Genomic DNA, 443,325 nt, shown 5'->3' with positions numbered 1-443,325 from the left:
GCCGAGTGCCGCGCCTCCAGCGATAGAGCAGAAGTTGCGGTCGCTTGAGGGACTGTAACGCCACCGAAACAGACTATTTTGCGGCGAGCAGGTTCGCTTGGTACCATTGGACAGCGGTCGGTCTACTGTGTGATTTGCTACCGAATGGAAATTTAACGAATTGTTTACTCGGCATTGAGTAAACTTTTTGTATTCCTCGCTATTACGTGTAGTTGATGAAAGAACTTCCCACCCCCAAAGACACGATGGAGTTGACACGATGATGTGGCAAGACCTCATCTTCCTCTGCGGAAGCGTTTTTTCGCTCGTCGTTCTCGTCCCGACGCTTCGAGACTCGATGGCGAACATCCCGCTCGGCACGACGCTTCCCTCTGCGACTATCGGTATCGTCTACGGAACGACGTTCTTCACCCTCGGAATGACGCTCTCCGCGGTCGGTTCGTTCCTCACCGGTATCATGTGGAGTCTCATCGCGTTCCTCCGTTCGCCCCATCCGTACAACGACGATTCGACCACGCAGGACCACGCATCTCCCCACTCGGTCCCGCAGAACGCAGACTGACGCGCTGTTGTCTCCCTCTTTCGTAGCGCCACAGTTCATTGGCGCGCCACACCTTTTTACCCATCACCGACGAACCCCCTCCTATGTACGTCCGGGACGCGAAAAACAGAGAAGAGGTCTGGCTACTCGACCACATCGAAGCGATGGGCCTCGACGAGACAGCGTTCCGTTCCCGCGATTACGTCGTCGCCATCGACGAGACGAACGGCGCGAAGGCCGGATTCGGCCGTATTCGTATCCACAAGACAGACGAGGGCGAACTCTGCGAACTGACGAGCATCGGCGTCCTCGAAGACTGGCGCAGGCAGGGCGTCGGCGCACACGTCGTCGAGCGACTGGTCGAACACGCCCGCGACGCGGGTTTCGAAGTCGTCTACGCGCTGACCAGCGCGACGGACTACCTCTCGCAGTTCGGCTTCCGGGGCATCGACACGTCCAAACTCCCCGCGAAACTCCAAGAGCGACTCGAAGCCAAGCGCGGGAGTCTCGACCCCGACGCAGTCGGGATGGCGCTGGCCGTCGATAGCTTCGAGATGCCGCCCCGACTCCGCGAGCGGTTCAAGGGTGCCCAACCGAGCGAGGAAGAGTCGGAACCGGAAGAGAGCGCGGAGGACTTCGGCATCGACCCCGACCGCGCGACCTATAAGTACGACACTGGGAACTAGGTGGAGTGACTTTTTGGGGTACTGATTACGTTTTTTGGACTACTTTGGTGACTACCTCGAAAGCCCTCGCTAGCAGTTGTAGAAGCTACTGTGACTGTAGAAGCTACTGTGACTGTAGAAGCTACTGTGACTCTGACTTCTTCGAAAGCCCCCGCCCGCTCGCGGTCGCTCAGCGACATATCGGCGCAAACCGCACGCCGATAGGGGCCGCTGAAGCGACTAAAGTGAACGCGACCGGGCGACCCCTTTCGGTCCCACCCAATCGCACAGCACCGCGACAGCCACACGCCTCCCCAACCGACTGCGCTACTCAGTACGGACGACGCGCTCCGGCGCGTCGTCCGGGCCTGTGTTGCTCATCCCTCGCGCGAGATTTGGCGCGACCCTCGTGGTCGCGCCAGCGCGCGCCGGGTGAACTGTTCACCGTGGAAACAACCGGTGAAACAAACAACCGGAATCAGCCGGTGGAACTGACCACAGGGCGGGACTGAAAGGGGCCGGACGTTCGCGCCCGAAGGGCGTGGTCGTCCGGGGGCTTTCCGGGTGTTCTAAGTCACGTAGTCTGCTGTCTCTCTGCGTAGTCCGGGGGCTTTCGGGTTGTTCCCGGTTGCATCGTCTGCTATGATTCTGAACAGTTCCGAGGCTGTCGAAACGTCCGAGTTCACTGTTCCAAAACCACCAACACACCAAACCCCATCTCCAACTCAATCCGCCAACCGTTAAGACCGACCCCCACGTTTTTCTAGCCAATGTTCGACGCGGACGACCTCGACGAGATACGCTCGGCCCGCGAAGAGTGGGAGGACGAGACAGTCGGACCCACAGTCGAGCGGTTCGGCGAGCGCAAGGAGACGTTCACGACCGACACCGGCGGACAGGAAGTAGACCGCCTCTACACGCCCAACGACGTCGCAGACCTCGACTACAACGAGGATTTGGGCTTCCCCGGCGAAGAGCCGTACACGCGCGGCGTCTACTCCACGATGCACCGCGGGCGACTCTGGACCATGCGCCAGTACGCCGGGTTCGGCACGCCTGAAGAGACCAACGAGCGATTCGAGTACCTCATCGAAAACGGGTCGTCTGGCCTCTCGATGGCGTTCGACCTGCCGACTCAGATGGGCTACGATTCGGACGCCGCGATGGCCGCGGGCGAAGTCGGCAAGTCCGGGGTCGCCATCGACTCCCTGCACGACATGGAGACCGTCTTCGACGGCATCCCGCTGGACGAAGTGAGTACGTCGATGACCATCAACGCGCCCGCTTCCGTCCTGCTGGCGATGTACATCGCAGTCGGCGACAAGCAGGGCGTCGATAGGGAGGAGCTACGCGGGACGATTCAGAACGACCTGCTGAAGGAGTACGTCGCGCGCAACACCTACATCTACCCGCCGGAGCCGTCGATGCGCATCATCACGGACATCTTCGAGTTCTGCGCCCAAGAGACGCCGAAGTTCAACACTATCTCTATCTCTGGCTACCACATCCGAGAGGCGGGCGCGACGGCCGCCCAAGAAGTCGCCTTTACCTTGGGCAACGGCATCGAGTACGTCGAGGCCGCACTCGACGCCGGACTGGACGTTGACGACTTCGCGCCCCAGCTTTCGTTCTTCTTCAACGCGCACAACAACGTCCTCGAAGAGGTCGCGAAGTTCCGCGCCGCGCGGCGCATGTGGGCCAAGATTATGGAAGAGCGATTCGACGCCGAGAATCCCAAGAGCAAACAACTCAAGTTCCACACCCAGACCGCTGGCTCGACGCTCACCGCTCAACAGGTGGACAACAACATCGTCCGCGTGGCCTACCAAGCCCTCGCCGCAGTTCTGGGCGGCACCCAGAGCCTCCACACCAACGGCAAGGACGAAGCTTTGGCCCTGCCCACCGAAGAGAGCGTCAGAACTGCCCTGCGCACCCAGCAAATCGCGGCCCACGAGTCCGGTGCCGCAGACACCATCGACCCGCTCGCGGGGAGCTACTACGTCGAGAGTCTGACCGACGGCGTCGAGGAGGACGCCTTCGACATCTTGGACACGGTGGACGAGAAGGGCGGCATGTTGCAGGCCATCGAGAACCAGTGGGTCCAGCGCCAGATTCAGGATACGGCCTACGAGCGCCAGCGCGAAATCGAAGAACAAGAGCGCATCATCGTCGGCGTCAACGAGTTCGAAGTGGACGAAGAGCCAGAGGTAGACATTCAGGAAGTCACCGAGGAGGACGAACAGCGCCAGATTGGCAGACTAGAGTCGGTCAAAGAGGACCGCGACGACGAAGAAGTTCAAGCCAAACTCGACGCGCTCCGTGAGGCCGCCGAGGGCGACGAAAACGTCATGCCGTACATCGTGGACGCCGTGAAGGTGTACGCGACTGTCGGTGAGGTCTGCAACGTTCTGCGCGAGACCTTCGGTGAGTACAAGCCCGGTGCGGCGGTCTAACGCGCTCGAACTCTGTTCCCTCTCTCGTCGTGACAACTCGCCTGTATCATTAAGAGACCCGCCGTCGTGGCACGGCTATGACCGAGCGGGTGACACGCCGCGAATTTCTGGGTGCGACAGGTGTCGCAAGCGTTGGAGTCCTCGGTACGAGTCCTTTACAGGAGTCATCAGGCCCTCCCGTCGATGTCCGCGGAGCTATCTACCTGCCGACGCGCGTGTTCAACTGGTACCAGTTGTGGCACGACTACGACGAGTCGGTCATCGAGCGCGATCTGGGCTACGCCGCGAGGGTGAATTTGAACGCCATCCGACTCTGCTGCAGTTACGAATTCTGGGTCGAGAATCCGAAGGCACACGAACGCCGCCTTGACCACTTGCTGTCGGCCGCGGACGAGCAGGACATCGAGGTGCTGGTTTGCCTCTTCGAAAGCGTCGGTCTCAACCCGAACGAGGAGAATCTGACGAACAGAGACCCGCTGACCGCGACTCCCGTGCAGTCTCCCTCGCGGAAGATTCTTCTCGACTCCTCGCGCTGGGGCGAGACGCGCGAGTTCGTCCGCTGGTTCGCCGAGCGGTACGGCGACGACGACCGACTGCTGGCGATAGAGGTGATGAACGAACCGGGGTGGCTTCCCTTCAAGGAGGAGTTCGCCAAGTCGATGTTCTTCACGTTGCGAACTGCGCGGCCGAGCGTTCCACTTACCGTGGGTTCGACCAGTCTGGCCAACAACGTCGAGTACACCGACTGGGGAAGCGACGTGCTGCAGTTCCACTACAACTTCGCATCGAGCAGGGAGACGTATCGGAGACTACTACGAGACGCCAACCACCTCGCCGACTCGATGGACTGCCCAATCTGGCTGACCGAGTGGCAACGCTGCCGTTCGGGACAGGGGTTCGAAGCCGAGGTGGTCGGCGACGAGTGGCAACCGAACTACGCCTCGCTCGCGCCGGAGATTCGAAAGGCGGGCGTCGGCAACTTCTTCTGGTCGCTGATGGTCAAACCGGCCTACGTCCACGCCCAGCGCGACCAAGGTGTTCTCGGGGGACTGTTCCACGAGGACGGTGCGGTCTGGAGTCTTGAGGACGCCCGGGGGATTCAGTCGATGTCGGGCGAGGTGTCGTTTTCAGGTGAGGAGCGCCGAGAGTGGCCAGAGTGGGCGCTTGAGGTCCGGGAAGAGGCGTTCGGTGGGGAGTGAGTTGGGTGTGACCACGAGTTAGTCACTGGGAATTGCCAAACAACGGTGAACTCCTGCAACTCGAACAGAACCGCTACTCACACGTCACAAATGAGACCGCACAGCATCAGCCACACGCCTCCCCACCCGACTCGCTCACGTTCGTTCGCTCGTCCACCGGCAGACAAACCGCGTCTGCCGAGCCTGCACTCACTTCGTTCGCGCAGACCTCGTATGGAATGGCCGAATCCACATTCGGGATTTGACCGCGCGCCACTTCGTTAGCGGAAGTTCGAGATACTGTTCAAACCACCGGGCGTACGCGGTCGCGGCGTTCATGCCGCGACCAGTTCGTGCGAGGGATGAGGGCTGCAAGGCCGGACGGCGCGCTACGGGGCGTCGTTCGTACTGAAGCCCGCAGTCGGCTGGGGTTGTGTGTGGCCCATGCGGAGCGGTGCGGTCTCGTTGGTATCGGCAACAGTGCTGTTCGCAGTCGCTGTCGCGTTGCTGTTCGTATCTCTTGCCACATATCCTATCGAATCCGGGACAACAGAACTTCGACCAGTACTCCACGGACTTTTCACCGAAACTATAGCCCACTCGCCCAAACACCCCACCCATGCACTTCGACCACGCCGGAATCGCAACCGACGACGCCGCAACGCTCGCCGACCTCTTCGCGGACCTCTTCGACGCGCCAGTCGCCCACGAAGAGGAGTTCGACGGCCTGCACGTCGTCTTCCTCGAACTCGAAAACGGCTATTTCGAACTGCTCGAACCCGTCGAGGAGGGCACCATCTCGCGATACCTCGACGCGAACGGGCCGGGTATCCACCACGTCGCACTCGAAACCGACGACATCGACGCGGCGCTCGAAACCGCCAGAAGCCACGGCGTCGAACTCATCGACGAGGAGCCACGACCCGGCGCGTGGGGCCACGACGTGGCGTTCCTCCACCCTAAATCGACCGGCGGGGTTCTGGTGGAGTTCGTCCAGCACTGAGCGGGACTCTCCGCGTTCTACTCTTCGCGCGGCGCGAGTCGCACTGCCGTCCCGTAGGCCAGCAGTTCCGCGCCGCCGTTGGTCACCTCTGCGGTGACGAACCGGACGTTGACGATGGCGTCGGCTTCCAGTTCTTCGGCCTCCGCTTGCATCCGGCCGATTGCCTGCTCGCGCGCGTCGGACAGCAGCGTCGTGTAGGCTTTCAGTTCGCCGCCAGCGATGTTGCGCAGTCCCTGCGTGATGTCCCGGCCGACGTTGCGCGCTCGGACGGTGTTGCCTCGAACGAGACCGAGATTTTCTGTGATTTCGCGTCCCGTTACGGTTTCGGTGTTCGTAACTATCATATCTGTAACTGAAGCGATGAGGAGATAGCTGTTTCGCCGCCCGAATTCGCTCGACGGCGGGAAAGAGAACGCGTCACTCGGTGAGATAGAAGTCCGATTTGGAGTTCCGGTGCGGGGAGTTGCGCTTGAGCTCTGTGATTTTCGTGGGACTCCGGTTGCGAACGATGACCACGTCGTAGGCGTCGTCTGCCGCGATACCACTGCCGACGCTACTGAGTGACGTAACCATGTGTCCGGAGTTCTCGCTCCCGATGAAGACCATCGAGGCGTCTTCGTCTCTCGCGACCGACCGCAGGTGGTTCGAGATAGCCCCGGACGGCGCGTAGCGGTCCACGACCTTGTGTCGGAAGTCGCTACTCGGAGAGAGGTCCGTCACTCGCTCGTGTAACGCCGAGACGACGGCTTCCATCTCGAACGCCTCGTCCGGGCCGAGCCAGCCGCGCGCTTGGGCGTACTCCGCGTTACCCTTCGGAATCACGCTCACTGCCAGCACGTCTTCGTCGAACGCACGACCGAACTCGGCCGCGCGAACGAGCGCCGCTTGGGCGAGTTCGGACCCATCGAACGGAACCACCAGTGTCATACTACAGAGTAGTCGAATAGAAGATAAGTATTTAGCCACCCATTCCCGGCAGTCGGGAACGTTCATCAAATCATATTGATAATTTCCGAATGTGCGCCCACCGCTGAAAGCCCTCCTCTGCCTCCTCGCGCTCGCCGACGCGCTGTATCGAGGTGTTCGTCGCGCGACCGGTCGTAGGGAACGCGGTTCAGTGTCCGTCGGCCCACGCTCGGACCTTCGACTCTAGAAACTCGTGTACCGACGCTGGCGGCTTGTCGAACCAACGCGCCTCCAGAATCTCGTCGTCTCCCGTTGCGGACGGCGACGAGTCGCCGTCTGCGCGCCCCTCGAACTGCGTGGTCAAAACGTGTAGCCGCTTCTCGGGGTTCGTCTCCAGCACGATAGTCCTGCGCACGACGCGCCAGAGGTTGGTTATCTCGCAGTCGAGACCCGTCTCCTCGCGGACTTCCCGGCGCGCGGTGTCTTCGAACGACTCGTCTCCTTGGTGGGTACCGCCGGGGATGCCCCACTTTTTGGGCGCTTCTGGATGTCTGATGAACAGTCGGTCGCTCCCGTCATCAGAACGAACCCACGTACACGCGTCGCCGCGCCAGCCACGCTGTGCCAGCTCTCGCCCGTGTTCGAAGTACTCCGGGTCGTTCTCGACGGTTCGTTCGACCAGTTCGAACTCGCCGTACTTCTCTCGAAACTGGTCGATTCGAGCGTCTACGTCGGTTCGGGTCTTCTCCCCGAGGTTCATCCTTCTTGCTCACTCCGGCGCGGGGCCGAAGCTCTCGACTTTCGCGTCGGCGGTGTCGAGTCCCGCCGCGTCGAGCGCGGCGGTCGCCTCGTCCACGAAGTTCGCGAAGCCGTAGACGAACGTCTGTCCGAGCGAGTCCGCCAGTAGCGTCACCACGTCGTCGCTACTCACGTCGTCCGTAATTACGACCGTTGCGCCCTCGCTCGCCAAGGTGGCCAGTCGAGTTTCGTGCGCGGGGTCCGCGTCCTCGTAGACGATGGTCACGTCCGCGCCCTCTGCTAGCGCGCGCTCGCCGATGCCGACCGCGGGACCGACGCCCGGCCCGCCAGCGAGGACGACGACCGACTGTTCGCCCTCGTAGTAGGATTCACCGAACGGGCCTGCGACTTCCACGGTGTCGCCCGCTTCGAGGTTGGCGAGATACGGCGTCAGCGAACCGTCTGGGTCTACCTCGACCGTCGTCTCGAAAGTGTCCGCCATGTCTGGCGAAGAGAGCGTGTAGTAGCGGGCGACTTCCTCGCCCTCGACCGTCGCGCCGAGTTGCACGAATTGGCCCGGTTCGGCGTCGAACTCCGGGGGCGTCTCCAACGTCAACGCGACCGTGTCGGTGCCGACTGATTCGACTGCGCGAACTTCGACTGCGGTTCCGTCCATACCCGGAGGTTGCGGTGGCCCGACTAAAGGCTTCTGCGATGATGAAACGTGCGTTTCAGGCAGTGAGGGCTCGTTTTAGTCGAAACACTGGCGTTCCAAGCGTGGTAATACTACGCGTGCCACAAAACCTCGGACAATTGCCCGACAGGTCGGACCTACGTGGCTTCAGAAGGCTTTTGATTTGGCGTGGGTAAACCGCTAGTTAGGAATGCCAGAAGACTTGAACTGGGCCATCGGCGGGGAGGCTGGCGATGGCATCGACTCGACGGGGAAGATCTTCGCACAGGCCCTTTCCCGCGCAGGACGGCACGTATTCACCTCGAAGGACTTCGCGTCCCGAATCCGCGGTGGCTACACGGCGTACAAGATTCGGAGTTCCGTAGACCGAGTCGAGAGCGTCGTGGACCGCCTCGACATCTTGGTCGCGCTGACCGAGCGCACCATCGAGGAGAACATGGACGAACTCCACGACGGGAGCGTCATCATCTACGACGGCGAACGCACGGAGATGGCAGACGTGGAAGTTCCGGAGGGCATGATCGGTCTCGACGTCCCCCTCAAATCGCTCGCGGAGGACGCTGGCGGGGCCATCATGCAGAACACCGTCGCGCTCGGTGCGGCCTGTGAAGCGACGAACTTCCCCATCGAGAACTTAGACAGCGCCCTCGACAAGAAGTTCGGGAGCAAGGGCGAGTCCATCGTCGAGAACAACAAGGAAGCCGCCCGTCTCGGCCAAGAGTACGTACAGGAGGAGTACGACTACGACTTCGACTACGACATCGACACGACGGACAACGACTACGTCCTGCTGAACGGCGACGAAGCCATCGGCATGGGCGCAATCGCCGCTGGCTGTCGGTTCTACTCGGGCTACCCAATCACCCCCGCGACGGACGTGATGGAGTACCTGATGGGCCGCATCCAGCAGTACGGCGGCACCGTCGTTCAGGCCGAGGACGAACTGTCGGCCATCAACATGGCGCTCGGTGCGGCGCGCGCCGGCGCGCGCTCGATGACCGCCACCTCCGGTCCGGGTATCGACCTAATGACCGAGACGTTCGGGCTGGTCGCCCAGAGCGAGACGCCGCTGGTCATCTGCGACGTGATGCGCTCGGGTCCCTCGACGGGGATGCCGACCAAGCAGGAGCAGGGCGACCTCAACATGACGCTGTACGGCGGCCACGGCGAGATTCCGCGCTTCGTCGTCGCACCGACCACCATCAGCGAGTGTTTCCACAAGACTATCGAGGCGTTCAACCTCGCGGAGAAGTACCAGACGCCCGTCTTCCTCGTCTCTGACCTCGCGATGGCAGTCACCGAGCAGACGTTCGAACCCGAAGAGTTCGACATGGACGAGGTCGAAATCGACCGCGGGAAGGTCGTGGACGAAGACGAAATCGAAGCGTGGACCGACGAGAAGGGTCGGTTCCAACCGCACTTCCCGACCGCAGACGGCATCAGTCCGCGCGCGTTCCCCGGCACGAAGGACGGCGCGCACATGTCCACCGGTCTGGAACACAACGCGCTCGGCCGCCGTACCGAAGACACCGACATCCGCGTCGAGCAGGTAGACAAGCGCAACCAGAAGGTCAAGACCGCAGAAGAGGAAGAAGACTGGTCTCCCCGAACGTTCGGCGACGAGGACGCAGACGACCTCGTCATCACGTGGGGTTCGAACGAAGGCGCGCTCCGAGAAGCGAACCAGTTCCTCAGCGACGAGGGTATCAGCGTGAAGTTCATCTCGGTGCCGTACATCTTCCCGCGCCCCGACCTCACCGAGGAAATCGAGGCGGCGGACAACGCCATCGTCGTCGAGTGTAACGAGACCGGGCAGTTCGCCAACGTCCTCGAACACGACTCGCTGACCCGCCTCGACCGCATCAACAAGTACACCGGCGTTCGATTCAAGGCCGACGAACTGGCCGACGAAATCAAACAGCAGCTCTCACAGGAGGTTCAAGCATGAGTTCCGAGATTCGATTCACCGACTTCAAGTCAGACAAACAGCCGACGTGGTGTCCGGGGTGCGGCGACTTCGGCACCATGAACGGCATGATGAAGGCACTCGCCGAGACGGGCAACAGCCCCGACGACACGTTCGTCGTCGCCGGTATCGGTTGCTCGGGCAAGATCGGCACCTTCATGCACAGCTACGCGATTCACGGCGTCCACGGCCGCGCGCTCCCCGTTGGGACGGGCGTCAAACTCGCCAACCCCGACCTCGAAGTGATGGTCGCGGGCGGCGACGGCGACGGCTACTCCATCGGCGCGGGCCACTTCATCCACGCGGTGCGCCGCAACGTGGACATGACCTACTGCGTCATGGACAACCGTATCTACGGCCTGACCAAGGGACAGGCTTCCCCGACCAGCCGCGAGGACTTCGAGACCTCCACGACGCCGGAAGGCCCGAAACAGCCGCCGGTCAACCCGCTCGCACTCGCGCTCTCGGCGGGTGGCACCTTCATCGCCCAGTCGTTCTCCACGGACGCCCAGCGCCACGCCGAACTCGTCCAGAAGGCCATCGAACACGACGGCTTCGGCTTCGTGAACGTCTTCTCGCCGTGCGTGACGTTCAACGACGTGGACACCTACGACTACTTCCGCGACGCCATCGTGGACTTAGACGAGACGGACCACGACCCGACCGACCGCGACGCCGCGAAAGAGAAGATTCTCGACGCCGATAAGGAGTATCAGGGCATCCTCTATCAGGACGAGAACAGCGTGCCCTACTCGGAACTCCACGGCATCGAAGGCAACATGGCCGAGATTCCGGACGGCGCGCCCGAGGGCGCGATGGATCTCGTTCGAGAGTTCTACTAACCGGTCGTCTTCGCGTTTTCTCGCTTTCCTCGAAATTTGATTGCGCTTCAGTGCCAACAACTCCGTAGCGATAACTATGTTCTACGAGATGTAATAACACAAAAATATAAATACCTACACCAAAAGTAAAATTTCTATGGTGTTAGAAAAGATAACAAGTGGCGGTAGAGGTGAGAAAAAGGGAGTCAATCGACGAAAATGCCTCAAAGCAGTGGGAGCAGCGACTGCTACTACAACGTGGTTCAGTCAAACTGTCGCCGCACTGAAAAAGGACGCAGACGAACGAGGCCTTAAAGTACAGACCATGTCTGGAAAAGCGCGTAAGAACGCGATTGAGGCTGCGCAGTCTGACGAAGTGTACCAGAAAATTTCCGCAGCCCTTTCCGCTGATGGGTTTGTTCCTCAAGCACAAAAGGCGGATTGTAAACGAACTACCTCCACGGAGGAAGAGGGTCATCGAACCGTTGTTGTTCCTTTCAAGAAATCTGGCAGGAATTCAAAGTCGGAGAGTGCTCACATCCTCTGGTTAGACGAAAGCTTTGGAACGTACAGGGTACTTGGTTTCCGGTTCGAGCGGTCAAGCAACTCGCTTTCGACTTCTTCGAACCCATCGACGGAATACTCGGAGCGGTACGTCGTTGACGATGGTAAAGTAAAAACAAAAGAGTCAGACTACCACACACTCGAAGGTGGCAACGTCGGCACACAAGCCCATCTTCCGGGCGATGGTGGGGGTGGATGTGGTGATCTTTGTCAAGCCGAAGCTACGGTGTGTGATTCTCCAAACTACCAGTGCTGGTCAGCTATTGCTGGTGCGTACGGTGGAGCAATTGTCTTGTGTGGTAAATGCGCGGCTTCGTTCTTTGATGACACTACATGTGCTGCTTGCATGTTTGCAGTGATGACTGCTTACGGGGTTGACTGTAACATCGGTAGTGGTTGCGAAACGGTCACTGGGTGTTACGAGTGTAAGAACATCCCGAATGTAACATAGAACCACTCGCTTTCTTTCTCGAACCCTCTGAGAGCATAAAGCAGTAGTAGTGTCAGTCGTAATATGGTATACGTTACTCTATGAGTAGCATACAATCACTGATACAATTCGTTGGCATAACGCTGTTCGGTGTAGTAGTGATCTACACATGGATGAGTGAGAAAGCACAGAATACAAAGCGATTTGTTCTCTTAATTTTCCTCTCTATGCTTTGTTTAGTCGCAATGAGATTCACCGAGAGTGGAAGCTTAGAAACAGTCCTTGCAATCTTACAAATTGTATTCCTATTAGGGGGTATCTACGTTATCACGAGGAGTGGCTCTGCAAAGCAACAATCTCTCAATTAAGGGCGTGAAATTTTCCAACTCTAGAATTTGGCAGGATATTTCTAATCTCACCGTGAACCCACGGCCATGTCATCCGAAAGCGTTCCCCGCTCGCTCCAGTACGCACTCACCAGAGAACTGCTCCGACTGTACGCCGTCGTCCTCGCCGGGTGGGTGATGATCGGCTTCTCGGGGTCAGTCGGTTTCGCCCCGTTCTCCGTCTTCGACGACCTACTCCAGTTGCTCCTCTTCCTCGTCGGGTTCTTCCTCGTGATGAGCGGACTCGTCGCAATCGCGCACCGCGTTCTCAGCGACACTGTTCGGTAAGGAACCCGCCACCGCGAACCGACACATCACCCATCCCCCATTCCGTCCGTTCGCAAGCGTCAGAACCGTTCCCGCGTGTTTTTTATTGGGCGTCTGTTAACCACGCGATAGAGATGACTGCGGAATACGATATTGCTGGGGGCGACGCGGGGACCAGTGCGCCCGTGCGAGTGGTGCGGGGGGAGCGACCATGACCGACCACTACGACGTCGTGATTGCCGGTGCTGGACCCGCTGGTGCGCAGTGCGCCCGCGACGTGGCCCGCCGAGGCTACGGCGTCGTCGTCCTCGAAGCCGAACCCGAAGACCAGTTCCCGCGCCAGTCGAACAAATCGACCGCCGGAACGTTCCCCTCCATGATGGGGTCGTTCGGCATCCCCGACGACGTGGTGATGAACTACACCGACAACGTCGTCCTCGAATCACCGAACGAGTACTTCTCCCGCTATCAGCCGGGTGCGGTTCTCGAATTCGCGGACTTCAAACGCTACCTCGTCAAGGACGGCCGCGACAAAGGTGCGGAGTACCGCTTCGACTCGCGGGTCAACAAGCCCGTGATGGAGGGCGGCGAAATCGTCGGCGTCCGGTACGCTGGTAAGGAGGAAGTGTACGGCGACATCATCATCGACGCCACCGGTCCCGCCGCGCCGCTCGCCAAGAAACTCGGCGTGGTCGATTTGGAGCGCCAGAATCAGGCCATCGGCGTCGAGTTCGAGATGGAAGGCATCGACATCGACCATCCCGGCTACGCGGATTTGACGGACGGCATGATGCTCCGTCTGGACCACGACCTCGCGCCCGGCGGCTACTCGTGGATTTTCCACACCGGCGAGGACACCGCGAAGGTCGGCCTCTGCTACATCCAGAATCAGGCCCACCGCGACTACGGCAAGGAGGACATGGGCATCGACGACTACCTGCAGTACTGGCTGGACTCGGACCCTCGCTTCGAGAACGCAGAGCGAATCGAAGGGAAACAGCACCGCGGGTCGGCCCACATCCAGATGCCGACCGGCCTCAGCACGGACAACTTCATGGCTATCGGCGACACGGTGCCGACAATCGACCCACTTTGGGGCGAGGGCATCCACACCTGCATGAAGTCCGGTCGCGCCGCCGCCGTGATGGCCGACCGCTGTTTCATGGGTGAGAAGCGAGACACCTCCGCGGAGGAACTGTCGATTTACGACGACCTCTGGCACAGCGACGTCGCGCCGAAGATGCGCACGCGACTGCTGATGACCCAACTACTCTATCTCGCGCCGAACGAACGCTACGACACGCTCCTGCGCGACCTCAAACGCGTCGATGCGGACGTGCTGAGCGAAGCGAACGGCGGGAGTCGGGCCGCGATTCGAAAGCTGATTCACTGGGGCGACATCCCGCTGCTGGCGGAGTTTGCGAAGGAACGAATCGGGTTGTAGCGCGGGTTCAGTCTCGAAACGACTTCTCCATCACGACTTCGTCGTATTCTCGATACTCCAGCGGGTACGGTTCGGTTTCTTCGTACCCTCGCCGCCGATACAACTCGGGAAGGTACGGATGTGATTCTGGTGTCGTCAGCCAGATAGTCTCATAATCCTCCTCTCGAACGACTTCCTCCGCGTGACTCAGTAGCCGACTGCCGACGCCCTCACCTTTCCAGTCTTCGTGGACGCCGAGGCGACTGAGTTTCACACGTTCGGGTTCCGTCTCTTCGAGTCGGACACCACCGACGAGTTCCCTGTCGCTCTCGGCGACGTAGATTCGCGCTTCCTGGCTCCACTCCGCGACTTCGCTCTCCGTGACGGATTCGGCTTTGGCCGGAAAGCCGAGTTCGCGGTTCTCCCGGTACGCACTATGCAAGACGCTCGTGAGTTCCTTCGCATCTGCGGCGGTCGCTCGACGAATCGCCAGTTCGCACATGTCGTCCCGAAGATGTAGGACGCCACATGTTATATCTCGCGCCCGAACCGCCTCCGCCACTTCGTGCTCGGTACGGGCGCTCGCATGGACTCGGGGACAGCATCCCGCGCCTCGCGGGGTCACCCGACGAGTATCAGGGGACAGTTGACGAGCGCCCCCGCCGCCCGCATGCCGCCCAGGAGGTCGTTGACCGGACCGTCCGGTGCACCGCTCTCCAGTTGCCCTCGTCGGAAGGCGGTGATGGCATCCTGATGACTAGTCAACCGTCGCCGTTGGCCCTCGTCTATCGCCTGCTGCGTCCACACGACCGGATGGACGTCCCAGAGTGGGCTGTAGAACAGTGCTTCGCAGTCGGACCGGAAGCTGGGGTCACCGCACTCCTGTTCCTCCGCAACGACGTTGAGCGGACTGCCCTCGCCCGCCACTGCCGACCGCAACCCCTGCCGGTTCGGATTGTCTGCACCCATCGGGCCGTTCACCACCGGGATGATCGATTCGCGGGCGGACGTGGCCGTGCTTCGGTCCGCCGCCGCTGGTGCCGCGTTCAGGGCGGGGGCGTACGTCGCGCCTTCGAGCGCCGCGACGTCGGGCGCGGACGCCTCCGTACTGACATAGAGGGTTCGTTGACCCTCGTAGAACCCGGCGGTCAACGCCATCGTCACCTCCATCGCGTTACGGTCGATAGAGACGACGTTGTCGTGTTCGCCCGTCTCGTTCGCGACGTGCGGTGCGTTGTACACCACGTCTTGGTCCCGCGTAATCAACGGGGTGTACGTCTCGCTCGTCGCTCCCGGTTGGGTGTCGGTGGAGAGCGGGAACCCTTCCGGGCCAGGGACGACGTTGCGCTCTGGAGTGAAGTTCGGGGTCGCGCGGAACGCGATACCCGCCTGGTCCCGATTTCGGGCGCGGGGTTGTCGTCCGTCGACCTGCTGTACGGCGTCGGTGCCGAGCGCGTTGGACAGCTTCGGCGACCAGTTGATTCCTCGCCTCGTAGCGCGACGGAGACTGGTCGTTTCGAACAAAACGTAGAACACGTTTCCCATCGGGCTCTGGCCGCGGTAGAGCGGGAGCGTGACGGTGTCGTTCTCGGTGTCTATCTCGACTGCACTAGCGAACCGCGACGGAATCGCGTCGTCGTCCTCTTGTAGCCGACCTCCTGCGAGCCCAGCCACTCCGGCGGTAGCCACGCCGCCGAGGAAGGTGCGTCGGGTCACTGTTGAAACTCGGCTCCTATTGGCGCGTCTCATGGTCGTACCATTATCGAGTTATCGACGTATGAATCCGGTAGACTGTTCAAGAAGCTCGAAGAATACGGCGGTATTTCGACTAATGCTCTCCCGGTAATCGTACCTAGCTTGGAATTCCTTGAATATATACGTCTACTGTTGGTGGGATTTGGTGACAAGGGTCGCGGAGCAGTACTAAGACGACACCGACAGGACAACATCGAGAAATAGATACCCTGTATTGCTCCCTTCCAATCCGACACAACCGTTCAGCGAGGAACTCCTCGGCATCCCTGTCGGCCGCTTCTGACGTCCTCGTCCTGCAAGCGACTATTCATTACTCGGGAGACGAACAGATGTCTGTGCTGTTGGATAGGTCCCCGAGATTTCCCCGTTGCAGTTTCGCCTGAAATTCGGCGGTGCCTGATTTTTGACGGGAGAGCGAGATGGTGGTTGGCGTGTTCGTATCTCGCCCGCCGACCGGCGGTCGTAATACTTCAATTCGCACGGCAGCTGAAACAAGGGCGTCCGGGTAACGTCCCTTACTCGGGAGAATGAGATTCGAGAAAACGGAAACGGTACTCGTTCTTTATCCTCCCGCGGGTGTTCTCACCGGGCGCAGCGAGACGACCGACGTCGGAAAACGACGTAATTGGCGCTTAGAGACCGTATTCGGCCAAATTATGAGAAACGAAATAAATGACTTCGAAATCGACGGTGGGGACGAAGGGGGCAATTCATCAGCGGAGAACGGAAGCGGTTCGGCTGATTCCCGTCGAGAGTTCTTGAAGAAAGGGTTCGCCACGTCGGCGATAGGATTCGGACTTTCGGCGGGTTCGGGAGCCGCTACGGGAGCACAGGAGACGACGCAGGGAACTGTGACGACCGAGGAGGGTCGAGACGACCAACGGTTCGTCGATACGCTGAACTACGCGCTCACCCTCGAACGACTCGAAGCGACGTTCTACAGGCGCGGGCTACAAGAGTTCAGCGAAGACGACCTCGTCAACTCTCGAATCGGACAACGGTTCGGGGAAGAGATACAGTCGTCCATGTACCAGCGGTTCGAAGAGATTCGGGACCACGAGCAGGCGCACGTCCAGACGCTTACCCAGACGGTCGAAAGTCTCGGCGGCGACCCGGTGACCGCAGACGACGTCGAGTTCCAGTTCGACCTCCGAAACCCCAGGCGCTTCATCCGGACAGCCCAGACGCTCGAAACGACCGGGGTCTCCGCTTACGACGGTGCGATAGACACGCTGAGCGGGAACGGTGAGTTGATCACCGCGGCGGCGTCGATCGCTACGGTCGAGGCAAGACACTCGTCGTACCTCAACACGCTGACGCGGCGGTCGCCGTTCCCCAGTGCGTTCGACGAACCGTTGGAACCCGATGAGGTCCTCGAACTCGTTCAACCGTTCGTTGTCTCGGACACGATGACGACCACTCAGCCGACCACGACCCAGTGACGGACCCCGTCGCTCCGCTCGATTTCGAATAAAATAGTCCAAATCCTTAGAACGTCAGTACCTCGTAGCCTTCTTTGACGAGCTTTTCGATGCTGAGGTGGCCGTCGTACTCATCGACTAGGGGCACGTTCGACTCTCCAACGGCGTCCGCGACGCCGAACGCATCCGAACAGAAGGTGCAGGCAGAGGCGTCTCCTTCTACGGCTGCATAGAGGTCGTGGAAGTCGTGATCTTCGTTTTCGAGTTCGGGTATCCAACGAGTGCCTGTCCCGTCGAAGACGAGTTCGAGGTCGTCTTCGGGGTTCTCGGCGAACTTTTTGGCGGTCTCCAGGCTGTTGACCATACGCCCGACGCCCTCGTCGGTGTCAACGTCTGCGAGTAGTACGATTGCTGCTTTGACCATTGCGGAGATTAATATGTTAGTGACTACCATAGCGGTGCCGCTGTGGGTCATTCCCTCCTCGTTCGACAGTGGGAAAACATCAATCGACGCCGCGTTCGTGTTCACCATTCGTTATCGAATTGTCGGTTAACTGTGCGGGTTCAGTGATGGTGGTGGTCGTGGCCTTGGTTACTCCGGGTGAACTGTCCCGAAAACGCTCGCTGGACGACCTCTGGAAGTGCCGGGTGAATGTGCACTGCGTCCCGAATATCCTGTATCGTCCCGGTCCCTGCTTTCATCGCGACGACGACCTCCTGTATGAGCGTCGAGGCGTCCGGGCCGATGATGTGACAGCCGAGGATGTCCCCGTCCAGGTCGATGAGAACTTTCACGAAGCCATCGGCTTTCATCGCGTCCCCACGAGCAGTGTCCTGATACTGGTACGTGTTCGTCGCATATTCTCTTCCGGCAGCTCGAAGGTCCCCTTCTTTCGCTCCGACGCCAGCAACCTCGGGAGAAGCGAACACGGCGAACGGCATCGCACTGTAGTCGATTGGCTGTCGCTCGCTACCGAAGATGTTTCGAGCGACCGTCCGAGCCTCGTGGTTTGCACTGTGTTTCAGCAGATATTCACCGACGATGTCGCCGAGTGCCCAGACGTTCTCCGCGGTCGTTCGCAGGTACTTGTCGGTCTCGACGAATCCCCGGTTGTCGGTCGCCACGCCAGCAGTCGGGAGATTCAGCGTATCGGAGTTTGGAACGCGTCCAGCCGCAATCAGTAACTCGTCGCCGGTCACCGTGATGAAGTCGCCATCTTCGATGATTCCTCCTCGCTCGCCGTATTCGTATGGACGTGCTTCGACGACTACGGACCCGTCTTCCTCCCAAACGTCGGTGGCTGCGTACCCGGTGTGAACGCTGAATCGGTCGGCGTATCGTTCGGTGAACGCCTCAGCGACCTCTTCGTCGGCTTCTGGGAGGAGGTTCGGTCGCCGCCCGATTATCGTCACGTCGCCGCCGAACGTCCCGAAGAAGTGTCCGAGTTCTGCTGCGATGTATCCGCCACCGACGATGGCGAGGCGGTCCGGTACTGTTTCCAGCTTGAGTGCTTCGGTACTCGTCAGGTAATCGACCTCGTCGAGACCATCGATGGGTGGAATCGCCGGGCGCGTTCCGGCTGCGATGGTGACCGTCTCGGCTCGAATTCGCGTGCCTGCGTCCACACCGTCAGTGATTTCGATGGTACGTTCGTCTACGAATCGACCTTCGCCCTCGAAAAGTTCGTGTCCGGAGGAAGAGCGCAGTCCACGGCGGATAGACTCGGCCTCTCCTTCCACCTTCTCTGTCACCACTTGGACGATGTCGGAGAACGCGACGTCGCTAACTTCTGCGTCGATATGGAACTCGTCCGCGCGCTCGATTGTTTCGAGAACGTCCGCGTGATACAGCAACAGCTTCGAAGGGATACAGCCGCGATTGAGGCAAGTTCCGCCGAGTGGCCCCTTTTCCACGACGGCGACGGACTGGCCGCGATTTATTGCGACGTTCGCTACGTCGAGACCGGAACCCGACCCGATGACGAGGAAGTCGAACTCCTTCATGGCTCGTCAACATCCCCCACTCTATTGAAAGCCTTCGTGGACGGAGTGACCTGTTCAGGCACTTACTCGTGGTAGTCTGCAGTTACCGTCTCTTGTCGCACCTCGGAACCGTGGACGGGAGCAGTTCGTCCACGACTCGAAAGGAACCTTTCAACCCCGCCACTCAAGCACCGTCGCGGCCCAGGTGTAGCCGGTACCCGCGGCGAGGAACAGAACGGTGTCACCCGACTCGACCTTGCCTCTCGCAAGCCCCTCGTCCAGCGCGAGCAGTTGGTCCACGCTCTGGACGTGTCCGTACTCGTCCAGATAGTAGTTCTTCGCGTCCAACTTCTCCGTAAGCAGATCGTGGAACGACCGCTTCATGTGCGTAAGCGCGACGAAATCGAGGTCGTCGCGGTCGTAGCCGGACCGTTCGAGGGCGTCGTCTGCCACGTCGAGGAAGTTCGCCAAACTCACGTCGGCGAGGCGTTCTTTCATGCCGTCGGGGTCGGGCACGTCGAGGGTGTGCAAGCCCGCGTCAACCGTCGCGTGCGTGGTCGGTTCACGAGACCCACCTGCGGGCATGATTACGTCCTCCGAGAAACTGCCGTCGGTGAGTGCCGCGCTCTCGCGAACGACGGCGCGGGCGCGCTCGTTGGCGGGGTCAGTTTCTAATACTGCGGCGCTCGCACCGCTCCCGAAGTTGAACATGAACGACGAAGCCTCGTTCTCGTAGTCTACGAGGTCTTCCTCCCTGCTCGCGGAGACGAGCAGGACGGTTTCGGGCGCGTCGGCGAGCAACTGCGATTTCGCCTGTCGAATCGCCAGCGGCGCGCCTGCACAGAGTGCGTAGCTCTCGACTGCGAATGCGTCGTCCGTGCCGAGTCGCTCGGCGACGTTCGCCGCGGCGCTCCAGACGACGTAGTCCTTGTACTCGCTCCCATGGTACAGCACCATGTCGAGGTCCTCGGCGTCGAGTTCGGCGTCGGCGAGTGCCTGCTCGGCGGCTTTCACCGACATGTCCGTGACGTTGTCCCCGTCTGTGGGACAGACGCGTTTCTCTCGGACGCCCATCTTCTCGACCACGACTTCCTCGGGAACCCCGCTCTGCTCGGCGATTGCTTGGCCCGTGATAACTTCTTCGGGCACGTAGACGCCGTAGCCGGTGAGCGCGACGGGGTCTGCGTCAGTCACTTGTCGTGACTCGCTCATCGTTCGTCACCCCGCAGTCGCGCGGCGACTTGCTTGCCGACGTGGCCGCCGAGTCGGTCCCGGACCGTGCCGAGCAGTCCATTCGGGACGAACAGCACGAACAGGATGAACACCGCGCCGACGTACAGCTCTGCGTGGCCGTTCAGGAAGGTGTCGATGCCCTCCTGTACGGTGAGGCCGTTGAACACCTCGGTCGAGAGCGTCCCTTCGCCGAGGTGGTCTCGGAGGTACGGGAGCAGTCCCCCTCCCTCTCCGGATTTCGAGAGGAACTCCGTCACCGACTCGTCGAAGAGGTAGCCGTACAGTGGTCCGGCCAACGTGCCGAACCCGCCGATGATGGACGCGAGTAGGGCGTCCCCGGCGACGGTGAAGTAGAACGTACTCTCCGGCGAGACAGAGCGCTGGAAGCCTGCAAAGAGGCCGCCAGCGACGGCAGCGAAGAACGCACTGACCCCGAACGCGCCGAGCTTGTACCAGAACGTGTTGTAACCGATGGCTTCGGCGCGCTCTTCGTTCTCGCGGATGGCGACCATCACCTTGCCGAACGGCGAGTGGATGATGCGCTGCATGGCGAAGTAGCAGACCAGCACGACGAGGCCGACCATGTAGTAGGACACCTCGGTCGTCCCGAAGTTGAGGACACCGAGCAGGCCCTCTACTTCGTCGCCTGCGAGTTGGCCGATGGCGAGGTTCAGCGAGTCTACACCAGGAATTCCGATGCTGAACGGGTCGGTTCGTTCCAACACGGCCGGGCCGTCGCGGGGGTTACTCGCCGCGTAGTCCCACCCACGGATGAACACGTACAGCACCTGTGAGAAGCCAAGCGTAATCATGGCGAAGTAGACGCCCGACAGTCGGAACGACACCGCGCCGATGAGTAGCGCTAAGACGACGGCCGCGAGTCCTGCCAAGACGAGCATCAGCATGAACGGCGTGCCCGTGGCGAGTCCCGGAATCTTCCCGTTCGACGTGAGGATGACGAAGTACGCGCCTGTCCCGTAGAACGCCGCGTGGCCGAAGGATAGGTAGCCCGTGTAGCCGCTGATGAAGTCGAACGACATGGCGAACAGCGCGAAGTACAGCACCGTTATCATCGTCTCGATGTCCGGCAGCACCGTCGCCATCTCGGAACTCAGTGGGGAGTTCAGCAGGACCGTGTAGATGCCGGGATACGCCGCGAGGAAGACGATGACGCCGAGGTGCGCCAGATGCTCGCGGGCGTAGCGGACGGTCCACGAGGTGGCAGTTTCGCCACTCCCAGTCGCGCTTTCCGTCTCGGGGGCCACGTCGGCCTCCGAATCCGCGGATTCTGCGGAGTCCGCAGAGTCCGACGTTTCGGTGCTAATGGCCGCCCACCTCCTCGACACCGAACAGTCCCTGTGGGCGCAGGATGAGCATCACCACGAGGATGAGGAAGATGGTCATCTGTGGCAGTCCCGCGAAGTCGATTTCGTTGATGAACCACCACGACATCACGGCGTCGGTCAGGCCGACGATGACCGCCGCGACGACGGTGCCCCGGAACGTTCCGAGACCGCCGATGATGACGACCACGAACGCCGGGAGCAGGGTGTGGGAAGCCAACGGCACGCTCGCACCCCACGAGGCGTCCCACATTAGCAGGACGCCCGCCGCACCCGCGACGCCCGCGCCGAGTGCGAAGACGACGGTGAACACGCGGCGCACGTCGATGCCGAGCGCTTCGGTCATTTCAGCGTCCTCGCTCCCCGCGCGGATTATCAGGCCGTAGCGCGTTCGGGTGAGGAACGCCCACAGCGCGCCCACCGTGAGCGCGCCGACTGCGATTTCGAACAGGTCGAGCCCCGCGACCGAGATGATGCCGAGGTCCACCGAACTGCTGAGGAAACCGGGTTTCGTGCCCAGTGCGGCCTGCCACTCGCTGGTCGGTTGGAGTCCGTAGAACAACACGACGATACGGACCAGTTCGTCCAAGATGAGGGTCAGCCCGAAGGTGAGCAGTATCTGGTAGACCGGCGGCCGGTCATACAGTCGCCGTATCAAGGTGACCTCCATCGCACCGCCGAGTCCGGCGAGAAGCGCGAACGTCGCGGCGAGCGCGAGGAAGAAGGTCAGCAGTCGCGTGCCCGGACCGCTGGCCTGCCCGACGGCGAGGACCATCAACAGGCCGCCTAGATACGCGCCGATCATCGTCAGCGAGCCGTGTGCGAAGTTCAACACGCCCATCAGACCGAAGATGAGCGTGAGTCCGCCCGCAATCATCACGTAGAGGGCGGCCTTGGCGAGTCCGTCTACGAGGACGGACGCGAGGTTGTCCGGTTGGAGGAACTGCCCGAGCGCGTCGAGGAACAGTATCGAGTTCATGCGCTGAGATACCTCCTGAGTCGCTCGTCGTCCGCAGACGCGGCGTCCGCGTCACCTTCCTCCACGACCTGTCCGTTGTCGATGACGTAGAAGCGGTCGGCCAAGTCGAGTGCGAGCGGCAGGTTCTGCTCGACCAGCAGAATCGTCGTGTCGGCGGCCGCGTCGTTGAGCGCGTTCGCGACTCGCTCGACGATGAGCGGCGCGAGACCTTCGCTCGGTTCGTCTACGAGCAGCAGGTCGTTGTCGCCGACCAACGCACGAGCGATGGCCAACATCTGCTGTTGGCCGCCAGAGAGATTTCCGGCGTCTCTGTCGGCGTGCTCGCGCAGGTCCGGAAACGTCTCGAAGGCGTCTTCGACCGCTTCCGAGACGTTTCTTCCGTCTGGCACTGCCACGCGGACGTTCTCCTCGACGGAGAGTTGCGTGAAGATTCGTCTACCTTCTGGAATCCAACCGACGCCCATGTCCGCGACTTCGTGGGTGTTGTGGCCTGTCACGTCTTCCCCGCGATATCTGACTGTTCCCTCGCGGGGCGCGGTGAGTTGGAGGATAGTTCGGAGCGTCGTCGTCTTGCCGACGCCGTTGCGGCCGACGAGAGCGACGACTTCTCCTTCTTCGACTTCGAGCGAGACGCCTTCGAGGATGTGGCTCTCGCCGTAGTACGTGTGGGCGTCTTCGACTTCGAGAAGGGTCATTTTGTGACCTCCTTCTTCGAATAGTTGGTCTTGGTGCGGCCGCAGGAAGTACAGGGACTTCGACCGCTTCGAAAGCCCCCCCGCGCTCGACTCCCACGACTCGCTGCGCTCCTCGCTTCGCTGCGGTGCTTACGTCGTCGGGGTTCGCCGAGCGCGCGGCCCCTTTCAGTCCCGCCCTGTGTTTGTGTCGCCGGGCGGAACTTGCTGGTCTGTGTCCGCTTACTCGCGGACTGTAGGAGTGTCGAGTTCACGCCGCTCCCTCCTCTGGGTCGGTCGCTTCCTCGGACTCGCTGGCGCTCAAGCTTCCGGCCTCGTAGCCGCCGAGGTACGCTTCCTGCACTGTGGGGTCGCCCCGGACTTCTTCCGGTTCGCCCTCTGCGATGACCGCGCCCTGATTCAGCACGACGACGCGGTCGGAGACGTTCATCACGATGTCCATGTTGTGCTCGACCAGCAGGACCGCGTGGTCCGTCGCCACGTCCTCGATGAGGTCGATGATTTGGTCCACGCTCTCCGAAGAGACGCCCGCGTTCGGTTCGTCCAGCAGGAGCACTTCGGGGTCACCAGCGAGCGCAACGCCGACCTCTAGCTGGCGCTTCGCGCCGTGGCTCAGGCTCTGGGCCACGGTGTGGGCTTCGTCTGCGAGTCCGACACGTTCGAGGATGGCGTGGGCCTCCTCGGTGTGGCGGTCGAAGGCTCCGGCGTTGCGCCAGAACTTCGCGGAGTCGTCGCTATGTGACTGTGCGGCCACGCGGACGTTCTCCAACACCGTGCTGGTCGGGAAGACGTTCGTAATCTGGTACGAGCGGTGCAGACCGAGGCTGGCCGTTTCGTGTGGCTCCTCTTCGGTAATCTCGCGCCAACCGCTCTCCTTCTGCAACTCGACAGTACCCCGCGTCGGGGTGAGCGTCCCCGTCAGGAGGTTGAAGAACGTCGTCTTGCCCGCGCCGTTCGGTCCGATGAGTGAGCAGAGTTCCTCGTCCTCCAACGCGAAGTCTACGTCATCGACGGCCGTGAGACCGCCGAACTCTTTCGTCAAGCCCGTGGTTCGCAACATGTCACAGCGAGCAATCGACGCCGCTTTTCGGGATGGTCGATTTCTTGCCCGAAATCGTGGTGAGCGGTTTGCCCGGCATTATCGGCGCGTCCCAGTTTTCCGCCCACTCGTCGGTGGTCGGCACCGGGTCCGCGACGGTCATCGAGGACCGGGCCTGATTGTTGTATTTCTGGAAGACGTAGCCGCCTTCGCCCTTCGGCGTGTCCTTGACCGTCATCCCACTGAGCGCGTTGGCGATGTCTTTGCCTTCGGTCGAACCGCTCGCGTTGACCGCCTGCACGATGGCCGACGCGGCGGTGAACGTCCCGGAGGTGAACAGGTCAGGCACGACGCCGTAGGCGTTGGTGTACATGTCCACGAACTTGTTGTTGATGTCGTTGTCGTACTGGTTCCAGTGGTAGCGCGTCGTGAACGGCCCGAGTTTCGTGTTAGCCAACTTCTCCTTCGTCAGGTCGCCCAGCGCCTTCTTGAGCGTGCCGCCGACGATGCTGTTGGTAATCTGGGTCGCGAAGCCGCCGAACACGCGGAAGTCGTAGTCGCCGTTGAGGACCTGAGTGAACAGCGCGGGCAGTGTGGCGACGGTGAACCCACCGACGATGCCCTCTGCGCCCGCCTTCTGGGCGTTGTCGAGCAGTCCTTTCCACTCTTTGTAGCCGCGCGGAACGAACTTCTTGCCGACGATTTCGATGCCCTCGTCTTTCAGCACCTGCTCGTAGTTGTTCACGACCGCTTTGCCGAACGAGTAGTCCGCTCCGAAGAGGTAGACCTTGCTCACGTCGGTCTGGTTGGCGACGTACTTCCCGCCCGAGCGGGCGTCCATCGCGGTGTTCTCGCTCGCTCGGAAGACGAGGTTACCACAAGTCTCGGAACTCGCCGTAATGTCGGCAGACGCGGCGGGACCGGCCATGTACGGAACCTGCGCCTGATTGACGACCGTCTTGATGACGCGGTTGGCCGACCCTGAAGAGGCACAGCCAAAGAGCATGTCTACCTCTTCGTTCTTCACGAGGTCGGTCGCTAGCGACTGAGCCGTGTCGGCGCTGAACTTCGTGTCGCGCACGATGAGTTCGTAGTCTACGTCGCCGACCGTCACCGTCTGCTTGCCCGTACTCGACCCGGTGATGGGGTCGGTGTTGCCCTTGTAGGCGAGCCCGGAGTAGAAGCCCCAGAGACCCTGCTGACCGTAGTACTTGAGGTCGCCGGAGGTCGGCTGAAGGACGCCGATTTTCACCTTTCCGGAGACGTTCGCCGCCGTCGTCGTCTTCGCCGTGGTGTCGTTCATGCCGGAGTTCGTCGTGCCGCCGTCAGTCGTCGTGTTCTGTCCACCTTCGTCGCCGCCCATACAGCCAGCGAGACCGGCCGTTCCGGTCGCGCCGAGTGCGGTGAGCCACTGTCGTCGTGAAAGGTTCTCGTCCACCATAACAGGTTAGATACATCCCTCGTATCCGGCAAATACTGGGGGGTTAACATGTAAACGGCTGGGTGGGCTTCATACGTTAACCTCCGGTTTTTCACTCGCCCGACGAGTGACACAGCACGTGACAGACGAAGTCTCCTCGCCCGAATTGACAGCGGACGACGTGTTGCGAATCGACGACGACCGATTCGTCGCCGAAAACGTCGCGCTCGTGACTGGCGCGGCCTCCGGTATCGGACGCGCGACAGCACTCGCCCTCGCAGAGAACGGTCTGACCGTCGTCGGCACCGACATGGACGAGGATGGTCTCGCCGGGACAGACCAGAAGGCCGCCGATCTCGGTGTAGAAGGAACTGTGGAGACTGTCGTCGGAGACCTGCGCGAAGACGTGCCGGAAATCGTAGGGAGGGCCGCCAACCACGGAAACATCACCTACCTCGCCAACGTCGCCGGGATGCAGCACATCGACCCCATCGAGGAGTTCCCGATGGACACCTACGACGCGATGCAGGACGTGATGGTCCGCGCGCCGGTCGAACTGGCGAAGCATTGCCTGCCCCACATGCGTGAGTCGGGCGACGACATGCGCGACTCTTCGAACGGCTTCGGTTGCGTCGGCAACATGGCGTCGGTCCATGGCCACTACGTCACCAGCGACAAGGTGGCCTACAACGTGGCGAAGTTCGGCCTCCGGGGACTCACCCAGTCGATTGCGGCGGAGGGAGACGGCGTGCGCTCCTTTTCGATTTCGACGGGCTACGTGAAGACGCCGCTCGTCACCGATCAGATTCCGGATACGGCCGACCAGCGAGGAATTTCGGTGCAAGAAGTCGTGGAGGACGTGATGCTGGGGCAGTCTCGAACGACCGAAATGATGACGCCTGCGGAGGTCGCCAACCTGTTCGTCTTCGGCTTCTCGAAGCACGCCAGTCATCTCAATGGCGGCGATTTGAAATTCGACGACGGGATGACGTTGACGTACGAGTAGGGGTCTGGCCGGGCGACTGAATCGCTCCCACTGCGAGTAAGAGGACGCAAACGACAGGGTGGGACTTTCAGTGTGTTCGCAGTGATTTCTTCTGAAACTCGTAGCGAGCGGGGGCTTTCGGCGTGTTCGCAGCGGCTTCGACTTCTTCTGAAACTCGCAGCGAGCGAGGCTTTCGAAGTAGTAGTCACGTTGGCATCTGCACTTTCTTTTCTCACTCCCTCGCTGTCTCCCGCCGAACGCCCCACAGCAACAGCGTTCCACAAACAGTCAACACCGCGAGCATCGCCCATCCTGCATCGTATCCGAAAGTATCGGCCAAAAACCCAAACGCAGGCGGAGTCAGCAGTCCACCCACGTTGATTGCAGTCTGCCCACCAGCAGTCGCAGTCCCAACGTCCTCACTGGCCACGATGTCGCTCAGGCAGGAGTAGTAGACGCCGGTCATCCCGAGGACGGTGAGACCGAGCGCGCCGAAGACAACTGCGGCGACGGTGAGCGAAAGGTCTCCAAACGCGAGCAGGGCGAACAGCACCACGGCACCCGCGAGTTGCGCGAGCGAGACGGTCGCCGCCCCGTGGGCGTCGCCGAGGCGGTCCGCGAGCGACCCGCTTCCGACCCGGCCGACACTCCCGGTCACCTGCGCCAGTGCGAGGACGACGCCCCCAGCGGCCGCGCTCGCGGCCACCACGTCCTGCACGTAGAGGATAACGTAGCCGAGCATCGAGAAGATGGTCGCGCCGACGAACAGTCCTGCGGCGACCAAGAGCAGATAGGCCCTGTTCTGGCCGAGTCCCGAGAAGTCCGGACGCGAAAGCGACCCCGACCCGTCGGTGCCACTGTACGTCAGCGCGAAGATGGCGGCGTAGCCAACTGCAACGACGGCGATTGTCCAGAAGCCGAGTTGCCACGCGGCGACGGCCGCGACGCCCGTGACGACGAGCGAGGCCGCACCGCTTCCGGCGGTGACGCCGACCTGCTTGATGCCCATGGCAAGATTTTCTCGACCTCTCGGTGCGGCGGCCACGATGCCCTTGTTCGAGGCTGGCATCGCCGTCGCGTAGGCCGCCCCGAGGAGGACGCTCGCTGCGAGTAGGATGGCGTAGGTCGGTGCCAGCGAGACGGCGACGACGCCGCCACCGAGTGCGAGCAGTCCTGCAATCATCACTTTGGACTCGCCGAACCCATCGACGGCCGCGCCGCTCGGAAAGAGGTTGAGCGTGTAGCCGACCATCGCGGCAGTCAGGAAGACGCCGACCAGGGTGCGCGAAATTTCGAACCCCTCGCGGACGAACGCGGTGGCCGCGAAGATGCTGTAGTAGCAGAGACTCGCCGCAGTCTGCCAGCCAGCGATGGCGAACACCGACCGCCAGCGCTCGGAGTTGTCGTCGTCGGAACGGAGCAGCGCGCGAACGTCCACCTTACTCCTCTAACTCGTCGAGTGCGTCCACGACGCGCTGAATCATCTTCTGTTGGCCCCGCCGCAGGTTCTTCGACACCGCGGGCTTCGAGACGCCAAACTCGTCGGCCAAATTCCCGAGAGTCGCACCGCGCGGACTCTGGAAGTAGCCGTCGGTGACGGCGGTTTCGAGCGTCTCGCGCTCCACGTCCGAGAGGTCACGACAGCCCTCTATGAGCGTCATCGCCGCGCCCGCGTTCTGGACGAACCCCTGCATCTCGGGGAGTTCGGTGTTCTTGCGTTCGAGCACGTCGTACTCGTTGCCCCGTTCGAGTTCCGACAGCGTGGTGTCGGCCTCCTCGACGCCGTCGAAGCCGACGTGCCAGACCTCGCTCCCGCTCTCGATGTAGAACGGACCGGTGACGTAGCCACCGTTCTCCCGGATGGTCCCCATCGCGTCGGTCTCGGAGATGACGGTTCGGATGCGGGCGACGTTGTCTCGGCGAGTGAGGAGTTTGTAGTCGCGCATGTTGTCGTGGTCGTCTAACGCACCGAGTCCGGCGTCGAGCGCAGACCGGTCGTCGCCTTCCACGACCATCCGGGTCTCCAGTTGCTCTTCGACCCGGTCGAAGTCCCACTGGATGGCCGAGAACGCCACCTCGTGGTCGTCGGTGGTGTCGATGAACGGGCAGTCGTACTGCTCCATGTCCATCGTGATGTCTATCATCGGTTCCCCTTGCTACTGCCCACCATACGTCAGGAGCCACAAAAGCATTTCGTGCTGAGACGAAGGTGACGAATTTCTCTGGATTTCGGTTGAACTGTGGCCGCCTCGAACGCCCCTGTACGCTCGCTGTCGCCGACCAAGCTAATTCGGGGTTCTTCATGGATACTCGGCGCGCGAGAAACGCGCGAGGGACGAGTAACGCAACGCGGAAGACGCGCAGTGGCGCGTCTTCCGAACCTGAGTAACACAGTCGGTTGGGGAGGATGTGGCGCTCGCGGTGCGGTGCTGTGCGGTCTCTCCTTGGTTTCGGGAGTAACTCGCCTCACTACTACTTCTCCAACCCAACCAGCACGACCGACGTTTCTTCTTCGAAAGCCCCCGCGCGCTCGCGGTCGCTGGCGCGGGATACTCGCGCCTCTCACAACGCCCGGCGCGAGTAGTGCCCGTGCACCGACCACGATGAACGCGAGCGCGCGGCCCCTTTCAGTCCCACCCTACTGATTGGTCGGCCGGGCGATTCCGGTGGTTTGTGTCCTCTTACTTGCGGTCGCTTGGTCGGCCGAGTGTCGCCGTCGTTCCCCTCACTTCCCACCAAACTCCCCTTTCACGGCCTCACGGTCTATCTTCGACGGTCCCGAGGTCGGCATCTTCTCGATAAAGGCGAGGTGTCGCGGGTGCTTGAACCGGGCGAGTCGCCCGTCCAGGAACTCCGTCAACTCGTCCAAGGTCAGCGACTCGTCGGCCTGCACGACGGCCTTGCCGACCTGCCCCCACTGGTCGTCCGGCACGGGGACGACGACGACTTCCTCCACTTTCTGGTGGTCGGCGATTCGGTCCTCGACTGCCGCGGGATAGACGTTCTCGCCGCCGCTGACGTACATGTTCTTCTTGCGACCCTCGATGTAGTAGTAGCCGTCTTCGTCTCTGCGCGCGAGGTCGCCAGTGGCGACCCACTCACCAAACGTCTCCTCGGTCTCCTCGGGCGCGTTCCAGTAGCGGTCCCCGGCGTGGGGACTCGACAGTTCGAGTTCGCCGATTTCGTCGTCTGGGAGTACTTCACCGTCGTCTGCGACGATTCGCGCGTCTACGTGCATCGCCGGAACGCCCACGCTGTCGGCCTTCCCGGACGGCCACTCGGAAGGCATCGTGAAGTTGTTCGGGCCGCACTCGGTGAGGCCGTACCCCTGCGAGAGGTTCACGCCGCGCATCCACCACTCCTCCATCACGGACTCGCGGCACGGGCCACCACCCGACTTTGCGAACCGCAGACTGGAGAGGTCGGTGTCGTCCCAGTCGTCGTGGTCGGTCATCATTCGCAGGACGGCAGGGACCGCGACGAGAACCGACGCGCGCTCGTCTTCCACCAGATGAAGCACCTCGCCCGGTTCGAACTCGCGGGCGAGCACGACCGTCGCGCCGAGGTGAAACATCGGCACCGTCAGTACGTTCCACCCACCCGTGTGGAACATCGGGAACACCATCGGCGTCGTGTCTTTCGGCCGAAGCCCCCACGCGGTGATAGTGTTGAACGAGTTCCACAGAATCGACCCGTGGGTCAGAACGGTCTCTTTCGGCACGCCCGTCGAACCCCCGGTGTGCAGGAACAGGTGCGGGTCGTCCATGGACACGTCCGCCGTATCGACCGGCGAACCGTCGGAGGGAACTGCGTTACTCCACGCGGGCCACCCGACGGTATCGCCCGAACGAGTGTCGTCTCCCGACGCCCGAGTCTCCAACGACAGCACCGAACAGTCGAACGCTCGACTTTCGTGGTCGAGGACGCTCCTCGCAAGGTCCGCGAACGGTTCCTCGACGACGAGCAGCGACGGCGACACGTCGTTCAGCATCTCGACCAACTCGCCTGCCGCGAGACGGTGCGAGAGCGGTGCCAAGACGCCCCCAGTCTTCGCGGTGGCGAAGAACAAGTCTACGAGTTCGGGTCGGTTCCGCGAGAGGACGGCGACTCGCTCGCCGTCCTCGTCGTTCTCGTTCTTCACTACGCCTTCGTCTCGAAGCAACCGTGCAGTCCGGTTCGCCCGCTGGTCCAGTTCGGTGTAGGTGTAGCGCACCCCCGTCGTGGCGTCTACGAGGCCGACTTTCCCGGGAGACAACTGCGCGCGCTTCTCGCTCCACGCGCCGACCCACTCGTACGGTCGCTGGCTGTGGCTATGCATCGTCCACGAACTCCACGAGTGCGTCGTTGACCGACTCGGCTTGCTCGATGAAGAACAGGTGCGGGCCGTCCTCGAAGATAGCGAGTCGAGCGTTCAGTAGTCCTTCGTACAGCAGGTCCGCGTTCTCGACCGGCAGAACGCTGTCCGAATCGCCGTGCGCGACGAGCGTCGGCAGGTGGACATTCGCCAGTTCGTCGCTGGCGTCGAAACCTGCGACTGCGGCGGCCTGCGCTTCCCGCGCCGACTCTGGGGCGTCGCTCTCCACGCGCCAGTCCACGATGTCCGAGACGAGGTCGTCGTTGTGGGTCCAGAAGTCGTCGCTCATCGCGGGCTTCATCTTGTAGCGAATCGCCTCGCGCTCGTCTGCGTCCTCGGGCACGTCGAACATCCGGGCCTGCGTCTCGGGCGGCGTCGGCACTGCGTCGTCGCCGCCGGGGCTCGTACAGAGTAGTGCCAGCGACTCCGCGCGGTCGTAGTCGAGCGCGTACCGCTGGGCTATCATCCCGCCCATGCTCGCGCCGACGACGTGCGCCGAGTCGATGTCCGCAGATTCGAGAACCGCTTCCAAGTCGCCCGCCATCTGGGAAATCGTGTACGGGCCGTCGGGAACGTCCGAGTCGCCCGTGCCACGGTTGTCCCAGACGACGACCTGATACCCGTCGTTAGTCAGTCGCTCGCGTTGCCAGTTCCACATCCATCGGCCGTAGCCGAGTCCTTCGACGAGGACCACAGTGTCCTCGTTTTCGGGGCCGTCTACCTCGTAGTAGAGAGAGATTCCGTCGTTGTCCGCGTAGGCCATGGCCCAACCGACGGACGAAGCTGTATTGAAAGCCGGGTTTCACATGTTAACCTCGGGATTGATTCGTCGCGCGCGGCCACTTTCGGCCATGCCAGTCGCAGCTGTAGACGACACTGCCGAGTCTGCTCTGACCGTCACCGAGGAGTCCATCGACGCCTACGCCGAGTTGACGGGCGACGACAACCCCATTCATTTGGACGACGACTACGCGGGCGAGACGTTCTTCGGCGGCCGCGTCGCGCACGGCATGTTCACCGCGGGCGCGGTCAGTGCCGCGCTCGCAGACTTGCCGGGCGACATCGTCTATCTTTCGCAGGACTTGACCTTCGAGAATCCGGTTCGCCCCGGTCAGACCGTCACGGCGAGTGCGATTGTGGTTGAGGAGTTAGGCGACGACAAGTTGCGCGTCGAGACGGTCGCAGAGGCAGACGGCGAGCAGGTACTGTCGGGCGAAGCGGTCGTCATGTCGGTGCCCCACGAGTCGTAACCGATTGCAACCGACCAGAAGATACTTTTCTGACCAGTCTGGCGAGTAACGTATGTCTCCGGCCCTCCATCCGAGACGACTACTGATTTGCTCGCTCGCCGTCTTGCTCGTGACCGCCGCGGTGCCGTCTGCGGTCGTCGGCCAGTCTGAACCAACATCTTCGGTCGCCAGTCAGTCGGACCCGGAGCTACCGGTCGCCTTCACTGAAAACGTCTACTCCGAACAGCGAGGCGACGTCGCCGAACTCTCCGTCGAATTGCATGAGACGGACACTGCCACGGTTCGAATCGGAAACGGGTCGAACCACGTCACGACAGTCGTCGTCCGGGACGAGAACGACGATGGAGACGTGACAGTCCGACTGAACACCTACGACGGGAATCTCAGCGCGAGCGGCGGTGACAGTCTCATCGTCCGAGAACGCTCGAACGTCTCGACGCCCCTCTCCGCCGATTCGTACGACCTCGACCTTTGGGAAGGAGCGGGTGCCGACGGCGAGCGGTGGGACGTCGCCACGCTCGCACTCAACCAGCGAAGCACGGACTCGGTTCGCACCTTGGTCGCTCCAGAGTCCGTCGAACTGTCGAATCGGAGTGCCATTCGTGCGGCGAAGGCGTCGGGCAATCTGACTGCGAGTCCGTTCGTCTCCGAGAGAGACACGCTCGTACTGGAACTCCGCGCGTCGGGTCTCGAAGGCGCGCTTCTCGCCCAGAACGGCTCGAACACCACGGCTCGATTCTTCGCGGCGTTCGACGGCGCGCCGGGCAGTATAGCCGTTCGTCAATTGCATCCGGGAACCGAACAGTCAGAAGCAGTTCTCGACGTGCGGAATCACTCCGCGACGACGGTGGTCTCCGACTCGGTCAACGACTCGTACTTTATCGTGACGAATCTGTCCAACGGGTGGATGACTCGCCCCGACGGCGAAGAATTGTACTATGCGAAACTCAGGGGCGGGGAGTACCAAGCGAACGTCACGCTGCCGACGGAGTCCGGTGCCGGGACGGCTACCGAACGAGCTACGACCAAGTTTACCATCGAGTATCTCGATGCCTCTTTCGAACGGACCCGCGGGGGCAATCACTTTGTCGTCGCTTCGGCCGAGAATCAGACCATCGAAGGTCGAACGACGCTGGTTCCCGGAAACCACCTCACCGTCCGGGTGTACGACAAAGGTGGCAACGAAGTGGCGACTGAGACAGTCGAGGTGAACAATGGAACCGAGGGCAAGAGTCGGTTCTCAGCGCAGTTCGACTTCAGTGAGTTTCAGGTTGGAGAGAAGTTCACGGTGACAGTCCGCGGTCCCGACGACTCGATGCTCTACGGGTCGAGAACCGGCCAAGAAGGAGCGACCGGGGTCATCGGCCCGCCGCACGCCTCCGTGCAGGTGGTCGAACGAGAACTCACCGAGAATGGGGTCCTCGTCGAGAACGCTACGCTGTCTCACGGTGGCTACGTCGTCATCCACCGCGAGTTCGCCGACGGTGAGGTTCTGGGTCGGTCAGAGTACGTCGTACCCGGCGAGGAGTTCGACCAGTTCGTGGAACTCGATTCGGAACTCGACGGCAACGCGACGCTGGTCGCAGTCGCACACCACGCCGATTCAGACGAGTCGCTCGGTCAACCGTACACGGACAACGGAAGCGTCGTCTCGGATTGGGTGAAGTACGTGAGCGAACAGACGACCACTGCGGCGACTACCAAGACGACGACCATCGAAACAGTCGTAGACCCGACGAAAGAACCACCCGAGGAACCGCCGAGCGTGCCGATTCCCGGCTTCGGCGTCTTCACGGCAATCGTCGCACTGCTCGCAAGCGCGTTGCTCGCACGTCGCCGAAACTGAAGAGAGAAGAGTAGCGAACTCAGTACGACCGGGCGAAGTAGGCCGTCTCTTCGGCATCCTCGCCACAGACGCCACAGTCGTCGCCGATGGGTTCCTCGTCGCGGTCCATCGGGACCATCACGATTTCTGCCGCGATTTCGTCTTTGATGACTTCCTCACAATCCTCGTCGCCACACCACGGCGTCTTGACGTAGCCGCCGTGCTGGCCGAGGGTGCCGAGAATCTGGCCGCGGCCGCTCGCCTCGCGGACGTTCTCTTGGAGGTTCTCTTCGGCAGTCTCGAAGAGTTTGTCGTGGACTTCCTCGAAGTGGTCCTCGATGGACTCTTCGATGTCGTCGCGGTCTTCCACGGTGTCCTCGCCGTCGGGGCGATGCACGACCGTCAATTCCTCGTCTTCGACTTCGTTGGGGCCGATTTCGATGCGGACGGGGACACCCTTCAGCTCCCACTCGTTGAACTTGAAGCCGGGGTTGCGTTCGTCGCGGTCGTCCAGTTCGACGCGCACGTCGGCGTCTTCGAGGTCGTCGGCCACGCCTTCGGCGTAGTCGAGCACCTCTTCTTCGTTGTCCTCGTTCCAGATGGGCACGATGACGACCTGCTCGGGCGCGATTTTGGGCGGGCAGACGAACCCTTGGTCGTCGCTGTGGGTCATGATGAGCGCGCCGAGTGCGCGCCACGAGAGACCCCACGAGGTGGTGTGTGCGACGTTCTCCTCCTCGTCCTCGTCGGTGTAGGTGAGGTCGTAGGCCTCCGCGAAGCTCTGGCCGAGGTAGTGAGAGGTACCGCCCTGCACGGACTTGCCGTCGGGCATCAGCGCCTCGACGGTCGTCGTGGTGTGTGCGCCGGGGAACTTGTCGTGGGCGGGCTTGCGGCCGCGCATGACCGGAATCGCCAGCACGTCCTCGTACAGTTTCTCGTACTGACCGAGGCGGGTCATCGTCTCGTCCCACGCTTCGTCTTCGGTCTCGTGGGCGGTGTGGCCCTCCTGCCAGAGGAACTCCTTGGTGCGGAAGAACGGCTTCGTTTCCGTGGCCTCCCAACGGATGACGCTACACCACTGGTTCAGGCGCAGGGGCAGGTCGCGGTGGCTCCGGACCCACTGGCTCATGAACGGCGTGATGATGGACTCGCTGGTGGGCCGGAAGGCGAGTCGCTCTTCGAGTTCGTCGTGGCCGCCGTGGGTGACCCACGCGACTTCGGGGTCGAAGCCTTCGACGATGTCCTTCTCCTGTTCGAGGTAGCCCTCGGGGATGAGCGCGGGGAAGTAGGAGTTCTGCGCGCCGGTGTCCTTGAACCAGCCGTCGAGGTGGTCCTGAATCCCTTCCCAGAGCGCGTAGCCGCGGGGTCGGGTGACGATGAACCCACCCATGGGCGCGTAGTCTGCGAGCTTTGCCTTGACGACGACTTCCGCGTACCAGTCGCCGGGACTGTGTTCTTTGGACTCGGTGATGCCGAGGTCCTGGTCGTTGCTCATTAGATACAGATTTCGCCGATACGCTCTTAAATGCGATGAAGCTGTGGTACCGTTTCGAACGCCAGCCGTCGAGCCGATTTAACGGGTTTACTTACGACGCCAGAAGTGTGATTACCTGCCCCCGGTTAGTGGGAGTCACGATGAAAGAGGGAGAGGATTCGGCGCGCGAAACCGCGACCGAACTGGAGTTCTCGCTCACCGACGTGTCGCATCCGTTCGTCGGGGCGTCGGCGGCCGAGAACTGTCGTTTCGACCTCCAAGAGATGATTCCCCGAACTGGCGGTCGGTATGCCGAGTTCTTCCACATCTCGGACGCTGACCCGGCGACCATCTTGGACCACGCGGCGGCCCATGAGTCGGTCGAGCCGCGAATACTCTCGACGTACGAGAACGGTGGGTTACTCGAATTTTCGGTCGCCGAGAACTGTCCGGCCGTCTCGCTGGCCGAACTCGGGGCGCTTCCCCACGACGTCCACAGCGTGACCGGTGACGGCCGAATCACCGCCGTGCTACCCGCTCGCTACGACGCCAAGCCGGTCGTCGAAGCGTTCCTTGAGGAGTACCCGGACGCGGAGTTCGTCGCCAAGCGGAACGGTACACCGTTCAGACCGCCGTTCGGTAACGGGAAGTTCCAGTACGTCGTCCAGAACCGGCTGACGGAGCGCCAGCGTGAAGTGCTGCGCACCGCCTATGACGCGGGCTACTACGACTGGCCACGGGAGTGTTCCGGCAAGGAACTGGCGAACGAACTCGACATTAGCTCCGCGACGCTGTCACAACACCTCCACAACGCCGAGCGGAAACTGCTAACCGTGTTATTCGACGGGCAAACTTCGCGAGGCTGAGGACCGAAGGACCGGTCGCCGATTCAGGTCCGGCGGGTAGACCAGACGTCCGATTACTCGTTTTCGGGGGGTGTCACGACGATTCGTCCGTCCGCGTGGAAGCGGACCTCACAGCCAGCCAACCGAAAGGTGACCGCTCCCTCCGTTCGATTTCGATACTCGGCCCGGCGGGGTTGAGCGAACAGTTCGCCGAGCGCCTCGGGGTCTATCACGTTGTGGAGTGGCGGAATCTCGGTCGGTTCCGAGTCTGTGACGGCCGCCACGGCTTCTACGATAGTCGAATCGACTGCTTCGAGGTCTCGGTCGCTATGAACGGTAACGTACGCCTCTTCACCGGGGTCGTACTGCATTTCTCCCGCTCCGTTTTGCTTGTCTATATGTGTCATGAGTTGAGAACAGACCGTTCGTCGTCCTCTATACCAAGGGGTTCGACATGGTTAATTCGACCACCTACAACTCAAGGTCCGGCCGGAGCGACCCGTATGCGGGGGTCACTGCTCGAAATCGGTTTCCACGTCCCACTCCAGCAACTCCTCGCCGTCCGAATCGAAAACGAACTCCCCGGAGAACGTCTCGCCCTCGAACAGGTGTGGCATCCAGTACCTATCATCCTCCCACATCTGGTCGTAGGGCACCGACTCGAAGTCGAACCACTCGGGGTCTGCCTCTTCGGTTTCCTCAGGAGTTCCCACAAATTCCTCGGCGCGGAAGACGTGGACGAACATATCCGACTCCTGACCGAAGACGAACTCGAACTCGCCGACTTTCTCGGGATTCGGAACCTCGACGCCGATTTCCTCCTCGACTTCGCGCACGACGCATTCGTGGGGTGTCTCGCCGTCCTCGACTTTCCCACCGGGACCGACGAACTTCCCTTCGCCGAGGCCGCGCTTCTTCTCGATGAGGAGGACCTCCTCGGCGTCGGGTTCGAGGAGGTAACAGAGCGTGGCATTTTGCATAGCGTCTCGGTCGAACGTAGAGAAAATAGTCCTGTCGAATGTCGAGTAACTTATTCGGTGTTGACGACGATTGCGATGCGATGCTCGCTTGCGACGCGAACTACTGCCCAGACTGCGGGAGCGAACTCGGAAGCGTCGAAGTCGAAGGTCGAGACCGGGCGCACTGTTCGTCGTGTGACCGGACGTGGTGGCGACAGTCCGTCCCGACGACGAGCGTCACCGTCCGGGACGACGACCGCGTCCTGTTGATTCAGCGCGCCAGCGGCCGCGGCGCCGGTCGATGGGACCTCCCCGCTGGTCACCCCGAGTACGACGAACCCGCCCGCGAGGCGGCGGCGAGAGAACTCCACGAAGAGACCGGACTGATCGTCGCACCTACGGCGTTGACGCTCGTTGGTACGGTCCTGTCCGAGGGGCCGCGCGCCAACTATCGGTCCATCAACTATCACATCGACTACTCGGCGACCGAAGGCGAAGTGCGAGCGGGGTCGGACGCCGCAGACGCGCGGTTCATCTCGGTCGGGGCCGTACGGAAGGGGGACGTAGACGTTCGGAAACTGGGCCGTCTTCGACTCCGGGATGGGGGCGTCATCGACTGATACTTTCGGCCGACCGAATTAACGGCGTCCGTCTCGTAGCGGTTTGCCCATGACCGACACTCACGAAGTCACCGTTATGTCCGTCTACCAGATGACGCCGAACGTCAAACAGTTCGTCCTCGAATCCGATGACTACACCTTCGACTTCTCCCCCGGCCAGCACACGCACATCCACTTCGAGCAGGATGGGGAGGAAGTCGTCAGACCGTACACCTCGACTGCCCTGCCCGGCCACGAAAAAATCACGCTCGCAATCAAGCGGTACCCCGACGGCACCGCTTCGACGTGGATGCACGACCGCGACCCCGGCGACACCGTCGAAATCGAGGAACTGGGTGGAAACTTGCACATTCGAAATCTCGACTCGGACGTGGCCTTCGTCTCGACTGGCACCGGCATCACGCCGATGATGGCGATGGCCAAGCAGTACGTGAACGAAGGGTCGGGTCACGCCCACTTCTTCTTCGGCGAGAAGGACGAAGAGCACATTATCTACCGCGAGACGCTGGACCAGATGGCCACCGAAAACGACGACTTCGACGTGACGTACGTCCTCTCCGAGCAGTCGTGGGCCGGAGACGAAGGGCACGTCCAAGAACACCTGAGCGACTATCTGGACGACTTCGGGAGTCGAGACTTCTACGTCTGCGGAGTACCCCAGATGGTGGTCGAGACCGAAGACGTGCTGAAAGACGAGGGAGCTGGGGAGGACCGGATTTTCAGCGAAGGCTGGGAAGGCGACGAGGTGTCCGGCGAAGAGTGATGTCAAACGGGTATCGAGAACTTGCGGTCACTCGCCGGGATATTTGGAATTTTCAAGTAACTCTTGGCGCGCGGGAGCGACGGCAGGAGCGACTCGCGCGAGGGACTGGGGTCCCGAGGACCGCAGTCGGTTGGGGAGGTGTGTGGCCGGTGCGGAGCGGTCGCAGTGCGGTTTCTCCTTCGTGACGTGCGAGCAGGACGCTTCACTGCTTCTGCAACTTCGTAGCTGTAGCCGAGGAAACCGGTAACACGTCCTCGAAAGCTCCCGCCCGTTCACGGCGCGTCGCGCCGACGGAGCAAGTTCCGACGAGCCTTCACTCGTTCTGCCCGTGAAGACAACACTCGCGTCGATAGGGGCCGCCGAGACGACTACATAAACGCGACCGGACACCGGAAGACGTTCCTGCTCACTTCGTTCGCGGGCGGGCGATTTCCGAGGCTACTCTCACTCCGTCTTCTCGCGGTACTGCCGCGCGAACGGCCCGAAGGACTCCGTCCCTCGCTATTCGCGTGACTGACCCCTTTCAGTCCGCCCAGACGATGGCTTGCATGATCGACCTGTTGCAGGTGGTTTGTCGCACCGAGCGTTTCCCTAGTCTGTTCTTTCTATGGAAAACGGACTCTCGCCCGCTTTCCACTGCCACCCCGGAAGTCGCGTCTGGAACCCTGCAGCGAGTGCGGCGTCCAAGTCGTCCGCGCCCGCGGCGTCTTCGTCGGGGTCGCCGTGAGTTATCACGTCCGCGTAGTGGAAGGTGGCCTCTCCGAGCAGTCTCAGCGGTTGGTTTCCAGCAAGCATCCCAGCTAACTCCCGACCCAAAAGTTCGTCTACGACGAAGCCCGGGTAGTCGTCCGTTACGTCTACCTCGCGGAGGATTTGAACGAGTGCCGCGACGTTGACAGCGAGGTCACCGTCCGCGAAGACTTCCTCGACGGCGGTTTCGTACTGGTCGAGCGTCACTTCGTTCACGTCCGTGCCGAACAACTCGCCGAGGTCCGTCCGTACGGCGTTTATAAGCGGCACGACTACGTCTGCTCTGTCCCGGACCCAATCGCGCTCTTCGCCGACTGTGTGGGGTGTCAACTGCATACCCAAACGACGAACCCGCCGGACTTACCGATTTTGAGAAAGCTTTTATAACACCAGCGACTAGTGGCGACCAAGCGGGTTTTCCTGCGTCCCCAATTGACCGTCCGGTCTGCGGCGTCTCCGCCGGGGGCGCGGACGACTCGCGCTAACGCGTGAGTTTTCGAGAACCCCGCAGAAAAGCGACAATCTATGCTGTGCTGTACTCTGAGTCATAGTCCTGATGGTGCTGACACCGGGCCGATACGTGCCCGTCAGCTATCGCCATCGAGGCATAGACCGAGGGCAGCACGTGACAGACGGAAGCCGACTTTTTCACTATGAGTAAAGTAGACCAGCAACTCGAGGACCTGCGAACAGAGATCAAGAGCGAGTTACCGAGCGACATCTCGGTGTCGGACGTAAAGTACGAAGGCCCGGAACTGGTCGTCTACACGCGCGACCCCAAGAAGTTCGCGCGCAACGGCGACCTCATCCGCAAGTTGGCGAGCCAACTTCGCAAACGAATCACGGTTCGACCGGACCCGGACGTTCTCTCGCGGCCCGACGATGCTCGTGAGGATGTCTTGGAGGTCATCCCCGAAGAGGCGGGCGTCACCGACCTCGACTTCCACGTCGATACCGGTGAAGTCGTCATCGAAGCCGAGAAACCAGGGATGGTCATCGGCAAGCACGGTTCGACGCTCCGCGAGATAACCCAACAGGTCGGCTGGACGCCCGAAGTCGTCCGCACGCCGCCCATCGAGTCCTCCACGGTCTCGAACGTTCGGAACTTCCTGAAACAGGAACGCGACGACCGGCGGAACATCTTGGAGAAGGTGGGTCGCCAGATTCACCGCGAAGAGATGTCCAACGAGGAGTACGTCCGCGTGACGACGCTCGGTTGCTGCCGGGAGGTCGGTCGCGCCTCGTTCATCCTCTCGACGCCCGAGACGCGCATCCTCATCGACTGTGGCGACAAGCCCGGCGCGGAGGGCGAAGTGCCGTACCTCCAAGTCGAGGAGGCGCTCGGTGCGGGTGCCAACACCATCGACGCGGTGGTGCTGACACACGCCCACCTCGACCACTCCGCGCTCCTTCCTCTACTCTTCAAGTACGGCTACGACGGCCCGATTTACACGACGGAACCGTCACGGGACTTGATGGGCCTGCTCCAACTGGACTATCTCGACGTGGCCGCCAAGGAAGGCCGCGCGCCGCCATACGAGTCCGAGATGGTTCGGGAAGCTATCAAACACACCATCCCGCTCGAATACGGCGACGTGACGGACATCGCGCCGGACGTGAAACTCACGTTCCACAACGCGGGCCACATCCTCGGCTCTGCGGTCACGCACTTCCACATCGGCGACGGCCTCTACAACGTCGCGTTCTCGGGTGACATCCACTACGAGGACACCCGCCTGTTCAACGGCGCGGTCAACGACTTCCCGCGCGTCGAGACGCTGATTCTGGAATCGACCTACGGTGGTCGCAACGACTACCAGACCGACCAAGCAGATTCCGAGCGCAACCTGAAGAAGGTCATCAACGAGACCTACGAGAAGGGTGGCAAAGTCGTCATCCCGGCGTTCGCGGTCGGTCGCTCTCAGGAACTTATGCTCGTCCTCGAAGAGGCGATGCGCAAGGGCGACATTCCGTCGATGCCAGTCCACCTCGACGGGATGATTTGGGAGGCGACGGCGATTCACACGACGTATCCCGAGTACCTGCGCGACGACCTGCGCGACCGCATCTTCCACGACGACGAGAACCCGTTCCTCGCCGAAGAGTTCAACCACATCGACGGCGGCGAGGAAGAACGCCAAGACGTGGCGGACGGCGACCAAGCCATCATCCTCTCGACCTCCGGTATGGTTACTGGCGGCCCCATAATGTCGTGGCTGGAACACATCGGCCCGGACCCGGACAGCACGATGGTCTTCGTCGGCTATCAGGCCCAAGGGACGCTCGGCCGACGCATCCAGAACGGCTGGGACGAGATTCCGATGGGCGGCCAAGGCGGCGGCCGAAACAACACCCTGAAACTCGAACTTGACGTGGAGACGGTCGATGGCTTCTCCGGCCACGCCGACCGACAGGGGCTGATGAACTTCGTGAAGACGATGAACCCGCGCCCGGAGAAAGTGCTGTGCGTCCACGGCGACGAGTCGAGCGTGCAGGACTTGTCGTCGTCGCTCTACCACGAGTTCAACATGCGCACCTTCGCGCCGAAGAACTTGGAGACGTTCCGGTTCAAATAGAGGTAGTTGGGTTTTCTGTGGGCGGGTTTGGGTTCCGTGGGTCACGTGTTTTGGTGTCTCGGAGCTTGGTTCCGGAGTTTGAAGCGCAATAGCTAGCTACCGGTTTTGAACCCACTGAGGATTCGGGTGCCGTGTCGGGGTCGTTTGGGTAATTGAAGAGAGGAAGCTAGCTACTCCCGAAACCAATGAGAGACCGCACCGCTCCGCACAGCCCTGCGACCGCAAAGCCACACACCTCCCCAGCCGATTCACTCACGTCAGTTCGCTCATCCACCGGAAGACTGCGCTTCGCTTGTCTTCCGAGCCTTCAGTCGTCGTCCGAGAGAGCGTCGCTCTCTCGTGATCACGAAAGGGCTTCGCCCTTTCGAACGACTACGCTCCTGAAGACCTCGTGCGAATGGCCGAATCCCCGTAGGATTCGGCCGCGCACGCCGGATTACGTTGGAAAGTACCACTCTGTGGTTTGAAAAACGCGCCTCTGTAGTGTCTTCCAGAAATCGAGTCGTGCAGTCGGGTTGGGGCACGGCTGTGGGTGCCGCGCGGTTCCATGAGTTCGTGATAGTAGTGGCTCTGAGTCAGTTGATTCGGTTCGAACTCGGTCTTGAGATTCCCGAAACGCCTGTGACGTCCCGGAGACCACACCGCTCCTCAGTAAGTAGAGAGACCTTACAGAGGACAACCTCACGACAGCAATACAGTCAGAAAAACACAACTTAACTCAGTCCCAAATTCTCAGAACCGTTCTAGTCCCTGTTCGACTCGATATACACCGATTGTAGACTCACACTAGCACCATCAGGCAGGTGATAACAAAACCTCTCTACGAGCATGTTAGCCTATGTCACTCCAGCGTCGCCGACGGACGTCCGCGCAACGAGGTCGGTCGCTCAGCACGCGGAGTCAACTACCTGCTGTACGGGACTACCGATGATTCGTCGCGTCGTTCGAACGGCCGTCAGAGGGTTGGGCGTCGGGTGCGCGACAGGCGTCGAACTGCTCGCATTGTCCGTGTGGCTCGGACTCTCCGACGACGCCGAACTCACGCTGGCGGACGGCATCGGACTCTCGCTGGCCGACCTCGTCGGCGTCGCGGCACTCGCGGCCGGACTCTTGCTCGCTGGACTACTCACCCATCTCGTGGTCAACGGCCGCCGGTACCCGGTTCCGGCCGCGGCCGTCGGCGCGCTCGTAGTCGCTGAAACTGCCGTCTGGGTCGGCTGGCTCGCGGTCGCAGAGTGGCTCGGCGGCGTTCTCGGCGTCGTCCTCGCGGGCGTCGTCCTCGCCGGTGGACTGCTCGTACTGGCTACCGTCACCGACAGCGTCCTCCGCGGACGAGAGCCACTCGCCACGCTCGTCGGTCGGAACCACGGCGCGCTCGCTGTCGTCGAGACAGTCGGCGCGACGGCGTGGCTCCTCGTCGTCTCGGGTCTCGTCGCGGTTCCGGACTGGTTCTTCTCCGTGCCGGTCGCTGGATTCGAACCGCGGGCAGTCGTCGGGGCGGCACTGCTAGGCGCCGCGCTGTTCGCCCAGCGACTGCTCGCAGTTCGGTTGGCGATGCGGACTGCTCGCCGACGCGTCGCCGTCGGCTGGCGCTCTTCGCAGGGGACTGTACGTGAGTAGCGGCGGAGAGCGACGGCCAGATTGAGAGGGTAAAGCGTTTCACCCGCCCCGAGAGAAGTATCGGGTATGTTCGAGAAAACTACGTGGATACGCCTGCCGCGGAACGTGTTGGTGGGCCACGGCGTCCTCGACGACACCGTCGAGGCCGTCTCGGAACTCCACCTGCACGGCCGACCGCTGGTCGTCACCAGTCCGACGCCGCGGAAGGTGGCCGCCGAGCGCGTCGTCGCGGACTTCGAGGAGACGGGCGAAGACCCCGTCGTCGTGGAAATCGAGGAAGCGACGTTCGGTGCAGTCGAACGCGTTCTCGAAATCGCCGAGGAGACCGACCCCGGCTACCTCGTCGGCGTCGGCGGCGGGAAAGCCATCGACATCGCGAAGATGGCCAGCGACGACCTCGGACGGGGGTTCGTCTCGGTGCCGACCGCCGCGAGCCACGATGGCATCGTCTCTGGTCGTGGGTCAGTTCCGGAGGGCGACACCCGCCATAGCGTCGCGGCCGAACCGCCACTCGCTGTCGTCGCCGACACCGAAATTCTGGCCGACGCGCCGTGGCGACTGACGACTGCTGGCTGTGCCGACATCATCTCGAACTACACAGCCGTCAAGGACTGGCGGTTAGCGAATCGACTCCAGAACGTCGAGTATTCGCACTACTCGGCCGCACTCGCTGAGATGACCGCCGAGATGTTGGTCGAGAACGCCGATTCGGTGAAGGAGGGTCTCGAAGAGTCGGCGTGGATAGTCGTCAAGGCGCTCGTCTCCTCCGGCGTGGCGATGTCCATCGCAGACTCCTCGCGGCCCGCCAGCGGCGCGGAGCATCTGTTCTCCCACCAACTCGACCGCATGGTCCCCGGCGCGGCGCTCCACGGCCATCAGGTCGGCGTCGGCACCATCGTCGCGGAGTACCTCCACGGCGGTAACTGGGAGGGGGTCAGAGACGCGCTCGCCACTATCGGTGCGCCGACGACTGCTGACGAGTTGGGAATCGACGACCGGACTGTGGTCGAAGCACTCACTTCGGCCCACGAGATTCGGGACCGCTACACGATTCTCGGCAATGGAATGAGCGAAGCGGCGGCCGTCGAAGCGGTGGAGACGACGGGCGTCATCTGATTTTCTCGCCGACTCGTCTGAGATGGGCTGTCGCCAGCCAATCCAGTTTCCCGCGCTTCCAGAGGTAGTAGAGCGAGACTGGTACAGTCACGAGATACACGAGACCCCCAGCGAAGGCGAAAAACTGCAACACGCCGACCGCACCGTAGCGATACGAACTGGGGTCCCACTCGTCGTCGCTGTCTCGGACTGCGCGGGCGTCGAAGAACAGGCTTGCGGTGAGAATCGGCGCGACGATGAGCGTCCCAGACAGTAGGCCCAACAAGAGGACCAGCAGTCCCGAGAGTGCCGGTTCCCGCGTCCAGTTGTACGCGGCCAGAAACGCGACCAACGCGGCCTGTAATGGTAACACTGCGACGCCGAGCCACCAACTCGAATCGGGCGACTGCTGGCCCGTAACCCACGGCCGCTTCGCCGGGCGAACCACCGTCTCCGATTCGGCGACTTTCTCGGGACCGGGCGGCACGCCCAAGGCTTCCACTCGGCGCAGCGTCGAGGGGTGGTTCTTGCGCTTGCTGGCAAACCCGCCACGGTTCCCCGAAATGAGGTTCAACTCCGTGAGTCGCCACAGTGCCGACGCCATCGCTTCCGGACTGGTTCGCGCGGCGGCGATGCGGTCGGCGTCGCGCTCCGTGCGTCGGGCGACCCAGAACAGGCCGAACAGGAGGGGAACGAGGAACAGCACTCCGCCCCACAGCGCGTAGGGAACGTCAAGGAAGACCGCACCCGCCCACAGAGTCCCGTAGAGGAAGAGTCCGCCTATCCGAACCGGGATGTGGTATCGCTGGTGGTGTGCGAACTCGTGGGCCAGAATCGCCCGCGACTGTTCGGCGTCGAGTTCCGCCAAGAGGTAGTCGCTGACGAAGACGTGCCGCCACGGCGGCAGTCCCGTCGCCAGCGCGTTGGCGACTTTCGCGCTCTTCGCTTCGAGGACGTGAACCGAGATGTCGCCGGTCTCGAAGTCGGCGAGCAGTCCCGGATGGGTCTCCGCGAGCGGCCGCGTGTCGGCGAGGAGCATCACGACTGCTGGCATCAGTGCGGGGACGGCGAGCAGTGCGGCCGTGGCGACGACGAGTTGCATCGGCCACGGAACGGCCACGACGAGCGTGAGCGTGAGGGCCACCGTGAGCAGAAACAGGAGTGCAGCTTTCAGGAAACTCTTCGCCGCGTCGCGCATCGACTGGTCGATATCGCGGACCGACTGCCAGTGTGGAAAGACGCCGAGGTAGACGCCGAGGGTGCCGAGGAGAACGGGTCCCAACAGGACGGCTACGGTCTCCGCCCCGGCGGCGTAGTCGCCGAGAAACGGGCGAAGTGCCGTCGAGAGCGGTTCGAAGGGCGAGAAGATGACGCTCAGTGTCAGCGCCGACACGAGGACCAGACCGTAGCCGAACCGCCGAGCTTTCCGGATTCCGGTCGCCTGCGTCGTCGCCGTCCTGCGGTTGCGCCGCAGTAGCGCGCCGACAGCGTAGAAGAGTGGTGCGGGCAGCACCGCGAAGGCCCCGACGAAGAGGACGCCAGTCGTCACCGAACTACCGGCCATCAGCGTCTCTCCTCCATCAGCGTCTCTCCTCCTTCGTCGCTCGCGTCTTCGCCGTCTCTCGCCCGACGCCCTGCGCTCGCTTCGTCATGCGTCGAACTGATGAGAAGTCAACCTTTCAACGTGACGGTCCCGTAGTCGGGAAGAAAACTGAACTGCGCCGGGTCGGTCGTCTACTCTTCGCGGCCGATTTTCAGGAAGGCGAGCGCCGAACCGAGCAGGGCGGCGTTCTTCAGGAACTGAATCTGTTCTTGCTGTGGTTCCTCCTCGTTCCAGAAGTCGTGCATCGTCGGAGTCACGCCAGCGAGGAAGGTCGCCACCGCACCCGCCGCGAGCGTCGGGAGTTTCCACAGCGCGATGCCGATGCCGCCGAACAGCAGCGACCCGGTGGCTGCCGGAACGGCGCGTTCGGCCTCGGGCACGCCCTTCGCGTCGGCGTACTGGATTCGACCCTCCAAGTTCCGGAGGTTGTCGAGCGCCATGAACGCCAGCAGGCCGCCGAACAGCGCTCGTGCGAGGCGGAACGTCGTCGAAGCAGTCGCTTGTCGTGCTGCGTCGCCGTCAGACATACTCGAAGGAAGGGCAGTCTCGGACTTAGCTTTGGATTCTCCGCGCGGACTTGCCGCTTCTCGGGGTTCGAAAATCGCGTGAATGGAGGTAGAAACGAAGCGTCAAGCGGGGTTATCCGAGGTCGGCACGCTCGAAGCGCCAGTAGCCGAGTCCGAGCGGCAGAACTATCCACGCCGCGAGGATGACCAAGCCGAACCACGGTTCGAGGTAGAACGGCGTACTCGGGTCTACCGGCGGCAGACCTTGGAAGCCGTCCGGGAACGCCAGTCGGAGCGACTGGAGGTACGACACCGCGGGACTCAGACTCTGGACGAACTGTTCGGTGTTCTGCGAGAGTTGGACGCCGAGCGTGTCTTCGAAGACGAAGCGAAGCGCGCCGACCGCCGAGAACGCAGAGCCCTGAATCCAGAGGACGTTGAAGACGAAGAAGTAGCCGATGGAGGCGGCCATCGCCTTCGAGCGCGTGGCGGTCAGCGACGAGATGCCGACCGCGATGGCGACGTAGGCCATCGTGAAGTAGAGGACGAACGCGACCACGCGGACGAACGTCGCGAGTTCGAGCGAGGGGTACAGCACGGCCGACAGCACGCCGCCGACTGCGAAGGCGAACAGAATCGCGCCGCTCACGAGCAGTGCCCGCGAGAGGAACTTCCCGAACACGACGTCCTTGCGGTCGTTCGGTATCGAGAGCAGGAACCGGATGCTCCCGGACTCTCGCTCGCCAGCGACCGAGAGGTAGGCCGCGACCAGCGCGACGAGCGGGATGATGAGAATCGCGAGGCCGGACATGTTCCAGAGCTGGACGCGCACGTCTGCGTCCGCGCCGGACCCTGTGTAGAAGAACAGCGCGGCGAACAGCGTGTAGATACCGCCGACGAACCACAGCAGTTTCGCGCGGCGAACGTCCTTGAAGTCCTTGCGCGCGACGGCGACGAGACTCATGCCGTCACCTCCTGTTTCTCGACCGTGGAGCCGTCGGGGTCGCCACCAGTGTAGGCGTTGAACAGGTTTTCGAGCGACTCCTCTTCGGAGTGGATGTCGAGCACCGTCGCCACGCGGGCGACGTGTCGCACCACGTCTACCTTCATCGCCGGGTCGGCACAGGTCGCCGTGATAGTCGTCCCGTCGATGGACACGTCCGTCACACCGTCGAGTCCGGCAACGTCGAGGCTCTGGGGGACACTCTCGACGGTGAGCGTGATGGACGCCCCACTCTCCGCGGAGTCGCGGAGCGCCTCGATAGAGTCTTTCGCGACGAGGTTGCCACGGTTCATGATGCCGACGCGGTCACAGACTGCTTCGACTTCGCTGAGGATGTGGCTGGAGAAGAAGACGGTCGTGCCGTTCTCTGCTTCGTTTCTGAGCAGTTCTCGCATCTCCTGAATCCCGTTCGGGTCCAGTCCCGAGGACGGTTCGTCCAGAATCAGTAGGTCGGGGTCGCCGACCAGCGCCATCCCGAGTCCGAGTCGCTGGCCCATCCCTTTCGAGTAGCCGCCAGCGCGCCGGTCGCGGGCGTCGGGTTCGAGTCCGACGTGGTTCAAGATGGCGTCGGCGTCGTCGTTCGTGTCTTTCGTCTCGATGACCCACTCGACGTGTTCGCGGCCGGTCAGGCGGTCGTAGAGCGCCGCGCCTTCCGGCAGCACGCCGATGCGCTGGCGAATCTCGTCGGTTTCTCGTTGGGCGTCGTAGCCCAGCACCGTCGCGGTTCCTTCTGTCGGCCGCAGGAAGTCCAGTAGCATGTTGATGGTCGTGGACTTTCCGGCACCGTTCGGGCCAAGGAAGCCGAATATCTCGCCTTCCTCGACCTGAAGGTCGAGCGAATCGACGGCGAGGACGTCCTCGCCGAACCGCTTCGTAAGCCCGGATGTTTCTATCGCTGACATATTTGTATTGTCGAACGTCGGTCGGTTATATCTTTTCGAACTGGCAACAGGTCGCGGTCGGGTCTCGCGTCGAATCGTCTGGAAGACTCTGGCGGGTTCTCGGAGCGTCTGGGCGGGGTCGTCGATGTCACGACTGCAACGTCTCGTCCAGACACGGTAAATACCCCCTCGCGTTTTCTGGGTCAGAAATCGCACGGCTTATTTAACGTGTCCGAGAGAGAACACGCATCGTGAGCGAGGATTGGGAGTTGACCGACGTCGTCTCGCTGTTGGACGACGAGTACGCCCGCGCAATCCTCCGCGAAACGAGTATCGAACCTATGTCCGCAAGCACGCTAAGCGAACGGTGCGACGCTTCTCTCCCCACTATCTACCGACGAGTCAACGCGCTCACCGACGCCGACCTGCTGACCGAGCGCACGGAACTGGACGGCGGCGGCGACCACTACAGCGTCTACGCCGGGCGCCTCGACAGACTCACCATCGACTTGGACGACGGCACCTTCGACCTCGACGTGTCGCTGACCGAAGACGACCCCGCCGACCGCTTCACGGACTTGTTCGAGGGGTTGCGCTGAGATGGTCGGAATCGTCTTCTCTGGAGTCGCGCTCGCCCAAGACGGACTGCGCGTCCTCGACCAACCCGCGGAGGCGTACATCTTCGTCGGCGCGCTGTTGGTCACGCTCCTCGGCGCGTACATCAGCTATCAAGCGTATCGCGGCTACCGGCGCAACCAGAGCCGTCCGATGCTGTTTCTCGCCGTCGGCATCATTCTCATCACTGGCGTCCCCTCGGTCATCACGACCCTACTCGTCAATTTGGGCGTTCAGAACGCCGACCTGCGCTACCTGCTCGGACTGACGAGCGAACTGCTCGGCCTGCTCTCGATTCTGTACGCCATCAAGTACGCGTGAGGCAGGTTTTGGGTCGTGCTGAACAGGACTTCGACCTAGAGAATATGACTCGGTCGGTGTCAATTTCTACCGAAATCGCCCAGTGGATCAACCGACGACCGCGACCGGGCGGGGGCTTTCTACAAGGAAACGTCGGTTGTGCTGACTCCCTCGATGCACCGACGAACGCAGAGAATCTAGCTACTCCCGAAACCAAGGAGAGACCGCACAGCACCGCTTCGCACCGCAGGAACCACGTCCTCCCCAACCGACTCGTTCGTTGGCACTCACTCGTCCCTCGCACGTTTCGGCGCAATCACTTCGGATTGCGCCAGCGCGCGCCTACTGTCCAAGACCAGCAGTTGGCGATGTTCGAAGAAGTCACAACAGTCGAAAAGTCCTCGCGCTCCCCTCGCCGTTCACTTCGCAGTTCCGAACGTCCCGCTCTCGCGTCGCCCGCGGAGCATGAACCGCGTGAACGCGCCGTACAGACGCGCGACGAAGTTACACACGTGGAGCGAGACGAGGCCGAGCGCGATACCAGCGAGTGACATGGCGAGCGCCTCCGGGAGTGTATCGACGACGACGAGGTCGGCAGTGACGAGCAGACGCGGCGTCTGATAGAGCGACACGCCGGTCGATTCCGCGACGGGCGTCACCACGTCGAAGATGGGGGCGAGCGCGACGATTTGGGTGTTCGGGTCGGCGTAGTAGAACGGTGCAGTGACGAGTGACGCCGAAATCGCGCCCAGAATCACGACGAGGAGGAACGAGAACAGGCCGAGGAAGAACTTGCTGGCGAGATACAGCATGCCCTTCCAGTGGCGGACGCTCGTCAGGAGCGCGACGAGACGGTTCCAGAGACCGGACGGTCGCTCGGGGTCGTCGGGAACCGGAATTTCGACGCCGAGTAGATGCACTGCTAACCAGCGTTCGACCTTCGCCAGCGGGACGGTGACGACGAGCAGTGTCACCAACAGCGGTGCCCCGACGACGGTTATCAGGAGTCCGAGACCCACCGAGAACCCGCTGGTCAGGAGGACGAAGTAGAACGTCCCGAGCGGGAACGCTATCAGCAGATACAGCAGGTTCCGATACGTCTGTCCCCGCGCGACGACCGCGAGAAAGCGAGCGAGCAGGGGTGGCGCACCGGTAGCGACTCTCGTTGACACGGATGTCTCGACCTGACCCACTCCTACGTCGTATAAATAATCTTTCATCAGCACCACCGACACGTATTTATCGGATAGCAGACACAATTCGGTCGATGGACGTGCCAGCGTGGCTCTCGCTCGACGGGACGACGTTCGAGAGTCGAGGAGACGAGTTCTACTGGCTCTGGATACTTGCGACAACTACGTACGGCGTCGGCGACGTGGTCACCACCGTCGCGCTCATCTACTTCGACGCCGCGGTCAGCGAGGCAAACGTCCTCGTTCGGGGTGCCGTCGAGACGTTCGGCCTCACTGGACTGGTCGGTCTAAAAATTGGCGTCCTGGTCCTCTGCATCACCGTGCAGGCCTACGCGATGGGCGAAGACGACCCGTACGTCGCGTACGGCCCGCCTGCACTGCTCGCCGTCGTGGGTGCGTTCACGACTGCATTCAATATTCGGCTACTCCTCGGCTGAGAGAACCGGCGGAACCGACGAAAGCGACGAAACGCTCGCGTTCGACTCGGCGTGAACGCCGACAGTCGGTGGGCCGCTACTCGGCGACTTGTCGGGTGGGTCTCCAGACCGTCCGTCTTCGTCGTCGGGGTCGTCTCTCGGTGCGTTTTGGTCGTTATCGTCGCTCTGCCCGCCGCTTTCTTTCTCTCCGTTCGAGTTCTCGTCGCTCGACTTCTTCCCGTCGTCCCAAGGCGGCCCGTTCGAATTCGGGTTCGCAGTCGTGGAGTCCGTCGCGTCGGTTGTGGTCGAGTCTCCCGATTCGGCGATGGTCGATGAGTCCGGCCCGCTCGTGTCGGTTTCTCCGGTGCCGCCGCTCGCGTCAGCAGTGGTCGCGGGTGCGGTCGTCTGCGTCGTCGCACCCGAAGCGTCCGTCGCGGCGGGCGAATCCGACAGCAGGGGGAAGACGAACCCCACGCCTGCACCGAGGACGGCGGCGACGGCCACGAGACCGAGGATGACGGCGCGCTTGGTGACGAGGACGCCGAAGACGGTCCTGCTCACGCGCTATCACTGACCGTCATCGGTCGTCCCCGTAGTCGTCGTTTCCGTCGTCTCGGTGGTGGTCGTCGGCCCATCTGCGGTGGCCGCCGTAGAAGTCGTCTGGGTTTCGCCGGCGGACGACTCGGTTTCGGCCGTGACGCCGGAGTTCGCCTCACCGGAAACATCCCCGTTCTGGGCGATGTTCTCGACGGTCACGGAGAATGCGGTGTCGGCGTACCCGCTTGCGAGCGACGTCCGGTCGTCGCCGGCGAACACCTCGTAGGAGAGCCTGAGACGGACGTGACGGGTTCGGGTCTCGCCGTCCGGCGCCTCGAAATCTGGGGCCTCGAAGCCGTCGGTTCGGAGGAGGTGCTGGGTCCCGAAGTCGTACGCCGTCTCGCCGTGAAGGCCACGCGCGGTGAGCGTCCGGGTGGCGAGTCGGTGGAACTTGAAGTCGGCGTCGAGTTTCGCGTGTAGCGTGAGCGAGACGCTCCTTGCTGGCTCTTCGAGTCCGTCCCAAGCGATGCTTCCTGCTGGTGCTACCGTCAGCCCCCGGACGGTCCCGTCTGCGGTCTCAACCGCCAAGTCGTCGGCGGTGAACTCCGTCTCGACGGTCGCACCGGCCGAACGGGTGAAGAGGGTTGCACTGGCCCCGCCAACCGCTACGCCTGCGAGGGCACCGAGAACCTTCCGTCGGTTTGTGTTCATGGAGGACCTACCGAAGGAGTCGAACCTCCGCACTGCCGAAATAGGTCGGGGAGTCGAAGCGCGAACCGGCCGTTCGCGTGATGCACTTCTACGATTGGGTCATGTAGTGTTCGCTCGACGTCCAGTCTGCACCGAAGTAGCCGTCGCTGTCGTCACGGAAGTCGGACCTCGGGACGTTGTAGAGCGCGAAGTTCGTCCCGGATGGGTACCAGTTTGCGAGTGTATCGTACCCGCTTGCGCTACCACCAGCGTAGCCGAGACGGAAGCCGATACGATAGGTCGAATCGACCAGACTCGGATCGATGGCGAGTGTAACCGTTTCCATGGCGCTGTCGATGGAGATGTCCAGTCCGGGGACCGAACTGACGTCGGTCCAGCCACTCTCGTTCTTCTGGTAGGAGACACCGTTCGACGCGTGGTAGATGGCTTGATAGTTCCCGGTTCCGGAGTCGTTCACGTCGAGGAAAACGCCGAGGTTGTCCTGCGATCCGGTGGTGAACGCCGCCGGAAGTCGGAACTGATAGACGATAGGGTCGTCGTGCCAAACTTCGACGCGAAGCGGTTTGCCGAGGACGTTGCTTGCGAGGTACGTGTCTGCGTCTTCGCTGTCACCATCGTGATCGTTGCCGTCGCTGTCTAAGTTCGGGTGGCCTCCTGCATCGAAGGAGTACACTTGATCGTAACTCGACGCGCTCGCGTTGGACTCGCCGTCGATGTTCGCGTCGGCTGCGCGGTTCTCCGCGGAGACTGTCATCGAATCGGACGCATTCGCACCGTTGGTACTCCCGTCAGCGGAGGTGATGGTCACCGAGATTTTGAGATCGATGTCCGTCTCCTTCAGTTTCCCGTCCGAGTCGGACTCGAAGTGGTCGTCGCTGAACTTCTCGGTGAGGTCCACCGTGTCGAGTTCGAAGTCCTTCTTGCCGGATAGCCCGTTGCAACGGTAGGACTTCGAAGTCACCTGCATGTAGCTCCCGCCCTCCTTCTTCGCTTCGAGGGTCACGGTCGCCGTCTTCGCCGGCGAGTCCAGTCCCTTCCACGAGTACGTCCCGTCCGTTTCCACGACGACCTTCCGAACACTCCCGTCGGCCGTCGTCAGAGTGTCAGTGTTGTTCGCAGTAAAACTCGTGTTCACCGTCGCTGCCGCGCTTCCCGAAAATGCCGCGAGTCCGCTCCCTGCGGCCGCGAGGCCGCCTACTGTGCCCAATACTTTCCGTCGGTCGAGATTTACGCTGTCTTTCATGGTTATGTGGTTTCGTACCCACCGCCGTCCCGCTCCCGTCTCCCGCGCCGGTCGGTCGTGGGTACTCGTTCAGGTCGATGGTCGGACCGTCCTTATTCATAAACTCCGACAAGAATTTCTGGCGTGCCGAGAGGATTCGGTAGCCCATCCCTGAAGACCGGTAAGCACTGGTTACGGGAGTTTAGAGCCTCCCTGAAACCGATCGACGGGACCACGGGTTCACGACAATCTGGTGAAACGTCGGCCGATTATTTAAGTTCTCAATCACATCTCGTAGCTGATGCTTCATCCCATCGAAGGGATGTTAAGCCGGGCGTACCCGAAAATGTCAATTGAGAAGCTACACCGGGACGAGGGAGAGCGTGAGGAATCGACACGGGAACAGAAACGCCAGCAGTCGGGAAACGGGTCGGTGGCCGAGAAGTTGGGCCGCGAGAGTCGGGTCGAGGACGGAACTGCCGATTCGCGTAACGTCGCGCGCGAAACCGTGTTCGAGATGCTGAGCAATCGCCGTCGCAGACACGTCGTCCACTATCTGCTCCGCGAATCGGGAACCGTAGAGCTTCGAACGCTCTCGCGCAACGTCGCGGCGTGGGAGAACGACAAACAGGTCGAGAGGGTCACGTCCGAAGAGCGCAGGCGAGTGTACAACGCCCTTCAGCAGTCACATCTACCAAAAATGGCCGACGCTGGCGTCGTCCAGTACGACGCCGCTCGAAGCACCGTCGCGGCCGCCGAGGACCTCGACGAACTACAGATATATCTCGAAGTCGTCCCCGGCAAGGAGATTCCGTGGAGCCACTACTATCTCCTGCTGGGGGTGTTCTGCGGTTCGTTGACGCTGGCCGCTGGGGCCGGAGTGCCGCCGTTCGCTTCGGTTTCGGGCGTCCCAGTCGCAGGCATCGTCGCGGCGCTGTTCCTCGTCTCGGCCGCGGCCCACGTCTACGTGAACCGAAAGATGCGCCTCGGCGCGGCGAGTCGTCCGCCGAACACGTTGTAGTCGCGAATGGTCCGTTTTCTCCCCGCTCAGACGTGTTCGTCGAGGAATTCCGCAACGGTGGTGTACGCCTCGATGCGATTCTCCAGTTTCGAGAAGCCGTGGCCCTCGTCTTCGAAGATGAGTTTCTCGACGGGAACGCCTCTCTCGGCAACCGTCTCGACGATCTGTTCGGCTTCCCCGACGGGCACGCGCGGGTCGTTCGCACCGTGGAGGACGAGCAGGGGCGCGTCGATGCGGTCGGCTTTGTGAATCGGGCTGATAGATTCGAGCAGTTCTCGGTCGTCTTCGAGCGACCCGTACTCCGCCTCGCGGTGTTCGCGCCGCCACTCGCCGGTGTTTTCGAGAAAGGTGACGAAATTCGCGATGCCGACGATATCGACACCAGCGGCCCACAGGTCGGGGTACTCCGTGAGGCAGGCCAGCACCATGAAGCCGCCGTACGAGCCGCCCATGGCGACCACGCTGTCAGGGTCGATTGCCTTCTGGTCGTGGAGCCACTCGACGCCCGCTTCGATGTCTGCTACCGAGTCCATCCGCTTGTCTACGTCGTCTAACTTCGTGTAGGCCGTGCCGTAGCCCGCCGACCCGCGGACGTTTGGCTCGAAGTAGGCGTACCCGCGGTTCAGGAAGTACTGTTTGACCGCGTGGAACGTGGGACGGCGCTGGGCTTGGGGACCGCCGTGGATGTCCACGATGACCGGCGTCTCGCCCGGCGTGGCGTCGTCCGGAACCGAGAAGAACGCGGGAATCTCCCTGTCGTCGAACGACTCGTAGTGGACGAGTTTCGGCCGGACGAACGACGACGTGGGGATGCCAGCGGTCGCGGCGTCGGTCCAGCGTTCGGTTTCGCCCGTCTCCACGTCCACGACGAAGACGTTCGTGTTCTCGGCGCTCCCAGTGGCGGCGATAGCGAACCGCTCGGCGTCCGGGTCGAAACTGACGCCACCGGCGACGCCGCGCGGGAGATTCGGCGTCGGGAACTCCCGGAACGTCGTCTCGCCGGTCAGTTCGCCGACGGTGAGTTCGCTGTAGCCGTCTACGTTGCGCTCGTAGACGAATCGGCCAGTGTCCTCGTCGAGCGTGAGTCCTTCGACGTTCCAGTCGCCGCCCTCCTCGACGACGTCGAGTTCGAGCGTGTCGATGTCCAGTCGGGCAAGATAGCGGGTGTCTTCGCCGCGGTCGGTGACGAGATACAGTGCGTCGCCTTCCGGTCCCCAGTTGATGGCGTTGTAGCGAACGTCTTCTTCGTGAGGGGTCAGGTGGTCGAGTTCGCCAGTTTCGAGGTCCAGTACGTACACGTCGTAGTCCGACCCGGAGTGCATCTCGATGACGGCGAGGCGGTCGTCGTCGGGACTCCAGCCGACCGGGCTGAGCCAACTGTCGCCCTCGTAGACGCGTTCGGCGTCGTCGCCCGTCGCGTCGCGGTCCTGTACGTACACGTCGAACACTGACTGTTCGCGGCGATTCGACGCGAACGCGAACTGCGACCCGTCGGAGTTCCACCCGCCCCAGTAGTGTTTTGCCTCTGGCGTGTCGGTCAGCGGCGTGATAGTCTCGCCGTCCCCGTCGAGACGGAACAACTGGGCGCGCTCGTTGCCGCCCTCGTCCATGCTGAAGACGAGTTCGTCGCGTTCTGGTGACCACGAGGCGAGCGTTATCGGTTCGTCCTCGAAGGTCAACTGCTGGGGCCACCCGTTCGGTTCGCCGAGTCGCCACACCTGCGAGGTGCCCGTGGTGTCTAATCGAAACGAGAGTCGTTCCCCGTCGGGACCGAAGGAGGGACCAGTAGCGTTCCGAACGTTGAGGTATCGCTCGAACTCGTACGTCATGCCCCAAGCTACCAAACCGAGCGATAAATCGGTTTGGAACGCGGAACGCGCCGTCGTGAGGGGTCGAACTGACACGAGCGTTCGTACTGAATAATACTGCCACATGAGTCGTTCGCGCGGTTAGGAGGTGGCTATACCATTCGTTCGGGCGAAACTTCCAATGGAACAGCGGGTAACGATACGTTCCGAGAACTCCGACCGACCGACTCGACCAGTCGTGACAACGAAACTGAAAGAGTGCTTGCGAGGGACTCGGGAGACCCGCTCCTCAGAGGTGTACACCCGGTTTCGCTCGATGTCGTCTTCCGGATTGATTTCGCGGAATTCGGGACGGAACTTCCCGTTTCCCTGTGCGCTGGGGACACAACTCTCGGTTGAAATGGCGAACGATTCGGTGGTATCGTAAACGGTCGAATCGGTTTATCAGTGCTTCTACTGTCCGTTCTCTGCGAGCAATGGCCTCCGAGAACACGCCACCTTCCCGCGACGAGGTCTTCGACGCCGTGAAGAATCTCCGGCGTCGCTACGTCCTCTACTATCTCCAGCGACACACTGGACCAGTCGAACTCGGTGAACTGGCAGAACAAGTCGCCGCGTGGGAGAACGACACGACAGTGCGGAACGTATCGCCGAGCGAGCGCAAGTCGGTCTACAGCGCGCTCCACCAGACGCATCTTCCGAAACTCCAGTCCGCGGGAGTGTTACAGTACGACCCCGACCGGAGTCTGATAACCAGCACGGACGACGCCGCCCGGATGGACCTCCAGTTGGCGAGCGACCCACAGACCACGCTGCCGTGGCACCAAGTGTATCTCATTCTCGCCGCGGTGAGTCTCGGACTCCTCGCTTCGGTCTGGCAGGGAGTCTACCCTTTCACGCTACTCTCTGGCGTACAGTACGCACTGCTCATCATCACCGTCTTCGGCCTCACCGCGATGGGCCACACCTACGACCTGCGGCGGTGGCGGCGGCGTGCCAACAACGCCGCCCCGGACTTCATTCTTGAACTGAACGACTGACTGGCTCTGGCGTTCTATCCGAGCAAAAGAGTTGGGTTTTTAGGGGGCCGCTTCGTGGCGCTTCGTATGCGCGTCGCGCTCGTCTCGGAGACGGTAGCCCAACACCGTGCGACGGGGACGACTCGTCGCACCCGCTGGGTCGCCGAGGCGCTCGCCGGACGAGGGCACGAGGTCTTCGTCTGCTGTGCCCAGTGGTGGGAGGGCGACCACGAGCAGTTCGAACAGAACGACGTGACCTATCGAGCGGTCACGACCGACCCACCGAGCGAATCGAGGAAGTTCGCCGCGTCGCTCCCGCTGATTCTCCGCGAAATCGACCCGGACGTGATTCAAGCCGTCCCAGTTCCGTCGCACGTGTTGGCGGCCAAAACCGCCAGCACCGCCCTTCGCGCCCCGTTGGTGGTCGATTGGTACGAAGCACCCGAAACCGGCGACCAGAACGACCCGATGTGGAAACTCGCCGCGAGCGTCCCGGACCTCGTTCTCTCGCCGTCGAACACCGTCAAGACCCGCATCAGAGAACTCGGTGCGGAGGAAGACGCGGTTCGCGTGGTTCCCAACGGCATCGACATCGACACCATCAAATCGACCGAACCGCGCCACGCCGCCCAAATCGTCTACTCGCGCCGACTGGACGAGGACGCCAATCTGGAGAGTCTGTTGCTCGCCTTGGCGGAACTCCGTGACCGCGACTGGTCGGCGGTCGTTATCGGCGACGGTCCGGAGCGCGACAACTACGAACGACAGGTCCGAGACCTGCGAATCGAGGACAGGGTCAAGTTCGCAGGCGACCAATCGCTCGAAAACCGGTTGGCGGCGTTCAAAGGAGCGCACGTCTACGCCCAGACCGCACGCCGCGAGGCGTTCCCGACCGATTTGCTCCGCGCGCTGGCTTGTGGCTGTGCGGGCGTGGTGGAGTATCACGTCGAGTCGAGCGCCCACGAACTGGTCGAGCAAGAAGAGCGTGCGTTCCGCACGACTAGCGAGCAGGAACTGACCGACGCACTCCGGGAAGCGGGTGACATGGAGCAGATGGACTTCAACGAGAACTTCGCGGAGTACGACGAGCGCGAGGTGTTACAGCAGTATCTCGACGCCTACGACGACGCCCGCGAGCAGCAGAATTTGCTGGTGCCCGCCGCAGTCGTCGGTGGCGTCGTGCTCGTCGTCGCGTTGGTCGCGTTGCTGGTTGTCATGTTCTGACGCCCCGATGATTTTGCGTCGTGGCTTCGAGAACTTGTTGCAGTTCCAACTAGCCCCGACGATACGTAGTTGTCCGTAGGATGGTGTACGCGACTAGAAATATAATTTCATCTATTTCTGTAAAATATCAAATTGCGCTGATCCCTCGTCCGAGTCGAAGCACCCATGACGAAAGAACATAACCGACGTAACTTCCTGAAGGCAATCGGGGCGACCGCCGCGACCCTCAAGCGACGACGTGACGACGCAGAAGACGTGCGGTCAGGACGGCTACACGTGTCCGCCGAGTGCCTGCTGTACGTTCTGTAGTCGATGCAGACGCTCCACGAGCGCATCTGTTGTCTGTACCCCGACGGTTCGACCAGTTGCTACGAACAACCCGTCGATCAGTGCTGTGACCCGATTACCTGCTGTTAATCGCCGCACTGCACGACGGTTACCGTTTTTTTGCTGGTCGTGAGGTACCGTCCCGGTTCTCGACAACTCACTGCATCGAGGGAGTTCACTCGTTCGTAGTCGTACACAGAGTCGTACGTCTCGACGAACTCGGCTCGTTCGTCCGCGTTCTGCCAAGTGACTCTCCACGTGACGACCGTTGACTCGTTCGTCTGGAAGTAGTCCATCCGGTCGTTCGTCCACCCGTCGGCCGCGGCGACCGCACGCTCGGAACTAACGCCCTTGCTTCGGAGCGTCTCGCGGAGGAACAACTCTCCGATGCGGTCGGTTCGCGCGTGTTCGAGCGAGTCTATCGAAAACCTTTCATTTCTCCAATGCTACTGCCTTTCGCATGATATAATCTTCGGATGTGGTGTCGAAAATAATATAGGCGAGAGATGGTCGAACCGGGTACTACGACCGCCGCATTCGACGTCGCACTCGTAGGAGGAGCCACAAGCCAGCGAGCCACGACGCGAGCGTGAGGCCGGTATCGACCAGTCGTTTCTGGTTGGCGGATTCGCAGAAGCCGTCTCCGCTGCTGACACACCGACTGGCGCCGCCGAGTCCGTAGAACGACCGGTGTGCGGTCGCGTAGATGGTGTAGTACTCGCCGTCTACTTCGACGAGTTGCTCTTCGTGCGGCAGTTCGCGGTAGGTCTTGATTCGTCCCTCGTTCACGAGGCGACGCTCTGTCGAGGAGGTGTCTTGCGTGGCGACGGATGCGAGCGGGTCCGAGTCGTTCACCGGTTCGAGCGTCATCCGCTCGTCGCCGCGCTCGCCGACAGAGTCGGGCCGATACAGTCGCCCGCCGAGATACGCGTACTCGTAGCGAGCGCCGCCGATTCCGATAGTCGAGACGTTACCGCCGTTCAGGACGTGGTACTCGAACTGGCACCTGCGACTGACACCGAGACGAGTGCAAATGATTTCGTCGTCTATCGGCAGATTCTCGCGCACCTCGCCACTCCGCACGCTCGTCGCCTGCAAACTCCCGTCGTCCTGATACTCGACCTGTGCGGCCTCGTAGCGGTACACGTCACCGTCGCCGATGTGGATGCCCGGCACGAAGGGATTGAACAGGAGGGCGAGACCGGCGAGGAGGACGAAGAAGAGCTTCGTGCTGGGGTGAATCTCGAAGCGGGACACGATTGAGGTCCCGCACGCGTCCGGGATAAAACTGAACGAAATCTAACTCGTCGTCACTCTTCGAACTGCTCCGCGTCGTCTGCGGCTTCCACCGCTCGCACCGCCGCGACGTTCTCCGGCACGTCGTGGACGCGGACGATGTCGGCACCGCGCTCGGCGGCGAGCGTCGTCCCCGCTACCGTCGCGGCCGTTCTGTCGTCGTCTTCGCCAATTAGGCCGAACATCGACTTGTGGGAGTGGCCGATGAGGACCGGACAACCGAGCGCGTGGAACTCGTCGGTGCGCCCGAGCAGTTCGAAGCTCTCGCTGGCCTGCTTCCCGAAGCCGAGTCCGGGGTCCACGATAATCTGCTCGCGGTCGAGTCCGGCCTTCTCGGCCAGCAAGACGCGCTCTTCCAGTTCGTCTATCACGTCCTCCACTACGTCGTCGTAGTGCACGTCTCGGTCCGGTACCACGGGCGCGTCGATGCTGTGCATCACGACGATTGGCACGTCGTAATCGGCCGCGACGAAGCGCATCTCGGGGTCTTCGAGTCCGGACACGTCGTTCAGGATATCTGCTCCAGCCTCCAGTGCGGCCTCGGCGACTTCGGCCTTCCGGGTGTCGATGGAGACGAGGATGTCGGGCGCGTTGGGCGCGTCGGATTCGTCCGACGCGTCGAGGTCCGAAATCGCCTCGATTACTGGCACCACCCGCGAAATCTCCTCCTCGATGGAAATCTCGTCTGCGCCGGGCCGCGTACTCTCGCCGCCTACGTCGATGATATCGACGCCAGCTTCGACCATCTCCTCGGCGTGTGTGACTGCGGCCTCCTCGGCTTCGAACTCGCCGCCGTCGTGGAAACTGTCTGGCGTGACGTTCAGGACGCCCATGACGGCCGTGCCGTCTTCCCACGGATATCCCCGCAGGTCGGGGTCCTGTTGGATGTCCAGCGATTCGCGAACCTCGTCGGCGAACACTGACAGGCCGTACGGTTGGCCGTCCAGTTTCTCCGCGAGGCGTTTGAACTGCGCTAGCGTGCCCATCAGCACGACGTCGATGTTCTCCTCGTCCTGTTCGTTCAGGCCCGAGAGGGCACACTCGCCGCCCAAACTCAGCATCTCCTCTTTGAGATAGCGGGCTTGCCGCGTCTGGACGCGACTCTTCAGCACGCGGTGGACGGCCTTGCCGCGCATCCGCCAGACGCCGGGGTCGGTGACGTGCGAGCCTTCGAGGGCTTCTCTGGCCTCCGACAAGTTGCTGATTCGCTTCGGTATCTCGGCGCGGGTCCACCGCGAGCGTGCCTCTGCGACCGCGAACAACGACCCGGCGACCAGCACGAAGTCGCCCTCGGAGGCAGATTCGAGAGCGTTCTCCAGCGCGCCCTCGACTGCGTTTCGCGTCACGACTTCGCCAGCGCCCGACTCCTCGAACACCTGTCCGACGACCGCTTCGTCTTCTGCCCGGTCCAGATTCGGTTGGCATGCCACCACGCGGTCGGGTGTCGGGAGTGCGTCGGCCATCCCGCGGAGGTCCTTGTCGTGCATCGCGCCGAAGACGAGATGCAGGTCGTCGTAGTCGCCCTCGAACTCCGCGACCGTTTCGGCGAGGGCTTCGCAGGCACCGGGGTTGTGCGCGCCGTCGAGTGCGACGAGCGGCCCGGTGCCCATGACTTCGAAGCGCCCCGGCCAGTCGGCTTTGCGGAGGCCGCGAGCGAGCGTCGATTCATCGACTTCGGCGTCTTCCCTCTCCTCGGCAACCTGTCGGGCCAGCGCGGCGGCTACACCAGCGTTGCGGGCCTGATACTCTCCGAGGAGGGGAATGGATGTCTCGACGCGCCAGTCGTCGGCCGCTAGCGAGACGGCGGCCTCGGTGTGGTTCGTCCGGCCGTCGTAGCTCACTCGAACGTCGGCGTCGCTGTCCTCGCCGACGCGAACCGTGTCGCGGGCGTAGGCCCGAATCGTGTCGAACGCCTCGCCGGTCGTCGCGGTGACGATGGGGTTGTCCTCGGGCGCGACGTGAGCCTTATCGTGGGCGATTTCCTCGATGGTCTCGCCGATGATGCCCGTGTGTTCGAGCGTGACGCTCGTGACTGCGCTGGCGACCGGGTCCACGACGCTGGTCGCGTCGAGTCGCCCGCCGATGCCGACTTCGAGTACTGCCACGTCCACGTCTTCGCGGCCGAAGTACCACAGCGCGAGTCCGGTCATTACCTCGAAGAACGTCGGTGCCTCGCCGTCCGCGGCGCGGTCGTTGACGTACGGTCGAACCGCTTCGACGTACTCCGAGAGCGCCTGCTTCGATATCTTCCGGCCGTCCACCTGCACTCGCTCCCGTACGTCGTCGAAGTGCGGCGAGGTGTAGATGCCGACAGAGAGTCCCGCTTCCCGCAGGACGCGTTCTGTCATCCGGGCGGTCGAACCCTTCCCGTTCGACCCCGCGACCTGCACGTATTCGACGCCCTCGTGGGGGTCCCCGAGGTGGGCGAGCAGGTCCGCAGTCGATTCCGTCCCCGGTTTCGGCCGGAATCGACGGAGGTCGAAGACGAAGTTCGCCGCCTCGTGATAGTCCATATTGGCGAAGACTAACGGGAATTGCTTTAGCGTGTCGGAGTCGGTCATCGGTGAAACGGCTATTTCAGTCTCCTGAAAACATTTACTCGGCGGGCTTCCAGCTAGGGTATGCACCGCCGCCACCTGCTCGCCTCCCTCGCTGGCAGTGCCCTCTCGCTCTCGGGATGTCTTGGCTCCGAGGCCGTTGGCACTCCGACGACAGCGAACGACCCAACCACCAGTGACGATACACCGACGAGTGACGACGATACGTCCCCGAACGAGGACGACGAGGAGTCTACGAGCAACATCACACCTACCAGTGAGTCCGTCACGGTCCATTCGCTCGACGTTCGGCGAACGATTGTCCATCGCGGTACCCACAAAGACCCCTACTACGAGCCAGACGTTCAGTTCGTCGTGGCCGACGCGTCTATCGGAGAACGAGACCATCTCTTAGGGTTCGCCGTCGAGAAGGCGTTTGCAGTCGTGGCCGACGGTGAAGCCGTCGATACGGAGGTGTGGTCTCCGCTAGAACCGCTACACAGCGAACCGGCGGGTATCCAGATTGCGTTCGCCGTCCCCGCCCCGCTCGACGCCGACGGCGTCTCGCTCGTCTGGACCGGGGAAGTCGGAGGGGGAGACGAACGAAGGTGGTCGTTCGACTCGACGCACCTCGACGCGCTCGCCAACCCGCCAGCGTTCGAGGTCCGGAACTTCGAGGTCCCTGACGAGGTGGAACGAGGGGCAGTCTTCGACGTGGAATTTACAGTGGAAAACGTCGGTCACGCAGACGGGACCTTCCTCGCGGAACTCGGTGCGACGGTCATTTCGGACACGCCTGAGGTCACCGTCGATGTGCCGAAAGACGAGACTGTCACGGCGACGCGAACGCTCAGTCCGTACTATCCCGAGCGGGCGGACGACTTCACTGTGCAACTGAACTGGGGGTCGTCGTCGCTGGAACAGACCGTCGATGTGACCCAATCCACATGAAACTCACTCGCCGTCAACTCCTGACTTCGGGGGCGACGACTGGTGCAGTGTCGCTCGCTGGCTGTACCGGTGGCTGTGGCGGTATCCCGTTCGTCGGAGCGAACATGCCGCACGACGGGGTACTCGCCACTGAAACTGCGAACTCAGTTCCCGAGGAAGCGACGAGTATCGAGTTCTCGCAGCTGCCAGCACAGGAGCAGTCACTGGTTCGGACGGCCGTCGAGGAAGGTGTCGCCCGAGCGTGCATGCGTGACGACACCGAATCGACCGAGGCACTTAGCTCGTTCGCGGACCGCGTGACTCCAGAATCGTCGTCTCTCCGCTACGAGGGTGAGTACTACCTGCTCTACGTACGAATCGAAGACATGGTCTTTGCGGGGTCGGCAGACCCGCCAGAGGGGGACGCGAACCCCTGCTGTTAGAATCTCACTCGAACTGCTTGTCGAACTGCCGTTGCTCGCGGCGGACGCGCTCGTCGCTCACGCCCTCGTCGTCCATCAACTCCTGCAACCGCCGTTCGTACTCCGCTTCGCCGATTTCGCCCTCGACGTAGCGCTGTTTCAGTTGGTCGATGCGGTCCTCAGTGGTCGGTTCGACGCGCTCGGAGAGGCCGACGGATTTAGCTTCAGGGTAGTAGTTCTCGACCTTGCGGGCCATCCGCGCCAGTCGGTCGTTGCGGGGCATCGACGCCTGCTGTGCGATGGCGACGGAGAGGCCGACTAGGAGTCCCGCCACGACGAGTCCGAGCAACACGTCGATGACGATGTACGGTGCGGCGGCACTGAGCAGGACGAAGGCGAGCGGCGTCCCGCCCGTCGCCGACCCGAGCGCGGAGAGCGCAGCCAGCATACCGAGCAGACTGACGCCGACGAGTGCGAATATCGTGAGGAGCAGTCCCACGAGCATCGCCTTGACCTTCGAGTCGCCTAGCAGTCCCATTGCCTGGGAGTAGTTGGGGCGAATACTTCAATCCGTCTCCACGGGGTTGTGTTCGGATACGCAGTTTTTGATTGGTCAAATTGAATAGTACCGAATCGTCGCCTACGACACCGGATTCGAGACCTCTCCGCGGGTCAGCTTCCACCAGCCGACCCCGAACGCGGCCAGCGCGACCACTCCGACCCCCGCAACTACGCCAGTTCCGTAGGCCGCTGTCGCGTCGGCTAGCCATGCGACGACCATGTCGATGGGTGCTTTCTCGTCAGCGTTGCCGTACACCAACCAGACGAGCGCGGCGTTGTAGACGAGCCAACCGCCCGCGGAGTAGAGGGTGAACTTTCCGAGGTGCATCCGCGCGAACCCGGCGGGAATCGAAATCGGCGTCCGAACCACGGGAACGACGCGACCCCAGAACATCAGGCCCTCGCCCCACCGTTGGAACCACGCCTGACTGCGCTCGATTTCGGATTCGGGCAGTTTGACGATGTGGCCGTACTCGCGCAGGAACTCTTCGCCGCTGACCCCAAACAGGTAGTAGGCGACCAGACTGCCGAGTATCGCGCCGACTGTCATGACGCCGACGAAGAAGGCGAACGACGCGGGGTCGTCCACGAGAAAGACCGCAGTGGCAGGAATGATAATCTCGCTCGGCACGAAGTGGATTATCCACGCGGTTTCGAGGATGATGAAGACGAACAGCGCGGCGTAGCCGTACTGGTGGACGAAGTCGAGCGCCGCCTGCGTCAACCACTCGAACATCTACTCGGCAGTTCGTGGTTGATGCTCATATACTTCGGGCCTGCGGCAGGGTGGAAAATTCGCAGTAGCGTTACTGCCCCACGCTCAGTCGTGTCTAAAGCAACGCTGACCAGTGAACACCATCGCCATGTCGTGTTCCTCGGCGGCCTCGATTACGTCGTCGTCGTTGACCGACCCGCCGGGCTGAATTACGGCCTCGATACCGGCTTCTGCCGCGGCCTCGATGCCGTCCGGGAACGGGAAGAAAGCGTCGCTCGCCATGACTGCGCCCTCTGCGGACTTGCCGTCGGCGTCCTTCTCGGCTTTCATCTTCGCGATTTCGACGGCGTCCACGCGACTGACCTGTCCCGCGCCGACGCCGACCGTCTCGGTTCCGTCGGCGAACAGAATCGCGTTCGACTTGACGTGTTTGATGGTCTGCCACGCGAAGAGGAGCGATTCGATTTGGGCGTCGGTTGGCTCCTTCTCGGTGGCGACTTCGAGGTCCTCGCGGGTCGGTGCTTGCAGGTCGCGCTCTTGGACGAGGTGGCCACCGACGAGGTCCTTCTCGGTGGTCTGCTCCGAAACCTCGCCGAAGTCCTCCTCGCTTCCCACGTCCAGCACGCGCAGGTTCTTCTTCTCCCGGAGCGTCGCCAGCGCGTCGTCAGTGTAGCCCGGCGCGACGACGACCTCTTTGAACGAGTCGATTATCTGCTCGGCGGTTGCCTCGTCGCACTCCCGATTCAGGGCGACGATGCCGCCGAAGGCGCTCTTGGCGTCCGTCGAGAGCGCGTCTGCGTAGGCCTGTGAGAGAGACTCTGCGGTCGCACAGCCAGCGGGGTTGGTGTGCTTGATGACCGCTGCGGCCGGGCGGTCGAACTCCTTGACCAGATTCAGCGCGGCGTCGGCGTCGTTGTAGTTGTTGTAGCCCATCCCCTTCGCGCCCTCGTTGAGTTGTGGCGCGCCGACGACGCTGGCCTCCTCGCAGGTCGCGTCGGCGTACAGCGCGGCGTCCTGATGCGGGTTCTCACCGTATCGCAGGTCCGAGGCGCGGTCACTGGTCTGCACCTGTCGTGCGGGGAACTGGCCGTCCTCGTCACCTTCGACTCGGACTGTCTCTCCGTCTACCTCCAACTTGCCCTCCGCGAACCACTTCACGGCGCGCGGATACGCCTTGAACTCGCCCTCGTAGAGGACGCGCTCTTTCAGGTCGCTCTCGTCGTCGCCCTCGTACACTGGAATCGGCTCTTGGGTTACGATTGGTCCGGCATCGACCTCTTCGGTGACGACGTGGACAGTGCAACCGGTGGTCTTCACGCCCGCATCGACGACCTGCTCGTGGGCGTCCATGCCGGGGAATGCGGGGAGTAAGGAGGGATGGACGTTCAGCGTCAGCGGTGCGCCGTCTAAGAATTCGTCGGTCAGCACGCGCATGTAGCCGTCGAGGCAGACGAGGTCGAAGTCGTACTCTTCGAGCGCGTCCAAAATACGACGCTCGTGACTCGCTCGGTCTTCGCCGTCCTTGCGCTCGACAACTTCCGTCGGGATTCCGCGCTCCTCGGCGTCGTCCAGAACGGGCGCGTCTGCGTCGTTGCTCAGCACGACTCCGAGTTCTGCGCCGCCCGGAGCGCGGTCGGCGACGTTCAGCAGGTTCCGACCGCGATTGCTCGCCAGTCCAGCGATTCGGGTCATGATCGAAAGCGCGTCGGCGCGAAGGAAAGGCGTTGCGGTTGCAGACGAAGAAGTGTGCAAAAACATGCTTAAAATTGAGCTCTATTCTTGTCTTGGGAGCCTGAGTATGCACGACTGTGCCACCTTCGACCGACACGCTTTTGCCTCGCGCCCCGGCAGTGTCGGGCATGAATTCGCTGTACGCCGTCTCGCCGCTGGACGGCCGGTACGCCGGTCGCACCGAACCGCTCCGCGACTACGCGAGCGAGGCCGCACTCATGCGCGCTCGCGTGCAGGTCGAAGTCGAGTACCTGATTGCACTCGCAGAGTTGGACGCGACACCCCTCCAACTGGACGCAGACGACGAGCAGTTCCTGCGAACTCTCTACGAGGAGTTCGACGAGGAGGACGCACAAGTCGTCAAGCAAATCGAGACGGAAGGCTACAAAGAGTACTCCGCGACCAACCACGACGTGAAGGCAGTCGAGTACTTCATCCGCGATGCTCTTCCAGAAGGCCTCGAAGCGGCCTCCGCGTGGATTCACTTCGCACTGACCAGTGAGGACGTGAACAACCTCTCGTATCGCCTGCTCGTGAAGGGCGCGACAGAGGACGTTCTCCTGCCAGAACTCCGAGAAGTTCGAGACTCCCTTACCGACCTCGCCAGCGAGTACGCCGACGTGCCGATGTTGGCGCGTACCCACGGCCAACCCGCGACCCCCACCACGTTCGGCAAGGAGATGGCTGTCTTCGCCGCCCGACTCGGTCGGGCTATTGGGCGAGTGAAAGACGCTCGTGACGGCTTGCAGGGTAAATTGGCTGGTGCTTCCGGAACCTACGCCGCCCACCACGTCGCCTACCCGGAAGTCGAGTGGCCCGCCTTCGCCCGCGAGTTCGTGGAAGGCCAACTCGGCTTGGAGCAGGCACCGGCGACGACGCAGGTCAACCCCTGTGACGACCTCGCAGAACTGTTCGACGCGCTTCGCGGGGCGAACAACGTCCTCCTCGACCTCGACAGGGACGCGTGGCGCTACGTTAGCGACAAGTACCTCGGACAGGAGGCCACCGAGGGCGAGACCGGTTCCTCCACGATGCCCCACAAAGTCAACCCTATCGACTTCGAGAACAGCGAAGGCAACCTCTCGAAGGCGAACTCGGACCTCGTGTTCTTGGGCGACTACGTCACCTCCTCGCGACTCCAGCGGGACCTCTCGGACTCGACTGTCAAGCGTAACATTGGTGCAGCGTTCGCCTACTGCCTGCTGGGCTACGTCAAGCTACAGGCGGGTCTCTCGAAGGTCGTCCCGAACGAGCAAGTCATGCGCGACGAGTTGGAAGCCACGCCGGAGATTATCGGAGAAGCCGTCCAGACGATTCTCCGACGTGAAGGCCACGACGATGCCTACGAGCAAGTGAAGGAGTTGACCCGCGGACGGCGGGTGACGTTGGAGGATTTCCGGGCGTTGTTCGAGCAACTCGACGTAGACGACGAGACCCGCGAGGAGTTGCTGGCGCTGACGCCAGCGGGGTATACGGGGGTTGCTGGGGAGATGGCTGAAGACTTCGACTGAATCTTCGACCGTGATTCTCCCGTCTGGAAGCCGTAGAAACCGTGGTTAGACAGGCGAGTCGGTCGTCTCTGTCTGGGAAGTCGAGTTGTTCTCATCTGCCCCTAGTCTCGCCGTCCGCCGTTCGATGGACGGGTGAGTCTCCAGCAGTGCATCGAGGACGTTGTGTTCTCGTCGGAGCAGGTTGTGTTCGCCCAGCGCGTCGAGTGCCCCGGCCATCGCAGTCGCACTCTCGGCCGTTGCGGCTTGCCGGTCTGCGTCGTACTCTGTCCACCGCGAGGCCGCGGCGAGAGCCAACCAATAGGGGATACCGACCACGACCGCTAGGAAGAGACTCCAAGCGGATGCTTCCGCAATCGTTGCGGCGATTCCGACCACGAGGAGTCCAGAGACGACCATCCGGACGAGGAGATGTCCACGATGAAAGTGAGCGAACTCGTGTTCGGTGACTGCTCTAACTTCTGTGGCGGTGAGTTCGTCGAGGAGAAAATCGGTGAGATAGACGCGTCTGAAGCCCGGAACGACGCCGACGGCAAACCCTTGACTCTCTTTCACGTCACTCGCGTTCACGACGCGGATTGGAACGTCGCGGTCGGCAGTCTCCCCGAGTCGTTCGCGTTCGTCGGCATCGAGCGGACGACTATCGTTCAGGCGTTCGAACACCCACGGGGAACTCACCGCGTAGATGGTATATGCGACAGCAGTACCAACGACGACGGCGATACCCGGTGACAGCGTCATCCCCAACACGAAGAGACCGAATTTCGGGGCCACGGTTGCGACGTATCCGCGCGTCGTATTTCGTACTCCCGACCACGCAGAAACTTCGATGTCTTTCAGTTCACGCCACGCGGGGAGCATCGCCAGCGAGACGGTGAGATACCCCAATAGGGCGGGGCCAAACACGACGCTCGCGTAGAACAATACGTCCTGCACTGCCGTCGAACCCAGTACTGGAATCTGCTCGGTCAACTGCGCTAAGATGGCCAAGACCCCTGTCGGGACGCCGACGAGTACCATCACGACCGCGAAGAGAGCACCGAGAAAGAAATTTCGTTGCCGGAGTTTCGTGGCCGCCGCTACTGGTTCATGACGTACTGCACTTCTGGCAGCCAGCCGAGCGCAAGCGTAGCCGCCGAACAACACGAGTCCGTAGAACAGGACGATTGGACGAACCGTTGCTACCACATTCATCGAACGACATGTTGTCTGCCACCACTACATAAACTATCTGCTATTTCAGGGATTCGACTCGCTCTGCCACCTGAACGGAGCCGTACGCAGTTCAGAACGTCACGTACATTCAAATACCAGAACGGGACCACGCTCGGCGTGTGAACTGGAGTAGCTTCCTCACCTTCTACGTCGGCGTCATGCTGTTCTTCGCGACGTTCGCCACTGGCATCGGAGCGTTAGAATACGAAGTCGTCGCGTCGGGACCCATCGACTACACTCCCCACGAGTTGAACGGGTTCGGGACCTCCGAGGTTCGGTCCTTTCAGTACGACAAACTGGACCCGCGCGACCAGCGAATCGTCGATAGCGCAATCGCAGGCGACAGACTCGTCTTCAGAGCGCCGGGGAACAAGCCGACCGGCGTCCATCAAGGCGACTTCGTCGTCAGGCGAGACGGAAATCGCTATCTGGTCGAAGAGAACCTCTTCTTCAACTACGAGACGAAGTTCGCCGCGGCGTCTGGTGGGTTCGCCCTCCTCGGACTGTGTTTCGTCGGGAAAGCGGTGCAGTGGGAACACTGCTGACCCGTCAACCATCGCTCCGACAGCGACAAAGTACTTACTATCTGAACGACACGACTCATGTATGAGTTCTGACCACCCCGACGACAGCTTCGGTTGCGAGAAGTGCGGCCACCAGAGCGCCAGCACCGACGAAATCTCGACGACCGGCAGTGGTCTCAGCAAGATGTTCGACATCCAGACGAAGAAGTTCACGGTCGTCTCCTGCGACAACTGCGGCTACTCGGAACTGTACCGCGACGTCGGAAACCGCGGGAGTGACGTGGTAGACGTGTTCTTCGGCTGATTTTGGCAGTGGTCTGAACTGCTCGGAAGATGTGATTTGTCTTCGAGCACGATACCACTCAACGAGAAAAAAAGGTGGCAACGGAACTGATATGTGACAAGCGATACACGTCTCCGCTATGAAATCGTGGCACATGCTTCTGTTCTTTGCGGGTGTCTTTCTCCTGACGGGGGCAGTCATCTCGGGAGTCGGCGCGTTCGAGTACGAGGTGAAGTCGCTCGGAACGGTCGAGACGGTTCCGGACGACACGAAGGAACTCGTCGCGTTCGAGTATCTCTCCGACCGGGACCAGCGGCGAGTCGCCCGCGTCATCGAGGGCGAGCGACTCGTCTACCGCGACCCCGGTGAACTGCCAGGGTCCCGCAAGGCGAAAGGGAAGATAGCCGTCGAGCGGGACGGCGAGACGTACCTCATCACGCGGCGCGTCTTCTTCAACTGGCGCACGTCGTTCGGCATGGCGTCGATTGCGATGGCACTCGCTGGTCTCGGTGCGACGTTCGAGTCGATTCGGCGACACCACTTCCCGAATCGACGACTACTGCCCGCGAGATTGGCGCGATAACAGTCCCACAGAATTCTCAACGAAGAAGAGTTTGTAGCGTCCCTTCGACCGCATCGGCGGCCGCTTCGACTTCCGAGACGCGCACGTACTCGCGGGGTGCGTGGGCGACTGCGCCCTCGTCGTCGGCCAGCACGCCCGGTCCGAACACGACTGTCGGCGCAGACTGAGCGAAGTAGGAGGCTTCCGTCGCCGCTTCGAACGGTCGAACCTCGCCGCCGCTCGCGTCGGCGAGGGCACGAACGACTGCCGAATCCGTTGGCGTCTCGAACGCCGCCAAGAACGGCGTGTCGCGCTCTGCGAGCGCGACTTCGACGCTGGCGTCGCCGCCGACGGACGACGCGTCGGCGAGATGTGCTCGAAGATGTGCCTCTAAGGACTCGCGAAAGCCCTCGGCAGTTTCGGGGGGTACGCTCCTGCGGTCTACGACGAACGAGCAGTCTGCCGGGACTTGATTCGTCGCCGTCCCGCCTTCTATCGTCGTCGGGGTGAGCGTCGCTGCGCCGAGCGACTCGCTCGGCGCGGGCGCGTCCTCGCGTTCGGAAAACGAGTCGAGCGCCGCCAAACAGTCGCCAGCGGCCCGCAACGCGTTAATTCCCTCGTGCGGTTCGGCGGCGTGTGCGTTCGCGCCGCGAACGCGCACTGTGGCCTGAAATCGCCCCTTCGCGGCGTTGCACACGTCGAGATTCGTTGGTTCGCCGACGACGACGGCGTCCGGTTCGGGGTCGAAGTCGAGCGCCGCCGCACCCGTCGAGTCAGTCTCCTCGTCGGGCGTGACGGCGAGCGTTACTTTTCCCCGCTCTGGCTCTACTGTGAGGAAAGCAGCGAGCAGCGCGGCGAGCGGTCCCTTCGCGTCGCAGGACCCTCGCCCACGGATTACGTCGCCGTCGCGCGAAAATTCGACGTGCGGCGGCACGGTGTCGATGTGCGTGTTTAGCACGACGTGGGGGCCTGCATTCCCTGAATCACGGACTGCTATCGTATTTCCGGCGCCGTCTACCTCGACGGGGACGCCCTCGGCTTCGAGCGTCTGAACGAGCAACCCGCGCATCGCTGTCACGTCCTCGTGGGACTGTATCTGCACGGCGTCTTCGAGGAACGAAATCGGGTCGAAGGTCGTCTCGGTGCCAAAGCTCATGCTCGCGTGACGCGCCGTGGCTTCGGCGTCGAACTCACTTCCCCCTCGAACTCGCGCTCGGCGGGGCCTGCGAGGACCGCTTCGTTCTCGTCGGTGACAGTCACGTCGAGGCGACCGCCTGGCGGGAAGACGGCGGCCGTCGGTCGCTCGATTCGACCGAGTCGCCGGGCCGCGGCGACGATGGCGACTGCACCGGTGCCACACGATTGGGTCTCGCCTTCGACGCCGCGCTCGTAGGTTCGCTGGTCGAAGCTTCCGTCCTCGCGTCGAGATGCGAGGGTGACGTTCGCACCGTCCGGGAACACGTCGGCGTTTCGAACTGCGGGCGCGACCGATTCGAGGTCTACGTCGGCTACGTCGTCTACGAACGCGACGGCGTGCGGGACGCCCGTATTCACGGCCGTCACTTCGAGACCTTCGACTTCCTCCGCGACGATGGGGTACTCCCTTTCGGCACCGAGCGGCACGCCCCGAGCGTCGAACGAAACGTGGCCCATCTCGATGGTCACGCGCTCGCCGTCGATTTCGGCCCGGCGGGTGCCCGCCTGCGTGTCGAGCATGACGGTGTCTGCGCCGGTTCGCTCGGCGGCCCACTTGGCCGCACAGCGCGCGCCGTTGCCGCACATCTTGGCAGTCGAGCCGTCTGGCTGGACGAGCGTCATCACCGCACGCGGCGGCGAGAAGCGCGGTTCGAGCGCGAGGAAGAGGACGCCGTCTGCACCGACGGACTCGTCCGTCGAGCCTCCGGTCGCTCCACTCCCGGAGACCCCTACCCCATCGCGTCTGTCACACACCTCCCGGGCGAACGCGCCCCGGTCCGGGACGTACTCGTCTGCGTCTACAATTACGAAGTCGTTGCTGGTTCCGTGGTACTTTTCGTAGGAAATACTCATCGTTGGTCCTCCTGTTCGAGTCTCGTTACGTCCGCATTCGTCTCGCGTCGGCGCGCTAGTCTGGCCTCGCCGCGTGCCAGTACGACCGAGGCCGGGCGCGGACGCGAGTTGTACTGGCTGGCCATCTCGTAGCCGTACGCTCCGGCATTGCCGATGGCCAGCAGGTCGCCACGCTCCGGCGCGGCGAGTTCGTGGTCGCCGAAGGTGTCCGCACTCTCACAGACCGGTCCGGCGACCGTGACCGTCTGCTGTCCACCCGACCGACTGAGGTTCCGAATCTCGTGGTGGGCGCCGTAAATCGCTGGACGCGCCAAGGTCGTCATTCCCGCACCGACGCCGACGACTGTCGCGTCTCGGGCGTCCTTTACCGTGTTCACTGCCGTGAGCAAGACGCCAGCGTCGGCGACGAGGTACCGGCCGGGTTCGACCGTGAGCGTCGCCGACGACAGGTCGCCGACTGCCTCTCTGGTAGCTTCGGCGACCGACACGAGGTCCAGCGGGTCCTCGCCGGGTCGGTACGGCACGCCGAAGCCTCCGCCGATGTCGAGGAATTCGAGGTCGCCGACTTCACGTGCGAGGTCGCCCATCCGGGCCACGAGTTCGCGGTGGGCCGAGAGGTCCTCGCCGGAGATGCCGCTCCCGGCGTGGGCGTGGAGACCGACGACGTCGAAGTTCTCGCGCGCATCTGCGACCAGTTCGGGGACGCGCTCTATCGGCACGCCGAACTTCGCGTCCGCGCCGGTCGCCACCTTCTCGTGGTGGCCCGCGCCGACACCGGGGTTCACGCGGACGCAGAGTCGGCCGGAGTAGTCGCGCTCGGCCAGTCTTTCGACCGTATCCTCCGCACCCGCAGTAATCGTGATAGAATGCTCATCAGCAATCTCGACGGCTCGGTCCAAGTCCCGTGCGGGCGGGTTGACGGCGGTGTACTGTACCCGCTCGCCCGGTACTCCGGCGTCGATTGCCCGCTGGAGTTCACCCGCGGAGGCACACTCGATGCCCGCGCCTTCGTCTGCGAGCGTCTCCAGAACCGGCCGACAGGTGTTGGCCTTCGCCGCGTAGTAGACGTCCGCGTCGGGAAACTCGACGGCCATCCGGCGGTAGTTCTGGCGCACTCTGTCGAGGTCGAGGACGTACAGCGGCGTGTCGTACTCGTCTGCGAGGTCGCCGAGTCGCTCGGCGGACCAGTCGGCGAGTCGTCGAACCGGGGGATTCGGGGCGGCCTCGACGGTCATTCTCGTAACGCCTCCTCGCGTTCGGTGCCTTCGAGCGTCGTTGCTTCAACGTCCATGGCGACGACCGCGGGCTTGTACGCTCCGCCGTCGAAGAGGTCGTGGTCGCCGACCGAGGATTCCACGAATCGAGTGAACGCGCGGCGTTCCGGCGGCAGTTCTCCGTACAGAATCTCCTCTTCGACGAGGTCGTACACTGGAATTCGGGGCGTGAGAAGGGTGTTTTCCGCGACAATCGAATTTTCGCCGACGACGAAGCCCGAGGTTACCCGACAGCCAGCGCCGAGCGAGACGCCGTCTTCTACGACGACCGGCGCATCCTCGACCGGTTCGAGGACACCGCCAATCAGGGTGTTCGCGCCCAACTTCACGTCCGCGCCGATTTGGGCGCAGGAGCCGACCGTGTCGCAGGAGTCCACGAGCGTGCTGTCGCCGACGTAGGCTCCAATATTCACGAAACTTGGACTCATCATGATGCAATCGGCACCGAGGTACGCACCGCGCCGGAGGACGGTGCCGTCCGGCGTGTTTCGGGAGCCTCTTTCTGGCAAGTCGCCCGTCTCGCGCAGAGGAAGCACGTCGTGGTAGGCAACGTCACCGTACTCTCTCGCCTCGATTTCGCGCAGGCCGAAGTTGAGCAGGATGCCCTGCTTGACCCACTCGTTGGCTTCCCAGTCGCCGTCGCGAGGTTCCGCGGCCCGAACCTCGCCCGATTCGAGCGCGTCGAGGAACGCGTCGAGACTGTCGAGCGCGTCCGTACTTGCTGATTCTGCGGAGATGTCTCCAGCGTCGTACCGTTGCCAGAGGTCCGAAATCTCGGATTCGAGGCTCATTGTTCACCTCCGAGAACGTCCGCGAAGTCGTACCACCCGGGCTGTCGGCCAGCGAGCCAGACTGCCGCGTCGAGCGCGCCTTCCGCGAAGACGCCGCGATTCTCTGCTCGGTGGGTGAGTCGGACCTCTTCGTGCTTGCCAGCGAGCAGGACTTCGTGTTCGCCAGTGACGTTGCCCGCTCGGCGTGCGTGGACGCCGATTTCTCCGGGTTCGCGGGGTTGGTCGCCTTCGCGGCCGTGAACGCGCTCGGTCGTTTCCTCCCTCGCGCTCTCTATCTCGTCCAGAATCGTGTTTGCAGTCCCGCTCGGGGCGTCTCGCTTGCCGTTGTGGTGGGTCTCGGTGACCTCTACGTCGTAGCCCGGCAGGTCGGCGACGGCCGACTCGACTGCGCCCAGCAGTGCCTGCACGCCGCGCGCGAAGTTTGAGGCCTTCAGCACGGGCGCGTACTCTGCCAATTCGCGGAGTGCCGCTTCGCCCCGGTCGTCGAATCCGGTCGTGCCGACGACGCTTGCGACGCCCGCCTCGGCGGCGACGGCGACGTAGTTCTGGGAGCTTTCAGGCCCGGTGAAATCGACCAGCGCGTCCGGGTCGCGCTCGCGGAGTAGCGCGTCGAACTCCTGGGTGGGGGCGACGGGGACGCCCGCGACAGCATCGTCCCCGCCCTCCGGGTCGCGGTTGACCGCGGCGGCGACTTCCACGTCCGCTCGGGCGCTCGCGGCGTCGATGACGGCTCGCCCCATCCGTCCAGTTGCGCCCGTGACTGCGACACTCACACTCATACGTGTACCCCACTCGGTTCCTCGGATAACTCGGCGAGGATACCCGCAAGTTCTGCCCGGTACTCCTCGGAGAGGCGCGTCAGCGGCGAGCGCAGGTGCGCCGGACCGTAGCCCCGAATCTGCATGGCTTCCTTCACCGGAATCGGGTTCGTCTCCACGAACAGTGCGCGGAACAGCGGCGCGAGTTCCTCGTGAACCTCGCGGGCGGAGGCGAAGTCGCCAGAGTTGGCGGCCCCGACCAGTGCGCCGAACCGCTCGGGTTCGACGTTCGCCGTGACGCTGATGACGCCAGTCGCACCGAGCGACTGCATCGGAAGCGTCAGCGCGTCGTCGCCCGAGAGGACGGAGAACGCTTCGTCACGGGTGCGCTCGATGACTTCACCGATTCGGCTGAGGTCCCCGCTCGCGGCCTTGTAGCCGACGATGTTCTCGTGTTCGGCGAGCGAGGCGGCCGTCTCGACTTCGATGTTGCGACCGGTGCGAGACGGAACGTTGTAGAGAATCTGGGGCAAGTCTATTTCGTCGGCGACGGTTCGATAGTGCTGTTCCATTCCCGCCGGTTCGGGCTTGTTGTAGTACGGTGAGATGAGCAGGAGGCCGTCGGCCCCGGCGTCTGCCGAGCGATGGGAGAGTTCCAGCATCTCGCGGGTCGAGTTGCTTCCCGCGCCAGCGATAACCGGTACGTCAACGGTCTCGACCACTGCGCGAACGACTTCGACGTGTTCGTCGTGGGTCAGCGTCGCGCTCTCGCCGGTCGAACCGACGGCGACGAGGCCGTCTACGCCCGCCGATTCGAGTCGCTGGGCGTCCGCTCGGAGTTGGTCGTAGTCTATCGCTCCGTTCGCGTCGAACGGTGTAGTCATCGCGGGGTAGACCCCGCGGAACGGTTCGTCTGTGGATGTAGTGTGTGTCATCTGTCGCTTTCGGATGTGTGGTGAAATCGTCGCGCGGTGCAGAAGTCGAAGAGGGCCCGCGACGGAATCGCCAGTTCCGCCGTGAACCTATCAGTACGCGCGTTTTGTGGGTTTAAAACCGAAAGCGGTCGGGACGCCACCAGCTGGCCGAGCCTGCTGGCCAGTCGCGGTAGCGCCGAACGTCATGTGACAGAGATTCTGCTGCGCCAACTTAGCTCTTGTGCCGAGTGCGAAACCTGCCGTCTGGTGTCGGCGAATTATTATTAGGTAACAGATACCACACTTCGCATGGTCAATTGGCAACTCATCGGTCGCTGTGGCACGCGCTACACCGTCGTTTACGGTGGTCTGACTGCCGCAGTCGTTGCCCTACTCGGCTCACCGATGCTACTACTCGGACTCGTCTGCGTCGGCCTCGTGCTGCTGTTGTTCGTCGCCGGTGGGACCGGAGAAGTGCGAATGGGCACGGCGATGGCGAACGCCGACGCGGCGGGCTACAATACGGCCGTGGTAGACCCTGTCGAGGACGACCTGCAAGCGAAGGCGATGGATGGCGACATCAAACTGCTGTTCTACGGAGTCGGACTGGTAGTGTTCGGATTCGGTGCGCTCGTGGCAGTCGCCGGACTTACCTAAGGTGGTTTTATCACTCTCCCGAGCGAAGGAAAATCCAATGCTCGTCCTCGGAGACGCCCACGCCAGCGACCCCGACAACAGGCGCGCGCTCTTCGCCGCCTACCGGGATTCTGGCGAGGACGTCGCGCTGCAACTCGGTGACCTCATCTACTACGACCTCCCGATTCCGACCTACTTCATCGCGGGCAACAACGAAGATTTCGACGTCATCGACGCGCTCCGTCACGGCCGCCTCGAAAGTTCGAGCGTCCAGAACGTCCATCTGCTCGCCAGCACCGCCGCGGAAGTCTGTGGTCTGCGCGTCGGCGGCCTCTCTGGCAACTACGCACCGACGCAGTTCGACAGGCCGCGGACGAACCTCCACGGCGAGCGGCGTCGCCACTTCGTCAAGGAAGACGTAGAGAAAGCGAAGCAACTGGAAGACATCGACGTGATGCTGACCCACGAGGCTCCCCACGGACTGCCGGTCTCGGAGGACTACGACGTTGGCTGTCAGTACATCGACGAACTGCTGGAAGCGGTCGAACCGGACCTCTGTCTGGTCGGCCACCACCACGAACACGCCGAATCGACGTTCGGTGACACGCGAGTCGTCGGCATCGCGCCCGCGTGGGAGCGGTACTACCATCTCGACCCGGAGACGCTGGAACTGACGAGCCACGAGACGCCGTCTGCTTGATTTCGAGATTTCATTTAGTGGCGTGAGTCGGTGTTTCTCCATCGAAAGCGACCGCGATTTCAGTTCGTTCAGCAACTGCCACCGCGACTTCAGTGACTCACGCAACTGTGACCGCTTCTAATTCCGGTGCAAATGATACCGCACCACGTCCCACCCAACCGACTCGCTTCGCTCGTCCGTCGAAAGACTTCGCTTCGCTCGTCTTTCGAGCCTTGGCTCACGTCCGTTCGCCAAGACCTCGCGCGAACCGGTCGCGGCACATGGCCGCGACCCCACGGGCCACCCGGATTGTGGAAACACGTGACACTGGTCAGACTACCCGGCGCGTGCTGGAGCGACTTCATGCCGCGCCAATGCTCGTGCGAGGGATGAGTAACGCAACACAGGCGACGCAACCACCTTTGGTCGCGTCGTCCGAACCTGAGCAATGCAGTCGAGTGTAGTGGCGTGTGGTTGAGGCGGTGCTGTGCGGTAGTCGCACCAGCGCACAGCAGACGCGAGAAATCCGCGCGTTGTGCGCGCTAATTTCGAGTGTCGATTTTTAGTCCAGATTTTTTCGAGTGCCGAGGGACTCCGTCCCTCGAACCATGCGAATAGCGCGGAACGACGTTCCGCGGACCGTGCGAGCGGCGAAGCCGCGAGCAGACGGCCTACGGCCGTGAGCAGAGAGTGGTCGCAAAGCGCGGCGAAGCCGCGCACAGCGACCCGACGAGAAAAAAGGTGGTTGTTATTTAGGTCCGTAGGTTCCACTCTCGCGTATGACAGAAATTCACCCGAACCAGCGTGTCGCGGTTCTCGCCGACGCGCAAAACCTCTACCATACGGCACAAAGCGTCTACAGCCGTAACATCGACTACTCTGCTCTCTTGGAGAAGTCCGTGCAGGACCGCGAGTTGACGCGCGCCATCGCGTACGTCATCCAAGCCGACAGTCCCGACGAGGAGCGGTTCTTCGAGGCGTTGGCAGACATTGGCTTCGAGACGAAAATCAAGGAACTGAAGACGTTCGGCGACGGCACGAAGAAGGCCGACTGGGACGTGGGGATGAGCCTCGACGCCGTGACGCTTGCCGAACACGTCGATACGGTCATCCTTTGCACCGGCGATGGGGACTTCTCGCGGCTCTGCTCGCATCTTCGACACGCAGGCGTCCGTACCGAGGTGACGAGCTTCAAAGAATCGACGTCCGAAGAACTGCTGGAGGCCGCGGACGCGTTCGTGGACATGTCCGAGCGACCCGAGACGTTCCTGCTTTAGACCGAGCGAGTTAGACCGGGCGGCCGTCTTCGCCGTCCGTGCCGATGAGGAGCGCGCCTGCCGCCATGGCGAGCGTCGCCGCGCCTGCTGCGAGGTTGGTCATGAGACCCCACTCGCCAGCGACTGCGAAGATGAGGACCGACGCCGCCAGTAGGAGTACTGCGCCAAGTTGTGTTTTCATAGTAGCTAAGCCTAATTGCTCGAAGATTATAAATCGCACTCAAACCGCCAGCGAGAGTTATGATTAATAATGATATTGTCTTGGTTTGTCGTGGTTCGTGGTACCAACCAACACTCCCGGCGACGAGGACGAAGTCTTTTCGAGGCCCGGACCCAATCGCCGGGAAATGAGTACCCAAGACGCCCACGAGGACCTACCCGCGCTCCGAACGACCGCCGACTACCAGTTCGGGGCGGGCGTCGGCGACGCCCTGTTCCCCGAGGAGGAACCACTGGAGGTCGAACGGTCCTCGACTGGGCGGCCACAGCAGGTCCACGCCGAGGGCGGCCGACTCGTCACTTATGGCACCGACGGGCGATTCACACTCGGCTTGGCAGGCGGTCACCGAGTACTGGACGCTCTCGACGCGCCCGCTGGCCGAGTCGTCGTCGGCGACGAGAGCGAACCGTTCGTTCGCGACGGCAAGAACGTCTTCGCCAAGTTCGTCGCGGAAGTCGGCCCAGAAATCCGGCCCGGCGACGAGGTCGTTGTCGTCCACGAAGACGGTGCGCTCCTCGCTGTCGGCCGCGCAGAACTCTCCGCCGACGCGATGGCCGACTTCGACACCGGGATGGCTGTGATGGTCCGGAACGGTGCTGGTGATGCGGAATAGAGCAGTTTCGGCCGATTGACTTCCCGCCAGTTTTGCCCGACCGATTTTGTGCGGTCGAACTAGCGACTCCACCGCGAGCGATGCGAGGCGCGCGAAGCGCGCCTCACTAAGCGAGCGCGTCCGAGGAACCGTCGAAGGAGCGCGCTCTGCGCGCTCCGTAGGCGGTGACGACGTGATTTTCATCAACGTTTTGCCAGCGGGTGGTCGCCAACGGCGACCCACCCCGCAGCAAAAGGTTGTTCGTCAGCCTTATTTTGCCAGCCTCCGACGGTTCGAGTATGTTTGGAGGAGGCGGCGGCGGAGGACTCAATCCGCGTAAGATGCAGCAGATGATGAAGCAGATGGGCATCGACGTAGACGAACTCGATGCCGAGGAGGTCATCATTCGGAAGAGCGACGGCGAGGAACTGGTCTTCCAGAACCCCGACATCACGGTGATGGACGCGCGCGGCCAGCAGACGTACCAGGTCGTCGGCGACCCCGAGTCCCGCGAGGGGACTGCAGGCGCAGTCGAGGACGCCGACGAATCGGACGACGCTGGTAGCTCCGGTGACTCGGAGATCCCCGACTCGGACGTCGAAATCGTCGCGCAGCGAACCGGTGCGACCGAAGACGACGCGCGTGAGGCCCTCGAAGAAGCCGACGGCGACCTCGCGGCGGCAGTCGAGCGTCTAGAGTGACGGTCCTGTTGGTTCACGGCGACCGAGAGTACCTGCGGAAACCGGGCGAAGAGTTGCAGACCGACCTCGGCGTGCTGGACGTCCCCGAAGACGTCGAACCCGGCCAGACGTTGGAGACGCATCTGGGTGAACCGTTCGAGGTGCGACGGCTTCGCGGTCCCGACCTGTTCAACCACTTCGAGCGAACCGGCGCGCCGATGATGCCCCGCGACGTGGGCCTCATCGTCGGCCACACCGGTATCGGACGCGGCGACCGCGTCCTCGACGCCGGAACTGGGACGGGAGTGCTGTCGGCGTATCTCGGTCGAATGGACGCCGACGTGACGACGTACGAACGCGACCCCGACTTCGCAGAGGTCGCGCGGCGGAACATGGAACTGGCAGACGTAACCGACCGCGTGGACGTGCGGGTCGGCGACTTGACCGAGGAGTTGGACGACCTCGTCGCGGGATTCGAGGACGACGACGGCTTCGACGTGCTGACTCTCGACACCGGCGACGCCGCCGAAGTCGTCGCTCGTGCGCCGGACCTGCTCTCTCGCGGCGGCTATCTCGCGGTGTACTCACCGTTCGTGGAACAGACCCGCGAAGCAGTGGACACCGCGCGCGAGGTCGGTCTCGCAAACGTCGAGACGTTGGAGACGATTCAGCGCGAGATGGACTTCGACGACCGTGGCTCTCGGCCCTCGACGGCGGGCGTCGGTCACACCGGCTATCTCACGTTCGCCCGGCGGCCGTAACGTCGGCGAAGACTCGGCGCAACGCTTTGCAACGATTCTCCAGTCTCTTTTGCATGGGGCTACTACCGAGTAGGTAGTGGAATTCGACCAGAAGCCTCCGCATAACAAAGCCCGATTCTATCCAACGAGGAGGTAGCGATTGAGGACGTCTATGACATCTACACAGCTACAGGTCGGACTGCTCGTCCGTGGCGACGACGTACCGGCGTGGCAGGCACGTGCCGTCGAACAGTTACTCGCCCGGACTGACGCCGAGGTGACGCACGTCGTTCTCAACAACGAGTCGAACGAGCAGGGCGTCGGCCACTACTTCCAGCGACTGCGCGAGAAACCCCTGTGGGCACCGGTCGGGGCCGCGCACATGCTGCGGGGGCCACCGGAGTACCTCCGCGCTCGTCAGTTGTCGTCCATCGAGGGGCTGGGCCAACCGGAGCTAGTCGAGTGCGAGGCGGAACCGGCCGAGGGATTCGGCAGTCTCGTTCCCGAAGAAGGGGTTGAGGCACTCGCGGAGACTGATGTCGGGGTCCGGTTCGGATTCGGTTTCGTCAAAGGTGACGCGCTCACCGCGCCAGAACACGGCGTTCTGAGTTTTCACCACGGAGACCTGCGAGAGTATCGTGGCCAACCCTGCGGATTCTGGGAGTTCCTCCACGGCGAATCGACGGCGGGCGTCACGCTCCAGCGAATCTCGGAGACGCTCGACGGCGGAGAAATCGTCGCCTACGAACCGGTAGACATCGCCGACGCGCACACGTGGGGCGAGATTCGACGGCGACTGTTCGCCACCTCCGAGGGGATGCTCGCCACGGGCGTCGAGAACGTCGCGAGCGGCCTCGAACCGCAGTCGCCCGACGAACTCGGCGACCTCTACTACATCCCGGAAGGCGGTGACGTGGTGAAGTACGTCGTAAAAGAAGGCGTTGGAAGAGTTCGGAACGTCGTCGGGTAGGCCGTGTTTACTCGGGGTAGAAGTGGGGCATACACAAAATTTCTCGAATTCTGTGTTGACCATCGGCGCGCGCTGGCGTCTGCGTGAACGAAGTGAACGCAGGCTCGTGGGAGCTTTGCTCCCACGGCGAAACCCCGAAGGGTGTTTCGCCGAGCCTCGCGCGAGGGATGAGAATCACAGCGCGGAAGACGCGACCCGAGGTGGTCGCGCCTTCCGGACCCGAGAATCGCGGTCGGTTGGGGAGGCGTGTGGCTGAAGCGGTCGCGGTGCGGTGCCGAAGTCGCACCAGTACGCCAACGATACGAGAACGCAGCGCGTGACGCGCTGCGTTCTCGTATCGCTTTTTTCATCGACGTTTTTTCGAGGAGTGGTGCCGAGCGCCGCTTCGCGGCGCGTCGGCACCCGACGAGAAAAAAGGTCGCGGTTAATTGTCGTCTTCGCGCCACTTGTGGCTGCACTCGGTGCAGATGAAGAATCGCGTCTCGCTCTCGTCGGCCGCCCGAATCTGTTGCATGTACCAGCGCGCGCGGTCGTTGCCACACTCAGGGCAGTGTGCCTCGGTGGTCGGGAGCGCGCTCTCGGAGTTCTCGTCGGTTTCGATGACCTCGCTCGCCTCTTGGTCTTCGGTGAGGACGTACTCGGCGTCGGGGTCCTTCGGCGTCTTGTGGCCACAGCTACCGCAGACCCACAACTCTTCTTCGGCTTTCATCATCGAGCCGCACTCGTCACAGAATTCCATCGTTGGCACGGCGTAGCCGACGCGACCAGTTAAGCGCCCTGTTTTATCCCTCACCCTCCGACTGGTACGGCTCGCCCACCGCCTCCCGCGGCAGGGCGTTGTTGATTTCGTCCGCCAGTTCGTCCATCGCTTCGAAGCGCGTCTCCGGAACGTTGCTCACGACCTCGCCCAGATTTCGCTCGCCGTCGGCGAGCAGCAGCGTCACGTCTTCGAACTCCCCTGCGGCGTCGTCGCGGGTCGTCGGGTACGAAAGCTCCGAAAGCACGTCGTCCACGCGGCTGAGTTTGACCTCCCGTCCCATGCGAGTCGCTACGACGGCACCCGACTTACGTCTCGTGGGACCTCTCCGAACAGAGAGACTTTGTGCGGACACGCCGAAAGGGGAGACATGAGCAGAGTCGTCGTCGCGGGCGGTGGCGTCGCCGGACTGGTCGCCGCTCGGCGTCTTGCCGAGACGGGCGCGACAGTGGACTGCTACGAACGCCACTCCGAAGTCGGTGGTCGGGTGCGCTCGACGCGCCGCGATGGCTACGTCTTCGACCGCGGGTTTCAGGTGCTGTTCACCGCCTATCCCGCCGCACGTCGGGAACTCGACTTCGACGCGCTCGACTTGCGGTCGTTCGACCCCGGTGCAGTCGTCGCCGCGCCGAACCACCGCGCGGTCCTCTCCGACCCGTTCCGTGACTTCGGGGGCGCGCTCGAATCGCTGTTCACCCGCGACGTGACGACGTTGGACAAACTCCGCGTGCTGAAACTGCGCCAAGAACTGTCCGACAAACCCGACCGCGACATCTTTTCTGGGCCGGACCAGACGACTCGCGAGTATCTGGAAGAGCGTGGCTTCTCCGAGGACTTCGTCGAGCGGTTCGCCGCGCCGTTCTACGGCGGCATCACGCTCGACCGAAGTCTCGGCACGTCGAAGAAAGTCTTCGAGTTCACGTTCAAGATGCTCTCGACCGGGGAAATTGCTGTCCCGGCGCAGGGGATGGGCAAAATCAGCGAACAACTCGCCGAGCGCGCCCGCGAGGCTGGGGCGACTATTCACACCGACGAGACGGTGACCGAGCTAGACCCCCACGCCGAGGAGCCAACCGTCGAACTCGGTCGCGAGACGACGACTGCCGACGCCGTCGTGGTCGCCACCGACCCCAAGGAGGCCCGCGAGTTGACCGGCGTGGAGACGATTCCCACCGACGCGAAGGGTTGTGTCACGCAGTATCTCGCCTTCGAAGGCGAGGAGTTGGACGCTGGCGAGCGATTGCTGCTGAACGCGGAGGGGGACGAGGGACCGAATCAGGTGGCCCAACTCTCTGCGGTCGCGCCGGAGTACGCACCCGAGGACGAGGTCCTGCTGAGCGCGACGTATCTGGGGGTGCCCGACGACCCAGACGAGACATTGACCGAGCAGACGCGCCGAACCCTCGCGTCGTGGTATCCCGAGCGGCAACTGGACCTCCGGCACCTGCACACGAGTCGTATCGAGTTCGCGCAGTTCGCCCAGCCCCCCGGAATTTTCGACCGACTGCCGTGGATTCGGGACCCCGACGGCCCGGTCTACCTCGCGGGCGAGTACACGGACGCCTCGTCGGTGAACGCGGCGATGCAGAGCGGGCGAAAGGCGGCGCGAGCGGTGGTCGATGACTTGGGACTGCCGTAGAAAATTGGGGATTCACCACCGGCGTGCGCGGCAATGGCGGTCACGCGAAGCGCGTGATCGCCGCGACGTCCGCACGAGGGATGAGCGATGGAGCGCGGAAGACGCGACATGTCGCGTCTTCCGAAACCGAATCGCGCAATCGGGTGGGGAGGCGTGTGGCTGTTGCGGTGGCGGTGCTGTGCCGTCTCCATTTGCTCAAGTAGTAGCTAGCAACCTCACAGAGTCACTCAGTTCGAAGTTCACGAAGTCAACTACTCTCGAATCGACTCTATTGACTCTCAAACCACCTCACAACATCTTCCGAAACTTTCCGAGCGGCGGAAACGACAGCATCTCCGACCTCTCCGAATCCCAGACCACCGGACAGAACTCACCCACCCGATTCACGAGCGGCGACTGAAAGTCACGCCCGCTCATTCTGTTCACTACCACGCCGGGCGCAAGTCGATTAAAGGCCGGGAGCATCAGCACGTCGGCCCCGCGGTACGCGCCCGGCCCGTACAGTAGGCAGGGTCGCCGCGTCCCCTCGATTTCGATCGTCGGGTGGTCGTGGCCGACGACGTAGCAGTCTGCCTCCATCTCCACTCGTTCGTGGCCGTGGACGACGACAGTCCCGCCGCCTAGGGAACACGACTCGCGCGCAGTGATACCGACGCCATCCAGCATCGAATCGTGGTTGCCTTCGACGACGACCAGTTCAGCACCGCTCTCTTCCACGACCGCGCGAAGGCCTCGAAGCGTCTCCTCGACGCCCGCCGGAACGCGGTCGAACGCGTGCAGCACGTCGCCAGCGAAGACGACCGTCTCGGGGTCGAACGCCTCCAGAAGCACCGAGAGCCTCTCGGTCAGGTCCGCTCGTTCGCCCAGCGACAGTTCTACCGGCGACGTCGCGTCGCGGCCGACGTGGAGGTCGGCGACGACGAGCGCGTCGCGCTGGGGCAGGTAGAGCGCGCGGTCGCGGAACTGTCCGTACATCACCCGCCGAGATGGTTCCGGTCGTCTTCCGAGTTTTGGTATTCGAGCAGAAACGCCTCGCGTGGAACCACGTCGATGCCACAGACGCCGCTCACGTCCCGGAGGTGGGCGTCGTCGCTCACGACACAGTTACCCCCAGCCGTCAGTGCCGCCTCCAGAATCGCGTCGTCGTCGGGGTCGGCGGCGACTGCGAGTTCTATCGCAGGGGAGACGACGCGCGCCGCTCGTACCACTCGCTCGACGGCAGTCGCTCGTCGTTCGCTCGGCAACGGCAGGTGGTCGTACCGAAGCACGGCGGCAAACTCTCGGAGCGTCGCGTCCGAGACGACCAACTCTACGACCGCTGACTCAACGAGTTCCAAGCAAACCGCTCGCTCTTCCGGAAACGCCAGTTCCGCGACGAGGACGTTCGTGTCGTAGACGACCGTCTTCGGGTCGGAATCCGCGGTCGTAGTCGAGGTCGTACTTGTGATGGCTCACGCCCGAGTACGGACTGCTCGGTATAAAATTCGGGCATCGAACCGAGGCGACAGCGCCGAACGTGGTTCGCTCGGTCACACCGCGGAGGTTTTGTTGCTCGGCCCCGACAGTTCCGCTCATGGCCGACGTTCTGGAGAACAAGCGTGCCGCGACGCGCTTTCGCATCCTCACGGAGATCGCCGAGCGCCAACCGGCGGTGAGCCAAGGGGAAATCGCGGAGGCGGTGGGGGTCACCAGCCAAGCCGTCAGCGAGTACATCCGCGCGCTCGTCGAGGACGGACTGGTCGAGAAGGCGGGTCGCTCCCAGTACAGCGTCACCAAGGAAGGCGTCGATTGGCTGTTGCAGGAGGCGACGGACGTACGCCGCTACGCCGACCACGTCACCGAAGACGTGCTCGGAAGCCAGCAAGAAGACGCCGCTATCGCCACCGACGACGTATCAGAAGGCGACTCGGTGACGCTCTCGCTGCGTGATGGACTGCTTCACGCCACGCCCGGCGAGGAGGGTCCGGCGACGGGCGTTACCACGACCGACGCCGACGCGGGCGAGGATGTCGGGGTCACTGGTTTCGAGGGTATCATCGACATTGACCCCGGAAGCGTCACCGTCTATCAGGTGCCGCCGGTTCGCTCAGGTGGGAGTCGCGCCGTAGACGAGCAAGCACTGGCGTCCGCCTGCGACGACGCCGATTTCGTCGGCGCGACTGGCGTCGAGGCTGTCGTCGCGCTTCGGCAAGTCGGCCACGACCCCGCGACGACGTTCGCGGCGGGCGAAGTCGCCGCGGCCGCCGCAAGTCGCGGCTTGCGCGTCGTCGTGGTTGCTACTGCGGATGGCGTCGGGCGGGTTACTGATGCCTTGCGTGAAGGTGACGTCACCTACGAAGTGACCGATTTGAGCTAAAATCGAGCTAACCGATTAACTGGCGCGCTTCTTCGCCGCCGTGTACGCTTCTCGAACTTGCTGGAAGTCCTCGCGGTCGCCGCCGTGGTCCGGATGCACTTCCTTGACCTTCTCGCGGTAGGCGCGTCGTATCTCAGCGACGCTGGAATTCTGTGGGACCCCCAACACTGCGAAGGCGGCCTTCGCGGGGTCGATGGTATTCTCCTCCTCGTCGTCTTCCACGTCGGGCGTCTCGAAGGGAAGTCGGTCGCCCAGATGGATGCCCGGCATCTCGTGTTCGACCAGCACTGCAAAGGTCGGCGAGCGCTCGATGCGGAAGTACGCCCGCGCGTCGAAGGTGATTGCAACGTCTCGCTTAGGCAGGTAGAACGCGACGTGCTGGCCCTCTACGAAGTGGTCCTCCGCGAACTCCTCGCCGATTGCCGAGAGGTACTCTCGAATCTCGACGCGGCGGCGACCCTGCCCCGAGGTACGTGGTCCCGACCGAGACACCGTCGGGTAGAGCCGCGACCCTGCGACGAAAATCACCCCGATGAGGACGCCGACTGCGGCGGACAGCCACAACCCGACCACCAGCCATTCCGGCAGCACGTTCTGGGGTAGGAACCCCGTGGTAAAGAATCTCTCGCCGACGATAATTGTAATAGTTTGTGAAGTGAATTAATGGTAACATTCATGGTCGGTCGGTGGGATGTAGTGAACAGTAAATGTCAGCTCTGAATCGTCACTCCGAGAAATGACAGTACAAGACCCAAGCTCGGACTACGACGCGGAGCTAGAGCCGAGTGAGATACACAACGTACTCCGGAACGACCGCCGTCGGCACACGCTGAAGCACCTGCGAGACACCGAGGGCGTGATTTCGGTCGATACGCTCGCGGAACACATTGCGGCCATCGAGACCGGTGAGTCGCCCCCGCCGCGAAACGTTCGCAAGAGCGTCTACGTCTCACTCCACCAGACACATCTCCCGAAACTTGACGAACTCGATATCATCGACTACGACCAGCGCTCTCAGGAAATCGAACTCTTAGACCGCGCCCAAGAAGTCGAGGTGTACATGGAAGTCGTGCCGAAGGGGGACATCTCGTGGGCGACGTACTACCTCGGCATCAGTCTGCTCGGCGTCGTCACGCTCCTCTCGGCGAAGTTCGGTCTCCTTTTCATCTCCTCGTTCGGCATCGAATTCTGGTCCTGGTACTTCCTCGTGCTTTTCGGTCTGTCGGCGCTGTACCACGCCTACAGCGAGCGAAGTCAGCGGGTTTTGGAGTAGTACGTTCTGCTGGGACTCCGTCTGAATCTCGTCACTGCCAAGCGCGAACGCGGTAGCGGCGTCGAAACTCTCAATAGCAATAGCATGGTGCATGCGTATCATGACCTGCGAGCGGTGTGGAGCGAGCACGCGACGAGATGGTGCCTACTGTCGTGATTGTGCTACGCAACCGCCAGCTCGTGTTCGGGTCGTTATCGGTCTCATGGCTACCTACTGGGGTGCATTCACGCTCTTCGCTTATGGGACGACCGCAACGACACCAAGCGGCCCCATAACTCGACTCCCGCTCCTTTTTGCCAGTGTCAGCGCCGCAGTTCTCGTTGGACTATGGCAACTGAGGCGACGAACCTGGGGCTGGGCACTGATTTGGTGGACGCTGTTTTTGGTCTCTTGGCCGCTCGCTGTGCGTCTCTCTCCCCACTTCACCAACAGTCACGCCATCTGGGTGTTTCCGATACCAGCGTTTCTTTGGTTCGTCTATCGACAACACGACCGCTACCGTGAGAATGGGGACTGAGGAAGACACACTACAGTCCCACGGTGATTCCTCTCAGCAACCACTGAGATTCCGACGAGACCGCAGAAAATCCGATACGACCGCTCAACCGATGTACCGTAGGTCCTCTTCGCTGGGCATCCCCTGCTGGGACTCCATCTCCTGAATCTTGCCGACCACGTCCTCCATCTCGTCGGCGCGTTCTTCGAGCGAGTCGAAGTTGACCTCGAAGCCGAGTTGGTCTTGGAGAATTTCCAGCACCGCGCGGGCGCTCTTGGGGTCCACGATGTAGCCGCTGGTCTCACCCATCAGACACGACGCGCGTACGCCGCGGCGTTCGCCGAGACCCAAGAGGAGACCGCTAGTGCCGACGATGCCGCCAGCGGGTTCGTCCTCGCGGAACTCGACGCCCACGTCTTGTAGTTCCTCGACGAACTCGGTGTCCGTCGCGGCACCGAGGACGGCGTACTCGTCCAGCAGTTCACCGGTCGGAACGCCACCGAGCGCGTAGATAGACTCGACGCCGAACTCCTCGCAGATGTCGAGGAAGGCGTTCGTCAGTCGGTAGTGACCGGTGTTGTCGCTGGCTTGGTGGTCGCCCGTCAGCACGAGCAGGTCCCGGTCTTCGAGTTCGACGGCGTGAATCTCCGCACACACCAGTTCCGTGGTGCCGTCGTCTTCGACGCTGACCTGCGGTGGGAAGAACTCCGAGTACACTCGACGCACTAACTCGCTGTCTTTCTCTTCGAGCAACTGCTCGGCCGCGAGCTTTCCGACGTGGCCGACACCCGGTAGTCCCTCGACCAGCACGGGGTCGCGTAGCTCCGGGTCGGCGACGACCTCGATGTCCAGTTCGTCCATGTGGTGTTACTCGCGGGCGCGCTCCTTAAGTGCCCGTCGGTACTCGCTGTAGGGGTCCTCGGGGTTGAACGGCGCGGGCGCGCTGTTGACAGCGTCGGCTCCGCATTCGGGGCACTCCGCAGAAAGGGTGTACACCGGCCGCGAGTGTCGTTCGCGCCACGCCGAACAGACCAAAATGTCGGATTTCATCCGCTACTCTTCTTCGGTCTGGCGCTCGCGGTGGAACGACCCCGTGCCGCCGAGACTCTCGATTTCGGATTCGGCGCGGGCCGCACTCTCTTCGAGCTGGGACTCGGCCGTCTTGTAGTTCGGCGCTTTCACCCGAATGCGGTACTCTGGGGCACCGACGTAGGTCACGTCGAGTTCGACCTCTTCGGGGATGTCGCCGTTGCCTTCGGCGGCCTGTAGTGCTTCCTTGATGTCGTCCACGCCATGTTCGGCGGCACTTTCGAGGTTGACGTAGCCGGTCACCGTGACGTACGGCACCGAGACGTTCTCGCGGGCCGTCTGGACGAGTTGCTCGACCTCGTCGTCGTCGAGGTCGGTGCTGTCGAGCGCTTCCGGACCGTGGATGGCGGCTTGCTCGAAGCCGTCGTAGAGGCTCCCGAACTCGGCGATGAGTTCGTTTGCGACCGAGGCATACTGCTCGTCGCTGATGTCCTCGCCGAACGCGAGCGTCATCCAGTTGTCGGCCTTCTGCTCGTTTTTCCACTCCTGAATCTTCTCGGAGCGTTGGTGGTCGTTGACGTCCTTGTAGGAGAGGTCGATCTGCTGGGCGTCCTCGTCCACTTCCAGCACCTTGCAGACCACCGTCTGGCCCTCGCTCACGTGGTCGCGGACGTTCTTGATCCATCCGCTGGCGACCTCGCTGACGTGGATGAGACCGCGCTTGTCCTCGTACTCTTCGAGGTCCACGAAGACGCCGAAGTCCTCGATTTCCTCGACTTTTCCGACGACGAGTTCGCCGGTCTCGGGCCAGCCGCTGTACTTCATCGGGCCTCTACAGTCTCTTTGACTTCGCCTTCGATGTCGGCCTTGCCGCCGGTCGGGCGAGCGAGCGTCGCGCCGCAGACGGCGCAGGCGACTTCCGTCGCCGCCTTCTCGAAGACGGTCTGTTCGTTGTCACAGTCGGGGCACTGAACGGTGAAGAAATTACCTGCCATAGATTTACTCCTGGAACGTGAGTCGGCCAGCGCGCCATCCTTCGCGGAGGTGGGCCTTGCCACACTCACTGCATCGGTACTTGAGGTCGGTCTTCTTCGTCGGTTTGTCTCCACCGGGCACCTTCGAGAACCGGCCGCGGTTCCCGATACCCTTGCTGCCTTCGCGCTGCTTGCGCTCGTCCCACTTCAGACCGGTCGAGCGGCCCGTTCGGACCTTCTCGACTTCGTGTTGTTCGTGGGCGCGGCAGTGGGGACAGTACGTGTTGAAGCGTCGTGGCATCTCCATAGATATCGACCTTGCCGTGAGGTTACGGCGCGGGGCTTAAAACCCGTTTGGTTCGGGACGGGGCCGTGGTACGCCCTCTCGGACGGAAACGCGGCGTTCGACACTTGTTCGTCGCTACTCGGGGCCACGCCGACGGAACCAGTCAGATTGTGAGAACCCGTGAACGAACCACACGACCTGATTTTAGAAACTGCCGCCGTCACGCGAATTTCTTCGCAGAAGTGAGTTCGTCGGTGAGTTCGATAGCAGATGCTTTGTTCACATATTTATTTCTACGCAGAAAAGTTTAAGTAAAAACGCGAAACACGTCGATTCGAACATGAACGCCAATCGACGGCAGTTCCTCAAGCGGAGTGCAGTTGCAACGGTCGGTGCGACGACGCTCGTCGGTGCCTCGGGCACGGCCGCCGCCTACGACGTGCCGCTCGTCTCGACGCGCGGCCACTGCAGCGACGACGGCTCGCTGAAGTCCGGCGTCTCTCAGTACAGCTACGAGACGAACGGACTCGTCCCCGGAATCGACACCAGCTGTGTCTCGGACCTGACAGTCTTCATCCACGGTTGGGACAAGAAGAGCAGTAGCTCCTCGGACGCCGAACAGGACGCACGTGACAAGATTCAGCAGGCCGAGACGGAACTGACCGGTTCGGGCTACGACGGCACTGTCGTCGGCTACACGTGGGACAACGACGTCGGCGGCGGCGCGGACTACGGGTGGGGCGAGGCACAGACGGCCGCCCAGAACAACGGGCTCAAACTCGCGCAGTTCGCCGTAGACCTCAAGTACTACTGTCCGAACGTCAGCCTCCGCTTCGCCAGTCACTCGCTCGGTGCGCAGGTGCTTCTCAGTTCGCTCCGCTCGCTCGACGTGACTTCGTGGTGGGACGACCAAGGCCACGAAGTGTACTCGACGCACCTGCTCGGCGCGGCACAGGACAACGAAGCGCCCACCCAAGAGTGGATGGACACCTACAACGCCGTCACCAACGAGGTGACCAGCCAGTTCAACTACCACAACCACGAAGACGACGTGCTGCAGTGGGTGTACAACACCATCGAGTTCGACCAAGCACTCGGCGAAACGGGTTACGAGGACGGCAATACGCCCGCGCCGAACCACCACGAACTCGACGTGACTTCCCAAGTCGGCGACGACCACTCGGGCTACCTCTCGAACGTCTCCGACGAGGTCGTTTACCACATGGAGAACACCTCGGCGTACGTCTAACGCCGCGAACAGCTTCGACAACCAGACTTGCTGTCATCCAAGGCTTGAAGCCCCTTTCTACTCCAACACAGACCATGAGCGCCTTCGCCCCCGGAAGCGTCACTGCCATCTTCGCCCCTGCCGACCACCCCGACGAGTCGCTCGGCGCGAGTTTCGCCATCGCCGACGGCGTCGTCGCGGACGTGGGTCCCGCGGACGGCGGGGACGGACTCGGGGACGAAGCGGGCATCGTCACAGTCGATGGCTCCCCCACTGACTTCGAACCCGTGGAACTCGCGCTCGACGAACTCGACGTCTCCGCCCGCGTCGAACTCGACGCCGAGATACCAATCGGTCGTGGTTTCGGTGCGAGCGGAGCCGCCACACTCGCCACCGCACTCGCCGCCGACGCGGAGTTCGACCTCGACTACTCCCGCGAAGAACTGGTTCAACTCTCCCACCGCGCGGAAGTCGAAGCAGGCACCGGACTCGGCGACGTATTCATCCAGAATCAGGGCGGCCTGCTGGTCGGCAACAACACCGGCGTCGAACGGTACGACCCCGAAGCGACCATCGAGTACGAGAGCTACGGCGGCATCGACACCAGCGAAGTGCTGAGCGACGACGACTTGCTGGCACGCATCGAGAAAGTAGGCCGGACGGCACTTGCGTCGCTCCCTGCGGAACCGACGCCGAGGGAACTGACCGTCGAAGGCTGGAACTTCGCCCGGAAAACCGGCCTCCCGACGAAAGAGGTGGAGGAAACTGTCGATGACGTCGAATCGGCGGGCGGCACCGCCAGCATGGCGATGGTCGGCGAGACGGTCTTCGCGGTTGGCGTCGAGGGCGTACTGGACAATCGGACGGAGATTTCGACGGCAGGCGCAGAACTCAGATAAAAAGAAAACTGGGGCGTTCTACTCCGCCGAAATCACGTCGTCGATGCGGGCAATCATCGTCGAGGCCTCCGTCGCGGATTCGAAGGCCTCGCGCTTGACTGCCGCGGGGTCCAGCACACCCGCCTCGATTGGGTCGCCGATTTCGCCGTGCTGGCCGGTGGCGATGATGCCCGCATGGCCCTCTTCTTTGTCGTTCGCGGCCCGAAGGTCCACGAGGCCGTCGATTGGGTCCATGCCGGTGTTCTCCGCGAGCGTGCGCGGAAGCACGTCCACGGCGTCGGCGAACGCTTCCACGGCGAGTTGCTTGCGGCCTTCGATGCTCGCGGCCTGCTCGCGCACGCGGTCGGCGACGGCGATTTCGGTCGCGCCCGCGCCGGGGACGACGCCACCTGCGTCGAGTGCTGCAGTCACCACGTCGAGCGCATCGTGAATCGCGCGTTCGAGTTCGTCCACGACGTGTTCGGTGCCGCCCCGGACGAGCAGGGTGACGGACTCTGCGGCCGCACCGCCTTCCACGAACGCGAGGTCGTTCTCGCCGAACCGTCGCACGCGAATCTCGTCGGCGCGTCCCAAGTCGGCGTCTTCGATGTCTTCGACCTTGCCGGTCCGACTCGCGCCGGTCGCGGAGGCGATGGCGCGTGCCTCGTCGTCGCTCACGTCTTCGAACGCGAGGATGCCCTCTTTTGCGAGGTAGGCCGCAACGCGGTCCTCGATGGAGTCCGTGGCGAAGACGACTTCGACGCCCGCGTCGGCCAGATTTTCGGCGTACTTCCGGAGACCGCGCTCTTCGGCGTCCATCGCGGCGGTCAGTTGCTCGACGCTCTCGACGTTGTACTCGGCGTCGATTTCGGTCTCGCGCACGCCCAGTTTCTCGTCCACGACTGCAATCGTCGCGTCGGTGACTTCGAAGGGCATGTCGTCGTGGGCCGGTTCGGCGTCGCTGATGATGCCCTCGACGAGTTCCGTGGCCGACGAGGAGGAACCGGTCTGGGTGTGGATGCGAACGTTGTCACGGTTCACCCCGTCCTCGTTCTCGACGTGGCGGATGGCGTTCACGACTGCCTCGGCGAGGCGTTCGGTCGTGATGTCGCCGGTTCCCTTGCCAGTCATGCTCGATTCGGCGACCTGCCGGAGCAGTTCGTCGTTCAGTTCGTCGTCGAGTACGCGGTCGTCGATGGCTTCGAGAGCGATGTCGCGGGCCATCGCGTAGCCTTCCACGATGGTCGTCGGGTGTACTTCGTCGTCGAGTAGGTTCTCGGCTTTCGCCAGTAGTTCACCCGCCAACACCGCCGCCGTGGTCGTTCCGTCGCCGACTTCCTCCTCTTGGGCGTCTGCGACTTCGACTATCATCTGGGCGGCGGGGTGCTCGATGTCCATCGTGTTCAGGATGGTCGCGCCGTCGTTCGTGATGGTCACGTCGCCCGTGTCGGTGACGAGCATCTTGTCCATCCCGCGCGGGCCGAGTGTCGTGCGTACCGCGCCGCTGACTGCCTTGCCTGCCGCAATGTTGGACGTTTGGGCGTCTCTGCCGTGCGACCGCTGTGTGTCCTCCGAGAGGATGAACATCGGTCGGCCGCCCATGCGTCGCTGTCCCATTTGTGATTCTGACATGTGTATCCCCACAGTAAGTATGTTTGATATTCTATAAAAAGATTTCTCGCAGTTTGCGAACACGCGTCACTGAATTTGGGTGGCACAGGTGCTGAAAGTTGGGGAATTTGCTCACAGTAGCGACTGAGAACCCCCGAACGCCGGAACGCTCGGGGTCACCTGCCAGCGAAAACACCCGGTGACACAATCCACCGGAAACGCCCGGTGACACAACCGACGGTGGGACTGAAAGGGGCCGTGCGCTTTCGAAGAAGAAACTGCGGTCGTACTGGTTACTACGTAACGACGAACGCGGTGATGCTAGCTACTCCCGAAACCGAGAAGACCGCTCCGCACCGCAACCGCATCAGCCACTCACCTCCCCAACCGATTCGCTCACGTTCGTTCGCTCATCCACCGGAAGACTGCGCTTAGCTTGTCTTCCGAGCCTTGGCTCACATTCGTTCGCCAAGACCTCGCGCGAACTTGGCGCGAGATGAACTCGCTCCACCGCGCGCCGGAAGAACGCCGTTCGTCCGACCTGCGAGGGATTTCGAGGTAGTGATAGCAACACCACAATCCCACAAACCAGTTACTCTGGCAACTTTCGGACCACACAACCGATACAATAAAATACTGGTCTCAGGAAGTCGTGTCTGATGCTGGAGTTGGAGCATCGTTTCAGGGTGGTGGACGTACACGCGCGGTTCAACGCCGACGCAGGCGGCGTACAGACTCGCGGCCGGGCCATCAGTCCCGACAGACTCGAACGGGAGATGCATCAAGCGGGGGTCGTCCGGACGGTGGTGTTCCCCGGCCCGCGAGGCGAAGATAGCTACGTGAGCGCGAACAACGCCGTCGCGCGCCGGAGCGTCGAACGACCGTTTCTGGCGTTCGCTCGCATCAACGGTCCACGAGACCCCGGTGGCGGCGCGTCTCGACTGCGCAACCTCACCGCGCGCCGCAAGGAGTACCACACCACGCCGGAGGACATCGAGCAGTACGCCTACGACGACCGATTCCACGGGTTCAAGCTCCATCCCGTCGAAGACGGACTTCCGGACGAACCGGTCCTCGACCAGTTGGAAGAAGTCGGCCTGCCGGTCCTCGTCCACGCCGGAGTTGGCTACCCGCCGAGCGAGGTCGCAGACACCCTCCTCACGCGGTCGTTCCCCGTGATTCTCGCCCACTTCGGCGGCCACCCGCTCGACCGCGACTTGATGAGCGAGGCGGTGGACCTCCTCGAACGCCACGACGAGTGCTACCTCGACACCAGTTACGTCCGGTATCGGGACCTGCTGGAACGCGCGGTCATGGAACACCCCGACCGAGTGCTGTTCGGCAGTGGCGCACCCAGTGCCCACCCGAACGTCGCGGTCATGGAGATTCTGACCCTCGACGTGCCCGAAGACGCCATGCGGAAGGTCTTCGACAAGAACCCTTGCCGCGTCATTCCCGCTCTCTCGCGGGACGGCCGCTAATCCGAACAGATTCGACCGCTACGGCCGGGCAGATTTTATCTCCCGGCGTCGTAACCGGACTATGACCCTCATCGCGGACTTTTATCTGGAGACGCCGGTCCTCGCCGCGACGCTCGAAGCGGTCCCCGACATGCAGATTGCCGTCGAGCAACACACCTCCCAGCAGTCGAAACCGGTCGCAATCACGTTCTGGGCGGAGGGTGGCGACTTCGGCGCGTTCGAGGACGCAATCGACGACGACCCGACGGTCACGAACCCGGAAGTGTTGGCGTCGATAGACAGCCAGCGACTCTACCAAGTCGAGTTGACCGAGCAGGGCGACGAACTCATCACGTACCACAGTTGGGCCGACGTCGGCGGCGTCTTCGTCTCCTCGGAACGGATGGACGCCGGGTGGCACGTCAGAATCCGGTTCCCGGACCGCGAGAGCCTGCGACAGTACGCGGAGTTCTGCGAGGAGAAGGGCCTCAAATTCGACCTCCGGCAATTGTACGACGCGGGCGGCCGCGACTCGGCGTCGTTCGGGTTGACCGACAGACAGGCCGAGACGCTCCAGTTGGCCACCGAGATGGGCTACTTCGAAGTGCCACGCCGGGCCGAACTCGAAGACATCGCCGAGCGACTCGGCGTCTCGCGCCAAGCGGTCTCAGAGCGGGTTCGCAGAGCGACCGAAGCACTCGCTCGGGCGACTATCTTCGTAGAACCGGAGACGGACGAGTCAGAAGAGAACGAGGAGTAAGAACCCGCGCGAAGCCTACTCCTTCTCGCGTTCCCGCCAGTCGTAGCGTTCGACGACGCGGTCGGCGCGCGAGGAGAGTCCGCGCGGATTGCGCGACTCGGTCCTGTCTCTCAGGCGCGCGACCAGTCCGTCTTTACAGCCGACGATAGTGTTCGTCACCACTTGCTTACCGCTGCCCATCCACTCGGAGGGCGTGCCCTCGCCGCGAAGGACTCGATAGGCGGTTCCAGCGGCGTCTTTCACAGCGTCTCGACCGGTCCGCCGGAAGACGCCGGGTCGTGGCCCGTAGTTCTTGACCAGTCGGTACGCCAGCGCGCGGTACTTCCAGCCCCAGTCGCGGTTCTCGGTCTCGGCCGCTCCGTTCGACCCGTTCTCGTCTTCCTCGCCGTCGTGTTTGCTCACGCAGACCGACGAGCGCCACGAAACTTCGTATCCGGCGTTGGCGAGTCGGTGCGCACAGTCTCTCGCACCGCCCGTGCGGAGATACTCGTCGAAGCCATCGACTGCTTCGATGGCCTCGCGGGTGAACGCGACGTTCGTCCCGTCGAAGTACGTTACCTCGACGCCGTCGATGGTTCTTGACTCTTCGCTCTCGGTCGTCATGCCTGCTCGAACCGACCGATGAATCGGTCCCGTGACCGCCGCCGACTCGTCGTCGCCCAATCGTTTACGAACCGCGTCTGCCCACGAGGGTTCGACGGCCGTGTCGTGGCCGACGAGCGCGATGGCGTCACCGCTCGCGGCCGCGATACCGGCGTTACGCGCGACGTTCAACGTTCTGTCGGACACTTCGAGCAACACGTCCACGTCGTCGCGCGCCTGCACCATCCCGGTGGTCCCGTCGGCGGAGGGGCCGTTGACGACGACGACCTCCGCGTCGGGCGCGTGAGCGGCCAGCGCGTCCAGAGACGAGGCTAGCCGCTCCCGCCCGTTGAGCGTCGGCACCACCACGGACAGCTTCATACCCCCGAATCACCCACCCGAGACGTAAAAGCGGTTCGGCCTGCGCTATCGAAAGTATCGTACTTTTCCGTCGAATTTTCTGGACAGTCGGCAAGAATTGTGCGGCAAAGACAAGGGGTGTCTGCTGGAACGTAAATTATTTCGATACGTTTTCTCACTCCACGCTCGCGGCCCAGTACGAGACGGACGCGAGTGAATCGCCGACCACCGACTCGCCGACCGACTCGTCGAACTCCCGAATTGGACCGGCGATAGAGCCGGGAATCTTCCGATAGAAACCGTACGGCAGTATCCAGTCGTGGTCCTCCTCCGCGAGTTCGAGGTCCGCCTCGGCGAGCAGTTTCTCCACCTCGGTTCGGGAGTAGAGACGTGAGCCCATCGGGAGCAACCAGTTGTAGATGCTCCGCGTACTGGTCGCGTTGAACGTGTCGAAGATGACCTGCTCTTTGGCGACTCGCCGCATCTCCGATAGGAAGGCCGCGGGCGTATCCGCGAGGTGGAAAAAGCGCATGGCGAACACCGTATCGAAGTGGTCGTCCGGGAACGGCAGTCGTGCGGCGTCGCCGCGCATGAACTCTAGATGGTCCGAGACGCCAGCGGCTTGCGCTTTCTTGCGACCCTGTTGGAGCATCGCCGCAGAGATGTCTAACCCGACGATGTCCGCGCCGCGTTCGGCGAGCATCACCGTGAACCGGCCGGTCCCGCAGGCGATTTCGAGAACCCGTTGGTCTTCCAGCGGGCCGAGCGCGTCGAGGACGGCCTGCTTCTCCCGGCGGTCGATGAGCCGTCCACCGCGGGAGAATCGCTTTTCGTCGTACTCCTCGGCGACTTCGTCAGCCTGGTACCACTCCTCTCCTTTCACACTTCTCACCCCATCGTAGGCCGCCGGGGGACTAAAACGGTACTGGATACGTCTCGGACCCAACGGCTTTGGCCCTCGCCGCCGTACCCCGCTCGGGGATTCGATGACGACGTGCAAACACTGCGGCCGGACGCTCGACGCCGAAGACCTCGTTCGCCACGAGCGAGGGCGACTCGTGGTCGTTCACTGTCCAGAGTGTAAGTGCTTACTCGGCCAGTACAACCGCCACGGCGACGACCCGAAAACGGACAACAGAGAGGCGTAGCGACTCACTTTCTGTATTCTCTGCGCTCACTACTCGCCGGTCGTCGTCACGCGGTCGGGTCGTATACGGACGATGACCCGCGCCCCGGACTCTTCGCCGTGGTTCGGATACTCCTCGACATCCATGTACCGCTGGGCAAGTTTGTCGATGTGTTCGATTGCACCGTCTTCGGTTACTTCCTCGACTTCACCCCGAACGGAGACGTACCGATACGGATCGTCGGGATCTATCACGCAGACGCCGACCTTCGGGTCCCGCTCGACGTTCTTCTCTTTCTGACGGCCACGCGCAGTGTTGACGAGTAGATACCCCTCTTCGTCTACGTCTATCCAGACGGGCGTCAACTGCGGCGTCCCTTCAGGCATCAGCGTGGCGAAGGTGGCGAACGTCTTGCGCTCGAACAAGTCGTGGAAAGATTCGGGAATCGATTCCATACGCCACTCACGCACGCCACGCACGTAATTTTTGCCGCTTTGTCAGTATCTTGATGACTTTAAGGAACATATATATATTGCCTAAAGGTGTTTAAATTGTTCAGACCCCCATATAGCCAAGGTTTACCAACGACTTCCGAATTGATTCGAGCATGAGTACCACCACGGACAAGCCACCCGTAGCCGAACAGGCGGCCGAAGACTACCGCGAACGACTGCGCGAACTGCCGCCCAGCGCCAAGTTGGTCGCCAAGGTGCTGGAGATGGACGCGCCGCTCTCGCAGGGACAACTCGCCGAGGAGTCGCTGCTGCCCGACCGGACGGTTCGCTACGCGCTGAACCGTCTCGAAGAGCAGGACCTCGTCGATTCGCGCTACAGCTTCCAGGACGCCCGCAAACAGGTCTACTTCCTCGAACGCTGAGGGAGTTCGGCCACGCTTTTCTCCCCCAAGCATCTCCATCACCGTATGGAGATTCGCCGGATTGCAGTGCCAGTAGAGACGTTCGCACCCGGTGGAACAACCAACGCCTACCTACTGGACGGCGACGAGTCGCTTCTCGTAGACCCCGCTGCGCGCACCGACGAGCTAGACGAACTCGCAGACAGTCGTGGAATCGACCACGTTCTCGTGACCCACAGCCACCCCGACCACGTCGGCGCAGTCGCTCACTACGCACAACGGTACGACGCGACGGTCTGGTCGCGAGCGGGCCGCGAAGACCGCTTCGAAGCCGCGACGAACGTCGTCCCAGACCGGACGTTCCGCGAGGGGACGACGATTGGTGACGCGACAGTGATGGAGACGCCCGGTCACGCTCCGGACCACGTCGCCCTAGTTTTCGATTCGGGCATCGTGACTGGTGACCTCGTCGTCGCGGAGGGGAGCGTCGTCGTCGGTGCAGACGAAGGAGACGTGCGGGCCTATCTCACGTCGCTCCGGCGACTCTACGCTCGGAATCCCGACCGACTCTACCCCGGTCACGGTCCCGAAATCGACGACTCACGAGCGACCGTCGAGCGACTGATTCGCCACCGTCTCGCGCGGGAGGCGAAGGTTCTCGCGGCAGTCCGAGGGGGAGCGACCACGCTAGACGAGATTCTCGACGCCGCCTACGAGAAGGACCTGACTGGGGTCCGGGAACTCGCCTGCAGTACGGTCGCGGCGCACCTCGAAAAGTTGGCGGTCGAGCAGAAAGTCGCGTGGGACGGGTCGGTGGCCGAAACGCGATAGCGGTGCTTTTGCTTCTTCAGACGAACCTCTACGCGTGCAGAGTCTCGAAGCCGAACTGGAACGCGCCCGCGAGTTGGACCCCGAGGAGTTAGCAGACGCTATCGAGTCCATCGGCTTCGAGTGTACGCGGTGTGGGGCGTGTTGTAAGGGAGCAGATGGTGAATCCGGCGACCCACACACCGCCACCGTCTTCCCCGACGAAGTGCGCGAGTTACGGGACACTAGCGACTACGACTGGAGAGACGTCGCTCGGCCGATGCCCTACGGAATCGAAGACGGCGCTGGCGAGACCTTCGAATGGGCACTCCAGACCGACGCCTGCGGAGACTGCGCGTTCTACCAGGAAGCCGACGACGGCACCGGGGCCTGTTCGGTCCACGACGACCGGCCGCTCATCTGCGAGACGTACCCCTTCAGCGTAGCTCTGGGAGGCACCAGCCAACCGATGGGCGAAGCTGTTGACGAAGCGGGGATGGTCCGCGCGCACGAGTGTGAGGGTCTCGGACGCGATATCGACCGCGACCACGCCGAAGAGCTCGCCGCGGCGCTCAAGGAGCGCGCCATTCGCGAGTTAGAGGAAGCTATCGCCGTCCGGGACAACTACGCGCCCGCCGACCCCGAGACGGGTGTGGTTGTCCACGACTCTGAGGGGGCGAAGCGACCAGATGGCTCTCGGTACGAGTAGCGAAGGCGAACAGACGGCACGAGCGAGACCGGAACACGTCAGTGAGCGATGGCCTCGAAACCGTCGAGCGGGCGTTCGTCCGCGAGACGATTGTCGCGCGAATCGGGGTGCCGTACACCCGCGAACCGATTCGCGGCAGTGATCAGGTCACGAAGCGAGTTGGTCTCGGCTTCGGTGATAAATCTCCGCCCGGTGCGTGCGAGAAGCGCAGCAGCGTGAAGACGGAGCGAGGAGCACACGGGCCGCGCAGAGTTGTCAACTGTCTCGTTCGAGAGCAGGTGTTTCGCCGCGCGGTCGCGCCAGAAACTACCCCGTTAAAAAGGCCGTTGATAAAGTTCTTTATTGGATGACTACTTGCATTCGCATGGAGGCGTATTAGCTTGGAGATCTCTGACAAACTCCTGTGTCTGTTCAGTGCTGATGTGACTATCGAAGACGACAAGTACGTCGTCGAAGTACCGCGCCAAGAAATCGACACCGGGTCTATCGACCCCGGCGAGACCTACCGTGTCGCGCTCATTTCGAGCGAGGCCGACGACGAGGCCGACGAGAGCAGTCCGTCGAAATCCGCGACGACTCCCGAGAGTAGTTCGAGCGGTGGCGCGCCTTCGGAACCGCAACCCCCCGTCGAGGAGGGCGAAATTCGCTACGTCGAAGTCGAGGATATCGGCAAACAGGGCGACGGCATCGCTCGCGTCGAGCGCGGCTACGTCATCATCGTCCCGGACGCCGAAATCGGCGAGCGCGTCAAAGTCGAAATAACCGAGGTCAAGTCGAACTTCGCAGTGGGCGAAATAATCGACGAGGAGTTCTAAACGACCTTTTTATTGCGAGCGTTCGCACCGCGAACGCTCGATAAAAGCGTCGATGAAAAAGGCGGGCGTCACCCCACTCCCGGTGAAGAACGTAGGCGACTACCGCCTGACCTCTTCTCAGTTTACTTTCTGATGGAAATTTGACCGGCGCGTAACAGCAACGGTCGTCGCTACTCCGTCGGGTCGGCCACGTCTGAGTGGCCGACCGCCTGCGAGAGCACTTCGTCTACGAGGTCTGGTTCGACGGTCCAGACGCCGAAGTACTGGTCCGGGTCCCGTTCTTCCACGAGGAGCAGGCCCTTCGCGGCGTCGTTACCGTCGCCGTCGAAGGCGACTAACCACGTGCCTGCGAGGCCGTCGGTCTCTTGGTGGATGGTAAACTGATCGGTGTCGCCCGGCACGTACGATTCGTCTTCGTAGACGTGGACCTCGGTGCCTTGCCCGGCGATGCTCGCGTAGAGGCCCCAGTGGTCGTCCATCGTGGAGAGTCGTTGTTGACCGACGGTGTAGAGGTTGCCAGCACCCGCCTGCCACGCCCGTTTCTCCACGCGCTGGGAGAGGGCGCGCAGTCGCTCGTGGTCGTGATACCCCGAGAAGAAGATAGTGTCTGTCGGCTTGAACATCGACGCGGTTGCCTCGATGTCCTCCTGCTCTCGCTCGGAGTGGACGAGCGTCCCGTCGATGAGGACGCCGTTGTGGAGGGTGAGAAACTCGTCCGGTTGGGCGTCGGTCACCGTCGAACCGGTCGTCACGTCCTCGATGTCGAGATACTGCGCGAGCGTCCCAGCGAGCGTGTCGAGCGCAGCGTCCGAGCAATCAGTGTTGAACGCCGAGAGCGTGAGTCCATCCGGTACCGACTCGGTCGTCGTCGCCTGCTGGCCACCGACGTGAGGAAAGGTCATTGGCGCGAGTTACTGGTAAATTCTCACGAATTATCTATAAACGTAGCGGCCGGTCACAAGTTTATGCAAACGTGCAGGTCCTGTCAACGTGAAGAAGATTGATATGAACACAGTATGAAGGGTGAAATATGAGTGACCAATCGGCGAATCGCTGGCGACCAGCGGACAAACTCGCTGGCGTCGTTGCTTTGTTGCTGATGACTGGTTACTACGTGCAACCGATTCAGCAAGGCGTCGGCACTGCGATGCAAGCACTGCTCGCACCTGCCGCCACGTTCCTTCCGTTCTCGCTCCTGATACTCCTGCTCGCGGGGACGACCGGGCTCTCCTCGGCGGTCCTCAGCGTGAAACTGCGGAGCCAACAGGGGATGGAAGACCTCCAAGAGCGCATGAACGACGTTCAGGAGCGTCTCTCGGACGCGCGAGAGCGCGACGACGAGGAGGCCATCGAGGAGCTACAGGTCGAACAGCAGGAGATGATGGGCGACATGCTCGGCGTCATGAAAGGGCAGTTGCGACCGATGGCGTGGAGTATGCTGGTCTCGATTCCGGCGTTCCTCTGGCTTCGCTGGGTGTTCCTCGCACCGAGCGTTGCCATCGCACCCGCCGCGTTCGCACTCCCCATCGTCGGCCAAATCGCGTGGACGGCGTCGCTCGTCGGGCCAATCAAGGTCTGGCTCGCGTGGTACATCGGCTGTTCGCTCTCGACTGGGATGGTCACCCGAAAAGTAGTCGCTCGCTTCGCCTAATCGACTCGCTGTTTTTCGCTCAATCTGCGCCTTCCGGTTTCTCCGCCGTCGTGAACGACGCGAGGTCTACCCCTAGATCTGCGCCTACGTCGTCGGGCGATTCGTAGGGCCGATTAACGACCACGTTTCCGGCGCGCTGTTTGCCGAGCCCCGGAATCGCGGTGAGTTCGTCCATGCTCGCGTTGTTCAGGTCCAGCGGGTACGGTACGCCAGTCACGGAGCGATAGCCGTGGTCTACGACCGCCACGTCGATGGTGCGGTCGAGTTCTCGTTCGCCCGGAATCCCGACGAGCAGGGGGTAGGTGCCCAACTGTCTCCCGAACGTCTTGCCATCCTGATGGTATTCGAGGTGGACGTTGGGCAGCACGGTTCCTGCGGGCGCGAGTCGCTGGAGCATCGGATTGTCGATGCTCTCCCGGACTTCGGTCTTGTACTGCTTGAACAGTTTCTTGTGGTCCTTGGCGATGTCCGCGCCCACGTCGCTCATCTCGGTGCCGTCGAACGCCATCACCTGTCGGATGTTGACCCGACGGAGCATCAGGCCCGCGTCGTACACTCGATTGAGGAACTCCTTGTTGTGGTCGAACGTCTCCGTGCGCTCGCCTTTGAGACCGTGCAGGAGGTTGATGCCGGGCAGAAGCTTGGGGAGTCGGTTCGCGGCGGATTTGCCATGAGTTGGGGCGTCTTCTGAATTTTCGCCGGGTCGCCATCCGGCCTCCTCGTTGACGATTTTCACTGCCTCGAAACACTCGTCGGCGGTGACGTTCAGATTGTTCTCGTCTTGGACGAGCGGGTCAGCGGACTCCAAGCCGAACGCGGCGGTGTCGCCCGGCGTATTGTGTTCGGCGATGATCCGAATCCCTTCTCTGGCCAGTTCGGGCCACTCCACGACCGTAATCGGGTTCATGTTGTCGAGGTGGAGCGTGCCGAGGTCCGGTGCGACCTCTCGAATCCCGCCGTACAACTCGCGTAGCGCCTCGGGCTTCGGCTTCTCGCCGTCACCACCGTAGGCCAGAATGTCGGCCTGTCGGCCCAACCTGAAGTGTCGCGCGCCGCGCTCGTAGAGGCCTTCGACTTCTTCGATTACGGAGCGAGGTTGACGGAAGGATGGGTTTCCGTATAGGGGCTCCGTGCAGAACGAGCATCGGTACGGACAGCCTCTGCTGGTCTCCATCTCGCAGATGAGATATTCGGGGTGGTTCGGGTGCTGTTCGACCACGAAGGCACCGTTCTCGGCCCACCGGTCGATTTCTTCGTTGTCCCGCATCCGGTTGCCGAAGCCTTCCAAGCCACTGTCGAGCAGGTCGTAGGCCGCGGCTTCCACGTCGCCTTTCGCCACGAAGTCGAAGTCCAAGTCGTCGCGCTCGGTTTCGGTGCCGCCCGCGTTCTCGTCGCCGACGCCGAACTTGACGGGACCGCCCATCAGACTCGTTCCTTTGGCGGTCCACGCCATCTTCCGCACCTCGTCGGGTTCCGCAGGCGTGCCGCCGACGTACTTGCCGGGGACGGTCATGCCGCCGAGGTAAACGAACAGGTCGGCGTCCTCTACGTCCTGCCATTTGTGCACGTCCTCGCGGAGTTCGTCGATGGTGTGGTAAGTGACGTTCTCCTCGGGGACGCCCGCGTCCACGATTGCCCCCGCGGTGTATCGGGGATACGTCGAGATGTACGGTGGCACGCCGAAGTGTGCCGGTTCATCGACGTAGCCGTCCACCAAGGTCACGTCGAGGGCCGCGAGGTCAGTCATAGGCATTCGTTGCGACTCGACGGGTAAAACGGTGACTACCTCGCGCCATGGCCGTCCCGCGACGTTCTGCATTGCCGCCACAGGAAGCGTCGTCGTCGCCAGAACCACCCGACTCAGACGCGTTCTACGCCACCTAAAGCGACCGTTCGAATCGTTCATCTGCGTTCGAGCGACTGGTGACGTAGCCGTCGTTCGTGCCACTTTCGAGAGTTGTTACTCGCACGAAAGTAAGCGGCGCAGAACAATGGTCGAATCGACTCGATTCACAGTCGGTGCTTTCAGATGCCCGAACGACCTCCCTCCGCTGACGGTGTCGAGCGACGCCAGTTCCTCTCGGCCGCTGCAATCGGTCTCGGTGTCAGCGGTTTCGCCCCACTTGCTCGCGGGTCACTGTCCGGTGCGAACGCGACCACCACAGCGTCGAACTACGTCGTCGAGCAGGGCGACCGCTGTGTCCCGCTCGCCGCACTCTCCGGCGACGAACCAGTGTCGGAGTTCTACGACTACCGGACGCCCTTTTCGGACCCGTCAGGGTCGGCGTACAGCTCCTACGGAACGACCGACCTCCAGCGACCCGAGACGAGTCTACTGTTCCTCTACGACGGACCGGAGGGGCTGAGTCTCGTCGTCCTCCACGACAAGCTGAACGACGGAACCAGCGGCGGGTCGGTCACCTTCGAGTTCGAGAACCTGACCGGCGGCGAGTGGGTCGTCGGCGACGACATCTACGACGCGCCGAGCAATTACGACCAGTTTACTGAGACAGACTCCGGTTGGCAGGTCGATTGGACGTGGACCAGCGGCCGGTCGGACGGCGGGGTCTACAGCCCGCTCGGCGAGGCGTTCGAAGTCACGATTCGCCCCGCGTTCAACGAGGCAGCCGAACTGTACGGCGACCACTACGAGGGCGAGATTACCGACTGGCGGGTCCTCTCCGGCGACCGGAGTGACCCAGAGCGAGTCTCGCTTGCGATGGACGAACCGATTACGATTCGAGCGGGTGCGTGCGGTTCGGGTGGAACAGGTGGCTCAGACGAGAGTGACGACTCGAACGCCAAAGGCTCGGGTCCAGTTGATGCGACAGTGAGAATCGTGCAGGACCGCATCAATCCGCGTAGCAACGGTCGTCTGCAACTCGCGCTCTTCTCGACCGAGACGTTCGCGGCGGGGAACCTCGACGCCAGCACGGCGAGATTCGGACCGGGCGGAGCGCGCGTCGAGCACGTCGAGGAACCCGACGTTGACGGCGACGACCTCGCGGACGTGCTCCTGCACTTCCGCATTCCCGAGACGGGGGTGGATTGGGACACCGACCAGCTGAAGTTCACTGCGAAGACCGACGAGGATCGGCAAGTCACCGGCTGCGCAGACGTTCGGTTAGTTCCACGAGGACGTGACGAAGACGACCAAGACGGCGACGGTGAGCGAGACGAAGACGACCAAGACGGCGACGGTGAGCGAGACGAAGACGACCGAGACAGCGAAGGTGAGCGAGACGAAGACGACCACGAAGACGACGACAAGCACGAGGAGAAAGCAGCCACCGACGACACCGACGACGAATCCGACCGTGGTCGGAAGGACGGGCACGGAAATGGAAAGAGCAAGGGCCACGAGAAGGGCCGAGGGAAGGGCCACCAGAAAGGGAAGGGCAAGGGTCACGACAAAGGTCGCGGGAAAGGCCACGAGAAGAACCACGGCCGAGGTCACGACGACTAGTCGGCCGAAGACGACTAGTCAGTATCCGCCGAAGCCCGCGTGCTTATAGTCACGCAGGCGTTAGTTTTCCCTATGCCCGCCACGCTGGAAGTGAAGTGTACGAGCGAGGACTGCGAACTCGACATGTTCGAGATGCATTACACGTACGACATGCCGGACGACGTAGGGGTCGCTGACTTCCAGTGCCCGTACTGTCGTGAAACCGAGACGCTGCAAGAAATCGAACTATGACGCTCAGAGACATCGGCCGGTCGGTCGGCAACGCCGTCCTCCAACGGGTCGGCCGCGCCGCGAGCAAAGTGCAGGAGTCGAAACCGCTCCCCGTGGACCTGCTGGAGAGCGACGACGCCTATCTCGTCGTCTTCGACGCGCCAGGTGCGACCGGCAGCGACGTGCAGGTCCGGTACGCCGACGGGGCGGTTCTCGTGCGCATCGACCGCTTCCGCGACTTCCACGACGGCTTCGAGATGCTGTTCCCCGGTCGCGGCCTCTCTCTCGACGGCCGCGCCGACCTCCCGAGCGACGCCATGGTCAACGCCGAGTCGGCGACTGCGACGCTGACCGAAGACGGCACCCTGCAAGTTCACGTCCCGAAAGAAGACTCGGGGTCCGACTCCCCCTCCGAGTCGGGACCGACCGAAACGGTAGACAACTAGCTTCGTCTCGCTACTCGACGGCCATCCCTTCCACGATGTCGAACTCTTCGTCGCCGTCGAAACGCGTCGGGTCGAACTCCGGCAGTGGATTCTCGTCCAGTACCGCCTCAGCGGCCGCCTCGGCCAGTCCCGGAGCGCGCATGAAGCCGTGGCCCTGCCAGCCAGCCGCGAGGAACAGGCCGTCGCGCAGTTCGCCGAGAAGTGGGTCGTAGTCCGGCGTCGCCACGCAGAGGCCCGCCCACGCTCGCTCGAAGTCGTCCGGAGAGTCGTCGAACTCCCACAGTCGCGCGTCGAGTCGCTCGGCCATCGCCTTGCAGAACGATTCGTCGGCGTCCCGCCGCCACTCGTCGGGGTCGCTCTCGAACTCCTCGGTGCCGTCGCCCGCCAGTAGGCCTTCGGGATGCGGTCGCGCGTAGTACCCCTCCGTCGCGTCGTACAGCATCGGCAGATTCTCGCCGTCTCCGAACTCGGCAGTCACCGCCTGCACGCGGTAGGGCTTCAGCGGAATCGAGACGCCAGCGTCCGCGAGCAGTCGCTTCGTGTGCGCTCCGGCGGCGACGAGTATCGCGTCGAACGCCTGTTTTTCGCTCGCTTCGTCATCTCCCGCGACGACGCGCGGCGGGTCGAGTTCGATGGCCGCTTCGACGCCAGTCCGGACGGTCGCGCCTTCTTCGCTCGCCTTCGTCGCCAGCAGTTCGGCGTACGTCGCGGGAATCGTCCGGCCGGTGTTCTCCGCGACGGCGGCGACTGCTACGTCTGACCAATCGACCGCGGGGAAGCGTGCTTCGAGGTCGGCGGCGTCGGCGAACGCCACGTCTCGGCCCTGCTCTTGCATTCGAGGCACCTGTTCACGAATCGCCTCTGCGCGCTTCTCGTCGCCCTCGCGGGCGAACCAGACGTACGGCGTCTCGTGGAACTCGAAGTCGCCCTCGCCGGAGAACTCCCGAAACCGCTCGATGGAACGTTCGCCGACCCGAGCATCCTCCGGCGCGGCGAAGGCGTCGTAGAGGACGCCCGCCGCTCGCCCGGTCGATTCGCCTGCAATCTCGCCCTTCTCGAAGAGTGTCACATCCGCGTCGCGGCACGCGAGGTCGTAGGCCGCCGTGACGCCGATTGCACCGCCGCCGATAACGGCTACCTTCATGTTCACTTGTGCCCCCGCGGCCAGAGGTCCGCTTGCTCCTGTTCTGCCAGCCACTCCACGAGCGCCGCGAGGTCCTCGCCCGCTCGGTCGAGTAGTTCGTTGCCTATCTCGGCAGTGCCGTTGGTCGGTTCGCCGACCGCACCACTGTCAGTAAAGTCGATGGCGTCGAAACCGACCGACGCGCCCTGTACCGACTTGCCCCACGAGTCGGGTCCGTTCTGCTCTGCCTCTTCCAGCGCGGCCTCGCGAACCAACGCTGGCGCGGCGGCGAGCATCGCGCTGGTCTCCACTGCGTCGGCGTGGCCGAGCGAGGTGTCGAGTAATTCCTCGATGAGCGTGCCGAGATTGTCCCACCAGTTCCACGGCGCGACGAACGCGATTTGTTCGTCTCGCAATTTACGCGCCGCTCTGCGGAGCGCGTCAGAATTGCCCCCGTGGCCGTTCACGACGACGACCTTTCGGACGCCGTGGCTGGCGACGCTGGCGGCGATGTCGGCCACGTAGTCGGCGAAGGTGTCGGGGTCGGTCCAGAGGCTTCCATCGAACTGCCGGTGGTGTGCGCTCACGCCGACCGGGACGGTGGGGAGAACGACTGTGTCGTGGTCCTCGCCGTTCTCGTTGGCGAACCGCTCGACGGTCGCCTCGGCCGCGAGGAAGTCGGTCCCGAGCGGGAGCGCCGGGCCGTGTTGTTCGACGCTCCCCGTCGGTAGCAGTGCGACTTCGGCGTCCGCCAGGGCGTCGGCCGCCGTCGTCGTGGTGTGTTCGTGCAAGTGAGTGCGACGCATACCCTCACTTCGTAGTCGAGAACTTAGGCCCCCCGGAACGAGGAGTGGCGGAACGAAGATTGGGAAACGAACAGTAGGTGAACGAGGAGACGTTACAGGAACTCCTCGATACCGCGTGCGGGGTAGCCGACTACGGTGTCGGCCCCGGCGTCTCTCAGCGTGGTGACGCGCTCGCCGACACGTTCTCTGGTGCCGACCAGCGCGTAGTCACGGGTGGCGGCCGAGAGGACTTCCCGGGCACGTCCCGTGGCGGTGGCGTCTGTTTTGGCACCGTCGGGAAGTGCCGATTGGACGGGACCTCTGCGGGCGGCGTAGCCACCCACCGCGTCGAGTACCTCGTCCTCGTCGTCGGTGAGTACCGTGGGCGCGTAGACAGCGATTTCGCCGTCGAATCCAGCGGCTCGGAGCGCGCGCAGGTCACGCTCGGTAGTTCGAGAGAGCAGTTCGAACTGGGTTGCTCCCGTGGCGAGCGCGAGGCGCTCGACGCTCTCGGTGCCCACCCATACGCCGCCAGCGTCGTCTTTCGTGCCTCGTTCGACGGCGGCCTTGAGTCGGGGCGCGACTGCCTTCTCTCGTTCCTCGGGCGTGAGGTAGGCGGCGTGTCCGGCCACCGCGACGAGTCCCACGTCCGCGGGAAGTTCGTCGTACAGTGCGTCGTCGCCGAGGGGGTCGAAGCCGTCGGCTCTGACGGGCGCGGTGATTCTGACCTCTTTCTCCGCGGCGAGGTCGGCGAGCAACTCCGTTTCGGGGAGGTGTTCCCGGCCCTCGTAGTCGATAGTCACCGTGTCGAGGGGTAGTTCGGCCGCGCGGCCCACGTCGCATTCGGCGGGCTTGAGCGCGGCGGCGTCCAGTCCGGTCTGCGCGAGAGTCTTACCAGTCTTCAGCATGTGTGAACACCTCCAGTAATCAGGGGTAGTCGGCTACGATTCGTGCGGAACGCGATCCATCGTCTGTGCGACCATGTAGCCAACGGTACTGTCGGCACTGGCAAAAGCGTGTCGGCGTTGGGGGATTCTTACCAGCGCGAGATTTGGGAGTGGGTTTCGATGGAACGTTTTGGAGAATTTCGATTGATTCGTCTTCCAACCTGGCGCGCGGTGGTCGCGGGCGGCAGACCGCGACCAAACTCCGCGCGAGGGACGAGGACCACAACGCGGACGACGCGACCATGTCGGGTCGCGTCGTCCGAAACTGAGGACCGCAGTCGGGTGGGGAGGAACGCGAGGCGCGCGGGCGGTCACGCGAGCGAATGCGAGGGTGGCCTCGGCGGACGCGGTTTGTCCTCCGGTGGTGCGGAGAGCGGGCCTCGGATTGCGAGCGGCGAAGCCGCGAGCGTGTGGCTCATGCGGTGCTGTGCGGTGCGGTCTCTCCGAAGCACCGGCAATAGCTAGCTTCGACGCAGGAATCATCTCTTCTGAAAAAGCTGCAACAGAACAACTGACAGCGATTGCTAGCTTCGATGCAGCAACCTTCGAGAATCCAGCGATAACTGTAGCAACTACCGAAACACTCCTGAAACCTCACCCACTCCGTACGTCCGCGTCGGGGTCCAGCACCCTATCGATTTTCTCCGGCGCGCGCCAGTCCGTCGTCAACTCAAGCAACTGGACCACAATCCTCCCAGTCGCGCCCCACACCGTGTAGCCGCCGACGTGGAAGAAGTGGACGACGGCCTCGCCGTAGCGGGGATGCTCTCGATGCTCGCATTCGTAGTTTTCGGGGTCGAGAAAGCCTGCGACTGGCAACACTGCAATCTCCGCGACCTCTCGCTCGTCGGGCGTGTATTTACGGTCGGGAATCTCGGCAACGTAGGGCGTGACGGCGTAACTCGTCGTCGTTCGAATGTCGTCCAACTGGCCGACGAACTCGACCTCCTCGGCACGGAGGCCGATTTCCTCCTCGGCCTCGCGGAGTGCCGTGTCGCGCAGGTCGCCGTCGCTCGGTTCGCGGCCACCGCCGGGGAAACTCATCTGCCCGGCGTGTTCGCCAAGGTGGTCCGCGCGCTTGGTGAACAGCAAACAGGGGTCCCCGTCTCGTTCGACGACCGGGGCGAGAACCGCGGCGTCGCGGCGCTCGTCGGTCACCTGCCGGGGAGTGTGCGCTGCGACGCGACCCAAGTTCATACCAGATGGTCGGACTCGGGCGTCTTAATTCGTGCGTTAGACACAACTCAGTCGGAGGCGGTCGAGTGTCGAATCAGTCGAACGCACGGTCCAGATTCGCCCGCACGTCGTCGGTCTCGACGGGTGCCCACGCTTCGAGGTCGTAGCTCACGTCCATCAGCTCCTCGGCGCGCTCGGCGTCGCCGCTGGCGGCGACGACCCTGCTCTCCTCGCGGAGTCGCTCGGCTACCTGCTCGCCGAGACCTTCGCGGTCGATGTCCCGCTCGGGCACGTCCATGATGTGTGGCAAGTCGGTGCCGTTCTCCGGGACGGTTGGAAACGCGGCCGGTCCGGCGAGCAAGAGCATTTCCTCTCCCTCTCCACGTTCGACCTCTACGAGGTGGAACTGCTCGACAGCGCGCTCGATGACGGCGGCGAAGGCGTCGCGGTCTACGTCTTTGCCCTGCTTGAAAGCGAGTTCCACGAGTGCTTGCTCCAGTTCTTCGTGGGTCAGCGCGTCGAAGAGGTCCACCACCCCGGCGAGTTCGTCCGTCGTGTTGCTCATTGCTTGTTCTGTAGCGTCCATTCGGGGTGCTTAGTTGTTCGGGAAATTGGTGGGTTGGAGAAGGAGTGTCTCGGATGGCTCTGTTTGTCGGGAAGTGAAGTCGAATACTTGTGTCTGCTTTTCCTGGCACGTCAAGGTGAGCAGTGGAAGATGAGTCGCGGGTAAGTCGGAGCTAGCTACTCCCGGTGCCGAGAAGACCGCACCGAACAGCACCGCGACAGCCACACCCTCCCCAGCCGACTCGCTTCGCTCGTCCCTCGCACGGACAGGTCGCGGCACGGGGCCGCGACCGCACGCGCCAGTTGGAAGGTGGAAATTCGAAAAGGGATCACCACCTTGGCGCGCGCTGGCGTGACCACTTGGGTCACGCCAAACCCCGTGCGAGGTCTTCAGGAGCGTAGCGACTGAAGGCTCGGAAGACAAGCGAAGCGCAGTCTTCCGGTGGATGACCGAAGCGACCGCAGGGAGCGGCGGGAATCGGTTGGGGAGGCGTGTGGCCCTCGCGGTTGCGGTGCGGTTTCTCCTCGGTTTCGGGAGTAGTTAGCCTCAACTCTTCGTTCACACGACCGTCCAAAACTTCATCTACACTCTCCATACCACGAACCTTCAAATACCAAACCGAGGCCAATTCGTCCCGGACGCTCTCGGTCACGAATCACCAAATCGTGACCACCAGTCCGACTAACCCGAGAGGGCTGAGCCACCAAAACAACCCTAAAAGCTACGTCTACGCGAAGTACTCCGCCAGTCGCTCGGCCGCCTCTTCGACCCGAGGCGACACCAAGGCAAACCGAAGCCAGTCGTCGCGCGACTCGCCGAACGCCTCGCCGGGCATGCCCGCGACGCCAGCCTCGTCCACCAGTCGCTCGACGTTCGCCAGCGTGCCGGGGAAGTCGGGGAACCGCGCCATCACGTAGAACGCGCCGTCGGGCGAGGAGTAGTCAGCATCCGCTGCATCCAACGCCGACGTAAACGTCTCGACGCGCTCCTCCAACAACTGCCGATTGCGCTCGTAGTAGTCGAGGTCAGTCTCCCGGAGCGCGTGCAGGACCGCGTACTGGCCGGGTCGCGTAGTGGCGACGTTGGTCAGCATGTGGCGGGTCTTCGCCACGTCCACCAGCGAGTCGGGGAAGATGGCGTAGCCCACGCGGAAGCCCGTGATGGCGAACGTCTTCGAGTAGGAGTTCGTGACGATTCGATGTTCCGAATCGAATTCGAGCGCCGAGGTAAAGTTCCCGGAGAAGTCGAAGTGGTCGTACACCTCGTCGCTGACGAGCAGGGCGTCGTTGTCTTCGGCGATGGCCACGAGTTCTCCCATCGTCTCTTCCCCATAGACCGCGCCGGTCGGGTTGTTCGGCGAGTTCACGACGATAGCCGCCGTCTCCTCGCTCGCCGCGTCACGCACGTCTGCGGGGTCGAGTGAGCCATCTGGGGCCGTGGCCACGTAGCGTGCCGTCGCGCCGAGCATCTTCGTCTTGCCCGGATAGTACGGGTACACGGGGTCCGTCAGCACGAACTCCGACCCACGCTCGCGTTCCAGCGCGCGGGCCATGGCGAGGTAGTTCGCCTCGCCGCCGCCATTAGTCACGACGACCTGCGAGCTATCGACGTTCCGTCGCTGTGCGATTTCCTCGCGCAGTTCGGCCAATCCTTCGCTCGGCGGATACTGGAAGTCAGCACCTCCCAAGTCGGCGTATTCGTGTAATCCCTCGCCGATAGCGTCGGGCGACCCCCAGTCGGGGTTCCCGCTCACCATGTCCACCACGTCCCGGTCTGCCTCCGCGGCGTACTGCATCACGTGAAAGAATAACGGCGTCTCGTAGTCCATACCTCCACTCTCAGGCGAGGGTAGGAGTTTCTTTCGACGGCCGATATCGTCGTTGCCGAAAAGTCCAACCCAGTCGGTTACGACAGTTCGAGTGATACTGATGGCACGCGCAGACCTCGCCGCAGTCCGGGACTACTACGACGCCGTCGATGCTGAGGACTACGACACAGTACTCTCGCTGTTCGCCGACGACGTGACCTACGAACGTCCCGGCCAGAGCACGCTCAGCGGCATCGAACAGTTCCGCGAGTTCTACCTCGATACGCGCTCTCTCACCGACGGCCGCCACGAAATCGACCAGTTGCTCGCCGACGGCGACACCGTGGCTGTTCGTGGTCAGTTCATCGGGAAGCAGGACGGCGAGGAAGTCACGTTTGGATTCGCGGACTTCCACCAGTTCGACGAAGACGGGCGTATCGTCAAGCGGTGGACCTACACCGACCGCGACGAGGTGTAGGTCGGAGGCAGACCGCACGCGCGGCAGATGTCGCCCCGCGTGAGTAGCTACATACCGCTCGCACTCCAACGCAAAATCATGCACGACGACGCCGACCCCATCGAAGAGCGACTCGGAGATGCACTGCGCGAGCGCGACCAGACCATCGCTGTCGCCGAGTCGTGTACCGGTGGTCTCATCGGGTCACTGCTGACCGACGTCCCCGGTTCGAGCGACTACTTCGACCGTGGACTCGTCACCTACTCCTACGACGCGAAGCTTCAGCATCTCGGCGTCTCTCGGGAGGACTTGGACCGACGCGGCGCAGTCAGCGAACCGGTCGCACGCCAGATGGCTCGCGGCGTCCGCGACGTTGCCGAGACGACTTGGGGAGTCGCAACCACGGGCATCGCTGGCCCCTCCGGCGGCACCGAGGAGAAGCCCGTCGGCACCGTCTTCATTGGGGTCGCGTACGCCGCCGACTGGGGCACCGGCGACTCCTACGCGAACGTCTCGCGCTACGAATTCGACGGCACTCGCGGAGAGGTAAAAGAACAAATCGCACTGCAAGCACTCGAAGACGTGTTGGAGGCTGTGGGCCAGTCGTAGCTTCTCGCCGAAACCGCAAGACGGGCGTCAGACACTGGAGGGAAAACCTTGAGTCGTCGCCGAGAGAGGACTCGGTCGTGACCGAGGAAGTCGTATGAACAAAGAAGGACACGTGCTGAACGCGGTGCTGCTGAGTATCGGGTTGGGGTACGTCTTCGAACCGGCAGGCGACGTTCCGACGTTCGCGATGATCGCCGAGATTTCGGTGCCAATCGTCCTGGGCGCACTTTTTCCGGACGTAGACACGGCGTTCGGCAAGCATCGAAAGACGCTGCACAATCTCCCACTGCTAGCGGTCGTCTACGCCTATCCGGTCTACTTCGGTAATCTCCACTACGTCTGGATTGGCGTCTTGACTCACTACGTGCTGGACCTGCTGGGGAGCAAGCGCGGTATCGCGCTGTTCTACCCCTTCGAGAAGGAGTACAGTCTCCCGGTCGGTGTCGCCGTGAGTAGCAAGTGGGCGACTGCCGTGACCGTCGCCGTGACGTTCTTCGAAGTCGCGGTCGTCGCGCTAATCGTCCATCTCGACCTGCCAGTACAGGATTTGACGACGGTGGCTGGCGCTCTCGGACTCTGATTCGTCGGCGCGTTCGCGCTCGACTCTGATTCAGTACACGCCGTCGAAGCGGTCTTCGTAAGCGATGTGGTCGGGGTGGGTCGGTTCCATCCCGGATAACAGTAAGCGGTCTATCTTCCCGTAGGAGTTCTCCCAGCCGAGATGTGCGAACTCTGCGGCACAGCGGAGTTTGTGGCCGACGCCCGACTCGTGGACGACTTTGCGCGGCACTTCGTCTTTCAACGCCGAAACGAGGTCGCTGGCAGAGTCGATAGCCGTCTCGAACGTCGTCCACGCCTCGCCGACCGAAGTTCTGATGTGGGCGTACGAGGACGTGAACGCCGGGAGGTCGGCTTCGTCTGTGATTTCTCTCGCTCGCGAGTTGTGGTGGGGCCAGTGTTTCGGATTCCACACTTCGACGGCGTCGATGCGGTCTCGGAACCGATAGATGTCGTCGCCCGACAGGCCGACGTTCAGGAACTCGGGGTGCGGAACCAGCGCGGCCGCGCCTTGTCGGTCGAACTCCCGCATCGCCGCTTCGAGGGGGATGAAGTCCGGAACTGGCTCTTTCAAACCGACCGCCAGAACGTGTCGGCGGTGCTTCCAACTGCCGGTGAACACCTCTCTGGCGGGGACGACGAGGAGTTCGTCGTCCGAAAAGCGGGCGGCGCGCTCGCGGATGTCCGGCAGGCGGACGAAGTGTGGCGCGTAGACGAGCACGTCTACGCCCTGCGATTTCGCGCGCTCGACGACGTTCTCGTCGAGTATCTTCACGTGGAGGTCCACCCGAGACGCTGTCACGTCAGGGGACTTCCCAGAGACTGATGTTAATCGTTCTGATTCGAGAGGAGCCCATGACGGATGGTAGCAAACAATAAGCCTCGGGGCTACGAGACACGAGTATGGGAGGCACTGCCCAGACGCTTCGACCGTTCTTGTGGCGCGCGGCCAAACTCCACTCTGACACCGAAATCGTCTCTCGGACTGGCCGGGGCATCGAACGATACGACTACGAGGGGTACGAACGCCGGGTGGGCCAGTTGGCGAACGCCCTCGCAGACGCCGGAATCGACTCGGGCGACCGCGTGGCGACCGTCTGCTGGAATCATCACTGGCACTTCGAGACGTACTTCGGCGTGCCGAGTTACGGCGCGCAACTGCACACTATCAATCCACTACTGCCTGACCACCACGTCGAGTACATCGTCGAGAACGCCGAGGACAAACTGCTGTTCGTGGACGCCTCGCTCATCGAGAAAATCGAGGCCGTCGCGGACTCGCCGTCGCTTTCGAGCGTCGAGCAGTACGTCGTCATGGGCGATGCGGTACCGGAAACAAATCTGGACCCAGTGACCGACTACGAGTCGTTCGTGGAGGGCCACGACACGGAGTACGACTGGCCGAGTCTGGAGGACGACACACCTGCCGGGATGTGCTACACCTCCGGCACGACGGGCAAGCCGAAGGGCGTCGAGTACACCCAGTCGATGCTCTGGGGCCACACGATGGCGACGCTCACCCCCCAAGGACTCGAATTCGACGAGTCGGACGTCATCATGCCAGTCGTCCCGATGTTCCACGTCAACGCGTGGGGGATGCCCTACTCCGCGACGGCGGCCGGAGCCAAACACGTGTATCCGGGTCCGGCACCTGAACCCGCGGACCTCGCCAAACTCATCGAAGAGGAGGGCGTGACGTTTACGGCCGGTGTGCCGACCGTCTGGCTCGGACTGCTGGAGTATCTGGAAGAGAACGACGCCGACCTCTCCTCACTCGAACGCATCGTCATCGGCGGCAGTGCCGCACCGGAGGCGGTCATCCGGCAGTTCGACGAGAAGTACGACGTGGAAGTCCTCCACGCGTGGGGCATGACCGAAACGTCGCCAATCGGCACGGTGAGCCACCTCAAGTCGAAGATGGACGACTGGGACGCCGACCGACAGTACGAGAAGCGCGGCAAGCAAGGCCTGATTGCGCCCGGCCTGGAGTTCAAGGTCGTCGGCGACGACGGCGGTGAGGTCCCGTGGAACGGTGAGGACTTCGGCGAGATGTACATCAAAGGGCCGTGGGTGACACAGGAGTACTTCGAGCGCCCGGAGGCCAACGAGGCCGACTTCGAAGGCGAGTGGCTCAAGACGGGCGACGTGGTGACCGTGGACGAAGAGGGCTACGTCCAAATCGTGGATCGCGCGAAGGACGTCATCAAGAGCGGCGGCGAGTGGATCTCCTCGCTCGAACTGGAGAACGCCTTGATGGCCCACGACGATGTGGCCGAGGCGACTGTCGTCGGCGTCCCCCACGAACGCTGGCAAGAACGCCCCGTCGCGTTCGTGGTGCCAGTCGAGGGCACCGACGAAGATGAACTGCGCGAGGGGGTTCTGGCGTCCATCCGCGAGGAGTATCCACGCTGGTGGGCACCCGACGAAGTGGTGTTCATCGACGAAGTGCCGAAGACGGCCACCGGCAAGTTCGACAAGAAGGTGCTCCGGGAGGAGTACGACGACCAATCGCTGGTCGAGGGCGCGGTGCCTGAAGACGCGGCTCCGGATGAGTAGGTAGGCGGGAGAGTCGAGAGTCGAACAGCAACTAATTTTCGCTCATCTGCCTCGTCGCGCGGTGGCAAGAGTTCAGTTCGCGCCCACTCCGTGCGAGGGATGTCCGAAGGAGCGAGCGATAGCGAGCGGATGAGGAATCGGTTGGGGAGGGTGTGGCCCTCGCGGTGCGGAGCGGTGCGGTCTTCTCGGTATCGGGAGTAGCTAGCTTGTCTGATTTCGTCGTTACTACGTAGCAACCAGCACGACCGACGTATCCATCCCGAAAGTCCCACCTTCTGGGGGTCCCACCAGCGCGCGCCGGAGGTTAGTCACCGATTACAGGCAGGTCGGAATTCAAAAATCGGACCCCGCCCAGACACCAACACCGCCCAGTTACCAACCCCGCCTTTTTGCCCACTCAGCCCTTCCAAACCCTATGGAACTCCTGTCCGAGGACCTCGTTCCCGAGTACGCCCGCGAAGTAAAGCAGGAAGCCCGCGAGTTCGCAGACGAACACATCGCCCCCAACGCCGAAGAGTGCTTCCGCGAGGCCGAGTACCCCCACGACATCCTCGAAGCAGGCCAAGACGCCGGACTGGTCGCTCAAGACATCGGCGAGGAGTGGGGCGGCCGGGGCCTCGACGTGGTGCAGATGCTCGCCGTCGCCGAGGAGTTCTTCCGCGCCGACGCGGGTATCGCGCTGACACTTCAGTTGGCGAGTTTCGGTGCGGAAATCGTGGAGGCCCACGGCACCGACGAACAGCGCGAACAGTTCCTCCGGCCAGTCGCGGAGTGCGACCAGATTACAGGTCTCGCTGTCTCGGAACCCGACACGGGGAGCGACCTGTCTGGCATGCAGACCACAGCCGAATTAGACGAAGACAATTCGGAGTGGGTCCTGAACGGCGAGAAGTACTGGATAGGAAACGGCGTCGAGGCCGACTGGATAACGGTCTACGCCCGCACCGGAGACGACCCAGACAATCGTTACGGGAATCACTCACTCTTTATCGTGCCCACCGACGCAGAGGGCTACCACGCCGAGCACATCCCGGAGAAGATGGGGATGCGCGCGAGCAAGCAGGCACACGTCGTCTTCGAGGACTGCCGAATCCCTGAGGAGAACATCATCGGCTACGAGGGCGCGGGCTTCATGTTACTGGCAGAGTTCTTCAACTTCGGTCGCATCGTCGTCGGGGGCCACGGACTCGGACTCGCCGCGGCCGCAATCGAGGAGGCGTGGAGTTTCGTCCACGACCGCGAGGAGTTCGGCCGCACGATTGCGGACTTCCAAGCAGTCCAGCACGGACTCGCCGACATGCGCACCGAGTTCGAGGCCGCCCGGGCGCTGAACTACCGCGCCGCAGAGAAGGTTCGTGACGGCGACGATGCAGGCCTCTGGGCCGCGATGGCCAAAGTCAAATCGACCGAGACCGCTACCGACTGCGCCGAGCAGAGCATGCAGTTCCACGGCGGGCGCTCGATTCTGACCGACCGCAGGATTGCACGAGTCTATCGCGACGTTCGGATTCCCGTGGTCTACGAGGGAGCGAACGAGATTCAGCGCAACCTCGTCTATCGCCAATCCTGACGCTTTTTCTCCCCTCCTGCGAATCCTCACCGCATGCAAGCGATTCACTTCGATTTGGACGGGACGCTCGTCGCCCTCCCCGACGACTATCGCGCGCTCTTCGACCGCGCACTGGCCGCCTACGATATCGAAGCCACGGACGAACAGCACGAGTGCTACACGGAGTCCTTCTTCGAGTACTTCGGCGACTGCCACCCCGAACCGTATCGTGCTGGTATGACCGAACTCCGAGAATCGTTCGACCTCGACCCGACGGGTGCGCAACTCGCAGAGCGCTACTGCGAGCAGGAAGTCGCGGCGACCGACGTTCGGGCCGGTGTGCGCGAAACGCTCGACCAACTCGACGCGCCGCTCGGCGTGCTGACCAACGGCGCGGAGCGGACCCAGAGCGCGAAACTCGAAGCCGGAAATATTGCGGAGTACTTCGACAGTGTCGTCGTCTCGGGCGGGGTCGGCGCGGCGAAACCAGACGCGGCAATTTTCGAGACTGCAAGAGAGTCGCTCTCTGCGGACGAACACGTCTTCGTCGCAGACGACCTCGAACGCGACGTGCTGCCCGCTCAGGAGGTTGGTTTTACGGGCGTCTATCTCGCCGACGGAGAACCAGAAAACCGCGCAGAACGCGCAGACGCGACGATTACGTCGATTCGTGACGTACCGGGCGTCCTGGAGTGAGTCTGGTCCCAGGGAGTTGGTGGTGGATGGATTTATTACGCTCCTCTAACCATCCACGCACATGACTGACTGGGAGTGCGGCATCGACGGGTGCGGTGAGACGTTCGAGGAGGTCGAGAAGGCCATCGTCCACCAGACGACCGACCACAAACGACGCGAGTGCAAAGTCTGTGGCTCGGTCGTCCCCGACGGCTACTTCGCCATCCGCCACGCCTTCGACGAACACTCGCGGGCTGAGTACGTCCGCTCGTACGGTGCGAGCGCGAGCGAGGTGCGCCGACGCGAGCGCGTCCGCGACGCTATCGAAGAGGAGGCCGACCTCCAGCACGTCGTCAACAAGATAGACGAAGTGCAGGGTGGCTCTCCCTAACCAATCGACTCTCTGAACGCTATTCTGCTGCTACTCCAACGAAGTAGACGAAAATACCAAGAGCGCGTCAGCGCTCTTCGGAGTCCGCTCACGGCTTCGCCGTTCGCGTGGTCCGAGGAACTACCGTTCCTCGCTATCCAGCACGCGAATCTGGTCGCCGCGGACCGTGACCGGAATCGGAACGGTCGCTTCGTACAGTTCGACCGTCACTTGGTCCTTGCCTTCGTCGATGCGTTGGACCTGCGCCTTCTCGCCCTTGAACGGGCCAGCGATGAGTTCCACGATGTCGCCCTCGGCGATACCCTCCACGTCGGGGGTCGGCGAGAGGAAGTGCTCGACTTCAGAGATGCTGCTCTCGCCGGGGACGATGTTGCGAGCGTGCGGAATCTCTTCGAGGACGCGGTTCAGTACCGCGCTGTTGTCGGCCTCGACCATCACGTAGCTCGTGAGCGAATCCGGTGCGAGGGCGGCGTGGACCTCCGACTCCTCGCGGTTCATGATCATGTCCGCGACGGTGCGTTCCTGACTTGCGGTCGTCTTGACTGCGTATATTCCCATGGCGACTACCTCACGTTGGGATGAAACTCATGATCGCCGCGATGATGAATCCGAGGACGCCGATGAGGGCGATTCCTGCGCCGGCGATTGTCGAAATCTTCGAGAATTCGTCGAACGAGGGCGTGCTCGCGAGTTTCAGCACGCGAACGTACGACGAGAGTTCGAACTTGACATCCATGTTACCGTGGTTTCGTCGTGGGGCTTTTTCTATCTATTGATGACCGTCCGCTGTGGCCCCAGCGAACGCAGTAGCTAGTCGAGAACGAGAGCGGTGTTTCGGCACACCACCACGAATCGTGAATGTGCGAGGCACACCGAACCGCGACAGACGGACTACTCGACGTAGTCGATGTCTTGGAGTTGCTTGTTCGCCTTCGCCTGCTGGGCCTCGTTGCGCCCGTAAATCTGGGGCGACTCGACGCCAGTGACGACTATCATCGTGCGCATCTCGCCCTCCAACTCTTCGTCGATGGAGGTCCCCCAGATGATGCGTGCGTCGGGGTCGATGCGGTCGTAGATTTCCTCGACGACGCCTTCCGCCTCTTCGATGGACATGTCGTTGCCACCGGTGACGTTGACGAGCGCGGAGTTCGCGTTCGAAATGTCCACGTCGAGCAACGGCGAGCGCATAGCGGACTTGACCGAGTCCTGCGCTTTGGCGTCCGAGTCGCTCTCTCCGAGTCCGATCATGGCGACACCACCTTTCTCCATGACCGTGCGAACGTCGGCGAAGTCTAGATTGACGAGTCCGGGTTTGGTGATGAGTTCGGTGATACCCTTGACAGAGCGCATCAGCACCTCGTCGGCAACCTTGAACGCCTGTCGGACCGGCAGTTTACCCACCGAATCGAGTAGACGGTCGTTCGGGACGACGATGACGGTGTCAGAGACGTCTCGCAGTCGCTCCAGACCTGCTTCGGCGTTGGTGCGCCGAACCTCGCCCTCCGCCGTGAACGGCGTCGTGACGATAGAGATAGTCAGCGCGCCCGACTCGCGGGCGGCCTTGGCGACGACGGGCGCGGAACCGGTCCCGGTGCCGCCACCGAGTCCGGCGGTGACGAACACCATGTCCGACCCCTGAATCGCGTCGTAAATCTCTTCTTGACTTTCGAGTGCGGATTCCTCGCCGACCTGCGGGAGCGAGCCAGCACCTCGTCCTTGGGTCTTCTGCTCGCCCATCAGAATCTTGGTGTCGGCCTCTATCTCGACGAGGTGTTGCACGTCGGTGTTCGCGGCGACGAGCTTCGCGCCGTGAATTCCTTCCTCGGCCATGCGGTTGACAGTGTTCCCACCGGCCCCACCACAGCCGACGACCGTGATGTCGGTCTGAAGGTCCTGAAGTACGTCTTTCAGCTCTTCGTCGGTCATCGTCCCCGACGGATTCACGTCCTGCGCGCCACCCCCCGATGCGGGCTGGCCGGAGGTCTGTTGGCCCTCGGCCTCCTCGATTGCGTTATCGACTAACGAGTCCATGCTGAAGTTGCCTTGAGAATGGAGCTTAATTATCTTTCCCCTCTCTGTCGGACGTATGTCTGACATTAGTTGACATTTGCGGGGCGCAGAACGGCGAAAACGAGCCTCGAACCGACTCAGACGGGGAACTTGCGGACCCGTCGGCTCCGAACTTGCTCGGGCGCGATTTCCTCGCCATCGACGGTGACAGTTCGTCCAGCAGACAATTTTCCGAACTTTGGCCCTTCCGGAACGCCCAACTCGTTTGCTTTCGCCGGATCGAACGCGACTTCGCGCGCGACGACCGCGCCGTCCTCGCGCTCGACCGAATCGTACTTCCGTGCCAGTACGTCAGCGAGCGCGGAGACCAGTCGATCGCGGTCTGCTGGAGAGCGAATCGCGGCCTGCCCTGTCGCGCGAGTTCCGCTCTGCTCGGTCTGGAACGCGAGCGAGTTCGCCTCGACCGCCTCGCGCGCGGCGTCGGCGTCGATGCCCTGTGCTTCCGCGAGGAGGTCGGTAGGCAAGTCGATGCACTCGTAGGAGTCGTCGATATCCGTCACCGCAAGTTCACCGAAGCGCAGTCCAGAGTCTACGTCTCCCAACTCGGCTTCGAGGTCGGCTACCAAATCGAGTGAGATGCCCGCCGTCTCTCGGACCCACGTCTCGCTCACGACGCGGTAGCCCAATTCCTCGATTACCGATTCGAGTTCCGGTCGGTCGCCGTCGATGACCGCATACTCCGCGCGACTCTGCTCGAAAGCGCGCCGAAGCACGTCCGTATTTTCCGCGGGTGCGCCCATCGCGTCGAGACACCAGTCGGCCGCGACGTGCCCGACGGCCCAGTCCGTCTCGCGCGCGATGCGCGTGAACCGAGGTGCGTAGTGGTTGCCGCCGAAGCCGACGAGTTGGCGCGATTTGTGTGGCTCCGCACCCTCCAGGTCGAGGATAGCGCGCGCCGCGGCGCGCGCCGCGTCTTCGTCCTCCCACTGTGGGTCGTCGCTTCCCAACTCGGCGAACATCGAGGGCACCCCGACCGAAGACGGGCCGTGGTGCGTACACTCCATGCCGACCTCGTACTCGTCGGGCGCGTACTCGGCGAAGGCCGAGAGTAAGCGTTCGTGCGCGTTCGGACAGGCTTCCGCGAGTCCGCCGTCGGTACCGCCGTACTTCGCGGGACCGAAGTTGCCAGTGAAGTGCGCGGTGAGCAACGGGCCGGTGTCGCCGGAATGCCGGGAAGCGAAGACGAGCAAGTCGGGCGATTCTGCGGCCGCTCCCGCGTCGCTTCGCTCCGCGCTCGCACGTTCCGAGGTGCTCCGAACCTCGCCGAACGCGTCCGCCGCGTTCTCCATGTCGAGGTGTAGCGCGTCGAACTCCCTGAGTTCGAACGCGCCGTGGCGGTAGACGGTCCCGCCGCCGTCGGCGTCGGGTCGCGTCTCGTCCTCCTGTCGCTCCCAGTCGACGAGGTCCAGCAGGTGGTCGCCGATGTGGACCGACGCCGAATCCGCTCGGCTGACGACGATAGCTATCACGGGCGAAGGTAGGTTGCGTGGGGACGAAAAGCGCGTCGGATGAGGAGAGAGAACCGCTGACGAGGTCGGTCAGTCCGCGTGTTCGGGTTGGCTCGACTGACCGCCAATCGCCTCGCGGGCGTTGGAAGCCGTCCGGTCGAGGAGCCACCGAAGTTCGTCACGGCGCATGGCTAGCAGCGCCACGCCAAGCAGCATGTAGATGACCGTGTACGCGTAGAGGATGTCGATGCTCAGTGCCGTCGCCTCCGCTTCTGGCATCCTCTGGATGATGTAGAACTCCGCGACGATTTGGGTGACGAAGAGGACGAGCAGGCCGATGGCCTCTCGCACGCTTATCTTGAAGTTGGTCAACAGTGCGATGGCGAAGAAGCTCTGTGCGGCGGTAATCCAGATTTCGGCCGCCTGCTTCTCGTCGAACGGAAGCGTTCCTATCTGTCCGAGGGCGATACTGTAGACCACCGCGAGCGTCCCGATGAGGAGCGTCCACTGGTTGAGTTTCGAGGAGATGAGCGCGTTGAATCCGGCCGTCGAGCGCGCCTTGTTCACGAGGTAGGCGACGACGATGAGTTCCGGACTCTCGCTGGCCAGCGGCGCAATCCACTGAATCATGAAGAACGAGGGGATGCCGAGCGCTTCCCCGAGGTGTTCCAGCCCGGACGCGAACGGGTGGACTGCCGTGTAAATCATGAACCCGGAGTAGAAGAACAGTCCGAGAACGGCCGCGATTCGGGGGCCTTTGCTCCACGATTGGAAGTACGCCGGAACGCCGACCTGCTCTTCGTGTTCGTCTACCTCGCCCCGGATGATGATGGCGATGTAAGCGAGGTACAGGCCGACGAGGATGATAGTGTCGGTCATGCCGATACCGCCCATGAACGGCACGAAGAACGCGTAGGCGGTCGCCGCGAGCAAGAAGGTAATTTCCGTCGCAATGTCGCGGTCCAGTTCGATGCGGTCGGCCCAGATGCCCGACTGTTCGCTGACGGCGGAGTCCGAGGAACTGCCCGACCGATAGATGGTGAACAGTGCGATACCGGACCAGCCGAGACCGATGAGGATTCGGTTCGCGCCGGTCATGTTCGCAACGGCGAGGTTCGCGGCTTCCGCGCCACGTGCGGTCCCGACGTTCGCACCCGCAGTCCACGCGTACAGTGCGTCAACTGCGTACTCTGGCGCGACGGCGAGGACGGCCAAGACCGCCAGCGCGAACGCACGTGGCACGTCTTTCTCCGCCGTTTCGGCCGCCCACGCGAGCATGAACGATGCGCCGAGGACGGCGACACCGGAGACCGCAACCGTCTGAAGGTCACTCAGCGAGTGTGCCTGCCCCGTGGCCCAGACGAACACCCACGGTACCGTGAGCAACGTCGTGAGTATGACTGCGAATAGAGGATGTCGTAACCGGCTCATTGATACGACCGGGGATTACCTCCCCCCAAAAGTAGGTCTTGCGCTATCTCGCTAGCTGTAATTGTTCGGTCACGTGGAGGACAGAATACGACGTCCTTGACTGTGAAACGTCCCCTTCAGGGGAACAGCACGTAGACGAATCCGGCGTAGCCGCCGATGAGCGCGATGCCGCTCCAGCGCGAGAGGTGGCGACCGTAGGCCATCAGTGCCATCGCACAGACCGTGAACGCTATCATCACCGGGAAGTGGAACGTCTGGACGCTGGAGGTCACCGAGAGCGGGTTGACCAGCGCGAGCAGGCCGATGACCGCGAGGACGTTGTAGATGTTCGACCCGATGACGTTTCCGATGCTGAACTCGGCTTCGTCGCGGATAGAGCCAATCAGCGAGGTCGCTAGCTCGGGAAGCGACGTGCCGAACGCGATGATGGTGATACCGATGACGAGGTCGCTGAAGCCGAACGACCGCAGGAGTCCTGTGCCGCCTTGCACCAGTCCGATAGAACCGCCCAGCAAACAGACGCCCGCACCGAGTAGCAGACCGATTTCTCGCAGGGTGATGTCGTCGTCCTCGGCTTCGACCTGCAGTTCTTCGGGCACCACGCCGTCTTCCGGCGAGCGGGACTCGTACAGCATGTAGCCGGTGAACACTGCCAGCAGGAGGAGCATCGCACCGCCGTCCACGGGGCCGAGCGTGCCGTCGCTCCCGAGGACGACGAGCAACACCGCGGCGGCGAGCATGAACGGTCCGTGTCGCCAGAGCAACTTCGAATCGACCGAGAGCGGTTGGACGACCGCCGAGGCTCCGAGGACGAGGCCGATGTTCGCGATGTTCGACCCGATGATGTTCCCCAAGCCGATGTCGTCGGAGATGCCGATGCCGCCGATGAGGCTGACGAACAGTTCCGGCGCAGTCGTGGAGAAGGCGACGATAGTCACGCCGACCGTCGCGGGGGCGATGCCGTAGCCGATGGCGAGCGACGAGGCGCTGTCCACCAGCAACTCCGCACCCAGATAGAGAAGCAGTATCCCGCCGACGAGGTACAGCACGTCGGCCGAGAAGAGTAACTCTCCTGTCGATTGCAGTGGTATCATTGTTCTCTACTCCTGTCCCAAATAGAGCAGTGCGATAAGTACTTCGTTTATTATATATCCTGATAACGAGGACCACGCTCTCGAACCCAGCAGTTAACCCGACCCCCACCGAGTCGCCAGACATGGACGTGTTCGGACTGCTCGGCAACCCGGTCGGGCACTCGCTCTCGCCGCCGATGCACGAGGCGGCATACGACGAATTCGGGATGGACGCTCGCTACGTCACCTTCGAACCAGCCACCGACGAACTCGGGGCCGCTATCGACGGCGCGGACGCCCTCGGCGTCGCCGGACTGAACGTCACCATTCCGTTCAAGGAGGAGGCGCTCGACTTCGTGGAACCGGACGAAATGGCGACCCGTGTCGGCGCGGTCAACACAATCGACTTCTCGGGGGAGACGCCGACCGGCCACAACACCGACGTTGCAGGGGTCCGGCGCGCGTTCGCCCACCACGACGTCGCGCTCGCGGAGCAAGACGCCGTCGTAGTCGGTGCCGGGGGCGCTGCGCGCGCGGCGGCCTTCGCGCTCGCCGACGCGAACGCGAACTCGATTCACGTCGCCAATCGAACCAAGTCGCGCGCCGAGCGACTTGCGGCGGACGTGAGTGACAGCGTCGGCGACCAACTGAGCGACGGAGTGACCGCTGGCGGCCTCGAGGCGCTCGAAACGCGGGTCTCCGACGCGACGGTTCTCGTCAACGCCACCAGCGTCGGCATGGAAGAAGACCGTTCGCCGGTTCCGAAGGCAGCACTCCACGGAGACCTCGCGGTACTCGACGCCGTGTATCGCCCGCTCGAAACGCGACTCCTCAGCGAAGCGCGCGAGTGTGGCGCGACGACCATCGACGGCGCGTGGATGCTGTTGTATCAAGGTGTCGAGGCGTTCGAGCGGTGGACCGGTCGGGATGCACCAGTTGGAAGAATGAACGAATCCCTTCGGGCACGGCTTTAAGTGCCACCGGGGATTACTGCCACGCAAATGGGACTTCTCACCAAGCTGAAGTCGTTGCTCGGACTCGACGAAGACAAGTCGCAGGTCCGCCGGACTGACTCCGGCGTCACCATCGAGCGGAAACCTGGTGAGTCGCCGGAGCCGGACACGGAAACCGAGAGTGCCGTCAAAGGCGTCGATACGGACACCGAAACGACTCCCGAAGCAGCGACCGAAGCAGCCAAACCGGGCGAGGCGGACGCACAGCCAGAACAGACCGAAACGACCGAACCCGAGGCAACGCCGGACGTAGAAGATGCCATCGAAGAGGCGGAAGAGCCTGCGGAAGCCCCCGAAAATTCTGCGGAGTCTGCCGAAGCCGACGAAGCCGAAGAGACCGACGAAGAAGCAGAGACAGCGGTCGAGGAAGCCGAAGAACCAGAAATCGAGGAGACGGAAGCGGAGACGGGCATCACCACCGAAGACGTGACCGAGGAACCGCCTGAAGCCGAGGGCGACGAATCGGAGACCGAAGTCGCCGCCGAACCGGCCGAGGCGACGTCGCCCGACGAGGAGGCGGCACAGCCAGCCCAGACCGAAGACACGGAACCCGAGCCGACGCCCGAAGCGGAGACAGAAGTGGACGAGGACGAAGAACCCGCTGGCGCGGGCGAACCGCTGGACGATATCAAAGGTATCGGCCCGGCGTACGCCGAGCGACTGGAAGACGCGGGCGTTCCGGATATCGCGGCACTGGCGACGGCGGACGCAGACGAACTCGCCGACGAGACCGACCTGTCGGCCAAGCGGATTCAGGGCTGGATAGACCGCGCTCAGGCGCGGTAGAACCGCAACACGGTTAGGCACTTCCTGCGTTTTCCCGACTGATGAGCGACCGGACCGTCGTGACCGACCGCAACGCGTTCCGACGAGCGGCGCGCGACGCACCGGACGGCGCGCGCGTCCCCGTGGAAGTACAGGTTCACGTGGCCGACCCCTTCGACGCCTACCGGCGGGCGCGCGACGGCACTGGCGGGTTCTACCTCGCTACGACTGGTGGGCAGTCCGGCTGGGGCTACTTCGGTGTGGAACCTGCCGAGCGAGTGCAGACTCGCGGGGACGCGACGGCACTCGACGATAGTGAGTGCGACGACGAAGGGAGCGCCGATTGCGGACCGAGTCTCGCCGCGCTCGCTGGTCTGTTGGACGACGAGCGACTGGTCCGGGGCGACTGCGACGTTCCGTATCCCTGTGGACTGTTCGGCTGGCTCTCCTACGACCTCGTTCGGGAGTTGGAGAACTTGCCGGAGAAGGCGGTGGACGACCGGGGGCTTCCCCAGTCACAGTTCGGGTTGTACGATTGCGTGGCGGCGTGGGAAGAGCCGCGAGACGCGAGCGAATGCAGTGAGCGAGAGTCTCGGAATGCCGAGCGGGGAGGAACGACCCGCGAGCCGCGAGCCGCGAGGGGTGAGCAAAGCGAAGCCCTCGGAGACCGAGCGGCGAAGCCGCGAGGGGGGAGCGAGAAGACGACGCTCCACGTCACCGCCTGCCCGCGTATCTCCGACACTGCATCTGACGCCTCCATCGACGCCGCGTACGACCGCGGTCGGGCGCAGGCACTGGACCTCGCCGACCGCGCGACTTCGGGTGACCCGGATGTTGGCACGCCCCCGGTCGAAGCAGACACGGCGGAGTTCGAGAGCGACTGCGGCCGGGACGCCTACGCCGAACGGGTCAGGCGCGTCAAATCGTACGTCCGCGACGGCGACACGTTTCAGGCGAACGTCTCCCAGCGACTCACTGCGCCTGCGGCCGTGCATCCCGTCGAAGCGTTCGAGGCGCTTCGGCAGGTGAACCCCGCGCCCTACTCCGGCCTGCTCGAATTTCCCGGCATCGACCTCGTGAGCGCCAGTCCGGAACTACTGTTGGAAGTCGAAGGCAATCGTGCAGTGACGGAACCGATTGCGGGAACGCGACCTCGCGGGGAGACTGCCGCGGAAGACGTCGAACTGGAGACCGACCTACTCGGTGACGAGAAGGAGCGCGCCGAACACGCCATGCTGGTCGATTTGGAGCGCAACGACTTGGGGAAAGTTTGCGAGTATGGAAGCGTCGAGGTGTCTGACTACCGCAGAGTGGACCGGTACTCGGAGGTGATGCACCTCGTTTCAGAGGTGGAGGGACGGCTCCGAGACGGGACGACGATTGCAGATGCCATCGCCGCGGTGTTCCCCGGCGGCACCATCACGGGCGCGCCCAAACCCCGCACGATGGAGATAATCGACGAGTTGGAGGGGACGCGTCGCGGGCCGTACACCGGGAGCATCGGCGTGATGGGCTTCGACGGCCGGGGGACGCTGAACATCGTGATTCGGACGCTGGTTCGGTGGGAACAGGAGTACCATCTGCGCGTCGGGGCCGGTATCGTCCACGATTCCGTGCCGGAGGCCGAATACGAGGAGACGCTGGCGAAGGGCCGGGCGCTGATTACTGCGGTGGACGAGGCGCTGGGTGAGGGGAAGGAGTTGGCGGTGGAAGGTGAGGGTTCGGAGTGAAAACGAGGGTTTCGTCTGAGTGGCCGCGCGATTACTGAGTCACTATGTCTCGGATTTTCACAGACTAACCGGCGCGCGGGAGCGACGGTAGGAGCGACTCGCGCGAGGGATGAGTATCACAGCGCGAAAGACGCGACCCGATGTGGTCGCGTCTTCCGAATCCGAGAAACGCAGTCGGATGGGGAGGCGTGTGGTTGCGGTGTTCTATGTTTCGTGTGAGTAGTGGTCTTCACTCGTCCAATTCCGTTTGCCGAGTTCGCTCTATCGACTGCTCTCGTCGCACTCATTACACAAACCACTCTTCTCACGACCATTCCACGAACACACAGAACCGAGAGCGTTTAGCCCCGTCCACACAAACCACCACATAACACCGAGTCACACACCCGAAAATGTCCATTCTCGTCATCGACAACTACGACTCGTTCGCCTACAACCTCGTCCAGTACGTCGGCGCAGCAGTCACATCGAACTCTGACGACTTCGACGCCGCGGACGACACGCCCGCGTCCGAAGTCGTCGTCCGCCGAAACGACGCCATCACCCTCGAAGAACTCCACGATCTCGCGCCGGATGGAATCGTCGTCTCGCCGGGTCCCGGTACGCCCGCCGAGGCGGGCATCTCTATCGATATCTTCGCCGAAACCGACTACCCCACTCTCGGGGTCTGTCTGGGCCACCAGTCGCTCTGTGCGGCCCACGGGTCGCCGGTCGGGCACGCGCCCGAGGTCGTCCACGGCAAGCCTTCCGAGATTCGCCACGACGGCCGGGGCGTCTTCGCGGGCCTGCCAGACACCTTCGAGGTCGGGCGCTACCACTCGCTGTCCGTCGAGCGTGAGGACCTCCCCGCCGCGCTCGAAGCGTCTGCGTGGACTGTCGAGGACGACGGCGACGAAGACGGTGCAGACCACGGTGTCTTGATGGCCGTGCGCCACCGCGAGAAGCCCCACGTCGGCGTGCAGTTCCACCCCGAGAGCATCCTCACCGAGAGCGGGCAAGCACTCGTCAGCAACTTCTGTGACTCCTGTACCGATGACTGAACTGTACTACCACGTAGACGGCGACGTCGTCCCGGCCGACGAAGCGACAGTTTCGGTCCGCGACCGCGGATTCATGTACGGTGACGCGGCGTTCGAGACGATGCGTGCCTACGGCGGCGAGATTTTCGAGTGGGACGCCCACGCCGAACGCTTGCGTAAGACTTGCGAGACCCTCAGCATCGACCACGGACTCACGAAAGAGGACCTCCGGGAGCGAATCGACGCCACGCTCGACGCGAACGACTTCGAGGATGCCTACGTCAAACTCTCCATCTCGCGGGGCGTGCAACCCGGCAAACTGACGCCCCAACCAGTCGAAGACGCCACGGTCGTCGTGTACGTCTCGGAACTCCCTCGTGGCGGCAAGGGTAGCGACCCAGTTTGGGACGACCCAGCCAGAGCGGAGATAGTCGAGACCCGGCGCGTGCCCGACGCCGCACTGCCAGCGAGCGCGAAGACCCACAACTATCTGAACGGAATTCTGGCGAAACTGGAACTCGCTCAGGACACAGATACCGCCATCATGCTCGACAGTCACGGCAATCTCGCGGAGGCCGCGACGAGCAACCTCTTTTTCGTCGCCGACAGGACCATCAAAACACCGGGTCTCGACGGGCCGATTCTCCCCGGCATCACTCGGCAAGTCGTCTTCGAACTCGCCGGTGGGTTGGGACTCTCGGTCGAAGAAGGGACCTACAGTCCCGACGAGTTGCGAGACGCGGACGAAGCCTTTCTCACAAACTCGACGTGGGAACTGCGGCCGATTGGGAGCGTCGATGGAAGAGAACTCGGCAGGGGGCCAGTAATAGAGGCGCTCGCTGGGGCGTTCGACGCGCGCGTCGAATGCGACTGCTACGAGTGAGCCGCTCGTCTGCGACGAGTGGCGATCGGTCTACAGATAGTCGAACTCGCGACCTGCCTCGGTGCCGAAGCCCTGCCGTTCGTGTGCCCACTCGAAGGGATGCTCGTCGCGTTTCTCGGCGAGGAACTCCACGATGGTGCCCGCCACGTCACCCCCGTAGAGGTTCGGCCCCGAACTCATCTGGTCGCGAAGGTCGGACTCGGCGACGTGTTCGACCGTCTCGCGGACGAACTTCCCGGAGACGGGCGGTACGAGCAGGTTCGTGTTCGCCTCGAACACCGTCTCCGGTCGGTCGGTGTTGAACCGCGCGGTGAGACAGACCGGGCCGTCGATGTAGTTCAGTTCCTCCTGCATGCTACCGGAGTCCGTCAGTTCCGCGAGGCACTGTCCGGATTCGAGGAACTCGTAGACGTGGGCGTGCTTCTTCCAGAGACCGGTAAAGAGGAAGTTCTCGCGCTCGTCGGCCAGTCGGGTCAGTTTCTCCCGCAGACCGTACTCCCGGAGCGCGCGCTCGGTCGCGTTCAGTTCCACGAAGTTGACGTTGTAGCCCGACTCGACGAGGCCGATTACGCCCTCCACGATAGCTTCGAACCGCTCGGGGAGCAGATTCGCGCGTCGGTGGACGTCCACTCGAATCCAGTCGTCGCGGGCTTCCAACGCGGGGTACACGTCGAAGACGCTCTGGTCGAGGTTGGCGTCTTTCTTGGCCTCGATGGCGTCCACGACTGAGTTGCCGACGACCGGCATTCGGTCGCTCCCCTCGACTTCGGTCGGATAGCCCTCGCGTTCGAGGTGGTCGCGGTTCAGTTCGACCGGCGCGAACTGGTAGATGGACCCGGCAGACCCGACGAAGGTGTCGTACTGCTCGGGGAACGGTTCGGTGCGATTGCGCACCCACTCGCCCTCCCACTGCTGGCGGACGACTTCTGCGGGGTCGGCAGTCGGGTCGAATTCTTCGGGGGCCATCCCGCGCAGTCCGGCCTCGTTGTGCGCGACGAACTGGTTCGTAGCGAACATCCACGCCTGCGGGACGATGCCCGCCGCGAGCGTGTCGCCGTGGACGATTGGCAGGACGGTCGTGTCGGGGTAGTGTTCCTCGACGTGCTGGGCGAACCGTTTGACCTTCCGCATCAGTTGGGCGGTCTTCTCCGAGAGGTCGCCCCGGACGCGGAGGTCTGCGGCGACTCGGTCCTCGACGCCGTACTCCGCGAGTCCGTGGCCGAGTACGTCGTCGTAGTGCTGGCCAGTGTGGAGGACGAAGCAGGGCACGTCGCGCGAGTCCGCGGCGGCGACCAGCGGCGCTTGCTTGTAGAAGTCGGGCTTGGTCGCGGTGACGACGGCGAGCGCGTAGTCGTCGCGGTCCAGTTGCGCGGCGAGTCGGTCGTCGTAAATCTCCATCTCGGGACTGGTGCTCATCCGTTGATCCAGACGACCGGACGAGCGAGTTAGTAGCTTGCCATCTCGGAACGGGAAGTGGTCAGAAAAGAGCCAGACCCGACTGCCATCGACGACTGCGGACTCTCGACCTCGAAACGCTCGATGACACGTTCCACCGATGACGCCCGCCCGCCGACCAACCGCCTGGTGGGACTTTCGAAGTGGCCACAGTCACGCTAACTCCCACGATTCGTACCGAGTGCGGGGTTTCGAGACAGTATCCGAGACGGCACCGGAATTTGAATGAGTGCGCAATCTTCAAATTCACGCTCCCCCTACGCGAGGTCGTGAGTACGGACCGTCGAATTACGAGCGTCGATGAGGTCCCCGACGACAGCACGTTCCTCTTCCGAGTCCGAAATTCGGAGACCGACGAGCAGAAGGAAGTGATTCTCCTACGTCTCGGCGGCGAGGAGTCATCCGAGGGCGACGAGGCCGACGACAAACAGACCGACGGCGGCGAGGAGATAGTCGGGTGGTTCAACTACTGCCAGCACTTCACCCACATCAAACTCGACAAGGGCGAGGGCGCGCCGATGCGCGACGGCGAAGTAATCTGTGCGAACCACGGCGCGTGGTTCGAATCCAACACTGGCTACTGCTCGTTCGGTCCCTGTGAGGGCGCGTATCTCAACGAAGTCGAAGTCACTGTCGAAGACGGCGACGTGTACCTCGCGGACGAGGACTACGAGTTCGTTGGTCTTGGCCCCGAGGAGAAAGACGACTTCGACCTCACCTCGAAGTCGAACATCGAGTTCTGAATTTCAGGCGATTTTGTACTCTGGTTCCGAAATCGCCTCGCTCTTGCAGTCGGGGCACCGCGAGGGGCGATTCGCTGGGTCGTCGAAGGCGTCGAAGCCGCAGTCTCGACAGGTCGGCGGTGCGACCAGCAGTTGTTCGTCGCCGTCGTCCAGTGACCGGGCGACGTGCCGGACGTGGTCTACGGCGGACGGAGCGGTGATGTCGAACTCGTTGGCCAGCACACTCGGGGCGGCACTGCGCTCTCGCAGGTGGGCGGCGATTCGTTCGCGGGTCGTCGCGTCGGCCTCGCGCATATCCGGCCGTCGGGACCCCGACGACCAAAACCTTTCTCCCGGCGGTAGGGTTTTGTATAGGGACTCGTATAATTAAGCCGACACGGAGATGAGTGACCCCGACTTCCGGGAAGAGTCTGTGACGAACGCAGACGGCCTTCCGAGCGACGATAGCGACGAGGAGTGCGGGGAACAGGACGTAGACGCCGAGCGCATCGAGCAACGTGGTGGCGGGCAGGCACCTGCCGGTCGTTCCTACGAGAGTCTCACCCAGCACGCCAAACGACTCGAAGCTATCGTTGACAGTAGCTCAGACCCTATCGTCCTCAAAGACTTAGCGGGTCGCTACCAGTTCGTCAACGACGCGGCCGCCGACTACGTCGGTCTCCCGAAGTCCGACATCGTCGGTTCGACCGACCCGGAGTTGTTCGGCGAACCGGGCCGCGAGATTCGACGCTACGAGAAAGCGGTAATGGAGACCGAGACGGACCGGACGTTCGAGGTGACCCTGCCCGGCGAAGACGGCGACGAACGCGTCTTCGAGAACCGAGCGTCGCCGTACTACGACCCAGACGGTGAACTCGCGGGGACGTTCGCCATCTGCAAAGACGTGACCGAGCGGAAGGTTCGAGACCAGACCCTCGAAAGCCAACGCAACGCCCTCGCCACGCTGAACCGAATCAACGAAGTCGTGCGGGCGGTAATCAGCGTCCTCATCGGTGAGGCGAACCGTGAAGAGATAGAGCAAGCAGTCTGTGACCGCATCGTGGAATCGGACCTCTACGAGGTCGCGTGGGTCGGCCAGCCGAACGCCGCGACGGGTGAGATTCGTGGACTCGTCGGCGCGGGGATAGACGACTCGATTCGAAGCCTCGTAGACGGCATCGACGTGAGCGAGGACAGCGACGAAGCGGTAGCGAAAGCCTACCACACGGGCGAGACGCAAGTCGTCGCCAGATTCGGCGACGAGGCGTGGTCCGCGGCGAGCGACCTCCGACAAGACAGCATCGTGGACCAGAGCGACCGCTCGGGCATCGCCGTCCCCATTCGGTACGGGGACACGACCTACGGCGTCCTCGCCGTCGAATCGACCCGTCCGTCCGCGTTCAGTGACCGTGAGGCCGACGCGTTCGACGTGTTGGGCGAACTCATCGGGTTCGCCATCAACGCGGTGATGAACCGCCGACTGGCGCTGTCGGACACCGTCGTCGAACTGGAGTTCGAACTCGACGACCCGAACTCCGTCTACGTCGCGCTCTCTGAACAACTCGGCTGTTCGCTCCGGTTGGAGGGGATGGCGACCGGACCGGACGGGTCGCTCGTATTCTACGACACGATGTGGGGCGCGGACCCCGAGGAACTCATCGCCCTCGCCGCCGAGTGGGACACCGTCGAGAGCGTGCGACTGGTCAGCCAGCACGAAGACGAGTACCTCCTCGAATTCACCGTCTCGGGGTCGTCGTTCGTCCTCACGCTCTCTGAGTACGGCGCGAAGACGAGCGAAGCGATAACCGAACGCGGAACGGCGCGCGTCGTCGCCGAACTCCCTCCCGACACCGACGTTCGAGAGGTGGTCGAACAGGTCCGAGAGGAGTACCCCAGCGCCGAGTTGGTCGCCAAGCGCGAACGAGAGCGCGAAGTCCACACTGCCCGCGAGTTCTGACGGCAGTTGAGCGACCAACTGACCGACGCCCAGCGTCGCGCGCTCCGCTCGTCGTACTTCGCGGGCTACTACGAGTGGCCGCGGGACAGCACGGCCGAAGAAGTCGCCGACTCGCTCGGTATCTCTTCGCCGACGCTCCACCAACACCTCCGAAAAGCCCACCGAGAACTCCTGAGTGCGTTCTTCGCGGAGTAACCTAGCTGTTTAGGCCCACTGTTCTTTGTCGTAGGCGCGTTATACTCCTCCGACGCGTCGGAACAATGAGCGACAAAAGTAAACCAGAGAGGCAGGGGGAAGCGACGAACGGTGTCTCGTCCGTATCGGAACACGATTCGCTTGAGACACCGGAAATCGACGTGCTACTCGAAGCACTCGCGGACCAGCAACGCCGTTGCATCCTCGAACAACTCGTCGAAGCAGACGACGGCGTCGCGACGTTCTCCGAACTCATCGACCGAGTCCTCGCAACGTCTCGTGGCCCGAACGGTAGCCGCGAGCGCGTCGCAACGAGTCTCCATCACCGTCACTTGCCGAAACTCGCCGACGCTGGTCTCGTCGAGTACGACGCACGGAGCGAGACCGCACGCTATCGCGGTGACGCCGTCACCGAACAGTGGCTCGAACTGGCTATCGACCACGAATAACGACTTCTCTGACAGGTTCCAGCGACACGCGACCCGACGCACCGAGTGTTTCAGTGATACTCCGACTGCTTCTGTGATACTCCAACTGCTTCTGTTAGTCTTTACTCGTTCAACCCGCGTCGGTGGATGTGCGAGCGGTCGAAACGAGGGTCTCTCCTACGACTGACTCGGTGAATGAAAAAGGACTTACGCCGGGCCGCCGTCGCCCGAGATATGAAAGCCGTCGTTCTTGCCGGTGGTTACGCGACCCGCCTCTGGCCGATTACGAAGCATCGGCCGAAGATGTTCCTCCCAGTCGGCGACTCGACCGTCATCGACCAGATATTCGCCGAGTTGGAGGCCGACGAGCGCGTGGACGAAGTGTTCGTCTCGACGAACGAACGCTTCGCCGACAGTTTTCGCGACCACTTGGAGAACAGTAGGTTCGAGAAGCCGACGCTCACCGTCGAGGACACGACCGAAGAGGACGAGAAGTTCGGCGTCATCGGCGCGCTCGCGCAACTGTTCGACCGCGAGGACGTCACCGACGACACCATCGTCATCGCGGGCGACAACCTCATCAGCTTCGACGTGGCCGAGTTCATCGACTACTTCCAAGCGAAAGACTCGACCACGCTGGCCGCCTACGACGTTGGCAGTCGAGAACGCGCGAAGTCGTACGGACTAGTCGAACTCGACGGCGACGAAGTCGTTGACTTCCAAGAGAAGCCCGAAGACCCCAAGAGTACGCTCGTCTCCATCGCCTGTTACGCCTTTACCGAGGATACCATTCCGCTGTTGGACGAGTATCTGGAAGACGGGAACAACCCGGACGAACCCGGGTGGCTCATCCAGTGGCTTCACGACCGCCATCCGGTCTACGCGTTCACGTTCGACGGCGCGTGGTACGACATCGGCACGCCCGAGAGCTACCTCGAAGCAGTCTCGTGGAAACTCGACGGTCAGAACCACATCGCAGAGAACGCGAGCGTCGATAACACGACTATCGGCGAGAACGTCCACGTCATGGAAGGCGCGGAACTCGTCAACTCCAGTCTGAACAACACCATCGTCTTCCCGCAAACGACGATTCACGACTGCGACATTCGCAACTCCATCATCGACGAGAAGACTCACGTCGAGAACATGGACCTCGCGGGCGCGCTCATCGGTGCGCACACCCAACTGACGAACGGGGAGTAGCGCGCCAACCCACCTTCAAAACTCTCCAGTTTTCTTACTCACTCAACCGCGCGTCCGTAATCTGCAACGTGCCGCGCGACTCCTCCCATTCGGTCTCGTACTCCAGTTCGATAGGCCGCTCCATGTGCGGGCCGTCGGTCACCAGCGTCTCGAACTCGCCGCCTTCGCCGAGGATGTGGACGCCGTACTCCTCGTGGAGTTCTTCGAGTTCGGCAATCGCTTCCTCGTCCAGCGTCCGACCGAGCCACGATTCGTCCAGTCCGTAGGCCGCCGCGCGGATGATGGTGATTTCGAAGCCAGCGTCTAGCATCTCGTCAGCGAGTTCGCGGGGGTCGCGCTGCCAGAGCGGCGCGAACAGTTCGATGTCGAGTCGCTCGCACATCCCTTCGATGCGACTGGTCTGGTACTCGCTCTCGATTGCACCCGCGGTGACGCCCGCGACGCCGCTGTCAAGTTCGCTATCGAGTTGCGAGATGGCGGCTTCGAGGGGTTCGAGTTCCGCGTCGCCCTGCGTTCCGGAGTCGCCTGCCGAGTCGGCTTCGAAGTCGTCAGGTTCGACCTCCACGAGTTCGATGTCGAGGCTCTCGGCGGCGAGACTCGCCAATCGAGTCGCCGGAACGTGGTACATGTACGAGTCACCCTCCGGGTGGACCGTGACCAGTCGCGACACGTCTAAGCCTTCTTCCAAGGCGCGATAGAGCGCCCACGAGGAGTCCTTCCCGCCGGAGAACAGAGAGAGCCAGTGGCCGTCGCTCATGTGGTCGAGTCGGGAACGAGCGGCTAAATGCCTCGCGGTTTCGCCGGAATACCGCTCGGCAGGTCGAGAGTCTCGCTCCTATTCGACTAACTCCTCTTCCAGCGAGGTCCCAGTCACGTACGACGAGATTCGCACGCCGACGAGACTCAGCACGACGCCGCTCACGACGAACAGCGCGAGGCGCGTGCCGGGCAGGAGCGTGAGTTCTTGGACCGAGAGATTGCCGACTTCGATGTGCGGAATCACGACGGGGTCGATGTACCCCTCGCGTTGAAGGAAGTACGCCGAGAACCCGCGTACGACGAGTCCGACAGCGAGGACGCCGAACGGAAGGTTGAGATACGAGTTTCGCACCTTCTCGTTACGGATGGCCTCGTCCAGCAGGCGACCGGTCGAGGCCGCGAGCGCCGCCCCGGCGAGCCACGGGACGCTGGCGAACGCGAAGGCCATCGCCGGGAGCAAGATACCTTGGGAGGGCGTCGAAGGGTCGGAGACGTGGAGCGCGCCAGCGAACAGACCGACGAGCGAGAGTCCGGCCGCCACGACGTACGTGACGATGGAGACTCGCCCGGAGTACAGCGCGTCCCTGACTTCGCCGGGGAGGTCCGCGAGGTAGTCGTCCACGCCGATTCCCTTGTAGAGGACGAACAGGCCGATGACGGCCGTGATGGACGCCACTGCGATGGCGGGCCCGAATATCATCAGCAGAATCGGGAACGCCAGCATCACCAGTCCGACGGGGACGAGGACGGTCTGGCGTAGCTCCTCGTCGGCGAGGAACTGCTTGAGCAGGTAGTACGTAGACTCGATGTCGCGGGCCTGCCGGACGACCACTCGGTCCACCGCATCGACTTGAATCCGACTCTCGATGATGGGCACCAGTCGCTCGTCTTGGGCACTGTCGATGACGACGATGGCCGAGTCGGGGTCGTGGTCGGTGATGAGTTGGTCGGTCTGTTCGGCGACGGCCCGGTCGCGACCGACCATCGTCTCGGCCGCGCCGGAGATGACCGCGATGGAGACGTCTTCGTCGTCGTCGCGCAGGTCGCGAGCGACTCGCAGGGCTTCGAGCAAACAGTTCACGCTGGAGTCTTCGGGGTCGGCGAGACCGACTTCCGTGACCAGCGACCGGACCGCTTCCCAACCGGAGACCGGCGTCTCTAAGCCCGTCTTCGTTCCGATGTCGTCGTCCCTATCGACGCACACCACCAGCGTACTCATGTCGCGTGGTTGAATCCAGACGGGCGGGGGTTAAATATCTCTCCTTCGCGGTGGTACTGCTCGTTAGAAGTTATAGCAGTTATCGTGGTTTCGGCTACTTCGAAAGCCCTCGGCCGCTCGACTCGGGGGCCTCGCTGCGCTCCTCGCCTCTGCCTGCGGTGCTTACTTCGTCCGCCTTTGCCGAGCGGCCGACCCCTTTCAGTCCCACCCGTCGATTGATTAGTCGAGCGTTCTCGGTGGAAGGTGTCACCGAGCGTCTCGGAGGGGTGTAACCAATCGTCCGTATTCGTGTCTGACCTGCTCGCGCGGCAGAAAACTTACCCTGTATGAATGTGACGTTTCGAGTATGCCCTCCGAAACGACAATCGAGCGGATACGGGAATCGACGTGGTGGCTGGGCACCCGCGCAGGTGCCGTATTTCCGCTGGTCCTCGCCGCTGGCGGGTCGTACTATCTGGCGACCGGGGAACTCGTCGGCCTCTTCGTGCCAGTGGTAGTGCTGGCAATTGCGCTCCCCTGTCTGCTGGTGAATTTCTTCATCCGAGTCGTGACCGAACCGAGCAGTTCCGACGTAAACGAGGCACGGCCGATTACTGAGATTACGGAGAAGTAGACCGTCAATCCCTCGCTGTCTCGGCGGGGTCAACCACTTCCCCCGTCTCCGGAATCACACCAACCCGCTCGCAGATGTCGTACAGCGGGCACGCCTCCGGGCCGTCCAGACAGGCGGGCTTGCGCGCCGAGCAGTACTCGCGGCCGAACTGAATCGAGGCCGTGTGCCCGAACCCACATTTCTCCGCTGGTACCTCCTGCTCTAACACCGCCCGAACCGCCTCGTGGTCGGCGTCGGGCGGCGCGATGCCGAGTCGCCGGTAGATGCGGTGGACGTGCGTATCGACCGGGAAGACGCCGGTCTGGCCACCGGCGAACAGCAGAACGCAGTCCGCGGTCTTCGGACCGACTCCCGAGAAGTCGAGGAGGGCCTCTCGAACTTCCGAAGGCTCCCCCTCTCTGACGAATTCGTCGAACTCGGCGGCGCTCCCATACTCGTCCAGCACGCGCTCGGCGACTCCGCGAAGGACCTCGGCTTTCTGGTTGTAGAGTCCGGCAGAGCGAATCGTGTCGGCGAGTTCGTCGTGACTCGCGTCGGCGAGCGCCGACGCGAGGCCTACATGGTCCTGAGTTCCATACTTTTCCAGGAGCGCGTCGTGGGCCGGTTGACTGGCTTTGTCGCTGGTGTTCTGACTCAGAACCGTGCGCACCAGACACTCGAAGGCGTCCTGTCCGCCGTAGGTCTTCTGCCAGTACAGTTCGCCGAGACGGTCGATGACTTCCTCGGCGCGAGTCGCGGCCTCCCCCGAAGTGAACGTGGCGAACGAACTCGTCTCGGGGTCGCCACCGCTGATGTTCTCGGCGGGTTCGTCGTTCATAGAGGGACTGAGGTGGCTATCGACTTACTCCTCCCGCTCGACTTCCACCGTCACGGTCAACTCTGCGCCATCCGCCAGCGCCGCCACCAAGTCCCTATCGAAGCCCTCCGCTGCAAAGTCCGCCCCGAGCACGAACGTCCGGTCGTCTACGTAGTCGCTGGTGCGGCCGACCATGCTTCGGTCGCTTTGGAAGGTCAACTCGGGGTCGCCGCGACCCGTCACGCGCTCCGTGTAGCCGCCAGCCTCGAACGTCGCCGTAATCGTAGCGTCTTCGTGCTGGCAAGCCGCGACGAACTCCGAATCGAAGTCTGCGGGTGCTTGGTCGGCTTCGATTGCGAGGATGCAGTCGCCCGCGGGCGTCAGAAAGTCGTCGGTCGTTACTTCGAACGTGCTGGCGTGTTCGGCCGAGACGTGTTCGTGGCCGTGTGCGCGAATCGTCTCCTTCATGCAGGGCAGTTCTCGCGGAGAGTACTTCAGGGTCTCCAACTTCGCTCGGCGCGCGGGTCGTCGCTGTCGTCGTTCTTCGTCGCCGTCGAGTTCAGCGCGCGACAGTTACCGTCACCGCGCCGCAGGCACACTCGTAGGCGCGGCGTTCGCCCCCTGCCGTCACCATCACGAGTTGGCAGTCCGCTTCGCGGAGGGTGCGCTCGCAGTTCGAACCGTCACAGACCGCCTGTAGGTTGTCGAGCATACCAGTAGGTGGTCCCGCCATCCTACTTAAATTGAGGGAAGGGCGGAGTGAAAGTGAAAGTGGTCAACTGGTGGACGCAAGAGCTATCAGGGAGGGGTTTAGTTCCACCTGTATGTCTCTGAACGAGTGGACGGGCGCGGCGGTCGAAGCGTCCGCGGGGGACGCGCCACCATCTCCCGAGGAGTGGCACCCAGTGACGGTGCCAGGTCGCCCCGAGCGGTTCGCCGAGGAGGACGCCGTGGCCTACCGAACCCGGTTTTCCGACCCGACCGAGGGTGGCGAACGAGCGACGCTCGAACTTCGCGGGTGCTTCGCCCACGCCCGCATCTGGCTGAACGGCGAACTGCTCGGCGAACACGACACGTACTTCGTGCCCGCCCGGTACCCCCTCGACCTCGATGCCGAGAACGAACTCGTGGTCGTCTGCCGCGCTCCCGACCGATTCGGCGGCGTCTACGCCACCGACGACGTACCCGCGGAGAACGCGGTGCCCGGCATCTGGTGGGCGGCCGACCTCGAAACGCATCCCGAGACGTTCATCGACGACCTGACGCTGACGCCGCGTCGAACCGAGGAGGGAACCGTCATCGACGCCCGGATGGCCGTCGAAGCAGGCGCGGACGTGGACGACCGAATCTCGCTGTCGGTGCGCCCGCAGGGCTTCCGCGGCGGCGGCGTCATGGAGCGCGCACAGGTCGAAGCCGAGGCGGGCGAGCGAGTCGTCGTGGAGAAGGAACTCCACCTGCGCGACCCCGCTTACTGGTGGCCCATCGGATTCGGCCCGCAACACCAGTACGCAGTCCGAGCGCGCCTCGGCGACTCCGAGCGCGTTCGCAAGACGGGCCTCTGCGAGATTACGTACGACGACGGACTCGTCGTAAACGGCCAGCACGTGCCCGCCCGCGGGTTCGGCCTGCTCCCGACCGGCGAGCCGACGTGGGACGTAGAGCGGGCCGCCAACGCGAACGCGAATCTGGTTCGTCCGCGCGCCCACGTGCCGCCCGCCGAGTTCTACGAAGCGTGTGCCGACGCTGGCTTGCTCGTCTGGCAGGACCTGCCGCTCGCTGGTGCAGACAGCTACGACACGGAGCGCGCGAACAACCTCGCCGAAACGCTCGCCGCGAGCGTCGAGCGACACCCGTGTGTGGCCGCGTTCGGCGTCCACGACGAACCGAGCGACCATCTTTCGGGGGTCGGGCCGTCGCGACTCTCCAAGTACAAAGTTCGCTGGCGCGCGTGGCGCGCGGACTACGACGCGAGTGCCGACGACGAAGTGGCCGAGACGTTCGACGGCGCACCGACGTTCCCCGTCTCGGGTGCGCCTGGCATCGACCCCGACGCAGTGCAGGTGTTTCCGGGGTGGCAGTACGGGGACGTCTCGGACCTCGATTGGCTCCTCGACAAGTACGACTGCGGCGACGTAGTCGGCGCGTTCGGGGCAGGCGCACTCGCCTCTGAGGGTGCAATCGAGAGAAAAGACGCCGGAGGTGTCGCTGGCTTCGACGCAGACCTCCACGACGCCTACGTCTCCGGTGGCGTCGAGCAATCACAGTTCTATCAGGCGAAAGTTCTCAAGTCGGCGACCGAGACGCTCCGACGGCGCGGGACGGGCGTGCTGGCGACTGCCGCACTGCGCGATACGGATGCGGCCGCAGGCATGGGCGTGCTGGCCGCCGACGGCACGGAGAAGGCAGGGTACGCCGCGATGGCCGACTCGCTCGAACCGGTGCAAGTCGTCCTCGATGCCTACCCCGAGAGCGGCGACAGTCGGGAACTGACGGTCCTCAACGACACCCACGAGCGTGTCGAGGGGACCGTCGCGTGGGAGGCGGGCAACCGGAGCGGCGGTACGGACGTGGCAGTCGAGCCTTTCCAGCGCGCGAGCGCGGGTACGCTGCGGGTTCCCGACGACGCGGACGCCGTCGAGTTGTCGCTCTCGCTCGGTGACGGGACGGCGACGAACGCCTATCCTTTATAACCTGCCGAGAAGTGTGCCAAGCCATTACACTGCCTCTCGCGGCCGTGTGAACCGTTTCCACGGTTTCCATAGGGGGAAGGTTTAAATATCCGCAGGCTATATTTGCAGTTACCAGAACGCCACCGGCGTTCGACAGCATCGCGCGACAAATGACAGGGAACTATTGTCACCGGTCGATTGCGAGTCGCCGCGAGCGTGGCGTATCGACGCTCGATTCGTTGGAACTACTCCAACGACGGTCGCGTCTCGCGCTCGCTGCTTCGGACGTCTTGGCGGGTATGGAATCGGAGGTTTAACTAAGAATGGTAAGCGTAACAGAAGAGGAACTTCAGAACAAGTCGAAAGGCGAACTAATCAAACTTGCAGGACAGCTCCGCGACCGACGAAACGAGCTGAACCAGAAGGCCAGCAAGCGCGCGTCCAAACGCGACGACCTGAACGCCAAGACCCGAGAGAAGGTCGATGAGGCACAGGAACACCGCGAGAAGCGCGACGAACTGAACGAGCAGGTTCAGGAACACAAAGAGAGCCGCAACGAGCTCAACGCGAAGGCCAACGAACTGTTCGACGAAGTCGAGCAGAAGAAGTCAGACCTCGAACTCGACGAGGGAAAAGACCTCGAAGAGCTCGAAGACGAGATTGAACAGCTCGAGTTCAAGCAGCAGACCGAGGTTCTCTCGACGGAAGACGAGCGCGAACTCATCGAGAAGATCGAGGAGAAGCGCGAAGAGTACCAGCAGCGCAAGGACAAGCTCAACGACAGCGAGGACCTCGAAGGGCTCGTCGAAGAGGCCGAGGAAGTTCGTGCCGAAGCCAGCCGCCACCACGAGAAAGTGACGGAACTCGCGGACAAGGCCCAAGAGCATCACAACCAGATGATCGAGGCCTACCGCGAAGCCGACGAGATTCGTGACGAAGCCGACGAGATGCACGAGAGCTTCGTCGAAGCTCAAGAGTCGGCCGACCAGCACCACGAGGACTTCGTCCGCGTCCAGAAGCGACTGCGCGAACTCGACAAGAAGGAAGAGAAAGAGCGCAAGTCTGAGAAGGCCCAAGAGCGCGAAGAGGCCAAAGAGGAAGCCGAGGAGATCTACCAGCAGTTCAAGGAAGGCGAGACCCTCGACACCGAGGACCTGATGAAGCTCCAGAAGACGGGGCTGCTCTAATCGCGGCGATATAGCGGCATCTTTTCTCTACTTCCCGAAAGTTAACGACCTGTGCGCTCGCAGTCGCTGGTATGCACAGCGGAGTGGATATTCCTATAGACAACGGAGTGGTCAGCCGTGGCCGATAGCCAGTACCGTCTCCAGCGGCTGTTGATAGTAGTCGTGGGCGTCGTCGTCGCGCTCGCGGTCGGTTGGTATCTGTTCCTCGAACGCTCCGACGACCTCGCGGACCTGTTCGGTATGCTTCTCCTACTCGCGACGGTCGTCTTCGGTGCTCGAATCGCGGGCCGCGTCGCTTCGAGCCGATTCCCGAGCTACCAGGTTGCGGAAGTCGCAGTCGAGGGACCGATTACCCGCGACGGCGGCGGTGGTGGACTCCCTGCCAGACCCGGGGGCGCGGCCGCGGACGACGTAGTAGAACAAATCGAACGTGCCGACTACGACGCGGGGGCACAGGCGCTCATCGTTCGTCTGAACACGCCCGGCGGACAGGTCGTCCCAAGCGACGACATCCGACTCGCGGCCCAGCAGTTCGACGGGCCGACGATTGCCTACGCGACCGACACCTGCGCCAGTGGCGGCTACTGGATAGCCAGCGGTTGTGACGCCATCTACGCCCGCGAGGGGAGTATCGTCGGGAGCATCGGTGTCATCGGGTCACGGGTGAACGCGTCGGATCTCGCGGACAAGGTCGGACTGGAGTACGAACGACTCGCCGCGGGCGACTACAAGGACGCCGGAAACTCGCTGAAGGAGATGTCCGACGACGAACGCGAGTACCTGCAAGGCCTCATCGACGGCTACTACGAGGACTTCGTGGACCGCGTGACCGACGGCCGGGACCTCACCGACGAACAAGTCCGGGACACCGAAGCGAAGGTGTACCTCGGTGACGACGCCCAGAGTATCGGTCTCGTGGACGAACTGGGCACGCGAGACGACGTGGAAGACCACATCGCAAGCGAACTGGGCGTCGAGGAGGTCACCGTCCAAGAATTCGAAATCCAGCGCGGCGTGATGGAGCGACTCCGCGGCGGGGCCTCGTCAGTAGCGTACTCATTCGGTGCTGGCGTGGCGAGCGCGCTGGCGGGCGAGCGAGGTGGGGACATGGACGGCTTCGAATTTAAACTGCGGTAGCAGATACGACTTTTCGACCATGGCGCGCGCTGACGAGACCCCGTGTCTCGTCAACTCTCGCGCGAGGGATGAGGACCACAACGCGGAAGCCACGACCCAACGTGGTCGTGGCTTCCGAACCTGAGGACCGCAGTCGGGTGGGGAGGTGTGTGGCAGTCACGTGAACGAAGTGAGTGTGACCTCGTCGGACGCGGTTTGTCCGACGGTGGTCGCGGTGCTGTGCGGTGCGGTTTCTCATTGGTATCGGCGATAGTGCTGTTCTCGTAACCGCCAACAGCTAGCAGTCACATCGTAACGATTCTGTCAACCGCAGTCGTTACTCGTCGCGCCCCACCGACTTTTCACACTCGAACACCAACCACATCGTAATGCCGTCGCCGATGTACGGGTCGTTCGCTGTCGTCACGCTGTTGGTCCTCGGGTTGCTCATGCTGTTGGCCCGTGCGTCGCAGGCGATGCTGGTCGAACCAAGTGAGGAGCCTTCGGGGGACACCACCACGGCACTCCAGGCTCACGAGCAGGCCGAGGGACTACCGGCGACCGGAGCGGCACGACTCGAACAGCACGCGCGGTTGAATCCGTGGGGCGAGAACGAGGCCGAGACGGAGACCCAGCGGTCGCGCGCTGAAGCCCAGCAGCCCCAAACGGAGTCTGCGGACCACTCCACGAAGACCCTGCTCGTCAACGTCGCAGTGAGTCAGGGCTTCTTCGGCGCGGTCCTGCTCGGTGCAGCGTGGTTGGCCAACATCCCGCCCGTCGCGTTCGGGGTGGAATTCGGAACTCCCGCGAGTACTGGCCTCCCAGCGCTCGCGCTCGGTGTCGTCGTAGGCCTGGCGCTCTACGCCGCCAACGAACTGAGCGCGAACGTCGCCGACGAGTGGGGCATCGAGTACGCCGAGGACCTGCGCGAGCAACTGGCCCCAGACAGTGTCGGTGGCTGGGTTCTCCTGCTCGCGGTCGTTCTGCCCATCATCGCGGCCTTCGAGGAACTGCTCTTTCGCGCGGCACTGGTCGGCGTGTTCTCCGCTGGTCTCGGTGTCTCGCCGTGGTTGCTCGCGGTCGTCTCGACACTCGCGTTCGCGCTCGGCCACGGCGCGCAGGGACCGGCCGGAATCGCAGTGACGGGCCTGCTCGGGTTCGTGCTGGCGGCGGTGTTCATCGTCACGGAAAGTCTGCTGGTCGTCGTGGTGGCTCACTACCTCGTCAACGCGCTGGAGTTCGTCGTCCACGAGGGATTGGGCGTCGAGTGGGGTCGAGACGGTAGCGAGAGCGCCGCAGGAAAGTAGCGCGACCGAAACACTTTCTCGGGCACAAATCAGAGTAGTGGACAATGAAGCAGTCCGACGAGACGGGAACTGAGACGGACTCAGTGTTCGGCTTCATTGCGGGCGTCTACGCCGCCGCGGTGCTCGCGCCAGCAGTGACGATTCTCGCGGCTGTCGGCGTCTCCGAGAATCCTGCCACGCTTTTCTTTAGCTTCTTGGGGTCGGTTATCGTCTTCGCGGGATTCGTCGGGTGGCAAGCCCGCCAAGAGTCGGTCGCGGTTCGACTCGGCCGCACGAAGTGGATTTGGCTCGCAGTCGTCGCGCCGTTCGGTTACGGCGTGCTGATGTTCGTCGTCATCGCCGCCGGACTCCGCGGCGCGGCCGTCGGCGTCTCGATGGCCGGGATGATAGCGGGCATGATTACGGGCATGGGGTTCGCAGTAGCCGCGCAGAACCGCTACGCGAGGGCGACGCTCAGCGGGAGCGAGGAGTACGTCCGGTTCACGGCGAGTGCGCCGAAGCGTGACCGGCGGTTGGTGATGTGGAGTATCGCCGTGTTCGTGGTCGTCGGCCTCGCCGGGATGGTCGCCTCGGTCGTCGCCGACTTCGAACTCGGAGAGGATCTCTACCTCTTGCTTCCGATTTCAGGTGGACTGCTCGGTGCGACGACGACGAAGACCTTCGCCGTCACCGACGCCGGGTTCCTCACCGACCAGCGAGTCCACAAGAACCTCCAGTCGTGGGACGACTTCGAGGGGTTCTCGGTGCGCGAGGACGCCGTTATCTTACGTCGTGCTGGCTGGTCGGCGTTCGGACTGCGAGACATTCGCCGCGACGCGGCCGACATCGAAGACGTGGACGAACTTGCGGAGGCGCTGGAACGGTTTCTGCCGCGAGAGTGACCCTCGAACGCGATTTCGCGTATCTTCACTGACGAACCGGCGCGCGCTGACGAGACCTTGTGTCTCGTCACGTCGCGCGAGGTCTTCGTGAACGCAGTGACCGAAGTCGTTCGAAAGGGCGAAGCCCTTTCGTGATGTTGTCAGACTACGTCTGACAGCTTGCAGGACCTCCGGTCCTGCAATGCCGAAAACCTTCGGTTTTCGAGCAACTCGGCAGACGCGGTTCGTCTGCCGGTGGATGACTGAAGGAGCGAGCGACAGCGAGCGAATGAAGGAATCGGTTGGGGAGGCGTGTGGCTCATGCGGATGCGGTGGCGGTGCGGAAGTCGTACCCGCACGAAGTAGACGCGAGAAATCTGGCCGTCTCGCGGCCAGATTTCTCGACGTCGGTTTTTGGTCCAGACTTTTCTCGGAGTGGTGGCAAGGGGCGCGGAACGCGCCGTTGCCACCCGATTCGAAAAAAGGTGGTTGTAGAAAGTTACTTTGCATCGGCCCGCAATTTTTGCGGTATATGGACACGCTCGAAGACGTGGACGAGGTCGTCCACGAACCGAGTCAGGAGTTCGTGGAATCGACCAACGTCTACCAGTTCATGCAGGAACACGGTATCGAGGACTACGACGAACTCATCGAGCGGACCACCTCGGAGATGCCGGGCGTCGAGGAGTCGGGCGTCGAGTGGTTCTGGGACGAACTCGTGGACTACCTCGGCATCGACTTCTACGAGGACTACGACACCATCCGAGACGACAGCGAGGGACCACAGTTCTCGAAGTGGTACGACGGGGGCGAGTTGAACATCGCACACAACGTCGTGGACCGCCACGCCGCACCGGACAGCGAGACCCGCAACAAGGTCGCCACCATCTGGGAGGGCGAGGACGGCGAAGTCCGGGAAATCACTTACCACGAACTCCACCGCCAGTCCAACAAGGTCGCCAACGCGCTGGAGGAGCGCGGCATCGAAGCGGGCGACTCCGTCGGGCTCTACATGCCGATGGTACCGGAAGTCGTCTCGATTCTCTACGGAGCGTTCAAGGTCGGCGCAATCGCGGTCCCCATCTTCTCCGGGTTCGGCGTCGAAGCGACCGCCACGCGAATCGAGGACCCCGAGTGTGAGGTCCTCTTCACGGCAGACGGTTTCTATCGACGCGGCAGCGAGGTGTTGCTGAAAGACACTGCCGACGAGGCAATCGACGAGGCGGGCCACGTCGAACACACTATCGTCTACGAGCGACTCGGCCACATCCACAGCGACGAGGCGTCGCTGACGTGGCGCAACCGAGACGAGTCGTGGGACGACGCCGTCGAGAGCCAATCGGACGAGTACGAGACGAAGTCGATGGATTCCCGAGAGGAGTCGATGCTGCTGTACTCCTCGGGGACGACGGGCAAGCCGAAGGGCATCGTCCACACCCACTCCGGCGCGCTGATGCAGGCCGCCAAGGAGATTCACTTCGGCTTCGACCAGAAGCCGAGCGACCGCTTCTTCTGGGTCAGCGACATCGGGTGGATGATGGGACCGTGGACGCTCATCGGCAACCACGCCTTCGGCGGGACTATCTTCATGTACGAGGGCGCGCCTGACCACCCCGAACCCGACCGCTTCTGGGAAATGATAGACCGCCATAGCCTGACGCAGTTCGGCATCTCGCCGACGGCGATTCGCGCCCTGCGAAAATACGGCGACGAGTGGCTGGAGGGTCACGACCTCTCGACGCTCCGCCTGCTCGGTTCGACCGGCGAACCGTGGGACCCCGAGTCGTGGAACTGGTTCTACGAGAACGTCGGCAACAGCGAGGCACCCATCATCAACATTTCTGGTGGTACGGAAATCATGGGCTGTTTCCTCATGCCGTTGCCGATTCAGTCGCTCAAACCCTGTACGCTCGGCGGGCCGGGACTCGGCATGGACATCGACATCGTGGACTCCCAAGGCGAGTCAATCGCCGACACGCACGAACGAGGCTTCCTCGTCGCGCGTGACTCCTGTCCGTCGATGACCAAGAGTCTCTGGAGCGGCGACGAACGCTACCTGGAGGAGTACTGGTCTACCTTCCGAGACCCGCCGATGTGGGACCACGGCGACTGGGCACAGAAGGACGAAGACGGTTTCTGGTTCCTCCACGGGCGCGCGGACGACGCCATCAACGTGGCAGGGCGCAAAGTCGGCCCCGCCGAAGTCGAAGGTGCGCTCATCGACCACGCCGCAGTGAATCAGGCCGCCGCCGTCGGCGTGCCGGACGACACGACCGGCCAAGCAGTCGTCGCCTACGTCATCCTCGAAGACGACTACGACGTGAGCGACGACCTGCGCGAGGAACTGCGCGAACAGGTTGGGGCCGAACTCGGCAAACCGTTCAGACCCCGCGAAATCCTGTTCGTAGACGAGTTCCCGAAAACGCAGTCGGGCAAAATCATCCGGCGCGCCATCGAGGCAACCTACACGGGCGAAGATTTGGGTGACATGAGCAGCATCGAGAACCCCGAGGCACTGGACAGGCTGGAAGACGCGGAGTAAGGCGACACAGCGAGCGATTACGCTCGGCTAACCAATCTACGGGGTGGGGTATGAAAGGGGCCGCACGCTCGCGTCCGGAGGACGTGGTGGTCTGGGCGGGCCCTATTCTGGCCGGGTTGTGCGGAGAGGCCAGAATATCCCGGCCAGCGACCGCGAGCGTGCGGGGGCTTTCTACGAGGTTACAATCATCGCCCATTCTGCGGTCCGCAAAATCGTCACAATCACTCAAATACGATCTCTTACTCACCGATCCACTCCTCGCGGAGCAGTCCGAAGACCAACTCGTCGCGGTACGCACCCTCCACGAAGACATGGTCACGCAGCGCCGCTTCCTGCTCGAAGCCGAGCCGTTCCAGCAGTGCTTGCGACGGTTCGTTGTGCGAGAAGACGCGGGCCTGCACGCCGCGCTTGTAGTGGCTGTCGAAGAAGTAATCGAGCAGGACGGTCATCGCTTCGGTGGCGTAGCCCTCGCCCTGATAGTCGGGGAGGAGCCAGTAGGACAACAGCGGTCGGTCCCAGTGGAGTTTCATGACGTTGACCATGCCGATTGGCGTCGTTTCGGTGCTGTCCTCGTCACTTTCGGAGTTGTCCTCGTCACTCTTGGTGTCTCCGTCGCCCTCCGTCCCGTCTGCATCTTCCGAATCGAGACAGACGAACAGGTTGACGCTGTCGTCGCCCTCTATCCACTCTTCGATGCTCTCTTCGATTTGGATCTCGTTTTCGGGGAACGGCATCCCGAGCGGCCCCGCGACCTCCGGATGGTTCCGGCCGCGCTGGAGGAACTCGGTGTCCTCGCGCTCGATGGTCCTGAGCGTCACTCGGTCGCCGCGCTCGAAGACGACGCCGGACATTATTCTCCACTCTCCCACTCCTCGCGGAGCAGTCCGTAGTGAACGGTGTCACGATGCTCCCCGCGGACGAAACGGTCCTCGCGGAGTCTACCTTCGCGCTCGAAGCCGAGTCGTTCGAGCAGTTTCCACGACGCCTCGTTGTAGGCGTAGGCTTGCGCGTACAGCCCTCGAACGTCGTACGTCTCGAAGCAGAACTCGATTAGCAGGCTAACTGCTTCGGTAGCGTACCCTTCGCCGTGGAACTCTGGGAGTAGCCAGTAGGAGAGTTCGGGCCGCGTTCGGTCGAGGTCCATCGCCACGACCTGCCCGACGGGTGTGCCATCGACGGATGCGACGAAGTTTACGCACGCTTCGTTCTCGACTTTCTCCTCGAAGTACGACTCGACCTGCGTGCCGTTTTCGGGGTGGCTGAGACCGACGGGAACGCGTACCGCCGGGTCGTTGTGCGCGCGCTGGACGAATTCCTCGTCCTCGCGCTCGACCGTTCTGAGAGCGAGGGTGTCGCCCTCGCGGTAGACTGGTCCGGGCATGGTTCGACCGTCGAAGCCCCGCCGTAAAGCGGTTTCCTGAACGGCAATTCTGTAGAATTACTGTCACTCAAACAGTTTCTGCTCGCGCTCGATTGCTTCGATTTCGGCGACCGCTTCGGCATCGAGCGAGAGGTCGAGCGCCGCGAGATTCTGCTGGAGATGCGTCTCGCTCGAAGAGCGTGGAATCGGGACGACGGACTCTTTCCCTGCCAACCACGCCAGACTGACCTGTGCGGCCGTGGCGTCGTACTTCGCGGCGACCGACTGGATTTCTGGCTGGTCGAACACCTTCCCCTGTGCCAGCGGCGAGTACGCGACGAGCGCGTAGTCGTGGCGTCGGGCGTCCGCCAGCAGTTCCTCTTGTCGGTAGAACGGGTGCATCTCCACTTGATTGGCGAGCAGCGGCGCGTCGAGAATCTCGCGGGCCTCCGCAACCTCCGCTACCGAGAAGTTGCTCACCCCGACGCCACGAATCCGACCGTCGGCGTAGAGTTCGTCGAACGCCGCGAGCGTCTCCTCGGGGTCGTAGGTGTCGATAGGTCGGTGGACGTACAGCAGGTCGAGATACTCGACGCCGAGTTTGTCGAGACTCGCTTCAGTACTCGACAGCACGTCGTCGTACGCGAGATTGTCAGCCCACACCTTGGTCGCGAGCGAGAGGTCTTCTCGCGGTGCGTCCGCGCGTTCGATACCTTCGCCGACGACGCGCTCGTTCTCGTAAATCTGGGCGGTGTCGAGGTGGCGATAGCCCAGTTCGATTGCCGTGGCGATGCTGTCTGGGTCGTCGATACCCATCGTCCCCAGTCCGACTTGAGGTTCGAAGTCGAGCGTCGAGTTCTCGGCCATGTGCTGTCGTACGCGTCAGGCTACTAAGTCCCCGATGGACCGTCGCCGCGACGTACTATCTGCGAGTAGTTCGAGAAAACGAAGCGGTCGTGTTCGCTACGCACAGCAGGGCGGATCGACACTACAGCCGCAGTCTAAGTCGGTCACGTCACAGTCGTAGGTCCCATCGGGGAGCAGACAGCAGTCTTCTTGCTTTTTCACCTTGTAGTCGGCAGTTCCTTCAGAGTATCGACACGTACAGCAGACTTCGTCGCTACAGTAGGTGCTCGACGAACAGTCTGCCTCGATGCCCACGTCCCCGTCGAAGTCGTGGACCACCTGTCGGCCGTCGTCGGTATCGACCAGCGCGTAGGTGTTCTGTGTCTCCGGTTGGTGATAGAGGCCGATATCGTAGCCGTTCGAGCGGGTCGTCGCCATGACGTGGGCGGTTTCGGTACCGTCGTGGTCGAGAGTGGTCGTCGCTACGCCGACCCGGTCGTCGGCCGGGTCGAGAACGTCGTCGTAGGTCGTTTCGAGGTCGAACGCCGAGAGCGTCGGACTGTCCAGATAGCCGTGGTCGGCCAACGTCTCCAGCACTCGTCCAGTTCCGTCGTCGAGTGCCGACTCGACGGTAAACGAATCCGCGTACCGCGATGCTAACTCTGCGTGGACCGCGCCGTCGATGTCGCTCGTAATCGTTTCGGGGTCGTATTTTTGGACTGCCTCGGAGTGTGACGACTCCGCGACTTCACGAGCGACGCCGTCCACTTGTGCGTTGGAGTCGGTTGCAGTCGTAGTTCCCATGAAACTGAACGAGGCCCCAGCGGCGGCGGTCGTTCGAAGGACGCTTCGGCGACTGACTGTATTTTCGTTCGGCATACGATGTAACTATAATGTCAATAACGGATAAAATTTGGTGCTGGATAACACACCGCGTGCTACGGCGACCGAATCACGGCCTCGTTGCCGTCGAAGTCAGTCGTTCAATACGTCTTTCGCTCGGATAGTTCGGCGCTCGGGTGCGGTGTCAGTACCAACAGCGAAGTCACCGGTTTCCTCGTCGCCCGGAAACAGCACTGTCGCGCCAGCGAGCAGCGGTGCGAGGACGCCCGCAACGACCGTTCCCGGCTTGGCGAGCGAGTCGCGGACCGCGACTCGCTCGTCCGATTCGAGGTCCCACTCGTCCGCAATCTCTCTGGCACCGCTCAGCAGTTCAGCATGTGTGAACTCACGCTCGTCGCCGACGAGCGCGACCGTCTCAGAATCGAGTGGCGTCTCCGGAAACGTGGGATTCTCGCTCCACACGTCGCGCTCGAAGTGCGCGACTGCCGGGTCGTCTGGCGGGCCACCGTAGGCGACTCGCTGGCCACCTGCGGGGAGGTCGTACGATTCGGCTGATTCCACTGGGGCGACGACGACCCGTGCATTTGTCTCTCGTTCGGGACCGAACTGGGTCTCCGCGCTGAGCATCGCCGCACCGAGGAACGAGAAGAGGACTTCGGGTGCGTGGTCGTCGGCGACGGCGACGGTTGCCTCTTCGTGCACCCCTAATCTACGGAAGAAGTTTCCCGTCTTCCACGTCGTGGTACAGAATCGATGATAATCGTAGCTCCGACCGTCGTGGGTCACGACTGCGACTTCGTCGCTTCGTCGCTCTCGCGCTACGAGGTCCCCGAGCGTCTCCATGGCTGGCGATTTGCCTGCGATGGTCAAAGGGTCGCCGATTCTCCCGAAGTATTATGTCAGTAATGCCGGTACTGTCGTGGTGTGTCAAACGGACAACTATCAGGGTCGCTCGCGCGTCGGTGCTACGACCGCACGGTCTCGTATCTGCGAGAGTTCGCTCTCGTCACCGCGTACGTCGCCCTTTCGGTCTGTATCGTCGTTCCGCCACTGGTCGGCACCGGCGCGGCACTGTTCTGGGGGGCCGCGAACCTCGGTATGGAGGGGACCCTCCGGACGGCCTACTTCGCCGCTGGCGTCGTCGCTATCATGGTCGAGTTCTCTCTCCTCCGGAAAATCGTGCTGGGACTGAGCAGTGCGATGCTCGGCGAGACGCGTGAGATGGCAATCAATTAGGGTATCGAGACATCTTCGAGCCAGCACATAATTGTTAACAATCCCCGTGGTGTGGCTCTGTCGGGTGAGAACATGAGCGATACCGAGATTTCGGGGTACACCTACGGCGAGGACTCGGTGGCCGAATCACCACTCAGCATGGCGGAGTTCGAGAAACTGAAACAGACGGTGATGTGGTCCGAGGAGGACGAAGAGCACCTCCGAATGGCGGGCGACGTACTCGACGGCCAGATAGACGACGTGCTGGAACTCTGGTACGGGTTCGTCGGCGACCACGACTTCCTGTTGGAGTACTTCAGCACGCCCGAAGGCGAACCTATCGACGAGTATCTTGACCGTGTGCGTGCGCGATTCGGCCAGTGGATTCGAGACACCTGCGACCCGCCGTACGACGAAGACTGGCTAAACTATCAGCAGGAAATCGCGCTCCGACACCACCGCACGAAGAAGAACCAGACCGACGACGCCGAATCGGTGCCGATAATTCACTTCCGATACATGACGGCGTTCGTCTACCCGATTACGGCGACGATTCGACAGTTTCTGGAGAACAGCGACCACGACGCCGAAACCGTCGAAAAGATGTACGACGCGTGGTTCAAGTCGGTCGTTCTGCAAGTCACACTCTGGAGCTATCCGTACGTGAAAGACGGCGACTTCTGAGAGAAGCGAGGGTGACTGATTACTGGGCGACTGCCTGCTCGTCGGCGAACTCCTCGGCGAGTTCGTCCAGGTCGTCGCCAGTGACCCACATGGTGAAGGCGACTGAGCCACCCGTGATGAGACCCATCGTGAGACCGAGTTTCTTGTTGCTAAACAGCGACGCGACGAGGCTCGCGACGACGAACGCGATACCACCGCTCTTCAGGGACTTCGAGGCTGATGCCATGGAAGAATCTACGGCGTCTCCTGTGAAAAATATGTCTACTCGGGGCGGGTGGAAGAAAGCGAAGTGGAGCGAAAATAGAGCGAGTTCGACCGATTACTGCGGACTCGGACTGCCACTCCCGCGGCCGACCTGCCGTTCGAGCGCAGAGCCGGTGATATTCTTCAGGCGGTCCACGAGTCCGTCTTTCTCGGGTTCGCCCGCGAGTGCCACTTCCAGCACTTCGCTGATGTGGCTGACTGGGATGATTTCGATCTGTTCTTCGAACTCCTCTTCGATCATCACGTCGTCTTCGTTTGCCGCCGGGATGATGACGCGGTCGAGACCGACCTTCGCGGCGGCCTCGATTTTGTGCGTCACACCGCCGACCGGCAGCACGTCGCCGCGGACCGACAGCGAGCCGGTCATGGCGAGGTCCTGCTCGACGGCGATGTCTTCCAGCGCGCTGATGACGGCCGTCGCGACCGTAATCGACGCGGAGTCGCCGTCAACGCCCTGCTGGCCCGCTTGGACGAACTGGATGTGAACGTCCTTCTCGGAGATGTCCTCGTCGCTGAACTTCTTGATGATGGCCGAGACGTTCTGCACTGCTTCCTCTGCCATCTCTTTCAGTTGACCAGTGGCGATGACCTGACCGGGGCCCTGCGAGGGCGTGACCTCCGCCATCACGGGGAGGACGATACCGGAGTCCTCGCCCATCACGGCGAGTCCGTTGACGCGGCCGACGACTTCGCCCTTGTTGACGGTTAGCTCGTAGTCCTTGCGCCGCTCGATGTAGTCGTCTGCCACCTGCTGTTCGATGGAGCGACTGCGGCGCTTGGCTTCGAGCACGTCGTGGCGCTCGGTCTGGTCTTTGTTCTCTGCGCGTGCGATGTCGCCTGCGACGCGGACGAGACCACCGAGGTCACGCAGTTTGAGCGTGAGGTGGTCTTTGCGGCCCGAGCGGCGCTGGGCTTCGAGGATGACCTCCTCGATTGCCTCTTCCGTGAAGTGGGGGAGACGCCCGTCCTTCTCGACCTCTTGGGCGATGAACCGGGCGTACTTCCGGCGCATCTCGGGGGTGTCTTCGATGGTGTCGTCCATGTACACCTCGTACCCGTAGCCCTTGATACGACTGCGGAGCGCGGGGTGCATGTTCTCCATCGCGTCCATGTTCCCCGCCGCAATCATGATGAAGTCACAGGGGACGGGTTCGGTCTGGACCATCGCGCCCGAGGAACGCTCGGACTGGCCCGTAATCGAGAACTCGCCCTCCTGAATCGCGGTCATCAGCTTCTGTTGGGACCGGATGTCGAGGGTGTTGATCTCGTCCACGAAGAGGACGCCCTTGTTGGCCTTGTGAATCGCGCCGGGTTCGACGCGGTCGTGGCTGGGCGTCTCCATCCCACCGGACTGGAACGGGTCGTGGCGAACGTCGCCGAGCAGGGCACCCGCGTGGGCACCGGTCGCGTCCTCGAACGGCGCGGTGGTCTGGTCGGCGGTGTTGACCAGCAGGTTCGGAATCATCGCGTCGCTCCCGCGCGACCCGTAGCGGAACGCGAGGTAGATGACACCCGCTGCGAGGATGCCGAGCAGCGGTTGGGTGGCGATAAGGAGCGAGTAGCCAACCACGATGGCGATGATGACCCACATCAGGAACGAACGCATCTGGTTGCGCTTGCGCGCTTCCTCTTTGTGGGCGTCGATAATCTGCTCGCCCTTCCCCGCGGGGACGGTTCGAACCTTCGGTTCGTTGCCGTCGTCGGGGTTGTGGTAGACGAGTACGTCCTGGAGGTCTTCCTTGGGGAGCAGTTCGCTCATCGCTTTCGCCAGCATCGACTTCCCGGTCCCGGGAGAGCCGATCATCATCACGTGGCGGCGCTGTTTGGCCGCCTTCTGAACGACGTCTCGGGCGTGGTCCTGCCCGATGACTTGGTCCACCAGTCGGTCGGGGACCTCTATCTCTTCGGTCGTTTCGATCTCCAAGCCGCCGAGCAGGTCGTCTTCTGCGACGTCCTCGTCTGCGATGTCGGTAGCGACGTCGCTTCCGAGGTCTTCGAAGTCGGAACCGTCTTCCTCCTCCTCGAAGTCCGAACCTTCCTGTTCGGTCTCGAAGTCCGAGCCCCCCTGCTCTTCCTTCTGCTCACGCGGTTGCTCGCGCTCACGCGTCTGCTCCGGCGGTGGAGCGTCGTTATCGGTATCGTTACTCATAGAACCGTCCTGTACGTATCAGAATTGAGGGGTGGAGAACTGATATACTTTCTCCCTCGATTCGGGCGGGGCGGTTACCTCCGACTCACCGAAAGAGCGACTGAAAAACGTGTTTCGGGCATTCGGGCCGACTCGCCACCCTTATAAAACGCGACCGTACAACGTACAGTATGACTCGCGGGTTCTACATCGGACGCTTCCAGCCGTACCACAACGGCCACCACAGCGTGGTCGAGCGCATCTCCGAGGAAGTGGACGAACTCGTTCTCGGAATCGGGAGTGCCGGGGACTCCCACACTCGCCACGACCCGTTCACGGCGGGCGAACGCATCATGATGATCACCAAGTCGCTGGTGGATTCGGACCTCGTCACCTACGCGGTCCCCATCGAGGACTTGGACCGTAACTCCGTCTGGGTGAGCCACGTCCAGAGCATGAGTCCAGACTTCGACGTGGCCTACTCGAACAACCCACTCGTGATTCGACTGTTCGAGGAAGCGGGCGTCGAGGTTCGTCAGTCGCCGATGTTCAACCGCGAAGTTCTAGAGGGCACGGAAGTCCGGGACCGCATGATTTCGGGCGACAATTGGCAGAAGCTCATGCCGGACCCCGCGGTAGAAGTCGTCGAGGAAATCGACGGCATCGACCGAATTCAGCAGGTCAGCGATTCGGACTCGAACGGGAAGTAGCGGTACTCAAACGGCACGATTCTACCGCACTCTATCGAAGACGGTACACTGACACCGACCGCACACTCGCCGGTTCCGTCGATACGTCTTTCCACAGTCGTGGCACCGCCACGTCGGGCGAAGTACGTCGAATACGTCGAGTTTCGACCTGAGGGATTTCGAGTTCATGCGATAGGTACGATTCAGGCGGACAAGTCCGTGTCGCACGAGTACAGGAGCAGTAAGCTGCGATTCCGGGGTCGCTTGCGGGGTGGGTCGAGGTTGATGTCAGACGAGTGTCGAGACGCGGGACCGACCCACCTCACCGGAGATGTTTACTCGGTAGAGAATAAATCTTTTTATCTCCGCCGTTCGTAGGGGAGTCTATGAAAGCAGTCGTCATCCGACGCGGCGAGAACGCCCCCACGGTCGCGGACGTGCCTCGCCCCGAACCAGAGCGCGGGGAGGTGTTGGTGAAGACACTTCGAGTCGGCGTCGATGGGACAGACCACGAAGTCATCGAGGGGAGCCACGGCAGTTTCCCAGCGGGCCAAGACTATCTGGTCCTCGGCCACGAAGCGGTCGGCGTGGTCGAAGACGCCAACGGCACGTCGTTGGAAGCAGGCGATATCGTCGCACCGACCGTCCGTCGCCCGCCGGACGATGGCACCAACGAGTACTTCGAGCGTGGCGAGGCCGACATGGCACCCCCGGACGAGTGCGTCGAGCGTGGTATCGACGGCGCACACGGGTTCATGGCCGAGTACTTCACGAGTCCCGCAGAGACGCTGGTCTCCGTGCCCGACGAACTCGCGGAGTGGGGCTTCCTGGTCGAACCCATCAGCATCTCGGAGAAGGCCATCGAACACGCCAACGCCTCGCGGTCGGCGTTCGAGTGGAATCCCGACTCGGGACTCGTCCTCGGCAACGGCAGTCTCGGCTTGCTCACGCTGGCGATGCTCGACCAGCGAGGGTACGAGCGAACCTACTGTCTCGGACGGCGCGACCGACCGGACCCGACCATCGACATCATCGAGGAACTCGGCGGGACGTACATCGACTCGCGCGTGACGCCCGTAGACCAGATTCCCGACGCCCACGAGTCGATGGACTTCGTCTACGAGGCGACTGGCTACGCGAAGCACGCTTTCGAGACAATCGAAGCCCTCGCACCCGGCGGCGTCGGTGCCCTGCTCGGCGTGCCGGAACCGTGGGAGTTCGAAATCGACGGCGGGAAGTTGCACAAGGAGTTCGTGATGAACAACAAGGCGCTCGTCGGGAGCGTCAACTCGGGTGTGGACCACTTCGAGGCGGCAGTCGAGACGCTCGCCGACCTTCCCTCGTGGCTTCTCGAAGACCTCGTTACCGGGGTCTACGAGTTAGACGACTACGAGGCAGCATTCCGCGACGACGAAACGACAATAAAGACGGCAGTCCAATTCAATCAGATATGAAGAACATCGACGACCTCATCGAGAGCGCGGCAGAGTTGGCCGACCAAGGGCTATCGAAGGGCGAAATTGCGGACGAACTGAACGTTTCGCGCGAGACCGCCAGTTGGCTGGTCGAACGCAGTGGGTCGGGCGCACCCACGACCACGCCGGAACCGGCCGAGACGGGCGGTCCCCACGACATCCACGTCGATTGGTCGGCGCTCGGCCGCGACAGCACGCGCCTCCACCACGCGGCGGCCGCGATGGCCGACCTGCTCGCCAAACAGGGCGAGGAAGTAGACCTGACCATGGGCATCGAGAAGGCTGGCGCACCCCTCGCCACGAGCGTCGCGCGCGAACTCGATACGGACCTCGGCACCTACGCACCCCGCAAGCACCAGTGGGAGGAGGGCGACATCGAAGACCTCGGTGGCACCTTCTCGCGCAACTTCGCCCAGATTCGCGGCCGGGAGTGTTACGTCGTGGACGACACCATCACCAGCGGCACCACGATGAAAGAGACGGTCGAAGCCATCCGCAACGAGGGTGGCACCCCTGTGGCGTGCTGTGTCCTCGTGGACAAGCAGGGCGTCGAAGAAGTCGAGGGCGTGCCGGTCCACTCGCTCATCAACGTCGTTCGCGTCGGCAACGACGAATAATACTGTCGGCTGTAGTTCTGTCAAGTGGGGGTACGCAATAGGCGGTGCTTGCGCCCACGAGACAGGGAGATTCTCCCGACGATCTTCACGAGGTTACAGCCGACAGTATAGTCAACGCAACTTCTTTGCCCCGTGGGCGTCTATCGTCGGGTATGACTTTCCAGCGCGAGAGCGAACTGACCGAGGAGGAGGCCGAAACGAAAGTCGAGTCGGTTCTCTCGGAGAACGACGTCGTCCTGTTCATGAAGGGCAACGAACTGATGCCGCAGTGTGGCTACTCCCAGCGCGCGCTCGAACTCGTCACGAAGTACCGCGACGACTACGAGACCGTAGACGTACTGAAGGCACTGCCTGAGTACCGAGCGGCATTGGAAGCAGAGAGCGGTTGGGAGACCATTCCCCAGACGTTCGTGAACGGCGAATTCGTCGGCGGAAGCGACGTACTGAACGAACTAGACGAACGAGGCGAACTCGAAGAGACGTTGAACGCCTGACGTTGTTGCGACCGTCGCAACGAGGACTAAAAGAGTAGGTCATATATGTTCGGACCTCCTACATACAGGTGTATCACGCCGCCAGCCGGGAACTCATAGATATCTCACAAATGACGGGGCAAGTATATCGACTTCATTCGACACTCGAACTGCCGCTAGAGACCGTTTACGACCACTTTGAAGCGGATCCAGACCTCCCACCGGAGGTCGCTAGCGTAGACATCACCCGGCGCAAGAACACGCTCATCATCAGCGCGGTCTCTGACGACGAGAGCATCAGCAAGTACACGCCGACGGCGCAACTAAAGGCGAGCATCTCCGAGACGCGCGTCTTCACCGAGGAAGAAGAGGAACTGCGCAACGGCCCGCGCTGGGGTGAAGACGGCGAAGAGGAAGAAGAGCGCGACGAACCGCTCGGCGAACTCATCGAAGTCGCGGCGTTCAAGGGCGACCGAGAGACCGTCCTCCAGAACACCGCGCTCCAGTACCCGATGTTCCTCGTCCTCTGTGACATTGCGCGCCTCGCGGAGAAGGGGACGCTGACCGCTATCGCCGAACTTGACGGCGAACTGCAAGCGACCCGCATCGTGGAAGGAGAAGACCGGCCCGCCACCATCGAAGTCGTGGAGGGTCCCAACGCCAACAGTTCCTCCTCCAGCGGTGTCAACTGGCGAGACAACGAGTTTATCTAACGCGACCTTTTTCTGCGTCGGGTGCGCTGAGGGCCGAAGGCCCTCGCGCACCACTCCTTGAAAAACGTCGATGAAAAAGTCACTCAGAGAAATCTGTGCGCGCCGCGCACAGATTTCTCGCGTGTAGTTCGTGCTGGACTTCTCCGCACCGCAATCTGCGCTGGTCTGTTCACCGCAACCGCACGCAACCGCACAGCGACCGCACAGCGACTGCACCGCAACCGCAGAGCGACCGCCACCGCGCGTCCCATGCCCGAGCGTGCCGAACCCTGCGATTTCTCCGCGCGCCAGCGTCGTTTAAATACTAGTGACGAGCGGTAACTACTGTCATCCTGCCACAAACTTAATGCAGATAGATAACGTATTTTGAATATCTGCAGTGGTAAATCGCCGTAGGGCGGCCCTTCACGGCAGTTTTCTCCGCCTGAACCACGGGACAGCCGAAAAGCACTTTACCGTGGTAATTATATCTAATTACGTACGATGCCGGAAGACTTCCCGAACTACGTAGACGTGGACTACACCGACGGCGAAGGAGAAGACCCCGAGGACTACGCTTCGATGGAGCACAAGATCGAGAAGGCCATCGAAGTGACCAAAGAGGGTCTCGAACAGTACGAAAACCCGGCCGTGATGTGGACCGGTGGGAAAGACTCGACGCTCACCCTCTACTTCATCAAAGAGGTCGCCGAGAAGTACGACCTCGAAATCCCGCCCGCGGTCTTCATCGACCACTACCAGCACTTCGACGAAATCCACGACTTCGTTGACAAGTGGGCTGAGGAGTGGGACCTCGACGTGGTCTACGCGCGCAACGAAGACGTCGGCGCGTACGTGGACGAACACGGTCTGACGCCGGGCGACGACATCGAAATCTCGGAACTCAGCGAACACAACCAGCACCACGTGCGCAACCTCCTCGAATACGAGGAAGACACGTTCCCGTTCCTGCTGGACACCTACGTCGGCAACCACCTGCTGAAGACGGTGGCGCTCAACGACGCCCTCGAAGAGTACGACATCGACGGCGTCATCTCCGGCGTCCGCTGGGACGAGCAAGACGCCCGCGCGGACGAGACGTTCTTCAGCCCGCGCCACGACCCCGACATCTACCCGCCCCACGACCGCATTCAGCCGATTCTCCACTTCGACGAGCGCGCGGTCTGGGACTGCTTCTGGCACTTCGTCGTGCCGGACACCGTGGAAGACTACCCCGACGAGGGCTACGTCCCCGAGTCCGGCGACGACCTGCCGAACGGCCTGACGAACGACGACATCCCAATCAGTCCGAAGTACTTCGCAGGCTTCCGCTCGCTTGGTAGCGAAGTCAGCACCGAGAAGTCCGACGAAGAGCCTGCGTGGCTCCAGGACCTCGAAGACACCACCGAGCGCGCTGGCCGCGCACAGGACAAAGAAGACCTGATGGAGCGACTCCGAGACCTAGGCTACATGTAAGACAACCTTTTGCTGCGCTCGAAATCGCAAACCGCGCGATTTCTCGCTGGCAAAACGTTGATGAAAATCACGTCGTCACCCCCGACAGAGCGCGCGGAGCGCGCTCTTCCGGGGGTTCCTCGGACGCGCTCGCTCCGGCGAGGCGCGCAGAGCGCGCCTCGCCTGCGCTCGCGGTAGAGTAGTTGGTGTTTCCGCACCGCCTGACCAAAACCCGTTTTCGCTCCTTTCTTCGGTCGAGTAGCGGCGCGTGATTCTATCGGTGGGTCGCTCTGTACTCGCCGTGTTTGACGCCCAGTGCGAGCGTGACGACTCCGAACACCGCCAGTCCGCCGAGGACCATCATCACCGTACTAGTCGTCATCGGACTCATGAAAGTGCCAACCGCGAGGATGCCGAACAGTACGACGAACGCGATTGCCGTAGTAGTCGTGTCGAACTCCATGTGAGCCAGTCAGGACGAAGACGGCAAAAGGATTGCTCCGATTCCAGCAAACCGAAAATGAACTACCTACTCGCTCTTGGGCCGCACCACGTTCGCCAGCGTGACGAAGAAGCCCAGTAGCCAGCCAGCAGGCACCGCGATGCCGAACCACATCCCGACGTAGCCGAACCCTTCCAGCGCGAACTCGTCGCGAAGGAACTGGTTGATGTTCCCGACGGCCAACACGTTGTCCAGTAGCCAGACGGCCAGCGTGTAGCTCTTGGGCAAAATTGCGTCGCCGAGCGTCGGCGAGTAGAGCGCCGCGACGACGGGCGGCAGGAAGATAGCCGTCATGGCGAACGGATACGCGAGGACGACGGTCGTGACTCGGCCGCCGTACTTGCCGGTGAGATACGCCAGTGCCGCCGCAACTGTGGCGACACCACCTGCCGCGGCGACCGCGATGAAGCCGCTCTCGGAGAATCGCAATCTAGCGAGCGCAGTCAACCCACCCCAGACGAGCAGCGAGAGGAGGACGACGCCGACGACGCCCAGTCTGGTCGCCGTGCCGTCTATCTTCCGTGTGTAGTAGCGGGCCGCGAAGCCGAACAGTGCCAGCGGGTAGAGGAGTGCAACGACGAAGGTGCCGACCGCGCTCCACGTTTTGTACGCCACGCGTCCGGAGGTCGAAGACGGCGACCACTTCCCGAGGACGGTGTTACTCGCCCCGCGTTGGCGCGGGAAGAACAGTTCCATCCAACTCTCGTGCAAGCGTTCCAGGTCGTACCGGATCGCCCCCACGAATCCGGTGTTCGCTCTGCTGTGCATCTTCGCTATTTCATACGTGACGCCGGATATGAAGTTTCGGGGTTCTTCGGCCCTACCAACCATCCCAAAGTAGGTTCGGGGAGTGCATCGGTGTCTCCCACGACGTGCGCGCTGAGCGCGAATCTTTATAAGGCCTCCACTGATGTATCCGGGAAGACAGCAATGGGCGACCGCATTCGCGTGCTATTAGTCGACGACGACGAGGCAGTCGCGGACCTCACGGCGACGTATCTACGGCGGGTTGGCGAAAACTTAGAGCCGACTATCGAGACGAACCCCACGACGGCTCTGGACCGGCTAGCCAACGAGCGCGTCGATTGCGTCGTCAGCGACTACGACATGCCCGAGATGAACGGATTAGCGTTTTTCGAACAGGTTCGGGAGTTAGACCCCGACCTGCCGTTCGTCCTGTTCACCGGCAAAGGAAGCGAGGAGATAGCGAGCGAAGCCATCTCGGCCGGCGTCACCGACTACCTCCAGAAGAGCACCGGCACCGAGCAGTACGAGATGCTGGCCAACCGCGTCGAGAACGCCGTCGCCCAGCACCGCGCCGAAATTGAGGCCGCCGAAGCGAGCGAGCAGACGCGTCGTCTCTTCGAGCGTGTCACGGACGCCTTCTTCGCTCTGGACGACGACTGGCGGTTCCGGTACGTCAACGAGCGCGCCGCCGAGTTGTTCGGACAAACACGCGAGGAGCTACTCGGGTCGGACATCCGCGAGACGTTCCCAGACGGCAATGAAGGGAAATTCCACGAAGCCTACGAGAGGGCCTTCGAAGAGCAGGTGGCGACGACCGTCGAATCGACGCTCGTGGTCGATTCCGAGCGGTGGGTCGAAGCGAGGGCCTATCCCGCCGAAGACGGCATCTCGGTCTACGGCCGCGACGTGAGCGAGCGCAAGCAGATGGAATCGGAACTTCGGGAGACCAAAGGAAAAATCGAGTCGCTGTACGACGTCGCTGCGCGAGCGGTGTCGTGTACGACCGAGCAAGAGATTTACGACCTCGCAGTCGCTGCGGCAGAGGACATCTTGGCGTTCGACCTCTGCATGGTCGATGCCGCCGAAGGTGACGAACTCGTCCCTAAGGCCGTCTCGAAAGGCGTTCCGACCGACGGCTACTACGAGACGACGACTCTCGACGCTGACGACAATATCGTCGCAGCAGTGTTCCACAGCGGCGAGTCGAACCTCGTCCACGACGTGGACGACGGAGACCACGACGCCGCGGAGAGCCAGTACCGGTCGGCACTGACGGTCCCGCTCGGCGAGTTCGGCGTCTTCCAAGCGGTTTCGGAGGAACCGAATGGTTTCGACTACGAGGACCGCGAACTGACGGAACTCCTCGTGGCCCACCTCACGGAAGCACTGCGGCGCATCGACTCGGAGCGCGAACTGCGGGCCGAGCGCGACCGGTTCGCCGCGCTGTTCGAGAACGTGCCCAACGCCGTCGTCAGTTGCGTCTACGACGACACTCAAGAGCCACGCATTCGCGCGGCCAACCCCGCCTTCGAGGAGACGTTCGGCCGTGACGCGAGCGAACTCGTCGGCGAACCGCTGGACGACATTATCGTCCCGCCGGAGAGAGAACGGGAGGCAGACGACATCAACGAGCGCGTCCGCGAGGGCGAGTGCGTCGATGGCATCGAACTCCGCCGCGGCACCGACGGCGACGTTCGGGACTTCCTGTTCCACACCGACGCCATCGAGGTGGACGGTGACACCGAAATCGTCAGCGTCTATACGGACATCACCGACCAGAAAGAGCGCGAGCGCGAACTCGCCCGCCAGAACGACCGCTTGGACGAGTTCGCGAGCGTCATTTCACACGACCTGCGCAATCCGCTGAACGTCGCACAGGGTCGCTTCGAGATGCTAGCCGAAGACGTAGACGACAACCCTCACGTCGAACCGCTCGAACGCGCGCTCGACCGGATGGACGCGTTGGTCGCGGACGTGTTGACCCTCACGCGGCAGGGCGACACCGTCACGGAGACCGAACCGCTCGAACTCCGGACGATTGCTACCGACGCGTGGGCCACCGTAGACACGGCAGACGCCACGCTCCGAATCGACGGCGAGACGAGTATCGAAGCGGCTCCGGGTCGGTTGCGTCAGTTGCTGGAGAACCTGTTTCGGAACAGCGTCGAACACGGTTCGACAGGCAGTGAGACCGAGTCTCACGACGCCGTGGAGCATAGCTCCACGAGCAATCAGGCTTCGCCTGATAACGTTGTCGAACGTGGTTCGACAGCCCGTGAGACAGAGTCTCACGACGCCTTCGAACGCGGCGGTGGCGACGTGACGGTTACGGTCGGCCCCCTCGACGATGGAGGCTTCTACGTCGCCGACGACGGACCGGGCATCGCGCCGGACGAACGAGAGCAGGTGTTCGACCACGGCTACACCACCGCCACGGACGGCACCGGCTTCGGTCTGGCCATCGTCTCGGACATCGCGGAGGCCCACGGCTGGTCGGTCGCACTGACCGAGAGCGAGAAGGGTGGCGCGCGATTCGAGATTCGGGAGTGAGCGAGACTCCGAAGGAGTCTCGCTACTTCCGAAAGACTCACTTCGTTCGTCTTTCGACGTTCGCAATTCTACGAATTGCTCACCACCGTCGAAGCAAGCTTCGACGAGGTTCGTTTCGCTTCGCTCAACTCACCACGGCGCGAAGTCCGGGTCCACCTCGCGTGCGTGCTCGCCTAACCCCTCTATCTTCCCGACGTCCTCCTCGTCCAATCGAACGTCGAGCGCGCCGTAGTTGTCCCGAATGTGGTCTTCGCCGGTCGCCTTCGGAATCGCGGCCACCCCGTCCCGCTGGAGGAGCCACGCAAGACTCACTTGCGCGGGACTCGCGTCGTGTTTCTCGGCGACGTCCCGAATCGTCGGGTCGTCGAACACGCGCCCGCGGGCCAGCGGCGAGTACGCGACGACGTTCACGTCGTGTTCCCGGCAGTGACCGAGTAACTCGTCTTGCTGGAGGTACGGGTGCATCTCGACCTGGTTGGCGAAGACGGGAGCGTCCAGTACGTCTCGCGCAGTATCGACGTGTTCCGGTTCGAAGTTGCTGACGCCGACGTTGTGAATCAGCCCCTCGTCGCGCAGTTGGTCGAACGCTGGGAGCGTGTCTTCGGCGTCGTACTCGTTGACGGGCCAGTGGACGTACAGCAGGTCTACGTACTCGACGCCGAGTCGGTCGAGGCTCTCTTTGGCCGTCTCGATGACGTCGTCGTGACTGAGGTTGCTCGTCCAGATTTTCGTGGCGAGGAAGACGTCGTCACGAGGGACGTCCGCCGCCGCGAGTCCCTCGCCGACGTACTCCTCGTTGTCGTAGATTTGTGCGGTGTCGATGTGGCGATACCCCATCTCCAGCGCCGTTCGAACGCTGTTCGCACACTGTTCGGGGTCGGTGTTCTGCCACGTGCCGAGTCCGAGTCGCGACATTCCGTCGAGTCGGAACTCCTCGTCGGTGTCCGTCTGAGCCATAGTACCTACACGTTCGGCGAGCGCACCAAAAGCGATTACGGCGGCGGAAAAGTAGCGTGCTACCGTAACGTCGTCGAACGTCGTCTCGAAACGACAAACTACCACATTTATGAGATGTAATATAAATAATTAGATATGGTCGAACCGATGCTGTACGCGTTGCCCATCGACCCAGAGAAGGTCGGGCGACTCCGGGAGTACTTCGAGGCGTTGAGCGACGAGACCGACCTGTTCGAGCGGGGACTCGAACTGGAGGGGATGTTCAGCGAGGCGGCGTGGCTCGACGACAGCGGAGACGACCCGACGCTGTACTACTACATGGAGGCCAGCGACGACTACCCACCGGACATGGACCTCTCGGACATCGAGGACGACGAACTCGTCGAGTTGAATCGCGAACACCAACTCCTCTTCGAGACGGTCTGTACCGAGGGTGCCGAACTGCGCGAACTCGACCAGTTGTTCTTCGCATCGACGCTCGACCGGAACGAGTGAGACGAAAACGAGTGAGACGGGGGCAACCGACTCGCACGCAAATCACACAGCGTCTTCGAAGACCACGTCGAGCGACTCGTTCTCGCCGATTCGAACGACGATGCTGTCGAACCCTTCGCCGGTCGTGTGCGTCTCTGTCTCCGGCGACCGGTCGTCCAGTCGAACCGTCACTTCGTAGCGCCGCGTGCCGAACAGACCGGGACCGGGAAGCGTCTTCTCGATGGTCACGTCACCGGGGTCGGTGGCACCGTCTTCCCGCTCCGTGACTGACGACACTTCGACCGTCCGACGCACTCGCTGATCTCCATCGACGCGGACGACGAGGGCGACGGTGTGCGACTCGGCGTGCCAGTTCTGGACTCGGATGCTCTCTACGTCCTCGGGCGTTTCGTCCGTGCAACCGGCGAGTGAGAGTGAGAACGGGACCGCCATCGAACGGAGGAGGGCGCGGCGCGACCTGTCCATGCCGAAGCCTGTCAGTCGAACTGCAATACCTCTTGTGTTGGAGACTGGGTAAGTCAACTTCGCGTCGAAGCACGCGAAAACGACGGTCTATCCGCTTACCGCTTCCGAAACGGCTTTTCTGTCACAGTCACCCTCTTCGGTGTGAACGAGGAGAAACTGCAGTTCTACGCGCTGTATCTGACACGCTTTGCCGCCGGGTTCGGCTTCATCACGCTCGTGACGCTGCTGCCGACCTACGTCAACCTCTTCGACGCGACCGGTCTCGTCGTCGGACTGTTCACGACGGCGTTCACACTCTCACAGACCGTTGCAACTGTGCCGCTGGCGTGGGCGGGCGACCGCGGCGACAAGCGACTCGTTCTCGCTGGCTGTCTCGGCCTCGGCATTCTGAGCTACGTCGCCTTCGCGTTCGTCTCCTCGCCCGACCACTCCTCGCTGGAGTTCATCCTCGTTCGTGCTCTGCAAGGCGTCGCAATCACCGGGTCTGGGTTGATGTCGCTCGCTCTCGTCGGCGAACTCGCGCCTGCCGACCAGCGCGCCAACTACATCGGCAAGGCCAACGCGTGGCGCTTCGCCGCCGGAATTCTAGGTAGTCTGAGCGCGGGCGGTCTCTATCAACTCTATGGGTTCGACGCCGTCTACGCGGTCCTCGTCGCGCTTCTCCTGCCCGCCATGGTCGGCGTCTGGTACTTCCTCGACGCCGACGACACGTCGATTCGAGGCAACCCCTTCTCTGACCTCGCGTTCAACGAACGACTCCTCACGCTCACAAGTTTCCGCGCCCAGTACGCTGTCGCCGTGACGCTCGTTCGGACGTGGGTGCCACTCTACGCGGGCGTCGAGGCAGCACAGGGCGGTCTCGCGTATGCCCCAATCGCGGTCAGCGTCGTCCTCACAGCCGAGAAGTTGACGAACATGCTCTGTCAACCCTACACCGGTCGCTGGTCCGACCGCGCTGGACGCTCGCTGTTCGTCTTCGTCGGCGGCGGGTTCTACGGACTGGTCGCGCTTGCGGTGCCGTTCGCCCCCGCAATCGGCGACTTCCTCGGCCTACCAGGGACCTATCCCTTCCTCGGGCCGCTCTCCGCGGCGTTCCTTCCGTTGGTCGCGCTGAACGGCCTGCTCGGAGTCGCAGACAGCATCCGCGAACCCGCCAGCATGGCGCTGTTCGCCGACGAGGGGACAGACGACGGGAGCGTCGCGTCGAGTTTCGGCATCCGGGAACTCGTCTGGCGACCCGGGAGCGTCGTCGCGCCGATGATCGGCGGCCTGCTGATGGACACCGCCGGAATGCAGTGGGTGTTCTTCGTCGGTGCGTTCGCCGCGTTCAGCGGCATCTTCACCTTCCTCGGCGTGCTGTCGCGGACACACGGGGCGGAAGCACTGACTCGCTGGTAGTCGGCATTGACTCGCTAGTAGCAGGTTCGTTCTGACAATTTCTCAGCGAATCGACTACTTCGCCGCGAAACGTTCGTATGCTACAATAGGATATTAGGTCCCTTATTTGGGATTAACACGTCCTAATACATTCAGGGGTATCCTCTTAAGGGAAAACGAGTAGGTTGTCCACATGCACGAGTATCCAGAGCCATCCGACTCCGGGGACCAACGACTGCTCGCAAACCCCACCGACGAGCGGTCGAACTGTGGTCTCGGGGTCGTCATGGACCTCGAAAACGAAGGCAGCCACGACGTACTCGCAGACAGCCTCGACCTGCTCGCCAACCTCGAACATCGCGGAACGACCGGTGCCGAAGAGAACACTGGCGACGGTGCTGGCGTCCTCATCCAGAAGCCCCACGCCTTTTTCGCCTCCGAAGTGCCGACTCTGCCTGCCCCCGACGAGTACGCCGTCGGGACGTTCTTTCTGCCGCACGACGACGAGGCTCGCGCGAACCTGAAATCTCTCTCTGAAGCCGTTCTCGCCGACGACGGTCTCGACTGCTTCCACTGGCGCGAAGTGCCGACGGACAACGCCGACCTCGGCCAGACCGCACTCGATTCGGAGCCGACCGTCTGGCAGGCGTTCGTCAAGCCCGAAGGAACACTTTCGACCGAGGAGTTCGACACCAGCCTCTACGTCGCTCGGCGCGCGCTCGAGCAGGCAGTCGAGGAGCGCGACCACGGCGACAGGGCCGACCGCTTCTACGTCTGCTCGCTCGACCGCCAGACCGTCGTCTACAAGGGACTGCTAAAGGGCGAGCAACTGGCTGGCTACTACCCGGACCTCACGGATTCGCGCGTCGAGACGGTGTTCTCGATGGTCCACGCTCGCTTCTCGACCAACACGCTCGGCGCGTGGCACCTCGCACACCCCTACCGCAACGTCGTCCACAACGGCGAGTTCAACACCGTCCGAGGCAACGTCAACTGGATGCGCGCCCGCGAGACGGCCCTCGAAGCGGAGCACTTCGACGCCGACCGGGTGACGCCCATCGTCGCCGACCCCGACGGAAGCGACACGGCCGCCGTGGACAACGCCGTCGAACTCCTCCAACAGGGCGGCCGCGACCTGCCCCACGCCCTCCGGATGCTCGTGCCCGAAGCGTGGAGAAACGAAGCGGGAATGTCGGGCGCTCGCCGGGAGTTCTACGACTACCACGCCTCGCTGGTCGAACCGTGGGACGGCCCCGCGCTCGTCGCGGCGACCGACGGCGAGCGAGTCGGCGCGGTGCTGGACAGAAACGGTCTACGCCCCTGCCGCTACGACGTGACGACCGACGATAGAGTCGTCCTCGCCAGCGAAGTCGGCGCGCTCGACTTGGACGAGAGCGAAGTTCGCGAACGCGGCCGTCTCGAACCCGGCCAACTGTTCCTCGCAGACCCCGAGGAAGGTCGCGTCGTCCCCGACGAAGAAGTGTTCGAGGACCTCACGGACGACAAGTACGGCGAGTGGGTCGAGAACGAGCAAGTCGAACTGAGTGCCGAGGACGACTCGACCGCCGAGAAGGGAGACGACCTGCGCGCCCGACAAGCCGCGTTCGGCTACACCCACGACGAACTCGACAACCTGCTCGAACCGATGGCAGAAGGTGGCAAGGACCCCGTCGGGTCGATGGGCGACGACACGCCGCTCTCGGTGCTGTCGGAGTTCAACCGACCGCTGTTCTCCTACTTCAAGCAACTGTTCGCGCAGGTGTCGAACCCACCCATCGACTACCTCCGCGAGGAGTGCGTGACGAGTCTGGAGACGCGTCTCGGTCGCCAGCGCAACTTGCTGGCCGAGTCGCCAGAGCACGCCCGCCAACTCGTCCTCGATTCGCCCGTGCTGACCGACGCCGAGACGGTGGCGCTCAAGGACGGCGAACTTCCCGTCGAGAGTATCGACGTCACGTACGACGCCGAAGCCACCGACCTCGAAACCGCCGTCGAGCGCGTCCGCGAGCGAGCGCAGGAAGCAGTCGAGTCCGGCGCGGAAGTCGTCGTCCTCTCGGACGAGGGAATTAGCTCCGAGCGACTGGCGATTCCGAGTCTGCTCGCGACCGGCGCGGTCCACCACCACCTCGTCCGCGAGGGACTCCGCACGCACGCCGGGCTCGTCGTGGAGTCGGGCGACCCCCGGACGGTCCACCACCTCGCCTGCCTCGTCGGCTACGGTGCGGGCGCGGTGAACCCCTCGCTGGCCTACGAGACCATCGCCGACATCGTCGCTGGCCCGGACGGTATGGACGAGTCTGCGGCCATCGATGCCTACGTCAAAGCCCTCGAAGACGGCCTGCTGAAGACCATGTCGAAGATGGGCATCTCGACCGTCGAGAGCTACCGCGGGGCACAAATATTCGAGGCGGTCGGTCTCGATTCAGACTTCGTCGCCGAGTACTTCGAAGGCACCGAGAACCGCACGGAGGGCATCGGCGTCGCCGAAATCGAAGCCGACCTGCGCGAGCGTCACGAGACTGCATTCGGGTCTGGCGACGATGACCAGAGCGAAGACAGCGAGTTAGAACGCCAAGGCGAGTTCGAGAACCGAACCGGTGGCCGGTTCCACCAGTGGAACCCTCAGACGGTCGGCACGCTCCAGAAGTCAGTTCGCGAGGGCGACTACGCCCAGTATCAGGAGTTCGCCGAGCAGATCAACGACCAGAACGAACAACTCCAGACCCTGCGCGGCCTGCTCGACTTCGACGCGAGCGAGCGCGAGTCGATTCCCATCGAAGAAGTCGAACCTGTCGGCGACATCGTGCAACGCTTCTCGACGGCGGCGATGAGCCTCGGGTCGCTGAGTCCGGAGGCACACGAGAACAACGCCATCGCGATGAACCGCCTCGGCGCGAAGTCCAACACCGGCGAGGGCGGCGAACCGCCCGAGCGGTTCGACACCGAGCGCGAGTGCAACATCAAGCAGGTCGCCTCGGGGCGCTTCGGCGTCACCAGCGGCTACCTCGCCAGCGCCGACGAACTGCAAATCAAGATGGCCCAAGGCTCCAAGCCCGGCGAGGGCGGCCACCTGCCGGGCCACAAGGTCAACGAGATGATTGCACACGTCCGCCACGCGACGCCCGGAGTCGGACTCATCTCGCCGCCGCCCCAGCACGACATCTACAGCATCGAGGACCTCAAGCAGTTGGTTCACGACCTCAAGGCGGCCAACGAGGACGCCGACGTGAACGTCAAGTTGGTCTCGGAAGCCGGAATCGGCACCATCGCGGCAGGCGTGGCGAAGGCCAACGCCGACGTGGTCCACATCTCCGGCCACTCCGGCGGCACGGGCGCGAGTCCGCGAACGTCCATCAAGCACGCTGGCCTGCCGTGGGAACTCGGTCTCGCCGAAGCGAACCAGATGCTCCGCCAGACCGGCCTGCGCTCTCGCATCAAGGTCACCGTAGACGGCGGCATGAAGACCGGCCGCGACGTGGCAATCGCCGCCCTGCTGGGCGCTGAGGAGTACAGTTTCGGCACCGGGAGCCTCGTCACCAGCGGGTGCGTGATGGCTCGCCAGTGTCACGAGAACACCTGTCCGGTCGGCATCGCCACCCAGCGCGAGGACCTGCGCAAGCGGTTCCCCGGCGAACCCGACCACGTCATCAACTACATGACGTTCATCGCCCAGGAGTTCAGAGAAATCATGGCCGAACTCGGCTTCGAGACGGTCGAGGAGATGGTCGGCCACGTCGAGTGCCTGCAACAGCAGGAGACCGACCACCCGAAGGCTCGCGGACTCGACCTCTCGGCGGTGTTGGCAGACCCCGGCACCGGCGCACGGACGAAGACCGAACCCCAGACGCACGAAATCGACGACCACCTCGACCGGACACTGCTCGCCTCTGGGGGAGACGCAATCGAACGCGGTGACCCGGTCGTCCTCGAAGGCGAACTGAGCAACGAGGACCGCGGCGTCGGCGCGATACTCTCGAACCGCATCTCGCAGGCCCACGGCGTCGAAGGGCTCCCGGACGGCACCGTCTCTTGTCGCTTCGACGGCACGGCGGGCCAGAGCTTCGGCGCGTTCCTGCAATCGGGCGTCGATATGCACCTCCGCGGGGCCGCGAACGACTACCTCGGTAAGGGCCTCTCCGGCGGCCGCATCGCCGTCTCGACGCCCGCAGACGCCGCCTACGACCCCACCGAGAACGTCGTGGTCGGCAACGTCGCGCTGTACGGTGCGACCGACGGCGAACTCTACGTCAACGGTCGCGCGGGCGAACGCTTCGGCGTCCGCAACTCCGGGACGAAGGCCGTCGTGGAAGGCGTCGGCGACCACGGCTGTGAGTACATGACCGGCGGCGTCGTCGCCGTGTTGGGCGACACCGGGAAGAACTTCGCGGCCGGGATGAGCGGTGGCGTAGCCTATGTCCTCGATTCGGAGGACGACTTTGCAGGCAAGGCCAACACCGGCATGGTCAACCTCGAAGCTGACCTCTCCGAGCGCGACGAGCACGTCCTGCGCCGTCTCGTGGAGAACCACGCGGCCTATACCGGGAGCGAACGCGCACAGGAACTACTCGACGACTGGGAGACTGCGCTCTCGCAGTTCGTGAAGGTGATGCCCGAAGCCTACGAGCGCGCCGTCACCGAAGAAGGCCGCGAAGACGTGCGCAACTCCCCGCCGCCGCGGGCGGGTGGACGTGAAGGCGAAGACGTGACGGCCGTGCCGGGTCGTGCAGACTGAGAGCAGACTACAGATACGCCGCGTCCCAGCGCACCGGCTTCTTCGTATTCCCGCAGTCGTTGCACTCCAGTCGCTCCATCGTGTCCATCGCGTTGTCGAAGCTCTGGCAGTTCGAGCAGTACCAGCCGTAGAGATTCTCGCCGTCTTCGTCGCTGTACGCCGCGAAGAACGGAGCTTCAGAGCCGCGCTCGCTCTCTGCCCAGTTGACGTACAGCGTTCGGTCGCCGACTTCGTGGACTTCGAACTGCTCGGCACCCTGCTGGACGTAGACGTTCTCGACGTAGCTCTCGCCCGCAATTTCGGTCTCGCGGTCGGTCGTCTTCTCGAAGCCGTGTTCCTCGTAGAAGCGGTTGCCGCTCTCGTTGCCCGCGAGCACTTCGGCGGCGACGCGCTCGACGCCGCGGTCCGAGAGCATGGCTTGGGTCTGTTTCAGGAGCGTCGAGCCGATTCCTTGGTCGCGGTGAGTCGGGGCGACGTGAATCCAGAGGATGTTCCCCGCCGGATTTTCGGAGAGTACCGCACTTTGGGAGAAGCCGACGAGGTCGCCGCCAGCGACCGCGACGAGGTAGAGCATCCCGTCGGTGTCGAGTTCCGCTTCGACCGTCTCGTCGCCGTACCACTCTTCGACGGCGTGCTCGATGACGTCGTCGTCGAGAACGTCGCCGTAGGACGCGCCGAGCGAGTCTGCCGCGACCCGCCGGATGCCCTCGACGTCCCCTGTCTTCGCCTCGCGGATTTCGATGCCGTCGGACTCGGCGTTGCTCGGAACCATACGTATCTGTATTCGACGTTATTAGTGATAAACGTTGTACCCAATTCCCGTTCGACGGCGAAAAAGTAATCGTACTACCGAATATTGTTCCAATAGATTGTATATTTGACTGTCTAAGGTGTATAATTGGACAGTTAAAAATCCGGAGAGGTGCGGGTGGGCGAGCGTGGTCAGACGCTCGCAGAGTCGTTTGCGACGATTCCCTTGCGGTCGCCGTTGATAGCCACGACGGTTACCTCCACGCGCTCGCCATCCGAGAGCGCGATGGAGCTGCCGTTCGCAGAGCCGCGGGTCGTCAGACCGGTCGAATCGACGCGGACCGCGTCACCGACCGCGTTGAGCGTCACGATTGCCGTACGGTCGCCGATAGCTAGTTGGACACGGAGTTGCTCGGCGTCCACGTTGGCTGTCCACGTGACGGTCACACTCTCTTCGCCGATGTCGATATCTGCGGTCGCTTGGGCCGGAGGGGACGGCGACGAAGTCGCCATCCCGGTCAGCGCGGTACCGACGGTCGCCGAGAGGGCGACCGTGAGGACGACCACTAAGACGGCACCGACGAGCGGTGCCGACCAGTTTTCGGCTTCGAGTAGCTGGCTCGGGTTCATCGTGCAGTTCGCTACCCGCTCGACTGTTGGCCGTCGAGAGACGTTATTATAGAGATGTTAAGGCGGTTACGACGGCGGTTTTAGGGTCGGTAGCCCGCGTCGATTTCGCGGACAGTATCGACTCCGACCGGGCCGTCAGCACCGACCGATTCCCGTAGCGTTTTCGCACCGGAAGCCGAACTGTTGGACTCGCTGACGCAGTTTTCATTCTCTTCCGGAGTCGCCACGGTTTTGACTCGACCGTTCGTGGTCCCGGTATGGACACTGCGCTCGTCATCGGCGGCACGCGATTCATCGGCCGCCACCTCGTCTCGGACCTGCTGGACCACGACTACGACGTGACCATCTTCAATCGGGGGAACCACGACAATCCCTTCGCGGACGATGAACACGTCACGCACGTCGAAGGCGACAGGACCAACGAGACGGCGCTTGAACTAGCCAAGGAGCGAGTCGAACCGGACGCCGTCTTCGACTGCGTAGCCTACGCACCCCGCGAGGTCCGGGCCGCGACGGAGATTTTCTCGGACGCCGAGGCGTACGTCTACATCTCCAGCGGCGACGCCTACGGCAACGAGGAGATTCCCAAGCGGGAGGGCGAGACCGAACTGCGGCCCTGTTCGGCCGAGCAAGCCACGGACGACTCGGGCGACTCCTACGGCAACCGGAAGGCGGAGGGCGACCGCGCAATCTTCGAGGCCGCAGAACGCGGCGTCAACGCGTTCAGCGTCCGGCCCTGCATCGTCTACGGCCCCCACGACTACACCGAGCGACTGGACTACTGGATTGAGAGAGTGGCAAGCTACGACCGCGTCGTCGTGCCGGGCGACGGCGACAACGTCTGGCACCGCGCGTACGTCGAGGACGTGGCGAGCGCGCTCCGTATCGTCGCCGAGGAGGGCACCCCCGGAGAGTGCTACAACGTCGGCGACCGGCAACTAGTCACGATAGACGAGATGCTAGAACTCATCGCGGAGGCACTCGACACGGATCTCGAAATCGTCCACGCTGGGCGGAACGAACTCGCGGCCGCCGACCTCTCTCCCGACGACTTCATCCTCTACCGGGACTACCCGCACGTCCTCGACACGGACAGACTGGCCAATCTTGGCTGGGACTCGACGCCGCTCGCCGAGGCGATGGAGCGCACCGTGGTCGAGCATCTGGAGAGCGACCGCGACGGCGCGGAGTACGACCCCGGCCGAGAAGCGGAGGAGCGAGTTTTGGGTGTCTTAGAGACTCTTTGAGTAGGTCATTCGGAAAGAGTTGGCCGCGGCCTGATATTTGAAGGTTCGTACCAGTTTGACTCCGAACCTCTTTCTTGAATTTTGACCGACGAACCGGCGTGTTCAGTCGCGGCGTTGATGCCACGACCGTTCGCGCGAGGTCTTGGCGAACGAATGTGAGCCAAGGCTCACCAGAGCTTGCTCTGACGGTGGATGAGTATCGCAACTCGGAAACCGCGCCGTACCGCGGTTTCCGGACCTGAGAAACGCAGTCGGGTGGGGAGGGCGTGGCGCTCGTGGTGCGGAGCGGTGCTGTGCGGTCTCTCATAGGCATCGTGTGAGTAGAGGTCTTCGCCGGCAATTTCCCTCACAGAACTATCACCACAGTTATGTAACTGCCTGATGAATTCTAAACCATGGAACTCCTGACCACGTTCATCACCGTCGGCGTCGCGCTCGCTCTCGGTTACGTCGTCTTCCGCGCATACTGGATGGGCAGCGACTACGGTTTCAACAGCGAATTACGCGACTGAGCGAGGAGACGCCGAAAACACAGCGAAAATCTATATCGAATTCCGAATCTTCTCGAAGAAGCCCTGTTCGACGTTCACATCTTCTCCACCGGCCTCTGCAAAGGCCTCCAGCGCCTCTCGTTGTTCGTCGTTCATCTCCGTCGGCGTGACGACCTGCACTTGCACGTAGAGGTCGCCCTGCCCGCGCCGTCGGAGTCGAGGCATCCCCTTGCCCTTCAGGCGGAAGGTCTCGCCGCTCTGGGTACCCTTCGGCACGTCCATCTCGACGGAGCCATCGACCGTCGGCACTTCCACGGTGTCGCCGAACGTCGCCTGCGGGAACGAGATGGCGTAGTTGTGGTGTAGGTCGTCGCCCTGCCGTTCGAAGTCCGGATGCTCCTCGACAGCAATCTCGATGAGGAGATCGCCGTTCGGCCCACCATTCGCTCCGGGCGCACCCTCGCGTTCCATCTGGAGCGTCTGTCCGTCACGGATGCCCGCCGGAACTTCCACGGAGAGGGTCGCTTCGCGCTGGACTGTACCGTCGCCGCCGCAGGACGAACAGGTTTCCGCATATATCTCGCCCTCGCCGCCACAGCGCCGACAAGTCTGCGTTTGTTGAACTCTTCCGAGCGGAGTCTGCTGGGTCTGGGTGACCTGTCCCTGTCCGTTACACTCCGGGCAGGTGTTCGAATCGGTGCCCGGCGGATGGCCTTCGCCGTCGCAGTCCTCGCAGGTCTCGGGTCGCCGGACCGACACCTGCTTTTGGACGCCCTCGAAGGCGTCTTCGAGCGTGATGTCCAGTCGCGTGCGCAGGTCTTGGCCCTTCTGTGGGCGGTTGCGGCCGCGCTGGCCGCCGCCACCGCCGCCGAAGAACTGCTCGAAGATGTCGCCCATGCCACCGCCCATGTTGCCGCCGCCACCCATGCCGCCGAAGGGGCCGCCGCCCATGCCGCCAGCACCACCAGCACCGCCGGGGCCGCCATCGAAGCCACCGCGCTTGTCGGCCTGCTCGAAGCGGTCGTGGCCCATCTGGTCGTAGGCTTGGCGTTTCTGGTCGTCGGTCAGTACCTCCTTTGCCTTCTTCACCTGCTTGAACTTCTCCTCGGCGTTCGGGTCGTCACTCACGTCCGGGTGGTATTCGGTCGCCTTCTCGCGGTACGCGTCCTTGATTTCGTCTTCGTCGGCGTCCCTGCTAACGCCGAGTACCTCGTAGAAGTCCTCGCTCATTCGTTATACCTCGATAAAAGACGGAGTCACTTGAAGGGTGCGTTGGCGACTCGCTCCGAAATGCGGGTCGCTACTGGTTTCTACTCGTCGCTGTCGTCTTCGTCGTCTACGTCTTCGAAGTCGGCATCGACGTACTCCTCGCCTTGGCCCTGACCTTCCGCGCCGCCGGGGCCTTGGCCGCCCATGCCTCCCATACCGCCGGGACCTGCGCCGCCCGCACCTGCACCGCCCGGACCAGCGCCCGCACCGCCTGCACCGGCTTGGGCCTGCTGCTGGTACATCTGCTTGCCGATTTCCTGAAGCTCGGTACTCAGGTTTTCGGTGGCGTCCTGAAGCTCTTCGGTGCTGGCGTCTTCGTCGCCCAGCACTTCCTGCACGTCCTCGATTGCAGCCTCGATGTCGGCTTCGAGGTCGTCGTCGATGTCCTCCTCGTTCTCTTCTAGCAGGGTGTTCGCGCGCTGGACCGCGCTCTCGGCCTCGTTGCGGGCCTCGATGCGCTCGCGTCGCTGCTCGTCCTCTTCGGCGTGCTTCTCGGCCTCCTCCTGCATCTCCTCGATTTGGTCGTCCGAGAGGCCAGCGCCGCCTTCGATGGTAATCTCTTCGGAGTTACCGGAGCCTTGGTCCTCCGCGGAGACGTTGACGATGCCGTTCTCGTCGATGTTGAACGAAACTTCGATTTGCGGCGTGCCAGCGGGCGCGGGCGGGATACCCGTCAACTGGAACTCGCCGAGCAGTTCGTTCTCCTCGGCGATTTCGCGCTCGCCTTGGAAGACACGAACCTGCACGGAAGTCTGGTTCGCCGCGGCCGTGGTGAAGATTTTGCTCTCCTCGGTCGGAATCGTGGTGTTCTTGTCGATGAGTCGCTCGAACAGGCCACCCTTGACCTCGATACCGAGGCTGAGCGGCGTCACGTCGAGCAGGACGATGTCGTCCACGTCGCCGGAGAGGACGCCACCCTGAATCGCCGCGCCGAGACCGACTGCCTCGTCGGGGTTGACGTTCTTCTTCGGCTCTTGGCCGGTGAGCTCCTCGACCTTCTCGCCGACCTGGGGCATTCGCGTCGAGCCGCCGACGAGAATCACTTCGTCGATGTCGCTCTTGTCCTTTTCCGCGTCGGAGAGCGCCTGCTCGGTCGGTTCGACCGTGCGCTCGACGAGGTCAGACGTGAGACTCTCGAACTTCGCGCGAGTCAGACTGTTTTCGAGGTGAACAGGGCCGGAATCGGTCGCCGTGATGAACGGGAGGTTGATTTCGGTCTCCTTGCGCGAGGAGAGTTCGATCTTCGCTTCTTCGGCGGCGTCCTTGAGTCGCTGAAGGGCCTGGCGGTCCTCCCGCAGGTCGATGCCGTGTTCGTTCTGGAACTCCTCTGCGAGGTAGTCGATGATGGCCTCGTCCCAGTCGTCGCCACCGAGGTCGTTGTCACCGTTCGTCGCGACGACTTCGTAGACGCCGCCGCCGAGGTCGAGGATAGAAACGTCGAACGTACCGCCACCGAGGTCGTAGACGAGAACCGTCTGGTCGGACTCGTCGTCGAGTCCGTACGCCATCGACGCCGCGGTCGGTTCGTTGACGATGCGCTCGACGTCGAAGCCAGCGATTTCGCCAGCGTCCTTGGTCGCTTGGCGCTGTTTGTCGTTGAAGTACGCCGGAACAGTAATCACGGCCTTCTCCACGTCGTCACCGAGATACTCCTCGGCGTCGCGCTTGATCTTCTGGAGAATCATCGCCGAAATCTGCTCGGGGGTGTACTCCTCCCCGTCGATTTCGACGGTGTAGCCGTCCTCGCCCATGTGGCGCTTGATAGACTGAATCGTGCGCTCTGGGTTCTGGACCGCTTGGTTCTTCGCCGGTTTGCCCACCAGGCGCTCGCCGTCGTCGGAGAACGAGACGACAGAGGGTGTCGTTCGTTCACCTTCGCCGTTGACGATGATTTCGGGGTCGCCGCCTTCCATTACCGCGAACGCGCTGTTCGTGGTACCGAGGTCGATACCCAGAATCTTGTTAGTCGCCATCTTGTCGTTACGTTGCGTTTTGTGGCCTTTAAGCCTTGCTAGTTACCGCGTCACGCGCTCTCGACGGATTCGACCGCCCGCTTGCGATTTCACAAAAATCTAACGACGACCGATGTGGTACTTATATATCCGACCACAATTCCACTGCTCGGTGGGAAGTCATGTCACACTCGTGGATTGTTTCTTGCGGCGTGTTTCGGCCGGTCAGAGAAGGAACGGTATCGGTTCGTGAGACAAAGAATGGACCGCGACCGCCCGGGGGCTTTCGAAGCGGTCACAGTCACTATGACTTCTGCGGTTCTTAGTGAGCGTCTGGGGGCTTTCTACGAGGAAACTGCAGTTGCTCTGACTTTGATGTAGTAACGACGAACGCAGTGACGCTAGCTACTCCCGATACCTAGAAGACCGCACAGCATCGCCGCGGACAAACCGCGTCTGCCGAGTAATCACGAGCGTTCGGGACTTTCGAGGTAGTCGCAGAAGTAGAAGTTGTTGTCAGCTCTCGATTTCAGAGATAGTTCTCTACGTATCGTCGTCCGAATCACTCACGGTCACTTGCGCGGGCCGAAGCACTTTCTCGCCCATCTCGTAGCCCGGCTGATAGACGTCTGCAACCGTCCCTTCGGGGTGCTCGCTGTCGATTTTCATCATCACTTCGTGACGTTGTGGGTCGGTCTCCGCGCCGGGGTCGGGGTCGATTTCCGCCACGTCTTCGTCCGCAAACACGCGGTCCAACTCTTTCAGCGTCATCTCGACGCCCTCTTTGAGACTTTCGACGTTCTCGTGGTCGTCCTCGACGGCGCGTTTCAGGTTGTCTCGTACGTCCAGTAGTCGCTCCACGAGGTCCTCCGTGGCGCGGGCTTCCATCTGTTCTTGGCGCTTCTTCGCGCGCTTCTTGTAGTTCTGGAAGTCCGCCTGCTTGCGCTTGAGACGGGATTCGAAGTCCTCAGCCTCTGCTTTCGCTTCTTCCTTCTCAGATTCGAGGTCTGCGAGGTGTGCTTCGAGGTCGGCGGCCAGTTCGTCGTCCGCGGCGGCGACTTCCGCGACGAGGGCCTCGCTCTGCTCGGAGAGAGTCGGTTCGGGGGTCTCCTCCGCTTCTTGCTTGGACTCCTCGTCGGGAACCTGCTCGGTGACTTCCTCCTCGGTCATGTCCGGTACGTGGTGTCGGAGCAGTTTAAGGATTCAGAAAGCGGGCGGATGAGTCGGGTCAGATACTACGCCGGTCAGTCGGGACCGAGCCGACACGACAGTCGTGTAGAGCCTTCGAGTTACGGTTCGGGACGGCGCTCGAACGCCGCCCGTAACTCGTCGCTAATCTCCAACGCCTCTAACTCCTCGTCCACGTCCACGTCTCCAAATTTCTCCGACCCCGCTGGCGTCTGCTTCAGCGTCTTCACGTGGTAGAGATACGACAACCGAAGCAACCAAATCGCCTGCGCGACGTCCTCTTCGCCTTCGACGTAGTGGGTCGTCCACCCCGATTCGGGCACGACGTGATGCTCGCCAGTGTGTCCTTCCTCGATGAGTTGGTCGTGCAGTCGCTTCGTAAACGGCACGTCCACGATGCCCCAGCGGTGGACGTGACCCACCTCGCGCGGCCCCAACTGAAACTCGCGGCCCTCGAAGCGGTGCTCGACCGTGTTGACGTGGGGCCACGCGGCTACCTCCTCGATGATTTGGTCGATGTACTTCGCCGCCTCCCGTTGCTCTTGGTCCCCCATAGTGGTCTCTGGTTGGTACGCGGCGAAAGACCTTAATCGACCTGCCCGATTCGGCAAGCATCGTTCAGATCAGGTATCTGTAGGTTTCGGGTTCTGGGGTTACTGGGACTGTCTCGAAAGTTCTCGGACGCTCGCTACGAACCGCGAGAGCCTTCGTGACTTCGACCACTTCGAAAGCCCTCGCCCGCTCGCGGTCGCTGGCCGGGATATTCGGCGCAAACCGCACGCCGAATAGTGCCCGCCCAGACGACCACGCCCTTCGGGCGCGACCGGGCGACCCCTTTCAGTCCCACCCGGTGTTCGTGTCACCGGCCGATTTCGGTCGTATTTGTCACCGAGCGTTGCTGGTGGCCGGTGTCCCCGAGCGATACTCTCAGTCGAGAGACCGAGCGTTCTGGCGTGTGGCGGTTCGTTTAAGCCCCGCGAGTGCCGAGGACGACCAACGTGTCTACTGCCGACGTGACGCTCCGCTTCGAGGAGGGGACAATCCGAGTCGAGACTGACCCACCCGACGCGGACCTCGGCCTTCCCCACACCGAGGAAGACCCACGCTCGAAGACCCGAAGAGCGCCCGCGTTCCGCTACGCCGCGCTTCGTCAGCATCTCGAAGCGGCGGGCATCGATTACGAGGACCGCGTTCTCGACGCATCCAATCTCCCTGACCTCTACTCCGGCTACGAACTGCGGTCCTACCAGCAGGACGCGCTCGATGCGTGGGAGGACCGCGATACACTACCCCAATGGGGCGTCCTCGAACTCCCCACTGGAAGCGGCAAGACGGTCATCGGCGTGAAGGCCATCGAGAAGTTGCAGACCGCGACGCTCGTCGTCGTCCCCACTATCGACCTGCTGGAACAGTGGCGCAGGGAACTCGAAGCGGAGTTCGACGTGCCTGTGGGGCAACTCGGCGGTGGCGAACAACGCGTCGAAGCCCTCACCGTCTCGACGTACGACTCGGCATATCTCCGCGCAGACGAGTTGGGCGACCGATTCGGCTTCGTGATTTTCGACGAAGTGCATCACCTCGGCGGCGAGGGCTACCGACAAATCGCTCGATTGCTTGCGGCCCCCGCTCGGATGGGCCTGACTGCGACCTTTGAGCGACCGGACGACGCCCACGAAGTCGTCGGCGACCTCGTCGGGTCGAAAGTGTACGAAATCGCCCCCGACGAACTCGCGGGCGACCACCTCGCGCCCTACGACATCAAGCGGGTCGAAGTCGAGTTGACCGACGAAGAGCGCGAGCGGTACGAGGCAGACCAGAAGGTGTTCCGCGACTACGTTATCCAGTCCGGCATCGACATGCAGAGCGGCAGTGACTACCAAGAACTCGTCAAACGCTCCGGCAACGACCCACGCGCTCGCGAGGCACTGCTCGCCAAACAGCGCGCCCGCGACGTGATGATGAACAGCGAGGGGAAGGTCGAGACGCTCGAATCGATTCTCTCCCGCCACCGCGAGGACAGAGTCATCGTCTTCACCGCGCACAACGACCTCGTCTATCGCCTCTCCGAGCGATTCCTGATTCCCGCAGTCACTCACCAAACCGGCGCGGCCGAGCGCCGGGAAATCCTCCAATCGTTTCGCGAGGGCGACTACTCTCGAATCGTCACCTCGAACGTCTTGGACGAGGGGGTAGACGTGCCCGACGCCAACGTCGCCGTCGTCCTCTCCGGAAGCGGAAGCGAACGTGAGTTCACCCAACGACTCGGGCGGATTCTCCGCCCTAAGAAAGACGGCCGGGCCGCACTGCTCTACGAAGTCGTGAGCGTCGAGACGGCCGAAGAACGAGTCGCCGACAGGAGGAGATGAGAACGAGATGACGATACCTGTTCTCAGGTCCGCAAGTCGATATCGAGGCTGCCCTTTCGCTTGAACTGCTCGACCGTGAAGCCGAACGACACCTCGAACTGCTTCGTCTCGCCCCCAGGAACGGTGACGTCGAGCGATTTGCGACTCGATACAGTTCCGCCGCTGTCGCTCCCGTTCTCGCTCGTCTTCTTGCTCGCTTTCACATCGACGTCGAGCGTCCCGCTCGCCTTCGAGTCGGCGCTGTTCTTCACGGTGATGGGGACGACGAGGTTCCCCGAATCGCCCTTCGCGTAGTCGAAGGACTTGACCGTGAGCGAGGAGGCTCCGTTCTCCTCGTCGTTCCCGGAACAGCCAGCGAGCGGGAGGAGCGTTCCGACTGCGAGGACCGACCCGGCCGTGCGTAACGTGTCTCGTCGGCGCATGTCCATCGCGTCCCAGTCCAGCGGAATGAGTCTTCTGCTTCCGACCGCTTTTGTACCAGCCTCCCCGAGTAGTCGGTATGCTCACGAAGGACCTGTTGCGGGTCTCGCGCGCTGGTGGTGGCTTCCACCCCCAGTTCGCCGAGCGCGAACACCGGCCGCTGGCCGCGCGGGTCCTCGGGACGTTTCAGGGGAGCGTCGGCGAGACGCGGGCGACGCTCGACGGCGCGCTCTCGGACCTCGAAGGCGAGGCGGACGACTTCAAACTCGTTCGGGGCTTCGCGAAGTTGCTCAGACGAGAGGCAGTCTTCGAGACCCAAGCCCCGGTCGCCCCCGAACGCGCCCGTCGAGTCGCGTTCGCGGAAGCAGAAGCCGTCGGCGTCGTCTCCGAGGAGGAACGAACGGTGGCACTCGAACGCGCCAGCGACCGACTCACAGGCGGAGACACTGACGCCGAGGCAGTTGCTGGCTCGCTGTACGCCGACTTGGACGAGCGCCAGATTCTGACCGAGTTCGACCCGCGATGGAGTCCCGACGAACTGCTCGCGCAGTACAACCTCTCGCTGGCCCAGACCGCGCTGTTCGACGCGACCGAGTTGCGCGTCCGGAGTTCTGACCCCAAGGCGCTCGTCTCGGCCGTCAAGCGACTCCGACTGATGTACGAGATTCGCAAGACGGACGACGGAAGAGAGGTCGTCGTCACAGGCCCTGACTCGCTCTTTCGCTCGACACGACGCTACGGCACTCGCTTCGCGCGCCTACTTCGAACTATCGCCAAAGCCGACTCGTGGTCTCTCGTTGCGACCATCGACGACTACGGCACGGACCGCGAACTGTCACTGACTGACTCGGACCCAGTGGGCGTGCCGGGCGTCGAACCAGTCGCGGGGGTCACGTTCGACAGCGGCGTCGAGGCCGACTTCGCCACGCGATTCGACTCGCTCGACTTAGACTGGGACCTCGTACGTGAACCGGAACCCCTCGAAACTGGTGCGCGAGTGATGATTCCGGACTTCGCGTTCGACTATCAGCACGTGGACTTCCGCATCTTCTTCGAAGTCATGGGCTTCTGGACGCCAGAGTACGTCAAGAAGAAGTTGGGACAACTGGAACAGGTCGAGGACGTGGAACTGCTCGTCGCGGTGGACGAGAGTCTGGGCGTCGGCGAGCGCATCGAGGCCCGCGACCACCGCGCGATTCCCTACTCGAAGACGATTCGACTGAAGGACGTACGCGACGCCCTCCGGCGATACGAAGACGAGTTGGTCGCCGAGAGCGCGGCTGATTTACCCGAAGAGTTGTCTCCCGATGCCGACGCCGTTTCTCTCGAAACGCTCGCCGCCGAGTACGGTGTCGGTGAGGAAGCAATCGAAGGGAAGGCGTTCCCAGACCACGAACTGGTGGGTCGAACGCTGATTCGCCCTTCGGTTCTCGCGGAACTGGCAGACGAAATCGAGGCGGGAATGGCGCTCGGGGAAGTCGAGTCGCTGCTTGCGGAGTTCGGCGTCGAAGACGCCAGCGCAGTGCTGTCGGAAGTAGGTTTTGCGGTCGAGTGGGACGGACTGAGTGGTGGGACCGTCCGAGAGAAGTCTCAACAGTAGTACTGGGCAGCGTACACCAGCGTCCGACCTGCTCGGTCTGTGCCGACGGCCGCGCCAGTGCCTTGGGAGTCCCAGAAGTCCCAGAACGCGAGTTCTTTCTTCTCCTTGCTCTTCAACAGGTGGTCGAACAACTTCTGGGCTATCGTTCGCTCCGTGTACGACTCGGACTCGAACCGAATCCTGAACAGGACGGCGTTGCCGACGCGCGGTCCGCGCGACTCTTTGGGGACGCCGCCACACGAGAAGTCGAACTTCCGATAGCGGTCCGGGAGTGATTCGCCGTCGGGCGAAGTCATGTGGAAGTACGAGTCTTCGAGCATGTCTTCCGCGTGGTAACGGGCGATTTTCGTCAGTTTCTCTGCCGTGGCGAAATAGCCGACACCGCGGTCAGTTCGGGCCTCGTTGATGTAATCGCGGAGGTAGGTCGCTATCGCGTTGGCGTCCAAGTCCGGTCCGACCAAGCGCCCGCCACAGCCTGCAATCGTCCCAGAGACCACGGTCGCGAGGAGCGCGCGGCGGTTCATACCTCCCTTTCAAACTCGGGGTATAAAATATCGAGGATGCGGTAGTTTGGTTGTTCCGACAGTTCAGAGGTCTCGCTGTCGTCCCTTCGGGACGGGACTCTGCAACTCTCCGTGCAAGAACAGGCCGACACCGAGCGGTTCCAGTTCCCCAGCGAGTTCGTGGGCGGCGACCAGATAGCCCCAGTCACCCTCCCAGTCGAGGTCCTGGTCTTCCCCGCGGGCGAACCGACGGGCCTGCTCGCGGTCGAGTTCCACGACGTTCTTGCTCGCCTCGCGGCCGAACCGCTGGACCGCGTTCATCGTCGGCTTCCAGTGGCGCTGGCGCGTCCGCAGGAACTTCATACCGAGTGCTTCGATGCGAATCGGCGAGGAGACTTCCCCGTGCAGAATCCAGATTTTGCCTTTGCCCTTCTCCCAGAAGGTGAACTCCTCGAAGGTTTCGGGCGGAATCTCGAAGCGCTCGTCCCACCATTCCACTACTTCCTCTCTCGTCGCCCGTTCCCCGACTTCTCGGTCTTCCTCCGTCTCCGGCAGTCGGTCGAACTGCTGGCCGTTGTTGGTTTTTTGGCTCATCCTTCCACCTCCAGTTTCGCGGTGAAGAACCCACCCGTGTCGTTGAGGTGCGGGTAGAACCGCTTGGCCTTCTCGACGCTCTCGTCGTAGGAGTCGCCCTCCCAGTCTGTGATTCCGGGACGCGATTCGAGGTCGATGTCGAACTCGACCATCCGGCAGTCTTCCTCCTCAAGCACGAAGTCGAGCACGGCCTCGTTCTCCTCGGGCGCGAACGTGCAGGTCGAGTAGACGACGGTACCGCCCTTCTTCGTCGCCTGAATCGCGCGCTTGAGGATGCCCTTCTGAATCCCCGCGACGCTCTCGACGTGGCCCAGTGACCACTCGTCGAGTGCAGTTGGATTCTTCCGAATCGTCCCCTCGCAGGAGCAGGGCACGTCCACGAGCGACTTGTCGAACGGTTCGCTGTCGAACGGCTTGAGCGAGAAGTTCCGCGAGTCGGTGTTGGTCACGGCGGCGTTGGTCACGCCGAGTCGTTCGGTGTTGAACCGGAGCGCCGAGAGACGCCCGAGGTTGTTGTCGTTGGCCACGACCAGTCCCTCGTCGTCCATCAGCGCGGCGAGTTGCGTTGTCTTGCTCCCCGGCGCGGCACAGGCGTCCCAAACGCGCTCGCCCGGTTCGGGGGCGAGCACTTCTGCTGGAATCGCCGAAACCTCCTCTTGGCCGTGAATCCAGCCGTGGAAGGAGGCCCACGTCGTGCCGGGACTGTCGGTGTCGAGTTTCAGCACCGTGTCGTTCCACTCTCTGTCTTCCCATCCGATGTCCTGTTCCTCTAAGGCCCGCTTCGCTCGCTCGACGGTCGTCTTGATGGTGTTGACCCGGACGACCGACGGGAGCGGGCGCTGACACGCCTCGCGGAAGGCGTCGTAGTCCTCGATTAGCGGCTCGTACCGCTCCAGTGCTTCCATTGCCCGGCAGTTCGAGCAGGCGGCGTTTGTGGGTTTCGGAAGCCGAGCGGTCGGGTCGGCCACGACGAATGGCCCGCATCGTTACCTTACTCCTCGTCGTCATCCGTGCTATGGGGGAAAACGATGCAGAAGCAGACGACGAGGGAGAGAACGCGAACGAAGAGTTCGCTCGCATGGAACTCGAACCGGACGCGTGGCACGAAACCGAGGCGGGCTACTACCTCGACTGCCCGGAGTGTGGCTCTCCGGCGACGCTCGACAACGTCATCGAGAAGGGCCGCTGTAACGCCTACTTGGGCGACCAACGCGACTGGATGGAGGTGGACGTGAGCGACCTCTCCTGCACAGCGAAGTTACGGTTGGAACTGGCGTACACGTCGGACGAGTGAACAGACGAATCGTTCGAACCACGACCTGACACTCTCTTTCCGTGGACGGTCCCCGTCCTTTATGCGGTCGCTGATACTATCGGTTAGTATGGCAACTGTGAATGTGCACGCCGAGGGCGTGACACTTGACGAACCTGTGATGGTGGAGGGACTCCCGGGCATCGGACTGGTCGGCAAACTGGCGACCGACCACCTCGTCGAGACGTTCGACATGACCTACTACGCCAGCCTCGAATGCGAGGGTATCCCGCCCCTTTCCGTCTATCAGGAAGACAGCAGAGATGTACTCGCTCCGGTTCGACTCTACGTGGACGAAGAGCGCGACCTGCTCGCGCTCCAGAGCGACGTTCCGGTCTCGGCCTCTGCAGCGTCGGACTTCGCCAGTTGCGTCACCGAGTGGTTGGCCGAGCACGACGCGACGCCCATCTACATGAGCGGTCTCCCCGAAGAGAAGCAAGCCGACCAGATTCCGGAGTTGACCGGCGTCGCCACGGGCACTGCTGGTGCGTTGCTGGACGAACACGATGTCGGCGTTCCCAGCGAGCGCGGCGCGGTCAGCGGCCCGACTGGTGCGCTCCTCTCGGAAGCGAACAAGCGCGAGTTGGACGCTGTCGGATTGGTCGTCCAGAGCGACCCGCAGTTCCCCGACCCGGAGGCCGCCCGCATCCTCATCGAACACGGCATCGGCCCCATCGCGGGCATCGACGTGGACACCAACGACCTCGTGGAACACGCCGAAGAGATAACCGAGCAGAAACAGCAGTTCGCCCAGCGCATGCAGGAAGCCGAAGACGACGAGAGTTCGCAGGCGAAACCGCTCCGGATGTTCCAATAAGAACCACTTTTTTACGCTCGGGTGCCAGCGCGCCTACGGCGCTTCGGCACCGCTCGCGCAAAAAATGTGGATCAAAAAAAGGGACGCAGAGAAATCTGACCGCGGAGCGGCCAGATTTCTCGCGTCTTCGGATGCTGGAACACACAAGTTTGGCCGAGCTACGTGGATTGTTCATCTCGCTTCTCTGGCCACAACTCCATCAGACCTTTCTCTCCGAGACGCTTGCGTGGCAGTATGAGCGATTTGGAAGACGCCGTGAAGCAGTTCCTGCGCGAGACGGACACCGTGTACAGCGAGTACGAGAAGGGCTACGTCGATGCCGACGCCGCGCTGAGTCGCGTCGAGAGTCACGTCGAAGAACTGCGCGAGAGCGCCGAAGACGCCTAACTACCTTTCAAGCGGGGACGATTCGGTGGAGTCCGCCGCCGTCGTTCCCCGTGCCGAGGACGTACAGTTCTCCCGAGGCGTCGCGCCCGAACGAGAGGATTCGCTGGACTTTGGAGGCGTCTCCGTCAGCGACTTCGAGGACTCGTGTGTTCCATAGTCCGTCGCCATCGTCGGGTCGGGTTGCAGTGAACAACCGCCCGCCTGCCGCGTAGTCGCCGAAGACGTAAGTTCCTTCTAAGCCGGGGAGGTCCGACCCGCGGTAGACGTAGCCGCCAATGACCGAGATACCACTGACCGCGGTACCGTCGTGGGGGTACTCGACGATGGGGTCGCGCAGTGGTTCGCCGCCGCGGACCGAACTTGGGGTGGAGTTCGGACACTCGTCCGCGCTGTAGCAGTTGGTGCCTTCCTTGACGTTCCACCCGTAGTTGCCGCCGTGCTCGACCAGACTCACCTCTTCGTAGGCGCTCTGGCCCACGTCGGCGACGAAGAAGTCCCCGTTGTCGAACGACATCCGCCACGGGTTGCGAAAGCCCCACGCATAGTGTTCGGCCAACCCCTCGCTCCCGACCAGCGGATTGTCTTCGGGGACGGCGTAGCCCTTCCCGTCCTCACGATTGTTTACATCTATTCGGAGAACACTCCCCAACAGATTCTCGGTCACGTCCTGTCCGTTGCCGCCGCTCACTCGGTCGTACCAGTCGTCTACGTGGCCCGTGCCTTGGTCGCCGCCGGACCCGCCGTCGCCGACGCCGACGTAGAGGTAGCCGTCCGGCCCGAACAGGAGCGACCCGGCGTTGTGGTTGCCCTGCGGTTCTGGTATCGTTAGCACCGTCCGCTCGGAGTCGCGCTTCGCCCGCGTGCCGTCCTCGCTCGCTTCGAACTCCGCCAGAACGAACGTGTGGCTGTAGTTGCTCGGCGTCCCCGACCGTGGCGAGGCACTGTACCGGACGAAGACGCGTCGATTCTCGGCGAAGTCGGGGTGCAGTGCGATGCCCAAGAGTCCGGTCTCGCTCCCTGAAACGACCGTCTCGCGCAGGTCCAGAAATGGCTGGTCGCGTAGACCATCGTCGTCGTGGACGAAGACGCGACCTCCTTGGTCGGCGACGTATCTCCGGTCGGTGTTGGGCGCGAACTCCACGTCCAGCGGCGCGTCGAAGCCAGTCGCCAGCGTTTCGAGCGCGACAGTGTTGGGCGCGGCCCCTGCCTGCGTCGTCTCGGAAGTCCCTGTCACCGTTCCTCCTGTTTCGGTCGGTTGACTCGAAGATTGGCTACATCCCGCCAGCCCCACCATCGACCCGCCCACGACGGCACCGAGAAATTGCCGACGGCTAGCGCCTGATTGCATGACGCAGTTCTAGGGCCGAAGACAGAAATAGCTACGTTCGGTTCTAACGGCCTGCCACTCAGGTCGCTGCCGCCGCCCGTCGTTCGGCACGCTCTGCGAGTGCTTCGTTCATGGCTTCGTAGTCGCGCGCGGTGTCGTCGGAGACGACGAACGGCGCGAGTAGCCCGGACACCTTTTCGGAGTTGTACAGCCGTGTTTTGTTCTCGTTGAGCAGTGCGAGTTCGAAGGTATGTCTCCCCTCGAACAACCGCGGATGGACGACGTGGCCGACCCACCGAAGCCGTCGATATCTGTCGCAGTCGGTGACAGTCACTGTCATCGAACGGGGTTTCGCCTCCGCTCGCTCGATTCGAAGCTCGACCGTCGAACCCTCCAGATGGTCGCCCTCGGCCTCCACGATATGCGGGTTCCACTCCGAGTACGACCGCAGGTCGGTCAGCGTTTGCCAGACCACGCGCGGCGGGGCGTCGATGTCGATTTTGGTCTGAATCTCGCGCATCAGTGGGGATACGACGCGAGAGAGGATGAGTGTGTGGGGTGCTATCAAAGGTGTGTCTCGGGGTACTAGATTGCAGTTGTTCAGGGTTTGGCGTTACTGCCTCGAACTGTACGGACCGTTCGCCGTGGACTGAGAGTATCGACAGAACTCTGACCACCTCGAAAGCCCCCGAGTGGTGGACTCGCGCGGAACACTCTGCGCTCCTCGGCTTCGCCTGCGGTGCTTGCGGCTCCGGGCTTCGTCCACCACTCGGCCCCTTTCAGTCCCGCCCATCGATTGGTTTGGGGGAGCTTTTGATGGTTGGTTCACCGGGCGTTTTCGGTGGTAAATCGCACCGAGCGTTAGAGGCGTCGTCAACTCCCCGATTTCGACTCGGTTTGGGTCATGCGGTGCGGAAAGTCGCACCAGTGCACTCCACACGAGCGAATTCTGCGCGCTGAGCGCGCAGAATTCGCTCGTGGCTTTTTTCATCGACGTTTTTTGGACGAGTGGTGCGCGGGGGCCTTCGGCCCCCAGCGCACCCGAGTCGAAAAAAGGCCGATTCAGTATTTGGCGTCCGCCCCAGTCGTCGCGTAGATGTCGTCCATGATGGAGTCGCGCTTGTGCTGCCACGCGTCGAGTCCGCCGGGGCGACTCGGATACTGCTCGTAGTGGTCGATGAGGTCGTCCGCGAGGCTCTTCGTCTGGTAGAGGTCGTAGATGAGGTCCCAGTGGCCGACCGCCTTGATGGCCGTCTGGACCTTGAGCCACCACCCGACGTTCGCACTGCCGGAGTAGAGTGCTTCCGCGAGTTTCGTCGCGGGGAGCGCACCGAGCAGGCCCATCAGGTCGTCTACGTCCACCGCGGTCGAGAAGATGTTGTAGACGTCGAGTCCGGCGTAGCGCGCGCCGAAGTGGTCCATCACGTTCTCGTTGTACTTCCAGAGGTTCGCCTCGCCCATCTCGCCGTCTTCCATCGCGTCCATCGCGGCTTCGGCGGCGTACTTGCCCGCGTAGGCCGCACCGGCGATGCCGCCGCCGGTGGTCGGGTTGACGTGGCCCGCGGCGTCTCCGACCGAGATGAAGCCCGGCGCGATAGCCGAGTCGTAGGGGCGGCGGGTCGGCAGTGCCGCGCCCAACTTGTCCTCGACGCGCGCACCTTTGAACTCGGGCCGAGCGCGGAGGTCCTGTTTCAGGTCTTCGACCAGTTTCATCGGTTCTTCGTTCATCTGGAAGCCGAGTCCGGCGTTGATTTCGGTGTCGGTGCGCGGGAAGTACCAGAGGTAGCCCGCCGCGCGCTTGGTCGGCTTGAAGACGAGCGCGTCGTCCCACTCGACCGGTTCGTCCACGTGAACGATTTCCCGGTACGCCGAACAGAACTGCGAGTAAGAGACGTTCGTGTCGAACGTCGTGCCGTCGAAGTCGGCCTTGTCCTGTAGAATCGACAACGACCCCGCCGCGTCCACGACGAGTTCGGCGTTGTACCGCTGGACGCTCCCGTCGCGCTTGCCCCGGACGCCAGTGACCTGTCCGTCTTGGCGTTGGGTCACGTCCTTGACGACGGTGTCGTAGTGGAACTGTGCGCCCGCTCGCTTCGCGCCCTCGATTATCTTCCGGCCGTACTCCCAGCGGTCGATGACCGCGAGTTCGCCCGGCACCGGAATTTCGAGGACGGTGTCCTCCTGTGGAATCTCGAACCGCCCGTGGTCCACGTCGGTGTTGGTGAACGCAGACTGAATCTGGGACTTCGGAATCGCCTCCGGGAACGCATCGGCACCCTTCAGCGCGTCGCCACAAGCGATGTGACCTGCCTCTTCCTCGGTCTTGCGCTCGACCACGACGACATCGTAGCCCGCGTCGGCGGCGGTCGCCGCGGCGTAACAGCCGGACGTGCCCGCCCCGACGACGACGATGTCGTACTCGTGTGTAGCCATGCCTTCGGCTACGCGACGGAGGGGGCAAAACTCTTTATGAGCCGATTTGTCCTCGCGAGAGCGACACTCCTCGACCGCGGCGGGGATAAAGAATAAAGTACGGAACTTTCGTACGACGCGGTATGACCGACTACACCGTGGAATTCGTCGGCACCGACGAGTCTATCGAGGTGTCCGACAAGGAGACGATTCTCAAAGCGTGCATCGAGGAGGGCATCGCACAGGAGTACTCCTGTCGCGTCGGCATGTGTCTGGCCTGCTCTGCGGAAATCGTAGAAGGCGAAGTCACCCAACCCGCCGCGCGCGGCCTGACCGAGGAAGAGGCCGAAGAGTACGCCCTGACCTGCATGGCGCGCCCCCAGAGCGACCTGAAACTCGACCGCGGGAAGTATCCCCCGAGCATCGAAGACGACGTGGAAGCGACGAGCGAACCAGCCGCGGCGGACGACTGACGAAGTCACTCGGCGTCCTTGCAGGCTTGTTTTCCGCTGTCGTCCGAACTATATCCAAAGACACATTTTTATAATATGTTTTCTGACGTGTCAGACATGTTTGGTTCAAGCGACGACGAGGAAGAAGCGAGCAACTCCGACCTCGTCCACGAAGCAAAGGGAGCTAACGGACAGGTCGAACTCAAACAGAGCAAAATCATCATCAAGCGCAAAGGGATGCTGGCGAAGCTCGGCCACATGGGCAAAGGGAACAAGGAGATTCCGATTTCGAGCATCACGAGCATCCAGTTCAAGGACGCTGGCCGGGTAACCAACGGCTACATCCAGTTCGGTCAGAGCGGCTACTCCGAGAGCGACGGCGGCGCGTTCGACGCGGCGAACGACGAGAACTCCGTGATGTTCAAGCGAAAGCAACAGGAGGAGTTCGAGACGCTGAAAGAGGAGATAGACGACATTCGCGAGAACGGCGGCGACTCGGGTGGCCGCGACACCGACCCCGCAATCGACGCGCTCCGCGAGAAGTTCGCCACCGGCGAAATCAGCAAAGAGGAGTACGAAGAACGACTCGCTGTCCTCGAAGCCTGAACGACGCTACGTCCTGTTTTCTCCGAACCACTCCGCGCCGTAGTCTACGAGTTCACGCTGAGACAGCAGGCGAGTTTCGGCACACCCGACTTCCCCCCGAACGACCGCGTCGTCACGGTCGCGTTCGAAGGCGTCCCCGGCGTCGGCGAAGTCCTCGCTGTCGTAGTCCAATCCTTCGAACGAAATCCACTGTCTGTCGTCATCTACCATGACGGGTGCGCCACCAGTTACGAACGTCTGGTCGTACTCCCCTCGATGCTCCGCGAGGTGGAGCGACGTGTTCGTGTCGTGGCCAGTTCCGAGCATGAGAATCTCCCCGTCGCGTTCGTACACTCGTGCGAGCGGCGATTCCTCGCCGAGTCCGTTGTCGTAGCCGTGGTCGGCGACGACGGCTTCGGCGTCGTCGCCCCACGCCGCGAACGAGTAGAGCGGGTGACGACTCCGAACGACGCTCGGATACGCTCGGAAACACTCTGCTATCGCGCCCATTCCGCGCGTCGGCGTGACGTCGGGTCTGTAGGGTGGTGCAGACGACCGAATCTCGGGAATCCAATCGCTGGGAACCGGTGGGTTCTGCCAGTCACTCGGGTCGGAGTACTGCGTCGAGTGAGTCGGCATCACGAGCGTCCCGTCCTCGCCGACGGCTTCCATTAGCGCGTCCACGACTGTCGGCGGGCCGACGGCGACCCACCCCAGCGACGACAACGATGAGTGGACCAATAGCGTATCACCGGACTCGACGCCGAGGTCACGCAGGTCCGAGACTAGTCGCTCGACGGTCAGCGGTTCGTCCGTCTGCTCGATGGCGTCCGCTTCGGTCATTCTGGGCGCTCCAGTGCGAATCGCTCGCGAGTCGTCGCGTAGAGACTCCCTGACAGTCGGCCGACTGCGTCGAGTTTCGTCACGTCCACCTTCCCGTCGGTCGTCACGTCGTCGTCGATTTGGACCCACTCGACCTCTCCCAACACCATCGTGGAGGAGCCGACATCGACCATCTCGTACAGCGAACACTCGAAGTTGACAGGCGAGGCGGCCACGCTCGGGGGAGCGACGACCTTCGAGTCACCGCGTTCGAGTCCGGCGTGGTCGAACTCGCTCTCGCCCGCGGGGAGCGTCGCGCTCGTCGCGTTCATCGCCTCGGCGAGTTCTTCGGTGACGACGTTGACGACGAACTCCTCGGTCGCCTCGACGTTCCGTGGCGTGTCTTTGAACCCGTCCGGGTCGCTGGAGTCATCCACGGGCGCGAACATCACGACCGGCGGGTCGTACGAGACGACGTTGAAGAAACTGTACGGCGCGAGATTGTCCACGCCTTCCTGACTCGTCGTACTCACCCACGCGATTGGTCGGGGGACGACCGCGCCTGCGAGCGTCCGGTAGAGGGACGGCACTCCGTCGGGGTCTACGTCCATATGGGTGGGTAGGACCGTGGTGTGGAATGAGTTCCGGTCGCGGAAACAGGCGGTGGTCGGAGGGAGGGCCGAACTGGTCTCCTACCGACCACTGAAACGCTCGGTGCCACTGCCTACGAAAACGCTCGGTGCGACCGTCCACCGAAAATCGCCCTGCTAACCAACCAACGGGGTGGGACTGAAAGGGGCCGCGCGCTCGCGTTCGATGTAGTCGTCTCGGCGACCCCTATCCGAGGCGGGTGGTGTGGAGAGCCTCGGATATGTCGCTGAGCGACCGCGAGCGGCGGGGGCTTTCGAAGCGGTCGTAGTCACGACGACTTCTGCGGTTCGTAGGGCGGGAGCTTTCGAAGTAACGAAATCAGCGATACACAAACCTGCACATCACTCGCAAACGACCGATTCCTTTCACTCCGCCGCCACCGCGCAGTTGTTCGGCCCGAGTTCCAACTCGAAGGCCGTCTCGTCGTCTACGTCCTGCGTGCCGAGGTTCGTCGGGACGATTGCTTCGAAGTTGGCGGGCCGCGGTGGAAGCGATTCGACGACTCGCGAGACGAACGCTTCGCGGTCGTCCGGCAGGGAAATCTTCTGGCGAACTTCGGCGAGTCGAGCGGTGTAGGTGCCGTCTTCCGCAGGTTCGGCGGTCGGTGTGCGGTGGCCCGGCGCGACGAGCGACTCGTCGGGGAGCGAGAGCAGTCGGCCGCGAAGCGTGTCGTAGGTAGTCGCAGCGAGGTCGCGCGCTCCCTCGTCGCCGGACTGCAAATCTGGTCGTCCGAAACTGTCGAGGAACAGCGCGTCGCCCGAGAACAGTATCTCGTCCAACCTGAGAACGGTCAGTTCGGTCGTATGACCGGGCGCGTGAACCGCGGTCAGTTCCTTCTCGCCGACTTCGAGTCGCGCTTCGTCGGCGAGCAACGTCGCGTCGAACGCGAGTCCTCTGTCGGGAGCACCGGCTGGCAGGACGGGTTCGGCTCCCGATTCGTCGGCGACCGCTCGCACACCCGAGAGGTGGTCGGCGTGAACGTGGGTGTCGATTGCGTACTTCAGTTCCGCGCCAGCGTTCTCGGCGTCCGCGACGTACCGGTCTGCGAACGCCCGCAGCGGGTCGATGACGGCGGCTTCGTCGCCCGCCACGACGAGGTACGAGAGACAACCGGTCGCCGGGCGGTCGTACTGCGTGACCGTCGCACCCATCGCCGGTACCTCGTCGGTGACGTACAGTCGTGCCCAGCCTTCCATCCCACCTTCGAGATTCTCGGCCTCGACGCCACGTTCGCGGAGCAGTTCGGCCACCATCTCGCTGGCCTCGCCACGGGGACAGACTGTGACGACCGGTTCCCGCAGGTCGAGGTCTGCGAGCAAGTCGTCCACCTCGCCGCGTGCCTTCGCGGCCACGAACTCCGAATACGGTACCTGTACGGCGTCGGGACCCTCGATACGCCACGACTCGAACTCGTCGCGGTTGCGCACGTCCAGCAGGGTCGTCCGCTCGTCGGCCTCGATGCGCTCGTAGAGGGCCGCGGGCGACACCGAGGCGGTGTCGTCGTCATTCATCAGGATGGCGTAAGCGACCGACTGATAAATAGACACGGCACCAACTTTGAAGCAGAGCGTGGTCGTAGCCGCGACCATGGACCCCGACAACTTCTCGGACGGCGTCGCGGAGGCCAACGCGACCGAACTAGACCGACTCGGCTCCCAGCAGGTGTTGGTCGCGCTGACCGACGCCGACCTCGACGCCGAGACGGTCCTCCGGGCCGCCGCCGAGAGCGAACACACCGCGAGCGAGACGTTCGCCGAGTGGGCCGACACGGAGACCGATTCGGCCGCGAGCGAGACGTTCTCCACGCTCGCCGAGAAAGAGCGCGACCACTACGAGCGCGTTGTCGGCGAACTCGGGGACTTCGACCCGTCCGGCGAGGCCGACCCGATGCACGACTACCTGCGAGGACTGGACGACACCGTCGCTCGCGCCGCGGGACTCGTCGGCCGCGCGCTCGTCGGCTATCGCACGCAACTACAACTGGTCAACTTCTTCGTCAACGAGGCCGACGAACGACGGGCGAACCTCTTCCGGGAACTGCGCGAAGAGACCAGAGACGGTGCCGACGCTGGCGTGGAACTACTGGCAGCGCGATGCGACAGCGACGACTGGGAGCGTGCAGAAGCAGTTGCGACGGAGACGATTCAAGTTGCTTACGACGACTACGCCGAGACGCTCGACGCGATGGGACTCGACCCGAGACCGATCTGCTGACCGTTCAGCTTTCACTACACTTTCTCGACCGACACTGCGCCGTCGCCTTCGACGGTGACTTCGTAGCCCGCGTAGTCGAACCTGACCCGGCGCGGGTCGTCGGCCTCGTCGGCGACGAATTCGTCGAGTGCGTCGGGGTCGATCCACTCGTACAGCGGCGGCAGGTCGATGGTATCTACGCCCTCGGCCGCTGCGACGGTCTCGACGACGACCGTACTCGGTGGGTCGTCGCGTCGTTCGGGCGGTGTCGCGCTCGGAGACATGTTTCCTGACATCTTACTCGTCCTCGCTCAGTCGGAGTGACTCTTGGAAGTACGGCGGACCGCGGGACGACGCGTCCGGGAGCGTCACGAGATTCGCCTGGGGGTCGTAGTCGAGGAACTCCGCGTCGTCCAGTTTCGGGAGGTCTACGTGGTGGAGTCGCGTCCGTTCGCGCTCGATTGCCTGTTTGGAGACCACCTCTGTTGGTTCGCTCTCTTCGAACGCCGCGACGCGCGTCGCTACTTTGCCGAGCGGGACTTCTCGCTCTTTCTGGGTGAAACACCGGAGGACGTATCGCCGTCGGTCGCTGGCGACAGTCCGCAACACGCGCTGTAACCGTTCGGTCGAGTCGGCAGTGACGGACAGTTCGATGAGAGCGGACTGGCGGGCTGCCTCGCTCTGGTTCAGTTCGCTCGTGTACTCATGTTCTGACATGACTGGCTACGTGGGGAGATTGCGGAACGTGGGGAAACCATGTGGTGCGAGTCACGTGACTACCACGCAGTGGGGGAACGACAGCGGCACAGAACTCCGCGCTGGTGTACTGTTACAGTTCTCCCGGTCGGAGAACTCGGACTACTATTTCGTCGCCAGCGTGTGGTGGACGCACAGTGTGTTCCGTGGTCCCGTATAAATATCGTGGCGCTGAGGACGGATAAAACTGGTGCCGAACAAGATAAGTGGCGTGTTGAGAAGTTTCGAGAAAGTCGCCTTCTCGGACGCTCAGTCGGCCGACCCGGCGACTGGCGCGTCCTCGGGGGTGTACTGCTCGGCGAACTCTGCGGCGCGGGAGCGAATCTCCTCGGCGTCGGCGACAGTGACTGTGCCTTCCTGCTGAAGCACCTCGCCGTCTACCATCGTGAACTCCACGTCGTCGCCACGCGCGGCGAACACGAGATGCGAGAGTACGTCGTGAATCGGCGTCGCGCGGGTCACGTCCGTCGAGAGTCCGACCACGTCTGCACGCCACCCTTCCTTCAGTTTACCCAGCCTATCGAATCCGGCGGCCCGTGCGCCGTTGACGGTCGCCATCTCGAAAATCTCCTCCGCCGGAACCGTCTCGGGGTCGAGCGCTTCGACCTTCTGAAGGAGACTCGCCTGGCGCATCTCGGTGAATGGGTCGAGCGTGTTGTTGCACGGCGGTCCGTCGTTGCCCAGCGCGACGTTGATACCGCGGTCGAGGTAGTCCACGATGGGTGCCACCCCGCTGGCGAGTTTCATATTCGAGGACGGGCAGTAGGTGACGTGCGTGCCCGTCTCGGCCAGAATCTCGCGCTCGCGTTCGTCGGTCCAGACGCAGTGGGCGAGGACGACATCCTCACCAGTCAAGCCGACTTCGTGGAGCCACTCGACGTTTCGCATGCCCGTCTCGGCCTCCACGGTCGCTATCTCGTCTTGGTTCTCGCTGGCGTGCGTGTGGATGCGAACGCCGTCGTACTCGTCGGCGATGCGGCGCGAGCCCCGCAGACACTCCTCCGTGCAGGAGACTGCGAACCGCGGCGTCACTGCGTAACGAATCCGGTCGTCGAAACTCCCGTGGTACTTCTGGACTAGTCGCTCGGTCTCTGCGAGTGCTTCCTCGGTGTCTTCCTGCAAGCCATCCGGCGAATCCTTGTCCATCATGACTTTGCCGAGGACGCCCCGGATACCGAGTTCGCCAGCGGCCTCGAACGCCTCGTCGGCGTGGGAGACCGAGAGGTGGTCGATGCAGGTCGTCGTTCCACTCTCTATCATTTCGAGATACCCTAACTCTGCGGCCGCTCGCATCTCCTCGGCGGAGAGCGAGGCTTCCATCGGCAACACGTGGTCGAAGAGCCAATCGAGCAGTTCCGCGTCGTCCGCGATACCGCGGCCGAGACTCTGCACCGAGTGGATGTGACCGCCGACGACGCCCGGAACGAGCACGTCGTAGGACTGTTCGGGGAAGTCGGGATAGCGTTCGAGAACGTCTTCGCGCGCCCCGACTGCGACTATTTCGGACCCCTCGACTGCGACGGCCCCGTCGTGGACGACTGTTTGAGAGTCCGCGACGACCGTGCCCGAGAGGCAGAGACCAGATTCGTTCACCACCACTCGCCTATCGGAGCGAGTGCTAAGTGGGTATCGGTTCGCGCCAACCCCCCGAGTCGAACGCTTTCCGCGACCCTACCGCTTCCCGCAACCCTATTTGTTCGCGCGCCTTACCTCCCCCCAATGACAGAGTCCGAACTCGCCACCCTCGGCGGTGGCTGTTTCTGGTGTACCGAAGCGGCGTTCAAGGAACTCGACGGCGTGAGTGAGGTCACGTCTGGCTACGCAGGCGGCCACGTCGAGAACCCAACCTACGAGGCGGTCTGCTCGGGCGACACGGGCCACGCGGAGGTAATTCAAGTCGAGTACGACCCCGGAAAACTGAGCTACGAAGACCTCCTGCAGGTCTTCTTCACGGTCCACGACCCGACGCAACTGAACCGGCAGGGGCCGGACGTGGGGACCCAGTACCGCTCGGCAGTGTTCTACCACGACGACGAGCAGAAGCAGACGGTAGAGCGATTCATTTCGGAACTGGAAGCTGAGGGGGCGTATGATGAGGACGAAATCGTGACCGAAATCTCTCCCTTGGAAGAGTTCTACGAAGCCGAGGAGTATCACCAAGACTACTACGAGAAGAATCCGTCCGACCAGTACTGCTCGATTCAAGCCGAACCGAAGGTCAAGAAGGTGCGCGAGAAATTCAAAGACAAGGTCAAGCAGTAACCTCACCCGCTACTGACGCCCGACCAGCGTTCCCCCGCGTAACATCCCCAACAATCCCTCCGGAAACAGCGGTGGCGCGTCTTCTCCCTCGAAGTCCGAAATCGGCTTCCACACCGCTTCGAACGACTCGTCGAACTCTGGTTCGTACGCATCAATCCGCTCCTGGTCGTACAGCGACTCGTCTTCGAAGACTCCGTCGTAGACCGCAATCAGTTCGTGAAATGGCTCGCCGTCCCACTCGAACTGATTTTCCACGACCCCCAGTCGTCGCAGATTCGTCACTTCGGCGTCTAACTCCTCGCGGAACTCGCGCACGACAGTCTCGTCGGTGTACTCGCCGAACTCGACGTGGCCACCGAGCGGTCGATAGCCGACTTCGTCCCTGCTAGGGTCCCGTACTTCGTTGACGAGAATCGACCCGCGGTCTCGCACGACGCAGATGGCTTTCGGTGTGATGTCCTCGCGTTGCATGGAACTCGAAAATCAAAATTAGCCGGCATAGCAGTTTCGAAATAGTTGGCGTCGATACAACTTACGTCGCCGATCACGCGCCGCCTGTGCAGTTTCCGCGCACACCCAGAGAATGGCTACCTTTTCACACGACCTACCCCGCGACATGGAATCCATCACTCGACGGAGCCTCCTGCTGGCGGCGGGCGTCTCGCTCGCCGGTTGTGCTGGCAGGAGTCCCGGTTCGGTCGCAGGCGGCCAAGACGACTCAGCGGAGAGTACAGCCACGAGAACGACGGCTCGCGGCACGCCAGTCAGTGGTCTCCCACTCGCTACTGACTCGCTCCCCGTAGAGTACGAGTTCGAGAAACTTCGGAATGAAGTCCTCTCCGGCGGGCCACCGAAGGACGGTATCCCCTCTATCGACGACCCTGAGTTCTGGACCCGAGCGGAAGCGGACTCGGAACTGGACGACCGCGACGTGGTGTTCGGACTGGTGCGCAACGGCGAGGTCAAGGCGTACCCACAGAAGATTCTGGTCTGGCACGAAATCGCCAACGACGTGGTCGGCGGCGAACCAGTCACCGTCTCGTACTGCCCACTGACCGGCACCGCGATGGGGTTCCGGCGCGGCGAGACGACCTTCGGCGTCTCCGGGAAGTTGCTCAACAACAACCTCGTGATGTACGACCGCGAGACCGACAGTCGGTGGCCCCAGATTCTCGGCACCGCAATCTCCGGCGAGTTCGAAGGCCAGTCGCTCCAAGAGTTCCGCCTCGTCTGGACCCGCTGGGCCGACTGGAAGGCGACCCACCCCGACACGAAGGTCCTCAACGAGGAGACTGGCTCGCTCCGAAACTACGGGCAGGACCCCTACGGCTCCTACGTCCCCGACCGCGGCGGCTACTACGTCCGCGACTCGACGCTGTTCCCCGCGCTGGCGACGGACGACCGCTTCCCGGCCAAACACGTCGTGCTAGGCGCGCGAACCGAGGACGGCCGAGTCGCGTTCGACAAGTCGGCGCTCAGCGAGCAGGGCGTTCTCCAGACCAAACTCGGGGGAAATTCCTACCTCGCGGTGTACGACCCAGCACTCGACATTGGCTACGTCTACCGGAACGGAGCGGAGGCGTCTGTCGAGGTGCAGGACGGCGAGGTGACTCTCGACGGCGAGACTCACGCGCCCGCGGAGTTGCCGCTGGAATCTCTCTATGCCTTCGACGCCATGTGGTTCGCGTGGTCTGGCTTCTATCCGAGTACGGCGGTGGTCAAATAGTGGTGGTCCACTGATGGCAACTGAAACGACTACCCGCGTCGGCGTCGGAGAGACAGTCTCCCGAACTGGCTTCGCCGTTCGCTCGACGCTTCGCCGCCGCGACGGACTCGCTGTCTTCCTCGGAGTCGCGCTCGCGTATCTGCTGGCGTACCTCTACGCTGTCGGCCACCTCGCTCCCGGCGACGGCGACGTGGGGATTCTCGTCGTCTCGGACCCGCTGGGTCGGTTCTTCCAGCAGTCGCTCGGTCCGCTGTCGTTCGAACCGGTCGCGCAGGTTAGCTTCGGCGTCGGCACCTATCTGGTCTCGCTGAACACCCTGCTCGGTATGGGTCTCGCCGTACTCGTCGGTCTCAATTTGGCGGTGACGTATCTCGCGTGGCGACAGCCGAAGGCGTGCGGATTGAGTGCTTCAGAAGCGTCGTCTGGACTGCTGGCGGGAATCCCTGCACTCCTGTCTGGCAGCGCTTGCTGTGGTCCGATTATCCTCGTCATCTTCGGAATCCAGGCCTCCAGCACGCTGTTAACTGCCTTTCAGTGGCTCTTGCCAGTCGCGGTGGTGCTACTGATTGGGAGTCTGTTATGGGTCGGCCGGAGGGTAGACCCGACGGTGGGCTGACGCGGTCGCTCAGTCGTTTGTCGTCCGACTCAGTGTTAGACTCCCTACTACCCCGAGAAAGCCAACGACTCCTGTCGCCAGCAACAGTGGCCGATACCCCGTCTGGGTGGCGACTCCCGCGAAGAGAATCGGTCCGGTCGCGCGCCCCAGAAACGTCGTGCTGTTCCGGAGGCTGAACGCACCGGCGCGGTACTCCTGCCGGACGAGACCACTCAGTAGGGCATCGACGGAGGGCATCGTCAGCCCGATTCCGGCCCCGAACACCACGACGCCAGCGACGATGACCGGGACGGCGGTGGTCAGCCACGCCAGCACCATCCCGACGCCGTAACAGGCGTAGCCGAACGTGATGAGTTGCGCGTCCGAGAATCGCCGAGCAAGGCGACCGTTCGCGGCGGCGACGAGAGAGGAGACCACCTCGGTCACGGTAATCACGGCTCCGATGAACAGTGGCGAGAGGCCGTAGGTTCCTTCGAAGAGGAACGGCAGTATGGTGAACACCGCGCCGAACGCGAGCAGTTCGGTCAGGAACGCCGTGCCGTACGGGACGACTGCGCTCCGAGTGGCGACTGTTCTGAGGACTCGCTGGAGATAGCCGAGGCTCCCGCGAACTGCGACGCCCGTGCGAGTCGCTCTGTCCGCGCCGCCCGTTCCGGTTTCGCCACTCACAGTCCCTCCATTCCGTTCTGTCCGCGACTCCTCCAAACGCAGGTGTGCGAACAGCGCGACCGGTAGTCCGGCGAGATACGCGAAGAACGGAACGTTCCAGCCGAACGTGACGAGGTACCCGCCTACGAGAGGGAAGACCGCGGCCCCCGCCGCCAGTACTGCCGTGTTCACTCCCAGTACTGCGTTGCGCTGGACGCCCTCGAACGCGTCCCCGATGAGCGTCACGGTGGTGATGAAGATGCCCGCCGCCGCAGTGCCCTGCACGATTCGGATGGCGAGGACGGTTCCGAAGTTCGACGCGAGTGCCATCGCTCCCCCGGCGAGACTGAAAATGAGTAGCGACGAGACAAGCACTCGTCTGCGGCCCACCCTGTCCGCGAGCAGGCCGATGAACGGCGAGAGGACGATGCCGGTGACGAAGTACAGCGAGACCAGCAGACTCACGCGAGCGACTGTGAGTCCAAAGGTGTCTCTGACGACGGGGAGCGCGGGCGCGATGAGTGGCACCCCGAGCGGTGCGAGCGCGGTGCTGGCCAAGACGACGCGGACGGTGCGGGACCCCCACGGGACGGCGTCGGGTGTGCGGGTGGCAGTAGTCATGATTTCCCGAGCGTGCGAGTTCGCGGCGCGCCGCGAACTCGCAGACGACACTCCTGCAACGGCGAGCGTGGTAAAAGTACGGCAGCGAAAAATCAGTTCACGGAGTCGAAGATTCGCCGATTCGCCCCGACTACGCCTCGTCGAACAACGTCTCGCCTTCGACCATGTTCTCCTCGACCACGTCCATGTCGAGGGTCACGCCGAGACCCGGCTTTTCCGGAATCTCGATGTAGCCATCTTCGATGACGTCCTCTTCCACGAGGTCTGCCCACCAGCCGAGTTCGTAGCTATGGTACTCCACCGCCAGCGAGTTCGGAATCGCCGCACCGACGTGGGCGCTGGCCATCGTCGCAACCGGTGAGGAGACGTTGTGCATGGCGACCGGGACGTAGTACTGGTTCGCAACGTCGGCGATTTTCCGGGTCTCGCGCATGCCGCCGACTTTCGGCAGGTCGGGCGCGATGATGTCCACGGCTTGGTTCTCGATGAGGCGACGTTCTTCGGTGACTCGGTATCGGTTCTCGCCGACCGTAATCGGCGTGAGCGTGGACTTCGTGACCTCCTCTTGCACCTCCAAGTTCTCCGGCGGCACGGGGTCTTCGAGCCACCACACGTCGTACTCCTCGATGGCGTCGGCGAGACGCTTCGCAGAGCCACCCGAGAACGTCCAGTGGCAGTCGAACGCCACGTCCGCGCGGTCTTTCACGCGCTCGGTGACCTTCTCGACGATTTCGGCCTTGTGGCGAATCTCGCCCGGTCGGAGGTGGCGGTTCGCGCGGTCCTTCTCGAAGCCGGAGGGCACGTCGAGGTCGAATTTGAGCGCGTCGTAGCCTAGTTCTTCGACCACGCGCTCGGCTTCGTCCGCACAGGCCTCGGGGTCTGCTTCTTCCTCGGTGTGGCAGTCACAGTAGACGCGAACTTTGTCGCGGTACTTCCCGCCGAGCAGTTGGTAGGCGGGCAGGTCCATGACCTTCCCCGCGAGGTCGTGGAGCGCGATTTCGATGCCCGCGATGGCCGTGACAGTCACGCCCTCGATGGAGCCTTCGCCGGACATTTTCTGGACGAGATGTTCGAAGAGACGGTCGATGTCCAGCGGGTTTTCGCCGACGAGGAACGGCGTCATCCGCTCGATGAGTTCGGGGACGCCCGCACCCCAGTACGCCTCGCCAGTGCCGACGACGCCAGCGTCAGTGTACACCCGTACGAGGGTCCACGGGAAGTTGCCATCTACCATCGTCGTCTGCACGTCGGTGATTTCGAGGTCGCGAGGGCCGTTGCGCTCGTTGTCGAGGCCCATCGTCCCCGAGGAGAGTTCCCGCATCGTGTACTCGGCGTTCGGGTCGTGAAGCGACTCGTAGTTTCGTCCCATGCACGCGACTAACTCGCCACGTAGTAAAAGTGTGGAGGTATCCGTCGAATTATGACGGGGACACCGTGATTCGAGACGTGAGCTTCGATGCGAACGACGGTTCGAGCGTGATGTAGACGCCCGCGGCCACGAGCGGTGTGGCCGCTGGTGCGCTGGCCGGATTCAAGGCGCCGACCGCACCGATGGACCACGTCATGCTTCCGAGGACGACTCGTTTGTTGGGTCTCAGCTGAGACCGAACGCTCCGTAGGCTACGTATTTTCATACTCTCTTCCTCCCGTGGGCGGTCAGCATCACGTTCGGGTGACGCTCGTCACTCGTCCGCCGACAATGTATGCTAACAATTCACACGGTAATAAATCTACTGTTAGTTCGACAGTGTAAATTAAAAGTGAACAGTCGCTATTGAAACGACTACAGCAGTCCGAGTGCTTCGAGGTCGGCTTCAAGCGCAGCGCGGTCCTCGTCGTCCATCTTCCGGAGCGGACTACGGAGCGGACCGGGGTCGAACCCGGTGTCTCGAATGCTCAGGGCGGTCTTCACGCCCGCCATGTACGGCCCGCGCTTGATGGCGTCGCGCACGTCGTACACCTCGCTCTGCAACTCGCGGGCACGCTCTTCGTCGCCCTCGTCGTACGCTTCGTAGAGGTCTACGACGAGTTCCGGGAAGACGTTGGCGACGGCGCTGACCATGCCCGTACAGCCGACTTCTAATCCGGGGAACAGTAGCGAGTCTGACCCCGCGAGGAAGGTCAGTTCCGGGTTCGCATCTATCGCCTGTCCGAGCCACGGCACGTCCTTGCTCGAATCCTTGAGTCCGGCGAGGTTGTCGATGTCCGCGAGCGCGTCCACGGTCTCCAACGATAGCGAGTTGCCGGTCTTGCTCGGGATGTGGTAGACGTAGACCGGAATATCGACCGCGTCGGCGACTCGCTGGTAGTGGTTCACGGCCCCGTCGTGGTCCAGCGGGAAGTAGTACGGCGTGACGACTACGACGCCGTCCGCGCCGACGGACTCGGCGTGCTCGGCGTGTGCGACCGTCTGGCGCGTACTCGGCGCGCCGACGCCCGCGATGACCGGCACGTCGCCGTCGATTTCTTCCACGACTGCCTCGACCACGCCCTCGCGCTCCTCGGGCGTCAGCAGGGGAAACTCGCCGTTGGTTCCCAGCGGGAAGACCCCGTGGGCACCGCCTTCGGCCACGTAGCGCGCGTGGGCGGCCGTCGCCTCGTAATCGACCGATTCGTCTTCGTCGAACGCCGTAATCGTCGGCGGTACCACGCCGTGCATGCCGAGAGGGTCGTCCGCGCCCGGTTTCGGCGCGTGGCCGCCGTCGGATGCGCTGTGTCCGTCGCGTTCGTCGTGCATGTGCGAATGGTCACGGGCCGCGTCCTTAAGCCGTTCCGTCTCGGCAGTTCTTTTTCGAGTGTGAGTAAACTTTTTGTGCCCGGCGACTAGAGGGAGAGATATGAACGTGACAGTCAAACTCACGGGGACGCTCGTCGCCCGAACTGGCACCCGGGAAGCCCGTGTCGGCGTGTCGGAGGACGCGACGGTGGGTGACGTGGTGGAGAAACTCGCAGACAAGCACGGCCCGCAGGTCCGCGCTGGCGTGCTGGACGGTCACCGACTCCGCTCGGACACGGTCGCAATTCGAGAATCCGTCGATACGGCCGAGACGCTCTCGACCGGCAGTAACCTGGAGTCCGGCGACACGGTCCGACTGAGTTTGAACGTTTGAGAAGTTCCCGCGTTCGAGTTTCCGTCTTCGACGTTCTCGCCGTTTCCAGCCCGATTCCAGCGGCTACTATCTAACGGCACTCCCCTTTTTCACTCTCGCTCGTCGGTTTCTCGTCCTCTTCGCTCGTCAGTTTCTCGTCCTCTTCGCTCGTCAGTTTCTCGTCTTCCTCACTCGTCGGTAGCCTCCCGAAATCGGGAGTACGGACGGCGATGCGTGTTTCGTATCAAGTCTTCATCCGAGACTCGCAGACCGAGTTCGTCCAACTCCTCGCCGATTCGGGTGAGGTCGTCGCCGTTCACGCCGATAGCTCGCACGAGGACGTTCGCTTCGCCAGTCATCACTTCTTGAACCTCCACGACGCCGGGAATCTCGGCTGCTGCCGCCGCTAACTCCTCGCGCTTCGGAATCGGTGCCGTACAGACGATGAGCGTGAACAGTTGGTGGCCCGTCGCTCCGTAATCGACGTCGGCGTGGTAGCCTCTGATGACGCCATCCGCTTCGAGTCGTTGGATGCGGTTCCGAACGGTACTCGCCGACACGTCGAGTTCCGCCGCCACGTCGCTTGAGGAGGTGCGTCGGGCGTCTCTTTGCAGTGTATAGAGGATTCGTTTGTCGAGAGAGTCCAGTTCTCGGCTCGCCATTCGAGCGGATGTTCGGTCGCCTCTCATAAAAGGACACTCACAGGGTGGTGTCAGAACGAGAAATTTGCGACTATATTTTATCGAAACAGCAACTTACTATTTATACTGATGGACAGAGTCAACGGTTACAAAAGTCTCGGGAGTGAACAGCGACGTACAACCGATGAACTCAGGCGAAATCGGTCTCCGCCTCGTCGCTGGCGTACTGCTCATCCTCGCGAACGGCTTCTTCGTCGCCATCGAGTTCGCGTTGACGCGCGCTCGGCAGTTCACCGAAGACGAGTTCGTGGACGGCAACTCGAAGCTCGAACGCGCGTGGGAGATGACACAGGACCTCGAACTGTATCTGACGACCTGTCAAGTCGGTATTACGGCGTCGAGCATCGCGGTCGGTATCGTCGCCGAACCGGCGCTCGCTGCACTGTTCGAGCCGCTGTTCGGTGGGACCGCTCTCGCCAGAATCGGGGCTGGCGCTATCATCGCGTACGCGATTATCAACCTCATCCACCTCACCCACGGCGAGCAGGCCCCGACCTACCTCGGGGTCGAGCGCTCGCGGATGGTGTGTCGGTACGGTGCGACGCCCCTCTACTGGTTCTACCTACTCATCTCGCCGCTCATCACGCTCGGCGACTACGTCGCCAAGTGGACGCTTCGACTGTTCGGCATCGAGATGACCGGCGCGTGGCTGGAAGCGGAGGAAGACGCAATCGAGACTCGTGCCCAACTGCGCAATCGAATGAGTTCCCTGCTGGAGCAGGGAGAAATCTCCGACGAGCGCCACGACGAAATCGTCAACGCACTGGCGGCGGGACGAACCGAAGTCCGGGACGTGATGGTGGACGAGGAGGACATGGTTCCGCTCTCGACCACCGTCTCTGTCGAAGAGAACCTCCGGCGCGTCTCCGAGACGCCGCACACGCGCTACCCACTTATCGGAGAAGACACCGACGAGTTCGAAGGCGTCGTCTACGTTCCGAGCGTCGTGGACTGTATCGAGGAGTTGAAAGCCGGTGACGTGACGTTCGCGGAGATTGCGGCACCGCCGATGACGGTCTCGGCCGACACCACCGTCAGCGACGCCATCGACCAGTTCCAGGCCGAGCGACAGGAACTCGCGCTGGTGCTCTCGGAGGGCGACGTGGTCGGTCTCCTCACCGCGACCGACGCGTTGGAGGCCGTAATGGGAGAACTGGAGGACCCACTCGACAGAGAGTACGAGTCCGACCAGAGTGGTTTAGGGCAGGCGACACCGGAGTAACCCGTTCCACGGCGGAGGTTTATTTCTCGTCCGCTCGCCTTAGCTGAGTTTCGCCAACCGATTCAGCGCTAACACAGTCCGCAGAATCTCGCCCGCCTTCCCGCGGTCGAAGACGAGTTCGTCGGTGCGGACGACGTGGTCCAGCACGTCCCGGGAGGCGTGTTCGGGGGCGGCCCCGAGTCCGTATTTATTTTCTGCGACCCACTTCATCACCCGGAGGTCGCTCTTGCTGTCGCCCATGACGACCGTGAACGGGTCCTCAATGCCCAGCACGTCGAAGGCTCCCTCAACGCCGACGACTTTGTTCAGTTCGAGGCTCCCGATTTCGGCGGCGTCGGCCTCGTAGTAGGCCACGTCGATGCGCTCGAAGAGGTCGGCGACGGTTTCTGGCACGTCGTCGGTCGAGCAGTCCGGCGTCCCGCCTTCCTGTTCTAGCACGCCGCGAATCTCGGGGTCTTGGTCGGCGTAGTAGGCGCGCGCCCACTCGCTGGGGTTCGCTTGGTCGGGGTCTGCGTCGCCCGCTGTGGCGAGTTGGGAGACCACGGCGTCCCCCAACAGGTCGAGTTCGTAGACGAGTGCCTCGTCGATGATTTCACGGGCCTGCCTGCTCCCCGTCTCGAAATTCGGCTTCATCGTGACGTTGAACTCGTTGCCCTGCAGGTGACAGCCACGCCGCAGGTCGTCGGGGGCCTCCGAGAGGACCCGCGAGCGCACGTCGTCGAAGATGGCCCGCACGTCGTCGTCCAGTTTCTCGTAGAGCAGTTGCTTGGTGTCCGCGCCGTGGCCGGGCGTGAACACGCCGGTTCCGGCCTCGTAGACGATAGAGAGGTCTCCGGAGTGGACGATTTCGTTGCCGAGCCCCTGAATCATAAATCCCTTGACGTTTTCGAGTGTTTGCCCGGTACAAACGACGATGGGCACGCCCTGCTCGTAGAACTCCGTGAGCAAGTGGAGCGTCTCGCGGGGAATCTCGTTGTCGGTGCCGCCAGCGGAGCGCAGTGTCTCGTCTACGTCCAGCACGAGAACGTTGACGTCGCGGTCGTACTTCGTACAGAGGTCCAGCGCGGTGAACGCTTGACTTCGAGTTGCGCGGGCGGCGATTTCGGCGAACGTCTCGCCGGTGTCTGGGAAGGCGTCCCGAATCTCGTCTTTGCGAGCGTCGAGTTCGTCGCTGGCGTCCTGCCAGTGTTCGAGTGCGACGCGCGAATCGACCGCGGGAAAGAGGTCCACGAAGTCCTGGTAGGCCCGCAGGGTCTCGGCGTCGAACTCGTCGTAGAGCCGATAGAGTTGGTCGTACCGTTCCATGCCTTGAGATGGGGTTGAGTGGCGGATAAAAGTCTGGGTGGGGGTGAATACTGTGGATGGGGGTTTGATGTGATTGTAGTCTTTGCTGGTCTCTCGACCCGCATTGTAGGAGACTTTTCCAATGGGAGTGAGGACGACTTTTCGAAGAGGACTGTAGACGACTCCTCGAACTGCACTCCGGACGACTCATAGAAGCTAGCTACTCCCGAAACCTATGTGAAACCGCACCGCACAGCACCGCTTCAGCCACACCTTAGCGGTTCCACCGCTCACTAACCGAGGCGCGCTCTCCGCACCGTTCGCGCGCCTCGCGTCCCTCCCCACCCGACTGTGTTACTCAGGTCCGGACGACGCGACACTAAAGGTCGCGTGGTCCGCGTTCCGATACTCGTCCCTCGCGCGAGTCGCTCCTGTCGTCGCTCCCACGCGCCGGGTCGGCAGTGAAAATGCGAGAAACTGACGTGGGGTCATGGCGCGCGCTGAGGCGGCCCGTGGTTTGGGCCGCCTCAAATCCGTGCGAGGGATGAGCGAACGAACGTGAGCGAATCGGTTGGGGAGGGTGTGGCTGAATCGGTTGCGGTACTGTGCGGTCTTCTAGGCTTCGGGAGTAGCTAGCCTCCCCGTCTTACCATCTGAGGTTCGCTTCTCCGTTTTTCGTCCGAATTCACTGCGCTCCTCACAGCACTCCACCTCGAAGTAGCAACTCCATCACGTCGTTCCCACCCCCTTTACAGCACCGACCCCCAAACACCCAGCTATGATAACACTCGCCTCCGACTTCGGCACGCCGTACCCGGCGGCGATGAAGGGCGTCATGCTCCAACGCACCGACACCCGACTCGTGGACGTCGCCCACGACTTCCCGCGACAGAACGTCCAGACGGCGGCGTTCTGGCTCCGAGAAGTCCTGCCGTACTTCCCGCCAGCGGTCCACCTCGTCGTCGTAGACCCCGGCGTCGGCACCGACCGCAAGGCACTCGCGATTCGGGCAGGCGACCACGCGCTCGTCGGCCCGGACAACGGCGTGTTGCTTCCCGTCGCACGCGAACTCTGCTCGGAAGACACTGCTCTGGTGGTCTTCGAAGTCGAGTACGCAGACACGGAAAGCACCACCTTCCACGGCCGCGACGTGTTCGCGCCCGCCGCCGCCGACGTGCACGAGGCAGGCGTCGAATCGCTGGAAACCATCGAACGCATCACGCCCGCCGACGAGTACGTAGACCTGCGATTCCCGGAACCTCAAATCGAAGTAGACGACGAATCTGACCACGAAGTCGCAATCGGCGAAGTCCTCGTCGTAGACGGCTTCGGAAACGTCGTCACGAACCTGCCGGGCGACCTGCTGGCGGGCAAACGAGAAGCTACGGTCAACGGCCAAACCGCCCCCGTCACCGACGCCTACGCGAAACTCCCCGCAGGTCAGCGACTCCTCACGGTCGGGAGCCACGGCAACGTCGAACTCGCGGTGAACCGAGGCCGAGGTGACGAGGCGTTCTCCCTCGACGTCGGAGATGAACTCCGACTGGAGCGCTGATGGCGCTGGACTCCTTCGCGGTGATGAACGTCGTGGGTCTGCTCGCGTTCGCCGTCGTCGGTTCCCTGCGCGCTATCGACGCCGAGTTCGACCTCTTGGGTGTCGCTGTCCTCGGCGTGATGACCGCCCTCGGCGGTGGCGTCACCCGCGACTTGCTCGTGGACTCCGTCCCGGTGGCGCTCCGTTCGACCACCGACGTGAGCGTCGCGCTCCTCGGGGTCGCCGTCGCCGTCGCGCTGGGCCACTTCGGCGTCGCGGACCGGACCGACCACTCGCTGGTCCTCTTGCCGGACGCGGTCGGTCTCGCGGCGTTCGCCACGACCGGTGCGCTCGTTGCCACCAGCGCGGGTCTCTCGCCGTTCGGCGTGGTCGTCCTCGCGACCGTGACGGGCGTCGGTGGCGGCCTCGTCAGTGACCTCTTACTCCAGAACGTCCCGTTCGTCCTCGTCGAAGACTTCTACGCGACCTGCGCGATACTCGGCGGCGTGGTCTTCTGGCTAGCGACGACTGTCGGCATCGGTCGCCGACCGAGCGCCCTCGTCTGTGCCGCCGTCGTCTTCGTCCTTCGCTTGCTTGCGATTCGCTACGAGTGGGAACTGCCGACCGTCTGAGAGGACGGTTATTGCGACTCCGAAACGGTGCTGAGGGTCAGCGACCGTGCTGGATGGATTGGGAAGTCAGGAGGAATTAAGTTGCAGTCATCGAGTAGGACGAGCAGAGAGATGAGTTCGTGGTGATTCCGCGGCGTCGAGTCCACCGGATTACGTTCGTTCTCGCTGGCGTGTACAACATGGCGTGGGGCCTCTACGCAGCAATCGACCCCCAGTGGTTGTTCCGCTTCGCCGGAATGGCACCGATGCGTCACCCCGAGATTTTCATGACGCTCGGGATGGTCATCGGCCTGTACGGAATCCTGTATCTGGAGGTCGCTCGCGCACCAGAACGAGGTTGGCTCGTCGCCGCAGTCGGCCTCGCCGGGAAACTGCTCGGTCCACTCGGGTTCGCCTTCGTCATCGTCACTGGTGCTTGGCCACCGTCAACGGTCGTCCTCGTCCTCACGAACGACCTGCTCTGGTGGCTGCCGTTCGGTCTCTACCTCTGCGATGCCTGGCCAGCGTTCCGGGATTCGACCGATTTGTCGGGCGGTCAGTTCACGAACTCCGACTGATGCACCAGTTCTCCCAGTCGTGGTGAGAGGGACGGCCGACAGCGAGACGATTAGGTGGTCCACTGGCCGCCGAAACTCGCGTGGGCCGCCGCTAGCGCGACTTCCGGATGCTGTAAGACGAGCGAGACGACCACGATGCTCGTCGCGACGATTGCGAAATCGGTGTAGATGCAGACGGCTTGAATGTTCGATGCCTTTCGAGACGGTTCCGTTCAAAGCTCCGTCTCGACCACGTAGCCCCACCGTTCCATCCCCTCGCCCTCGTAGAATTCGAGCGCGTCGTCGTTGCCCTCCCGGTTCGCCAGCGCGACGTACTTGCAGTCCCGCGCTTCGGCCCACGATTCGACGAAGTCGAGCAGTTCGCTTCCGTATCCCTCTCCGCGATGCGCCGCTGTCACCACGAAGTCGTGAATCCACGCGTGGCGAGCGTGGTGGAGGACGCGCTGAATCGAGAGACCGACGACGCCTCGCAGTTCCTCGTCCACGAAAAGACCGAACAGCCGATAGCCGTCTTCGTCGCGCCACGAGCGGACGAACTCATCGCTCGCATCGGTCCAGAGCTCCTTGAGAATCGGAATCGCCGCGTCCCACTCCTCCTCGGTCGTCAGTTCCTCGATTCGGGGGTCTGCCAAAGCTGGCGACTCGGAGGGAACTCGTAAATTCTTACCGCCCCGAAACCGCCTCGCCGTCGCGCTTCGACGCGAAACTCACGAGTCCGAACAGCAGTGCCAGTACGCAGGTGGTCAACACCATCCCGAACAGCGCCATCGAGACGGGCGAGAACTGGAACAACTCGACGCCGAGCAGTTCCATCGCCCGCCCGCGTTCTTGTCCGGTCGTGCCGACGACCGCACCCATGAGTCCGGAGAGCGCGATTACGACGACGGCGACGACGGCGAAGATAGGACGGCTAGAGCGAATCTCGTCTGTCACGATTCGGAGTTGGGAGCGACGGCGATTAGAATTGTCGATACTGGTTCTCGGTCGTCACCGATACTGATTCAGTCGTGCCTTCAACTCGGCGGCGGCCTCGCCTGCCGCGTCGTCGAACGCCAACTCCGACTCTTCGCCCGCGAAGATGATGCCACGAGTCGAGTTGACGAGGCCCGCGCCGTTGCTCGCGGTGGCGCAGGTCGCCGCCGCTTTCTCGTCGCCGCCCTGCGCGCCGACGCCCGGCACCAAGAACGGCAGGTCCGGCACGCGCTCGCGGATGGCGTAGAGTTCGTCTGGCGTGGTTGCACCGACGACGAGACCGATATTTCCGTTCTCGTTCCACTGGTTGCTCGCCATGTCTGCGACTGCCTCGTAGACGAGTTTGCCCGATTCCAGTTCGAGTTCCTGCACGTCCGCACCGCCGGGGTTCGAGGTGCGACAGAGCAGGACACAGCCTGCGTCCTCGCGGTCGAGGAACGGAGCCAGCGCGTCCTGTCCGAGATACGGATTCAGCGTGATGGCGTCCACTTTGTCGAGGATTTGGGCGTACTGCCGGGAGGTGTTCCCGATGTCGGCACGCTTGGCGTCGAGCAGTACTGGAACGCTCTTCCCGTGGGCGTGCTCGACCGTTTTTTCCAGCGACCGCCAGCCGTCGGGGTCCTCGTAGAAGGCCGCGTTGGGCTTGAACACCGCGGCGTGTTCGTGGGTCGCGTCGATGATTCGGCGGTTGAACGCCCAGCGCGGGAGGTCGGCGTCCCGAACCTCCTCGGGGAGTCGGTCTTCGTCGGGGTCGAGGCCGACCGAGAGGATGCTGTCGATGGCGTCGATGCGGTCGGCCACGCGGTCGAAGAAGGCTGTCATCTGTCGCAGAAATTTCACCGGGGCGGTTACAAACGTTCCTACTCGCCGCTCGTCGCGCAGTCCCGAAGCGCTTAAACAGGCTCTTTCCGAATCCACGAGCATGAAGCGACTCATCATCCACGGCGACCCCGGCATCCGCAAGGACGCCGTCATCGAGTACGACGACGGCGAGCGGGTCTGCTTCTCCATCAGCCGACAGGGCGACTGGCACGGTCCGGACGAACCGCAACTCTGGTGCGTCATCGGCACGGAAGACGAGCGGGAGGACTTCGAGAAGCGCAACTACGTCCCGCACTTCCTCGACACGGAGTCCATCGACGCTGAGGCGCTGACCGTCGTCAAGCACGCCAGCGAGATGGCAGTCTAAGGAATCCCCACTTTCTGCGACTTTGTTGCCCTAATCCCCAGCCACCGCGTCAACCTCCGGCGCTGGCTCCACCGCGAACAGGGCCGTAAAGACCACCGAGGAGACGACGATGAACCCGGCGGCGGTCCAGAAGGCAATCAGGACGCTCGTCGCGTCCCAGATGAAGCCGACTAGCACTGGCCCGCCGACTTGCCCGACTTTCCACGAGATGGAGCGCAAAGAGAGCGAGGACCCCACCGCGTCGAAGTGTTCGCCCTCCTCCACGAACAGTGCCATGCTGGCCGGGAGCCGCAGGCTGTCGCCGACGCCGAGGACGGCGTAGGCCGAGAAGAGGACGAAGAACGCCCCCGGAAGTACGAGTTCGCTTCCGAGTGCGGTGAGTGTGACACTGGGAATGTACGACTCTGCGAATCCTGCCAACGGTACCATGGCGGTGCCGACGGCGTAGACGAGTGCCCCGGCGAAGATGAACCGGTAGCGACTGCCGAAGCGGTCGGTCCAGTCGCCGACCTTGCCTTGCGTGAGCGATTTCGTTAACTTCCCACCGGCCATGATGCCGCCGATGACGAGCGGGTTGATGCCGAATTCGGTGCGGGCGTAGATTGGCAGGAAGATGATGACTGCCATCTTGCCCACGCTGAACGCGCCGCGGAAGAAGACGAGCGCCTGAATCGCGCGGCGGCCCATCAAGGTCTTGATGGCGTCGCGGCCGCTGGTCTCCTCGGGGTCGGCTTTCCCGCCGGGATTGTCCCGGAGGAAGCCCCAGACTGCGAGAAATGCCCCAATCGTAATCACCGACAGCACTGCGTAGGTGGCTTGGAAGCCGTAGACGTACAGCAGTAAACCGCCGAAGATGTCGCCGAAGAGGCTGGAGAACGCGCCGACTTGGTTGTACGTTCCTATCCAGAGGCCACGCGATTCGTCGGGACTGATTTCGCCGACGACGGTCGTGCCGGTTAGCCAGAGAATGGACGCGCTCAGACCCTGCACCATCCGGATGAGGATGACGTCCGAAACGGAAGAGGCGAACGCGAACGCGACGAAGACGACGACGTTCAAGCCCAAGCCAACCAAGAGGAACTTCTTCGAGTCCTGCAGGTCTACCCAGCGACCCAACGGAAGCACGATGAGCAACTGAATCGCGGCGAACGCTGTGCCGAACAGTCCCTCGACGGTACCAGATGTCTGGAAGAGGTCGGCGTAGAGTGCCAACGCGATGAGAATCGTCGAGTAGGCTTGACTCCGGGCGAACGCGGTGCTGGCGAGCGCGACGAACTCGCGATTGCCGAACAGGCCGAGTGACCCGTTTGCCGATTCGCCCACTGTTACGAATCGAAATAGTAGGTGTGACGCTAATAAGTCCACGGCTCGCGGAAACTGTTGGGTCTATCGAGAGCCGTGACGCGGTGCTACTGACAACGTGAGGAGCGACGAAAAAGCGGCTGTGGTGCCCGCTCGCGGTGCCGTCTGCTTAGTCGTCTTCGAGCGCGTCGGCGATGCGCTTGATAGCTCGGGTCTGGTCGCGCATCTCGTCGCGGAGCTGTCGAATCTCGCGGACGAGTTCCTCGTTCCCGCCGCTCTCGCTTTCGCCGGGTCGGCCGCCGGGACCCATGCCGCCGGGCCCGCCACCGGGACCGCCGCCCATCATGCCGCCCATCATCTGGGCGAACGGGTTGCCGCCGCCACCCATGCCGCCGGGGCCGCCACCGGGGCCGCCGCCCATCATCTCTTCCATCTTCTCGCGGCGGTCTTCGTCGCCCTCGCCCTCCTCGGCGCGCTTCTCTCGAATCTCCTCGACGCGCTCGCGGAAGGACTTCTCCTCGCCCTCGTCTCCGTTGTCAGGTTGCTCGTTGGCTTCGTCGTCTGCCATAGCCGGTGATTCGCGTGCCGCGTGGAAAAGCGTGGTGCATCGGGTACGAAATAGGAGCGTTGAGGGGCGTTTCTGAACCGGAGGGTTGACGACTGCGACTTCGACATTCGGGCGTGACAGACAGCGACAGGATTGCCAACAGGTCGAAGCTAGCTACTTCCGATACATAGAAGACCGCACCGCCCAGCACCGCATCAGCCACGCGCAGGACGGTTCCTGCAATTCGATTTTAGGTCATGGCGTGCGCTTGCGCGACTTCGTGTCGCGCCAAACTCCGCGCGAGGTTTCGCTGAGCGTAGTGAGGCGAGGCTCGGAAGAGCTTGCTCTTCCGGTGGATGAGTGAGTGAAACGAGCGAATCGGCTAGGGAGGAATGTGGCTATCCCGATGCTGGGCGGGGCGGTTTCTCATCGGTTTCGGCGATAGTGCTGTTCAGAGATTCAATTGAATTGTAGTCGCTGTCGCGGTACCAGTCCAAATCCCACGAACTACCACCACACAAAAAACGAAGAAACAGAATTACTAGTACGCCGATTCCCCGGTCTTCTCCACGAACGTCGCCGTCCCCGTATGATTCGAATCGTCGAACGACTCCACTTTCAGAATCGCCCGGATGTCCACTGCCCCATCCGGCGCGCCCTCGATACGCAGAATCGAATCACCAATCCGGGCAACCGGCACGTCACCGTCGTAGCCCGTGATGAACGCCGAAATCTCTTCACCAGCGTCGAAACTGGGCGTGTTCGTCCGGAAGCCGATCCCGGCGAAGAACTTGCGCTTGCGGCTCATACGCGGGCCACCTCCTCGGACTCGCGGTCAGAGATGTACTCCAGTCCGAACCCGGTCAGAGCCGAAATCAGGAACACGCCGAAGAGGAACCAGCCGTGGAAGACGAACGGCCAGACTTCGGCGGGGTTGACGAGCATCTCGCGGGTGAACCACTGGAAGTTGTCGGACCCGACGAGCGTGCGCATCTCGGCGTAGCCGACGAGGACGCCGCCCGCCCACGGGAAGATGTAGCCCAGCGCGGAGGTGTTGGCGTCCAGGATGTTCGCGCGTCGGTAGCCGTTGACGTTGAACCGCTCGCCGATGCGGGCGATGTACGGCGCGATGGCGATTTCGGCCGCCGTGTTGATGGTAATCATCGCGTTGACGCTCGCAGTGCCGAGTACCATCGTCGTCTCCGCGCGGCGGACGTTGGTCGCGACGTTTTCCAACAGCCAGTTCTGGATGGCTTCGAAGCCGCCGCCGCGAATCATGATTTGTGCGCCCGAGACGATGAGCAGCGTGAGGACGATGAGCGGGAAGAACCCGGCCGCACCGTTCAGAATCGACCCGCCGACGCCGATTTGGTCGGACGTGGCCGGGACCGTCGTCACGAACGGCAGGACGGCGAACGTCTCAGTGATACCGCTCGACGGCGCGCGGAACACGAGCATGTCGGACACCGACGCGAGTCCGAAGAGCAAGTTCGAAGCGATTGCCACGATGAGCCCCCACGAAATCGCTTCCACGATGTGGCGGCCACGAATCGCGGTGAAGATGACCACGCCAATCGAGAGCAGGTGGACGAGACCCGCCGACGTGGCTTGTCCAGCCAGTACGTCCTGTGCGGCCGAAATCTCGACGCCGGACATCGTACTGCCAGCAATCAAGTAGGCGACGAACGCCAACGACGCCGCGACGATAGCGTACTTGAACCGTGACGCGACGACGCCGCCGATGTCCGAGTCCTGCGTGACCGCGGAGACGATGGTGGTGTCCGAAACCGGTGCGAGGTTGTCGCCGAACACTGCGCCGGAGAGAATCGCTCCGAACAGGAGCGTCGGGTTCGCACCCAGTAGAATCCCGGCGGGGAAAAAGAGGCCAGTGAACGCGATGGTCGTCCCGTAGCCGGTGCCGATGCCCGTCGCTAGCAGTGCCGCGAGGATGAACGTAATCGCGGGGAACAGTGTGGCTCCGACGTTGAGTGCTTCCGAGGCCCAGACGAGTCCGCCGACGAAGCCACCCGTCTGGATGGTGTCGGCGAACATGCCCGCCCAGAGCCACGCGACGATTGCGGTGGCCGCGACGCGCTGGGTCATCCCCTCGAAGATGGTGTTGGCGTAGGTCTTCCAGTCGCCCTTGGCGAAGAACATCCCGACGACGAGTGCGACCAGCATACCGGCGACGAGTCCGGTCGTGTCGCCGATTCGCAAGACGCCGCTCTGGAAGATGGCCCACGCGATGAACAACGCGATGGGTATCGCACTCGCGGCCGGGCCACCGTAGAACTCTATTTCCCTACCGCGTCTGGCCTGCTGGGCCTCCGCGAGTTCCTGTTCGACTGTTTGTTCTCGATTGTCGTCTGACTCGCCCATGCTGTGATGTGTGTTTTCATACTGAGGGGGCTTATAAATAATCGCCAGCTAACGGCGAGATTCGCTAGTAGTGGTCGGTATTTTGGGGTGATTGGGTTCGTTGTGTCGGATTCGTTTGTCGGTGAGACGGGTTTGGTAAGTGTTGGTGGAGATACGACAACTTCGGATTTAGCATCTCGAACGAGTCCGCGAACAGACTATTGCCGGTGCTTAGGAGAACCGCCCAGCACCGCCAGCGCGCGCCGGAGGTTTGGCTAGTTTCTCTCGATTTCAGTTGCAGTCGGCGCGCGCTGGCACGACCCTGCGTCGTGGCGAACCCCGTGCGAGGGATGACTGAGAAGCGAGCAACGCGAGCGCCGAAGGAATCGGCTGGGGAGGTATGTGGTGCGGTAGCGGTGCGGTTCCCTTTGTATCGTGTAAGTAGCGGTCACGAACTCATCCGTCGAGTTGGCTACGGTTTCGACAGTTACTGCTCTTCAACGTGACCACCCCCGACAATCCTTCCCGCAATCTCGATACCAAAAATACCGCCATCATATGCCGCGCGTCTGACGCAAGGTTAACGGTCTGGAATGCATTGGCCCGCACATGACAAGCCTCGCGGAGACCTACGAGGAGAACGTCGGCGAGGTGGGCAACAAACGCCGACTCTACCTCGGCGTGGGGCTGTTCGCCACCGGAGCCTTGCTCGTCGTGACCGGCATGCTGACCGCCACGATAGGCGTCGATTTGCTCGCCGGGTTCGGCGTCAAGTGGTACCACGCGCGCGAAATCGCAGGCGTCCTCGCCGGACTCGGCGTTCCAGCGGTGTTCGTCGGCGTGTTCACCATCTTGCCCGCCAGCGAGCGCGTTCGCGCGGCCGCCGCAATCGGCGCAGGAATCGCCGTCCTCGGCGTGGCACTGTTCACGAACGCCTACCCCTACGACTGGGCGGGCGCAGGCGACAGTCGCGCACAGACCTTGCAGGTCGTCGCCGTCTACTTCTGTGGCCTCATCGTTACCTTCTGGTGTCTGTTCGTCGCCGTCGCGAACTTCAAGACGCGCAACGACCCCGGCGGCACCGTCACGCTCGAAATCAACAAGGAGGGCGAAGTTCGAACTGTCGAAGTTGACGCCGACGACTTAGACGACTTCGACAACTTGGACGAACTGCGCGCGATGCAGACCGAGTTGGCCGCCCCCGGCGAGTACAGCGACGACTCCGAGCGCAAGCCCACCGGATACGGCGGCGTCGGCTTCCTGGGCGACGTGCCGATGGACGACGCGCCGGGCGGGACCCACGCCGACGGCGGCACGGTCGCCGCGAACGACATCAGTTCACCGTTGGACGACCCGAACGCGGAGGGACTGTCGAACCAGCGGACGACCGACACCTACTGCGGGAACTGCAAGCACTTCCAGTACGTCCGGTCGGGCAACGGGATGCAACCCCACTGTGGCTTCTACGGCCGCGCCATGGACGACATGGACGCCTGCGACGAGTGGGAACCGAATAGCTGAGTCGCGAACAGACGAGACGCGAACAGTTGCCGATTTCTCACGGCGAATGGTAGATCCCCCAACATTTAATGTGGCATAGAGTAACAGTGTAGTATGAAGCGTTCAGCAGAGCGCCCAAGCGACGTGAGCAAGAAGTGGCCGCTCGCGTTAGGCGTCCTCGGCGTCGTGGCCGCCGCGATTCCCATCGCCGCTAGCGCACACTCGTTCTGGGTCGCCATCGGCCTCGGCATGGCGCTGCTCGCCGCCGCGCTCGCGGTCGCTACGGACGCAGACATGGACGGCCCGCCACCGCGCCGGACAGGATAGGTCCGACGGGGCTTTAGATTGTAGAGAGCGTCTCTTTTACCGACTCCCAGTGGCTTCCTTTCCAGAAGTGCTGCCCGCACTCAGCGCATCGCCAGACGCGCCGCTCCTCGGTACTCGGCGCGTACTCGGGCGTCGGTTGTTCACTCGTTCCGTCCACCTCCACCAGTTCGCCGTTACACGACGCACAGCGCGCTGGCTCTGTCAGTTCGAGTTCGAATCCCGCCGACGCGAGTTCTGCCAGTTGGTCGGTCACGCCGTGCGATTCGAGCAACATGCCGTCCTCGCCTGCACGCTCTGCGAGCGCCACGTCTCGGGTCAGGAGCAACCGATCGTCTTCGCGCGCCAGTTCGAGCAATCGGTCGTCGGCTTCGACGCCTCGCGGGTCGTCACTTCGCTCCTCCCCGCTCGTCCGTTCCGAGTCACTTCGTGGCTCGCAGTCGAGCGCATACGCCGCGTCGTAGCCACACATCCGTAGATAGGTCGCCAGTTTGCCGAGCATCACGTCGAGCAAGAGCGAGGTGTCAGCGGACGAAGAACGCTCGTCTTCATGCATCTCAGTGGAAGAACTCGCGCACGCCGTCGGCGTCCCGCGAGTTCAGCACGTCTGCCGTCTCGGCCCACCCGCGACGGGCGGTGTGGACGCCGTACCGGACGTTCGCGTACTCCGGCGGGCCGTGAGCGTCCGTGTTGATGGCGATGGTCGCGCCTGCTTCGACGGCCTGCTTGACCGCGCTCCCCCAGAGGTCGAGTCGGTGCGGATTGCTGTTGATTTCGAGTGCGGTGTCGTGTTCGGCGGCCGCCTTTGCGACGGTCTCGATGTCGAACTCCAACCCGGGACGACCGTTGAGAATCCGACCGCTCGGGTGGCCCAGAATATCGACGCTCGGATGTTCGACGGCGGCGACCAGACGGTCGGTTCCGTCACCGTCCAGTCCACTGTGTGGCGAGGCGACCACGCAGTCGAGGTCCGCTAGCAGGTCGTCGCCGACGCTGATTCCGCCGTCGGCGTCGATGTTGGCTTCGACGCCAGCGAAGACGGTGATGGGGAGATCCGCTTCGAGGTCGCGGATTTCGGCTACTTGCTCGCGCAGTTCCTCGTCGTCCAGTCCGACCCCGCCGACCATCCCCGGCCCAGTCGCGTGGTCGGAGACGCAGATGTAGTCGTGGCCGAACTCTGCTGCGGCGTCGGCCATCTGTTCGATGGTGTACTCTCCGTCGGACCACTCGGTGTGCAGGTGGAGGTCGCCGCGAATCTCACCCTCTTCGAGGAGGTCCGGGAGGTCCTCGTTCGCGGCGGCGTCGATTTCGCCCCGGTCTTCGCGCATCTCGGGCGCTATCGGGGGGAGGTCGAGGACTTCGTAGACGCTGTCCTCTGTTCTGCCCGCGATTCGCTCGCCGACTCGCTGGCCTTCGTCGGGGTCGTCGATGTCACTCACATCGAAGACGCCGTACTCGTTTATCTTCAGGTCGCGCGCGATGGCGTAGTTGCGCAGTCGGATGTTGTGTTCCTTGCTCCCGGTGAAGTACTGCAACGCGCTCCCGAACTCGTCGGGTACCACGACGCGCAAATCGACGCGCTGGCCGTTCGAGCGCACGCTGGCTTTGTCCGTTCCGGCCTCGATGACTTCGTCGGCCTCGTCCCAGTCGGTGAACGCGTCGATGACTGTCTCGCCATCGTCACTGGCGACTAGTACGTCGATGTCGCCGATGGTGGATTTCCACCGACGGAGCGACCCCGCGAGTTCGCATCTCCCTGTGTCCGGAATCGACTCGAAGAAGTCGAGTGCCTCTTCGCCGACAGGCCGGGCGTCGCCGAGCAGTTCGCGCTCGCGGGACTGGCGAGCGAAGTCGATGCCCTCCAAGATGTTCTGCTCTGACTTCTCGCCGTAGCCCGAAATCTCCTGAATCTTGCCGCCGCTGGCGGCTTCTTCGAGGTCGTCTAAATCCTGCACGCCGAGTTCGCGGTAGAGGTCACCCACCGTCTTCGGGCCGACGCCCTCGACGGCGGTGAGTTCGGCCATCTCGACGGGGAGTTCTTCGCGCTTTTCCTCTAATTGGTGGAACGTCCCCGTCTCGACGGCCTCGATAACTTTCTCGGCGATGGACTCGCCCACGTCGGGGATTTCTTGGACGGCTTCCGGTCCTTGGTCGGCGAGGTCTTCGATGTCTGCTGGGGAATCTCGGATGCTCTCTGCGGCCCGGCGGTAGGACTTGGGCTTGTAGCCTACGTCTTGGGCGTCCAGTAGGTCGGCGTACGCTTCGAGTAACTCGGCGATTTCGGCGTTTCGTCTCATGGTTTGTTGTCCTAGAATCGACCGCGACTGCTCGAATCCTCGCGTCCGAGCGCCTGTTTCAGGAACGACATCCAGCGCTTCTGGTCGGCGGCTTCCTTGGCTTTGGCCTCGTCTTCGATGTTCGTCGCGCCGAGGCTTTCGAGGGCGTTCATCGCCCGGTCGATGCCAATGATAGCCCCCACGAAGTCTTCGCCCTCCTCACGCGTGATGTCGGCTTCCTCCAGTCGCTGCTTGCGCTGGAGTCGCTCGCGTCGGAGGTTCTTCTTCGCCTGCTCGACCCGGTCGCGTTCGCCCGCCGGAATCGTGTCCCGGCGCTTGATTTCGAAGACGAACTCTCGGAGGTTCACGTCCTCTCCCTGCACGTCGATGGTCTCGGGGATGTCCGCACCGACGGTCGCGCCCTCGCGCTCGACCCGTTCGAGCAGTTGCTTTCGCTCGTACTCCTTCACACCTCTCTATCGGGACGCAACCGGCAAAAAGTCACCGCGAAGGGCGCGTCTCGCCAGGTATGCACGATAGGAATACTTCCAGTCGGCGCGGATAATTCCAACAAAAGCATAGGTGCGTGGACTGACTACGAATCGGCATGAAGAAGCCCGGCGAAGTGTTTGCCGACGCGAGCGTCTACGACCCCGGCATCGAAGCCATCGTGCCGCGGTACGACGAGCTTCACGACGCGATTCTGAACTCCCCGCCCCACGACCGCTCGGAAGCGATTCGGGTGCTGGAACTCGGTACCGGAACCGGCGAGTTGACGGCGAAACTCCTCACACGATTCCCCGAGAGTTCAGTGCTGGCGGCCGACCACAGCGAACAGATGCTGGTCGAGGCCGAGCGTAAACTGGAGACGTTCGGCGACCGAGTCGAACTCGGACAGGGCGCGTTCCCCGAGGACTACCCCGACCAAACTGACGAATTCGACTTGGTCGTCTCCTCACTGGCGGTTCATCACTTGGACGAGGGCGAGAAGAAGGCTCTCTTCGACGCTATCTACGACTGTCTGAACCCCGGTGGCTGGTTCATCAACGGCGACGTCGTGCAGTTCGACGCCCCTCACTTGGAGGCACTCTCGGGCGACATGATAGAGAACTGGGTCCGCTCGAAAGGCTGGGAGGAAGCGGACTTCATGGACGAGTGGGAAGCCAGTGACGACTACGACAACCCCTCGACGCTGACCGATCAACTCGTATGGCTTCGAGAGTCTGAGTTCGAAGCGGTCACGTCTATCTGGCAGTACTACAACTTCGCGGTGTACGGCGGACAGAAACCGGAGTAAGGCAAGGTTTCGAAACGCTACTCTTGGGTCATGGCGCGCGCTGGGTCGAGTTCAGTTCGTACCGATTCTGCGCGAGGTCTTCACGAGCGAAGCGAGCGACGTCTCGACAGAGTCAGCTCTGTCGGTGGACGACCGGAGCGACTGAAAGGAGCGAAGGGAATCGGTTGGGGAGGCGTGTGGTCCTCGCAGTGCGGGTGCGGTTTCTCAGTTGTGACGGGAGTAGTTAGCGAAGACCTGCACCGCGGAGAAAAATCGGCTCGTTACTTCTGGAAAATCAGTACCGGAAACACACCGGTACAGAGGGAATCCTACTCGGAACGACCAGCACTCCGAGGTCACACATCTCAGTCAACCGGACAGAACCCGAACTCGAAAGCGTTCTCTCGGCCTGAATGCCGATTACCCAAACCCCTTTCAAGTCACACCCCCAAGCCAAACCCAATGGCGAAGTGTGACGCGTGCGGCGAACACGAGAACATGCCGTACAAGTGTCGCCGGTGTGGCGGCACTTACTGTGGGGAACATCGACTCCCCGAGAGCCACGAGTGCCCAGGGTTGAACGAGTGGAACGACCCCGATGGCGTCTTCGACAGCGGTTTCGACGAGAGCGTCGAGAACCGCGGTGGCTCTTCCGGCGGCGTGACGAGTCGGTTGAACACGAGCACGGGCGGCCCGCTGGGTTACTTCCGGGGCAACATGACGTATCTCTTCCTCGGACTGATGGTGGTTACGTTCGCCGTCCAGATGACGCTACGAGTGATTCTAGGGCGACCTGACTTGGAGGCATTCTTGTTCATCCTCCAGTCCAACCACATCAACTACGTCTGGACGTGGGTCACGTCCATCTTCGCGCACGGCGGCCCGATGCACCTGTTCTTCAACGGACTGGTGCTGTACTTCTTCGGCCCCGTCGTCGAGCGGCGCATCGGGAGCAAGAAGTTCGTCGCGCTGTTCCTCATCTCCGGGATGGTCGCGGGTCTCGCACAGGTCGGCGTCTCGGCGTTCATGGGCGTCTCCTCGGGTGTCCTCGGGGCGAGCGGTGCCATCGCCGCCGTGATGGGAGTTCTCACAGTCCTGAACCCGAACCTGCGCATCTACCTGTACTTCTTCATCCCGATGCCGCTGTGGCTGGCGACGGCACTGTTCGTCGGCTACTCGGCGTTCGTCAGCGCGAGCGGCGGCATCGGTGCGGGCGGCGTCGCACAACTCGCCCACCTCATGGGCGTGGCAATCGGACTCGCCTACGGCGCGAAACTCAAGGCCGAAGGCGAGCGCGGACCACAGCAACTCCAGTTCGGCGGTGGCGGCGGTGGCGGCATGGGCGGCGGCGGTCGGGGGCCCGGTCGCTTCTGATGGACCCTGTCCACCCCGAGTTCGTTCCTGACCCCTCGCTCTCGCGGGCGGAGATGGAACAGGTACAGCGCGACATCGCGGACGCCGCGGTGTTCGAAGACGACTTCTCGTTCGACCCGACGAACGTCGGGACCGACGCTACTGAAGCGAGCGAACGCTCCCAGACTACGCTCGACGAGACGACCGAAGAACGCGAACAGAGAGAGCGCGAGCGCGACCCACCGATGGTCGTTGGGGTAGACCAAGCGTTCACGAGCGACGGCGAACAGGCAATCAGTGCCATCGTCGCGGTGCAAGACGGCGACGTGGTCGAACGTGTCCACGCCGTCGAACCCTGCCAGATACCGTACATCCCCGGTCTGCTCTCGTTTCGCGAAGGCGGAGCTATCCTCTCGGCGTTCGAGGAGTTGTCAGTCGAACCCGACCTCGCAATCGTGGACGGGAGCGGCCGCATCCACTTTCGGCAGGCAGGACTGGCGACGCACGTCGGCGTCACGCTCGACCTGCCAGCAATCGGCGTCGCCAAGAACCTGCTCTGTGGTCGCGCTGAGGAACCGCTGGACGAACCGCTCCCGGAGGGTGTTCGCGTGCCAATCAAAGCCGACGAGGACGTGACCGCACCCGAGGGGACCGTCATCGGCTACGCGCTCCAGTCGAAGCAGTACGACAACCCGAGCAGGCGGTACGTCAATCCGCTGTACGTCAGCCCCGGCCACCGAGTATCGGCGAAGACGGCCACGGAACTCGTCTGGCGACTCTGTGCGGGCTACAAGCTCCCGGAACCGACGCGACTGGCGGACGCCTACGCCGACGAAGTGAAGTCCGAACGGTAAGCCGAATCTCTGCGCCGAGTGGTAACCTGAACCGCCAGTAGTTAACTGTCCACGCCGAGACAATGAGAGTAATGACAGAGACCGTCCTCATCACGGGTTGTTCGTCTGGCATCGGACGCGAGACTGCAGAGTCGTTCCTCGCCGACGGGTGGGAAGTGTACGCGACCGCTCGCAACCCCGCAGACATCGAAGCGTTAGGCGAGCAAGGTTGTAACATCGCCACGCTCGACGTGACCGACGACGGCGACGTAGAGCGCGTCGTGGACCGAATCATCGACGAGGAAGGCCGCATCGACTGTCTGGTCAACAACGCGGGCTACGGCCAACTGGGGCCTATCGAGGACGTCCCCGTCGAGAGCGTCGAGAAGCAGTTCGACGTGAACGTCTTCGGGCCACATCGACTCACTCGTGCCGTCCTGCCGCACATGCGCCAGCGCCAGACCGGGACTATCGTCAACGTCTCCAGCGTCGCGGGGCGCGTCTCGACGCCCGGCATGGGCGTCTACTGCGGGTCGAAAGCCGCCATGGAGTCGATGAGCGATGCGCTCCGCCCGGAGGTAGACCGGTTCGGCATCGACGTGGTACTCGTGGAACCCGGCCCGGTCGAGACGGCGTTCGCCGAACGCGCAGAAAGCGAAGCGAACGGCTTCGAACGCTCGGACGCCTACGACGACATCTACTCCATCTTGGACGATGCCGGAACGCTCGGCAGTGGCGCGCCGGGCGAGATTTCGCCGGTCGAAGTCGCCGAGACGATTCTCGACGCCGCGAACCTCACCGACCCCGCCGCGCGCTATCCGGTCGGAAAGATAGCCGAAGCGTCCACGTTCGCGCGGTTCGTCCCGGCGACTATCATGGACAAACTGTACGGGTTCGGCTTCTCGCTGTTGTCGAAGCGGTCGTCGAGCGACTAACTAGGAGTGACAGCGGAGTCCGTTCGACAGAAACGCGGCGGTTTTCTCCACGGTCTCCTCTCGGGGGTCGGTCCCCAAGAACGAGTGATCCGTGCCCTCGATTACTGCCAGTCGTGCGTCCTGCATGTGCTCGACCATCCGTTCGGAGCCTTCGATTGGCACGCCTTCGTCCTCGTCGCCGTGCAGAATCAGCGTCGGCGTCTCGATGGCGGCCAACGTGGCGTCGTCTATCTGCATCGACTCGGCCTCGCTCAGTTTCGTGGTCTCGATTTCTTCGATAGTGGCTTGCTCGCCGACTCTGATTGCCGGCGCCCACAGTACCATCCGCTCGATAGCGTCGGGGACGTGCGTCAGCGACACGCCGCCGCAGAAGCTTTTGGCGACCAGACTGACGTTCGAACAACCGCTGTCTTGCAGAAACGCGACTGCGGCATCGATTTCCGCGTGCAGTTCGCCGAGCGTCTTCTCCCATAGTTCGTCAGGTGACCTCCAACTCTGGAACCGCAAGACGTGGTGACCGTCTTCGGTAGCAGTGTCTGCGAACTGGTCGAAGATGTCGCCGTAGGGTCCGTGGCCCGCGCCCGGTAACAAGACGATACCGCGCTCCGCGTCGCCACGCTTCGCGTCGTCGTTCGGAACGTTCAGACGGCCTGAAACGCTGTCCTCGCCGACAGGTAACTGAATTTCTTCGACACTCATGTGCTACGGCTGTCATCACTCGAGGGGAAAATAAAGATTCGCGTCCACCGAGTCAGAGTTCACCAGAACGCCGTCAGTCGCTACTCCAGGCAGGCCGCCACGAGACGAAGCATCCGCTCGCCTCGCACTTCGTCGGCCAGCAGCGGAACGCGCCGGACGTCGTGTCCGCGGAACAGTTCCTGAGCCTCCGACAGTGCCTGCTGTTGGACTTCCCAGCGGCGCTGGCAGAACTCGCAACTGTCGAGGTCCGGCGAGACGAACGCGTCCGAATCGACGCCGTTCGCTACCGAGGCCAAATCTTCCATCACCTTGTTGACCACGACGGTACCGACCGGCACGTCGTAGTCCTGGAGTTGCTCGCGCAGTCGCTTCGACTCGAAGACGCTCATCTCCTCGGGGACGAGTACGACCCGGAAGTCCGTCTGAGTCGGGTCGCGAAGGGTCGCTCGGAGGCGTTCGATGCGCGCCGACAGTTCGTCTAGGTCGGCCATTCCTTGCTCGGGGTCGGCGTCGTCACCGAAGAGACCGCCCAGACCGTCCATCATTCCCTGGAACCTCTGGCGGAGTTTCATGATTTTGCCGACCATCGAGTCCATCAGTTCGGGCAGTTCGAGCAGTCGGAGCGTGTGGCCGGTCGGCGCGGTGTCCACGACGACGCGGTCGAACCGCGGGTCGTCCATGAACTCCAGTAGTTTCTGCATCGCCGCGGCTTCGTCCGCGCCGGGCATCTGGCCGCCGAGCATCGCGCTCATCGGGTCGTCGCCGTCGAGCATGCCGCCCATCGGACCGCCAACCGCTCCACCCTCTGCGTTCGGGTCGCTCGCCCCGTTTGCATCGCTCGCGTCGGCGGCTTCAGTCGAATCGGCCGAATCTGGACCGCCCGCTCCGCCGCCGAAGAACCCGTGTCCGTCTTCCAGCGCCGCCTCGGGGTCGATTTCCGCGGCGTAGAGCGGAACGTCCTCGCGTATCTGTTTCGGGTCGGCGGGAATCTGGGTCTCGAAGGTGTCCGACAGCGAGTGGGCGGGGTCCGTCGAGACGACCAGCGTCGGCGTGCCGTCCCGGGCGCTGGCGAGACCCGTCGCGGCCGCCATCGTCGTCTTACCCACGCCGCCTTTCCCCCCGTAGAGGACGTACTCGGGCGCGTCTACGCCGGTCGGCACGTCCGTGTCGTCGATGTCCTCGACCGCTTCCACGTCGAGTTCGGCCATACCGGTGAGTCGTGGACGAACGCTTGTGTACTCGTCGGTCTCCCACACGCTTCGTTCGAAGGTCGCCGTCTCCGACTCGGTATCGGAGCAGTCAAGTCTTCAAGGACACTAGCGTAATTCAAGTGAGCAGCAAAATACTCGTCGCTGGAGACGTTCACCTCGGGGCCGAGAACGCGAACGCCGAGGCGTTCGGTGGCTTCCTCGATAGCGTCTCGCAGAACTGTACCGGAATCGAACAGTTCGTCCTGCTCGGCGACGTGTGGGACCTCGTGCGCCGAGACCCGTTCGGGTGCGCGTGGGAGACCAGCGAGACGGTGACGCGCCTGAAGCGGTTGGCCGAGGAGATACCGGTCTCGTTCGTCTACGGGAACCACGACACGTACCTCCGGAACTTGGACGACGCGCTGTACGGCGTCGAGTTCCGCGACCAGCACGCCCTCGAAAGCGGCGGCCAGCGGGTGCAGTTCCGCCACGGGCAATCGTTCGACAGACTCCAATCGGACGTGGTCTCGACCTACCTCTCGGGGGCCGGAGACCGCGGCGACATCGACCCCACTAACGGCCGCAAAGACCCGATAGTGGCCAGCGGCCGCCGACTCGTCCAGCGAAGCAAGCGAGGACTCAAGTTGGCGGCGAGTTCCCTACTCGGCGCTGACGCGGGGTTCGATGGGACGCCGACGTACCCGCGCCGCGAACGGCGTGCACACTCCCACGTCGAGGAAATAGCGGCGGACAAACTCGTCTACGGCCACACCCACGTCCCGTACGTCCACCCGGACAACACGGTGGCGAATCCGGGGTCGTGGAAATCGACCGCGCCAGTTCACAACACGTTTCTGGTCGTCGAGGACGGCGACATCGAACTCTACCAGTACGACGACGCCGACGCCGCCGAGAGTCCCGAGGGCGACTCGACGGGGTCGCTCGACGCGCTCGGAACCCCCATCTCCGGCGTCTCGTTCTGAGTACAGGGGTATCGTTTTAGTGTGATAGGCGACGTAGAGTGGTGGCGATGGTCGAGCAGGAAGTCTTCGACAATCGCCTCACTGGGAAGTTGGTCGCCGAGGCAGTCCTGCGGTTGTTCGAATCCGACGGCACGGTTTATCTGGCGACGGGCTACCTGACGTGGTCGGGCTATCTCACCATCGCCGACTCGCTCCGAGAGTTTCTGGCGCGGAATCCGGACAACCGTGTCGTAATCGTCGTCTCGACCGGCGCAGACCAGTTCTCCCGTCTGGTCGCCAACGCAATCTGGGACCTCGACGTGGACGACCGCTGTCAGCTACTGACCTACCGGGACGGGTTCATCCACCCGAAACTCTACATCCGTGACGGCGAGGACCCCGCCTTAGTCATGGGGTCGGCGAACCTCACGTGGGACGGACTCGGGAAGAACCTCGAACTCGCTTGGTACTACCGCGCGGACGACACTGACGACGAAATCTTCCAGTCGCACCTCGACTGGATGCACTCCTTCGTCGGCGAGTGCGACACCGTCACGCCCGACGACCTCCGGCGGAGCGTTCGCCTGCGCAAGACTGCCGACACGTGGCTCTCGAAGGGTCGCATCAACCTCCCGCAGATGGTTCGGGGGGCGCTTCCGTTCGGGCGACGAGAGCCACCCGCGGTGCCGCCGCTCTTGGGCGAATTCGACGGAGCAGAGTCGGACGACGAGTAGGAAACTAACAGGCTCTTAGTCGTCACGAACGTCCGAGACGTCGCTCTGGGACGTCTCCAGCACCGTCGCTGGCGGAAGGTCGGTCTCGGTCCACGTCGGCAGACGCGAGTCCTTCCCACCAAGTGGCGAAATCGCCTCGGCGTAGATATCGACCTGCTCGCGCTCGGCCATACGGTCGTACGAAAGGCCGTTGAACGCCGCGTCGGCAGCGTACTGCTCGACGAACTCGTCGGCGACGCGTCGATAGTTTTCGACCAAGTCGGCGTACGACGGTTCGACGCCACGAGATTCGACAGTCCGAAAGAGCGCGGCGGCGACGTGTTCGCTCATGTCGCCGAGTCCGGTCGGTCCGGAGACCGCACGGTGGTCGTGTTCGTAGTGGCCCAAATCGACCTGTGCAGTTCCCTCGAATCCGGCGTAGTCGAACGCCTCGCCGAGCGTCCCGACTTCGAGTCCCCAGTGGCGCTCGACGCGGACCGAGCGAGTGAGGTCCGCGGTCATGGCGAACTCTCCAGCCAGTGCGTAGCGGAACGCGTCGAGATACTGAAGAATTTCTGCGTCCGGATTCTCATCGGCGAGTGCCTGCACGAGCGGCGCGTAGAAGAGCCGACAGAGCCGTCCGTACAGTTTGCCGTTCTCGACGCGAGCGTAGTAGCCCTTGGCGAAGTCGTAGCCCTGCGCGAGCGGGGACAGCAGACGGGACACGTCCGCGGCCTCGTAGGTCTTCGCGTCGGCGTCGTGGACGACGACGTAGTCGTGAGTCGCCGCGGCGGTCCCGAGGGCAAGCCACACGTCCCGGCCCTTTCCGGCGTCGCCGTTCAGGCCGTGGTCGGCCAGCAGGTCGGTCACGCCGGGGCCGTTGCACCACAGCACGTCGAGCGGCAGGTCGAACGCCGAGAGCCACTCGCAGAACGCCGACACCTTCTCGGCAGGCGCGCGGAGCGGGACGACCACCCGACCGGGTGACACCCGCTCTAACTCCGAGAGGACGCGCTCGGCGGCCAGTCCGGCGTACTCGCGCTCGGTCATCGGGACCACCACGGCGGCGCGACTCGTCGGTGCGTCGGGGACGTGGTCGGTCAACTCGTGAAGGGTGGCGATGCGCTCTTGGCCGTACTCCATCGCGTGAGAGTTGGGAAGCGAGGGTTGAAAATGGGCCGGAATCGGTAATCGAGGTCCCCGTCAGTCACGGGTCGTGATCGTCGGGTGACGAGACGACGAGGAACTGATTCCGCCCGCGATTGCGGTCTGTCGGGAAGCACTCTAACTCCGAGTGACGTTACTCCGATTTTTCTAATCGCCGCGTGCTACGGTGGGGTCCCGTCCACCGGTCGGTAGTTTGTTCGCGGCGTACAGCACGACCAGCACGGCCAGTATAGCGACAAGCGCGCCCGCGAACGTTCGGAAGATGGTGTCGTACTGATAGCCCGCTTCGACCAACTCGCCGACGCCCCAACTGCCGCCAGCCTGCACTATCATCATCGCACCGCTGTACAGCGAGTAGGCGCTGGCACGATTTTCGTCCGGCAGTGAGTCGAGCAGGTAGGTGTCCATCGCCGGGAAGAGACTGTGGATGACGTAGCCCAGAATCGCGGTGACGACGGCGATGGCCCAGAAGCCTTGGACGACAGTCAGCACCAACAGACACGCGATGAACGCGCCGAGGACGGTCAACATCAGCGGGACGTGGGGCACTCTGTCGGCGAGTCGTCCCGTCAGCCAGAACGCAGGCACCCCAGCCGCGAAGACGACGGTGAGGAGCGTCCGACCGGTCGCAGGCCCGAGTCCCGCCTTCGAGGCGTTCACGTACTGCGGGAAGAAGTTGAAGAACCCGTTCCAGACGAACCCGGTCGCACCGAGAATGGCGACGCCGCTCACGATGATGGGCCACTGTCGGCGAGCGGCCGCGAACAGGTCGCGGTCCGCGCTCCCCACGTCCGGCAGTTCAGTTCGCTTTGCCGTCCGATAGAAGACGGCCGTCGTCAGTGCCGCGACGACGGCGATGAGTTGAAACGCCAACTGCCACTCCCCGGCGAGCAACACCGCACCGACGAACAGGCCAGCGATTGCGGCAGCGATCTGACTCGCCGTTCCGTGGATGCCGATGACCCGGCCGACTCGCTCTGGGTACAGTTCCGTGATGAGCGGGTTCGCGGCGATGAAGTACGCGCCGCTGGCCAAACCCATCAGGAACGCGCCGACGCCGAGCATCGCCACCGAGGACGCCACGGAGGTGAACGCCGCGGCACCGGTCAGGACGACACCGGTCCCGAGGACGACACGATGGCGGCGGACGCGAGTGAGGAGGTATCCCGTCGGAATACGTGGTAAGGCACTGCCTAACCACGCCAGCGTGGCGACTAAGCCCGCCGTTCCCTCGGTCATCGTGAACGCGGCAGACAACGGTTCCAACAGCGGGGCGAACACGACGCGAGCGAGGTTGACGAGAAAGACCATCGTACACAGCGACGCGAACAACCGGCCTCGTGACACGGACCTTGGTTGCGTGGGGAGGTAATCAAAGGTTCCGAAACGGGCAGAACAGGCGGTGAAAGTACGCCACTTGGTCGTATGGGGGTAGTGAACACGCCAATGGCGGCAGTTTCGAAGAGCGAGTGGGTCGCGGGAGCAGACCGAGAACCGGGTCTCTAACGCAGATTGGCGGTCTTACCCATCAATTAAGCCGCGACGTAACTCTGTTCTACACCGTTTCGGCGAAATCGTTTGTAATCACAACCGGGAAATCCCTCGCGTGACCCGGCTGGAAGAAGGAAACTCGAAAGAGAGTTAATTTCGAGAGGCAGTCCGTTCCCTCGCGTTCGGTTGCACCGAGTCCCAATTGCAACGGCCGAAACAGCCCCTAGCTTTTTCATCCGAATCCATTGTAGCAGAGTCCACATGAAATCGATACGTCGCGGACTGAACGAACACGAAGTGGAGAAGGATACCCGCGGACGATTCTCGTGTGGTATCTGCAAGGAGTCGCTGGCGTCGAACGACGGCCAGCACGTGCGAGCGTGCCCTGACTGTGGCAAGGAGTGGAAGACGACGTAGGATAGACTACCGACCACAACTACCCCACAGTATAGTACAGTGGGTTTGCCGCCCTCCCTGTTTCTCGCACGAGTAATCGGTTAGCGTATGCGTTTCTCGGCGAGTGTAGGGTCACTCGTACGACTACGTTGGTCTCGAACAACTACGACTCACCGCGAAACACTTTGAGGAGGACGAGTCCGACGAACGAAGCGACGACGAGAAAACTGTTGAACGGGTTCCCGTTTATTCCAGAGTGTACGAACCAGATGATACCCCACGCCAGAAAGAACCCGACGAGTTCGTGAGGCGTGAAGAGAGAGATTTTCACACGACAACTGGCAAATCCCGCGCTGATAACAGTTTCCTTACTCGAACACGGCGTCGAAGGCGTCCGCGCCCATCGGGTCGAACCGGCCTGCCTCGACGTTCTCCTCGACGTGTTCGGAGCGACTCATCCCGACCAGCGAGGACGTGACGCCGGGCGCGCTCCGCGCGAAGTTGATGGCGCGCTGGACCGTGGAATCTCCCTCTAACGTTTCTGCGACCTCCGCGGGAATCTGGCTCGCCAAGTCGCCCTGCGCGATGCTCGCGCTAGTGAAGACGTTCAGGCCCGCTTCGTGAGCGAACCAGAGCGCGCTCTGGTCGCCCTCGGGACCCGATTGGGCTTCGACGGTGAACGCGTCGGCCATGAAGACGTTGAACGGCAACTGCACGGCGCGGAAGTGCGTCGCAGTGTTCTCGGCGACCTTCGCGGCTTTTCTGGCCCGCGAGACCACTTCCGGAAGCGAGAGGTACTGGTCGTCGCCCTCGGGCACCCGGAATGCGTTCCACGTCGCCACGCCGTACGTCGAGATATCGCCCGCCGCCGCTCGCTCTTCGAGGCGCGTGAACGTCGCTTCGAGTTGGTCGTACACGTCCTCGGGCGAGTTGTCCTCTAATTGCGTCTCCGGATTGTGGACGTAGTAGCAGTCGATTTCCTCGACTCCCAAATTGGCGAGCGACTGGTCGAGTTGCGCGTCTACGAAGTCGGGCGCGATGCAGTGACTGCCGCGCACGAGGTCCTCCCGCGAGACGAGGCCCGTCTCGACGAACTCCTCTCGAACGTACTCGCCGGGGTTCTCGGGTCGAGAGCCGTCGAAGGGGAGGAACCCCCCTTTCGTGGAGACGAAGATAGCGTCGCGGGACACGTCGGCGTCCTCGACTGCTCGTCCGACGACGCGTTCGCTCCGCTGACAGCGGTAGTTGCTGGCAGTGTCTACGACGTTGATGCCGCTTTCGAACGCCGTCGTGAGTGCGTCGTGGTAGCGCGAATCGACGGCGTCGGTCGGGTCGCCCAGATACGTCCCCGCACCGATGCTGGAGACGGCGAGGTCGTTGAACCGCCGGAAGTAGGTGCGGCCGAACTCGTCGCCGTGTTGGAGTTTGTACTCGTAGGTGCCGTCCGCAGTGGCCATATCGGAACTACTCGCTCGGCGAGGATAACGTCGTGGGGTTCGGAACGGCCGGTTACACGTCGCCGTTCAGTGCCGCGAAGATGTCGGTCGTGAGTTCGCTCTGGTCCCACGTCTGTATCTCCGAATCGTGGGTGTACGCCGCGCCTTCGACCGGTACCTGCCCGCCGCCCATTCGGGCGTGGCCACCTGCGCTCGCGCCGGGAATGTCGGCGGCGACCGATTCGAGTGCCTTGCCCATGTGAACACGGTCGTCGCGCGAACGACCCGAGACGTACACCGTGTCTTCTCGGCGGCCGTAGACGACGACCGCGGTGACGCCCTCCAAGTGTAGGAGTTCGTCGGCGGCCTGCGGGACGGCGTCGGCGTTGCTCAGTCGGCCCACGTCGCTGACCGCGAACGCACCGCGAACGTCGCGTCCGGAGATGGCGCGCGACTTGACTTCCAGTACTTCCGCGCTGACCTGCGGGTTGGCGATGCGGTCGAGCAGGTCCTCGTCTACCCCTTCGTAGAGGTACGCGGCGGCCTCGAACTCCGCGCCGGTACAGCCGTTCGTCAGGTGCTTCGTGTCGGATTGAATCCCGTAGAGCAGTCCGGTCGTCACCTCGGAAGGGACGACGAAGTCTGCGTCCTCGGAGTCGTCCGGGCCGAGCGGTTCGCCGCCCAAGTCGTCGAGGTACTCGGCGACGATGGTGGCACACGCACCGTAGTCGGTTCGCTGGTCGGTGAACACTTCGCCCGTGCCGTTGCCGGGGTGGTGGTCTACGACTGCGTACGGTTCTAGTCGTTCCGCCCCGTCGAAGCCGCGGGGAGTGTTGTGGTCTACGAGGACTACGTCCTCCGCGGCCAACTCCTCGATGTGGCCGATGCACTCCAGTTCGAGGTCAAGGACGGTCCTGAACGCACGGTTCTCTTGGTGGCGTATCTGGCCGGTGAACTGGAGCGTCGCATCGGTTCCGACTTCTCCGGCGAGATGGGCGATGCCTATCGCGCAGGCCATCGCGTCGGGGTCCGGGTTGGGGTGCATCAGAATGGCGATTGCCTCGCGCTTGGCCAGCGCGCGCTTCAGACGCGCGCCCATCGGTCGGCGAATCCATCGCACGACCAGCCACAACGAGGCCAGCAGTGCGACCGCCCCGAGGACGGCCGCCCCCGCCAGTTCCGGGTTCTCCAGACCGTAGTTCTCTACGGCCCGGAGGACGCCTTGGAACTGGAGTTCCGGGAGTGCTGGCAGTTGCATATCGATAGCTGAGTACCCCGACCAACAAGAAATTTTCCCGATAGTTGTGTCAATCCCCAATTCCCTAACGTTGCCCGACGTAAGCGTCGATAGCGGTCCGGTAACCCGCTTTGTATGTCGGATAAGTGAACTCGTATCCGAGAGACCGAAGCCGCTCGTTCGAACAGCGTTTGCTCGTCAGCAGTCGCCGACGAACGCGCTCTGAGAGGCCCTCGTCCGCGAGTCGCTCTTCGGTAGTCTGCTTCGCTGGTCGCGCCACGCCACACTCGTCGGCCAACCAATCAGCGAACGTCCACTTCGAGACCGGTTCGTCGTCCACGACCAGCACGACTTCGCCGCGCGCGAGGTCTCGCTCCAACAGGAATCGAATCGCGCCCGCGGCGTCGTCGCGGTGTATCATGTTCAGATAGCCCTCAGTCACCGGGCCGTCCAGATATCGCTCAAGCCGCGTCCTATCGGGTCCGTAGATACCCGCGAGGCGCGCGACAGTGCCGTCGATTCCCCACTCGGGAGGCTCCTCTCGGGCCACTTGCTCGGCCTCCACGAGAACCTCGGTCTTCTCAGTCGTCGGTTCCAACGGCGTCGCCTCGTCCACCCAGTCGCCGCCGTGGTCGCCGTAGACGCCGGTGCTGGACGTGTAGACGAATCGCTCGGGGGAGTTCTCGCGTACGCCGAACGCCTCGATTGCGGTTCGAAGCCCCTCGACGTACACCTCGCGGGCGGCCGCGGCGTCCCGGCCGCCGGAACTGGCCGCGAAGACGACGTGGTCGGCGTCCGGTACCGCTTCCAACGAATCGGCGTCGGTCACGTCGGCCTGCACGGCGTCGAAGCCTGCGTCCTCGATGGCGTCGATACCGTCCGAAGACCGGCGAACGCCGACTGCTCGGTGACCAGCGTCGGTCAACTGACGGCCGAGTTCGAGACCGACGTAGCCACAACCGAGAATAACGACGTTCATACTACATCCCGCTTCTGCTGGCGATGAAGTGCTGGACGAGCGCGAACTGCTCCAGTGGCATCGCCATCCGACCCTCTATCTTCTGTTGAATCTCCTTGCTGTCCATGCCGGAGTCGAGTTCGGCCGCGATGGTGTCCACGTCGAGGATGGCCGTCGTCATCCCCATCATCAGGTGGTCGCGGGTCTCCAGTAGGATGTCGTCTTTCGCCGGGGCGTCCTCTCGGAGGGCGAAAATCGCCGCCGCGTCTTCGAGTAGCAGTCGCGGCGACTCGCCCGCGACGAGTGCGTCGAGTTTCTTCCGTTCGACGCCACTCTCCTCGGCGGCGGCTTCGACGCCGACCGTCTCGACTATTTCGGCCAGTTCAGACTCGTAGTTCTGGCGGAGTTCCTCGGGCGTCGTCTCCTCGGGGTCGGCGACTTCGTCGTAGAGCATATCTCTGTTGTGGGGCGCGCAGTTGAAATGGATTTCACTTACCGTTTGGCCGACCACCCCGGCGACCGCTCGTCGGCGTCGCCGTCGGTGTCGCCGACGCCGGGCGGACCGGGCGGTACGACGACCACGACGACAGTACTCGTCTCGAACGAGACTGGCGTCGTTCGACCCAGAACCTCCCGGTCTCCGTCGTCGTCAACGTCGATTCGGACGCGCCCAGTCTTGCGAACGTAGGTCACGCCGCGGTCGCTGCTACCCGTTTCGAGTGGCGACCCCTGCGGTGTGCGAACCGTGAACTTCGCGTACCCGCCCTTCACCTCGACGTGCCAGACGTTCGCCGTCGCGTACCAGTACCCCGGGACCGGCGCGACTGGTAGTCCGGCGTGAACGTCCGATAGCACCTTCCCGAACCAGCGGTCTTTGATGCGGTCGGCACCGCGCTTGGTAGCGTTCGCGACCGTGTCGCCGACGACGCGCTTGACCTCTTCGCGAGCGACCCAGCGAGCCTTCTTGCTCGTCTGCCCGACCAGCGACTGGCGCGGGCCATCGACGTGTTTGCGGGTCGCTTCGAGTGCGAACCGAACGCGGAGTTCGACTCGTTCCGCTCGAATCGACGGTTTCGAAGTCGATTCCCGTCGGACCAACTCGGCCACAATTGCGTCGGCTGCCGACCCGTTCGTCACTGCCAGTGTCTGTGCTGTCGTGGTGTTCCAGCGCGTGAGTCCCGCATCGACGATGTCTCGGTAGGCCGCCGCCGACCGCCGGTCGTCTCTGTCCGCGAGGCGCGCGGCGAGTCGCCGTCGAACGGCGTCCAGCGAGCCAGCGAGCGAGCGTTGAAGCGCGTCCCGGTTCTCAGCCAGCGTTTCGTTCTGCTTCTCGGCCAGCGTCCGGTTGGCCGCCCGGAGCGAGAGCGCGGCCGACTGCAAGTCGGTTCGCTGGTTGCTTCTCGTGCCGTCGAGCAATCCAATCGCCGTGTCGGCAGCGTCGGCGTAGGGAACCGTGAACAGGTTCACGTTGCGCGCCGCGAGCGGATACCGCCGGTCGCCCGCCGGAACTGCGGCGACCTGCTCGTGGTCGATGGGCGATAGCGTGAGATACGGTGGCGCGCCATCGACGCTCAGGTTCGCCGACCGGCCGGGACCTGCCGCTGGCATCGGTTTCTGTGACGGCGTCTCGACGCCAGCTTTCGAGCTCGCGATTCGCTGGATTCGCTCCGCGGAGAGTCCGGCCTCGGTTAACACGTCGTCCACGCCGCGGTTCAGGCGCTTCTCTCGATTTCCACGAGCGTGGAGTCGCCGAATCACCCGGTCGAGATAGGCCGCGCGCACCGTAACTCGCGCTCGGTCGGCTACGCCGTCGTAGCTCGCTGGTGCGTCCATCAGTGCCTCTCGGCGACTTTCGAGCTTCTGTGCGAGTTCGGCCGCCGGATTCGCGTCGCCGGTCGCCACCTTCCGCCGCGGGACTGCGACGGTGACGTTCCGGACGCGTTTGCGCAACGAACGCAGGTCTGCGACGACCCATGGTTTGAGTTCGACAGGATGGCGGCCAGAGACGGTGACTGGGCGTGTGTCGAGCGTACCGAGGACTGCGCGCTCGGCGAGTCGGTCGAAGCCACCGCGATTCGTGACGAGTCGCTCCGCGGCCAGCGCGCGCACGTCTCGGAGGTTCGGCCCGTCGAGCGGGCCGCCCCGCTGGTGGACGCCCACGATTTGGCGGGTCGGGACATTAACAGGACCTGCGACCGACCGGTGGTTGCCAGCCAACAGGACGCCGACACGGTACGTCTCGGTCCAGCGCGAGACGGTTCGTCGCGTCTCGTTGTTTTTCCCCTCCACGTCCGCGCTTCGCTCCCACTCGACTACCAGCGAATGCCGCTGGACGACCTCACGCGTCGCGCTCTGTAGCCGATGCCATCCCGAAGTCGTCCCGGGAACCGGCGCGCTCGCGTCCGTAACTCGAACCGTCGTTCGGACGCGCTCGTTCGCCTTCGTCCAGTTTTCGCCCGGCGGTCGCGGCGTCGGTTGCTGCTCGATTCGTTCCGGGCGAACCGCGGCGTGGAGCCGCACCTCCGCACCGTAGGCGGTTTCGAGGATCGACGAGAGGTTAGAGTCGGAGAGTACCCCGAGGTACGCTCGGTCGGCAGTTCGATTGACGCCGACGCGGAGTGGCGTCTGTGTCCCGGTCTGTCTGGATTTCCCGCTCATCAGGGGTGCTGACTGCGTGTTCTTCTTGGCGGCTTCCAGCAGAAGGTTGGTCCAACGACTCGCGCGCTCGGTGTGAGTCGCTTCCACGAGGTCGGTGGTGCCGACGCGAACCGTCGCCCATCCGAGCGCGCGGCGTCCGGCCGGGTCCGTGCGGCCGAAGACACGCCGCTGTTCGCGCAGAATCGCTCCGTTCGTAACGAGTGCGACGTGCCTATTCGCCACGACGTTCTCGATGGGGGCCCTGCCGTAGTGGGCGTAGCCACGCGCCCACGCCACAGGGTAGAGGCTCGCGGTGAGTCTGCGACCGAGTCCGGGGCTGAGCGGCCCATGGTTCAGTCTCGTCTCGAATCGTTCGGTTCGCTCGTGGAGCGCGAGCGCAGGGCTGGCGACAGTCAGCGTCGGCGAGTAGGTTGTTTGTTCGGCAATTCGCTCGGACTTGCTCGCAGTGACGGTGACGTTCTCGATGGTGACTCGAAGCCCGGACGCGCCGCGCTCACCAGTCCGCTCGACGTGGACCCGCCGCTTGGCGGCCCGAAGCGCACTCGCGTTCGGCGTCGCCGGAAGCGACGCCGACGCTTCGACGCCCGCGGCGCGTGCCGAGACGCTACCCAGAGCCTCCCGTGCCGCGAGATAGATGCGGATGCGGAGCGCGTCGCGGTACGGCGTCGAGTCGTTGACGACTGCACCGAAGGTGGTGTTCGCCGTCGCCGTCACCGGCGCGCTGGCCGCGCGCCGTCCGGCCCGCGAGACGGCCCCGCGGAGTGCGGTGTTGCTTGCCGCAGTCGCCCGTTCGACCGCCTCACCGACCGAGCGGTCTACCTGTGGTTCGGGCGAGGCCGTGAGCGTTACGCTGAGCGTGGCACTGGTCACGAGCAGCAGGACGCCGACGAGTGCGAACGGGATCCGGCCGCGCTCGTCTTCGGCGAGTTTCATCGGGGCCTCCTGCCGTTCGTCCCGCACCTCACGCCGACCACGTCCTGACGGTGATGCTGACTCGACCCACAGAGACTGCGCGAGCGGCCGCCTGCGGCGAGTCGAACCGCTCTCGGAGGCGCGGTTCGACGTCGGCGGCGAGCGCGCGGACGAGGTTGCGGTTTGCTTGGGAAACGTCCGTGGCGCGCGAAACGTTGGCCGAAAGTCCGTCTTCGACGCTTGTGTCGTATGCTTCGGCGACGCGTCGATAGCGCGCGGCGGTTTCGTTGCGGAGAGCAGTGTCGTCGCGCAAGGCGGTCCCGTTGCCCGGAAACCACCCGGCGACGAGACCCCGAGCGAGGACGTGCGCGACGCCGCTGTAGCCGTCTGCGTGGGCCGCAGTCACTGCGTCTGCACGCTCGGTGGGGAATCCACTCGGCACGGTAAACGTCGCGGCACGCACGTCCGCGCGTGGTGGTGGTGTCGAACCTGCTACTGCACGCCCACGGATTGCTGCGCCAGCGTACGGTTTCCACCGAGCGACGACCTGAACGTGTGAGGGAACTTCTGAGCGTCGGAGGCCACGAGCGACCGCTTGGGTCGCGTTCTCACGGAATTCGTCGGTTTCGGGGTAAAGCGCGACTTCTTCGGAGTCGGCATCCACTTCGCTACTCGCCACGGCGACAGTTGCCAGCAGGCCAGCGAGCGTGTCGTGGACTGTTGAGACGTTGCCGTCTGTTCTGTTCTCACCGAGTGCGTACGAGACCGACGCCGTATTCGTCGCCACGAGCGTGGCGGTCGCTTCTGCCGAGTGCGCGTTCGAGCCCCCCGATTTCTGGAGCGGAACACCGGCGAGCGTCGTCGCGCTCGCGGCGACGAGTAGCAGACAGAGCGACACGTCGAGGACGGTACTGATGGCCCTCACGACCAGACCACCACGCGAAGCGTCCCCGGCCGGACGTGGCCGGGCGCGACCCGAACGCTCGCAGTTCGGGTGGCGGTATCGGTCTCGAACTTTCGCTCGGGAACCGGCGGCCCCGCGTGCCACGTGCTGCCCGCCGCAGTGAGCGTAAGGTTGCAGTCGTAACCCTCCGGTGCAGCCAAGATTCCCGCCTGGAGTCGCTCCGGAGAGACGACTGCGCCGACGCGAACTTCGGCCAGTGCGCGGTGTGCCGTCGGCTCTGCGACGTTCCGCTCTGGCGTCGGGAGTGCGTCGGAAAGGACCCCTGCGTAGGCACTCAGCGCCACCCCGACCGCGAAGACGGCGACGAGCGCGGCGAGCGGTTCGACCTGTCCGGACTCGTCAGACCCGCCGGGTCTGCGCTCGGACTCAGCCGACCAGCGTGACATCGACCCCCTCCCACGAGACAGTCCGCACGGTCAGTTCCTCGCACGCTCGCCACGAAGCGGGGCGCTCTCTGGCCGACTCGACCGAGTGGCGGAACTCGGCAGACGAGCTAAATGCATGGTCAGGCGGCGTCCCGCGAAGCACCTCCCAGAGCCCAGAGCCGGGGACGACAGGCACCACTGGTCCGTAGGCGAAAGTGGCGTGCGCGACTGTCCCATCCGCTCTGAGCGCGACGCGATTTGGGGCGAGTTTGACAGCGTCAGCGCCGAGTGGGTGTGTCGCAGTCGTCGCGTGCTGACTCGCGGCCACGGCGTCCACAGTTGCCGCGACACCCGCGGCGTCCGGCGGCGGTTCGTCGGGGAGCGAGGCCGCGAGTCCGAAGGCAGTGGTGCTTGCGAGGGCGACTCCGAGCCAGACGTACCACGCATCGACGGGCGCGTCGAACATGCCGCGGGTTGGCCCCGGCTTCGGACTTAAAGCTACGTGAGCAATCCTGCGCCGACGAACGCCGCGAGGTAGGTCGTCGTCGCCGTCGGCAGTGCGAGTCCGACGCGGTAGCCCACGAGCGCGCGGTCGAGACCGCGCTCCAAGCCAGTCGCAAGTGCGGTGAGAATCACCGCGAGCAGCAGGACGTACGCGCCGACAGCGAGACCGAGCGCGTCGGCCGGGAGCGGGGTTGCGAGTGACTGCGTACCGGTACTCCCCTCCGGTGCGGCCATCCCCTCCGCGAGCGCCACCGTCGCGCCACCGACCAGCGGCGCGAAGACGGCCGCCGTGTTTCGCAAGGTTCCGGTCACGCGAGTGAGTTCGCGCCGCGCGTCGCGCTCGACGCGCTGGAGGTCGTCTATGTGGTCAGCCATCGTCACGACGGCCCGACCGGCCGGGCGTCCCTCGCGCGCAGTGACCGCGAGCAAGTGAGCCACGCTTCGAGCCTGCGGACTCGGCACGTCCGCGAGCGCGCCGTACTCGCCGAGAAAGGAGTCGCGGACGCTCAGTCGCAACCGCCGCTGGACGCCGACGGCAGCGTCGAGCGTCTCGCCAGTTTCGCCCGCAACCTCCGCCGCGGCGTCGGCGAGTGCTCCCTCGACTGCGCGGCCCTCCTCGACGCGACGACCGACGTGGTAGAGCGCGTCAGTCAGATTCGATTCGACCGCTCGGGCGTGGTCACGGACCTGCTTGACCGGACGAAACCAGCCCAGAAGGACGGTTCCACAGCCTGCACCAATCGCCGCCAGCCAGCGCGACCACGCCGGAAGCGGAGCCACCGAAACGAGGGTGAACGCACAAGCTCCGACGACGACGCCACCGAGAAGCACTGGCCACCGCTGGTCGGGCACGTCGGGGTGGGACGAGGAGACGGCCGGCGGCGGAAACGCCGCCGGGCGTCGGACGAGCAGCCACGCACTCGCACCGACGAGGACGAGCGGCAACAGCACGTCGTAGAGCGCGACCAGCACGGGCGTCGAGAGCGCCAGACCAGCCACGCGCGCCGCCGGTAGGACCGCGACGAGTGCAAGCGGGAGCAGGACACCGAAGGCGTACAACGCAGTCGTCGGGCCGTGAATGTCCTCGGCGAAGGTCGCCATGCGGTCGCGGGTGCCCTCCACGATGGCGGTCGTCGCGCGGTCCAGCGTTCGACCGCGCTCACCGGCAGGCGCGTCCGCGGCCGCTTCCACGAGGAGCGTCGCACGGCGAAGCGGTGGGTTCCAGTCGGCCCACGTCGCCCCGAAGTCGGCGAGACCCGAGCGCGGTGTTCCGTCCGCTCGCCGGACGTGGTCCCGCAAACTCGCGGCGAGTGGTCCCGACCCGGTGCGAGCAGCAAAGGCCGCCGCTCGCTCGCTGGCCGGTTCGATTCGCATCCGCAGGACCGCTCGGCCGAGCACTGCTGGCGCGGTTCCGAGCGCGCTGGTTCGCCGTGCCGTAGCGAGCAGGAGTGGACCGCGGCGCGCGACGTGAGCGATGGCGAACGAGAGCGCGAGCGTCGTCGCGACGGCCACGAGGCGAATCGAGGGAGGCGCGAGGAGAACGGGGAGGATTCCGACCAGAGCGACCGCCGTAGCGACGACGTTACTCGCTCGAAGGAGGCTTCGAGCGTCGATACTCGCGCCCAGAAACGCCAACGCGCGGACGAGATCCGCGCTCGGTTCGACTGGCAACGGCCACCACGAAGCGAGTGCGGAGACGACCTTCGCAGTCGCGTGAGTCCGCTTCACGCGTCCCTCCCACGACTCGCGTACGCGCTCACCACGTCGGCGCAACTGGTTCGCTCCTCGTCTGCGAGCGTCGAGAGCAGTCGCTCACGTGATTCGAGCGCCTGCCGTACGTCGGCGTATGACTCCCCACTCCGCGCGAGGTCGGCGACCAGTTCGCTGTTGCCGCGGTCGATTCTGCCGGTCGGTTCGAGTGTACCGTCTCGCGACTCGAACAGCGACTGGAACCGGTCGGGAGCGACGACTTCCTCGATGGTTGTGACGCGCTTGCCGTCCTCTACGGGTTCCAGCGTGACCACGAGGTCCGTGGCGGCGAAAGCGGTTTCGGGGACGCCGAGGTCCGAGACGACGCGTTCGCGGACCGCTTCTGCGCCGTCGCCGTGGATGGTTCCCAGCACCGCGCTCCCGCTCGCACCGACTCGCATGGCTTCGTAGAGGACGGCCGCCTCTTCACCCCGGACTTCGCCGACGACCAGCGCGCCCTCACCGAGTCTGAGCGCGGTTCGCAGTGCTTCGGCGGGCGCGAGGCGGGGACCGCCGTCGGTCGTCGCGCGGAGCGGTTGCGTGTCGCGGCCGTGCTGTTGGAGTGCCCCAATCGGTAGTTCCGGCGTGTCTTCGATGCAGACCGTTCGGGTCTCCGCGGGGAGTTCCCAGAGTAGTGCGCCCAGCAACGTCGTCTTGCCAGCGCCGCGCGTACCGGCCACGAGTCCAGAAGCCGCACGCTCGACTGCAATCGAGAGCAGTGCGGCCGCGTCGGCCGGAAGGGTTCCGTTGGCGACGAGCGCGGGAAGTGTCCACGCCGACTCGTCGTGGGCGCGAAAGGTGAACCCCGGGCCGTCGCAAGCAGGGTCGGTGACGGCGGCGACTCTGACGGTGCCGCCTTCGGTCTCGACACTGGCGTCGAGCGTCGGAGAGGCCCGAGAGAACGCGTTCCCGCTCGCACGCCGGAGTCGGGAGGCCAACGTCTCCGCCCCCGAGTCGGTGAGTCTGACGTTCGTCCGCATCCGTTCGGCGGCCACCGAGACACGGAGCGCGTTCTGGCCGACCGGTGCGGTGGCGAACACGTCCGAGACGGTAGAATCTGCGAAGAAGTCGGCGAAGACGCCGAAGCCGCGAGTGTGCTTTTCGAGCGCCGAGGAGAGTATTTCGATTGGGTCCGAGTCGCTGGCGACTCGTCGGACTGCACGACCCGGCGCGCGGTTGCCGCCCGAAACTGCGCCCTCCGCCAGCAACTCGTAGGCGCGAGCGAGCGTCGTGAGCGCGTCGTCGTCGAGCGCGAACTCCACTGGTTCGAGGTGGTAGGTACGGAGCGCGTGGTCGGGCGAGGAGTAGACGCGGACGGTCGCGCCGCTGTCGAGCGTTCGCTCGTCCTCCAGCGTCGCTTCTCGTGGCGGACTCTCGGCGACGCGAGCACGAGCGATTCGTGGCCCGACGAGCGCGCCGAGTGCGTCGTCGTAGTTCGTCCCTTCGAACTGCTGGATGCTGTCCGCCAACCCCGTCTCGGCCGCGACGTCGCCTACCGGTCCAGCGCGGCCGACGGCCGCCTGAGCAGCCCCGAGCGGGTCGGTCGTCGCTCTCTCGGCCAGCGTCGCGTCGTAGAAGGCGACCCGCTCGGCGAACCGACCGGCAGACACCAGCAGTGCCGCCGAATCGCCTTCGTAGGCTCGTTCGACTCCGGTCGTTCGGACGACGACTTCCTCGGCGTCTCGGTCTGCGAGCGCCGAGACGGCAGTGTTACGACACTCAGTAGCGGCCGCGAGGTCGCCAGAACCGGGGCAGTCGCTGGCGTCGATGAGGAGTCGGTCGCTCTCGAAGGCGGGGACACACCGGCAGTTCGGCGGCCCCTCGCGGAAGCGCGACAGCAGAGACATGCCGCGGGTTGGTCCCGTCTCCGGTCATAAATCTCCGGGCGCGGTCGAGCGACTACTGGGAACCGGAGTGTTCGACGGCGACGACTGGTCTGTCGCCGTCGCGGACTAGTCGGAGAGTCAGACGAACCGTTCCGCCGTGGACGACGAGCGCGTTGGCATCGCTGGCTTGGTTTTCACCCGCGACGAGCAGATCGACCGGGAGACGAAAGACGTGCGTGTCGCCCCCTTCGACGCGATATGCGAGTCGGTCGGAGTGTGGCGTGTCGGTGTCCGCTTGCCCGTCTGGAACGCCGCCGAGCGCCACGAAGGCGACCGAAGCGCGAGTCACAGATTCGTCTGGAACCGAGAGTTCGAGCGTCCGGCGCGCGCCGACGTTCTGCTCGCGCGCGAGTTCGGTAGCGGCCACTCGGAGGCGTACGAGTTCGGTTTCGGTCTGGCTCTCGCTCCGCGCGATTCTCGCGTCTTCGAATGCTGGGGAGACGACCCCGACGATTACGATTGCGAGGACGACAGCGAGAACGGTTCGTAACACTACGAGACCCCGGCGAGGCGAGCGAGCAGGCCGCGCGCCGAGCCCTCGCAGATGTCCTCGCCGTCGTCCGCTTCGGGGGTGCGCTCGCGGTCGGTGTCTCGTTGGACGCTCCGGAACGAGTCCATCTCGAACGCCTCGGAATCGGTCGAACCGACCGCCTGTTCCACCGATTCGGCTTTGGCGAGCGCGGCGTCCGCCCGTCGTTCCACGGCGTCGTTGACTGCCCTGACGTTCCCGACGTAGCCTCTGAGCGCTTGGGTCGCGGCCTCCAGTTCTTCGACGCGCGCTTCGAGCGTGTCGAGTCGTTCGGTGTGCGCAGCGAGTTGCGCATCGACTTCTGCGGCGTCCCGGAGGGCCGTCAGGTCGTGGTCGGTGTTCGTGTCGGCGTCGATGAGTGCGCGTTCGACTGCTTGGAGTCGCTCGTCGAGTGATTCGGAAGTCGGCATAGCCCGTGCTGGTCTCGGCTTACTATTTAAATTCGAGTAGTGGTCTGGGAAGATTGGTCGAGGGATATATCCTGAGACAGCGGGGAAAGTGTGGTTTCACAGACATACAAGTAAGCGAATAGGTATTACCACTTTTCGGACGGAAATGCGGTCCTCACGTCCCAACGCCGGAAGGTTGATTAACTACCAATTCGACCCAACTCGCATGAAAGTCGTCCTCATTGGTGTCGGACAAGCAGGGGGTAAACTCACCCAGCGGTTGGCAGAGTACGACCAGAAGATGGGCTTCGGTGCGGTACAGGGTGCACTCGCAGTTAACTCCGCGGAGACGGACCTGTCAGCACTCGATCTCGACACGGTGCTCGTCGGACAGGACCGCGTCAAGGGCCACGGCGTCGGCGGTGACAACGAACTCGGCGCGGAAGTGATGCAGAACGACGCGACGGAAGTCATGGATGCGCTCGACGGCCGCATCACGGCCCAAGCAGAGGCTATCTTCGTCGTCGCCGGACTCGGCGGCGGTACCGGGTCGGGCGGTGCGCCGGTTCTCGCTCGCGAACTGAACCGCGTCTACGACATCCCCGTCTACGGACTGGGCGTCCTCCCCGGCCGCGGCGAGGGTGCGATGTACCAAGTCAACGCCGGACGCTCGCTGAAGACGCTCGTCCGAGAAGCCGACGCGACCCTCCTCATCGACAACGACGCGTGGCACACCTCCGGCGAGAGCATGGGCGAAGCGTTCGACAAAATCAACCAGAACATCGCCCAGCGAGTCGGGTTGCTCTTCGCCTCTGGCGAGGCCATCGAAGGGGTCGGCGAGAGCGTCGTGGACTCCAGCGAAGTCATCAACACGCTTCGCTCGGGCGGCATCGCCACACTCGGATTCGCCACCGAAGAGGCCAGTGAGGACGCCGAAGAGAACATCAACACGGTTACCTCCGCAACGCGAAAGGCACTACTGAGCAACCTCAGCCTGCCGAACGCCATCGACGCCGACTCCGGATTGCTCGTCGTGGCCGGACAACCCGAGTCGATTCCGCGGAAAGGCGTCGAGCGTTCGCGGAAGTGGCTCGAAGAGGAGACTGGAAGCCTCCAAGTGCGTGGCGGCGACTTCCCACTCGACAGCGGCCGTCTCGCCACACTCGTCCTGCTCGGCGGCGTCGAACGCTCCCAGCGCGTCGAGGACTTCATCGAGCGGGCGAAGAAGGCGAGCCAAGAAGAGGAAGAAGAACGCGAGGACCCCGCGGAGATGTTCAGCAACGACCAGTTGGACGACCTGATTTAGCGCGAGGACGCGGCTTTCGAGCGACTACACGTGGTCGTCTAAGAACGCCGCGATGCGTTCGAACATCTCGATTCTATTCTCCAACTTCGTCGTGTGGTGGCCCTCGTCCTCGAAGACGAGCGTCTCGACTGGAATCCCCTGTTCGGCGACCTCTTCGGCGATTTGGCGGGCTTCGCCGACCGGAACTCGAGGGTCGTTCGCGCCGTGTTGGACGAACAGCGGGCACTCGACGTTTTCGACCTCGTGAATCGGGCTGATAGATTCGAGGAACTCGCGGTCGTCTTCGAGCGACCCGTACTCGGCTTCGCGATGGGAACGCCGCCAGTCGCCCGTGTTTTCGAGGAACGTAATCCAGTTGGCGATGCCGACGAAATCGACGGCGGCCGCCCAGAGGTCGGGGTACTCCGTAATCGCGGCGAGAACCATGAACCCGCCGTAGGAGCGACCGTAGGCGACCACTTTCTCGGCGTCGATTTCCGGCCGGTCGGTCAGCCACTCGACGGCTTCGGCGATATCTCGAACCGAGTCCATTCGCTTCTCCACGTCGTCTAGCGCGGCGTACTCCCCGCCGTAGCCTGACGACCCGCGAACGTTCGGTTCGAACACCGCGTAGCCCGAGTCGAGGAAGTACTGGCGAATCGGCCGGAACCACGGTCTGCGCTGGTGATGGGGACCACCGTGGATGTCCACGACGACCGGCGTCTCGCCGGGGATTGGGTCGTCTGGAAGCGTGAAGTACGCCGGAATCTCCCGATTGTCGAACGTCTCGTAGTGAACTACGTCGGGCGAATCGTAGTCGCCGAGCGAGATGCCACCGGGCGACGGGCGGGTCCAGCGCTCCGCGTCGAAGACTCCCTCGGTGTCCGGACTCGCGGCGTCCACGACGAACACCGAATGGTTCTGGTCGGGCGTCGAGAGAGTCACGGCGACTCGCTCGCCGTCGGGGCCGAGCGAGAGGTCGTGGACGACGCCCTCCGGAAGTGTTACTTCCTCAGTGTTGGCGTGCGTCGCGCTCGCGAAGCGACCGACTTGGAGTTCCGAGTAGCCATCGACGTTACGAGTGATGGCGAGTCGGCCCGAATCGGCGTCGAACGCGAACTGGTCGAAACTCCAGTCGTGACCGGAGAGGACGGTTTCGCTCTCGAAAGTATCGAGGTCGATTCGGACCAACTCTTTCGTGTCGGCGTTCGCGTCGCTCAGGCAGTAGATGGCCTCTCCTGCGGGGCCGAACGCTGGCCAGTGATAGCGCACGTGTCCGTCGTGGGGCGTGACGTGCTGTCGGTCACCGGTTTCGAGGTCCACGACGAAGAGGTCGCCGTCGGAACTTGCGTTGGCTTCGCTGGCGACGAGTCGGTCGCCGGACGGACTCCAGCCTTCGACAGAGAGGAAGCCCTCGTCGCCCTCACAGACGAGTTGGGGTTCGCTCTCGGCGTCGGGGTCGCTTTCGGCATCTACGTCCATCACGTACACGTCGAACACCGACGAGTCGCGGCGGTTGGCCGCGAACGCGATGCGGTCGCCGGACGGACTCCAGCCACCCCACATGTGGATTGCGTCCTCGCGGTCGGTCAGTCGAGTGACGGCGTTGGTTTCGGGGTCCAACAGGAACAGTTGGTCGTGTTCGTCCGCTCCGGAGTCCTTCCCGAAGGCGATGTAGTCTCCGTTTGGCGACCACGAGACGAACGAGACGCGTTCGTCGTAGAAGGTTCGCTGTCGGGGCCACGAGAGCGGTTCGTCGGTGGTCCAGACCTGCTTGGTTCCCGTGGTGTCGGCGAGGAAGGCTACTCTGTTGTCCCGTGAGAGCGTGGGCGCTACGGTCTTCTTTGCAGTGAAGTACCGGCGCACGTCGCGTGTCATGGGGTGTGAGTTGGAGGGCAGGGAGTTGAAGGTGTGGGTGTCGGAACTAGGCCTCGGTCATATTGTGAGCAATGGACGGATTTGCGACGATGGAGACGTGACTGCGACCACTTCGAAAGGCCCCGTCCGCTAAACTCCCGTGACTCGCTGCGCTCTTCGCTTCGCTGCGGTGCTTACTTCGTCAGGGTTCGTTTAGCGGACGGCCCATTTCAGTCCCACCCGTTCGGATGTTGAATTTGTTTTCGCATCTCAAAAGCCGGCAGTAGAAACAACCAAAAACGAAATCCGAAACGGTAGTTCGCCGAGTCAGACCAGACTACGCCCGTCGAACTCGTTGGCCTCGAAGTCTTCCTCCATCAGGTCGAGGATGGTCGGCGCGATGTCGTAGAGGTTCACGTCCTCGATGTTCGCACTTGGGTCGTCGATGAACAGCGACGTGTTGTCGAAGCTGTGCATGCCGTTGCGCGGGCCGACGCCGAACACGTCGTCGTGGCCCTTGAACCCGGCCTTGAGGTCGAAGCCGTAGTTCGGGATGGCGATGAGGTCCGGGGCGATGTCCTCGTGGTCGCCGTGGTAGACTTCTTCCTTCTCGACCACGCGCTCACAGACCTTGTTGCCGTTCGGCCCTTCGAGGTTTTCGAGGGCTTCCTTGAGTTGGTCGCGCTTTTCCTCGTACTCGCTCTCGGGGACGCTTCCCCGTGGTTCTCGACCTTCGAGGTTGATGTAGAAGCGACCGGGGACGAGCGCGTAGGCCTCGGTGTCGTCGCTGATGTCTTCGAGGCTGTCGTGGTCGTCGTCCTCGTAGGAGAGCCAGCCTTCCTCTTCGAGCCACGTGTTGAAGTGGACCTCGTAGTCGAGGCTGGTGAAGCCGTGGTCGGAGGCGACCATCATCGTCACGTCGTCCGGCAGGTTCTGGCGAATCTCGCCGAGGTAGCGGTCTACCTTCTTGTAGAAGTCCATGAACTCCTGTTTGTACTCCATGTCCTCCTCGTAGTGCTTGTAGAGGAAGTGGTTCACACGGTCGGTCGTCATGAAGACGCCGAAGAACAGATCCCAGTCGTCTTGCTGGAGGTAATGTTTGAAGCCCTCGTAGCGCGCGTCGAGGGTCTCGTGGGCGCTCTCGATGAACGCGGCCTTGTCGTCGTCGTGGCCGAGTTTCACGTTCGCGTCCATCTTGTAGTCGATGGATTCGAGGTAGTTGCGCATCTCGTCGGGGTACGCGGCCTTGTCCACGCCCGGCGAGAGGAACCCGGAGACCATCCGTTGGACGTTGCGCTGTGGCGGGAAGGTCACGGGGACGTTCATGACCGTCGCGTCGCGGCCCGCGTCCTGTACGCGGTCCCAGACGCGAGTTGCTTGCACGTCGCGACCCATCGGGACGTACGTGTCGTACGAACCGACTTCGCGGTCTTGGAACCCGTAGACGCCCGTGCGGCCGGGGTTGACGCCGGTCGTGAGAGACGGCCAGCAGGCAGACGATTCGGGTGGGACGATGCTCTCTATCTCCCCGGACGACCCCTCGCTCGCAAGCGCCGAAAGATGTTCGAACTCGTCGAAGTTGTCTTCGAGAAAGCTGTACGGCACGCCGTCGATACCAAAGAAGGCGACGCGTGGCTTATCTTCGCCACGGATCCTATCGAAGAGACCCATACGCTACTGTACGACGAGGGGATACAAGAAATTTCTTTTCGTGTAACTGTTTCACAACCTGAACAATCGTGTAGGATTGGTGTTGGTTTTGAAACGCCCGAACGCTTCCGGAGCAGAGTCAGGAACTCTCGAACGATTCGAACAACGCCTTGCGCGTGCTCGCGTCGATGAGCATGTCCAACGTCTCCTCGTAGTCGCTGTTGACCTGCGCGAACAGGCCGAGTGGGACCCGCGAGGTCGCGGCGTCGGTGTTGCCGCCGGTCGTTTCGCTCGTCTCGAACGCGCTGTCGAGGATGTCGAAGGCGTTGGTGCGCACGTCTTCGGCGCGACAGGAGACGACGATAGTCTCTTCGTGGATGCCGAAGACGGCGGCCGTCGAGACGCCCTCCAAGCGAAGCATCGTGTCAGCCGCTTCCTCCAGCGCGCTCACGGAAGGTACCGCCCCGACGTTCGTCACCGCGAAACTGGCTCTTCGCTCGCGGTTCGCGATAGCGTCGCTGATTACGTCGAACGTGTCGCCGCTCATGCCCGGCGAGCGCAGGTCCTCGATGCGTCCGAGGTCGGCGTAGGCGTGCAGGAATCCTGCGGCCTCGTAGTCGTTCGGCCCGTTCGCGCGACGGAACTCTCGCGTGCCAGCGCGGATGCCGTGCAGGAGCGCGGTCGCGACGCGCTGGTCCGGAACGACGCCCTCGTCGTTCAACAGATGCGTGACCGTCGTCGAAGTCGCGCCGTCGTCGGTCGGCGTCACCGTCAAGATGTTCTCCTCGGCAGTCGGCCGGTGACGGATGACAGCCACGACGGGTGGATTGTTCGAGAGTCGCGGAACTGCACCGCCACCGCCGACTGCGATGGCGGCGTCACAGTCGGTCAGCGAATCCGTCGCCGCGCCGATGACGGTCAGTTCGAGGTCGAAGATGTTCGAGAACGTCTTGCTGTCCTCTCCAGTGACCGGTCCTTCGGCGAACAACCGACCGGTGACGCCCCACTCGCTACAGAGGGCTTGCAGACCGACAGCCGCGGCGAGTGCGTCGATGCTCGGGCCTTCCGGGACGACGAGTGCGACGTTGTTCTGTCCGGCGACAGTCGAGCGAAGCGCCTCGACGCCCGTGTCGTCTTCTTCGCGCCGCCAGTCGGTGAACGACTGTGCGGCGTAGAAGACTAACCCACCAGAGAGTAGGAGCGTCGCTGCCAACATCACCATCTCAGCATTGCCGAAGGAAGGCCCAGTCGCCATCGGTTCGGGGTGTCTGTGCCAGTACCTAATAGTTTCTGGCAGGTGTCTTCGAACTGAAACTCTCGAAAAGTGGAGAGGGATGGGAGAGTTAGGCGAACTTCTCTTCGTACAGACCCATCGCGTGTTCTATGGCGTCTTTCGCGGCGGCTTTGTCCTCCCAACCGAGCGTCTCGACTTCCTTGCCCGCTTCGAGGTTCTTGTAGGTCTCGAAGAACTCGTCGATTTCGGCCTTCTTCTGGTCGGTGAGGTCGTCTACGTCCTCGATGTGGTCGTAGCGCGGGTCCTCGGTGGGCACGGCGATGACCTTGTCGTCCTGCTCGCCGTCGTCGTCCATCTTCATCAGGGCGACGGGGCGCGCTTCGATGACGCAACCGGGGAACGTCTGGTCTTTGACGAGGACGAGTACGTCGAAGGGGTCCTCGTCGTCGTAGTAGGACTGCGGGATGAAACCGTAGTCGGAGGGGTAGTGGACGTTACTGTGGAGGACGCGGTCGAGCATGACGCCCGGAATGTCCTTGTCGTACTCGTACTTGTTCCGCTCGCCTTTCAGACACTCGACGACGGCGTAGATCTCTTCCGGCGGGTTCGGTCCAGTCTCCAAATCTTCCCAGAGGTTCGTCATAGTGCGGATTAAACTGGGTTGGAGGCGGGGAAAGTACTTTCGGCATCCACCGCCCTGACGTAACGAATTTACATGAAACTCTCGTGTCAGCTCTGTCTGCCGTTCGCTGGGGAGATTAATTTCCATAATATTCTGGGAGATAAATGGCGAACAGAATCAGAAACTGCGTCCGAGTTGCGAAGGATTAAATACCATCGTGACAAATTTCGGGTTGTCAGACTCTATGTCAGAGGCACAGACACTCACAGAGACCAGTACCGCGCGCAACCTCACTGCATTCCAGCACAACATCCTCGTTATCCTCTCCGAGGAGCCGATGTACGGCCTCGCTATCAAGCGCGAACTCGAGGACTACTACGGTGAGGAAGTCAACCACGGCCGACTCTACCCCAACCTCGACACGCTGGTCGAGAAGGGATTCGTCGAGAAGAGCGAACTGGACAAGCGGACGAACCAGTACGAACTGACCGACGAAGGTCTGGCCGCCGTCGTCGATTCGCTCGAATGGACGCTCGCAAAGTTCGTCACCGACGACGACCGAGCCGAGCAGATTCGAGAGCTAATCGCCGACCAGTAAGTTACTCGTCTCCCTCGTCGAAGACGAGTTCGACCGACTCCCCAACGGCTTTCCGCTGTTTTTTCGACGGCCACGCGTTCCGTGGATAGTACTCGTTGAGGAACTCCTCGACTTCGCCGCTCGTCGCAGATTCGACGGGTCGCGCGTAGTGGTTACTCATGAAATCAGCGAACGCCCTCGCGTTTTCCCCGTGGACTTCGCCGTGTTCCTCGTGGACTCGGTCTGCGACTTCTGCGTTGTGCGCATCGACTGCTTCCCAGTCTTCGGGGTCGCCGGGACCGTCCAGTCGAATCTCCACCGCGCGGTCGGTGTCTTCGACGCGTTCGACCCGAATTCTCCCGTCCTCGACCCACTCTTCGGGATGGAGGACGAGTACGTCGTTCGTGTCGTCTTCACGAACTCGCACCGCGAACTCGTGTTCGGCGACGAGTTCGTCGCGGTCTTCGAGATAGGTTTCGGCTTCTGCGTCGTCCACGGCGTCGCGCGCCAGTCGAGTGAGTCGTTCGGCTTCCTCGACCGTCTCTTGGGGAATCTCTTCGTCGCCAGTTGCTTCCTCCCCAGTCGCACTCTCATCCTCTTCGCCAGCCGTCTCTGGGTCCTCGTCAGTAGCAGGTTTCTCCTCAGTCATTGTCCAGTGCCTCGTTCGCTAGCTTGTCCGCTCGCTCGTTTATCTCTCGCGGAACGTGCTGTAGCTCCCAGTCGTCGAACTCCCGGAGCAGTTCGTGGACCGTGACGCGGTGTTCTCGCAGGTCGGGGTCGTTGGTGTTCCACGCACCAGTGACCTGTTTGACGATGAGTTGGGAGTCACCTTTCACCTCGATAGTGTCGAAGCCGTAGTCGCGCGCCGCTTTCAGCACGCGAATCAGGGCCTCGTACTCGGCCTGGTTGTTCGTCGCGCGACCGATGCGCTCGCTCCCTTCGGCCGCGATGCCGTCGCTGGTGACGATGACCCAGCCGACCGAGGCTGGGCCCGGATTCCCGCGACTCGCGCCGTCGAAGTAGCAGTAGGCGTGGCCGCCTTCGTCGCGGAGCAGTGCCTCGATGTCTTGCGGGTTCGACCCCTGAATCACGACTTTGTCGTCGTACGCGACCGCGACGGCGTCGCCGTACTCGGCGTGCCAGCGTTCGTGTTCGGAGTTGCCCGCCGCCATCTCCGCTCCAGCGGCGACTAACGTTTCACGCGCGGCTTCGACGTCACACTCGATGACGGGCATGGGGTCACCTCCACGATAGTGGTATATACCGGTTGCGATGACGCTTCAGCGGGCGGTTTCGTCTCCATCGGCGTAATTCCGTTCGTAGGGGCCTACACCAGTATTTTGTTCCTTATCAGACAGAATAATTCCGGGCAAGGATTTAAGTACGTTGGAGCTACTACTATAAAAGTGCGATGACACGGTCTACTCGCCAGCGGGAGCGCCAAACCGAGGCGGAGCAGACGGAGGACGAGCAAGAGGGTGTACGAGCATGCCCGGAGTGCAATTCTGACAATCTCGTGAAGAGTTCTGACAGGGCGGAACTCGTCTGCGACGATTGTGGACTCGTCGTCGAAGAAGAAAAGATAGACCCCGGTCCGGAGTGGCGAGCGTTCAACCACCAAGAACGGCAGGAGAAGTCCCGTGTCGGTGCGCCGACGACCCAGACGATGCACGACAAGGGGCTGACCACCACCATCGACTGGAAGGACAAGGACGCCTACGGACGTTCTATCTCGTCGAAGAAGCGCAGTCAGATGCACCGTCTGCGCAAGTGGCAGGAACGCATTCGGACCAAGGACGCGGGCGAACGCAACCTACAGTTCGCACTCAGCGAAATCGACCGGATGGCGAGCGCACTCGGTGTGCCGCGCTCGGTCCGGGAAGTCGCCAGCGTCATCTACCGACGAGCGCTCAAAGAAGACCTCATCCGTGGCCGCTCCATCGAGGGCGTCGCAACCTCGGCACTGTACGCGGCCTGTCGGAAGGAAGGCATCCCGCGAAGTCTCGAAGAAATCTCGGAAGTATCGCGCGTCGAACGGAAGGAAATCGGCCGGACCTATCGCTACATCTCCCAAGAACTCGGTCTGGAGATGAAGCCGGTAGACCCGAAGAAGTACGTCCCGCGGTTCTGTTCTGAACTCGAACTCAGCGAAGAGGTCCAAACCAAGGCGAACGAAATCATCGAAACCACCGCGGAAGAGGGCCTGCTCTCGGGCAAGTCGCCGACCGGCTACGCCGCGGCGGCCATCTACGCGGCGTCACTGCTCTGCAACGAGAAGAAGACCCAACGCGAGGTCGCCGACGTGGCGCAGGTGACGGAAGTCACCATCCGCAACCGCTACCAAGAGCAGATCGAAGCGATGGGCATCCACAGCTGAAGTCTGTCTGACCGTCTAGCACTACTCTTCGCTTTCTCCCGTTTTCGCACCCGCAGATTCAAATACGGAGCCGCGGCCACCTCGCGGCATGCTCTAACTGTCGCCGTGGAACGGTCAGCGAAATCGGTGGTGTCGCCGTTCCACGAGTCGCGCGCAGTCTGTCGCGCCACCGCGAGCGACTGCGCTCCCAGACACTCCCTGTTCGATTTCTCGGGTACTGGTGAGCGCGCGTCGCGCAGGGCGCGCCGCGCTTTCACTGGAAGGAAGGCGAGCGAAGCGAGTCTTCCGGATGTTCAGAGCGGTAGTCGGACCCGAGCAGTGACGACTGGGAACCACCCACTAGCAGACGCTCGGTGCCACCTGCGACCAGAAACGCCCGGCCGAACAACCGCCAGAAACTGCTGGTGACACTGGCGCAGGTGGGACTGAAAGGGGCCGGTTGCTCGCGTTTACGTGGTCGTCTCGCCGACCTCTATCTGTGGCGGGCGGTGCTGAGAGCCACAGATATGTCGGCGAGCGGCCGCGAGCAACCGGGGGCTTTCGAGACGGTTACAATCACTCGAACCTCTGGGTCCGTGGCAAGCAGATGGGAACTTCCGAATCAGTAACGCCAGCGATACAGAACCGTCCCGCTCCGAAACCACGCAACCTTCAAAGCACTAGCCACCCAAAAAACGGTGAATGCGTCTCGACGAGTACATCGAGGACCTGAAACCGGACGAGGCCCAGCGCAAGCGCCGCCTCGCCGAGGAGAAGTCCTACGAGATTCTCGACTACGTCGAGGACTTCGAAGACCGCTTTTCGGAGGTCACGCAGGGCGACTCGCTGTTCGGTAGCACCTCGCCCTCCGTCTTCGTCGGCCGGTCGAACTACCCGAACGTCTCGACCGGCATCCTCTCGCCCGTCGGGTCGGAAGAGCAGGCCGCCGACCACGCGGTCAGCGGCGACTGGTACGACCGCGGGTTGGGCATCGACGACGTGCTTCAGTACCGGACCGGCTTGCTGAACTCCAACCGCGGGACGAACGTAACGAACGTCGCCGACTCGTGGGACGGCTTTCTCGGCACCCAGCGCGAAGTCGCCATCGCCGACCGACCGGTAGACGTGGAAATCGGCCTCTCGGACAAGTTGGACCTCGACTTGGGCATCGACGACGTGACTTCTCCCACGGGGCCGACAGCGCGTGCTACATCCGCAGATTTGGCGGAGAACCCCCACGTGCCCCGACCAGTGAAGAAAACGCTCGAAGACGACGACTGGCAGGCGCAGGGTGCGATGACCTACCTCTACCGGCGAGGATTCGACGTGTACGACATCAACGACATTCTCTCGGCGGGCGCGCTCGGCAGAGGGCGGAACCGCCGACTCGTCCCGACGCGGTGGTCAATAACAGCGGTTGACGACACTATCGGACAGTATCTCCGCGGGAAGATTCGAGACAACCCGAGCGTGGACGAGACGCAAGTCTGGGTCAACGAGTACATGGGCAACCGCTACTGGGCGATTCTCACGCCCGGCCAATGGGAGTACGAACTAGTCGAGATGAAAGCCCCGGGTAGCATCTGGAACCAAGACCCCACGGGCGAGGTGTGGATGGGCAGCGCCAGCGAGGGCTACGAGGGCCGGACGAAGTACGTCGAGGAGACCGCTGGAGCGTACTACGCCTCCCGACTGGGGGCCCTCGAACACCTAGACGCCATCGGGCGACAGGCGAAGTGTCTCGTCCTGCGCGAAGTCTCGGACGACTACTGGGCACCGGTCGGCGTCTGGCAGGTCCGCGAAGGAGTCAGAAACGCCTTCGAGGACGGCTACGGCGAGGCCGAGACGTTCCACGGCGCAGTACGGGAAATCGTCCCCCAACTTCCAATCTCGCACGGGGACCTCCGGCGAAAGTCCGACATGTTGTCGGGCTTGCAGGCGAACCTCGCGGACTTCTCCTGACGAGTGGCTCCCGTGGAAGAGTCCACGTGCTGGAGAGGCCACGGCAAAGTCCACAACGGAACTCGCGCAGGTAGAAGACTTATTTCCGTGGCGACACCATCGTCTGGTATGTTTCCCCTGTTCGGCCCCGTCCCCGGCGGCATGGAGATAATGGTCATTCTCCTCGTCGCCGTCTTCATGTTCGGCATTCCAATCGCGCTCGCCGGTGGTCTTCTGGTCGCCTATCGGCACGTCAACAGCGACGACGCGGAGACGAGCGAACTCGAAGCGCTCCGCCACGAAGTCGAGTACCTTCGCGAGGAGGTCGAACAGTTGGAGGACGACCGCCAGCACGTCGGACGCGACGAGAGCGGCGAAAGAAATCGAGATTCCGAGCGCGACCGCTAAATCAGTCGGTCAGTCGTCGAGATTTGCCCAGGCGTCTTCGACCAGTTCTCCGGTGTCGCCGATTATCTCTGCCATGGTCTCGTCGTCCGGAGCCATCCCAGTCAGTCGCGCAATCTTCATGATGCTGACGTGATAGACTTTCTGCACTCCGGGTGCTTCCTGCCAGACGACCACGTTGCAGGGGAAGAGGCCGCCGATACGCTTGTCGCTCGCGTCGAGTGCGCGGTCGGCCATGTTCGGGTTACACGCGCCCAGCACGTAGTAGGGGTCGCGGTCGGCGTCTACCTTCTCGTTGAGCATCTCGGAGGGGGAGAACTCCGTGGCGACGCCGAACCCGGCGTCCGTGAACGCCTCGCGGACGTGTTCGATTGCGTCCTCGTGGTCCATTTCGAGCGTCGTCTCCTTCTCGCCGATGTCCTCGGCGTCGAACTGCGCGGGGTCGATTGGGAGCGTCATGCAAGACTCCCTTGCCACTGCACGGTGAAAAAGTCGTCCGCTTCCGGCAGACAGCGACCAGCGTTCGCTACAGTGGCACTGGAAGCCACGACAGCCACCGAACTACTTGCTCCGTAGGTATGAGCGGTTCGTGCAAGACGAGCCAGTCGAGGACGCCCAGACCGATGCCGTGGGCGACCACGGAGGGAAGTATCGACTGACTCTTGTAATCCACCGCGCCGAACAGCACGTCCGTGGGAGCCGACAACATGAGTTCGATGGGCGGCTTGTAGAGGTGGTGGATGGCGTAGAGGAACGGGCTGATGAAGACGCTCTTGAACCCGATTTCCCGCACGCCGACACAGAGCAGTCCCCGGTAGTACGTCTCTGCGGCGAGCGCGACGATAAACTGCTTCAGCGCGTGGGGCAGGAACTCGTTGAGCGCCGCGCCCGTCTCCCACATCGGGTAGTAGTGTCGAATCGTCGGGAGCGACGACCCGACGACGTAGAAGGGGACGACGAACAGCGAGAGCAACAGCGTGTTTCGCAGTGCCGTTCGGTCCACCCTGAATCCCAAGTGGCGGCCGTGTCGGACCGCCAGCGCGAGCGGTGCGAGAATGTAGACTAGCGTGTCGCGCACGAGTCGTTCGTTCAGTCCGCGGACGTCCCACGACATCCACACGAGTGTCAAGACGGCACCCGCGACCAGCGCGCGCGGGACCCACCCGATATCGGTGAGTTCCCGCCGGACAGACTGAACGACGGACACGTTACTCGTCTGCGGTCGGAATCGGTCCGGTTCCGACGGCGTCGCGGACGAGTCGCTGGAACTCTTGGCGACTCTCGAAGTACGTCTCGTCTACGTCGCCGAGTACGTCGGAGAGTTCGCGCGGGCCGTCGGGCGTTCGGACGGTCGCGTCGCCCTCTTTCCGCTCGATTTCGCTCTTCTGAATCGGCCAGTGGAGTCGCGAAGCGACGCGCGCGAGCGGCGCACCCTCGACGGATTCGCCCTCACCGAGTTCGACCGCAGGTTCGTCCGCTTCTTCTTCGTTGTCGTCAGCCATACGCGCAGGTTCGAAGGCCTCCCGATTAGACTTTTCGAACCAACCTTTCCAGAACGTCGCCAAAAATCGAAATCGAGTGCAGCGTCGAAGGCAGAAACAGCGTCGAACCGTACTACCGCGTACCGGGACCGCTCGCGTCGTCGGTTGGGCTTCTCACGGCACACCTCAGTGTCGAGTCGCGACTCCCGACACTCGTGGCTCGCCCGTTACTCGCGGACGACGACGTGCCCGTCGCTGTAGACAGTCACTTCGAACTCCAGCAGTTCGAAGGTCACGTGGCCGCTGCCGCGTGGCATGCCGTTGTGCCTGTCGCTGAAGAGGTTGTCCAGCGCGTCAGGGTCTATCTGCTCGTAGAGAGGAGTGCCGAGTTCAGCAGGGTCCACGTCTGCGGCCTCTGCGACCGCCTCGACGACGACGGCACTGAGCGGTTCACGTCGCTCGCCCAATTGGAAATCGGTGTCGTTGACGGTACTCCCGTGCATCTCGCTCAGGTTCTCACTCATCTGTAATGTGCCTCCATGTGCAGTCGGAGTACTCAAGTTTGCTCCAGCCACATATAAAAAATCATCGTAACTCCATTGAAGCAGTTAGTGTTCTAACACGAGTGTGGCTCATTCGAGTTCGTAGTCGCCGCCGTACTTCAGCAAGAAGTACGCGAGAGCGACGATGAATCCCATCGCAACGGTCGTAGCGATTCCGATGACGAGCGCGCTGTTCGGGAGGGTCGGAAGCATCTCACCGTCGCCGCCGTCACCGCCCGCGTCTGCGGAAACGGTGAGTTCCGCGACCATCCCTGCACTTTCGTGCGGAATGCAGAAGTAACCGTAGGTCCCCTCCACGTCGAAAGTGTGCTGGTACGTCTCGCCGCCACCGATTTCGCCGGGGTCGGGATACGCGTTTCGGGCCGCCTGCTCGGAGTCGAATCCGCCGCTGGCGAAGTACTCCGCGCCGTCCGGTATCTCGTCCTCGTAAGCAGTCACGGAGTGGCCGACGCTCCCGACGTTCTCCCACGTCACCGTCGTCCCCGGTGTCACCGTCGTCTCGTCGGGGTCGAACACGAGGCTGTCGGTCATGTCGATGGTCGTCTGTTGCTGGGCCGTGGCAGTTTCCGCTCCCGCGGCGGCGGCCGTCGCCGCACCGGTCGCACCGCCCGCTGTTCGTAGAAATTCGCGGCGCGAAAGGGAGTCGGACCGAATGGTCGTCTCTCGGCGCGAACCTTCCGCTTGTTGTTCCCCCACCATCCTCACGGGCTACGACGCCGAGCGAAAAAAGGTTCGCACCGAACAGTGCCTCTGACCGAGGCGCTCGCGTCGTCCTCGGGAGCGACGTTCTACGGCCGCGACTCTGCGATGTGCTCGATGCTACCTGCGAGTACGTCGATGCCGATTGGCAGCGACGCTTCGTCTACGTCGAACGTCGCGGTGTGGTGGCCACCGGGGTGGTCCGTCCCGACGCCGATGTACGCCGCGAGGCCGCCCTGTTTCTGGACGGCCTGCATCAGATAGGTGGCGTCCTCGCTCCCGCCGAGTTCGTCACGCTCGACGACGTTCTCGACGCCGTCGGTGTCGCCCGCGATGGTTCCCACGATATCCACGAGACCCTGGTCACTCTCGGCACTGGGTGCCTCGCCGTTGGTCGTCGTCGTGACCTCACAGCCGTGCATGTCGGCCGCCCCTTGCAGAACGCGGTCTGCACGCTCCTTCATGTAGTCTTTCAGTTCGGTCGTCTCGCCACGGACTTCACCCTCGACGTGGGCCTGTTCGGGGATGATGTTCGTCGCGGTGCCGCCGCCGACTTTTCCGGCGTTGACGCGCGTGGCTCCGTCCTCGTGACGCGGAATCGAGTACAGGTTCTGCACCGCGGCGGCCATCGCCTGTATCGCGTTCTCGCCCTCGTTCGGTCGGCCGCCAGCGTGGGCGGGGACGCCCTCGAACTCCGCGAGGAAGTGGCTCACCGCGAGGAAACCGTCCAGCCCCGCAACGACTTCACCCGTGGGGTGGTCGAGACCGATGTGCGCAGCGAGCAGGTAGTCTACGTCTTCGATGTGGTCGCTCTCGGCCATCGACTTGCCCCCGGCTATCATCTCCTCGCCGGGTTGGAAGAACACCTTCAGCGTGCCCTCGAAGTCGCTCTCCTTGATTTTCTCGATGGTGCCGATGCCGATGGTCGCGTGGGCGTCGTGCCCGCAAGCGTGCATCGCGCCGTCGTGTTCCGAGCGGAAGCCCTCTTCGACGGGGGCGTGGTCCTCGTCGGTCGATTCGTCACGGAGCAGGCCGTCGATGTCCACACGGAGGCCGACGGTCGGGCCTGCACCCTGCTCGATGACTGCGACTGCGCCCGTGTAGCCGCCTTCGAGTTGGTCGAGGGTTTCGGGGTTCGCACCAGCGTCTTTCGCCTGCTGGAACCAGCTGTCGAGTTCCTCGTCGTCCGGCACGGCCATTCGCTCGTCGGTGTTGATGGCGTCCGGACCGACGTAGAGTTCGTCCACGCCGATTCGCTCTAGTTCTTCGACGATTCGGGCGGTCGTGTAGAACTCCCGCCACGCGGGTTCGGGGTGTTTGTGGAGGTCGCGCCGCAAGTCTACGAGGTGGTCGCGTGTCGCCTGTTGGCTCATGACTGTCCTGTGGTTGTGGGGGGTGATAAGTGCTTGAGAGTCTGGGTGGAATTGCCGGGAATGGTCGTGTTTACGTTCGGAGGACGATGGCAATTTCACAATTAAATAGAGTTGCGAATAGGTTGTGGCTAGCTACTCTCGATACCGAGAAGACCGCACAGCACCGCGCCGACTGCAACTGAAATCGAGAGAAACTACCGAAACTACCCAAACAACCAGCGCGTGCGGTCGCTGTCTGCGCGAGCGAAGCGAGTGCAGGCTCGGCGGACGCGGTTTGTCCGACGGTGCTTCATGCCGCGACATGTTCGCTCGAGGGATGACTGAGTGAGCGAAGCGAACGAAGGAATCGGCTGGCGAGGACGTGGCCCTCGCGGTGCTGTGCGGTCTCATCGGTTTCGGCGATAGTGCTGTTCGTGGTCGCACTGTTCACCGTCCCTCCTCAAACTTCGACTACAGCGATACTTCTCGACACTTCATTCGGACGCGAAATTGCAGAACGTGAAGAGAAACGACCCGTCGCTAGGCCATCTGTTCGACCTGTTCCAACTCGACTTCGACGTGGACGCCGCTCGGGAAGTCGATTTCCGTGGCGCGGCGCGCGACGTCGTTGTGGCCGACGATTTCCAGTTGCCGGGTGAACACCTGATAGTCCCACGAGCGGAACGTCCTGGAGTTGTCGCCGGAAGTCGTCTTGTGCAGTGGCACGTCCAAGCGTTCGGCCGGTTCGGAGTGCGGGCCGCGAAGTTCTGCGCCCTTTCGTTCTGCTGTCGAGCGAATCTGTTCTACCACGCGTTCCAGCGCGGGCCGATTCCCGCTCTGGAGTCGGATTCTAGTGACGAAGGTCATGGCTGGGAACTGGGTGTCGTACTGCTTTTCTGTGGAGGTATGTAAATCGACTGCTCTTCGGTCGGGGTCGGCCGCTTCGGGCGGCAGGTCGAAATCTCTCAGACGACGGCAGTTGTCCGACATTCTCTTAACGTACCCCCGTTTATACTCCAGTAAATGACGGTCAATGCAACGAGCGCGGGTGCGATCCTCTTTCGGGACACCCGTGGTCGTCGAGAATACCTCCTCCTCAAGAGCCGACCGGGGGACTGGGAGTTCCCCAAAGGCGGGGTGGAGGGCGAGGAAGAGCTACAGCAAACAGCGATTCGTGAAGTCAAAGAAGAGGCCGGAATCGAAGATTTCCGCCTCCTCGACGGCTTCAGAGACGACTACGATTACGTCTTCGAAGCCAACGGCAACACGATTCACAAGACGGTCCACCTGTTCATCGCCAAGTCCTACGAGGCTAGTGCCGAGCTGTCCCACGAACACCGTGACCACCAGTGGCGCGACTACGACCAGGCGATAAACACCATCACGCAGGACGGCCCGCGCGAGATACTCGAAGACGCCCACGAGTTCCTGAACGAGAAGAAAGAGAACGGCGACCTCTGAAGAGGTCGTTCGGAACACCGTTTTCCGACGGGGGTAGCGACTGTGTAGCAGTGCGGCTACGTTCAAGGTCCGTAGTCGGGCGTCCGAACCATTTACCCTGACGCACTTCGAACGCCGACCGTGAACGAGGGAGACTCCGAATTCGTCTTCGAGTTGCAGACGTGCCGGTGGGCGGAACTCCACTGGCCGCCGGAAGACGAATCTCCCACGAACGCAGTTCTCGTTGCCCGGCAACTCGGGACGAAACGCCGCCGTTGGGACACCATCGTCCTCGAAGCGGACCCCGAGGGCCTTCGCCAGCGGCGCAACTTCGGCGAGCAACGCCTCGACTCGGACCTCCTGCACGTCGTCCAGCACGCACCCGAAGCGTGGGCGTGGTATCAGGACGCGCTCCCGTATCCCGGCTATCCGTGGCGGTACGTCCGCGAGACGATTCATCAGGCCGCCGACCGAGGAATTTTGGACGTGCGCAAGGACGGCAATCGACTCCAGATTCGCCGCAAGTGGGAGTACCCCGACTGGGTGGACCGAATCGTCGCTATCGAGAACAAGCCAGACCTAGACGCCAGCGCGGCGCGCGCGCTCGGCAATCAAATCGAGTACGACGTGGCGATGGGACTCGCCGACGAGGTGTGGGTCGCCACGCGTGCGACGGGCGAGCGCGTCGAACCCGCGCTCCTCGAACGACTGCCGGTCGAAGCGGGGATTCTATCCGTCCAGACAGGAGCCGCAACCAACACGAACGCCCGCGACCTCTCCGCGACGGTCGAGTGGTTCCCCCGAAGCCTCTCGGCCGAGGACCCCGGCACACGCATCCTTGAACGCCCGAGCGGCGGAAAGTACGACGCTTCGGCGGCGCGCTTCGAGTACGCCGACCCCGACTGGAAGGCCGACAAGCGCCTCGCAATCGCCGAGCGGGCTTTCGAGAAAGGGTGGCGCTCCTACCACGACACGATGCGCCCGGACTGTCGGCACTTCGAACTGAAGCGAGTCGGGCGTGCGCTTCTACCGTGGTGTCCAGCGAAAGGCAGGCACCAGACCGACCGGCAGTGTTCGGGGTCCTGTTCGGAATTCGCGCCGGAACCGCCGCAGTGGCGGACGAACGGATGGCCTATCGAGGGCGGCCCCGGAAAAGGGATTCAGCGGTTGTTGCAGGAGCGGAGAGAACGCGAGCGGTCGGAGTAATCGGTGAGTTGTCTCAGTCCGCGACTTCGACGGTAATCTCGTCGCGCTCGACGGTCAGTTTGAACGTCGGTACCGTCCGGTAGACGACTTCCACGACGCCTTTCCGACGCAGACTCTGGAGCGCGCTCCGAACGTCCTCTGCTTCGGGATTCACGTCGAATCGGTCGCGCACCTTGTTCAGCACCGAGACGACGCTCTCTGACTCGTCGTCCGGTCCGGCGACGACTTCGAACACCTGCTTCTGGAGTTCCGGCACGCGAATCACGTCGGGAACCGAACCCTCTTCGTCGGCTTCGACGCCCGGTTCCACGTCCACTAGCTCGGCCGCCTCGCTCGTCGCGCGGATGAGGCTGTTGTCGTCGCGGTAGTAGTAGTCCTTGAGGTTGTTTTCGAGGTACTGGTGGACCTCGCTCCCGCTTTCGAGGTCCCATCGCTCCTGTAGTTCGGCGTTCTTCGTGGGCTGTAGCTCCACCAAATCCGCCAACCGCTCTTTGGCTTCCTCAGAGAGAGTCATTGGCCGACGCTACGGCGGGGTGATATTTCGGCTTTCCGGAAGGGAAGGATTATTCCGCGCGCCGTTGTCCTCGGTGGTATGTCCGACTGGGAGACCATCACGCTCGAACAGGAGGGAGGCGTCGCCACGCTCACCGTAGACCGTCCGGACCGACTGAACGCGCTGAACGTCGATACCTTGGAAGCTATCGAGGAAGCACTCAAACAGGCGGAGAACGACGAGGCACGCGCAGTTGTTCTCACAGGTGCGGGCGACGACGCCTTCGTCGCGGGCGCAGACATCAGCTACATGCAGGACCTCTCGACGCCCGAAGCCCAAGCCTATGCCGAGTTGGGCCACCGCGTCGCCGACAAAATCGAGACGTTCCCCGCGCCAGTCATCGCGGCCATCAACGGCTACGCGTTCGGCGGCGGCTGTGAACTCGCGCTCGCCTGCGACCTGCGAGTCGCCAGCGAGTCGGCCATCATCGGCCAGACCGAAATCGACCTCGGCATCATCCCCGGTTGGGGCGGCACCCAGCGACTCCCGCGACTCGTCGGCGACGAAGTCGCGCGCCGACTCATCTTCTTCGGCGAGCGCATCGACGCCCAAGACGCCCACGAACACGGTCTGGTCGGTGAAATCGTCGCGGGCGACCAACTGGACGACCACGTCTCGCAACTCGCGGCGGACCTCGCGGCCAAGCCCCACTACGCGATGGCGGCGGCGAAAGAAGCACTCAATCAGTCCCACGAGACGACTCAACAAGCGGGCCTGCGCTACGAGCGACGCCTCTGGAGCGGCATGTTCGGCACGCACGACCAGCGCGAGGGGATGGAGGCGTTCCTCGAAGACCGCGAACCGGAGTTCGAGTAGCGGCCGACGCATTCGAGGAGCGACGTAAGTGAGTCATACCTTTGCCCGCGTTTCCCGACTTATGTAGCGAGCGACAGAGATGGCCACCGAAAGCGAGGACGCGTGGACACTCGGCCCCGCAGAGTCTCGACTGATTCGCGTCTGTCTCTATCTGGCCGAGGGGTCCCTCGGCGGACTGCTCTTGTTCTGGGTCGTCGCTGGCGGGCAGTTGGTCCTCCCTGACCTGCTCGCAGGGAATCGGTGGGTGCTGGCAGTCGGTGCAGTGTTAGTCCTCGCGCTCGCTCGCTGGGCGTCGTTCTGGCTCTGGTTCCGGCGGGCGATTCGAGACGAATCACATGAGCGGTGGTGGCTGCTGCGCGACTGGCTGTCGGTGTATCGGCCCTCGATACTCGTCGCCATCACGCTTCTCCTCGGCGTCGGCCTGCTCGCGCTCGACCAGCACGGACTCCGACTGCCGCAGTCCGAGGCTTTCTCGTACTGGTTCGAGCTACTGTTCGTCGCCGCAGCGTGCAACGCACTCGCGGGCGCACTGAGTTCGAAGGGCGAACTCGACGCCGAGTCGCTGACGCTCAGAACTTACCGATACGGGCAGTGGCGCGAGCTGGACCTCCGAATGGTGTCGAGCGTCCACCGCGTGAACACCGGTGACGACGCGCTACTCTGACTGTCGATGACGCCGGGCGTCGAGAAACGAATCGCCTCGCAGGGCGTCTACTCGATACCGCGGGCGATTCTCGACCGGAACTGGCACGTCTTCGAAGCGGGACTCGACGCAGAACCGCCGCTCGACCCCGGGGAGATAGCACGTGCCCGATTCTTCCGAAGAGTGAACCGCGCAGTCGCAGTCGGTTTCTTCGGCGTCCTCGTCGCCGCGCTCGCCGTGCTGTTCTGGTTCGGAATGCCGCTCTGGCGCGTGCTCCAATTCACGTTCGTCGTCGCGTTCGTCGGGGCGATACTGTTCAAAGTCGCCGTCTGAGTGCGTTTCTTCGCCTTCGGTTACTCGACGCCCTCTCGCAGTTCCGTCTCGACGACTTCGATGTCCTCGTCCAGCACGAATCGCAGTTCGTCGCCCTCGTGAGCGACGGCGACTTCGACCTCCCACGGGTCCTCCGAGTGGACCTCGCGGACGCCGTCAGCGACGAAATCCAGTTCCCAGAGCGGTCGCGTCGTCACGTCGATGCCGCGCTCGTAGAAGAACGAGACGACTGCGGGATGGTTCAAGACGCTCTCACCCGGTGTCGTGAACATGAATCCGTGACAGTTCTCGCATGTGCGTGCGACGTAGACCGCCGACTCGCGTTCGCCAGTCAGATGGGAATCTGAGACTCGGTCGAACTCCCCCGGCATCGGCCCGCCACACCACTTGCAGATGCCGCGGTTGAACAGCAGGATGTTGTGGCGACCCCACTGGTCGAAGGCCTCCAACAACTCATCGTCGTCCCACGTCTCGACCGCACTCGGCGGGAACGGAACGTCTTGATACTCGCGGCCGCAGTCCGAACACGCGACCCGGAGGCGGTTGTCTTCGTAGCGTGCAGTGAGCGGCGTGTCACAGTTCAAACAGCGACTGTCCGACTCTAAGCCCTCCAAGTCCACCTCGTCGGTGAAGAAACCAGCGACCACGGTTCGGTACAGCAGTTCGCCCGCGTAGTTCAAGCTATAGCCATCGTCGCGTTCGCGGACGAACGGCCCGACCAACTGTTGGAGGTGGTAGTTGAACTTCCCGCTGTCGCGGACCTCGGCGCGTTCGCGGAGTTCCGAAAAGCGCAACGAACTGCCGTACTCCTCGTAGGGCGCGCTCCCGAGAGCCCAGAGGATGGAGAGGCGCGTCTCGTCGGCTACCAGACCGAACGCGGCCGCGGCGTTCGATTCGTCGTTCATCAGTCCTGTCAACTGCGGTGGGGATAATAAACGTCCCGAACCAGCGGTCTCGGACAGCAGGGCGAACCAATAGCCCGGGACGACAGGGCGAACCAGCAGTCCGGAACAGCAGGGGATTAGTCGCTCCGGTCGTAACTGCCGCACATGGAGACTACCGACGCGTTCGACGGCCTCCGGTGCGTGGACTGTGGCGAGCAGTTCGACGCCGAGGAAGCGACTCATCGTTGCCCGGAGTGTGGGGGCATACTGGACCCGACGTACGACTACGACGCCATCGACCTCACCCGCGAGGACCTCGAATCGCGGCGATTCGACTCGATGTGGCGTTACGAGGAGTTGTTGCCGTTCACCCGCGAGTCGGCCGTCTCGATGGACGAGGGGGCGACCCAACTGGTGGAGTGTCCGAAACTCGCCGACGAATTGGGCGTCGGCCGCGTCCTCCTCAAAGACGAGGGCCGGAACCCGACTGGGACGTTCAAGGACCGTGGCCAGACGGCCGCCATCACGGCGGCGGCCCAGCACGGCGCGACCGACGTGGCGCTCAACTCGGCGGGCAACGCGGGACAGGCCGCCGCGGCCTACGCCGCTCGCGCCGGACTCGACTCGCACGTCTTCCTCCCCTCGCGCGCAGGGTTCACGAACAAGGCGATGGTCAACGTCCACGGCGGCGACATGAAAATCGTGGAAGGTCGCATCGGCGACGCCGGGGCCGCCTACGAAGACGCGATGGCAGACAACGACGACTGGTACTCCGTGAAGACGTTCGTCACGCCGTACCGCCACGAGGGCAAGAAGACGATGCTCTACGAAATCGTCGAGCAGAACGACTGGGAGGTTCCCGACGCCGTGGTCTACCCCACGGGAGGCGGCGTCGGTCTCGTCGGCATGCACAAGGCCGCAAAAGAACTCAGGGACCTCGGTCTCACCGACGAAATTCCGTCGATGTACGCCGCCCAAGCCGAAGGCTGTGCACCAATCGTCGAGGCGTTCGAAGAAGGAAAGGCGGTCCACGAGACGTGGGAAACCCCCGACACCATCTGCGGTGGCATCGAGATTCCGGACCCCGGCGCGAGTCCCTTGATTCTCGAAGCCCTGCGCGAGAGCGACGGCGGTGCTGTCGCAACCAGCGACGAGGCTATCTTAGACAGTGCGGTCACCGTCGCCCAGCACGAGGGCTTGGAGATGGGCGCGACCTGCGCGGCGGCCGCCAGCGGCGCGTGGGACCTCGCTCAGGAGGGCGAGTTCGGCGAAGACGACACCATCGTCCTGCTCAACACTGGCGCGGGCAACAAGGACGACGACGTGCTTCGCAGTCACCTCATGGGCAAGGGGATCTAACTACTGTTCGACGTCCGACGGATTGTCCGCGATTATCCACGCGTCGGGCGACTCCTTCGAGCGCAGTTCGAGGCTCCCGTCGTGGAAGTGGGCGGAAATCTGTCCGGTGGTCTCGGACTGTGACATATCCGGTTCTTTCTACGAGTGGAGTGACTATTACTATTGACGGGCTAGTCGGCCGTTAGGCACCATAAACCGGAGAAAAACGGTGCGGAACTGTTGGGAAATACGCAGTCGAACGGAAATATGCCCAAATCCGCCAGTGAATAGTGGCGTGATTGGACGAGCGTTCACCGACGAGAGAACCCGTCACGATTCCCGGGTGAACGTCCCACTACGTGATGGATAACTCGCGGCGTAGTCGATGGTACGGGCGGTTTCGGTTGGTCGTCGAATCGAACTACGGAGGTTCGACGAAGTCGTCACTCGGAGAACTGAGCGCCACTGACTCCCGGACGAAGTCGTCACTCGGAGAACTAAGCGCCACTGACTCCCGGACGAAGTCGAGTCAGTAGAAGTATACTTCGAACTCGTCGCCGCAGTTACCGCAGTTGTACGCCGTCCCTTTCAGACGGCTAGAGTCGCTGAAATCCCCGCTCGTGTTAGCGGTGAGTTCGACGGTCGAGGCCTCGCAGTGGGGGCACCCGATATTCGTTGCTGCTTTCGACATACACCGTGGTACAGTGTAACAGTGGTTAGTTATAGGCTGTCTAATACTGGCCGCAACGGACGGTTGCGTCCGGCTGAACGGAATTAGACCGCTTGTAACGGCCGCCAGCGGGCGGCCGGAGGTCCCTGCAAACCCGACACGCGACACCTACTCGCTGCGAAACGGTCGGGACGATGATGGGACAAATATAAATTTTCGACGCGTCTAATAACGCGTAGACTATGTTTAGCGACGTGATGGAGGACTACCTCAAAGCTATCTACACCCTCCAGAAAGAGGACGACGGTCCGGTCGCTACCTCCGCCATCGCGGAGTATCTAGACGTGACGCCACCGACCGTGACGAGCATGGTCGAAAAGCTCGAAGACCGGGGGTTGGTCGAGCGCGAGAAGTACAAGGGCGTCGAACTCACCGAGGAAGGCGAGACGGTCGCACTCGAAGTCCTGCGTCACCATCGCCTGCTCGAATCCTACCTCACGGAGCATCTGGACTACTCGTGGAGCGAGGTCCACGAGGAGGCCGACACGTTAGAACACCACATCAGCGAGGAGTTCGAACGCCGCGTCGCCAAGGCACTGGGCGACCCCGAGGTAGACCCCCACGGCGACCCGATTCCGAGCGCGGACCTCACGCCGCCGAAAGAAGACGACACGACCGCGCTCGCAGACCACGAACCGGGCGACAGCGTCGTCGTCGCGCGCGTCAGCGACCGCGACGAGGAAGAGTTAGAGTACCTCGCAGACGCTGGCATCACGCCCGGCACTGAGCTCGAAATCGTCGATGTCGCTCCGTTCGGAATGGTCACGGTGGCAGTCGGCGGTGACGAGCAGAGTCTCCCCGAACTCGTCGCGCGGTCGATTCGAGTGCGTGGAACCGAGGCCGCCCCCGAGGAACTCGATGCATGACCACGTGGGTAGAAGTACTCACGCTGGCGTTCGCGACGCAACTCGCGGTGCTCCCCGGCGAGAAAGTTCAGTTCATCATCGCCGGGCTCTCGACGCGGTACAAGCCGTGGTTAGTCGTTAGTGCCGCCGGTGCCGCGTTCGCGCTCTGGACTGCCGTCGAAATCTGGGTCGGCGAAGCACTCACGAGACTCCTGCCGGGCATCTACCTCGACGCCCTGACCGCGTCGTTGTTCTTGCTGTTCGCGGTCCAACTGCTCCGGTCGATGCCGGAGAAAGACACCCCTGGGTCGGTCGAGACCGACGGGAGTGGCATCGACGTGTCGGGACTGCTTCCGAGTCGCTTCCAAAACCGAGACCTCTCCGAGAGCGGTGAGTACGGTGCGTTCGCCCCTATCTTCGCCATGATGGCGTTCGGCGAGTTCGGCGACAAGACCCAAATCGTCACCATCGGCCTAGCCGCCCAGTACGGTGCTCACACCGCCATCTGGGCTGGCGAGATGCTCGCCATCATCCCGGTCAGCATCGCCAACGCGTACTTCTTCCACACGTTCTCGCACAAGTTGGACATGCGGAAGGCCCACGTCGCCTCTGCGGCGCTGTTCGCCTTCTTCGCTGGCGACTTCTTCCTCCGCTTGCTGTTCGACTTTTCGGTCTGGGAGACGGCCGTGCAGGCGATGGCGAACCTCGGTAGCGCACTCGTCTGAGGCGTGAAGACACGCTTTTACTCTCCGCTTTCTAACGCCGAGTCGTGCAACCGTTGGTCTCCGCGCTCGCAGGCGTCGCGCTCGGTCTCTCGCTGGCCGCACCGCCCGGCCCGATGAACGCCGTCATCGCCGAGGAGAGCGTCCTGCGCGGATGGGGCGCCGGTCTCCGGGCCGGGTTCGGCGCGATGACAGCCGACGCCTGCTTCTTCGTCCTCGCGCTGATTGGCGTCGTCGCGGTCGTCAGAGACGCTCCAGTTCTTCGTGGCGTCCTCTTCGGCGTCGGTGGCCTGTTGATGCTGTACTTCGCCTACGGTGCGGCGACGGACGCGAGCGAGGCGTTCACGGCAGAAGAGGAGCAAACAGCCGACGACGAAGAGAGCAAGGGTTTCCGAAAAGCGTTCGCGCTCGCACTGACGAACCCCTACCAGATTCTCTGGTGGCTGACCGCGGGCGTCGGCCTGCTCGAACCGGGGTCAGTCTCGCTCGACGCACTCGGCGGACTGAGCGTGGCGACCGGTAGTCCGGTCATCGTCGTCGGTTTCTTCGCAGGCATCGCGCTCTGGATAACCGGGTTTCCGGCCGCGCTCGTCGCCGCAGGCAAACGTGTGGACGCGTTCGCGCCAGTCGTCGCTGTCCTTAGCGCGGCGGTGCTGGCGCTAGCGGGACTGACATTTCTGTCGCAGGCGGTAACGACGCTCGGCTAAAATTGTGAAATCGCTACTCGCGAGTCAGGGCCGCGGATTCTGCCCGCGCGGCGACCCAGTGTGTTCGCTGTCCATCTCCGGTACCTCGCCTTCGAGCCACTCGCGGAACCACTTGACGCGCTTGAGTCGCTGGTGGGCGATGTCCTGGGCGGTCTCGCTCTGCACGCGGTTCGAAGCGTCTTTGCCGCGTTCGAGGACGCGGTCCACCATCTCGGCGGCGTCCATGTGCGTGCGCGCCTCGTAGCCCATGCGGAGCAACATCAGTGCCGTCCCGTTCGCGCCGACCTTGTCGAGCAGGTCGGCCTCGATGAGACAGCGCGTCTCCAGCGGAAGATTCGAGAGGTTACCCTGATAGGAGTGGTTCTCGACGGCTTTGCACACCTCCTCGACGAACGACTCGGGGAACTCGCCGTGCGTTTCGAGGTACTTGCGCGCGATGCGCGCACCCTCCTCGGCGTGGACCTCTTGGTCGGCGTCGAGCTTGGCGATGTCGTGGAACAGCGCGGCGACCCGCGCGATGTCTTCGTCTGCGCCCTCTGCCTCTGCAATCGTCTCTGCGAGGTCCACGACGTTGAGAATGTGATTGAATCGGTACTCTGCGGAGTGCCACGGATACCAGCGCATCCGCCCGCCGCCGTCTTCGTTCTCGACGCTAGCCGAGAGGTACTCGTAGACGAACTCCTTCATCCCCTCGAATTCGGCGTCCGTGACGGGCGACTCCTTGATTTCAACGCCCACGGAACCACCCCAGTTGTCCAGTTGTGCTACTCATTGTTACTCGTATAAACGTATGATTGACTCTTTAGAGTTACGACGAGCGGATTAAGTGGTATCGATGCCTTCGAGTGGGTATGACCGAGACGCCGTACTTGGGTTCTCCCGACGTTCGTGAGTTCGAAGCGACTGTCGAGCGAGTCGCGGGCGACCGAGTGGTGTTGGACCGAACTTTCTTCTACCCGGAGGGTGGCGGACAACCGAACGACACCGGAACGCTCGCCGTCGCAAGTGACGACGGCGAGGGAGACGGCGACGACGAAGACGACCACGAGTGGCAGGTCGTGGACGTGCAGAAGAAAGACACCATCTATCATACGCTGGAACCGGTAGACGATTCCACCGTAGATTCGAACCCGCCCGCCGAAGGCACGCGGGTCGTCGGCCACCTCGATTGGGACCGACGACACGCCCACATGCGGTATCACACTGCGCAACATCTCCTCTCGGCGATTCTGTTGGAGGAGTACGACGCCAACACGACCGGCAACCAACTGTACGCAGACCGGGCGCGCATCGACTGTGGCTACGACCGCTTCACCGACGAGGAGTTCGACGCCATCGAAGCCCGAATGAACGAGTACGTCGCGGCAGGGCTACCGGTTCGTTGGTACGAGATGGACCGCGAGACGGCCGAGGCAGAACTCGACCCCGAGCGAACGCGCATCCACCTCCTCCCGGACAGCATCACCGAAATCCGAATCGTGGAAATCGCCTCCCCCGACGGAGACGGAATACTCGACCGAACTGCCTGCGCGGGCACCCACGTCGAATCGACCGACGAAATCGGTACCTTCGAGATTACCGGCCGAGAGACGAAGGGGAGCGACGAAGAGCGACTGAAGTTCCGACTTACGTGAGCAGTCCGGCGAGACGGCGGAGGACTCGCGTCCGCAACGACGGCCGTCGCTCGTCGGGTCGGGGACGCTCGGTTATCCGGGTTCTCTCTGTGTCGGAGTCGGTGACAGGACGAGTGTGTTCGCGCGACCGGAACAGCCCTCGCGTCGAGAGGACGAACAACGACGAACAGAGTAGCGCCCAGACGACGACCCGAGAGTACTGCGCTCTCTTCACGAACACGTACCCGATGCCGACGACGAGGAACGACGAGGCGAGGACCCAACTCAGTTCCATCGGTCTCCGTTCTCCGAGTGGTCGGCGGCGCGGTGCGAACTGAAGGACATGCGTACGCAAAGACGGTCCCACGGGGTTTTGTTATGGGTTGCCTGAGACGAGATTAGTTGGAATCAAAGGATGCCTGAACTCGTCGTGGGACTGCTTACGACCGAGGAAGGAGCGAGTGTATTCGTCGTTCGCGCTCTGTTGGTGTCGCTAAAGATTCTGTGGCGCTAGCTGGAATTTCCAACGAGATAGGACGTTAACTTCGAATAAATCCTAGTATTAGTTACTATTATGGTGTGCGTAGACCAACTGCACGGTGGGCATGCTGGATGGAATGGCAGATGCCATCTGGGCGGTCCTTACGGAGCGCTTCGACGAAGACGTGCGAATCGTGACGTACTACGATGGAGACATCTACGAGATTCGAATCCGTGACGACCTACAGGAGCGGCATTCGACCACGAACAACAGGGCGATAGTCCGCAACGTGATGGAAGAGAAGTTAGACGTTATCGAACAAGAGGCCATCTTCGACGCCGGAGAGTTCGGCTGTAACGTCCGGGTGTTCGAGGATGCCTACGTACTGCACTCGCAGTTCGACGACCGAAGTGGGGCGATTATCTCGATGGAGCGGGAAGCGAACCTGCCGACCATCAGTGCTATCGAAGAAGCAGTCGAGCAAGTGCAGCCCCGGGAGTGAGTCCAATCGGTTGGTGGTCTCGCTTCCGTTTCCTCCAGACGAGTCCGCCTAGTGGGCACGCTCCCAGAAAGTATTTGTTAGGCTGCTAACTACATTGCAATGGCGGCGACACGCCGCCACGTGCAGGGTTCGCTGTCGTCCTCCAAGGTACCGACGCCTCAGCCTTCCTCTCTCCGCTTTCCTGAACTTCGGTAGTGAGTCGCGGTTATTCGAGTCTATACGAGAGTCACCGAATCGAAGCAACAGTGTTTATTTCAGCAAAAATTTTGTGTGGTATAGTCCCGGGCGGATTCGAACCGCCGTCAATGGCTCGCTTCCGTAACCGCAATACACCGGTTACGTCCAAAGGCCATTATGATTGGCCACTACACCACGGGACTTTGCTCGTTCCTCTCGCAAAGTCCCGTGAGGCTCGTAATCCCACTGGAATTACTCACCACCACGGGACTCCGCTGGAACGTACCAAACCGTAGCGGACCCTCGTACAATAGTGTTACTTTTTAGGGGGAGATTGGGAGACAGACTCATTGCCCGCTTCGACATTTCGGTGACAACTCCGACAGAGCGAGACGACGTTGTCTAATACGTGCGCTTGTTCAGGCTTGTCGAAGTCACGAACTCGAACGATGTGGTGGACGTCCGGATTTCGACCGAGTTCCGACTTCGACTTTCCGCAGTTCTGGCAGGTGTAGTCGTCTCGTTCTAACGCTTCGCGTCTGACTCGCCACCACTGCTGTCCGTAGTCGATTTCGCCACCTTCCCACTGGTGGTGAGACTCACCGACGACGTTCTCTGAGAGCCAGTCTCCGTAGCAGTCCAGCCCACAGAAGATCCCGCGGTCACGGCCAGAGAGTCGAGACGGCGTAACTTGCAACTCGGAGTCACAGTGAGTACACTCGACAGCGACTCGGTCCTTCTCTGCAGGATTCTCCGGAAGTAGTCCTGGAGAAGATCCGACACACTCCGGGCAGTACACCCCCTCTTTGTCGGAGGGGTAATACTCGAACGCGGACGCGCAGATGCGACACTCCGCAGTTTCCTTCGCTTCTCTCCAATTTCCGTTGTGTTCGCCCCCGTTCGGATTGCAGTCCTCGCAGTACTCCAGTCTGGCCTTCGGGTCGTAGAAATCCGTTCCACAGCCCTTACAGGTCCGATTCGGAAGTGGGACGCCGTGAACCTTGGTATGATGTTGGCGCATTCCTCGTCCCGTCGTGAGCGACTTTTCGCAAGTCGGGCAGTCCATAAAATAGACTATAGTGACTATCGAATTTGAACTTGCGTTCTGCTACGGTCAGGACTGAAAATACGACAAATAATTGACTCGAAATAGGTCGCCAAAAACGAACGTCCTGCGTCTCAATCCGCGTCGCTCTCGACGAGACGCGCACACATGTCCGCGTCGGCGTCGAAGCAGTCCGGACACTGCGGTTCGCGGTCCACGATGGTGTCCAGTCTCTCGGCCACCGTCTCGTCGATGACGCTCTCTAAGGCCTTCGCTTCGCTCGGGAAGTCTTCGACTTCGAGGACGTTGCGGAGGAAGCGTTCGATGATGCAGTAGGTTTGGAGCGCGTCGCGGGCGCGTTCTTCGCCGTCGTCGGTCAGGGTGACGCCTTTGTACTTCTCGTGGTCGGCGAGACCCCGGTCCTGCAACTTTCCTATCATCTCGTTGACGCTGGCCGGACTCACGCCGAGTCGGTCGGCCAACGTCCCGGTCGCTGCAGGGCCGTCCTCGATTCGCTGGACGAGGTATATTGCCTTGAGATACTGGTCTGCCGTATTCATGTTCGGGTCTCCATCACCGCAGTCACTTCTTCGACGCCATCGGCCTCTTCGTCTCGAATCTCGGTCAGCGTGCTCAGCAACTCTTCGCGGTCGAGACCGAACGTCGTGTCGCTGGCCTCGATAGCTTCGATGAGGTCGTCGTAGAACTTGTACGCCGTCTCCTCGCCGTGGAGTTGGTCGTAGAGGACGCCGTCGAAGCTTTCGGGGCCAGTCTGGGAGTAGCGCGCTTCCACCAGTGTCTGAATTTCTTCGAGCGGGACGGGGTCGGCGTCCAACTGCTCGATGAGCGTCTCCAAACGCTTGCGGTGGTCGGCCGACTCCTCGCGGGCCTCGGCGAGCAGTTCCTCTATCGCCTCGTCGCGCTCGTCGGGCGATAGCGTCTCGTAATGCCGCGCCGCCCGGACTTCGACGACCTCCTCTAACACCGCGCCGATTTGGAGAAGGCGCGCGAGTTGGCGGTCGTTCGAGACGCGGTCGCCGACGCTCACCCCGACCACCACCCGATCTGACTCCTCGTCGTGTCCATGCGGCACGATAATTGGGGGAGCGTATTATGCCTATCCACTCGTGGGTATCGAAACCGAAGCAACGAAAGAAGAAAATCCGGAGACCGACCGTCTACCGCAGGCGCGCCTGAATCTTCGATTCGAGGTCCTCGGAGAACTCCTCGACTTCGATTTCCTCGAAGACCGGCACGAAGAAGCCTTCGACCAGCATGTTCCGTGCGGTCTCGTCGTCCAATCCGCGAGAGGTCATGTAGAACATCTCCTCGTCGTCGATTTGACCGACCGTCGCGGAGTGGCTGGCTTCGGTGTCGTGGTTGTTGATGATGAGCTTCGGCGAGGCGTCGGCCTCGCTCTCGTCGCTCAGCATCAGCGTGTTCTCGCGCTGGTAGGAACTCGTGTCCCACGCGTCGCGGCCGACGTCTTGGACGCCCTCGTAGACCGAGCGCGCTTCGTCGTCGAGTACGCCGCGGGTCACGAGGTCAGCAGTCGTGTGTTCGGTGTTGTGCCAGACGCGCGCGGCCACGTCGAAGTGCTGGTCGTTGTGGCCGAAGAACGCGCCGACAGTCTTCGTCTCCGAACCCTCGCCGTCGAGGTTCGTCTCGACGGAGGACTTCGTGAGCCGAGAGCCGATGTTGCCCTCGATCCAGTTGATGGTCGCGTAGTCGTCGGTGTTGCCGCGCTTGAGCGTGTAGTTGTACGTCTCCTCGTCCAAATCTTGGAGGGAGCCGTACTGCACGTGGCTGTTCTCGCCTGCCGAAACTTCCACGAGGCCGCTGTAGTAGCGCTCTCCTTCGATATCGTCACCAGTGTCCTGCCGTTCGAGGATGGTGACCGAGGAGGACTGCTCGGTAATCACCAGCGTGTAGTTGAACAGCGACTGGGAGTGCTGCGTGGTCCGAATCGTCACATCCTCCGCATCGACGTTCTTCGGGACGTAGATGACGGTTCCAGTGCTGAACAGCGCCGTCGAGAGCGCGGTCAGGTAGTTCTCCTCGGGGTCGATGACGGAGCCGAAGTGTTCCTTGAGCAGGTCTTCGCGCTCAGAGACGGCCTCCGAAATCGGAAGCACTTCCGCTTCCTCGGGACCGACTTGGTCTTTCTCCTCGGCGGCGTTCAGCGGGTCCACGAAGCCTTCGTAGTCCAGCGCGTCGAGGTTCGTCCAGTCGCGGCCCGGCGTCCGAATTACGTCCGGCATCTCGACGCTGTCGAGCGCGTCGAGTGCGTCCAGACGTGTTTCGAGGAGCCACTCTGGCTCGCCCAACTCGTCGGAAATCTGCCGAACAGTCTCCTCCGAGATGGTCTCGTGTACCGTCGCGGCGCTCATCCGAGACTGCCCTCCATTTCGAGTTCGATGAGGCGGTTGAGTTCGACCGCGTACTCGATCGGGAGTTCTTCCGTAATCGGCTCGATGAAGCCCGAAACGATCATCTGCTTGGCGTCGTCGTCGTCCAGTCCGCGACTCTGGAGGTAGAACACGTCCTCGTCGCCGATTTTGCCGACGGTCGCCTCGTGGGCGACGTCCACCTTGCTTTCGTCGATTTCCATGTACGGCATGGTGTCGGAGGTGGACTCGTTGTCGAACATCAGCGCGTCACACTCGACCGACGTGGAGGAGTGTTCGGCACCTTCGCTGATGTGGACGAGACCGCGGTAGTTCGTGCGGCCGCCGTCCTTGCTGATGGACTTCGACTCGATGGTCGAGTTGGTGTGGGGCGCGTTGTGGTAGACCTTCGCGCCCGTGTCGATGTTCTGGCCCTCGCCCGCGAAGGCGATGGAAATCTGGTTCGCGGAGGCTCCGCGACCCTTCAGAATCGAGCAGGGGTACAGCATCGTCGCTTTCGACCCCATCGACCCCGAGACCCACTCCATGCGGCCGCCCTTCTCCACGAGGGCGCGCTTGGTGTTGAGGTTGAAGGTGTTCTTCGACCAGTTCTGCACGGTCGAGTACTGAACGTGAGCGTCTTCGCCCACGAACACTTCGACGCCGCCGGAGTGCAGGTTGTGCGAACCGTACTTCGGCGCGGAACAGCCTTCGATGTAGTGGACTTCCGAACTCTCCTCGGCGATGATGAGGGTGTGTTCGAACTGGCCCATCCCTTCGCTGTTCATCCGGAAGTACGCCTGCACGGGCATCTCGACGGTCACGTCCTCGGGGACGTAGACGAACGACCCGCCGGACCACACTGCACCGTGCAGTGCGGCGAACTTGTTGTCGCTCGGGGGCACACAGGAGGTCATGAAGTACTCCTTCACTAGCTCTTCGTGTTCTTGGACGGCTTCGTCCATGTTGCAGAACACGACGCCCTTCTCTTCCCACTGCTCCTGCATGTTCTGGTAGACGACTTCGGACTCGTACTGTGCGCCGACGCCCGAGAGTGCCTTACGCTCGGCTTCCGGGATGCCCAGTTTCTCGAAGGTGTCCTGAATCTCTTCGGGGAGGTCGTCCCAGCTATCTGCGCCCTCGCGCTTCTCTACGTCGGGGCGGATGTACGGGACGATCTCCTCCACGTCGAGTTCCGTCAGGTCCGGCTGGCCGGGCCAGTCGGTCGGCATCGGCATGTTCTGGTAATGCTCCAGCGCACGGAGACGCCGGTCAAGCATCCACTCCGGTTCGTCCTTGTCCTCGCTGATGAGCCGCACCACTTCTTCGGTGAGGCCCTTGTCGGACTTGACCGCGGCACGCTCTTCCTTCTTGAACTCGAAGCGCTCCTCGGTGTCGGTTTCTTTGAGGTGGTCTTGGTCTGAACTCATGATTGTAGGTAGTGGTGATTACGCCGTCTGGTACGCTTCCTCTCGGACCCAGTCGTACCCCTTGTCTTCCAGTTCCTCGGCGAGCGACGCGTCGCCGCTCTTGACGATCTGACCGTCGAGCATGACGTGAACGTGGTCTGGCTCGACGTAGTCGAGGATGCGCTGGTAGTGGGTAATCTGGAGGACACCGGTACCCTGCTCGTCGCGCAGGGCGTTGATGCCGTTCGACACGTCCTGCAGTCGGTCGATGTCGAGTCCGGAGTCGATTTCGTCCAGCACCGCGATGGACGGCTCCAGAATCGCCGCTTGCAGGACCTCGTTCTGCTTCTTCTCCCCGCCGGAGAAGCCAGCGTTGAGGTATCGCTGGGCGAACTTCTCGTCCATGTCGAGCTGTTCCATCTTCTCGCTGAGAATCTGCTGGAACTCCGCGACGCCGACTTCGCCGTCGTCTGCGGGACCCTCCATCGGGGAGGTGTCGTAGCCAGCTTCCTCGTCTTCGTCGTCTGCTTCCTCCTCGTCCTCGAAGAGCTCTTCGCGCTCGTCGAGTTTGGCGTTGAGTGCCTGACGGAGGAAGTTGACCATCGTGACGCCCTCGATTTCCGCGGGGTACTGGAAGCCGAGGAAGATGCCGAGCGCCGCGCGCTCGTTCGGTTCCAAGTCGAGGAGGTTCCACGTGCGGTCATCCTCGGGAATCTCGAAGTTCTCGCCGAAGTCACCTGCTTCGAGGTGGAGGAGAACTTCCCCATCCGTCACCTCGTAGGCCGGATGGCCCGCGATGACTTTCGCCGTCGTGGACTTCCCACTGCCGTTGGGACCCATCAGGGCGTGAATCTCGCCGGAGCGTACTTCGAGGTCGACTCCGTCGAGGATCTTCTCGTCGGCCTCGACGACCTCAGCGTGTAGATTTTTGAGTTCTAGCGTTGCCATTGTTAGGTTCACCTAGTCACCTGATGGTGGGGGCGTGCGACCCATAATGCTTTCGCATTCCCACGTAATTGCTTTCTCACGGCGGAAAATAACTTTTCAGAAGTGGAAAATATATCGCGCAGAACGGAGCCGAACGAAACCCCTCCGCGGCGGGCGAAATTTAAACGAAACTGCCGAGACCAGTCTGTTCCTGTCCGGTCTTGACCTCGTCCCACGAGACGCCGAGTGCTTCGAGGACGCGCTCGATAGGGCCTTTGAGTGTCTTGTCGAGCATCTTGTCCCAATCCACGTCGAACTCCTCGGGAATCTGGTCGGAGTACTCGAAGCAGATGACGTCGTGGTCCTGCTTGAACTCCCGGTAGAGGCGGTCCTCTTTCGAAGTTCCACTCGGGTCGAATCCGTGTTCGGACTCTATTCGTTTCCAGAAGTCCGGATGGACGCCGTCGAGGTAGAGGCGCTTGGGCTTGCTCCCGCGCTGGAAATTCGTTCCTAACAGGAGGTTCGCGTACTGGGCACCCCGAACTTGTGCCGTCGCGGTGTCGTAGGCGTCCAGTCGCTTGCCGATGCCGCCGGGAATACCCACGTCGTCGTAATCGACGTTCCCCGCTTGGAAGTCTTCGATAACGTCGTGGACGTAGTCTTTCACGTTGTCGATGTCCTCGCCGTGGACGATTTTCTCGATGACCTCGCGCTGGACTTCCTTCGTAATCGGCGCGATGTCGCTGCGCTTGTACTCGAAGCCGGTGATGTCGATGTCGTCTACGTCTTTGCCCTCCTTCCAGACGATGTGGCCAGCGTAGCGTTTCTTCGTGCCTGCTTGGAAGAACCGCCGGTAGAGCTTCTCGAATTCGATTTGGAAGCGGTGTTGCTTGGCGTTGAGTTCTTCGAGCGCGAAGTCGTCGTAGGCGTCGTTGATTTTGGACTCGATATCGAACGACTGGTCGAGGGCGTCCTGTTTCTCGATGTCGCTTCCTAATTCGAGCATCACCGAGTCGGTGTCGCCATACGCGACCTCGTATCCGAGATTCGACGCCGTCTCGTCGGTGAACTCGATGACGTCTCGACCGGTCGCGGTAATCGCGGCGGCCGCCTCCTTGTCGTAGAGTCGGAAGCGGTCCCAGCCCGAGACGCCGTAGAGCGAGTTCATAATCACCTTCACCGCGGCTTGCTGGCGGTCGAACCGCTCGTATTCCGAACTTTCGGGAGAGTGCTCGTTCCGCAGTGCTTTCTTCTCTTCGCGTTCGTCCAGCGTCTCGTCGATGATTTCGCGTATGATGCCGTCCGGTTCCTTCCGGAAGTGGGTACCCGTCGGTGCACGATAGGTCTCTCCATCGTACTCTTCGGGGTCCACTTTCGTCTCTGGCGACGCGTTTATCGTCGTCATCGACATCGGGTAGAGGCTCTTCAGGTCCAGTACGGTGACGTTCTCCTTGACGCCGGTAATCGGTTCGAAGACGGCACCGCCTTCGAAGTCTTCGCTCTCCTGTTTTCCCTTCGACGGCAGTGCAAATCGACCGTAGGCTTTGTGGAGGACGTACACGTCCACCGCGTCGCCGGGCGTCGTAGCGTCCTCTAACTTACAGCCGACGAAGGAGGCGACTTCCTGCCAGAACGAGACGATGTCCTGCTTGCGGTCGAGTTCCGCACAGAGTTCCACGTCCCGAACGTTGTACTCCAGCAGTCGCTCGGGGTCTTGCTCCCAGAGGTCACCGATGTCGCCCGCGTAGCGTTCCTTGCCGACGCCCAACTCGACTTCCCCGACGGCGTCGAGTCGGTACGATTCGAGTTCCGAGCGTTGGGTGCGCTTGTACGCGTACAGCAGGTCGAAGACGATGCGACCTTTCACCGTGGGACCGCCCCAGTCGGAGTCCCAGACTTCGTTGACACGGGAGAGTCGGTCGGAGTCGAGGTCGTACTCGTGCGGGCCAGCGAGTTCGTCCAGTCGGTCGATGAAGTACGGCGCGTCGAAGTCGTCGAAGTTCCAGCCAGTGAGTATGTCCGGGTCAGTCTCGTCGATGTAGTCCAAGAACGCCGCCAACATCGCCTCCTCGTGCTCGAACGTCCGAACGTCGAGGTCGATGTCTTCGATGGGGTCGTAGTCGGGCAGCGAGTCCGGAATCTCTCCGTCGCCTTCCGGAGCCTCGTAGAGCCACGCGATGTACTCCTCGTCGTAGGAGTCGTAGCTCGTCAGGCAGATAATCGGCTCCTCGCCGTCTTCGGGGAAGCCCGAGCGGTCGTCTACCTCGATGTCGAAGTAGTTGACGCGTGGCGAGCCTTGCACGTCTACGGTTTCGAGTTCGTCTTCGCCGTCGTGGAAGAAGAGGTCGCCATTCTCGTCGCGCCGTTCGGGAATCCGGATGCCGCTCTTGATGCCGTTGTCGATGAGGAAGCGGTTGGGAAAGAGGATGTCGGCTTCGTAGTGGTCGAACCGGTCTCGGATGTTACCAACGTCGCGGGGCGTGCGTCCGAAAACCTTAGTCAACTTCTCGCCGCGGATGCTCTCGTAGGGGTCGCCGTTCTCGTCTACTTCGGCGTGACCGGTGATGCTGTCGATGTCTAAGTCGCCGTCTTCGAGACTCGCGGTCGGCGCGTAGAAGTACGGCCGGAAGCCGAACACGCGGACGTGCTCGAGTTCGTTTTCGGGCGTGCGACCGAACACGTGGACGACCGGATGCTCGTCGCTGCCAGATCCTTCGACTGTGTAATCGACCTGTATCACTGCCATCTCGACTTCGCCGTTCGCGTCCGGAAGCCAGTCTGCGTCGCCGACGACCGTGTCGGCGTCTTGACGCTGGCCCCCGGCCACGGCACGCGCCTCTGCTGTGACGTCGCGCTCGGCGTCGTCGCCGGAAAACTCAGAGAGAGCAGATTGCGTCTCGGTGGACCCCGAATCGCTCATGTATCCTCGCTTTGGTGCTTTCCGGTAAAAACTCTCTCCTTTTTACCCCCCGGAGAAGTTTGTCCGATGGAAAGGCATATATTATGCTAACACATATCATGGGGTGAGGTGACGCTAATGTCCGACCACGCTAAAGCTGGTGACGAGCTGGACAGTGCAGAAGCGGCGCTCCCCGAGGCAGCGGAGCCGACGGAGGCCATCGAGGCATACGAGACGGAGGACGGTGTCGTATTTTACGACGCCCAGAACCCGCTCGCGTGGTTGAAAGCAGGTCGGACACTCACGCTCAAAGAGCAAGTGTAAGCGACCAGGCGTAACCACCAATTCGAACGCGGCAGTAAACTACACCGAACCGTTTTTTCCCGCTCCCCACCGAGAGAGTCGTAGTGCCGACAGAGGACGAAGACGACGAGATTCCGAACGACCCGACACCTGAGGGTATCGACGAACCCGAGAAGGACCTCCTCCCCGACGACCCCTCCGAGAAGTTCGGCGTGGAGATTCCGCAGGTCCGCGACACCTCGAAGAACGACGTGGACCCCGAACTGAGCAAGCAGTTCTGGTCGCTCGTTCTCATCTTCAACGTCGCGCTGTTCGCAATGTCCCTCGGACTGATGCTCATCGGCTTCGAAGGGCGCTGGACGTTCGGCGGGTCGATATTCCTCGTGGGTGTCGTCTCGTTCCTGCGCGGTTGGTGGGGGTACAAGAAGGCCACCGCGGAGTGACTTCCAACTGCACTTACTCTCCGGAAGGGCTAACCGCGCGTCTCACCAACCACCGTCTATGCGAACGGTACGGGACGACGACGGGAACCGCTACTTGCTCCTCAAGCACTCCGCGGAGTCGAGCAAGGTTCGAGACCCCGAGACCGACGAGACGACCTATCTCGACAACGAGGAACTCGACATTCTCGAAGACGACTCGCCGCTCGAAACCGCCGCAGGAGCCGTCCCAAGTTCTGTCCGCAAGATACTCACTGCCGTCCCCGACGAGCGCGCGCTCGGCCTCCTCCTCGAACTCGACGCCCGCGGACCGTTCTCGGTCCGGTACCTCCTCGACGCGACGGACCTCTGTGAGAGCGACCTTCTCGGTGTGCTGACGGAGTTTCGCGCGGCCGGACTCCTCACGGAGACGCGCGTCGCTGGCGAACGCGGCTACGAGACGACCGAAGAAGCGTCGGCCGGGTTGGCAGTTTTGCGAGACGAGTAGGCGAACTCAATCGGCGACCTCTGCCAGCGCGTCCCGACGCTCGACCTGCGAGCGGTTCGTCACCGAGTCTTTCTCGACCCACACCACGTCGTCGGCCGCCGCGACGAGTTCGTCGTCGTGACTGACGACGACGATTTGCTCGACACCCAACTCGCGCATCGACGCGACGAGTTCGACCAGTTGCGAGACGTGCCCCGAGTCGAGGAACACCGTCGGTTCGTCGAGAATGAGCGGCGGCATCGGGGCGTTGCCCTCGATGCCTTCGGCGAGCAGTCGGTAGATTGCACACCGCAGGCTCAGGTTGAACAGCGCACGCTCCCCACCAGAAAGCTGTTCTGGGTCGAGCGGCTCGCCGTCTTTCTGATACACCGTCAACTCGTACTCGCCGTCGAGTTCGATGCGCGCGTACGAGTCGTTCTGGTAGACGAGGTCGAACACCTCGTTCAACATCTGCTCTAAGCTCTCGACGTTCCGCTGGCGCAGTTCTGCGCGCAAGTCGCCGTACATCTCCTGTAACTCCACGGACTCGTCGTGGAGCGATTCGAGTGCTTCGACCTTCGCTCGAATCTCGTCGCGGCGCTCGCGCAACTCCTCCAGTTCCTGAATCTCGGATTTCACGCCGCCGATGCGGTCGATGAGCGAGTCGCGCTGTTCCCGGAGTTCGTCCAACTTCGCTTCGACCTTTTCGAGGTAGTCCTCGGCGCGCTGTTTGTCCTCGCGGGCCGACTGGACCTTCTCCTCGTCGTAGGCGTCTCGAAGCTCGGACCGGCGCTCGCGCTTCTCCGAGAGGCGTTCGCGGCGCTGGTCGTTCATCTCTTCGAGGTGACTCCGCTTCTCGCGGTGGCGCTCCACGTCGTCTTCGGCGTCGGAGATAGAGTCGCGGAGGTCCTGAATCGCCTCCAATCTCTCTTCTGACTCCGCGACTTGCTCGCGCTCCGATTCGAGTTCGCCGGCTTTCTCCTCGTGGTTCTCGGCCTTCTCTCGCAGGTCGGCCACGTCTTCGCGTTTCCCCTCGGCGTCGGCTTCCAACTCGTCGGCCTCCTCGCGGAGCGACTCGGCTTCCGCTCGCTTCTCGGTGACAGTGTCGGCCTTGGTGTCTACCAACTGTTGGAAGCTATCGCGTTGCTCGCGCTTGTTCGACACCTCGCGCTCTGCCTCGCGAAGTCGTTGGCCTCGTTCGATTTTCTGCTCGACTGATTTGCGCTTCTCCTGAATCGTTTCGAGTTCGGCTTCGAGGTCCGCGATTCGCTCGCGGTCCGATTCGACGGAATCGACGTGCGGCGAGTCCTCGACTGGCTGGCCACACTCGGGACATTTGCCTTCCTCCAGCAGTGCTTCGGCCTCTTCGACGCTGTCGCGGGCACTCTTCAGTTCCGCGGTCAGGTCGCTCTCGCGCTCGCGGAGTTCGTCGCGTTCGTCCTCCCGCGCGTCGAGATAAGACTGAGCATCTCCGAACTCCACGGGGGCGTCCTCGAACTCGGCCTGCTTTTCCTCGATATTGTTCGCTAGCTCTTCGAGGTCTTCGCGCCGCTCGGCCAGTTGCGACTCGATGTCGTCGGCCTCCGATTCGAGTTCGGCCGCTCGCTCGCGCTTCTCGCTCGCTCGCTGTTCGAACTCCTCGGCGCGCTCGCCGAGTCGTTCGACCTGATTGGCGAACATCGTCGCCTGCTGGCGCGTCTCCGAGAGTTCTTCGGCGAGTTCCTCGTCCCGTTCGTCCAGTTCGGTCAGCCGTTTTTCGATGGCGTCTTCCTCGGCAGAGTCGAGGTTCGTCTCTTCCAGCCGATTTTCGACCTCGCTCTCTTTCTCTTCGATTCGCTCGCGCAGTTGCTGTACCTTCTCCCGGTGTTGAGAGCGAACCTGCTCCGTCTCGCTGATTTCGCTCTGGAGGTCGTCGATGTCCTCGTCGAGTTGCGTCAGTTCCTCGCGCTTCTCCTCGAAGGTGTCGAGGACTTCGACGGCGTCGTCACGGGTCTGCTCCGCGTTGGCTTCGTTCTCCTCGAACCGCTCGATTTCGCTCTCGACTTCTTCCTGCTCGGATTCGAGGGCGTTCAGCGTCCCGTGTAGGTCTTCGTCCTCTTTGGCTTCGATTTGCGCGTCGAGTTCGGAGAGACTACCGCGTTTGTCGTCCAGCACTGACTTCACGCCGAGGCGTGCGTCGCTGGCCCGTTCGCGGTACTCCTCCAACTTGCCGAGTTGGAGCAGGTCGTCAATCATGTCTTGGCGCTGGCCCGGCGTCGCGTTGATGAGTTTGTTGACCTCGCCCTGCCGGACGTAGGCGCAGTTGACGAACGCCTCCGAGTCCATGCGCAGGAGTTCGACGACCGTCTTGCGCACGTCGGTCGCGCCGTCTATCGAGTCGTCGGGCGTTTCGAGGACGCACTTGGCAGTCTGGGCACGCTCGCCTGTCGCTCGAATCCGGCGGTGGATGTGGTAGTTCTCGCCGCCGTGGGCGAACCACAGTTCGATTTCGGCTTCCTCGGCACCGATGGTCACGACGTCGTCTAACGTCTTGTCGAGCGCCTTCGCGCCGTACAGCGCGAAGAAGCAGGCTTCCAGCAGCGAGGACTTCCCGCTACCGTTCAGGCCGTGGATGACGGTGACGCCGTCGTCAAGTTCGAGGTCGGCGTCGGCGTAGCACTTGAAGTTCTTCAGTCGGACGCGCTCGAACTTCATAGGTACTCCTCCATCGAGGACTGACCGTCGATTTGTTGGTCGTTGGTTTGTTGGTCGTCAGTTCGCTTGTCGTTGGGTTTCGGGTCGTCGGTCTGCTGTTCCTCGCCTTGCGGAGTATCGGACTCCCGCGTGTCGGTCTCGTCGCTCGTGGGTTCGGGCGACTCCGAACCGCCGTCGGCAGTCGCTTCGGTTGGGTCCGTGGGTTCGGTCGATTCGACGGCCGCATCCGAGTCTGTCGCGTCGGCCGAATCGGCCGCTTGTGCCGATTCGGTCTCCTCGGTGTCCCCACTCGCGTCCTCCGGTGCGCTCTCGAACGCGCTGACGTCGTCTTCGTCTATCAGCGCGCCGACGCGCTTTTCGACGGACTCGCGGACGTTCGCGTCCGCGAGTTTGCTTTCTCGTACCGTCTCGTCGATGTCGCGGGCCGCCTCGCTCAGGCCGAGGTCCCTGACTCGTTCGCGCACGGCATCGTCGGGGTCGGCGAACGACACCTCGACTTCGCCGTCGGTCTCTGTCTGCTCGCGGCGGTCCTTGACCCGGACGAGGAGCGCGCCTTCGTCCAGCGCGAACTCCTCGACGCGGGCGGGGGTTACGTCCGTCCCGTCGCCGTCGATTTCCACGACTGCGACGGCGTCTTCGAGGTCGTATTCTCGAATCGTTTCGCGCACGCGTTCGATTCCCTCTGTCTCTCCGAGTTCGACAGAGAGGAACTCGAAGTCACGAGTGACTGGGAGTCCACGGCGGGCGATGGACACCTCGCCGTCGAACTCCACGATGTTGTAGCCGCGGTCTTCGACTTCCGCGGTACTGGCACGCTCGGTCGAACCGCAGTAGGTGACCCACGTCTCGGCGATTTCTTGTTTACCGGGCTTGTGTTCGTCGCCGAGGAGGAACGCGTCGAAATCGAGGTTCGATTCCGTCAGCACCTCCTCCGCGTCCCACTCGCCGCGCGTTAGCGGGTCGAACAGTCCGTGTCCGACGAGCGCGGCGTGCGGTTGGTCGTGGACTGTGAACTGGTAGTCGAGGTCGTCGCGCTTCGACTTGGGAACGTGGTCGAGTCCGTAGAAGGCGGTGTCGCCGACGACGGTGGGGTCGTCGCCGAGTCGCGTGGCGAGACCCAGCATCTCCAAGAGGTCGAGCCATTGACGGCCGCGCGTCCCCTCGTGGTTGCCGACGATAGCGAGAAACGGGATGTCGGCGTCCCTCAGTTTGCGCAGTATCTCGATTGTTCCGTGGAGGTCGGCGAGACCGGGACGACGGTCGTGAAACAGGTCGCCTGCGTGGACGACGGCGTCTACGTCGTCCGCTATCGCGTCGTCGATTACCTGCTCGAACGCGTCGAGAAAGTCCGCTCGTCGCTCGGGGGAGTGGTACTGCTGGTACCCGATGTGGGTGTCCCCCGTATGTATCACCCGTGTCATTGACGTGGCCTTTGCATCCGGACCCTAAAGACGTTCCGCGAGCAGTCGTACATGCTATCGAGTGGCCGCGGCTTGCGGTAAAAAAGTTCGTGAAGCGGGGAGTCGAAAGGGAGTCGGGAAGACGGGTGTCCTCGTTATTCGAGGTCGAGGGTGTACAGTCGCTTGCGCGCGTCGGAGAAGGAGAATCGGGAGTCCACGACACCCTCCTCGTCGAGTCGGTTGAGCGCGTAGCGGACCGTGCGGTCGGGGAGGAGCGTCTCGTCGGCAATCTGGCTCTGGGTCAACGTCTCGTTGTATTCGAGCACCTTGGCGACCAACTTCGCGCTCGGTGGTAGTTCTCGAATCGAATCGGTTACTTGTTCGCCCGTTAGTCTGCGCTCCTCGGTCTGTACTGACTCTGACGTGCTCATCGTACACTGTACTCTCGGATACAGCGTAATAATATTTTCTCTTTCGATATATTACCATCATGAATTTCTCCCGGAGTTTCGTCGGGCGTCGTCCCCACGCTGTCGGCCGAAAAAAGTATGAGGGTGTACGACACGCGTCACACCTACCCGAAGCCTCTTATGAGCAAGGGGCCTAGACCGTTTTGATGACCGATACTGTGGATGACGTTGACCTCCCATACGACGAGGAGAACGCGTCCCAGAACGACAAGATAGACGCGTTGCAGGAGCGTTTGGAGGTCTTGGAGTCGCAGAACGAGGAGATGCGCGACAAGCTCCTCGACGCGAACGCGGAAAACAACAAGTACCAACAGAAGCTAGAGCGACTGACTCACGAGAACAAGAAGCTCAAGCAGTCTCCGCTGTTCGTCGCTACCGTCCAAGAGATGACTGACGAGGGCGTCATCATCAAACAACACGGCAACAACCAAGAGGCGGTCACGGAAGTGACCGACGAGATGCGCGAGGACCTCGAACCCGACGCGCGCGTCGCCGTGAACAACTCTCTCTCTATCGTGAAGACGCTCGAAAACGAGACCGACGTGCGTGCCCGCGTCATGCAGGTCGAGGAAAGCCCCGAAGTCTCCTACGAGGACATCGGCGGCCTCGAAGAGCAGATGAACGAAGTGCGCGAGACCGTCGAGATGCCGCTGGAGAGTCCCGAGATGTTCGACACCGTGGGCATCGAACCGCCGAGCGGCGTCCTGCTCTACGGCCCGCCGGGCACGGGCAAGACGATGCTGGCGAAAGCTGTCGCCAACCAGACCGACGCGACCTTCATCAAGATGGCTGGCTCGGAACTGGTCCACAAGTTCATCGGCGAGGGCGCGAAACTCGTCCGCGACCTCTTCGAGGTCGCTCGTCAGCACGAACCCGCCGTGCTGTTCATCGACGAAATCGACGCAATTGCGTCGAAGCGTACCGACTCGAAGACCTCCGGCGACGCGGAGGTCCAGCGGACGATGATGCAACTACTGTCGGAGATGGACGGCTTCGAGGACCGCGGCGAGATTCGGATCATCGCGGCGACCAACCGCTTCGACATGCTCGACCGCGCGATTCTGCGTCCGGGTCGCTTCGACCGACTCATCGAAGTGCCCAAGCCGAACCTCGAAGGCCGCGAGAAAATCTTCAAGATTCACACCCGTGGCATGAACGTCTCCGACGACGTTGACTTCGAGAAACTGGCCCGCGAGGCCGAAGACGCCTCCGGTGCGGACATCAAGGCAATCTGCACGGAAGCAGGGATGTTCGCCATCCGCGACGACCGCACGGAGATTACGATGGAGGACTTCGAGGAAGCGAAGGCCAAGACCGAGGCCGAAGAAGAAGACGAAGACATCTCCAAGACGTTCGCCTAAGCTCCTCCCTGCGACTCCTGCGTTCTACCGTTTTTCGACCCGTCGAAACGCTGTTCCCGCTCGCCGAGCGGTCAGTTCGTCGCTGTCCGAATCGCCGACGAATAGCGTTCGCTCCGGAGCAGTGCCTAACTCCTCGACGGCTGTGAGCAGTGGTTCTGGATGCGGTTTTCGCTCACTGACTGAATCGCGGCCGACGATAATTGCCACGTCTTTCGAGATATCGTGTGTGTCGAGTACTTCTCGACACGCCGCTTCGCAGTTGAGCGAGCAGATGCCGACTGGAAGGGGCTGGTCTACGAACTCGTCCAGCAACGGCAGTCGCTCCGAGTCGCGCGCTCCCTCTCGCTCCGCCGCTGCGAGATGTGGCTCGATTTCGTCGGCGACACCGAGGTCCTCTGCGACGGGGAGCAAATCGAGTGCGTCGTCCGCCTCGGCGTCGGCTCCGTAGTCTCGAAGTATCGGCTTGATTCGTTCGGCGGCCGCTTTCCAATCGACGGCGAGTTGGACCAGCGTTCCGTCGAGGTCGTACACGATGGCGTCGTACACGACGGCGTCGTACGTATCGGACATTCACACGAACTACTCGGAGAACCTACAAATACGTTCTCTCTCGAAGTAAAAAGAGACGGCCTCAGTACGACTCGTGGATGACCTGTCGTCCTTCGTCGTCTTCCACCGTCAGCACGTCGCCGGTGTTCTTCCAGATGGCGCGCGTGGAGTTCCAGTAGACGTTCTCGTCGGTGTCTTTCCCCTCACCTGTGTGGAGGGTCACCGCGCGCTTCGGTTCGAGGACGAATCCCTCGTGGAACTCGTAGGCGTGGTCGTCTTCGTTCCTGACCGTCCACCCGCCGAGGTCGAGCGGTTCGTCGCCGTCGTTTCGGAACACGAGATACTCGTCGTTGCGGTTCCAGTGGTCGTAGCCGAACGCGTCTTCGTGAATCTCGTCCACGACGAGGCCGACGGCCAGCCCTCGCTCTGCTTCCATCCGCATCTCGTCTGCGGCTAACTCGGAGGTTGCTTCCGGGACGACCTCTTCCATCGGTACAGTTCCGACGGCGACTATCGACACCTCTTCCTCAACGACTTCCGCGACGCCGGTCTCCTCGCGCTGGACGAACCGGTGGAAGTAGCTCTCCTCGCCGCTCTTCTTCTGGTCTTGATACCTGAACGCCAAGTTCTCGCGGTTGAACTTCTCGAAGAAGTCGTCCCACGAGATTTCTTCGAGGTTGGCGTCTGGCTCTTCTTCCGGGAAGTCGAGTCTGAGAACGCCCACGTCTTCGTCGTCACCGGTACCGAGGACGTGCGCGGGCGTCGCGTCTCGGCGCTCGGCCCACTTGCGAATCGTCTCGTGGTCGGTCGTCGTCTTGGTCCGACCGGGCATCACGTCTCGACTGACGAATCGGTGGAAATAGCTCTGTTCACCGCTCTTCTTTTCGTCTTGGAAGCGGAACGCGAGGTCGGCCGACTCGAACTTCTCGAAGAAGTCGTCCCAGGAAATCTCGCCGAGTCCTTCGTCTTCTTCGGGTTCGAGGAAGTCGAGTCGCAACACGCCGGGGTCGTCGCCGCCGCCGGTTCCCTCGACGTGTGCCGGGGCCGCGTCGCGGCTTTCGGCCCACTTCTGTATCGTTTCGTGGTCGGTCGTCGTTCTCGTCGTCCACGGGTTGTCTGCCATATTTCCCACCCCGACAGAGTGGCGACGGCGAGCGTCTTAGCTGTTACCCGAGCATCACGAAAACGCCGTATGGGACGAGGAACAACAGGACGAACATCGCCAGCAGAATCGCGCTGTACCCCGCGAGCGTCCCGAGTGCGGTTCGCCACGAGGGGTGTTCGAAGTCGGTCATACGTGAGCAGTTGCGGCGTCGGGTCTTAAATCCCGCCGAGTCTCCGTTGGCGCTTCGCTGCCGAACTAGTTACGCGATGATGTCGCCGATGCGCCGCGCTTGCCCCTGCAAGTCGGGATTCTTCTCCACGATGCGAAGCACCTCGTGGTCGGTCACGTCCATGTAGGACTTCTCGGTCGCGTCTTCGATGAGGTCTTTCGAGAGACGAAACTCGGTCCCCTGATACACTACGTCCACACCGGTCTCGTCGAAGGCGAGCGTCGTCATAGCACCGGATTTGGGCGCGCGAGATAAAAACCCTCAGAACTGCCGCCAACGCAGACCTGTCAGCGAACCTGTCGAGTGTCATATGTGCGTCTGACGCGGGTTTATTACAGATGAACGGGTGAATACGGGGTGTGCCGCTTCGCTCTGACCCGCTCGACGAACTCGCGATTCCCGATGGAACGACCGTCGAAGAACACGACTTAGTGACCGACGGCGACGTGTTCGTCGGCGGTCAGAGTACCGTAGAGTTCGGCGTGCGCGGTCACAACGTCGTCGCGGGCGAGCGCGTGCAGTTCGGCGGCCACATCGAGGCCGAGGCCGACTGCCGCCTCGACATGTGGTGCGACGTAGACGGCGAGGTACTCGTCGGTCGCGACGCCTACCTCGGCGAACGCGTCCACATCGCTGGCCAGTTGCTGGTCAGCGGCGACCTCGACATCGGCGACGACGTAGACATAGAGAGAGGATTCGAAGCGAACGGTTGGATCGTCATCCGGAACCCGATGCCGACCATCGTCTTCCTGTTCGTCTACCTCTCACAACTGCTCCGCATCGGCGAGGAGGAAGCCGCCGAAGAGGCAATTTCGGAACTCATCGAGAGCGACGCCGACGCGGACCCGGTCGTCATTCCGCGAAACGGCCACGTCAGCGACGACTCGTGGCGCGTCTCGACGCCCGCGACCATCGGCGACGACTGCCGTCTCCACGGCAACATCCGCGCCGAGACCATCGACGTGGGCAAGCGCAACGACGTGTTCGGAAGTCTGCGGGGCCGCGGCGACATTGCCGTCGCCGAGGACACCGTCATCTACGGCGACGTGACGACCCGCAGCGGAACCGTCACGCTCGCCGACGGCGTGCAAGTCCGTGGCGACGTCTCTTGTGAGAATTTAGAGTTCCACGAAGGCGCGACCGTCGAAGGGACCATGCGCGCCGGTGGCGAGATGACGATGGTACAGGCGGGCGCGCGCAAGCAAATCGCGGCCGACGGCGACGGTGGCCGCAAGGAAGGCAAGTCCGAAGAGCGCGCGAGCGAAGACGTTGGACAAGAGACGAGCGACGACGCGGAGAGTAACGCTGGCGACGACGCGGAAGACGAGACGAGCGACCCCGTCGAAGTCGATGCGGACGACGCCGACGAGGAGACGGAACCGACCGACGATGCAGACAAAGTCGAGACGGTGGACGAGGAGGACGGCGACGATGTGGAGTCGGTGGACGACCCCGAATCGCCGAACGACGAAGTCGAAATCGAAATCGTCTCTCCCGACGAGAATTCGGACGACGACGCTGACACCGACACCGAGGCGGAAGTCAAAGCAGAAGAGTAGCGCGGCCGTGAGTCGGTGTTTTTCCAGTTTTCGTTGCCTCGATAGCTTACGCTCTCGTGCGGAAGTACGCGATTGCCGCCCCGGCGACGCCCGTGATGGCGAAGTCAACGGCGCGAATCGCGGCGTTGTACGTGCTGGTCACGACCAACAACCCGACGTGTTGGCTCTGCAATTCACTCGACGCGACTAACACGACCGCGAGCATGCCACCGAGGAAGGCGACGCCCCCGACCGCGCCGAAGACGAGCGCGAGTCTGTCGTAGTGTTCCGGAACGTCTAGTTTTCCACCTGCCCAGTAGCCCAGACTGAACACCAGCACTGGGGAGAGCAGGAAGCTCACGGTGCCGATTCCGAGAGCCAGCGCGCCCATGACGGCCAGTTCTTGGTTCAGTATCTGTTGGAACTGGCCCACACTCTGGGCGAACCCGAGGACGAGACCGACTGCCGCGACGACTGCCGAGATGGGTCGTTCGACGTTCACATCTTCGGGAAGTGATTCGAGCCACCTGTATTTTCACATCTCTCGACACGTTCTGAGCATCCCCGTTCCCGCTCGCCCATCACTGGCAGGGACAATGTAATAAACGATGAGCATGATATACACTCTGAAGCATGGGAATGAGACTCACTATTGTTAGGTGGTGTCGATGCACTCGGTAGTGCTGACGAAGGGCGTCCCGGACTTCCGCGAGGGACAGGTGTCGTTCGACGAGGACGGCCACCTCGAACGCGGGCGCACCCCGACCGTGATGAACCCCAACGACGCGTACGCGTTGCAGGCCGCGCTCCAGACGAAGGTCAAGCACGGCGGGACGGTCAGCGTGATGAGCATGGGACCACCGGGCTACGAGAGCGTCTTGGAGGAGGCCATGGGCATCTACGCCGACGACCTGTATCTCCTGTCGGACCGCGAGATGGCCGCCGCGGACACGTGGTCTACGGCCATCACGCTGTCGGCGGGCATCGAGAAAATCGGGCAACCAGACCTCGTCTTCGCGGGGTTCAAGACCGCGGACGGCGAGACCGGCCAGACCGGACCCCAGACCTGCTGGTGTCTCGACTGGCCAATCGTCACCCACGTCATCTCCATGGAGATAGACGAGGAGAACGACCGACTACGCGCCAAACGACTCGTGGAAGGCGACGCAGACGAAATCGAAACGGTCGAGTCGCCGCTCCCCACGTTCGTCGTGACCGACCCCGAGTACGAACCCTCGTACCGGCGCGCAGAACACAGACTCAGACACAAGCAACTCAAGTCCGAGACCGACGAGCGCGTCGATAACTACGAAGACCACCTCACGACGTGGAGTGCCGAGGAACTGGACTTAGACCCCGACTTCATCGGCCTCGACGGGTCGCCGACCATCGTCTCCTCAGTAGACCCGATTCCGAAGGCACCCGCCGAGCGCGAGGCCACTATGGTCGAACCGACAGACGAGGAAGGAATGAGCGAAGTGCTAGAGGAGATGACACCACTCGCAGGGGGTGATTGAGATGGCCGACTTCGACCCCGGCGAACACACCGTCGAGGAACTCGGCGAGAAACTGAACGCCATCGAAGACCCCTCGGAGCTGGACGCCGCGCTGGCCGCCGAAGCGGAGGGCAAAGACCGCTCGACTGCAAAGAAGGCGATTCAGGAGCGAATCGAGGAGGTACAGGCCGAAGCAGAAACGGGCGACGGTGACGAGGACGCGAGCGACGACGAATCGGGAGCCACGAGCGAAGCAGACGACAGCGAAGAAAGCGAAGCAGAAGACGCTGACGAAGACTCCGACCACGTAACCAAGGACAAGAAGCACGTCCGCGCACTCGACGACGGCCACTACGAGGACATGTGGGTCTACTGCGAGACCCAAGGCGGCGAGTTGCTCGACGTGTCCAAGGAGATGCTCGGGAAAGCCCGCGAGTTGATGGACACCTACAACGACGACTACGATTCGGAGGAGCGAGTCGTCGGCGTCCTCGTCGGCGACGAGATGGAATCGCTCGCAGAGGAAGTAGTCGCCTACGGCGCGGACGTGGCGATTTACCACGAAGACGACCGACTCGAACGCTTCCGGCACAAACCGTACACAGAGATTGTTGCGGACATGGCCCGCGGCGGTGCCGAACCGCCCAATTGGGCTACTGGAGAGGAGGGGACCGAACCCACTGCGGAGTGGCGCGACTACGACAAGCCACGCTACTTCCTCTTCCCGGCGACGAACAACGGCCGGGACCTCTCCGCCCAGACGCAGGGCGAACTCGACTCCGGACTCGCCAGCGACTGTTCGGGCCTGTTCATCGAGGAAGAACTCATCTCGAATCCCGTCAAAACCGGCGAACCCGGCGAGAAAGTCGAGTTCGAGCGCGTCCTGCACATGAAGCGGCCGGACTTCTCGGGCTTCGAGTACTCGACTATCCTCTGTCTGGACAACCCCGACCGGGAGTTCCACCCGCAGGGTTGCTCGGTGATTCCGGGCAGTTTCGACGCGCTCGACCCGGACTTCGAGCGCGAAGGCGAACTCGTCGAACACGAACTCGAACTGCCCGACGACTGGTTCCGCGTAGACGTGCCCGAGTGGGACCGCCTCGACACCGGCGTCGATTTGACCGGTCACGAAGTCGTCGTGGCGCTCGGCCGCGGCATCGGCGACGACCCGACGAAGGGCATCGAACTCGGAATCGATTTGGTGGACGCCTTCGACGACGCCGCGCTCGGACTCTCTCGCGGCGTCGTCACTGCCTCCTACGGCGTGGACGGCCACGTCGAGAGCTACGTTACCGAAGAGCGCCAAATCGGCGAGACTGGCCAAATAGTCCAACCACCGCTCTACATCGCTGCCGGAATCTCCGGCGCGGTTCAGCACAAGGTCGGCATGGACGAGTCCGACACTATCGTCGCAATCAACACCGACCCCGAGGCTCGAATCCGAGACTTCAGCGACTACTTCATCGAAGGCGACCTCTTCGACGTGCTTCCCCGCCTCATCGAATCGTTGCAGGCGGGCGAACTGACGATGGCGCAAGCGGAGGCGAGCGATGACTGAGCACGAACACTACGAAGCGGTCGTCGTCGGGGCCGGACCCGGCGGGGCCGCCGCGGCGGCAGCACTGGCACAGAACGGCGTCGAGACATTAGTCCTCGAACGGGGCGTCGATGCTGGAGCGAAGAACGTCTCCGGGGGCTTACTCTACGCCGAAGAGTCCGCGCCGTACACCATCGACGGCCTCTTCTCCGACTTCCGCGAGGAGGCCGCCGAGCGACCGGTCACGGACTACTACCTGCACAACGTCGCGGGCCGGAACGTCAAGTCGTTCGACATCACCGACCTGCACGAACACGACACGGCGTGGTCGGACGCAGTACTCCGGCGAAAGATGGACTCGTGGCTCGCCGAACGAGTCCACGAGAAGACTAGCGAGACCGGCGGTGGCCTGCTGACCGAGGTACGAGTCAACGGTCTCCTGCGCGAAAACGGGGAAATCGTCGGCGTCACCTGCGACGAACTCGACCCGATTCGCGCGGACGTTATCGTCGCGGCAGACGGCGTCAACTCCGAACTCGCGCGCGACGCAGGCCTGATGGACTGGGAAGAGCCAGAAGAGTGGTTCCAAGGCGTCAAAGCGGTCGTAGACGTTCCATCGGACGTAATCGCCGAGCGGTTCGACGTGTCCGAAGGAGAGGGCGCGGCCCACCTCTTCTCGGGCGACCTCTTCGACGACGTGCGCGGCGGCGGGTTCCTCTACACCAACGAGGACTCGCTCTCGATTGGGACCGTCTTCCACCTCGACAGTCTCGTTGCGGAGGAAGCCGAACCGCACGAACTGCTCGACAACCTGCTCACGCATCCACTACTGGCCGACTGGATGGAGGGCCACTACGACGAGGTGGAGTACAGCGCGAAGTTGGTGCCGGACTCGAAGAAGGTGGCTCATCCCTCGCCCCACGAGGGCAGGCTTCTGTTAGTCGGCGACGCCGCCGGGCAGATGCAGGCCCAAGGCCCCATCATCAAGGGGATGAACCACGCCGTGAGCGCGGGCGCGCTCGCTGGTGAGGCGTTCGCCGAGGCTTCGATGCGCGGCACGCCGGAGCGCGCTGGCGAACTCTACGAGCGAAAACTGAACGACGAAGGCGTGATGAAGAAGCTTCGGCCTGCTGGCTACAAGGTGACGAGCGCGCTCGGCGAACACGAGGCAGTGACGAACGTCGTCGATTCGGTACTGACTTCCGGGGTCGGACGACGAGCAGTGCGACTGCTCGGCAGTCAACTCGAATCGTTGTATTCCTCGCCGTACCTCTCCCAAATCGTGCCGGACACGCGGACGCCGTACGTCACGTTGCCGACGGTCATCGCCGAGGAGTTGGGCGAACGCGTCGAGGGCACCAGCGACGTCGAGCCGAAGAGCCTGCTGGACCGCATCGGCGACCTGACCTACGACACCGACGTGGGCAACCCACACATCGAACTGCAGGACAACTCCGTGGAAGCGAGCGGCGCGGCGGTGACGGCCTGCCCGGTCAGCGCGAAGGACTTCGGCGGCGGCTGTTACCGCGAGGAGACGGTCAAGACGAACGGAAGCGAGGAGAAGCTAATCAGCCTCGACACCCAACCCTGCGTGGAGTGTGGCACCTGCGCCATCGTCGCAGATACGGAGTGGGAGCATCCCCGTGGCGGCAAGGGCGTGGAGTTCAGGGAAGGATAGCGAGAGATGAGCGGATCGAGTGAGGAACGCGAACGAAGATGAGCGAACTCCGAGACCGAATCGACGCGCTGGCGGCGCGAGCGCGGGCCGACCAGCGGGCGTTCGACGCGCCCGAGAATCCACCGGACGAAGAGCGCGCGCTGGGGTATCTCCGGGACGGTGTGGGGGATGTCGTCAACGTCTACGTCGAGGCGCGGACTGGGGAGTTCGTTCGCTTGGATCGCGAGGAGATGGACCGGTTGGAACGGGCTTTGGCGGACTGGTTGGAGTTGTACGCGCGGTGTCACGGCAAGGACGTTCGGCCGGAAGTCACGGTTCGGGAAGTTGCGGAGTTCGTCGTGAAGACCTACGATTTGAAGGATACTGCGCAACTGCTGACTGGTGTGCCTGCGCGGAGATAGATTCACTCAGTTCATTCTTAAGTCCGAAGCTATCGTACGACTGCCAAGATGATATCCGACTTGAAGCGGGCGTCCGAAGGCAGGTCAGGGCAGGTCCTCACCACGGTGGGGATGCTGATGGTCCTCTACTGGGCAATTACCGACCTCCTCCGGGGACCGACGACGATATCCCAACTACTCGGAAATGGGATGACCGTCGTCGTCTACCTCGTGGTGTTGTTCGCGACACTCTGGCCACACGGTGACGACGTAGTCGCTCGGAAGCTAGAAGCCGCGGAACCGTTTCTCTCGGCCGGTCTCACGGTTTTCTTCGGTGCTTGGGCGCTCTATCTTTGGATTTCGGAGTCTGGAGACCTGTTGCTGTTCTCGTTGCTCGTTCTGGGTGTGGTGCTGAGCGTCGTCGAACTCATCCGGCGGGTGTGGAACACGGACGATTCGTCTGGTCTCGGTTGATGGAACTACTCGGTATGGAACGCAGGATTTGAATCAGTAGAGACCTCGAAAGCCTCCCGCCCGCGAGACTCGGGGGACTCGCTGCAGTCCTTGGCTTCGCCTGCGGTCCTAGCGTCGTCCGCCTTCGCCGACCGGGCGACCCCTTTCAGTCTCCGCGACTGCACCGCAACCGCGACAGCCACACCCCTCCCCAACCGATTCACTCCACTCCCATCATCGGAGACAAGCTCCGACGAGCCTTCGTTCGCTTCGCTCACGAAGACTACGGTCGTTCCGTTCATCCCTCGCACGAGTTCGGTGCGAGATACGCTCGCACCAGCGCGCGCCGGACTGAGGGTTCACCATCGTCACAGTCGAAGGAACTCCGCTTGCGGTTATGTAAAATAGCCTAAAAGAACCAACCGCCCCATTCCCTAATCAAACGCACCCTCGACACCGACCAGCGTAAACAGCTCTTCCCAGCCCTCGTCACTCGGAAGCTGCTCTCGAATCTGGTTCATCTCGCTCTCGCTGACCAGCTCTCCCAGTAGCGCGACGATTGCCCGCCCGTGGTAGGCGGCGTCCGAGCGGTTGTCCTCGTTTCCGGCATCCTTCCCTTGGCGCTCGCACACTCGCGTGACGAACTCGTCGAAGTCGAAGTGCTGGCTGGAGTCCGCCTGTTCGAGGTACCAGTCGATTTCCATCGGGAGTGGTCCCGCGAGGTCCCGGGCTTCCCCTTCCTGTAGTCGCTCGCCGAGCGTCGTCAATACGGCTCTCGTCGCTCGAACGGCCTCGCCCTGTTCGGAAAGTTCGAGTCGGTGCTGTACCTTTCCCGTGAACTCTTTGAAATTCATGCTCTCCCCCGCCAGTGTCACGCTGGGCACGACCAAAAACGTCCCCCGACTCGTCACGTCTCCGAGGGTAATTTCCGAGAAACAATTAAGTGAGTTCGACGTGTGTTATCATTGAACATGAAGTTCTCGGAGACACTGGAGTTCGGCCACGAGGACCGCAAGCGAATCTACGAATACGTCGAGAGCCACGGCGAGGTAGATTCCAAGGAAGCCCAAGACGTGCTGCACGTAGACCCCGGCGGGTTCCGCCACCACGTCGCCATCCTCAAGCGCGACGGCTACCTCGAAGAGCACGAGGGCAAGTTGCGCGCCTCCTTCGAAGAGGGCACCGAAGAAGAGTTCGCGGAAGGTGACGTAGAGTTCACCATCCGTCCTGCGCGACAGGAGGACCTCTCGGGCATCGTCGGGGCGATTCGACGGGTCGCCGAGGAGCGCACCTACATCGTCGCCGAGTCGGTCGCCGACGAAATCGACCACGAGGAGGCGCTGCTCCGACACAACGAACTCAAGTCGCGGATGTTCTTCGTCGCCACCGTCGGCGACGAAGTGGTCGGGTGGGTCCACCTCAACGCGCCCGAACTGGAGAAGTTGGCCCACACCGCAGAACTCACCGTCGGCGTCTTAGAAGAGTACCGCGGTCACGGCATCGGCAGTCACCTGCTCAACCGGGGGCTGGAGTGGGCCGCCTCGAACGGCTACGAGAAGGTGTACAACAGCGTTCCCTCCGCGAACTCGGAGGCCATCGAGTTCCTCGCCGAACACGGCTGGGAGACCGAAGCCGTTCGGGAGGACCACTACAAAATCGACGGCGAGTACGTGGACGAAGTGATGATGGCGGTGGAGTTGTAGCCGTCGGTCACATCGAAGCCACGACCGTTTCCATTTTTCAGGGGCGTAGTCACGCTCTTTCAGAGATAGTCCACAGCCCTGCATGCGCGAATACAGAGCCCCCGGCGTCGATTTGGAAGAGATTCCAGCGTATTCTGGTATCGACTGCGACCAGAGTGGTCCCGAACTCTGAAAAAACTCTATACGTGTCGTCGTGGCACTGGCCCTCGCAGTAGTTCGAGACTACTCCGAATGGGGGTTTGGGGTACTCGTCTACTGGGAGGAGAACAATGACCCGCTCGAACCAACGATACGCTCAGACCCGCCGTCGTTTTCTGCGAACGACGGGCGTCGCTGGCGCACTCGCGCTCGGTGCGACGACTGGTAGCGCTACGTCCAGCGTCCGACGACAAGATGACGAAGACGCGATTCCGCCGCGATTCGCGAGTGCTATAGAGATAGACGTCGAGAACAGCACGGTCACGCTCCCGCTCTACCGTGGCCAAGGACCGATGGGCGAGGCGTTGTACGTCCTACTCGAAACGACCAGCCTCCGTCACGCCACGAACCGCGGCATCAACTGGTCGCCGAAACTGGCCAACGCGCTCGGAACCGACGCCGTCCAACAGGTCGATGGCAGGCAACCGCGCGCACGGAACCGCGGCGACGCAGGCACGGCGGCAGGCATCGCGTTCCGTGCCACGCCCGACTTCGCACCAGAACGAAACGTCGTCCCGGGTCCGGATGGATTCCCGCTCGCCGCCGACACGGAACCCGGCGCTGTGAGCGAAACGTACAGTCCGCTCGTCGTCACTCGCCGCGGCGTGGTGTACAACGCGCCCCACGTGGCGAACGAAACGGGCGAACACGACAACGTAGTCTCCATCGACCGGGACGCGATGGAGGTGACGATGGCGTTGACTGCTGGCTTCTACGAAGGCGAGCGCACGCTGTACGTCAGTACAGAGGCGTCGGCACCCGACGTCGCGGCGCTCGAAGGGGCGACGTACGCGCCCGCGCTGAACGCCGCTCCGGCGGCGGGCGACCGCCTCACCGCGACCTCTGCACGCGAATCGATAGTTCCGGTCGTCAACGGGCCGATGGGTTCTGACAATCCGAACCGACAGGGACTCCGCTCGGCAGTCGCGGGCGAAGGCAGTCCACTGAACGTCGTCGCAGAGGAACAGGAGTGCGGCGACCCGAGCTTCCGCGACGACTGCGACGCGCTGTTCTACAGTCCGCTGTGGGACGTTCATCCGGTCGTGTGGACCCAGCAGGCGATAGACGACGGCCAACGGCGGCGCTTGACGAGCCATCAGGACGTAATCGCCACCTTCCGCCGAGAACAGTTGGAGAGTGGTGCCCCGGACGGGCCGGTGAACGAACAACTCGGCGGAATACGAGCGGCGGGCGCAGTCGTCAACTGCTCGCTGATGCTCGTCGGTGAATAGGCTGTAACCGAACTATTGTTTTGGTCGTCGGGACGAGTGCATCTTTCAGAGTGTTCGGTCGCTGTCGATCCGCTCTTCACTCGCCGTGAGTTGCGGAAAAATGAGTTGTTGTCTCGCGTTCGACCCCCCCGAAACTACTGGTTGTGATGCACCGGGAACGCGATTTCGACCGTCGCCTTGTATTCCTGAATCTCGCCGTTCTCGACGTTCGCTGTCCAGTCCTCGACTTCGATGCCGTGGATGTCTTCGACTGTCTCGTTGGCCTCGATGACTGCCTCTTCGGCGGCCTGTTGCCACGAGTCTTCGGAGGTGCCGAGGACCTTGATTATCTTTACTGCCGTCATAGGCACATGGGGTACGACGAGGTGGGTGTAGCGTTTTTTGGCCGGTCGGAAGTGGTGTTTCAGATGGCTGTGTTCGTTCGATCTGAATTGTAGAATTTGGTGTTGAGGCTTCTTCGAAAGCCCTCGCCCGCTCCCGGTCGCTGGCGCGACATATCCGAGGCTCTCCACACCGCCCGCCTCGGATAGAGGTCGCGCAGACGACCACGCAAGCGCGAGCGTGCTCTGCGCCTTCGCCGCTTCGCATCGAGGCGCGCACCGCGCGCCTCGCAGACCACCCCTTTCAGTCCCACCTCAACCTTCGTTTCGGCGGGAGATTCAAACCACAAGGTGGGACTGAAAGGGCCGGGGCTTTCTGGCCGGTCACAGTTGCGTTGACTTCTGCGGTTCAAAGCGTATCGGTAGAAACCCCATCACACGTCGTCTCCTGAAATATCGAAAGTTAGTTCCCCAGCACGCTGGAACTGTTTACCATGATTTCCATCGCGCTCGCGGGCAAACCCAACGCGGGCAAGTCCACGTTCTACAAGGCCGCGACGATGGCCGACGTGGACGTGGCCAACTACCCGTTCACGACCATCGACGCGAATCGGGGTGTCACCCACGCTCGGACGGAATGTCCCTGTCTCGAACGCGACGAACGCTGTGGCGACGAGAACTGCCACGACGGCAAGCGCTACGTCCCAATCGAGTTGCTCGACGTGGCCGGACTCGTTCCCGGCGCGCACGAAGGCCGCGGCCTCGGCAACCAGTTCTTGGACGAACTGACCAATGCCGACGCAATCGTCAACGTGGTGGACGCCTCCGGCGGGACCAACGAGGAGGGCGAACCAGTCGAAGTCGGGAGCTACGACCCCGTCGAGGAGGTCGATTTCATCGAGGAGGAGATGGACCAGTGGCTCACGAGCATCGTCGAGAGAAACTGGGAGTCAGTCGAGCGCAAGTCTCGCTCGCCGGACTTCGACATCGACGAGGCGCTGACGGACATGCTAACTGGCTTCGGCGCGACGGAGTACGACGTGGCCGCGAGTCTGCGTGAACTCGACTACCCGAGCGACCCTCGCGAGTGGACCGACGACCATCAGGTAGCGCTCGCACGGGACATCCGCCAACGAACGAAGCCCATCATCCTCGTGGCGAACAAGGCTGACGTGGCTCCCCAAGAGAACATCGAGCGACTCAAGGAGACCGGCAAGCCCGTGATTCCCGCCACCGCCGAAGGCGAACTCGCCCTGCGCCAAGCCGAGAACGCGGGAGCCATCGACTACGACCCCGGCGACGACGACTTCGAAATTCTGGGCGAGTTGAGCGACGAGCAAGAAGCGGGCCTGAACAAGATTCGGGAAGTCATGCAAGATTGGAGCGGCACCGGCGTGCAGGACGCGCTCGATTACGCCGTCTACGACCTGCTAGATCAAATCACGGCCTACCCCGTTCAGAACGAATCGAAGTGGACCGACGCGAAGGGCAACGTCCTCCCCGACGCGTTCCTCCTGCCGACAGGTTCCACCCCGAAGGATCTCGCCTACGCGGTCCACAGCGACATCGGCGACGGCTACCTGCACGCAGTCGATGCCAAGAGCAAGCGCGACATCAGCGACGACTACGAACTGGAAGAGGGCGACGTAATAAAGATCGTGAGTACGGCGAAGTAACGGCCCGTTCGACTCGCCCGGTTCGATTTCCAGTCGTCTGGTTCGGGTTCCGCTCCCCCACTCGATTTCTGTTCCTCGATTCGACTTCGTTCGTCCCTCCGTTTTCTGTACTAGCCAACAATGTAAACCGTCGAGATTCACAATCCAAAGTATGGACGATACTGGAACTAACCGAGCAAACGAGCGGCAGAAAACGTCCACTCGCCGCGACGTACTTCGCTCTGTGGGTGTGACGGCAACCGCCGGTCTCGGCGTCTTCGGGGCGAGCGGAACTGCCATTTCCGCCGACACTATCGACGCCGCCTGCGGTTCGAACGACGGTGGTCCGGACTCGTTCCCGCGCGTCACGACCCGCGGGCACTTCACGGTCGGTACCGACGGCGTGACGCTCACCGACGGACACACGAAGACCGATTGGGAGACTGCGGGCGACTTCGCGGGCGTCTACAGCGGCGAGGAACTGCTCGTGTTCGTCCACGGATGGAACGTTCCCGAGCAAGAAGCACTGGACATCTTCGACACGGCGAAACAGGCGTTCCGCGCGAACGACTACAGCGAATCGTTCGTCGGCTTCAGTTACGGGTCCGACCGCGATTGGGAGTCGGCCAAGGAGGTCGCCGTACGCAACGGCCCGAAACTCGGTAATTTCCTCGAAGACACCCGCAGTCGGTATTCGGACCTCACGCTTCGTCTCGTCGGCCACTCGCTGGGCGCGCGGGTCGTCCTCAGCACCCTCGAATGGCTCGCCGAAAACGGCTACGAGAACCTCGTCGCGTCGGCCTCGCTCCTCGGCGGTGCGGCAGACGACCACAGCGTGGCCGACGGCAATCAGTACCACACCGACGTCGAAACGGCAGCGGCCTCCTTCGACAACTTCCACAAGCGCGACGACCAAGTATTGCAGGACATCTACGGAACGTACGAACTCGGGAAGGCCGTGGGTGAAGTCGGCTGTGACGGCACGCCGCCAGCCAACTACGAGGACCACGACGTGGCCGACTCCGTGACGAGCCACTGTGGCTACTACAAGGAAGACGTGGGTTGTGTGCCCGAAGTCGTCGCGGAGTTCTGAGTTCGTGGAGTCGGTCGAATTCACGCAGTCCTTTTTCTTCACGCGGTCGTTTCTCACCGGTAACGCCCGTTACGTTCGTGAACCCCGATTAATCGCTCTGAAGTCGGCAGCGAGTTGCCCCAACTGGCGTTGACTCCAGTCAATTTACTGAACGCTCGTATCGTGTTAACACGTTCGGAGACGGACGATACGGTGGCCTATGACCGACGAAGAGAACACCGAACGACCGCGAGAAGACGAACAGCAGACCTGCATAGAGTGCCTCACGACCGACTTGACCTCGCGCCGGGCGGTCCTGCGATGGAGCGCGTCTGCGGTGGCAGGCGGCTCCCTGCTCACGGCGACAGGGGCCGCGAGAGCGCAGGACGGCCCGCCACTGAACGTCGAAACTACCGACGCCGAAGTCCTCAGTCGCGACCGCGCGAAGACCCGCGGCCGAATCGGCGGGATGGACCGGGTCGATTCTCGGCGTTGCAAGGTCGGCGCGCAGGTCGCTCGCATCGGCGAAGACGACTGGTACGGTGGCTTCCACAGCGTGGTCACCGGCGCGACGAGCATCCGGGTCGCCGTCACGCTCACTGGCTTCGGGACCGAGAAGTACAAGTGCCGACTCATCGCCTGCCCGGTCACCCACACGCGCACCTGCTACGGGAACGCGCTCACCCTCGACTTTCGGAGATACGGCGAGGAGAAGCGTAGCAAGAAGAAACACGACGAAAAACGCCGCGACCGCTGTGAGTGCAAGGGAGACGAAGACCGCGAGAAACACCACGTCACCTTCTGTGGGGGCGGTGGTTCGACCGTCCTCGACTACCAGTTCGCAGTCTCGGGCGACCACATAGAAAAGTCTGCCAAGAGTTGTGCGCCCGACGCCATCGACCACCGTTGGATTACCGTCGATTCGGAAGACTGCATCGACGGCAACGTCGTGACGGGTGCCGTCGCGGGCGGTGGCGACAGTTTCCGGTTCACTGGAGAACTCACCGACCTTCGCTGTGACGACGGCGTCCACGTCTATCTCGACGGCCACGAGTTCGACCGCTGAAGTCGATTCCATTTTCCAACGGTCGCGGCAGCGTTCTCGGCGCGCAGAAACGTAAAACCTTATCGACAGTCGCCGCCGTGCCGTCGATATGGAGCGTTCGCTGGCAGTGCGCGTCTGGACGATTACCTTCGCGCTCGTCGCAGTCGCCGCTTTCGGCATCTACTCGCTCCTCCGAACCGGGGCACCTGCACCGTACGTCGCGTTCGGGGTGATTGCCGTCGCGTACATCTCCTATCAGGCGTGGCGTTCCGGCGGTCGCTTTCAGTTCGAGTTCGACGTCCAGTCGGGCAAGACTCACCGCCTGACCAACACCCCAGAAATCCAGCACGCACTGTTCGAGATTTGCGAACGAGCGGGCCGCCCAGTGCCGAAGACGATGCTGGTCGAGATGGACGTGCCGGGTGCGAGCGTCGGCTACGACGACGGCGATCCGATGCTCGCAATCGACCCGCGTCTGCTGATGGTCGTCGGTCCGACCGGCCTGCGCGCAATCCTCGCCCACGAACTCGGCCACTTCGGACATGACTTGCATACGGACGCAATTCGGCTCTACCTCCCACAGACTATCGGCTTCTCGGCGTTCTGGCTGGCCGCACTCGCAGGGAGCGGGCCGACAGTCGCCACGCTCGGGAGCGCGCTGTACCTCGGTCTCGCTCTGCTCTCGGACCGCCGCGCCGAATTCGCTCGCGCCGTTCTCAGCGTAGGCGTCGAACCGCTCGCGCTCGCGGCGAGTCGCTACGCGAATCGACTGGAAGAGTACCGCGCCGACGAGTTCGCCGCGCAACTGCTGTCGCCCGCCGAACTCACCGAGGCACTGTATCGAATCGCCGCCGTCGCTACGGGCGACAACGACGAGGACGTGGCGGGGCCGGTGCCGTGGAACGCCGACCGCTCGTGGCTCTTCTCGCTGTTCGCGACCCACCCGTCGATAGAGAGTCGCTCTCGGGCGCTGGGCTGTGAGATTCCGGCGTGGGTTCGGCCGTATCGGCCCCACAGAGTGCGCCGGAACGAGTCAGGATGATGCGTGGTGGAATTTTTGCAGTCGTTACGACTCCGCACGTTCGCGTCGGGCCACGACTCGACGCCGGAGTGACGACCCGACGAGCGCAGTAGCGGCGTTGGCCAGTCCGACGAGTGGCGTAGAGAATACTGCAAATAAGACCACGTATAACTGGTAGCCGAACGCTATTCCCATCTGCCGAAGGAGTAATGTCGCGTCCGCCCAGCCCCCGAACGCGAAAAAGTACGCGAGGACTGTGAGTACTGTCGCTGCCGTTCCGACGAGGAATCCTTCAGCCAACTCCGACTGGAAACCTCGACTGATAGCTCCGACGAGGACGCCACCGACCGGGACGACCACCCAGAGCGAAACGTCGAGTGTCCCTCGGAGGACGACGACTGCGAGACTCGCCTGGACCGCAGTTGCGATCAAAACTGCTCGTCTGTCCATGGCATGCGTGTTCACCCCTCGTAGAAAAGTGTTACTCGGCTACGGAGTCGAGTGACGCTACCGTTCGTTCGCCAACGCTTCGAAGTTCCGGAGCGTCTGCTCGACGCTCACGTCTTCGAACGAGCGGTCGTTCTCTTGCCACCCGAAGTCCGCTTCGATTCGCGGGAGCAGGTTGCTCGTGAACTCGGGATGGTACTGTACCGTCCAGACTGGGGCGTCCCGGTGGCGCGTGGCGAAGTTCTCGTAGTAGTCCGTGCTGGCGATGGGTTCCATGCCGTCGCCGCGTTCGACCACGTGGTCGCCGTGGACGGCCGGAATGACGTCGTTCACGCCGTCGAACAGCGGGTCGGCGTCCAAATTTGCTCGCACCAGTTCGTTCGTCAGTCCGTGGTGTTCGACTCGGCCGCCGAGTGCGGTGTTGACGAGTTGGTGGCCGAAACAGACCCCGAGGGTCGGTATCTCGCGCTCAACGAGTTCGTGGACGAGCGCAATCTCGTCGTCCATCCACGGGTACGCTTCGCGTTCGTAGACGCCGGCAGTACTTCCACTGACGACGACGCCATCGACGCCTTCCAGCGACGGTTGCCCGCCCTCGTCGGCGTAGGTGTACACCGCCGAGTCTTCGAGATAGCGACGAATCTCCGGGACGAAGTAGCGCGTCTCCGGGTCTACTTCGTTTTCGAGGACGAGTAGCATCGTGGTGTCGAGGGTGGCGAGGACCCAAAAAGGTTACCCGGGATGAAGTGGGGCCGACAGGCCGCGGGGGAGTTCGAGGGTCGATTCAGGTCGGTACGTTCGAAGTCGGTCGGTTCAGAGGCGGTCGCGGCCACCGCTACTGCGGCGACTGGACCGCGAGTTGCTCCGTGCGTCGGCGACCGTCGAGCGAACCGTCTCGATGACGCGACCACTGGTCTCCAGCAGTCGTCGGAGCGTCGTCGGGTCTCGGCCAGCGAGCAGGAGGAGGCCGATTCCTCCGAAGACGAGCGTGACGGTCGCGACGTAGCCGACGGTGGCCAGCAGCGTATCGGAGAAGAAAGCGATGTAGACGCCGACCAGCGAGAACAGGACGCCTGCCGCGGTGAGCGACTCGTGGACGCGTTCCGGCTGCTCGTGGTCGTCGTCGGACTTCGAAGTGTACGTGTCGTTCAAACTGTGTGCGCTCATCTCCAACCGTTACCTACGTGGTCGAAGCTAAAGAAACTCAGTCAGACACGTATCACAACATCGTCTTGTCGGTTTTTAGACTGTCTCTCTGTTGCCTTATCGCAAAAATTCGACGAGTGCCTCGTTCACTCGGTCCGGCGCGTCGTTCTGCACCCAGTGACTCGCGTCGGGGAGTCGCTCGACGCGAACGTCGGGCACCCACTTCGCCAATTCTTCGGTCAACTCGACGCAGAGCGCCGGGTCCTGCTCACCCCAGAGCAGGAGTGTTGGCGCGCGAACGGACTGGTCTGGACGCTCGCCGCCGACGAGCGCGCGCAGTTCGGTCCGCAGGTTCTCGCGGAACGCCGCCCGGTAGTAGTTGAGTGCGGACCTGAGCGCACCGGGTTGACTGGCGGCCTCGCGGTATCGGCGCACGTCCGTCTCGGTGAACGCCTCGGGATTCGTAGCGGAATCGGGCAAGTCGGCGAGTACCGCACAATTTCGTGCGCCCAGTAGTCGCTCGGGAAGCCACGGCAGTTGGAAGAACAGCGCGTACCACGAGCGGCGGAGTTGGTCCGTGTTCCGTTGTAACTCTCGGCGGTACGCACCGGGGTGTGGCGCGTTCAGCACGGCGAGTCTGTCCACGATTTCGGGATGTCGTATCGCCGTCTGCCACGCGACGATGCCGCCCCAGTCGTGGCCGACGACGTGGGCTTGCTCTTCGCCGAGTTCGCGGACGAGGCCAGCCACGTCGCCGACGAGTTCTTCGGACCGATAGCTCGACACGCCGTGGGGTTTCTCCGACTCGTTGTACCCGCGCATGTCGGGCGCGACGACGCGAAACCCCGCGTCGGCGAGTGCCGGAATCTGCGCTCGCCACGAGTACCAGAACTCCGGAAAGCCGTGGAGGAGGACGACCAAAGGAGCGTCTTTCTCGCCCGCTTCGACGTAGTGCAGTCGGACGCCGTTCACGAGTATCTGGTCGTGCGTCCACGGACCGTCGGTTGCCATAGTCTTCGTTGGCGTGCCAGACGGTCAAGCGTTCCGCAGTTCGAGTCGTTGCGGCGGGGCAATAGATGGTCGATTAGAACGCGGTACGACTGCGTCGAGACGCCGCTCGAAAAGTGGGCGTCTCGACTCGGATTATCCGCAAGTCCCCTGGCAGTAATCTGCGCAGATGTTCGTGTCGCAGTCGGGAACACAGCCGTAGTACTGGATACTTCCCCAACAGCAATCGACTATCTCGCCGTCCTGGTAGCAACAGTACAGTTCCGTGTGTTCGTGACGGGTCGGTTGCCACCGACAGACCTCCGACTGGAGGCAGTTGCTTCCGGTACAGGCTTGCGGTTCGACCTTGGGGTCGTAGTTCTGCTCCGAAATCGTCCCGTCTTCGCTCTTGAAGACGGAGATGCCGTTCGCGTTGACGACGAGTCCTTGGGCTTTCCCGAGTAGCGGGAACAGTTTGAACACCACTTCTCCGCCCGGGATGTCCTTGGAGTACTCGATTCGGACAGTGGCTTGGCCGTCTTTCACCATCGGAGTGACCAACGTCCCTTCTTCGGCTTCGAAGTACTCTTCGGCACTCGTCGGAACGAAGTCGGAAACCGAGGGAACGATCCCACTATCGACGTGTTCCGATTGACTCATCGTGGTCAGAAGGTCGTCACCGACGACGTCGAACGCCTCTTCGACTCCCGTCTGACTGTTGAACTTCTCGGCGGTCTCCCGGGAACCGAGGTCCGAGCCGAACATTCCGGTTATCGACCCGAACCCTATCCCGCCTGCCGCGGAGAGCACTTTTCTACGGTTCACTTGGTCATGGCTATCGTCTGCCATAGGAATTTAATCTATCCTCAATCTATTAAATCTAGGGTTAAAAAATCAGAAATTAATATCTGCAGAACCAGTCGGTGACTAACTGCGGTCGTGGCCTACTCGTCTTCCAACAGTAACTCCCGGGCCTCGCTGGCGGTCAGTTCCTCGTGGTCTCGGCCGACGATTGCGGTCGTCTTCCACTCGTCGTTCGGCACCTCGGCTTCCGCCTCGATTTCGACCAGCACGTCGTCACCGAGTAGTTCCGCGCCGACCATCGTGGAGGCGGGGTAGTGTGGCGGGTCGAAGAACTCCGCGCGAACTTCGTGCAGTCGCGTCTGTGTCTCACGAGAGAGTATCGAGGAGTCCACGAACCAGCGCATCGTCACCAGGTCGTCCATCGACCCACCTACGTCTGCGAGGGTTCGCTCGACCAGTTCGAGCGTCTCTCGCGTCTGTTCGCCGACGGTTTCACCATCTGCCGCGAGACCCGAGAGGACGACTCGCTTGTGGTCGGGATGGTCGGTCGCAACGCCGAACGAGAACCGAGCGTGGTCGATTTCGTCTGAGTCTACCTCGCCGAACCCCGGACCAAGAACTGTCTTTTGCACGTGCCGAGCGACACAGGAACCTGATAAAAAGATTGGCAGTGGGTTCCGATTGCATCGCCTCACCCGAGCGGCCGGAACCAGACCGCCGCGAGCAACAGCGCGAGGAAGACGTACGACCCCCGGACGAGTAGCATGGTCGCTAGTTCCGGGTCGGCCCGGTGGGCGACCACGGCGACTGCGCCGAACCCCGCGACTGCCGCGACGCTACTCGGTGGAAACACCGCGAGCGTGGTGAACGCGACGACGAGCGCGAGTGCGACCAGCATGAGCGCGTAGGCGGCAGTGCGGGCACGCCGCTTGCCGACCACCACTGCGATGGTCCGCTTGTCGATGGAGCGGTCGTACTCGAAGTCTTGAGCGTCGTCAACGACTTTCACGCCCGACAGCAGGACGAGGAAGACGAGCGCGAACGCGAGCGCAATCGGTTCCAGTGTTCCGACCTGCATGTAGTAGCTTCCCAGAATCGCCAGCGCGATGCCGAGCGGATAGCCAGTCGTCGCAGTCACGGGGTTCATGTCGAGCTGCGGCGCGTGGTGGTAGCCGATGAGCCACCCCGGCAGGGTGAGCAGGACCGCGATTGGTCCGACGACGACCCAGATGCCAGCGAGACAGACGAAAAAGAGGACCGACGCAATCCCGAGCACGACTCTGCATCCCCCTTCGGTCAGCGGGTGGTCGTCGTCCTCGCCGCGGACGTAGAAGTCCACGTAGCCGTCCTTGACGTGTGCGGTGTACATCGCGGCGAAGATGGCGGTCATGTGGAGCGCGCCGACGAACGGGTCGAACGCACCCGCGAGCATGCTCCCGGACCACGAGGCGGCGACTGGCGGGAGCATGAACACGGGGTGGACTTGCGAGGCGAGCGCGCGAGTCGCTGGAACGACACCGGACCCCCGGCGCGAAATCGGCATGGATTCCTCCACGACGGGGTACACAATAAAATCTCAGGCCGCCAAGAACTTCCGTCAGCGAACCGCGGCGGCGGCCGCTCCCATCACGTCGAGCGCCTCTTCGATCTGTTCGAGGTCGGTCGCGTAGGAGATGCGGGCGTAGCCCTCGCCGTGTTCGCCGAACGCCTCGCCGGGCACGACGATGACGCCGCGGTCGAGAACTTCGTCTACCCAGCCCTCCGGCACCTTCGGCATCGCGTAGAACGCGCCGTGGGGCGTCGGCGTCTCCAGTCCGATGTCGCTCAGGCCGTCGAGGAGTACGTCGCGGCGCTCCTCGAAGGCGGCGGTCATCTCGCCGATGCAGTCTTGCGGGCCAGAGAGTGCGGCCTCGGCGGCGAACTGTGCGGGCGCGCTGGCGCAGGCTTGGACGTACTGGTGGACGCGGAGCATGCGCTCGATGCGGCGGTTGCTTCCGGCGACCCAGCCGAGTCGCCAGCCAGTCATCGAGTAGGACTTCGAGCAGGCGTTGACGACGACGACGTTGTCCGTTTCTGCGAACTCCATCGGCGAGTAGTGGTCACCCTCGAAGACGATGTGTTCGTACACCTCGTCGGAGATGCACAACACGTCGTGTTCGTCGGCGATGCGGGCGAACTCCTGCATGTCTTCTTTCGACTGTACTGCACCGGTCGGGTTCGAAGGGCTGTTGACGACGAACGCGGCGGTGTCGTCGGTGATGGCCTCTTCGACTGCGGCGGGGTCCAACGTGAGGTCCTCACGCAACGCAACCGGCTTGGGTTCACCGCCCGCGATGTGGGTCAGCGCCTCGTAGGAGACGAAGCCGGGGTCGGGGTAGATGACTTCCTCGCCTACGTCCACGTGGGCCTCGATAGCGAGGTGGAGCGCCTCGCTCCCACCCGCGGTGGCGATGACGTTCCCCGGTTCGACCGCGTAGCCGTTGTCTCGGTCGTGTTTCGCGCTGATGGCCTCGCGGAGTGATTCGGTGCCCTTGTTGCCAGTGTAGGCGTCTGCTTTCCCGCTCTCGATGGCGTCTACGGCGGCCTGCCGCGCGTGTTCCGGCGTCGGGAAGTCCGGTTGTCCGATGCCGAGGTTGATGGCGTCCTCGCCCGCCGCTTCGAACACTTCGCGGATGCCGCTGATAGAGACCTGCTCGACCCTGTCCGAAAAGCCTGACATACTGCGAAACCACGGAACCGGAGCGGATAATTCTTCCTTTGTGGAGCGTGAGCAGGGGACACGACTGACCTCGAAAACGGACGACTGGCGCGATTTATAGCGAGCGAGTCGGAGACGAGCGATAGGCCGGTGAACCAACCGGCAGGAGTATGCCAACTGACCAACTTGCAGAAACGCGCAACTGACCATAGAGGAAAGTTCTGACCGCCGAATCAACACCCATCTCGCCCGGCTGACCTCGTGCGGTTGGACACCGTAATCCACCGCGAGAGAAACGAGGCGCGCTCTGCGCGCCTCGTTGAGCGAGCGCGTCCGAGGAACCCTCGAAGGAGCGCCTTTAGCGCGACGGAGAGGGTGACGACGTGATTTTCATCAACGTTTTTATCGAGCGGTCGGCCTCGCCGACCGCTCGCAATAAAAAGGTTGTTTAGGATAATCGGGCCGCGATGTCCGCTTCCGTCACGATGCCGACCGTGTTGCCGCGTTCGGTGACGATGACGGCCTGATTGTGGCCGAGATCGGTGCTGATTTCGTCCAGCGTGGCGTTGCGCGACTTCGTCGGGAAACTCTCACCCATGAACTTCTCGACCGGTTGGTCGCGGGCGTCTTCGTCAACGTTCATCAGGTCCTCGAAACTGATGGACCCGACGGGAACGCCATCGTCGATGACCGGTAGTTGTGAGTAACTCGATTCCTGCATGCGCGAGACGGCTTCGCTGACGTGATCCTCGGGGTCCACGCTCACGACGGTCTCGGCCATGAGGTCGCCCGCGCGGACGATGTCGCCTTCGGATTCGTCCAGTGCGTCTACGATGCGTCGCAGCGTCGAGAGTCGCGGGTCAACGTCGCCGCCCTCGATGCGGGCGATGAGCGGCTGAGAGACGTCTGCTCGGTCGGCTAACTCGCTTTGGGTGAGTCCTAGTTCGGTCCGCCGCTCGCGGATGTCCTGCGGCGTCGGTAGCTCCATATCTGCTGATAACCACGGGTTATGGATAAAGCTTCTGTCTGGGATTTACTCCGTTCAGAATCGGGTAACTGCGTTACTCGTCGCCGCCGAACTCGATGTCCTCGTCCTCGGCGAACTCGATGGTCTCGACCACTTCGAGCGGAACGTCGCGGAGCGCGCCACCGATTTCGCTCTTGGCGATGCGCTGGGCGTGTTCCTCGCCGTCGGCGTTGAAGACCTTCATTTCGAGGAGGAGGCCGACGAGCGCGGTGCCCGCGGCGATGAACGCCGAGTCGAACGGTTCGCCGCAGGCGGGACAGGTCGTCGCGCCGACTTCGACCTCGACGTAGTCCATGTCCTTCTGATTGAGGCGCTTGCCTGCTTCGCTCACTGCGACGCCGATAGCGTCGTCGATGTCTTCTACGTCGCGTACCAACCATGCCGCTTCCATCGCAACGAGGTAGTTGCTCATAGTAGCCCGTTGTTCTGCGTCGTGTCGTGTCTTGTGGTTTCCCGACGGTCGTGTCAGACGTGGTCAGGGAACACCCCGACGAACCGCGGCCGCGGTGCGCACGTCACTCCGATAATGCTCATAACTTATGCGTACACCGACTGTCGCCAAACCTACTCGTACGACTGCGCGCCGACGATTGTTCATCTATTTGGACGTAGTCCAACCGTGGTTGAATCGCAAGCAGGCGTCGAGGTGTTATCGGAATATAAATAGTTATATTCCCAGATTGTCAGAAACTCTTTTATACTCGATTGGTCGTCCCTTCGCTTGAGGAAGAACAGTCCGATGTTCACGTGGATTCACCGCGCAACCCTGTTTGCCCTGTACCAGACGAGCGTCGCAGCCAGCATCCTGCTGTTGCCGCTTGCGATTCTCACCCGACAGCTTGGCGTCCCGCTTCCGGCCCACCGGGTGGTGAACCGACTGGCGAACGCTTACGACGCGACGACGGCCTGAACCCCGGATTGGCTGTCTGAACACCCGCTTTTTCGACTCTCGTCCGCGAGTCCGGTCATCCGCCGGAAGGGTTGGTTTTATCAGTGCTGGCGGCCTAGCGTCTGGCAATGCGTAGCCCAATGCACGGTTCCGACTTCTCGCAGAACCTGTCGCGTTTCGAGGCCGACGAGCAGAACCCCTACGAGCCGGAGTTCGGCTCGATGCCCCAAGCACAGGGCGATGCGGGTGCAGAAGAGATGAAGACCGGGACGACGACCGTGGGTCTGACGACCACCGGTGGCGTCGTCCTCGCCACTGACAAGCGAGCGAGCCTCGGCAACATGGTCTCCTCGAAGAACGCCCAGAAGGTCGAGGAAGTCCACCCACGCGGCGCGCTCACCATCTCCGGGTCCGTCTCTGCGGCCCAGTCGCTCCTTCGCACGCTCCGCGTCGAGAGCAACCTCTACGAGACCCGCCGCGACAAGGACATGAGCATGCAGGCGCTCTCGACGCTGACGAGCAACCTGCTGCGCTCCGGTGGCTTCCTCATCACCGTCCCGATTCTCGGCGGCGTGGACGAGGAAGGCGCTCACATCTACTCCTACGACGCCCTCGGCGGCGCGACCGAAGAGACGTACGCGGTCGGTGGCTCCGGCTCGCAGTTCGCGCTCGGTGTCCTCGAACAGGACTACCGCGAAGACATCGACATGGCGGAAGGCCGCCAGATTGCCGTCGATTGTCTGAAGAGCGCGACCGAACGCGACACTGCCTCCGGCAACGGCATGTGGCTCGCCGAAATCACCGAGGACGGCGTCGAGATTAGCGACTACGAAGACTACGACGACGCGCTATAACACCGCGACCTTTTTTTCTCGTCGGATAGCAACGGGGCGCTTAGCGCCCCTGCTACCGCTCTCTGCGCACGGCTTCGCCGCGCACTAACTGTATCTAAATTGTCGAGTCGGTTGGCTTACGAAACAACGGCCAAGAACCCGGAAGTTACTGCTGGCGTGCGGTTGAACTACCGGTACGCTTATGATTATTCGGTCGAATTACTGTTTGCAGTACTGGCGGCGTGTCAGTCACTGCCACGACGGGTTCGTAACCCGTAACACTACCACCCCCATCCCCCAGCGACTCCCCGCTGGGGCGTTCTACCCCCCTCTGACGATGACTTCGAGCAACGAGTAGTCGCTCGTTCGCGCCTCGCTCACTCCGCGGCTTCACCGGAAGACGACCGTGTCTTCCGAGTCTGCGTTCGCTCCGCTCACGCAGACGCCGCTTCGAGACTCCTGTAAAATCTCGCTACTCGCGGTTCAGTTCCGTGTCGCCGCGGCCGACCCAGTCGGCGAAACTGCCGTCGATGAGGGTCATCGATTGGTGGTCGATGTAGGCGCGTTGCATCCCCGAAATCGCTTCTTCGAGGCTCAACCCGTCGTCCAGTCGCTCGCGGACCCGTGTGCGCTTCCAACTCGCTGGCGTCAGGCCGTGACGAGCACGCTGGCGGAGCGGCCAGAGATACTTCGCGGCCTGCTCGTCGCTCAGTCCGCGCGACTGCAAGCCGTCTTTGGCGTGGGCGAAGATGTCTTTGTACACCTTCTCGTGGTCGGTCGTCTCCTCGCCGTCGTTCGTAATCCAGTACACGTCGGCGCCGAGTCCCTCCTCCATCGCTCGGTAGAAGTTGTCCTTGGCGACGACCCAGTCGAGGTGTCGAACCGGATGCTCGCGCCGGAACATGGATTCGAGGAGTCCCGCGAACGCCGCCTGAAACGCGATGGAGTCCCTGACCGTCGGTTGGGCCGCGATGGGCCGGAACTCGATGCGGGCGTTCGCGGCCGAGCGAGTCGCCCCACCGAAGACCGGGCGCACCCACCGCCAGTAGGTGCCGTGTTTCATCCGGAAATGGGCGAATTCGTCGTCGAAGCGGTCGGCGCTCTCGACGGGCATCGGCACCAGCGTCCGGTCGTTGACGACGTTCTGTATGGCGTCTTCGACCGACTCGACGTCGTCGGGGAACCGAACTTTGCCGGGTTCGTCGTCGCGGCGATTGAGGACGGTTTCGAAGACGCTGATTCGGTTCTCGTGCCACCCGTCGGCCAGAATCTCGTCGGGGTCGTCGCTCGCATAGAGGTCCGGCGGGAAAAAGGGCGAGTTGACTCCGAGCGCGAGCAGAGGCGCGGCGATTCGCACTGCGTAGGTAAAATACGTCGGGAGGTCCCGGGCGTGGGGTACCTGATAGTGGGGCTGAATCGACGTGATGAGGCTCTCGGGCATCACCGTATCGTCTTCGAGTTCGACGTGTGGAGCCTCGATTTGCATCCCGGCTTGCGCGTCGGTGTTGGCCATCGCGTGGTAGCGCACCGAGTCGCTCATGTTCGAGGCGATGCGCACGCCTCTGTCTTCGACGCTGTCGGTGAGGTACTCGCGAGCAGTTTCTCCCTCCGGTGGAATCGTCCAGAGGCCGTCGCTGACCAACCGCATCCCCTCTGCGCCGGTTCGCTCTTCGGCGGCCGAGAGGCGCGCCTTGACTTCAGACTCCTGGGCGGCCAAGCCGTGTTCGTTCAGCGGTTGCGGACTGGTAGACATCTCGGCGTTGTGCAGGCCGAGTTCCTTCTCGAAGCCGATGAGTTCGAGCAGTCGCCGCGGGACGCGAGTGAGCGCGGCCGTCTCTGCGTCCACGGCATAGAACTCGTACTCGAAGCCGATGATGGCCTGCGGGTTGTCGAAGGTTCCGGCATCTATCTCTTCGACGATAACCTCGGCGTCCTCCTCGACCCGCGACTGGAAGTCATCGGCATCGACAGCGAGCACGTCTTCGACCTGCCCCGCGAGGTCGGATTCGGGCATACCGATGAGTCGGACCTAAGACACCTTGAATCCACGGGCCACGGGCTCGGAACCACGCGAGCGACGTGACGAACATCCTACGACGATTGGGACGCCGCGAGGTCCGCGACGAACTCCGTCGTCGCGAACGACAGCGCGAGTGCGAGCGGGGCCGTGACTGCGGTACCGACGACGATGCCGATTGCGCCGAGATTGACCACGAACGGGGTTACGAGTATCGAGAACAGCGCCCCGAACAGCAGATAGGCCACGGCGAACGAAGCGTACGAACCGCCGGAGAGCGCCCAGTCGAGACTCTGGGAGAGCGCCGTCCCGAGGTCGGCATCCGCGACGACGAGCAGGTACGGTGTCGCGTAGAAGAGGTACGCCGCGACGAAGTACGCCGGAACCAGCAATAGGACGAGCGGTCCCACCGCTTGTCCGAGACCGGCGAGTGCGAACGTCGGGAGTGAGACGACCGCCTGCCAGACCAGCAGGGGGAGGAAGTACCGCCGGACGTTCGTGGGGAAGTCGTACTCGCCCGTCTCTAGCAAGTCGTGGACGCTCCCGAGGTAGCCCGCGACGAGCGCAGACTGGACGACGACGATAATCGGGAACAGCCATAGTATCTGTGAGACGTGGACGCCGGGACCCTGATTCGGCAGACTCACGAACGTCCAGAGGTTGGCCACCGTCATCGGAAACGGAAACTTGACGCCGAAGTGGCCACCGTGGAACGAGAGGACCCGCCGAATCGCGTCGATGTTGAGGATACTCGTCAGTACGGGAACTGCCGCCAGCGGGAGATGTGTGGTCGCTCGTTGCCAGCCGGACCCGAGTCGGTCGATGAACGAGCGTCCGTCGGTGGAGGGCATCGCCTCGGCAATCGGACGCCCACGAGTTAAATTTGGCTGACAGACGCGACAGTGAAGACGAGAGTCGGGCGGTTTAACTGGGGCTACCGACTACCCATCGGCGATGGAGTTCGGGGAGTTCGCCGACACGGCCGCAGAAATCGAAGCGTTGAGTGCCGACACGGAGATAATCGAGCGCGTCACGGAACTGTTCGAGCGCGCCGCGAGCGACGAGGACGGAGACGACCTCCCCGTCCTCGCCCGGTTCGTGCAGGGTCGCGTCTTCCCCGCGTGGACCTCGCGGACGCTGGACATCGGGCCGAACTACTGCTACGAAGCCATCGCGCGGGCGGCCGGAACGAACGTCTCGGCCGACGACGTAGAGGCGAAACTCGCCGAGGTGGGCGACATCGGCGAAGTCGCCGCGAGCTACGACTTCGGCGGCCAGCAGGGTCTCGGCGCGTTCGGGTCCGGTGGTGGGTCGGGCCAATCTGACTTGACGGTCGGCGAAGTCGATGCGAAACTAGCGGAACTCGCGGCCGCCGAAGGCTCCGGCAGTCAGGACAAGAAGATAGACATCCTCTTCGCGCTGTTCAACCGTGCGAGTTCCCGCGAAGCGCGCTATCTCGCGCGCATCGTCCTCTCGGAGATGCGCATCGGCGTCGGCGAGGGAACGGTTCGAGACGCCATCGCGGCGGCGTTCGAAGTCCCCGTCGAGTCAGTCGCGCGCGCCCTGCAAGTCTCGAACGACTACGGGGAAGTCGCGCGAGTCGCCCACGGGGAAGGAGCGGGTGAAGACGACGAAGATGGCGAGACAGGCCTGAACGCCATGCAACTCGAAATCGGCCGCCCCGTGCAGGCGATGCTCGCGCAAGCCGGAACCGTCGGCGACGCGCTGGACGACTGGGAGGAGACCGCAGTCGAGTGGAAGTTCGACGGGGCGCGCGTCCAACTGCACTACGACGGCGAGGAGGTGTCCATCTTCTCGCGCAACATGGAGGACGTGACCGACCCACTCCCGGAAATCGTCGAACACGTCCACGAGCATCTCGATGTTCCGGCGATTCTCGACGGCGAAGTGGTCGCCATGGAGGACGGCGAACCCCTGCCGTTTCAGGAGGTCCTGCGCAGATTCCGCCGCAAGCACGACGTAGCCCGCGCCCGCGAGGAGGTCGAACTCGACCTGTTCGCGTTCGACTGCCTGCACGCCGACGGCGACGACCTGCTTCGGACGCCGCTGGTCGAGCGTCACGAGCGACTGGAGGACGTTCTCTCGGGTGGAACCTCGGCCCTCTGGGTCAGCGACGACCCCGAGGAAATCGCCGACATCGAGGCCAACGCCCTCGAAGCAGGCCACGAGGGCATCATGCTAAAGAACCCCGACTCGACGTACTCTCCGGGCCGCCGCGGGAAGAACTGGCTGAAGCGGAAACCCGACGTGGAGACCCTCGATTTGGTCGTCACGGGCGCAGAGTGGGGCGAGGGTCGCCGGGCGAGTTTCCTCGGCACGTTCCTGCTCTCCGCGCGGACCGATTCAGGAGAATTTGAGACTCTGGGCAAGGTCGCCACTGGCATCACCGACGAGGAACTCGCGGAACTGACCGAACTCTTGGAGCCACACATCAAGTCGCAGGACGGCCAAGAAGTCGATATCTCGCCGGAAGTCGTCTTCGAAGTCGGCTACGAGGAGATTCAGGAGTCGCCGACCTACTCGTCTGGCTACGCGCTTCGCTTCCCGCGTTTCTTGGGCGTGCGCGACGACAAGACGCCCGGGAGCGCCGATTCGCTGGAGCGAGTCGAGCGACTGGCCGACGAGCAGTAGCACGAATCCTTTTGCATCGGTAGGTTCCACGTTGTAACATGTCGAGCGGAGCAACCGACTCTGGACACGTCGGTCGGTCGGATTCCTCGGGACAGGGTTCGAAGTGGCGCTACCTCGCCCTCGCGGCCGTCGCGGAACTGCCAATCGCACTCCTCGCGCTCGCGTCCTCGACCACGCTCGGACCGACTCATCCCGTCACGACTGCGTTCGGCGTCTTCCTGCTGTACGCGACGCCGTTCGTCGGCGTCGCGGCGTTCACGGGCCTCGTAGTCGATGGGGGGCAGTCTCGTCACGAGGACCGCGGCCTACGCTGGCGCTGGTACGCGGCCACTACGCTCGTCCTCACTGGGGTTCTGACCTACCACGCCGCCGGAGGGTCAGAGGGAGACGCCTGGTTCGGTCTCTGGGAACCGATGGTCGCTCTCGCGCTTTCGATGGTGCCGGTCGGAGCCGCCTACTGGATTCGTGGCTGGTCGCGGCGAAGCAAGCAAGTTCTCGCGGGGTGACGTTCTGTTCGTGAACTGGCGCGAGCGCGCTCACCAACTCCGCGAGGAAGTCTCAGATGCCGACGGATTGAGCGTAACAGTCGGTTGGTTCGTTGCCGCCTTGGTCGTCGTGACGTGGCTCGTAATCGGCCTACTACTGTGGCAATCGGTTGCCCCGACGTTGTCGGTTCCGGTCGCTCTCCGACCCGCTTCGGCGTCTGGTTTATAGAAACCGTGCTATCGCCGACAACCGTTCGACCGGGGCACGATACGCCTCCGGAAGCCGTTCGTAGCTCTTCAGTCCGACCTTCGCCATCGGAGAGTTGTAGTCGTGAAAGACGTGGTACGGTTCCGGCGACGGTCCGTACTTCGATTTGTACCGACACAGACGCTGATTGTCCGCAGTCGTGATGTTACACCGAGTTCTTCCCCGGCCTATCCCCTCCTTCATCACGTGGCCGTACAGTAGCGTGTTGACCGGAACGTCCGTGTCTGTTCTCGCAGTCCCCTCCCACGCGTACACCGTGTCCCCGAACTCGAAGGCGATGAGGCCGCCGAGTATTTCGCCGTCGTCACGAAACACGTAGGGAAACACCTGCTCGTCGGGGAGTCTCTCACAGAGGGAGACGACGAATGATGGGTCGATACCGTAAGTTTCCCCGTGCTCTTCGAAGCGCTCTGCCACCTGTTCGATGACGGTCCGAATCTCTGCTGGTCCACCCTGCGTAATCGCGTCGTCGTCGATGTTCGTGTTCCTGATGAGTCGCCGAGTCTCTTTGTCGAATCCTTCCATCGTCTCTTCCCACCCCGGAGTCAGGTCGATTATGTACGTGTGGTTCTTCGTGAGGTCGCTTCCCCGCCACTGGAACGGTCGCACGTCCGAGAACCGATTGTTCGTTCGAACGTCGGTAACGTCTGGAGCGACGTTCTCGTCTATCCACTCGTAACACCCCTCGACGAACTCGTGGCGATATCGCTCGGCCTTTCGCTGTTTCAGATTCTCGAAGTTGAACAGCACCGGTCCCAAGACGAGTCCCCCAGTGAGGTCTTTAGGAGACGTGGCCACCAACTTCAGTGGTGGTCTGTCGGTCTCGAATATCGGCAAGAACCCCATCGGTTCGTCGCCGTTGTACCCGACCAAGTGATGGAGACGGGCGTCAGCAGTGGTTTCGAGCAGCGAGAGGACTTCACGTCGGTGGAACACGTTCGACTGCGGGGAGTCTGTGAGTTTCTCGTTCCAGTCGCTCAGGATGTCGCTATCGGCCAACGTCACAGTGATCGACATGCGAGCGACTCCCGACCCCATCTTGCTTAGTACTGACTCATGTGTTCCCACAGTGCGTCCGTAGATTTACCGTCTTACCCGTTCATCAAGCCCGATTCTATGTCTATCAGAATAACTCTCGATATCTCCGGTCGGCGTGTATTCGGGTGCCCACGGACCAAGAGGGCAACCCGTGGTGTCGGTCTCCAAAGCCGAACTGTTTACTTCCCGACCGCACCAAATAACCAGTATGACGATTCGACACGACGACCTGCTGGTCGATTGGCTCGGCTACGCGGGACTCCGACTCGAAGGTCCGGACGGCACAGTCGTCTACAGTGACCCCGGCCGCTACGGCACGCTTACCGGCGAGTGGACGCCCGATTCGCCGAGCGTCGGCCACCCCAAACCGACCGACTACCGGCCGGAAGATGGGGACCTCGTATTGGTCACGCACGACCACCACTACGACTCGGACGCCATCGAGCGCGTGGCGAGCGAGGACGCCACCGTGGTCGTCTACGACGCGGTGTACCCACCGAACATCGACCGCGACGTAAACGATTTGGACGAACTCCCCTACGAAGTCGTGAAGGTCAACGAGGAGACCGACCAACTGTTCGGCGAGGTCATCGTCCGGCCAGTCGAAGCGTACAACGAACCGAACGGCCCCCACACCAAGTCGGACGGCGAGCCGCACCACCCCGAAGGCTTCGGCGTCGGTTACCACCTCACGCTCGGCGACACCGAAGTGTTCTGGCCGGGCGACTCCGACGCCTTGGACGGCCACGCGGAACTCGACGTGTCGCTGTTCTGCCCGCCCATCGGCGGGTCGTTCACCATGGACCGCAAGGAGGCCGCGGAGCTAGCCGAGGAGTTGGACCCGGACCTCGTGTTGCCGATTCACTACAACACGTTCGAGGCGCTCGAAACCGACTCGGGCGCGTTCGCGGCCGACGTGGCGAGTCGGGGCGTCCCGGTCGTGTTGGACGAGAAATAACCGCGACCGGACTGATAGCATGGGACCCGAACAGGGCGTCTTCAGGCACGAACGCGGCGAGTACCCGTACGTCAGATTCGGCTCCGGCGAGCGCCCGCTCGTGATTTTCACTGGCCTGAGCGACGCGTTCCAGCCAGAAACTACGTCCTCGTTCTTCTCGCTGCTGCTCCAGCGGTACTACTACCGAAACTTCGCCGACGACTTTTCCGTCTACGTAATCGGCCGTCGCCGTGGACTCCCGGAAAATGTCACGACCCGCGAGATGGCCGCCGAGTACGCCGACCTGCTCGCCGAGGAAGACCTCTCGCCTGCGAACGTACTGGGTGTCTCGCTCGGCGGACAAATCGCCCAGCATCTCGCGACCGACCACCCAGAACTCGTGCGGAGACTGGTCGTCGGCGTCGCAGGCAGTCGCGTCGGCGAAGAGGGCCACCGAACCCTCCAGCGGTGGGCCGACTGGGCTGAGCGTGGCTGGTGGTTCGACGTGTACCTCGACACCGTGCCGGTTACGTACACTGGGTATCGGAAGTGGCTCTATCCGCCGCTGATTCGGACGGTCGGCCGCCCACTGCTGAAAGAACCGGCCGAAATCTCCGACGTTGCGGTCTCCTGTCGCGCGATGGCCGCCCACGACGCGGGCGACTCCCTCGACGGCATCGAGTCGCCGACGCTCGTCGTCGGTGGCGCGGAAGACTACTTCTTCCCGGAGTCGATTCTCCGCGAGACGGCAACGGAGATTCCGAACGCCCGCATCGAACTCCTCGCAGGCGTCGGTCGCGGCGCGTTCGAAGAGCGAAAGCGCGCGTTCGACAAGACGGTGCTGTCGTTCCTGAACGAGTGATGCAGTCCGAGGATACTTGACAGTTCGTTCGGAAATCCGAGCGTGAACCGACGAGCAGTCCTCGCTTCGGTAGCTTCGCTGACTCCCGTCTGGACGACGGGATGTGTCGCCCCGAAGCAATGTCCCGCGGTCAAGTTCGAGGGCGAGGAAGTCTGTCCGGCACACGACCTCGATATTCAACTGCGTATCGACCCTGCTTCGGTCTCTCTGCCAGCCGAGTTGACCTTCACCGTGGAGAATCGAACCGGCAACGAGTTCGTCTTCTCGCCGGAACTGGACCCGCTCGTCTACGAACGAGTGGGGGGCTGGGACCCCGTCTCGATGGCCCGGCGACTGGGTAGTGGCGAGCGTGTTACGGTGACTGACTCGTACACCTACGCGCAGGAGGTTCCCTTTGCGAACTGGGAGCCGGAGGTAGGAGAGTACTTAGTCCTCGTAGCTGGACGACTTTCGCTCGACGGCGGCGACGAACGGCGAATCAATCTCGTCGAGATGGTCGAGTTCACTGACTGACCAGTTGTTTTATTTACCCGTCGGGACGACAGTTCCGTCGTGATGTCCGACCCCTCCACGCGTTCCTCGGACGATTCCACGCGTTCGCGCGACGACGACGCTCGCCCGCGAGACGACAGCACTCGTCCGCCCGACGACTGGCCCTACGCCGCAGAGGCAACCGTCTGTGCGGCTTGCGGTCGGGAGACCGACCGGAGTCTCACACTCTCGTCGCTCGGCCTCGTCTGGGGCGCGGCAACTCGCGGTGGTCTCGCACCGACCGACGTGGAGGGCTACGTCGGCACCCTCGAATTTCGCTGTTGCGAGGCGTGCTGGACCGGGGAAGGAATCGACGCGCTCGAAGACGCCCACACGCTCGTAGACGACTCTGCTCCCGCTGGCGACGGCCGACCGTTCGCGCTGGACGACGAGAAAGTCGCGGCCGCGGCGAAACTCGACGCCTCCCGAGTCGCCGTCGCAGAGTACTGGCCAGTCGAGCGGGCCGACCCCGAACTCGAACACCTCCGCGCACAGGATTCAGCAGTCGAATCCATGCTCGACTCGTGGTTCGAAGATTAGTTCTCGATCATCACTTCGGTCGCTTTCACGACGGCGTCTACCTCCTCGCCCTCCGAGATGCCGAGGCGCTCTACCGAGTCGCTGGTGATGATGGCCGTCACCGACTGTCCGCCGTCCGTTTCGACGACGACTTCGGCTATCAGTCCCTCCGTCGCTACTGATTCGACGGTGCCAGAAAGTCTGTTGCGTGCGCTGAGGGGCATGGCACCGGGGTACGACGTACCCTCCCTTAAAGGTTCGAATCAATCCGGCAACACAACGTACTTGCCGATAGCGGCGGAAGTTCGAACCATGGGTTCCCGTACGACACCGAACTTTTGTTCGAAGTGCGGTACGGCGCTGGCGCAGGGGGACGCTTTCTGCTCGCAGTGCGGGACGCCGGTCGCAGGGGAGTCGGCGAGAACGCGCGCAAGTGCCGACTCCTTCGACGCCGGACGCGCAGGTGGCTTCGACGCCGGAAAGGCAGGTGACCCGGGCTACTTCCGGCGGCGCGTCGAAGACCTCACCGACGAAGGGTGGGACGTAGAGAAGGACTACGGCGACAGAGTCGTCATGGTGGACCGCGGTTTCGGGTCGATTGGCGTTCACGTGCTGTTACTCCTGTTCACGTGGGGGCTTGGCAACCTCTTCTACGGGTGGTACCACTACTACAGGGTGCCGGACAGAATCGAAATCAGGGAGGGCGGAACCGAACGCTACCTCCGCGGTAAGAACTCCACCTCGAACGCGACATCGGAGTCGTCGCCGGACGTCGGCAACCTGCTCCTGAGTATCTTCGTCGCGCTCGTCGGGGTCGGATTCGTCACGTCCGGCGGGTCGGTGTTCGCCGTCGGCTTCGGCTTCGTCCTCCTCGCGCTCGCAGTCGGACTGTTCGAACCGGTCCGGGAGCGACTCGGCGACCGTAAACCGATTACGACGTTCGGTCCCGGTCACGAGACCACCCAAGAAGTGGTCCGAGAACCGGACGTTCCGTGTACGGCCTGCGCTCGGCCCGTCAACACTGGCGTCAAGCGAACCTACCGCAAGCGTCGATACGTCGCGGGCGTTCCCGTCGCCACCAGCGAAGAGGGTGAGAACTACTACTGTCGGTCCTGCGCGAACGGCGACCCGTTCACTGGCGACTTCGACGACGAAGAACGGGAAGACCGGGAGAAGACGCGAGAGTTCGCCTGACTACAGCACGCCCATATCGGTCAGTCGCTCGGGCAGATACGTGTCGGTCACGAAGTCGAGACCATGCGACGCCAATGACTGCTGTTCGGACTTCTTCTCGATGTCCAACTGAATCTCTATCTGCTCTTCCCAGTAGTCGGTCTGGAAGCGCGGGTCCTCCAACTCGCTTTCGAGCGCGTTGATGTCCGAGTCGCTCAGCGGGTCTGTCGGCAGGTCGTACTCGACGATGTCCGACGGTTGGATGCCGATGTACTGGGCGTCCGGCGTCGCGAGGTAGTCGCTCAGGTGTGCCGATTTAATCGAACCGTAGGCCACAGAACCGAAGATGCGGTACGACCACGGGTCGCCGTCAGCGAACACCGTCACCGGCAGGCCGAGTTCGTCGTGGAGTCGCCGCGTGATGCGACGAGTCGCCCGTGCAGGCTGTCCTTTGAGGTGGACGATGATTGCGTTGTACTCGTCGTCGAAGCCGTTCTCGACGAGTCTGTCGCGCATACCACCGGTCTCGACGCAGAGGATGAAGTCCGCGTCGTGGCCGAGGAACTCGATGGTGTCGGGGTTGTTCGGAATCTGGTAGCCACCTTCGCCCACGTCCTCCTGACAGTGGATGTCGCGCTCGCCGCGACGGGTCTGCTCGCGCAGGTGGAGCGGTCCCATGATGGTCGCACCGGACTCCTCGGGCCGCATGTGGAAGTCTTCGCGGGTGACCTCCGAGACGATTTCTAAGTCCTCGACCAGTTGGTTCGACTCGTCCTGCGTGGAGAACTGCGCTTCCTCCGCGTCCCAACTCTCGCTCAGGTAGTACAACTCACGCAAGGTAGACGAGCGGTCCTCGTTCAACTGGTCGGAGAGGAAGTCGATGGTGTATATTGCCTTGAGGAGTTTACGGGCACCCCGAACGCTGTTGGCGCTCCGATTGCTCGTCCGGTCGCCGTACACCCAGACGCGCTCGTCTTCGTCGTACTCGATGTTGCTCTTGGTCCGAGTGGGCAGGGACATCGTCGGAATCTCCCCACGCTCGAACTGGTCGTAGAACTCTGCCGCGAGGTCGATGAGCTGTTCTCGCGCTCGCTCTTCGTTGTCTGCGCTCATTGGTTCACCGTGAGTTTCGCGTCCTCGATTCCTTCGACGCTAACGTCGAACGATGCGTCGTCTGCTGTCTCGTACTCCAAGACGGCTTCGTCGCCGCTCTCGACGGTCGGGGTCCACTTGATGAACCACTCGCCGTCCATGTCGATGGCGTTCGCGCCGTTCGAGAGGTTCGTCGGCTCTGCGCTGACGATGTCCGTTATCTCGGGCGACTCGTTCGTGCTGGTGTGGTTCTCGACGACCAATTTCACTTTGCCGTCCTCGACTTCGCGCTCGACCAGCACGTTGTTCATGATGCGTGCCAACGCGTCCTCGTACTCGGGTTGGCCCTGTCCGGTCACGTCGGCCAGCTTCTCGGCCATCTGGGGCAGAATCGACGCGATGACGTTCTGCTTCTTCTTGCGTTTCTGGAGCGACTTGCGCTTGTTGAGATACGACTTCAACTCGCGGGCCGCCTCTCGAATCGCCAACTCGATTTCGTCCTCGATGTTCGGGACGTTGGCGACTGCGTCCTTGCTCTCGCTCGTGAACGGGACGTTCGTGGACGCGACGTGGACCATGATGACGGCAGGCCCATTTGGAATCCCCGACCCGCCAGGTTGGTCCAAGTTGTAGTTCCGCCAACCGATACTCTTCACCACGTCGGTCGTCGCACAAGCACCACGCTGGTACACGAGGGGTACTCTGTTCGCGAAGCGAAGCACCTCAGCTTTCCCCTCCGCGGGCAGGTCGCCGCCGTAGGCGATACCGGCTTCCACGATGAACGGGTCGCCGCCGTGAACGTCGGCGTCACGTGTCGCCGAAGCGTAGAAGTCCGCGTCGTACTCCTTTTTCAGACCGGCCTTCACGAGGTCGGCCGTGATGGGCGACAGGCAGTTCGTCGGCGGCGAGATGATGTCGGTCTCCGTCATCGCCTCCAGCAAGTCGCTGGCGGCGTCCCGATTCTCGGCGAGACTGCTGATCTTCGGTACGTCGTCCGGAACCGTGACCATCGTGTTCCAGATTTCCATGACGACGTTCTCGCGGGCCGTGTCGCCGACCGTCGCGTCGTCGTACTCTTCGGTCGCGTCGGCGGCGTCGGCGACGTACGTTTCTAACTGCTCGTGGGTCGCCCGGTCGCGCTCGCCGCCCTTCTCGAACTTCCGGGCGACGCGCTCGGCGAGTCCGTGGACAGTCTCGTCGTCCTTTCGCGTGCTGGTCGCCTTATCGACCAGTCCGTAGAAGTCGCTGGTTCGGTCCGCAGTGAGTTGCTCCCACGCGGCCTCGACTGCGTTGTCTTGGACCGTCGAACCGAACGTCGTGTCGTGGTTTTCGCCGACGGAGTCGGCCGCTTCAGCGATAATCTCGACCAACTCGTGGTGCGCCACGCGGTTGCGGGCTTCCACCTGTTTCGCTACGGTATCCGCGAAGGCGTTGGTCGCCGTCGCGCCCTTGTTTGCGACAGCACCTTGCACGGCTCTGGCGATATCCGCTTCGTCGTGCTTCTGGGGCGGTTTCCACGCGGCTTCTCGGCCGAAGTGACGGTCGCGGAAGTTGTCCAAAATCGAGTTCGCGGTCTTGCGACCCACGCGCGTGAACTCCTCTTGGACGAAGCCAGAGACGCTGTGAGAGTCGGTGTCGGCGAGCATCTTGAGTACTGTGCCCAACTCCACGCCGTGGGGGTGTGGGCGAATCTCCTCGGTCTCTGCGGGGAGTTCGTCGGTCGCTCGCTCGAACTGCTGGGCCTCCTCCATGCTCGGCTCCTTAAACGTGATGCGAGCGTGGGGATTGACGACCGCCGTGTGCTTGATGTACCGGACGAGTTGAGAGCGCGCGCGCATGTTCGCTTCCATCTCTAACTCGATTCGGGTGCCGTGGGTGCGCTCCCACGTGGTCGTCTCGGCGGTCCGAATCTCGGGTTCGTTCTCGTCGGTGTCGATGACGAGTTCGAAGTATTCGGCGTCCGCGCTTCCCTTCGTGCGACTCGTAATCTTCGCAGGTTTCCCACTGGTCAACTGCGAGTAGAGGACGGCCGCAGAGATACCGATACCCTGCTGCCCACGAGACTGCTCGCGGGCGTGGAATCGCGACCCGTAGAGAAGTTTCCCGAAGACCTTCGGCACCTGCTCTTTGGTGATACCCGGACCGTTGTCCTCGACGATGAGGGTGTAGTAGTCGCCGTCGTCGGCGATTTCGACGTAGATGTCCGGCGCGATACCGGCCTCTTCCGTCGCGTCGAGGGCGTTGTCCACGGCCTCTTTGACGGCAGTCACAAGCCCCCGGGCTCCGCTGTCGAACCCGAGCATGTGCTTGTTCTTCTCGAAGAACTCGGCGATGGAGATTTGGCGTTGGCTCTCTGCCAACTCCTCGGCGATGCCCTCCTCCTCGCCGAGTGTCGACTGGATGGATGGCATTCTGTACCCCGTGGTAGCGGCGTAGGTCTTAAAGCCTTCTCGGTGGCAGAGTGAAAGTGAATTTAAATAATGAATCGCATGTCGATATATGGAATCTGATTCACTAACGAACTCTCCGGAAGACACCAGGATAGTCACAGACGACGCCGTCGGTGTCTACGTCCACCTCTGCGGTGAATCCGGTTGTGAGACTCTCGTAGCGGTAGCGTCCACCGTCGTCGTCGCGGGCGAGACGGGTGTACTGTTGGCGTGCTTTCGACACCTCGAACGTACGGGGGTCGAGATAGACCACCTCAGACGTGGCAGACTCACCAATTTCGAGTGCGAGGCGGCGGATTGGAAGCGTGTTGGTGAGTGGTGTCACCGCGAGGTCTACGTCGAGACACCCATCGAGTTCCGGGGCTGACTCACCATCTACGGCCCACGAACCGTCGCCGCTGGCCGATATGGAGAGCGAACTGGGACGAAGAGTCGCGTCGCTATCCGTGCTATCGACGCCAAATCGCTGGACGTGTACTGTTCGGGTTCGGAATTTTTCGTCCGTGTCGAACAGATAGCGGACGCGAGTTGAGGCGCCATCGTCGTCAACACCGAGTGCGATTCCGTCCGCGTGGAGCGTCGGAGAGAATGCAACGGTGCAGTGTTCGAAGCCGACCCCATCGACAGGTTCCCAACAGTAGTGCGTGTACACGAACGAACTTCGGGACATCTCGTATTAACACGACCGTTGGCGCACTTGCATCGCACCGCTGTGACGGAAGAGAGACTGACTCCGCTACGTTCCGAACGCGTTTCGTAACGCTTCGCCCGCACTGTCGAGTGCGTCGTCCGCACGCTCGACGTTCGGAAACGGGTCGTCCAAGTGCCGCATGTTGAGGAAGTCGTGTATCACGTCGTCGTAGTTGACGTGCGAAACCTCGACACCGGCCTCAGCCAATCGGTTCGCGTATTCAGCTCCTTCGTCGCGGAGCGGGTCGTACCCCGCGGTAATCACGTGTGCAGGCGGCAGTCCCGACAGGTCCCCAGCCAGTATCGGTGAGGCACGAACGTTCCGACCGTCCACGTCCTCCCGCAGGTAGTGGTTCCAGAACCAGACCATCAGTTGCCGGGTGAGGAAGAATCCAGTCGAGTTTTGGGTGTACGACTCCGTGCCGTAGTCGTGGTTCGTCACCGGATACGCGAGCAACTGAAAGTCGATTTCCGGCGCACCGAGGTCCTTCTCTTCGGCCATCTGGGCGACGATTGCGGCGAGGTTGCCGCCAGCGCTCTCCCCGCCGACGGCGAGTCGGTCGGGGTCCACACCGAGTTTCGCTGCGTGACTCGCCACCCACTTCGTCGCGGTGTAGGCGTCTTCGACCGCCGCCGGGAACTCGTGTTCTGGTGCTTTCCGGTACTCGACGGAGACGACGGTGCAGTTCCCGCGGTTCGACAGCGACCGCGCGACCGTGTCGGCCGTGGCGAGGTTGCCGAGGACCCACCCGCCGCCGTGGAAGAAGACGAGCGCCGGATGCGGTCCTGAATCCGCTGGTTCGTAGAGTCGAACCGGAATCTCCGACCCCCACTCCCGAATCAGGTGGTCTTCGACGTTCCCGACCGACTCCGGTTCCACGTCGGGCGTGAAGAAGTCGGTGTGGAGTTCGCGAGCCTGTTCGACACTCAGCGTCTCGATTCCGGGCGCACCCTGTGCTTCGAGCGTTTCCAGTAGCGTCTGGACCTGCGAATCGGGGTCATCGGCGCGACTCGCAGTTATCTGGTTCGGTGAATCTGGCACTATCAGTCCCCCTCGCAGGGCGTCGCCGAGGATTGCAGTAAGTGTGCTGGCCGTGATTCGGTCGGGTCGAGATTAACTCATCAGGAATATCATCGCCACGATTCCGAGCAGGAGTGCGAGCAGACCAGCGATGTACCAGAGACCGGTCGTCGAGTGGGTCTCGTTGAGGTCCGGACCTTTCGTGTCCCGGTCGTTGGGGCCGCCTTTGGGAGCCATACTATAATAACGTGACAAAGTAACAAAACATTTATCCGTCGTTCCGCGCTCGTCTGGTGCAGGCACAAATCACGTCCCGGTCGGCCACGTACGTCTGTCGAGGTCGTTAGGGTGGGGAACGAACGCAGTTCGAAACCGAGTCCCGAGAGGGCCCAGAGTCGAGAAAATACGGGAGACCCAGCGATAGCACTCGATAGCGTCACCGTCGAGTACGACGACGTGCGCGCGCTCGTGGACGTAAGTTTCGAAGTCGAATCCGGGGAGTTCGTCACTGTCATCGGCCCGTCGGGGTGTGGCAAGACGACGCTCCTCCGGGTCGTCGGCGGACTACAGGACCCGACATCTGGTACCGTCCGTATCGATGGCGACCCGCCGTCCCGCGCCAAACAGGACGCAGAACTCGGATTCGTCTTCCAGCATCACGCCCTCCTCCCGTGGAAAACGGCACTGGAGAACGTCACCTTTCTCCGGAAGATGGCCGAAAAGTCACCGAACCATGACCGCGCCCGCGAACTCCTTTCGACTGTCGGCCTCTCCGGATTCGAGGATTCTCGGCCCGCCGAACTCTCAGGCGGGATGAAACAGCGCGTCGCCATCGCGCGGGCGCTCCACCTCGGTGCGTCGGTCCTCCTGATGGACGAACCGTTCGGCGAACTCGACGAGTTGACCCGTGAACAGATGGGCGTCGAAGTCCGGCGGGTCTGGCGCACAGAGGAAAAGACGGTGCTGTTCGTCACCCACAGCGTCCCCGAAGCAGTGTTTCTCGCCGACCGCTGCGTCGTGATGGGGACCGACCCTGGCCGCATCGAAGCGGTCTTCGACGTGTCGTTGCCGCGCCCGCGCGAGGAGTCGGTGTACGGGACTACGGCGTTCCAAGAACAGGTCGCTCGCGTTCGTCGTGCGCTTCACGAAGGTGAAGGCGAAGGTGACTCCCGGACGCGCGATTCCCGAGCGAGTGAGTCCCGAACGAGCGAACCCCGAGGAAGTAACCGATGAGTTTCGCCGACCACGTTCCGGCGGCCCGATTCACCCTTCCAGCGAGCGCGTTGGCGGTCGGGGTGATTTGCTGGTGGTCGCTGGTCGCTTTGACGAGCGTTCCGGCGTATCTCCTGCCGTCGCCAGTCATCGTCGCGGACAATTTGATAGAGCGACATACGATTTATACCCGTAACGCGTGGGTCACGCTTCGGACTGCCGTCGGTGGCGGCGCAGTCGGTTCCCTCTTCGGATTTCTCGCCGCCGTCGTGGTCGTCCACTCCTCAGTGCTTCGACGAGCGGTCTACCCCTATCTCGTCGCCGCGCGCGTCCTGCCGAAAATCGCCGTCGCGCCCGTCCTGCTCATCTATCTCGGTACTGGTGGGGCGACCGCGCTCGTCTTCGTCTCGCTCGTCGCGTTCTTCCCGGTGTTCGTCGCGTCTGCGGCGGGATTCGAGGAGACGCCCGACTCGTACCTCGACTTGTTGGACTCCGTGGACGCTGGACCGATTCGGACGCTCCTGTTCGTCCGGGTTCCGGCCGCGCTCCCGGCCGTGTTCGCGGGCCTCAAGCAGGCGACCGCGCTCTCGGTGGTCGGTGCGGTCGTCGCGGAGTGGATTCTCACCGACGAGGGACTGGGGTTTCTCGTGTTGGTTGCCTCGGAGAACGTCCGACCGGCGGCGGTGTTGGCGGCCGTCGTGGTGCTGTTCGCCGAAGGACTCGCGTTGTACGGACTCGTGGCACTCCTCCACCGACAGGTGGCGTGGCAGTGAGCGTTCACTGATTTCGAATTCCGCTCTCGACAGCCACCGGAAGAAGATAGAATGCGACGCCGACCAGCGCGAGTACGACGAGCGCGGCGACCATGCGCGCGGACTGCAACCGCGTCGAGGCCCGAAAGATGCGATAGCCGAGTCCGGCGTCGAGCGTGAGGAACTCCGCGACGACTGCACCGACGACGCTGGCGGCCGCCGCGATTTTCGTCCCCGCCAGCGTCTCGGGAGCGGCCGCGGGAAGCCGAATTCGAAGGAGTCGCGCCGTCGTGGAGGCGTCTACCGACCGGGCGAGGTCGAGCAGTTCCCGCGGGGTCGCCCGGAGCCCTTCGCGTGCAGAGACAGTCACTGGGAAGACAGCGAGCGTCGCCGCAAGTATCGCCCGTGCCGCGAATCCGTCGCCGAACCAGCGGAAGAGTATCGGGGCGATGGCCACGAGCGGCACGATTCGGAGCGCGACGACGTAGGGTCTCGCGACGGCGGCGGTGGTTTCCGAGACGGTCATGGCGAGCGCGATTGTGAGACCGAGAGTCGCGCCGACGAGTAGTCCAGCCCCTGCAGTTGCGACGGTGACTCCGGCCGCGCGGGCGAGTTCGGGCCACGTCCGGACGAGCGTGGTGGCGACGGCCGTCGGGCCGGGAAAGACGACTTCGGGAACGTCGGCGAGTCGAATTACGGTCGCCCATCCGACGACCGCGAGTATCCCGACCACGAACGGGGGGACGAAGCGCGAGGTCGCCGCACGGACGGCGTTCATCGCTCGACTTCGACTTGCGAGGCGTACCGCCCGACGAACTTCGCGTCCGGGTCGAGATACTCGTTGGTCCAGACGGAGTTCGGTTCGACCGCGCCGCCGAGCAGATTTGCGTCGTCGAGTGCCCGGTGCATCGTGGCCCACGGTTGCGGTCTACTCCACCCCCAGCCGTGGTCGCGAACCGCGTTCGAGAGGACGTACTCGCGGGCCATCTGTTCCCACTTCTCGCGCTGAACAGACCTCGTGGGCTTCAGCGAGGGGTTCGCCGAGACGAGAACGTCGGTCGCACGCTTCGGATTGTCGGTCGCCCACGCCGCACCGCGGGCGGTCGCACGCAGGAACCCCCGGACCGTTTCGGGATTGTTCTGGGCGAACGCACTCTTCGTCGCGAGGACGTGGCCGTACGACGGAATCGCCTCGGCGACCGGAATCGAGGAGACGGCGTTTGCCTTCTGGCGCGCGACGACGGCGTCGCCGAAGACGCCGCCCGCGGCGTCTATCTTACCGGCCAGCAGTTGCTGTACCGTGTCGAACCCCGTGTCGGTCAGCGTTACGTCCGACCTGACGCCCTTGCGTTCGAGCAGGAGTTTCGTGAGCAGTCGGACCATCCCGGGCCCAGTGCCGACCGTCTTGCCCGCGAGTTGGTCGGCACTGGTGAGTTCCCCGCCGAACGTCTCGCGGGTGGTGAACACCACGACCGGACTCCGCTGCATGACGACGCCGACGGACTGCGCCGAGAGGCCGCGACTGTTCACGTTCAGTAGCTGGTCGGCGCTCGTCACTGCGAAGGCCGTGTTTCCGAGACCGACCTGCTTCGCCGAGAAGTCAGAGCCTTGGCCGCTCTCGATTCCGCCGAGTGAGACGCCCTCCTCGTCGTAGAACCCCTTCGACTCCGCGACGTAGTACGGCACGTGTAGTCCGCTCGGCTTCCAGTTGAGCAGTAGCGATACCCCCTCTGTCTGGCGACCAGCGACGGAACTGGCGAGCGCGTTTGTGCCGAGCGCTGTGCCCCCAATCGCTTCCAAGACGCGTCGTCGTGTCTCCCCCATGTCCCCAGTATGCCACGGTAGTACTCCACTAAACGGTTCGGGTGGTCGGTTTTACACCTTACTCGCGCCCCAATCGTGAAGGGAGTCGATGTCGTGCGTGTAGAAGCATCTCGTGGGTGGCTATGGTGAGTTCGAACATCGACACAGGTACGGCCGTCGTCGTGTTAGTACTGTTGACGATTTTCGTCGCGCTGATGGGAGTCGGAGTCGCACAGGCAGACCAAGAAGCAGGTGGATCGGAGGAGCCACTCGTCACCGGCGTCCCGGCCGTCTTGCTGTTCGTCGCCGGGGGAGCACTACTGATATTCAGCGCCGAGAAGTTCATCGGCTACCTCGTCAGAGCCGCGGAAGGGCTGGGGGTGTCGCTGTTCCTCTTGGCTATCGTCCTGACTGGCATCGAGTTCGACGACGCAGTACTCGGTGTCGCCACGAATTTGGAGGAGTTGAGCGGCGTCGCGCTGGGAAGCGCGCTCGGTACTGCGCTTTCGCTGACCGGAGTGACGCTCGCGCTCGCGGCAATCGTCAAACCGTTCCGCGTGTCGCTCCCGGACGACTACGTCCTGCTGTTCGCGCTCTCGCCGCTCGCGCTCGTCCCGTTCGCCCTCACTGGCACGCTGACCGCCGCTCACGGGGCCGTCTTACTCGGCGTCTTCGTCGTGGCCCTGGGCTACATCGTCTACCGCGAGACGAGTGGCGAGGTCCCGATATTCCGCGAGACAGAGGTTCGGGAGGTCCAAGACGGTGGTAACGTCAGAGCGATGTCTGCGGAGTTGCCGTTCGTCCCCGACTGGAACTTCCCGGGGTGGGCGTGGTTGGGCATGTCGCTGCTGGCGCTCGCCGGTCTGGTAGTCGGGGCCGAGAGCATGGCGATAGCGACCGAAGGGATAGTCGCTAGCTGGGAACTCGAAGGGACGGTCTTCGGCGCGACAATCGCCACGGCCGTCCTCACCTTCGAAGACGTGTTCCTCACGGTCGAACCGGTTCGGCGCGGCGCGCCCGAAATCGGCGTCGGCAACGTCGTCGGGAGCGTCATCTTCTCGGTGACCGGCAACGTCGGCGTCGTGTTGCTCGTCGGAAGCATCAGTGTCTCGCCGAGCGTGTTGGTCTGGCACCTGCCGATGTTGGTCCTCTCGACTGGTCTCGCGGCGTACTTCATCTGGAAGAACGAACTCCGCAGGTGGCACGGCTACGTACTGCTCGCGTTGTACGCCGTCTACTGGGTCGGGAGCTATCTCCTGTTCGGTGGGTTGGCCATGGACCTCTAACTCGCGGCCGTAGTCTGATTTCCGGCCTCCGCAGGGCGAGTCGTCTGCGCGCGAGTAGTCGCGGCGACAGTCGTAGTGCCCGCAACAGTCGTAGTGCCCGCAACAGTCGTGGCGTTAACTGCCGGTTCGGCCTGGGTCTGACCAATCGAGACACCTTCCACGTCGAGCGCCGTGACGTTCACGCCGCCAACCGTGGCGTTCTCGACGACGACGGGTTCTGCTGCCCCGACGCTCGGGGCGGTCGTCTCGGTCGCGCCGTCACCCGTCGTCGTCTCGGCAGGTTCGGTGGTCTCTGCGGACGCCGTCGTCTCGACCGCACCCGCGTCTATGGTCACGTTGTCTAGCGATGCCGACCGGACGTCCGCGGTATCGACGGCGAGACCGTCTATCGTCAGGTTACGTAACGAAGCCCTGTCCAGCACGAGTCGCGTCTCGACGGTTCGGGTTCCGGACTCGTTGAGTAGCGCGGTCGCTACCTGCTCGCTCCGGATGCTGACGTTCGAGAGCGTCACGTCGGTGAGTCTCCCGGTCACGGCGATTCGGTCCACCGAGACATCGTCGTACGTTCGGTTGGTCTCGTCGCCGTCCGCACTCCCGTTGCGAACGGTCAACTGCTGGAACTGGGCGTTCGTGACGGTAACGTTTCGGAGGACGAGGGTCTCGACCGTGAGATTTCGTGCGGTGACGTTCGTTCCCTGTGCCTGCAGTGCGGTCGAATCACCCGCTATCGCGGGCGCGTCGCTAGCGGCCGGGGACGGGGTGTGCGTTCCGACTGCGACAGCTGTCCCACTGGCGAGAACGACCAGTGCGGCGAGCATAATCGTCGATATCGGTGTTTCGGTCATGCTCAGCCCGCTACGGCGACGCGTCGGATAAACGGCAGGAACCGTTCACACGTCGGCCTGTTCGGCGGGTGTGAGACGACCGGTTCAAGCGTCGTTTCGACGCCGACGCGTGTAGTACGTCGAAGTTACTCGGGTCGGGGCCGCAACGCTCGCTGGCACGTTTCGGTCGCCGGTGTCGAAACGACGAAGTACGCACACTACGGCAAGGTTTCGCCGGTGAACGATAGACTCGGTTTTTACCGCGACCCGTACGGTCTGGGGACGATGTCGAGAAAGTACACCGCGCTCGCCGTCTTGGTCGTCGCCGTCGTCTCCGCACCGGGTGCTGACGATGGCGACCCCGACACCTCCCGCGCAGGACCGAGGACAGAGCGTCGAAGTCGAGCAGTTTTCCGTCGAACGTCTCACATTGCGGAACGTCACGGTCACGGACGCCGTCGTCCGCGAACTCACGGTTCGACGGGTGGGGTCGCGCGAGAACGTGACGCTTCGGAACGTCTCTGCACAGCAGTTGACCGTGCGCCGCGCCACGCTCTCGGAGGTTCGGTTCGGGGACATGGTCGTCCGAGACCGACGACTCGCTCAGCGGTTCGGCTTCAACTACGCGGCAGGTGGGAACGTCACTAACGAGTCGCGCGCGAACGTGCTGGTCAGGAACCGCACGCTCGACGGCATCGTCGTCGAGCGTCTGAGCGTCCAAACGGTCCGCGGACTGAACGTCTCCGGAAATCAGTCGGCCGCCTCTGTCGCCACCGCCGACGCGGACCTCGTCGTCGGAAACGCGTCTGTCGGGACCGTCCAGTCTGCGCGCCTGCGCGTCGGCAATCGCTCCGAGTCGCCCTGACTCGCACAAAGCCGGGGCGGAAGCTATTCTTCGAAGCCGCTACTGCTCCAGACGGTTATCTCGTCGTCCGCGGCGAGGGCGACGTATGTCGTCTCTTCGGCGGGGTCGTCCCAGACGACGGGGGCGGCCGTGATACGGTCGGCGTCGGTCTCACCGGCCCAAATTCGCTCACCGTTCTCGGCGTCGAGGGCGTACAGGTGGCCGCCCGACGACGCGACGAAGACGAGATTTCCGGAAGTCGCCGTCGCGCCGCCGGGCCAGATTCGCCACTGGGACCACTTCGAACTCGCGTCGGGGAGTTCGGTTCGCCACGCGAGGTCCCCGGTCTGTGGGTCCAGCGCTTGGACGTACGCCGAGTGACTGGTCTCTTCGGAGGCGAGTCTGGACCCACCCTCCGCGAGCGTGATGTCGCCCGTCGGGTTGTACTCCCAGTCGGGGTCGTAGAAGATGCGCTGGGCGGCGTCGTTCGCGGGGATGTAGCGAAGGCCGGTTTCGGGGCTGTACGCGCCGGGTGGCCACTCGGTCGCACCGCTGGTTCCCGGCCAGCACGTTCCCGGGTTGTCCTCGCCCGCGGGCGGGAGCGCGAGGAAGTGGTCGGACCACTCGTGGTCCTGCGTCGCCCACGGCTTCGTCCGCTCGACCAGTTGCCCGGTCTCGGCGTCGTAGACGTACGTCCACGCCGCTTTGTAGTCGGTCGAGACCACTCGTCGGGTCTCGCCGTTCTCCATCTCCATGTCGAAGACGTTCGGGGTCATGTGGGTGTCGTAGTCCCACAGTTCGTGGGCGAGTTGCTGACTCGCCCAGTTGAGGTCGCCGCTCTCGATGTCGAGGGCGACGATGGAGTTCGAGTGTTTGTTCGGTCCGGGCCGCACGATGCCGTTCATCATCGGACAGGGGTTGCCGACGGCGTAGAAGACTTGGTTCGTCTCCGGGTCGATTGACGGGTTCATCCACGGCGCGTCGCTGGAGAAGCGCCAACTCTCGCCGACCCACTCACTTCTGGGTGACATGTTCGTCTGCCACTGAACTTCCCCTGTCTCGGCGTCCACCGAGGAGACGACGCACCACCCGCCGAAGTCACCACTCATTCCGACGAGAATTCGCCCGTCGTACGCGAGCGGTGCCTGCGTGATGGACATCCGCTTGGGTTGGCCCATCTCCTGTTGCTGCTCGTTCAGCATCAGCGTGTCCCACTCTTTCTCGCCGGTGTAGCGGTTCAGCGCAACGAGGTGCGAGTCCGTCGTGGCGAGATACACCTTGTCGTGCCACACCGCGACACCGCGGTTGCGCCCGGTCTGTCCTGCGGCGTCCTCCGGCAGGGCGTACTTGAAAATCCAGTACTTCTCGCCGGTTCGGGCGTTGGCCGCGTGGACGTTGATGTTGCTGGTCGTGTAGTACATCACCGGCGGGTCCGTCGGGACGACGAGCGGGTTCGTCTGCATGCCCGCGCTGTCCGTCGGAATAGAGTACTTTCGCTCCAGACTGGCGACGTTGTCCGCGTCGAGGCGGTCTTCGGGCGTGAATCCGCGCTGGCCGTACCCCTTGTCGTAGTGGAGCCACGAGTCTTCGCGCTCTGCGTCCTCGCGGAGCATATTGGTCGTCACCGAGAGGTCCGGAATCTCCTGCTGGGTCGCGCCCGGTCCCTGCTGGCCATCCCCAGTTGCGCCGCCGCCGGCCATCTGGTCGCCGCCGGAGACCTGCACCTCCCCGACCATCGAGTTCGGATGCACCGTGCAGATGTACTGGGCCATCTCTGCCGTCGCGTCGAACGTCAGCGTGACGGTCTGGCCCTGTTGGGAGAACACCTCGGTCCCGACGATTCGGTCACCGTTACTGTTCTGAATGACGAAGTCGTGCGGCGCGCCGTCCACGTTCTCCCAGACGACTCGATACCTGTTCCCGGCTTCCAAGTTCAGGGTCGGGTTGGTCGCGCCCGAAATCGACTCGGGGGCACGGCCTTGCCAGCCCGAAATCTGGCCGCCGAATCTGAACTCGGTGTCTACGCCTTGCAGATTGATCACCTCGTCCTCGTCGCGAGCCTCGGGGCCAGTGTCGATGTGGTGTTGTCTCTCTTCCGGTTCGACTACCTCGTTCTCGGGGTCGATGTCGGCAGGCATTGTTATCTCTCCGCTCGCATGTCCTCGGTTATCCAGTAGGCGTCCTCCGGCAGCAGGTTCTGTGCGATGGCTTGTAGCGCGAACCCGCTCGACAGCAGGCCCGCGAGTTCTGCGTCGCCAGCGTCGGATTCCCCTCTCTCCGAGACTCTCTGCGCGCCGTCGAGCATCAGCGCGAACCCCGCCGCCATGGCGCGGGCGTCCCACGTCGCGTCGGCCAGAATCTCGTCAGTGATTAGTACCTTGTTCGTCCACAGGTGCTCGTCCAGGTCTTCGAGCCACAGTAGGACGCCGCCCGCGGCGGCTTGCGTCATCGGCGGGACGAACTCGCCGAACTCCAACTGCTCGCGGTTCAGTTGGTCGGTCGCCACCCAATGGCGGTCACCGATGCGGCGTCGGTGCGCGACGACCGTACTGAGCAAGTCAACTGCCTCTTCGGGCGAGACGTCCATCTCCGCGAGCGACGCGGCCAGCGGTTCGGCGGCGACGAATCGTTGGACGCTGTTCTCGATGTAGTTCGGCGTGAACTCGGGCAGCCGTTCGGTCGTACTCTCGAAGAACCCGAGTTCGGCGAGGTGTTCGTACGCCGGTCTGGCTTCGGCGGCGACCTGCGCGAACTCCTCTCGCGGTTGGTTTCCCTCGGGAAGTCCGGACTCCGGAACCGCGGTCAGCCCCGCCGCCGCGTCGGCGAACGCGGCCGACCGCTCGGCGAGCAAGTCGGCGTCTATCTCGCCTGCGAGGTCTGACCGAACCGCCTCGCCGAAGGCCGCCAACTCCGCGGACTCGTCGGTCGAGACGGCCTCACGGAGGTCGTCCAGTGTCGCTCCACCCGCGGCGACCGCTCCCCCGACCCCCAGAGCGGCCAACAGCTCCCGGCGCTGTTCGTCGGTTACGCGTCTCGTTCGATAATCGTGTACCATGCTAGCCCCTGAAGTGCAAGAAGCGAGGGGAAAAGCAGCCGCCATCGTTGCGAACGTTGTGGGCTTTCAAGCTCTCGTATCTCGGATTATCGGAGTTTGATTCTCGGCTCTCACGTTCGAACGAGACCTTACTACGAGGTGACGACGGTCGAGTCCGTCGCTATGAACAGGACTGCGCTCTGAAATCGAGCCACGGGGGTCTACCGGTCGTACTTACCGGTACTCGCCCAAATCAATTTTATTCCGGCGTCCGTACGTGATTTCGCACATGTTCCTACTACAGCAAGAGGGATTCGAGATACCCCAGTCCACCAGCGAGTGGCTCGACTTTCTGGCTCCGTTCATCGAAGGGGCGGCGAAGTTCGTAATCGCGTTTCTCGTCGTCTACTTCGTCGGTCGATACGTGGCCATCAGCGTCGCACGGCGTTCGATGCGTGCACGGGGATTCGACGAGACAGTCGAGCAGTTGGCGACGAAAACTATCGCGGCAACCATGCTCTTCGTCGCGCTCGCCGTGGCGCTCACCTTCGCCGGATTCGGTAGTTTCCTCGCTGCGTTCGCCACGCTGGGTGGCGCGCTCGCGCTGGCGGCCGGATTCGCGGCGCAGGACCTCATCGGCAACTTCGTCGCGGGCGTGTTCATCCTCAAGGACAAGCCGTTCCGGACCGGCGACTGGATAGAGTGGTCGGACACGTCCGGCGTCGTCCGCGACATCGACCTCCGGGTGACTCGCGTCGAGACGTTCAACAACGAGATAATCACCGTGCCGAACGGCGAGTTAGCGAACAACCCCGTCAAGAACCCGATGGCGAACAACAAGCTCCGAATGCAGTTCACCTTCGGCATCGGCTACGACGAAGACATCGACGAGGCCGCAGACATCATCATCGAAGACGCAGAGAGCAATCCCGACATCTTGAACGAACCCGAACCGTCGGTTCGGACGACCGAACTCGCGGACTCCTACGTCGGCTTGGAGTCCCGGATTTGGATAGACGACCCCGGTCGCGGGAAGTTCAAGGAGGTCCTCGGCCAGCACATCAAGGGCGTCAAAGAGCGCTTCGACACCGACAGCATCGAGATGCCGTACCCCCATCGCGAACTGACGGGCGGCATCAGCCTCGAAGAGGTCTCGGAAGTGGACCAGATAGACGTGTCGAGCGACTGAACGACCGACGCAACGGGCTCGACGCTTTCGACGTTCTGCGGTCGATTCTTTCGGGTATTTACACAATCGCTTCTTTCGGCTTTCTGACGCGCTTCGCGCGCGCGTACACGTGAGTTTTATAACTACTGAGGCTCTACCCTGAATCACGTTTTATGAGTCAGGAAAGTGAATACGGAGCCGGGCAAATTCAGGTCCTCGAAGGCTTGCAGGCCGTTCGGAAACGCCCGGCGATGTACATCGGCTCTACGGACGCGAGAGGGTTACACCATCTCGTGTTCGAAGTCGTTGACAACTCTATCGACGAGGCCCTCGCGGGCCACTGTGACTCCATCGACGTGACACTTCACGACGACGGGTCCGTAAGTATCTCCGACGACGGACGGGGGATTCCGGTCGATACTCACGAAGAGTACGACGCCCCTGCGGTCGAGGTCATCCTCACCGTCCTCCACGCCGGTGGGAAGTTCGACAACAAGTCCTACCAAGTCTCCGGCGGCCTCCACGGCGTCGGCGTCAGCGTCGTCAACGCCCTCTCGATGCGCCTCGAAGTGAGCGTCAAGCGAGAAGGAGTGCTCTGGCGACAGGAGTTCGAGCAGGGTGAACCGGCGACCGATCTCGAAGAAGTTCGGGAACTGGACGACCACGAGGAGACGGGCACCACCATCCGATTCTGGCCCGACGGCGACATCTTCGAGGCGACAGAGTTCACGTTCTCGACGCTCGAAAGCCGACTGCGCGAACTCGCGTTCCTCAACTCCGGCGTCGAAATCGGCCTCCACGACGAGCGCGACGAGGACGACGAACAGTCGGAGTCGTTCAAATACGACGGCGGGATTCGAGAGTTCGTCGAGTACTTGAACGAGACGAAGACCCCCCTTCATCGGGACGTCATCTACTTCGAAGACGAAGCCGAGAACATCCAAGTAGAGGTCGCCATGCAGGCGACCGACGAGCTACAGGGGTCGATTCACGCCTTCGCCAACAACATCAACACCCGCGAGGGCGGGACCCACCTCACCGGGTTCAAGACGGCGCTGACCCGCGTCGTCAACGACTACGGCAAGGAGAACAACCTCTTCGGCGACTTAGACGAGAATCTGAAGGGTGAAGACGTCCGAGAGGGCCTCACCGCGGTCATCTCGGTCAAACACCCCGACCCGCAGTTCGAAGGCCAAACGAAGACGAAACTCGGCAACAGCGAAGTCCGAGGTATCGTCGAATCGGCAGTTCACGACGGACTGAACACCTTCTTCGAGGAGAACCCTGACACGGCAGAGTCAATCATCTCGAAGGCCGTCGAGGCCGCGAAGGCCCGCAAAGCCGCGAAGAAGGCCGAAGAACTCACTCGTCGGAAGAACGCGCTCGCATCGACGGCGCTCCCCGGCAAACTGGCGGACTGCCAGACGCGCGACCCGAGCGAGTCCGAACTGTTCGTCGTGGAGGGCGACTCCGCGGGCGGTTCGGCGAAACAGGCTCGCGACCGGAAGTTCCAAGCCATCCTCCCGCTGTTCGGGAAGGTCCTCAACGTCGAGAAACACCGTCTCGACCGCGTGCTGGAGAACGACAAGATTCGGAACTTCATGACCGCCATCGGCACGGGTGTCGGCGACGAGTTCGACCTCGACGACGCGCGCTACCACAAGATAATCATCATGACGGACGCCGACGTGGACGGCGCGCACATCCGGACGCTGTATCTGACACTCCTCTACCGGCACATGCGTCCGTTGTTGGAGGCTGGATACGTCTACGCGGCTCAACCGCCGCTCTACCGGATTCGCTACCGAGGCGAGACCTACGACGCGATGACCGAGGAGGAGCGCGAACAGATCATCGAAGAGAAGTGCGACGGCAACCCCTCGCAGGTCCAGCGGTTCAAGGGTCTCGGCGAGATGAACCCCGAGCAACTGTGGGAGACCACGATGAACCCCGAGAACCGCATCCTGAAACAGATAACCGTCGAGGACGCCGCGGCCGCCGACAAGATGTTCTCCGTATTGATGGGCGACGCGGTCGAACCCCGCAAGCAGTTCATCAAGGAACACGCCACCGAAGCAGACTGGGTTGACATCTGATATGAGTACGGATTCATCTGACATCCCCGACGATGTCGCAGAACGAGTACGGAACGTCCGCGTCGAGGACGAGATGGAACAGAGCTACATCGACTACGCGATGTCCGTCATCGCGGGTCGCGCACTGCCGGACGTGCGCGACGGCCTGAAGCCCGTTCACCGACGCATCCTCTACGCGATGCACCGGTCGGGCATCACCAGCGGCGCGAGCCACCGGAAGTCCTCGAACATCGTGGGTGACACGATGGGCGACTTCCACCCCCACGGCGACCAGTCCATCTACGACGCACTCGCGCGGATGGCCCAGGACTTCTCGATGCGCTACCCGCTCATCGACGGGCAGGGGAACTTCGGGTCGGTAGACGGCGACCCGCCCGCCGCGATGCGTTACACCGAGGCCCGAATGGCTCCGATTGCCGAGGAGCTACTGGCCGACATCGACATGGACACCGTCGATTGGCAGTCGAACTACGACGACCGGCTTCAGGAACCGGAGGTCCTCCCTTCGGCGTTCCCGAACTTGCTCGTCAACGGGTCGTCCGGTATCGCGGTCGGGATGTCTACGAACATTCCGCCGCACAACCTCGGCGAGGTCATCGACGCCACCGTCGAACTCATCGAGAACCCCGACGCGACCGTCGAGGACCTGATGGAACACGTCAAGGGACCGGACTTCCCGACGGGCGCGAACATCGTCGGTCGCAACGCGGTCCACGCCGCGTACAAGACCGGCCGCGGTCGCATCCGCGTGCGCGCCGAGTACGAAGTCGAAGAGCGCGAAGGCAAAGCAGACCGCATCATCATCACGGAACTGCCGTTCCAGACGAACAAGGCCCGGATGGTCGAGAAGATAGCCAACTCGGTCAACGAGGGCACCATCGACGGCATCCGCGACCTGCGCGACGAGTCCGACCGAGACGGCATCCGCATCGTCGTCGAGTTGAAGCGCAACGCGATGGCGGAGGTCGTCAAGAACCAGCTGTTGGAGAGCTATCTGGAGAAGACCTTCGGCGTCATCAACCTCGCGCTGGTCGATGGCGAACCGCAGGTCCTCACGCTCAAGGAGACGCTTCAGCACTATCTCGACCACCGCAAAGAAGTCGTCACGCGGCGTAGCGAGTACGAACTCGGCGAAGCCCAAGACCGCGCCCACATCCTCGAAGGCCGTCTGCGCGCGCTCGAACACGTGGACGACGTAGTGGACATCATCCAAAACTCCGAGGACCGCGACGAGGCGAAAGCCGAGTTGATGGACGCCTACGACTTCTCCGAAGAGCAGGTCGAACACATCGTCCGGATGCAACTGGGGTCGCTCACTTCCCTGGAGGCCGCCGAAATCAAGGACGAGTACGACGACGTGACCGACCGAATCGAGCGCCTCGAAGAGATTCTGGGCGACGAGTCGGAGCTGTTGGAGGTCATCGAAGACGAACTGCTCGAAGTCAAAGACGAGTACGACGACGACCGGCGAACCTCGTTCATCGAGAACACCGACGAAGTCACCCGTGAGGACCTCATCGCCGAGGAAGACGTGGTCGTCGTCCTCACGGAGCAAGACTACGTCAAGCGGATGCCCGTCGCGCAGTTCGACGCCCAGAACCGCGGCGGCAAGGGCATCATCGGCGGCGACATCAAGGAAGGCGACAGGGTCTCGAAGGTGTTCCGTGCGAACACGCACGACCACCTGCTCTGTTTCACCAACCACGGGCAGGTCTATCGCCTGAAAGCCTACGAGATTCCGGAGATGTCTCGCACCGCGCGTGGCAAATCCGCCATCAACTTGCTCGACTTGGACGACGGTGAGGAGTTGACGGCAGTCGTCAACACCGACGACTTCGAGGACGACGAATCGCTCAGCATGGTCACGCGTCACGGCTACGTCAAGCGAACCGCCGCCGAGGAGTTCGACAACATCCTCTCGACGGGCATCATCGCCGCCAGTCTGAACGACGGCGACGAACTCGTGGACGTGCAGGTCACCGACGGGACGAAAGACCTCCTGTTGGCGACTGCCCACGGGATGGCGATTCGCTTCGACGAGTCCGAAGCCCGCGAGATGGGCCGCAACGCACGCGGTGTGCGGGGCGTCAAGTTGGAAGGCGACGACGAAGTGGTCGGCATGGTCGCCGCCGATTCGGAGAACGGTGACGAAGACCTGCTGACGGTCACCGAGCGCGGCTACGGTAAGCGGACGCCCATCTCGGAGTACCGCAAGCAGTCGCGCAACGGCAAAGGACTGGTTGACATCAAGACCGGCGACCGGAACGGCTCGGTCACGTCGGCGAAGGCCGTCGGCCCGGACGACGAACTCATCATCATGAGCCAGGACGGCCAAATCATGCGCATCCGCTCCGCCGACATCTCCGAAGTCGGCCGGAACACGATGGGCGTGAAAGTGATGGAACTCGAAGCGACCGACAGCGTCGCTAGCGTGGACGTGCTTCCGGCGAAGGTCGCAGAGAGCGAGTCCGACGCGGACGAACCGGAAGCCGAAAACTAACCTACTGTTCTCTTTCCTGCGCTCGCTTGGCGGCCCGTGCCGCCGTCTTTCGCGGGACGACGCGATGTACCTGCGAGAGTAGCTTGTTCTGCCACCCCGGTACGACCACGCGCTTGCCGTTCTGCAGGCCTCGATACCCCGCCTTTGCGACCGTCTCGGGGTCCATCGTGCCTCGTTGGAACAGTTTCGAGTCGCCCATGTCTGCTCGCTCGTCGAAGTTGGTTTCGGTCGCGCCGGGACAGAGCGCGGTGACGGTGACGCCGGTGCCATCGACTTCCTCGGCGATGGCTTCCGAGAAGGAGAGGACGTAGGACTTCGTCGCGTAGTAGACCGCCATCAGGGGACCGGGTTGGAACGCCGCGGTCGAGGCGACGTTGAGGACTCGACCCGCACCGCGGTCGGTCATCTCGGGGAGGAACAGTTTCGTCAGGTGCGTGAGCGCGGTCACGTTCACCTGAATCATGTCGAGTTCGGACTGCGCGTCCGTCTCGGTGAACTGCCCGTACTGGCCGAATCCGGCGTTGTTGACCAGTACGTCGATGGGGATGTCGCGCTCTTCGAGCGTCTCGCGTATCTCTGCTGGGGCCTCGGGAGTAGCGAGGTCCTTCACCACGACTGTCGCCGCGACGCCGTGTTCGTCTGCCAGTGCCTCGGCGAGGGCGACCAACTTGTCTTCGCTCCGGGCGGCCAACACGAGGTCGTAGCCGTCTCGGGCGAGTAGGGTCGCCAACTCGCGGCCGATACCGCTCGACGAACCGGTGACGAGTGCCGTATTCGACATAGGAGAGTCGTCGTACGGTCGCGCCAAGACTGTTCCGTGTCGTCGCTCGAACTTCCCTCGTTACGCTTCGACCGTCGATTCGACTGCAGCGAGCGTCGTGCCGATGGTCGCGGCATCGTGCGAGGTTCCGACCATCAGGCCGGTCTCTTCTCGCGAGTCCCAGACGAGGATGTGGGCACTGTTCTCGAACGCTCGCACCGTCACGCGAACGTCGCCGAGCATGTGAGTCAGGTCGTCGTGGTCGTGAATCTCCAGTTGTTCGTTCACGACGGCGCTCACGAGGTCCATTATCTCGCTGGGTTCGAACTCGTCTTGCACTTCGTCGTGGAGGTGCGCGACGGTGTAGTTGCGGTTCCGGAAGTCGCCGTAGAACACACCGTGGAGGTCGTCACCGAGGTCGTCGTCGAGTTCGTCTACGATTGCGTCGGCTTGATTTCTCATACGCCACAATTCCAAAGACAGCTTATAAAAGTAGCTACTCAAACCTGTAAATATAGCTCATGGCCGAGCGACTAAATCGGCTACTGCGTGCAGGTCGTCTACGTCGTAGGTCGGTTCCGCCGCGAGTTCGACGCCGGTGCTGTGTGGTCGCCGGACGAACGCGGAGTCGAGTCCAGCGCGTTGGGCCGCGACGACGTCGCTCTCGCTGTCGCCGACGTAGAGCGCGTCGTCGGTGTCGAGGTCTGCGAGTGCTGCTTCGATGTAGTACGGTTCGGGCTTCTTGCGTCGGATGCTCTCGACAGACAACTCCCGGCCGTAGTAGGTGTCGAAGAGGGGTCCGAACTCGCAGTGTTCGAGGATGAACTCGATTGTCTGGTGTTGGTTGCTACTCACGATGCCGAGGTCGTGGTCCAGGTCTCGAAGCACGGTCACGTCGTCGTACTGGCTTCGGTCGCCCTCGCGGAACTCGGCCCGTTGGGCGCGCGAGGCGTGGGTGTCGCGCGCTCGCCAGAACTCCTCGGTGTCGAGTTCGTATGCTTCACATACCTTCCGCAACTCGTCCATCGTCACGCCCAGCGTCATCGCCGCGACGTGGTCGTCGTCGGCCGATTCGACGCCCAACTCCCGAAACGCCGAGCGAGTCGCCCCCAGCAACGTGTCGATGGCCGGGGGTTCGACCAGCACCCCGTCGTTGTCGAAGATAACTGCGTCGTAGCCTGCCATTCGGTCGGAATCGGGCACTAGTACTGCTTGAGACCATCGGTTTTGAGTCGGTGTCGGTCGGCCGACTGTGGGTCAGTTTCGCGCCGCCTGACCAACCACCGGCGCGCGCGGCTTGCCCGCGCGCCTGCGGTCGGCGGTGGTCGCACGAGTACGAAGCAGACGCGAGAAATCTGGACGCGATGCGTCCAGATTTCTCCGCGTCCCTTTTTTGATCCACATTTTTTGCGCCACCGGGGGACGGAGTCCCCCGAGCCGTGCGAACGGCGAAGCCGTGAGCAGAGAGTGGTGCGCGAGGGCCTCCGGCCCTCAGCGCACCCGACCGCAAAAAAGGTGGTCACAGGATGCGTTTCCCCAGCGCACTCGCCGCGAGTTCGGTCGCCAACTCGGCCGTCTCGTTATGTTCGTCCAGAATCGGGTTCACTTCCACGACTTCCATCGAGCGCAGGATGTCCTCGTTCTCGTCGCGCTCGGCGACGGTCTCCAGCGCGGAGTGGGCCTCCCGATACGTCGCGCCGCCGCGGACCGGCGTGCCGACGCCCGGTGCTTCCTTCGGTTCGAGCCAGTCCATGTCGAAACTGACGTGGATGCCGTCGGTGCCGTCGGTCGCCACGTCGAGTGCTTCTTCGACGACCGGTGTGATGCCGCGCTCGTCGATTTCGGACATGGTGAACGCGGTCACGTCGCTGTTCTTGATGGCGTCTCGTTCCGCTTCGTCGATGCTCCGGAGGCCGACCAGTGCGACGTTCTCTTCTCGGAGTCGGTCGGCGTTGGCCCACTCGGTGCCAGCGAAGTCGCCGATTCCGAGGACGGCGGCCAGCGGCATGCCGTGGACGTTACCGCTCGGCGACGTTTTGGGGGTGTTGAAGTCGCCGTGAGCGTCGAACCAGATAGCGCCGATGTCGGCGTCGCGGGCCGCGCCGTTTATCGTCCCGATGGCGATGGAGTGGTCGCCGCCGAGGACGAGCGGGAACGAATCCGCTTCGATTGCGTCGGCGACCTCGTCGGCGAGTCCCGTACACACCTCTGCGGTCTCGCGCAGGAACTTCGCGCGTCCTTCGCTCGGTTGTTCGGCATCCGGGTCGCGCTCTTCGGCGTGGGGGACGACCAAGTCGCCCGAATCGACCGACTCGACGCTCGCGTCCTTCAGTTCGGCCGCCAGACCCGCGTAGCGAATCGCGGAGGGTCCCATGTCTACGCCGCGCCGGTTCGCGCCGAGGTCCATCGGCGCGCCGATAATCTGCACCTGTCTGCTCATACTCGGCAGTTGGGACGGGCGGTGTAAAGAAGACGTGCTTTCGGGTTCTCAGTTCGTGCGCGCTTCGAGTACGTCTTTCGCGGTGTCGCCGAGTCGTTGCATGTCTTCGGCCGTCAGGTGAAATTTCGGTTCCCAGTCGCTGGTGCCGAGGTAGTCGCTGACGACGAACATCGACGCGGCTTCGACGCCACGGTGGGCCGCGACAGCGAACACGGCGGAGGCTTCCATCTCGACGGTGAGGACGCCTTCCTCGGCGTACTCCTCGACTTCTTTCTTCGTCTCCTGATAGATTGCGTCGGTGGTCCACGACGGGCCGACGTGGTAGGATTCGTCTCGGTCTTCGAGGAGAGCTTTCGTCTCTTCCGTAAGGTCCTCGCTGGCGCGGGCGTACTTCTCGGACTCGACGTAGTGATGGGAGGTTCCCTCGTCGCGGATGGCCTTCGAGGGGACGATGAACTCGCCCATCTCGATGTCGTCGTCCAGACAGCCAGCGAATCCGATGGAGAGGAACGACTCGACGCCGTCCACAATCAGTTCGTCCATCAACATCGCGGTGGTGGGTGCCCCGATGCCGAAGTTTCCGAGGACGCCGACCTTGCGGTCCGTGTCGTCGAACAAGTACAGTTCGCCGTAGTAGTGGCCGATAGTCTCCCCGTCGTAGCTCTCGGTGAGGTACTCCATCAGACTGCGACTGTAGCAGAGGACGACTGCTTCCGGTGGTTCCACCGACTCGCCGTCGTTCTCATCCTTTCGGTACTCGCTGTGTTGCTCCGGCGTGACGAGCGGTTCCGACTGGTGTTTTTCGGCGAGGTTCGGAAACGGCATCGCTCAACTGTTCAGAGAGCGAAGTGAAGTGTGTTTTGCAGGGCTGGGCAGTGGTAACAGGTGGCTTCGGTGCTGAGAAAACTATCCGGCGCGCGCTGGCGAAACCGAGGTCACGCGAACGAAGTGAGTGTGATCGTTCGAAAGAGCGAAGCTCTTTCGTGACTGAGCGGAACGAAGTTCCGCGAGGTCGGCGGGAGCAACGCTCCCGCCTGATCCCGAAAATCTCCGATTTTCGGAGACCTCGACGGACGCGGTTTGTCCGTCGGCGTAGCGTGTTTCGCCGAAGTCGCGCGAGGGATGAGCATCGCAACTTGGACGACGCGTCGCGTCGTCCAAAAATGAGTCGCGCAGTCGGTTGGGGAGGTGTGTGGCTCTGGCGGTGCTGTGCGGTGCGGTCTCTCCTCGGTTTCGAGAGTAGCTAGCTTCTCATGTACAGTGTCAGTGACTGTAGCTAGCTCAATTGAATTCACAGAACCACCAGCAATCCCTACCGAATAGCAACAAACACACCATGCTACCACAACCCACGACCCACCTCGTCCCCGCAACGCAACGTTTAGAACGCGCCCGGCCGGACGTTCAGGTATGCGGTTGTTCCGCTCCAGCGAAATCCTCGGCATCGCCGAGGACGCTCTCCAGTTCGCCTTAGAGGCGTCCGAAGACTCCCATCCCCACGAGTACATGGGCTTCCTGCGGGGCGAGGACGCCCGGAGCCTCGGGTTAGAGCAGGACGGGACCGTCATCACCGACGTGTTGGTCATCCCCGGAACGGAGTCCAACCCGGTGAGCGCGACGGTCAAGACCAGCCAAGTGCCGAACGACTTTCGTTCTGTGGGCTCCGTTCACTCGCACCCGAACGGCGTACTGCGCCCGAGCGACGCCGACCTCGCTACCTTCGGGAGCGGGAAGGTCCATATCATCATCGGCTACCCCTACGAGGACGACGACTGGCAGGCGTTCGACAGGCACGGCGACCCGCGGGAGTTGGACGTGCTGGACGTGTCGCTCCCGGAGGGCGAATCGTTCTTCGACTTCACGCAAGAGGACATCGACGCCGAGTTAGACTACAACTTCGACGAGGACACAAAATGAGGCTCGACGAGGACACACAATGACGCACGTCATCGCACAGGGAACCTTCGACATCCTCCACCCGGGGCACGTCCACTACCTCCGGGACGCGGCCGACATGGGCGACCGGTTGACGGTAATCGTCGCCCGCCGCGAGAACGTCACGCACAAGGAACCGCCAATTTTGCCGAACCGCCAGCGCCGGGACATGGTCGCGGCACTCGACGCCGTGGACGACGCTCGAATCGGCCACCCCGAGGACATCTTCGCGCCTATCGAAGAACTCGACCCCGACGTTATCGCGTTGGGCCACGACCAGCACCACGACGACGCAGCTATCGAGGCCGAACTCTCGCGCCGAGGCATCGATTGCGTCGTTCGGCGCGCGAGCGGCCGCGAACCAGAGTACGAGGGCGAACTGCTCTCGACAGGCCGAATCATCGACCGGATTCTCGAAGAACGCGGCAAGTGGAGTCAGTAGGACGATAGATCCAACGCGGATACTTCTCGCCGACCAGAGACCGTCTACGCGGGGCGAATCCGAAACGGTTCGGGCACTCGAAAACTGAAAACAGCAGTTACCTCACTCGTTCTACAGCGCGTCCCACGACTGGAGCGCGTTCGGCCACGAGGTGAGGTCCGCAATCCAGCGGGCGGCGACGAACTTCTTCAGGAACTGTGCGGGGTAGGAGTTGAACGTGCGCATCGGCACCACGTCCACGTCGTGGGCGACGGCCGTCTCACCGATGGAGATGAGGGTCCCTTTGTCGTCGTAGGTCCACGTCTTCAGCGGCTGGTCGTTCATCTCGCGGGCGATGTTCTCACCGACGACTTCCGCGGCTTGCCACGCGGCCTGCGCGGTCGGCGGCGCGGGGTTCTCACCTTGGTCCACGATTGCGGAGTCGCCGATGGCGAAGACGTTGTCCTCGTTGGTCTGGAAGTTCGACTCGACGGTGACGCGGTTGTGTTCGTTGTCGAGGCCGGACTCCGAGATGGCGTCCTGACCGGTGATGCCGCCAGTCCAGACGAACACGTCGTATTCGAGGTCGTCGCCCTCGTCGAACTGGATGGCGTCCTCGGTGGCCTCCGTGATTGGGTCGTCGGTCAGAATCTCGACGTCCGCCTCTTCGAGGTGGCGACGGACGGTGCCCTGCAGTTCCGAGTCCTGCCCGGGCATGATTTCCTCCAGCGCCTCCACGAGGTAGATGTCGATCGGCGCGCGGTGCTTGTCGCGGAACTCCGCGACTTCGCCCGCGCTCTGGATGCCCGAGAGGCCCGCGCCGCCGATGACGACCTTCGCGGGGTCGTTTCGAGACGCTTCGGAGGCCGCATCCTTGACCTTCTCGTGGATTTCGAGCGCGTCGTCGAGACCTTTCAGCGTCAGGGCGTTCTCCTCCATTCCGGGGATGCCGTAGTACGCGGTCTTGCTCCCCATGGCGACCAGCAGGTAGTCGTACTCGACGGAGTCGCCGTCTTCGAGTTCGACCAGTTGGTCCTCGCTATCGACGCTCTCGACGTGCCCCTGCACGAACTCCGTGTCTCGACTCGCGATGTCGCCGACCGGAATCGTAATCTTGTCCTTGACGCTCGGGTCACGAATCACGCGGTGGGACTCGTGCAGGACGAGGTGGTAGTTCTCCTCCGAAATCCACGTCAACTCGGCGTCGGTGGTGTCTAGCTCCGCTTCGAGTGACTGTATCGCGCCAGCACCGGCGTACCCCGCGCCGAGTACGACGACATTCTCCGTCATACCCGAACCTTGCACAGCCATCCGATACAAAGGCTACGAAAGCCGAAAACGGTTGCAAGAGACTCACTACCACGAATTTCAGGGGAAATTATTTTCTTCGCTATACGTATCGACCGGGGAGAAATCGAGACGGAACTTCCGGGAACGAAGCAAGAACTTCGAGAACGGAGTAGAGACGTTTGGAATTCGGGGTGAGAACGGTCGGGACGCGAAGTGAGAACGGCCGGAACTCGAAACGAAAACGGTCTGGACGCGAAGTGGGGACTCAAAACGGGGGCGTTCGAAGACTCCGTCGGGAGACTTAGTGTTCCGGTTCTTCTGCAGGTGCTTCCATCGAGTCGAGTTTGAGGATGAGGATGTTGCTCGTGTCGTCTTTGCCGTCTACGGTCCCTTCGATGACGAGTTTCGAGAGCGGCGTCGGGCCGACGCGGACCGAGTCGCCGTCGTGGAACTCCCGAACCGACCCACGCAGGTGAATCTCCGCGCGACAGAGTTCCGGGTGGTGGACGCTCGTCAGGTCTACTTCTTCGACGTTCGCCCCCTCGACAGGGTCGTCGTTGTGGAACAGCGGTACTTCGGCCGCGCTCTCCAACGTTTGAACGTCGAGCGCTTCGAAGGCGTTCGCCGTCGGCTTGTAGCCACCCTTCGGACCGGGGACGCCCTCGACCAGTTGAAGCGCTTTCAGGCTCTGCATTTGGTTGCGGATGGTACCGGGGTTACGGTCAACTTCGGCGGCGATGTCCTCGCCTTTGACCGCGTCTTCGGTCTCCCGGTGGAGGTTGACCAGTGCAGTCAGAATCGTCTTCTGACTCGACGTCAGCTCGATTGTAGACATGGCCGAATCCTTGGTAATAGATTTCCTTAAATCCGACGAACCGCCCGAAAAGCCGCGGGTGCTTTGACAGTTCCGGGCCGCGACTGATAATAGACTCGAATCGGTTCTAAGTTACATCCCGGAATCGACTCGAATCTACGACCGGGGCGATAGGAGTTATAACCGTGGCCCGAATCAGTCGAACCATGCAAGGCAAACGGGTCCTCGTGACCGGCGGTGCCGGATTTATCGGATCGAATCTCGCAAACCATCTCGCCGAAGAGAACGATGTCGTCGCTATCGACGACCTCTACCTCGGAACGCCGGAAAATTTGGACGACAGCGTCGAGTTCCACGACGTAAGCGTCGTCGAAGACGACCTACCGACCGACGACGTAGACGTGTTGTTCCACCTCGCGGCACTCTCCTCCTATCCGATGCACGAGGAGGATCCCACCCAAGGCGCGCGGGTCAACGTCGAAGGCTTCGTCAACACGGTCGAACAGGTCCGCGAAGAAGGCTGTGGGACGGTCGTCTACGCCTCGACTTCTTCGATTTACGGCGACCGAACCGAACCTTCGCCCGAGGACATGGAGGTGATGGCCCGCACCGGGTACGAAGCCTCGAAACTCGCGCGCGAACGCTACGGCGAGTACTTCTCCTATCACTACGACATGTCGATGGCTGGTATGCGATTCTTCAGCGTCTACGAGGGCTTCGGCGGCGCGGAGGAACACAAAGACGAGTACGCGAATCTCATCGCGCAGTTCGCAGACAAAATCGCCCACGGCGAGTCGCCGGTCATCTACGGCGACGGCACCCAGACGCGGGACTTCACCCACGTCAGCGACATCGTCCGCGGCCTCGAACTCGCGGCCGACCACGAACTAAACGACATCTACAACCTCGGCACGGGCGAGAGCTACAGCACCAACGAGATGGTCGAGCGACTGAACGCGGAACTCGGCACCGACGTGGAACCGGAGTACGTCGAAAACCCGATTCCGGAGAAGGTGTACGTCCACGACACGATGGCCGACAACACGAAGATGAAGGAGGCGACAGGTTGGGAGCCGAAAATCAGTTTCGAGGAAGGGCTGGCGGAGGTCTGTTCGTACTACCAGTAGTCGGGACGTGTTTCAGTAAGGCAAACTCCCTTTTCGAGCGGCGAATCCAACGCTCCGAAGACGGCCGTCTGCCCCGTCGGGTGGTGGTTTGCTCGATTGGAACCGCCCCCACAAGACTTTTGCACTTTGGTTAATTATGCTATAGCAATATGGTGAAAAGAAGAGCGTTCCTCCTAGGCGTATCGGGTTGTGCAATCGGTGGCGGTTACTACGCGTGGCACCAGTCGGGTTCCGGCGGAGGGGAGATGGACACCGACGGACAGGGCCAAGGTTGTCGTAACGGCGTCGAGAAACGCCCGGAAAACGGAACGTTCGAGTTCGTCAATATCGTCCAGTTCGACAAAGTCGAACTTCACATAGAAGTTCAGAAAGACAGCGTCGAAAGCATAGAGATCAGTTCGAACGGCGAAACGATCCACACCGAGTCGAACGTGAAGGGAGGCGACCAGACGATAACGTTCGCTGCTGGAGACGCGACGACGTTCGACGTCGAGGTGCTGAACAGCGAGGGGTCGGTCATCGACAGCGCACAGTTCTACTCGCGATGTTCTGGGGGGACGACCGGCGACAACGGGACTGCGTCTTCCCAATAGCAGTTCTCCTCGCTGAAACGACCACTACCGATTTCTCGGTCTATAACTCTATCCGTGCGGTGACCTTTACTGCCACCCAATAAACCACTGAAGCCCCTTAGAGAGCCCTAATCCATAATATTCTTTCCGGACCAATGCAGATTTATTATACTTCAATCTAGCAAAAAATTTAATACTGATTAGTTTATTCCATGATATATGGGTTCAGATGACATCCCATCAAGTCGGAGAAAAGTACTCAAATCGATCCTCGGTTCGGCGACCGTTCTCGGGGTTGCTGGGTCGGCCCAGGCGGCACCGTCCGACAAGGCAGTCGAGAAGAAAGTCGGGTCGAACGCGCAGACGACGCGACTGACCGAGGAGAACGCACTCAGCCGCAGTGAGGTCGAGCAGGAGATTCAGCGGCTGGCGGAGAAGTACGACGACGAGAGCGTTCAGAACATGCTCGCAGAACCCGTCGATACGCAGAGCGGGAAGTTCGGCGACGACGTGGTGACTACCTTCGGTAGCGGTCCGAGCAACACGCAGAACTTGGACTACCTGACGAGCTGGAACCAAGACTACGAGGTCCACGGCGGAACTCCGGAGCGGCTCCTGTTGACGACCGACCACTTCCTCTCGGTCTACAAGTCGAACGAGACCGACTCCCAGGGCCGGTACCACTACTTCTACTGGCACTGGTCGCAGACCGAGACCAACAGCGACTACTGGCACGACGAGACGCACCTCAAGTTCATGCGGAACAAGCTGAACATCCGCAGTACCGAAGAAGAAGTGACGAAGGTTTCGCCGTCGTCCGTGAGCGACCTCAACGGTCGCCAGAAGAGCGTCGGTGCGACGGTCGGATACGGCGGTGCGACGTTCGGTATCTCGGGCGAAGTCTACGTCAAAGACGCCACGTTCGGTCCCGAAACCGGCGGCGTGGACAAGGGTCCGGCAGGCGAGTTCTCCGTCACCCTCGACGCGAACGGAACGCAGGGCCGACAGTCGCTGAACGCGACGACGGTCACCCGACACGAGCGAGACCGGAGTGGATTCTACGACTGCAAGTGGACCACCTACTGCGAAGGTCGTCAGTAGACCGAGTAGTCGAACACTTCGGTGGACGGACGTCGTCCTCCACCAGCCGGGGTCGGAACAGAACTGCGCCGAACGACTCGGCGCGGACACATTTTTTCCGAGACGATGTATCGAACACCACGTACTGTCGGGAGCCGACCTCGCGTGGACCGTGGTCTTCGGATTCGCTCACCGGCCCTCGAAGCCACTTGCAAACCGTTAAAGGCGGGCACGACAAAACACGCACAAGAATGACTTCGTCTACCGACCCCGACGCCGAGAGTGTCGTGGTCTACGACCTCGATTCGGACTGTACGCTCTCGGACGTCGAAGTTGGCAACTACTACCACGCCACGGTCAACGGCGTGGTCGATTACGGCGTCTTCGTGGACCTCTCCGACTCGGTCTCCGGACTGCTGCACGAATCGACGTACGACGGCAGTTACTCCGTCGGCGACGACCTCATGGTCGAACTGACCGAAATCCGTGAGAACGGCGACCTTAGCTTCTCGCCCGCTGACGTCGAGGGTGAAGAGTACGAGACGGTCGCCGTCTCTCACGAGTACGAGATCACCGGCACCGACGAACTCTCCGAGATGGTAGACGACACCGTCCACCTCGAAGGCGAAATCGTCCAGATCAAGCAGACCGGTGGCCCGACCATCTTCCACGTCAGCGACGAAGAGGGCGTCATCCCCTGTGCGGCCTTCGAAGAGGCAGGGGTGCGAGCCTATCCCGAGGTCGAAATCGACGACGTAGTCCGAGTGACCGGACTGGTCGAAGAGCGCGACAACGCCCTGCAAGTGGAAGTCGAGGACCTCGACGTGCTGGAGGGCGAGGAAGCAGAAGTTGTCGAGACCCGACTCTCCGAGGCGCTCGAAGCTCGCGCCGAACCGAACGAAATTGAACCCCTCGTGGACTGGCCCGCACTCGCGGGAATGATTCCCGGCCTCGAAGAGGTCGCCAAACAGCTTCGAAAGACCGTCCTCGAAAGTCGCCCGATTCGCGTACGTCACCACGCAGACGGCGACGGCATGTGTGCCTCGATTCCGGTGCAACTCGCACTGGAGCGGTTCATCGAGGATACCCACCAAGACCCCGAGGCGGCCCGCCACCTGTTCAAGCGCCTCCCGAGCAAAGCGCCGTTCTACGAGATGGAGGACGTGACCCGCGACCTGAACTTCGCGCTCGAAGACCAGGCGCGCCACGGCCAGAAGCTTCCGCTGTTGCTGATGTTGGACAACGGGAGTACCGCCGAGGACGTGCCCGCGTACAAGAACCTCGCGCACTACGACATCCCAATCGTCGTCGTGGACCACCACCATCCGGACCCCGAAGCGGTCGAACCGTTCGTGGACGCGCACGTCAACCCGTACCTCCACGACGAGGACTACCGCATCACCACCGGGATGCTTTGCGTCGAACTCGCGCGAATGATTTGGCCGCCGATTACCGAGGAACTGCGCCACGTCCCCGCCGTCGCAGGCATCTGTGACCGCTCGAAAGCAGACACGATGAGCGACTACATCGAACTCGCCGAGAGCGAAGGCTACGAAGAGCCGTTCCTGCGCGACATCGGCGAGGCGCTCGACTACGAGGCCCACTGGCTCAAGTACGACGACGGCCGCAACCTCATCAACGACGTGCTGAACGTCGGCGGCGACGAGGAGCGCCACCGCGAACTCGTCGAGTTCCTCGCGGACCGTTCGGAGGAAGACGTGGAGAACCAACTCGACGCCGCGATGCCACACGTCGAACACGAGCGACTCGAAAGTGACGCCAACCTCTACCGAATCGACGTGGAGAACCACGCCCACCGCTTCACTTACCCCGCGCCGGGCAAGACGACGGGCGAAATCCACGACCGCAAGGTCGAGGAGACTGGCGAACCCGTCATCACTATCGGCTACGGACCTGACTTCGCGGTCCTCCGGAGCGACGGCGTGCGCCTCGACATCCCCGAGATGGTCACGGAACTGAACGAGGAAATCGTCGGCGGCGGCGTCTCCGGCGGCGGCCATTTAGTGGTGGGGTCCATCAAGTTCGTCCCCGGCATGCGCGAGGAAGTGCTGGACGCGCTGGTCGAGAAGATGGCCGACGCGGAAATCGACGAGGCGTTGCAGAGTACGACGGTCGGCCACGAGTCGGACGACTGATCGGATTTAGCGACGATTTTCGAAGACGACTTCTCTCTTTGCGAGCAGTAACGCGCCAATCGCACCGAGAGCGACTGCGCCGAGGAGGCCAACTGGTAGTCGCTTCGCGCTCGCTCCGTTCCCGTCGCTCGCGCTCGCCCGCCAGTCAGAATCGAAGGAGTTCGCGTAGAACCCCGCCGCTTGCTCTCCGTGCAACACGACCGCGACCTCCCGATTCTCGCGCGCCGAGTGGTTGTTCCAGTTGAGGCTCCCGACGACGGCAGACTCGTTGTCCACGACGACGCCCTTCGCGTGAATCTTCTCGTAGCGCCCCTTCGGGTTCGACAGTCGCGCTTCCAGTGGTAGATCCTTCTTCTCTGCACGCTGGTTCACCCACTCCACGATTCGGCGGTTGTCCTTCTCTGAGTACCACGCGCTACTGAGTAGAATCTTCACGTCCACGCCGCGGCGCGCGGCGCTGACCGCCGCGCGCAGGAACGGCTGGCGAACGTTTCCGATTCCGGCTTGTTGGATTCGAACGGATTCGTCTGCGGAGTCGATGAGCGAAACCACACCAGTTTCGGCGTTGTCGGGAGCGAGAAGTAGGTCGGCAGACTCGACGGTGGCCGATTTCGCGTCGAACGTCTTCGGAAACGAGGCGTTCGCTGGCGATGCTGGCTCGAAGCTTCGTTGCTTTCGAAATTCGGGCCACGCGACCGTATTTCTCTGCTCGGCGTCGTCCTCGAACACGGTCGCCAATCGGTCGGCCATCTGCCCGTCTTCGACCACGACGCCCCATCCGCGACTGCCGTGACCACCGGTTCCCGCGGGTTTCCAGTTCTCCGTCATCACGAGCGCGCGGTCGTCCGCGACGGCGTACTTCGGATGGTGGTAAGAGTAGCGCGCGAGCGGGCCGCCGACCATCCGGACCTCCACTCCTGCCTTGGTAAGTCTGTCCAGCAAGTTGGCTTCGCGGCGCGGAATCCCGCCAACTGGCCCGCCTTCGAGGAGCAGGCGAACGTCCACGCCGCGCTTTTCGGCGGCGAGCAGTGCGTCGGCGATTCGCGGCGTGGCGAAGGTGTAGCCACCGAGCAGGATTCTGTCGTTCGCATTCTGAATCGTTTCGAGCGGAACTTCGGGCGAGTCGGGGAGGACGAAGGTTCGTACTTTGGTGTCTTCGACAGACGCGACTTGGAAGTCACTCGCCCCGAGTGGCGTCCACGTCCACCCCGTTTCGGTCCGGTGCCAGCGTTCGCCCTCGGGCGCGTCGGGGAAAGTGAGACTTGCGTTTGCAGGGTTTACGCTGGTCGCGTTCGGCCGAGTCACGAACCGAACCGTGTCACCGCCGTTCGCCAGCGAGAACCCAGACTCGACGGCGACGACAGTGGCGTTCGTCCTGTTTGCGGCGATTACTGGGTCTGCCGAGAACGCGACTCGTCCCGAGACGGTTCGATTGGGCAGTTTCGCGGTCGTCTCTCCGTCGGAGAGTCTGTACTCACTGAGAGTCGTCTTGGTGGGAAAGCTGACGACGACGAACTCTCCGGCGTCGTCGTCGATGGCAGGATTCGGGTACGCGGCGACGAACTGGGGTGTCGATGTCGGCTTCGTTGTCGATGTCGAGTTCGTTGTCGATTTCGACTTCGTCACTCCTGTTCCGGCCACCGCCGGTGGAACGGCAATCGAGACCAACAACAGCACGACGACGAGTGGAAGGGCCAGCGAACGCACGCGAGGAGGTGGTCCCGTCTTCGACTATAAACCCTCGCTGACCGGTGGATTTTTGCTGGAGACGTTCGCGTAGGTGGATATGGTGGATTACGTGCTGGCACTCGAACTCGCAGGCTACGCGGTCGGTGCCCTCGGTGCCGTCCTCGTCTTCTTCGAGTTCTTCCAAGAACCGAGCTACGTCGAGTACGAACCCGAATTCAACGATTACAGCATCGACATCTCGCCGATGGAGATAACAGAACACACGTGGGCGGGCCGCATCGGTGCGTTTCTGATAGCGGTGTCGTTCGCACTCCAGTTTCTCGCGGCGCTACTCACCTGAGGGGTGAACGACGTCCCGACAGTTGGGACACTCGGCGAACTTCGCGGGTTGTCCGGCCGATTCGTACTCGATGAGGAGGTAGGCCCTCGTAATCGTCCCCCCGCAGTTCGGACAGTCGCCGAGCGTCGTCCGGTTGGTAGACATGACCCCTCTCGTGTATTACAACGTAGTCGCGGGGTCTTTGTTATTGTCGCGCTAAAACAAGTGACAGCGGCTAGTGTCGTACAGAACGAGTCGGCAAGAACAGAAACGTCGTACTAAAACTGGTAATCTGCGATTATGCGGCGCGCTCGCCTTCGGTATCGAGGGCCTTCTCGGCTTCAGACTGGACGATGTACGCGCGGTCCTCGCTGTACGCTCGCACTTCTTCGAGCGCACGTTCCGTGCCGATTTGGTTGAGCGCCCACGCGGCACTCGCGCGAACTTCGTCGGCTTCGTCGTCTTCCAACACGTCCGCGAGCGGTTCGATGGCGCGCGTGTCGCCGATGAGACCGAGCGAACGGGCGGCCTGACTGCGGACCGAGGCGTCCTCGGCGGCCAGTTGATTGGCAACGTCTTGGGTCGCCTCCTCGCTACCGATTTCCCCGATAGCCTTCAGCACGGGTTTCGCCATGCCGGGGTCGGCGTCCACGTAATCGCGAATGGCCTCCAGACCGTCCTCGTCGCCGATTTTCCCGATGATGCGGATGGCGGGTTTGTCGCGGCGTTGGGCGCGCTGTTTCATCTCGTCGAGCGACTCGGGGTTGCCCATCCGTTCGAGCGATTCGAGACAGTGGCGTTCCATGAAGTTCGACTGGAGTTTGTCGAGCGCCAGTAGGACCATGTCTGCTCGGTCGCGTTTCTCCCAAATCTTCAGGGCGTGCCACTCCGGCGGGTAGTCCTTGCGGTGTTCGAGTTCCGCGAAGTAGCCCTCTGCCTCCAACTGCTCGCGGGTTTCGAGGTCGTCCCACGCTTCGGCGTCTTCGACGCCCGCTTCGAGTTCCTCGGCGGCGGCGACGAGCGACTCGATGGTCTCGCTGTCGTCGTCGGGGTCGAGACTCGCGTCGCCGATTTTCGTCGCGGCCTTCTCCAGTGTCGCCGCGAGCGTCACTTTGTCGCTGTCGAGCATGGCGTTGACGTTGGTGTCGAGTGCGTCTTCGACGGCCTTCACGAACTCCTCGACGGTCGCTTCGAGTTCTTCGATGCCCGTCTCGGTCCAGCGCGTGTCCTCGATAGTCCCGGCGGCGTCCTCTATCGTCTCGATGACTTCTTCGGCGTAGGGGCCGCGGGCTTCTTCGAGTTCGTCGCGTAGGTCGGAGAGTCGGCCCTCGAACTGCTCTTGGGGACCTTCCTCGTCCTCGTCGTCCGGTTCGGGAAGCTCGGCAGCTTCGAGCATGCCCTCGATTTTGTCGAGTTTCGCTTCGACGGCGTCGAGGTCCGTCTCGGTCTCTGCTTCTTCGAGGTCTTCCTCGGCCGCGTCGAGTTCCTCCTCGATGCTCTCTTCGGAGACCTGCTCTTCGAGAGCCTCCTCCTGTTCGGTTTCTTCCTGCTCTGCTTCCTCGTCGCCCGTCTCTTCGGGTGCGTCTTCGTCGTCGCTCACGCAGTCCACCCCGCTAGGCTGACTCGGCTCATATGCTGGAAACTCCGTCCGTACGCTTCAAGAGCGTTTCCCTTCCGGGCTGGCGTTCGTCCTCTCCTCGTTCACGACGAGTCCGGCCCGCTCGCGTCTGACTCCCTACCTGGACCAGGCGCAGTAGCGGTGGTCTCCGGACAGTCCCGCCAGTAGAACCGCGGGCCAAGCAGTAGGTACGCCAGCGCCGCAATGAGGAGGGCCTTCGGAAACGCTCGGCCGAACGCGGTCGGAACGAGAATAGCGAGCGCCTGCACGCCGCCCATCGCCAGCGCGTCGCGGGCGTAGAGGTCCGGGTAGGTAATCCGGGCGACCATCAGATAGGCAAACAGCGCGGTCGCACCGAGCAGTATCGCAGGGGCTTGGACGCCGACCAGCACCAGCGCCGCTAGCACCGTCGCGCCGAGTGTGCTTGGCGCGCCAGTCGTGTGATGGTTTCCAAGGTCGTAGGCGGTGTACAGCCCCAATCGGACCACAGCCATCGCCACGAACAGGGCGGGAACGCAGAAGACTGCGGCCGTCTGCAGCGTGGCGGTGGTGAGGCCACCCCCTGAGAGGCCAACCGTTTCGCGCGCGACGACGAAGACGAGGACTGCAGGTGCGACAGCGAACGACGCCACGTCGGCCAACGAGTCGAGGTACTCGCCCGCGGGCGTGCTTCCGGCCTTGCGCGCGACGACGCCGTCGAGTCCGTCCGCGATGGCCGCGAGCAACACCAACCGCGCGGCCAGCGCCGGTTCGATAGTGGCAGTGACCGCCGCGAGAAAGCCCAGCGCGGCGTTCGAAACCGTGACGGCGTCGGCGAGTCCGAGCCGCCCCACGAACCGGGGTTGCATATTCATCGGGTGGGCAACCGCCTTGATACGTTTTGTTATTCGAAGAAGGTCTAGGAGAGCGAGTGGAGACGCTTGGTGGTTCCGGAAGAGTTGATTCGAAGGTCGTAGTGACTAGCTCGACCGCGATTCCAGTCGGCTATTGAGACCGCAATTGCAGTGAACTCTACGACTACGACAGCTACTACTCCCGGTGCAAATGAGAGACCGCACCCCCTCCTCCCCAGCCGATTCGCTTCGCTCATCCCTCGCACGGACGGCCGAATCACGAGGATTCGGCCGCGCGCGCCGGTTGTCTTTGGGGAACTCCGCGATACCTACTAACACACGGCGCGCCCTGGTGCGACCGCGGAGCGTGTCGCGCCAATTCCGCGCGAGGGACGAGCAACGAACTTCGAAGACGCGACGCGTCGCGTCTTCGAAAAATGAATCGCGCAGTCGGGTGGGGTGGGTGTGGCTGATGCGGTGGCGGTGCGGTCTCATAGGTTTCGGCGCTCGTGCGGTTCACAGACTCGTTGGACTTGGTTCTCCGAGAGCGAAACGCGGTTTGAGTGCGGTTCACGGAGTCGTTGGACTCCATTGCTGGCTCAGATCCAAATTCGGAATCCAATCCACAAAACGACCCCTCTCCTAGTCGATTCCCAGATTCTCGGAGTTATCGCACTACCTAAATCCCTGCCACTCTGAACCCCGACTATGAACCGCCGGAGCTATCTCGCCGGAGTCGGCACACTCGCCGCCACCTCTCTTGCGGGCTGTAGCGCCATCCAAACCACCAGTTCGAGCAACAGCGGCGAGTACGACATCGGCATGGGTTCGACGTTCTTCAGGCCCACCGAACTCACCGTCAAGAAGGGAACCACGGTCGTCTGGCGGAACACCGGCAACCGCCGTCACACCGTCACCGCCTACGAGGGCCAGCTTCCCGACGGCGCGGAGTACTTCGCCTCGGGCGGCTTCGACTCCGAGCAGGCCGCCAGAGACGGGTGGATGGGCGGCTTGGAAGGTCGAATTAACGCTGGTACGACGTTCGAGCACACCTTCGACGTAGTTGGCGAACACCACTACTTCTGCATCCCGCACGAACCGGGCGGGATGACTGGGAAAATCGTCGTCGAAGAGTAACGCCAGTTCACCTGACGCTTCGAGTGTAGCCACTCCTCCTCTCGAAACAGCGCATCGAAAGAATCCGAAAAGTCGATTCGAAAGTCGAAATCCGCGGTTAGACTTCCACGTCTTCTTCGTCCACGTCCACCGCTGCCTCTTCTTCGGCAGCGACTTCTTCGGGACGGGCTTCCAGCGTCGCCTTCTGAATCTCGACGCGGCGCAGCGGGTAGATGGTCTTGGCCTCGCCGTAGATGGCCGAGGAGAGTCGCCCTTCGACGACGCTGTCGATGATGTCTTCGAAGGTGCGGTCCTCTGCGGCCTCGCGCACGATTTCGGTCATCGTGTTGCGGATGGCCTTCTCCTGGGACGCGTCGGCGCTCTTGGTCGTGAACGCGACGGGCTGAATCTGGACGCGGTAGTCGTCCGTCGTCAGCACGGTCACGTAGGCCTCGACCTTCGAGGCACCGCGACGGACGAGGCTACGCAGGTAGTCGCGCGTGAGTTCGTGCTTGATGAACTCGGTGTACGCGGCGTCACTGCCCACGTCGTTGATTTTGAACGTCAGCTTCGTGTTGTTCTCTCCGGCGTCTCCTTGGAGTTCGCCGAGCGTCGTTTCGATGTTGCGGCCGTACACCTTCTCCGGTTCGTCCGCGGGCGTCTCGCCCAGTTCCTGTCGGTCGAACTGTTGGGGAGCGTGGATGGTGTACCATCGCTTCTCCTGTTTCTGCTTGGATACGCTTCGTTCGCTCATGAGTTGTATTCTGTGTTGGTGTCTGTCTGCTGTTGGTTCGCTAGCTGTACGATTTTCTCCGCGACGGTGAGGTTGACGACGTAGTCGTCGAGCGTCGATTGCAGGCCGCCGGTCGTCTCACGCGAGACGGTCGTGACGACAGTCGCACCGTCGTCGCCACCCACTTCGACACGGGTGTCGATTTCGGGCGTGTTGTCGACTCGGACCGAACTCGCGAGTATTTCGGCAGTTTCGCTATCCTCGAACCGGGACCGAACGGTCGCCGTTCGAGTATTCACTTCGCCTGTCATCGTCGTGCCTCCCGGAACGCGCCTAAGAACTCCTTGGTATCGGTGTCGAACTCGGCGTAGCCGCGGCGAGCGGTGCCGCCGCCCGTGCCTTCTGTCGCGCCTGCCGCGTCGCTCATGGTCGCGCCGACGCCGCAGTCTTCGCTCGCGGCGGCCGCCGCAACGCCGTCGCCGACGACGAGCGCGATTGGCTCCGGCGAGCGGAAGTCTCGGAGGAGGCGTGCCACCGTCTCGACCGGCGCATCCTCAGTCCGAAGGACGAACAGGCCGTCGTATCGGCCGGTCGTCCCCTCTGCGAGCGCTGCATGTGCGGCTTGGGCGTGGTCGCGCCACGCCGCGAGCGCGGGGTCGCGTGCCTCGTGTCCGAGTGCCAGCGCGACGCCCGTCCCCGGTCGCTCGCGTGCGACCGAATCGAGCACGTCGGCGTAGCCTTCGAGCGTGGCGAACGGCCCCGCTGGCGTCTCGTGCGGCCGGAGCGCACGTTCCACGGCGTCGGCGGCGCGTGCGTTCGCCTGCGGCGCGTCGATGGTTGCGAGTGCGAACTCCGAGGCAATCTTGCGATGGGCCGACTCGTCCAGTTCGGCAGGGAGGCCGAGTTCGGCCAGCGTGGCCTGTACGGCTCCTGCGTCTCCGGAGTAGTCGGCGTGCGCGAGGGTGGTGTGTGCGAGTCCGTCCGCGAGGTCGTCGGTCGGAATCCCGACGCCAGGTCGCTGTTCGAAGCCACCGGATTCGAGCAGATGCGCGCTCTCGCCAGCGCCCGGCGGATGGCCGCCAGCGATGACGCCTGCGAGTGCGAGCGTCACGTCGGGTGACGCTTCGAGTTCGTTCGCGGCGTCGAAGGCGGTCACGCTCGCCGGGGTCGCGTCGCTTTCGAGGGTTGCGTCTGCCGCGCAGTCGAGGCCGACGGTGACGATGGTATCGTCAGACTCGGCGCTCGCTTCGCTGGTAGCACCGAAGCGCGCGACTCGCACTTGGTACGGGACGCCTTGCTCGCGGAGTGCGTGTGCGAGCAGTCCGGCCGCGGCGAGGCAGTCGCCGTCCGCGCGCGTCAGCACGCGAACGAACGCAGACTCGCCGAGGACGGCGGCCACGTCGCTGGCCGCGCTGGCGTTCCCGTCGCCTGTTCGACCCGAGGTAGACATCTATTCGAGGAGTTCTTTCGCTTTCTCGTAGGAGTACGTGAAGTCCTCGTCGAGTTCGTCGCCGCGGTAGTAGTCCACGAGGCGACGGACCTTCGACTGGGTGTTCTGCAGGGCGCGCTTGTTCTGAGCGTCCTGCGGGTTCTCGTCCATGTGCTCGCGCAGTCGGATGGCGCGAACCATCAGGTTCTCCAAGTCCTCGGGGAGGTCGCCAGTGGCGTCGTTCTCTTCGAGGATTTCGGTGACCTTCTTCCCAGTCGCGAGTTTGACGTTCGGGACCGGCGTGCCCTTGACGCCTTCGTCGCGCAGCTTCAGACCGATTTGGCTCGGGCTGTGGCCCTGGTCTGCAAGCTCGACGACTCGCTCTTCGATTGCGTCTTCGTCTACGTCGCTCCACTCCGGCGGTTCGTCTGCCACGGGCTTGTCCGAGTCGGACGAGCCGCGGCGGCGGGTGTGCATTCGTGCCATAGTTGATGAATTGGAACTGCACAGACCGCTCGTGACGCTGAGAGAGTCTGCGTGCTGGTGCGTCGGGTAGACGCGATGCACGTCCGCAATCCCAAGCCGTGAAATCTCACGGCGCGTCGGATTTGCGGCTGTGCTGTTCCCGTATCCCCGTATTTTAGTTGATCAGGTAAAAGGGTTGCTAAGGTCGTCTACGAATCTGGGAGTGCTATTTACTGAGGAGGACTACTGTGCCCGATGTGCAATGCTATTCGGCGGTTGCAACGATTTCTCCTTCTTTGACCGAAGAGTACGACACCTCATGCACTATCTCTCCATTTCTGTTCAGAAGAGATACCTTCCCATCTTGATTGCTCAATAGTTGCGTTTCGGACCCGACGTGAAGCGTGAATTCGGAGTTGGTTGTTTGACTTGTTTCGTTTTCGCCTGAGCCCGAGTGTATAGTAATATTGGAGTTAGGCGGCACGTCAGTAACTATGTCCGGGAAGGTGTACGTTTTTCCTGTCGAGTATTCAAGCCGATACCCACTCAAATCTCGACTTGTATTACTATTCATCTCGATAGTCACTACTTCATTATTGAGCTTCGTTTCGTCATCGCCTTTCGGGTTTGGAACCATCTGAGAGATGTAAATCGGTGGAAGGGACGAATTAGAAGTCGTGCTTTGGGTCGTCTGAATTGATTTCTTCTCAGATTCGTTTGACGAGCGTTGAGAAGTTGTTGCGTCAGTTCTTGTTTGTGTTGTTTGGGCAGCACCTTGGGATTGAGTGTTCCTTGTCTGTTTTGAGGGATTCTGCTTTTCTGTGCAACCGCCAACGATGATTCCTAAAGCGGTCGAGGTTGACGCGAGAACTTTCCGGCGGCTCATTTTCATAAATGGAAATATTGACAGGTGCTGTAAACATCTTGTGGGGATGGAAATCCTGTACAATATGAATCCGAGAGGTTTATCAGTATCCCCGGAAAACGTTGAAATGCGTTCGAGGGCTCGTAGATCAGCGGTAGATCATCCCCCTGGCACGGGGAAGGCCTCGGGTTCAAATCCCGACGAGTCCACTAATTTTGCGCGAGCTAATCGGCGAGTACCTTGTGTACTCGCCACTTCTGTGAGCGCAAATTCATTTCAACGAGTCGGATTTGAGCCCTGCCAGTCGCATGCCCGCACAGCGAAGCGAGCAGGAACGTCTGGCTTTGGTTCAAATCCCGACGAGTCCACTCAACCTTTTGCTGCACTCAGTCGCCAGAAGCCAGAGGCTTCTGGCTCCCTCGCTGGCAAAACGTTGATGAAAACCACGGCGTCACCCCCCTTCGGGGGTTCCTTGGGCCGCTCGCTTCGCTCGCGGTAATATCACTGGAACTTCTCTCCAACCTCACTCCCCGCCACTAGCCAACACGCTTTCCTCCGACATCTCCAGCGAATCGTGGTGCGAAGTCGTGAACGGCGTAATCGCCGCGGTGTGCTGAGCCACCACCGACACTCGAACCACGAACGAGAACAGCACCGCCAGCGGTGCCAGCGCAATCGTCAGTGTCACCGGAACCAGCAGTGACAGTTCCACAGGCCCGAGAACCGCTTGCGTCGTGCCCGCGAAGAACACCAGCATCGTTATCGCCGTCAACTCCGCCGGAACACCGACGTAGAGCAGAATCCGCGAGAGGTGTGGCAACTCGTCCTGCAAGTAGAGGTTCTTGAAGTACTGGCGTGCTACGTCGATTTGCTGGATTCGCACCACGAGGTCGTCCAAGGTCTCGGTTATTTCCTCCGAGATGTGTTCCCCAAATTCGGCCTCTATCGCGCGAATCTCGTAGATTTGGTGCGAGTAGTTCGTCTGGAGGGTGACAGAGAGCGCGTTGAAGATGCCGATGTCGGCCTGCTGGAGCAGGTGGTTGACGTGGGTGATGTGCTGGACGAGTTCCGAGACGAGGGTCTCCAACTCCTCCCTCGCTTCCGCCGACTCTATCTCCTCGATTCGGTCCTCGAAGGAGTGCAGGTCCTGCCGAACGCTTTCGAGCAGAATGTGGAGGAAATCAGAGGGCGTCACCGGCGCTACCTCGCGGCTAATCGTCTCCTCGACTGCCTCGCGGTACTCGTTGACGCCCTCGATTTGGTTGCGCAGGCCGCCCGGCGCTTCGAGTTGCTGGGAGATGACGAGTTGGTTGATGGCCAGCACGACTGTGATGAGGGTCAGGTTCCCGCCGATGAGCGCGCTGTAGAGGTAGAACAGCGGTCCCATCTCTTCGGTGCTGATGCCGGTGACCGCTTCGACGGCGAGGAAGAACAGCAACGCGAACACGAGCAGTCCTCCGGCAATGACCAACCGATTCTCCACGAGGAAGAACCACTCGCGGGGCCGTCGCAACACCTCGCCGAGGCCGTTGCTCAGTTGCGGGCTCACGTACTCCTCGGCGTCGCCGTTCTCCGCCGTACCACTGTCCCCCATGGAAACCAGAGGACGACGGGGACGTAGATAGGTGTGACGGGCACCGAATTAGAAGTCCGCGTTCGACACCCACTCTGCGGCCTTCGCGACGAACCACGCCATCCACACCGAGAAGACGACCAACCACGCGCCGTACTGCACTAACGGCGTGGGGTGGTAGACGTAGGCGGCGAGGAGTAACGTCGCGACGACTACCAGCGCGGTGAGGGTCCGGTAGTCCTCGAAGAGTCGCTCTCGCGTCGTTCGGTCCCGCATCTACGAGTCGCTACGGTACCCAGCTACCTCACTGTTCGGCCCGGAGAAGAATCAGTAGCCGTGCGTCTTGTCGGCCGGTATCGGGTCCCGCTGGGGGTTCTGCATCGACGGCTGTGAGTCCGGGACAGGTTGCTCGCGCCAGTCGCCACTTGGAAACTCACCGCGCGCACGAGCGCGCTGCTCGGCGAACACAGCGGTGACTCGGAGCGCTCCGCTCGCCGTTCCGGCCTCGACGTTTTGCGGCAGACTCGTCTCGTACTCGTTGTTCAGGAAGCGGTTGTTCTGACCGACTGGCGTGCCGACCGCGAGGTCTGCGACACCCGACTCCGAGACGCGATTGTTCCGAATCCGATTGCCCGAGCAGACCGCGACGTTTCGTTCGAGCGCGATGCCGAAGTTCTCGTGGTTCCGAACGTCGTTGTTGGCTACGAGATTTCGCTTGCCGCCCCACAGCAGGATGCCCGTGCCGAACGCGGGGTACGTCGTTCGAATCGCGGGTGCGTCTTCGTTGTTGTTGTCGGCGACTTCGTTGCCGACGATGCGGGCGTCGTGCTGTGGCGGTTCGCCGTCCGAGAGCGTGTTCGGGACGATGCCAGCCATGTTGTTGCGCCACACCGAGTCGCGAATCGTCAGGTCCCCGCCGGCGCTCGTGCCGGAGTACCCCCACGCGTTGTTCTCGGCGATTACGTCGGTGACGATTGCGTGGAACGGGTGGCGGTGACCGATGTAGAATCCCGAGTCGGGATGGCCCGAGGCGTAACTGTGTTCGAAACGGCCGTCTACCGAGTCGATAGCGTAGATGCCGTAACTCCCGTTGTTGTACGCGGTCAGGTAGCTCCCCCGGAATCCTGTCGCGTGCGACCAGTAGAACCCGTTGGCTCGGTAGTGCCGAGCGGTCAGATTCTCGATGGCGACGCCGTCGGCTTCGGCGCAGACGCCGATGTTTCGTTCGAACTCGCCGTCGAGAATCGTCCGATTGCGGTCCGTTCCGCGGAGCGTAATCCGCGGCGTTCGAATCATCACCGTCTCTCTGTAGACGCCCGGTTCCACGAGTAGCAGGTCGCCCGCTCGCGCGTCGTCTACCGCCGCCTGAATCGTCTCGTAGTCGTCCGGCACGACCACCGTTCGGAGTGTGCGGCGGCCGCTCGCGAGACCCGCGACGCTGCCGGAACCGCCCGTGAGGTTCGTTCCGACGCCCGTCGCCCCTGCTACTTTCAAAAACGTCCGGCGAGAACTGCGAGTCACGGCCGCGGGTACCATTCCAAACGGCATTGTTATGCACCGGGTATCGCAGATTGCCGAAAACGAGCGTGGTTCGCAACTTCAGTAACGACGATTACTGGTGGAGAAACGACCGATTAGAGCGGGCGGGCTACTCGACGTTGATGTGGCCTTCTCGGCGGAGTTGGTCCTGCGCAGCGCCGTCGTAGCGCCACTCGATGTCTGCCTTCTCGTCCTGCCAGTCCCACGGTTCCGCCAGCACGATGTCGTCGCGGCGAATCCAGATTCGCTTCCGCATACGGCCCGGAATGCGGCCCATCCGCTCGACGCCGTCGTTGCAGCGAAGTCGCACTCGGTTCTTGCCGAGCATCTCGGTCACCACGGCGAACAGTTCGTCGTCGTCGGGCATCCGGAGATTCCGTCGCCCGCCATCGTCACTCATGGGCGGTAGAAGTAGTGGGCACGGTTAAGTGGTCGGGTTCAGGCGCGTGGAAAAAGTGGGACCGACGTGTGACGGCCTACTCTTGGGCCTGTAGGACGACCTGTCCACCTGCTTCCACGGTGACTGTGTAGATGTCGTACGGGAACGACACCGATACGTCGTCGCGCAAGTCGCCGTAGCGACGCGTGTGGAACAGGAGTTGGAGCGCGTCGCAATCGACGACGGAACTCAACGGCGTCATTCGTTCGGGACTGCGGCCGAGGGCTTCCCCGAGCGCGAGCGCGATGCCCGTACAGACCTCTCCACGTATCATGTGCTCGCTGATGTCGAAGACGTACGTCGAAGCCCCCGTCCCGTCCCCAGTCGCTACTTCGATTTCTACGGGGTCGATGTTCTCTCTCGGCATAATCCGGTACAAGCTACTACGTTACCCCACCTTCAGAGGGGGATGTACATAGGCTTTCCGGAGGTTCACAAGTGTTGCTGAAGACACACTAACGAGCGGCGAAAAAGACGCGACTGCGACGAGTACTCAGAAGTCGAGCCAACGTGCGATACCACCGAGCGCGAGTATCAGACCGCCGAGGATGAACGTCCCCGGAACTGGGATAGCGAACACGACTGCGCCGAGCAGTAGTACGATGGTCGAGAGTCGCATAGCGGTACAACCACGCCGACACCGGAATGTCTTGGGGCCGGTCGGCGAGCGACGGAGGACGTCGAATCGACCGAAATTGAAATATTTTCGAGTTGTTTCTGGATGGTTTATAACCCCCCGGTCCGTTGAGCGGTCTATGTTCGGAGGACGTACCGAGTCGGAACGCGGCCAGTCGAACGTCGTCGGCGTCGTCCTCCTTCTCGGCGTGACCATCATCGGCACGGGTCTCATCGTCGGATACGGTTCGTCTGCACTCGAAGACTCGAAGCGCGTGTCGGAAATCAACGGGGCCGAACACGCGATGACGCAACTCGACTCGAAGGCGAGTCTCGTCGGCATCGGCGACAGTACGGTCCAACGGCTGACTCTCGGATTCGACGGGAGTCGAACCCGAGTCGAAAACGAAAGCGGTTGGCTCCGGATAAACATGACACCGGAGGGCGGAACCGAGAACGTGGTGATGAACGAGTCGCTCGGGGCTGTCGTCTACGAGAATGGCGACACGGCCATCGCCTACGAAGGTGGTGGCGTCTGGAAGCGAACCAACGGCGGCGCGACGATGATTTCGCCTCCAGAAGTCCACTACCGCCAGACGACGCTGACGCTTCCGCTCGTCACCATCACGGGACGGGGTCCGCTCTCTGGGTCGGCAACCATCCAGAAGAACGGGAGTCCGGAGCCACAGTTCCCAGTTGCAAGCGAGAGCCTTCGAAACCCACTCGTCCAGTCGGAGGTCAACCTGACCGTCCACAGCGAGTACTACCAAGCGTGGGGTCGATTCTTCGAGCAACGGACCGGTGGCGAAGTGGACTTCGACCACGAGAATCAGACGGCGACGCTACGACTCGTCACGCCGCCTAACGTCCCGAAAATCAGTCAGGGAGTGGCCTCGACCTCTTCACAGAAGCTCGTCATTCAGGGTGGTGGTGGCGGCGAGACCTTCACTAACAGTTATAACTCCTCGAAGGGCGACTACGACGCGACGAAAGGGACTTCGGGGACAATCAAGACGGTCGGTGGCGTCCAGATGCAGGGCAAAGCAGAGATTCGAGGCGACCTCGTCTCCGGCGGCGGTGAAGTCGAACTCGGGAGTTCGAACGCACATCTCGGTGGCAACCTCTCGTACGGCGGTAGTATCGACCTCCACAAGCAGGCGACAGTCGATGGTTGGACCGCCGCCAACGGGTCGGTCGCCGCTATCGACCCGGTCGGGTCGATGGTCCTCAGCAAGCGCGAGACGTTCGAGGACAACAACGACAACGAGGACACGAGCGCCATCAGCGGTGACGAACTCACGGGGTGCGACTCGATCTGCACCCTGACTGAGGGCGACTACTACCTCGAACAAATAGACCTCGACAGCGGCGACGAACTCGTCATCGACCTCGACGGCGGGAGCGTTGACCTTGCCGTCGCCGGGGAAATCGGCCTCCACGGCGGGACGATAACGGTTCAGAACCCCGATGGCGGCCGAGTAAACGTCTACATGGACGCGTCGGAGTTCACCGTCGAAGATGGCACCGTAACGGTTCCCGGCGACCGTTCCGGGAAGTTCCGGGTGTACGGACCGCCGGGCGTGGACGCCGAGTTCACGGGGTCGGGAACCCAGTTCGTCGGGATGTTGTACGCACCGGACAGCGACGGGCGGTTCGGGTCTATCTCCGTGACGAGCCACGCAGAGGTGTACGGTGCCCTCGTCGGCGGCCGAACTACCCTTCAGTCTGGCGGGGTCGTCCACTACGACGCTGCACTGGCAAAAGAGTCCACGCTCCCGCCGGGGTACGATTCTGCGCCGCACGTCACGTACCTCCACGTCAGCGTCAACCGGGTCAACGTCACCAGTTCCTAAGTTACTGCTGTAGGTCGAACTCGACGGCCGTCTCGGAGACGGTCAGTCGGTCGGTGAAAAACTGATAGGTCACCACTCCGTCGTCCGGGTCGGCCACGGACGGGTCCGACGGTGGCGGTGACATGCCGAGTGACTCGAAGTAGCGTCCCCACGCCGCTGCTCGTGGCGATTCCACAGTGACGTTCACACGAGCGTTCGGGTCCGATGCGTCTGTTCCGGTCTCGAAGCGACCGTCGAGGCCGAGCGACTGGCGGTACGCCACGATGAGGATGGTCGAACTCCCGCGGATGGCGCTCCCCGATTCGCGGGGGTACGTGATGAGAAGCGGGACGTGCGACCGCCGGTCGCCGACGACGTAGCCCGGGTCGGTCTGCATGGTGGCGTAGCCGTCGTCGATGCGGAACGTCGCACCCGCCGAGTAGACGACGCGGCCCGCCGACCCCTCGTAGACGAGCGGCCGCGCGGACATCCCGTACGTCGCGTTGGCGTCCGTATCCGTGTTGTTTACCTGTACTTCGATGCGAACTGGGTCGCCGAAACGAACCGACGAATCAGAGAGTTTCAGTTCTGTCGCCCGACTCGGTGCGCCCTCGCGGCGAACGTCCTCCACGTTGTCCGCAAGTACGTCGAAGGCCCTGCCAGCGTTCTTCAGTTGCTCGTGGTCTCGGGCGTCCTCCAGACCGCCGATGCCAGTCGTGTAGACGACGCCGACGGAGGCAGTCACGAGTGCGAATGCGAAGACGAAGCCGATAGTCTCGGTCGCCGCGCGTTCGGAGCGGAGCCATGTCGGGATGGTCATGCCTTAGTCACCTCCAACCGGTTCGGACTCGCGCCACTGTTCAGCACGACTCGAAGGTCGCCACCCCGAACGGTGGTCGCTTGCACCGCCGTCTCGTGGTGGAACTCGACCGTCACCGTCACCTCGGGGTTCGACGAGCGAAGGACGATTTCGGCGGGTGACGTTCGGATTTCTATCTCGTAGGAAGTTGCGGCGACCTTCCGAGGAAGTGTTGTCTCGACAGCGACGGCCGTCGTGCCGCCGACCGACGCGAGTCTGTCTGCGGCCATCAGGTCACTCGCCACGCGTTCGCCAAGCACCGACAACTCGGTTCGAATCGCTGAATCGCGGCGGTCTTCGACCATTCCGCCGGTAGCGCTCAACACGCCTGCGATGAGCAGCGTCGCAACCACGAGGTTCAGCGCGTAGCCGACCGTTATCGAGACACCGCGGTCGTCTGCGTAGAATCGTTCTTTCATGCTGGTTCCCCCTGCGCGACTCGAACCGTCGCGTGGTAGGTCACCGTCGGCGTCTCGAAGTGAATCTCGAACGTAGCGGCGTACACTGCGGGTGCGGCCCACGGCGAGTCGCCCGCGTCGGCGGACGCGAAGTTTCCGGTCTGGGCCCCGTCCGGTGTCAGCGTCAGTTCGTAGGTCCCTGTCGCTCGCTCCCCGTTTCGGAACGCGACGTCGTGCGGCGAGGCGACACCGGTCGCGTACTGGAGTTTCGGGCAGGTCGTCCCGTTGAGCGTTCCCGCGGTGAGGTCGATAGTCGCTTTTGGCCCGCTCGCTGTGCAGGCCACTTCGGCCGCGTCCGTGCCGTTCTTCACAGCGACGGTGATACCACCGTCGTCGTAGACGTACGCGCGCCACGTGTCTCCACTGTCTCCGTCGAGTCGCACCGTGAACCCCTGCGTCTCGTCGACCGTGTCGGTGAGGTTCTCGCGGGAGACCGTGAGTCGGAACCGCCTGACTTGCTGCGCGTCGGTCGCCAGCGTCCAATCGGATTGCTCACCGCTCGCGTCCGAGGAGTTCAGGCCACGCGAGGCGTTCGTCTGACGAAGGATGACTCCGTCCGTCGTCGTTAGCGAGTCGGTCTCGACGACTGCAATCGTCCCCTTTTCCCCGTATCGGCGCGAGAGTAGCGCGTCGAACCGCTCGACGCCAGCGGTGACGTTGTCTTCGACCTTCGTTCGAGTCTCGTAGCCGACTCGATTTTCTGCGTCTATCAGGCCGCCGACGCCCACGGCGACTTCGGACCGAAAGCCGACTGCTTCGCTGTCGCCGACTTCCGTCCCGCGAGACGCGAGATTCTGTGTGTAGATAACCGTGTTCAGCAGCAGCACGACGGCGACGAGCGTCACGGCGACGGCTAACCCGGTCACGAGGATGAGTTGGCCTCTGTCACCGTCGCGGCGCGCCGCACGCCAGCGGGTTCTCACATCTGCCATACGACGATGCGCACCTCCATCGTGTTGTACAGCGTCGCGTTCGGCGCGGCGTCCGGCGCGTAGAACCGCCCCGAAGACACGTTTGTCTCCGTTCCGTTCAGGGGCGTGTCGTCGTAGATTGTCACCGTCCGGGACGCCGTGGCGGCGTTGTCACTCGGCGACCCCATGTACACCATCGTCTGTCGCCGACTCGTGTTGTCTGGCTTCCGATAGTAGACGTAGACGTTGTAGGCAATTCGACGACCGGGTGAACTGAAGCTCCCGAACGTCTCGTTGAGCGATTCACCGAAGGCGTTCGGTGGCCCACTGTTGGCGTAGAAACCGCTCTCGCTCGCGCCGACGAACGTCCCGTTTGTCTGGTCCCAAAACAGCACCGACTGGCGGAGCGTTCCACGTTCCGCCGCACCCGCCAGTAAGTCCGCCGCAGCGACTTGGTGTTGGTTCTCGATGTGCTGGTTCGACGTACTGGCAGTCAGCGGCGTCACGGCTGTTGACTGCAACGCGAAGAGGACTCCAGAGACGACTATCAGCGCGGCAGTGAACGCTTCGAGGGTGTGTGCCTGCCCGCGTTCGTCGCCTCGCCCCCGTTCGTCGATTGATCGTCCTGCCATCTTACCACACCCGGACGAAGAGGTCGTGCTCTTCATCGTCGAGGACTACGACTCGGCGAGCGACGACGACGCTGTTCGTTTCGGACGGTTCGTTGCCTGCACGCAGTTCGACACCGTCGCTCGATTGTACGACGCCACCTTCCTCGACGGTGACGTTGACGTGTGTGTTAGACCCGACACCGACCGCCGCAGGCAGGTCGGCCGCATCCGCGTCGAACGAACACCCGGCAGTCGATCCGTCAGCGTCGAAGAACTCCCGGGTGCAGGGTTCGTCGAGGATGGCTGGGGTCGTGGGGTCGGCTAGCAACTGTTCGGCGAGCAAGCTTGCCGTCCGGTCGGCGGCGAGCGCATCGCCGCCGTTCGAATCGGTGAACGGTTCGAAGACGCTGGGGAGGAACGCCACGACGAACAACACCGTCAGCAGGAAGACGCTCATTCCGACCACGAAGTCGATGTTCGTCTGGGCGCGACTCGTGGGGGCCGTCTCGCCTCGCGTTCGGGAGTTAGTTGTGCGGGACATGGTTAGATGAACATGAAGGTGAGCAGGGCGACGGTGGGCAGGACGACGGCGAACTTCACGCCAGCCAGCAGGGAGGCATCGCGGATGTAGCCGGCGATGAACCCCGACAGCAGCGCTTGCAGGGTGACGGCGTGGAAGAACAGCATCGACAGCAGGTTCGTATCGATGCTACCACCGAAGCTCATCCCGCCAGCACCACCAGCACCCGAACCACCGCTCGTGGTCGCCTGACTCGACAGTCCGGTCATCACGTCGAGGAATTTGACCTTGAGGATGGCCATCACCGCGAGCAGAGTGAGGTAGGTCATGATGATGATGACCACCTGCATCCGCGAGCGCGAACGGCGTTCGCGATCGATGTCGTCCTGATTCTCACTGGCCTGTGCGGCGGTAGTGAGAACCGCCGAAATCTGGCTGGAGGCTTCCTGTGCCTTTCCGATGAGTTTGACAGTCCGGGCGAGCCGTGGGATGTGATACTTGTTGTTGAACTCCACGAGCGCGGCTTTCAGTCCCGTGCCGTACTCGACTTTCGCGTGAATCACGTCGAACTCGTCCGCGAGTTTACCAGTGGAGGTGTCCGCGACGGTCTGGATGGATTCGAGGAGGGTCAAGCCGGTGTTGTTGGCCGACGAGAGCTTTCGGAGGTTGTCCGAGAGTTTGCCCACGATGGCCCGCCGCGACCGGACGTTCCACTCGCGGAAGACCGCCAGCGGCAGGAGGTTCAGATACACCGGGACGTAGACGTAGATGAACGTCCCCCAGACCGGGTTGGCTATCATGCCGTCCAGCGTTCTCGGTGCCGCACCGGTCCAGACTGCGTTGGCGACCAGCACGAGCGACGCCGGAACGGTGAGTCCCAGCACGAACGTCGGATTGTCGCGGAAGAAGACGTGCGGTTGCTTCAGCAGTTCGACCGTCTCGTGTGTCCCCTCGCGGCTCTTGATGCGGTCGAAGATGGCGAACTCGCCGACGAACCGCTCGACGAGACCGAGGTGGAGTAGACCTGCACCGGTCGTGTTCGAGACGGTGTGGCGCTCGTCGGAACCCTCCGGGTCGAGGAAGCCGTCGCCGGGGTCGTCCTGCTTGACCGTCGAGACCAGCACGAGGAATCCGACGCCCGTGAGCGGAATCAGGCCGTACACCGCCGCGTACAGCATGTCGGTCTTCGCCTGCCCGAGCATCGACATGATGACGAGGATGATGATGAGCAAGAGGGGGAACAGCGAGAGGGTCATGTACATCTCCCCGAACAACTCCAGCGTTTCGAGGGTCATCTCCTGTTCCTGCTTGGCGGTTCGCATGTGCTTGTCCTTCTTGTCGTCGAGGAAGTCGCTCATGTTCCCGCCGCTGTTGACGATAGAGAGCATGTCGGTCAGGAACTGACCGAGTTCGTCGCTCGGCGTCTCCAGCGACCGCTTGCGTATGGCTGTCCGGTAGTCGGTGTCGAAGTATTCGGTCTCTTGGACGATGCTCTGGAACTCGCGGGACACCTCGCCGTAGGTGTCGTCGGCCTTGGCGATGGCTTCGAGAATTTCGAGTTGGTTCAGTCCGCCGATGGAGAGGGCGTACATGAACGAGATGGCGTCCGGCAGGAGCATGTTTATCTCCCGCTTGCGCTCGCCCGCTCGCATGTACGGTATCGCCACGATAATGCCGAACCCTGCGGCGAAGCCGACGGACCCGAAGACCAGACCGCTGGTGACGACCAACGCCGGTATCTTCAGTGCGTTGATGACGGCGACCATCCACTCACTCGGGAGTGGTACACCGATGAGGACGCCGACGTCCACGACGCCGGTTGCGAAGAGTGCGTACCCGAGGAGCGTCCCCAGCAACCACAACAGGCCGCCCGCGATGGTCCCGATAGCCAACCCGCGTGAGAGGTAGAGTTCGGCCGTCTCGGCCATTCGTGCCTCCGCAAGTTTCGTCTCCACGTCGGCGACGAAGTCACCGTCGTCGTCGAAGATGTACTCGAACAGGGGGTAGAAGGCGTCGGCGAGCGAGTCGGTGGTTCGCCGGGTGCCAGTCGCCGTGCCGTGACCGCTGCTCATCGGGCGTCCTCCGGGTCGCCCTCGTCGTCCGCGTCGTCAGACGACGAACTGCGAGCGACGCCGTCACGGCCGCTGTTGTCGTCGGCGTCTGCGGCGTCGTCATCGTTGCCGTCCGGGTCGTCCGCTTCGTCTTCGAACGCGGCCTCGAACCCGCCGAAAGCATCCTCTGATTGCATCGACTGCTCGGCATCGTTTTCGGTGTCGTCGTCTCCCTCTCCGGTCGGCGACTCCGAGTCAGTGTCTACGCTCTCGTCTTCGTCGTAGAGGTCGGCAGGGACACCGGTTCCGAGATCGTCGGGGTCAACGTCGAACGGTGGCGATTCGGGGTCGCTGTCGCGGTCCGTCTCGGGCGGACCGTTCGCGGCGTCTTCCGACTGGTCAGTCGCCGTACCCGGCCTGTCGTCCGGACCGTTGCCCTTCGAGAGCGCGACGGCCAATCCATCGACAGAAGCATCCGCACCGCGGTACTGGTCGAACAGTCTGTCTTCTGCTTCAGCGAGGATGCCTTGGGCGAGTTCGTAGGTCTCTTGGTTGGGGTCGGGCCGGGGGACCATCTCCTCTTTCTCCGGGTCGATGTCGATGTGGACGCTCTCCATCTCCCGGAGGTCGGCCAGCGACTCTTCGAGTTTGTCGTTGGCGATGAGCGTGAGGATGGTGTCGGGGTCGTTGATGAACGCCTGTGCAGTCGCGGCGACCTGCGTGTACTCGTTTAGACCGTTCTTGATGAGATACGCGAGGATGACTCGACGCTTGAGAATCTCCTCTTCCAGTCGTTCAGCGTCCCACCCGCGGTCGAACATGATCTCCTGCATCGTGTTCGACCCCGAGAGGCGCATGAATTCGTCGTCCTCGGCACGCCACTGGAAGATGTCCTGAACGTTGATCTCGTCGTTCTCCGCGCTGTACTCGTTGATTTCGGTCAGCGACTTGTTCCGACGCACTTTGCTCCCCTTTACACGGGTCTGGGTCTGGATGGAGACCAAATCGAGTGCGGTAAAGAGCGTCTTGCTGACGTTGATCGGTTCGGTCGTGAACCGCTTCAGGACCTCGCCAACCGTGTCTGCGTGGAACGTGGTGTAGGTCGTGTGACCTGTGGACATGACCTGAAACAGCGTCCGACCTTCCTCGCCGCGAATCTCGCCCATGACGATGTAGTCGGGGCGCTGTCGGAGTGCCGCTTCGAGCAGGTCGAACTCGTCCACGTCGCCCTTGCCGTCGTCGTTGAACGAGGGCCGGGTGACGCTGGCAATCCAGTTGCGTTGGGGCAACTCCACTTCGCGGGTGTCCTCGATAGAGACGATCTTCGTGTTCGAGGGGATGAATAGCGAGACGGCGTTCAGACTGGTCGTTTTCCCCGAAGCCGTGCCGCCCGCGAAGATGAGCGACTTGTGGTTCTCGATGGCGAGCCAGAGGAACGCCATCTCTTCGAGCGAGAAGGTGTTCCAGTTCACGAGGTCGATGGGCGTGAACGGCACGTCCTTGAACTGGCGAATCGTGTAGTTGGTTCCGTGGTCCGAAACTTCTCGTCCGAGCGTCAACTGGGCACGGGAGCCGTCCGGCAACGTGGCGTCCACCTGCGGTTGGCGCTTGCTGATGCCCTTCCCGGAGCGTTGGGCCATCTTGACCACGAAGTCGTCCAACTCTTCCTGGCCGTGGTAGACGTTCGTGATGATCTGCTCGTAGTCGGTGTGGTAGACGAACACCGGCGAGTTGTAGCCGTCTACGGAGATGTCCTCGACGTTGATGTCGTGTTTGATGCCGTCGATTCGCTCGTAGCCGACGAAGTTCCGGCGCAGGAAGTACAGCAGTTTCTCGGTCTGATACTCCGAGAGACTATCGTCGTCTTCCTCGATGAGGACCGGTTCGGGCCGGACCATGATGCCGTCGAGACCACCCGACTCGTCGGGTTCGAGTGCCTCGATTTTTGCCTCGAAGAGCGTGCGAGTCTGTTCGCGCAGGCTCGCGCCGGGGTCCAGCGACACGTCCACGCCGACGTACTCGACCACGCCGAGCCGTTCGAGTAGTGGTTCGTCGTCGTCGACTTCCGTCGCCGGAAGCGAAGAATCGTCGGTAGTGTCGGGGAGGTCCGCCGCCTCGTCGTCGGCTTCCGACGCCGAATCAGTGTCGCCAGCGGCGTCGGGCGACTCTGGCGTCTCCGTCGAAGGGGTCTGGGCGTCGGCGTCGTCCGCGTCCACAGTGCCACCGTCAGCGGCGACTTCTTCGGCGTCGGCGTCCGCGTCTGGTGTCGGTTCCGCGTCGTCGATTTCGGACTCGTCTGCTTCCCCTTCGTCACCTTCTGCACTCTTCGCGTCCTTCTCGTCCGGGTCGCCGCCGAACTGCTCTCGAAGGCTCTCGCGGAGCGGTTCGAGCGCGGCGTCGGTCTCCTCGCGCGCGCGAGACAGGCTATCGGCGACAGAGTCCCGCGTCTCCGAGACGGAGTCGCGCGTCTCGTCGTAGCGTTCGAGCAGTTCTTTCAACTGTTCGGCGCGCTCGCCGTCGTTCTCGGCGTAGAGGTCGTAGCGCGCAAGCAGTCGGAGCGCTTCGCGTTCGATGACGTCGCCGCGCTCGTCCTCTTCTGCCTCCACGACGACCTCGTCGCTGGAGTACTTTATCGAGGAGCGCAGTTTGCCGGTCAGGAACTCGGTGAGGTCTGCTTCGATGGGTGTCGAGTACGGTTCGACGAGGTAGTACTTCGTCTCGTTCTCCTTCGCCGAGTGGAAGATGACGACGAACGAGTAGGGTTTGTTCACCCAGTAGCGGTCCACTTCGCGGAAGTGCTGTTTCTTGGGAAGCGCGACTTCCTTTTCGAGGTCGTAGCGGTTGACGACGGTAGTGTGACCCTCTACGGTCGAGAAGAAGGCGTCCTCGTCCAGTTCCTCGGGCACGTCGAGGGTTCGCTCGTCTTCGACTTCGAGCAATTCCTCGGCTTTCGCCGCGCCTTCCGCGAGTAACCCCTCCAAGTCCTCTTCGGGGAAGCCGAGCCACTCTTCCTCGTCGAACCGCTCGATATTGCCGTCCTCGTCGCGAGGACGTTCGGGCGCGGTAACGTCTGTGTCGGTGTAGTAGTACTCGTACTTGAAGTGTTCCCAGTAGTACTCGCCCTTGGTGACGGGCGTCGTCGCGGGGTCTAACCAGTCTTCGAAGTCACTGCTCAGGTCGGTGACGGCGAAGCCACCCTCGAAGACGCTCGCCGGGAAGTCGTCGTGGCCGACCCACTCGCTTCGGTCGAAGGGGACGACTTCGCTGTCCTCGTCGCGAGGCCGAACCTTGGTTCCGTCCTCGCTCTCCTCGTAGTAGTACTCGTAGCGGAAGTGCTCCCAGAGGTAGTCGCCGAGTGCGACTGGGGTCTGGTCGGGGTCGAGGTACTCCTCGAAGTATGCACTCAGGCCAGTCGCCGCCTCGGCTCCAGCATCGACCTGGTCGTCCGTCTCCGCGGGGTCGAATCCGAGGTACTCATCGCGTTCGAAGGGGTAGGGCTTTCCGCGCCAGTTTGTCGGCGGCCCACCGTCCTCCCAGAACACGTCCTCCTCGCAGTCGTCCCACGTGTACTGGCCGACGGTCACCCGTGCGCTCGTCAACTCGTCGTCGGAGATGTCGAGCGATTCTGGTTCGTCGTCTGCGTCTGCGTCGATTCGCTCGTCTTCGTCCTGTTCGTCTTCGTCCGAGTTGTCTCGCTCGTTCGCGTCTGAGTCGGACTGCTCGGGTCCGTTCGAATCGGCTCGTTGTCCTTCCGAATCCTCACGTTCGTCGTCTTCCCCACCGAACGACACGTCGGGCTGTGCATCGTCTCGTTCGTTGGCGTCCGCTTCGGGTGGCGCGTCATCCCTCTCGGATTCGCTCGTAGCTTCCGTCTCCGAGTCGTCAGCCACTGGCCGTGTCTCTTCGCTCGGAGTGTCCCCGTCCCCTTCGTCGTTTGCTTCGGAGGCGGGCGTCTCAGATTCCTCGGTGCCCGTCTCGCGCGACTCGTCGCTCATTGGCTATTTCCTTCCACTAATCATTGAAAAAACCTTGTACTGTTTGGCATACATGTCATTTTGGTTTCGGAACGTCAGAAACGAATCATCCCTAGCGAGCACCGATGCACTCGGGACTCAGGGGCTGTCTCGGGCAGTTTCGTCCGGTGCTTGACAGTGACAGCAAGCTAATCCGTCGGCGAACCGCAACACGTAACACGACCGACTCGCAACCCACGTTCGTGGTTTCAGCACGGGTCTTCGCGCTGTTGAGTACGATGTTCCTGGTCGTCGGCGCGTTACTCGTCGGGGACGCGATTCACGTGTCGCTGGTGACCGGCGAGTTCGCCGTCACTCACTGGTGGGTCTTCGGTCGCTTCCTCCTCGGGAGCGTCTTCATCGCGTTGGGCTATCGATTCCGGACGCCCACCTCGGAGTACGTCGATATGCCGTCGGGCGAACCGACCCGCGAACAGACCGACGAAGACGGCGAACCGGCCGAAGGTGCGACCGGTGACTTCGACCCCGAGATGTCGCCACTTGGCGACGACGGCTTGGAGCACCTCGACTCCGACGACCGGTCGGCGGGGGAACGACCTACGGACGACCAATCGGAAGCCGACCAGTTTCCAGACGCCCAGTCGCCGGACGAGCGGGACGACACCGACGAGTCCTAACGGCGCTTGGACCGCCAATTAGTGGCGGCAACCGAACAAGTGCGGAACTTTTAACCTTGCCGGATTGTACCACAAACCATGGCGCTACGAGAACAAATACCGAAGCCCCTGCGCGGTCCAGTGGGCTTCATGTCGCTCTTCGTGATGTTAGCTGGCGTGGTGATCGGATACGTCCTCACCGTCACTGGGATCACGCTCTACTTCGGACTCCAACCGTTCCCAGAGGGAGCCGTTTCTAGCACGGAAGCGCTCACCGTCATGGTCGTCGGCTTCGCCGTTATCGGTGTCGGCTACGCTGGATGGCGCGGCTTCAACTACTTCGCTTACTAGAACTATGCCGACGGACGTACGCAACCACCCCGACGCGCCAGACTTCGAACAGCTTCAGAACGTCGTTCTCGACCCCGTCACTCAGGAGGAGATACAGCGGCGACGCCACGACGGCGAGGTCCTCGTCGAGGACGTGGTCAACGAGCGCGACGACTTGGACGTTCGGGCACCGGTCAGTAACGAACCCGGAGAACCCATCGATGGCGACGTGGGCACGGTCCTCTATCGACTGGTTCAACTGTTCGGCACGCCGCAGTTCCCGGAGTACATGGCGGGCGAAGACATCAGCGACCGTCACGAGACGACCTACAAGTACCTCTTCCGGGCGCGCGTCGAAGACGACAGCGACGAACTCCCCGACGAGTGGCTCATGACGATTCAAGACTGGCGCGTCGAACTCGGCGTGAGCGTCGCCGAGTGGCGCGATTCGGACGAATCGTTCACTGCCGACTCGACCACGGCGTTGACTTCGCTGACGCTCGCCCAGAACGTCACCGCGAGCGCGGTCGAATGTGACTACGAAGACATCTGGTACTAATCGCCATGGACGACCCCATGGACGCGGTGTACCGGTGGCTGGAAGACGACACGAATCAAATTTTGACGTTGTTCTTGCTGGCGGCGACGCTCGGCGTCGGTAGCCTCGCGTACTTCTTCCTCAGCGGTGACTCCTCGCCGAGTCGGTTGCAGTTCGCCCTACTGTTCGCATCGGTACTCGTGATATTCTACGTCTCGCTCCGCAGTAGCACGTTCTGAGCGGGAACGAACACCGGGTCCTCTGTCTGCATTCAACTACCCGTCAGCCAGTGCATTATCGAAAATACGACGATTAACGACGCGATAAGTATCCCGGCGAACGCGGGCACGATGAGTTCGTAGGGGTAGAGACCGACCCAGTGACCACCGTAGGCGGCCACGACGAACGTCGGGACCGACAACAGGAAGAACAACGACGAGAGGTAACTGGCCAGCGTCGGGTCTTCGTTGTGGCTCGCGAACGTCCCGCGCTCGCGGATGGTCTTCTCCGGTTGCGGGGTGTCTTTTGGCACGATTTCACGTATGCGACCACTGCGGTAAAAGGGCCTCGGTCAGGGGTCGAGTACGCCGCCCACTAACAGCACGGTGAAGTACGCGGCGTAGAACGTCAGCAGGTACGCGAGAATCCCCGAACTGACTGCTCTGCCCAACATCCCCGGCAACAGCAAGTCGCGGGCGGCGGGCGGGTAGTTGAGAATCCACAGCGGCGCAATCCAAGCCGTGACGTGGATTCCCAGTCCGACGACGACGGCGACGAGCGACAGCGTGATGCTGTCTGCGAGGTCCTCGGAGAAGAAGTGTGCGTACGCGCCAGCGATGGCGACGAGGACGAGTGCCCACGCGGGGTCCACTCCCCAGGGGATGAACGACGCTTTGATGTACATGAACGACCCCATCCCCGCGACGACGCCGACGAGCGAACCGAGCGTGAGTAGCCGTCCGCGGTTGCCGAGCAGTTTCGTACTTCGATTTCGTGCGTCGGCCGCGCTCGCGTTCTCGGTCACGACGTCGTCACCTCGATCTCGACTTCGTGGTCCTCGATAGTCCCTTGCAGTTGGCCGGTCACGGTCAACGTCCCCGACTCGATGGCCTCTGCCACTCGCTCGCTCTCGCCGTCTTTGATGGCGAGTCGAGCGGTTACCGTCTCGGTCTCATCTGGAGGAACGGTCGTTTCGTCCACTTCCGCCCCGAGTTTCGTCACCGCCGCTCCCTCGACGTTCCCGTAGAGTCTGCCGAACGAGACGGTGTACGCGCTCCGCGTCGGGTTGTCGATTCGAATCGTCGCGACCAACGTCTCACCACCGTCTGCCGTCTCGTACTCGACGGGCGTCGCTTCGATGCTGACCTTGTTCATCACCGAGATGTGAGCCGACAGCGTCGGGACGAACAGCGCCGTCGCAATCAGTGCGACCAGCAGGAACGACGCCACCGTGAGTGGCTTCTCCGGGCGGAGGGAACTCCCAATACTCGTCATCGGATTGTCGGAACGACGGGGAGGGTCCAAAAGAGTGTTCCGAAGCGCGGCGTCGATTACTTCGGGTCGAAGTAGCTGAGGACCACCACTGCGGCACAGTACCCCGCGAAGAACGTTATCAGGAACTCCGGCAGGCCCTTCGTCACGGCCTGTCCCAGCATGCGAGGCAACAGGAGGTCACGTGCGCCGACTGGGTACGGCAGTATCCACAACGGCGACACCCAGACGACGAGGTGGACGACAGTGCCGACTGCGAGGCCGACGAGCGCGAGTCGAATGCTCTCGACGAGGTCGGCAGCGAGTACGTGCGCCAGAATCCCCATCACGGCGATGAGAGCGACTAACCACTCTGGCCCGACTCCGTACGCCACGAGGTCCTTCTTGGCGTTCATGAACGAGGCCAATCCGCCGACGAGACCGAGCGTCGCCCCGAGGGAGACTACCTCTCCGACTCCGCGAACGCGACGGGAGAGGTGGCCAGCGCCGACGGTCTCGCTACGCATCGTTCTCACCTGCCGTCACCGGGACGCGAATCTGTCGGTCACGAATCTTCCCGGTCAGTTCGCCAGTCGCCGAAAGGGTCCCAGACGCGAGTGCGTTTCGGGTTCGCTCTCGCTGTCCTTCTCGGACGGGCGTCCGTATCTCTATCTGTACCGTCTCGCCCGGCGAAACCGTCGTCTCCGACAGTTCGGCACCGAGTTTCGTCAACTCGGTCCCGTCGGCGTAGCCTGTCAGTTGCACGTACGAGACCGTGTACGTCGCTCGCGTCGGGTTTTCGAGTTCGACGGTGACGACGAGCGTCTCACCACTGTCCATCGTCTCGTACTCGACGGGCGTCGCACCGATACTAGACGTATGTTGGACGGCGACGTACGACGACAGCGTCGGAACGAACACCGCTACGGTGCCCACGCCGATGGCAACCAACACGGCGAGCGTCACCGGTTTTCGGGACCAAACGGGCAAAGCATCTGCAGCCATCTCCCCCGAAATATCAAAATCTTCACAGAAAAGTGTTCCGACGGTGTGTCAGTCGTCGGCCTTCGGTGCAGCGGGTTCCGCGTCCACGGTCTCTTCGTAGAGGTGACACGCGGCGATCTGTTCGGCCGTCTCGCGGAGGTCGGGATGTTGCTCTGCGCAGACGGTCTGGAACTCGCCGTCGAGCGTCTCCAACGCCGCTTCCCTGTCGCCGTTGAGGAGCTTTTTCGCAGCCTCTTCGAGTTTGTCCTGGGCGCTTTGCGGAATGTCGAGTCGCCCGACATCGACGGTGACGCCAGTCTCGCTCTCTGCGCGGTGTTCCTCGGGAACTTCCAACGAGAGCGTGTGTTCGAGCAACTCTGCGACCGCGCGGTTCGGCGAGGAGTCCACGTCTGCGTCGACTTCTTCGCCGGTGATGTCGCCAATTTGGACGCCCCGTTTGAACTGGAACGCTCTGCGGAACGCGGACTGACTTCCAGTCCAGTCCGCAGGCGGGATGATCTTCGAACAACGCGGGTGGAACCGACACCCTGACGGCGGGTTCCGCGGGTTCGGCACCTCGCCGGTCACGTTCGCACGGTGACGGTCTGCGTGTGGGTCGATCTCCGGCACCGCGTCGAATAGCGCCTCCGTGTAGGGGTGCTGGGGATTCTCGACCACTTCTGAAGTCGGCCCCTGTTCGATGACGTCGCCGAGGTACATGATAGCGGTGCGGTCGCACATGTACCGAATGAGCGAGAGGTCGTGACTGATGAAGACGTACGTGAGTCCGTACTCCTTCTGCAACTCCTTCATCAGGTTCAACACACCGGCACGAATCGACACGTCGAGCATCGACACCGGTTCGTCACAGACGACGAAGTCCGGGTCTACGACGAGTGCACGCGCGATTGCGACTCGCTGGCGTTCGCCACCGGAGAGTTCCTTCGGGAACTCGTTGAGGTACGCCTCGGCCGGTGAGAGACCGACTTCGTTGAGTACCTCGATGACGCGCTCGCGGCGCTCGTTGTAGCCGCTGTACATCTCGTTGATGCGAAGCGGTTCGATGACCGACTGGAACACCGTCATGCGCGGGTTCAAGCTCTCGAAGGGGTCCTGAAAGATCATCTGGACCCGCTGGCGGAACTCGCGCTCTTCCTCCTTCGTGAGGTTCGTGACGTCGTTGCCGTCGAATCGAATCGTCCCGTCGGTCGGTTGGTGGAGTTGGACGAGCAGTTTCCCCAGCGTGGTCTTCCCACAGCCGGACTCGCCCGCGATACCCATGATGTCGCCCTTGTTGATGTCGAGGCTCACGTCGTTGACTGCCTGCACGGGCGTCGGTTCCCGACCCATCAGCCTATCGACGACACCTTGAGACATGTCGAACCACTTGCTGACGTTCTCGACTTCGATCAGTGTGTCTGCGTTTCCGTCCATATTTCCTCCTTGACAGCGTCAGTTCGCATCTGTTCGAGGTCGTCGATCTGGTAACACGCCGAGCGATGCTCCATCCGGTCGGACGATTCACTGCGCGTCCCACGCTCGGCCGAGTCGACGTCGAACATCGGCGGGTGTGCGGTGTGACATTCGTCGGTGACGAACGGACATCGGTCGGCGAACCGACAACCCGAGTCCGGGTCGAGTAGCGTCGGCGGTGACCCCGGAATCGAGACGAGTCGCTTCTGTTCCTGTTTGACCGTCGGGAACGAGTTCTTCAGCCCGAGCGTGTAGGGGTTCGCCGAGTTCTCCAGCACTTCTTCCTTCGGACCGCTCTCCATCATCTTGCCGCCGTACATCACGCCGAGTTTGTCGCAAATCTCGGCCATGACGCTGATGTCGTGGCTGATGACGAGGATGGAGACGCCGAACTCTTCCTGTAGTGCCTCGATTTCGTCGAGGATGCGGTCTTGGATGATGACGTCCAGCGCAGTCGTCGGTTCGTCGGCGATAAGCAGGTCCGGATTGCACGCCATCGCCATGGCGATGACTGCACGCTGTTTCATCCCGCCGGAGTACTCGTGGGCGTAGTCGTCCGCCCGCTCCGGTTCGATGCCCACTCGTTCGAGCAGGTCCCGAGCCCGTGCGTCGGCTTCCTCTTCCGTCGTCATTGGCTCGTGGCGGAGAATCGCTTCCGTAATCTGGTCGCCGACTCTGTAGACCGGGTTGAGCGCGTTCATCGCACTCTGTGGGATGAGCGCGATGTTGCGCCAGCGAATGTCTCGAATGTCTTGGTCGTCGAGTTCGGTGATGTCGGTCATCCCGTCGCTACGGACGGGGTACTGGTCGTCGTCGATTATCTCCCGGCGGGCGTTGCCGTTCTCGTCCTCCCAGCGCGGGAGCGTTCCGTCGAACCAGACTTCGCCACTCTCGACGTAGCCGTTCGAGTCGAGCAGGTGGAGCAGTGACTTGCCGAGGGTCGTCTTCCCGCAGCCAGATTCGCCGACGAGGCCGAACGTCTCGCCGGGATCGACGCTGAAACTGACGCCATCGACGGCGTGAACTTGCGCGTCGCCAGCGTCGTATCGAACCGAGAGGTCGTTGACTTCGAATAGTGCCATATTAGCCGTCCTCCTGTGGGTTCGTCACGTCCTCCATCGAGAAGCCGATGAAGTAGAACGCGGCCGCGATGAGCATGATGCAGATGCCCGGTGGGATGAGCCACCACGAGGCCTCGAAGACGTACCCTTCAGATTGGATGTTCTGGAGCATCAGTCCCCACGAGTTCGCCGTGAAGTCGGCCAACCCGAGGTATGCGAGCGATGCTTGGGCGAGAATCGCCGCCGCCGCGTCCTGTGCGAGATAGACGAACGCCAGCGGCACGACGTTCGGCATGATGTGCCGGAACACGATTCGCGTGTCGCTCGCGCCCGCGACCTTCGCAGAGTCAACGTAGGCGCGCTCTTTCAGCGAGAGCGTCTCGCCGCGGATGAGGATGCAGTTGTTGAGCCACGAGGTCACGGCGATGCCGATGATGATGTTCGTCGTGCTGATGCCGCGGATGGCGACCAGCACGATGAGGAACGGCAGGAACGGCAGGCCGTACATCACGTCGACGATACGCTGGATAGTCTCGTCTATCCACGTGTCGCCGTAGAAGCCACTGATGAGTCCCAGCGGAACGCCGACGAGACTCGACAGGATACCTGCTGCGAGTCCGATGTACATCGCGTCGCGCGCCGAGTAGACCAGCAGGGTCAGGATGCCCTCGCCGGACGAGTTCGTCCCGAGCGGTGCGAAGAACGGGTCGCCGAAAGCAGGTGGATAGGGCAGTTGTTGGACCTGTTCGCCCGTCAGCCGTCCCGGCTCTTCGCCGAGGAACGCGACCCAGTTCAGCGAGTGCGGCGCGAACCACGACGGGAACAGTGCCCAGAGACTGAAGATGAACAGGATGATGAGACCGACGATACCCATACTGTGTTCGGTGTATCGGTCCCAACCACGGCGAACTCGCTCGATGCGAGGCCGCCACCGTTCTTTTAGCGAGTCCACTTGCGAGGCGTTTTCAGATTGCGTCGACATTAGGAGTCACCTCCGAACTTGATGCGCGGGTCGAGATACGTGTAGACGATGTCCGTCACCAGTCGCATCACGATGATGAGGACGGCGAGCATGAAGAACGCCGCCTGCGTAATCGGATAGTCACGTGACAGGACGGCTCCGACGATGACGTCGCCGAGCCCCGGCCAACTGAACACGTTCTCGATGATGACGCTCCCGTCAAGCAGGAACGCGAGTCCGACGATAGCTTGCGTCGCCACCGGAATCAGCGCGTTCCGTGCCGCGTGTTTCATCATGACTGTCCGCTCGCTGAGGCCCTTCGCTTGCGCGAGGAACACGTAGTCCTCGCTCGTGACGTTGTTCATCGACGGGCGCATGATGAGCATCGAACCCACCCAACCGACGAACACCGTGCTGATGAGCGGTAGCGCGAGGTGTTTGAGTAGGTCAGTTATGAGCGTCACCGCAGTCCACTCGAATCCCGGTCCGTAGACTTCCGTCGGGAACTTCGTGAACATGAAACTACTCGGAAGCCAGCCGAGCTTGTAGTTGAAGGCCCAGATGAACAACCACGAGATCCAGAACACCGGCATCGAGTACGCCAGCAGACTCCCGCTGAAGATGGCCTTGTCTCTCGTCGTGCCCCGCCACCAACCGAGGTACATCCCCATGATGGGGCCGATGATATATCCCGAGATGAAGATGGCTCCGAACAGGACGAGCGTTCGTGGGAACCGTCGTGCGATGATGTCCCACACTGGCTCTTTCTCAGTCGGGGACCGACCGAAGTTCCCCGTCTGGTAGTTCGTCATGAAATCGACGTACTGCTGCCACAGTGGTTCGTTGAGACCCCAGGTCTCCCGTAGTCGCTGGATGTCAGCCGGGTCGAGGTCCGGGGTTATCATCGACTGGATGAACGACCCCGGCATGCTCCGGATGAGGACGAACAGCAGCGACATGATGACCAGTAGGGTCAAGTACGAGACGACCACTCGCTTGGCCAGATATCGTGCGCTGATTCGCGTCATAGTATTACTTCTCGTGTTAGTTGTTTACTAGTTACCATAGCGCCTCTACTAGATACGTGCCATTTATGGTAGACGTTCGTTATCAATGTGGTGATTCCATACCGGCTTACATCTCCCTCGGCAGGGCTACTGCCCGGCCAAACTCCCTGCAGGAAAAAGGAAGACGCAGCGGAAACGACTCCGAAACCACTCCGGTGTCCGTTACTGCTTCAGGTGGATGTTGTTGATTTCCGTGCCGAAGTACGCGTACGCCGGGTCGACGATGTTCTCGACGAAGCCAGCGAACTTCGAACTGTTGACCGGCCAGCGCTGCTTGGAGTAGTCCATCAGCATGTACGGGCAGTCGAGGTAGATCTTCTCGATTGCCTTCGCCGTGGCCGTGTTACGCTCCTTGGGGTCCATCGTGGTTCGGGCCGTCGAGAGCAGTTCGTCGGAACTGCCGCCGTGGAGGCCGTATCCCGGCGAGTTGTACAGCTGGCTGTCTTCGTTGCCGTCCGAGAGGTCGTCGGCCTGCGAGGAGTGGAAGAACGCGTAGAGCGAACTCCCGAACGGACCGGTGCCGCCCCAGCCCATCGGGTAGATGTCGAAGTCTTCCTCGACGTAGACCTTCGCGACCATCGTGTTGAAGTCCACAGCCTGGGTCTTGATCGGAATGCCGAGCGTCTGGAGGTGCTTGGTCCATCGCTTGATGGCCTTGGCCTCCTTCGGCGTGTCCTTCGGCGGGTCGATGAACATCACGAGCGGGTCGCCGTCCATGATCTCCGGGATGGTCTTCCCGTTGACGCGAAGCTCCTTGTCGGCGTGTTCCTTGTTCTTGAGGAACGAGGTCTTCACCGGACCGAAGCTGTACTCGTGCTTCGCTTCGGACTGACTCGCCTTGACGCCCGAGAGCGTACCGGGGAAGTCTTTCCCGGCGAAGGTGCCCTGCGACCCGTCGATGACGCTCCCGTCGGTCAGGAACTTGCGGATAGTCTCGATCTTCGGCGTCCCGTCGTCGTTGCCACGGTAGGAGAACGCTTCCGTGGCGGGGTCGGTCGATAGTTCGCCGCCGAACACCTTCTCGGGTCGGACACCGGCGTAACCGGGCGATTGGGCGTAGTCGCCTTCGATGACGTAGCCGCCCATGAGCTGTTCGACCCAGTAGTAGTCGTCGAACAGCATACTCATTGCCTGTCGGAGTGCGACGTCGTCGAGTGGCTTGCGACGGAGGTTGAATCCGAAGTAGGAGAACCCGCTGTCGTAGCCTTTGACGAGGCTCTTGCCCTCTGCCTTCTTGACGTCCGGAATCTTCGAGGTCTTCATCGAGCCGTAGTGGGTGTCGATGTCGCCCTGCATGAACGCCTGGGTCATCGCAGTCTGGCTACCGTACACCTTGAAGTTCAGCTTTTCGAGGAACGGACCGCCCGCGAGGATCTGCTTGTGGTCTTTGCGCCACTGTAGCTGCGAGAGTGTGTCGTAGTAGTTGTCGTGGTCGAACGTAATCTGAATCGCCGTGTCGGGCTGGTACTTCGTCAGCCGACCCGGGCCGAGTCCGACAGGACCATCGTTCTTCGTCGGCTCGTACTGCTTGTAGTTCTTACCCTCCCACTTGTGCTTGGGGAGTAGCGGGAGACCGAACTGGTCCAGTTCGAACGTGGAGACGGGCTGAGTGAGCTTCAGGTGGAAGTCCCAGTCGTTGGACGCTTCACTGATGCTCTCCATCGGACCGATGGCCGAAGCGTACTGCCCCGGCTCGTTGTCGATGAGATACTGGTACGTGAACTTCACGTCCTCTTTCGTGAAGTCCTCTCCGTCGTTCCACTTCAGACCTTCTCGGACGTTGAAGTAAACGTCGGGTTTCGAGTCTGCACTGTCGGCGTTCTCGACTTTCCAGTCCGTGAACACCCACGGTTTGACCTCGAAGTTGACCGGTTCGAGGGTCGCACCAGTCTCGTAGATGCGCCACAGTGGAAGTGCGCCGTACACCGAACTCGACATGAGGACGTTCGGGGTGTCCGGTTTCTCGGGCAGTCCGTACGTGAACGTACCGCCACGTTCAGCGTTTCCTTCTTCGACTGTGTTGACGTCTTCGGTCGTCGTACCGTCTCCGCTGGTCGTCTCGTCACTGGTTGTGGTATCTTGGTTTCCGCCGCCACTACAGCCAGCAAGAGAGAGTGCAACTGCACCAGCACCGCTCGCCTTCAGGAAGTTGCGTCGACCTTTTGCCGTGTCATCCGATCGGTTGCGCCGGTCTGGCATACCAATGTGGTAGTCCAACGCATATTTAAATCTGTTGATTGGCAAGCAATTACACAATATGGGCACGTTACGCATGGTAACAGCCCATTTTTCATCTTTGTTCAGGATGGTATCCTCGTCGGTAACGACTGCTTATCGACCGGGATTCAAAAATTTCGAGCGGAAATCTGTTCTCGAAGGAGGAGTGGTGGTCCGCCGTCAGGTCGCTTTTCGAAGAAGCGACTATCCGCCGAACCCCTCGCCAGTCATCCCGAGAAACCCGTAGTACACTGTGGCGGCGACTGCCATCGCTGCGACCGAAATCCAGAGCTTCGGCGTCAGTACGCTCGCGTGGGTCTGTGCCCAAAAGATACTCATTATCGACCAGAGCGACGCGACGGCGAAGCCACCGGCCATTATCCACGCGGCCTCGATGCGTCGGTCCATCCGCGCTGCGATCAGTCCGCCAGTCATTATCATCCCGGCCATGATGGCGAGAACACCGCGAGTCTGTAACACGTTGTTCGACCTCACCCCGGACGTAGAACGAGAACCTGATAAGTCGTCCGATTAGGCGGGACGTTCCACGCCCAACTGCTCCAACAGCGTCGTCGCACCCTCGTGGGAGGATGCGGGACCCCGCGCTGTAACGAGGTCGCCATCGACTGTAACACTCGTCTCGGCGTCGAGTTCTGCGTCCCAGTTCCCACCTGCGGCTTTCACCTCGTCTTCGACCCAGTACGGTAGCTTCCGACCGTCGGGCATCAGGTCGCGGTCGTCCACGATGCCCTCTTCCCAGTCGTTGGGGAAGCCGGTCACGTCTCTCCCGGCGACGAGCAACTCGCCGCTCTCGTCGCGGGTGAACGCGAGCAGTCCGACTGCGTGGCAAACGACCAGCGCCTTTCCACCGTCGTCGCGTTCGACGACCGACCGCAACAACTCGCGGGCGTGTTTGTCTTGGTTGACGTCCCACTCAGTGCCGTGACCACCGGGGAAGACGACTGCGTCGTACTCCCCGGCGTCTGCGTCGGCTATCGGCATCGGATTTTGGAGTCGGTCGTCGCTCTCGTGAACCTCTGTGACGTGCTCGGCCGTCTCCTCGCCGACGTTGTCGGGGTCGATAGACCGCTCGTCTACGACCGGTTCGTCTCCGGTCGGTGTCGCGACGTCGATATCGACGCCAGCGTCGGTGAGTGTTTCCAGCGGGTCGGTACATTCCTCTCCCCAGTAGCCTTCTTGGCTGACGACGAACAGTGCGCGTGTCATCATCGGTAGTACCGTACGAATTTCAATAAAACTACGCGCAGGGGTACGACTCGCCGGAGAACGGTTCGCGTTGACTCGGCGATGAAACGCCTCGTTAGTGAAGTGAGTCCAGCAAAAACATAGCGGGAGGTAGATTTGAACCACGTCAGGACGTGCTCGCTTCGCTGCGCGCGTCCTGCCTCATTCAAATCTGCTCGAACTATTCTCCGGAATTCAGCGTTCGCTCGTCGCTACGCTCCTCACTCACGAATTGAATTCCGAACGAAGTAGCGGGAGGTAGATTTGAACCTGAGCAAGACGTCCCTGCTCATCCTGTTCCGCGGGCGTGCGACTTGCTGGGTTCAAATCCTCTCTAGAGATTTTCAGAAATCCGCTCCTCGAACCTCGTTACACTCGGTTCTCGTCGGTTGATTTCTGAAAAATAGCGGGAGGTAGATTTGAACTACCGATCTGCGGGTTATGAGCCCGCCGGAATCTCCTGGCTATCCCATCCCGCTACTACTTCGTAACGCCGACCAACTGATAAGGGTTCTGATTCGAGTGCCGTATGCGGATTAGTATCGTTATTCTCGCCCAAATTCGACCTGCACGTCGAACGCTCCTGTCGCTCCACGTATCCTCGTAGAGAGCAGTTAACTCCGGGCTACAGCGCGACAAACCCCAAGATGTTTATCGGTTCGTCGCTCGTCTATCATGCGATGGAGTACGCGCTCGTCCTGCTCTGGTTCCTCGCGTTTCAGGTTCTCGCGCTCGTCGGCTTACCGCTCGCGGCCCGCCTCTTCCCCCGGTTTCCCGACCGGGGTGCGGCGTTCGCGCTCCCCGTCACGTTGGTCCTCGTCGGGACCGTCTACTACTGGGTCGGCCACGTCGCCTTCTCTCGTGCGACGGCGTTCGCCTCCGTCGCCGTGGTCGCCGCGCTGTCGCTTTTCCTGATTTGGAGCGACCGGACGTTCCTTCCAGACGAAGCGTCGGACGACACTGCGGAGTCAGACGACATTGAGTTCAGTCCACGCGCGTACGCGGAAACTACAACCGTGTTCGCTCTCGCGTTCTGCCTGCTCGTCGCCATTCGCTCAGTTGACCCCGCAGTCAACGCCCCCGGTGGCGAGAAGTTCCTCGACTACGGCATCTTCACGTCGCTGTTGCGCGCCGAAGCACTACCGCCACAGGACATGTGGTTCGCTGGCGAACACTTGCTGTACTACTACGGCGGTCACTTCCTCTCGGCGACCCTCGCGCAGTTGACTGGTACCGACCCGCGATTCGCGTACAACCTCGCACTCTCCGGCTTCTACGCGACGCTCGTCACGGCCGCCTACGGACTCGCTGGTGCGCTGGCGGACGCACGCGGGGCGTCCCACCGCGTCGGCGGCGCGCTCGGTGGCTTCTTCGTCGGACTCGGTGGGAATCTCGTCGTCGCGGTGACGGGGCTGATTTGGCTCCTCCCCGACTCGCTGGCAAGTGGCCTCGCCAACTGGGTCGCCGCCACGCTCAGCGAGGCCCACTCCGGCGAACTCATCCGCGAGGGACTCTCGGAGTTTGGCTACTGGGCACCGAGTCGAGTCATCCCCCAGACGATAAACGAGTTCCCGATATTCGCGTTTCTCAACGGTGATCTCCACGCTCACATGCTCAGCACGCCGTTCCTCTTGTTGGTGGCCGCACTCGGGTTCGCCTACTACCAGACCCCTCCCGAGGCGCTCACCAGACGGCGACTGCTCGCCTTCGGTGCGATTCCGCCGACCGTCGGCTTGTTGAGTTTCGTCAACGTCTGGAGTCTCCCGACCGGACTCGGCGTCTTCTGGCTCGCGGTGCTGTTCGCGCCTGCGGACCCACTGTCGCTGTTTCCGGGCGTTTCGGGGACGAAGACAGAGACCCCGGTCACGGACGGCGGCGCTCCTGCGACGGTGCTTCGAGCGGAGGGACGCCGAATTGTCGGTGCGTTCGCGGCCGCAGCTGCCGTAGCTGCACTCGCCGTCGCAGTTATCGCGCCGTTCATCTTCGGCATCCTGCTCCAGTCGGCGAGCAGTCGGAGCATCGCGTTCTTCCCGAAGCCTTCCAGCGCGGTGGCGTTGCTCATGGTTCACGGCGTCTTCCTCGTCATCTTCACCCTGTTCCTTTGGCCGCGCGCACGCGAGACCCTAAACGTTCGGCCTGCACGCTTCGCGCTACTCGCGGCACTCCTCGCCGTGGTGGCGTGGGTCGTCGATTTCGCCGTGCTTGCACTCGTCGTTCCCCTGCTCGTAGTGGGATGGCTCCTTCTCCGGACGGACGCAGATTGTGGCTACGAGACGGTTCTACTCGTCGGCGGCGCAGGACTCGTGACGCTGGTCGAACTCGTCTACATTCACGACAACGCGGCAGGCGGGCGCATGAACACGGTGTTCAAGGTGTACATGCAGGTTTGGGTGCTGTGGGGCGTCGCCGCCGGAGGCGCGTTGGCCACGCTCGTCAGTCGAACTGGTCCTGCCGAGTGGACGATTCCCTCACTAGGCCTCACGCGTTCGGACCTGATGGCCGCACTGGCAGTCGTCCTCGTCGCCAGTTCGTCCGGGTTCGCCGGACTCGCGCTGACCGAACACTTCACCTCCGACAGCCCCATCCACCGCACGGACGACCCGACACTCGACTCGACGGCGTTCGTCGAGACGTTCCACCCCCACGAGGGCGAGGCGATCGACTACATCCAGGAACAGGCGGATGGCGGACAGCCACACATCGTCTCACCGCCCGGACTGTCGCCCTACTCGTGGTCGAGTCCGGCGTCCTCGTTGACCGGCATTCCAACTGTCGTCGGGTGGGTCAATCACGAGAACATCTATCGGGGCGACGAGACGGTCCGCTACCGCGTGGAGGACGTGAACCTCGTCTACACCGGTACGGAGGGAACCCGCGCCGAGATGCTGCAGAAGTACGACGTGCAGTACGTCTACGTCGGTCCGGAGGCCCGCGACCGGTACGCCAACAGCAACTTGGACTTCTCGAAGTACCAAGGCATCGAGGAGGCGTTCCGGAGTGGCAACGTCGTGGTCTATCGCGTCCACCAGTCGGAGCTAAGCTAGACGAGACGCTGATACAGTTCGACGAGTTCGTCGCCAACGTTCGCCAACCGAAATTCGCGGCTCTTCTGCTCGGCAGTCTCTCCCAACTCGCGTCGTCGCTGTTCGTCCTCGATGAGTTTCAGTAGTTCTTCTTCGAAGCTTCCCTCAGCCTTCAGGCAGTGACGACCGTCCTCCAGCCAGTGGTACGTGTCGATGTTTCGAATCACGGGCGGTGTTCCACACGACATCGCTTCCAACAGGGCCATCCCCTCGTTCTCGTTCTTCGTCGGGAAGAAGAACACGTCTCCGGCCGCGAACGCGCCGCGGATGTCCTCGACGTAGCCGGTGAAGGTGCAGTTTTGGGGTGCGTTCTCGACCAGTTCCTCGACTTTCGAACTCGTGAGCAGTCGGTCGAAGACGCCGTCGTTGCCGGTCGGGTTGAGGTAGCCGAACCAGACGAAGTCGGTGTCGGGCATTCGACGGGCGGTCTCGACGAAACTCCGCAGGCCTTTGCGCTCGATGACGTGTGCGACGTTGAACACGACCGGCGGGTCAAGGTCGTACCGCTCCAGATACTCTTGGCGCAGTGACTCGAAGCCGTCCAATTTCTCGGCGTCGAAGCCGTTGCTGACGACGGTCTTCGGTGTGTCGGTGTAGCCTTCCATCACCGCCTTCGTATGCTCAGACGGGCAGACGAGGTGGTCCGCCAGCGAGTAGGCCCGCCGAAGGTACGGTTTCAGTGGCTTCGCCAACACGTTCGAGAACGCAAAACTCTCCTCGAAGTCCTCGGCCGTCTGGTGGGCGTGAACCAAGACAGGAACGTCGTTCCGGCGAGCCTTCGCGGCGTAGAACACCGAGCGAGGCCCCATGTTGTTGAGGTGGAGCAGGTCAGCGTCCGTCGTGGGGTCGGTAGTGTAGTCGATGCCGCGTTCTTCCAGTATCTTGCGCTGGTTCTGGACCGACTGGTGGTGCCCGCCCGTGATGGCCGACTCCCACTCGAAGTAGTGGCTCACCTTCATCACTTGAGTCTGTCAACCGAGCAAGCGGAGTTGAATCTGTTGGTTAGGTGGCAACGGAAATGTGGACGAGCATAGCTTCGCTACTCGTAGCTTGTTCGCGGTAGAAATGCGCCGACCGGGAGTTCATCGAGTTGGCGAGGTGAACGTCGGTCGGGGTGCGACCGTTGGGAGTGCGCCGACCGGGAATTGAACCCGGGTCGATGGCTTGGAAGGCCATAGTCATACCACTAGACCACCGGCGCGCTTCGCTCACTTCGTTCGCTCGCGCCCCGAGGTTCGCAAATCCTTCGGATTTGCTCACCACCGGCGCACGTCGAACCTGTCTCCACCTTCACGTCCCTGCATTAAGGGCCTTACTGTTTCGCGGCGCGCACTTGTGCGTAGCAGTTGCCGCTCGAAATCTCGAACTCTACGAATTCGAGGTCGCTGGCCTCGATATCTTCCTCGAACTCGTCTGGCGCGTAGATGTGATAGAACCGCGGGACCGTCTCGCCGCCGGGCAGGGTCCAGTCTACCTCTGTATCGAAGCCCTCAGTTTGGTCGAACTTGTCGTGCGCGGTACTCCACGCGCTGACCAGCGCACGGCCTTCAGGTGTCAGAACGCGGGCCAATTCGTCTAAGCTTCCGACTCTGGCTTCCCTCGTGGGCAGGTGGTGGAGCGTAGCGACGTACACCGCCACGCCGATACTCTCCGCTTGCAGCGGGAGTCGCGCGGCGTCGGCTTGCAGGAGGTCAACGTCGAACGCACGCTCGGTCGCTCGGCTGTCGGCCTCTTCGAGCAGTCCTCGGCTCGCGTCTACGCCGACGACTCTGGCGGCGTTCTGCGCGAGCAGTTCGGCGTGGCGGCCGTTGCCACAGCCGAGGTCCAGCGCGACTCCGCCCCCCGACACGCCGTCCAGAAACTGCTCGACTTCCGGCCACGCGTACTCGCGGGTCGAGGAGAAGTGGGCCGCGATGCGGTCGTAGGTCGCCCGTATCTCGCGGCGCTCGGTGGCGTCGGCGTTCTCGTCCATGCGTCGTCTTCGGTGTCGTCCCGACAAAACGTCTGCCATCTCCGAGTCGTCACGTCACGACGGCGCGGTAGAACGGCCGTTTACCACGCTCCGCGTCCACGACTCGTCGCTCGGCACCGCCGTTGTGGACGAGCCGTTCGAGGATGCTCTTCACCGTCGCCACGTCGAGGATTTGCTCGACAGACAGTTCCGATTCGAACGACTCGCCCGGGTCTGCCTCGCACCAATCGTCGCCCATGACAGCGGTTGTAACCTCGTACACGTCGTATGCGCGCTCGTCGTTCGCGTGGAGAAATCGAACTATTTCCCGTTCGATAGAGCCTCGCTCCACTCCACGTTCGAAGTGCCGTGCGTCTATCGGCATACGCTCTGTAGCGCTCGAACGCGAATAAGTCGGTCGTCTATCCGCAGATTAGGGCAACAGGAGGAAGACGACGTACGCGATAGCGAGCATCGCCGTCGCGTGTTTCGCCCCGTTTTTGACGCTCTGTTCGCCCATCTGTCCGGCGACGAGTCCCGAGAACAGCGCCTGAACCAGTGCGGTGTGGAAGAACAGGAGCGTGTACGCGTCGGGGTTCACGCTGGCGATGGACGAGAGCGGCCCACGACCGCCAATCGCTCCCGAGTCGGGCGCGCTCGCACCGGTCGGGAGGTTCGGTATGAGGATGCTGTTCAGCGCCGCGACGATGACGAGGAAGACGAAGAACGAGAGGTAGATGATGACGAGGTAGGTCACCATCTCTTGGCGACGCTTGCGCTTCAGTCGTCGGGTGTCTTGGGCCTCTTCGGCCGCGATTCGCAAGACCGGCGCGAGGTCGCCGCTGGCCCGCATCGCGTTGGCGATGAGCGAGACCATCCGCGTGATGATGGGCGTGTCGATGCGGTCTTCGAACCGGTAGAGTGCGGTTTCGGCGTCCGCTCCCCAGCGCAGGTCCGCCCAGATGCGCTCGACTTCCACGTCGAGCGCGCCCAAGTCGCCCTTTCGAACGCGTCCCAGACTCTCGACGATAGACATCCCCGCCTCGTTGACGCTGGCGAGTCGGTCGAGGAAGTCCGGCACCGCCCGTTCGATGGCCGAGAGGCGACGGCGGTGAATTTCCTGCACGAGTGCGAAACTGCCGACGACGACCAGTCCAGCCTGCACCACGAAGTCGTCCACGACGCGCGCGGTCAGCGTCCCGGCCGCAAGGTGTGGCCACGACCGGAGCAGAACCGAGAGCAACCCCAGCGGAATCGTCGCGTACAGTACGTACACCGGATTGTCGCGGATGGTGTGAATCGGGTCCGAGAGTGCCTTTCGGAACCACCAGATTCGCTCGAAGGCCGCGAGTCGCTCGAAGTTGTCGGTGGCGGTGGTCTTCGCAGTCGTGGTGGTGTCGGTCGTGGTGCCACCGTCGCTCCGAACTTCGTTCTCGACCACGCCCAACGCCGACAGCGTCGGTCGTTCGTCGCCGACCCGCTCGCTGGTCGGGTCGTCAGTCCCCCGAAGGTCCGCGAGGACGCCGACGACGCTCTGTACGTCCCGACTCCCGCGGGTCGCAGCGAGCGATTCGGTGATGCTGTCGAGGTAAACCACGAACCCCACGTTCGCGAGCGGGATGGCGAAGTACGTGATGACCTGCAACAGCGTGAGCGTGTTGCCCAAGCCCATCAGGCCCATGATGACCAGAATCGTGATGAACAGCAGCGGCGCGACGACGAACACCGAGACGTACGCTTCTGCTAGCGTCGCCAGCAGTTCGAGGAACGACTCCTGTTGGTCCTCGGCCTCCTGTTGGAACCGGTCGTACTGGTCGGCGAGATAGCTGGGGACGCTCTGGCCGCTCCGGAGGACGCTGGCGAGGTTGTCCGAGAACTCCTCGAACTTCTCGCTGGGCGTCTGCTCGCCGAGGCGCTCGATGGCCGACAGCATGTCCAGTCCCGCGATGTCCATCGACTTCACCGCGACCGCGACCTCCGCGGCGGCCTCGCCGTACACGTCCTGATTACGCGCCAGCGTCCGCATGATTTCGGGGAACGCCATGCCACTGCGCGAGAGGGCGTAGACGAACGCGACCGTGCGCGCCAGACTCTCGTCTATCTGGCGCTCGCGGGTGTTCGCTCGATAGGAGAGGTTCTCCCAGCGAATCCAGTAGGTGAGTGTGCCCGCCCCGAGACCGACGGTCGCGCTACTCGCCAACAGGAGCGCGAACAACTGGCCGACGCTGAGGTTCGGGTCGCCGAAGACGGTCGCGAGCGGGCCGAGTTGACTCGGGAGCGTCGCGCGAACCGTCTCGGACGAGATAGAAATCACGGCCAATCCGGCCCCGACGAGGTAGACCCCGATGACGCTCCCAGTTACTGCCGCAATCGCCGCGTACAGCACGGTCTTCGCGGCGTACATCCGATACGTCTCTGCGACGTGGACCGACTGCAACAGTCGCTGTCTCCGCGCGCGGCGGCGACCGTTGTCCGTGACGTAGCCACCGAACAGCGTGAGCGCGACGCGCGTCACGACCCGGTTCACGCGCCGGTCGATGGCCGCGACGCCTATCGAGAGCCACACGAGACCGACCGCTACCAGCGGGACGTACTCGAACATCAGTCGGGTCCGACGGCGACTTCTGTCTCGGTGCCGATACTGTCCAGCACGCGCTCGGGGTGCGCGTAGTACTCGTTGACCATCGCGGTGAACCGCTTGTAGTCGGTGACGCCCTGCTCAGAGAGGAACTTCAACACTCGCTTCCGGTTCCGGAGTTCGCCGAGGAGTTCGCCTCGGGACCACCCGCGTTCGTCCTGAATCTCGTCCAGCACGTGGCTGTCGTTCTGCCGGAACTCGTCTCGATTGGCCTTCCACGAGAACGTCGTCGAGTAGTCCAAGTCGCCGGTTCGCTGGTCGATGCCCTCGATTTCGGCGACGACTTTGTTCCGGCGCACCCGCTCGTCGCCGACGTGGGTCAACGTCTGCACACAGAGCACGTCGAGACTCTGAATCATCGCTCGCGGCACCTCGATGGGCTTGTTTTCGAGGCGGTTGATGACCGTCTGGACGCTGTCTGCGTGCATGGTCGAGTACGTCGTGTGGCCCGTGTTCATCGCCTGAAAGAGCGTCATCGCTTCTTGGCCACGCACCTCACCGACGACGATGTACTCGGGGCGGTGGCGGAGTGCAGAGCGCAGGAGGTCGTACATCGTGATGTCCGCGCCTTCGCCCCGCCGCTCTCTGGTGACCGACGAGAGCCAGTTGTCGTGGTAGAGCGCGAGTTCGCGGGTGTCCTCGATGGTCAGCACCTTCGAGCGCGGCGGGATGAACATCGAGATGGCGTTCATCGACGTGGTCTTGCCAGAGGCAGTCCCGCCAGCGAACAACAGCGACTTGTTGCTCTCGATGGCCAACCAGAGGTACGCCATCTGGTCCAGCGAGAAGGTGCCGTAGTCCACGAGGTCCACAGGAGTGAAGGGTTCGTCGGCGTACTTCCGGATGGTGAACGCAGAGCCTCGCGGGGTGACTTCTTCCCCGAGCGCGAGTTCGGCGCGCGACCCATCCGGTAGGGTCGCCTCGACCACGGGGTCGCCGATGCTGACGTGCTGGCCGGACTGTTGTGCGAGTCGCACGACGAGGTTGTCCAACTCGTCTTGCCCGTAGACGATGTTCGTCTCGATGTCGGTGTACTCGTCGTGGTAGACGAAGATTGGCAGGTCGTAGCCGTCGCAGGACACGTCCTCGATGTGCGGGTCCGACATCAGTGGGTCGAGCTTTCCGAACCCGCTGAACGACCGGTGGAGGTAGTAGAACAACCGATAGAAACTCGCGGCGTCCACTTCGACGCCGTACACCGAGAGCAGTTCTTCCAACTCTTCTTTCAGCGCCTCGGCGGCGGCCTCCTCCGCGGAGTCGCGCCGATGGATGAGCGAGTCTCGAAGGTCCTCGAACAGTCGCGCGAGCAGGTCGGTTTCGAGGTCGTCGAGGTCGGGTTCGACGACGTGATACCGGTGTTCGTTCTCCTCGTCGTCGTAGTTGACGGAGACGAACGCGAAGGGGGCGTTCACCCAGTACCGCTCGATTTCCTCGTAGCCGTCGATGCCCGAGAACGACACGAGTAGCCCGTGCTCGCCCGGGTCGTAGTTCCCTGTATCGACGGGCGTCCCACCGAGTACCTCCGCGGTGCGCTTGAGCGTCCGCTGGAACTCTCGAATTCGAACCCGCACGTCGTCGGTGGTCCACTCTGTCATCGGTCTGTGTACGTGTCGCCGCAGTAGTTCAAACGACACGTCGAATCGGGGGCACTTAAATCAACGGTCGATGGTCACAGTGTCGGCCAGCGTTACGTTCATACCGTGCGGGACCGTACGGCCGTGTACGGAATGAGGCGCGACTACTTCACGCTAGACGTTCGAAACGTCGATTGGGTCGAGGAGGACGGTTCGGCGGAGAAGCCGACAGTACTCATCGACTTCGAGGGCCCATCCTCGACGCTCAGAGAGCGCCTCACCGGGACGAGCGACGAACTGCTCGACGCCGCCGAGACGGACGTCGCCTACAGACTCCAAGGGGAGGTAGACGACCCCGACACGACCGGCGTCGTCAGCGTCACGAACCGCATCACGGGCGACTTCGTCCTCGAACTGAACGAGGACGCAGACGACGTGCTGAAGTTCATCCGTGCGGCCCGCGAGTACGGCAAAGCCTCCGGCGACAGCGACGGGCGCTACCACGTCGAAATCAGCATCAACGGCGAGGACCTCGTCGCCTACGACAAGAGTACGTTCTTGGTCTACAACAGCGACGGCCACTTGCTACGCCAGCACAGTCTCATCCCCAGCGGCGTCGAACTGTAGCGACGCTCTCCGGGTCGGTCTCTCTCTGCAGAATGGGTCCCCGAATCGGTCGAGGCACCAACCGCTTCGAACCGCGCTTCCTCTGCAATTCGGTCCGCTATTCGATGCGTACTGCTCAGTGCGTGTTGCCGAACACCACGAGTACGATTCCGATTACGGCCGACAACAGTATGATGATACCGATGAGATAGTCGAACAGTCCTTCCGGGGATGTGACGCTAGGGAACTTCATAGTTCCCGATACGAAACTCCCCGGCTTAGTTCTCACGGGTTTCGGTCGAGGAATCAGTCAGAGCGACACCCACGGCATCGTCACGTCGCTGTCCGGGAGGTGCCAGCGCTCCTCACCGTCGCCGTCTTGGACGCGGAGTTCGACGACGGCGTCGAACGCGTCGGCGAGTCGCTGGACGCGCTCGCTGTCGTACGATTCGGTGAGGACGAAGTGGGCCATCCCGTTGTGTGCCCGCACGCGCTCGCCGACTCGCTCGGCGAACTGGCGAACCTCGTCCTCGTCGCAGATGTCGAGCATCGGACCGAGCGAATCGACGCCGACGCGCAGTTGGGCCGGACGAACGCCGTCGGCTTGTCGGTCGAACGCTTCGATTGCGTCGAATAGCTCGGTCTGTAGCTCGGAGCGGTCGCTCACCGTTCGTGTCTCCGGTCCTTCGGGCATCGTCGGCCCCACCTCGGGAGACTGTTCCGAACAGAGGGACGCTCGCTCCGAGGAAACCGAGCGAACCGAGTTCGCGCAGGTCAGGACTCGCGTCTTGGTTCCCGCCGAGTCCGTGGCGGACGGAAGCCGACTGCGAACGCTCTCTTCGTCCGCGTCGGTGACGACCATCGCTCGATATCGGTCGACGTCATCGTCGCCGAGCATGCTCTCGCTGGCACGCGTGAACAAGTATCTCGGCACGTCGCCGACCACGAAGAGGCTGCACCCGTCCCGCTTGAGGGCGCGGAGGTGACCGACGAACGACGAGACGTCTTCGGCCGGTTGGGTGCTATCAGTAGCCATCGTTAGCTATCCGTACGACCTTTTGGTTCATAAGCTTTCTCAATTTTAATAAGTTGTAAGCCATCTTGTCACTACGTTCTGTCAGGTCGAAGACGAACTCGTTCGGCGTCGATTTCGTCTCTTCGCGTCAGCCCAAGGTCTCGAACGAAATCGAGGGAAGCTAAGTGTCCGGGACCAAACGTCCCGACATGGACCTCTTCGGAACCGCGGGCATCCGCGGTAGCGTCGTGACGAAGGTGACCCCGGAGTTGGCACTCTCGGTCGGTCGGGCCGCTGGCCGCGACGGCGAGACGTTCGTCGTCGGCCGCGACGGCCGCGAGACGGGGACGGCACTCGCGGCGGCGATGGAAGCCGGTCTGGAAAGCGTCGGGGCGGACGTTCGCCGCGTCGGGCAACTCCCGACCCCCGCACTCGCGTTCGCGTCGCAGGGCCGACGCGGCGTGATGCTCACCGCGAGTCACAACCCGCCGACCGACAACGGCATCAAGCTGTTCGCAGACGGCCAAGAGTACGACCGAGACGCCGAGCGCACGATAGACGAGCGCGTCGAGGCCGACGACTCGCCAGTCGCGTGGGACGAGTGGGGCCACAGCGAAGACCTGGCGGTCCTCCCCAACTATCGGGAGGCCGTCACCGAGTACGCTCGCGAACACGGTGCCCCACTCGACGGACTCCGTGTCGCGGTCGATTGTGGCAACGGTATGGCCGCAGTCGCAACGCCACAGGTGCTTCGCGCACTCGGCGCGCACGTGGTGACGCTCAACGCCAACGTGGACGGTCACTTCCCCGGCCGGGAGAGCAAGCCGACGCCCGAGACGCTGTCGGACCTTCGCGAGTTCGTCGCTGGTGAGGGAGCGGAGTCCCGAGAATTCCACCTCGGCATCGGTCACGACGGCGACGCCGACCGCATCGTCGTCGTGGACGGCGACGGCGAAGTCATCCACGAGGATACCGTCGTCGCAGTGCTCGCCGCTCACTACACCGAGCAGAGCGACGCCGAGGACCCGGTCGTCGTGACGACGCCGAACGCGTCGGGGCGAATCGACGAGCGCGTCGAGGCCGCTGGCGGGCGCGTCGAGCGCGTCCGACTGGGTGCGCTCCACGAGGGAATCGCGACCGCCCGCGCCGACGGAAGCGAGGGCACAGAAGTCGTCTTCGCGGCCGAACCGTGGAAACACATCCACACCCAGTTCGGTGGCTGGATAGATGGCGTCACGAGCGCCGCGGTCATCTCTCGACTCGTCGCCGAAGCGGGTGGCGTCGAGCCACTCCGAGGACCGGTCACCGAGCGGCCCTACCGCAAAGTCAGCGTCTCCTGTCCGGACGACGCGAAAGCAGACGTGATGGCACGACTGGAGACCGCAATCCCCGAGCAGTTCTCAGACGCCTCCGTCAACACCGAGTACGGGGTGCGTGCGACGCTTCCGGACGGGTCGTGGGTGCTGGTTCGGCCGAGCGGCACCGAGCCGTACGTCCGGGTGTACGCCGAGAGCGACGACGTGGACGAACTGGTAGAGCAAGCGGCCGACGAAGTTCGCCGCGCCGTCGGTCTTTGAATCCGGAAGACAGCAGTCATCTGTCTGAACAGAATCGGCATTATTCTGGGTTCGACCAGGTGAAACGACGCATTTATCAGGAGCTGTTCGTATCTTTCGCCTACAATGTCCAACAGTGACAGACGTACGTTTCTTAAACTGACCGGTGGTGCGGTCGGCGTAGGCGCACTCTCTGGTTGTATCAGTCTCAACGGCTCCGGCGGGAGCGACACCACGACGGAAGAGACGACCAGCGGATCGTCCGGCACGACGGACGCGTCGGGAACGACCGACGACTCGACGACGAGTGGCGGCGAGGCCAACGCAGACCTCAACGTCGGCATGGTGTACGCGCTCGGCGGTCTCGGCGACAAGTCGTTCAACGACATGGCGAACAAGGGCGTCAAGCGCGCGGAGGAGGAGATGGGCATCACCTTCCAGAACGCCCAGCCACAACAGCAGTCGGACTTCAAGACGCTCCAGCGACGGTTCGCGTCCCAGAACAAGTTCGACCTCATCTGTTGCATCGGCTACGCCCAGACTGAAGCGCTCAAGGCGAACTCGAAGAACTTCTCGGACCAGGACTTCATGCTCGTTGACTCCGTCGTCGAGCAGTCCAACGTCGCCAACTACACGTTCAAAGAGCATCAGGGGTCGTTCCTCGTCGGCCAACTCGCCAGCATGCTGACGACGCGCGACTTCAGTGCCGGTGCCGGAGCGACCGCATCGAGCGAGACGAAGGTCGGCTTCGTCGGCGGTGTGAAGGTCCCGCTCATCGAGAAGTTCCAGGCTGGCTTCGAGAAAGGCGTCGCGCACGCCAACTCCGACGTGTCGGTGGACGTGACCTACACCGGTTCGTTCGGCGACCCCTCGAAAGGCAAGGAGGCCGCGCTGTCGATGTACCAGAACGGCGCGGACATCGTCTACCACGCGGCCGGTGCGACCGGTCTCGGCGTCTTCAAGGCGGCCCAGCAGGAAGGCCGCTTCGCAGTCGGCGTGGACGCAGACCAGTCGCGTAGCGAACCGAGCTACAAGGACGTCATCCTCGCGAGCATGGTCAAGCGCGTGGACAACGCGGTTTACAAGTCCATCGATAACAAGGTCAATGGCAACTACAACGGTGGCGGCGTGCAGGCACTCGGCCTCGAAAAAGACGGCGTCGCCTGCGTCTACGGGCAGAGCCTCGGCTCCGACATCCCGCAGGAAGTCAAGGACGGCATCTCGCAGTCTCGCCAGAAGATAATCGACGGCGACATTAGTGTGCCGACGAAGCCCCAGTAGGGACGGCCACATGAATTGTCACGGCGTGACACCTTTCGAGTGGGGAACGTATTTATGAGTAACGCAGTTCACTTAGATGGAATCACGAAGCGGTTTCCCGGCGTCGTGGCGAACGACGACGTAGACCTCGTCGTCGAGGAAGGCACCGTCCACGCGCTCCTCGGCGAGAACGGGGCGGGCAAGACGACGTTGATGAACGTCCTCTACGGCCTCTACGAACCGACCGAAGGAACCGTGTCGGTCGGCGGCGAGGAACAGGACTTCGACTCGCCACGCGACGCCATCGACGCGGGCGTCGGGATGATTCACCAGCACTTCATGCTCGTGGACCCGATGACGGTCGCGGAGAACATCGTCCTCGGGAACGAACCGCGCAAGTGGGGCGGCCTCGTCGCCGACCACGACCGTGCCCGCCGCGAAGTACGCGAGTTGAGCCAACGCTACGGCTTCGACGTGGACCCGGATGCGACCATCGAAGAGGTCAGCGTCGGCGTCCAACAACGGGTCGAGATTTTGAAGGCACTCTACCGTGGTGCCGACGTACTGATTCTGGACGAACCGACCGCTGTACTCACGCCCCAAGAGGTCGAGGACTTGCTGGAAGTCATCGAGGAACTCACCGACCAGGGCAAGACGATTATCTTCATCACGCACAAACTCGGCGAGGCGATGCACGCCGCAGACGACATCACGATTCTGCGGGACGGCGAGAACGTCGGTACTGTCAAGGCTGACGAGACCACCCGCGAGGAACTCGCGGAACTCATGGTCGGCCGGGAGGTACTCCTCGAAGTCGAGAAGGACGAGAGCAATCCCGGAGACACCGTTCTCTCCGTGGACGACCTCGTCGTCACCGACGAGCGCGACATCGAAGCGGTCTCCGACGTTGACTTCGAGGTCCGCGAGGGCGAAGTGTTCGGCATCGCTGGCGTGGACGGGAACGGCCAGTCAGAACTCATCGAGGCGATTACGGGACTGCGACTGCCCGAGTCCGGTCAAATAGACTACCTCGGTGAAGACGTTTCGACCCTGTCCCGGCGCGAGCGCATCGACGCGGGGATGGCCTACATCCCGGAGGACCGCCACGAACGCGGTCTCGTCATGGACTTCGACCTCGTGGAGAACGCGCTCCTCGGGAGCCAACACTCCGATGAATTCGCCGAAGGCGGCCGTATCGACTGGGGAGAGACGCGCAACCACACCGAGGACGTCATCGAGGGTTACGACGTGCGGCCCCCGAACCCGGACGCGAAGTCCGAGGCACTCTCGGGTGGCAACCAGCAGAAGTTCATCGTCGGCCGCGAGTTCGAGCGCGACCCCAACTTGGTGGTTGCGACCCACCCCACGCGCGGGGTGGACATCGGCTCGACGGAGTTCATCCACGAACGACTACTTGACCTGCGCGACGACGGCGAAGGCGTCCTGCTCGTCTCTTCGAATCTCGACGAGGTGCAGGGACTCTCGGACCGCTTGGCGGTGATGCACGGCGGCGAAATCATGGACGTCGTGGATCCCGAGACGACGACCGAAGAGGAACTCGGCCTGCTGATGGCGGGCGAGTATCCCGACGAGAAGTCCGCGGATTCCGCGGAATCGGCCAACTCGGCCGAATCGGGTGATTCCGCCGAGTCCACCGATTCGACCGTCTCCACCGAAGGAGGCTCGACATGAACGGCGACTCGTGGCGCGACGTACTGCGACGATTCGCCGGGACCTCGGCGGCCGAGCGACTGTTCATCAGCGTCGCGGCGCTCGCGCTCTCTATCGTCGTCGGCGCGGGCGTCATCCTCGCGGCCGGGTGGATGGCGACCTGTGGCGCGCCAGCGACTATCGACATCCCGCTGTTCGGTGCGACGCTCTCGATTACGTTGCAGGCGTTCGGCGAACCAATCTGTTACGACCCCGTGAACGTCTACGTCACGCTGTTTACCGGCGCGTTCGGCGACATTCTGTCGAACCCCACGAACTTCAGCTTCAGTCTCACGCTGAAAGAGACGACGCTGCTCGTGTTCACCGGGCTCTCGGTCGCCATCGCGTTCCGCGGTGGGATGTTCAACATCGGGACGCAGGGTCAACTGGTACTCGGCGCGCTCGCGAGCGCGCTCGCTACTGTCACTGTTGCACCGATTCTCCCTGCGGGTCTCGTCGGTTCGATAGTCGTCATCCCGTTCGCACTGCTCGTCGGCGCTATCGTCGGCGGCCTCTACGGCGCGCTCCCCGGTGCGCTCAAGGCGTACGCCGACGCGAACGAGGTCATCACCACCATCATGCTCAACTTCATCGCTACGCAGGTAGCGTTCTACCTCACGAAGTACCACTTCCAGAACCCGGGGAGTCAGGTCGTCCAGACCAGGTCTGTCCCCGGATTCGCACAGTTGCAACCGATTCTCTTCGGCGAAGGCAGTGGCTTCTCGTTGCTCGCGCTCGTCCTCGGACTCGCGCTCGCGGGCGGCGCGTGGCTGTTGCTCGAACGCACGTCGCTCGGCTACGACCTGCGGACGAGCGGCCTGCAACCGGAAGCCGCGGAGTACGGTGGCGTCGATGCCGACCAGACGATGGTGACCAGCATGGCGCTGTCGGGCGCGCTCGCTGGCATCGGCGGTGCCGTCTGGGTGCTGATGGCCATCGGCAGCTATCAGGTCGGCGTGCCGTCGTACGGCTTCGACGGCATCACCGTCTCCATCCTCGCGGGTAACAACCCACTGGGCGTGCCGATTGCGGCACTGCTGTTCGGCGTGCTGAAGAGCGGGTCGCTGGCGGTGCAGTTCGCTGGGGGCGTTCCCCAAGAACTCTCTGGGGTCCTTCGGGGCCTCATCATCCTGTTCGTCGCCATGCCGGAGTTCTTCCGGATGCTCGGCGAGCGTCTTCCGAGTGCCGAAAGCGAGCAGTCTGCACCAGTTGCGACGGACGGCGGCGAAGGAGGTGACGAGGAATGATCGACCGTAGCGCGCTCGACCGCGAGACGATTCGCTACGCGCTGGCCGGAGCGGCCGGTGGCTTAGTCGTCCTCGTCGCAATCGGCGGTCTCATCTTCCCCGGTTCCATCGCTGGCATCGTCCTCAACCGCGCGGTCAGCCAGAGTACGGTTAGCTCCGCGCTCCGACTCTCGGTGCCCATCGTCTTCGCGGCACTCGGTGGCATCTTCGCCGAGAAGAGCGGCGTCATCAACATCGGCCTCGAAGGCCTGTTGATAATCGCCGCGTTCGTCGGCGTGCTGGCCACCGACATGCTCGGTGCGGGCCAAGCACTCGTCAGTGTCGTCGTACCCGGTCTCGGAACAGTCCCAATCGGGAACATCTGGCTCGGGTTCGCGGCAGGCATCCTGTCGAGTACGCTCCTCGCACTGCTGTTCGCAGTCGTCTGCATCGAGTTCAAGGCCGACCAGATTATCGCCGGACTCGCCGTCTGGCTCATCGCGCTCGGTCTCGCGCCGTTCGGCGCGAAGGTCGTCTACAACCGACCGAACACCCCGAGCGTCGGCACCTTCGACAACTGGACGGTGCCGCTGCTCTCGGAGATTCCGTACTTCGGCGACGTGTTGTTCAACGCTTCGCCGACGGTGTTCATGATGCTGTTCGCGGTGCCGATATCGTGGTACGCGCTCTTCCGGACGCCGTTCGGTCGGTGGGTCCGCGCGAGCGGCGAGAACCCGAAGGCACTCGACACGGCGGGTGTGAGCGTCCGCCGAGTCCGATACTCGGCGGTCCTGCTCTCCGGTGTCCTCTCGGGCATCGGCGGCGCGGGACTCACCCTTGGGACCGGCACCGGCAACTTCGTCGGCGGCGGCACCGTCAACGGACGTGGCTTCATCGCCATCGTGGCGTACCTGTTTGGCAACTACAACCCGTTCGGTGCGTTCGGCGCGTCGATGCTGTTCTCGACGCTCGACGCGCTTCAGTTGCGTCTGCACGGGTTGGGCGTGCCGAGTTCGCTCATCCAGACGATTCCGTACGTCACCGTCATCATCGTCTTGGCGCTCGTGGGCCGCACCCAGATTCCGGAAGCGGCGGGCGAGTACTACGAATCGGGCGAGGAATGAGGCTCGCCTTTTGCTGATTTTTGCGGTTCTCCAATGTGATGAGTTCGAGAAAGAGCGAGTACCACGTGCGTTCCGACTGTTGTGAGCTACGAGAACAGCACTATCGGCGCGCGAATTACAACTGCTGAGTGCTACAAGCGAGAGTTAGGCAGTTATTGACTGGAGAACAGCACTATTGCCGGTGCAAAGGAGAGACCGCTCCGCACCGCAACCGCACGAGCCACACGCCTCCCCAGCCGATTCGCTCACGTCCGTTCGCTCATCCCTCGCACGGACGGTGCGGCGGTCGCGCGCTTCGCGCGACCGCCAGACCGCGCGCGCCAGTTCGTCAGTGAAAATTCGAGACACCGTCCGTGGGTCACGGCGTGCGCTGGCGCGAGTCGCGGTTGGGCTCGCGCCAACCTCGCGCGAGGGATGAGTGGCGGAGCGAGTGGAACGAGCGACAGAAGGAATCGGCTGGGGTGGTGTGTGGCCGTCGCGGAGCCGTCGCGGTGCGGGGCGGTTTCTCATCGGTTTCGGGAATAGCTAGCTGCTTCTCGAATGCGTCGAAGAAGTAGTCAAATAGAATCTCACAGGGTGTTTCGGAAATAGCTAGTTGCTTCTCTCTAGAGTCACCCGCAGAAGCCGCGCCGAAAACACCAACTCCACAAAAACCGACCCTACGAAAACCAACTCCCACCCAGAATCCCCGACCTATTTCTCGCCACCACCCAATTTCGAGACACCATGGACGAACTTCTCGACACCGCCCGCGACGTGCAGGAGAACGCACACGTGCCCTATTCGGACTACCCCGTCGGCGCGGCCCTCAGAACCGCCGACGGTACCGTCTACGTCGGGTGTAACATCGAAAACGCGAACTACAGCAACAGCCTCCACGCCGAAGAGGTCGCCATCTCCGAGGCCATCAAGGAGGGCCACCGCGAGTTCGACGCCCTCGCCGTGAGTTCCGAGCGTCGTGACGGCGTCACGCCCTGCGGGATGTGCCGCCAGACGCTCGCGGAGTTCTGCGACGACGATTTGCCCGTGATTTGTGACGAGGGCGACGACTACAGCGAGTACACGCTCGGCGAGTTGCTACCGAACACCATCTCCGAAGAGATGCTAGAGTAAGGTCCCTAGCTCCCTCAACCCCACGCCGACGCCAGTGCCTCTCGTTTTATCAGGGCGAATCCCGCGAGGATGACGACGAACCCTGCGATAGTCGCCGCGGTCAGCGTCTCGTCGCGGAGCGCCCACCCCGTAATCGCCGCGACCATCGGCACGACGTAGGAGACCAGATTAATCTCCACCGGGCCGTGACGGTCCAGCAAGCCGAAGTAGACCACGTACGCCGCCGCGGTGGCGAAGATGACGAGGTAGGCCAGCGGAATCAGTGCGTCCATGCTGATGTCGAGAGTGGCAGTCTCGCCGCGAGCGACGCTCAGGCCGTGCATCACCAACGACCCCAGTGCCATCGCCCATCCGGTTCTCGCAACCGCGTCGGCCGTCGGTTCCGTCTTGCGAAGCAGGACGCTCCCGACCGCCACGCTCGACGCAGAGCCGAGTACGAGCAACTTCCCGACCGCACTCGCGAGGAAGTTCCCGGGGTCGGGTCGCACGACGAGCGATACACCAACTAAACCGAGCGCGAAGCCGACGACGCCGAGCCGTGACAGTCGCTCGTCGGCCAACAAGAGCGGCGCGATTGCGGCGGTCAGCACGGGGTTCATGCTGTAGAGGACCGCCGCGACGCCGCCCGTCGTGTGTTGTTGCCCCAAAAACAGCAGGGCGTTGTTCGCGGCGATGAAGAACGCGCCGACGATGAGGACAGACAGATAGTCGTCTCGCGTGCGCGGGAGCCATCGGTCGCGGGTCGCCGCGGCGTAGCCGACCAGCAGGAGCGCGCCGAGGTCGTAGCGTAGCGAGGCGAAGAAGACGGGCGGGAGCGACTCCAACCCCGCTTCGATGGCGATGAAGCCGCCGCCCCACGCGACGGCGAGGAAAGCGAACAGGAACACGTCCCGGTATCGTGACACGCTCGCTAGTCGGCACGACACCGAGGAAAGCGTTCCCGTTTGCCTCCGGAGCGTCGATGAAGCTTTATAACCGCTGCCGGGACTACTTCGGGGCATGACTGGCGACAGCGAAGACCCCAACGACGAAGTGCAGTACCACGTGGAACTGAGCGAAGGCGACGTAGCCAACGCCGTCCTCCTGCCGGGCAACCCCGAGCGACTGGACAAGATTACGCCGTTCTGGGAGAACGTCGAGGAGAAGGCGTACCACCGCGAGTACCGCACCGCGACGGGCGAGTACGAGGGGACGCCCATCAGCGTCACCTCCACAGGAATCGGTGCGCCGTCCACCGCCATCGCCGTAGAGGAACTCGCACGCGTCGGTGCGGACACCTTCATCCGCGTCGGGTCCTGTGGCGCGCTCCAGGCAGAGATGGAACCCGGCGACCTCGTCATCACGACCGGCGGGGTTCGCCAAGAAGGCACCAGCGACGCATACGTCCGCGAGGACTACCCCGCGACGGCCGACCACGAAGTCGTCTCGGCGCTCGTCGCCGCCGCCGAGCGACTGGGCTACGACTACCACACCGGCATCACGATGAGCGCCGACAGCTTCTACGCCGGGCAGGGTCGCCCCGGATTCGAAGGCTTCGAGGCCGCCGGAAGCACGGAACTCATCGAGAATCTCAAGAACGCGAACGTCGCCAACATCGAGATGGAAGCCAGCGCCATCATGACGCTGGCCAACATCTACGGCCTGCGAGCAGGGGCGGTCTGTTCGGTGTTCGCCAACCGCGAGACCGGCGAGTTCCTGACCGAAGGCGAGACCACCGCCGCCGAGACGGCCAGCCTCGCGGTGAAGATTCTGGCGAAGATGGACGAGAAGAAAGCCGAGGAGGGCGTGGACCGGTGGCACGCCGGAATGAGTCTGGACTGAAGGCACGAGCGACCGGAGGGAGCGAGCGTATTATTCTTTGAACGACCAGATTTTCGCGAGTAACGAGTCCACGCGCGGCGCGCACTGCGCGCCGCGCTCGTTGACGAACAGGATTCGGGACGAACGTTTAAATCCGAAGCCAAGACCAACACTCCATAGACGTTTCGAGTGGTCACGCGAGCGACGCGAGCGTGACCATCAGCGGTGTCGTGCGGGCCACGCGCACCGCCAGTCTGGGTAGTCCGGGAGGACCGAGCAACGTCGTAACAGCAGTCGGTAAAATTTCTTGACGCTCGCATTCGAACTCCGACCATGACCGACACCGACACCATCGGAACCTACGAATCGGTCGTCGAAGAGTACCGCGAGCGCCACGGCGACCGGTCGGGGATTCAGGAACTCGTCGAGGAGTTCTGCGATGCACTCGACGACGCGACGAGTGGCGACGCTAGCCGAGTCGCCGATATCGGCTGTGGTCCCGGTTGGGAGTCGGCCACATTCGCAGAGCGCGGCCACGAAGTCGTCGGGGTGGACCTTACGCCAGCGTTCCTCGAAGTCGCCCGAACCGAGGCCCCGGCCGCCTCGTTCGCGCGGATGGACATGCGGCAACTCGCGCTTGCCGAGAATACCATCGACGGCCTGTGGGCCTGCGCGTCGTTCCTCCACGTCCCGCGCGAGGACGCCGCTGAAACGCTCGCAGGGTTCCGCCGCGTCGTCCGACCGGGCGGCGTCGTCTACCTCTCTGTCGCTCGTGGCGACGGCGAGACGGAGGGCGAGAGCTACGACGAGGACACCAGACAGTTCACACTCTACCAGTCAGACCAACTGCGAGTGATGGCCGAGGACGTTGGATTGAGAGTCGAATCGGTGTCGGACGGCGACTGGATTCAACTGCTGGCGCGCGTCTGAGAGTCGCTACTGCTGCTCGTGCGGCACTGCCAGCACCGGCATCTCGGCGCGCCGGACGATTTTCTCGGTCGTACTGCCGAGGAAGAACCGCTCGAATCCGCTCCGACCGTGGGTCCCCATCGCAATCAGGTCCACGTCGTTCTCGTCGGCGTGTTCGAGGAGCGTCTGTGCAGGGAACCCTCGCCGGACGGCTGTCTCGACTTCGACACCAGCGTCCCGCATTCGTTCGGCGACGGCACTCGTAGCGTCCTCACCGAGCTTTTCGAGTTGGTCCATCGTCTCCGTCGCGGGGGCGATGTCCGGCTCAGCGGTCAGAACGCCCATGTCCACGACGTAGAGCGTGTAGACCGTCGCGTCGAACGCCTGCGCGATGTCGATAGCGTGGTCGATTGCTTCTGCGGCACAGTCGCTCCCGTCGGTCGGCACTAGAATCCGGTCGTAGCCGTCGGCAATCTCGCTCGCTTCGACTGCTCGGGTAGTCATCACCGGAATCTCCGCGAGTCGGAGGACTTTCTCGGTCACGCTTCCCGCGACGAATCTGTTCACTCCCTTCCGTCCATGGGTGCCCATGACGAGCAGGTCGGCGTCGTGGTCGTCGGCATAGTCGAGGATGCCCCGAGCGGGACCTCCTTTCACGACTGCGGTCTGCACTGCGTCCGACCCTTCGAATTGGTTTTGTGTCTCTCGAATTAGCTCCCGACCGGCGTCTTCGAGTCGTCCGACGTACTCTTGGTCCACCCCGCCAGCGTTGAAGAAGCCTGCGGCTTCTTGCACGTCCACGACGTTGAGAAGGTGAACCGTCGCGTCGAAGGCGTCTGCCAACTTCAGTGCGTGTTCCGCCGCTCGTACCGCGTGTTCACTGCCGTCCGTCGGAACGACGATAGTATCGTACATGGAAATCCTCTGACGATACGTACGGCTGGAACCGTCTTAGTTACGATGGAGATTCTCAGCAATCGAAAAATAATAGTCGGCGCGCCGTCGCGTCTACCGCTACAGCAACTCTGCGTCCACGAGTCTATCGACCGCTTCGCCGATTCGCTCCAGACTGTTTGCGTAGGAGATGCGGGCGTAGCCGGGCGCGCCGAATGCGCTTCCGGGAACCGTCGCTACGTGGGCTTCCTGCAAGGCGTCCTCGCACCACTGCTGGTCGTCTTCTGCGACCTCCATCATGAGGTAGAACGCGCCGTCCGGGTCCGGTGCGCGAACGCCCAACTCGTCCAGTCGGTCAGTCAGGTACTCGCGTCGTTCCGCGAACGCCTCGACCATCTCCTCGATTTCTTCCTCGGTGTTTTCGAGGGCTTCGACGCCCGCGTGCTGGACGAAGTTCGTCGCACAGGAGACCGAGTGACTGTGGAGCTTTCCGGCCTGCGAAATCAGTTCCTCGGGCGCGGCGATGTAGCCGAGTCGCCAGCCAGTCATCGAGTAGGCCTTCGAGAAGCCGTTGATGGTGACGGTTCGCTCGGCCATGCCGTCGAAGGTGCCGAGACTCGTCGGTTCTTCGCCGTAGGTAATCTGCTCGTAAATCTCGTCGCTGATGACGGTCACGTCGTGTTCGACGGCGAGGTCCGCGACGCCTGCGAGTGCGTCGTCGGAGTACACCGCGCCGGTCGGGTTGTTCGGCGAGTTGACGACGAGCAGTTGGGTCTCGTCCGAGATGGCCGCTTCGAGGTCGTCCAGTGCCGGTTCGAGTTGGAAGTCGTGGGGCGCGAGGTCAACTCGGTTCAGGCTCCCACCAGCGAGTTTGACCATTGCTTCGTAGGAGACCCACGCCGGGTCGAGCAGGACGACTTCGTCGCCATCGTCCACGAGGGTCTGGATGGTCTCGTAGAGCGCCTGCTTCGCGCCGGGCGTGACGATGATTTCGCTCGCGTCGTAGCTCAGGCCGTTTCCGGCTAGTTTCGTGGCGATAGCCGCCTTCAGCTCGGGAATCCCGTTCGATGAGGTGTAGCCGGTGTGGCCTGCGTCGATGGCGTCCTTTCCGGCCTCGACGATGTTTTCGGGCGTCGGGAAGTCCGGTTCGCCGACGCTCAGGTCCACCACGTCCGCGCCGTCGGCTTCGAGTTCGGCGGCGAGGTTACTGATGGCGAGCGTCGCGCTCGGTTCGACTCGTTGAATGCGGTCTGAAAAGTCCATGTTAGAGTTCCTCCACGAGGTCTACTGCGCTCTCGACGGCGTCTGCACCCTTCGATTCGCGTTCGCGGGCTTCAGCGCCCGACATGCCGGGACCGGTGACCCCGAGGGTGACCGGCTTGTCGCGGTCGAGGCTCACGTCGGTGAGGCCTTGCGCGGCGGCGTCGGCGATGACTTGGTCGTGGTCTGTGTCACCGGTGACGATCGTGCCGAGGACTGCCACGGCGTCGATTTCGTCTCTTCGCGCCAGTCTGTCGGCGGCCAGCGGCGCGTCGTAGGCACCCGGCACCTCCACCGACTCGACGATCTCTGCCCCGCGTTCTTCGGCGGCGTCGCGGGCGTGTTTCTCCATCTGCTCGGTTACCTCGCGGTTGAACCGCGAGACGACGAGGCCGAGAGCAACCATGGTCGAACGGTGGCGTGGACCGGTAAAAGAACTACCGCTATCCGGAAAAATTGACTCCTCGACTGCTCCGGTACACTTGTATCCCTTCGGATGTTTTCCCAGAAACGATGAGTACAGACGAGACACCCTCTAGCGAACTCGGGCGGAGCCACGACTCCGTGACGGCGTTCGGACGGTCGGTTGGGACCCGAACGCTCGCGGCGGTCGTCGCGGTGACGCTCGTCGCGCTGTCGCTCCGACTGTTCGCACTCGGGACGCGGGTGTTCCACTGGGACGAGGCACGCGTCGGCTACTGGATTCTGCGGTACGCGGAGAACGGCATCTGGGAGTACCACGCGTCTATCCACGGCCCGTTCCTCTACCACGTGAACAAGTATCTGTTCCAGTTGTTCGGTGCGAGCGACTTCCTCGCTCGCCTCCCCGTGGCAATCGTCTCTGGACTTCTCCCGCTGACCGCGTGGCTGTTCCGCGAGCGACTGGACCGGGCGGAGATGCTCACCGTCGGCCTCTTCTTCGCGCTCAACCCGCTGCTGCTGTACTACTCGCGGTTCATGCGGAACGACGTGCTGCTGGCGGCGTTCATGGTGTACGCGCTGGCGTTCTACGTCAGACTGTTCGACACGCACAAGCCGCGATATCTCTACGCCGGGACGCTGATGTTGGCGCTGGCGTTCACCACCAAGGAGAACGTCCTCGTCTACGTCGTGACGTGGCTCGGCGCGGCGGTACTCCTGTTGGAACACCGCCTGCTCCTCGTCGGCGGGGAAGACGACCGGGTCGCCCTGCTCCGCAAGTGGGGTTCGGACCTCTGGCACGCCCGTAGGTGGTGGCTCCATCTGGCGCTCGGTCTCGCGTTCTTCTTCGCCGTCGTGATATTCTTCTACGCGCCGAGAGCGCGTGGGGTCCCCGGTCCCGGTCTCTGGAAGGCGTTCACGAATCCGGGCATGTTCCCCGCGGTCGTGGAGGAGGCGACAGTCGGGTCGTGGGAGAAGTTCGCGAGCAAGTGGGGCGAGGGCAACCAGAACTCGTTCCTCGGGACGTTCAAGGCGCTCTGGAAACCCACCCAGCAGGGCGCGCTTCCGTTGCTCGTACTCGCGCTCGTCGGGTTCTTCGTGGACCGATACGACGGGCCTCGCCCTCGTGACCTCGTCGCGTTCACGTTCTACTGGGGATTCGTCAGCCTCGTCGGCTACCCAGTCATCGTCGAGAACCCGTTCCCGTGGGAGCCGATTCACGCCGTCGTCCCGCTCGTAATCCCGGCAGGCGTCGGTCTCGCCGTCTTCGTCCGGTGGGCCGCACAGGCTATCGGCGACAGCGACGGCGTGAGTGCGACGCTCGCCACCCTGCTCGTGCTGCTCGTCGTCGGCCAGATGGCGGCCACGGCCGTCACGACGAGTTTCGTCCATCCGCAGGACGAGTATCTCGACGACGGCCAGACGGACGTGAACACGCTCGTCCAGTACGGCCAACCGGCAGACGGCATCCGCCCGACGCTGGAGTTGGTCGGGGAGGTCGCCAGACAGAACGACGGCACCGACGTCCTATACTACGGCTCTGACTTCTACGTGGCCGACGAGTCTGATAACGACCGGTGGGCCGCAGGTGGTGGCTGGTACAACCGACTGCCGATTCCGTGGTACACCGAGCATGCCGACGCAGTGGTCGAGAGCGCGGCCGACCCAAGCCAACTCAGCGGGGACGTTCCTCCAGTCGTCATCGCTCGCGCGTCAGACAGTCACGTACTCGACCGTCGCTTGTCGAACTACCGAGCGTACGAACACGAGTTGACCATCCACGGAAGCCGGACCGTCTTCTACGTCCACGAGGACGCGCTGCCGTCCGATGCGCCACCGGCGACTGATGGTGGTGGCGGCGACTCGAACGACGAGTCGTCGTAATCGATGGCTCACAGTAACCACGTTCGTGCATAGCTCGCGTTCGAGTTGGCAAATCTTATGCAGTCCTGTCCACAACGTCTCGCTCAATGAGCGACAGCGACCCAGTCACGCTCGGCGTCGTCGGCGGTGGTCAACTCGGTCGGATGCTCGGAGAGGCCGCGACGCCGCTTGGTATCGAGCTAGTGGTCTTAGACCCGACGCCGGACTGTCCGGCGTCTCCGGTCGCGCGCGACCAACTCGTCGGCGACTTCGACGACGAGGACGCCGTCCGGGAACTCGCCTCGCGCGCGGACTACCTCACGTACGAAATCGAGTTGGCCGACCCCGACCTCCTCGAAGCCGTCGAGTTGGAGTACGACGTGCCGGTCCACCCCGACCCGGCGACCCTGCGCACGATTCAGGACAAACTGGTCCAGAAGGAGCGACTTCGGGAGGCGGGCGTGCCGGTGCCGCCGTTCCGACAGGTGGATGACCGCGCAGATTTGGAGGACGCACTGGACGAATTCGGCTATCCGGTCATGCTCAAGGCCCGCGAGGGTGGCTACGACGGCCGGGGCAACGTCCCCATCGAGAGCGAGGCCGACATCGACGCCGCGCTCGATTCGGTTGCGGGCGGTGCGATGGTCGAACAGTTCGTGGAGTTCGAGCGCGAGGTGTCCATCATCGGCGTGAAAGGGAAGGAGGAAACCGCCACCTTCCCGCTCGGCGAAAATATCCACGAGGACGAGATTCTGCGCGAGACCGTCGTGCCTGCGCGCACCGAGGAGGCAGTCGCGGAGCGCGCCCGCGAGGTAGCTTCGGACGTGCTGGACCAACTGTCGGGGAGAGGCGTCTACGGCATCGAACTCTTCCAGACGAGCGAGGCGCGAAGCGCCTCGAATGCGAGCGGTGACGAACCGCGAGCAGATGGCGAGATTTTGGTCAACGAAATCGCGCCGCGCCCGCACAACTCCGGCCACTACACTATCGAGGGCGCGCTGACCTCGCAGTTCGAACAGCACGCGCGCGCCGTAACCGGCAAGCCGCTCGGTGCGACCGACCTCCGGAGCCCCATCGTGATGGCGAATATTCTGGGCGACGTCGAGGAGAATCAGTCAGCGAGCCTCTCTGGCGCCGATTCCATTCTTGCCGAACCGGGCGCGAGTTTCCACTGGTACGGCAAGAAGCAGGTGCGGCCCCTGCGGAAGATGGCGCACTTGACGCTGACCGACGACTGTGACGCCGAAGTCGAGACGCTACTCGAAGACGCGCGAGAACTACGCGAGAAGGTGACCTTCCAATGACCGAACTCCAGCAACTCATCGACGACCTGCGAGCGGAGGCAGAGCGTGACAGAGACCCCGAAGCGACCCCCGAAATCGGCATCGTGATGGGGAGCGACTCGGACTTAGACGTGATGTCCGGCGCGTACGACGCGCTAACCGAGTTGGGATTCGAAGAGGTGACTGATTACGACGACCCGCCGGAGGCCCGATTCACCTTCGAGACGTACGTCGTTTCCGCACATCGAACTCCGGACCTGATGTACGCCTACGCCGAGACCGCCGAGGCGCGCGGACTGGACGTGATTATTGCGGGTGCAGGGGGCAAGTCCGCCGACCTGCCGAACATGACTGCCTCGCTCGCGTTTCCGTTACCCGTGGTGGGCGTCCCGGTCCAAGAGAAGTCCGTCTCGTCGGTCATCGGTATGCCGACGGGCGCGCCCATCGTCGCCGTGGACGCGGGCAAGTCGTTCAACGCCGCGCTCTCTGCGGTGCAGACGCTCGCGCGCGAACACGACGAACTACGCGACAGACTGGTCGAGTACCACGACGACCTGCAAGCGGGCGTCGCGGACGTTTCGCGCCGACTCCACGAGCAGGGCACTCCGGCGTTCCGCGAGGGTCGAGAGTAAGGCTCGCTTAAGAAGCCTGATTTTGGCCGCGAGCGCCACTGGACGCTCTATCTCGGATTACTCTCGGTTTACTGAACAGAACCCACGACGAAGTAGCGTCACCTCCCGTCCGTGCCACCCTGTCTCAACCGAAATATCTCGTTTCCCGACAGAAACCGTCAAACCGCCGAGAGGCGCTTGAGACGTTCGAATCCGAACGAATCGCAAGAATCAACGCTTATAGGGGTGCGCTCACAACTTCCGACCGCTAGGAGAAAACCGGTATGAATCCATGGATAGCCATTGGCGCGCTTGCGCTGGTGGGGCTGTTGATTCCGCTCGGGATGATGGCGGTCTCCAGTCTCCTCCGGCCGAGTGTGCCAGAAAAAGGTAAAACCACCGTCTACGAGAGTGGTGAGATTCCGACGGGCGGCACGCGCATCCGTTTCAACATTCAGTACTACATGGTCGCGCTGCTGTTCGTCGTCTTCGACATCGAGACCGTCCTCATCTTCCCTTGGACGGTCATCTACCGCCGGGCAGTCTCGATGGAAGGCGTCGGACTCACCACGGCGTTGCTGCCGATGCTCCTGTTCATCGGCGTTCTCGTCGTCGGGCTCGGTTGGGCCTGGCGTAACGGTGCCGTACGTTGGGTCAGCAACCCCACGCAACGGAGTGTAGACAGACAATGAGTAACGAACCACGGGACACGATTCGCGGAAGCACAGACGCACAGACTAAGACCCGCGAGGCCCGGATGAGCGGGGCGGTGGACAACCGCTTCAACTCCAAGCTTCGAGAGGCGTTCGGCTCCTCGCCGTTCATCCTCACGAAGTTCGACAAGTTCATGAACTGGGTGCGGGGGTCGTCGATGTTCATGCTGCAGTTCGGTATCGCGTGTTGCAGCATCGAGATGATGCACACCTACGCGGTCAAGCACGACCTCGACCGCTTCGGTTCGGGGGTCCCGCGCGCGTCGCCGCGACAGGCCGACGTGATGATCGTTCCGGGGACCATCGTCTCGAAGTTCGCCCCGCGCATGAAGCGGGTCTACGACCAGATGCCCGAACCCAAGTTCGTCGTGAACATGGGCTCCTGTTCTATCTCGGGCGGCCCGTTCCAAGAGGGCTACAACGTCATCAAGGGCGCAGAAGAGGTCATCCCGGTGGACATCCACGTCCCCGGTTGCCCGCCGCGCCCCGAAGCACTCGTCTACGGCGTCGTCAAGCTCCAAGAGCGCATCGCCAACGGCGAGAGCAGTCCGGTGACGGTCAAGCCGTACGAGATGGAGCAGTTCTCGGACTTAGAACGGGACGAACTGGTCGAGAAGCTCGCAGACGACATCGACGAGGAGACTCTCGTCATGCGCTACAACTGGGCTGATTCACCATGAGTTCCCAAGAGAAGCGTCCCCAATCCATCGAGGGCGTCGATTACGACGCCATCGCCGACATGCTCGGTGACCACGTCATCGGTCGCGAGACCCACCTCAACGCGGAAGGGTTCGTCGTCCGCCCCGACGAAGTGGCGGCGACGCTCGAAATCCTGCGCGACGAGGCTGGCTTCGACCACCTCTCGATGGTCACGGCCCAGGACTACGAGGACCGCTTCGAGACCATCTACCACCTGAAGAAGTTCGACGACCCGACCCAAGAGGTCAGCGTCGTCGTGCCAACCGACGTGGAGAACCCGGTCAGTGAGACGGCCTCGGGCGTGTTCAAGACGGCCAACTGGCAGGAGCGGGAGGCCTACGACTTGGTCGGTGTCAACTACGACGGCCACCCCGACATGCGTCGGATTCTGCTCCCCGAGACGTGGCAGGGCCACCCCCTGTCGTCGGACTACGACCAGGACAAGCCCCAAATCGTCTCGTTCGACGAGCACAAGAATCCGCTCCAGGAGGACCACAAGGACGCCGAGTCGGATACGATGTTCCTCAACATCGGTCCCCACCACCCGGCGACCCACGGCGTGCTCCACCTGAAGACGGTGCTGGACGGCGAACAGGTCGCCGACGTGGAACCGGACATCGGCTACCTCCACCGCTGCGAGGAGCAGATGGCCCAGAACGGCACCTACCGCCACCAAATTATGCCGTATCCCGACCGCTGGGACTACGCGTCGGCGGGCCTGCTCAACGAGTGGGCCTACGCTCGCGTGGCGGAGGACTTGAACGACATCGAGGTGCCCGAGTACGCCCAGATTATCCGGACGATGAGCGCCGAACTGTGCCGCATCGCCGCGCACATGCTCGCGCTCGGAACGTTCTGTCTGGACATCTACGGCGACTTCACGGCCATCTTCATGTACGCCATGCGGGACCGAGAAATCGTCCAGAACATTCTGGAGGACCTGACCGGTCAGCGCATGATGTTCAACTACTTCCGCCTCGGCGGTGTCGTCTGGGACCTGCCGGAGCCGCGCGAGGAGTTCTTCGAGAAGACTCGGGACTTCCTCGACGACCTCCCGGAGGCGCTCGAAGAGTACCACGACCTCATCACGAGCAACGAAATCTTCCAGATTCGGACCATCGACACCGGCACCATCGACCCCGAGACGGCCAAGCAGTTCGGCGTCACGGGACCGGTGCTTCGCGGTTCCGGCGTCGATTACGACCTGCGTCGTGACGACCCCTACGGCTACTACGACGAGCTCGACTGGGACGTCGTCACCGAAGACGGCTGTGACAACTACAGTCGCCTCCTCGTCCGCATGCGCGAAGTCGAGGAGTCCGCGAAGATTATCAGCCAGTGTATCGACCTGCTCGAAGACTGGCCCGAGGACGAGCGCAACATTCAGGCGAACGTTCCCCGGACGCTCAAGCCCGACCCGGACACGGAAGTGTACCGCGCCGTCGAAGGTGCGAAGGGCGAACTCGGTATCTACATCCGCTCGGACGGCACCGACAAGCCGGGGCGGTTCAAGATTCGGAGCCCGTGCTTCTGTAACCTCTCGGCACTGAACGCGATGAGCAAGGGCGAGTACGTCGCCGACCTCGTCGCCACGCTGGGTAGCCTCGACGTGATTCTCGGCGAGGTGGACCGATGAATCTGGGCTACGTCTTCCTCCAGCAGAGCGGTGGCAACGGCGGCAACGCCGACCCACTACTCCCCGAGACCATCGGCAAGGCCATCTTCGGCGCGAACATGGCCCCGTGGCAGGAAGCCATCGCGGCGTTCATCGCGGCGTTCATCGTCGGCAACATCATGCTGGCGATGACGGGCGTCGCCGGTCCGTGGGCGAAACGAAAGATTACGGCCGCGTTCACCGACCGCATCGCAGTGAACCGCGTCGGTCCGGCCGGTCTGTTCATCATCGTCGCCGACGCAGTCCGCCTGCTCGGTAAGGAACTCATCGTCCCGGACGGTGCGGACCGTCCCGCGTACGACCTCGCGCCAATCGTGGTCGCCGGGTCGGCCCTGCTGGGCTTCGCGGTCATTCCGATGGGGCACCTCTTCGGGGTCAACCTGATGCTGGCCGACCCCGAAACCGGACTCGCGTACGCGTTCGCGGTCGCTTCTATCGCGACGCTCGGACTGACGATGGGTGGCTACGCGTCGAGCAACAAGTTCTCGCTGATGGGCGCTCTGCGCGCGATTGCACAGAACATCGCCTACGAGATTCCGCTCGTCATCACCGCCGCGTCCGTCGTCCTGTTCACGGACAGTCTCCGCATGAGCGAAATCGTCGCCGCACAGCAACAGACGCTGTTCATGCTCGGACCAATCGCGATTCCGTCGTGGTTCGCGTTCGTGAACCCGTTCGCCTTCGTGCTGTTCGTCGTGGCGAACCTCGCGGAAGTCGGGCGTAACCCGTTCGACATCCCCGAGGCACCGACCGAAATCGTCGCCGGGTACCAGACCGAGTACTCCTCGGTCTACTTCGTGCTGTTCTACCTCGGCGAGTTCCTGCACATCTTCCTCGGCGGCGCGCTCATCGCCACGCTGTTCCTCGGTGGACCGTCCGGACCGTTCCTCCCCGAATCGATGAACTTCGTCTGGTTCGTCGTGAAGATTTGGGCGGTCTTCCTGTTCACCCAGTGGGCACGTTCGGCAGTGCCGCGCGTCCGCATCGACCAACTCATCGAAATCGGCTGGAAGGGCATGCTCGTACTGAGCTTCGTCAACCTCGTCCTCACCGCCGTCATCGTTGGGGTGATGCTCTAATGATTGGAGTTCTCAAGTCAATGGCAACCACGCTGAAGCACGCACTGGACGGGTCCACGTTCACGGTCGAGTACCCCGACGTGGCACCCGAAGTAAGCCCCCGGTTCCGTGGGGTCCACAAGTTCAGCCAAGAGCGGTGCATCTGGTGCCGTCAGTGTGAGAACGTCTGTCCGAACGACACGATTCAGATCGTTCAGGACGAACAGCGCAACGGCGAGCAGTACAACCTCCACATCGGACAGTGCATCTACTGTCGGCTCTGTGAGGAGGTCTGCCCCGTCGATGCCATCCTACTGACGCAGAACTTCGAATTCACGGGCGATACGAAAGACGACCTCGTCTACAACAAAGAACAGCTGAAGAACGTCCCGTGGTACAAGGACATCGACCCGCTCGAATCGCGGGAACCCGACCGCGGTGCGTGGATCGGCGAAGGCGAAGGCGAGGTAGACTATCAGTAGAGACTGGCCCGTCTCGAAATCTTAAAAGGGCGATTATACAAATTCCAAGGTGACTGAAATGGCATACGAGATGCTCACGTTCGGGCTGTTCGCGCTCGTCACGATAGCGAGCAGTCTGGGCGTCGTCTTGGTGCGTGACGTGTGGCACTCGGCGTTGTTGCTGGGTGTCGCGCTCCTCTCTGTCGCAGTACACTACGTACTGTTACAGGCGGAGTTCCTCGCGGCGATGCAGATCCTCGTCTACGTCGGCGGGGTTCTCATCCTCATCACGTTCGCCGTGATGCTCACGCGCCGAGCTAACACAGAGGAGGTGACAGAGGTATGACTACGAAACCAAGACTCAACGACGCAGACCGATGGTGGCCCGGAGTCGCGGCCCTCGCGCTATTCGGCGTGATGGCCTACGTCTTCGCGACTGCTTCGTTCGGGCAGGCACAGGGCTTCCCGAACGGGGCCGACATCACGGCTAGCATCGGCTACGCGATGTTCAACATCGGCGCGCAGAACGCCGTGTCGAGCGAAGGCTTCCTCGTGGCGTTCGAGATTATCGACCTCGTGCTGGTCGCCGCGCTCGTCGGCGCGGTCATGCTGGCACGCCGCGACGAAGCGGGCGAGGTCGTCTCGGCCCTTCGTTCTGACGCGGTCGAACAGGAGAGCCAAGCCGTCGCCGCAGACGGTGGCGAACTGACAGAGGAGGACGAAAACTGATGATACCGGTTCAGTACTACCTCCTGCTGTCGGCCGCCGTCTTCTGCATCGGCGTCTTCGGCATCCTGACGCGCAAGAACGCGCTGATGTTCCTGATGAGCGTCGAACTGCTGTTGAACGCGGCGAACATCAACCTCGTCGCGTTCTCACAGTTTCACGGCAACTTGTCGGGACAGACGTTCAGTCTGTTCACGCTCGCGCTCGCGGCCGCGGAAGTCGCGGTCGGTATCGGCATCATCCTGGTGCTGTATCGCAACTTCAAGGACGTGGACGTGGCCAAAGCAACGACGATGAGGTGGTAAACGTATGGCAGCACTCCCCTTCGAGTTGGCACCCGCCATCGCGGCGCTGCCGTTCGTATCGTTCCTGATCGCACTGCTCGTCGGCGCGTTCGCTCCACGGATTCTCCCCAAGGGCGGCGCGATTCCCGGCATCCTCGCGACGGCTGGTTCGCTCCTGCTGTCGCTGTGGGCGTTCGTCGCCGTCTCGGGCAGTGGAAGTTACCACAACTCCATCGTCTGGGTCGCAGGCATGGGCGAACAGACGTTCGACTTGCACTTCGGTATCCTGCTGGACCCGCTCTCGACGATGATGCTCGTCATCGTCTCGACGGTGGCAGTACTCGTTCACGTGTTCAGCCTCGGCTACATGAACGACGAGGGCGAGACCGGCCTCCCGCGGTACTACGCCGGACTCGGCCTGTTCACCTTCAGCATGCTCGCGTTCGTCATGGCGGACAACCTGCTGATGGCGTTCATGTTCTTCGAACTGGTCGGGCTCTGCTCGTACCTGCTCATCGGCTTCTGGTTCCGCCAGGAAGGCCCGCCGAGCGCCGCGAAGAAGGCGTTCCTCGTCACCCGTTTCGGGGACTACTTCTTCCTCATCGGCGTCGTGGGCATGTTCGCCACCTTCGGCACGACGATGTTCGTGGGCGACCACTCGTTCCCGCACATGGCCGAGCAGGCGTTGCTCGGTGAAGGCGCGGGAGAAGTGACGACGTTCCTCGGACTCGACCCGCAAGCGTGGTTCGCCGTCCTCGGACTACTCGTCCTCGGCGGCGTCGTCGGCAAGTCCGCACAGTTCCCACTGCACACGTGGCTTCCCGACGCGATGGAAGGCCCGACGCCCGTCTCCGCACTCATTCACGCGGCGACGATGGTCGCGGCAGGTGTCTACCTCGTCGCGCGCATGTACGGGTTCTACGCACTCTTGCCGACCGTCCTCGCCATCATCGCGTTCATCGGCGGGTTCACCGCCCTGTTCGCGGCGACGATGGGCGTCGTCAAGAAGGAAATCAAGCAGGTGCTGGCGTACTCCACCATCTCCCAGTACGGGTACATGATGCTCGGCCTGGGCGCAGGCGGCTACGTCGCGGCGACCTTCCACCTGATGACCCACGCCTTCTTCAAGGCGCTCCTGTTCCTCGGTGCTGGTTCGGTCATCATCGCCATGCACCACAACGAGAACATGTGGGACATGGGCGGTCTGAAAGACAAGATGCCCGTGACCTACTACGCGTTCCTCTCGGGGTCGCTCGCACTCGCGGGCATCGTCCCGTTCTCGGGCTTCTGGTCGAAAGACGAGATTCTCTACGAGGCACTCGTTCACGGCCTGAACAGTCCGATTCTGCTGGCCGCGTACGCCATGGGCCTGCTCGCGGTGTTCTTCACCGGGTTCTACACCTTCCGAATGGTCGCGCTGACCTTCCACGGTGAACCCCGAAGTGATACTGCGCGCAACCCCCACGGCGTTCGCTGGAACGTCAAGGGACCGCTCGCGTTCCTCGGCATTCTCGCGGCGGTCACTGGTCTGGTGAACATGCTTCCGGTGCAGAAGCTGACCGGCGTCGAACTCGACTTCCTGCACCAGTGGCTCGACAGCGGTCCAACCGCACTCAGCGCCCACCACTACGGCGAACTCACCCACGAGTTCGCACACTACTCGGCGGGCACCATCGGCTCGGAGCTGATGACTGTCCTGCTCGGTGCTGGCGTCTCGCTCGGACTCGCACTCGCAGGCGCAGGCCTCGCGTGGAAGCTCTACGCAGTGCCCTCGCCGGAAGAACACACCGACAAGCTCGGCGGCGTCAAGACGGTGCTGTTCAACAACTACTATCAGGACGAGTATCAGGTGTGGCTCGCCACCGGTCTCACGCTCCCGGTCGCACGCGCGGCGGACAAGTTCGACCAAGGCATCGTGGACGGCGTCGTCAACGGCGTCTCCAGCGTGAGCCTGTTCAGTGGCAGTCGCCTGAAGCGGATTCAGACGGGCGTCGTCACGAACTACGCCCTCCTGTTGACGACGAGCTTCGTCGTCCTACTGCTCGTCATCGGATTCGTAGGAGGTTGGTTCTAGATGTTGATTGAAGCGCTTATCGCGGTCACGCTGGCGAGCGCCTTCGCGGTGTTCCTCGCACCGGACAAGATTGCGGGGAAACTGGCGTTCGCACTCAGTCTCATCCCGGTCGTCGGGAGTCTGTGGATGTACAGCACCTTCGAGGCTACTGGCAACGCGCTCACGCAGGGCGGGTCGCTAGCCTTCGAAGAGAACTTCCAGTGGGTCGTCGCTGGCCCCTACAGCCTGAACTGGCACGTCGGACTGGACGGTATCAGCATGCCGCTGGTCGTCCTGACGACGATTCTCACGACGCTCGCGCTGCTCGCGTCGTGGACGCCGATTCAGGAACGACAGAGCCAGTTCTACGGCCTGATGCTCTTCCTCGAAGCGAGCCTGCTCGGAGTCTTCTCGGCGCTGGACTTCTTCCTTTGGTTCGTCTTCTGGGAGATGGTGCTGGTGCCGATGTACGTCCTCATCGGCGTCTGGGGTGGCCCGCGACGCAAGTACGCGGCCATCAAGATGTTCGTCTACACGAACATCGCCAGCCTCGTGATGTTCATCGGGTTCGTCGCACTCGTGTTCGGACTCGGTGACTCGGTGACGACGTTCGACCTGCCCGCCGTCGCGCAGGCATTGCGCGGTGGGCAACTGCAGGGTCTCGGCCCAATCGGCGCGGAGACGCTGAAGGTCGTCGCGTTCTTCGCGATGTTCGCTGGCTTCGCGGTGAAGGTCCCGGTCGTCCCGTTCCACACGTGGCTACCGGACGCTCACGTCGAAGCCCCGACGCCCGTCTCCATCATGCTGGCAGGCGTCCTGCTGAAGATGGGTACGTACGCCCTGCTTCGGTTCAACTTCACGATGCTGCCCCAGACGGCCGCAGACTACGCGCCGCTCATCGCGACGTTCGCAGTGGTCAGCGTCATCTACGGTGCGATGCTCGCGTTGGCACAGAGCGACCTGAAACGCATCGTCGCGTACTCCTCTGTGTCCTCGATGGGCTACGTCATCCTCGGCCTCGTGGCGTACACGATGTACGGCATGGGCGGTGCGACCTTCCAGATGGTCGCCCACGGCCTCATCTCGGGACTGATGTTCATGGCGGTTGGCGTCATCTACAACACGACCCACACCCGGATGGTCTCGGACATGTCCGGGATGGCGTCCAAGATGCCGTTCACCGTCGCCGTCTTCGTGGCGGGCGCGTTCGGCTACATGGGCCTGCCGCTGATGGCTGGCTTCGCGGGTGAACTGTTCATCTTCCTCGGCGCGTTCAGTGCCGAGACGCTCGGCACGGCCGCGCCGCTGTTCACCTCTGCCGCGATGTTCGGCATCGTCATCGTCGCAGGCTACCTGCTGTACGCGATGCAGCGGACCCTGTTCGGCCCGTTCGAGTTGGAGACGGACTACGAGGTCGGTCCCGCGGCGTTCCACGACGTGGCACCGCTCGTGGTGCTGGTCCTGCTGGTCATCCTGTTGGGCGTTGACCCCAACATCTTCTACACGATGATTCAGGACGCCGTCTCTCCGCTCGTCCCGGCCGCAGGAGGTGGACTCTAAATGGCGACGCAACTCCCCAACTGGATGGCACTCGCGCCCACGCTCGTACTCGCTGCGACGGCGCTCGTGTTACTCCTCATCGACAGCATTGACCCCGACTCCAGTAGCCGCGGTCTGCTTGCAGGCACGGCGACCATCGGGTCGCTCGCGGCGGTCGGCTTCGCGGTCTGGTTCCTAATCGCGGGAACCGGCGAGGAGCCGATATCGCTGTACGGAGACGCGCTCGTCGTTGACACGATGGCGCTGTTCTTCGCGTTCGTGTTCGCGAGCGTCACCGCGATGGTGTCGGTCGCGAGCTACGACTACCTGCGCGACCACAGCTACCAGGGCGAGTATTACGCGCTGGTGACGCTGGCCGCGACGGGCATGACGCTGATGGCGGCCGCGAACAGTCTGGCCGTCGTCTTCGTCAGCCTCGAACTCGCCAGCCTCCCGTCGTACGCGCTCGTCGCGATTCTGAAGAAGAACCGCGGCAGCGTCGAAGCGGGCCTGAAGTACTTCCTCATCGGCGCGCTCTCGTCGTCCATCATGGTCTACGGTATCAGCCTCGTCTACGGCGTCACCGGTTCCATGATTCTGTCGGACGTCGCCTCGGCCGCTGGCGGTACGGAACTGACCGGCGTGCTGGGCATCGGCGTGCTGATGATTCTGGGTGGGTTCGCGTTCAAGACCGCCTCCGTGCCGTTCCACTTCTGGGCACCGGAGGCGTACGAGGGCGCGCCCGCACCGATTTCGGCGTTCCTCTCGTCGGCTTCGAAGGCCGCCGGGTTCGCCGTCGCGTTCCGCGTGTTCACCGTCGCGTTCCCCGCCAGTCAACTGGCGAACGTCGATTGGGTGCTCGCGGCCCAGATTCTCGCCGTCGTCACGATGACGCTCGGTAACTTCGCGGCCGCCACGCAGGACAAGGTCAAGCGCATGCTCGCGTACTCCTCGATTGGACACGCGGGCTACGCGCTCATCGCGCTGGCCTCCCTCTCGGGTGGCAACGACTCGTTCGTCCTCGGTGCCGGGATGGCCCACCTGCTCGTCTACGGGTTCATGAACACGGGCGCGTTCCTGTTCATCGCCCTCACAGAGTACTGGTCGGTCGGCCGGAACTTCGAGGACTTCAACGGTCTCTCGGAGCAGGCACCGTTCGCCTGCGGCGTGATGACGCTGTTCATGTTCAACCTCGCTGGCCTCCCGGTCGGCGGTGGCTTCATGAGCAAGTACTTCCTGTTCGGTGCCGCGGTTGACGCCGGATTCTGGTGGCTCGCCGCACTCGGTGCCATCAACAGCGCGCTGTCGCTGTACTACTACTCGCGAGTCGTCAAGGCGATGTGGATCGAAGAGCCGTCGGGTGACCTCGACATCGAGTCGAAACCGGTCGGCCTCTACGCCGCGCTCGCCACCGCCGCGCTCGTGACCGTGCTGCTCCTGCCCGGATTCGGTCCGGTCTGGGAGTACGCCACGCAAGCGGCGTCGGCACTAGTGGCGTAGATTCGTAGTTGGGTTTTCGCGCGATTTCCGTTTCTTGGCTGTTTTTGATTTTGAGTAGCTGTTGCCGGTGGAATTGAGGTTGTTTTGCGCTTTACTGGGAACGATGAGTCTGTAGAGTCGAAGCTAGCTACTCGCGAAACCGAGAAGACCGCAACCGCACGGCGACAGCCACAGGCCTCCCCAACCGACTCGCTCGCTTCGCTCACTCGTCCCTCGCACGGGGTTGGCGTGAGATGAACTCACGCCAGCGCGCGCCGGGTGTTGTGTCCGGTAAGCTTTAGGCCGAGTAACCGAAAGCGCGGGTAGAATGGTGTCCCGACTGGTGCTTGGGTGTGGCGCTGTCGGCCAGTCGCTCGTCGAATCGGTAGCCGAAGCACCGGGCAGACTGCACGTCGTGGACGCCGAAGGGCAACGCGTCGAGACGCTCCGCGACGAGAAGGTGTCCGCAACGCACCACGATCCGACGGACCCAGCGGTCGTCCGCGAGGAGGCAAACAGTCCCGACGTAATTATCGTCGCCAGTGACGACCCCGAGCAGAACCATCGTGCGGCAGAACTCGCGGCCGACGTGTTCCCCGAGTCGTACCTGTTCGTCTACCTCGGCGAGGACCCAAGCGACGCCGAACGCGAGGCGATGACCGCGCTGGCGGACAAGGTCGTAGACCCGACCGCCGCGCTCGCCTCAACAGTCGTGACGGCCGCGACCGGCGAGAACGTCGCGCTGACCGCGGAGTTGCGCCGCGTCCTCCGCGCCGTAGATGGCAAACTCGGCGTGTTCATGCACGACAATCCGGACCCCGACGCAATCGCCAGCGCGGTCGCGCTCTGTCGCGTGGCCGAGTCAGTCGGCGTCGAGGCAGACCCCTGTTACTTCGGGGACATCTCCCACCAAGAGAACCGAGCGTTCGTCAACCTGCTCGACTTGGACTTGCGGAACGTCGCCGAAGACGTAGACCTCTCGGAGTTCGCGGCCATCGCGCTGGTGGACCACTCCCGGCCGGGTGTCAACGACCAGTTGCCGCCCGAGACCGACGTGGACGTGGTTATCGACCACCATCCGCCGAAAGAACCCGTCGAAGCGAGGTACGTGGACCTGCGGAGCGACGTGGGCGCGACCAGTACACTGTTGACCGAACACGTCCAGCGACTCGGTATCGAACTCTCCGAGGAGGTGGCGACCGGCCTGCTCTACGGTATCCGCGTCGATACGAAGGACTTCGCTCGCGAGGTTTCGACCGCGGACTTCGAGGCGGCATCGTATCTCGTGCCGCTCTCCGACACCGCGACGTTGGAGCGCGTCGAATCGCCGTCCGTCAGCGCCGACACGTTCGAGACGATTGCCCGCGCGATTCGCAACCGACAACTCGACGGTCCCGTCCTCGCTACCTGTGTCGGTGCGTTGACCGACCGCGACGCACTGGCGCAGGCCGCCGACCACCTGCTGAACATGGAGGCGGTCACGACCACGCTCGTCTACGGGTTCATGGACGGAACCGTCTTCATCTCCGCGCGAGCGCGGGGGACGACCATCGACCTCGGCGAGACCTTGCGAGCGGCGTTCGGGCAAATCGGGTCGGCGGGCGGCCACGCCGACATGGCCGGCGCACAGATTCC

At 62.7% G+C, this 443,325-nt stretch carries 463 protein-coding genes and 4 tRNA genes (2 of these 467 only partly in view); 207 read left to right on the top strand and 260 right to left on the bottom strand.

From position 1 onward, the window contains the following. The 6 genes from F7R90_RS12815 to mce all read left to right on the top strand — a co-directional run. Nucleotides 1-58, top strand: the 3' end of a protein-coding gene (locus F7R90_RS12815) for an MGMT family protein (RefSeq protein ID WP_158057815.1). The gene continues 404 nt to the left of window position 1, outside the view; 58 of the gene's 462 nt are visible here — the last part of the coding sequence; its start codon lies off the left edge, out of view; it ends in the stop codon at nt 56-58. Between the two features lie 201 nt (nt 59-259). Then, a complete protein-coding gene (locus tag F7R90_RS12810) occupies nt 260-562 on the top strand; it encodes a hypothetical protein (RefSeq protein ID WP_225741166.1) in 303 nt (100 codons plus the stop codon). 83 nt (nt 563-645) lie between these two features. Next, nucleotides 646-1,227: a GNAT family N-acetyltransferase gene (locus F7R90_RS12805; protein WP_158057814.1), complete on the top strand. Its 582-nt coding sequence runs from the start codon at nt 646-648 to the stop codon at nt 1,225-1,227. Nucleotides 1,228-1,976: 749 nt separating this feature from the next. After that, entirely contained in the window at nt 1,977-3,659 is a 1,683-nt protein-coding gene (locus F7R90_RS12800) for an acyl-CoA mutase large subunit family protein (RefSeq protein ID WP_158057813.1), read from the top strand. 77 nt (nt 3,660-3,736) lie between these two features. Beyond that, nucleotides 3,737-4,858: a cellulase family glycosylhydrolase gene (locus tag F7R90_RS12795; RefSeq protein WP_158057812.1), complete on the top strand. Its 1,122-nt coding sequence runs from the start codon at nt 3,737-3,739 to the stop codon at nt 4,856-4,858. A 598-nt stretch (nt 4,859-5,456) separates the two neighbouring features. Beyond that, nucleotides 5,457-5,840 carry a methylmalonyl-CoA epimerase gene (mce, locus tag F7R90_RS12790; RefSeq protein WP_158057811.1) on the top strand — a complete coding sequence of 128 codons (384 nt, stop codon included), beginning with the start codon at nt 5,457-5,459 and terminating at the stop codon, nt 5,838-5,840. Between the two features lie 17 nt (nt 5,841-5,857). On the opposite strand, the gene F7R90_RS12785 is transcribed toward mce, so the two are convergent. The 4 genes from F7R90_RS12785 to F7R90_RS12770 all read right to left on the bottom strand — a co-directional run bounded on the left by F7R90_RS12785 (nt 5,858) and on the right by F7R90_RS12770 (nt 8,160). Continuing rightward, nucleotides 5,858-6,184 carry a YbjQ family protein gene (locus F7R90_RS12785; RefSeq protein WP_158057810.1) on the bottom strand — a complete coding sequence of 109 codons (327 nt, stop codon included), beginning with the start codon at nt 6,182-6,184 and terminating at the stop codon, nt 5,858-5,860. 73 nt (nt 6,185-6,257) lie between these two features. Then, nucleotides 6,258-6,767 (bottom strand): universal stress protein, encoded by a 510-nt coding sequence (locus F7R90_RS12780; protein WP_158057809.1) that lies wholly within the window; start codon nt 6,765-6,767, stop codon nt 6,258-6,260. Nucleotides 6,768-6,954: 187 nt separating this feature from the next. After that, nucleotides 6,955-7,506, bottom strand: coding sequence for an NUDIX hydrolase (locus F7R90_RS12775; RefSeq protein ID WP_158057808.1), 552 nt, complete (start codon nt 7,504-7,506; stop codon nt 6,955-6,957). Between the two features lie 9 nt (nt 7,507-7,515). Then, a complete protein-coding gene (locus F7R90_RS12770; protein ID WP_158057807.1) occupies nt 7,516-8,160 on the bottom strand; it encodes an FAD-dependent oxidoreductase in 645 nt (214 codons plus the stop codon). 208 nt (nt 8,161-8,368) lie between these two features. Here F7R90_RS12770 and F7R90_RS12765 point away from each other — a divergent pair, with 208 nt between their 5' ends. The 5 genes from F7R90_RS12765 (at nt 8,369) to F7R90_RS12745 (ending at nt 14,056) form a co-directional block, all read left to right on the top strand. Beyond that, nucleotides 8,369-10,126 carry a 2-oxoacid:acceptor oxidoreductase subunit alpha gene (locus F7R90_RS12765; protein WP_158057806.1) on the top strand — a complete coding sequence of 586 codons (1,758 nt, stop codon included), beginning with the start codon at nt 8,369-8,371 and terminating at the stop codon, nt 10,124-10,126. Further along, complete coding sequence (locus F7R90_RS12760) at nt 10,123-10,986, top strand: 2-oxoacid:ferredoxin oxidoreductase subunit beta (RefSeq protein ID WP_158057805.1); 864 nt, start codon at nt 10,123-10,125, stop codon at nt 10,984-10,986. Before F7R90_RS12765 ends, F7R90_RS12760 begins: the two co-directional genes overlap by 4 nt. Nucleotides 10,987-11,122: 136 nt before the next feature. Then, on the top strand, nt 11,123-11,980 hold the full coding sequence (locus tag F7R90_RS12755) for a hypothetical protein (protein ID WP_158057804.1): 858 nt from the start codon (nt 11,123-11,125) through the stop codon (nt 11,978-11,980). Nucleotides 11,981-12,393: 413 nt separating this feature from the next. Then, entirely contained in the window at nt 12,394-12,633 is a 240-nt protein-coding gene (locus F7R90_RS12750; protein WP_158057803.1) for a hypothetical protein, read from the top strand. A gap of 190 nt (nt 12,634-12,823) precedes the next feature. Further along, nucleotides 12,824-14,056: a digeranylgeranylglycerophospholipid reductase gene (locus F7R90_RS12745; RefSeq protein WP_158057802.1), complete on the top strand. Its 1,233-nt coding sequence runs from the start codon at nt 12,824-12,826 to the stop codon at nt 14,054-14,056. A gap of 7 nt (nt 14,057-14,063) precedes the next feature. Here the strand turns inward: F7R90_RS12745 and F7R90_RS12740 are convergent, their stop codons facing one another. Together F7R90_RS12740 and F7R90_RS12735 are read right to left on the bottom strand one after the other, a co-directional pair. Further along, complete coding sequence (locus tag F7R90_RS12740; protein ID WP_225741165.1) at nt 14,064-14,537, bottom strand: GNAT family N-acetyltransferase; 474 nt, start codon at nt 14,535-14,537, stop codon at nt 14,064-14,066. Between the two features lie 119 nt (nt 14,538-14,656). Next, a complete protein-coding gene (locus F7R90_RS12735; RefSeq protein ID WP_192498308.1) occupies nt 14,657-15,751 on the bottom strand; it encodes a twin-arginine translocation signal domain-containing protein in 1,095 nt (364 codons plus the stop codon). Between the two features lie 695 nt (nt 15,752-16,446). On the opposite strand from F7R90_RS12735, the gene F7R90_RS12730 reads away from it, so the two are divergent. Beyond that, nucleotides 16,447-17,232, top strand: a complete 786-nt coding sequence (locus F7R90_RS12730; RefSeq protein ID WP_192498307.1) for a ferritin-like domain-containing protein — start codon at nt 16,447-16,449, stop codon at nt 17,230-17,232. 46 nt (nt 17,233-17,278) lie between these two features. Here the strand turns inward: F7R90_RS12730 and F7R90_RS12725 are convergent, their stop codons facing one another. From F7R90_RS12725 to F7R90_RS12690, 8 genes are all read right to left on the bottom strand, one after another. Continuing rightward, nucleotides 17,279-17,743 carry a hypothetical protein gene (locus F7R90_RS12725; RefSeq protein ID WP_225741164.1) on the bottom strand — a complete coding sequence of 155 codons (465 nt, stop codon included), beginning with the start codon at nt 17,741-17,743 and terminating at the stop codon, nt 17,279-17,281. Between the two features lie 32 nt (nt 17,744-17,775). Beyond that, the gene (locus tag F7R90_RS12720) at nt 17,776-19,215 is read right to left on the bottom strand and encodes a dihydrolipoyl dehydrogenase (protein ID WP_158057799.1); all 1,440 of its coding nucleotides are present in this window, start codon (nt 19,213-19,215) and stop codon (nt 17,776-17,778) included. A 150-nt stretch (nt 19,216-19,365) separates the two neighbouring features. Continuing rightward, nucleotides 19,366-20,406, bottom strand: a complete 1,041-nt coding sequence (locus tag F7R90_RS12715) for a 3-oxoacyl-ACP synthase (RefSeq protein WP_158057798.1) — start codon at nt 20,404-20,406, stop codon at nt 19,366-19,368. Further along, nucleotides 20,403-21,569: a branched-chain amino acid ABC transporter permease gene (locus F7R90_RS12710; RefSeq protein WP_192498461.1), complete on the bottom strand. Its 1,167-nt coding sequence runs from the start codon at nt 21,567-21,569 to the stop codon at nt 20,403-20,405. The genes F7R90_RS12715 and F7R90_RS12710 overlap by 4 nt, the downstream gene beginning before the upstream one ends. A gap of 178 nt (nt 21,570-21,747) precedes the next feature. Beyond that, the gene (locus F7R90_RS12705) at nt 21,748-22,749 is read right to left on the bottom strand and encodes a branched-chain amino acid ABC transporter permease (protein ID WP_158057797.1); all 1,002 of its coding nucleotides are present in this window, start codon (nt 22,747-22,749) and stop codon (nt 21,748-21,750) included. Next, complete coding sequence (locus F7R90_RS12700; protein WP_158057796.1) at nt 22,746-23,444, bottom strand: ABC transporter ATP-binding protein; 699 nt, start codon at nt 23,442-23,444, stop codon at nt 22,746-22,748. The genes F7R90_RS12705 and F7R90_RS12700 overlap by 4 nt, the downstream gene beginning before the upstream one ends. A 247-nt stretch (nt 23,445-23,691) precedes the next feature. Then, a complete protein-coding gene (locus F7R90_RS12695; RefSeq protein WP_158057795.1) occupies nt 23,692-24,501 on the bottom strand; it encodes an ABC transporter ATP-binding protein in 810 nt (269 codons plus the stop codon). A 1-nt stretch (nt 24,502) separates the two neighbouring features. Continuing rightward, nucleotides 24,503-25,918: an ABC transporter substrate-binding protein gene (locus F7R90_RS12690; protein ID WP_394352022.1), complete on the bottom strand. Its 1,416-nt coding sequence runs from the start codon at nt 25,916-25,918 to the stop codon at nt 24,503-24,505. 121 nt (nt 25,919-26,039) lie between these two features. Between F7R90_RS12690 and F7R90_RS12685 the strand changes: the two genes are divergently transcribed. Then, complete coding sequence (locus F7R90_RS12685; RefSeq protein ID WP_158057793.1) at nt 26,040-26,906, top strand: SDR family oxidoreductase; 867 nt, start codon at nt 26,040-26,042, stop codon at nt 26,904-26,906. 211 nt (nt 26,907-27,117) lie between these two features. Here F7R90_RS12685 and F7R90_RS12680 read toward each other — a convergent pair whose 3' ends face one another. The 4 genes from F7R90_RS12680 to F7R90_RS12665 form a co-directional block, all read right to left on the bottom strand. After that, complete coding sequence (locus tag F7R90_RS12680; protein WP_158057792.1) at nt 27,118-28,323, bottom strand: MFS transporter; 1,206 nt, start codon at nt 28,321-28,323, stop codon at nt 27,118-27,120. Nucleotide 28,324: 1 nt separating this feature from the next. Further along, complete coding sequence (locus F7R90_RS12675; protein WP_158057791.1) at nt 28,325-29,029, bottom strand: helix-turn-helix domain-containing protein; 705 nt, start codon at nt 29,027-29,029, stop codon at nt 28,325-28,327. A 581-nt stretch (nt 29,030-29,610) separates the two neighbouring features. Then, entirely contained in the window at nt 29,611-31,203 is a 1,593-nt protein-coding gene (locus F7R90_RS12670; RefSeq protein WP_158057790.1) for an AMP-binding protein, read from the bottom strand. Continuing rightward, entirely contained in the window at nt 31,196-32,002 is an 807-nt protein-coding gene (locus F7R90_RS12665; RefSeq protein ID WP_158057789.1) for an alpha/beta fold hydrolase, read from the bottom strand. Before F7R90_RS12665 ends, F7R90_RS12670 begins: the two co-directional genes overlap by 8 nt. A gap of 88 nt (nt 32,003-32,090) precedes the next feature. Here F7R90_RS12665 and F7R90_RS12660 point away from each other — a divergent pair, with 88 nt between their 5' ends. Continuing rightward, complete coding sequence (locus F7R90_RS12660) at nt 32,091-32,489, top strand: MaoC family dehydratase (RefSeq protein ID WP_158057788.1); 399 nt, start codon at nt 32,091-32,093, stop codon at nt 32,487-32,489. Between the two features lie 52 nt (nt 32,490-32,541). Beyond that, nucleotides 32,542-34,335 (top strand): DUF7827 domain-containing protein, encoded by a 1,794-nt coding sequence (locus F7R90_RS12655; RefSeq protein ID WP_158057787.1) that lies wholly within the window; start codon nt 32,542-32,544, stop codon nt 34,333-34,335. 19 nt (nt 34,336-34,354) lie between these two features. Here the strand turns inward: F7R90_RS12655 and proS are convergent, their stop codons facing one another. Further along, a complete protein-coding gene (gene proS / locus F7R90_RS12650) occupies nt 34,355-35,809 on the bottom strand; it encodes a proline--tRNA ligase (RefSeq protein WP_158057786.1) in 1,455 nt (484 codons plus the stop codon). Nucleotides 35,810-35,949: 140 nt separating this feature from the next. Between proS and F7R90_RS12645 the strand changes: the two genes are divergently transcribed. Then, nucleotides 35,950-36,654: a bacterio-opsin activator domain-containing protein gene (locus tag F7R90_RS12645; RefSeq protein WP_158057785.1), complete on the top strand. Its 705-nt coding sequence runs from the start codon at nt 35,950-35,952 to the stop codon at nt 36,652-36,654. Nucleotides 36,655-36,707: 53 nt separating this feature from the next. On the opposite strand, the gene F7R90_RS12640 is transcribed toward F7R90_RS12645, so the two are convergent. Together F7R90_RS12640 and F7R90_RS12635 are read right to left on the bottom strand one after the other, a co-directional pair. Beyond that, nucleotides 36,708-37,004 carry a HalOD1 output domain-containing protein gene (locus F7R90_RS12640; RefSeq protein ID WP_158057784.1) on the bottom strand — a complete coding sequence of 99 codons (297 nt, stop codon included), beginning with the start codon at nt 37,002-37,004 and terminating at the stop codon, nt 36,708-36,710. 141 nt (nt 37,005-37,145) lie between these two features. After that, entirely contained in the window at nt 37,146-37,613 is a 468-nt protein-coding gene (locus tag F7R90_RS12635) for an 8-oxo-dGTP diphosphatase (protein ID WP_158057783.1), read from the bottom strand. An 80-nt stretch (nt 37,614-37,693) separates the two neighbouring features. Between F7R90_RS12635 and F7R90_RS12630 the strand changes: the two genes are divergently transcribed. Both F7R90_RS12630 and F7R90_RS12625 read left to right on the top strand, forming a co-directional pair. Continuing rightward, nucleotides 37,694-38,212 carry an NUDIX domain-containing protein gene (locus F7R90_RS12630; protein ID WP_192498306.1) on the top strand — a complete coding sequence of 173 codons (519 nt, stop codon included), beginning with the start codon at nt 37,694-37,696 and terminating at the stop codon, nt 38,210-38,212. A 49-nt stretch (nt 38,213-38,261) separates the two neighbouring features. Beyond that, nucleotides 38,262-38,975 carry a ferredoxin--NADP reductase gene (locus F7R90_RS12625; RefSeq protein WP_158057781.1) on the top strand — a complete coding sequence of 238 codons (714 nt, stop codon included), beginning with the start codon at nt 38,262-38,264 and terminating at the stop codon, nt 38,973-38,975. Nucleotides 38,976-39,566: 591 nt separating this feature from the next. On the opposite strand, the gene F7R90_RS12620 is transcribed toward F7R90_RS12625, so the two are convergent. After that, nucleotides 39,567-40,061, bottom strand: coding sequence for a hypothetical protein (locus F7R90_RS12620; RefSeq protein ID WP_158057780.1), 495 nt, complete (start codon nt 40,059-40,061; stop codon nt 39,567-39,569). A 317-nt stretch (nt 40,062-40,378) separates the two neighbouring features. Here F7R90_RS12620 and F7R90_RS12615 point away from each other — a divergent pair, with 317 nt between their 5' ends. The 3 genes from F7R90_RS12615 to F7R90_RS12605 all read left to right on the top strand — a co-directional run bounded on the left by F7R90_RS12615 (nt 40,379) and on the right by F7R90_RS12605 (nt 45,037). Further along, nucleotides 40,379-42,301, top strand: coding sequence for a beta-CASP ribonuclease aCPSF1 (locus F7R90_RS12615; RefSeq protein ID WP_158057779.1), 1,923 nt, complete (start codon nt 40,379-40,381; stop codon nt 42,299-42,301). Between the two features lie 927 nt (nt 42,302-43,228). Next, the gene (locus tag F7R90_RS12610; RefSeq protein ID WP_158057778.1) at nt 43,229-43,921 is read left to right on the top strand and encodes a hypothetical protein; all 693 of its coding nucleotides are present in this window, start codon (nt 43,229-43,231) and stop codon (nt 43,919-43,921) included. Between the two features lie 66 nt (nt 43,922-43,987). Then, complete coding sequence (locus F7R90_RS12605) at nt 43,988-45,037, top strand: NAD(P)-dependent glycerol-1-phosphate dehydrogenase (RefSeq protein ID WP_158057777.1); 1,050 nt, start codon at nt 43,988-43,990, stop codon at nt 45,035-45,037. Here the strand turns inward: F7R90_RS12605 and F7R90_RS12600 are convergent. The 4 genes from F7R90_RS12600 to F7R90_RS12585 all read right to left on the bottom strand — a co-directional run bounded on the left by F7R90_RS12600 (nt 45,030) and on the right by F7R90_RS12585 (nt 49,030). Then, nucleotides 45,030-46,580, bottom strand: a complete 1,551-nt coding sequence (locus F7R90_RS12600) for a M48 family metallopeptidase (RefSeq protein ID WP_158057776.1) — start codon at nt 46,578-46,580, stop codon at nt 45,030-45,032. The two genes, F7R90_RS12605 and F7R90_RS12600, sit on opposite strands and share 8 nt — an antisense overlap. A gap of 170 nt (nt 46,581-46,750) precedes the next feature. Further along, complete coding sequence (locus F7R90_RS12595; protein WP_158057775.1) at nt 46,751-47,146, bottom strand: DoxX family protein; 396 nt, start codon at nt 47,144-47,146, stop codon at nt 46,751-46,753. 112 nt (nt 47,147-47,258) lie between these two features. Further along, nucleotides 47,259-48,089 carry an ABC transporter permease gene (locus F7R90_RS12590; RefSeq protein WP_158057774.1) on the bottom strand — a complete coding sequence of 277 codons (831 nt, stop codon included), beginning with the start codon at nt 48,087-48,089 and terminating at the stop codon, nt 47,259-47,261. Next, nucleotides 48,086-49,030 (bottom strand): ABC transporter ATP-binding protein, encoded by a 945-nt coding sequence (locus F7R90_RS12585; protein ID WP_158057773.1) that lies wholly within the window; start codon nt 49,028-49,030, stop codon nt 48,086-48,088. The genes F7R90_RS12590 and F7R90_RS12585 overlap by 4 nt, the downstream gene beginning before the upstream one ends. A 230-nt stretch (nt 49,031-49,260) precedes the next feature. Here F7R90_RS12585 and F7R90_RS12580 point away from each other — a divergent pair, with 230 nt between their 5' ends. Both F7R90_RS12580 and F7R90_RS12575 read left to right on the top strand, forming a co-directional pair. Next, on the top strand, nt 49,261-49,608 hold the full coding sequence (locus F7R90_RS12580; protein ID WP_158057772.1) for a winged helix-turn-helix domain-containing protein: 348 nt from the start codon (nt 49,261-49,263) through the stop codon (nt 49,606-49,608). A gap of 1 nt (nt 49,609) precedes the next feature. Beyond that, nucleotides 49,610-49,945 carry a DUF7521 family protein gene (locus tag F7R90_RS12575; RefSeq protein WP_158057771.1) on the top strand — a complete coding sequence of 112 codons (336 nt, stop codon included), beginning with the start codon at nt 49,610-49,612 and terminating at the stop codon, nt 49,943-49,945. A gap of 398 nt (nt 49,946-50,343) precedes the next feature. Here the strand turns inward: F7R90_RS12575 and F7R90_RS12570 are convergent, their stop codons facing one another. Next, the gene (locus F7R90_RS12570; protein ID WP_192498305.1) at nt 50,344-51,096 is read right to left on the bottom strand and encodes a sensor domain-containing protein; all 753 of its coding nucleotides are present in this window, start codon (nt 51,094-51,096) and stop codon (nt 50,344-50,346) included. A 95-nt stretch (nt 51,097-51,191) separates the two neighbouring features. Between F7R90_RS12570 and F7R90_RS12565 the strand changes: the two genes are divergently transcribed. Beyond that, a complete protein-coding gene (locus tag F7R90_RS12565; protein ID WP_158057769.1) occupies nt 51,192-51,554 on the top strand; it encodes a hypothetical protein in 363 nt (120 codons plus the stop codon). Here the strand turns inward: F7R90_RS12565 and F7R90_RS12560 are convergent. The 3 genes from F7R90_RS12560 to F7R90_RS12550 form a co-directional block, all read right to left on the bottom strand. Then, nucleotides 51,540-52,094, bottom strand: coding sequence for a hypothetical protein (locus tag F7R90_RS12560; protein ID WP_158057768.1), 555 nt, complete (start codon nt 52,092-52,094; stop codon nt 51,540-51,542). The two genes, F7R90_RS12565 and F7R90_RS12560, sit on opposite strands and share 15 nt — an antisense overlap. A 6-nt stretch (nt 52,095-52,100) precedes the next feature. Continuing rightward, nucleotides 52,101-52,781, bottom strand: a complete 681-nt coding sequence (locus F7R90_RS12555) for a hypothetical protein (protein ID WP_158057767.1) — start codon at nt 52,779-52,781, stop codon at nt 52,101-52,103. Between the two features lie 88 nt (nt 52,782-52,869). Then, nucleotides 52,870-54,024: a hypothetical protein gene (locus F7R90_RS12550; protein ID WP_158057766.1), complete on the bottom strand. Its 1,155-nt coding sequence runs from the start codon at nt 54,022-54,024 to the stop codon at nt 52,870-52,872. A 325-nt stretch (nt 54,025-54,349) separates the two neighbouring features. Between F7R90_RS12550 and F7R90_RS12545 the strand changes: the two genes are divergently transcribed. Further along, nucleotides 54,350-55,024 carry a DUF7344 domain-containing protein gene (locus tag F7R90_RS12545; protein ID WP_158057765.1) on the top strand — a complete coding sequence of 225 codons (675 nt, stop codon included), beginning with the start codon at nt 54,350-54,352 and terminating at the stop codon, nt 55,022-55,024. 26 nt (nt 55,025-55,050) lie between these two features. Here the strand turns inward: F7R90_RS12545 and F7R90_RS12540 are convergent, their stop codons facing one another. Next, nucleotides 55,051-56,853 (bottom strand): S9 family peptidase, encoded by a 1,803-nt coding sequence (locus F7R90_RS12540; protein ID WP_158057764.1) that lies wholly within the window; start codon nt 56,851-56,853, stop codon nt 55,051-55,053. 455 nt (nt 56,854-57,308) lie between these two features. Here F7R90_RS12540 and F7R90_RS12535 point away from each other — a divergent pair, with 455 nt between their 5' ends. The 3 genes from F7R90_RS12535 to F7R90_RS12525 all read left to right on the top strand — a co-directional run bounded on the left by F7R90_RS12535 (nt 57,309) and on the right by F7R90_RS12525 (nt 59,384). Continuing rightward, a complete protein-coding gene (locus F7R90_RS12535) occupies nt 57,309-57,872 on the top strand; it encodes a DUF7344 domain-containing protein (protein ID WP_158057763.1) in 564 nt (187 codons plus the stop codon). 66 nt (nt 57,873-57,938) lie between these two features. Then, nucleotides 57,939-59,075, top strand: coding sequence for a glycosyltransferase (locus F7R90_RS12530; protein WP_158057762.1), 1,137 nt, complete (start codon nt 57,939-57,941; stop codon nt 59,073-59,075). 165 nt (nt 59,076-59,240) lie between these two features. Next, complete coding sequence (locus tag F7R90_RS12525; RefSeq protein ID WP_158057761.1) at nt 59,241-59,384, top strand: twin-arginine translocation signal domain-containing protein; 144 nt, start codon at nt 59,241-59,243, stop codon at nt 59,382-59,384. Between the two features lie 104 nt (nt 59,385-59,488). Here F7R90_RS12525 and F7R90_RS12520 read toward each other — a convergent pair whose 3' ends face one another. The 3 genes from F7R90_RS12520 to folP all read right to left on the bottom strand — a co-directional run bounded on the left by F7R90_RS12520 (nt 59,489) and on the right by folP (nt 63,211). After that, a complete protein-coding gene (locus tag F7R90_RS12520) occupies nt 59,489-59,782 on the bottom strand; it encodes a hypothetical protein (protein WP_158057760.1) in 294 nt (97 codons plus the stop codon). 142 nt (nt 59,783-59,924) lie between these two features. After that, nucleotides 59,925-60,659: a hypothetical protein gene (locus F7R90_RS12515; protein ID WP_158057759.1), complete on the bottom strand. Its 735-nt coding sequence runs from the start codon at nt 60,657-60,659 to the stop codon at nt 59,925-59,927. A 53-nt stretch (nt 60,660-60,712) separates the two neighbouring features. Then, nucleotides 60,713-63,211 (bottom strand): dihydropteroate synthase, encoded by a 2,499-nt coding sequence (folP, locus tag F7R90_RS12510; RefSeq protein WP_158058926.1) that lies wholly within the window; start codon nt 63,209-63,211, stop codon nt 60,713-60,715. Between the two features lie 108 nt (nt 63,212-63,319). Here folP and F7R90_RS12505 point away from each other — a divergent pair, with 108 nt between their 5' ends. Further along, nucleotides 63,320-64,186 (top strand): hypothetical protein, encoded by an 867-nt coding sequence (locus F7R90_RS12505; RefSeq protein ID WP_158057758.1) that lies wholly within the window; start codon nt 63,320-63,322, stop codon nt 64,184-64,186. Next, nucleotides 64,183-64,608 (top strand): fimbrial protein, encoded by a 426-nt coding sequence (locus F7R90_RS12500; RefSeq protein WP_158057757.1) that lies wholly within the window; start codon nt 64,183-64,185, stop codon nt 64,606-64,608. The genes F7R90_RS12505 and F7R90_RS12500 overlap by 4 nt, the downstream gene beginning before the upstream one ends. A gap of 4 nt (nt 64,609-64,612) precedes the next feature. On the opposite strand, the gene F7R90_RS12495 is transcribed toward F7R90_RS12500, so the two are convergent. The 3 genes from F7R90_RS12495 to purH all read right to left on the bottom strand — a co-directional run bounded on the left by F7R90_RS12495 (nt 64,613) and on the right by purH (nt 67,555). Further along, nucleotides 64,613-65,125, bottom strand: coding sequence for an SHOCT domain-containing protein (locus F7R90_RS12495; RefSeq protein WP_158057756.1), 513 nt, complete (start codon nt 65,123-65,125; stop codon nt 64,613-64,615). Between the two features lie 102 nt (nt 65,126-65,227). Continuing rightward, nucleotides 65,228-65,884: a DedA family protein gene (locus tag F7R90_RS12490; RefSeq protein ID WP_158057755.1), complete on the bottom strand. Its 657-nt coding sequence runs from the start codon at nt 65,882-65,884 to the stop codon at nt 65,228-65,230. A gap of 84 nt (nt 65,885-65,968) precedes the next feature. Then, nucleotides 65,969-67,555: a bifunctional phosphoribosylaminoimidazolecarboxamide formyltransferase/IMP cyclohydrolase gene (gene purH, locus F7R90_RS12485; RefSeq protein WP_158057754.1), complete on the bottom strand. Its 1,587-nt coding sequence runs from the start codon at nt 67,553-67,555 to the stop codon at nt 65,969-65,971. A gap of 167 nt (nt 67,556-67,722) precedes the next feature. On the opposite strand from purH, the gene purB reads away from it, so the two are divergent. Next, the gene (gene purB / locus F7R90_RS12480; protein ID WP_158057753.1) at nt 67,723-69,105 is read left to right on the top strand and encodes an adenylosuccinate lyase; all 1,383 of its coding nucleotides are present in this window, start codon (nt 67,723-67,725) and stop codon (nt 69,103-69,105) included. A 45-nt stretch (nt 69,106-69,150) separates the two neighbouring features. Here the strand turns inward: purB and F7R90_RS12475 are convergent, their stop codons facing one another. Further along, on the bottom strand, nt 69,151-70,296 hold the full coding sequence (locus tag F7R90_RS12475) for a M48 family metallopeptidase (RefSeq protein WP_158057752.1): 1,146 nt from the start codon (nt 70,294-70,296) through the stop codon (nt 69,151-69,153). 140 nt (nt 70,297-70,436) lie between these two features. On the opposite strand from F7R90_RS12475, the gene F7R90_RS12470 reads away from it, so the two are divergent. The 3 genes from F7R90_RS12470 to F7R90_RS12460 all read left to right on the top strand — a co-directional run bounded on the left by F7R90_RS12470 (nt 70,437) and on the right by F7R90_RS12460 (nt 71,707). Continuing rightward, entirely contained in the window at nt 70,437-70,862 is a 426-nt protein-coding gene (locus F7R90_RS12470; RefSeq protein WP_158057751.1) for a hypothetical protein, read from the top strand. A 61-nt stretch (nt 70,863-70,923) separates the two neighbouring features. Beyond that, on the top strand, nt 70,924-71,145 hold the full coding sequence (locus F7R90_RS12465) for a zinc ribbon domain-containing protein (protein ID WP_158057750.1): 222 nt from the start codon (nt 70,924-70,926) through the stop codon (nt 71,143-71,145). A gap of 118 nt (nt 71,146-71,263) precedes the next feature. Beyond that, nucleotides 71,264-71,707: a hypothetical protein gene (locus F7R90_RS12460; protein WP_158057749.1), complete on the top strand. Its 444-nt coding sequence runs from the start codon at nt 71,264-71,266 to the stop codon at nt 71,705-71,707. A gap of 16 nt (nt 71,708-71,723) precedes the next feature. On the opposite strand, the gene F7R90_RS12455 is transcribed toward F7R90_RS12460, so the two are convergent. From F7R90_RS12455 to dapA, 6 genes are read right to left on the bottom strand one after another with little or no spacing between them, the layout of a single operon-like run. Then, nucleotides 71,724-72,842 carry a M20 family metallopeptidase gene (locus tag F7R90_RS12455; RefSeq protein WP_158057748.1) on the bottom strand — a complete coding sequence of 373 codons (1,119 nt, stop codon included), beginning with the start codon at nt 72,840-72,842 and terminating at the stop codon, nt 71,724-71,726. Continuing rightward, the gene (gene dapF / locus F7R90_RS12450; RefSeq protein WP_158057747.1) at nt 72,839-73,735 is read right to left on the bottom strand and encodes a diaminopimelate epimerase; all 897 of its coding nucleotides are present in this window, start codon (nt 73,733-73,735) and stop codon (nt 72,839-72,841) included. The genes F7R90_RS12455 and dapF overlap by 4 nt, the downstream gene beginning before the upstream one ends. Beyond that, on the bottom strand, nt 73,732-74,970 hold the full coding sequence (gene lysA / locus F7R90_RS12445; RefSeq protein WP_158057746.1) for a diaminopimelate decarboxylase: 1,239 nt from the start codon (nt 74,968-74,970) through the stop codon (nt 73,732-73,734). The genes dapF and lysA overlap by 4 nt, the downstream gene beginning before the upstream one ends. Continuing rightward, nucleotides 74,967-75,800 (bottom strand): 2,3,4,5-tetrahydropyridine-2,6-dicarboxylate N-succinyltransferase, encoded by an 834-nt coding sequence (locus tag F7R90_RS12440; protein WP_158057745.1) that lies wholly within the window; start codon nt 75,798-75,800, stop codon nt 74,967-74,969. Before F7R90_RS12440 ends, lysA begins: the two co-directional genes overlap by 4 nt. Further along, entirely contained in the window at nt 75,797-76,579 is a 783-nt protein-coding gene (gene dapB, locus F7R90_RS12435; RefSeq protein ID WP_158057744.1) for a 4-hydroxy-tetrahydrodipicolinate reductase, read from the bottom strand. Before dapB ends, F7R90_RS12440 begins: the two co-directional genes overlap by 4 nt. Next, nucleotides 76,576-77,493 (bottom strand): 4-hydroxy-tetrahydrodipicolinate synthase, encoded by a 918-nt coding sequence (dapA, locus tag F7R90_RS12430; RefSeq protein ID WP_158057743.1) that lies wholly within the window; start codon nt 77,491-77,493, stop codon nt 76,576-76,578. The genes dapB and dapA overlap by 4 nt, the downstream gene beginning before the upstream one ends. Before the next feature lie 288 nt (nt 77,494-77,781). Here dapA and F7R90_RS12425 point away from each other — a divergent pair, with 288 nt between their 5' ends. The 3 genes from F7R90_RS12425 to F7R90_RS12415 all read left to right on the top strand — a co-directional run bounded on the left by F7R90_RS12425 (nt 77,782) and on the right by F7R90_RS12415 (nt 80,064). Continuing rightward, complete coding sequence (locus F7R90_RS12425; protein ID WP_158057742.1) at nt 77,782-78,129, top strand: hypothetical protein; 348 nt, start codon at nt 77,782-77,784, stop codon at nt 78,127-78,129. Between the two features lies 1 nt (nt 78,130). Next, nucleotides 78,131-78,808: a metallophosphoesterase family protein gene (locus tag F7R90_RS12420; RefSeq protein ID WP_158057741.1), complete on the top strand. Its 678-nt coding sequence runs from the start codon at nt 78,131-78,133 to the stop codon at nt 78,806-78,808. A 758-nt stretch (nt 78,809-79,566) separates the two neighbouring features. Next, nucleotides 79,567-80,064: a LabA-like NYN domain-containing protein gene (locus tag F7R90_RS12415; protein WP_158057740.1), complete on the top strand. Its 498-nt coding sequence runs from the start codon at nt 79,567-79,569 to the stop codon at nt 80,062-80,064. A 10-nt stretch (nt 80,065-80,074) separates the two neighbouring features. Here F7R90_RS12415 and F7R90_RS22235 read toward each other — a convergent pair whose 3' ends face one another. Then, on the bottom strand, nt 80,075-80,245 hold the full coding sequence (locus F7R90_RS22235; RefSeq protein ID WP_192498304.1) for a hypothetical protein: 171 nt from the start codon (nt 80,243-80,245) through the stop codon (nt 80,075-80,077). Nucleotides 80,246-80,411: 166 nt separating this feature from the next. On the opposite strand from F7R90_RS22235, the gene F7R90_RS12410 reads away from it, so the two are divergent. From F7R90_RS12410 to F7R90_RS12395, 4 genes are all read left to right on the top strand, one after another. Then, entirely contained in the window at nt 80,412-80,897 is a 486-nt protein-coding gene (locus F7R90_RS12410) for a PUA domain-containing protein (protein ID WP_158057739.1), read from the top strand. A gap of 278 nt (nt 80,898-81,175) precedes the next feature. Next, nucleotides 81,176-81,577, top strand: a complete 402-nt coding sequence (locus F7R90_RS12405; RefSeq protein WP_158057738.1) for a nascent polypeptide-associated complex protein — start codon at nt 81,176-81,178, stop codon at nt 81,575-81,577. Further along, nucleotides 81,574-82,317: a tRNA (adenine-N1)-methyltransferase gene (locus F7R90_RS12400; protein ID WP_158057737.1), complete on the top strand. Its 744-nt coding sequence runs from the start codon at nt 81,574-81,576 to the stop codon at nt 82,315-82,317. Before F7R90_RS12405 ends, F7R90_RS12400 begins: the two co-directional genes overlap by 4 nt. A 151-nt stretch (nt 82,318-82,468) precedes the next feature. Further along, nucleotides 82,469-83,266, top strand: coding sequence for a formyltransferase family protein (locus F7R90_RS12395; protein ID WP_158057736.1), 798 nt, complete (start codon nt 82,469-82,471; stop codon nt 83,264-83,266). 424 nt (nt 83,267-83,690) lie between these two features. On the opposite strand, the gene F7R90_RS12390 is transcribed toward F7R90_RS12395, so the two are convergent. After that, on the bottom strand, nt 83,691-84,005 hold the full coding sequence (locus tag F7R90_RS12390; protein WP_158057735.1) for a transcription factor S: 315 nt from the start codon (nt 84,003-84,005) through the stop codon (nt 83,691-83,693). A 43-nt stretch (nt 84,006-84,048) separates the two neighbouring features. After that, nucleotides 84,049-84,306 (bottom strand): DUF5789 family protein, encoded by a 258-nt coding sequence (locus F7R90_RS12385; protein ID WP_158057734.1) that lies wholly within the window; start codon nt 84,304-84,306, stop codon nt 84,049-84,051. 87 nt (nt 84,307-84,393) lie between these two features. On the opposite strand from F7R90_RS12385, the gene F7R90_RS12380 reads away from it, so the two are divergent. Then, nucleotides 84,394-85,662 (top strand): NAD(P)/FAD-dependent oxidoreductase, encoded by a 1,269-nt coding sequence (locus F7R90_RS12380; protein WP_158057733.1) that lies wholly within the window; start codon nt 84,394-84,396, stop codon nt 85,660-85,662. Nucleotides 85,663-85,950: 288 nt separating this feature from the next. On the opposite strand, the gene F7R90_RS12375 is transcribed toward F7R90_RS12380, so the two are convergent. Then, nucleotides 85,951-86,637, bottom strand: a complete 687-nt coding sequence (locus tag F7R90_RS12375; RefSeq protein ID WP_158057732.1) for a metallophosphoesterase — start codon at nt 86,635-86,637, stop codon at nt 85,951-85,953. Next, nucleotides 86,637-87,110: a PIN domain-containing protein gene (locus tag F7R90_RS12370; RefSeq protein ID WP_158057731.1), complete on the bottom strand. Its 474-nt coding sequence runs from the start codon at nt 87,108-87,110 to the stop codon at nt 86,637-86,639. Before F7R90_RS12370 ends, F7R90_RS12375 begins: the two co-directional genes overlap by 1 nt. A gap of 125 nt (nt 87,111-87,235) precedes the next feature. Here F7R90_RS12370 and F7R90_RS12365 point away from each other — a divergent pair, with 125 nt between their 5' ends. Continuing rightward, nucleotides 87,236-88,018 carry a DUF7839 domain-containing protein gene (locus F7R90_RS12365; RefSeq protein ID WP_158057730.1) on the top strand — a complete coding sequence of 261 codons (783 nt, stop codon included), beginning with the start codon at nt 87,236-87,238 and terminating at the stop codon, nt 88,016-88,018. 15 nt (nt 88,019-88,033) lie between these two features. Here F7R90_RS12365 and F7R90_RS12360 read toward each other — a convergent pair whose 3' ends face one another. After that, nucleotides 88,034-88,606: a J domain-containing protein gene (locus tag F7R90_RS12360; protein WP_158058925.1), complete on the bottom strand. Its 573-nt coding sequence runs from the start codon at nt 88,604-88,606 to the stop codon at nt 88,034-88,036. A 148-nt stretch (nt 88,607-88,754) separates the two neighbouring features. On the opposite strand from F7R90_RS12360, the gene F7R90_RS12355 reads away from it, so the two are divergent. Then, the gene (locus tag F7R90_RS12355) at nt 88,755-89,291 is read left to right on the top strand and encodes a DUF7344 domain-containing protein (RefSeq protein WP_158057729.1); all 537 of its coding nucleotides are present in this window, start codon (nt 88,755-88,757) and stop codon (nt 89,289-89,291) included. A gap of 601 nt (nt 89,292-89,892) precedes the next feature. Here the strand turns inward: F7R90_RS12355 and F7R90_RS12350 are convergent. The 5 genes from F7R90_RS12350 to F7R90_RS12330 are packed head-to-tail and all read right to left on the bottom strand — an operon-like array spanning nt 89,893 to nt 92,097. After that, a complete protein-coding gene (locus F7R90_RS12350; RefSeq protein ID WP_158057728.1) occupies nt 89,893-90,648 on the bottom strand; it encodes a proteasome assembly chaperone family protein in 756 nt (251 codons plus the stop codon). 6 nt (nt 90,649-90,654) lie between these two features. Then, nucleotides 90,655-90,837 (bottom strand): RNA-protein complex protein Nop10, encoded by a 183-nt coding sequence (locus tag F7R90_RS12345; protein WP_158057727.1) that lies wholly within the window; start codon nt 90,835-90,837, stop codon nt 90,655-90,657. Between the two features lie 3 nt (nt 90,838-90,840). After that, on the bottom strand, nt 90,841-91,641 hold the full coding sequence (locus F7R90_RS12340) for a translation initiation factor IF-2 subunit alpha (protein WP_158057726.1): 801 nt from the start codon (nt 91,639-91,641) through the stop codon (nt 90,841-90,843). Then, nucleotides 91,638-91,811 (bottom strand): 30S ribosomal protein S27e, encoded by a 174-nt coding sequence (locus F7R90_RS12335; RefSeq protein WP_158057725.1) that lies wholly within the window; start codon nt 91,809-91,811, stop codon nt 91,638-91,640. Before F7R90_RS12335 ends, F7R90_RS12340 begins: the two co-directional genes overlap by 4 nt. A gap of 4 nt (nt 91,812-91,815) precedes the next feature. Further along, nucleotides 91,816-92,097, bottom strand: a complete 282-nt coding sequence (locus tag F7R90_RS12330) for a 50S ribosomal protein L44e (RefSeq protein WP_158057724.1) — start codon at nt 92,095-92,097, stop codon at nt 91,816-91,818. Between the two features lie 319 nt (nt 92,098-92,416). Between F7R90_RS12330 and F7R90_RS12325 the strand changes: the two genes are divergently transcribed. Both F7R90_RS12325 and F7R90_RS12320 read left to right on the top strand, forming a co-directional pair. After that, nucleotides 92,417-93,325 (top strand): twin-arginine translocation signal domain-containing protein, encoded by a 909-nt coding sequence (locus F7R90_RS12325; protein WP_158057723.1) that lies wholly within the window; start codon nt 92,417-92,419, stop codon nt 93,323-93,325. A 74-nt stretch (nt 93,326-93,399) separates the two neighbouring features. After that, nucleotides 93,400-94,203, top strand: a complete 804-nt coding sequence (locus F7R90_RS12320) for a GHMP family kinase ATP-binding protein (RefSeq protein ID WP_158057722.1) — start codon at nt 93,400-93,402, stop codon at nt 94,201-94,203. Between the two features lie 18 nt (nt 94,204-94,221). On the opposite strand, the gene thsA is transcribed toward F7R90_RS12320, so the two are convergent. After that, nucleotides 94,222-95,784, bottom strand: coding sequence for a thermosome subunit alpha (gene thsA, locus F7R90_RS12315; RefSeq protein ID WP_158058924.1), 1,563 nt, complete (start codon nt 95,782-95,784; stop codon nt 94,222-94,224). Nucleotides 95,785-96,452: 668 nt separating this feature from the next. Between thsA and F7R90_RS12310 the strand changes: the two genes are divergently transcribed. After that, nucleotides 96,453-97,274: an amidohydrolase family protein gene (locus tag F7R90_RS12310; RefSeq protein ID WP_158057721.1), complete on the top strand. Its 822-nt coding sequence runs from the start codon at nt 96,453-96,455 to the stop codon at nt 97,272-97,274. 61 nt (nt 97,275-97,335) lie between these two features. Beyond that, the gene (locus F7R90_RS12305; protein ID WP_158057720.1) at nt 97,336-98,013 is read left to right on the top strand and encodes a helix-turn-helix domain-containing protein; all 678 of its coding nucleotides are present in this window, start codon (nt 97,336-97,338) and stop codon (nt 98,011-98,013) included. A gap of 15 nt (nt 98,014-98,028) precedes the next feature. On the opposite strand, the gene F7R90_RS12300 is transcribed toward F7R90_RS12305, so the two are convergent. Next, a complete protein-coding gene (locus F7R90_RS12300; RefSeq protein WP_158057719.1) occupies nt 98,029-98,976 on the bottom strand; it encodes a glycosyltransferase family 2 protein in 948 nt (315 codons plus the stop codon). Nucleotides 98,977-99,130: 154 nt separating this feature from the next. Then, the gene (locus F7R90_RS12295; RefSeq protein WP_158057718.1) at nt 99,131-99,838 is read right to left on the bottom strand and encodes a class I SAM-dependent methyltransferase; all 708 of its coding nucleotides are present in this window, start codon (nt 99,836-99,838) and stop codon (nt 99,131-99,133) included. Between the two features lie 103 nt (nt 99,839-99,941). On the opposite strand from F7R90_RS12295, the gene F7R90_RS22230 reads away from it, so the two are divergent. Then, the gene (locus tag F7R90_RS22230) at nt 99,942-100,103 is read left to right on the top strand and encodes a hypothetical protein (protein ID WP_192498303.1); all 162 of its coding nucleotides are present in this window, start codon (nt 99,942-99,944) and stop codon (nt 100,101-100,103) included. A gap of 29 nt (nt 100,104-100,132) precedes the next feature. On the opposite strand, the gene F7R90_RS12290 is transcribed toward F7R90_RS22230, so the two are convergent. Then, complete coding sequence (locus F7R90_RS12290) at nt 100,133-100,537, bottom strand: PPOX class F420-dependent oxidoreductase (RefSeq protein ID WP_158057717.1); 405 nt, start codon at nt 100,535-100,537, stop codon at nt 100,133-100,135. Between the two features lie 152 nt (nt 100,538-100,689). Here F7R90_RS12290 and F7R90_RS12285 point away from each other — a divergent pair, with 152 nt between their 5' ends. The 4 genes from F7R90_RS12285 (at nt 100,690) to F7R90_RS12270 (ending at nt 103,269) form a co-directional block, all read left to right on the top strand. After that, the gene (locus F7R90_RS12285; protein WP_158057716.1) at nt 100,690-100,959 is read left to right on the top strand and encodes a MarR family transcriptional regulator; all 270 of its coding nucleotides are present in this window, start codon (nt 100,690-100,692) and stop codon (nt 100,957-100,959) included. A 45-nt stretch (nt 100,960-101,004) separates the two neighbouring features. Beyond that, nucleotides 101,005-101,769: an MBL fold metallo-hydrolase gene (locus F7R90_RS12280; RefSeq protein WP_158057715.1), complete on the top strand. Its 765-nt coding sequence runs from the start codon at nt 101,005-101,007 to the stop codon at nt 101,767-101,769. 34 nt (nt 101,770-101,803) lie between these two features. Further along, the gene (locus F7R90_RS12275) at nt 101,804-102,454 is read left to right on the top strand and encodes a YkgJ family cysteine cluster protein (protein WP_158057714.1); all 651 of its coding nucleotides are present in this window, start codon (nt 101,804-101,806) and stop codon (nt 102,452-102,454) included. Nucleotides 102,455-102,834: 380 nt separating this feature from the next. Next, nucleotides 102,835-103,269, top strand: coding sequence for a TRAM domain-containing protein (locus F7R90_RS12270; RefSeq protein WP_158057713.1), 435 nt, complete (start codon nt 102,835-102,837; stop codon nt 103,267-103,269). Nucleotides 103,270-103,439: 170 nt separating this feature from the next. On the opposite strand, the gene F7R90_RS12265 is transcribed toward F7R90_RS12270, so the two are convergent. After that, nucleotides 103,440-104,171, bottom strand: coding sequence for a hypothetical protein (locus F7R90_RS12265; protein ID WP_158057712.1), 732 nt, complete (start codon nt 104,169-104,171; stop codon nt 103,440-103,442). Nucleotides 104,172-104,299: 128 nt separating this feature from the next. On the opposite strand from F7R90_RS12265, the gene F7R90_RS12260 reads away from it, so the two are divergent. Further along, nucleotides 104,300-104,920, top strand: a complete 621-nt coding sequence (locus tag F7R90_RS12260) for a DUF106 domain-containing protein (RefSeq protein WP_158057711.1) — start codon at nt 104,300-104,302, stop codon at nt 104,918-104,920. Nucleotides 104,921-104,939: 19 nt separating this feature from the next. On the opposite strand, the gene F7R90_RS12255 is transcribed toward F7R90_RS12260, so the two are convergent. Next, nucleotides 104,940-106,667, bottom strand: coding sequence for a radical SAM protein (locus F7R90_RS12255; protein WP_158057710.1), 1,728 nt, complete (start codon nt 106,665-106,667; stop codon nt 104,940-104,942). Between the two features lie 282 nt (nt 106,668-106,949). On the opposite strand from F7R90_RS12255, the gene F7R90_RS12250 reads away from it, so the two are divergent. The 3 genes from F7R90_RS12250 to F7R90_RS12245 all read left to right on the top strand — a co-directional run bounded on the left by F7R90_RS12250 (nt 106,950) and on the right by F7R90_RS12245 (nt 109,042). Then, nucleotides 106,950-108,386 (top strand): hypothetical protein, encoded by a 1,437-nt coding sequence (locus F7R90_RS12250; RefSeq protein ID WP_158057709.1) that lies wholly within the window; start codon nt 106,950-106,952, stop codon nt 108,384-108,386. Between the two features lie 72 nt (nt 108,387-108,458). Then, a complete protein-coding gene (locus F7R90_RS22225) occupies nt 108,459-108,617 on the top strand; it encodes a DUF7559 family protein (RefSeq protein ID WP_192498302.1) in 159 nt (52 codons plus the stop codon). Then, nucleotides 108,614-109,042: an Hsp20/alpha crystallin family protein gene (locus F7R90_RS12245; RefSeq protein ID WP_158057708.1), complete on the top strand. Its 429-nt coding sequence runs from the start codon at nt 108,614-108,616 to the stop codon at nt 109,040-109,042. The genes F7R90_RS22225 and F7R90_RS12245 overlap by 4 nt, the downstream gene beginning before the upstream one ends. Nucleotides 109,043-109,052: 10 nt before the next feature. Here F7R90_RS12245 and F7R90_RS12240 read toward each other — a convergent pair whose 3' ends face one another. From F7R90_RS12240 to F7R90_RS12215, 6 genes are all read right to left on the bottom strand, one after another. Further along, nucleotides 109,053-110,186 carry an NAD(P)/FAD-dependent oxidoreductase gene (locus F7R90_RS12240; protein ID WP_158057707.1) on the bottom strand — a complete coding sequence of 378 codons (1,134 nt, stop codon included), beginning with the start codon at nt 110,184-110,186 and terminating at the stop codon, nt 109,053-109,055. A 2-nt stretch (nt 110,187-110,188) separates the two neighbouring features. After that, on the bottom strand, nt 110,189-110,971 hold the full coding sequence (locus tag F7R90_RS12235; RefSeq protein ID WP_158057706.1) for a creatininase family protein: 783 nt from the start codon (nt 110,969-110,971) through the stop codon (nt 110,189-110,191). Between the two features lie 92 nt (nt 110,972-111,063). Continuing rightward, nucleotides 111,064-111,858, bottom strand: coding sequence for a DUF7388 family protein (locus F7R90_RS12230; protein ID WP_158057705.1), 795 nt, complete (start codon nt 111,856-111,858; stop codon nt 111,064-111,066). 633 nt (nt 111,859-112,491) lie between these two features. Further along, entirely contained in the window at nt 112,492-113,094 is a 603-nt protein-coding gene (locus tag F7R90_RS12225) for an NUDIX hydrolase (RefSeq protein ID WP_158057704.1), read from the bottom strand. Between the two features lie 73 nt (nt 113,095-113,167). Then, the gene (locus F7R90_RS12220; protein WP_158057703.1) at nt 113,168-113,638 is read right to left on the bottom strand and encodes a DUF7109 family protein; all 471 of its coding nucleotides are present in this window, start codon (nt 113,636-113,638) and stop codon (nt 113,168-113,170) included. Between the two features lie 727 nt (nt 113,639-114,365). Continuing rightward, the gene (locus tag F7R90_RS12215; protein ID WP_158057702.1) at nt 114,366-115,466 is read right to left on the bottom strand and encodes a pyridoxal phosphate-dependent aminotransferase; all 1,101 of its coding nucleotides are present in this window, start codon (nt 115,464-115,466) and stop codon (nt 114,366-114,368) included. A gap of 100 nt (nt 115,467-115,566) precedes the next feature. Between F7R90_RS12215 and F7R90_RS12210 the strand changes: the two genes are divergently transcribed. The 3 genes from F7R90_RS12210 (at nt 115,567) to F7R90_RS12200 (ending at nt 117,091) form a co-directional block, all read left to right on the top strand. After that, entirely contained in the window at nt 115,567-115,923 is a 357-nt protein-coding gene (locus tag F7R90_RS12210; RefSeq protein ID WP_158057701.1) for a nuclear transport factor 2 family protein, read from the top strand. Nucleotides 115,924-116,001: 78 nt separating this feature from the next. Next, nucleotides 116,002-116,511 carry a CinA family protein gene (locus F7R90_RS12205; RefSeq protein WP_158058923.1) on the top strand — a complete coding sequence of 170 codons (510 nt, stop codon included), beginning with the start codon at nt 116,002-116,004 and terminating at the stop codon, nt 116,509-116,511. A gap of 94 nt (nt 116,512-116,605) precedes the next feature. Next, the gene (locus F7R90_RS12200) at nt 116,606-117,091 is read left to right on the top strand and encodes a metal-dependent hydrolase (protein ID WP_158057700.1); all 486 of its coding nucleotides are present in this window, start codon (nt 116,606-116,608) and stop codon (nt 117,089-117,091) included. Between the two features lie 30 nt (nt 117,092-117,121). On the opposite strand, the gene F7R90_RS12195 is transcribed toward F7R90_RS12200, so the two are convergent. Further along, nucleotides 117,122-117,871 (bottom strand): PHP domain-containing protein, encoded by a 750-nt coding sequence (locus F7R90_RS12195; protein ID WP_158057699.1) that lies wholly within the window; start codon nt 117,869-117,871, stop codon nt 117,122-117,124. A 101-nt stretch (nt 117,872-117,972) separates the two neighbouring features. Between F7R90_RS12195 and F7R90_RS12190 the strand changes: the two genes are divergently transcribed. The 4 genes from F7R90_RS12190 to F7R90_RS12175 all read left to right on the top strand — a co-directional run bounded on the left by F7R90_RS12190 (nt 117,973) and on the right by F7R90_RS12175 (nt 122,240). Then, nucleotides 117,973-119,625 carry a long-chain fatty acid--CoA ligase gene (locus tag F7R90_RS12190; RefSeq protein WP_158057698.1) on the top strand — a complete coding sequence of 551 codons (1,653 nt, stop codon included), beginning with the start codon at nt 117,973-117,975 and terminating at the stop codon, nt 119,623-119,625. Nucleotides 119,626-120,040: 415 nt separating this feature from the next. Further along, entirely contained in the window at nt 120,041-121,195 is a 1,155-nt protein-coding gene (locus tag F7R90_RS12185; RefSeq protein ID WP_158057697.1) for an acyl-CoA dehydrogenase family protein, read from the top strand. A 33-nt stretch (nt 121,196-121,228) separates the two neighbouring features. Beyond that, nucleotides 121,229-121,870 carry an HAD family hydrolase gene (locus F7R90_RS12180; RefSeq protein ID WP_158057696.1) on the top strand — a complete coding sequence of 214 codons (642 nt, stop codon included), beginning with the start codon at nt 121,229-121,231 and terminating at the stop codon, nt 121,868-121,870. A gap of 61 nt (nt 121,871-121,931) precedes the next feature. Further along, nucleotides 121,932-122,240: a DUF7565 family protein gene (locus tag F7R90_RS12175; RefSeq protein ID WP_158057695.1), complete on the top strand. Its 309-nt coding sequence runs from the start codon at nt 121,932-121,934 to the stop codon at nt 122,238-122,240. Nucleotides 122,241-122,360: 120 nt separating this feature from the next. On the opposite strand, the gene F7R90_RS12170 is transcribed toward F7R90_RS12175, so the two are convergent. The 6 genes from F7R90_RS12170 to F7R90_RS12145 form a co-directional block, all read right to left on the bottom strand. Next, a complete protein-coding gene (locus F7R90_RS12170; protein WP_158057694.1) occupies nt 122,361-122,798 on the bottom strand; it encodes a transcription elongation factor Spt5 in 438 nt (145 codons plus the stop codon). 10 nt (nt 122,799-122,808) lie between these two features. Further along, a complete protein-coding gene (locus F7R90_RS12165; protein WP_158057693.1) occupies nt 122,809-122,976 on the bottom strand; it encodes a protein translocase SEC61 complex subunit gamma in 168 nt (55 codons plus the stop codon). Nucleotides 122,977-123,131: 155 nt separating this feature from the next. Further along, nucleotides 123,132-124,271 carry a cell division protein FtsZ gene (gene ftsZ / locus F7R90_RS12160; RefSeq protein ID WP_158057692.1) on the bottom strand — a complete coding sequence of 380 codons (1,140 nt, stop codon included), beginning with the start codon at nt 124,269-124,271 and terminating at the stop codon, nt 123,132-123,134. A 116-nt stretch (nt 124,272-124,387) separates the two neighbouring features. Beyond that, nucleotides 124,388-125,779 (bottom strand): D-aminoacyl-tRNA deacylase, encoded by a 1,392-nt coding sequence (locus F7R90_RS12155; RefSeq protein ID WP_158057691.1) that lies wholly within the window; start codon nt 125,777-125,779, stop codon nt 124,388-124,390. Nucleotides 125,780-125,848: 69 nt separating this feature from the next. Further along, a complete protein-coding gene (locus F7R90_RS12150) occupies nt 125,849-127,189 on the bottom strand; it encodes a sodium:calcium antiporter (protein WP_158057690.1) in 1,341 nt (446 codons plus the stop codon). A 116-nt stretch (nt 127,190-127,305) separates the two neighbouring features. After that, the gene (locus F7R90_RS12145; RefSeq protein WP_158057689.1) at nt 127,306-128,283 is read right to left on the bottom strand and encodes a calcium/sodium antiporter; all 978 of its coding nucleotides are present in this window, start codon (nt 128,281-128,283) and stop codon (nt 127,306-127,308) included. Between the two features lie 122 nt (nt 128,284-128,405). Between F7R90_RS12145 and F7R90_RS12140 the strand changes: the two genes are divergently transcribed. The 5 genes from F7R90_RS12140 to F7R90_RS12120 all read left to right on the top strand — a co-directional run bounded on the left by F7R90_RS12140 (nt 128,406) and on the right by F7R90_RS12120 (nt 133,672). After that, nucleotides 128,406-129,236: a shikimate dehydrogenase gene (locus F7R90_RS12140; protein ID WP_158057688.1), complete on the top strand. Its 831-nt coding sequence runs from the start codon at nt 128,406-128,408 to the stop codon at nt 129,234-129,236. 27 nt (nt 129,237-129,263) lie between these two features. Further along, complete coding sequence (locus tag F7R90_RS12135; protein ID WP_158057687.1) at nt 129,264-130,061, top strand: helix-hairpin-helix domain-containing protein; 798 nt, start codon at nt 129,264-129,266, stop codon at nt 130,059-130,061. 41 nt (nt 130,062-130,102) lie between these two features. Beyond that, entirely contained in the window at nt 130,103-131,770 is a 1,668-nt protein-coding gene (locus tag F7R90_RS12130) for an anthranilate synthase component I family protein (protein WP_158057686.1), read from the top strand. A gap of 392 nt (nt 131,771-132,162) precedes the next feature. Then, on the top strand, nt 132,163-132,810 hold the full coding sequence (locus F7R90_RS12125) for an anthranilate synthase component II (RefSeq protein WP_158057685.1): 648 nt from the start codon (nt 132,163-132,165) through the stop codon (nt 132,808-132,810). Next, nucleotides 132,803-133,672 carry an aminotransferase class IV gene (locus F7R90_RS12120; RefSeq protein ID WP_158057684.1) on the top strand — a complete coding sequence of 290 codons (870 nt, stop codon included), beginning with the start codon at nt 132,803-132,805 and terminating at the stop codon, nt 133,670-133,672. The genes F7R90_RS12125 and F7R90_RS12120 overlap by 8 nt, the downstream gene beginning before the upstream one ends. Nucleotides 133,673-133,702: 30 nt before the next feature. On the opposite strand, the gene F7R90_RS12115 is transcribed toward F7R90_RS12120, so the two are convergent. After that, nucleotides 133,703-135,088 carry a UDP-N-acetylglucosamine 2-epimerase gene (locus F7R90_RS12115; protein WP_158057683.1) on the bottom strand — a complete coding sequence of 462 codons (1,386 nt, stop codon included), beginning with the start codon at nt 135,086-135,088 and terminating at the stop codon, nt 133,703-133,705. 308 nt (nt 135,089-135,396) lie between these two features. Between F7R90_RS12115 and F7R90_RS12110 the strand changes: the two genes are divergently transcribed. Then, on the top strand, nt 135,397-135,870 hold the full coding sequence (locus F7R90_RS12110; protein WP_158057682.1) for a Rieske (2Fe-2S) protein: 474 nt from the start codon (nt 135,397-135,399) through the stop codon (nt 135,868-135,870). A 3-nt stretch (nt 135,871-135,873) separates the two neighbouring features. On the opposite strand, the gene F7R90_RS12105 is transcribed toward F7R90_RS12110, so the two are convergent. Beyond that, complete coding sequence (locus tag F7R90_RS12105) at nt 135,874-136,164, bottom strand: transcriptional regulator (RefSeq protein WP_158057681.1); 291 nt, start codon at nt 136,162-136,164, stop codon at nt 135,874-135,876. Nucleotides 136,165-136,252: 88 nt separating this feature from the next. Between F7R90_RS12105 and F7R90_RS12100 the strand changes: the two genes are divergently transcribed. The 4 genes from F7R90_RS12100 (at nt 136,253) to F7R90_RS12085 (ending at nt 139,632) form a co-directional block, all read left to right on the top strand. Next, the gene (locus tag F7R90_RS12100; RefSeq protein ID WP_158057680.1) at nt 136,253-137,806 is read left to right on the top strand and encodes a bacterio-opsin activator domain-containing protein; all 1,554 of its coding nucleotides are present in this window, start codon (nt 136,253-136,255) and stop codon (nt 137,804-137,806) included. 6 nt (nt 137,807-137,812) lie between these two features. Continuing rightward, on the top strand, nt 137,813-138,001 hold the full coding sequence (locus F7R90_RS12095; RefSeq protein ID WP_158057679.1) for a helix-turn-helix domain-containing protein: 189 nt from the start codon (nt 137,813-137,815) through the stop codon (nt 137,999-138,001). A 65-nt stretch (nt 138,002-138,066) separates the two neighbouring features. Next, nucleotides 138,067-138,450 (top strand): DUF7344 domain-containing protein, encoded by a 384-nt coding sequence (locus F7R90_RS12090; RefSeq protein ID WP_225741162.1) that lies wholly within the window; start codon nt 138,067-138,069, stop codon nt 138,448-138,450. Between the two features lie 213 nt (nt 138,451-138,663). Further along, nucleotides 138,664-139,632 (top strand): sugar phosphate nucleotidyltransferase, encoded by a 969-nt coding sequence (locus F7R90_RS12085; protein ID WP_158057678.1) that lies wholly within the window; start codon nt 138,664-138,666, stop codon nt 139,630-139,632. Between the two features lie 34 nt (nt 139,633-139,666). Here F7R90_RS12085 and F7R90_RS12080 read toward each other — a convergent pair whose 3' ends face one another. Further along, nucleotides 139,667-140,389, bottom strand: a complete 723-nt coding sequence (locus F7R90_RS12080; RefSeq protein ID WP_158057677.1) for a diphthine--ammonia ligase — start codon at nt 140,387-140,389, stop codon at nt 139,667-139,669. Between the two features lie 78 nt (nt 140,390-140,467). Next, on the bottom strand, nt 140,468-141,610 hold the full coding sequence (locus F7R90_RS12075) for a DUF373 family protein (protein ID WP_192498301.1): 1,143 nt from the start codon (nt 141,608-141,610) through the stop codon (nt 140,468-140,470). Nucleotides 141,611-141,956: 346 nt separating this feature from the next. Between F7R90_RS12075 and F7R90_RS12070 the strand changes: the two genes are divergently transcribed. Further along, nucleotides 141,957-142,223 (top strand): hypothetical protein, encoded by a 267-nt coding sequence (locus tag F7R90_RS12070; protein ID WP_158057676.1) that lies wholly within the window; start codon nt 141,957-141,959, stop codon nt 142,221-142,223. A 4-nt stretch (nt 142,224-142,227) separates the two neighbouring features. Here F7R90_RS12070 and F7R90_RS12065 read toward each other — a convergent pair whose 3' ends face one another. The 3 genes from F7R90_RS12065 to F7R90_RS22220 form a co-directional block, all read right to left on the bottom strand. After that, nucleotides 142,228-143,040: an endonuclease III domain-containing protein gene (locus F7R90_RS12065; protein ID WP_158057675.1), complete on the bottom strand. Its 813-nt coding sequence runs from the start codon at nt 143,038-143,040 to the stop codon at nt 142,228-142,230. Nucleotides 143,041-143,064: 24 nt separating this feature from the next. Beyond that, nucleotides 143,065-143,487 (bottom strand): DUF371 domain-containing protein, encoded by a 423-nt coding sequence (locus tag F7R90_RS12060; RefSeq protein ID WP_158057674.1) that lies wholly within the window; start codon nt 143,485-143,487, stop codon nt 143,065-143,067. 91 nt (nt 143,488-143,578) lie between these two features. Continuing rightward, nucleotides 143,579-143,731: a hypothetical protein gene (locus F7R90_RS22220; protein WP_192498300.1), complete on the bottom strand. Its 153-nt coding sequence runs from the start codon at nt 143,729-143,731 to the stop codon at nt 143,579-143,581. A gap of 112 nt (nt 143,732-143,843) precedes the next feature. On the opposite strand from F7R90_RS22220, the gene F7R90_RS12055 reads away from it, so the two are divergent. The 6 genes from F7R90_RS12055 to F7R90_RS12030 all read left to right on the top strand — a co-directional run bounded on the left by F7R90_RS12055 (nt 143,844) and on the right by F7R90_RS12030 (nt 152,700). Beyond that, nucleotides 143,844-145,709, top strand: coding sequence for a glycoside hydrolase family 2 protein (locus tag F7R90_RS12055; protein ID WP_158057673.1), 1,866 nt, complete (start codon nt 143,844-143,846; stop codon nt 145,707-145,709). Between the two features lie 302 nt (nt 145,710-146,011). Further along, nucleotides 146,012-146,875, top strand: a complete 864-nt coding sequence (locus tag F7R90_RS12050) for a coiled-coil protein (RefSeq protein ID WP_158057672.1) — start codon at nt 146,012-146,014, stop codon at nt 146,873-146,875. Nucleotides 146,876-146,992: 117 nt separating this feature from the next. Further along, nucleotides 146,993-148,012, top strand: a complete 1,020-nt coding sequence (sppA, locus tag F7R90_RS12045; protein WP_158057671.1) for a signal peptide peptidase SppA — start codon at nt 146,993-146,995, stop codon at nt 148,010-148,012. A 368-nt stretch (nt 148,013-148,380) separates the two neighbouring features. Next, complete coding sequence (locus tag F7R90_RS12040; RefSeq protein ID WP_158057670.1) at nt 148,381-149,298, top strand: CPBP family intramembrane glutamic endopeptidase; 918 nt, start codon at nt 148,381-148,383, stop codon at nt 149,296-149,298. Nucleotides 149,299-149,342: 44 nt separating this feature from the next. Then, nucleotides 149,343-150,179: a hypothetical protein gene (locus tag F7R90_RS12035; RefSeq protein ID WP_158057669.1), complete on the top strand. Its 837-nt coding sequence runs from the start codon at nt 149,343-149,345 to the stop codon at nt 150,177-150,179. Nucleotides 150,180-150,690: 511 nt separating this feature from the next. Continuing rightward, entirely contained in the window at nt 150,691-152,700 is a 2,010-nt protein-coding gene (locus F7R90_RS12030) for an AMP-binding protein (protein WP_158057668.1), read from the top strand. A 239-nt stretch (nt 152,701-152,939) separates the two neighbouring features. Here F7R90_RS12030 and F7R90_RS12025 read toward each other — a convergent pair whose 3' ends face one another. The 5 genes from F7R90_RS12025 to F7R90_RS12005 all read right to left on the bottom strand — a co-directional run bounded on the left by F7R90_RS12025 (nt 152,940) and on the right by F7R90_RS12005 (nt 156,592). Beyond that, entirely contained in the window at nt 152,940-153,551 is a 612-nt protein-coding gene (locus F7R90_RS12025) for a GNAT family N-acetyltransferase (RefSeq protein ID WP_158057667.1), read from the bottom strand. After that, nucleotides 153,551-154,081, bottom strand: a complete 531-nt coding sequence (locus tag F7R90_RS12020; RefSeq protein ID WP_158057666.1) for a GNAT family N-acetyltransferase — start codon at nt 154,079-154,081, stop codon at nt 153,551-153,553. Before F7R90_RS12020 ends, F7R90_RS12025 begins: the two co-directional genes overlap by 1 nt. A gap of 63 nt (nt 154,082-154,144) precedes the next feature. After that, entirely contained in the window at nt 154,145-154,927 is a 783-nt protein-coding gene (locus tag F7R90_RS12015; RefSeq protein ID WP_158057665.1) for an aldo/keto reductase, read from the bottom strand. A 96-nt stretch (nt 154,928-155,023) separates the two neighbouring features. Further along, on the bottom strand, nt 155,024-155,785 hold the full coding sequence (locus F7R90_RS12010; RefSeq protein ID WP_158057664.1) for a hypothetical protein: 762 nt from the start codon (nt 155,783-155,785) through the stop codon (nt 155,024-155,026). Nucleotides 155,786-155,881: 96 nt separating this feature from the next. Continuing rightward, nucleotides 155,882-156,592 (bottom strand): acyl-CoA synthetase family protein, encoded by a 711-nt coding sequence (locus F7R90_RS12005; protein ID WP_158057663.1) that lies wholly within the window; start codon nt 156,590-156,592, stop codon nt 155,882-155,884. An 81-nt stretch (nt 156,593-156,673) separates the two neighbouring features. Here F7R90_RS12005 and F7R90_RS12000 point away from each other — a divergent pair, with 81 nt between their 5' ends. Both F7R90_RS12000 and F7R90_RS11995 read left to right on the top strand, forming a co-directional pair. Further along, nucleotides 156,674-156,985 (top strand): hypothetical protein, encoded by a 312-nt coding sequence (locus F7R90_RS12000; RefSeq protein WP_158057662.1) that lies wholly within the window; start codon nt 156,674-156,676, stop codon nt 156,983-156,985. Between the two features lie 72 nt (nt 156,986-157,057). After that, a complete protein-coding gene (locus F7R90_RS11995; RefSeq protein WP_158057661.1) occupies nt 157,058-157,648 on the top strand; it encodes a protoglobin domain-containing protein in 591 nt (196 codons plus the stop codon). Nucleotides 157,649-157,667: 19 nt separating this feature from the next. Here the strand turns inward: F7R90_RS11995 and F7R90_RS11990 are convergent, their stop codons facing one another. Together F7R90_RS11990 and lonB are read right to left on the bottom strand one after the other, a co-directional pair. Further along, the gene (locus F7R90_RS11990) at nt 157,668-157,874 is read right to left on the bottom strand and encodes a hypothetical protein (RefSeq protein WP_158057660.1); all 207 of its coding nucleotides are present in this window, start codon (nt 157,872-157,874) and stop codon (nt 157,668-157,670) included. Between the two features lie 93 nt (nt 157,875-157,967). Beyond that, nucleotides 157,968-160,061 (bottom strand): ATP-dependent protease LonB, encoded by a 2,094-nt coding sequence (lonB, locus tag F7R90_RS11985; RefSeq protein WP_158057659.1) that lies wholly within the window; start codon nt 160,059-160,061, stop codon nt 157,968-157,970. A gap of 170 nt (nt 160,062-160,231) precedes the next feature. Between lonB and F7R90_RS11980 the strand changes: the two genes are divergently transcribed. From F7R90_RS11980 to F7R90_RS11955, 6 genes are all read left to right on the top strand, one after another. Next, a complete protein-coding gene (locus F7R90_RS11980; RefSeq protein ID WP_158057658.1) occupies nt 160,232-160,750 on the top strand; it encodes a nicotinamide-nucleotide adenylyltransferase in 519 nt (172 codons plus the stop codon). Between the two features lie 365 nt (nt 160,751-161,115). Further along, entirely contained in the window at nt 161,116-162,183 is a 1,068-nt protein-coding gene (locus F7R90_RS11975) for a glucose 1-dehydrogenase (RefSeq protein WP_158057657.1), read from the top strand. Beyond that, entirely contained in the window at nt 162,180-162,821 is a 642-nt protein-coding gene (gfcR, locus tag F7R90_RS11970) for a transcriptional regulator GfcR (RefSeq protein ID WP_158057656.1), read from the top strand. The genes F7R90_RS11975 and gfcR overlap by 4 nt, the downstream gene beginning before the upstream one ends. Nucleotides 162,822-162,973: 152 nt before the next feature. Continuing rightward, a complete protein-coding gene (locus F7R90_RS11965; RefSeq protein ID WP_158057655.1) occupies nt 162,974-163,315 on the top strand; it encodes a glutaredoxin family protein in 342 nt (113 codons plus the stop codon). A gap of 110 nt (nt 163,316-163,425) precedes the next feature. Continuing rightward, nucleotides 163,426-164,007, top strand: coding sequence for a DUF7110 family protein (locus tag F7R90_RS11960; RefSeq protein ID WP_158057654.1), 582 nt, complete (start codon nt 163,426-163,428; stop codon nt 164,005-164,007). Between the two features lie 483 nt (nt 164,008-164,490). Then, a complete protein-coding gene (locus F7R90_RS11955; protein WP_158057653.1) occupies nt 164,491-165,462 on the top strand; it encodes a phosphoadenosine phosphosulfate reductase family protein in 972 nt (323 codons plus the stop codon). Nucleotides 165,463-165,715: 253 nt separating this feature from the next. Here the strand turns inward: F7R90_RS11955 and F7R90_RS11950 are convergent, their stop codons facing one another. Both F7R90_RS11950 and F7R90_RS11945 read right to left on the bottom strand, forming a co-directional pair. Further along, a complete protein-coding gene (locus tag F7R90_RS11950; RefSeq protein ID WP_158057652.1) occupies nt 165,716-165,904 on the bottom strand; it encodes a DUF7333 family protein in 189 nt (62 codons plus the stop codon). 66 nt (nt 165,905-165,970) lie between these two features. After that, entirely contained in the window at nt 165,971-166,711 is a 741-nt protein-coding gene (locus F7R90_RS11945; protein WP_158057651.1) for a hypothetical protein, read from the bottom strand. Nucleotides 166,712-166,873: 162 nt separating this feature from the next. Here F7R90_RS11945 and F7R90_RS11940 point away from each other — a divergent pair, with 162 nt between their 5' ends. Then, the gene (locus F7R90_RS11940; protein WP_158057650.1) at nt 166,874-169,240 is read left to right on the top strand and encodes a PAS domain S-box protein; all 2,367 of its coding nucleotides are present in this window, start codon (nt 166,874-166,876) and stop codon (nt 169,238-169,240) included. Between the two features lie 129 nt (nt 169,241-169,369). Here the strand turns inward: F7R90_RS11940 and F7R90_RS11935 are convergent, their stop codons facing one another. Next, nucleotides 169,370-170,197, bottom strand: a complete 828-nt coding sequence (locus F7R90_RS11935) for an aldo/keto reductase (protein WP_368408504.1) — start codon at nt 170,195-170,197, stop codon at nt 169,370-169,372. Between the two features lie 135 nt (nt 170,198-170,332). Here F7R90_RS11935 and F7R90_RS11930 point away from each other — a divergent pair, with 135 nt between their 5' ends. After that, complete coding sequence (locus F7R90_RS11930) at nt 170,333-170,692, top strand: DUF6176 family protein (protein WP_158057649.1); 360 nt, start codon at nt 170,333-170,335, stop codon at nt 170,690-170,692. Between the two features lie 42 nt (nt 170,693-170,734). Here F7R90_RS11930 and F7R90_RS11925 read toward each other — a convergent pair whose 3' ends face one another. After that, the gene (locus tag F7R90_RS11925) at nt 170,735-171,157 is read right to left on the bottom strand and encodes a hypothetical protein (protein WP_158057648.1); all 423 of its coding nucleotides are present in this window, start codon (nt 171,155-171,157) and stop codon (nt 170,735-170,737) included. A 141-nt stretch (nt 171,158-171,298) separates the two neighbouring features. Here F7R90_RS11925 and F7R90_RS11920 point away from each other — a divergent pair, with 141 nt between their 5' ends. Both F7R90_RS11920 and gltB read left to right on the top strand, forming a co-directional pair. Next, a complete protein-coding gene (locus tag F7R90_RS11920; RefSeq protein WP_158057647.1) occupies nt 171,299-172,555 on the top strand; it encodes an MFS transporter in 1,257 nt (418 codons plus the stop codon). A 172-nt stretch (nt 172,556-172,727) separates the two neighbouring features. After that, nucleotides 172,728-177,266 carry a glutamate synthase large subunit gene (gltB, locus tag F7R90_RS11915; protein ID WP_158057646.1) on the top strand — a complete coding sequence of 1,513 codons (4,539 nt, stop codon included), beginning with the start codon at nt 172,728-172,730 and terminating at the stop codon, nt 177,264-177,266. A gap of 7 nt (nt 177,267-177,273) precedes the next feature. On the opposite strand, the gene F7R90_RS11910 is transcribed toward gltB, so the two are convergent. The 3 genes from F7R90_RS11910 to F7R90_RS22215 form a co-directional block, all read right to left on the bottom strand. Next, on the bottom strand, nt 177,274-178,038 hold the full coding sequence (locus F7R90_RS11910; protein ID WP_225741161.1) for a GNAT family N-acetyltransferase: 765 nt from the start codon (nt 178,036-178,038) through the stop codon (nt 177,274-177,276). Nucleotides 178,039-178,208: 170 nt separating this feature from the next. Next, nucleotides 178,209-178,646: a hypothetical protein gene (locus tag F7R90_RS11905; protein WP_158057645.1), complete on the bottom strand. Its 438-nt coding sequence runs from the start codon at nt 178,644-178,646 to the stop codon at nt 178,209-178,211. Nucleotides 178,647-178,726: 80 nt separating this feature from the next. Continuing rightward, nucleotides 178,727-178,873: a hypothetical protein gene (locus tag F7R90_RS22215; protein WP_192498299.1), complete on the bottom strand. Its 147-nt coding sequence runs from the start codon at nt 178,871-178,873 to the stop codon at nt 178,727-178,729. 30 nt (nt 178,874-178,903) lie between these two features. Here F7R90_RS22215 and F7R90_RS11900 point away from each other — a divergent pair, with 30 nt between their 5' ends. Further along, nucleotides 178,904-179,893, top strand: a complete 990-nt coding sequence (locus F7R90_RS11900) for an NAD-dependent epimerase/dehydratase family protein (RefSeq protein WP_158057644.1) — start codon at nt 178,904-178,906, stop codon at nt 179,891-179,893. Between the two features lie 542 nt (nt 179,894-180,435). Here the strand turns inward: F7R90_RS11900 and dnaJ are convergent. From dnaJ to F7R90_RS11880, 4 genes are all read right to left on the bottom strand, one after another. Then, nucleotides 180,436-181,614, bottom strand: a complete 1,179-nt coding sequence (gene dnaJ, locus F7R90_RS11895; RefSeq protein ID WP_158057643.1) for a molecular chaperone DnaJ — start codon at nt 181,612-181,614, stop codon at nt 180,436-180,438. A gap of 80 nt (nt 181,615-181,694) precedes the next feature. Further along, nucleotides 181,695-183,626, bottom strand: coding sequence for a molecular chaperone DnaK (gene dnaK, locus F7R90_RS11890; protein ID WP_158057642.1), 1,932 nt, complete (start codon nt 183,624-183,626; stop codon nt 181,695-181,697). A 522-nt stretch (nt 183,627-184,148) separates the two neighbouring features. Continuing rightward, a complete protein-coding gene (locus F7R90_RS11885) occupies nt 184,149-184,775 on the bottom strand; it encodes a nucleotide exchange factor GrpE (RefSeq protein ID WP_158057641.1) in 627 nt (208 codons plus the stop codon). 119 nt (nt 184,776-184,894) lie between these two features. Then, a complete protein-coding gene (locus F7R90_RS11880) occupies nt 184,895-185,347 on the bottom strand; it encodes a luciferase domain-containing protein (RefSeq protein WP_158057640.1) in 453 nt (150 codons plus the stop codon). 444 nt (nt 185,348-185,791) lie between these two features. On the opposite strand from F7R90_RS11880, the gene F7R90_RS11875 reads away from it, so the two are divergent. Then, the gene (locus tag F7R90_RS11875) at nt 185,792-187,159 is read left to right on the top strand and encodes a DEAD/DEAH box helicase family protein (RefSeq protein WP_158057639.1); all 1,368 of its coding nucleotides are present in this window, start codon (nt 185,792-185,794) and stop codon (nt 187,157-187,159) included. Nucleotides 187,160-187,182: 23 nt separating this feature from the next. Here the strand turns inward: F7R90_RS11875 and F7R90_RS11870 are convergent, their stop codons facing one another. Next, a complete protein-coding gene (locus tag F7R90_RS11870; RefSeq protein ID WP_158057638.1) occupies nt 187,183-187,581 on the bottom strand; it encodes a hypothetical protein in 399 nt (132 codons plus the stop codon). A 77-nt stretch (nt 187,582-187,658) separates the two neighbouring features. Between F7R90_RS11870 and F7R90_RS11865 the strand changes: the two genes are divergently transcribed. Further along, nucleotides 187,659-189,179, top strand: coding sequence for a DUF790 family protein (locus tag F7R90_RS11865; protein WP_158057637.1), 1,521 nt, complete (start codon nt 187,659-187,661; stop codon nt 189,177-189,179). Here the strand turns inward: F7R90_RS11865 and F7R90_RS11860 are convergent. The 3 genes from F7R90_RS11860 to F7R90_RS11850 all read right to left on the bottom strand — a co-directional run bounded on the left by F7R90_RS11860 (nt 189,170) and on the right by F7R90_RS11850 (nt 191,181). Beyond that, entirely contained in the window at nt 189,170-189,703 is a 534-nt protein-coding gene (locus F7R90_RS11860; RefSeq protein ID WP_158057636.1) for a CAP domain-containing protein, read from the bottom strand. The two genes, F7R90_RS11865 and F7R90_RS11860, sit on opposite strands and share 10 nt — an antisense overlap. A gap of 63 nt (nt 189,704-189,766) precedes the next feature. Next, nucleotides 189,767-190,276 (bottom strand): DUF7122 family protein, encoded by a 510-nt coding sequence (locus tag F7R90_RS11855; RefSeq protein ID WP_158057635.1) that lies wholly within the window; start codon nt 190,274-190,276, stop codon nt 189,767-189,769. Beyond that, nucleotides 190,273-191,181, bottom strand: coding sequence for an RsmB/NOP family class I SAM-dependent RNA methyltransferase (locus F7R90_RS11850; protein ID WP_158057634.1), 909 nt, complete (start codon nt 191,179-191,181; stop codon nt 190,273-190,275). Before F7R90_RS11850 ends, F7R90_RS11855 begins: the two co-directional genes overlap by 4 nt. Before the next feature lie 68 nt (nt 191,182-191,249). Between F7R90_RS11850 and F7R90_RS11845 the strand changes: the two genes are divergently transcribed. From F7R90_RS11845 to F7R90_RS22210, 3 genes are all read left to right on the top strand, one after another. Then, complete coding sequence (locus F7R90_RS11845) at nt 191,250-191,570, top strand: hypothetical protein (protein ID WP_225741160.1); 321 nt, start codon at nt 191,250-191,252, stop codon at nt 191,568-191,570. 88 nt (nt 191,571-191,658) lie between these two features. Further along, entirely contained in the window at nt 191,659-192,405 is a 747-nt protein-coding gene (locus F7R90_RS11840) for a proteasome assembly chaperone family protein (protein WP_158057633.1), read from the top strand. A gap of 234 nt (nt 192,406-192,639) precedes the next feature. Continuing rightward, a complete protein-coding gene (locus tag F7R90_RS22210; RefSeq protein ID WP_192498298.1) occupies nt 192,640-192,792 on the top strand; it encodes a hypothetical protein in 153 nt (50 codons plus the stop codon). 7 nt (nt 192,793-192,799) lie between these two features. On the opposite strand, the gene F7R90_RS11835 is transcribed toward F7R90_RS22210, so the two are convergent. The 3 genes from F7R90_RS11835 to F7R90_RS11825 all read right to left on the bottom strand — a co-directional run bounded on the left by F7R90_RS11835 (nt 192,800) and on the right by F7R90_RS11825 (nt 196,552). Beyond that, nucleotides 192,800-194,140, bottom strand: a complete 1,341-nt coding sequence (locus F7R90_RS11835) for a PQQ-dependent sugar dehydrogenase (RefSeq protein ID WP_158057632.1) — start codon at nt 194,138-194,140, stop codon at nt 192,800-192,802. 58 nt (nt 194,141-194,198) lie between these two features. Beyond that, on the bottom strand, nt 194,199-194,639 hold the full coding sequence (locus F7R90_RS11830) for an SRPBCC domain-containing protein (RefSeq protein ID WP_158057631.1): 441 nt from the start codon (nt 194,637-194,639) through the stop codon (nt 194,199-194,201). A gap of 542 nt (nt 194,640-195,181) precedes the next feature. Next, nucleotides 195,182-196,552, bottom strand: coding sequence for a geranylgeranyl reductase family protein (locus F7R90_RS11825; protein WP_158057630.1), 1,371 nt, complete (start codon nt 196,550-196,552; stop codon nt 195,182-195,184). A 122-nt stretch (nt 196,553-196,674) separates the two neighbouring features. On the opposite strand from F7R90_RS11825, the gene F7R90_RS11820 reads away from it, so the two are divergent. Together F7R90_RS11820 and F7R90_RS11815 are read left to right on the top strand one after the other, a co-directional pair. Then, a complete protein-coding gene (locus F7R90_RS11820) occupies nt 196,675-197,004 on the top strand; it encodes a 2Fe-2S iron-sulfur cluster-binding protein (protein WP_158057629.1) in 330 nt (109 codons plus the stop codon). A 96-nt stretch (nt 197,005-197,100) separates the two neighbouring features. Beyond that, nucleotides 197,101-197,589 (top strand): SHOCT domain-containing protein, encoded by a 489-nt coding sequence (locus F7R90_RS11815; protein ID WP_192498297.1) that lies wholly within the window; start codon nt 197,101-197,103, stop codon nt 197,587-197,589. A gap of 6 nt (nt 197,590-197,595) precedes the next feature. On the opposite strand, the gene F7R90_RS11810 is transcribed toward F7R90_RS11815, so the two are convergent. From F7R90_RS11810 to F7R90_RS11800, 3 genes are all read right to left on the bottom strand, one after another. Next, on the bottom strand, nt 197,596-198,411 hold the full coding sequence (locus F7R90_RS11810; RefSeq protein WP_158057627.1) for an aminoglycoside N(3)-acetyltransferase: 816 nt from the start codon (nt 198,409-198,411) through the stop codon (nt 197,596-197,598). Next, nucleotides 198,408-199,001 (bottom strand): flavin reductase family protein, encoded by a 594-nt coding sequence (locus tag F7R90_RS11805; RefSeq protein WP_158057626.1) that lies wholly within the window; start codon nt 198,999-199,001, stop codon nt 198,408-198,410. Before F7R90_RS11805 ends, F7R90_RS11810 begins: the two co-directional genes overlap by 4 nt. A 405-nt stretch (nt 199,002-199,406) precedes the next feature. Beyond that, nucleotides 199,407-200,552 (bottom strand): MBL fold metallo-hydrolase, encoded by a 1,146-nt coding sequence (locus tag F7R90_RS11800; RefSeq protein WP_158057625.1) that lies wholly within the window; start codon nt 200,550-200,552, stop codon nt 199,407-199,409. A gap of 76 nt (nt 200,553-200,628) precedes the next feature. Between F7R90_RS11800 and F7R90_RS11795 the strand changes: the two genes are divergently transcribed. Continuing rightward, the gene (locus F7R90_RS11795; protein WP_158057624.1) at nt 200,629-201,255 is read left to right on the top strand and encodes a ferritin family protein; all 627 of its coding nucleotides are present in this window, start codon (nt 200,629-200,631) and stop codon (nt 201,253-201,255) included. A 14-nt stretch (nt 201,256-201,269) separates the two neighbouring features. Here F7R90_RS11795 and F7R90_RS11790 read toward each other — a convergent pair whose 3' ends face one another. From F7R90_RS11790 to F7R90_RS11780, 3 genes are all read right to left on the bottom strand, one after another. Further along, nucleotides 201,270-201,530 carry a HalOD1 output domain-containing protein gene (locus F7R90_RS11790; protein ID WP_225741159.1) on the bottom strand — a complete coding sequence of 87 codons (261 nt, stop codon included), beginning with the start codon at nt 201,528-201,530 and terminating at the stop codon, nt 201,270-201,272. 1 nt (nt 201,531) lies between these two features. Beyond that, nucleotides 201,532-201,951 carry a DUF7344 domain-containing protein gene (locus tag F7R90_RS11785; RefSeq protein WP_158057623.1) on the bottom strand — a complete coding sequence of 140 codons (420 nt, stop codon included), beginning with the start codon at nt 201,949-201,951 and terminating at the stop codon, nt 201,532-201,534. A gap of 288 nt (nt 201,952-202,239) precedes the next feature. Then, nucleotides 202,240-203,583 carry a 5'-deoxyadenosine deaminase gene (locus F7R90_RS11780; protein WP_158057622.1) on the bottom strand — a complete coding sequence of 448 codons (1,344 nt, stop codon included), beginning with the start codon at nt 203,581-203,583 and terminating at the stop codon, nt 202,240-202,242. Nucleotides 203,584-203,709: 126 nt separating this feature from the next. Between F7R90_RS11780 and msrA the strand changes: the two genes are divergently transcribed. Further along, a complete protein-coding gene (gene msrA / locus F7R90_RS11775) occupies nt 203,710-204,252 on the top strand; it encodes a peptide-methionine (S)-S-oxide reductase MsrA (RefSeq protein WP_158057621.1) in 543 nt (180 codons plus the stop codon). Between the two features lie 9 nt (nt 204,253-204,261). Here the strand turns inward: msrA and F7R90_RS11770 are convergent, their stop codons facing one another. Beyond that, nucleotides 204,262-204,723 (bottom strand): NUDIX hydrolase, encoded by a 462-nt coding sequence (locus F7R90_RS11770; RefSeq protein WP_158057620.1) that lies wholly within the window; start codon nt 204,721-204,723, stop codon nt 204,262-204,264. A gap of 145 nt (nt 204,724-204,868) precedes the next feature. On the opposite strand from F7R90_RS11770, the gene F7R90_RS11765 reads away from it, so the two are divergent. Further along, a complete protein-coding gene (locus tag F7R90_RS11765) occupies nt 204,869-205,978 on the top strand; it encodes a DUF3179 domain-containing protein (protein WP_158057619.1) in 1,110 nt (369 codons plus the stop codon). A gap of 13 nt (nt 205,979-205,991) precedes the next feature. Then, on the top strand, nt 205,992-206,594 hold the full coding sequence (locus F7R90_RS11760) for a hypothetical protein (protein WP_192498296.1): 603 nt from the start codon (nt 205,992-205,994) through the stop codon (nt 206,592-206,594). Nucleotides 206,595-206,603: 9 nt separating this feature from the next. Here F7R90_RS11760 and F7R90_RS11755 read toward each other — a convergent pair whose 3' ends face one another. From F7R90_RS11755 to F7R90_RS11740, 4 genes are all read right to left on the bottom strand, one after another. Continuing rightward, nucleotides 206,604-207,863, bottom strand: coding sequence for an MFS transporter (locus tag F7R90_RS11755; RefSeq protein WP_158057618.1), 1,260 nt, complete (start codon nt 207,861-207,863; stop codon nt 206,604-206,606). Nucleotides 207,864-207,993: 130 nt separating this feature from the next. After that, a complete protein-coding gene (locus F7R90_RS11750) occupies nt 207,994-209,232 on the bottom strand; it encodes a mandelate racemase/muconate lactonizing enzyme family protein (RefSeq protein ID WP_158057617.1) in 1,239 nt (412 codons plus the stop codon). Between the two features lie 49 nt (nt 209,233-209,281). Continuing rightward, nucleotides 209,282-209,497 carry a hypothetical protein gene (locus tag F7R90_RS11745; RefSeq protein ID WP_158057616.1) on the bottom strand — a complete coding sequence of 72 codons (216 nt, stop codon included), beginning with the start codon at nt 209,495-209,497 and terminating at the stop codon, nt 209,282-209,284. Between the two features lie 149 nt (nt 209,498-209,646). Then, entirely contained in the window at nt 209,647-210,600 is a 954-nt protein-coding gene (locus tag F7R90_RS11740) for a dihydrodipicolinate synthase family protein (RefSeq protein ID WP_158057615.1), read from the bottom strand. Nucleotides 210,601-210,700: 100 nt separating this feature from the next. Between F7R90_RS11740 and F7R90_RS11735 the strand changes: the two genes are divergently transcribed. Further along, nucleotides 210,701-210,973, top strand: a complete 273-nt coding sequence (locus tag F7R90_RS11735) for a MoaD/ThiS family protein (RefSeq protein ID WP_158057614.1) — start codon at nt 210,701-210,703, stop codon at nt 210,971-210,973. 167 nt (nt 210,974-211,140) lie between these two features. On the opposite strand, the gene F7R90_RS11730 is transcribed toward F7R90_RS11735, so the two are convergent. Further along, nucleotides 211,141-211,614, bottom strand: a complete 474-nt coding sequence (locus F7R90_RS11730; RefSeq protein WP_158057613.1) for an Lrp/AsnC family transcriptional regulator — start codon at nt 211,612-211,614, stop codon at nt 211,141-211,143. 163 nt (nt 211,615-211,777) lie between these two features. On the opposite strand from F7R90_RS11730, the gene F7R90_RS11725 reads away from it, so the two are divergent. Continuing rightward, the gene (locus F7R90_RS11725; RefSeq protein WP_158057612.1) at nt 211,778-212,875 is read left to right on the top strand and encodes a CNNM domain-containing protein; all 1,098 of its coding nucleotides are present in this window, start codon (nt 211,778-211,780) and stop codon (nt 212,873-212,875) included. A gap of 39 nt (nt 212,876-212,914) precedes the next feature. Here F7R90_RS11725 and F7R90_RS11720 read toward each other — a convergent pair whose 3' ends face one another. Continuing rightward, nucleotides 212,915-214,180, bottom strand: coding sequence for an HAD family hydrolase (locus tag F7R90_RS11720; RefSeq protein WP_158057611.1), 1,266 nt, complete (start codon nt 214,178-214,180; stop codon nt 212,915-212,917). A gap of 757 nt (nt 214,181-214,937) precedes the next feature. Here F7R90_RS11720 and F7R90_RS11715 point away from each other — a divergent pair. From F7R90_RS11715 to F7R90_RS11705, 3 genes are all read left to right on the top strand, one after another. Beyond that, nucleotides 214,938-215,714 (top strand): SAM hydrolase/SAM-dependent halogenase family protein, encoded by a 777-nt coding sequence (locus tag F7R90_RS11715; RefSeq protein ID WP_158057610.1) that lies wholly within the window; start codon nt 214,938-214,940, stop codon nt 215,712-215,714. After that, nucleotides 215,714-216,325: a trimeric intracellular cation channel family protein gene (locus F7R90_RS11710; protein ID WP_225741158.1), complete on the top strand. Its 612-nt coding sequence runs from the start codon at nt 215,714-215,716 to the stop codon at nt 216,323-216,325. The genes F7R90_RS11715 and F7R90_RS11710 overlap by 1 nt, the downstream gene beginning before the upstream one ends. Before the next feature lie 122 nt (nt 216,326-216,447). Continuing rightward, nucleotides 216,448-216,882 (top strand): hypothetical protein, encoded by a 435-nt coding sequence (locus F7R90_RS11705; protein WP_158057609.1) that lies wholly within the window; start codon nt 216,448-216,450, stop codon nt 216,880-216,882. 212 nt (nt 216,883-217,094) lie between these two features. Here the strand turns inward: F7R90_RS11705 and F7R90_RS11700 are convergent, their stop codons facing one another. Genes F7R90_RS11700 through pyrF form a run of 3 tightly spaced genes read right to left on the bottom strand, consistent with a single transcriptional unit; the run spans nt 217,095 to nt 218,676 of the window. Next, nucleotides 217,095-217,514, bottom strand: coding sequence for a GNAT family N-acetyltransferase (locus tag F7R90_RS11700; RefSeq protein ID WP_225741157.1), 420 nt, complete (start codon nt 217,512-217,514; stop codon nt 217,095-217,097). Nucleotides 217,515-217,545: 31 nt separating this feature from the next. Beyond that, nucleotides 217,546-217,815: a DUF7520 family protein gene (locus F7R90_RS11695; RefSeq protein ID WP_158057608.1), complete on the bottom strand. Its 270-nt coding sequence runs from the start codon at nt 217,813-217,815 to the stop codon at nt 217,546-217,548. Between the two features lie 54 nt (nt 217,816-217,869). Beyond that, nucleotides 217,870-218,676 carry an orotidine-5'-phosphate decarboxylase gene (gene pyrF / locus F7R90_RS11690; RefSeq protein ID WP_158057607.1) on the bottom strand — a complete coding sequence of 269 codons (807 nt, stop codon included), beginning with the start codon at nt 218,674-218,676 and terminating at the stop codon, nt 217,870-217,872. Nucleotides 218,677-218,776: 100 nt separating this feature from the next. Between pyrF and F7R90_RS11685 the strand changes: the two genes are divergently transcribed. Then, nucleotides 218,777-219,043 carry an HAH_0734 family protein gene (locus F7R90_RS11685; RefSeq protein ID WP_158057606.1) on the top strand — a complete coding sequence of 89 codons (267 nt, stop codon included), beginning with the start codon at nt 218,777-218,779 and terminating at the stop codon, nt 219,041-219,043. Between the two features lie 30 nt (nt 219,044-219,073). On the opposite strand, the gene F7R90_RS11680 is transcribed toward F7R90_RS11685, so the two are convergent. The 4 genes from F7R90_RS11680 to F7R90_RS11665 all read right to left on the bottom strand — a co-directional run bounded on the left by F7R90_RS11680 (nt 219,074) and on the right by F7R90_RS11665 (nt 223,271). Further along, nucleotides 219,074-220,366 carry an MFS transporter gene (locus tag F7R90_RS11680; protein ID WP_158057605.1) on the bottom strand — a complete coding sequence of 431 codons (1,293 nt, stop codon included), beginning with the start codon at nt 220,364-220,366 and terminating at the stop codon, nt 219,074-219,076. Between the two features lie 148 nt (nt 220,367-220,514). Next, nucleotides 220,515-220,913 (bottom strand): hypothetical protein, encoded by a 399-nt coding sequence (locus F7R90_RS11675; RefSeq protein WP_158057604.1) that lies wholly within the window; start codon nt 220,911-220,913, stop codon nt 220,515-220,517. Nucleotides 220,914-221,433: 520 nt separating this feature from the next. Then, complete coding sequence (locus F7R90_RS11670; RefSeq protein ID WP_158057603.1) at nt 221,434-221,700, bottom strand: DUF7513 family protein; 267 nt, start codon at nt 221,698-221,700, stop codon at nt 221,434-221,436. Further along, nucleotides 221,697-223,271 (bottom strand): Na+/H+ antiporter NhaC family protein, encoded by a 1,575-nt coding sequence (locus F7R90_RS11665; RefSeq protein WP_158057602.1) that lies wholly within the window; start codon nt 223,269-223,271, stop codon nt 221,697-221,699. Before F7R90_RS11665 ends, F7R90_RS11670 begins: the two co-directional genes overlap by 4 nt. A 588-nt stretch (nt 223,272-223,859) precedes the next feature. Here F7R90_RS11665 and F7R90_RS11660 point away from each other — a divergent pair. Then, complete coding sequence (locus tag F7R90_RS11660; RefSeq protein WP_158057601.1) at nt 223,860-224,771, top strand: DUF7139 domain-containing protein; 912 nt, start codon at nt 223,860-223,862, stop codon at nt 224,769-224,771. A 93-nt stretch (nt 224,772-224,864) separates the two neighbouring features. Beyond that, nucleotides 224,865-225,077 carry a hypothetical protein gene (locus F7R90_RS11655; protein WP_158057600.1) on the top strand — a complete coding sequence of 71 codons (213 nt, stop codon included), beginning with the start codon at nt 224,865-224,867 and terminating at the stop codon, nt 225,075-225,077. A gap of 13 nt (nt 225,078-225,090) precedes the next feature. Here F7R90_RS11655 and F7R90_RS11650 read toward each other — a convergent pair whose 3' ends face one another. Genes F7R90_RS11650 through F7R90_RS11640 form a run of 3 tightly spaced genes read right to left on the bottom strand, consistent with a single transcriptional unit; the run spans nt 225,091 to nt 227,820 of the window. Then, nucleotides 225,091-225,630, bottom strand: coding sequence for a Mut7-C RNAse domain-containing protein (locus F7R90_RS11650; protein ID WP_158057599.1), 540 nt, complete (start codon nt 225,628-225,630; stop codon nt 225,091-225,093). Between the two features lies 1 nt (nt 225,631). Beyond that, entirely contained in the window at nt 225,632-227,371 is a 1,740-nt protein-coding gene (polX, locus tag F7R90_RS11645; RefSeq protein ID WP_158057598.1) for a DNA polymerase/3'-5' exonuclease PolX, read from the bottom strand. 11 nt (nt 227,372-227,382) lie between these two features. After that, a complete protein-coding gene (locus F7R90_RS11640) occupies nt 227,383-227,820 on the bottom strand; it encodes a DUF5788 family protein (RefSeq protein WP_158057597.1) in 438 nt (145 codons plus the stop codon). Between the two features lie 137 nt (nt 227,821-227,957). Here F7R90_RS11640 and F7R90_RS11635 point away from each other — a divergent pair, with 137 nt between their 5' ends. The 4 genes from F7R90_RS11635 to F7R90_RS11620 all read left to right on the top strand — a co-directional run bounded on the left by F7R90_RS11635 (nt 227,958) and on the right by F7R90_RS11620 (nt 231,747). Then, nucleotides 227,958-228,647, top strand: coding sequence for a class I SAM-dependent methyltransferase (locus tag F7R90_RS11635; RefSeq protein ID WP_158057596.1), 690 nt, complete (start codon nt 227,958-227,960; stop codon nt 228,645-228,647). 441 nt (nt 228,648-229,088) lie between these two features. Beyond that, the gene (locus F7R90_RS11630; protein WP_158057595.1) at nt 229,089-230,000 is read left to right on the top strand and encodes a rhomboid family intramembrane serine protease; all 912 of its coding nucleotides are present in this window, start codon (nt 229,089-229,091) and stop codon (nt 229,998-230,000) included. Further along, a complete protein-coding gene (locus tag F7R90_RS11625; protein ID WP_158057594.1) occupies nt 230,000-230,833 on the top strand; it encodes an endonuclease V in 834 nt (277 codons plus the stop codon). The genes F7R90_RS11630 and F7R90_RS11625 overlap by 1 nt, the downstream gene beginning before the upstream one ends. Before the next feature lie 71 nt (nt 230,834-230,904). Continuing rightward, entirely contained in the window at nt 230,905-231,747 is an 843-nt protein-coding gene (locus F7R90_RS11620) for an SDR family oxidoreductase (RefSeq protein WP_158057593.1), read from the top strand. Here F7R90_RS11620 and F7R90_RS11615 read toward each other — a convergent pair whose 3' ends face one another. Continuing rightward, a complete protein-coding gene (locus F7R90_RS11615; protein WP_158057592.1) occupies nt 231,748-232,446 on the bottom strand; it encodes an alpha/beta hydrolase in 699 nt (232 codons plus the stop codon). It lies immediately after the preceding gene. Between the two features lie 80 nt (nt 232,447-232,526). Continuing rightward, the gene (locus F7R90_RS11610) at nt 232,527-233,654 is read right to left on the bottom strand and encodes an ArsA family ATPase (protein WP_158057591.1); all 1,128 of its coding nucleotides are present in this window, start codon (nt 233,652-233,654) and stop codon (nt 232,527-232,529) included. A 122-nt stretch (nt 233,655-233,776) separates the two neighbouring features. Between F7R90_RS11610 and F7R90_RS11605 the strand changes: the two genes are divergently transcribed. Both F7R90_RS11605 and F7R90_RS11600 read left to right on the top strand, forming a co-directional pair. Further along, nucleotides 233,777-234,619 (top strand): metallophosphoesterase family protein, encoded by an 843-nt coding sequence (locus F7R90_RS11605; RefSeq protein ID WP_192498295.1) that lies wholly within the window; start codon nt 233,777-233,779, stop codon nt 234,617-234,619. Between the two features lie 47 nt (nt 234,620-234,666). After that, on the top strand, nt 234,667-235,332 hold the full coding sequence (locus F7R90_RS11600) for a phospholipase D family protein (RefSeq protein ID WP_158057589.1): 666 nt from the start codon (nt 234,667-234,669) through the stop codon (nt 235,330-235,332). A gap of 15 nt (nt 235,333-235,347) precedes the next feature. On the opposite strand, the gene F7R90_RS11595 is transcribed toward F7R90_RS11600, so the two are convergent. Continuing rightward, entirely contained in the window at nt 235,348-236,454 is a 1,107-nt protein-coding gene (locus F7R90_RS11595) for a glycosyltransferase family protein (RefSeq protein ID WP_158057588.1), read from the bottom strand. A gap of 171 nt (nt 236,455-236,625) precedes the next feature. Beyond that, on the bottom strand, nt 236,626-237,789 hold the full coding sequence (locus F7R90_RS11590; protein ID WP_158058913.1) for an MFS transporter: 1,164 nt from the start codon (nt 237,787-237,789) through the stop codon (nt 236,626-236,628). A gap of 441 nt (nt 237,790-238,230) precedes the next feature. On the opposite strand from F7R90_RS11590, the gene F7R90_RS22205 reads away from it, so the two are divergent. Then, nucleotides 238,231-238,386, top strand: coding sequence for an HVO_0758 family zinc finger protein (locus F7R90_RS22205; RefSeq protein ID WP_192498294.1), 156 nt, complete (start codon nt 238,231-238,233; stop codon nt 238,384-238,386). 142 nt (nt 238,387-238,528) lie between these two features. On the opposite strand, the gene F7R90_RS22200 is transcribed toward F7R90_RS22205, so the two are convergent. The 13 genes from F7R90_RS22200 to F7R90_RS11530 all read right to left on the bottom strand — a co-directional run bounded on the left by F7R90_RS22200 (nt 238,529) and on the right by F7R90_RS11530 (nt 251,973). Beyond that, nucleotides 238,529-238,696, bottom strand: coding sequence for a hypothetical protein (locus tag F7R90_RS22200; RefSeq protein WP_192498293.1), 168 nt, complete (start codon nt 238,694-238,696; stop codon nt 238,529-238,531). 37 nt (nt 238,697-238,733) lie between these two features. Next, nucleotides 238,734-239,822 carry an aldo/keto reductase gene (locus tag F7R90_RS11585; protein WP_158057587.1) on the bottom strand — a complete coding sequence of 363 codons (1,089 nt, stop codon included), beginning with the start codon at nt 239,820-239,822 and terminating at the stop codon, nt 238,734-238,736. A gap of 52 nt (nt 239,823-239,874) precedes the next feature. Next, nucleotides 239,875-241,059, bottom strand: a complete 1,185-nt coding sequence (locus tag F7R90_RS11580) for a DHH family phosphoesterase (RefSeq protein ID WP_158057586.1) — start codon at nt 241,057-241,059, stop codon at nt 239,875-239,877. Between the two features lie 64 nt (nt 241,060-241,123). After that, on the bottom strand, nt 241,124-242,017 hold the full coding sequence (locus F7R90_RS11575; protein ID WP_158057585.1) for an SDR family oxidoreductase: 894 nt from the start codon (nt 242,015-242,017) through the stop codon (nt 241,124-241,126). Between the two features lies 1 nt (nt 242,018). Further along, nucleotides 242,019-242,450, bottom strand: a complete 432-nt coding sequence (locus F7R90_RS11570) for a DUF5791 family protein (RefSeq protein ID WP_158057584.1) — start codon at nt 242,448-242,450, stop codon at nt 242,019-242,021. Nucleotides 242,451-242,488: 38 nt separating this feature from the next. After that, a complete protein-coding gene (locus F7R90_RS11565) occupies nt 242,489-245,614 on the bottom strand; it encodes a DUF7286 family protein (protein WP_158057583.1) in 3,126 nt (1,041 codons plus the stop codon). Nucleotide 245,615: 1 nt separating this feature from the next. After that, nucleotides 245,616-246,491 carry a DUF7284 family protein gene (locus F7R90_RS11560; RefSeq protein ID WP_158057582.1) on the bottom strand — a complete coding sequence of 292 codons (876 nt, stop codon included), beginning with the start codon at nt 246,489-246,491 and terminating at the stop codon, nt 245,616-245,618. After that, nucleotides 246,488-246,916, bottom strand: coding sequence for a DUF7285 family protein (locus F7R90_RS11555; protein WP_158057581.1), 429 nt, complete (start codon nt 246,914-246,916; stop codon nt 246,488-246,490). Before F7R90_RS11555 ends, F7R90_RS11560 begins: the two co-directional genes overlap by 4 nt. After that, on the bottom strand, nt 246,897-247,361 hold the full coding sequence (locus tag F7R90_RS11550; protein ID WP_158057580.1) for a DUF7283 family protein: 465 nt from the start codon (nt 247,359-247,361) through the stop codon (nt 246,897-246,899). Before F7R90_RS11550 ends, F7R90_RS11555 begins: the two co-directional genes overlap by 20 nt. A gap of 32 nt (nt 247,362-247,393) precedes the next feature. Next, the gene (locus F7R90_RS11545) at nt 247,394-249,127 is read right to left on the bottom strand and encodes a type II secretion system protein (RefSeq protein WP_225741156.1); all 1,734 of its coding nucleotides are present in this window, start codon (nt 249,125-249,127) and stop codon (nt 247,394-247,396) included. Beyond that, nucleotides 249,124-250,995 carry an ATPase, T2SS/T4P/T4SS family gene (locus F7R90_RS11540; RefSeq protein ID WP_158057579.1) on the bottom strand — a complete coding sequence of 624 codons (1,872 nt, stop codon included), beginning with the start codon at nt 250,993-250,995 and terminating at the stop codon, nt 249,124-249,126. Before F7R90_RS11540 ends, F7R90_RS11545 begins: the two co-directional genes overlap by 4 nt. A 52-nt stretch (nt 250,996-251,047) precedes the next feature. After that, a complete protein-coding gene (locus tag F7R90_RS11535; protein ID WP_158057578.1) occupies nt 251,048-251,527 on the bottom strand; it encodes a DUF7311 family protein in 480 nt (159 codons plus the stop codon). Further along, nucleotides 251,527-251,973, bottom strand: coding sequence for a DUF7310 family coiled-coil domain-containing protein (locus tag F7R90_RS11530; protein WP_158057577.1), 447 nt, complete (start codon nt 251,971-251,973; stop codon nt 251,527-251,529). The genes F7R90_RS11535 and F7R90_RS11530 overlap by 1 nt, the downstream gene beginning before the upstream one ends. A 205-nt stretch (nt 251,974-252,178) precedes the next feature. Here F7R90_RS11530 and F7R90_RS11525 point away from each other — a divergent pair, with 205 nt between their 5' ends. Further along, a complete protein-coding gene (locus F7R90_RS11525) occupies nt 252,179-253,258 on the top strand; it encodes a tubulin/FtsZ family protein (protein WP_158057576.1) in 1,080 nt (359 codons plus the stop codon). Between the two features lie 24 nt (nt 253,259-253,282). Here the strand turns inward: F7R90_RS11525 and F7R90_RS11520 are convergent, their stop codons facing one another. From F7R90_RS11520 to F7R90_RS11505, 4 genes are all read right to left on the bottom strand, one after another. After that, nucleotides 253,283-255,115 (bottom strand): S9 family peptidase, encoded by a 1,833-nt coding sequence (locus tag F7R90_RS11520; protein ID WP_158057575.1) that lies wholly within the window; start codon nt 255,113-255,115, stop codon nt 253,283-253,285. A gap of 306 nt (nt 255,116-255,421) precedes the next feature. Beyond that, the gene (locus F7R90_RS11515) at nt 255,422-256,765 is read right to left on the bottom strand and encodes an alkaline phosphatase family protein (RefSeq protein ID WP_158057574.1); all 1,344 of its coding nucleotides are present in this window, start codon (nt 256,763-256,765) and stop codon (nt 255,422-255,424) included. A 118-nt stretch (nt 256,766-256,883) separates the two neighbouring features. Next, entirely contained in the window at nt 256,884-257,999 is a 1,116-nt protein-coding gene (locus F7R90_RS11510) for a DHH family phosphoesterase (RefSeq protein WP_158057573.1), read from the bottom strand. An 88-nt stretch (nt 258,000-258,087) separates the two neighbouring features. Then, nucleotides 258,088-258,621, bottom strand: a complete 534-nt coding sequence (locus F7R90_RS11505) for an inorganic diphosphatase (RefSeq protein ID WP_158057572.1) — start codon at nt 258,619-258,621, stop codon at nt 258,088-258,090. Nucleotides 258,622-258,844: 223 nt separating this feature from the next. Between F7R90_RS11505 and F7R90_RS11500 the strand changes: the two genes are divergently transcribed. Then, nucleotides 258,845-259,198 carry a PadR family transcriptional regulator gene (locus F7R90_RS11500; protein ID WP_158057571.1) on the top strand — a complete coding sequence of 118 codons (354 nt, stop codon included), beginning with the start codon at nt 258,845-258,847 and terminating at the stop codon, nt 259,196-259,198. Nucleotide 259,199: 1 nt separating this feature from the next. Here the strand turns inward: F7R90_RS11500 and F7R90_RS11495 are convergent, their stop codons facing one another. Beyond that, entirely contained in the window at nt 259,200-259,826 is a 627-nt protein-coding gene (locus tag F7R90_RS11495) for a DUF7108 family protein (protein ID WP_192498292.1), read from the bottom strand. Continuing rightward, the gene (gene rnhA / locus F7R90_RS11490) at nt 259,819-260,412 is read right to left on the bottom strand and encodes a ribonuclease HI (protein WP_158057570.1); all 594 of its coding nucleotides are present in this window, start codon (nt 260,410-260,412) and stop codon (nt 259,819-259,821) included. The genes F7R90_RS11495 and rnhA overlap by 8 nt, the downstream gene beginning before the upstream one ends. A 176-nt stretch (nt 260,413-260,588) precedes the next feature. Here rnhA and F7R90_RS11485 point away from each other — a divergent pair, with 176 nt between their 5' ends. The 3 genes from F7R90_RS11485 to F7R90_RS22195 all read left to right on the top strand — a co-directional run bounded on the left by F7R90_RS11485 (nt 260,589) and on the right by F7R90_RS22195 (nt 263,882). After that, nucleotides 260,589-261,554: a transcription initiation factor IIB gene (locus F7R90_RS11485; RefSeq protein ID WP_158057569.1), complete on the top strand. Its 966-nt coding sequence runs from the start codon at nt 260,589-260,591 to the stop codon at nt 261,552-261,554. A gap of 681 nt (nt 261,555-262,235) precedes the next feature. Next, nucleotides 262,236-263,495, top strand: coding sequence for a DNA repair protein NreA (gene nreA / locus F7R90_RS11480; RefSeq protein WP_158057568.1), 1,260 nt, complete (start codon nt 262,236-262,238; stop codon nt 263,493-263,495). 108 nt (nt 263,496-263,603) lie between these two features. After that, nucleotides 263,604-263,882 carry a hypothetical protein gene (locus tag F7R90_RS22195; RefSeq protein ID WP_192498291.1) on the top strand — a complete coding sequence of 93 codons (279 nt, stop codon included), beginning with the start codon at nt 263,604-263,606 and terminating at the stop codon, nt 263,880-263,882. A 9-nt stretch (nt 263,883-263,891) separates the two neighbouring features. Here F7R90_RS22195 and F7R90_RS11470 read toward each other — a convergent pair whose 3' ends face one another. The 7 genes from F7R90_RS11470 to F7R90_RS11440 form a co-directional block, all read right to left on the bottom strand. Continuing rightward, nucleotides 263,892-264,338 carry a DUF302 domain-containing protein gene (locus tag F7R90_RS11470; protein ID WP_158057567.1) on the bottom strand — a complete coding sequence of 149 codons (447 nt, stop codon included), beginning with the start codon at nt 264,336-264,338 and terminating at the stop codon, nt 263,892-263,894. A gap of 67 nt (nt 264,339-264,405) precedes the next feature. Next, nucleotides 264,406-264,993 carry a CPBP family intramembrane glutamic endopeptidase gene (locus F7R90_RS11465; protein ID WP_158058910.1) on the bottom strand — a complete coding sequence of 196 codons (588 nt, stop codon included), beginning with the start codon at nt 264,991-264,993 and terminating at the stop codon, nt 264,406-264,408. Between the two features lie 94 nt (nt 264,994-265,087). Beyond that, nucleotides 265,088-265,381 carry a DUF5789 family protein gene (locus F7R90_RS11460; RefSeq protein WP_158057566.1) on the bottom strand — a complete coding sequence of 98 codons (294 nt, stop codon included), beginning with the start codon at nt 265,379-265,381 and terminating at the stop codon, nt 265,088-265,090. Nucleotides 265,382-265,587: 206 nt separating this feature from the next. After that, nucleotides 265,588-265,884, bottom strand: coding sequence for a HalOD1 output domain-containing protein (locus tag F7R90_RS11455; protein ID WP_192498290.1), 297 nt, complete (start codon nt 265,882-265,884; stop codon nt 265,588-265,590). 108 nt (nt 265,885-265,992) lie between these two features. Further along, complete coding sequence (locus F7R90_RS11450) at nt 265,993-266,622, bottom strand: plastocyanin/azurin family copper-binding protein (RefSeq protein ID WP_158057565.1); 630 nt, start codon at nt 266,620-266,622, stop codon at nt 265,993-265,995. 89 nt (nt 266,623-266,711) lie between these two features. After that, entirely contained in the window at nt 266,712-267,995 is a 1,284-nt protein-coding gene (locus tag F7R90_RS11445; protein WP_158057564.1) for an amidohydrolase, read from the bottom strand. Between the two features lie 519 nt (nt 267,996-268,514). Next, nucleotides 268,515-268,841: a 30S ribosomal protein S10 gene (locus F7R90_RS11440; RefSeq protein WP_158058908.1), complete on the bottom strand. Its 327-nt coding sequence runs from the start codon at nt 268,839-268,841 to the stop codon at nt 268,515-268,517. A 156-nt stretch (nt 268,842-268,997) separates the two neighbouring features. Between F7R90_RS11440 and F7R90_RS11435 the strand changes: the two genes are divergently transcribed. Next, nucleotides 268,998-269,435, top strand: coding sequence for a bis(5'-nucleosyl)-tetraphosphatase (locus F7R90_RS11435; RefSeq protein ID WP_158057563.1), 438 nt, complete (start codon nt 268,998-269,000; stop codon nt 269,433-269,435). A gap of 120 nt (nt 269,436-269,555) precedes the next feature. After that, nucleotides 269,556-270,620, top strand: a complete 1,065-nt coding sequence (locus F7R90_RS11430) for a DUF5787 family protein (protein WP_158057562.1) — start codon at nt 269,556-269,558, stop codon at nt 270,618-270,620. 13 nt (nt 270,621-270,633) lie between these two features. Here F7R90_RS11430 and F7R90_RS11425 read toward each other — a convergent pair whose 3' ends face one another. Further along, nucleotides 270,634-271,134 (bottom strand): DUF5797 family protein, encoded by a 501-nt coding sequence (locus F7R90_RS11425; RefSeq protein WP_158057561.1) that lies wholly within the window; start codon nt 271,132-271,134, stop codon nt 270,634-270,636. Between the two features lie 78 nt (nt 271,135-271,212). On the opposite strand from F7R90_RS11425, the gene F7R90_RS11420 reads away from it, so the two are divergent. The 3 genes from F7R90_RS11420 to F7R90_RS11410 all read left to right on the top strand — a co-directional run bounded on the left by F7R90_RS11420 (nt 271,213) and on the right by F7R90_RS11410 (nt 272,965). Next, on the top strand, nt 271,213-271,989 hold the full coding sequence (locus F7R90_RS11420) for an enoyl-CoA hydratase/isomerase family protein (RefSeq protein WP_158057560.1): 777 nt from the start codon (nt 271,213-271,215) through the stop codon (nt 271,987-271,989). Between the two features lie 79 nt (nt 271,990-272,068). Next, the gene (locus F7R90_RS11415; RefSeq protein ID WP_158057559.1) at nt 272,069-272,653 is read left to right on the top strand and encodes a hypothetical protein; all 585 of its coding nucleotides are present in this window, start codon (nt 272,069-272,071) and stop codon (nt 272,651-272,653) included. Between the two features lie 6 nt (nt 272,654-272,659). Next, the gene (locus F7R90_RS11410) at nt 272,660-272,965 is read left to right on the top strand and encodes a hypothetical protein (protein ID WP_158057558.1); all 306 of its coding nucleotides are present in this window, start codon (nt 272,660-272,662) and stop codon (nt 272,963-272,965) included. 20 nt (nt 272,966-272,985) lie between these two features. On the opposite strand, the gene F7R90_RS11405 is transcribed toward F7R90_RS11410, so the two are convergent. After that, nucleotides 272,986-273,870 (bottom strand): helix-turn-helix transcriptional regulator, encoded by an 885-nt coding sequence (locus tag F7R90_RS11405; protein WP_158057557.1) that lies wholly within the window; start codon nt 273,868-273,870, stop codon nt 272,986-272,988. 144 nt (nt 273,871-274,014) lie between these two features. Here F7R90_RS11405 and F7R90_RS11400 point away from each other — a divergent pair, with 144 nt between their 5' ends. Beyond that, on the top strand, nt 274,015-275,208 hold the full coding sequence (locus F7R90_RS11400; protein WP_158057556.1) for a threonine synthase: 1,194 nt from the start codon (nt 274,015-274,017) through the stop codon (nt 275,206-275,208). On the opposite strand, the gene F7R90_RS22725 is transcribed toward F7R90_RS11400, so the two are convergent. Both F7R90_RS22725 and F7R90_RS22190 read right to left on the bottom strand, forming a co-directional pair. Beyond that, a complete protein-coding gene (locus F7R90_RS22725) occupies nt 275,209-275,334 on the bottom strand; it encodes a hypothetical protein (RefSeq protein ID WP_267905096.1) in 126 nt (41 codons plus the stop codon). It lies immediately after the preceding gene. A 382-nt stretch (nt 275,335-275,716) separates the two neighbouring features. Then, complete coding sequence (locus tag F7R90_RS22190) at nt 275,717-275,878, bottom strand: hypothetical protein (protein WP_192498289.1); 162 nt, start codon at nt 275,876-275,878, stop codon at nt 275,717-275,719. A 221-nt stretch (nt 275,879-276,099) separates the two neighbouring features. On the opposite strand from F7R90_RS22190, the gene F7R90_RS11395 reads away from it, so the two are divergent. From F7R90_RS11395 to F7R90_RS11385, 3 genes are read left to right on the top strand one after another with little or no spacing between them, the layout of a single operon-like run. Beyond that, complete coding sequence (locus F7R90_RS11395) at nt 276,100-276,783, top strand: metal-dependent transcriptional regulator (RefSeq protein ID WP_158057555.1); 684 nt, start codon at nt 276,100-276,102, stop codon at nt 276,781-276,783. Then, a complete protein-coding gene (locus F7R90_RS11390) occupies nt 276,780-277,487 on the top strand; it encodes a TMEM165/GDT1 family protein (RefSeq protein WP_158057554.1) in 708 nt (235 codons plus the stop codon). The genes F7R90_RS11395 and F7R90_RS11390 overlap by 4 nt, the downstream gene beginning before the upstream one ends. Nucleotides 277,488-277,531: 44 nt before the next feature. Further along, nucleotides 277,532-278,191, top strand: a complete 660-nt coding sequence (locus tag F7R90_RS11385) for a LysE family translocator (protein ID WP_192498288.1) — start codon at nt 277,532-277,534, stop codon at nt 278,189-278,191. Between the two features lie 24 nt (nt 278,192-278,215). Here F7R90_RS11385 and F7R90_RS11380 read toward each other — a convergent pair whose 3' ends face one another. After that, complete coding sequence (locus tag F7R90_RS11380; protein ID WP_158057553.1) at nt 278,216-278,929, bottom strand: HD domain-containing protein; 714 nt, start codon at nt 278,927-278,929, stop codon at nt 278,216-278,218. Nucleotides 278,930-279,042: 113 nt separating this feature from the next. Here F7R90_RS11380 and F7R90_RS11375 point away from each other — a divergent pair, with 113 nt between their 5' ends. Continuing rightward, nucleotides 279,043-279,825, top strand: coding sequence for an alanyl-tRNA editing protein (locus F7R90_RS11375; RefSeq protein ID WP_158057552.1), 783 nt, complete (start codon nt 279,043-279,045; stop codon nt 279,823-279,825). Here F7R90_RS11375 and F7R90_RS11370 read toward each other — a convergent pair. Beyond that, nucleotides 279,818-280,099: a hypothetical protein gene (locus F7R90_RS11370; protein WP_158057551.1), complete on the bottom strand. Its 282-nt coding sequence runs from the start codon at nt 280,097-280,099 to the stop codon at nt 279,818-279,820. The genes F7R90_RS11375 and F7R90_RS11370 overlap by 8 nt on opposite strands. A 310-nt stretch (nt 280,100-280,409) precedes the next feature. On the opposite strand from F7R90_RS11370, the gene F7R90_RS11365 reads away from it, so the two are divergent. Next, on the top strand, nt 280,410-280,787 hold the full coding sequence (locus F7R90_RS11365; RefSeq protein WP_158057550.1) for a hypothetical protein: 378 nt from the start codon (nt 280,410-280,412) through the stop codon (nt 280,785-280,787). A 276-nt stretch (nt 280,788-281,063) separates the two neighbouring features. Here F7R90_RS11365 and F7R90_RS11360 read toward each other — a convergent pair. The 8 genes from F7R90_RS11360 to F7R90_RS11325 all read right to left on the bottom strand — a co-directional run bounded on the left by F7R90_RS11360 (nt 281,064) and on the right by F7R90_RS11325 (nt 289,652). Continuing rightward, nucleotides 281,064-281,167: transfer RNA gene (locus F7R90_RS11360), tRNA-Gln, on the bottom strand. 113 nt (nt 281,168-281,280) lie between these two features. Beyond that, nucleotides 281,281-282,030, bottom strand: a complete 750-nt coding sequence (locus tag F7R90_RS11355; RefSeq protein ID WP_158057549.1) for an HNH endonuclease — start codon at nt 282,028-282,030, stop codon at nt 281,281-281,283. Between the two features lie 113 nt (nt 282,031-282,143). Next, nucleotides 282,144-282,569 carry a metal-dependent transcriptional regulator gene (locus F7R90_RS11350; protein ID WP_158057548.1) on the bottom strand — a complete coding sequence of 142 codons (426 nt, stop codon included), beginning with the start codon at nt 282,567-282,569 and terminating at the stop codon, nt 282,144-282,146. Further along, entirely contained in the window at nt 282,566-283,057 is a 492-nt protein-coding gene (locus F7R90_RS11345) for a ferritin-like domain-containing protein (protein WP_158058906.1), read from the bottom strand. The genes F7R90_RS11350 and F7R90_RS11345 overlap by 4 nt, the downstream gene beginning before the upstream one ends. Before the next feature lie 130 nt (nt 283,058-283,187). Beyond that, a complete protein-coding gene (gene sufD / locus F7R90_RS11340; RefSeq protein WP_158057547.1) occupies nt 283,188-284,399 on the bottom strand; it encodes a Fe-S cluster assembly protein SufD in 1,212 nt (403 codons plus the stop codon). Further along, nucleotides 284,396-285,826, bottom strand: coding sequence for a Fe-S cluster assembly protein SufB (gene sufB / locus F7R90_RS11335; RefSeq protein WP_158057546.1), 1,431 nt, complete (start codon nt 285,824-285,826; stop codon nt 284,396-284,398). The genes sufD and sufB overlap by 4 nt, the downstream gene beginning before the upstream one ends. Nucleotides 285,827-285,844: 18 nt before the next feature. Continuing rightward, complete coding sequence (locus F7R90_RS11330) at nt 285,845-286,753, bottom strand: ABC transporter ATP-binding protein (RefSeq protein WP_158057545.1); 909 nt, start codon at nt 286,751-286,753, stop codon at nt 285,845-285,847. Nucleotides 286,754-286,913: 160 nt separating this feature from the next. Next, nucleotides 286,914-289,652, bottom strand: a complete 2,739-nt coding sequence (locus F7R90_RS11325) for a DNA-directed DNA polymerase (protein ID WP_158057544.1) — start codon at nt 289,650-289,652, stop codon at nt 286,914-286,916. Nucleotides 289,653-289,769: 117 nt separating this feature from the next. On the opposite strand from F7R90_RS11325, the gene F7R90_RS11320 reads away from it, so the two are divergent. From F7R90_RS11320 to F7R90_RS11310, 3 genes are all read left to right on the top strand, one after another. After that, nucleotides 289,770-289,955: a DUF7331 family protein gene (locus tag F7R90_RS11320; protein WP_158057543.1), complete on the top strand. Its 186-nt coding sequence runs from the start codon at nt 289,770-289,772 to the stop codon at nt 289,953-289,955. A gap of 83 nt (nt 289,956-290,038) precedes the next feature. Continuing rightward, nucleotides 290,039-290,377, top strand: a complete 339-nt coding sequence (locus F7R90_RS11315; protein WP_225741152.1) for a DUF7322 domain-containing protein — start codon at nt 290,039-290,041, stop codon at nt 290,375-290,377. Between the two features lie 58 nt (nt 290,378-290,435). Continuing rightward, nucleotides 290,436-290,861: a DUF7346 family protein gene (locus tag F7R90_RS11310; protein WP_158057542.1), complete on the top strand. Its 426-nt coding sequence runs from the start codon at nt 290,436-290,438 to the stop codon at nt 290,859-290,861. Nucleotides 290,862-290,867: 6 nt separating this feature from the next. Here the strand turns inward: F7R90_RS11310 and rad50 are convergent, their stop codons facing one another. The 3 genes from rad50 to F7R90_RS11295 all read right to left on the bottom strand — a co-directional run bounded on the left by rad50 (nt 290,868) and on the right by F7R90_RS11295 (nt 295,365). Continuing rightward, nucleotides 290,868-293,534 (bottom strand): DNA double-strand break repair ATPase Rad50, encoded by a 2,667-nt coding sequence (gene rad50, locus F7R90_RS11305; protein ID WP_158057541.1) that lies wholly within the window; start codon nt 293,532-293,534, stop codon nt 290,868-290,870. Then, nucleotides 293,531-294,955, bottom strand: a complete 1,425-nt coding sequence (gene mre11 / locus F7R90_RS11300; RefSeq protein ID WP_158057540.1) for a DNA double-strand break repair protein Mre11 — start codon at nt 294,953-294,955, stop codon at nt 293,531-293,533. Before mre11 ends, rad50 begins: the two co-directional genes overlap by 4 nt. Nucleotides 294,956-295,089: 134 nt before the next feature. Further along, a complete protein-coding gene (locus F7R90_RS11295; RefSeq protein ID WP_158057539.1) occupies nt 295,090-295,365 on the bottom strand; it encodes a MarR family transcriptional regulator in 276 nt (91 codons plus the stop codon). A 185-nt stretch (nt 295,366-295,550) separates the two neighbouring features. Between F7R90_RS11295 and pan1 the strand changes: the two genes are divergently transcribed. Further along, nucleotides 295,551-296,765: a proteasome-activating nucleotidase Pan1 gene (pan1, locus tag F7R90_RS11290; protein WP_158057538.1), complete on the top strand. Its 1,215-nt coding sequence runs from the start codon at nt 295,551-295,553 to the stop codon at nt 296,763-296,765. A 24-nt stretch (nt 296,766-296,789) separates the two neighbouring features. Here the strand turns inward: pan1 and F7R90_RS11285 are convergent, their stop codons facing one another. The 4 genes from F7R90_RS11285 to F7R90_RS11265 all read right to left on the bottom strand — a co-directional run bounded on the left by F7R90_RS11285 (nt 296,790) and on the right by F7R90_RS11265 (nt 298,876). Beyond that, entirely contained in the window at nt 296,790-297,335 is a 546-nt protein-coding gene (locus tag F7R90_RS11285) for an HAD family hydrolase (RefSeq protein ID WP_158057537.1), read from the bottom strand. A gap of 61 nt (nt 297,336-297,396) precedes the next feature. Next, nucleotides 297,397-298,437 carry a lamin tail domain-containing protein gene (locus tag F7R90_RS22535; protein WP_225741151.1) on the bottom strand — a complete coding sequence of 347 codons (1,041 nt, stop codon included), beginning with the start codon at nt 298,435-298,437 and terminating at the stop codon, nt 297,397-297,399. A 43-nt stretch (nt 298,438-298,480) separates the two neighbouring features. Continuing rightward, the gene (locus F7R90_RS22720; RefSeq protein WP_267905095.1) at nt 298,481-298,609 is read right to left on the bottom strand and encodes a hypothetical protein; all 129 of its coding nucleotides are present in this window, start codon (nt 298,607-298,609) and stop codon (nt 298,481-298,483) included. 69 nt (nt 298,610-298,678) lie between these two features. After that, a complete protein-coding gene (locus tag F7R90_RS11265) occupies nt 298,679-298,876 on the bottom strand; it encodes a DUF5800 family protein (protein ID WP_158057536.1) in 198 nt (65 codons plus the stop codon). 131 nt (nt 298,877-299,007) lie between these two features. Here F7R90_RS11265 and F7R90_RS11260 point away from each other — a divergent pair, with 131 nt between their 5' ends. Further along, a complete protein-coding gene (locus F7R90_RS11260; protein ID WP_158057535.1) occupies nt 299,008-300,207 on the top strand; it encodes a polymer-forming cytoskeletal protein in 1,200 nt (399 codons plus the stop codon). Between the two features lie 46 nt (nt 300,208-300,253). On the opposite strand, the gene F7R90_RS11255 is transcribed toward F7R90_RS11260, so the two are convergent. Continuing rightward, nucleotides 300,254-300,688, bottom strand: coding sequence for a hypothetical protein (locus tag F7R90_RS11255; protein ID WP_158057534.1), 435 nt, complete (start codon nt 300,686-300,688; stop codon nt 300,254-300,256). A 166-nt stretch (nt 300,689-300,854) separates the two neighbouring features. On the opposite strand from F7R90_RS11255, the gene F7R90_RS11250 reads away from it, so the two are divergent. Genes F7R90_RS11250 through F7R90_RS11230 form a run of 5 tightly spaced genes read left to right on the top strand, consistent with a single transcriptional unit; the run spans nt 300,855 to nt 305,751 of the window. Next, nucleotides 300,855-301,703: an electron transfer flavoprotein subunit beta/FixA family protein gene (locus F7R90_RS11250; protein ID WP_158057533.1), complete on the top strand. Its 849-nt coding sequence runs from the start codon at nt 300,855-300,857 to the stop codon at nt 301,701-301,703. Nucleotide 301,704: 1 nt separating this feature from the next. Further along, on the top strand, nt 301,705-303,240 hold the full coding sequence (locus tag F7R90_RS11245; protein WP_158057532.1) for an electron transfer flavoprotein subunit alpha/FixB family protein: 1,536 nt from the start codon (nt 301,705-301,707) through the stop codon (nt 303,238-303,240). Further along, entirely contained in the window at nt 303,233-304,897 is a 1,665-nt protein-coding gene (locus F7R90_RS11240; RefSeq protein ID WP_158057531.1) for an FAD-dependent monooxygenase, read from the top strand. The genes F7R90_RS11245 and F7R90_RS11240 overlap by 8 nt, the downstream gene beginning before the upstream one ends. 38 nt (nt 304,898-304,935) lie before the next feature. After that, nucleotides 304,936-305,298: a hypothetical protein gene (locus F7R90_RS11235; protein WP_158057530.1), complete on the top strand. Its 363-nt coding sequence runs from the start codon at nt 304,936-304,938 to the stop codon at nt 305,296-305,298. Between the two features lie 48 nt (nt 305,299-305,346). Beyond that, entirely contained in the window at nt 305,347-305,751 is a 405-nt protein-coding gene (locus F7R90_RS11230; RefSeq protein ID WP_158057529.1) for a hypothetical protein, read from the top strand. 413 nt (nt 305,752-306,164) lie between these two features. On the opposite strand, the gene F7R90_RS11225 is transcribed toward F7R90_RS11230, so the two are convergent. Continuing rightward, nucleotides 306,165-306,584, bottom strand: coding sequence for a DUF2267 domain-containing protein (locus F7R90_RS11225; RefSeq protein WP_158057528.1), 420 nt, complete (start codon nt 306,582-306,584; stop codon nt 306,165-306,167). Between the two features lie 117 nt (nt 306,585-306,701). Here F7R90_RS11225 and F7R90_RS11220 point away from each other — a divergent pair, with 117 nt between their 5' ends. Further along, a complete protein-coding gene (locus F7R90_RS11220; RefSeq protein WP_158057527.1) occupies nt 306,702-307,433 on the top strand; it encodes a bifunctional helix-turn-helix transcriptional regulator/GNAT family N-acetyltransferase in 732 nt (243 codons plus the stop codon). Between the two features lie 269 nt (nt 307,434-307,702). Then, the gene (locus tag F7R90_RS11215) at nt 307,703-308,863 is read left to right on the top strand and encodes a hypothetical protein (protein ID WP_158057526.1); all 1,161 of its coding nucleotides are present in this window, start codon (nt 307,703-307,705) and stop codon (nt 308,861-308,863) included. 134 nt (nt 308,864-308,997) lie between these two features. On the opposite strand, the gene F7R90_RS11210 is transcribed toward F7R90_RS11215, so the two are convergent. Then, nucleotides 308,998-309,207 carry a dodecin family protein gene (locus tag F7R90_RS11210; RefSeq protein ID WP_158057525.1) on the bottom strand — a complete coding sequence of 70 codons (210 nt, stop codon included), beginning with the start codon at nt 309,205-309,207 and terminating at the stop codon, nt 308,998-309,000. A 470-nt stretch (nt 309,208-309,677) separates the two neighbouring features. Between F7R90_RS11210 and F7R90_RS11205 the strand changes: the two genes are divergently transcribed. The 4 genes from F7R90_RS11205 (at nt 309,678) to F7R90_RS11190 (ending at nt 313,997) form a co-directional block, all read left to right on the top strand. Continuing rightward, nucleotides 309,678-310,859 carry a redox-regulated ATPase YchF gene (locus F7R90_RS11205; RefSeq protein ID WP_158057524.1) on the top strand — a complete coding sequence of 394 codons (1,182 nt, stop codon included), beginning with the start codon at nt 309,678-309,680 and terminating at the stop codon, nt 310,857-310,859. A 151-nt stretch (nt 310,860-311,010) separates the two neighbouring features. Further along, nucleotides 311,011-311,931: a DUF726 domain-containing protein gene (locus F7R90_RS11200; RefSeq protein WP_158057523.1), complete on the top strand. Its 921-nt coding sequence runs from the start codon at nt 311,011-311,013 to the stop codon at nt 311,929-311,931. A gap of 199 nt (nt 311,932-312,130) precedes the next feature. Then, on the top strand, nt 312,131-312,976 hold the full coding sequence (locus tag F7R90_RS11195; protein WP_158057522.1) for a hypothetical protein: 846 nt from the start codon (nt 312,131-312,133) through the stop codon (nt 312,974-312,976). Between the two features lie 88 nt (nt 312,977-313,064). After that, entirely contained in the window at nt 313,065-313,997 is a 933-nt protein-coding gene (locus F7R90_RS11190) for a M48 family metallopeptidase (RefSeq protein ID WP_158057521.1), read from the top strand. A gap of 24 nt (nt 313,998-314,021) precedes the next feature. On the opposite strand, the gene F7R90_RS11185 is transcribed toward F7R90_RS11190, so the two are convergent. The 10 genes from F7R90_RS11185 to F7R90_RS11140 form a co-directional block, all read right to left on the bottom strand. After that, nucleotides 314,022-314,426 carry a hypothetical protein gene (locus tag F7R90_RS11185; protein WP_158057520.1) on the bottom strand — a complete coding sequence of 135 codons (405 nt, stop codon included), beginning with the start codon at nt 314,424-314,426 and terminating at the stop codon, nt 314,022-314,024. A gap of 57 nt (nt 314,427-314,483) precedes the next feature. Continuing rightward, the gene (locus F7R90_RS11180; protein WP_158057519.1) at nt 314,484-315,122 is read right to left on the bottom strand and encodes a type 1 glutamine amidotransferase; all 639 of its coding nucleotides are present in this window, start codon (nt 315,120-315,122) and stop codon (nt 314,484-314,486) included. A gap of 114 nt (nt 315,123-315,236) precedes the next feature. Continuing rightward, nucleotides 315,237-315,590, bottom strand: coding sequence for a hypothetical protein (locus F7R90_RS11175; protein ID WP_158057518.1), 354 nt, complete (start codon nt 315,588-315,590; stop codon nt 315,237-315,239). A 96-nt stretch (nt 315,591-315,686) separates the two neighbouring features. Continuing rightward, nucleotides 315,687-316,580 carry an alpha/beta fold hydrolase gene (locus F7R90_RS11170; protein WP_158057517.1) on the bottom strand — a complete coding sequence of 298 codons (894 nt, stop codon included), beginning with the start codon at nt 316,578-316,580 and terminating at the stop codon, nt 315,687-315,689. Nucleotides 316,581-316,712: 132 nt separating this feature from the next. Further along, a complete protein-coding gene (locus F7R90_RS11165) occupies nt 316,713-317,405 on the bottom strand; it encodes a hypothetical protein (RefSeq protein WP_225741150.1) in 693 nt (230 codons plus the stop codon). Nucleotides 317,406-317,500: 95 nt separating this feature from the next. After that, nucleotides 317,501-317,992, bottom strand: coding sequence for a RidA family protein (locus F7R90_RS11160; protein WP_192498287.1), 492 nt, complete (start codon nt 317,990-317,992; stop codon nt 317,501-317,503). Between the two features lie 59 nt (nt 317,993-318,051). Next, nucleotides 318,052-318,903 (bottom strand): UbiA family prenyltransferase, encoded by an 852-nt coding sequence (locus F7R90_RS11155; protein ID WP_158057515.1) that lies wholly within the window; start codon nt 318,901-318,903, stop codon nt 318,052-318,054. A 54-nt stretch (nt 318,904-318,957) separates the two neighbouring features. Continuing rightward, a complete protein-coding gene (locus F7R90_RS11150) occupies nt 318,958-320,079 on the bottom strand; it encodes a pyridoxal phosphate-dependent aminotransferase (protein ID WP_158057514.1) in 1,122 nt (373 codons plus the stop codon). A gap of 427 nt (nt 320,080-320,506) precedes the next feature. Next, entirely contained in the window at nt 320,507-321,046 is a 540-nt protein-coding gene (locus F7R90_RS11145; protein WP_158057513.1) for a CBS domain-containing protein, read from the bottom strand. 73 nt (nt 321,047-321,119) lie between these two features. Beyond that, nucleotides 321,120-321,497, bottom strand: coding sequence for a DUF555 domain-containing protein (locus F7R90_RS11140; RefSeq protein ID WP_158057512.1), 378 nt, complete (start codon nt 321,495-321,497; stop codon nt 321,120-321,122). A gap of 309 nt (nt 321,498-321,806) precedes the next feature. On the opposite strand from F7R90_RS11140, the gene F7R90_RS11135 reads away from it, so the two are divergent. Next, a complete protein-coding gene (locus tag F7R90_RS11135; RefSeq protein WP_158057511.1) occupies nt 321,807-321,995 on the top strand; it encodes a hypothetical protein in 189 nt (62 codons plus the stop codon). Nucleotides 321,996-322,102: 107 nt separating this feature from the next. Further along, nucleotides 322,103-322,828, top strand: coding sequence for an archaeal proteasome endopeptidase complex subunit beta (gene psmB, locus F7R90_RS11130; RefSeq protein WP_158057510.1), 726 nt, complete (start codon nt 322,103-322,105; stop codon nt 322,826-322,828). A 451-nt stretch (nt 322,829-323,279) separates the two neighbouring features. Here psmB and F7R90_RS11125 read toward each other — a convergent pair whose 3' ends face one another. Further along, nucleotides 323,280-324,821 (bottom strand): hypothetical protein, encoded by a 1,542-nt coding sequence (locus F7R90_RS11125; RefSeq protein ID WP_158057509.1) that lies wholly within the window; start codon nt 324,819-324,821, stop codon nt 323,280-323,282. Between the two features lie 77 nt (nt 324,822-324,898). Next, nucleotides 324,899-325,675, bottom strand: a complete 777-nt coding sequence (locus F7R90_RS11120; protein WP_158057508.1) for a hypothetical protein — start codon at nt 325,673-325,675, stop codon at nt 324,899-324,901. Between the two features lie 103 nt (nt 325,676-325,778). On the opposite strand from F7R90_RS11120, the gene ligA reads away from it, so the two are divergent. Together ligA and F7R90_RS11110 are read left to right on the top strand one after the other, a co-directional pair. Beyond that, on the top strand, nt 325,779-327,476 hold the full coding sequence (gene ligA, locus F7R90_RS11115; RefSeq protein WP_158057507.1) for an ATP-dependent DNA ligase LigA: 1,698 nt from the start codon (nt 325,779-325,781) through the stop codon (nt 327,474-327,476). 38 nt (nt 327,477-327,514) lie between these two features. Next, nucleotides 327,515-327,982, top strand: a complete 468-nt coding sequence (locus F7R90_RS11110; protein WP_158057506.1) for a hypothetical protein — start codon at nt 327,515-327,517, stop codon at nt 327,980-327,982. A gap of 202 nt (nt 327,983-328,184) precedes the next feature. Here F7R90_RS11110 and F7R90_RS11105 read toward each other — a convergent pair whose 3' ends face one another. Beyond that, a complete protein-coding gene (locus F7R90_RS11105) occupies nt 328,185-329,246 on the bottom strand; it encodes a GNAT family N-acetyltransferase (RefSeq protein ID WP_192498286.1) in 1,062 nt (353 codons plus the stop codon). 229 nt (nt 329,247-329,475) lie between these two features. On the opposite strand from F7R90_RS11105, the gene F7R90_RS11100 reads away from it, so the two are divergent. From F7R90_RS11100 to F7R90_RS11085, 4 genes are read left to right on the top strand one after another with little or no spacing between them, the layout of a single operon-like run. Further along, nucleotides 329,476-330,225 (top strand): MBL fold metallo-hydrolase, encoded by a 750-nt coding sequence (locus tag F7R90_RS11100; protein WP_158057504.1) that lies wholly within the window; start codon nt 329,476-329,478, stop codon nt 330,223-330,225. A gap of 19 nt (nt 330,226-330,244) precedes the next feature. Then, nucleotides 330,245-331,066 carry an alpha/beta fold hydrolase gene (locus F7R90_RS11095; RefSeq protein WP_158057503.1) on the top strand — a complete coding sequence of 274 codons (822 nt, stop codon included), beginning with the start codon at nt 330,245-330,247 and terminating at the stop codon, nt 331,064-331,066. A gap of 42 nt (nt 331,067-331,108) precedes the next feature. Next, a complete protein-coding gene (locus F7R90_RS11090) occupies nt 331,109-331,579 on the top strand; it encodes a hypothetical protein (RefSeq protein ID WP_158057502.1) in 471 nt (156 codons plus the stop codon). Between the two features lie 42 nt (nt 331,580-331,621). Then, the gene (locus F7R90_RS11085; protein WP_158057501.1) at nt 331,622-332,137 is read left to right on the top strand and encodes a hypothetical protein; all 516 of its coding nucleotides are present in this window, start codon (nt 331,622-331,624) and stop codon (nt 332,135-332,137) included. Here F7R90_RS11085 and F7R90_RS11080 read toward each other — a convergent pair. Then, complete coding sequence (locus F7R90_RS11080; protein WP_158057500.1) at nt 332,134-332,340, bottom strand: TOBE domain-containing protein; 207 nt, start codon at nt 332,338-332,340, stop codon at nt 332,134-332,136. The genes F7R90_RS11085 and F7R90_RS11080 overlap by 4 nt on opposite strands. A gap of 88 nt (nt 332,341-332,428) precedes the next feature. Here F7R90_RS11080 and F7R90_RS11075 point away from each other — a divergent pair, with 88 nt between their 5' ends. Beyond that, nucleotides 332,429-333,310 carry a zinc ribbon domain-containing protein gene (locus F7R90_RS11075; protein ID WP_158057499.1) on the top strand — a complete coding sequence of 294 codons (882 nt, stop codon included), beginning with the start codon at nt 332,429-332,431 and terminating at the stop codon, nt 333,308-333,310. Here the strand turns inward: F7R90_RS11075 and F7R90_RS11070 are convergent, their stop codons facing one another. The 5 genes from F7R90_RS11070 to F7R90_RS22185 form a co-directional block, all read right to left on the bottom strand. After that, on the bottom strand, nt 333,311-334,402 hold the full coding sequence (locus F7R90_RS11070) for a DNA topoisomerase IV subunit A (RefSeq protein ID WP_158057498.1): 1,092 nt from the start codon (nt 334,400-334,402) through the stop codon (nt 333,311-333,313). Beyond that, nucleotides 334,399-336,792, bottom strand: a complete 2,394-nt coding sequence (locus F7R90_RS11065) for a DNA topoisomerase VI subunit B (protein ID WP_158057497.1) — start codon at nt 336,790-336,792, stop codon at nt 334,399-334,401. Before F7R90_RS11065 ends, F7R90_RS11070 begins: the two co-directional genes overlap by 4 nt. 103 nt (nt 336,793-336,895) lie before the next feature. Then, on the bottom strand, nt 336,896-337,501 hold the full coding sequence (locus F7R90_RS11060) for a putative glycolipid-binding domain-containing protein (RefSeq protein WP_158057496.1): 606 nt from the start codon (nt 337,499-337,501) through the stop codon (nt 336,896-336,898). A gap of 66 nt (nt 337,502-337,567) precedes the next feature. Next, nucleotides 337,568-338,563: an alpha/beta hydrolase gene (locus tag F7R90_RS11055; RefSeq protein WP_225741149.1), complete on the bottom strand. Its 996-nt coding sequence runs from the start codon at nt 338,561-338,563 to the stop codon at nt 337,568-337,570. Between the two features lie 72 nt (nt 338,564-338,635). Continuing rightward, nucleotides 338,636-338,779, bottom strand: coding sequence for a hypothetical protein (locus F7R90_RS22185; RefSeq protein WP_192498285.1), 144 nt, complete (start codon nt 338,777-338,779; stop codon nt 338,636-338,638). 183 nt (nt 338,780-338,962) lie between these two features. Between F7R90_RS22185 and F7R90_RS11050 the strand changes: the two genes are divergently transcribed. Both F7R90_RS11050 and F7R90_RS11045 read left to right on the top strand, forming a co-directional pair. After that, nucleotides 338,963-339,775, top strand: coding sequence for an ABC transporter ATP-binding protein (locus F7R90_RS11050; RefSeq protein WP_158058902.1), 813 nt, complete (start codon nt 338,963-338,965; stop codon nt 339,773-339,775). Continuing rightward, nucleotides 339,772-340,527 carry an ABC transporter permease gene (locus F7R90_RS11045; RefSeq protein ID WP_158057494.1) on the top strand — a complete coding sequence of 252 codons (756 nt, stop codon included), beginning with the start codon at nt 339,772-339,774 and terminating at the stop codon, nt 340,525-340,527. The genes F7R90_RS11050 and F7R90_RS11045 overlap by 4 nt, the downstream gene beginning before the upstream one ends. Nucleotides 340,528-340,531: 4 nt before the next feature. Here F7R90_RS11045 and F7R90_RS11040 read toward each other — a convergent pair whose 3' ends face one another. Both F7R90_RS11040 and F7R90_RS11035 read right to left on the bottom strand, forming a co-directional pair. After that, nucleotides 340,532-341,284, bottom strand: a complete 753-nt coding sequence (locus F7R90_RS11040; protein ID WP_158057493.1) for an ABC transporter permease — start codon at nt 341,282-341,284, stop codon at nt 340,532-340,534. After that, entirely contained in the window at nt 341,281-342,330 is a 1,050-nt protein-coding gene (locus F7R90_RS11035; protein WP_158057492.1) for an ABC transporter substrate-binding protein, read from the bottom strand. Before F7R90_RS11035 ends, F7R90_RS11040 begins: the two co-directional genes overlap by 4 nt. A gap of 122 nt (nt 342,331-342,452) precedes the next feature. Here F7R90_RS11035 and F7R90_RS11030 point away from each other — a divergent pair, with 122 nt between their 5' ends. Then, nucleotides 342,453-343,595, top strand: coding sequence for a sodium:calcium antiporter (locus F7R90_RS11030; RefSeq protein WP_158057491.1), 1,143 nt, complete (start codon nt 342,453-342,455; stop codon nt 343,593-343,595). Here F7R90_RS11030 and F7R90_RS11025 read toward each other — a convergent pair. Continuing rightward, nucleotides 343,592-344,440, bottom strand: coding sequence for a hypothetical protein (locus F7R90_RS11025; RefSeq protein WP_158057490.1), 849 nt, complete (start codon nt 344,438-344,440; stop codon nt 343,592-343,594). The genes F7R90_RS11030 and F7R90_RS11025 overlap by 4 nt on opposite strands. 331 nt (nt 344,441-344,771) lie before the next feature. Between F7R90_RS11025 and F7R90_RS11020 the strand changes: the two genes are divergently transcribed. Then, on the top strand, nt 344,772-345,284 hold the full coding sequence (locus F7R90_RS11020) for a hypothetical protein (RefSeq protein WP_158057489.1): 513 nt from the start codon (nt 344,772-344,774) through the stop codon (nt 345,282-345,284). Nucleotides 345,285-345,307: 23 nt separating this feature from the next. Here the strand turns inward: F7R90_RS11020 and F7R90_RS11015 are convergent, their stop codons facing one another. Then, entirely contained in the window at nt 345,308-347,401 is a 2,094-nt protein-coding gene (locus F7R90_RS11015) for an outer membrane protein assembly factor BamB family protein (protein WP_158057488.1), read from the bottom strand. Nucleotides 347,402-347,403: 2 nt separating this feature from the next. Beyond that, the gene (locus F7R90_RS11010; protein ID WP_158057487.1) at nt 347,404-348,318 is read right to left on the bottom strand and encodes a hypothetical protein; all 915 of its coding nucleotides are present in this window, start codon (nt 348,316-348,318) and stop codon (nt 347,404-347,406) included. A gap of 268 nt (nt 348,319-348,586) precedes the next feature. Between F7R90_RS11010 and F7R90_RS11005 the strand changes: the two genes are divergently transcribed. The 3 genes from F7R90_RS11005 to gyrA all read left to right on the top strand — a co-directional run bounded on the left by F7R90_RS11005 (nt 348,587) and on the right by gyrA (nt 354,061). Next, nucleotides 348,587-349,486 (top strand): mechanosensitive ion channel family protein, encoded by a 900-nt coding sequence (locus F7R90_RS11005; protein WP_158057486.1) that lies wholly within the window; start codon nt 348,587-348,589, stop codon nt 349,484-349,486. A 152-nt stretch (nt 349,487-349,638) separates the two neighbouring features. Continuing rightward, nucleotides 349,639-351,561: a DNA topoisomerase (ATP-hydrolyzing) subunit B gene (gene gyrB, locus F7R90_RS11000; RefSeq protein ID WP_158057485.1), complete on the top strand. Its 1,923-nt coding sequence runs from the start codon at nt 349,639-349,641 to the stop codon at nt 351,559-351,561. Nucleotide 351,562: 1 nt separating this feature from the next. After that, complete coding sequence (gene gyrA, locus F7R90_RS10995) at nt 351,563-354,061, top strand: DNA gyrase subunit A (RefSeq protein WP_158057484.1); 2,499 nt, start codon at nt 351,563-351,565, stop codon at nt 354,059-354,061. A 1-nt stretch (nt 354,062) separates the two neighbouring features. Here gyrA and F7R90_RS10990 read toward each other — a convergent pair whose 3' ends face one another. The 5 genes from F7R90_RS10990 to F7R90_RS10970 form a co-directional block, all read right to left on the bottom strand. Continuing rightward, nucleotides 354,063-354,842: an SDR family NAD(P)-dependent oxidoreductase gene (locus F7R90_RS10990; protein ID WP_158057483.1), complete on the bottom strand. Its 780-nt coding sequence runs from the start codon at nt 354,840-354,842 to the stop codon at nt 354,063-354,065. A gap of 60 nt (nt 354,843-354,902) precedes the next feature. Beyond that, on the bottom strand, nt 354,903-355,283 hold the full coding sequence (locus tag F7R90_RS10985) for a hypothetical protein (RefSeq protein WP_158057482.1): 381 nt from the start codon (nt 355,281-355,283) through the stop codon (nt 354,903-354,905). A gap of 57 nt (nt 355,284-355,340) precedes the next feature. Next, nucleotides 355,341-356,024: an HAD family hydrolase gene (locus F7R90_RS10980; protein WP_225741147.1), complete on the bottom strand. Its 684-nt coding sequence runs from the start codon at nt 356,022-356,024 to the stop codon at nt 355,341-355,343. A gap of 316 nt (nt 356,025-356,340) precedes the next feature. Beyond that, a complete protein-coding gene (rocF, locus tag F7R90_RS10975; protein WP_158057481.1) occupies nt 356,341-357,261 on the bottom strand; it encodes an arginase in 921 nt (306 codons plus the stop codon). 48 nt (nt 357,262-357,309) lie between these two features. After that, entirely contained in the window at nt 357,310-358,086 is a 777-nt protein-coding gene (locus tag F7R90_RS10970; RefSeq protein WP_158057480.1) for a nucleoside phosphorylase, read from the bottom strand. 585 nt (nt 358,087-358,671) lie between these two features. Between F7R90_RS10970 and F7R90_RS10965 the strand changes: the two genes are divergently transcribed. Beyond that, nucleotides 358,672-359,178 carry a Mov34/MPN/PAD-1 family protein gene (locus F7R90_RS10965; protein ID WP_158057479.1) on the top strand — a complete coding sequence of 169 codons (507 nt, stop codon included), beginning with the start codon at nt 358,672-358,674 and terminating at the stop codon, nt 359,176-359,178. Between the two features lie 19 nt (nt 359,179-359,197). After that, nucleotides 359,198-359,638 (top strand): adenylyltransferase/cytidyltransferase family protein, encoded by a 441-nt coding sequence (locus F7R90_RS10960; RefSeq protein ID WP_158057478.1) that lies wholly within the window; start codon nt 359,198-359,200, stop codon nt 359,636-359,638. 111 nt (nt 359,639-359,749) lie between these two features. Here the strand turns inward: F7R90_RS10960 and F7R90_RS10955 are convergent, their stop codons facing one another. Then, complete coding sequence (locus F7R90_RS10955; RefSeq protein WP_158057477.1) at nt 359,750-360,907, bottom strand: NAD(P)/FAD-dependent oxidoreductase; 1,158 nt, start codon at nt 360,905-360,907, stop codon at nt 359,750-359,752. A 301-nt stretch (nt 360,908-361,208) separates the two neighbouring features. After that, the gene (locus F7R90_RS10950; protein ID WP_158057476.1) at nt 361,209-361,742 is read right to left on the bottom strand and encodes an Rrf2 family transcriptional regulator; all 534 of its coding nucleotides are present in this window, start codon (nt 361,740-361,742) and stop codon (nt 361,209-361,211) included. A 185-nt stretch (nt 361,743-361,927) separates the two neighbouring features. Here F7R90_RS10950 and F7R90_RS10945 point away from each other — a divergent pair, with 185 nt between their 5' ends. The 4 genes from F7R90_RS10945 (at nt 361,928) to F7R90_RS10930 (ending at nt 366,656) form a co-directional block, all read left to right on the top strand. Next, nucleotides 361,928-362,848, top strand: coding sequence for an NAD-dependent epimerase/dehydratase family protein (locus tag F7R90_RS10945; protein WP_158057475.1), 921 nt, complete (start codon nt 361,928-361,930; stop codon nt 362,846-362,848). A 149-nt stretch (nt 362,849-362,997) separates the two neighbouring features. Next, nucleotides 362,998-363,441, top strand: a complete 444-nt coding sequence (locus tag F7R90_RS10940) for a hypothetical protein (protein ID WP_158057474.1) — start codon at nt 362,998-363,000, stop codon at nt 363,439-363,441. A 198-nt stretch (nt 363,442-363,639) separates the two neighbouring features. Then, nucleotides 363,640-364,521, top strand: coding sequence for a hypothetical protein (locus tag F7R90_RS10935; RefSeq protein ID WP_158057473.1), 882 nt, complete (start codon nt 363,640-363,642; stop codon nt 364,519-364,521). 230 nt (nt 364,522-364,751) lie between these two features. Beyond that, on the top strand, nt 364,752-366,656 hold the full coding sequence (locus F7R90_RS10930; protein ID WP_158057472.1) for a DHH family phosphoesterase: 1,905 nt from the start codon (nt 364,752-364,754) through the stop codon (nt 366,654-366,656). A gap of 6 nt (nt 366,657-366,662) precedes the next feature. Here F7R90_RS10930 and F7R90_RS10925 read toward each other — a convergent pair whose 3' ends face one another. Beyond that, nucleotides 366,663-368,363: a phospholipase D-like domain-containing protein gene (locus tag F7R90_RS10925; protein WP_225741146.1), complete on the bottom strand. Its 1,701-nt coding sequence runs from the start codon at nt 368,361-368,363 to the stop codon at nt 366,663-366,665. Between the two features lie 79 nt (nt 368,364-368,442). Here F7R90_RS10925 and F7R90_RS10920 point away from each other — a divergent pair, with 79 nt between their 5' ends. Next, nucleotides 368,443-368,685 (top strand): hypothetical protein, encoded by a 243-nt coding sequence (locus F7R90_RS10920; protein ID WP_158057471.1) that lies wholly within the window; start codon nt 368,443-368,445, stop codon nt 368,683-368,685. Here the strand turns inward: F7R90_RS10920 and F7R90_RS22180 are convergent. The 3 genes from F7R90_RS22180 to F7R90_RS10910 form a co-directional block, all read right to left on the bottom strand. Then, complete coding sequence (locus F7R90_RS22180) at nt 368,674-368,829, bottom strand: DUF7837 family putative zinc-binding protein (RefSeq protein WP_192498284.1); 156 nt, start codon at nt 368,827-368,829, stop codon at nt 368,674-368,676. The two genes, F7R90_RS10920 and F7R90_RS22180, sit on opposite strands and share 12 nt — an antisense overlap. A 133-nt stretch (nt 368,830-368,962) precedes the next feature. Next, a complete protein-coding gene (locus F7R90_RS10915; protein ID WP_158057470.1) occupies nt 368,963-370,264 on the bottom strand; it encodes a HEAT repeat domain-containing protein in 1,302 nt (433 codons plus the stop codon). Between the two features lie 101 nt (nt 370,265-370,365). Continuing rightward, nucleotides 370,366-371,130, bottom strand: coding sequence for a protein sorting system archaetidylserine synthase (locus F7R90_RS10910; protein ID WP_158057469.1), 765 nt, complete (start codon nt 371,128-371,130; stop codon nt 370,366-370,368). A 693-nt stretch (nt 371,131-371,823) separates the two neighbouring features. Between F7R90_RS10910 and F7R90_RS10905 the strand changes: the two genes are divergently transcribed. Next, nucleotides 371,824-372,252 (top strand): plastocyanin/azurin family copper-binding protein, encoded by a 429-nt coding sequence (locus tag F7R90_RS10905; RefSeq protein WP_158057468.1) that lies wholly within the window; start codon nt 371,824-371,826, stop codon nt 372,250-372,252. 97 nt (nt 372,253-372,349) lie between these two features. Here F7R90_RS10905 and F7R90_RS10900 read toward each other — a convergent pair whose 3' ends face one another. From F7R90_RS10900 to F7R90_RS10880, 5 genes are all read right to left on the bottom strand, one after another. Next, entirely contained in the window at nt 372,350-372,985 is a 636-nt protein-coding gene (locus tag F7R90_RS10900; protein ID WP_158057467.1) for a 30S ribosomal protein S3ae, read from the bottom strand. Then, entirely contained in the window at nt 372,982-373,275 is a 294-nt protein-coding gene (locus tag F7R90_RS10895) for a KEOPS complex subunit Pcc1 (protein ID WP_158057466.1), read from the bottom strand. The genes F7R90_RS10900 and F7R90_RS10895 overlap by 4 nt, the downstream gene beginning before the upstream one ends. Beyond that, nucleotides 373,272-374,414, bottom strand: a complete 1,143-nt coding sequence (locus F7R90_RS10890) for an exonuclease RecJ (protein WP_158057465.1) — start codon at nt 374,412-374,414, stop codon at nt 373,272-373,274. Before F7R90_RS10890 ends, F7R90_RS10895 begins: the two co-directional genes overlap by 4 nt. Further along, nucleotides 374,415-374,879, bottom strand: coding sequence for a 30S ribosomal protein S15 (locus F7R90_RS10885; RefSeq protein WP_158057464.1), 465 nt, complete (start codon nt 374,877-374,879; stop codon nt 374,415-374,417). A 244-nt stretch (nt 374,880-375,123) separates the two neighbouring features. Continuing rightward, a complete protein-coding gene (locus F7R90_RS10880; RefSeq protein ID WP_158057463.1) occupies nt 375,124-375,750 on the bottom strand; it encodes a lamin tail domain-containing protein in 627 nt (208 codons plus the stop codon). A gap of 110 nt (nt 375,751-375,860) precedes the next feature. Here F7R90_RS10880 and F7R90_RS10875 point away from each other — a divergent pair. Then, nucleotides 375,861-375,932 (top strand) — tRNA-Ala (locus F7R90_RS10875). A gap of 314 nt (nt 375,933-376,246) precedes the next feature. Here F7R90_RS10875 and F7R90_RS10870 read toward each other — a convergent pair. The 6 genes from F7R90_RS10870 to F7R90_RS22715 all read right to left on the bottom strand — a co-directional run bounded on the left by F7R90_RS10870 (nt 376,247) and on the right by F7R90_RS22715 (nt 379,893). Next, entirely contained in the window at nt 376,247-377,317 is a 1,071-nt protein-coding gene (locus F7R90_RS10870; RefSeq protein ID WP_158057462.1) for a hypothetical protein, read from the bottom strand. A gap of 48 nt (nt 377,318-377,365) precedes the next feature. Beyond that, the gene (locus tag F7R90_RS10865; RefSeq protein ID WP_158057461.1) at nt 377,366-377,572 is read right to left on the bottom strand and encodes a hypothetical protein; all 207 of its coding nucleotides are present in this window, start codon (nt 377,570-377,572) and stop codon (nt 377,366-377,368) included. 51 nt (nt 377,573-377,623) lie between these two features. Then, nucleotides 377,624-378,817, bottom strand: coding sequence for a right-handed parallel beta-helix repeat-containing protein (locus F7R90_RS10860; protein ID WP_192498283.1), 1,194 nt, complete (start codon nt 378,815-378,817; stop codon nt 377,624-377,626). A gap of 127 nt (nt 378,818-378,944) precedes the next feature. After that, nucleotides 378,945-379,235, bottom strand: a complete 291-nt coding sequence (gene eif1A, locus F7R90_RS10855; RefSeq protein ID WP_158057459.1) for a translation initiation factor eIF-1A — start codon at nt 379,233-379,235, stop codon at nt 378,945-378,947. Between the two features lie 76 nt (nt 379,236-379,311). Then, nucleotides 379,312-379,641: a HalOD1 output domain-containing protein gene (locus tag F7R90_RS10850; protein ID WP_158057458.1), complete on the bottom strand. Its 330-nt coding sequence runs from the start codon at nt 379,639-379,641 to the stop codon at nt 379,312-379,314. A 126-nt stretch (nt 379,642-379,767) separates the two neighbouring features. Beyond that, on the bottom strand, nt 379,768-379,893 hold the full coding sequence (locus tag F7R90_RS22715) for a transporter (RefSeq protein WP_192498282.1): 126 nt from the start codon (nt 379,891-379,893) through the stop codon (nt 379,768-379,770). Nucleotides 379,894-380,029: 136 nt separating this feature from the next. Between F7R90_RS22715 and F7R90_RS10845 the strand changes: the two genes are divergently transcribed. Beyond that, the gene (locus tag F7R90_RS10845; protein WP_192498281.1) at nt 380,030-381,742 is read left to right on the top strand and encodes a DUF7289 family protein; all 1,713 of its coding nucleotides are present in this window, start codon (nt 380,030-380,032) and stop codon (nt 381,740-381,742) included. 1 nt (nt 381,743) lies between these two features. Here F7R90_RS10845 and F7R90_RS10840 read toward each other — a convergent pair whose 3' ends face one another. Genes F7R90_RS10840 through F7R90_RS22830 form a run of 7 tightly spaced genes read right to left on the bottom strand, consistent with a single transcriptional unit; the run spans nt 381,744 to nt 391,126 of the window. Continuing rightward, complete coding sequence (locus tag F7R90_RS10840; protein ID WP_158057456.1) at nt 381,744-382,541, bottom strand: DUF7289 family protein; 798 nt, start codon at nt 382,539-382,541, stop codon at nt 381,744-381,746. Continuing rightward, nucleotides 382,538-382,999 (bottom strand): DUF7266 family protein, encoded by a 462-nt coding sequence (locus F7R90_RS10835; RefSeq protein WP_158057455.1) that lies wholly within the window; start codon nt 382,997-382,999, stop codon nt 382,538-382,540. Before F7R90_RS10835 ends, F7R90_RS10840 begins: the two co-directional genes overlap by 4 nt. Continuing rightward, nucleotides 382,996-383,970, bottom strand: a complete 975-nt coding sequence (locus tag F7R90_RS10830) for a DUF7261 family protein (protein ID WP_158057454.1) — start codon at nt 383,968-383,970, stop codon at nt 382,996-382,998. Before F7R90_RS10830 ends, F7R90_RS10835 begins: the two co-directional genes overlap by 4 nt. Further along, nucleotides 383,958-384,581, bottom strand: a complete 624-nt coding sequence (locus F7R90_RS10825; RefSeq protein ID WP_158057453.1) for a DUF7288 family protein — start codon at nt 384,579-384,581, stop codon at nt 383,958-383,960. The genes F7R90_RS10830 and F7R90_RS10825 overlap by 13 nt, the downstream gene beginning before the upstream one ends. A 1-nt stretch (nt 384,582) precedes the next feature. Further along, on the bottom strand, nt 384,583-385,101 hold the full coding sequence (locus F7R90_RS10820; protein ID WP_158057452.1) for a DUF7287 family protein: 519 nt from the start codon (nt 385,099-385,101) through the stop codon (nt 384,583-384,585). A gap of 2 nt (nt 385,102-385,103) precedes the next feature. Continuing rightward, nucleotides 385,104-387,152, bottom strand: coding sequence for a type II secretion system F family protein (locus tag F7R90_RS10815; protein ID WP_158057451.1), 2,049 nt, complete (start codon nt 387,150-387,152; stop codon nt 385,104-385,106). Next, nucleotides 387,149-391,126, bottom strand: coding sequence for a type II/IV secretion system ATPase subunit (locus F7R90_RS22830; protein WP_368408502.1), 3,978 nt, complete (start codon nt 391,124-391,126; stop codon nt 387,149-387,151). Before F7R90_RS22830 ends, F7R90_RS10815 begins: the two co-directional genes overlap by 4 nt. Before the next feature lie 221 nt (nt 391,127-391,347). On the opposite strand from F7R90_RS22830, the gene F7R90_RS10805 reads away from it, so the two are divergent. The 4 genes from F7R90_RS10805 (at nt 391,348) to F7R90_RS10790 (ending at nt 392,868) form a co-directional block, all read left to right on the top strand. After that, the gene (locus F7R90_RS10805; protein WP_158057450.1) at nt 391,348-391,782 is read left to right on the top strand and encodes a hypothetical protein; all 435 of its coding nucleotides are present in this window, start codon (nt 391,348-391,350) and stop codon (nt 391,780-391,782) included. A gap of 78 nt (nt 391,783-391,860) precedes the next feature. Continuing rightward, on the top strand, nt 391,861-392,112 hold the full coding sequence (locus F7R90_RS10800; RefSeq protein ID WP_158057449.1) for a hypothetical protein: 252 nt from the start codon (nt 391,861-391,863) through the stop codon (nt 392,110-392,112). A 4-nt stretch (nt 392,113-392,116) separates the two neighbouring features. Then, nucleotides 392,117-392,650 (top strand): hypothetical protein, encoded by a 534-nt coding sequence (locus F7R90_RS10795; RefSeq protein ID WP_158057448.1) that lies wholly within the window; start codon nt 392,117-392,119, stop codon nt 392,648-392,650. A 5-nt stretch (nt 392,651-392,655) separates the two neighbouring features. Continuing rightward, nucleotides 392,656-392,868: a hypothetical protein gene (locus F7R90_RS10790; RefSeq protein ID WP_158057447.1), complete on the top strand. Its 213-nt coding sequence runs from the start codon at nt 392,656-392,658 to the stop codon at nt 392,866-392,868. Between the two features lie 32 nt (nt 392,869-392,900). Here F7R90_RS10790 and F7R90_RS10785 read toward each other — a convergent pair whose 3' ends face one another. The 13 genes from F7R90_RS10785 to F7R90_RS10725 all read right to left on the bottom strand — a co-directional run bounded on the left by F7R90_RS10785 (nt 392,901) and on the right by F7R90_RS10725 (nt 403,586). Next, complete coding sequence (locus tag F7R90_RS10785; protein WP_158057446.1) at nt 392,901-393,161, bottom strand: hypothetical protein; 261 nt, start codon at nt 393,159-393,161, stop codon at nt 392,901-392,903. 39 nt (nt 393,162-393,200) lie between these two features. Then, nucleotides 393,201-393,653, bottom strand: a complete 453-nt coding sequence (locus tag F7R90_RS10780; protein WP_158057445.1) for a hypothetical protein — start codon at nt 393,651-393,653, stop codon at nt 393,201-393,203. Continuing rightward, nucleotides 393,650-394,123, bottom strand: a complete 474-nt coding sequence (locus tag F7R90_RS10775) for a hypothetical protein (RefSeq protein WP_158057444.1) — start codon at nt 394,121-394,123, stop codon at nt 393,650-393,652. Before F7R90_RS10775 ends, F7R90_RS10780 begins: the two co-directional genes overlap by 4 nt. A 56-nt stretch (nt 394,124-394,179) precedes the next feature. After that, a complete protein-coding gene (locus F7R90_RS10770) occupies nt 394,180-394,626 on the bottom strand; it encodes a hypothetical protein (protein WP_158057443.1) in 447 nt (148 codons plus the stop codon). Next, the gene (locus F7R90_RS10765; protein ID WP_158057442.1) at nt 394,619-395,104 is read right to left on the bottom strand and encodes a hypothetical protein; all 486 of its coding nucleotides are present in this window, start codon (nt 395,102-395,104) and stop codon (nt 394,619-394,621) included. The genes F7R90_RS10770 and F7R90_RS10765 overlap by 8 nt, the downstream gene beginning before the upstream one ends. A 48-nt stretch (nt 395,105-395,152) precedes the next feature. Continuing rightward, nucleotides 395,153-396,517, bottom strand: a complete 1,365-nt coding sequence (locus F7R90_RS10760; protein WP_158057441.1) for an ABC transporter ATP-binding protein — start codon at nt 396,515-396,517, stop codon at nt 395,153-395,155. Beyond that, complete coding sequence (locus tag F7R90_RS10755; protein WP_158057440.1) at nt 396,493-397,638, bottom strand: ABC transporter ATP-binding protein; 1,146 nt, start codon at nt 397,636-397,638, stop codon at nt 396,493-396,495. The genes F7R90_RS10760 and F7R90_RS10755 overlap by 25 nt, the downstream gene beginning before the upstream one ends. Nucleotide 397,639: 1 nt before the next feature. Next, a complete protein-coding gene (locus F7R90_RS10750) occupies nt 397,640-398,599 on the bottom strand; it encodes an ABC transporter permease (RefSeq protein ID WP_225741145.1) in 960 nt (319 codons plus the stop codon). Then, on the bottom strand, nt 398,599-399,606 hold the full coding sequence (locus tag F7R90_RS10745) for an ABC transporter permease (protein ID WP_225741144.1): 1,008 nt from the start codon (nt 399,604-399,606) through the stop codon (nt 398,599-398,601). The genes F7R90_RS10750 and F7R90_RS10745 overlap by 1 nt, the downstream gene beginning before the upstream one ends. 201 nt (nt 399,607-399,807) lie before the next feature. Further along, nucleotides 399,808-401,844 (bottom strand): ABC transporter substrate-binding protein, encoded by a 2,037-nt coding sequence (locus tag F7R90_RS10740; RefSeq protein WP_192498280.1) that lies wholly within the window; start codon nt 401,842-401,844, stop codon nt 399,808-399,810. 222 nt (nt 401,845-402,066) lie between these two features. Then, nucleotides 402,067-402,342 (bottom strand): hypothetical protein, encoded by a 276-nt coding sequence (locus F7R90_RS10735; RefSeq protein ID WP_158057438.1) that lies wholly within the window; start codon nt 402,340-402,342, stop codon nt 402,067-402,069. Nucleotides 402,343-402,393: 51 nt separating this feature from the next. Then, nucleotides 402,394-403,089 (bottom strand): type 1 glutamine amidotransferase domain-containing protein, encoded by a 696-nt coding sequence (locus tag F7R90_RS10730; protein WP_158058897.1) that lies wholly within the window; start codon nt 403,087-403,089, stop codon nt 402,394-402,396. A gap of 422 nt (nt 403,090-403,511) precedes the next feature. Further along, nucleotides 403,512-403,586, bottom strand: a tRNA-Met gene (locus F7R90_RS10725). A 168-nt stretch (nt 403,587-403,754) separates the two neighbouring features. Between F7R90_RS10725 and F7R90_RS10720 the strand changes: the two genes are divergently transcribed. Further along, nucleotides 403,755-406,151, top strand: coding sequence for a DUF2298 domain-containing protein (locus F7R90_RS10720; protein ID WP_225741143.1), 2,397 nt, complete (start codon nt 403,755-403,757; stop codon nt 406,149-406,151). Here the strand turns inward: F7R90_RS10720 and F7R90_RS10715 are convergent. From F7R90_RS10715 to F7R90_RS10690, 6 genes are all read right to left on the bottom strand, one after another. After that, nucleotides 406,148-407,149, bottom strand: coding sequence for a glycosyltransferase family 4 protein (locus tag F7R90_RS10715; RefSeq protein WP_158057437.1), 1,002 nt, complete (start codon nt 407,147-407,149; stop codon nt 406,148-406,150). The genes F7R90_RS10720 and F7R90_RS10715 overlap by 4 nt on opposite strands. 171 nt (nt 407,150-407,320) lie before the next feature. After that, nucleotides 407,321-407,391: transfer RNA gene (locus F7R90_RS10710), tRNA-Gly, on the bottom strand. 111 nt (nt 407,392-407,502) lie between these two features. After that, nucleotides 407,503-408,162, bottom strand: a complete 660-nt coding sequence (locus F7R90_RS10705; RefSeq protein ID WP_158057436.1) for a class I SAM-dependent methyltransferase — start codon at nt 408,160-408,162, stop codon at nt 407,503-407,505. 49 nt (nt 408,163-408,211) lie between these two features. After that, nucleotides 408,212-408,526, bottom strand: a complete 315-nt coding sequence (locus F7R90_RS10700; RefSeq protein WP_158057435.1) for a hypothetical protein — start codon at nt 408,524-408,526, stop codon at nt 408,212-408,214. A gap of 48 nt (nt 408,527-408,574) precedes the next feature. Next, nucleotides 408,575-410,743, bottom strand: coding sequence for a type II secretion system F family protein (locus tag F7R90_RS10695; protein ID WP_158057434.1), 2,169 nt, complete (start codon nt 410,741-410,743; stop codon nt 408,575-408,577). After that, entirely contained in the window at nt 410,743-412,374 is a 1,632-nt protein-coding gene (locus F7R90_RS10690; RefSeq protein WP_158057433.1) for a type II/IV secretion system ATPase subunit, read from the bottom strand. Before F7R90_RS10690 ends, F7R90_RS10695 begins: the two co-directional genes overlap by 1 nt. A gap of 132 nt (nt 412,375-412,506) precedes the next feature. Between F7R90_RS10690 and F7R90_RS10685 the strand changes: the two genes are divergently transcribed. Beyond that, nucleotides 412,507-412,980 carry a DUF5793 family protein gene (locus tag F7R90_RS10685; RefSeq protein WP_158057432.1) on the top strand — a complete coding sequence of 158 codons (474 nt, stop codon included), beginning with the start codon at nt 412,507-412,509 and terminating at the stop codon, nt 412,978-412,980. Between the two features lie 289 nt (nt 412,981-413,269). Here the strand turns inward: F7R90_RS10685 and F7R90_RS10680 are convergent, their stop codons facing one another. Further along, nucleotides 413,270-413,995, bottom strand: coding sequence for a DUF7504 family protein (locus F7R90_RS10680; RefSeq protein WP_158057431.1), 726 nt, complete (start codon nt 413,993-413,995; stop codon nt 413,270-413,272). A gap of 188 nt (nt 413,996-414,183) precedes the next feature. Between F7R90_RS10680 and F7R90_RS10675 the strand changes: the two genes are divergently transcribed. The 6 genes from F7R90_RS10675 to cdd all read left to right on the top strand — a co-directional run bounded on the left by F7R90_RS10675 (nt 414,184) and on the right by cdd (nt 421,963). Next, on the top strand, nt 414,184-415,551 hold the full coding sequence (locus tag F7R90_RS10675) for a phosphopentomutase/phosphoglucosamine mutase (protein ID WP_158058895.1): 1,368 nt from the start codon (nt 414,184-414,186) through the stop codon (nt 415,549-415,551). A 105-nt stretch (nt 415,552-415,656) separates the two neighbouring features. Next, the gene (locus tag F7R90_RS10670; RefSeq protein ID WP_158057430.1) at nt 415,657-416,811 is read left to right on the top strand and encodes a BMP family lipoprotein; all 1,155 of its coding nucleotides are present in this window, start codon (nt 415,657-415,659) and stop codon (nt 416,809-416,811) included. A 54-nt stretch (nt 416,812-416,865) separates the two neighbouring features. Continuing rightward, on the top strand, nt 416,866-418,482 hold the full coding sequence (locus F7R90_RS10665; RefSeq protein ID WP_158057429.1) for an ABC transporter ATP-binding protein: 1,617 nt from the start codon (nt 416,866-416,868) through the stop codon (nt 418,480-418,482). After that, a complete protein-coding gene (locus F7R90_RS10660) occupies nt 418,479-419,747 on the top strand; it encodes an ABC transporter permease (protein WP_158057428.1) in 1,269 nt (422 codons plus the stop codon). Before F7R90_RS10665 ends, F7R90_RS10660 begins: the two co-directional genes overlap by 4 nt. Continuing rightward, entirely contained in the window at nt 419,744-420,850 is a 1,107-nt protein-coding gene (locus F7R90_RS10655; RefSeq protein ID WP_158057427.1) for an ABC transporter permease, read from the top strand. The genes F7R90_RS10660 and F7R90_RS10655 overlap by 4 nt, the downstream gene beginning before the upstream one ends. Nucleotides 420,851-421,576: 726 nt before the next feature. Continuing rightward, a complete protein-coding gene (cdd, locus tag F7R90_RS10650) occupies nt 421,577-421,963 on the top strand; it encodes a cytidine deaminase (RefSeq protein ID WP_158057426.1) in 387 nt (128 codons plus the stop codon). A 14-nt stretch (nt 421,964-421,977) separates the two neighbouring features. Here the strand turns inward: cdd and F7R90_RS10645 are convergent, their stop codons facing one another. Further along, nucleotides 421,978-422,868 carry a DMT family transporter gene (locus F7R90_RS10645; protein ID WP_158057425.1) on the bottom strand — a complete coding sequence of 297 codons (891 nt, stop codon included), beginning with the start codon at nt 422,866-422,868 and terminating at the stop codon, nt 421,978-421,980. Nucleotides 422,869-422,962: 94 nt separating this feature from the next. Here F7R90_RS10645 and F7R90_RS10640 point away from each other — a divergent pair, with 94 nt between their 5' ends. Together F7R90_RS10640 and F7R90_RS10635 are read left to right on the top strand one after the other, a co-directional pair. Continuing rightward, nucleotides 422,963-423,784: a nucleoside phosphorylase gene (locus F7R90_RS10640; RefSeq protein ID WP_158057424.1), complete on the top strand. Its 822-nt coding sequence runs from the start codon at nt 422,963-422,965 to the stop codon at nt 423,782-423,784. Between the two features lie 312 nt (nt 423,785-424,096). After that, nucleotides 424,097-424,693 carry a class I SAM-dependent methyltransferase gene (locus tag F7R90_RS10635; RefSeq protein WP_158057423.1) on the top strand — a complete coding sequence of 199 codons (597 nt, stop codon included), beginning with the start codon at nt 424,097-424,099 and terminating at the stop codon, nt 424,691-424,693. A gap of 6 nt (nt 424,694-424,699) precedes the next feature. Here the strand turns inward: F7R90_RS10635 and F7R90_RS10630 are convergent, their stop codons facing one another. The 3 genes from F7R90_RS10630 to ribH form a co-directional block, all read right to left on the bottom strand. Then, nucleotides 424,700-425,587 (bottom strand): universal stress protein, encoded by an 888-nt coding sequence (locus F7R90_RS10630; RefSeq protein WP_158057422.1) that lies wholly within the window; start codon nt 425,585-425,587, stop codon nt 424,700-424,702. Nucleotides 425,588-425,686: 99 nt separating this feature from the next. Continuing rightward, nucleotides 425,687-426,829: a pyridoxal phosphate-dependent aminotransferase gene (locus F7R90_RS10625; protein WP_158057421.1), complete on the bottom strand. Its 1,143-nt coding sequence runs from the start codon at nt 426,827-426,829 to the stop codon at nt 425,687-425,689. Nucleotide 426,830: 1 nt separating this feature from the next. Continuing rightward, complete coding sequence (gene ribH / locus F7R90_RS10620; RefSeq protein ID WP_158057420.1) at nt 426,831-427,232, bottom strand: 6,7-dimethyl-8-ribityllumazine synthase; 402 nt, start codon at nt 427,230-427,232, stop codon at nt 426,831-426,833. Nucleotides 427,233-427,339: 107 nt separating this feature from the next. Between ribH and F7R90_RS10615 the strand changes: the two genes are divergently transcribed. The 15 genes from F7R90_RS10615 to F7R90_RS10545 form a co-directional block, all read left to right on the top strand. Further along, a complete protein-coding gene (locus tag F7R90_RS10615; protein WP_158057419.1) occupies nt 427,340-429,130 on the top strand; it encodes a flippase activity-associated protein Agl23 in 1,791 nt (596 codons plus the stop codon). 86 nt (nt 429,131-429,216) lie between these two features. Further along, nucleotides 429,217-430,413 carry a 5-(carboxyamino)imidazole ribonucleotide synthase gene (locus F7R90_RS10610; RefSeq protein WP_158057418.1) on the top strand — a complete coding sequence of 399 codons (1,197 nt, stop codon included), beginning with the start codon at nt 429,217-429,219 and terminating at the stop codon, nt 430,411-430,413. After that, nucleotides 430,410-431,024 carry a 5-(carboxyamino)imidazole ribonucleotide mutase gene (gene purE / locus F7R90_RS10605; RefSeq protein ID WP_158057417.1) on the top strand — a complete coding sequence of 205 codons (615 nt, stop codon included), beginning with the start codon at nt 430,410-430,412 and terminating at the stop codon, nt 431,022-431,024. Before F7R90_RS10610 ends, purE begins: the two co-directional genes overlap by 4 nt. 263 nt (nt 431,025-431,287) lie before the next feature. After that, the gene (locus F7R90_RS10600; protein WP_158057416.1) at nt 431,288-431,695 is read left to right on the top strand and encodes an NADH-quinone oxidoreductase subunit A; all 408 of its coding nucleotides are present in this window, start codon (nt 431,288-431,290) and stop codon (nt 431,693-431,695) included. After that, nucleotides 431,692-432,396: an NADH-quinone oxidoreductase subunit B gene (locus tag F7R90_RS10595; RefSeq protein ID WP_158057415.1), complete on the top strand. Its 705-nt coding sequence runs from the start codon at nt 431,692-431,694 to the stop codon at nt 432,394-432,396. The genes F7R90_RS10600 and F7R90_RS10595 overlap by 4 nt, the downstream gene beginning before the upstream one ends. A 59-nt stretch (nt 432,397-432,455) precedes the next feature. After that, nucleotides 432,456-434,051 (top strand): NADH-quinone oxidoreductase subunit D, encoded by a 1,596-nt coding sequence (locus tag F7R90_RS10590; RefSeq protein WP_394352021.1) that lies wholly within the window; start codon nt 432,456-432,458, stop codon nt 434,049-434,051. Then, nucleotides 434,048-435,169, top strand: coding sequence for a complex I subunit 1/NuoH family protein (locus tag F7R90_RS10585; RefSeq protein ID WP_394352009.1), 1,122 nt, complete (start codon nt 434,048-434,050; stop codon nt 435,167-435,169). Before F7R90_RS10590 ends, F7R90_RS10585 begins: the two co-directional genes overlap by 4 nt. Further along, on the top strand, nt 435,169-435,630 hold the full coding sequence (locus tag F7R90_RS10580) for a NuoI/complex I 23 kDa subunit family protein (protein ID WP_158057413.1): 462 nt from the start codon (nt 435,169-435,171) through the stop codon (nt 435,628-435,630). Before F7R90_RS10585 ends, F7R90_RS10580 begins: the two co-directional genes overlap by 1 nt. A 58-nt stretch (nt 435,631-435,688) precedes the next feature. Then, nucleotides 435,689-435,955 (top strand): NADH-quinone oxidoreductase subunit J, encoded by a 267-nt coding sequence (locus F7R90_RS10575; RefSeq protein ID WP_158058893.1) that lies wholly within the window; start codon nt 435,689-435,691, stop codon nt 435,953-435,955. Continuing rightward, nucleotides 435,952-436,338 (top strand): NADH-quinone oxidoreductase subunit J family protein, encoded by a 387-nt coding sequence (locus F7R90_RS10570; protein ID WP_158057412.1) that lies wholly within the window; start codon nt 435,952-435,954, stop codon nt 436,336-436,338. The genes F7R90_RS10575 and F7R90_RS10570 overlap by 4 nt, the downstream gene beginning before the upstream one ends. Beyond that, nucleotides 436,338-436,640: an NADH-quinone oxidoreductase subunit NuoK gene (gene nuoK / locus F7R90_RS10565; protein ID WP_158057411.1), complete on the top strand. Its 303-nt coding sequence runs from the start codon at nt 436,338-436,340 to the stop codon at nt 436,638-436,640. The genes F7R90_RS10570 and nuoK overlap by 1 nt, the downstream gene beginning before the upstream one ends. A 4-nt stretch (nt 436,641-436,644) precedes the next feature. Next, on the top strand, nt 436,645-438,693 hold the full coding sequence (nuoL, locus tag F7R90_RS10560; protein ID WP_158057410.1) for an NADH-quinone oxidoreductase subunit L: 2,049 nt from the start codon (nt 436,645-436,647) through the stop codon (nt 438,691-438,693). Then, nucleotides 438,694-440,232: a complex I subunit 4 family protein gene (locus tag F7R90_RS10555; RefSeq protein ID WP_158057409.1), complete on the top strand. Its 1,539-nt coding sequence runs from the start codon at nt 438,694-438,696 to the stop codon at nt 440,230-440,232. Next, nucleotides 440,233-441,711: an NADH-quinone oxidoreductase subunit N gene (locus F7R90_RS10550; protein WP_158057408.1), complete on the top strand. Its 1,479-nt coding sequence runs from the start codon at nt 440,233-440,235 to the stop codon at nt 441,709-441,711. It begins immediately after the preceding gene. Nucleotides 441,712-442,018: 307 nt separating this feature from the next. Beyond that, nucleotides 442,019-443,325: the 5' portion of a DHH family phosphoesterase gene (locus F7R90_RS10545; protein ID WP_158057407.1), read on the top strand. The gene runs 178 nt beyond the window's last position; 1,307 of the gene's 1,485 nt are visible here — the first part of the coding sequence; the start codon lies at nt 442,019-442,021; its stop codon lies off the right edge, out of view.

Source organism: Halorussus halophilus, from assembly GCF_008831545.1.
GTDB classification, from domain to species: Archaea; Halobacteriota; Halobacteria; order Halobacteriales; family Haladaptataceae; genus Halorussus; species Halorussus halophilus.
Note: the sequence above shows the minus strand (reverse complement) of the source record. Positions and strands in the feature narration are given on the sequence as shown.

What these genes read in the sequence shown, in the direction of transcription:
- F7R90_RS12810 (WP_225741166.1), top strand. Translation starts at nt 260, where the DNA reads ATGATGTGGCAAGACCTCATCTTCCTCTGCGGAAGCGTTTTTTCGCTC.
- F7R90_RS12805 (WP_158057814.1), top strand. Translation starts at nt 646, where the DNA reads ATGTACGTCCGGGACGCGAAAAACAGAGAAGAGGTCTGGCTACTCGAC.
- F7R90_RS12800 (WP_158057813.1), top strand. Translation starts at nt 1,977, where the DNA reads ATGTTCGACGCGGACGACCTCGACGAGATACGCTCGGCCCGCGAAGAG.
- F7R90_RS12795 (WP_158057812.1), top strand. Translation starts at nt 3,737, where the DNA reads ATGACCGAGCGGGTGACACGCCGCGAATTTCTGGGTGCGACAGGTGTC.
- mce (WP_158057811.1), top strand. Translation starts at nt 5,457, where the DNA reads ATGCACTTCGACCACGCCGGAATCGCAACCGACGACGCCGCAACGCTC.
- F7R90_RS12785 (WP_158057810.1), bottom strand. Translation starts at nt 6,184, where the DNA reads ATGATAGTTACGAACACCGAAACCGTAACGGGACGCGAAATCACAGAA.
- F7R90_RS12780 (WP_158057809.1), bottom strand. Translation starts at nt 6,767, where the DNA reads ATGACACTGGTGGTTCCGTTCGATGGGTCCGAACTCGCCCAAGCGGCG.
- F7R90_RS12775 (WP_158057808.1), bottom strand. Translation starts at nt 7,506, where the DNA reads ATGAACCTCGGGGAGAAGACCCGAACCGACGTAGACGCTCGAATCGAC.
- F7R90_RS12770 (WP_158057807.1), bottom strand. Translation starts at nt 8,160, where the DNA reads ATGGACGGAACCGCAGTCGAAGTTCGCGCAGTCGAATCAGTCGGCACC.
- F7R90_RS12765 (WP_158057806.1), top strand. Translation starts at nt 8,369, where the DNA reads ATGCCAGAAGACTTGAACTGGGCCATCGGCGGGGAGGCTGGCGATGGC.
- F7R90_RS12760 (WP_158057805.1), top strand. Translation starts at nt 10,123, where the DNA reads ATGAGTTCCGAGATTCGATTCACCGACTTCAAGTCAGACAAACAGCCG.
- F7R90_RS12755 (WP_158057804.1), top strand. Translation starts at nt 11,123, where the DNA reads ATGGTGTTAGAAAAGATAACAAGTGGCGGTAGAGGTGAGAAAAAGGGA.
- F7R90_RS12750 (WP_158057803.1), top strand. Translation starts at nt 12,394, where the DNA reads ATGTCATCCGAAAGCGTTCCCCGCTCGCTCCAGTACGCACTCACCAGA.
- F7R90_RS12745 (WP_158057802.1), top strand. Translation starts at nt 12,824, where the DNA reads ATGACCGACCACTACGACGTCGTGATTGCCGGTGCTGGACCCGCTGGT.
- F7R90_RS12740 (WP_225741165.1), bottom strand. Translation starts at nt 14,537, where the DNA reads ATGTGCGAACTGGCGATTCGTCGAGCGACCGCCGCAGATGCGAAGGAA.
- F7R90_RS12730 (WP_192498307.1), top strand. Translation starts at nt 16,447, where the DNA reads ATGAGAAACGAAATAAATGACTTCGAAATCGACGGTGGGGACGAAGGG.
- F7R90_RS12725 (WP_225741164.1), bottom strand. Translation starts at nt 17,743, where the DNA reads ATGGTGAACACGAACGCGGCGTCGATTGATGTTTTCCCACTGTCGAAC.
- F7R90_RS12720 (WP_158057799.1), bottom strand. Translation starts at nt 19,215, where the DNA reads ATGAAGGAGTTCGACTTCCTCGTCATCGGGTCGGGTTCCGGTCTCGAC.
- F7R90_RS12715 (WP_158057798.1), bottom strand. Translation starts at nt 20,406, where the DNA reads ATGAGCGAGTCACGACAAGTGACTGACGCAGACCCCGTCGCGCTCACC.
- F7R90_RS12705 (WP_158057797.1), bottom strand. Translation starts at nt 22,749, where the DNA reads ATGAACTCGATACTGTTCCTCGACGCGCTCGGGCAGTTCCTCCAACCG.
- F7R90_RS12700 (WP_158057796.1), bottom strand. Translation starts at nt 23,444, where the DNA reads ATGACCCTTCTCGAAGTCGAAGACGCCCACACGTACTACGGCGAGAGC.
- F7R90_RS12695 (WP_158057795.1), bottom strand. Translation starts at nt 24,501, where the DNA reads ATGTTGCGAACCACGGGCTTGACGAAAGAGTTCGGCGGTCTCACGGCC.
- F7R90_RS12675 (WP_158057791.1), bottom strand. Translation starts at nt 29,029, where the DNA reads ATGATAGACATCACGATGGACATGGAGCAGTACGACTGCCCGTTCATC.
- F7R90_RS12670 (WP_158057790.1), bottom strand. Translation starts at nt 31,203, where the DNA reads ATGCATAGCCACAGCCAGCGACCGTACGAGTGGGTCGGCGCGTGGAGC.
- F7R90_RS12665 (WP_158057789.1), bottom strand. Translation starts at nt 32,002, where the DNA reads ATGGCCTACGCGGACAACGACGGAATCTCTCTCTACTACGAGGTAGAC.
- F7R90_RS12660 (WP_158057788.1), top strand. Translation starts at nt 32,091, where the DNA reads ATGCCAGTCGCAGCTGTAGACGACACTGCCGAGTCTGCTCTGACCGTC.
- F7R90_RS12655 (WP_158057787.1), top strand. Translation starts at nt 32,542, where the DNA reads ATGTCTCCGGCCCTCCATCCGAGACGACTACTGATTTGCTCGCTCGCC.
- proS (WP_158057786.1), bottom strand. Translation starts at nt 35,809, where the DNA reads ATGAGCAACGACCAGGACCTCGGCATCACCGAGTCCAAAGAACACAGT.
- F7R90_RS12645 (WP_158057785.1), top strand. Translation starts at nt 35,950, where the DNA reads ATGAAAGAGGGAGAGGATTCGGCGCGCGAAACCGCGACCGAACTGGAG.
- F7R90_RS12640 (WP_158057784.1), bottom strand. Translation starts at nt 37,004, where the DNA reads ATGCAGTACGACCCCGGTGAAGAGGCGTACGTTACCGTTCATAGCGAC.
- F7R90_RS12635 (WP_158057783.1), bottom strand. Translation starts at nt 37,613, where the DNA reads ATGCAAAATGCCACGCTCTGTTACCTCCTCGAACCCGACGCCGAGGAG.
- F7R90_RS12630 (WP_192498306.1), top strand. Translation starts at nt 37,694, where the DNA reads ATGCTCGCTTGCGACGCGAACTACTGCCCAGACTGCGGGAGCGAACTC.
- F7R90_RS12625 (WP_158057781.1), top strand. Translation starts at nt 38,262, where the DNA reads ATGACCGACACTCACGAAGTCACCGTTATGTCCGTCTACCAGATGACG.
- F7R90_RS12620 (WP_158057780.1), bottom strand. Translation starts at nt 40,061, where the DNA reads ATGCAGTTGACACCCCACACAGTCGGCGAAGAGCGCGATTGGGTCCGG.
- F7R90_RS12615 (WP_158057779.1), top strand. Translation starts at nt 40,379, where the DNA reads ATGAGTAAAGTAGACCAGCAACTCGAGGACCTGCGAACAGAGATCAAG.
- F7R90_RS12610 (WP_158057778.1), top strand. Translation starts at nt 43,229, where the DNA reads ATGATTCGTCGCGTCGTTCGAACGGCCGTCAGAGGGTTGGGCGTCGGG.
- F7R90_RS12605 (WP_158057777.1), top strand. Translation starts at nt 43,988, where the DNA reads ATGTTCGAGAAAACTACGTGGATACGCCTGCCGCGGAACGTGTTGGTG.
- F7R90_RS12600 (WP_158057776.1), bottom strand. Translation starts at nt 46,580, where the DNA reads ATGGCCGGTAGTTCGGTGACGACTGGCGTCCTCTTCGTCGGGGCCTTC.
- F7R90_RS12595 (WP_158057775.1), bottom strand. Translation starts at nt 47,146, where the DNA reads ATGTCTGACGGCGACGCAGCACGACAAGCGACTGCTTCGACGACGTTC.
- F7R90_RS12590 (WP_158057774.1), bottom strand. Translation starts at nt 48,089, where the DNA reads ATGAGTCTCGTCGCCGTCGCGCGCAAGGACTTCAAGGACGTTCGCCGC.
- F7R90_RS12585 (WP_158057773.1), bottom strand. Translation starts at nt 49,030, where the DNA reads ATGTCAGCGATAGAAACATCCGGGCTTACGAAGCGGTTCGGCGAGGAC.
- F7R90_RS12575 (WP_158057771.1), top strand. Translation starts at nt 49,610, where the DNA reads ATGGTCGGAATCGTCTTCTCTGGAGTCGCGCTCGCCCAAGACGGACTG.
- F7R90_RS12565 (WP_158057769.1), top strand. Translation starts at nt 51,192, where the DNA reads ATGGACGTGCCAGCGTGGCTCTCGCTCGACGGGACGACGTTCGAGAGT.
- F7R90_RS12555 (WP_158057767.1), bottom strand. Translation starts at nt 52,781, where the DNA reads ATGAACACAAACCGACGGAAGGTTCTCGGTGCCCTCGCAGGCGTAGCG.
- F7R90_RS12550 (WP_158057766.1), bottom strand. Translation starts at nt 54,024, where the DNA reads ATGAAAGACAGCGTAAATCTCGACCGACGGAAAGTATTGGGCACAGTA.
- F7R90_RS12545 (WP_158057765.1), top strand. Translation starts at nt 54,350, where the DNA reads ATGTCAATTGAGAAGCTACACCGGGACGAGGGAGAGCGTGAGGAATCG.
- F7R90_RS12540 (WP_158057764.1), bottom strand. Translation starts at nt 56,853, where the DNA reads ATGACGTACGAGTTCGAGCGATACCTCAACGTTCGGAACGCTACTGGT.
- F7R90_RS12535 (WP_158057763.1), top strand. Translation starts at nt 57,309, where the DNA reads ATGGCCTCCGAGAACACGCCACCTTCCCGCGACGAGGTCTTCGACGCC.
- F7R90_RS12530 (WP_158057762.1), top strand. Translation starts at nt 57,939, where the DNA reads ATGCGCGTCGCGCTCGTCTCGGAGACGGTAGCCCAACACCGTGCGACG.
- F7R90_RS12525 (WP_158057761.1), top strand. Translation starts at nt 59,241, where the DNA reads ATGACGAAAGAACATAACCGACGTAACTTCCTGAAGGCAATCGGGGCG.
- folP (WP_158058926.1), bottom strand. Translation starts at nt 63,211, where the DNA reads ATGGACTATCACGAGGCGGCGAACTTCGTCTTCGACCTCCGTCGATTC.
- F7R90_RS12505 (WP_158057758.1), top strand. Translation starts at nt 63,320, where the DNA reads ATGCACCGCCGCCACCTGCTCGCCTCCCTCGCTGGCAGTGCCCTCTCG.
- F7R90_RS12500 (WP_158057757.1), top strand. Translation starts at nt 64,183, where the DNA reads ATGAAACTCACTCGCCGTCAACTCCTGACTTCGGGGGCGACGACTGGT.
- F7R90_RS12495 (WP_158057756.1), bottom strand. Translation starts at nt 65,125, where the DNA reads ATGGGACTGCTAGGCGACTCGAAGGTCAAGGCGATGCTCGTGGGACTG.
- F7R90_RS12490 (WP_158057755.1), bottom strand. Translation starts at nt 65,884, where the DNA reads ATGTTCGAGTGGTTGACGCAGGCGGCGCTCGACTTCGTCCACCAGTAC.
- purH (WP_158057754.1), bottom strand. Translation starts at nt 67,555, where the DNA reads ATGACCCGAATCGCTGGACTGGCGAGCAATCGCGGTCGGAACCTGCTG.
- purB (WP_158057753.1), top strand. Translation starts at nt 67,723, where the DNA reads ATGAATTCGCTGTACGCCGTCTCGCCGCTGGACGGCCGGTACGCCGGT.
- F7R90_RS12475 (WP_158057752.1), bottom strand. Translation starts at nt 70,296, where the DNA reads ATGAATGTGGTAGCAACGGTTCGTCCAATCGTCCTGTTCTACGGACTC.
- F7R90_RS12465 (WP_158057750.1), top strand. Translation starts at nt 70,924, where the DNA reads ATGAGTTCTGACCACCCCGACGACAGCTTCGGTTGCGAGAAGTGCGGC.
- F7R90_RS12460 (WP_158057749.1), top strand. Translation starts at nt 71,264, where the DNA reads ATGAAATCGTGGCACATGCTTCTGTTCTTTGCGGGTGTCTTTCTCCTG.
- F7R90_RS12455 (WP_158057748.1), bottom strand. Translation starts at nt 72,842, where the DNA reads ATGAGCTTTGGCACCGAGACGACCTTCGACCCGATTTCGTTCCTCGAA.
- dapF (WP_158057747.1), bottom strand. Translation starts at nt 73,735, where the DNA reads ATGAGTATTTCCTACGAAAAGTACCACGGAACCAGCAACGACTTCGTA.
- lysA (WP_158057746.1), bottom strand. Translation starts at nt 74,970, where the DNA reads ATGACCGTCGAGGCCGCCCCGAATCCCCCGGTTCGACGACTCGCCGAC.
- F7R90_RS12440 (WP_158057745.1), bottom strand. Translation starts at nt 75,800, where the DNA reads ATGAGCCTCGAATCCGAGATTTCGGACCTCTGGCAACGGTACGACGCT.
- dapB (WP_158057744.1), bottom strand. Translation starts at nt 76,579, where the DNA reads ATGAGTGTGAGTGTCGCAGTCACGGGCGCAACTGGACGGATGGGGCGA.
- dapA (WP_158057743.1), bottom strand. Translation starts at nt 77,493, where the DNA reads ATGACACACACTACATCCACAGACGAACCGTTCCGCGGGGTCTACCCC.
- F7R90_RS12425 (WP_158057742.1), top strand. Translation starts at nt 77,782, where the DNA reads ATGGTCAATTGGCAACTCATCGGTCGCTGTGGCACGCGCTACACCGTC.
- F7R90_RS12415 (WP_158057740.1), top strand. Translation starts at nt 79,567, where the DNA reads ATGACAGAAATTCACCCGAACCAGCGTGTCGCGGTTCTCGCCGACGCG.
- F7R90_RS22235 (WP_192498304.1), bottom strand. Translation starts at nt 80,245, where the DNA reads ATGAAAACACAACTTGGCGCAGTACTCCTACTGGCGGCGTCGGTCCTC.
- F7R90_RS12410 (WP_158057739.1), top strand. Translation starts at nt 80,412, where the DNA reads ATGAGTACCCAAGACGCCCACGAGGACCTACCCGCGCTCCGAACGACC.
- F7R90_RS12405 (WP_158057738.1), top strand. Translation starts at nt 81,176, where the DNA reads ATGTTTGGAGGAGGCGGCGGCGGAGGACTCAATCCGCGTAAGATGCAG.
- F7R90_RS12395 (WP_158057736.1), top strand. Translation starts at nt 82,469, where the DNA reads ATGACATCTACACAGCTACAGGTCGGACTGCTCGTCCGTGGCGACGAC.
- F7R90_RS12390 (WP_158057735.1), bottom strand. Translation starts at nt 84,005, where the DNA reads ATGGAATTCTGTGACGAGTGCGGCTCGATGATGAAAGCCGAAGAAGAG.
- F7R90_RS12385 (WP_158057734.1), bottom strand. Translation starts at nt 84,306, where the DNA reads ATGGGACGGGAGGTCAAACTCAGCCGCGTGGACGACGTGCTTTCGGAG.
- F7R90_RS12380 (WP_158057733.1), top strand. Translation starts at nt 84,394, where the DNA reads ATGAGCAGAGTCGTCGTCGCGGGCGGTGGCGTCGCCGGACTGGTCGCC.
- F7R90_RS12375 (WP_158057732.1), bottom strand. Translation starts at nt 86,637, where the DNA reads ATGTACGGACAGTTCCGCGACCGCGCGCTCTACCTGCCCCAGCGCGAC.
- F7R90_RS12365 (WP_158057730.1), top strand. Translation starts at nt 87,236, where the DNA reads ATGGCCGACGTTCTGGAGAACAAGCGTGCCGCGACGCGCTTTCGCATC.
- F7R90_RS12355 (WP_158057729.1), top strand. Translation starts at nt 88,755, where the DNA reads ATGACAGTACAAGACCCAAGCTCGGACTACGACGCGGAGCTAGAGCCG.
- F7R90_RS12350 (WP_158057728.1), bottom strand. Translation starts at nt 90,648, where the DNA reads ATGGACGAACTGGACATCGAGGTCGTCGCCGACCCGGAGCTACGCGAC.
- F7R90_RS12345 (WP_158057727.1), bottom strand. Translation starts at nt 90,837, where the DNA reads ATGAAATCCGACATTTTGGTCTGTTCGGCGTGGCGCGAACGACACTCG.
- F7R90_RS12340 (WP_158057726.1), bottom strand. Translation starts at nt 91,641, where the DNA reads ATGAAGTACAGCGGCTGGCCCGAGACCGGCGAACTCGTCGTCGGAAAA.
- F7R90_RS12335 (WP_158057725.1), bottom strand. Translation starts at nt 91,811, where the DNA reads ATGGCAGGTAATTTCTTCACCGTTCAGTGCCCCGACTGTGACAACGAA.
- F7R90_RS12330 (WP_158057724.1), bottom strand. Translation starts at nt 92,097, where the DNA reads ATGGAGATGCCACGACGCTTCAACACGTACTGTCCCCACTGCCGCGCC.
- F7R90_RS12325 (WP_158057723.1), top strand. Translation starts at nt 92,417, where the DNA reads ATGAACGCCAATCGACGGCAGTTCCTCAAGCGGAGTGCAGTTGCAACG.
- F7R90_RS12320 (WP_158057722.1), top strand. Translation starts at nt 93,400, where the DNA reads ATGAGCGCCTTCGCCCCCGGAAGCGTCACTGCCATCTTCGCCCCTGCC.
- thsA (WP_158058924.1), bottom strand. Translation starts at nt 95,784, where the DNA reads ATGGGCGGCCGACCGATGTTCATCCTCTCGGAGGACACACAGCGGTCG.
- F7R90_RS12310 (WP_158057721.1), top strand. Translation starts at nt 96,453, where the DNA reads ATGCTGGAGTTGGAGCATCGTTTCAGGGTGGTGGACGTACACGCGCGG.
- F7R90_RS12305 (WP_158057720.1), top strand. Translation starts at nt 97,336, where the DNA reads ATGACCCTCATCGCGGACTTTTATCTGGAGACGCCGGTCCTCGCCGCG.
- F7R90_RS12300 (WP_158057719.1), bottom strand. Translation starts at nt 98,976, where the DNA reads ATGAAGCTGTCCGTGGTGGTGCCGACGCTCAACGGGCGGGAGCGGCTA.
- F7R90_RS22230 (WP_192498303.1), top strand. Translation starts at nt 99,942, where the DNA reads ATGACGACGTGCAAACACTGCGGCCGGACGCTCGACGCCGAAGACCTC.
- F7R90_RS12290 (WP_158057717.1), bottom strand. Translation starts at nt 100,537, where the DNA reads ATGGAATCGATTCCCGAATCTTTCCACGACTTGTTCGAGCGCAAGACG.
- F7R90_RS12285 (WP_158057716.1), top strand. Translation starts at nt 100,690, where the DNA reads ATGAGTACCACCACGGACAAGCCACCCGTAGCCGAACAGGCGGCCGAA.
- F7R90_RS12280 (WP_158057715.1), top strand. Translation starts at nt 101,005, where the DNA reads ATGGAGATTCGCCGGATTGCAGTGCCAGTAGAGACGTTCGCACCCGGT.
- F7R90_RS12265 (WP_158057712.1), bottom strand. Translation starts at nt 104,171, where the DNA reads ATGACCTTTCCTCACGTCGGTGGCCAGCAGGCGACGACGACCGAGTCG.
- F7R90_RS12260 (WP_158057711.1), top strand. Translation starts at nt 104,300, where the DNA reads ATGAGTGACCAATCGGCGAATCGCTGGCGACCAGCGGACAAACTCGCT.
- F7R90_RS12255 (WP_158057710.1), bottom strand. Translation starts at nt 106,667, where the DNA reads ATGACTGACCTCGCGGCCCTCGACGTGACCTTGGTGGACGGCTACGTC.
- F7R90_RS12250 (WP_158057709.1), top strand. Translation starts at nt 106,950, where the DNA reads ATGCCCGAACGACCTCCCTCCGCTGACGGTGTCGAGCGACGCCAGTTC.
- F7R90_RS22225 (WP_192498302.1), top strand. Translation starts at nt 108,459, where the DNA reads ATGCCCGCCACGCTGGAAGTGAAGTGTACGAGCGAGGACTGCGAACTC.
- F7R90_RS12245 (WP_158057708.1), top strand. Translation starts at nt 108,614, where the DNA reads ATGACGCTCAGAGACATCGGCCGGTCGGTCGGCAACGCCGTCCTCCAA.
- F7R90_RS12240 (WP_158057707.1), bottom strand. Translation starts at nt 110,186, where the DNA reads ATGAAGGTAGCCGTTATCGGCGGCGGTGCAATCGGCGTCACGGCGGCC.
- F7R90_RS12235 (WP_158057706.1), bottom strand. Translation starts at nt 110,971, where the DNA reads ATGCGTCGCACTCACTTGCACGAACACACCACGACGACGGCGGCCGAC.
- F7R90_RS12230 (WP_158057705.1), bottom strand. Translation starts at nt 111,858, where the DNA reads ATGCTGAAGACTGGTAAGACTCTCGCGCAGACCGGACTGGACGCCGCC.
- F7R90_RS12225 (WP_158057704.1), bottom strand. Translation starts at nt 113,094, where the DNA reads ATGAACTTGGGTCGCGTCGCAGCGCACACTCCCCGGCAGGTGACCGAC.
- F7R90_RS12220 (WP_158057703.1), bottom strand. Translation starts at nt 113,638, where the DNA reads ATGAGCAACACGACGGACGAACTCGCCGGGGTGGTGGACCTCTTCGAC.
- F7R90_RS12215 (WP_158057702.1), bottom strand. Translation starts at nt 115,466, where the DNA reads ATGGACTACGAGACGCCGTTATTCTTTCACGTGATGCAGTACGCCGCG.
- F7R90_RS12210 (WP_158057701.1), top strand. Translation starts at nt 115,567, where the DNA reads ATGGCACGCGCAGACCTCGCCGCAGTCCGGGACTACTACGACGCCGTC.
- F7R90_RS12205 (WP_158058923.1), top strand. Translation starts at nt 116,002, where the DNA reads ATGCACGACGACGCCGACCCCATCGAAGAGCGACTCGGAGATGCACTG.
- F7R90_RS12200 (WP_158057700.1), top strand. Translation starts at nt 116,606, where the DNA reads ATGAACAAAGAAGGACACGTGCTGAACGCGGTGCTGCTGAGTATCGGG.
- F7R90_RS12190 (WP_158057698.1), top strand. Translation starts at nt 117,973, where the DNA reads ATGGGAGGCACTGCCCAGACGCTTCGACCGTTCTTGTGGCGCGCGGCC.
- F7R90_RS12185 (WP_158057697.1), top strand. Translation starts at nt 120,041, where the DNA reads ATGGAACTCCTGTCCGAGGACCTCGTTCCCGAGTACGCCCGCGAAGTA.
- F7R90_RS12180 (WP_158057696.1), top strand. Translation starts at nt 121,229, where the DNA reads ATGCAAGCGATTCACTTCGATTTGGACGGGACGCTCGTCGCCCTCCCC.
- F7R90_RS12175 (WP_158057695.1), top strand. Translation starts at nt 121,932, where the DNA reads ATGACTGACTGGGAGTGCGGCATCGACGGGTGCGGTGAGACGTTCGAG.
- F7R90_RS12170 (WP_158057694.1), bottom strand. Translation starts at nt 122,798, where the DNA reads ATGGGAATATACGCAGTCAAGACGACCGCAAGTCAGGAACGCACCGTC.
- F7R90_RS12165 (WP_158057693.1), bottom strand. Translation starts at nt 122,976, where the DNA reads ATGGATGTCAAGTTCGAACTCTCGTCGTACGTTCGCGTGCTGAAACTC.
- ftsZ (WP_158057692.1), bottom strand. Translation starts at nt 124,271, where the DNA reads ATGGACTCGTTAGTCGATAACGCAATCGAGGAGGCCGAGGGCCAACAG.
- F7R90_RS12150 (WP_158057690.1), bottom strand. Translation starts at nt 127,189, where the DNA reads ATGAGCCGGTTACGACATCCTCTATTCGCAGTCATACTCACGACGTTG.
- F7R90_RS12145 (WP_158057689.1), bottom strand. Translation starts at nt 128,283, where the DNA reads ATGATACCACTGCAATCGACAGGAGAGTTACTCTTCTCGGCCGACGTG.
- F7R90_RS12140 (WP_158057688.1), top strand. Translation starts at nt 128,406, where the DNA reads ATGGACGTGTTCGGACTGCTCGGCAACCCGGTCGGGCACTCGCTCTCG.
- F7R90_RS12135 (WP_158057687.1), top strand. Translation starts at nt 129,264, where the DNA reads ATGGGACTTCTCACCAAGCTGAAGTCGTTGCTCGGACTCGACGAAGAC.
- F7R90_RS12130 (WP_158057686.1), top strand. Translation starts at nt 130,103, where the DNA reads ATGAGCGACCGGACCGTCGTGACCGACCGCAACGCGTTCCGACGAGCG.
- F7R90_RS12125 (WP_158057685.1), top strand. Translation starts at nt 132,163, where the DNA reads ATGTCCATTCTCGTCATCGACAACTACGACTCGTTCGCCTACAACCTC.
- F7R90_RS12120 (WP_158057684.1), top strand. Translation starts at nt 132,803, where the DNA reads ATGACTGAACTGTACTACCACGTAGACGGCGACGTCGTCCCGGCCGAC.
- F7R90_RS12115 (WP_158057683.1), bottom strand. Translation starts at nt 135,088, where the DNA reads ATGAGCACCAGTCCCGAGATGGAGATTTACGACGACCGACTCGCCGCG.
- F7R90_RS12105 (WP_158057681.1), bottom strand. Translation starts at nt 136,164, where the DNA reads ATGCGCGAGGCCGACGCGACGACCCGCGAACGAATCGCCGCCCACCTG.
- F7R90_RS12100 (WP_158057680.1), top strand. Translation starts at nt 136,253, where the DNA reads ATGAGTGACCCCGACTTCCGGGAAGAGTCTGTGACGAACGCAGACGGC.
- F7R90_RS12090 (WP_225741162.1), top strand. Translation starts at nt 138,067, where the DNA reads ATGAGCGACAAAAGTAAACCAGAGAGGCAGGGGGAAGCGACGAACGGT.
- F7R90_RS12085 (WP_158057678.1), top strand. Translation starts at nt 138,664, where the DNA reads ATGAAAGCCGTCGTTCTTGCCGGTGGTTACGCGACCCGCCTCTGGCCG.
- F7R90_RS12080 (WP_158057677.1), bottom strand. Translation starts at nt 140,389, where the DNA reads ATGAGCGACGGCCACTGGCTCTCTCTGTTCTCCGGCGGGAAGGACTCC.
- F7R90_RS12075 (WP_192498301.1), bottom strand. Translation starts at nt 141,610, where the DNA reads ATGAGTACGCTGGTGGTGTGCGTCGATAGGGACGACGACATCGGAACG.
- F7R90_RS12070 (WP_158057676.1), top strand. Translation starts at nt 141,957, where the DNA reads ATGCCCTCCGAAACGACAATCGAGCGGATACGGGAATCGACGTGGTGG.
- F7R90_RS12065 (WP_158057675.1), bottom strand. Translation starts at nt 143,040, where the DNA reads ATGAACGACGAACCCGCCGAGAACATCAGCGGTGGCGACCCCGAGACG.
- F7R90_RS12060 (WP_158057674.1), bottom strand. Translation starts at nt 143,487, where the DNA reads ATGAAGGAGACGATTCGCGCACACGGCCACGAACACGTCTCGGCCGAA.
- F7R90_RS22220 (WP_192498300.1), bottom strand. Translation starts at nt 143,731, where the DNA reads ATGCTCGACAACCTACAGGCGGTCTGTGACGGTTCGAACTGCGAGCGC.
- F7R90_RS12055 (WP_158057673.1), top strand. Translation starts at nt 143,844, where the DNA reads ATGTCTCTGAACGAGTGGACGGGCGCGGCGGTCGAAGCGTCCGCGGGG.
- F7R90_RS12050 (WP_158057672.1), top strand. Translation starts at nt 146,012, where the DNA reads ATGGTAAGCGTAACAGAAGAGGAACTTCAGAACAAGTCGAAAGGCGAA.
- F7R90_RS12040 (WP_158057670.1), top strand. Translation starts at nt 148,381, where the DNA reads ATGCCGTCGCCGATGTACGGGTCGTTCGCTGTCGTCACGCTGTTGGTC.
- F7R90_RS12035 (WP_158057669.1), top strand. Translation starts at nt 149,343, where the DNA reads ATGAAGCAGTCCGACGAGACGGGAACTGAGACGGACTCAGTGTTCGGC.
- F7R90_RS12030 (WP_158057668.1), top strand. Translation starts at nt 150,691, where the DNA reads ATGGACACGCTCGAAGACGTGGACGAGGTCGTCCACGAACCGAGTCAG.
- F7R90_RS12025 (WP_158057667.1), bottom strand. Translation starts at nt 153,551, where the DNA reads ATGTCCGGCGTCGTCTTCGAGCGCGGCGACCGAGTGACGCTCAGGACC.
- F7R90_RS12020 (WP_158057666.1), bottom strand. Translation starts at nt 154,081, where the DNA reads ATGCCCGGACCAGTCTACCGCGAGGGCGACACCCTCGCTCTCAGAACG.
- F7R90_RS12015 (WP_158057665.1), bottom strand. Translation starts at nt 154,927, where the DNA reads ATGGCCGAGAACTCGACGCTCGACTTCGAACCTCAAGTCGGACTGGGG.
- F7R90_RS12010 (WP_158057664.1), bottom strand. Translation starts at nt 155,785, where the DNA reads ATGCCGAACGAAAATACAGTCAGTCGCCGAAGCGTCCTTCGAACGACC.
- F7R90_RS12005 (WP_158057663.1), bottom strand. Translation starts at nt 156,592, where the DNA reads ATGGAGACGCTCGGGGACCTCGTAGCGCGAGAGCGACGAAGCGACGAA.
- F7R90_RS11995 (WP_158057661.1), top strand. Translation starts at nt 157,058, where the DNA reads ATGAGCGATACCGAGATTTCGGGGTACACCTACGGCGAGGACTCGGTG.
- F7R90_RS11990 (WP_158057660.1), bottom strand. Translation starts at nt 157,874, where the DNA reads ATGGCATCAGCCTCGAAGTCCCTGAAGAGCGGTGGTATCGCGTTCGTC.
- lonB (WP_158057659.1), bottom strand. Translation starts at nt 160,061, where the DNA reads ATGAGTAACGATACCGATAACGACGCTCCACCGCCGGAGCAGACGCGT.
- F7R90_RS11980 (WP_158057658.1), top strand. Translation starts at nt 160,232, where the DNA reads ATGACTCGCGGGTTCTACATCGGACGCTTCCAGCCGTACCACAACGGC.
- F7R90_RS11975 (WP_158057657.1), top strand. Translation starts at nt 161,116, where the DNA reads ATGAAAGCAGTCGTCATCCGACGCGGCGAGAACGCCCCCACGGTCGCG.
- gfcR (WP_158057656.1), top strand. Translation starts at nt 162,180, where the DNA reads ATGAAGAACATCGACGACCTCATCGAGAGCGCGGCAGAGTTGGCCGAC.
- F7R90_RS11965 (WP_158057655.1), top strand. Translation starts at nt 162,974, where the DNA reads ATGACTTTCCAGCGCGAGAGCGAACTGACCGAGGAGGAGGCCGAAACG.
- F7R90_RS11960 (WP_158057654.1), top strand. Translation starts at nt 163,426, where the DNA reads ATGACGGGGCAAGTATATCGACTTCATTCGACACTCGAACTGCCGCTA.
- F7R90_RS11955 (WP_158057653.1), top strand. Translation starts at nt 164,491, where the DNA reads ATGCCGGAAGACTTCCCGAACTACGTAGACGTGGACTACACCGACGGC.
- F7R90_RS11950 (WP_158057652.1), bottom strand. Translation starts at nt 165,904, where the DNA reads ATGGAGTTCGACACGACTACTACGGCAATCGCGTTCGTCGTACTGTTC.
- F7R90_RS11945 (WP_158057651.1), bottom strand. Translation starts at nt 166,711, where the DNA reads ATGCACAGCAGAGCGAACACCGGATTCGTGGGGGCGATCCGGTACGAC.
- F7R90_RS11940 (WP_158057650.1), top strand. Translation starts at nt 166,874, where the DNA reads ATGGGCGACCGCATTCGCGTGCTATTAGTCGACGACGACGAGGCAGTC.
- F7R90_RS11935 (WP_368408504.1), bottom strand. Translation starts at nt 170,197, where the DNA reads ATGGCTCAGACGGACACCGACGAGGAGTTCCGACTCGACGGAATGTCG.
- F7R90_RS11930 (WP_158057649.1), top strand. Translation starts at nt 170,333, where the DNA reads ATGGTCGAACCGATGCTGTACGCGTTGCCCATCGACCCAGAGAAGGTC.
- F7R90_RS11925 (WP_158057648.1), bottom strand. Translation starts at nt 171,157, where the DNA reads ATGGACAGGTCGCGCCGCGCCCTCCTCCGTTCGATGGCGGTCCCGTTC.
- gltB (WP_158057646.1), top strand. Translation starts at nt 172,728, where the DNA reads ATGCACGAGTATCCAGAGCCATCCGACTCCGGGGACCAACGACTGCTC.
- F7R90_RS11910 (WP_225741161.1), bottom strand. Translation starts at nt 178,038, where the DNA reads ATGGTTCCGAGCAACGCCGAGTCCGACGGCATCGAAATCCGCGAGGCG.
- F7R90_RS11905 (WP_158057645.1), bottom strand. Translation starts at nt 178,646, where the DNA reads ATGAACCCGAGCCAGCTACTCGAAGCCGAAAACTGGTCGGCACCGCTC.
- F7R90_RS11900 (WP_158057644.1), top strand. Translation starts at nt 178,904, where the DNA reads ATGGACACTGCGCTCGTCATCGGCGGCACGCGATTCATCGGCCGCCAC.
- dnaJ (WP_158057643.1), bottom strand. Translation starts at nt 181,614, where the DNA reads ATGAGCGAGGACTTCTACGAGGTACTCGGCGTTAGCAGGGACGCCGAC.
- dnaK (WP_158057642.1), bottom strand. Translation starts at nt 183,626, where the DNA reads ATGGCGACTAACAAGATTCTGGGTATCGACCTCGGTACCACGAACAGC.
- F7R90_RS11885 (WP_158057641.1), bottom strand. Translation starts at nt 184,775, where the DNA reads ATGACCGAGGAGGAAGTCACCGAGCAGGTTCCCGACGAGGAGTCCAAG.
- F7R90_RS11880 (WP_158057640.1), bottom strand. Translation starts at nt 185,347, where the DNA reads ATGGGGGACCAAGAGCAACGGGAGGCGGCGAAGTACATCGACCAAATC.
- F7R90_RS11870 (WP_158057638.1), bottom strand. Translation starts at nt 187,581, where the DNA reads ATGCGCCGACGAGACACGTTACGCACGGCCGGGTCGGTCCTCGCAGTC.
- F7R90_RS11865 (WP_158057637.1), top strand. Translation starts at nt 187,659, where the DNA reads ATGCTCACGAAGGACCTGTTGCGGGTCTCGCGCGCTGGTGGTGGCTTC.
- F7R90_RS11860 (WP_158057636.1), bottom strand. Translation starts at nt 189,703, where the DNA reads ATGAACCGCCGCGCGCTCCTCGCGACCGTGGTCTCTGGGACGATTGCA.
- F7R90_RS11855 (WP_158057635.1), bottom strand. Translation starts at nt 190,276, where the DNA reads ATGAGCCAAAAAACCAACAACGGCCAGCAGTTCGACCGACTGCCGGAG.
- F7R90_RS11850 (WP_158057634.1), bottom strand. Translation starts at nt 191,181, where the DNA reads ATGGAAGCACTGGAGCGGTACGAGCCGCTAATCGAGGACTACGACGCC.
- F7R90_RS11845 (WP_225741160.1), top strand. Translation starts at nt 191,250, where the DNA reads ATGGCCCGCATCGTTACCTTACTCCTCGTCGTCATCCGTGCTATGGGG.
- F7R90_RS11840 (WP_158057633.1), top strand. Translation starts at nt 191,659, where the DNA reads ATGGCAACTGTGAATGTGCACGCCGAGGGCGTGACACTTGACGAACCT.
- F7R90_RS22210 (WP_192498298.1), top strand. Translation starts at nt 192,640, where the DNA reads ATGAGCGATTTGGAAGACGCCGTGAAGCAGTTCCTGCGCGAGACGGAC.
- F7R90_RS11835 (WP_158057632.1), bottom strand. Translation starts at nt 194,140, where the DNA reads ATGCAATCAGGCGCTAGCCGTCGGCAATTTCTCGGTGCCGTCGTGGGC.
- F7R90_RS11830 (WP_158057631.1), bottom strand. Translation starts at nt 194,639, where the DNA reads ATGCGCGAGATTCAGACCAAAATCGACATCGACGCCCCGCCGCGCGTG.
- F7R90_RS11825 (WP_158057630.1), bottom strand. Translation starts at nt 196,552, where the DNA reads ATGGCTACACACGAGTACGACATCGTCGTCGTCGGGGCGGGCACGTCC.
- F7R90_RS11820 (WP_158057629.1), top strand. Translation starts at nt 196,675, where the DNA reads ATGACCGACTACACCGTGGAATTCGTCGGCACCGACGAGTCTATCGAG.
- F7R90_RS11815 (WP_192498297.1), top strand. Translation starts at nt 197,101, where the DNA reads ATGTTTGGTTCAAGCGACGACGAGGAAGAAGCGAGCAACTCCGACCTC.
- F7R90_RS11810 (WP_158057627.1), bottom strand. Translation starts at nt 198,411, where the DNA reads ATGACCGAAGCGGACGCCATCGAGCAGACGGACGAACCGCTGACCGTC.
- F7R90_RS11805 (WP_158057626.1), bottom strand. Translation starts at nt 199,001, where the DNA reads ATGGACGTAGACCCCGACGGAGTGCCGTCCCTCTACCGGACGCTCGCA.
- F7R90_RS11800 (WP_158057625.1), bottom strand. Translation starts at nt 200,552, where the DNA reads ATGAATGACGACGACACCGCCTCGGTGTCGCCCGCGGCCCTCTACGAG.
- F7R90_RS11795 (WP_158057624.1), top strand. Translation starts at nt 200,629, where the DNA reads ATGGACCCCGACAACTTCTCGGACGGCGTCGCGGAGGCCAACGCGACC.
- F7R90_RS11790 (WP_225741159.1), bottom strand. Translation starts at nt 201,530, where the DNA reads ATGTCAGGAAACATGTCTCCGAGCGCGACACCGCCCGAACGACGCGAC.
- F7R90_RS11785 (WP_158057623.1), bottom strand. Translation starts at nt 201,951, where the DNA reads ATGTCAGAACATGAGTACACGAGCGAACTGAACCAGAGCGAGGCAGCC.
- msrA (WP_158057621.1), top strand. Translation starts at nt 203,710, where the DNA reads ATGACAGAGTCCGAACTCGCCACCCTCGGCGGTGGCTGTTTCTGGTGT.
- F7R90_RS11770 (WP_158057620.1), bottom strand. Translation starts at nt 204,723, where the DNA reads ATGCAACGCGAGGACATCACACCGAAAGCCATCTGCGTCGTGCGAGAC.
- F7R90_RS11765 (WP_158057619.1), top strand. Translation starts at nt 204,869, where the DNA reads ATGGAATCCATCACTCGACGGAGCCTCCTGCTGGCGGCGGGCGTCTCG.
- F7R90_RS11760 (WP_192498296.1), top strand. Translation starts at nt 205,992, where the DNA reads ATGGCAACTGAAACGACTACCCGCGTCGGCGTCGGAGAGACAGTCTCC.
- F7R90_RS11755 (WP_158057618.1), bottom strand. Translation starts at nt 207,863, where the DNA reads ATGACTACTGCCACCCGCACACCCGACGCCGTCCCGTGGGGGTCCCGC.
- F7R90_RS11750 (WP_158057617.1), bottom strand. Translation starts at nt 209,232, where the DNA reads ATGGGACGAAACTACGAGTCGCTTCACGACCCGAACGCCGAGTACACG.
- F7R90_RS11745 (WP_158057616.1), bottom strand. Translation starts at nt 209,497, where the DNA reads ATGAAAATACGTAGCCTACGGAGCGTTCGGTCTCAGCTGAGACCCAAC.
- F7R90_RS11740 (WP_158057615.1), bottom strand. Translation starts at nt 210,600, where the DNA reads ATGCACGACGAACGCGACGGACACAGCGCATCCGACGGCGGCCACGCG.
- F7R90_RS11735 (WP_158057614.1), top strand. Translation starts at nt 210,701, where the DNA reads ATGAACGTGACAGTCAAACTCACGGGGACGCTCGTCGCCCGAACTGGC.
- F7R90_RS11730 (WP_158057613.1), bottom strand. Translation starts at nt 211,614, where the DNA reads ATGGCGAGCCGAGAACTGGACTCTCTCGACAAACGAATCCTCTATACA.
- F7R90_RS11725 (WP_158057612.1), top strand. Translation starts at nt 211,778, where the DNA reads ATGAACTCAGGCGAAATCGGTCTCCGCCTCGTCGCTGGCGTACTGCTC.
- F7R90_RS11720 (WP_158057611.1), bottom strand. Translation starts at nt 214,180, where the DNA reads ATGGAACGGTACGACCAACTCTATCGGCTCTACGACGAGTTCGACGCC.
- F7R90_RS11715 (WP_158057610.1), top strand. Translation starts at nt 214,938, where the DNA reads ATGATAACACTCGCCTCCGACTTCGGCACGCCGTACCCGGCGGCGATG.
- F7R90_RS11710 (WP_225741158.1), top strand. Translation starts at nt 215,714, where the DNA reads ATGGCGCTGGACTCCTTCGCGGTGATGAACGTCGTGGGTCTGCTCGCG.
- pyrF (WP_158057607.1), bottom strand. Translation starts at nt 218,676, where the DNA reads ATGACAGCCTTCTTCGACCGCGTGGCCGACCGCATCGACGCCATCGAC.
- F7R90_RS11685 (WP_158057606.1), top strand. Translation starts at nt 218,777, where the DNA reads ATGAAGCGACTCATCATCCACGGCGACCCCGGCATCCGCAAGGACGCC.
- F7R90_RS11675 (WP_158057604.1), bottom strand. Translation starts at nt 220,913, where the DNA reads ATGGCAGACGACGAAGCCAACGAGCAACCTGACAACGGAGACGAGGGC.
- F7R90_RS11670 (WP_158057603.1), bottom strand. Translation starts at nt 221,700, where the DNA reads ATGAGCCGCAAGCGCAAGTTCTTCGCCGGGATCGGCTTCCGGACGAAC.
- F7R90_RS11665 (WP_158057602.1), bottom strand. Translation starts at nt 223,271, where the DNA reads ATGGGCGAGTCAGACGACAATCGAGAACAAACAGTCGAACAGGAACTC.
- F7R90_RS11660 (WP_158057601.1), top strand. Translation starts at nt 223,860, where the DNA reads ATGACAAGCCTCGCGGAGACCTACGAGGAGAACGTCGGCGAGGTGGGC.
- F7R90_RS11655 (WP_158057600.1), top strand. Translation starts at nt 224,865, where the DNA reads ATGAAGCGTTCAGCAGAGCGCCCAAGCGACGTGAGCAAGAAGTGGCCG.
- F7R90_RS11650 (WP_158057599.1), bottom strand. Translation starts at nt 225,630, where the DNA reads ATGCATGAAGACGAGCGTTCTTCGTCCGCTGACACCTCGCTCTTGCTC.
- polX (WP_158057598.1), bottom strand. Translation starts at nt 227,371, where the DNA reads ATGAGACGAAACGCCGAAATCGCCGAGTTACTCGAAGCGTACGCCGAC.
- F7R90_RS11635 (WP_158057596.1), top strand. Translation starts at nt 227,958, where the DNA reads ATGAAGAAGCCCGGCGAAGTGTTTGCCGACGCGAGCGTCTACGACCCC.
- F7R90_RS11630 (WP_158057595.1), top strand. Translation starts at nt 229,089, where the DNA reads ATGGCGAAGTGTGACGCGTGCGGCGAACACGAGAACATGCCGTACAAG.
- F7R90_RS11625 (WP_158057594.1), top strand. Translation starts at nt 230,000, where the DNA reads ATGGACCCTGTCCACCCCGAGTTCGTTCCTGACCCCTCGCTCTCGCGG.
- F7R90_RS11620 (WP_158057593.1), top strand. Translation starts at nt 230,905, where the DNA reads ATGACAGAGACCGTCCTCATCACGGGTTGTTCGTCTGGCATCGGACGC.
- F7R90_RS11615 (WP_158057592.1), bottom strand. Translation starts at nt 232,446, where the DNA reads ATGAGTGTCGAAGAAATTCAGTTACCTGTCGGCGAGGACAGCGTTTCA.
- F7R90_RS11610 (WP_158057591.1), bottom strand. Translation starts at nt 233,654, where the DNA reads ATGGCCGAACTCGACGTGGAAGCGGTCGAGGACATCGACGACACGGAC.
- F7R90_RS11600 (WP_158057589.1), top strand. Translation starts at nt 234,667, where the DNA reads ATGGTCGAGCAGGAAGTCTTCGACAATCGCCTCACTGGGAAGTTGGTC.
- F7R90_RS11595 (WP_158057588.1), bottom strand. Translation starts at nt 236,454, where the DNA reads ATGGAGTACGGCCAAGAGCGCATCGCCACCCTTCACGAGTTGACCGAC.
- F7R90_RS11590 (WP_158058913.1), bottom strand. Translation starts at nt 237,789, where the DNA reads ATGGTCTTTCTCGTCAACCTCGCTCGCGTCGTGTTCGCCCCGCTGTTG.
- F7R90_RS22205 (WP_192498294.1), top strand. Translation starts at nt 238,231, where the DNA reads ATGAAATCGATACGTCGCGGACTGAACGAACACGAAGTGGAGAAGGAT.
- F7R90_RS11585 (WP_158057587.1), bottom strand. Translation starts at nt 239,822, where the DNA reads ATGGCCACTGCGGACGGCACCTACGAGTACAAACTCCAACACGGCGAC.
- F7R90_RS11580 (WP_158057586.1), bottom strand. Translation starts at nt 241,059, where the DNA reads ATGCAACTGCCAGCACTCCCGGAACTCCAGTTCCAAGGCGTCCTCCGG.
- F7R90_RS11575 (WP_158057585.1), bottom strand. Translation starts at nt 242,017, where the DNA reads ATGAACGTCGTTATTCTCGGTTGTGGCTACGTCGGTCTCGAACTCGGC.
- F7R90_RS11570 (WP_158057584.1), bottom strand. Translation starts at nt 242,450, where the DNA reads ATGCTCTACGACGAAGTCGCCGACCCCGAGGAGACGACGCCCGAGGAA.
- F7R90_RS11555 (WP_158057581.1), bottom strand. Translation starts at nt 246,916, where the DNA reads ATGTCACGCTGGTCGGCTGAGTCCGAGCGCAGACCCGGCGGGTCTGAC.
- F7R90_RS11550 (WP_158057580.1), bottom strand. Translation starts at nt 247,361, where the DNA reads ATGTTCGACGCGCCCGTCGATGCGTGGTACGTCTGGCTCGGAGTCGCC.
- F7R90_RS11540 (WP_158057579.1), bottom strand. Translation starts at nt 250,995, where the DNA reads ATGTCTCTGCTGTCGCGCTTCCGCGAGGGGCCGCCGAACTGCCGGTGT.
- F7R90_RS11530 (WP_158057577.1), bottom strand. Translation starts at nt 251,973, where the DNA reads ATGCCGACTTCCGAATCACTCGACGAGCGACTCCAAGCAGTCGAACGC.
- F7R90_RS11525 (WP_158057576.1), top strand. Translation starts at nt 252,179, where the DNA reads ATGAAAGTCGTCCTCATTGGTGTCGGACAAGCAGGGGGTAAACTCACC.
- F7R90_RS11520 (WP_158057575.1), bottom strand. Translation starts at nt 255,115, where the DNA reads ATGACACGCGACGTGCGCCGGTACTTCACTGCAAAGAAGACCGTAGCG.
- F7R90_RS11515 (WP_158057574.1), bottom strand. Translation starts at nt 256,765, where the DNA reads ATGGGTCTCTTCGATAGGATCCGTGGCGAAGATAAGCCACGCGTCGCC.
- F7R90_RS11510 (WP_158057573.1), bottom strand. Translation starts at nt 257,999, where the DNA reads ATGGCGACTGGGCCTTCCTTCGGCAATGCTGAGATGGTGATGTTGGCA.
- F7R90_RS11505 (WP_158057572.1), bottom strand. Translation starts at nt 258,621, where the DNA reads ATGACGAACCTCTGGGAAGATTTGGAGACTGGACCGAACCCGCCGGAA.
- F7R90_RS11500 (WP_158057571.1), top strand. Translation starts at nt 258,845, where the DNA reads ATGTCAGAGGCACAGACACTCACAGAGACCAGTACCGCGCGCAACCTC.
- F7R90_RS11495 (WP_192498292.1), bottom strand. Translation starts at nt 259,826, where the DNA reads ATGACTGAGGAGAAACCTGCTACTGACGAGGACCCAGAGACGGCTGGC.
- rnhA (WP_158057570.1), bottom strand. Translation starts at nt 260,412, where the DNA reads ATGCCCGTCATCGAGTGTGACGTCGAAGCCGCGCGTGAAACGTTAGTC.
- F7R90_RS11485 (WP_158057569.1), top strand. Translation starts at nt 260,589, where the DNA reads ATGACACGGTCTACTCGCCAGCGGGAGCGCCAAACCGAGGCGGAGCAG.
- nreA (WP_158057568.1), top strand. Translation starts at nt 262,236, where the DNA reads ATGCGTCTCGACGAGTACATCGAGGACCTGAAACCGGACGAGGCCCAG.
- F7R90_RS22195 (WP_192498291.1), top strand. Translation starts at nt 263,604, where the DNA reads ATGTTTCCCCTGTTCGGCCCCGTCCCCGGCGGCATGGAGATAATGGTC.
- F7R90_RS11470 (WP_158057567.1), bottom strand. Translation starts at nt 264,338, where the DNA reads ATGACGCTCCCAATCGACCCCGCGCAGTTCGACGCCGAGGACATCGGC.
- F7R90_RS11465 (WP_158058910.1), bottom strand. Translation starts at nt 264,993, where the DNA reads ATGTCGTGGGACGTCCGCGGACTGAACGAACGACTCGTGCGCGACACG.
- F7R90_RS11460 (WP_158057566.1), bottom strand. Translation starts at nt 265,381, where the DNA reads ATGGCTGACGACAACGAAGAAGAAGCGGACGAACCTGCGGTCGAACTC.
- F7R90_RS11455 (WP_192498290.1), bottom strand. Translation starts at nt 265,884, where the DNA reads ATGAGTGAGAACCTGAGCGAGATGCACGGGAGTACCGTCAACGACACC.
- F7R90_RS11450 (WP_158057565.1), bottom strand. Translation starts at nt 266,622, where the DNA reads ATGGTGGGGGAACAACAAGCGGAAGGTTCGCGCCGAGAGACGACCATT.
- F7R90_RS11445 (WP_158057564.1), bottom strand. Translation starts at nt 267,995, where the DNA reads ATGAGCCAACAGGCGACACGCGACCACCTCGTAGACTTGCGGCGCGAC.
- F7R90_RS11440 (WP_158058908.1), bottom strand. Translation starts at nt 268,841, where the DNA reads ATGACCTTCGTCACTAGAATCCGACTCCAGAGCGGGAATCGGCCCGCG.
- F7R90_RS11435 (WP_158057563.1), top strand. Translation starts at nt 268,998, where the DNA reads ATGACGGTCAATGCAACGAGCGCGGGTGCGATCCTCTTTCGGGACACC.
- F7R90_RS11425 (WP_158057561.1), bottom strand. Translation starts at nt 271,134, where the DNA reads ATGACTCTCTCTGAGGAAGCCAAAGAGCGGTTGGCGGATTTGGTGGAG.
- F7R90_RS11420 (WP_158057560.1), top strand. Translation starts at nt 271,213, where the DNA reads ATGTCCGACTGGGAGACCATCACGCTCGAACAGGAGGGAGGCGTCGCC.
- F7R90_RS11415 (WP_158057559.1), top strand. Translation starts at nt 272,069, where the DNA reads ATGGCCACCGAAAGCGAGGACGCGTGGACACTCGGCCCCGCAGAGTCT.
- F7R90_RS11410 (WP_158057558.1), top strand. Translation starts at nt 272,660, where the DNA reads ATGACGCCGGGCGTCGAGAAACGAATCGCCTCGCAGGGCGTCTACTCG.
- F7R90_RS11405 (WP_158057557.1), bottom strand. Translation starts at nt 273,870, where the DNA reads ATGAACGACGAATCGAACGCCGCGGCCGCGTTCGGTCTGGTAGCCGAC.
- F7R90_RS11400 (WP_158057556.1), top strand. Translation starts at nt 274,015, where the DNA reads ATGGAGACTACCGACGCGTTCGACGGCCTCCGGTGCGTGGACTGTGGC.
- F7R90_RS22725 (WP_267905096.1), bottom strand. Translation starts at nt 275,334, where the DNA reads ATGTCACAGTCCGAGACCACCGGACAGATTTCCGCCCACTTCCACGAC.
- F7R90_RS22190 (WP_192498289.1), bottom strand. Translation starts at nt 275,878, where the DNA reads ATGTCGAAAGCAGCAACGAATATCGGGTGCCCCCACTGCGAGGCCTCG.
- F7R90_RS11395 (WP_158057555.1), top strand. Translation starts at nt 276,100, where the DNA reads ATGTTTAGCGACGTGATGGAGGACTACCTCAAAGCTATCTACACCCTC.
- F7R90_RS11390 (WP_158057554.1), top strand. Translation starts at nt 276,780, where the DNA reads ATGACCACGTGGGTAGAAGTACTCACGCTGGCGTTCGCGACGCAACTC.
- F7R90_RS11375 (WP_158057552.1), top strand. Translation starts at nt 279,043, where the DNA reads ATGACCGAGACGCCGTACTTGGGTTCTCCCGACGTTCGTGAGTTCGAA.
- F7R90_RS11370 (WP_158057551.1), bottom strand. Translation starts at nt 280,099, where the DNA reads ATGGAACTGAGTTGGGTCCTCGCCTCGTCGTTCCTCGTCGTCGGCATC.
- F7R90_RS11365 (WP_158057550.1), top strand. Translation starts at nt 280,410, where the DNA reads ATGCTGGATGGAATGGCAGATGCCATCTGGGCGGTCCTTACGGAGCGC.
- F7R90_RS11355 (WP_158057549.1), bottom strand. Translation starts at nt 282,030, where the DNA reads ATGGACTGCCCGACTTGCGAAAAGTCGCTCACGACGGGACGAGGAATG.
- F7R90_RS11350 (WP_158057548.1), bottom strand. Translation starts at nt 282,569, where the DNA reads ATGAATACGGCAGACCAGTATCTCAAGGCAATATACCTCGTCCAGCGA.
- sufD (WP_158057547.1), bottom strand. Translation starts at nt 284,399, where the DNA reads ATGAGCGCCGCGACGGTACACGAGACCATCTCGGAGGAGACTGTTCGG.
- sufB (WP_158057546.1), bottom strand. Translation starts at nt 285,826, where the DNA reads ATGAGTTCAGACCAAGACCACCTCAAAGAAACCGACACCGAGGAGCGC.
- F7R90_RS11330 (WP_158057545.1), bottom strand. Translation starts at nt 286,753, where the DNA reads ATGGCAACGCTAGAACTCAAAAATCTACACGCTGAGGTCGTCGAGGCC.
- F7R90_RS11325 (WP_158057544.1), bottom strand. Translation starts at nt 289,652, where the DNA reads ATGAGCGATTCGGGGTCCACCGAGACGCAATCTGCTCTCTCTGAGTTT.
- F7R90_RS11320 (WP_158057543.1), top strand. Translation starts at nt 289,770, where the DNA reads ATGTCCGACCACGCTAAAGCTGGTGACGAGCTGGACAGTGCAGAAGCG.
- F7R90_RS11310 (WP_158057542.1), top strand. Translation starts at nt 290,436, where the DNA reads ATGCGAACGGTACGGGACGACGACGGGAACCGCTACTTGCTCCTCAAG.
- rad50 (WP_158057541.1), bottom strand. Translation starts at nt 293,534, where the DNA reads ATGAAGTTCGAGCGCGTCCGACTGAAGAACTTCAAGTGCTACGCCGAC.
- mre11 (WP_158057540.1), bottom strand. Translation starts at nt 294,955, where the DNA reads ATGACACGGGTGATACATACGGGGGACACCCACATCGGGTACCAGCAG.
- F7R90_RS11295 (WP_158057539.1), bottom strand. Translation starts at nt 295,365, where the DNA reads ATGAGCACGTCAGAGTCAGTACAGACCGAGGAGCGCAGACTAACGGGC.
- pan1 (WP_158057538.1), top strand. Translation starts at nt 295,551, where the DNA reads ATGACCGATACTGTGGATGACGTTGACCTCCCATACGACGAGGAGAAC.
- F7R90_RS11285 (WP_158057537.1), bottom strand. Translation starts at nt 297,335, where the DNA reads ATGTCCGATACGTACGACGCCGTCGTGTACGACGCCATCGTGTACGAC.
- F7R90_RS22535 (WP_225741151.1), bottom strand. Translation starts at nt 298,437, where the DNA reads ATGGCAGACAACCCGTGGACGACGAGAACGACGACCGACCACGAAACG.
- F7R90_RS22720 (WP_267905095.1), bottom strand. Translation starts at nt 298,609, where the DNA reads ATGACCGACTTCGAACACCCCTCGTGGCGAACCGCACTCGGGACGCTC.
- F7R90_RS11265 (WP_158057536.1), bottom strand. Translation starts at nt 298,876, where the DNA reads ATGACGACGCTCGCCTTCGACGAGACCGGTGTGGACGTAGTGTATCAG.
- F7R90_RS11250 (WP_158057533.1), top strand. Translation starts at nt 300,855, where the DNA reads ATGCACTCGGTAGTGCTGACGAAGGGCGTCCCGGACTTCCGCGAGGGA.
- F7R90_RS11245 (WP_158057532.1), top strand. Translation starts at nt 301,705, where the DNA reads ATGGCCGACTTCGACCCCGGCGAACACACCGTCGAGGAACTCGGCGAG.
- F7R90_RS11240 (WP_158057531.1), top strand. Translation starts at nt 303,233, where the DNA reads ATGACTGAGCACGAACACTACGAAGCGGTCGTCGTCGGGGCCGGACCC.
- F7R90_RS11235 (WP_158057530.1), top strand. Translation starts at nt 304,936, where the DNA reads ATGAGCGAACTCCGAGACCGAATCGACGCGCTGGCGGCGCGAGCGCGG.
- F7R90_RS11230 (WP_158057529.1), top strand. Translation starts at nt 305,347, where the DNA reads ATGATATCCGACTTGAAGCGGGCGTCCGAAGGCAGGTCAGGGCAGGTC.
- F7R90_RS11225 (WP_158057528.1), bottom strand. Translation starts at nt 306,584, where the DNA reads ATGAATTTCAAAGAGTTCACGGGAAAGGTACAGCACCGACTCGAACTT.
- F7R90_RS11220 (WP_158057527.1), top strand. Translation starts at nt 306,702, where the DNA reads ATGAAGTTCTCGGAGACACTGGAGTTCGGCCACGAGGACCGCAAGCGA.
- F7R90_RS11215 (WP_158057526.1), top strand. Translation starts at nt 307,703, where the DNA reads ATGACCCGCTCGAACCAACGATACGCTCAGACCCGCCGTCGTTTTCTG.
- F7R90_RS11210 (WP_158057525.1), bottom strand. Translation starts at nt 309,207, where the DNA reads ATGACGGCAGTAAAGATAATCAAGGTCCTCGGCACCTCCGAAGACTCG.
- F7R90_RS11205 (WP_158057524.1), top strand. Translation starts at nt 309,678, where the DNA reads ATGATTTCCATCGCGCTCGCGGGCAAACCCAACGCGGGCAAGTCCACG.
- F7R90_RS11200 (WP_158057523.1), top strand. Translation starts at nt 311,011, where the DNA reads ATGGACGATACTGGAACTAACCGAGCAAACGAGCGGCAGAAAACGTCC.
- F7R90_RS11195 (WP_158057522.1), top strand. Translation starts at nt 312,131, where the DNA reads ATGACCGACGAAGAGAACACCGAACGACCGCGAGAAGACGAACAGCAG.
- F7R90_RS11190 (WP_158057521.1), top strand. Translation starts at nt 313,065, where the DNA reads ATGGAGCGTTCGCTGGCAGTGCGCGTCTGGACGATTACCTTCGCGCTC.
- F7R90_RS11185 (WP_158057520.1), bottom strand. Translation starts at nt 314,426, where the DNA reads ATGGACAGACGAGCAGTTTTGATCGCAACTGCGGTCCAGGCGAGTCTC.
- F7R90_RS11180 (WP_158057519.1), bottom strand. Translation starts at nt 315,122, where the DNA reads ATGCTACTCGTCCTCGAAAACGAAGTAGACCCGGAGACGCGCTACTTC.
- F7R90_RS11175 (WP_158057518.1), bottom strand. Translation starts at nt 315,590, where the DNA reads ATGAGCGCACACAGTTTGAACGACACGTACACTTCGAAGTCCGACGAC.
- F7R90_RS11170 (WP_158057517.1), bottom strand. Translation starts at nt 316,580, where the DNA reads ATGGCAACCGACGGTCCGTGGACGCACGACCAGATACTCGTGAACGGC.
- F7R90_RS11165 (WP_225741150.1), bottom strand. Translation starts at nt 317,405, where the DNA reads ATGGCAGACGATAGCCATGACCAAGTGAACCGTAGAAAAGTGCTCTCC.
- F7R90_RS11155 (WP_158057515.1), bottom strand. Translation starts at nt 318,903, where the DNA reads ATGCCGATTTCGCGCCGGGGGTCCGGTGTCGTTCCAGCGACTCGCGCG.
- F7R90_RS11150 (WP_158057514.1), bottom strand. Translation starts at nt 320,079, where the DNA reads ATGTCAGGCTTTTCGGACAGGGTCGAGCAGGTCTCTATCAGCGGCATC.
- F7R90_RS11145 (WP_158057513.1), bottom strand. Translation starts at nt 321,046, where the DNA reads ATGGAGCTACCGACGCCGCAGGACATCCGCGAGCGGCGGACCGAACTA.
- F7R90_RS11140 (WP_158057512.1), bottom strand. Translation starts at nt 321,497, where the DNA reads ATGAGCAACTACCTCGTTGCGATGGAAGCGGCATGGTTGGTACGCGAC.
- psmB (WP_158057510.1), top strand. Translation starts at nt 322,103, where the DNA reads ATGCGTAGCCCAATGCACGGTTCCGACTTCTCGCAGAACCTGTCGCGT.
- F7R90_RS11125 (WP_158057509.1), bottom strand. Translation starts at nt 324,821, where the DNA reads ATGCCCGAATCCGACCTCGCGGGGCAGGTCGAAGACGTGCTCGCTGTC.
- F7R90_RS11120 (WP_158057508.1), bottom strand. Translation starts at nt 325,675, where the DNA reads ATGCCCTCCACCGACGGACGCTCGTTCATCGACCGACTCGGGTCCGGC.
- ligA (WP_158057507.1), top strand. Translation starts at nt 325,779, where the DNA reads ATGGAGTTCGGGGAGTTCGCCGACACGGCCGCAGAAATCGAAGCGTTG.
- F7R90_RS11110 (WP_158057506.1), top strand. Translation starts at nt 327,515, where the DNA reads ATGTCGAGCGGAGCAACCGACTCTGGACACGTCGGTCGGTCGGATTCC.
- F7R90_RS11105 (WP_192498286.1), bottom strand. Translation starts at nt 329,246, where the DNA reads ATGTCGATCACTGTGACGTTGGCCGATAGCGACATCCTGAGCGACTGG.
- F7R90_RS11100 (WP_158057504.1), top strand. Translation starts at nt 329,476, where the DNA reads ATGACGATTCGACACGACGACCTGCTGGTCGATTGGCTCGGCTACGCG.
- F7R90_RS11095 (WP_158057503.1), top strand. Translation starts at nt 330,245, where the DNA reads ATGGGACCCGAACAGGGCGTCTTCAGGCACGAACGCGGCGAGTACCCG.
- F7R90_RS11085 (WP_158057501.1), top strand. Translation starts at nt 331,622, where the DNA reads ATGTCCGACCCCTCCACGCGTTCCTCGGACGATTCCACGCGTTCGCGC.
- F7R90_RS11080 (WP_158057500.1), bottom strand. Translation starts at nt 332,340, where the DNA reads ATGCCCCTCAGCGCACGCAACAGACTTTCTGGCACCGTCGAATCAGTA.
- F7R90_RS11075 (WP_158057499.1), top strand. Translation starts at nt 332,429, where the DNA reads ATGGGTTCCCGTACGACACCGAACTTTTGTTCGAAGTGCGGTACGGCG.
- F7R90_RS11070 (WP_158057498.1), bottom strand. Translation starts at nt 334,402, where the DNA reads ATGAGCGCAGACAACGAAGAGCGAGCGCGAGAACAGCTCATCGACCTC.
- F7R90_RS11065 (WP_158057497.1), bottom strand. Translation starts at nt 336,792, where the DNA reads ATGCCATCCATCCAGTCGACACTCGGCGAGGAGGAGGGCATCGCCGAG.
- F7R90_RS11060 (WP_158057496.1), bottom strand. Translation starts at nt 337,501, where the DNA reads ATGTCCCGAAGTTCGTTCGTGTACACGCACTACTGTTGGGAACCTGTC.
- F7R90_RS22185 (WP_192498285.1), bottom strand. Translation starts at nt 338,779, where the DNA reads ATGGCTCCCAAAGGCGGCCCCAACGACCGGGACACGAAAGGTCCGGAC.
- F7R90_RS11045 (WP_158057494.1), top strand. Translation starts at nt 339,772, where the DNA reads ATGAGTTTCGCCGACCACGTTCCGGCGGCCCGATTCACCCTTCCAGCG.
- F7R90_RS11040 (WP_158057493.1), bottom strand. Translation starts at nt 341,284, where the DNA reads ATGAACGCCGTCCGTGCGGCGACCTCGCGCTTCGTCCCCCCGTTCGTG.
- F7R90_RS11035 (WP_158057492.1), bottom strand. Translation starts at nt 342,330, where the DNA reads ATGGGGGAGACACGACGACGCGTCTTGGAAGCGATTGGGGGCACAGCG.
- F7R90_RS11030 (WP_158057491.1), top strand. Translation starts at nt 342,453, where the DNA reads ATGGTGAGTTCGAACATCGACACAGGTACGGCCGTCGTCGTGTTAGTA.
- F7R90_RS11025 (WP_158057490.1), bottom strand. Translation starts at nt 344,440, where the DNA reads ATGACCGAAACACCGATATCGACGATTATGCTCGCCGCACTGGTCGTT.
- F7R90_RS11020 (WP_158057489.1), top strand. Translation starts at nt 344,772, where the DNA reads ATGGCGACCCCGACACCTCCCGCGCAGGACCGAGGACAGAGCGTCGAA.
- F7R90_RS11015 (WP_158057488.1), bottom strand. Translation starts at nt 347,401, where the DNA reads ATGCCTGCCGACATCGACCCCGAGAACGAGGTAGTCGAACCGGAAGAG.
- F7R90_RS11010 (WP_158057487.1), bottom strand. Translation starts at nt 348,318, where the DNA reads ATGGTACACGATTATCGAACGAGACGCGTAACCGACGAACAGCGCCGG.
- F7R90_RS11005 (WP_158057486.1), top strand. Translation starts at nt 348,587, where the DNA reads ATGTTCCTACTACAGCAAGAGGGATTCGAGATACCCCAGTCCACCAGC.
- gyrB (WP_158057485.1), top strand. Translation starts at nt 349,639, where the DNA reads ATGAGTCAGGAAAGTGAATACGGAGCCGGGCAAATTCAGGTCCTCGAA.
- gyrA (WP_158057484.1), top strand. Translation starts at nt 351,563, where the DNA reads ATGAGTACGGATTCATCTGACATCCCCGACGATGTCGCAGAACGAGTA.
- F7R90_RS10990 (WP_158057483.1), bottom strand. Translation starts at nt 354,842, where the DNA reads ATGTCGAATACGGCACTCGTCACCGGTTCGTCGAGCGGTATCGGCCGC.
- F7R90_RS10985 (WP_158057482.1), bottom strand. Translation starts at nt 355,283, where the DNA reads ATGAGAAATCAAGCCGACGCAATCGTAGACGAACTCGACGACGACCTC.
- rocF (WP_158057481.1), bottom strand. Translation starts at nt 357,261, where the DNA reads ATGAGCAGACAGGTGCAGATTATCGGCGCGCCGATGGACCTCGGCGCG.
- F7R90_RS10970 (WP_158057480.1), bottom strand. Translation starts at nt 358,086, where the DNA reads ATGCCGTTTCCGAACCTCGCCGAAAAACACCAGTCGGAACCGCTCGTC.
- F7R90_RS10965 (WP_158057479.1), top strand. Translation starts at nt 358,672, where the DNA reads ATGCGGTTGTTCCGCTCCAGCGAAATCCTCGGCATCGCCGAGGACGCT.
- F7R90_RS10960 (WP_158057478.1), top strand. Translation starts at nt 359,198, where the DNA reads ATGACGCACGTCATCGCACAGGGAACCTTCGACATCCTCCACCCGGGG.
- F7R90_RS10955 (WP_158057477.1), bottom strand. Translation starts at nt 360,907, where the DNA reads ATGACGGAGAATGTCGTCGTACTCGGCGCGGGGTACGCCGGTGCTGGC.
- F7R90_RS10950 (WP_158057476.1), bottom strand. Translation starts at nt 361,742, where the DNA reads ATGTCTACAATCGAGCTGACGTCGAGTCAGAAGACGATTCTGACTGCA.
- F7R90_RS10945 (WP_158057475.1), top strand. Translation starts at nt 361,928, where the DNA reads ATGCAAGGCAAACGGGTCCTCGTGACCGGCGGTGCCGGATTTATCGGA.
- F7R90_RS10940 (WP_158057474.1), top strand. Translation starts at nt 362,998, where the DNA reads ATGGTGAAAAGAAGAGCGTTCCTCCTAGGCGTATCGGGTTGTGCAATC.
- F7R90_RS10935 (WP_158057473.1), top strand. Translation starts at nt 363,640, where the DNA reads ATGGGTTCAGATGACATCCCATCAAGTCGGAGAAAAGTACTCAAATCG.
- F7R90_RS10930 (WP_158057472.1), top strand. Translation starts at nt 364,752, where the DNA reads ATGACTTCGTCTACCGACCCCGACGCCGAGAGTGTCGTGGTCTACGAC.
- F7R90_RS10920 (WP_158057471.1), top strand. Translation starts at nt 368,443, where the DNA reads ATGGTGGATTACGTGCTGGCACTCGAACTCGCAGGCTACGCGGTCGGT.
- F7R90_RS22180 (WP_192498284.1), bottom strand. Translation starts at nt 368,829, where the DNA reads ATGTCTACCAACCGGACGACGCTCGGCGACTGTCCGAACTGCGGGGGG.
- F7R90_RS10910 (WP_158057469.1), bottom strand. Translation starts at nt 371,130, where the DNA reads ATGCAACCCCGGTTCGTGGGGCGGCTCGGACTCGCCGACGCCGTCACG.
- F7R90_RS10905 (WP_158057468.1), top strand. Translation starts at nt 371,824, where the DNA reads ATGAACCGCCGGAGCTATCTCGCCGGAGTCGGCACACTCGCCGCCACC.
- F7R90_RS10900 (WP_158057467.1), bottom strand. Translation starts at nt 372,985, where the DNA reads ATGAGCGAACGAAGCGTATCCAAGCAGAAACAGGAGAAGCGATGGTAC.
- F7R90_RS10895 (WP_158057466.1), bottom strand. Translation starts at nt 373,275, where the DNA reads ATGACAGGCGAAGTGAATACTCGAACGGCGACCGTTCGGTCCCGGTTC.
- F7R90_RS10890 (WP_158057465.1), bottom strand. Translation starts at nt 374,414, where the DNA reads ATGTCTACCTCGGGTCGAACAGGCGACGGGAACGCCAGCGCGGCCAGC.
- F7R90_RS10885 (WP_158057464.1), bottom strand. Translation starts at nt 374,879, where the DNA reads ATGGCACGAATGCACACCCGCCGCCGCGGCTCGTCCGACTCGGACAAG.
- F7R90_RS10880 (WP_158057463.1), bottom strand. Translation starts at nt 375,750, where the DNA reads ATGAAAATGAGCCGCCGGAAAGTTCTCGCGTCAACCTCGACCGCTTTA.
- F7R90_RS10870 (WP_158057462.1), bottom strand. Translation starts at nt 377,317, where the DNA reads ATGGGGGACAGTGGTACGGCGGAGAACGGCGACGCCGAGGAGTACGTG.
- F7R90_RS10865 (WP_158057461.1), bottom strand. Translation starts at nt 377,572, where the DNA reads ATGCGGGACCGAACGACGCGAGAGCGACTCTTCGAGGACTACCGGACC.
- eif1A (WP_158057459.1), bottom strand. Translation starts at nt 379,235, where the DNA reads ATGAGTGACGATGGCGGGCGACGGAATCTCCGGATGCCCGACGACGAC.
- F7R90_RS10850 (WP_158057458.1), bottom strand. Translation starts at nt 379,641, where the DNA reads ATGCCGAGAGAGAACATCGACCCCGTAGAAATCGAAGTAGCGACTGGG.
- F7R90_RS22715 (WP_192498282.1), bottom strand. Translation starts at nt 379,893, where the DNA reads ATGCGACTCTCGACCATCGTACTACTGCTCGGCGCAGTCGTGTTCGCT.
- F7R90_RS10845 (WP_192498281.1), top strand. Translation starts at nt 380,030, where the DNA reads ATGTTCGGAGGACGTACCGAGTCGGAACGCGGCCAGTCGAACGTCGTC.
- F7R90_RS10840 (WP_158057456.1), bottom strand. Translation starts at nt 382,541, where the DNA reads ATGACCATCCCGACATGGCTCCGCTCCGAACGCGCGGCGACCGAGACT.
- F7R90_RS10835 (WP_158057455.1), bottom strand. Translation starts at nt 382,999, where the DNA reads ATGAAAGAACGATTCTACGCAGACGACCGCGGTGTCTCGATAACGGTC.
- F7R90_RS10830 (WP_158057454.1), bottom strand. Translation starts at nt 383,970, where the DNA reads ATGGCAGATGTGAGAACCCGCTGGCGTGCGGCGCGCCGCGACGGTGAC.
- F7R90_RS10825 (WP_158057453.1), bottom strand. Translation starts at nt 384,581, where the DNA reads ATGGCAGGACGATCAATCGACGAACGGGGGCGAGGCGACGAACGCGGG.
- F7R90_RS10820 (WP_158057452.1), bottom strand. Translation starts at nt 385,101, where the DNA reads ATGTCCCGCACAACTAACTCCCGAACGCGAGGCGAGACGGCCCCCACG.
- F7R90_RS10815 (WP_158057451.1), bottom strand. Translation starts at nt 387,152, where the DNA reads ATGAGCAGCGGTCACGGCACGGCGACTGGCACCCGGCGAACCACCGAC.
- F7R90_RS22830 (WP_368408502.1), bottom strand. Translation starts at nt 391,126, where the DNA reads ATGAGCGACGAGTCGCGCGAGACGGGCACCGAGGAATCTGAGACGCCC.
- F7R90_RS10800 (WP_158057449.1), top strand. Translation starts at nt 391,861, where the DNA reads ATGGCGCTACGAGAACAAATACCGAAGCCCCTGCGCGGTCCAGTGGGC.
- F7R90_RS10795 (WP_158057448.1), top strand. Translation starts at nt 392,117, where the DNA reads ATGCCGACGGACGTACGCAACCACCCCGACGCGCCAGACTTCGAACAG.
- F7R90_RS10790 (WP_158057447.1), top strand. Translation starts at nt 392,656, where the DNA reads ATGGACGACCCCATGGACGCGGTGTACCGGTGGCTGGAAGACGACACG.
- F7R90_RS10775 (WP_158057444.1), bottom strand. Translation starts at nt 394,123, where the DNA reads ATGACGAGTATTGGGAGTTCCCTCCGCCCGGAGAAGCCACTCACGGTG.
- F7R90_RS10770 (WP_158057443.1), bottom strand. Translation starts at nt 394,626, where the DNA reads ATGCGTAGCGAGACCGTCGGCGCTGGCCACCTCTCCCGTCGCGTTCGC.
- F7R90_RS10765 (WP_158057442.1), bottom strand. Translation starts at nt 395,104, where the DNA reads ATGGCTGCAGATGCTTTGCCCGTTTGGTCCCGAAAACCGGTGACGCTC.
- F7R90_RS10760 (WP_158057441.1), bottom strand. Translation starts at nt 396,517, where the DNA reads ATGGACGGAAACGCAGACACACTGATCGAAGTCGAGAACGTCAGCAAG.
- F7R90_RS10755 (WP_158057440.1), bottom strand. Translation starts at nt 397,638, where the DNA reads ATGGCACTATTCGAAGTCAACGACCTCTCGGTTCGATACGACGCTGGC.
- F7R90_RS10750 (WP_225741145.1), bottom strand. Translation starts at nt 398,599, where the DNA reads ATGTCGACGCAATCTGAAAACGCCTCGCAAGTGGACTCGCTAAAAGAA.
- F7R90_RS10745 (WP_225741144.1), bottom strand. Translation starts at nt 399,606, where the DNA reads ATGACGCGAATCAGCGCACGATATCTGGCCAAGCGAGTGGTCGTCTCG.
- F7R90_RS10740 (WP_192498280.1), bottom strand. Translation starts at nt 401,844, where the DNA reads ATGCCAGACCGGCGCAACCGATCGGATGACACGGCAAAAGGTCGACGC.
- F7R90_RS10730 (WP_158058897.1), bottom strand. Translation starts at nt 403,089, where the DNA reads ATGACACGCGCACTGTTCGTCGTCAGCCAAGAAGGCTACTGGGGAGAG.
- F7R90_RS10720 (WP_225741143.1), top strand. Translation starts at nt 403,755, where the DNA reads ATGTTTATCGGTTCGTCGCTCGTCTATCATGCGATGGAGTACGCGCTC.
- F7R90_RS10715 (WP_158057437.1), bottom strand. Translation starts at nt 407,149, where the DNA reads ATGAAGGTGAGCCACTACTTCGAGTGGGAGTCGGCCATCACGGGCGGG.
- F7R90_RS10705 (WP_158057436.1), bottom strand. Translation starts at nt 408,162, where the DNA reads ATGGACGAGAACGCCGACGCCACCGAGCGCCGCGAGATACGGGCGACC.
- F7R90_RS10700 (WP_158057435.1), bottom strand. Translation starts at nt 408,526, where the DNA reads ATGCCGATAGACGCACGGCACTTCGAACGTGGAGTGGAGCGAGGCTCT.
- F7R90_RS10695 (WP_158057434.1), bottom strand. Translation starts at nt 410,743, where the DNA reads ATGTTCGAGTACGTCCCGCTGGTAGCGGTCGGTCTCGTGTGGCTCTCG.
- F7R90_RS10690 (WP_158057433.1), bottom strand. Translation starts at nt 412,374, where the DNA reads ATGACAGAGTGGACCACCGACGACGTGCGGGTTCGAATTCGAGAGTTC.
- F7R90_RS10685 (WP_158057432.1), top strand. Translation starts at nt 412,507, where the DNA reads ATGAGGCGCGACTACTTCACGCTAGACGTTCGAAACGTCGATTGGGTC.
- F7R90_RS10680 (WP_158057431.1), bottom strand. Translation starts at nt 413,995, where the DNA reads ATGGCTACTGATAGCACCCAACCGGCCGAAGACGTCTCGTCGTTCGTC.
- F7R90_RS10675 (WP_158058895.1), top strand. Translation starts at nt 414,184, where the DNA reads ATGGACCTCTTCGGAACCGCGGGCATCCGCGGTAGCGTCGTGACGAAG.
- F7R90_RS10670 (WP_158057430.1), top strand. Translation starts at nt 415,657, where the DNA reads ATGTCCAACAGTGACAGACGTACGTTTCTTAAACTGACCGGTGGTGCG.
- F7R90_RS10665 (WP_158057429.1), top strand. Translation starts at nt 416,866, where the DNA reads ATGAGTAACGCAGTTCACTTAGATGGAATCACGAAGCGGTTTCCCGGC.
- F7R90_RS10660 (WP_158057428.1), top strand. Translation starts at nt 418,479, where the DNA reads ATGAACGGCGACTCGTGGCGCGACGTACTGCGACGATTCGCCGGGACC.
- F7R90_RS10655 (WP_158057427.1), top strand. Translation starts at nt 419,744, where the DNA reads ATGATCGACCGTAGCGCGCTCGACCGCGAGACGATTCGCTACGCGCTG.
- cdd (WP_158057426.1), top strand. Translation starts at nt 421,577, where the DNA reads ATGGACGAACTTCTCGACACCGCCCGCGACGTGCAGGAGAACGCACAC.
- F7R90_RS10640 (WP_158057424.1), top strand. Translation starts at nt 422,963, where the DNA reads ATGACTGGCGACAGCGAAGACCCCAACGACGAAGTGCAGTACCACGTG.
- F7R90_RS10635 (WP_158057423.1), top strand. Translation starts at nt 424,097, where the DNA reads ATGACCGACACCGACACCATCGGAACCTACGAATCGGTCGTCGAAGAG.
- F7R90_RS10630 (WP_158057422.1), bottom strand. Translation starts at nt 425,587, where the DNA reads ATGTACGATACTATCGTCGTTCCGACGGACGGCAGTGAACACGCGGTA.
- F7R90_RS10625 (WP_158057421.1), bottom strand. Translation starts at nt 426,829, where the DNA reads ATGGACTTTTCAGACCGCATTCAACGAGTCGAACCGAGCGCGACGCTC.
- ribH (WP_158057420.1), bottom strand. Translation starts at nt 427,232, where the DNA reads ATGGTTGCTCTCGGCCTCGTCGTCTCGCGGTTCAACCGCGAGGTAACC.
- F7R90_RS10615 (WP_158057419.1), top strand. Translation starts at nt 427,340, where the DNA reads ATGAGTACAGACGAGACACCCTCTAGCGAACTCGGGCGGAGCCACGAC.
- F7R90_RS10610 (WP_158057418.1), top strand. Translation starts at nt 429,217, where the DNA reads ATGAGCGACAGCGACCCAGTCACGCTCGGCGTCGTCGGCGGTGGTCAA.
- purE (WP_158057417.1), top strand. Translation starts at nt 430,410, where the DNA reads ATGACCGAACTCCAGCAACTCATCGACGACCTGCGAGCGGAGGCAGAG.
- F7R90_RS10600 (WP_158057416.1), top strand. Translation starts at nt 431,288, where the DNA reads ATGAATCCATGGATAGCCATTGGCGCGCTTGCGCTGGTGGGGCTGTTG.
- F7R90_RS10595 (WP_158057415.1), top strand. Translation starts at nt 431,692, where the DNA reads ATGAGTAACGAACCACGGGACACGATTCGCGGAAGCACAGACGCACAG.
- F7R90_RS10590 (WP_394352021.1), top strand. Translation starts at nt 432,456, where the DNA reads ATGCTCGGTGACCACGTCATCGGTCGCGAGACCCACCTCAACGCGGAA.
- F7R90_RS10585 (WP_394352009.1), top strand. Translation starts at nt 434,048, where the DNA reads ATGAATCTGGGCTACGTCTTCCTCCAGCAGAGCGGTGGCAACGGCGGC.
- F7R90_RS10580 (WP_158057413.1), top strand. Translation starts at nt 435,169, where the DNA reads ATGATTGGAGTTCTCAAGTCAATGGCAACCACGCTGAAGCACGCACTG.
- F7R90_RS10575 (WP_158058893.1), top strand. Translation starts at nt 435,689, where the DNA reads ATGGCATACGAGATGCTCACGTTCGGGCTGTTCGCGCTCGTCACGATA.
- F7R90_RS10570 (WP_158057412.1), top strand. Translation starts at nt 435,952, where the DNA reads ATGACTACGAAACCAAGACTCAACGACGCAGACCGATGGTGGCCCGGA.
- nuoK (WP_158057411.1), top strand. Translation starts at nt 436,338, where the DNA reads ATGATACCGGTTCAGTACTACCTCCTGCTGTCGGCCGCCGTCTTCTGC.
- nuoL (WP_158057410.1), top strand. Translation starts at nt 436,645, where the DNA reads ATGGCAGCACTCCCCTTCGAGTTGGCACCCGCCATCGCGGCGCTGCCG.
- F7R90_RS10555 (WP_158057409.1), top strand. Translation starts at nt 438,694, where the DNA reads ATGTTGATTGAAGCGCTTATCGCGGTCACGCTGGCGAGCGCCTTCGCG.
- F7R90_RS10550 (WP_158057408.1), top strand. Translation starts at nt 440,233, where the DNA reads ATGGCGACGCAACTCCCCAACTGGATGGCACTCGCGCCCACGCTCGTA.